Here is a 449327-nt window from a genome sequence, read left to right as displayed (position 1 = left end):
CGGGCAGGATGCCGTCGATAACCCCTGATTCGCCAAGGTTCAGCCGCGCGCCGGGCACGATCCGTCCCTGGGCGTCGATCAGAGCCGAGACGCCGGTGGGGGTGGCGCGGATGATCGGGCGTCCGGTCTCGATCGCCCGATAGCTGGCCAGGTTCAGGTGCTGCAGCGGCCCGGAGGTGACCCCGAACCAGGCGTCGTTGGAGACGTTGACGATGGCCCGCACCGCCGGATTCGGCCGGGCCAGGCGCGGGAACAGGCTCTCATAGCAGATCAGCGGTTGGACCAGCAGGTCGGGCGCGATCCGCAGCGGCGCCGGCCGCGGTCCGGTGGCGAAGCCGTCGCCGAGGTGGGCCATGCTCTTGACGCCCAGCTGGGTCAGCAGCGCCTCGGCCGGCAGGTACTCGCCGAACGGCACCAGGCGGTGCTTGTCATAGATCCCCACCACCGTGACGTCGGCGGCCTCGCGGCGCAGGACGATCAGGCTGTTGTAATAGACCGGCTTGTCGGGCGTTCCGGCGTAGCGGTAGCCGCCGATCAGCAGCAGCTGGCCCGGCTTGAGGGCGTCGACGATCGCCTGCCGCACCCAGGTTCCGGGCGCGAGATAATCGTTGATCGCGGCGGGCAGGGCGCCTTCGGGCCAGACGACGATGTCGGCGGGCTTGCCGGCATAGGGCTTGGCGGTCAGCGAGACATAGGCCTGGACGATCTGGGCGAAGCGGTCGGCGTCCCACTTGGCTTCCTGGGCGATGTCGGCCTGGACGATGCGGACGGTCGCGGGCGGCGGCGGATGGGCCGCGGGGGTGACCGCGACGGGGAACGACAGCAGGCCGTGGACATAGAGGGCCGCCAGGGCTGCGATCGCCCCGCCGACCATCCAACGGCCGCGCCTCCCCTCGCGCCAGACGGCCGGCGCGGCGGCGATCGCCAGGGTGATCCAGGTCAGGCCGTAGGCGCCGACCAGGGCGGCGGCCTGGGATGGGGCCGAACCCGCCCGCCAGGTCTCGCCCGGCAGGTTCCAGGGAAAGCCGGTCAGCACATGGCCGCGCACCCATTCCAGGATCGCGAAGGCGCCGGCGAACACCAGCACCCGCCGCACGCCGGCCGGGCGCACCAGGCGATAGAGCAGCGCCGCCAGTCCCCAGAACAGCGCCATGCCGGCGGCCATGGCGGCGACGGCGAACGGGGCCATCCAGCCCTGGTTGGCGGCGTCGACCATGAAGGCCTCGGCGATCCACCAGGTGGAGAGGCCGAAATAGGCCAGCCCTGCCAGCCAGCCGCGCAGGAAGGCCGAGCGCAGGGGCCGCGGACCGTCGATCGCGTCCAGCAGCCAGAGCAGCAGGGCGTAGCCGAGCAGGCCGGGCAGGATCCCGAACGGCGGATGGGCCAGGGCGGCGGCGAGGCCGGCCGCCAGGGCCAGGCCCCGCGCCCGCCATGGCATCAGCTTCGGAAAGGTCACGAGGCGGCCGCGCGGCCCGGCTCGGCGGCCGGTTCAGGCGCCACGGCCGGACGCACCCGCACGCGGCGGACCCGGCGCGGATCGGCCTCGACCACCTCCAGGTCGAAGCCGGCCGGATGGGCGATCACCTCGCCGCGTTGCGGCACTCGGCCGGCCAGGGCCACGACCAGGCCGGCGACGGTGTCGATGTCCTCTTCCATGTCGGGCGGGGCCAGATCGCGGTCGAGGGCGGCCTCCAGGTCCTCCAGCGGCGCGCGGGCGTCGGCCTCGAACACCCCGCCGGGACGGGCGATGATGCTGGAGACCTGGGCGTCGTCATGCTCGTCGTCGATCTCGCCGACCACCGCCTCGATCAGGTCCTCCATGGTCACCAGGCCGTCGGTGCCGCCGAACTCGTCGATGACCAGGGCCATGTGGATGCGGCTGGTGCGCATGCGCAGCAAGAGGTCGGCGGCCCGCATCGAGGCCGGCACGTAAAGGGCTTCGCGGCGCAGGCGGTGCAGGATCTGGTCGCCCGGCGCGGGGCGCTTGTCGTCGGCGGCCAGCAGGCGGAACACGTCCTTGACGTGGACCACCCCGACCGGGTCGTCCAGGGTCTCGCGATAGATCGGCATCCGCGAGTGCTCGGCCTCGGTGAACTGGGCGACCACGGCCTCGAAGGTCGACGAGGCCTCGACGGCGACGATGTCGGCCCGCGGGGTCATCACCGCGGCGACCCGCAGGCTCTGGAAGGCCTCGGCCTGGTCGACCATGTCGACCTCGTGGACCAGGCTCGGATCGGCCGGGCGCGAGGTTTCGGCCAAACCGGGCACGCCGCGGCCGGCCAGGTCCTTGCGCATCTTGCGGAAGAACGCCCGCACGCCCCGGCTCAGACGAGCGGGGGCGGCGGGCGTGGAACTCTGATCGTCGCTGGGCATGCCCGAATTGATTATCCCTGGTCGGCGGCGACCGGTTCGGCATAGGGGTCCGGAACGTCCAATCCCGCGAGGATCTCGCGTTCAAGCGCCTCCATGGCCTCGGCCTCGTCGTCGTCCTGATGGTCGTATCCTAAGAGATGAAGCACCCCATGCGCCACCAGATGTTGCAGGTGGTGCGCCAGAGACTTGCCTTGCTCTTGGGCTTCGCGGACGCAGACCCCGAACGCCACGGCGATGTCGCCGATCTGTCCCTCCGGATTGGGCGGCGAGGGGAAGGACAGGACGTTGGTCGCATAGTCCTTGTGGCGGAAGTCGCGGTTCAGCGCCCGGACGCTGTCGTCGTCGGCCAGCAGGATGACGATGCCGTTCCCGTCGATGTCCTCGTGGGCGTCCAGCACCGCCTGGGCGGCGCGCCAGACCAAGGCCTCGGCCTCGGGCTCGGCCCGGGTCCAGGCCTCGTCCTCGATCTCGATGTCGACCGTGATCATCGGGTCGTGGTCTGCAGGGCGTCGGCGTCGTAGGCCTTGACGATGCGCTCGACCAGCGGGTGGCGCACCACGTCGGCCGAGGTGAAGCGCGACACCGCCACGCCCTCGACGCCTTCGAGGATCGACACCGCATGGGCCAGGCCGGAATCGCGGGGATTCAGCAGGTCGACCTGGGTCGGGTCGCCGGTCACCACCATCCGCGCGCCCTCGCCCAGCCGGGTCAGGACCATCTTCATCTGCAGGCGCGAGCAGTTCTGGGCCTCGTCGACGATGACGAAGGCGTGGGCCAGGGTGCGGCCGCGCATGAAGGCGATCGGGGCGACCTCGATTTCCAGCTTGTCGCGGCGGCGGCGCAGCTGGTCGGCGCCCATGATGTCGGTCAGGGCCTCCCAGACCGGGGCCATGTAGGGATCGACCTTCTCGTTGAGGTCGCCCGGAAGAAAGCCGAGCTTCTCGCCGGCCTCGACCGCCGGGCGGGTGACGATCAGCCGGTCGACCTCGCCGCGCAGCAGCATGCCCGCGCCATGGGCCACGGCCAGGAAGGTCTTGCCGGTGCCGGCCGGACCCAGGCCGAAGGTCAGCGGATGGCTGACCATGGCCTCCATGTAGCGGGCCTGGCCCTTGGTCTTGGGCGACACCGAGCCCTTGCGCACGGCCCGCGGCGAGGCCTGGCCGCCGGCGCTGTGGGCCTCGCCCACCGCCACCCGCACGTCGGCTTCGACCACCTCGTCGTCGGCGTCGGCCCGGTCGGCCAGGGCGGAGATCGCCCGCTTGGCGCTGGAGCGGCCCTTGACGTCGCCGGTGATGGTGACGCCGCCGCCCGGCGTCTCGATCAGCACCTTGAAGGCGTCCTCGATCAGGGCGGCGTGACGGCCGTTCGGGCCGGAAACGGCGCGCACGGCGATGTCGGACAGGGGCAGGAACTCAGGCGTGCGGCTCAAGCGGACTCCAGCTGGGATTGGCTCTCGAGCACGCCGCCCAGGCTCATCTTGGCCGACGACTCGATACGGACGGGAACGATCTGGCCCAGCAGGCTGTCAGGGCCCACCGCGTGGACCGCCTGCAGATAGGGGCTGCGGCCGACGATTTGACCGGGGTTGCGGCCTTTTTTCTCGAACAGCACCGGCAGGACCTTGCCGACCTGCAGGGCGTTGAACGCCTTCTGCTGTTCGTCGAGCAGGGCGTTGAGGCGATCCAGGCGCTCGGCCTTGACCGCCTCGTCGACCTGGCCGGGCATGGCCGAGGCCGGGGTGCCTGGCCGGCGGGAATATTTGAACGAGAAGGCGCTGGCGAAGCCGACCTCGCGGACCAGCTCCAGTGTCCTGTCGAAATCGCCGTCGCGCTCGCCGGGGAAGCCGACGATGAAGTCGCCGCTCATGGCGATGTCCGGACGGGCCGCGCGGATCTTCTCGATCAGCCGCACATAGCTCTCGGCCGTGTGGTCGCGGTTCATGGCCTTGAGGATCTTGTCCGACCCGGCCTGCACCGGCAGGTGCAAATAGGGCATCAGCTCGGGCAGTTCGCCATGGGCGGCGATCAGGTCCTCGCCCATGTCGCGCGGATGGCTGGTGGTGTAGCGGATGCGGTCCAGGCCCGGGATCTTCGCCAGGCGACGCACGAGCCGGGCCAGGGTGTAGCCGCCGCCGTCATAGGCGTTGACGTTCTGGCCCAGCAGGGTGACCTCGCGCACGCCCTGGTCGGCCAGGCGCTTGGCTTCGTCCTCGATGGCCTCCGGCGGCCGCGACCATTCGCCGCCGCGGGTGTAGGGCACCACGCAGAAGGTGCAGAACTTGTCGCAGCCCTCCTGCACGGTCAGGAAGGCGCTGACGCCGTTGACCTGGCGCTCGGCCGGCAGGGCGTCGAACTTCTCGTCGGCGGCGAAATCGGCCGACAGCCGCTCGCCGGTGGCGCGGTGGGCGCGGGCGATCAGCTCGGGCAGCTGGTGATAGGCCTGGGGGCCGACCACCAGGTCGACCGCCGGCTGGCGATGCATGATCTCCTTGCCCTCGGCCTGAGCCACGCAGCCGGCCACGGCGATGGTCATCCGGCCGCCGGCCTCGGCCTTTCGGCCCTTCATCTGCTTGATGTAGCCCAGTTCCGAATAGACCTTCTCGGTGGCCTTCTCGCGGATGTGGCAGGTGTTGAGCACCACCAGATCGGCCCCTTCGGGGTCGTCGACCACGCCATAGCCCAGCGGGCGCAGGACGTCGGCCATGCGCTCGCTGTCATAGACGTTCATCTGACAGCCGTAGGTCTTGATATAGAGGCGCTTTTGCGGGGTCTCGCTCATCCGGCGAGGTTATGGGCGCGAGGGCGGTCGCGCGCAAGATCATGGGGGACACACCCCCGGGGCCGCATCGCCGCGGCTCCCCCGGAAAAAGGGGAGCCGCCGACGGGGTCAGTAGCTTTCGTCGTGGCGCTTGATCGCCGCGCGGATGATTTCGGCGGTCTCTTCCAGGTCGGCCCAGCCGGTGATCTTGGTCGACTTGCCCTTTTCCAGGTCCTTGTAGTGCTGGAAGAAGTGGGCGATCTGCTCGGTGAGGATCACCGGCAGGTCGCGCCAGCTGTTCACGCCCGTATAGAAGGGGTGCAGCTTGTCGACCGGCACGGCCAGGATCTTCTCGTCCGAGCCGGCCTCGTCGACCATCATCAGGGTGCCGATCGGCCGGCAGCGGATGATCGCCCCCGGCACCACCGGGGTCGGGCCCACCACCATCACGTCGGTCGGGTCGCCGTCGTCGGCCAGGGTGTGGGGGATGAAGCCGTAATTGGCCGGATAGAACATCGCCGTGTGCAGGAAACGGTCGACCATCAGGGCCCCGCTCTCTTTGTCGATCTCGTACTTCACCGGCTCGCCGCCTTGCGGGATCTCGATGATGGCGTTCAGGTCGTAGGGCGGGTTGACGCCGGTGGCGATCTTGGAGAGGTCCATTATGACTCTTCTGTGGATGGGCCCGCGGGGAGGCGGCCTGCGCGGGCGACTGTATAGGCCACAAATGTTGCGGCGCGGAAGGGGTGATGGCGGCGGCGGTCGCAGGGGGCTTCCAACCGCCTGAACATCGCGCTATATAGGTCTCACATCGTCCGTCAGCGCTGATAGCGCTTTCGAGCGGCGGCCCGAAAGGCTGCCGCTTTTTCTTTGGCTGTTTGCCCAGGCGCCGTTCGCCGGCCGGGCGGGCGGTCCAGTGAGTGAGTTGAGAGAACCGTGCGCGGCAAGACGCAGGAAGACATCGGTCTGGTCGAGATGCTCGATCCCGTCGCCGAATCCGTCGGCTACGAGATCGTCCGCCTGCGCCTGATGGGCGGGGCCGAGCAGCGTCGCCTCCAGATCATGGCCGAGCGCCCGGACGGCGACATGAACGTCGAGGACTGCGCCCGGCTGTCGCGGGCCATTTCCGAGATCATGGACGCCGCCGACCCGATCAGCGGCGAATACACCCTGGAAGTCTCCAGCCCCGGCGTCGACCGCCCCCTGACCCGGCTGAAGGACTTCGACACCTATGCCGGCCTGGAGGTCCGCCTCGAGTTGGACCGGGTCGCCGAGGGCCGCAAGCGCTTCAAGGGCGAGCTGGCCGGGGTCGAGGACGGACAGGTGGGCCTGAACCTCGAAGGCGAGGACGACACCACCGTCTATTTCCCGTTCGAATGGATCGTCGACGCCAAGCTGGTGTTGAACGATGAACTGATGAAGCGGGGCGCCCAGCAACGCGCCGCCCGCGTCGGAGCCGAAGGCGAAGACGCAAACGCAGACGACCACAATCTCGGTGACGACGCCGAAGACGATATTGACCTGTCCGAAAGTGAAGAGGACTGACCATGGCCATCGGCATCTCCGCCAACCGCCTCGAGCTGCTGCAGATCGCCGACGCGGTCGCGCGTGAAAAGGGCATCGAGAAGGAGGTCGTCATCGAGGCGATCGAGGACGCCCTGCAGAAGGCGGCCCGGGCCCGTTACGGCGCCGAGCACGACATCCGCGTGCGCATCGACCCCAAGACCGGCGAGACCACCCAGAAGCGGGTGATCGAGGTGGTGCCCGACGACTTCGAGCTGGAAGGCGAGATCGGCAAGGTCCAGCTGTCGTCGGCCAAGCGCACCTGGCGCGACGCCGAGGTCGGCAAGATCTACGAGGAAAGCCTGCCGCCGTTCGAGATCGGCCGCGTCCAGACCCAGATGGCCCGCCAGGTCGTCATGCATAAGGTTCGCGAAGCCGAGCGCGAGCGCCAGTACGACGAGTACAAGGACCGCGCCGGCGAGATCGTCAACGGCAGCGTCAAGCGCGTCGAATACGGCAACGTCATCGTCGACCTGGGCCGCGGCGAAGGCATCATGCGCCGCGACCAGTCGATCCCGCGCGAGAACTTCAACGTCGGCGACCGCATCCGCGCCTACATCTATGACGTCCGCCGCGAGACCAAGGGCCCGCAGATCATGCTCAGCCGCGCCCACGGCGGCTTCATGGCCAAGCTGTTCGCCCAGGAAGTGCCGGAAGTCTATGACGGCGTCATCGAGATCCGCGCCGTGGCCCGCGACCCGGGTTCGCGCGCCAAGATGGCGGTGATCTCCAACGACAGCAGCATCGACCCGGTCGGCGCCTGCGTCGGCATGCGCGGCTCGCGCGTCCAGGCGGTGGTGGCCGAGCTGCAGGGCGAGAAGATCGACATCATCCAGTGGTCCGAGGACGAGGCGACCTTCATCGTCAACGCCCTGGCCCCGGCCGAAGTCTCCAAGGTGGTGATGGACGAGGAGGACGAGCGCGTCGAAGTGGTGGTGCCCGACGAGCAGCTGTCCCTGGCCATCGGCCGCCGCGGCCAGAACGTCCGCCTGGCCTCGCAGCTGACCGGCTGGCAGATCGACATCATGACGGAAAGCCAGGAGAGTGAGCGCCGTCAGAAGCAGTTCACCGAGACCACCGCCCTGTTCCAGGAAGCCCTGGACGTCGACGAGGTCATCGCCCAGCTGCTGGTCACCGAAGGCTTCGCCACGGTGGAGGACGTCGCCTATGTCGAGCCGCATGAGATCGCGGCCATCGAGGGCTTCGACGACGAGACCGCCGAGGAGCTGCAGGCCCGGGCCCGCGAATTCCTCGACAAGGAAGCCGCCGCCCTCGACGCCAAGCGCGTCGAGCTGGGCGTCGAGGACGGCCTGCTGGAGATCGAGGGCGTGACCCTGCCGATCGCCGTGGCCCTGGGCGAGGGCGACGTCAAGTCGGTCGAGGACCTGGCCGGCCTGATTCCCGACGACCTGCGCGGCTGGTTCGAGACCAAGGACGGCGAGCGCACCCGCGAGGCCGGCATCCTCGACAGCTTCAACCTGTCGCCGGAGGACGCCGAGGCGCTGATCATGCGCGCCCGCGTCGTCATGGGCTGGGTCGAGGCCCCGCCGGAACCGGAATATGTCGAGGAGGAAGGCGAGTACCTGGACGAGGCGGGCGAAGAGCCGGCCGAAGTCGCGGACGAAGCCGCCGAGCCGGCCCCCGCCGAAGAGACCGAGGAAGGCTAAAGCCCCGCCGCCTTCCCGGCGACAAGCCGAGCCGGGAAGGCGGCGATTTCGAGCCTGATGACAGAACCCCAAGCCCCCAAGACCCACGCCGAAGCCATGCGCCAGCGCAAGGACCTTGTCCTGGGCGAGGCGACCGACGAGGCACGCCTGGTGCGGTTCGTGGCCGGTCCCGACGGCGTCGTCGTGCCGGACGTGGCCCGCAAGCTGCCCGGGCGCGGCATGTGGGTCGAGGCCACCCGCGAGGCGGTGACGATCGCCGCCAAGAAGGGCCTGTTCTCGCGCTCGGCCAAGACCAAGCTGGTCGCCCCGGCCGATCTGGCCGACCAGGTGGAGCGGCTGCTGACCCGGCGGGTTCTCGACGGGCTGGGTCTTGCGCGGCGCGGCGGAACCATTATCTCGGGCTTCGAGAAGGTCTCCTCGGCCCTGGCTTCAGGCAAGACCGCCTGGCTGATCGAGGCGTCCGACGGCGCGCCCGACGGCCGGCGAAAGATTCTCACCGCCGCCCACAAGGCGCCGAACAACCCAAAAATCCTCGGGATGTTCTCATCCGACGAATTGGGTTTGGCCTTGGGCGGGGAGAATGTGATACACACGGCGCTCCTTGCCGGGCGCGGCACTGATCGCTGGACATTGGATGTCGAGCGGTTATCAGGCTTCCGCCCACTCCTTCCCTCGAGTTGGTCGGCGAGTTGGCGTGAGGAGCCCTAGGCCCCTGGCTTCGACGGATGGTTCCATTCGTCGGCGCGAGAGGACTGGAACTTGAAATGAGGAGCGTGATCCGCTCCGGAGACAAGGGTCGGGAAACGCGCCTTCTTCGGAAGGTACGTCCAGGCCCCTTTCTCATATGGATCGAACGTTTTTTGGCCGGCCTTCGCCGGCGGAAGTACAAGCGAGCGCATGAGCGACGAGAACGATAACGGTCGGCCTGGTTCCAACCCCGGCGGGCGAGCGCCCATTACGCTGAAGCCCCGTCAGGGGTCGGTCAGCGCCGGCGTTGTGAAGCAGAGCTTCAGCCACGGCCGCACCAAGACGGTGGTGGTTGAAACCAAGCGCGTGCGACCGCACGCGCCGCCGGCCGGCAATCTCGCCGCGCCGTCCTCGGCCGAGCGCCGCCAAGGCGACGCCCCGCGCGGTCCGCAGCCCTCGGGCGGCGGTTCGGCCGGCGGCCTGTCGCAGGAAGAGATGCGCGCCCGCCAGCGCGCCATCGAGGCCGCGCGCGAACAGCAGGAACGCCAGGCCGCCGAGCGCCGCGCCGCCGACGCCCGCGCCGCTGCGGCTGAAGCCGCCGCCCGCGAGGCCGCGGCCAAGGCCGCCGCCGTCGCCAAGGCGGCTGCTGCGCCCGCCCCGGCTCCGGCTCCAGCCCCGCAAGCGCCCGCCGCGCCGGCTCCGGCCGCTCCGGTCGCCCAGGCTCCGGTCGCGCCGCCCCCGGCCCCGCCGGTCCAGGCCGCCGCTCCCGCGGCGCCGCGCGCCGAAGCGCCCCGTCCCGCCGCGCCTGTCGCGCGGACCGAGGCGCCGCGTCCGGCCTCGCCGGGCCAGACCCGCACCTACGAGCCCAGCCGCGATCGCCGCGACGACCGCTCGTCGACCACCACCTACCGCCCCGGTCCGGGCGACCGTCCGCCGCAAGGCGATCGTCCCCAGGGCGACCGTCCGCAAGGCGACCGCCCGTTCAACCAGCGCGCCCCGCGCCCGGACGGCCCGTACAACCAGCGCACGCCGCGTCCCGACGCGCCGCGCGGTCCGCGTCCCGAAGGCGGCTTCCGCAACGATCGCCCGCCAGGGGATCGTCCGCAGGGCGACCGCCCGCAAGGCGACCGTCCCCAGGGCGACCGCCCGACCCAGACCGTCCGCTATTCGGCCCTAGCTCCGCGCCCGGCCCCCGGCGCCCGTCCGGGTCCCGGCGGTCCGCGCGGCGCCCGTCCCGGCGTCCCGGCCACTGCGCCGGCCACGCCCGAGATCCAGCGCGCCACCCGTTCGGCCCCCCGCCCCGGCGGCGAGGCCGGCCGTCGCCCGGACGAGGAGGACGATCGCCGCAAGGCCGCCGCCCCCGGCAAGGCCGTGTCGCGCGCCAAGGGCGCTCCGATGCGCCGCGAAGGTCGCCTGACGATCCAGACCGTGGCCGGCGACGGGGATTCCGCCGATCGCATGCGCTCGCTGGCCTCGGTTCGCAGGGCCCGCGAACGTGAAAAGGAAAAGCGTCGCGGTGGTCCCGCCGACCAAGTGAAGGTCAGCCGCGAAGTGGTCATTCCCGACGTCATCACCGTGCAGGAGCTGTCCAACCGGATGGCCGTGCGCGGCGTCGAGATCATCAAGTTCCTGATGCGTCAGGGCGTGATGCTGAAGATCAACGACGTCATCGACAACGACACCGCCGAACTGGTGGCCACCGAATTCGGCCACACCGTCCGCCGCGTGTCGGAAGCCGACGTCGAAGAAGGCTTCATCGGCGCCGAGGACGTCGACGATCACCTGGAGCCCCGGCCCCCGGTCGTCACCGTCATGGGTCACGTCGACCACGGCAAGACCAGCCTGCTGGACGCGCTGCGCAAGGCCGACGTGGCCGGCGGCGAGCACGGCGGCATCACCCAGCACATCGGCGCCTACCAGGTGCGGCTGGAAGACGGCCAGAAGGTCACCTTCCTCGACACCCCCGGCCACGCCGCCTTCTCGGCGATGCGGGCCCGCGGCGCCAACATCACCGACCTGGTGATCCTGGTGGTGGCCGGCGACGACGGCGTCATGCCCCAGACCATCGAGGCGATCAAACACGCCCGCGCCGCTGAAGTGCCGATCATCGTGGCCGTCAACAAGATGGACAAGCCCGGCGCCGACCCCACCCGGGTCGTCAACGAGCTGCTGCAGCACGAGATCGTCGTCGAAAGCCTGGGCGGCGAAACCCAGATCGTCGAGGTCTCGGCCAAGACCGGCCAGGGCCTGGACGAACTGATCGAGCGCATCCTGCTGCAGGCCGAGGTCCTGGACCTGAAGGCCAACCCCGATCGCGTCGCCGACGGCGTGGTGATCGAAGCCAAGCTCGACAAGGGCCGCGGCGCGGTCTCCACCGTGCTGGTCAAGCGCGGCACGCTCAAGCGCGGCGACATCGTCGTGGCCGGCAGCCAGTTCGGCCGGGTTCGCGCCCTGCTCAACGAGCGCAACGAGCAGTTGACGGAAGCGGGTCCCGCCACCCCGGTCGAGATCCTCGGCCTGGACGGCGTGCCCTCGCCCGGCGACCCCTTCGCGGTCGTCGAGAACGAGGCCCGGGCCCGCGAGCTGACCGAGTACCGCATCCGCCTGAAGCGCGAGAAGTCGATGCATCCGGTCGGCGCGGGCGCCACCAGCATGGCCGACATGATGGCCAAGCTGCAGGACAAGAAGTACCGCGAACTGCCGCTGGTCATCAAAGCCGACGTGCAGGGTTCGGCCGAGGCGATCATCGGTTCGCTGGACGCCATGTCGACCGACGAGGTCCGCGCGCGGATCATCCTGTCGGGCGCCGGGGCGATCAGCGAAAGCGACGTGATGCTGGCCAAGGGCGCCGGCGCGCCGCTGATCGGCTTCAACGTCCGGGCCTCGGCCCAGGCGCGGGCGCTGGCCGAGCGCGAAGGGGTCGAGATCCGCTACTACGCGATCATCTACGACCTGCTGGACGACATCAAAGGCGTGCTCTCGGGCATGCTGGCCCCGATCCAGCGCGAGACCTTCCTCGGCAACGCCGAGGTCCTGCAGGCCTTCGACATCTCCAAGGTCGGCAAGATCGCCGGCTGTAAGGTCACCGAAGGCGTGGTCCGCAAGGGCGCCAAGGTCCGGATCATCCGCAACGACATCGTCGTTCTGGAACTGGGCACCCTGGCGACGCTCAAGCGCTTCAAGGACGAGGTCAACGAGGTCCCGTCCGGCCAGGAGTGCGGCATGATGTTCGCCGGCTTCCAGGACATCAAGGTCGGCGACACCATCGAGTGCTTCACCGTCGAAGAGATCAAGCGCCAGCTGGACTAAGGTCCATCAGAGCTGTGACAAGACAGGGCGCGGACCGCGAGGTCCGCGCCTTTTTTCTTGATCACGGCCGGTCAACTCGACGCAAAAAGCCGGATATGGCAGAATAGATCCAACACTCTGGAGTGCATGGATCATGACCCGGATCGCCGTCGGAACCTGGGGCGAAGGCTTGGCCTCCGGCGTTTTGCAGGACGCCGGACGGGCCGCCGGCCTTGTCGACGGCGAGCAAGTCGAAATCGAAATCAAGGACGGGGACATCGTCATCCGGCGGTCGGACGCTCAGACCAAGGCGCGGACGCGGGCGCTCGCGGCCGTCGAGCGTATCCTCGCCAATCGGCAGGGAAAGACCCGTGCGGGCATCACGCTTCGCGAACTGATCGACGAGGGGCGTCGTTGAGTTTCGTATTGGACGCCTCGATGACTCTGGCCTGTCTTTTCGAGGATGAAAGCCCCAAGGCGACCGCCGCGGTGTTGGCCAAGGTCGCGGAGGCGGGCGTTACGGTTCCTGCGATATGGCGACTTGAGGTCGCCAACGGCTTTCGAACGTCGGTGCGGCGGCGGCGATGCACGGAAGACTACGTCGACGAGTCGCTGAACAATCTTCGCGAATTGCCTATCGTAACCGATCCCGAAACCGATGCTCGCGCTTGGGAAGCCATTCTTGAACTGTCTCGCATAGAGAACTTGACCCCCTATGACGCGGCCTACCTCGAACTGGCCATTCGTCTTGACGCGACCCTCGCCTCTTGCGACGCGGATCTCGTCGCGGCCGCACGCCGTCGTGGCCTGAACGTTCTCACCGTCTGACGCCGGACTGGAATTCGCCCGATTTCCAGCCTACGCCTTATCGCCATGCGCATCCGGACCCTTCTGACCCTGACCCTCGCCGCCGCCTCGCTCTCGGCCTGCGCCACGGTCGACCGCTATGACGCCGCCGGCGACGTCCATGCCCTGCTGATCGCCATCCGCGACAACGACCACGCCGCCTTTGACGCCCGCGTCGACCGCCAGGCGCTGAAGTACCAGATCGAGAGCCAAATGGTGCGCGAGGCGCGCCGGTCGAACGCCGGCGGCGGCTGGCAGGCGGCCGTCGCCGCCCTGGCCGGTCCGGCCGCCGACCTGGCCGGCGCGGCCCTGATCCAGCCGGAGACCTTCCGCGCCGCCGCCAACTATTACGGCTACACCCCCGACCGGCCGATCCCCGGCCGCGTGGCGATCGCCTCGACCCTGCACCCGGTCGGCGACGGCCAGGTCTGCGCCTCGAAGGGCAAGAACGGCCCGTGCCTGCTGACCTTCACCCAGGAGGGCGGCACATGGCGGCTGTCGGGCTTCGACGCCCAGGCCGTGAACCTGCACTTCAAGCGGTGAGGCCCGCCATGTGGGGGCGGACGGCGCTGCTGGGGCTGGCGGCGGCGGCGATGGCGGCCACGGCGGCGCACGCCGAGCGCAAGATGTACTCCTACGATCCGATCTCGCCCGACGCCAAGCGGCTGACCGGCGCGGGCCTGACCGTGCTGTTCGACAAGAAGCTGACCGGCGCCAAGGTGCTCAAGGTGCTGGCCACCGGCGTGCCGGTCCAGGGCCGGCTGATCGGCGGCCGCGAACGGGACCTAGGGCCCGGCGGGCTGAAGGCCATGGCGGGGGTCGACGCCGACGCCGACCTCTACGAGATCGACCCCAAGTTCGAGCAGGGCAAGATCTATATCCGCGCCTTCTGCCCTGGGGCCGCCCGCCTGTGGTTGAGCTTCAGCCGGCTGGAGCTGCACCGCGACCTGCGCATCCAGGCGTTCGGCGACGATCCCGGCGGCGGCCCGACCCGGGTGTGCGGCACGCTGGATTTCTCGTTCCGCGGCGAGTGGAAGCTGCCCAAGGGCTCGGGGCCCGACCCGATGGAGGACTGGGCCGGCGACCGGGGGCCCAGCTAGCTTGCCGGCCGCGCTGGACTTTTGCGGCGCGCGCGCCTAGACACCCCGCCTCCTATTTCTCCCCGCGACCCGGCGTTCGATCCGCCGGCCGGGCATCGAGGCGACCGCGCCATGAAGCGCCATTCCGAAAACAAGAAGAGCGGACCCGTGGGCCCGTCGCAACGCCAACTGCGGGCCGGCGAACTGGTTCGCCACGCCCTGGTGGCCATCCTGCGTGAGGAGGAGCTGGTCGATCCGGCCCTGCAGGGCGTTTCGGTGACCATTTCCGAAGTGCGGATGAGCGCCGATCTCAAGCACGCCATCTGCTTCGTCGAGCCCCTGGGGGCCGGCGTCGCGCCCCAGGTCGAGCGCGAGCCATCCTCGCCGTCGCGCACCGTGGTCGTCCCGGGCAGTCCCGCCGAGGTGGTGGCCGGCCTCAATCGCCTGAGCAAGTTCCTGCGCGGGCGCTTGGGCAAGGTCATCGACATGAAGTTCACGCCCGACCTGAAGTTCCTGCACGACGAGAGCTTCACCTCGGCGGCCTATATGGACCGGCTGTTCTCCGACCCGAAGGTCGCCCAGGACGTGCGCCGCCTTAGCGACGTGGAAGATGGGGAAGACTGAGTGGCCCGCCGCAAGAAGGGCGACGCCGTCTCCGGCTGGATCTGCCTGGACAAGCCCTACGACCTGACCTCGACCAGCGCCGTGTCGCGGGTGCGCCGGGCCTTCAACGCCCAGAAGGCCGGCCACGCCGGCACGCTGGACCCCCTGGCCACCGGCGTCCTGCCCCTGGCCCTGGGCGAGGCGACCAAGACCGTCCCGTTCCTGATGGACGCCGACAAGGCCTATCGCTTCACCATCCTGTGGGGTCGCAACACCACCACCCTGGACCGCGAGGGCGAGACCACCGACAGCAGCGACGTGCGCCCCGCGCGCGAGCAGGTCGAGGCCGCCCTGGCCCCGTTCATCGGCGAGATCGACCAGGTGCCGCCCAACTATTCGGCCATCAAGGTCGACGGCGAGCGGGCCTATGACCTGGCCCGCGAGGGCGTCGAATTCGAGCTGAAGACCCGCAAGGTCACCATTCACGACCTTCGTGTCGTCGAGGTCCCCGACGCCGATCGGGTGGTGCTGGAGATGGAATGCGGCAAGGGCACCTATGTCCGCGCCGTGGTCCGCGACCTGGCCGCCGCGCTCGGGGCCTGCGGCCATGTCGACCAGCTGCGCCGGACGCGAGTCGGCCGGTTTGGCGAGGATTCAGCGATAGGCCTGGAAACCCTTGAGAATTTAAGCTATGAGGCCCGGCTGTCGGAGGCGTTGCTTCCGGTCGAGACCGCGCTGGACGACATCCCGGCGCTGGCCGTGACCGATGAAGACGCCTTCCGGCTTGCGCAAGGACGCGCCATCGTTCTGCTTCCAAGGCAGGTGGAAAGGTTGAAAGCCGAGCTCACGCCCGGCGATCGCACCGTTTCCGCCATGGTGGGAGAGCGGCTGGTGGCCTTGTGCGAGATGCGCGCCGGAAAGCTCAATCCGGTGCGGGTCTTCCAACTCACCTGAGCGGAGACAACCCGATGTCGATCACTGCCGAGCGCAAGACCGCGCTCATCGCCGAACACGCCCGCACCGAAGGTGACACGGGCAGCGCCGAAGTCCAGGTCGCGATCCTGTCCGAACGGATCGCCAACCTGACCGAGCACTTCAAGACCCACAAGAAGGACAACCACAGCCGTCGTGGCCTGTTGATGATGGTTTCCCAGCGTCGCAGCCTCCTCGACCACCTGAAGAAGTCCGATCTCGGCCGTTACACGGCCCTGATCGAAAAGCTGGGTCTGCGCCGCTAAGACGCAATTCCGCCGCCCTACACGCGTAGGGCGGCGGAACGCTTTTCAGGATCATGACAGCCGAAGGCGAAGACCGCTCAGGCGCCCGTCATGATCCAGGCCTAGAACAGGCTTCATGTTTCGAGACAGGCCGAAACGTGCAGTCGATCCGGATCGCTTCCGTTCAAGGATAAGCATCCGAATGTCCGTCCGAGGGTTTTCCATCCTCAAGCCCGCCTGTCGAACTGGATGAGGATCATCGGGCCGCCCATCGCTTAACGAAGGCAGGCCGTCCGCCCCCTGTCCGCCCCCGACGGGAATCCGCCCGCGGGAACCGAAAGAAGAAAAATGTTCGATATCAAACGCAAGACGATCGAGTGGGGCGGCAAGACGCTGGTCCTCGAAACCGGTCGCATCGCCCGTCAGGCCGACGGCGCCGTTCTGGCCACCATGGGCGAAACCGTCGTCCTGGCCACCGCCGTGTTCGCCAAGAAGGCCAAGCCGGGGCAGGACTTCTTCCCCCTGACCGTCAACTACCAGGAAAAGACCTTCGCGGCCGGCAAGATCCCCGGCGGCTTCTTCAAACGCGAAGGCCGTCCGTCGGAAAAGGAGACCCTGGTCTCCCGCCTGATCGACCGTCCGATCCGCCCGCTGTTCGTCAAGGGCTTCAAGAACGAAGTCCAGGTGGTCTGCACCGTGCTGCAGCACGACCTCGAGAACGACCCCGACATCATCGCCATGGTCGCCGCCTCGGCCGCCCTGGTGATTTCCGGCGCCCCCTTCATGGGCCCGATCGGCGCGGCCCGCGTCGGCTACGTCAATGAAGAGTACATCCTGAACCCGACGCTCGACGAGCTGAAGGAAAGCAAAATGGACCTGGTCGTGGCCGGCACTGCCGAAGCCGTGATGATGGTCGAGAGCGAAATCCAGGAACTCTCGGAAGAGATCGTCCTGGGCGGCGTCTCCTTCGCCCACAAGTCGATGCAGGCCGTGATCGACGGCATCATCGAACTGGCCGAACACGCCGCCAAGGAGCCCTTCGACTTCCAGCCGGAAGACACCGACGCCCTGAAGGCCGAAGTGAAGAAGGCCGTCGGCGCCGACCTGGCCGCCGCCTACACCATCCGCGGCAAGGCCGAGCGCGTCGCCGCCCTCGGCGCGGCCAAGACCAAGGCCGTCGAGCAGTTCGCCAAGAGCGACACCAACCCGGCCGGCATCGACCCGCTGAAGCTGATCTCGGTGTTCAAGGAACTGGAGGCCGACATCGTTCGCCGCTCGATCCTCGACACCGGCATCCGCATCGACGGCCGCACCGTCGACACCGTGCGCCCGATCCTCGGCGAAGTCGGCATCCTGCCGCGCACCCACGGCTCGGCCCTGTTCACCCGCGGCGAAACCCAAGCCATCGTCGTGGCCACCCTGGGCACCGGCGACGACGAGCAGTTCATCGACGCCCTGGAAGGCACCTACAAGGAGTCCTTCCTGCTGCACTACAACTTCCCTCCCTACAGCGTCGGCGAGACCGGCCGCATGGGCAGCCCGGGCCGCCGCGAAATCGGCCACGGCAAGCTGGCCTGGCGCGCCCTGCGCCCGATGCTGCCGAGCAAGGAAGACTTCCCCTACACCATCCGCCTGGTCTCCGAGATCACCGAGTCGAACGGCTCGTCCTCGATGGCCACGGTCTGCGGCAGCTCGCTGGCCATGATGGACGCCGGCGTGCCGCTGGTCCGTCCGGTCTCGGGCATCGCCATGGGCCTGATCCTGGAAAAGGACGGCTTTGCGGTTCTGTCGGACATCCTGGGTGACGAAGACCACCTGGGCGACATGGACTTCAAGGTCGCCGGCACCAGCCAGGGCCTGACCTCGCTGCAGATGGACATCAAGATCGCCGGCATCACCGAAGAGATCATGAAGCAGGCGCTGGCCCAGGCGAAGGGCGGCCGCGAGCACATTCTCGGCGAGATGAACAAGGCCATGGACGCGCCGCGTGAAGACGTCGGCGACTACGCGCCGAAGATCGAGACCATCACCATCCCGACCGACAAGATCCGCGAAGTGATCGGCACCGGCGGCAAGGTGATCCGCGAGATCGTCGCCACCACCGGCGCCAAGGTCGACATCAACGACGAAGGCACGGTCAAGGTCTCGGCCTCGGACGGCGCTAAGATCAAGGCGGCGATCGACTGGATCAAGTCGATCACCCAGGAAGCGGAAGTCGGCGCGATCTACGACGGCAAGGTCGTCAAGGTCGTCGACTTCGGCGCCTTCGTGAACTTCTTCGGCGCCAAGGACGGCCTGGTCCACGTCAGCCAGATCAGCAACGAGCGGGTGGCCAAGCCCTCGGACGTGCTGAAGGAAGGCCAGATCGTCAAGGTCAAGCTCCTCGGCTTCGACGATCGCGGCAAGACCAAGCTGTCGATGAAGGTCGTCGACCAGGAAACCGGCGAAGACCTGTCCAAGAAGGACGCCGTGACCCCGGAAGAAGCCGTCACCACCTGATCGGTGGCCGGCCTTTGACGTGAACTAGCAGGCGGGCGGCTCCGAAAGGGGCCGCCCGTTTTGCGTTTTGAGGGCTGTGACCCTCGCTCGTCGACGCGTGGCCCTACCTGCTGTACGCGTGTGGTATCCGCCATGGCTCGGTCGAGAATGAAAAAGACGCTTCTCTTCCTGACCCTCGGAATTGCGGTGCTCTTCCTGATCTATCCGGCCTGCATCGCGCTGGCGTCGTTGGCGCGCGGCTACGGCTGGCGAGAGATGGACTGGAACAGCGATGGGCGAACGACTGTGTCGGAGTTTCTCGCCGCGGCGGACATCGACAAACGCTCGGTCCAGCGCGGACAGGATGTGTGTTGGGAATATTACGCCTTGAAGGACGGGCTTCCAGTTCGCACCGATTGCGGTCTGCGCGTCTTTATTCGACCCTGAAGCCGCCGAATTTTGCATCCGCCCGGAGATGCGATCCCCGCCCTAACCGCCGTCATCCTCGGACTTGTTCCACGGCTGTCCGGTTGAAAAGGCTTGAGTGTTCTGGCTCACGCCGACGGTGGAAGAAATCCTCGTCCTTCGACAAGCTCAGGATGAGGATTTCTACTGAACGGCCGTCAAATTCGTCCTCATCCTGAGCTTGTCGAAGGACGAGGACGCGTCTGGCGTTGGCCTTCGCGGCGGAAGCAGGGTCCTCGGAACAAGTCCGAGGATGGCGGGCGTAATGCCAGCCGACCAGCCTTCTACAGCAGCCAGTCGCCGACCACCTGCTGCTGCGCGTCGAGATAGTGCTGCTGGGTCAGGCTGGCGATCGTCCAGTGGTCGAGGATCACCGTGCCCATGCCGACGGCGTTGATCGCCACCGCGTCGGCGCGGTGGTCGCCGTCGGTGTCGAGGTCGCGGAAGCCGGGGGCGGTGATCCGGTCGAGGACGCCGTCCAGAAGGTTGAACAGCTTGCCGGGCCCGTTGAACAGCCCGCCGATCTGGTCGCGGGCCGGCGTGGAGATCGTGTCCTCGCCGGGGTTGAAGTCGGTGATGTGGTCGACGCCGGAGGCCAGGCCGAACACGAAGCGGTCGGCGCCGGTCCCGCCGGTCAGCAGGTCATTGCCGATCCCGCCGTCGAGGATGTCGCGCCCGGTCCCGCCGTCCAGCCGGTCGGCGCCGAGGCCGCCGATCAGGTGGTCGGCGCCGTCGCCGCCATTGATCAGGTCCGCGAAGAGGCCGCCGGTATAGGTGGTGTCGTGGCCGGCCGTGTCGGTGAAGCTGTTGGCCCGCAGCAGCGAACCGGCCAGGGTGCGGTTGTCGCCGGCCTCGCCGATCGTCAGGCTGACGGTGATCGGGCCGGTGAAGCCGCCGTGGCCGTCGGAAGCGGTATAGGTGAAGCTGTCGGCCACCGACTGGCCAGGGGCCAGCTGGTCGAAGCTGTCGGCGTCGGCGACATAGCGGACCTGGCCGTTCTCGATCGAGATCGAGGCCCCCAGGGCCGACTTGGCGCCCGACAGGGCGGCGATCGTCAGGGCGTCGTGGTCGGCGTCCGTGTCGTTGGCCAGCACGTCGAGCAGGACCGAGGCGTCCTCGGCGACGCTGGCGGCGTCGGCGGTCCCGACCGGGACGTCGTTGACCGCGGCGATCCCCAGCGCCACCGTCACCAGGCCGGAGACGCCGCCATAGGCGTCATGGGCGGTGTAGGTGAAGCTGTCGGCGCCGAAATAGTCGGCCTGGGCCTGGTAGGTGAACGAGCCGTCGGCGTTCAGGGTCAGCTGGCCATAGCTGGGGCCCTGGCCGAGGACCGCGGTCAGGGCGTCGCCGTTGAGGTCGCTGTCGTTGGCCAGCACGCCATGGGCGGCGTCGACGCTGAGCAGGGTGTCCTCGTCCACCGTGAAGGTCCCGTCCAGGGCGGCGACCGGGGCGGTGTTGACCGACAGCCGGGCCAGGATGGCGTCGTGGTCGCTGGGCTGGTCGATCGCCGCCTGGCCGGTGTTGAGGTGGACGTTGTCGAACTGGGCGCCGGCCTGCAGGCTCTGCGAGACCAGCAGGTTGTCGATCTGCTGGGCGTTGCCTTCGAAGATGTAGGAGTAGCGCTCCTCGGGGCTCAGGGTCCGGGCCAGGTTGTAGAGGTCGCCATTGGCCTCCAGCAGGGTCAGGCTCTGCTCGTAATAATAGGCGTTGAAGTCGCCCATCACCGCCACATGGGCGTCGGGGTCGGCGGCCAGCAGGCCGTGGACATAGTCGCGCACGGCGGTGGTCTGGTCGACCCGGCGGTCGTCGCCGTTGTTGGTCGCCGGCTGGTTGGCGCCGAACAGCGGGTCGCTGCCGCCGCGCGAATAGTTGTGCACGTCGATGGCGGTGACGGTCTCGCCGTGGAACACGAAGTCGGCGGCCAGGGGCGAGCGGCTGTTGTGGAAGGCGTCGGTCGGGCCGGTGGTGTCGGCGACCAGCCGGGCAGAGCCCTCGACATAGTCGACGCGGTCGGCGCGGTAGAGAAAGGCGCTGCGGATGTTGCCGCCGGGCTCGCCGCCGGTGCTGCCGGCCGTGGTCGGGGCGATCTCGACCCAGCTGTAGTGCGGGCCGCCGGCCGCCTCGATGGCCGCGACCAGCTTGTTCAGGGTCGCTGCGCCGCTGAGATCCGAGCCGGTTCCGGTCCCGTCGGCGTCCTGGATCTCCTCGACGCCGAGGATGTCGGGCGCGCCGAGATTGTGGGCGATGTCGGCGGCCAGGGCCGCGAACTTGGCGTCCGGATCCTGCGGCGAGATGTTTTCGAGATTATAGGCCCCGATCGCCAGGTGGCTGGCGTCGCCGGCCAGGCTGGTGGTCTCCAGCGGCAGGGGCCCGGCGCTGGCGGTGGTCTCGACCGCGGTCGGCAGCACCTCGTATTCGCCGCCGTAATAGCTGACCACGCCGGTGACGTCGCCCAGGTGGTCGCCCAGCACGTAGCCGGCCGCGAAGCCCGGATTGACGCCGCTGTCGGCATAGACCTGGATGCGCTCGGGATTGTTGTCGCCGTCGGACAGGGTCACTCCGCCGCGGCTGTTGAGGCCGGTGGCGCCGGCCCCGTCGTCGGCCACCACCCAGGTCTGGCCCTGATAGGTCGCGCCCACCGCCTGGGCCTTGGGGATGGTGACCAGCATGCCCTCGATCGACTCGTAGAAGTCGACGCCGTCATGGGCGGGGTCGAAGCTGGTCAGGTGGTCGTCGTCGATCACCGTGTTGGGGATGGCGCGGCCGCCGGTCCCCAGAACCGTGGCGCTGACCTCGCCCGTGCCGATGACGCTGACCGTGGGAGCCTTGATCTCGGTGATCGTCAGGTTGCTGGCCACGCCGCCGTTATATTCGTCGACCACGCCCGACACCTGGACCAGGTCGCCGACATGGACCGTGGGGGCGGCGTTGGTGAACACGAAGATGGCGTCGGAGGTGGCGTCATTTCCGTCGCCCGTGGCGTCCTGGATGTAGAAGCCGCGCGAGCCGGTGGTGTCGATGGCCGTCACCACGCCGTGGGTCGACACCGTCTGGCCGACATAGGCCGAGGTGTGGCCCGCGCCCTGGATGTCGTAGATCGCCACCGGGGCGAAGTCGTCATTGACGATCGACCCCTGGCCGACCGCGTCGACCAGGGCCGCCGCGCCGCTGGTCACCACCAGGTTGGAGAGGTTGACCGTGAAGGTCTCGTTGGGCTCGGGCGTCGTGTCGCCATTGAGCGTCACCGAGATCGTCTGGCTGGCGGGGCCGCCGGCCGCGAAGCTCAGGGTCCCGTGGGTTTCGGCGTAGTCGTCGCCGGCGTGGGCCGAGCCGTCGGCGGTGGCGTAGTCGAGGCTGAAGGCGCTGCTGGTCTCGGTGCGGGTGACCGTGAAGGTCATCACCTGGGTCCCGGCGTCGCCCTCGGTCAGGGTGACGTCGCTGATCGAGACATTGGCGCTGGGCGTGCCGCCGTCGGTGACGGTGAAGCCGGTCTTGTAGGCCACCGGGACCCCGTCATCGAGCGTCCAGTTGGCGGTGTTGGCGATGGCCGACAGGATCTCTGCCCGCGTGCCGGTGGTGGTCCCGACATAGGCGCCGTTGTCGGCCCCGAAGGCCAGGGCGGTGCTGCCGGTCGCCAGGCCGGTCGGCACGGCCGAGGTGTTGGAGTTGGTCGCGTCGCCGGCGTAGCCGGTGTTGCCGTCGGCGAAGTCGAGGGCGAACAGCGGCGTCGCGCTCGGCCCCAGGGCGCCCTGGAAGGCGATGATCTGGTCGCCGGAGGTCGAGGGGTTTGGCGAGCCGGTCAGGCCCGAGAAGGTGATCACCGTCCCCGCCGCCGCGCCGCCGGCCGGGGCGGTGTAGGTCACCACGCCCTCGCCGGTGCGGAAACCGCCCGCCGCCAGCCAGCCGTCGTCGGTGAAGCTGATCGCCGTCCCGGCCTCGACCGCCTGCAGCAGCACGAACGAAAACGACTTGCCGCCGGTGTCGGCGCTGTAGCCGATCAGGGCGACGTCGCCCGCGGTCAGGGTGGTGGCCATCAGTTTCTCCCCCAAAGGACGCCCAGCGGCGATTGTCCGTGCAGCGAGGGTCCCGACCCTCGCCCGTTATCCCGATCGGCCGAGTCTGCTTAGACCCGCCGAACAAGACCGCGATATCGATCCAGCCTAGGGCCGCTCGATGACATGACGATGTCGAAGTTTTCAGCATTTCTCAATCGAGAAGTCTGGATAGTCTTCGCTTCAAGGCGCCAGTGATAGGAAGAGAGTTGATATGACACATGAGTTATTGTTTTTGTCCGCTTGCGTCGTTTCTCTGCACTTCGAAAGACGATTATAGGCGCGGCGGCGGATGACGCGCGCGAATCTCAATATCGCCACCTTGGCGTGCGCGCCGATCACTGACGGCGGCGCTTGAAAGCGCTTGGCGCCGGTTGCGAAAATTGCAAGCGGCGCCGTTCAATTTCAGATTGGAAGGAAGGTCTTACTTACTTGATCAGGGCGCGCGGCGCACCGGCGCGCGAAAAGGGTCGAACGCGACGCCCGATTGAGCGGCGCCGCTAGGACCAACGCAGCGGCGGGGCCTGGTCCTTCAGCGCCAGCAGCGCCGTGCGCAGCTCCGCCATGAAGGCGTGGCGGTCGCCCTGCCAGGTCACCGGCTCGCCGACCAGCACTGCGCAGTTCAGCGGCGCGGGGATCGCCTCGCCCTTGGGCAGGACCCGGCCGGCCCCCTGGATCCAGACCGGGGTGACCGGCGCGTCCGGGAAGGCCTCGGCCAGGCGGGCGACGCCGCCCTTCAGCCGGCCCAGCTGGTCGCCGTCGCCGCGCGTGCCCTCGGGAAACACCACCACGATGTCGCCGGCCGCCAGGGCCGCGCGGGCCGGAGCCAGAACGTCCTCGCCGGAGCGGGCCTTCAGCCGCGCCACCGGCACGATGCCGATCACATGACGCGAGAACCAGCCGATCACCGGGTCCTTGAGGAAATAGTCGGCGGCCGCCGCCGGCCGCACCCGCGCCAGGGCCTTCGAGGGGAAGATGGCCAGCAGCAGCAGAGTGTCGACATGACTGGAATGATTGGCCGCGACGATGGCCGGGCCCTTCAGCGGCAGGCGCTCGCGGCCGCTGACGTCGGCCCCGGTCATGAACAGGGCCAGCGGCCGGGCCACCAGGATCAGCAGCAGGAAGCGCAGCCAGGCCACCGCTAGAACTTGTCCAGGGCGAACAGCGCCAGCAGGTGGAAATAGAGCGGGGCGGTGAAGGTCAGGCTGTCGGCGCGGTCCAGCACCCCGCCGTGGCCGGGTATGGCGTGGGAGGTGTCCTTGACGCCGATGTCGCGCTTGACCGCGCTCATGGTCACGTCGCCGGCGAAGCCCGCCAGCGGCAGGGCGAAAGCCATGACCAGCAGGCCGCGCCCGGCCAGGGGCGTGAACACCGGGCCCAGGAACCAGATCAGCAGGCCGGCGGCCAGCCAGCCGCCGAGGAAGCCCTCCCACGTCTTGTTGGGACTGACGGTCGGGGCGATCTTGCGGCGGCCGAAAAGCTTGCCGAACACATACTGGGCCACGTCGTTGAACTCGGTGGCCAGCAGCAGGAAGAACACCAGGCCCGCGGCCCCGGCCGGCAGCCGCTCGGCCGCGGGGGCGCGCATCAGCAGGGCGGCGAAGCCCAGATTGTAGACGCAGGTCACCAGGCCCCAGTGGAAGGTGGCGGCGGTGGTCAGGAAGCCGCGGGTCTGGCCGAGCATGGCCATCAGGAACGGCAGGCCCAGGAAGGTCCAGACCGGGATGAACACCAGGTAGAACATGTAGCGGTCGGCAGCGATGAAGCCGTAGGCGGCGGCCAGGGCCAGATAGGCCGCCAGGATCGCCGGCCGGTCCTCGCGGCGGATCGGGGCCAGGGACAGGAACTCGCGTAGGGCCATGAACGAGATCAGGGCGAAGACTGCGACCGTGGCCTGCCAGCCGGCCAGCAGCGCCCCGGCCAGCAGGGCGACCATCACCCACCAGCTGGCGATGCGCTGGCGCAGCTCGAGATAGGATTTCTCCGGCCGCAGGGCGGTCAGGGCGGCCGCGACCAGGCCGGCGACGCCCAGCAGGATCACCACGCCGGCCAGCCCCGCCAGCAGGGCCGGCGGCTGGGCGGCGAAAAAGGCGCGGACGGCGGGAAGCAGGGCCATGAGACTCCGGACGAGGGACCGGTTTAGCTATAGCCTAGTTCTCGCCGTGGAGGAGCGCCGCATGACCCAGGACCTCGACAACCGCCGGCCGCTGGCGGTCCGCGACACCGGCCTGGCCCGCTGGCTGGCCAGCCGCCTGGCCGAGGCCAAGGCCAGTCCCGACCTCATCTCGGCGATGAGCGTCGCCTTCGCCGCCCTCGGCGCGGCCCTGATCATGGCGGCCGGCGGGCTGGAGGCCGGCCTGCGGGCCGCGGCCCTGATCCTGGCGGCCCTGTGCGTCCAGGGCCGGCTGCTGTGCAACCTGCTGGACGGCATGGTCGCGGTCGAGCACGGGCGGTCCGGTCCGGCCGGGCCGGTATGGAACGAGCTGCCCGATCGCATCGCCGACGTGCTGCTGCTGGCCGGGGCCGGCTACGGCGCGCGGACCGCCGGCCTGCACGGGGCCGACTCCTTCGGCTGGATCGCCGCGGTGCTGGCGGTGCTGACCGCCTATGTCCGCGAGCTGGGCCGCGGCCTGGGCCAGCCGGCCGACTTCTCCGGCCCGATGGCCAAGCCGCAGCGGATGGCGGCCCTGACGGCGACCTGCCTGGTCTCGGCCGCCGAACCGCTGTGGGGCGGGACGGGCCAGGTGCTGCTGCTCGGCCTGCTGGCGATCGGCGTCGGGACCCTGGTGACCGTCGTGCGGCGAACGCGGAACCTGGCGCGGGGGCTGCGCGAACGGCCGTCCATCCTCGGAGAGTCCGAGCCAAAGCCCGGCTGAATCAATGGCTTAAACTTTTTCGACCCGATTTGCTCCGCACCCTTCCAGACCACCCCCATAATACTCCTCGTCCCACCGCAGGGGAGGCCGTTCAGCTGGCGACCTGACGGGCGGCGGGGGCGGTCGAGCGGGAAGCGTCCGTCGGCCGGTTGCGCGGGGCCCTTCGAGCCGGCGCGGGAGGCGGGAGGATCCGGATGGACCTTCAGTCTTCCGGTCGGACGGCGGGAACACCCCCGCGGAGCCGAAAGACGAACGCCACAGGCGCGGGCTGAAATCGCCCGCGCGGTCCGGACGGGGTCGCTTCCCCTCCGCCCGCCGGGGGCCTCCATCGGAGCGGGTTAAAAATCCGCGATCCGAAGGCTTCCGTCCACCGGCCGCGCGGAGCGCCCGTGACGTGTCGAAACGGTACTCTCCAAATACAATTCCGGGCATGGCCCGGGCGCTCCGCCGCCTCCCCAGCCCCGCCGGCCTTCGCCGGCGGTCGGCGCCGACCCGTGCCTGCCAGGCCGACGATCGCGCGCCCTCTCGCAACCCCCTTGATGGAGACTTCCGATGGCCAAGCCGAAACCGCCCGTTCCTGCGCCCGCTTCCGCCAATATCGACGCCGCCGACCTGGCCGGCCGCGATCCCGAGAGCCTGACCGACGCCGAGCTCGAAGCCCGCTACGCCGCCGTCAACGCCGCCCGCCGGCGGGCCTTCCAGCTGGCGCTGCTGCGCAATGCCGAGACCATGCTGGCCGACATCAACGCGTCGCTGGAGCGCGACCGGCGCGGCTAGGATCCTTCTTCCCTTGGCCGTCAGAATCCTTCTCCCCTTGCGGGAGAAGGAAACGGCTATTTCTTCAACCGCCCGATCAGCGCCCCCGCCCCCGGGGATTGGCCGTGGCGGGCCCGGCGGGTAAGGACAAGTTCAGCCCAGGTTTCGGCGCGCCGATCCGCGGAATGGAGAACCCGCATGACCTCCCCGAAGATCATCCCGGCCCTGGCCGCCGCTCTCGCCGCCCTGGCTCTGGCCGGCGCCGCCCAGGCCGGCGCGCCCAAGGCCTGCGCCATTCCCGCCGACGTCGTCCCGGCCCCGGCCGAGGTTCCGCCCGCCGACCAGATCCACCGCGACGTGCCGACCGCGGCCTATCTGCTGGCTCTGTTCTGGTCGCCCGAGGCCTGCCGGGCCGGGGCCCCGGAGTCGGACAAGGCCATCCAGTGCGAGGCCAACCGCTTCGGCTTTACGGTCCATGGCCTGTGGCCCAACGGACCCGACAAGGTCCATCCCCGCTATTGCCGCGACAGCCCGCCCCTGAGCCTCGCCACAGTCAAGGCCAATCTGTGCATGACCCCGTCGCCCTGGCTGCTGCAGCACGAGTGGCAGGCGCACGGCACCTGCCAATGGGAGACGCCGGAGGCCTATTTCGCCCAGGAACGGGCGGTGCGCTCGGCGCTGAACGTGCCCGACCTCAAGCCCGGCCCGAACGGGACAATGACCGCCGGCCAGGTGCGTCAGGCCTTCCTGAAGCGCAACCGCGGCCTCAGCCGAGATGGCCTCAACGTGCGGGTCAACAAGGACAACCGCCTGACCGAGGTGTGGGTCTGCATGGACCTGAAGTTCAAGCCGGCCGCCTGCCGGGGCGGCAACGGCACGCCGGATCCGGTGACGATCCGGGTGACGCCGAAGGGCTAGGGCGGCCGCCGCCCTGCGACCATGCACCACAGGTATCTGCGAACGAACGTCATCAACTTATTAGCGATGCGGCGGGATTCTGGCTTCTGATTACAAAGCCGGGGATTTGAACCATGGGCGCCGACGTCGTCGTTCTGAATGTTGTCGAACGGCGTTCCGACGCCCTCGGTCCGGCCGAAGCGGCGCTGCGCGTGACCCTGAGCGACGCGCCGGTGCCGATCGTGCTGATGGACCTGGACCTGCGGCCGCTGCTGTTCAGCCGCGGATGGTTCGAGGCCGGCATGACCTCGCCGGGACCCCAGCGGCGGGCTCCCAAAACCCTCCCCTTCGGCGACGTCTTCGCCGCCGGCGCGCGCCGCTGCCGCGAGACCGGTCTCACCCAGCACTGCCGGGTCGAGATCCCGGCCAAGGGCGGGCGTTCCCCGCGCTGGTTCAGCTTCGAATTCCGGCCCTGGCCCAGCGAAGGCTCGGCGATCCAGCGGATCGCCGCTTCGGGTCGCGAGGTGACCGAGGCGGTCCTGGCCATGCGCGACGCCGACGAGGCCCGGCTGCGGCTGGCCGAACAGAACGACCGCTTCGACGCCGCGCTCAGCAACATGCCGCACGGCCTGTGCATGTTCGACGCGGACAAGCGGCTGATCCTCTGCAACCTGGCCTATCGCCGGCTCTATGAGATGCCCGACGCCCTGGCCCAGCCGGGCACGCACCTGGACGCCATCCTCGAGCACCGCCAGTCGATCGGCAAAGGCCCCAGGAGCTTCTCGGCCTTCTACGCGGTCACGGTCGAGGCGGCCCTGAGCGGGGCGGCGGCGACGCGGGACGTCGAACTGACCGACGGCCGCACCATCCGCATCACCCACAATCCGATCGCCACCGGCGGCTATGTCGCCACCCACGAGGACGTCACCGAGGCGATCCGAGCCGCCGCCCAGATCGAGTTTCTGGCCTTCCGCGATCCCCTGACCGGCCTGCCCAATCGCGCGGCCTTCCAGCGCGCCTATGACGACGCGGTGGCCGCCGGCGAACAGTCCGGCGAGATGTTCGGCCTGATCATGCTCGACGTCGACCATTTCAAGGACGTCAACGACACCATGGGCCACGACGCCGGCGACGCGCTGCTGCAGGCGCTGGCCACCCAGCTCAAGCGGGCCTTCCGGCGCAGCGACACGGTCGCCCGGCTCGGCGGCGACGAGTTCGCCATCGTCCTGCGCGAGCTGAAGGGCGAAAACGACCTGACCCGGCCGATCGCGGTGCTGCAGGACCTGCTGCGGACGCCGATCGAGCACGCCGGCCAGAGCTTCACCATCTGCGCCAGCATCGGCGCGGCGGTGCATGCCGACCCCCAGGCCGATCCCAACCACCTGCTCAAGAACGCCGACGTGGCGCTCTACAAGGCCAAGACGGACGGCCGCAATCGCAGCGTGCTGTTCGCGCCGGCCATGCGCACTCAGGTGGAGCAGCGCGTCGAGCTGCTGCGCGAGGTCCGCCTGGCGATCGCCCAGGGCGAGTTCGAGATGTTCTACCAGCCGGTGGTCGACCTGGCCGCCAACAGCGTCGCCGGCTTCGAGGCCCTGATGCGCTGGCGTCACCCCGAACAGGGAATCCTGCCCCCGGCGGCGTTCATGGCGGCGCTCGAGGACAGCGACCTGTCGCTGCAGCTGGGCGACGTCGCCTTCGACGGGGCCCTGGGCCAGATGCGCGCCTGGATCGACCAGGGCGTGGACTTCGGCCGGGTGGCGATCAACGTCTCCGCGGCCCAGTTCCGCTCCGGACGGCTGGCGGCCGAGATCGAGGCCAAGCTCAAGCACTGGAACGTGCCGCCCGACCGGCTGACCATCGAGGTCACCGAAAACGTTTATATGGGCTGGGGCTCGGACGTGGTCAGCCAGACCGTCAAGCGGCTGCACGACGCCGGGGTGCTGATCGCCCTGGACGACTTCGGCACCGGCTATGCCTCGCTGGCCAACCTGACCCAGTTCCCGATCGACCGGCTGAAGATCGACAAGTCCTTCGTCCAGAACCAGAAGGACGACGCCATCGTCCGGGCCGTGATCAACCTGGGCTCCAGCATGGGCATGAAGGTCGTGGCCGAGGGGGTCGAGCGGCCCGACCAGTTGGCGGCCCTGCAGGAATACGGCTGCGACCAGGTCCAGGGCTATCACTTCGCCAAGCCGATGCCGGCGGCCGAGGTGGCCGCGTTCATCGACGGGTTTTCACAGCGCGGCTGAGGCGGTCGTCGCTATCGACTCGACGAGATGTTTCTGGAAGCTTTGACTACCGTAGCGAGTATGCTCATATCGTTCGGTCGGCGCGAAAACCATAAGAAGCTTGCGCCGATCTGCGGGCGGGGGCGGGTGCATGGCGCGACGTCGGGACGGAGTCGGCAGGCGTTGGAGTTTACGGCTGGGACGGCGGCTGGCGGTTTCGACCGCCCTGGCCCTGAGCCCGGCCTTGCTGGCCGCCGCAACGGCGGCCCCGACGCGGGCGGCGATGGACGCCGGCCAGGGCCGGGGCGAGCTGATGAACCTGGCGAGCCTGTCGATCGAGGAGCTGGCCAATGTCGAGGTCTCCTCGGTCTCGAAGTCGGCCCAGCCGCTGAGCGAGGCCCCGGCGGCCATCTATGTCATCACCCACGAAGACGTCATGCGTTCGGGCGCCACCGAGTTGGGCGACATCCTGCGCCTGGCCCCCAACCTGCAGGTGGCGCGGATCACCGCCGCCGTCTACGGCGTCTCGTCGCGCGGCTTCAACAGCGCCGCCGCCGAGAAGCTGCTGGTCCTGATCGACGGGCGCAGCGTCTACACCCCGTTCTCGCACGGGGTGTTCTGGAACGCCCAGCACGTGCCGCCCGAGGACATCGAGCGGATCGAGGTGATCAGCGGGCCGGGCGCCAGCCTGTGGGGGGCCAACGCGGTCAACGGCGTGATCAACATCGTCACCCGCCGTTCGGGCGAGGCCGAGGGCGGAACGTTGCGGGTGGGCGGCGGCGCGGTCGAGCGCCGGGCCAGCCTGCAATATGACGGACGGCTGGCCGAGGGCCTGACCTATCGCGTCTATGCCGACGTCGGCGACCACGACGACGGCGTCACCGCCACCGGCGCCGACGCCCGGGACGGCTGGCGCCGCCGCCAGGGCGGCTTTCGCCTCGACTGGGCGGCCGGCACCGACCTGGTCACCCTGGAGGGCGACGCCTATCGCGGCTTCGAGCACCTGCCGGCCTCGCCCGACCAGAAGGTCTCGGGCCACAACCTGGTCGCTCGCTGGACCCATCCGACGGGCGGCGGCGGGACCCTGCAGGTCCAGGCCTATTACGACCACCTGGAACGTTCCGTCCCAGGACAGTTCAACAACCGGCTGGACACCTACGACCTCGACGTCCAGCACAGCTTCACCCTGGGAAGCCGCCAGGAGATCGTCTGGGGCGGCGGCTACCGCGTCACCGACGACGACTTTCCCGTCGTCCCCGCCCCGCCCAACATCCAGTTCTTCGATCCGGTCGGCCGCCGCCAGACCCTGGGCAACCTGTTCGTCCAGGACGCCATCGCCCTGACGCCGGCGCTCAAGCTGACGCTGGGCCTGAAGGTCGAGGACGATCCCTATACCGGGCGCGAGCCCCTGCCGAGCGCGCGGCTGTCGTGGAAGGCCTCGGACGACACCCTGGTCTGGGCCGCGGTCTCGCGGGCGGTCCGGGCTCCGTCGCGGCTCGACCGCGACTTCGTCCAGCTGCTGGGCTCCACCCCGTTCCTGACCGGCCGGATCTTCCGGCCCGAGAAGCTGGTGGCCTACGAACTAGGCTATCGGGCCCAGCCGACCGCGCGCAGCTCGATCTCGATCTCGACCTTCTACAATGTCTATGACGACCTGCGCAGCTTCGAGCTGACCAACGGCGGCCTGCCGATCCTGTTCGCCAACGGAATGGAGGGCGAGACCTACGGCTTCGAGGCCTGGGGCGGCTACCAGGCCGCCGATTGGTGGCGGCTGTCGGGCGGCTACAGCCGGCTGCACAAGGACCTGAACTTCAAGCCGGGCAGCAGCCGCCTCACCGGGACCGACATCGCCGGGAATGATCCGGCCTATCAGGCGTCGCTGCGCTCGATGATGGACCTGAGCCACGGGGTCGCCGTCGACGTCGACCTGCGCCGGATCGGGGCGCTGCCGGCCCCAGCCTCGCCGGCCTATACCGAACTGGGCGCCCGGGTCCGCTGGGCGCTGTCGCGGTCGCTCGAACTGGCCGTCACCGGCGAGAATCTCCTGCGGCCCCGCCATCCGGAGTTCGGCCGGGCCGGCGGCGCCCTCCAGATAGGAACCGCCTCCGGCGTCGAGACCGGCCGCAGCATCTCCGTCGACGCCCAGTGGCGGTTCTGAGGCTTCCTCAGCTGGAGCGCCGCGACGGGCGGTAGCTGTCGATCTCGATGCCGTGGCGGCGCAGCTTGTCGTAGAAGGTCTTGCGCGGCGTGCGCAGCAACGCCATGGCCGTGCGGGCGTCGCCGTCGCAGGCCGCCAGGGTCTCGCGGATGACCATGGCCTCGTAGCGCTCGACCCGCTCGGCCAGTCCCTCGGCCTCGCCGGGGACGGCGCTGTCGGCGGTGGCGGCGGACGGCAGGCCCAGGACCACGCGCTCGGCGTAGTGGGCCAGTTCGCGGACATTGCCGGGCCAGTCGTGGCCGAGCAGGTGGTCGCGGACCACCGGCGTCAGGCGCGGGGCGGGGCGGCGGAACCGGGCGGCGGCCTCGGCCAGGAAGTGGCCGAACAGCATCGGCACGTCCTCGCGCCGCTCGCGCAGCGGCGGCACCACCAGGGTGACGACATTGAGCCGGTAATAGAGGTCGGCGCGGAACAGGCCCTCGCGCACCGGCTCGACCAGGTCGACCTTGCTGGCGGCGATGATCCGCAGGTCCAGGTGCCGGGGCTCGGCCGCGCCGACCGGCCAGATTTCGCGCTCCTCCACCACCCGCAGCAGCTTGGCCTGCATGGCCGGCGCCAGGCCCTCGACCTCGTCGAGGAACAGCACGCCGCGGTCGGCCCGCTCCAGGCGGCCGACGCTGGACCGCAGTCCGCCCGAGCCGGGGCCGGCCACCCCGAACAGCTCGGACTCGAACACCGTCTCGGGCAGGGCGGCGCAGTTGACCGTCACCATCGGCCGGTTGCGGCGCGGGCCGCCGCGATGCAGGGCCTGGGCGACCAGGGCCTTGCCGACCCCGGTCTCGCCCTGGATCAGCACGTCGACCTCGGCCTCGGCCAGCTGGGCGATGGTGGCGCGCAGGCGCTGCATGACCGGCGTCTCGCCCAGCAGCGGCGAGCCGGCCGGGGCCTGGACGGCCGCCTCTTCCAGCCGGCGATTGTCGAGCACCAGGCCGCGCTTCTCCAGGGCCCGGCCGACGGCGGCGGTCAGCCGGTCCATCGGGAAGGGCTTGGAGACGAAGTCGTAGACCCCGTCGCGCAGGGCGGCCACGGCCATGGCCACGTCGCCGTGGCCGGTGATCAGCAACACCGGAATGTCCGGGTCGATGGCCTGGATGCGCTGGAACAGCGCCAGCCCGTCCATGCCCGGCATGCGCACGTCGGAGACCACCACCCCCGGAAAGTCCCGCGACAGCGCCTTCAACGCCGCCGGGCCGTTGTCGAAGGCGGCGACCTCGAAGCCGGTCAGCTGCAGGCCCTGCACCGCCGCCGTCCGCAGGGCGTCGTCGTCGTCGACGAACAGGACCTTGCCCGAGGCGGCGGTCATGGAGCCGCCTTGCGCAGGGTCAGGGTGAAGGTCGCGCCTTCGCCGGGGGTCGAGGCGGCGGTCAGCTGGCCGCCGAAACCGACGGCGATGTCGCGGGCGATGACCAGGCCCAGGCCCAGGCCCTGGGGCTTGGTGGTCAGGAACGGCGTGAACAGGCCGCGCTCGACCTCCGGGGCCAGGCCCGGGCCGTTGTCGCCGACCGTGATCTCCACCGTCTCGCCCTTGTCGCGCACGGCCAGGGTGACGACCCCGTGCGGGCGCTTCTCCACCGCCTCGAAGGCGTTCTGCAGCAGGTTGACCAGCACCTGCTCCAGCCGGATCCGCTCGCCCAGCACGCTCAGGCCGGGCGCGGCGTCGTCGCGGACCAGCCGGGCGTCGTGGCGGCGCGAGCGGCTGGCGGTCAGCAGCACCGAGCCGTCGATCACCTCCGACACCAGGGTCGGCTCGACCCGGCCGTCGGCCTTGCGCGAGAAGGCCCGCAGCTCGTCGGTGATGCGGCCGATCCGCTCGGTCATGGCGGTGATCGCCGTCAGGTTCTGGCGCGCGGCGTCCGCCTGGCCGCGGCCGATCAGCACCAGGCCGTTGTCGGCGTTGGCGCGGATGGCGGCGACCGGCTGGTTGATCTCGTGGGCGACGCCGGCGGCGATCTGGCCCAGCGAGGCCAGCTTGTTGGCCTGGACCAGGTCGGCCTGCAGGGCCCGCAGCCGGGTCTCGGTGCGCTGGCGCTCATCGACCTCGTGCGACAGGGCGCGGTTGGCCTGGGTCAGCTCGAAGGTCCGGGCCTCGACCCGCCGCTCCAGCTCCAGCCGCGCCTCGCGCTCGCGCTGGGCGGCCAGCCGCACCCGGCGGCGGCGGATCCACAGCCAGGCCAGCAGCACGCTGAGCAGGGTCCAGACCAGGGCGGTGATCCACCGCGCCGCGGCCGCGGCCTGGTCGGCGGCGGTGGTGGCGGTCAGCAGGTGCAGGGTCCAGCCGGGGGCGACCTCGGCCAGCCGGGTCTCGATCTGAGAGTCAGGGCGGGCGACGTCGGTGCGCACGACGCGGCCGTCGCCCCGGGACCGCAGCGGCAGCGGGGCGAAGGTCGCCGCGCCGAACTGGCCCTGGGCCCGCAGCGCTGCGCGGGCGGCGTCCGGCAGCGGCTGACGGGCCCGGAACCGCCAGTCCGGCTGGCTGGTGATCAGCACCAGGCCGCGACGGTCGGTGACGAAGGCCGGCTCGCCGATCGCCCGCCAGGCCGTCTCGACGCCGTCGAACTCCAGCTTGACGACGACGACGCCCAGCGGTCCCGCCGCCCCATCCACCCGCCGGGCCAGGTAGAGGCCGGGCTTGCGGCTGACCGTGCCCAGGGCGAACTGCTCGGCGTAGCCGTGGCGCAGGGCCTGGGTGAAATAAGGGCGGAAGCCGTAATCGGAGCCCACGAAGCTGGTCGGCTGGCGCCAGTTGCTGGCCGCCACGGTCACGCCGTCGGCCCCGATGACATAGACCGCCGCGGCGCGGGCCTGGACGCCCAGGGCCTCCAGCTTGCGCGACAGGGCCTGCAGCCGCGCTGGGGAGCGCTCGGCCAGGGCCGTCTCCAGGTCGGCGTCGTCGGCCAGGACCAGGGGCAGGGCCCGCTGCTTGTCGAGTTCGCTGCGCAGCACCGCCGCGTGCAGGGCCGCCGAGGCCGCGGCCCGCGACCGCAGGGTGGCCATGGCGCGGTCCTGCACCAGCGCCCCGACCGCCCAGGCCAGCCCCGCCCCGACGACCGCCGCCGCCAGGGCCAGGCCGAGCACTCGCCTGCGCCAGGCCGGCGTCGCCGATGTCGCGGATGGGTCCAGGGCGGCCTCCATGATCCGTGTCACATACCACACAATCGCGATTATCGGTGAGCGATATGCGACACAGATTTCACACCGTCACCACGGTGGGAACTGCAAAAAGCTCATAATGATCAAAGCACTATCCAAATGTGAAGAAAATTCTGAGCCCGAACGGTGGAATGGCCGCACTCTAGGACCAAGCGCCGAGCCTTCAGAGATGCGCGAGGAAACCAGCCAGGAGCCCGCCGATGACCCCGCAGATCCCCTCCACCGCCGCTCCGCCGCGCCCGGGCCGCTGGTACACGCACCTCTATGTGCAGGTGTTGATCGCCATCACCGCCGGGGCCCTGATCGGCCACTTCTATCCGCACTTCGGCGAGTCCCTGAAGCCGCTGGGCGACGCCTTCATCAAGCTGGTGAAGATGGTCATCGCCCCGGTGATCTTCCTGACCGTGGTCACCGGCATCGCCGGCATGCGCGATCTGGGCAAGTTCGGCCGCGTGGTGCTGAAAGCCTTCGTCTACTTCTTCACCTTCTCCACCCTGGCCCTGATCCTGGGCATGATCGTCGCCAATGTCGTCCACCCCGGGGCCGGCATGAACATCGACCCGGCCAGCCTGCACAGCGACAAGGTCGCCGACTATGCGGCCAAGGCCCACGAGACCACGGTGGTCGGCTTCCTGAGCAACATCATCCCGGCCACGGTCACCGGCGCCTTCGCCGACGGCGACATCCTGCAGGTGCTGTTCTTCTCGATCCTGTTCGGCGTCGCCCTGGCCCTGGTCGGCGACAAGGGCCAGCCGGTGGTCGACCTGCTGGAGTCGATCGCCCACGCCTTCTTCCGCCTGGTCGGCATCCTGATGAAGGCCGCGCCGATCGGCGCCTTCGGGGCCTTCGCCTTCACGATCGGCAAGTACGGCATCGGCTCGGTGATCAACCTGGCCGCCCTGGTCGGGACCTTCTACGCCACCTCGCTGGTGTTCGTGCTGGTGGTCCTGGGCGCGGTGGCGCGGTTCAACGGCTTCTCGATCCTGCGCCTGATCCGCTACCTGAAGAGCGAGCTGCTGCTGGTGCTGGGCACCAGTTCCTCGGAATCGGCCCTGCCCAGCCTGATCGACAAGCTGGAGCGGGCCGGCTGCGCCAAGCCGGTCGTCGGGCTGGTGGTGCCGACCGGCTATTCCTTCAACCTCGACGGCACCAACATCTACATGACCCTGGCGGCGCTGTTCATCGCCCAGGCCACCGGCGTCCACCTGTCGCTGGGCGACCAGCTGCTGCTGCTGGGCGTGGCCATGCTGAGCTCCAAGGGCGCGGCCGGCGTCACCGGCGCCGGCTTCATCACTCTGGCGGCGACCCTGTCGGTGGTGCCCTCGGTGCCGGTGGCCGGCATGGCCCTCATCCTCGGCGTCGACCGCTTCATGTCCGAATGCCGGGCCCTGACCAACTTCATGGGCAACGCGGTGGCGACCATCGTCGTCAGCCGCTGGGAGAACGCCCTGGACAAGGACCTGCTGGACGCCGCCCTGGCCGGCCATCCGGTCCCGTCCGACGTCGAGCCGACGCCCGACCCGGTCACTATCGCGGCCGAATAGCCGGTCCCCACACCTGGAGGTCGCTGCGGCGGCCTCCCTTCCCATTCCGATCCTGACCACCGTCGTCCGGCGCCCGGCGCCGAAGAGGGGGAGATTCCATCATGCGCGTCCTTTTCGCCACCACGGCCCTCGTCGCAGCCAGCCTCGCCGGCGCGGCCCAGGCCGAAGACCCCGATCTCGCCGCCCTGAAGGCGCAGATCCAGGCGCTGCAGGCCCGGCTCGACGTGCTCGAGCGCCAGGCCGCGACCCCGGCGCCCGCCGCCGCGCCAGCCCCGGCCGCCGCGCCGATCCAGACCCTGCCGGCCAAGCCGGCGGCCGATCCGATCCGCTGGGAGAACTCGCCGCGCTTCACCGACGCCTCGGGCGCGACCTTCAAGCTCCGCGGGCGGATGTCGCTGGACGCGGTGGACTCCACCACCGAGCGCGACGGCCTGGCCGACTACCACGCCCGCCAGTTCCGGGCCCGCCAGCTGTTCCTCGGCGTCGAGGGCCAGACCGGCCGCTGGGCCTATCGCCTGGAAGGCGGCGCGGTCAGCGGCGGCGCCTGGGGCTGGGACGACGCCATCATCGAATACAAGCTGAGCAACCAGACCTCGCTGCTGGCCGGCAACCAGAAGGCCGCCTCGCTGGAGGGCCTGACCTCGTTCAAGTCGATCACCTTCATGGAGCGCGGCGCCTATGGCGACCTGATCGACGCCGGCTACACCCTGGCCCTGGAGGCGGTGCGGACCGGCCCCAACTGGTCGCTGTGGGCGGCCCTGCAGGGCGACAGCATCAACAAGACCGACGTGACTGGCGGCTTCGATCCCAACCAGGCGGTCGAGCGGTCGGGCGCGACGGTGCGCGCCACCTGGTCGCCGAAACTGTCGCCAGACGACCGCCTGCACCTGGGGGCCTGGGCGCGGCGGCGCGACCGCGGCGGCGAGACCGGCTTCACCTATTCGGCGGGCGCCAACACCGCCTTCCGGCCGCAGATGGCGTCGGGCGCGACCCTGCTGAGCACCGGCGCGGTCGGCGACGGCGACACCACCCTGGGCCTGGAAGCGGCCTGGATCCACCGCGCCGTGTCGCTGCAGGCCGAAGCCGCCCGGATCAAGGTCGACCGCATCGCCACGAGCCTGAGCCCGGCCCTGGGCGGGCCCAACTTCGACATCGTCACCGCCTACGCCGCCGCCAGCTGGTTCCCGACCGGCGAGACGCGGCCCTACAATCCCAACGGCTCGTTCGGCCGGATCAAGGTGGTCCACCCGCTCGACAAGGGCGGCCTGGGGGCGTTGGAGCTGGCGGCCCGTTACGACTATGCCGACCTCAGCGACATGGCGGCCAATACGGCCGTCGCCCCGGCGCTGCAGACCGGCCTGGCCACGGCCGGGATCTACCGCGCCGTCACGCTGGGGGCCAACTGGTATCCCTACAGCTATGTCCGGCTGACGGGGAACCTGACCCGCGCCAAGATCGACAACCGCAACCTCGCCGGGGCGGAACTCGACGCCGACGTCACCGTGGCCCAGGCCCGGCTGCAGGTGGAGTTCTAGGCGACCCGCGGCGGCGGGCCCCTGGCTTCGGCTAGTGATCCGCCGCCCGGGCCAGCTTCCAGCGGATCTTGGCGCCCTTCTCGGGCCGCACCTGGCTTTTCAGCACGATCGTGCCGGCCTGACGGGCATGGCCGTGGTCGAAGTGCGGCGAGGGGGCGATGGCCACGTCGACGGCGTCGTTGCGCAGCCACCAGCCGACATTGGACGGACCCTTGATCAGCACGCTCTTGCCGTCGCGGGCCAGGGAGGCGCGGGCGTCGGGGTGGAGGTGGAAGCTGATCATGAACGGCAGGTAGCGGCGCGGGCCGTCGGTGCGGGCGGCGGCCATCGGGACCAGGCTGTCCTCGCCGCGCAGCTCGTCGGCCTTGAGGTCGAGATAGAGCCGACGGGCGTGGGTCAGGCCCAGGCGCCGCCAGCCGTCGTGGGCCAGGTCCAGCCACACCCCGGCGTCGCCGTCGTGGCGCTTGACCTCGACCTGGGTCGCGCCGTCCACCAGCCAGGGCCCCAGGGCCCGGGCCCGCCAGCCCGACAGCGGCCGCCCGGCCGAGCCGTCGCCGACCGAGGCCGTCGAGGCCGCGTCCGACAGGCGGAAGGCGTTGGCGCCCATGGCCTCCGGGCTCCAGCCGCAGCTGGTGATCAGCCGGTCCTTGCCGCAGACGATCTCGACGGCGGCCGGCTGGGCGCAGGCGGCGACGCTGAGCCGGCCGGTGGCCGGCGGCCCGGCGTCGGCCATCACCTGGATGCTGGCGCCCTGCATCTTCTGGTAGCCGACATGCGGCGCGCTCTGCGGCGGACGCGGGCCGCCCTCGTCATGGGCCAGGGCGGCGGCGATCCGGCGCGGCTCGACCGCCTCGCCGCCCTGGAAGGCGGCCAGATGACCGTCGGCCAGGGTGAAGAACCGCGCCGCCGAGCTCAGGCGGTCGATGGCCCGGGTCAGGGCTTCCGGCGCGGGCCGGCCGCGCTGGCCCACGGCGTCGTCCAGGGTCAGAAGATCGAACAGCAGCTCCAGCCCGGCCTGGGGCGAGCGGCTGGCATGGCCGCCGTCGGCCAGCACGATCGCCTCCAGCTCGGCCGTGACCCGCTTGAGGCCGGTCGCCATCAGCCGGTTGCTGGCCTTGCCGGTCAGGGTGCAGCCGGCGATGGTCACCACCACGGCCCGCTCCAGCCGGCGCTGGGGGGCGTCGGAGGCCTTGAGCAACTGGCGGGCCCCGCGGGCGATGTCCAGGGCCATGGCCGAGATCTCGGCGTCGGAGGCTTGGGCGGCCAGGGCCTTGGCGGCGCAGGCCAGGTGGAAGGTGCGGCGCTCCAGGGCCTCGCCGCTCCAGGAGAATTCGTTCCAGGTCCCGAACACCCGACGCCAATCCTGGATCAGCCTCAGGGCCAGGCGCGGCGCGCCGGGTCCGGCCGCCAACAGGTGCGGCAGCCAGTCGAAGCCGTGCAGGGCGACGGCGAACCGCCGGGTCGGGCTGGGCTGGTCGAAGGGGTCGCCGGCCTCGCCCAGGCGCAGCGTCGCGCCTTCCAGGGTCATCACCCCGTCCAGCAGCTGGCGGCCGCGTTCGAGGTCGATAGGTCGGGGATCGTGCGGATGGGCGGCCAGGCCGACCGGGCGCGGACGGCTGATCAGGGCCCGGTGCGGCGGCGAGCCGAACCATTCGCGTTCGAGGTGGCGGCGGGCCGCGGCGCCGAACGCCTTGAGAAACAGGCCGCGGGGCCGGGCGCGGCCACGGGCCTGGCTTCCGCCGGCGAGGGCGGAGGTCCTGGGCGCGGAACCGGTCGCGGGGGCCCCGTCCATGTCGCTGGATCAGCCCCCCTTCAGGGCGCGGATGTTGTCGGCATAGGCGGCGGGGCCGCCCTTGAACACCGCCGAGCCGGCGACCAGGGCGGTCGCGCCGGCCGCCACGCACTGGGGCGCGGTGGCCGGGGTGACGCCGCCGTCGACTTCGATGACGATGTCCAGGCCCTGGGCGTCGACCAGCCGGCGCAGGGCCTCGACCTTGCGCAGCTGGCCGGGAATGAAGCTCTGGCCGCCGAAGCCGGGATTGACGCTCATCACCAGCAGCAGGTCGACGTCCTCCAGGATCCATTCGACATGGTCGATCGAGGTCGAGGGATTGAACACCACCCCGGCCTTGGCGCCCAGCTGGCGGATGCGCTTGAGCGAGCGATGCAGGTGGGGGCCGGCCTCGGGATGGATGCTGATCAGGTCGGCGCCGGCCTCGCGAAAGGCGTCCAGATAGGGGTCGGCCGGGCTGATCATCAGGTGCACGTCGAAGGGGATCTTGGCGTGCGGCCGGATGGCTTTGACGATGTCCGGACCCAGGGTGATGTTGGGCACGAAATGGCCGTCCATCACGTCGACATGCACCCAGTCGGCGCCGGCCGCCTCGATGGCGGCGACTTCCTCGCCCAGCTTGGCGAAGTCGGAGGCGAGAATGGACGGGGCGATCAGCGGCGCGGTCATGTCCATGGCTTAGCGGGCTTGGCCTCGCGCGACAAGCGAGCCCGTTGTCACGCGGGGTTCAGGCCGCTTCCAGGTCGTTAGAACGCCGCCTCGCCGGCGGTTTCGCCCAGGGTCCCGGCCCGGCGGTGGGCCAATGCCTCGGCGACATGGATGCGGCGCACCCCGGCCGCGCCCTCCAGGTCGGCGATGGTGCGGGCCAGGCGCAGCACGCGGGTCCAGCCGCGGGCGCTGATCCGACCGGCCTCGGCGGCGCGGGCCAGCAGGTTGCGGCCGGCCTCGTCGAGATCGGCGATCTTCTCCAGGAAGCGCCCTTCGGCCCGGCCGTTCAGGGCCTCGGCGCCGGTCGGCGTCCCGGTCATGATCTCGGCCAGGGCCTCGGCCCGCTCCAGCTGCAGGCGGCGGGCCTGGGCGACGCGGGCGGCGGCCTCGGCCGTGCCCTCCGACGGCGGCGGCAGGGCCAGGTCGGCGGCGGTGACGGCGGGCATGTCGACGGTCAGGTCGATGCGGTCCATCAATGGGCCGCTGACCCGACCCTGGTAGTCGCGCTGGCAGCGGGGAGCCTTGCCGCAGGCGCCGCGTCCTGGCCCGCCATGGCCGCAACGGCACGGGTTCATCGCCGCCACCAGCTGCACCCGGGCCGGATAGCGGACATGGGCGTTGGCCCGGGCCACCATCACCTCGCCCACCTCCAGCGGGCCGCGCAGGCTGTCCAGGGCCTGGACGCCGAATTCCGGCAGTTCGTCGAGGAACAGCACGCCGTTGTGGGCCAGCGACACCTCGCCGGGCTTGGCCTTCAGCCCGCCGCCAGTCAGGGCCGCCATGCTGGCGCTGTGATGCGGCGAGCGGTAGGGCCGGGCCCGGGTCAGGGTTCCCTTGGCGATCAGACCGGCCACCGAATGGACCATCGAGGTCTCCAGCAGCTCGGTCGAGGTCAGGGGCGGCAGCAGGCCCGGCAGGCGCTGGGCCAGCATCGACTTGCCCGAGCCGGGCGGGCCGCAGAACAGCAGGTTGTGGCCGCCGGCCGCGGCGATCTCCAGGGCCCGCTTGGCGTGCTCCTGGCCCTTGACGTCGCGCAGGTCCTTGGCGGTCTCGCCCTCGACCACCGGGCCGGGCGCGGGAGCGGACAGCACCTGGCCGCCGCGGAAGTGGTTGATCAAGGCCACCAGCGAGCGCGGGGCCAGGATGCGGGTGCCGCCGGCCCAGGCCGCCTCGGCCCCGCAGGCCTCCGGACAGATCAGGCCCAGGTCCATCGCCCCGGCCGCCATGGCCGCCGGCAGGGCCCCGGCCGCGGCGACGATCCGTCCGTCCAGGGACAGTTCGCCCATCGCCGCCCAGCCATCGAGGGCGTCGAGCGGGATCACCCCCATGGCCGCCATCACCGCCAGGGCGATCGGCAAATCGTAGTGACTGCCTTCCTTGGGCATGTCCGCAGGGGCCAGGTTGGCGACGATCCGCTTGCCGGGCAGGGCCAGGCCCAGGCCCGCGAAGGCGCCGCGCACCCGCTCCTTGCTCTCGGCCACCGCCTTGTCGCCCAGGCCGACGATGACCATGACCTGCTGGCCGCCGGTCAGCTGCACCTCGACGTCGACGCGGCGCGCCTCGACCCCTTCGAACGCCACGGTGACGACCTTCGCCGCCATTGTTTTTCGCTCCCAGCGCAAATTTATCCACAAGCCAAGCATGGCTGTTGGAGCGGAGCAAGAACAAAAAACGAACGTTTCAGGAAAGTGTGACGGTTCAAAACCCTAGGGCATGTTCCTCACGCGGAGCGGGAGCATAGCGCCTCGATCCGATCCCAGAGCACCGCGGCCGCGTCGGCGCCGCCGAACCGCTTCAACTGCTGGGCCCCGGTCGGCGAGGTGACGTTGATCTCGGTCAGATATTCGCCGATCACGTCGATGCCGACGAACAGCAGGCCGCGCCGCTTCAGTTCCGGGCCGATGATCGCGCAGAGCTCCAGGTCGCGCGGGGTCAGCTCGACCGCCTCGGCCCGGCCGCCGACCCGCAGGTTCGAGCGCACCTGGCCGGCGGCCGGCACGCGGTTGATGGCCCCCACCGGCTCGCCGTCGACCAGCAGGATCCGCTTGTCGCCGAGGCTGACGGCCGGCACGAACTTCTGGGCGATCACCTGCTCGCGGCCGATCATCGCGTGCAGCTCGAGGAGGGCGTCGAGATTGGGGTCGTCGAGCAGCAGCCGGGCCACGCCCGAGCCGCCGCCGCCATAGAGCGGCTTGAGCACGATGTCGCCGTGGCGGGCGCGGAAGTCGTAGATCGCCTCGTGATCGCTGGTGATCAGGGTCGGCGGCTGCACGCCGGGGAAGTCGGTGACGAACAGCTTTTCGGGGGCGTTGCGCACCTCGGCCGGGTTGTTGACCACCAGGGTGTGGGGGTGGACCTTTTCGAGGAAATGGGTGGCGGTGATATAGGCCATGTCGAACGGCGGGTCCTGGCGCATCAGCACCACGTCGACATCGTCCTTCATGTCCAGCACCCCGGCCGCGCCGAGCTGCGCATGGGCGCCCTTGACGTTGCTCAGGACCAGGGTCTGGGCGCGGGCGAACACCCGGCCGTCCTCCATCGACAGCTTGTCGGGGGTGTAGAACCACAGCCTGTGGCCGCGGGTCTGGGCCTCCATCATCATCAGGAAGGTGGTGTCGGTTTCGATATTGATCCCGAGCACGGGATCCATCTGGACGGCGACTCTCAGCGACATGACGGCTCCGGATCGGCTTGGCGGCGCGGGAACCCCGCGCCGCGACTGCCTAGTTAGGGCGGCCTGAGCCCGAATGCGAGGGGCGACGTCGATCGAGGCCCGGCTGCACACGATCGGAATCTCTAATCCGCATTGCAGCTGAACGATGGTCGGAGCGATTGAGGCCAGGAGCCTTTAGTTCAGCCGCAACCGCATGCGCTCGCGGGCCGCGCGGGCCGCGACAGTCGCGCCGCCGTCCAGGACCTGGGCCCGCGACAGCGCCTGCAGGGCCCCGCCGAGCGCCCCCTGGCCCTCGCGGGCGGCGGCGACGTCGAGCCAGGGGTGGTGGTCGGTGGGGTTGAGCAGAGCCCGGCGCAGGGCCGAGCGCTCGGCCCGGGCCCAGTCGCGCGCCTGCTGGGCGCGGGCGAAGATGTTGTTCTGCAGGCGGATCAGCACCGCCCGGTCGGAGATCGGGCTCATCAGCACGTCGAGCTTGGCGGCGACATCGGGCATCAGGCCGGTGTGCAGGGCCCGCCGCGACAGCTCCGACGGCAGCACCACCCGGCCCTCGCTGAACGGATCCAGGGCCAGGGGGCCTTCGTCGGTCTCGATGCGCAGCAGGAAGTGGCCGGGGAAGTCGACGCCGTGCAGGTTCAGGCCGCAGGCGCGGCCGGCGTGCAGGTAGAACACCCCCAGGGCCACCGGCAGGCCCTTGCGCCGCTCGGCCACGGCGATGACGTCGGCGTTGTCGGGATGGTCGTAGGTCAGGAGGTCGCCCGACAGCCGCAGGTCGCCGGCCATGGTCTCGGCCAGGGCCTCCTCGGGGGATTCCGAGGTCATCCGCTCGGTCAGGCGGGCGACGGACAGCTTCGCCAGGGCCAGGGTCGGCTCCAGGTCGCGGTCGGGGTCGTCGTGGACGGCGCAGGCCAGGGCTGCGTCGAACAGCGGAAAGATCTCGTCGGAGCACTCGCCGGCCTTGGTCAGCACAGCTTCGGCCTCTTCGCGGGTCATAGGCCGGCTCCCCGCATATCCCCGACCCAGGCGTCGGGCACGTGGCGCGGCCGCCGTCCGGGGGCCAGGGCGATCAGGTCCAGCCGCACCACGGCGCCGCGCAGGCCGGCGCGACTGGCGGCGACATGGGCCCCTGCGCGGCGCAGCCGGGCGCGCTGTTCGTGGGTCACGGCTTCCAGCGCCGCCTCCAGACTGGTCCTGCTCTTGACTTCGACAACGGCCAACACGCCCCCACGTTGCGCCAGCAGGTCGATCTCGCCCAGCGGCGTAACCAGGCGGAATCCCAGGATGCGATAGCCCTTGGCCATCAGCCACAGGGCGGCGACCACCTCGGCGCGGCGGCCGGCCAGCCGCGCCGCCGCGCCCCGGGCCTGGCGTTCGGGACGCACGGGACGGGCGGCGGTCATTCGGCCTGGCCCTCGAGCGCGTCCCTGGCGGCCGCTTCCTTCAGGGCCAGGGCCTGGCGATAGAGGTCGCGGCGCGGCAGGCCCAGGGCCTTGGCCACGGCCGAGGCCGCCTCGCCGAGCGGCAGGCGGGTCATGGCCTCACGCAGCGCCGCCTCGGCGTCGCCGGCCTCGACGGCCTTCTCCTGGCCGGGGCCGACCAGGATGACGATCTCGCCCTTGGGGGCGGCGAAGCGCGGATCGGCGGCCAGTTCGTCGAGCGGGCCGCGGACGCAGGTCTCGTAGAGCTTGGTCAGTTCGCGGGCCACCGCCCCGGGCCGCGGACCGAACACCGCGGCCATGTCGGCCAGGCTGTCGGCGACCCGCGAGGCGCCTTCGTAGAAGATCAGGGTGGCCCGGACATTGGCCAGCTCCTCGAAGAAGGTCCGGCGGGCCGCGCTCTTGGGCGGCGGGAAGCCGGCGAACAGGAAACGGTCGGTGGGCAGGCCGGCCAGGGTCAGGGCCGCCAGCACCGCCGAGGCGCCGGGAATCGGGAACACCGGGTGGCCGGCCTCGATCGCCGCCTGGGCCAGGCGGTAGCCGGGGTCGGAGACCATCGGCGTGCCGGCGTCGGAGACCAGGGCGATCCGCTCGCCCGCCTCCAGCCGCTCCAGGATGCGCGGCGTCGCCCGGTCGGCGACGTGCTCGTCATAGCGCTCCAGCCGCTTGGAGATCGCATAGGCGGCCAGGAGCTTGCCCGACACCCGGGTGTCCTCGGCCAGCAGCAGGTCGCAGGCGTTGAGCACGTCGAGGGCCCGCAGGGTGATGTCGCGCAGGTTGCCGATCGGGGTCGCCACCAGATAGAGCCCCGGCGCCAGGGGCGCGTCGGACAGGGGTGGCGGGGCAAGCGAACGGCTCAAGGGCGGACTTTCCGACGCGGACTGGGTCGCCATGGCGACGACCCCGGCAGGCTAATGCATGATGGTTATCAGGTCGCGAGCATTCCTGTCAGCCGGTCCAGAACCAGGCGCCCGGACCGGGTGGCGCGCAGGCGGTCGCGATCGTCAGCCAGCAGCCCGGCCTCGACCAGGGATTTCACCCGAGGCGTGTCCGGCGACAGGGCCAGGGCCGCCACCTCATTGAAGGCCACTCCGTCGTCGATGCGCAGGCCCAGCAGCAGGCGCTCCTCCGCCGCCTCGACCGGGGTCAGGGCTTCCGATTCGAAGCCAAGGCCGGTCTGGGCGACCGCCCGGACATAGTCGGCGACGCCCCGGTGGGCGGTGGTGGCCAGCTTGCCGCCGGCCAGGGTCAGGCGGCCGTGGGCCCCTGGGCCGACCCCGACATAGTCGCGGCCCCGCCAGTAGACGAGGTTGTGGCGCGAGCGGGCCGCTTCGCCGCGGGCGTGGTTGGAGACCTCGTAAGCGTCGAAGCCGGCGGCCTCCAGCACGTCTTGCGTGGCCTCGAACAGGGCGGCGGCCTGGTCTTCGTCGGGCACGACCAGCTTGCCCCGGCCGACGGCGCGGTCGAAGGCGGTGCCGGCCTCGATGGTCAGCTGGTAGGGCGACAGGTGCTCGGGCCCGAAGGCCAGGACCTGCGCCAGCTCCTCGCGCCAGGCCTCGACTGTCTGGCCGGGCCGGGCGTAGATCAGGTCCAGCGACAGGCGCGGAAACAGCCGGGCGGCGACGGCGATGGCCCGGCGGGCCGAGCCGGCGTCGTGGTTGCGACCCAGCATCGCCAGGGCCGCGTCGTCCAGGGCCTGGACGCCCAGGGACAGCCGCGCCACCCCCGCCGCCGCCAGGGCCTCGAAGCGGCTGGCCTCGGCGTCGGTGGGATTGGCCTCCAGGCTGATCTCCAGGTCGTCGGCCGGCGTCCACAGCGCCCTGGCGGTCTCGATCACCCGCGCCACCTGGGCCGGATCCATCAGCGACGGGGTGCCGCCGCCGAAGAAAATGGATAGCAGAGGGCGCGGCCCGGTCAGGTTGCGCTGGGCCTTCAGGTCGGCGACGATGGCGTCGGCCAGGGCCGCCTGCTCGGCGGTCCTGCCGCGGTCGCGCACGACGTTGAAGTCGCAATAGGGGCAGATCCGGGCGCAGTACGGCCAGTGGACATAGACGCCGAGGGGGCCTGTTTCAGTCAAACAGCGCCGCCTTCAGCTTGGCGAAGGCGATCGCCCGGTGGCTCATGCCGTCCTTGGCCGCCGGCTCCATCTCGCCGAAGGTCTGGTCGCCGCCCTCGGGGACGAAGATCGGGTCGTAGCCGAAGCCCTTGTCGCCGCGCGGCGGGAAGGTCAGGGTTCCGTGGACCTCGCCCTGCACCACCACCGTCGGGCCGCCGTTGGGCCAGGCCACGGCCAGGGCGCAGGTGAACCAGGCGGCGCGGTCCTCCGAACCGGTCTCCTCGATCCGCTCGGCGACCTTGTCCATGGCCTGGGCGAAGTCCTTGCTCGGGCCAGCCCAGCGGGCCGAATAGATGCCCGGCGCGCCGCCGAGGGCGGCGACCGACAGGCCGGAATCGTCGGCCAGGGCGATCTGGCCCGACAGTTCGGCGGCGTGGCGGGCCTTGAGCAGGGCGTTGCCGACGAAGGTGGTCTCGGTTTCGTCGGGCTCGGGCAGGCCCAGGGCCCCGGCCGCCAGCACCTCGAAGCGCCCGTCGAGCAGGGCGGCCAATTCCTTGGCCTTGCCGGGGTTGTGCGTGGCGGCGACGAGCTTAAGTCCAGCTTCCAGCTTCAGCGTCATCGCGCGGCTCCTTTCCGGGACAAGAACATGCAGCTTCTCTACTCCTCCATGTCGCCCTTCGCCCGCAAGGTTCGTGTGGTCGCTTTCGAACTGGGCCTGGCCGAGCAGCTGGCCCTGGTCGTCGTCAGCCCCTATGCCGACGAGAACCTGCGGGCGACCAATCCGCTGTCGAAGATCCCGGTCCTGGTCCTGGAGGACGGCCCGCCGGTCTATGACTCGCCGGTGATCTGCGAGTACCTCGAACATCGGGCCGGGACCGCCCTGACCCCGGCCGCGGGCCCTGGCCGCTGGGCCGCCTTGATCCTGCAAGCCCTGGCCGACGGCATGGGCGATGCGGCCCTGGCCATCGTCCGCGAACGGATGCGCGAGACCGACGGCAAGGGCCCGGCTCGCCAGGACCTATTCGACCGCCAGGCCGCCGCGATCAACGCCGCCCTCGACCAGCTGGAGCGCGACGGCCTGCCCGCCGACCGCTTCCAGGTCGGCGAGATCGCGGTCGCCGCCCAGCTGGCCTATCTCGACGGCCGCAAGGTCCTGGACTGGCGGCCGGGCCGGCCGCAGCTGGCGGCCTGGTACGAAGCGGCCAGCCGGCGGCCGTCGATGGTGGCGACGGCGCCACACCTGGCGTAATCCCGACATCGGACCCCGATCATTACCAAGGTTTAATATCGTTTATCGATAAGCGACATTGGCGCTGACACAATCGCTCCCTATCTTGGCTACATGGGAGCAGCGCCATGCCGGCCTGTCCCGCAAACCCGATCGAAGGCCCGTCATGTCCGCCGCCAGACTGTTCCGCATCGCCGACGCCGTCGCCACCCGCCTGGCGACCCTGACGCTGATCGTCGGTCTGCCGATCGCCGCGGTGACCTTCGCCGTCAAGACGTTCTGAGCCGGTCGCGAGCGCGCCTTTGACCACCCCCGATCCGCTGGGGCATGGTCGGCGTCCTGCTTAGGGGGAAGAGCGGATGCGCGCCTTGGGACCCGGCTCGGTTTCGAGCTTCCTGAAGATCATTCTCGATGTGATCTATGTCGGCCTGTGGGTCTGGGTCACCCTGCTGGCGGTGTTCACCGTCGTGGTGCTGCTGCTGAGCTTCAACCCCGAACTGATCACCGCCAAGCTGCACATCGGCGGCTCGGCCGACCAGCTGATCGACAAGGGCCCGCTGTTCGCCGGGGCCTTGGCGGCCTGGGCCCTGCTGTCAGGCGGCTGGATGGTGATCGTCGAGCGGCTGCGGCGGATCTTCGCCACCCTGACCGCCGGCGACCCGTTCCATCCGGACAATGTCCGCCGCCTGCGGGTGGTCGGACTGGTGCTGGCCGCCCTTGAGATCGGCCACTACATCTTCTCGGCCCTGGCCCATTGGCTGGCCCCGGAGGCCAAGGACGTCGGCGGCGGCTTCAGCCTCAGCGCCTGGTTCCCGGTGCTGGTGGTCTTCGTCCTGGCCGAGGTGTTCCGCGAGGGCGCGCGCCTGCGCCGCGAAGCCGAACTGACCATCTGATGCGCGGAGACGAATGACATGGCCATCCGCGTGCAACTGGATCGCGTCCTGCTGGAACGGCGGATGTCGCTGACCGAGCTGTCGGACCGGGTCGGGGTGACGATCGCCAACCTGTCGATCCTCAAGACCGGCAAGGCCCGGGCGGTGCGCTTCTCGACCCTGGACGCCCTGTGCCGCGAGCTGAACTGCCAACCGGGCGACCTGATGACCTATGAGCCGGGACCGGGCGAGAGCCACGAGGAAGACTGAAGGCCTCGCCTTCGCGCTCACCTTTCATCCGTCATTCCGGGCCTTGTGCCCGGAACCCCTGGTTCAGCCGACGGTGAGGCGCCTTGGCGCGCTGGCGCGCCACACCTGCGCACCTGCGGCGAAGAGAGGGGTTCCGGGCACAAGGCCCGGAATGACGGTGATTATTTGGAAACCGCCTCGTGCTGCAGCACGAACAGCTCGCCGATCCCCTTTTCGGCCAGGGCGAACAGGGCGTCGAACTCGCCGCGGGTGAAGCCGCGCTTTTCGCCGGTGGCCTGGACCTCGACGATGTCGCCGGTGTTGGTCAGCACGAAATTGCTGTCGGCCTCGGCCTGGCTGTCCTCCTCGTAGTCGAGGTCGAGCACCGGGGCGTCCTTGAACACCCCGCAGGAGACGGCCGCCACCTGGGCCAGGATCGGGTCGACCTTCAGCACGCCCTCCTCCAGCAGGTAGTTGATCGCCAGGCGCAGGGCGACCCAGGCGCCGGTGATGGCGGCGGTGCGGGTGCCGCCGTCGGCCTGGAGGACGTCGCAGTCGAGGCTGATCTGCCGCTCGCCCAGGGCCTTGAGGTCGACGACGGCCCGCAGCGAGCGGCCGATCAGGCGCTGGATCTCCTGGGTGCGGCCGCTCTGCTTGCCTTGCGCGGCCTCACGGCGCCCGCGCGTATGCGTGGCCCGGGGCAGCATGCCGTACTCGGCCGTGACCCAGCCCGAGCCCTTGCCGCGCAGCCAGCCGGGCAGGCTTTCCTCGACCGTGGCGGTGACCAGGACCCTGGTGTGGCCGAAGCTGACCAGGCACGAGCCCTCGGCATAGCGGTTGACGCCGGTTTCCAGGGTGACGACGCGAAGGGCGTCGGGGGCGCGTTCGGACGGACGCATGGGAAACTCCGGGGCTTTGCGTGATAGGATCAGGCCGCTTATCCTAACTTCAGCGGGGTCGTCCAATCCCGTCGGAACCTGGGGAGCCCGCTGGGGCGCGTTCGAAGGCTAGATGACACAGCTTTTTTCGGGTTTTTCCGCGCAGACGCCCAGTCTCACCGACCTGGACGCCCGCGCCCGCGACATCTTCCGCCGGGTGGTGGAATCCTATCTGGAGACCGGAGAGCCCGTCGGCTCGCGGACCATTTCGCGCGGCGGCGTGCAGCTGTCGCCGGCCTCGATCCGCAACACCATGCAGGACCTGGCGCAGTTGGGCCTGCTGAACGCCCCCCACACCAGCGCCGGGCGCATCCCCACCCACGCCGGCCTGCGGATGTTCGTCGACGGCCTGCTGGAGGTCGGCGATATCGGCGAGGAGGAGCGGCGCAGCATCGAATCGCGGCTCTACGCCCATGGCCGCTCGTTCGAGGACGCCATGGGCGAGGCCAGCGCCATTCTCTCGGGCCTGGCCGGCGGAGCCGGCATCGTCGTCACCCCGGCCCGCGAGGGCGGGGTCAAGCATGTGGAGTTCGTCGCCCTGGGCGCCGACCAGGCCCTGGCGATCATGGTGTTCGACGACGGCACGGTCGAGAACCGGCTGATGAAGCGCTCGGCCGGGGTCACCCCCGCCTCGCTGCAGGAGGCCTCCAACTTTCTCAACGCCCGCCTGCGCGGCCGCACCCTGAACGAGGCCAAGGCCGAGATGGCGGCCGAGCTGGACGCCGCCCGGCGTGAACTGGACGCCACGGCGGCGCGTCTGGTCGAGGACGGCCTGGCCGCCTGGAGCGGCGGCGACGACCCCGACCGGGCCCTGATCGTCCGCGGCCGCGCCAACCTGCTGGCCGACGCCAGCGCCCGGGAGGACCTGGAGCGTGTGCGCCGGCTGTTCGACGACTTGGAGCAGAAGGGCCAGCTGATCGGCCTGCTCGACGACGTCCGCACCGCCGAGGGCGTGCGCATTTTCATCGGGGCCGAAACGCGACTCTTTTCGCTTTCGGGTTCCTCCCTGATCGCGGCGCCCTATATGACGGGCCGACAGAAGGTGTTGGGCGCGATCGGCGTGATCGGGCCCACGCGCCTAAACTATGCCCGGGTGATCCCGCTGGTGGACTATACCGCCCGCGTGCTCGGCCGGATGATGGACGGATGAGGACTGTTTCGAGATGACCGACGACCAAACGCCGGCCGACGACGTGGCTCTTGAGGCCGATGACGCGGCCCAGGAAATCGAAGCCCTGAAGCTGGAAGTGGCGGCCCTGAAGGACCAGGCCCTGCGCTTCGCCGCCGAGGCCGAGAACACCAAGCGCCGGGCCGAGCGCGAGATGAACGACGCCCGCGCCTATGCGATCCAGAAGTTCGCCCGCGACCTGCTGGGCGCCGCCGACAACCTGTCGCGCGCCACCGCCAGCAGCCCGCGCGATTCGCAGGACCCGGCGGTGACCAACTTCATCATCGGCGTCGAGATGACCGAGAAGGAGCTGCAGGGCGCCTTCGAGCGCAACGGCCTGCGCAAGATCGACCCGGCCAAGGGCGAGAAGTTCGACCCCCACCTGCACCAGGCGGTGATGGAGCAGCCGTCGGACGAGATCGCGGCCGGCGGCGTCATCCAGGTGCTGCAGGCCGGCTACGAGCTGATGGGCCGCCTGGTCCGCCCGGCCATGGTCGCCGTGGCCGCCAAGGGCTCGACGGCCCCCGGCGCGCCGGCCGAACCGGCCACGACCGGCGCCAATCCCTACGCCCCCGCCGACGACAGCGCCGGCGGGGCGTTCGACACCAAGGCGTAGCCAACGCCGCCAGGGCGAGGAAACGGAACGTCGATGTCTCATGCGCGCCTCCTGATCGCCCTGGGCCTGGGCCTGACCGCCGGCGCCGTCCACGCGGAAGCCGCCGGCGGAACCTCGGCCCTGTCGCTGACCCGGCCCGAAGGCGGCCGGCCGCTCGACCTTTCCGCGCCCGGCCTGCCGGTGCTCTACAGCCGGGCCCCGGCCCGGCTGCCGGCGGGGGTGGCGCGCACCTCTGTGGAGCGCCGCGCCAGCGACGTGACCGGTTCGGCCGGCCTGCTGTGCGGCCTGCAGCCCAGCGCCGACACCAGCGGCGCGGCGACCGCCCGCGGCTATGATCCCGACGGCAAGTTCATCGGCGCCAAGCTGGCGCTGAGATTCTAGCCGGACGCCTCGCCTTCGATCCGATCGGCCAGGCCCTTGGCCCCGGCCACGGCGTCGGACCAGGTGATGTCGAAGTCCGAATCGGCGCCGAGATAGGGATCGGCCACAGCCTGGCCCTGCCGACCCTCGACGGTGTCCAGGAGCAGCAGCAGTTGCGCGGTTCCGTCGGCGGGGCGCAGCCGCTTCAGGTCGGCCAGGTTCTCGCGGTCCAGGGCGACGATGTGGGTGAAATGGCGGAAGTCCTCGGCGCTCACTTGGCGGCCGCGATAGCCGCTGATGTCGATGCCGTGGCGCCGCGCCACCGCCTGGGCGCGGCGGTCGGGCGGACGGCCGACGTGCCAGGCGCCGGTCCCGGCCGAATCGATCTCGACGTCCAGGCCGCGCCGCTCGGCCTCGCGGCGGAAGGCGGCCTGCGCCAGGGGCGAGCGACAGATATTGCCCAGGCAGACGAACAGCACGGCGGGTCGCGTCACGAAAAGCCCTCTCGTCATCGGCGGCGTCCAGGCTTGCGCGGGACGCCGATCGGCCCAACATGCAGCCTCTCTCGGCAATCTCAAGCAGGACCCCGCCATGGCGACCTCCACCGAAACCGCGATCCTGGCCGGCGGCTGCTTCTGGGGCGTCCAGGACCTGCTGCGCCGCTATCCCGGGGTGATCTCGACCCGGGTCGGCTATTCGGGCGGCGACGTGCCCAACGCCACCTATCGCAACCACGGCACCCACGCCGAGGCGATCGAAATCGTCTTCGACCCGGCGACGATCAGCTATCGCCAGCTGCTGGAGTTCTTCTTCCAGATCCACGACCCGACGACCCTGAACCGCCAGGGCAACGACATCGGCCTGAGCTATCGCTCGGCGATCTTCTACACCAGCGAGGCGCAGAAGGAGACGGCGCTGGAGACCATCGCCGACGTCGAGGCCTCGGGCCTGTGGCCGGGCAAGGTGGTGACCGAGGTTGCGCCCGCCGGTCCGTTCTGGGAGGCCGAGCCCGAGCACCAGGACTATCTGGAACGGATCCCCAACGGCTACACCTGCCACTTCATCCGGCCGGGCTGGAAACTGCCGGCCCGGGCCGACCGGGCGGCGGCCGGCTGAGGCGTCGGATCGGCCCCGGAACGGGCCTCGCCGGGACCTGCGCATTTCGCCGCATCCCGGCGCTCGCCCCCTCTTCCCCAGCGGCGCGATTACGCTAATGTCGCAAGTCCATTCATTGCGGGGCCGCTCGGGGGATTCTCTAGTCGGCCGCGACCCCGGGACCTGGACCGAGATATGAAGCTTACCATCGAGCGGGCGGCGCTGCTGAAGGCGCTGGGTCACGTGCAGAGCGTCGTCGAGCGCCGCAACACCATCCCGATCCTGTCGAACATCCTGTTGTCGGCCGATCGCGACACCTTGAGCTTCTCCGCCACCGACCTGGACATGGAGATCATCGACGAGGGCCTGGCCCAGATCGACGTGCCCGGCCAGATCACCGCCCCGGCCCACACCCTCTATGAAATCGTCCGCAAGCTGCCCGACGGCTCGGACGTGTCGCTGAGCTTCAGCGGCGACGATCCCCGCCTGGTGATCCAGGCCGGCCGCTCGCGCTTCAACCTGCCGGTGCTGCCGGCCGGCGACTTCCCGGTGATGAGCAGCGACGGCCTGTCGGGTCGCATCTCGGTCGACACCAACGAGCTGATCCGGCTGATCGACAAGACCCGCTTTGCGATCTCGACCGAAGAGACCCGCTATTATCTGAACGGCCTCTATCTCCACACGGTCAACGACGGCGGCGAGGTCAAGCTGCGGGCCGTGGCCACCGACGGCCACCGCCTGGCCCTGGCCGAGATGGCCGCCCCCGAGGGCGCGGCCGGCCTGCCCGGGATCATCGTGCCGCGCAAGACCATCCAGGAGGCCCGCCGGCTGATGGAATCGGCCGGCGAGCAGGTCGACCTGCAGATCAGCGCCCAGAAGGTGCGCTTCGAGTTCGGCGCCGCCGCCCTGACCTCCAAGGTCATCGACGGCGCCTTCCCCGACTATCTGCGGGTCATCCCCCGCGACAACGCCAAGATCCTGACCCTGGACAACGACCTGTTCGCCAAGGCCGTCGACCGGGTGGCGACCATCTCGGCCGAGAAGAGCCGGTCGGTGAAACTGGCGGTCGAGCCGGGCCGGATCACCCTGACCGTCCGCAACATGGAAGCCGGCCAAGCCGTCGAGGAGGTCGAGGTCGACTATGACGGCGAGGCCTTCGAGATCGGCTTCAACGCCCGCTACTTGCTCGACGTCTGCGGTCAGATCGGCGGGCCGATCGCCGAATTCCGCTTCGCCGACCCGGCCAGCCCGACCCTGGTGGTCGACCCGACCGACCCGGGCGTGAAGTACGTGCTGATGCCGTTGCGGGTGTAGGGGCTTCACTTCCGATCTTCCACAGGGGATGGGCGGCTTTGGGCCTTATCCACGCGCTCGCCGCCTCACGCGGATGACCGCTGAGGTGATGGAAAGGGACGCGGAGCGCCGGACGACGTCCGGAGTTCTTTGATAAATACCGTTTCGACGAAGCCACCGCTCCGCGCGCTCGTTTTCCGTCCGCGTCCGGTAGGCGGCCCTGTTAAGGCCTAGCCGGACTCCGGAACCCCGCCGTTTCCGACGGGCCCCGGCGACGAGGGCGCGGATCTTCGACACACGCGCTTTATCCTCGTCGACGCCGACGGCGGGCGGGGCCTGCAACGCCAGGCTCCCCGGACACGCTGAAGTAACCCCCTCCAGCCCAGTCCCGCTCGATCGCCCCCCGCCGCCGCATCGGTCGCTGGCCATGCGCCCTTTCCCTGCGACGAGGTGGGTTCAGGATAGCGGCGGTTTCGACGCCGAGGGCTTGTGACGCTGAAGATTCTGCAAGGCGTTGGAAAATTTGAGGTTTGCGGCGGCGCCCGCGGGGATAGATGCGTCCCGATCCCCCCAAACACCTTCCCTCATCCTCTTTCTTATCTTCCCTCCCCCTCGTGGGGAGGGAAGGGAGAAAAAGAATGGAGAAAAACCCGGGCCCTATTCGACCGCTGGTCCGCCGGCGAGCGTCTCCACGGCGTCCTCGGTCGACAAGGTTTCGGTCGGCTTGGCCGGCGGGTCCGACAGCAGGCGCCTGAGCGCCGAGACGGGGAAGATCCAGGCCGAGGCGCAGGTCACCGCCAGGGCCATGCCGATGGCCATGCCCGGAGCCCCGTGCCAGGCGGCGCCGGCCGAGCCCAGGCCGGCGATGGCCAGGGCTTCACTGAACAGGACGACGGCGACGAGGCGCTCGCGCCCCTGACCCATCAGCATGATCGCCCAGAAGTGCGACCACAGGACCAGGAAGATATAGACCCCGAACGCGGCCTGCAGGCTGTGTCCGCCGTGGTAGGGCTGGCGGGTCCAGAGGCTCAGCACCTGGCCGCCGAACAGGCCGATGGCCAGGCCGGCCCCGAGGGCCAGGGCCAGCACGGTTCCGCCCACCGGCACGGCCAGCTTCATCGCCCGAGCGCGCTCGCCCCGCGCCTCGGCGGACAGCAGGGCGGGCCAGAGCGGGGCGGTGAACATCACCGCGACCGAAAGCAGCAGCACCAGCCCGCGAACGAACAGTCCGAAGTCCACCGCCGAAACGGGTCCCTTGATGGCGCCCAGCAGGAAGACGGGGAGATAGGTCTGAAACAGCGAGGCAGTCGAGATGAACAGGAACGGCGCGCCGCTGCGCAGCAGGCCGGCGATCAGGCCGATATCGCGCCGCAGATGGGCGAACCTCGGCGGCAGGCTGCGGGCCACGGCCGCGGCGTTGAGCACCGCCCCGATCAGCAGGCCGCCGTTCAGGGACAGCACGAAGGCGCCGATCGCCGGCCAGAACCTCGGAACCGTGAACAGCAGGATGAAGGACGCCAGGCTGCCGACGAGGCGGCAGATGTTGATAATGTAGCTTTTCAGCCGGCCGTTCTGCACGCCTTCGAACACCTGCAGGACGACGATGGCCAGCAGGGTCAGGCTCATCAGCAGGCCGGCGACGAGCGTCTCGTCGCGAAGACTGGCCGGCAGGCTCGGCGATCTGTGGGCCCAGATCATGAAGATGACCGAGACGATCAGGCACATCACCGCGCCCACCATCGCCACGAAGGCGATCGCCGCGCCGAGCAGGTCCCGCAGTTCGTCATGCTCCGGATTGCGGCCGGCGATCGCCTTGGCCAGGGCGGAGCTCAGGCCCGACGCGGCCAGCAGGATCCAGTTCAGAATGCCCGCCAGCATCAGATAGACGCCGAACCGCTCGTGGCTCAGGTGCTGGAGGGCCACGGGCACCGCCACGATCTGGGTGACGATCCCCGCGCCGCGAGCGAGCAGGGCGGTGGCGACGCCCAGCAAGACCGCCACCATGTAGCGGTCCCTGGAGAAGAGGCGTTTGATGAGGGACAAGGTCAGTTCCCGGCTAGAGAGCGTAGAAGCGCCGTGGCGGCCTCGGCCGCGGCCTGGGCGTTGCGGACTTGCCGAATGGCGTCCATGCCTGCCGAGACCGCGGGCGGATGCCGCAGCAAGGTCTCGAGCTGGCGGGCATAGGCGGCGCGGTCGGCCGGGTTGACGATCGGTCCCAGGTCGCCGGCCCGCATCTCGTCGCCCAGCTGGTAGCTGCCCTGGCCGATGACCACGCGGCCGTACTGCACGGCCAGGCCCAGCACGCCCGACGATCCGACGTGGTCCTGGTAGGCCGCATGGACCACGTCGCAGGAGCGCAGGGCGGCGTCCAGCCGGGCGTTCGAGACGTAGGTCGCGTCCAGCTCGATCCCGACGCCCAGGGCGCGCAGGCGCTCGATCGCGACGTCCACGGACTGTCGGTAGGCGGTGTCCTTGAACGGGCCCAGGACGACGACCCTGGCCCGCGGCAGGAGATCCGGAGGCAGATCGCCGAGCGCCTCCAGGAATTCCAGCAGGCCCTTGCGGGGCGCCATCGAGCCGAAGGCCAGGAACGAGACGCGTCCGTCGTCCGAAGCCGCGGGCGGCCTGGGCACCGGCCAGACGCCGGCTTCGAGGAACGCCGCGCGGGCCATCTGGTCCAGGTCGCTGAGGCAGTCCGGCAGCCACAGGGGCGGGCGGGACAGCCGAGCGCGCCAATGGGGATTGAGGGTCGCGATCGGCAGCTTGGTGGTCCGCAGGGCCAGCCGAAGGATCGCCAGCTTGACGCCCGACTTCAGACGCCCCTTCAGGCCGCGCTCTTGGCGGGCGTAGTTGAAGCTGTCGCGGAAATAGATGCCGCTCCAGGGGACGCCCGGGCGGGGGCCGGTCACGGCCATCCTGGCCAGCGGGAGCGCCAGCGGATCGAGCATCGCGAAGAACACGCCCGAGGCCTGTTCGCGGCGGGCGGCGTCGAAGACCGTGTTCAGCAGCGCCTTGGACGCGCCCTCGCCCGTCTCGCTGAAATCGTCGGTGACGCGCAGCTGGAACGGCGGGGTCGGACCCGGCCAAGCGGTGTCGGCGAGCTTCTGCGGGCCCCAGACCACCAGCTCGACGCCCGCCGCCCGGGCCTGGGTCGCGAAGAACCGCAGGTATTCGGGATGATGGCCGGTGGCGTAGGGATCGACATAGTAGACAGGACCGCTCATGGACGCCTCATTCCAATCCATCTTCGCGGCGCGCCAAACCCGCGCGACGGGCCGGTCCTAGTGCTTCGCCTTCGCATCGTTCCTGCGGAAAACCGGTGTCCACTTTTCCGCCCCACGCTCTAACGCCATCGCGCCGCGAGCGCACGCTCGTGCGCCTCGCGGTTGGCGGCCGGCATGCGTTCGCTGACCTTGCGGGCCGGATTGCCGGCCACGATGGCGTAGGGCTCGACGTCCCGGGTCACGACGGCCCCGGCCGCCACGACGGCCCCGCGGCCGATCCGCACGCCGCTGAGGATGGTGACGTTGAAGCCGATCCAGACGTCCTCGCCGATGTCGATCTCGTCGCGCTCATCGCGCGGACGCGACCCCGGATCGCCGAGCTTGGAGGCTTTCGATATCGGGGTTTCGAAGTCCAGCATGTCGTGCTCATGGCGGCTGACGATGCCGACCTGGCTGGCGATCAGGACGCCGGACCCGATCCGGCCGTTGCACGAGATCCAGGTGGACGAGCCGATGGCGACTTCCCGCCCGATCGTCAGGCGGTCGGGCGCGTTGATGAAGCAGCCCTGGCCGACCTGCAGATCCGGATGGAATTCGACGTTCCCGCGCACCGCCAGCTTGCGCATCAGGCGGCGGTAGGCGGCTTTCAGCATATGGCGAGGATGCAGGCTCATGGTCAGTTTCGCTGGGGTTTGGATCGCTTCATCAGGCGCTTGTAGCGACCCAGCTTGGCGATCAGGCGCTGGGCGCGCGCGTCACGGCTGTCGCGCATCAGGTCCATGGCCAGGAAGTCCGGCTCGATGCGGGCGGGCCAGGCGGGCTGCTGATCGTTTTCCGGCGGCTCGGCGCCCAGCAGCAGCCGATAGGGATTGAGGCGGCTGGCGTGCGTGCCGCCGCGGCCGACCCCCATGTTGGCGACATATCTTCGCGACGGAAACAGCGACAGGCCGCCGCTGAAAAAAATGCTCTGGTGCCAGCGGATGAACCAGCTGTCGACCTTTCCCCGTTGGCCGAGGTCGAGCAGGTCGGCGGCGTCCATCAGGCCGTTGACGTTGAAGAAGCGGCGGAAGCTGTCGGAGCCGATCAGTTCCTCCGGCAGCGTGGGTTGGTCGTAGGCGTATTGCGCCCAGGCCCGATCCCAGGTCGCCCACCCCCACGGATGGGCGAAGGGGAGGAAGAAGGCGCGGTTGTCTTGGCCCAGCTTGGGATGCTCGTAGGTGTAGCCGCAGACGCTGCGGACGCGATCCTCGTCGCGGTAGCGCCGCAGCGCTTCGCCAAAATAGTTCAGGGCGCCGGTCGAGAGCACCAGGTCGTCTTCAAGTATGGTGGCGTGCCCGTGGCGCGAGCAGACGTCCGAGACCCCGTCATAGATCGAGCGCCGGAGGCCCTTGTTGGCGGTGGAGGCCCTGATCTCCCAGTGATCCCGGGCGACCGATTCGGCGACGGCCTTGGTCTGCGAAACGGCGGCGACGTCGCGTTCCGCCCTCGGACCGTCGATGAAGATGGTAACGCGGGCGTCGGAAAAGCCCGAGCAGCGCTCAAGGCTGCCCAGCAGGCGCCGCAGGCTTTCGGGCCTGTTGTAGGCGAATATGGCGATCGCAGGGGTCATTGCGGGGTTCCGTCGCTTGCGGGCGCGCCGCTGGCGGTCTGTCTCATGGCGCGCGTTCCGACCCGTTCGGCGGGGTAGCCCGCATAGACGCCAAAGGGCTCGGTGTCCTTGGAGAGCACCGATCGGGCCCCAACCACGGAACAGCGCGCGACCGTCACGCCCGGATGGACGAAGACGCCCGAGGCGATCCAGGCCTCGTCCTCCACGACGATCGGCTTGGCGTAGATGTCGAAGGACGGCGACCGCATGTCATGCGATCCCGTGCAAAGATAGGTATATTGCGAGACGACGGCGTTATCGCCGATCTTTATCTCGCCCAGGGTGTAGAGTTCCACAAAGTCTCCGACCCAGCTGTTGTCGCCGATCTCCAGTTTCCAGGGATAGGTCACGCGAACACTGGGCCGGATGATGACGTTCTTGCCGATCTTGGCGCCGAAAAGACGAAGCAGCCCATTGCGCCAGCCATAGAGAAACTGCGGCGAAGGGTGGAAAAGAACGGCCTGAACGAGCCACCAGAGCTGAACGACCAACGCCGAACGGCCGCGGAAATGCGCAGGCAGGCGAAAGGTCGCAAGGTCCTGGACATCGTGGCGCGAGGACGCGGACATCGTCAGGCCTCCTGCGAGGCGAGGCCTTGCCCCGTCAGCGTATTGAGAATGTCGCGACAGACGACCTCACGGTCGATGGTCTTTTCGACATAGCGACGCCCGGACGCCGCCAGCGCGGATCGTGCGTCGGCGTCGCCCAGCAGGGCCTGGACGGCGTCGGCGAACAGTTCGGGCTTGTTGGGCGCGACGCAGACGCCGCCCCCCGATTGCCTAGTCACGAAATCCAGCGGCGTGCCGCTTTCGGCGGTCGCGACATAGGCGCGCCGGGCGGCCATGATCGAGAAGATCTTGCTGGGAAGCGCGAAGTTCGCCCCGCCCGGGCTCTGCGGAACCAGATGCAAGGTGGCTTGGCCGAGCGCCGTGCTGATCTCGCTGCGGGGCGCCAGGTCGGCGAAGCTGAGGTTGTCCAGGCTGCGTTCCTTGGCCACGGCTTCGAGGCCCAGGCGCTCGGACCCCTCTCCCCGGACCAGCAATCGGGCGGTGGAGCCGCGGGCCTTCAGTTCCTCGGCGAGGTCCAGAACCTGGTCCAGGCCCTGTTTGCGGCCCAGGTTGCCGGAGTACAGGATCAGGGGGGCGGCGTCCTCAGGCTCGGGGGTCGGGACGATCTCCCGCACGTCCACCTGCGGCGGAATGACGAAGATCGGGACTTTCACGCCCAGATGCTTGAGTTCCTCCGCCATGGCCGGCGACAGCGCGATGACCGCGTTGCAACGGTTCAGCGACCAGGCCTCGATCTTGCGCAGCAGGTGCATGAGCGGACGTCCGGCCCCGAACTGGAGGCTGGCGGCGAGACCCGACTGAATGTCGTGGACGATCGCCACCAGACGGCCGTCGCGGCGCTTGAACAGCGGGGCGACCAGGACGACGAACACCGAGGGGCAGACGCAGATGACGCCGCGGTACCGGCGGGTCTTGGAGACGGTGGCGGAGAACGCGAAGCTGGCCTCGCCCAGAAGACGACCGATCAGCCCCCGCGTCTTGGGAATGAACGACGCGACGCGACGCACCTTGACGCCCCTGAGGGTTTCGCGGTCGAGCTTTCCGTCCTCGTAGCCTGGATAGACCTGGTTGATCGGATAGCTGGGGCGGGCCGAGACGACACTGGGTTCAAGGCCCTGCTCGGCCAGCCAAAAGGACAGATCGGAGATCGGTGGGGCGCTCCCCGTGGGCTCGGGGTAGTAGTAATTGCTGACGATAACGATCTCGTCCTTGTACGGAATGTCTGTCTTTTCCATGCAATCCTACATCAAACCAATGGCGCCGTTATTTAAGCGAAACTGCCCTCGGTTTCTTCAAACCAAGCCCGTAGCGCCGATTCCACGTTCGTGGAAAAGGTGTAGCCATGAGAAGTCAGCCACGAGGGCGCTATTCTCGTGGACTTGACCAGCTTCCAGATCCGTTCGCGATGGATCGGATTGCGCAAGCCGTAGGTGTTTAGGACTTCGAAGCCCCCGGCGACAAGCAAAAGCGGGCCGACAGGAATAACGGGGTAGGACGACTTCACGCCGGAAACGCGACCGAACGTCTTGACGATATCTTCGGTGGTGCTGGCGTCGGGATAGGCGAAATTGTAGGTTATGTCGGTGTCCGGCTGAGACAGGGCGAAGTCGAAGGTCTGGATCAGTTCGTCGACATAGCCGCCGCTCTTGATGGTCTCGCGCCGACCGGGATAGGCGAACAGGCCGCGCTTCAGGGCGCGCGCGAGATTGGTGTAATTGCCGCGTTCGCCCGGACCGAAGACCACGCCGGGGCGGACGACGACGAGCTTGCGGTCCGGTCCGCCTTGCGCCCAGCGCCGATGGATAAGCTCGGCCATGGACTTGGACCGACCATAGTCGGAGGTCGGCCGCAACGGAGACAGTTCGTCTATGATCTCTTCGTTGGGTCCGTAGACGGAAATCGAACTGGTGAACAGGATCGACTGGACGCCCCGGGCTTCGGCGAAGGCCGTGACGTTCAGGGCGCCGCGGATATTGGTGTCGTAATACTCCTCCGGCGGGTGGCCGGGGGTGCGGTGCACGGCGGCGAGGTTGTAGAGGGTGTCGATCGGATCGCTGAAGTCGATCACGATGGGGTTTCTTACGTCGCCGAGCAGGTAGTCCACGCCGGCGATCTTTTCACGCGGCGGCAGGATATCGATCGCCACGACCTTGTTGCCGGCCTTGCTTTGTTGAGCGACGAGTCGCGTGCCGATGAATCCGCTCGCGCCGAATACTACGACATTCTTCGTCACATTGTTCTCCAGATAGTCTAGTGGCAGGTCATTCTGGGTAGAGTTTCTTGGCCGGAGGGCCGGGGGCTTGCGCGGATTGCGTTCCGCGTCCGCCGCACCGGCCTTGTAAGCGGCTTAGTTATTGGCCTGGAGGAACCATTTGTAGGCGTCCACCACGCCGTCCCGCAGCGCGATCGACGGCGCCCATCCCATGCCCCTGAGCTTGTCGGCGCTCATCAGCTTGCGGGGTGTGCCGTCGGGCTTGGTGGTGTCGGTGACGATGCCGCCCTGGAAACCGACCACCTCGCAGACCAACTGGGCCAGCTCCAGGATGGTGACGTCTTCGCCGGATCCGACATTGACGTGCTCGAAGTCCGAATAGGTCTTCATCAGGAAGACGCAGGCGTCGGCGCAGTCGTCGGCGTTGAGGAACTCGCGGCGCGGCGTGCCGGTGCCCCAGATGGTGATCGTCTCGGCGCCGGCTTGCTTGGCCTCGTGGGCCTTGCGGATCAGGGCCGGCATCACGTGGCTGGAGTTGAGGTCGAAATTGTCGCCCTGGCCGTACAGGTTGGTGGGCATGGCGCTGATGAAGTCGGCCCCATGCTGCTTGCGATAGGCCTGGGCGAGCTTGATGCCGGCGATCTTGGCGATCGCGTACCACTCGTTGGTCGGCTCCAGCGTGCCGGTCAGCAGGCTGTCCTCGCGGATCGGCTGCTCGGCGAACTTGGGGTAGATGCAACTGGAGCCGAGGAACACCAGCTTGGACACCTGGTTGCAGTGGGCCGCCTCGATGATGTTGGCCTCGATCATCAGGTTGTCGTAGAGGAAGTCGGCCGGATAGCTGTCATTGGCCAGGATGCCGCCGACCTTGGCCGCCGCCAGGAAAATGGCGTCGGGCTTCTCCGCCGCCATCCAGGCCTGGACCTGGTCCTGGCGCTTGAGATCGAGGACCTCGCGCCCGGCGGTGATCACCTCGCAGCCCTCGGAGGCCAGCCGCCGCACGATGGCGGATCCGACCATCCCGCGATGGCCGGCCACCCAGACGCGCTTGCCCTCGAGGGGAAAGATCACGTCATTCGGCATTGCGGCGCTGCTCCTTGGCCACGGCGATCATGTCGGCCGCCACCATCTCGGCGCACAGCTGCTCCCACTTGGTCTCGTGGACCCAGCCGAGCTTTTCTTTGGCCTTGGTCGGATCGCCGATCAACAGCTCCACCTCGGTGGGGCGGAAGTAGCGCGGGTCGACCTCGACCAGGACCTTGCCGGTCTCCGCGCAGGTCCCCTTTTCTTCGATCCCGGTTCCCGACCAGTTGATCGTCACGCCGGTCTCGGAGAACGCCTTGGTGACGAAGTCGCGCACGATCGTCGTCTCGCCGGTGGCCAGCACGTAGTCGTCCGACACTTCCTGCTGCAGCATCAGCCACATGCCGCGGACATATTCCCGGGCGTGGCCCCAGTCGCGCTTGGCGTCCAGATTGCCCAGATAGAGCTTTTCCTGGAAGCCCTGCTTGATGGCCGCCACCGCCCGGGTGATCTTGCGGGTGACGAAGGTCTCGCCGCGCAGCGGGCTCTCGTGGTTGAACAGGATGCCGTTGCTGGCGTGCATGCCATAGGCTTCGCGGTAGTTGACCACGATCCAGTAGCCGTAGAGCTTGGCCGCCGCATAGGGGCTGCGCGGATAGAACGGGGTCTTCTCGCTCTGGGGCACTTCCTGGACCAGGCCGTACAGTTCCGAGGTCGAGGCCTGGTAGAACTTGGTCTTCTTTTCCAGCCCCAGGATGCGGATGGCCTCCAGCAGGCGCAGCGTGCCCACCGCGTCGGCGTTGCCGGTATATTCCGGGGTCTCGAAGCTGACCGCCACGTGGCTCTGGGCGGCCAGGTTATAGATTTCGTCCGGCTGGGTCTGCTGCACGATGCGGATCAGGTTGGTGCTGTCGGTCATGTCCCCGTAGTGAAGGATGAACCGCTGATCCTTCTCGTGCGGATCCTGGTAGAGGTGCTCGATTCGGCCGGTGTTGAACGACGACGACCGCCGCTTCACCCCGTGCACTGTGTAGCCCTTCTCCAGCAGAAGTTCCGACAGATAGGTCCCGTCCTGACCCGTCACGCCCGTGATCAACGCGACCTTGCCGTTGCTGGCTACACTCATGACATCTCCTTGACTTGCGCCTAGTGAATACAGGGCGCTCGTAGCGGAAGTCGGATCGTTCGGCGAGCCCTTTTTGCCATTAAGGAAAGTAAATTCGCATAAGATACACACGTGCTGGCCACGCGGCGTCGCCCGCAAGGCGATGGCGACTTAATGCATCTAAAAGGCTATTTTAGCGTCCTATTTATGACTGACGATTGACAACGTCGTAAGAGCGGGGCCATGGCGGCGATGGCCTTGTTATCCATTGTGACGCTTGCTCAACCCTTGTGACGCTTCGACCATTCTAGCGACCCAGCGTTTTCAAGCTCGCGATCAGCGAAAAGCTGATTGGGGATGAACGCTTTTTTTGCAACTCGACAGGCATTGATTGCGGGAACACCTCAGGGGGCCCGCGCGTGTTGAAGGTTTTGACCTGCCTGACGACCGAGCATGACCTGCGTCTGGTCCTTGTGGCCGGACTGATCTGCCTTGCGGCGTGCTTTACGGCGTTCCGTCTTTACTCGCGGATGCGCGGCGCCACCGGCGTGGTGCGGGCCGCCTGGCTGCTGCTGACCGGCCTGGTGTCGGGCTCAGGCGTCTGGGCCACGCACTTCATCGCCATGGTCGCCTACTCGCCGGGCCTGAAGACCGGCTACAATCCCGCCGGCACCCTGATATCGCTGATCATCGCCGTGCTGTTCATGGCCGGCGGCTTCGCCGTGGCCTCGGCCGAGCGCAGCCGCACCAACGACTGCGCCGGGGGGCTGATCCTGGGCGTGGGCGTGGCGGCGATGCACTATACCGGCATGTCCGCCTTCGTGACCCAGGGCTTCGTGCAATGGGAACAGGCCACGGTCGCGGTTTCGGTTCTGGCCGGCGTCGCCGGCGCGGCGGCGGCGCTGGCGCTGGCCGGCCGGGCCCGCAGCCTGATCAAGCAGGCCGCCGGCGGCGCCGTGCTGACGATCGGCGTCTGCGCCCTGCATTTCATCGGCATGGGCGCGATCACCATCGTCCCGGACCCGGCCATCCAGGTTCCGGCGGAGTTGCTGTCGGGCGGCGTCCTGACCCTGGCGGTGACCTCGATCACCGCCATGATCGTGCTCGGCGGCCTGGGCGCGGTGGCGATCGAATCCCAGACCAGCCGCTCGGCTCTGGACCGGATCCGCCGCCTGGCTAACGCCGCCTATGAGGGCATCGTCGTGGTCCAGAACGGCCGCATCAACGACGCCAACGCCGCCTTCTGCGACCTGGCGGGGGCCGAGCTTGAGACGCTGGTCGGCGCGCCGCTGTTCGCCGGCATGCTGACCTTCGACGACGAGGGTCCCGCCCATGAGGGCGTGCGGCGCGAAGGGGCCCTGCAACCGGTCGATGGCGGTCGGCGGATTCCGATCGAAGTGTTTTCACGCCTGATGGATGATGGCGCGCGCCAGGAAACGTCCGGCCTGACGGTTCTCGCCGTTCGCGACCTGCGTGAGCGGCGCCTGGCCGAGGAGAAGATCCGTTATCTGGCCGAGCATGACGGCCTGACCGGCCTGCCCAATCGCAATTCGCTGCAGATGCGCCTAGCCGCGGCCCTGGATCGCGTCGAGGCTTCCGGCGAGAGCTTGGCGCTGATCTGCATCGATCTGGACCACTTCAAGGAGGTCAACGACCTGCACGGCCACCTGGCGGGCGACGCCCTGCTGGTCGAAACCGCCCGGCGGCTGCAGGACGCCCTGACCGCGCCGTCCTTCGCCGCGCGTCTGGGCGGCGACGAATTCATCGTCGTCCAGGTCGCCGACGGCGACCAGCCGACCGCGGCCGCCGAACTGGCGGGCCAACTGATCGACGCCCTGAGCGCGCCCGCGTCTCACGAGGGCCAGGACCTGATCATGGGCGCCAGCCTGGGCGTCTCGCTGTTCCCCGACGACGGCCGCACCGCCGAGGCCCTGCTGGCCAACGCCGACATGGCGCTCTATCGCGCCAAGGAGGGCGGCCGCGGCGCCTACCGCTTCTTCAAGCGCGAGATGGACGAGACGATCCGCGAGCGCCGCACCCTGGCGCGCGAACTGCGCCAGGCGATCCTCGACGAGGAGCTGCTCGTCTACTATCAGCCGCTGGCCACGGCTTCCGACGGCCAGGTCTGCGGCTTCGAGGCCCTGGTGCGCTGGAACCACCCGGTGCGCGGCATGGTCCCGCCGCTGGAGTTCATTCCCGTCGCCGAGGAAAACGGCCTGATCGGCCAGCTGGGCGAATGGGTGCTGCGCCGCGCCTGCGCCGACGCCGCCAGCTGGGAGCGTCCGCTGCGCATCGCCGTCAACCTGTCGCCGCTGCAGCTGAACCAGCCCAACCTGCCGGCCCTGGTGCATGAGGTGCTGGTCGCCAGCGGCCTGTCGCCCAAGCGGCTGGAGCTGGAAATCACCGAAAGCGCCCTGTTCAAAGACTATCAGCGGGCGCTAGACAACCTGCGTCGCCTGAAGGCGCTGGGCGTGCGCATCGCCATGGACGATTTCGGCACCGGCTTCTCGTCGCTGTCGACCCTGCAGTCGTTCCCGTTCGACAAGATCAAGATCGACAAGAGCTTCGTCGAGAACATCCACCGCCACGATCGCGCCACGGTGATCGTCCGCGCCGTGCTCGGCCTGGGCCGCAGCCTGGAGATTCCCTGCGTCGCCGAGGGGGTCGAGACCCAGGAGCAGATCGACTTCCTGCGCGGCGAGGACTGTGCGGAGCTGCAGGGCTACGCGATCGGCAGGCCGGCTCCGGTCGACACCCTGTCGGCCTGGACCCTGGCCAGCCAGGCCGCAATCCAGGAGCCGCCTCGCGCGACCAAGCGCCGGCAGGGTCGCGACGCGGCTTGAACCACGAGACCGTCATCCGCAAGCATCGCGCTGATGAGCCTACGGACGCCGGCGGCTTCAAATCACGGCAGAAGCTTGAGGACGCCAAAGATCAGGACGAACCACAGCATGAAGCTGACGGCGATCGTCAGGACCCGCGGCCAATTTAGGCTTCTATGGCGAGAATGGTTGTAGGACAAAGCGGCCGGTTGCTTGCGGCTGCTAAAGCGTGTCGCTGAGGCCGTGACGGCGAACTTCATCTGCACCCATCCTCCCGACAGGGAAGCGATCGGGGTCCGATCCTCCCATTCTTTCGACTCTGACGGTCTGTGGGATAAGATTCCAAGATAAGTCTCATGGCAAGGCTATTGCAGCCTTGGGTGCATTCGAACGCGCCACGCGGCCGCAATTCGCGCCTTAAGATTGTACTCTAGCTTCGAGGCGATTGATCTAAGCCTTTGACATTCGACGGAAATTTTTAGGAATGGCTTCGGGGCGCGGTCGCGGCGGCGGACCTGCGACCTTTTGACCTAGCGTCTCTGGCTTAGGTTGTTAGGCTTAACGTCTTCGGCTTAGTCCGCCCAGCACGCCGCGCATGATTTCGCGTCCGGCCTGGCTGGCGATCGTGCGCAGCAGCGACTTGGCGAAGGTCTCCGTCATCGACTGGCGGCTGGAGGCGCGGGGCCGCGGCGCCGCGCGGGCCGCCTGGGCCGCCTCCCGCTCGCGGACCTTGTCCTCGGCCGCCCGCTGGCGCTCGGCCTCGGCCTGGGCGTTCGCGGCGTCGGTTTGCTGCTGCATCTGGGTCGCGCGGCCCTGCAGCGTCTCATAGGCCGAGGCCCGGTCCAGGGCCTGGTCGTAGAGCCCCTTCACCGGGCTGAGAGCGATGACGGCGATCCGTTCCTCTGGCGTCAGCGGGCCCAGGCGCGAGGCCGGGGGGCGGACCAGGGTCTTCTGCACGACACAGGGCGCGCCCTTGGCGTCGAGGGTCGAGACCAGGGCCTCGCCGACCCCCAGCGCCTGGATGGTCTCGGCGGTGTCGAAGGCCGGATTGACCCGGAACGATTGCGCCGCAGCCCTCAGCCCCTTCTGGTCGGCGGGGGTGTAGGCGCGCAAGGCGTGTTGCACGCGGGCGCCCAGCTGGCCCAGCACCGCGTCGGGAATGTCGGCCGGGCTCTGGGTGACGAAATAGATCCCTACCCCCTTGGAGCGGATCAGCCGCACGACCTGCTCGATCTTCTCCAGCAGCGGCTTTTCGGCGTCGTTAAACAGCAGGTGGGCCTCGTCGAAGAAGAACACCAGCTTGGGTTTTTCCGGATCGCCGACCTCGGGCAGTTCCTCGAACAGCTCCGACAGCAGCCACAGCAGGAAGGTGGAGTAGAGCTTGGGCGACTGGATCAGCTTGTCGGCGGCCAGGATGTTCACATAGCCGCGGCCGGCGACGTCGGTGCGCATGATGTCGGCCAGGTTCAGGGCCGGCTCGCCGAAGAAGTGCTCGGCGCCCTGGCTCTGCAGGGTCAGCAGCTTGCGCTGGATCGCCCCGATCGTGGCCGGCGCGACATTGCCGTACTGGGTGCCGATGTCGGCGGCGTGGTCGGCGACATATTTCAGCGCCGCCTGCAGGTCCTTGAGGTCCAGCAGCAGCAGGCCGTCCTGGTCGGCGACGTGGAAGACCACGGTCAGCACGCCCTCCTGCACGTCGTTCAGCTCCAGCAGCCGCGACAGCAGCACCGGGCCCATCTCGGAGATGGTGGTGCGGATCGGGTGGCCCTTCTGGCCGAACAGGTCCCAGAACACGGTCGGCGGCGCGGCCGGCGTCAGGGTCAGGTCCATCGAGGCGGCGCGGGCCAGCATCTTGTCGTTGGGCGCGCCGATCGCCGCGATGCCCGACAGGTCGCCCTTCACGTCGGCGGCGAACACCGGCACCCCGGCGTCGGAAAAGGCCTGGGCCATCACCTGCAGGGTCACGGTCTTGCCGGTGCCGGTGGCGCCGGCCACCACCCCGTGGCGGTTGGACCGGTCGAGTCGCTGCGTCACCGGCCCCTCGCCGAGTCCGATGAGGATTTCGCCGTCGCCGATCGCCAGGGTCATATGCCACGTCCTTACATTGTGGGCTTAACCGTAGCCTCGGCCTTGCGCCGCGCCAATCGGGTCGCGCAAAGTGGCGCGAGCTTTTTTCCGGTCCCTTGAACATGAGACGTCGCCGATGAGCATTTCGCCCTCGATCACCGGACGCAACGCCCTGGTGTTCCTGGCGGTGGTCGCCGGGGGGGCGGCCCTCTACTGGATGCGCGGCATCCTCACGCCCTTGGCCCTGGCGGTGTTCCTGGCGGTAATGATCGACAGCTTCGCCCGGGTGCTGGTGCAGCGCGCCCCTCGCTTCCCCGAGCGACTGGCCCTGCCGATGGCGATCCTGCTGTCGATCCTGATGTTCGGGGCGATCGTCTGGGTGGTGACCGCCAACGGCGCCGGCTTCGTGGTGCAGATGCGCGAATACGCCCCGCGGCTGAACGAGGTGATCGCCAAGATCGCGGCGCTGGTCGGGATCAAGGTGGCCCCGACGATCGGCGACCTGATCGACCAGCTCAACCCGTCGCGCTACGCCGGCGCCGCCGCCCAGAGCCTGCAGAACTTCGCCTCCAACGCGGTGCTGGTGCTGATCTATCTGGGCTTCATCGTCGCCTCGCGCAAAGGCTTCGGCCGCAAGATCGTGGCGCTGTTTCCGCATCATGCCGAGCGCGACGGGGCCATGCAGCTGTTCCAGCGCATCCGCAACGGCGTCGAGCAGTATCTGTGGATCCAGACCGTCACCGGCCTGATGATCGCCGTCGCCGCCTGGGCGGTGATGATGCTGGTGCGGTTGGACAACGCCCTGTTCTGGGCGTTCCTGATCTTCATCGCCGCCTATATCCCGATCCTCGGCGGCGCGATCGGCTGCATCCTGCCGCCGCTGTTCGCCCTGGTGCAGTTCCCGGAAAGCTTCTGGCCGGCCCTGATCCTGTTCGTGGCCCTGGAGGTCATCTATTTCGTGGTAGGCAATGTGGTCCTGCCGCGCATGCAGGGCGACACGCTGAACATGGACCCGACGGTCGTTCTGCTGTCCCTGGCGGTCTGGGGCGCGCTGTGGGGCGTGACGGGCATGTTCCTGTCGACGCCGCTGACCGTGGCGGTGATGCTGATTCTGGCCCAGTTCGACGGCACCCGCTGGATCGCCATCCTGCTGTCCGAGGACGGCGACCCCAGCGGCGCGGGCCTGGACACGCCGCCGCCGGGGGCCCAACCAAAAAAGAAGGGCCTTCGACCGACTTCTCGACAGAACCCGCCCGAGGGGACTTAACATCCCAAATGGTCTTCCTATCTACGTCCTGTCGGCGCCCCCCCACGCCGACCCCGCGCGACGCAGATCCGATTTTTCTGGAGCGTTCGATGCGGAACCGCCCGTCGTCCCCCCGCGACGGGCCTGCGCCGCCGGTTTCCCCCCACCGGCGGCGCTTCCGCGTCCGCCGATCGGTTCTCCTTGGCAAGATCTTGTTCCATTCTCCAGGTTGCGGTTGAAAGCCAGCCTGGAAGGGCTAGGTTGTCGCCAAAAATCGCGAGGAACCCCGATGATCGGCGAAAAACTTGACCCCAAGGCGCCCGTCGCTCCGTCCGGAGGCCTGACGGCGGCTTTCGCAGGAGCCCTGGGGACGGAGTCGCTGGCCGGGCCGCTCGCCCGGTTCGTCGCCCAGGTCCAGGAGGACTGGTCGGCTGAGGAGCTTCCCGGCTTCGATCCCGCCGACCTCGCCCACGCCCTGGTCGACTTCTGGCGCTTCGGCCAGGCCGCGCCGAGCTCCAACGATGAGCCGGTCTCGCTTCGCGTCCGCCGCGCTCGCCGCGCCGATGGAACCGACCTGAAGAGCGACCTGCTGGAGATCGTCCAGCCCGACCGCCCGTTCCTGGTCGACAGCATCATGGGCGCGATCGCCGAACAGGGCTTTTCGGTCCGCGCCATGTTCCACCCGGTGGTCGAAACCCCCGGCGGCCGCCGCTCGATGATCCAGGTCTATCTGGCCCCGGTGGGCGAGGACCGCGAGGCCGCGCTGATCGCCGCGGTGCGCGAGGCCCTGGCCGACGTCCACCTGGCGGTCGACGACTTCGACGCCATGAAGGCCCTGATGCGCCGCACGATCGACGCCCTGCGCGACTCGCCGGTGGCGATCCCGCCGGCCGACCGCGCCGAGGGCCTGGCCTTCCTCGACTGGCTGGAAGGCGACCATTTCGTCTTCCTCGGGGCCCGGGTCTACGAATATCCCCGCACCGCCGACGGCGGCTACGCCGCCGAGGAGCCGCTCTACCAGCCCGAGGGCAGCCTGGGCGTGCTGCGCGACCAGACCCGCACCGTGCTGCGCCGCGAGAGCGAGCCGGCGATCCTGTCGCCCCAGGTCCGCGACCACCTGCTGCTGGGCGCGCCCCTGGTGGTGGCCAAGTCGAACCTGCGCTCCAGAGTCCATCGCCGCGGCTACATGGATTATGTCGGGGTGCGTCGCTACGGCGACGACGGCAAGCCCTCGGGCGAGGTGCGGTTCGTCGGCCTGTTCACCGCCGAGGCCTACGAGACCCCGGCCCACGAGGTGCCGGTGATCCGTCGCAAGGTCGAGCACGTGCTGACCGAGGCCGGCAAGGATCCCGACAGCCACAACGGCAAGCGCCTGCGCAACATCCTGGAGACCTGGCCGCGCGACGAGCTGTTCCAGACGCCCGAGGACGAGCTGCTGGCCATGGCGCTGGGGGTGCTGCATCTCTATGACCGGCCGCGGGTGCGGCTGTTCGCCCGCCGCGACCCGTTCGACCGCTTCATCTCGGCGCTGATGTTCGTACCGCGCGAGCGCTACGATTCCGGCGTTCGCGAACGGGCCGGCCGGATCCTCGCCGAGGCTTTCGAGGGCCGGGTCAGCGCCTACTATCCCAGCTTCTCCGACGCGCCCCTGGCGCGGGTGCACTATGTGTTGGGGGTGACGCCGGGCCGGCATGGCGACCCCGACCTGGCCAGGCTGGAAGCGGCCATCGCCGAGACCGCCCGCACCTGGGAGGACCGCTTCGAGGCCGCCGTGCGCGACGGCGGCGCCCCCGGCCGGGTCGCCGCCACCCTGACCCGCTACCAGTCGGCCTTCCCACCCGGCTACCGCGACCAGTACGACGCCGCCGAGGCCCTGGCCGACATCGCCGTCATCGACGAGCTGGCGCCCGACGAGGCCGTGCGGGTGCGCGCCTTCCGCCGTTCCGACGACGACAAGCTGACCTTCCGCTTCAAGCTGTATCGCCCGGGCGCCGCCGCGCCTCTGGCCGACGTGCTGCCGATCCTCGAGCATATGGGCCTGAAGGCCCTGATCGAGGACGGCTTCAAGCTGTCGCCGGCCGACGGAACCCACGCCAAGGTCTGGGTGCACGAGTTCATGCTGCGCGACGAGCGCGGCGAGCACCTGTCGTTCACCGACGTCAAGGCGGCGTTCGAGGCCGCCTTCGTCGCCATCTGGACAGGCCGGGCCGAGAGCGACGGCTTCAACCGCCTGGTGCTGGAACTGGGAGTCGGCTGGCGCGAGGCCGCCCTGGTCCGGGCCCTGGCCCGCTATCGCCAGCAGACCGGCCTGGATCCCAGCCAAGCGGTGCAGGAACAGGCGCTGAGCGACCATCCCGGCGTCACCCGCCTGATCCTCGACCTGTTCCGCATCAAGTTCGACCCGGCCGTGCGCGCCGACCTGGCGGCCCGTCGCGAGCAGGCCGAGGCGGTCGAGGCCAAGATCACCGAGGCCCTGCAGGCGGTCGAGAGCCTCGACGCCGACCGCGTCCTGCGCCGCATCGCCGCCCTGGTCGGGGCGACCCAGCGGACCAACTTCTTCCAGACCGGTCCGGACGGCGAGCCCAAGCCCTATATCAGCTACAAGATCGCCTCTCGGGAGCTGGAGGACCTGCCGGCTCCCAAGCCCTATCGCGAGATCTATGTCTCGGCCCCGCATGTGGAGGGCGTGCACCTGCGCTTCGGCCCGGTCGCCCGCGGCGGCCTGCGCTGGAGCGACCGCCGCGACGACTTCCGCACCGAGGTCCTGGGCCTGGTCAAGGCCCAGCAGGTCAAGAACGCAGTAATCGTGCCCGTCGGCTCCAAGGGCGGCTTCTTCCCGAAGAATCTGCCGCGCGGCGGCGATCGCGACGCCATCCAGGCCGAGGCGATCCGCGCCTACAAGACTTTCCTGTCGGGCCTGCTAGACCTCACCGACAACATCGACCCCGACAACAGGGTCGTGCCGCCGGCCGGGGTGGTTGTCCATGACGGCGAGGACCCCTACTTGGTCGTCGCCGCCGACAAGGGCACGGCCACCTTCTCCGACATCGCCAACGGCGTGGCCGAGGCCTACGGCTTCTGGCTGGGCGACGCCTTCGCCTCGGGCGGCTCGGTCGGCTACGACCACAAGGTCATGGGCATCACCGCCCGCGGCGCCTGGGAGGCGGTCAAGCGCCACTTCCGCGAACTGGGCAAGGACATCCAGACCCAACCCTTCACCGTCGTCGGGGTCGGCGACATGAGCGGCGACGTGTTCGGCAACGGTATGCTGCTGTCCAAGCAGACGCGGCTGCTGGCCGCCTTCGACCATCGCCACATCTTCCTCGACCCCGATCCAGATCCGGCCGCCTCCTGGACCGAGCGGGAGCGGATGTTCAGGCTGCCGCGCTCGTCCTGGGACGATTACGACAAGAGCCTGATCTCGAAGGGCGGCGGGGTGTTCGCCCGGTCGCTGAAGCAGATCCCTCTGTCGCCCGAGGTCCGGGCCCTGTTCGAGATCAAGGCCGAGTCGGTGTCGCCGGCCGAACTGCTGACCGCCATCCTGAAATCGAAGGCCGAGCTGCTCTATCTGGGCGGCATCGGTACCTATGTGAAGGCGCGAAGCGAGAGCCAGGCCGAAGCCGGCGACAAGGCCAATGACGCCATCCGCGTCAACGGCGCCGACCTGCGGGTCAAGGTGGTGGGCGAGGGGGCGAACCTGGGCCTGACCCAGGCCGGCCGGATCGAGTTCGCGCAAGCTGGCGGTCGCCTGAACACCGACGCCATCGACAACTCGGCCGGCGTCGACAGCTCCGACCACGAGGTCAATATCAAGATCCTGACCGGGATCCTGGAGCGCGGCGGGGCGATGACCCGCGACCAGCGCAACGCCCTGCTGCCGACCATGACCGACGATGTCGCCAGCCATGTGCTGGCCGACAATTACGACCAGACCCTGGCCCTGTCGCTGATGGAGAGCGACGCGGTGTCGGAGGTCGATTCCCACGCCCGCTTCATGGCCGAGCTGGAGGCCAAGGGCCGGCTGGACCGCCGGGTCGAGGGCCTGCCCGAGGCCGCCGCCCTGGCCGAGCGCGCCCAGGCCGGCAAGGGCCTGACCCGTCCGGAGCTGGCCGTGCTGCTGGCCTATGGCAAGATCGACCTGTTCGACGACATCGTCGCTTCCCACGCGCCGGACGACCCCCGGTTCGAGGCGACGCTGGAGGGCTATTTCCCGCCGGCGCTGGGCCGGTACGGCGACGCCATGCAGCAGCACCGCCTGAAGCGCGAGATCATCGCCACGGTGCTCGACAACCAGATGGTCAACATGTGCGGCCCGACCTTCCCGAGCCGGTTGCGGGCCGCGGCGGCCTGCGACACCACGGCCCTGGTCGTCGCCTTCGCCGCCGCGCGCGAGATCCTGGGGATCGACGCCCTGTGGGACCAGGTCTCGGCCCTGGACGGCAAGGCCTCGGCCGGCGGCCAGCTGGCGCTGTACAAGGCCCTGGCCTACGCCCTGCGCAGCCTGACCTTCTGGCTGGCCCGCCGGGCGTTCAAGGACAAGTCGACCGTCGGCCAGTTGGTCGAGGCCTACGGGCCGTCGGTCAAGGCGCTGTCGGCCCTGGGGACGACGATCCTCTCGTCGTTCGAGCAGAAGGCCTCGGCCAAGCGGGCCAAGGCCTATGTCGCCGACGGCGCGCCCGAGGCCCTGGCCCAGGCGGTGGCGGCCCTGCAGCCGATGACCACGGCGGCCGACCTGGTCGACTTGGGCAACGCCTCCAGCTGGTCGGTCGAGAACGTGGCCCGCCTCTATCACCAGGTCGGGGCGGCGTTCGGTTTCGACCGGCTGCGCGGCGCGGCCGGCGCGTTCGTCGGCGGCGATCCCTTCGAGCGGCTGGCCGTGCGCCGGCTGATCGAGGACATGCTCGGCGAGCAGACGGCGATCACCCAAGCGGTGCTGAAGTTCGCGGCCAACGCCCAGGCTGGCGACGACGAGGCCTCGGCCAAGGCGGCGGTCAGCTCCTGGGGCGCCCTTCGCGCCGAAACCGTCCGCGCCGCCAAGCGGACGGTCGAGGACATCGAGCAGGCCGGCGGCGGCTGGACCTTCGCCAAGCTGACCATCGCCAACGCGGCGCTGCGGGGCCTGGCGGGCGCCGCCTAGAGTTGGGCCAAGGTTCGCGTATAAGCGACGCTCTGACCGGGGGCGAGCATGGACCAGGGTGATCGGCGGCGGGCCGCGTGGGCGCTGTATGAATGGGCCCAGCAGCCCTATTGGGCGCTGATCGCCACCTTCATCTTCACGCCCTATTTCGCCGCCGGCTTCGTCGGCGATGCGGCGCGGGGCCAGAGCCTGCTGGGCTACGCGGGCGCGGTCTCGGGCCTGCTGATTGCCGTGTTCAGTCCGCTGGTCGGGGCCTCGGTCGACGCCCGGCGCAATCCGCGGGCCTGGCTGGTCGGCCTGGCGGTTCCGTTCGTCGTCGCCAGCGCCGGCCTGTGGCTGGCCGTTCCCGGCGCCCACGACCGGGTGCTGCCGATCCTGGCTTGCCTGGTCGTCGCCGGCGTCGCCGCCGAGCTGAGCGCCGCGGTGATGAACGCCCTGCTGCCGCTGGTCGCCAAGCCCGGCCAGGTGGGACGGCTGTCGGGCTCGGCCTGGGCCCTGGCCTATGTCGGGGCGCTGATCTCGCTGTTCATCGTGCTGCTGTGCTTCTCGTTGCCCAAGGTTCCGCTGCTGGGCCTGTCGAAGGCGCTTCACGAGCCCGACCGCATCGTCGGGCCGCTGGTCGCGGTCTGGTTCCTGCTGTTTTCCTGGCCGCTGTTCCTGACCGCGCCCCGGCCGCCGCAGACCGGAGCCAGGAAGCCGCTGGCCGAGCTGTGGTCGACGATCCGCTCGCTGCCGCAGCGGCCGTGGATGCTGCGCTTTCTCATAGGCCGGATGCTGATCGGCGACGGCATTTCCAGCTTCATCGCCTTCGGCGGCGTGCTGGCCGCCGGCCTGTTCGGCTGGACCACGACCCAGCTGGGCCTGTACGCCATCGCCCTGTCGGTCGCCGCCGGGATCGGCACCTTCATCGGCGGCCGGGTCGACCAGAGGCTGGGCTCGAAGGCCACGGTGCTGATCGCCGCGGCGGTGGTGCTGTTCGGGGCGTTCGGGGTCGGCTGCGTGGGCCGCGACAGCCTGTTTTTCGTGCTGCCGGTCGCCGCGCCGGTTCCCGGCGGCGCCCTGTTCGCCAGCCTGCCCGAGCGGGTGTTCCTCGGCTTCTCCCTGTTCGTGGGCCTGACCTTCGGCCCGGCCCAGGCCAGCTTGCGGGCCTGGATGGCGCAGCTGGCCCCGGCCGGCGAGAGCGGGCGGTGGTTCGGGCTGTACGCCCTGTCGGGCAAGGCCACCGCCTTCATGGCCCCGCTGGTCATCGCCGTCGGCACCCGGCTGGTCGGCGACCAGCGCATCGCCGTGGCCGTCTCGGCCCTGTTCATGATCGCCGGGGCCGCGGTCCTGGCCCGGGTCCCGCGCCAGGGACCGGACGCGGCGTCCACCTGAAGACACCGCAGGTTGTCTTCGGCCCCAGGCCGGTCCAGGATCGGCTCCTTTCGAGCTGGGGGCGCGCGATGACCAAGGACCGTATCGTTCTGCTGGACTCCCTTCGGGGGCTGGCGATCCTGGGCATCCTGCTGTGCAACATCCCGCTGGCGGCGGTGATCGAGAACGTGGCTATGAGCCTGACCCTGTGGCCGCTGGGCCAGAAGCCGGCCTCGGTGGCGGTCTGGCTGGTCACCCAGGTGTTCTTTCAGCAGAAGTTCTACACGCTGTTCGGCATGCTGTTCGGGGCCTCGATCCTGCTGGTCGGCGGGGAGGGCGGCGACCGCGACCGCACGACGATCCTGGTCCGCCGGCTGGTCAGCCTGTTGGTCATCGGCCTGATCCACGGCTTCCTGATCTGGCAGGGCGACGTGCTGACCTATTATGCGCTGGTCGGACTGGTGGCGATGTGGGCCCGGTCGTGGCCGGCCGGACGGCTGCTGAAGGCGGGGATCGGCCTGCACCTGGCCCTGTCGGCCTGGAGCGGCTGGCAGATCTTGCAGGCGGCGGCCGCGGGCGCCGCCGCGCGGCAGCTGCGGGTCCCGCCCGCCCCGGCCCAGAACGCCCACGACGTCGCCCAATACGCCGGAACCTTCGCCCAGTCCCTGGCCCAGAACGCCCACGACAACGGCGCCTTCATGCTGCGGGTCTGGACCGAGCTGCCGCCGAGCTGGCCGCTGCTGGTCCTGGCCCTGATGCTGATCGGCATGGGGCTGCACAAGCTGGGCGTGCTGGGCGGCCAGGCCTCGGCCAACGCCTATCGGGCGCTGGCGGCCGTGGGGCTCGGGACCCTGGCGGTCGCGGGGTTCGCCGTGGTGCTGTACGCGGTGACCCCCGACCATCCGCGCGGCCTGCGGATGCTGTCGCGCTGGATCCAGAGCGCCACCGCCCCGGCCGTCAGCCTCGGCTATCTGGGCCTGCTGGCCCTGGCGGCGCGGTCGCGGATCTGGAAGGCGATCCCGGCAGTCCTGGCTCCGGTCGGCCAGATGGCGTTCAGCAACTATCTGACCCAGTCGATCCTGATGACCGCGATCTTCTACGGCGGCCGCGGGCCGGGGCTGTTCGGCAAGGTCGACCGGCCGGTGCTGGCGCTGATCGTGGTCGTCATCTGGACCGCCCAGATCCTGTGGTCGCGCTGGTGGATGGCGCGGTTCACCATGGGGCCGCTGGAATGGCTGTGGCGGCTGGCCTATCGCGGGCCGATGCCGCTGCGGCGCGAACCCAAGGCGGTTCCGGTCGCCGCCTAGCAGGCCCGAAGCGCCGCGGCGAAATAGTCCTGCGTCTGGGCGAACAGGTCGGGTCGGTAGCGGGCGCGGGGATCGTTGGCGCGGTCGTCGTCGAAGGCGTGGGTGGCGTCGGCGTGGAACACGGTGTCGACCGCCAGGCCGTCGGCCCGCAGCCGGTCGAACGCCTGGCGGGCCGGCTTCCAGCCGACCACCTGATCCCTGCCGCCGAGCACCGAATAGATCTTTGGGCCCTGGACGCCCCAGCCCCGGCGGACCGTCAGCGACGGATAGCCGGCATAGGGATAGACCAGCAGCGCGCCCCGGACCCGGGCCCGCAGCATCGCCGGATCGGCGTCGGCCAGGCCGGTGGCGCGGGCCGCGTCGTCGCCGATCGCATAGCCGTCCATGATCGACCAGGCCCCATGGCTCCAGCCGGCCAGGAACACCTGCCCGGGATCGGCCCAGGCCTGGGTCTCCAGCCAGGCCAGCATGGCGAAGATGTCGCCCGACCGCGTCAGGCCCCGCAGGGTGGCGCCGGTGCAGACCAGCAGCTTGGCCTGCAGGGTCGACATGCCCCGCGGGGCGAAGGAATCGACCACGACCGCCGCATGGCCGGCCGCCACCGCGACCTGGGCATAGGCCTCCAGGAACGGGGTCTTGCCGCCGCAGCCGTGCAGGATCAGCGCCACCGGGAACGGGCCGGGGCCCGAAGGCTTGAACACCTTCGAGGCCGCGGCGAGCTGGGCGCCCCATTCCGCGGCAGGCATGGCGGCGCGCGGCATCGGTCCTCCCCGGGCCTAGTGGCGGAACACCCGCACGCCGGTGAAGGCCATGGTCAGGCCCAGCCGGTCGGCGGCTTCGATCACTTCGCCGTCGCGCATCGAGCCGCCCGGCTGGATGATCGCAGTCGCCCCGGCCTCGGCCGCCTGGATCAGGCCGTCGGCGAACGGGAAGAAGGCTTCCGAGGCGCAGGCGCATCCCTGCAGGTCGAGGCCGAAGTCGGCGGCGCGCAGGGCCGCGATCCGGGCGCTGTCCTTGCGGTTCATCTGGCCGGCCCCGACGCCCAGGGTCTGGCCGTCGCGGGCGTAGACGATGGCGTTGGACTTGACGTGCTTGCCGACCGTGAAGGCGAACAGCATGTCGCGCACCTCTTCGTCCGTAGGCTGACGTTGGGTGACGATCTTCAGGTCCGAGGCGGTGATGCGCGCGTCGTCGCGGGACTGCACCAGGAAGCCGCCGGCCACGCTCTTGAACGTGTCGCCGGTCGAAAGAGGATCGGGCAGGCCGCCGGTGACCAGCAGGCGCAGGTTCTTCTTGCCGGCGAACACCGCCACGGCGTCGTCGTCGGCCTCCGGGGCGATGACCACCTCGGTGAAGATCTCGACCATGGCCAGGGCGGCGTCGCGGGTCAGGCGGCTGTTGACGGCGACGATGCCGCCGAAGGCGCTGGTCGGGTCGCAGGCCAGGGCCCGCTCATAGGCCTGGCGCTGGCTGGCGCCGACCGCCACGCCGCACGGGTTGGCGTGCTTGATGATCGCCACGGCCGGCCCGGCCGCCGGGTCGAACTCGGCGATCAGCTCGAAGGCCGCGTCGGTGTCGTTGATGTTGTTGTAGCTGAGTTCCTTGCCCTGCAGCTGGGCAGCCGTGGCCACGCCCGGACGCGGGTTGGGGAAGGTGTAGAAGGCCGCCTTCTGGTGCGGGTTCTCGCCATAGCGCATGGTCTGGCGCAAGCTCCCGGCGATGGCCTTGCGGGGCGGGAAGTCCTGGCCCAGCTGCCCGGCGAACCAGGCCGAGATCGCCGCGTCATAGGCCGCGGTGCGGGCATAGGCGCGGGCCGCCAGGGTCTGGCGCAGGGTTAGCGACGTCGCCCCGTCGGCCTTCAACGCCTCCAGCACTTCGGTCAGGTCGGACGGGTCGGTGCAGACGGCGACATAGCCGTGGTTCTTGGCCGCCGAGCGGATCATGGCCGGGCCGCCGATGTCGATGTTCTCGACGCACTCGGCATAGGTCCCGCCCTTGGCTGCGGTGGCCTCGAACAGATAGAGGTTCACATAGAGGATATCGATGCCGCCGATGCCGTGCTCGGCCATGGCCTGGGCGTGCTCGGGGGCGTCGCGCACGCCCAGCAGGCCGCCATGCACCACCGGGTGCAGGGTCTTGACCCGGCCGTCCATCATTTCGGGAAAGCCCGTCAGGTCCGAGACGTCCTTGACCGGGATCCCGGCCGCGGCGATCGCCGCCTTGGTGCCGCCGGTCGAGACCAGCTCGACGCCGGCGGCGTGCAGGACCTGGGCGGCCTCGACCAGGCCGGTCTTGTCGGAGACCGACAGCAGGGCCCGCTTGGGGGCGACGCGATCGGGGGCGGCGGGATAGTCGGGGGCGGCGGGCACGGCGGACTCCTGTAAGGTCTTGATGAAGACGGTTGCGGAGCCCAGGCGCGCGGCGATCTCTGTTCCCGCTCCCCGATGGTTGCCCATCACTAGCGCCAGTCACGCGAACGCGGCGGAAAATACGGGGGCGGGCCGGGGAGTCAATGCAGGAGGGGATCTTGGCAAGACACGGCTTTTCGACCTCGGGCTTTCGCGGCGAGTGGGTGAGGAGGTGCGGAGCGGCCGGGCCAGGCCCGGAGACCGTGGGTAGTGTGTGTGCGTTTCGGCGTGGACAGACCGCTCCGCGAAACCGTTTTTCTCGAGGGACGGCGACTGAGGGCCTGTTTCATCCCGATCGACGTTCCCCCTCGGACGGGCAGGATCAAAGTCGCCCGGAAGGGGCCGTCAGCGACTCCGACAGATCCTGGAACAGGCCGGTTTGAACCTCCCGGCCCCGTCGACCCGCCTGTCCCGCCACCGTCCGCGAAGGGCCTTGGAGCCTTCTGAGCCCCGCCGCCCGCCGCGATCCGATCGCCAGGCCCAGGCGGCCCCGCTCGGTTCCATCTCCATCGCCGCTTCGGGTCGGTACCAAGCGCCCTCCTCCGCGACGGAGACAGCCGTGATTGTGCAGGAGGTTTTAGGACTGGCGCGTCGGTGACGGTGGTTATTTTTCAGGGCGTTGAAGTTGCTGGGGTTCTTGGCGTCAGCGGCGGGGATCGAGCTGTCTCGATCCCCGCAAACGCGCCATTTTCCTTCTCCCGCAAGGGGAGAAGGAAAGCGCAGGCGTTTCTCATGCCCGCGCCCTCCCTCATCCGATCATCTCCGCGCAGGCGGGGACCCAAGCCGAGTCCGGGATTTCGCACCCCATCACAGCGGCCCAGGCCGCTTGGGCCCCCGCCTTCGCGGGGGTGGTCGGGGGCGGAGGCGGTGCGGTTCCTCGTCCGGCATCGCGCCGCAAGCCTGCCTTCACCGCAAGGAGAGAAGGGGATTTCGGTCATCCACGACGGTAGCGGTAACAATCACTTTACGTATCCAAATTGTCTGAGTAATGTCGCGCACACAAAACAGCGACCGGGGGAAACTGGGTGAAACGAAATCTGTCTCTGGCGCTCGCCTGCTCGGTCGCGCTCGTTTCGTGCGGCGCGCCGTCGCTCGTCTGGTCGGCCGGTCCCGAGCCGGTGATCGTCAACCGGGGCAACCCGATCATCCGCGACCGGTTCACCGCCGATCCCGCCCCGCTGGTCGTCGGCGACACGCTGTATCTGTACACCGGTCATGACCAGGCCCAGGGCGACGCGATGTTCGACATGCGCGAATGGCTGGTCTTTTCGACGAAGGACATGAAGACCTGGACGCCGCATGCCCCGATCATGAAGGCCACGGATTTCAAGTGGGCCACGCGGGACGCCTGGGCGTCGCAGGCCATCGAGAAGAACGGCAAGTTCTATTTCTACGCCGCCGTCTCGCATGACGACAGTCATCCGGGCATGGCCATCGGCGTCGCCGTTTCCGACAGTCCGACCGGTCCCTTCACCGATGCGCGCGGATCGGCCCTGATCACCAACCAGATGACGCCGGAAGGCACCCACAGCTGGGAGGACATCGACCCCACCGTCTTCACCGACCATGACGGCGTGACCTGGATCGCCTGGGGCAATCGCGACTGCTACATCGCCAAGCTCAAGGCCAATATGACGGAGCTCGACGGTCCGATCCGCAAGATCACCCCGCCGCATTACGAGGAAGGTCCCTGGCTGCACAAGCGCGGCGGCCTCTATTACCTCACCTATGCGTCGCTCGACCGCAAAACCCAGAGCGCCGAACACGTGTCCTACGCCACCGCGACTTCGCTGGACGGTCCATGGACCTATCGCGGCGAACTGACGGGATCGGCCAAGAACAGCTTCACCATTCATCCCGGCATCGCGCAGTTCAAGGGCCGCAGCTACATCTTCCTGCACAATGCGACGCTTACGGTCGGGGACCAGGGCGGCGCCGTCGGCCGCCGCGCCGTGACCGTCGAATATCTGCAATACAACCCGGATGGCACGATGAAGCCCGTCGTCCAGACCGAGGCCGGCGTGTCCGTGCCGCCTCCGCCGGCCCATTAATCAGACAAATTACCGCGCCAGACAACGGCGCGATAATCCACAGGGGAAACTCTCAATGCGCCTTCTGACCTCCGCGGCGGCGATCGCCACCGCCCTGATCCTGCCTGTCGCGGCCCATGCCGCCGACGTCCCGATTCAGGTGACGCTCGATGCGTCCAAGCCCGGCGCCGTGATCGACCGCCATGTCTTCGGCCAGTTCGCCGAGCACCTGGGCAGCGGCATCTATGGCGGCATCTGGGTGGGCAAGGAGTCCGCGATCCCCAACACCCGCGGCATCCGCAACGACGTCGTGGGGGCCTTGAAGGCGCTCAAGGTCCCCAACGTCCGCTGGCCGGGCGGCTGCTTCGCCGACCAGTACAACTGGCGCCGCGGAATCGGCCCTGAGCGCAGGCCGGCCGGAGCGGGCGAGCCCAACACCTTCGGCACCGACGAATTCATGGACTTCGCCCAGCAGATCGGAACCGAGGCCTATATCTCGGTCAATCTCGGCTCGAGCACCGCGCAGGATGCGTCCGAATGGCTCGAGTACATGACGGCGTCGACCGACAGCGCCCTGGGCGCCGAGCGCGCCAAAAACGGTCATCCAGAGCCGTACAAGGTCGCGATCCTCGGCCTCGGCAACGAATCCTGGGACTGCGGCGGCGCAATGTCGGCGGGCTTCTATGTCAACGAAATGAAGCGCTTTTCGCACTTCCTGCACAGCTATAATCCGGCCCAGCCGACGATGAAGCGCGTGGCCGTCGGCCCGAGCGGCAGCGCCGAAGACTATACCGAAGAAGTCATGAAGGCGTGGAAGGGCCGTTCCTGGTCCTGGGATATCGACGCTCTGTCACTGCATTTCTATGCGACGGGCGGCTGGCCGCCGCATATGGCGGACACCGGCTTTGACGAAAAGGACTATGCCGTCCTGCTGAAAGACCCGACGGCCATGGACGACCTGATCAAGACGCAGTCGGCGATCATGGACAAGTACGATCCCGAAAAGAAGGTCGCCCTGGCGGTCGACGAATGGGGCGCGTGGCTGGCGCCGACGCCGGGATCGAGCCCGGGCGCCCTGGCGCAGCAGAACACCCAGCGCGACGCCGTGCTGGCCGCGCTCAGCATCAACGTCTTCGCGCGCCATGCCGACCGCGTCCGCATGGCCAATATCGCCCAGATGATCAACGTCTTGCAGGCCATGATCCTGACCAAGGACGACAAGATGGTCCTGACGCCGACCTATCACGTCTTCCACATGTACGTGCCGTTCCAGGACGCGACCTTCGTCCCGCTGACCTTCGACGCCGGAACCTATACGACGAACGGGATCACCCTGCCGCGCGTCGACGCCGTCGCGGCCAGGGACAAGGCCGGCAAGGTCTGGATCGCCGTCACCAATATCGACGCGAAGTCGCCTGCGACCTTCAGCGTTTCGCTGGCCGGCGTGAAAGCCACCAAGGCTTCGGGCCAGACTCTTTCGGCGCCGAAGGTCAACAGCATCAACACCTTCGACGCCCCCAACACCGTCGCCCCCAAGGCGCTGTCGGCCAAGATTGCGGCCGGCAAGCTGACCGTCACCGTGGCGCCGGCGTCGGTGACGGTGCTCGGCCTGGAATAGTCCGGGCAAAGCCGGCGGGCCAGGTCCGCCGGCCGACACCTTTCCATCCTAACCAACAACAAAAATTAAGATTAAACAGGGAGAGACAAATGAAGATTCAAGCAGCGCTTCTGGCCGTCAGCGGTCTAATGCTCGCATCGACCGCCTTTGCACAGACCGCCGGCAAGCCGATTCTTGCCGCGACGACGGATTGGAACATTTACAGTGCGGGACCGCACCAGGCCATCAACGACGCCAAGGTCGAGGGCGGCAAGGCGGTGGAGGCGCCGGCGCCCGGGACGGGCGGCATCTGGGAAGTTGGCGCGATCCGCCCGATCGACGGCGCAATCGCCAAAGGCGACCATGTCGTAGCGAGCGTCTGGGTGAAATCCGACGTGCCCGCAAAGGTCGTCTTCCGCGTCGAAACACGGGCGGGCGCGGCTCGCGTCGGCGAAAATTCCATCGATATCGGGGCCGACTGGTCCCAGCAAACGCTCGATTTCGTGGCTACGGACAATTATCCGGCCGGCGCCACGCAGGTCGCGCTTCTCCTGAATTCGGGGAAGCAAACCATCGATCTCGGACCCGTTTCGGTCGTCGATAAGGGCGGCAACTAGAGTTTTCAGTCGGCCATGGTCGGTGACGGTGCTCGGCCTGGAATAGTCGGGGCAAGACCGGCGGGCCGGGTTCGCCGGTCTTGCTACCGGTCGGGTGGATAAGGCTGTTCGACGAGATCCTTGCGCAGGTCCGGCGCTGTGCGCGCCTGTTGGGCCCGCCTTCCTGACAACTGTTATCCGGCCCAGCGGCGGATGGCCCCGGCGCTCCGTGCGCTGATCGACGCCATCCGCCGGCGAGCCCAGGCTGCGTCAGCGGCCGAGGTCATCGCCTGATCCAGGCCACGAAGCCGCCGCGACCGGACAGGCGCACCGGCAAGGACGAGGCGGCGTTCACCGCTTCCTCGCGGCGGTCGAAGGCGTCGGGCTTGTCGGGCCGGTCGGCGAGCCGCGTCATCTTCCACGATCCCCGGCCCAGGAAGCTGAGGTCGATCTGGAGCGAGGCCGGATCGGCGCCGTTCAGCACGCCGATGAACCAGGCGTCGCCACGCCGGCGCGCGAAGGCGGCGATCTTGCCCGGTTCGCTGCCCGGCAACACCAGGGTTTCGTCCCAGGTGGCGGGCAGGGCCGAGATCACGTCCCGCGCCGGGTTGTCGAGGTAGTCGGCCGGATCGCCGCCGAAACACAGGAACGGCGAGGTGAAGACGACGGCCTGCGCCAGCTCGTGCGCCCAGCTGTCGCCCTGCAGCTCCTTGGGGTCGAAGACCATCGGCGTGTAGTCGCCATGCCCGATCACATAGCGGGTGAACGGCAGGGTGACGTCGTGGTCGGCCTCGAGCCGGCGGTGATAGCGGGTGATGTGGTATTCGTGGCCGCGGACCGCTTCGCGGGTGAGTTCGTTCGGCCAGGTCCGCTCCATGCCGGTCGGCTTCACCGCCCCATGGAAATCGACGAGCAGGTGCTCGGCGGCCGCATCGCGCAGAACGTCGCGGTACCAGTTCGACCACTGATGATTGGCCCCTTCGGGGAAGTCCACCTTGACGCCGACGATGCCGCTTTCCGCCGCGCGGCGGAAATAGGCCTGGCGCGCCTGCGGGTCCACGACGTCCCGGCTATGCACCCAGAGCCAGATCTTGACGCCCTTCGACCGGGCGTAGGCGGCGACCGAGGTCAGCGACGGCCACGGGTCCTTCCAGGCCGCCCAGCCGTCGTCGACGAGATAGTATTCGAAACCGAGCGCATGGGTGCGATCGACCCACTGCTGCTGGTCGTCATATTTCGGCGCGCCGACCGCCATCCACTGCCAGGCTGATCGTCCGGGCGCGATCCAATCGGCCTTGGCCAGGGCCGGCGTCGGCGGCGGATTGAGATTCTGCACCAGCGTCGTGTTGACCAGGCCCGTGAGGTCGCGCGCCACGATGGTGACCCGCCAGGGCTGGACGACCTCGGCCCCGGTCTCCCAGCCCTTCGGGTCCAGGGGCAGGAAGCCGGCGAGCCGGTTGCCGTCCTGGCGCTTGATCGCCAGGTCGCCATAGTCGACCAGCGCCGCCTCGCTGAGCGTGACATAGGCGCCGCCGACCTTCGCCGTGAGGGGCAGGCCATAGGCCTCCGCGCCGAGCGCGCTCAGCGTCGCGGCCTTGTAGGGCTGCTCATAGCCGGGATCATAGGGCGAGGCCCACACCGCCGGATCGCCGGGCAGGCGCCAGGTCGAGAGATCGGCCTCAACCTTGCGCCCGGCCTTGGCGGGCAGGCGCAGCCGCACGCCCACGCCGTCGTCGGCGACATGGACGTCGAGGCTATAATGATAGCCGTTGGTGTCGAGCGGTATGGTCGCGAACCGGGCCCGGTTCACGGCCTTGGCCTTGCCGCCGGCGAAGGCGTAGGTCTCATTCACCGTCCGCGTGCGGGCCTTGCCGAACTGGGCGTCCCGGCCGAGGATCACGCCGTCGCTCCGAACACTGACGGTCGACGGGGCCAGGACCTGGGCGCCGTCGAGCCAGACCGTGTAGCTGACCACGCCGCCGGCGTCGGAGATCGTGGCGGCCACCTTGCCGCTCGGACTCGAAATCGTGATCGGCTTGGCGGCGCAGGGCGCGGCGACGGCCAGCACGACCGCGGCGGCCAGGAGGCGCAGCAGCTGCAAGAAGCCCCGCGTGATCGCAACGATGAGCGTGTCGCCGACGTAGCGGGTCCAGGGCATGGCTGCCTTCATCGATTTTTCCTCCCTTTCCGTCATCGGGCTTGCGCCCGTGCGGTGATGATCTTCTGGTCGTTCCTTGGCCGGTCGACCCTGCGGATGCTCAGGTCCTGGCGAAGCCGGGCTCGTCGGGCGCCGGCAAATTCAAACTGAGACGCTGCCGGGCCGGGTGACGAGAGCGCCGTCACCGCGAGGAAATTGCATATATAAAATCCTATTCACTTGCGGAAATATTGGCAAGGATTACCGCGGCGCCGCTCTCCGCATCGGAGACATGAGCGCGTCCCCTCGCTACCCCGCCGCCCCCTGGCTCTCCCAGCCGTCGAAGAACGGGAACCGCTCGGCCCAGAAAGCCGTCAGCCGCGGGTCGGCATCGACGCGGCGGACGACCTGGCTCATCTTCGGCGCGACCTCGTAGAACCGCCGCCGGCGGGGTCCCCAGCGGCTGACCACGGCGACATAGAGGTCGAGCACGGTCAGGTCGTCGCCGAGCAGGTAGCGGCCGGGCGTGAGCTGGCTTTCCATCATCCCCCAGCAGTCGGCGATGCGATCGGCGGTGGCCGCCTTGATCCGCGCCTGGGCGTCGAGGTCGGGCCCGCCGAGGCGGGAGGGATCGTCGCGCACCCAGAACAGGGAGTAGATCGCCGCCGGCACGAACACCATCCAGCGCAGGTACTGGGCGCGCAGCGGCGAATCCGGCGCCGGGGCCAGGCCCGCCTGCGGATAGCGATCGGCCAGCCAGATCAGGATGGCGGCGCTCTCGGTGATCGTCTCGCCATCCGGGGTGACCAGGGCCGGGATCTGCCGCAGCGGATTGACGCCGGCGACCTTGGCCTGCTGGGCCGGGCCTTCCCAGGTCGGCGCCTCGACGACCTGGTAGGGCAGGCCGATCAGGGTCATGGCCGCTTCCACCGGCACGCTGCCCGAACCGACGGCGCCGAACAGGGTAAATGGCTTTTCCACAGGCAAGCCTCTATGTTGTGGATGTGACGCATCGCCACACTACATCTAGTGGACACAAGGTCCGTGCGTCTGGCTAAATGCTAAAGTACGTTATCCTAGTTCGCCCGCCGATTCTCGCCCAAGGGTTCCTCGATGTCCGCCAAGCTGATCACCACGCCCGGCCTGCTGACCCCCTCCGGCGCTTACAAGCCGTTCCGCTATCCGTGGGCCCACGAGTTCTGGAAGAAGCAGCAGCAGGTCCACTGGATGCCCGAAGAGGTGCCGCTGGGCGAGGACCTCAAGGACTGGGCCGTCAAGCTCAACGACAAGGAACGGAACCTGCTGACGCAGATTTTCCGCTTCTTCACCCAGAGCGACATCGAGGTCGCCGACAACTACATGGAGCGCTACGGCCGGGTGTTCAAACCGACCGAAGTGAAGATGATGCTGTCGTCGTTCGCCAATATGGAGACCATCCATATCGCGGCCTACGCCCTGCTGCTGGAAACCATCGGCATGCCGGAGAGCGAGTTCGGCGCGTTCATGGAATACCAGGCCATGCGCGACAAGCATGACTTCATGCAGAAGTTCGGCGTCGAGACCAACGCCGACATCGCCCGCACCCTGGCCATGTTCGGCGGCTTCACCGAGGGCCTGCAGCTGTTCGCCAGCTTCGCGATGCTGATGAACTTCCCGCGCTTCAACAAGATGAAGGGCATGGGCCAGATCGTCTCGTGGTCGATCCGCGACGAGAGCCTGCACTGCGAAGGCATCATCAAGCTCTACCATGCGTTCAACGCCGAGACCAAGTGCGTGACCAAGGCGGTGGCCGAGGACATCGTCGACTGCTGCAAGACCGTGGTGACGATGGAGGACGCCTTCATCGACCTGGCATTCGAGGCCGGCGAGATCCAGGGCATGACCCCGGACGACATCAAGAAATACATCCGCTTCATCGCCGATTGGCGCCTGCGCCAGCTGCACCTGCCGGAGGTGTACGGGGTGAAGGAAAACCCGCTGCCCTGGCTGCAGTCGCTGCTCAGCGGCGTCGAGCACGCCAACTTCTTCGAGGCCCGGGCGACGGAATATTCCAAGGCCGCCACCAAGGGCCAATGGCACGGCGCGGACGGCGTGTGGTCGAGCTTCGACACCATGCTCCAGAAGCGCTCGGAGAACACCCTGCCGGCCGAATAAGAGCAGGGGATCGGGGATAACATGCCGCCGCCCTCGCAAGGGGGCGGCGTTCCTTTGCCTGGATGCGGAGACGGCGGATGCGGCTGGCGGTGATCGGTCCCGGGGCGGTGGGCGGCACGGTCGCCGCCTGGCTGGCGCAAAACCCGGCGCATGAGGTCGTGGTCTGCGCCCGCACGGCCTTCGACCGGCTGGAGGTCGAGACCCCCGGCGGTCCGCTGAGCGCCGCGCCGCGGGTGCTGACCGCGCCGGACCAAGCGACACCCGTCGACTGGGCGCTGATCGCCACCAAGACCTATGACGCCGCCGCGACCGGCGCCTGGCTGGCCCGCCTGGTCGGACCGGCGACGCGGGTGGCGGTGCTGCAGAACGGCGTCGAGCATGTCGAGCGCTTCACCCCCTATCTCGATCCGACCCGGATCACCCCGGCGGTGGTCGACATCCCGGCCGAGCGCGCCGTCCCGGGCCGTATCCGCCAGCGCCGCGACGGCTCGATCCTGGTTCCGCAGGGGCCGGCGGGCGAGGCCTTCGTCGCGCTGTTCGCCGGCGCGCCGATCGCCGTCTCGACCACGGCCGACCTCAAGACCGCGGCGTGGCGCAAGCTGGCCCTCAACTGCGCCGGGGCGGTCAGCGCCCTGACCCTGAAGCCCTCGGGCGTGGCCCGGCGCGAGCCGATCGCCGCGATCATGCGCGCCCTGGTTGGCGAGTGCGTCGCGGTCGGCCGGGCGGAGGGGGCGGACCTGCCCGACGACCTGGCCGAGGCGGTGGTGGCCGGCTATCGCGCCGGACCGGGCGACTCGATCAACTCGCTACATGCCGACCGCGCCGCCGGCCGGCCGATGGAACTGGACGCCCGCAACGGGGTGATCATCCGCCGCGGCGCGGCGCACGGGATCGCCACGCCGGTCAACGCCATGATCGTGGCGCTGCTGGAGGCGGCGGCGGCCTGAGCCCGCCCGCCAACCGTCCCGCGCGAGCGGATGCGCCAGGGCGCGCGTTTCGACGCATTGACCCGGCCGGGCCGGCTGCGCCATATCCGGTCCCGGGACGGGGCGGGTTAGCGTAGCGTGGTGAAGACTCCCTCATGCAGCATCTCAAGCGGCTGGCCGGCCTGACGGTCGGCGTCCTGGCCTGGACGGCCCTGTCCCTGGCTCCCGCCCTGGCGGCGTCGGAGAATTTCGAGGCGGCCGTCCTCGACGAGCTGAACTTCGCCCGCACCCAGCCGGACGCCTATGCGCGGGAGCTGCGCGACTATCGCGACCTGTTCGAAGGCCAGGTGGTCCACGAGGACGGCGATCCGACCGGGGTGATGACCCACGAGGGATCGGCGGCGGTCGACGAGGCGATCGCCTTCCTCGAACGCCAGGCGCCGCTGGAGCCGCTGGGCGCCAGCCGGATGCTCGACCAGGCGGCCCTGAGCCATGTTCGCGACCAGGGCCGGCGCGGAACGGTCGGCCACGCCGGCGCGGACGGTTCCAGTTTCGGCCAGCGGATCCAGCGCCAGGGCCTGTGGCAGGGCGGCGTCGCCGAGGACATCTCCTACGGCAAGGACAGCCCCGCCGCCGTGGTTCGCCAGCTGATCATCGACGACGGCGTCGCCACCCGCGGCCACCGGCGCAATATCTTCAATCCCGGCTTCCGCTATGCCGGAGTCGGCTGCGGCGAGCACCGGGTCTATCGGGCGATGTGCGTCATCGACTTCGCCAATGGCATCAGCGTGCGGCAGAGAGCGTCGGCGCGCTGAATCGATCGCTATTTCTTGAGGAAGCCGCCCAGCAGGTCGCCGACCGCGCCGCCCAGGCCTTCGGTCGGCAGCTGGCCGCCCGGCGTCAGGCGATCGACCAGGCCCGGCAGCAGCTCGGCCAGCTTGGCTGCGCCGACCTGCGGATCGACGCCCAGCTTCTCGGCGAACTGGCCGACGGCCCCGGAGCCGAGCACGGCCTGGATCTGTTCGGCCGAGATCGGCAGGTTGGCGCCGTGCGAAACCCAGGACTGGGCCACCGCGCCCAGGCCGCCCTTCTCGAAGGCCTCGACCAGGCCGCTGACGCCGGCGGTGGCGCCCTGGCCGGCGAGGTTCTCCACCAGGCCGGCCAAGTCGGCGCCGCCCTCGTGGCCGCCGACGGCGCCCATCAGACTGTCCAGCAGACCCATATGAACCCCTCCGATCGGTCGACGCCCGCCGCGCGGACGCCAGAAATGAAGCCTTAGCAGCGGTTCATGTCGGGACGATGAGGACCCGCGGCGGGGCCCTCAAGCCTACGGCCGGTCGCGCTTGGGGATGGCGGCGATCTCTTCGGGAGTCAGCCGGGTGATGCTCTTGGCCATGATCGGCATGGCGAAGCCGAAGCCGTCGGACACCCGCAGGTCGAGGTCGATCGGCGTGCAGATCTGGTCGGTGCCGCGCACGATCGACACCAGATGCACCCCGGGCGAGGTCATCAGATTGGTGCCGTGCGACAGGTCGACCCGATAGACGTCGCGGTTGCGGACCTTCATGTACAGGGTGTTCTTGTCGGGCGCGCTCCAGCCCTGCCAGTCCGACAGCGAGAAGCACGAGCGGGCGGGACGGGGAGCGGCGGCGCCGTCGGCCGCGGCGGCCAGAGGGGCCGAAACGGAGGCCTGGGCCAGGGCGGGAGCGGCCAGAAGCGCGGCGCCCAGCAGGCCGGCCCGGATCACGGATTTGGCGTTCATGGCGGTTGCTCTTTCAAAGATCCCTCGCAGGGAGAGATTGGTCTTCTCCCCGCCCATGTCAACCTAGGGCCGCGCTTGGTTGACCCCGACTAGGCGGCTTCTTGCGGCTCCGGCTCGGTCAGTTCGCCCTCCCATTTGGCGACCACGGCGGCGGCCACCGAATTGCCGACCACGTTGGTGGCGCTGCGGCCCATGTCGAGCAGGTGGTCGACGCCCAGCACCAGGGCGATCCAGGTCTCGGGCAGGCCGAAATAGGTCAGGGTGGCCATGATCACCACCAGCGAGGCCCGCGGCACCCCGGCGATGCCCTTGGAGGTCACCATCAGCAGCAGCAGCATGAAGATCTGCTGCTGGATCGTCAGGTGCACGTCGTGCGCCTGAAGGATGAAGATCGTCGCGAACGTGCAGTACAGCATCGAGCCGTCGAGGTTGAACGAATAGCCCAGCGGCAGGACGAACGAGACGATGCGGCGGCGGATGCCGAGCTTGGGCAGGGCGTCGAGGATGCGCGGATAGGCGGCCTCCGAACTGGCGGTCGAGAACGCCAGCAGGGCCGGCTCGCGGATCGCGCCGAACAGCGGGACGGCCCGCTTGCCCAGGACCACGAAGGCGGCGACGAACAGCAGCCCCCAGAGGGTGGCCATGGTGGCGTAGAAGCCGATCACGAACTTGCCGTAGACCGCCAGCATCGAGATGCCCTGGGCGGCGATGGTCGAGGCCAGGGCGCAGAAGATCGCCAGCGGCGCCAGCTTCATCACGAAGCCGGTCACCTTCAGCATGATCTGGGCGCCCTGTTCGGCCAGTTCCAGGATGTGCGGGGCCTTGTTGTCGAGCGAGGCGACGGCGGTGCCGACGAACAGGCTGAACACCACGATCTGCAGGATCTCGTTCTTGGCCATGGCGTCGAAGATCGACACCGGCACCAGGTGGGTGAGGAAGCCCTGCAGGGTGAAGGTCTCGGTCGAGGCGGCCGGGGCGCTGGCGGCGGCGCCGACGGCTTCGTTCAGCACCAGGCCCGCGCCCGGGTGCAGCAGATGGACCATGGCCAGGCCCAGCAGCAGCGAGACGGCCGAGGCGCTGACGAACCAGGCCATGGTCTTGACGCCGATCCGGCCCACGGCGGCGGCGTCCTCCATGTGGGCGATGCCGGCGACCAGGGTGGTGAAGACCAGGGGGGCGATGATCATCTTGATCAGCCGCAGGAAGAGGTCGGTCCCCATCTTGAACCACTTGGTCGCCTCGGCGGCGCCCGCCGCGTCGAGATACTGGTTGCAGGCCCAGCCGACCGCGACCCCGAGGACCATGGCCAGCACGATGAATAAGGCGAAACGTCGGTTCATGGGATCCCTCTTGGCGCGCCGCGGCGCCCGAGCGCTGGTCCTGGCGCCCGCCGCGGGCGCCGCTGGATGATGGAGTCGGGCGACCCGGCGCGGATGCGCGCCGCGGCCCCCCGAGGCATGAACATCCCTTGTGGCCGACCCGGCGGGGTTCGTCCATGCCCGTCATCGGCCGGACGGGTCAATCCCGCGCCCTGCCTCGCCACGGTCTGGTCAGCTCGCCGGAACGCTGATATAGGGCGCCATGTCAAACCAAGAAAAAGCAATCGCCGCCGTTGAACGGCTGAACCAGGAATACGAACGCGCCGTCGACGCCCTGCGGACCGCGCTTCGCGCCTATCTCGAACATGGAACCCGTCCCGATCCGCAATCGCGGTTCGATGGGACCTTCGCCTATCCGGAACTGCGGCTGGTCTACGACCCCGAGGCGCTGCCGCCGAAGCTGGCGCGCTCCTACGCCCGGGTCAGCCGGCCCGGCGTCTACGCCGCCACCATCACCAAGCCGGCCCAGTTCAAGGACTATCTCGTCGAACAGCTGACCCTGCTGCTCAATGATTTCGAGGTCGAGATCGAGATCGACCGCTCGGACCAGGAAATCCCCTATCCCTACGTGCTGGACGCCACCATCGACCTGAACCAGGCCGACGTCCGCAGCGAGGACATCGCCCGCTTCTTCCCGACCACGGACCTGGCCTTCATCGGCGACGAGATCGCCGACGGGGTGTGGAATCCGGACCTGGCCGAGACCCGGCCCCTGGCCCTGTTCGACGGCCTGCGCACCGACTTCTCGCTGGCCCGGCTCAAGCACTACACCGGCGCGCCGGCCGAGCACGTCCAGCAGTTCATCCTGTTCACCAACTATCACCGCTATGTCGACGAGTTCGTGCGCTGGGGCATCGAGCAACTGGCCCTGCCCGACAGCCCCTATGAGGGCCTGTCGTGCTCGGGCGGGCTGATGATCACCGCCAACACCGTCAATCCCGAACTGGCGGTAGCCGAGTCGACCTGGCGCAAGCACCAGATGCCGGCCTACCACCTGATGACGCCGGGCGGGGCGGGGATCACCCTGGTCAATATCGGCGTCGGCCCGTCCAACGCCAAGACCATCTGCGACCACCTGGCCGTGCTGCGGCCCCAGGCCTGGCTGATGATCGGCCACTGCGGCGGCCTGCGCGACACCCAGACCATCGGCGACTACGTGCTGGCCCACGCCTATCTGCGCGACGACCACGTGCTGGACGCCGTGCTGCCGCCCGAGATCCCGGTGCCGTCGATCGCCGAGGTGCAGCGCGCCCTCTACGACGCCTCCAAGGCGATCAGCGGCGACAGCGGCCCGGAGCTGAAGAAGCGCCTGCGCACCGGCACGGTGGTCACCACCGACGACCGCAACTGGGAACTGCGCCACAGCCTCTCGGCCCTGCGCTTCAACCAGAGCCGGGCCGTGGCCATCGACATGGAAAGCGCCACCATCGCCGCCCAGGGCTATCGCTTCCGGGTGCCGTACGGGACGCTGCTGTGCGTGTCGGACAAGCCGCTGCACGGCGAGATCAAGCTGCCGGGCCAGGCCAACGCCTTCTACGAGCGGGCGATCAGCCAGCACCTGCAGATCGGCATCCTGGCCTGCAAGCTGCTGCGCGAGGAAGGTCCCAACCTGCACTCGCGCAAGCTGCGGGCCTTCGACGAGCCGCCGTTCCGGTGATTTTCTTTCCTTCTCCCCTTTCGGGAGAAGGAAGACACCCCGACGACTCGCGTCGAGTTTCGTGGACGTTTGCGCCGGGCTTGCGTTTAATGGCGGCCCGAGGAGCGGTTCAGTCCCATGAGCGCCGACGCCAAGCCATCCCCCAAGATCGACCCCGAGCGCAACGCCCGGGAGGTGCTGGATCCCGGCAAGGCCCTAGTGCCCGCCACGGTGAAGGTCAACGAGCAGCGGGTGTCGCGCGGCTTCTGGCCGAAGATCCGCAAGGTGGCGTCGAAGGTTCCGTTCGCGGCCGACGCCCTGTCGGTGTGGTGGTGCGCCCGCGACCCGGCGACGCCGACCGCGGCCAAGGGCATGATGTTCGCGGCCCTGGCCTATTTCGTGCTGCCGACCGACGCCATTCCCGACGTGCTGCCGGCCATCGGCTTCACCGACGACGCGGCGGTGATCGCCGCCGTGCTGGCCATCGTCGGCAAGAACCTCAAGCCCCGCCACAAGGACGCGGCCAAGGCCTTCCTCGCCAAGCTGGGCGCCGATGACTGAAGGCGGGCTGTGGTGGGCGGCCGGCCTCTGCGCCGCCGTCTACGGCCTGGCCCTGGCCGGGCGGCCGCCGTCGCTCCCGCGCACCGTGGTCAAGACCGCGGCCACCGGCGCCCTGGCGGTGCTGGCCTATCTGCAGAGCGGCGGGCCGGGGCTGGCCCTGGCCCTGGCCCTGTGCGCGATCGGCGACGCCTTCCTGGCCGGCGATCCCCGCCGCTGGCTACCGTTCGGCCTGGCCGCCTTCCTGGCTGGGCACCTGGTCTACGCCCTGCTGTTCTGGCGCGAGCGCGGGCCGGCCGGACCACTGGCCTGGACCGTCGCGCCGCTGGTGGTGCTGGCGGCCCTGGCCCTGCTGGCGCGGCTGTGGGGCGATCTTGGGCGGTTGAAGCCGGCGGTCGTCGCCTACGCCCTGGCCATCGTCGCCATGGTCACCGGCAGCCTGCTGCTGCCCGGCCTGCGCTGGCCCGCCGCCGTCGGGGCCCTGGCCTTCATGACCTCCGACGCCGTGCTGTCGCTGGACCTGTTCCGGGGCGACAGGCTGCTGGGCTCGGCGCGCCTGACGGCCTGGACGGTGTGGTTCCTCTATTTCGGCGGCCAGGCCCTGATCACCTACGGCATGCTGCGATGATCGTCCTGCGCGCGCCGCGGCCCGGCGACTACGGCTGGATCGTCCAGCGCCACGGCCGGCTCTATGCCGAGGAGCAGGGCTGGGACGCCCGGTTCGAGGGGCTGGTGGCAGGCGTGGTCGCCGAGTTCATCAAGCATTTCGACCCGGCCCGCGAGGCCTGCTGGATCGCCGAGCGCGCCGACGACCCCGAAGGCCGGCCGGTCGGCTCGATCCTGCTGGCCCGCGACAGCGACACGGTCGGGCGCCTGCGCCTGCTGCTGGTCGAGCCATCGGCCCGCGGCCTCGGCGTCGGCGAGCGGCTGATCGGCGCGTGCCTGGCCTTCGCCCGCCAGGCCGGCTACGCCGAGGTGGTGCTGTGGACCCAGAGCAACCTGCTGCCGGCCCGGCGGCTCTATCAGCGGGCCGGTTTCGGGCTGGAGGACAGCTGGCCCTATGACGGCTTCGGCCAGGGGCTGGTTTCGGAGACCTGGCGGCTGAAGCTGTAGGCTGGGCCTAGGCCTCCTCCGCCCAGGCCTTGATCAGCTGGTGGGCGATGGCCAGCGGGGGCGGGGCGAACAGACCGTCCAGCTCGCCCTTGATCAGGGCGGCGGCCTCGGCCTTGGTGAACCAGCGCACCGCCTCCAGCTCGGTCTGGTCGGGGGCGGCCTCGGCGCTGTCGACCTCGGCCAGCAGCCCCATCATCAGCGACGACGGCCACGGCCAGGGCTGGCTGGAATGGTAGCGCACGGCGGTGGCGGTCAGGCCGGCCTCTTCCTTCAGCTCGCGGGCGCAGCCTTCCTCGATGGTCTCGCCGGGCTCGATGAAACCGGCCAGGGCCGAGTACATGCCGGCCGGCCAGGTCGCCTGCCGGCCCAGCAGGCACTTGCCGTCGTGCAGGGCGAGCATGATCGCCACCGGGTCGGTACGCGGGAAATGCTCGGCGTGGCAGGAGGCGCACTGGCGCTTCCAGCCGCCGTCGGTGACCTGGGTCTCCTGGCCGCAATTGCTGCACCACCGGTGCTTGCGCCGCCATTCGAACATCGACTTGGCGGTGGCCAGGATGCCGGCGTCCGGCGGCGGCAGGGTCGGGGCGATGGCCCGCAGCTCCTCGAACCGGCCCAGGCCCTGCAGCGGCCCCTCGGCCGGGTCGGCGCCGCCCTCCAGGTCGACGGCGAACACCGCGATGTCCTTCCACAGGCCCAGGAACAGCAGCCGCTCGGGCGTACCGGCCAGGTCGCGGGCCATGTCCGCGCGCAGATAGGCGATCTGGACGCCGGCCGGCCGCTCCTCGCCGCTGGCCTCGGGCGGCGGCGGGGCGTCCTCGACCAGGGGCTTGCCGTTCCAGATCGCCACCGCCAGCGACTGCGGGTCGTCGGCCTTCTCGGCCAGCCAGGCCTCGTCGCCGCGCCTTTCGCTGGCGCGGTCGAGCGGATTGCCGGCGAAGATGTTGGTGATGATCGAGAGGGCCATGCGGACTCTCTAGCATTCGCGACGAAGAGTCGTCACGGCGCCGCGCGGTCTGGCGTCGCCGCCGGCTTGCTTTTGCCGGCGCGAGTCGCGATATAGGCCTCGGAGATCGGCGACGGGCGGAGTCCTCGCCAACCTGGTCAGGGCCGAGAGGCAGCAGCCACAACGAGTTACGCTCCGGGTCGTCTGCCGGTCTCCACCTTTCGTAAAATCTGTCAGCTTCTCGACCGTCGGCGCCGGCCGAGCCTTTTGCTGCGCTCTTCGGCGCTCTACACTCCGGGCCATGGCCGACCACGACGACCTCACGACCGATTCCGCGCCGCCGTGGGACGAAGCTCCCGCCGAGCGCGACGAGAACACCGCCGACATCTTCGGCGGCGCGCCGCCGGCCGTGGCTGCGCCCTCCGTCACGCCTCCCGTTACGCCGATGACCAGTCAGGCGTCGGATCCGGACGCCGCCTACACTGTGCTGGCCCGCAAGTACCGGCCGCGCACCTTCGAGGACCTGATCGGCCAGGAGGCCATGGTCCGCACCCTGGCCAACGCCTTCTCGACGGGGCGCATCGCCCACGCCTTCATGCTGACCGGCGTGCGCGGGGTGGGCAAGACCACCACCGCCCGCCTGCTGGCCCGGGCCCTGAACTATGAGACCGACACCGTTCACCAGCCCTCGGTCGACCTGACCGTCGACGGCCGCCACTGCCGGGCGATCATCGAGGGCCGGCACATGGACGTGCTGGAGCTGGACGCCGCCAGCCGCACCAAGGTCGACGAGATGCGCGAGCTGCTGGACGGGGTGCGCTACGCCCCGGTCGAGGCGCGCTACAAGGTCTATATCATCGACGAAGTGCACATGCTGTCGACGGCGGCGTTCAACGCCCTGCTGAAGACGCTGGAAGAGCCGCCGCCGCACGCCAAGTTCATCTTCGCCACCACCGAGATCCGCAAGGTGCCGGTGACGATCCTGTCGCGCACCCAGCGCTTCGATCTGCGCCGGGTCGAGCCGGACGTGCTGGTCAAGCACTTCGCGCGGATCGCCGCCAACGAGGGGGCCAAGGTCGAGGAAGACGGGCTGGCGCTGATCGCCCGCGCGGCCGAGGGCTCGGTGCGCGACGGCCTGTCGCTGCTCGACCAGGCCATCGTCCAGGGCGAGCGCGGCGCGGCCGTCACCGCCGCCGTGGTCCGCGACATGCTGGGCCTGGCCGACCGCGGCCAGACCATCGCCCTGTTCGAGAACGTGATGAGCGGCAAGCCGGGCGACTCCCTGGCTGGCTTCCGCGCCCTGTGGGGCTTCGGGGCCGACCCGGCCGTGGTCATGCTCGACCTGCTGGACCACTGCCACGGCGCCTCGGTGGCCAAGGCCCTGGGGCCCGACGCCCTGACCCTGCCCAAGGAGCAGGCCGCGCGCCTGACCGCCATCGGGGCTCAGACCTCGGCCGGGACCCTGTCGCGGCTGTGGCAAATGCTGCTGAAGGCCCATGACGAGGTGCGCCGCGCCCCCGACGCCCGGGCCGCGGCCGAGATGGCCCTGATCCGCCTGTGCTACGCCGCCGACCTGCCCGGTCCGGAGGAGGCGCTGAAGGCCCTGCGCGACGGCCAACCGGTCGGCGGCGGCCCAGGCGGGGGCGGCGGTTCGCTCGGCGGCGGCGCGGCCGGCGGGGCGGTCAACGCCCAGGCCCGGGTGATGGCCGCCCCGGCCGCCCAGGCCGCGCCGACCCTGGCCTCGTTCGAGGACGTCGTGAAGCTGATCGCCGAAAAGCGCGACATCGGCCTGCGGCTGGACGTCGAGCAATATGTCCGTCCGATCAGCTTCCGGCCCGGGGCGATCACCTTCGAGCCGGCCCCCGGGGCGCCGGGCAACCTGGCCGGCCGGCTGGTGCGGGCGCTGAAGGAATGGACCGGCCAGCCCTGGCTGGTGGCGGCCGAGGGCGGCGGCGGGGCCGAGAGCCTGTTCGAGCGCCAGAAGCGCGAGGAGCGCGAGGAACTGGCGGCGATCAAGTCCGACCCCTTCGTCGCCTCGGTGCTCACCGCCTTCCCCGGCGCCGAGATCGTCGAGGTCCGCAGGATCCTGACGCCCGAGGCGCCGCCGATCGAGCCGGACGAACTGGAAGAATGAGTTTGCCCCCTTCCCCCTGGAGGGGGGAAGGTTGGGGATGGGGGTGACACGTCGGTTCCGGATGGAGCGCGGCGGTGACGAACCCACCGCCGCAGTCATCCCCACCCCCGACCCCTCCCCCATCGAGGGGGAGGGGAGCTTGTAGAAACGGAGCAGACCCCATGAAAGATCTCGGCGGCCTGATGAAGCAGGCCCAGGCCATGCAGCAGAAACTGGCCGACGCCCAGGCCAAGCTCGCCGAGCTGACGGTGGAGGGCACCTCCGGCGGCGGCATGGTCACCGTCACCCTCAAGGGCACGGGCGACCTGGCCCGCGTGGTGCTGGACGAGACCCTGATCACCCCCGGCGAGGGCGAGGTGATCGCCGACCTGGTCGTCGCCGCCCACGCCGACGCCAAGAAGAAGCTCGACGCCGCCCAAGCCCAGATGATGCAGGAAGCCGCCGGTCCGATGGCCGGCATGATGGGCGGCCTGCCGGGCATGAAGTTCTAGGCGGTCCGTCACTCAGTTTGATCCATACTTCCGCTCATCCCGGCGAATGCCGGGACCCAGGTGAAACCCAGAGACGCTCAGGCTGAATCTGGGTCCCGGCATTCGCCGGGATGAGCGGAGTTGAGGGGAGATCAGATGCTCCATTTTCGTACCGCCCTGATCGCCGCCGCCTTGCTGGCGCCCGGCGCCTCCCACGCCGCGCCCCTGCCGGCCGACCTGGCCGCCGCCGCCCACGCCTATGACGCGGCCCAGGTGAACGGCGACCGGGCGGCGCTGGAGCGGCTGGTGGCCGACGACTACGTGCTGGTCAACGGCGCGGGCCAGGTCCAGGACAAGGCCCGGCTGATCGCCGACTATGTCGCCCCCGGCTTCAAGCTCGACCCCTTCACCATCGAGGAGCCGGTCGAAAAGGTGCTGGGCGACACCGCCCTGTTCGGCGGCAAGGTCAACATGACCGGCGTGGACGGCGGCCAGCGCTTCGCCCTGGTCGTGCGCTTCGTCGATGCCTGGGCCAAGCGCGACGGCCAGTGGCGGGTGGTCTATTCGCAGGTCACCCGGGTCGCGAAGCCCTGATGGCCGCCTCCGCCGGACCCGAGATCGAGCGCCTGATCGCCCTGCTGTCCAAGCTGCCGGGCCTGGGTCCGCGCTCGGGCCGGCGGGCGGCCCTGGCGCTGCTCAAGAAGCGCGACACCCTGCTGGCGCCGCTGACCGCCGCCCTGGTCGACGCCCAGGCCAAGGTGCGCACCTGCTCGACCTGCGGCTCGCTCGACACCTCCGATCCCTGCGCGGTCTGTTCCGACCACAGCCGCGACCCGCGCCTGCTGTGCGTGGTCGAGGAGGTCGGGTCGCTGTGGGCCATGGAGCGGGGGCAGTCGTTCAAGGGCCGCTACCATGTGCTGGGCGGCCTGCTGTCGGCGCTGGACGGGATCGGGCCCGAGGCCCTGCGGGTCAATGAACTGCTGGCCCGGGCCGGCGGCGGCGAGATCGCCGAGGTGATCCTGGCCTTGCCCGCCACGGTCGACGGCCAGACCACCGCCCACTACCTGGCCGACCGCCTGGCCCCGAGCGGGGTGGCGGTGACCATGCTGGCGCGCGGCGTGCCGGTCGGCGGCGATCTCGACTGGCTGGACGACGGCACCATCGCCCAGGCGCTGCGGGCGCGGCGGCCGGCCTAGGCTCGGGCCCCGCGGCGCATCGCGGACCTGACGTTGTCATCGACCACGCCGCTCGCCTTTGGCATCACTGGACATGGCCGAGGATTCGGTCGTCGCGCGCAGGAGGATCCAAGATGGTGGACGCCGGACCCGAGATCGAAGCCCACCACCACGGCCACACCGGCCACCGCTGGCTCGACATCCTGCTGGGCGTCAGCGCGATGATCATCTCGGTGGCGTCGCTGTTCCTGGCCGTGCACCACGGCCACACCATGGAGAAGATGGTCGAGGCCAGCACCTGGCCCTACATCGAGATCAGTTTCTCCAACGCCACGGTCGACGGCCGTCCGGTCGCCAAGCTCGACGTCATCAACAGCGGCGTCGGTCCGGCCCGGATCGAGACGACCGAAATGTTCTTCCAGGGCAAGCCCATGGCCTCTCGCCATGCCCTGGTGAAGGCCATGGCCCGCTCGGACCAGATGAACGTGCTCAGTTCCACCGTCAGCGACCGCGTGCTGCGGGCCGGCGACACGATCCCGGCCCTGCAGACCGACCCGGGCATGGCCGCCTCGCCAGCCTATTTCCAGCACTTCCAGGAGAACCTGTCCCAGGTGACCAGCCGCATCTGCTACTGCTCGGTGCTGGAGCAGTGCTGGCTGCGCGACAGCCGCCAACCCAAGCCGGAGAAGGTCAAGGCTTGCCCGAAGCCGGCCGTGCCTTACGAAAGCTAGAGCATCGTGCGGAAAAGTAGCCGCCAGTTTTCCGCGAAAACGATGCGAAAACAAAAAACTAGAGCAAGCCGGGCGATTCTTATATCGCGCGGCTTGCTCCAGGAGGGCTTCTTCAAATCCCCGACTCCGGTTAAGAACGGAGCATGAACTTTTCCGATCCGTTCCTGATCCTCGCCCTCGTCTTCGCCCTGCTGGCCGTGGGCGCGGTGCTCTGGGCCCTGGCCAGCCAGCGCCGAGCCGGCGAGGCCGATACCCGGGCCTGGGAACTGAACGCCAGGCTGGTCCAGGCCGACGAGCGGGCCCGGCTGCTCGAGGACCAGGCCGCCACCCAGGGCGAGCTGATCCGCGCCCAGGCCGCCCAGCAGGCGACCATGACCGCCAACACCGTGGCCGAGGCGCTGATCAAGCGCACCGAGGAGAACTTCAAGAGCCGCGAACTGCTCAGCCAGCAACGGCTGGAGGCCCAGCTCAAGCCCGTGGCCGAGACCCTGGCCAAGTTCGAGGCCCAGGTCGTCGCGGTCGAGAAGGCCCGCGCCGAGGAGACCGGCGGCCTCAAGGCCCAGATCAACGCCCTGATGGAGGCCTCGGTCGCCACCCAGTTTGAGGCCCGCAAGCTGTCGGCCGCCCTGCGCCGCGGGGCCGGCGTCCAGGGCCGCTGGGGCGAGCAGACTTTACGGAACGTTCTTGAGGCCGCTGGCCTCAACACCCGCTTCGACTTCGAGGAGCAGTTCAGCGTCGACAGCGACGAGGGCCGCCGCCGGCCCGACGTCAAGGTCAAGATGCCCGGCGGCGGGGTGTTCGTGATCGACGCCAAGTGCTCGCTCAACGCCTTTCTCGAGGCCCAGGAGGCGACCGAGGACCACCTGAAGGAAAGCGCCCTGGTCCGCCACGCCGCCAGCGTCCGCGGCCACATGCAGGGGCTTTCGGCGAAAGCCTATTGGGACCAGTTCGCCAGCGAGGGCTCGCCCGACTTCGTGGCGATGTTCGTCCCCGGCGACGGCTTCCTGGCCGCGGCGCTCGACCGCCTGCCCGACCTGATGACCGAGGCCATGGACCGCCGGGTGCTGCTGGTCACCCCAACCACCCTGTTCGCCCTGTGCAAGGCGGTGGCCTATGGCTGGCGGGCCGAGGACCAGGCCAAGAACGCCGCCAACATCGTCGCCGTCGGCCGCGAACTTTACAAGCGCATCGCGGTGATGGGGGCCCACGCCGGCTCGGTCGGCAAGGCGCTGGAGGCGGCGGTCGGCCGCTACAACCAGTTCGTCGGCTCGCTGGAGAGCCAGGTCCTGACCCAGGCCCGCCGCTTCGAGGACCTGTCGGTCGACCACGAAGGCAAGGAGATCGCCGAGCTGGCCCCGGTGGAGAACGCCGTGCGACCGTTGGTCAAGCTGGCGGCGAGCGAGGCGCTGGATTGATCGGACGATCCTGCGATTGCACGGCTTAAGGCCAAGCCTTAGGACAGCTGAATGATCGCCATGCTTATCCCGCCAATCGCGCTCGCAGTGGTTTTTCTCTGGTTCTTTGTTTCGCAGGGCAGGACGGTGTTCAAGGCTTGGCGCGAGGGTGTCATCGCAGGAGACTCCCTTGTGAAGGGTATGGTCCAACGTGCTGTCGACCCTGCCGAGTTCAACAGGCTGCTGGCGGACAAGATCAGGCGAATGGCCTCGGTTGTCGTGCTGGCCATGGTCATGGGGTTTTTGATGTGGCCGGTTCTTCGTTCCGCAACGTCGCACTGAAGCTCGCCCGCCGCGCCCATCCGTCGCCTTGACCCCGGGCGGCGCGGCCCTTACCTGACAGCTATCATGGCCATTCGTCGCATTCTCACCGTCGATAACGCCGCCGACCTGGCGGTTCTGAAGCAGGTCTCCAAGGACGTGCCCGCCGTCGATGACGGTCTGCGCGCCCTGATGGATGACATGCTGGAGACGATGTACGACGCCCCCGGCATCGGCCTGGCCGCCGTGCAGGTCGGCGAGCTGGTCAATGTCATCGTCATGGACCTGGCCCGCGAGGGCGAGGAACCGGCCCCGCGCTATTTCGTCAATCCGAAGATCACCTGGGCCTCCGACGAGCTGTTCGAATACGAGGAAGGCTGCCTATCGGTCCCCGAGGTCTATGACGCCGTCGAGCGCCCGGCCCGGGTCAAGATCAGCTATCTCGACTACCAGGGCCAGGCGGTCGAGGAAGAGGCCGAGGGCCTGTTCGCCGTCTGCATCCAGCACGAAATGGACCACCTGCAGGGCGTGCTGTTCATCGACCACCTGTCGCGCCTGAAGCGCGACCGGGCGATCAGCAAGGTTAAAAAGGCCCGCCGCGCGGCCTGAACCACTGCAAGTCCCTCTCCCATGGGGAGAGGGATGGGCTCGCGGCGCAGCGGTGGGAGGGTGAGGGGGTAAGACCTATCGGTCCGAGCCTGACGCCCTGCCCGGATCTGAGACGGCGTAATCCCTCACCCTCCCACGCTTCGCGCGGGCCCCTCCCTCTCCCGCCGGGAGAGGGAACTTCATTCCGTCGCCTTATGAACGTCCTTCTTGACGTCGCGGCTGGCTTCGCGGGTTTCCTGGCCGGCCTTGGCGCCGGCTTCCTGGGCCTTGTCGACGGCGTGACCGGCGGCGTCCTTCATCTGGCCGGCGGCTTCCTTGGTGCTTTCCTTCAGGGCCGTGCCGGCCTCCTTGACGTCGGGGTCGTTGGCGATCGCCGTGGCGGCCTGCTTGACGTCGGAGCCGGCGGCCTTGGCGCCTTCCTTGATCTCGGTGGCGTGCTTGTCCGAGCAGGCGGCGAGCGACAGGGCGGCGAGACCGGCGGCGGCGATCAGTGTGATGGAGCGCATGGCGCGTCCTCCGTGGAAAGGTGGCCATAGAACGGGCGGTCCATGGCCTAGGTTCCGCCCGGCGCCGGGTCTTGGGCTTTGCGAACGCGGGCGAGGCGTCTAAACCGGCGGCCATGCGCCTCGCCTTTCTCGGAACCCCCGACTTCTCCGTCGCCTGCCTGGCCGAACTGGTTGCCGCCGGCCACGAGATCGCCTGCGTCTATTCCCAGCCGCCCGCGCCGCGCGGCCGGGGCCAGGACCTCAAGCCCTCGCCCGTCCACGCCTTCGCCGACAGCCTGGGCCTGCCGGTGCGCACGCCGGCCTCGATGAAGACCCCCGAGGAGATCGCCGCCTTCCAGGCCCTCGACCTCGACGCCGCCGTGGTCGTCGCCTTCGGCCAGATCCTGGTCCGCGAGGTGCTGGAGGCCCCGCGGCTGGGCTGCTTCAACCTGCACGCCTCGCTGCTGCCGCGCTGGCGCGGGGCCGCGCCGATCCAGCGGGCGATCATGGCCGGCGACCGCGTCACCGGGGTGCAGGTGATGCGGATGAGCGAGGGGCTGGACGAGGGGCCGGTGCTGATGGGCGAGCAGGTGCGCATCGACGCCCTGGAGACCGCCGGCAGCCTGCACGACAAGCTGGCCGCGATCGGCGCGCGGATCCTGCCGGTGGCCCTGGGCGCGATCGAGCGCGGCGCGGCCCGCGAGACGCCCCAGAGCGAAGTGGGCGTGACCTACGCCAAGAAGATCAAGCCCGCCGAGGCCCGCATCGACTGGACGCGGCCGGCCGCCGAGGTCGACCGCCACATCCGCGGCCTGTCGCCGTTCCCCGGCGCCTGGTTCGAGGCCCCGTCGGACAAGGGGCCGGTGCGGGTCAAGGCCCTGCTGTCGCGGGTCGAGGCGGGGGAGGGCGCCCCGGGCCGGACGCTGGACGACGCCCTGCTGATCGCTTGCGGCGCCAATGGAGCGGGGGGCGCCGTGCGCCTGCTCAAGGCCCAGCGCGAGGGCAAGGGGGCGCAGGACGCCGAGGTGTTCCTGCGCGGCTTCCCGGTGGCGGCCGGAACGGCCCTGACCTGATGCCCCGCTACCGCCTGACGATCGAATATGACGGCCGGCCCTATTACGGCTTCCAGGCCCAGGCGGCCCTGCCGTCGGTGCAGGGGGCGATCGAGGCGGCGGTCAAGGCCTTCAGCGGCCAGGCGGTGCGCATCCACGCCGCCGGCCGCACCGACACCGGCGTCCACGCCACCGGCCAGGTGGTGCATGTCGACCTGGAGCGCGACTGGCCGGCCCGGACGGTGATGAACGCCCTCAACGCCCACCTGACCCGCGAGGCGGTCAGCGTGCTCGACGCCGCCGTCGCGCCGGAGGACTGGCACGCCCGGTTCTCGGCCCGGGAGCGGCGCTATCTCTATCGCATCCTCAACCGCCCCGCCCCGCCGGCCCTGGAGGCCGGCAAGGTCTGGCACATGAAGAAGGCGGTGGACGCCGAGGCCATGCACGCCGCCGCCCAGGCCCTGGTCGGGCTGCACGACTTCACCACCTTCCGCGACATGCACTGCCAGTCGAAGTCGCCGCTGAAGACGCTGGACGTCGCCCGGGTGTCGCGGGCCGGCGACGAGGTGCATCTGGTGTTCGAGGCTCGCTCGTTCCTGCACCGGCAGGTGCGGTCGATGACCGGCACCCTGCTCGAGGTCGGGGTCGGCCGCTGGGCCCCCGGCGACGTGCGCGCGGCCCTGGAGGCCAAGGACCGCACCGCCTGCGGCCCCGTGGCCCCGGCCGACGGGCTGTACCTGACCGGCGTGGGCTACGAGGGCGAGGCCTGAGGTCTTCGCCTCCGTTGTTCCGCCCGCAAGACCGGTCGAACTTCGGGGCGCTCCAGGCCTCAGGCCGGAAAGCCGCCCGCCCGCGCCAGCGACGAGGCCGGCGCCTTGCCCAGGCGCTCGCTGACCTGGCGTCCGACCGCGATTAGGGCCGACAGGTCGTAGCCGGTCTCGAAGCCGGCCCGCTCCAGCATGTAGACCAGGTCCTCCGTGCCGATATTGCCGGTGGCGTTGGGGGCGAACGGACAGCCGCCTAGGCCGCCGACCGCGGCGTCGAGCACGTCGATTCCCGCTTCGACGCTGGCGTAAGCGTTGGCCAGGCCGGTGTTGCGGGTGTCGTGGAAGTGCATCCGCAGGCGGGCGTCGGGGGCGGCGGCGCGTACGGCCTCGATCCGCCGGCGCACCGTCCAAGGGTCGGCGACGCCGATGGTGTCGGCCAGGACGATTTCCGCGACCTGGAGGGCGGCGGCCTCCCGGGCGATGGCGACCACCTGGTCTTGCGACACCTCGCCGTCGAACGGACAGCCGAAGGCCACCGAGATCGTGGCGCTGATCGGCGGGCCGCCCTCGACCGCCTGGCGCTCGACGATGGCGGCCAGGGCCGCCACCTGCTCGGCGACGGTCGAGCCTTGGTTGCGCACCGCAAAGCCGTCCGAGGCGCAGACCACGACATTGGCCTCGTCGCAGCCGGCCGCCACGCAGCGGTCCCAGCCGCGCATGTTGAGCACCAGCCCGATCCGCGACCGGGCCGGATCGGGCGGCAGGGCGGCCATGATCTCTTCGGCGCCGGCCATCTGCGGCACGCGCTTGGGATTGACGAACGACACCGCCTCGATGCGGCGGGCGCCGGCCGCCTCCAGCTGGCGGACCAGGGCGACCCGATCCTCGACCGGCAGGGCCAGGGCTTCGTTCTGCAGGCCGTCGCGCGGTCCGACCTCGACGATCTGGATGAAGCGGCTCATGGGCGGGCCTCCGGGGGCGCCGGCTCGTCGGACTCGTCGGCCTGGTCGACGGCGTCGGGCCGGATCGGGGCGCCGCGATAGAGGGTCAGCCGCTCGCGGTCGCCGTCGGAATAGTCAAAGCCCTCGACCACCCCGGCCGGCCGGGCGGTTTCGCCCAGGGCGGCCAGGGCGGCGCGGAACGCCGTGTCGAGCCGGCCCTCGACCACGGCCGGCCGTCCCTGAGCTACCGCCTCGGCCGCGCCGGCGGGGTCGGTCAGCTCCGTGGCGGTGCCCAGCAGGAAGACCATGCTGGGCTCGGCGTAGCCGGTGACGGCGACCGGCCCGGCCGCCCCGGCCCGTGGAGCCAGGTCGGCCTGCTCCAGGGCGCGCTCCAGCCGGGGGGCCAGCATCAGCGGCTCCAACCGGGGCACGAAGACGCCGACCAGGGCGGCGTGGGCCAGGACGCCGAGCGTTCCGGCCGCGACCAGGGCCGTGGCCGCGGTCCGGCGCATCAGCAGCACCGCCCCGACCCCGCCCGAGGCCAGGAACAGCAGGGCGGTGAGGACGGCCCAGACAACGCCCGAGCGGTCGCCGTACTCGACCTGCAGATAGACGACGCCGGCCGCCAGCACCAGGCCGGCCAGGACCATCAGTCCCGCGCCGATCGCCCGGGCGATCCGGCCCAGCGGCGCGCGCAGGGCGGCGGCCATCAGCATGGCCAGGGCCGGCACGGCCGGCAGGGTGTAGTGGGCCAGCTTGGTGGGCAGCAGCTCGAACACCAGCCAGGTCGGGACCAGCCAGCACAGGGCGAACCGCACCCCGGCCTCCCGGCGGCCCGCCCAGCCCTGGACCAGCCCGGCCGGCAGCAGCAGGGTGGCGGGGAACACCAGCAGGAAGGCGGCCAGGGCGTAGCTGCCGAACGGCGCGCCGTGGCTTTCCTGGCCGCCGGCCAGCTTCGGCGCCAGGTCGCTGCCGACCGCCGTCGACCAGAAGGCCCCGTCGGTGGCCACGGTGATCATCGTCGCCCAGGGCAGGATGATCGCCGCACAGAGGATCAGGCCCCAGCTCCAGCCCAGGTCCTTCAGCCACGGGGCCTTGCGGTCCCACAGCCATAGGGCCGCGATGCTCAGCGCCACGACCATCAGTCCGACCGGGCCCTTGATCAGCACGCCCATGGCCAGACCGATCCAGAAAGCCAGCTTGCTCCAGCGGTCGGCCTTGCCGCCGGCCAGGTGGGCGGCGTAGAGCCGCGCCAGGCCCGCCATGGCCAGGGTGGTGAAGCCGCACAGGGCCGCGTCGGTCTTGGCGATGAAGGCCTCGGTCGACAGCAGCAGGGTCGCGCCCAGGATGCCGCCGGCCAGCAGGCCGGTGCGCGGCCCCAGCAGCGCCGCCGCCCCCCAGGCGCAGGCGGCCGCCGCCAGCATCGCCCCCAGCAGCGACGGCAGGCGATAGGCCCAGATCCCGCGGTCCTCGGGAGCCGAGACCGCCGCGACGCTGGCGGCCTGCAGCCAGTGGATGCCGATCGGCTTCTTGAAGCGCGGCTGGTCCTGGAAGCGGATGACCACCAGGTCGTCGGTCTCCAGCATCTGGGCGGTGGCCTGGGCGAAGCGCGATTCGTCGCGGTCCAGCGGCGGCATGGCCGGCAGACCGGGCAGGCCGGCGATCAGGGCCACCAGGGCGGCGAACAGCGGGCCGCGCCAGCCGCGGCTCCAGGCGTCCAGGCGAGATTCGAGCGTCATGGACGATGAAATAGCACGATCCTTTCCTGTGGCGACTTTTGCGCTATTAGGGGGCGATGACCGCCGCCTCCCCCGCCGCTGCGCCTGACCTCGGGCCCGACTATTCCATCGTCGTTCCCGTCTTCGACGAGGGCGGCGCGGCCCCCGCCCTGGCCCGCGAGATCGCCGCCGCCTTCGCCGGCGAAAGCCACGAGATCATCTTCATCGACGACGCCAGTCGCGACGACACCAAGGCCCTGCTGGCGGCGCTGAAGGCCGAGATCCCGCAGCTGCGGGTGCTGTCGCATCGCAAGAACTCCGGCCAGAGCCGCGCCGTGCGCAGCGGCGTGCTGGCGGCCCGCGCCCCGATCATCGTCACCCTGGACGGCGACGGCCAGAACGACCCCGCCGACGCCCCGCGCCTGGCCCGGGCCCTGAAGGCCGCCCCCCAGGACCTGGCCCTGGTCGGCGGCGAGCGGGTCAAGCGCCAGGACAGCTCGGCCAAGCGCTTCGCCTCGAAATTCGGCAACGGCGTGCGCAAGCGGCTGCTGCGCGACACCGCCAACGACACCGGCTGCGGCCTCAAGGCCTTCCGCCGCGAGGCCTTTCTGCGCCTGCCCTATTTCGATCACATCCACCGCTACATCCCGGCCCTGATGCTGCGCGAGGGCTATCGGGTGGACTTCCAGCCGGTCAACCACCGCCACCGCGAGACCGGCGTGTCGAAATACACCAACTTCGGCCGGCTCAAGGCCTCGGTGTCCGACCTGCTGGGGGTGATGTGGCTGCAGACCCGGGCCCGCAACCCGCAAGGCGTCGACGAGGTCTAGGCGCCCCGCGGATTGCGCCGCTTCACCGAACTCCCGAAACCGGCTAACCCTGGTCGACCGCCCTGGGGAGAGCCAAAGCCATGTTCGCCGCCTTTCCGCTGCTGGCCCTGCCGGTGCTGGTCTACAACCTGATCGTCCTGACCTTCGCCGGCGGCTTCACCGCCAACGCCGCCCAGTACCGGCTGGCCGAGCAGCTGTTCACCATCCACATGACCTCCAAGGCCGACTGGGCCGTCAGCCTGGGCGATCTGCTGCTGGCCGCCTCGCTGGTGGTGCTGTTCGTCGAGCTGCTGAAGTCGACGACCAGCCGCAAGATCGCGATCATCAACCACTCGCTATCGATGGTGCTGTTCATCCTCTGCCTGGTCGAGTTCCTGCTGTTCCCGGCTTTCGGCTCGTCAGTGTTCTTCCTGCTGACGCTGATGGTGCTGCTGGACGTGCTGGCCGGCTTCATCGTCACCATTGTCTCGGCCCGCCGCGACATCGACTTTCGGGACGCGCCCTGAACCGGTCAATTTCGGCGAGACGTCGGGCCGCGTTCTGAGCATCCTGCCGCCTGCAGCTTCCGCAGGATCACGAGCATGGCGTCCAAACCCGACATCTGGCTGGCGGCCGGCCTTCGCACCCCCTTCGCCAAGGCCGACGGGGCGCTGAAGGCCCATGACGCCATCGCCCTCTCCGTGCCGGTGGTCCAGGCCATGCTGGCTCAATTGGCGCAGGCCGGGGGCGCGCGGCCGGACTTCGCGGTCTGGGGAACGGTGATTCCCAACCTGACCTGGAGCAACATCGCCCGCGAGGTGCTGCTCGACGCCGGGGCCGATCCGGCCATCCCGGCCTTCTCGACGATCATGGCCTGCTCGACCAGCATGATCGGCGTCATCGAGGCGGCCGGCATGATCGACGGCCGCGGCCGCGACCTGGCTCTGGTCGGCGGCGTGGAGAGCATGAGCAAGGTCCAGGTCGGCGCCAGCATCGCCTTTTCCGACTGGCTGAAGGGCTTCCAGGGCGCTCGCACCGTCGGCCAGAAGCTGGCGCACTTGGCCCGGTTGAAGCCGTCGGACCTGAAGCTGTGGATCCCCAAGGTCGCCAACCGCACCACCGGCCTGTCGATGGGCGAGCACACCGAGATCACGGCCAAGCAGTGGCGGGTGTCGCGGGCCGACCAGGACCAGGTCGCCTTCGAGAGCCACCAGCACGCCGTGGCCGCCTGGAGCGCCGGCTTCTTCGACGACCTGGTGATCCCGGTCGGCGATCTCAGGCGCGACGCCATTCCGCGCCCGGATTCGACCCTGGAGAAGCTGGCCAAGTTGCCGCCGGCCTTCGACAAGGCCAGCGGCCAGGGCACGCTGACGGCCGGCAATTCCTCGCCCCTGACCGACGGGGCGGCGGCGATCTGGGCGGCGTCGCAGGCCGGTCTGGCGCGGCTGCCGGCCGAGATTCCCCGCGTGCGGGTGGTCGACCATGAGGTCACCGCGATCGACCTGCGCCACGAGGGCCTGCTGATGGCCCCGGCCTATGGCGTGCCGCGGATGCTGGCCCGCAACGGCCTAGCCTATGACGATGTCGGCCTGTGGGAGATCCACGAGGCCTTCGCGGCCCAGGTGCTGTCGCACATCGCCGCCTGGGAGGACGCCGGCTTCCGCCGCGACAAGGCCGGGGTCGATCGCGACTTGGGCCGGTTTCCCCGCGAGCGGATGAACCCCACCGGCGGCAGCCTGGCGCTCGGCCATCCGTTCGGCGCGACCGGCGCGCGGATCCTCAGCCAGACGGTCAAGGAACTGGCCTCGCGCGGCCCGGGCGAGAAGGCGGTCGTCAGCATCTGCGCCGACGGCGGCCAGGGAACGATGATGCTGCTGGAGGCGGGGTAGGGGGAGATTGGGGCGGAATCCGCTTTCACCCCCGTCTCCCCGGCGAAGGCCGGGGCCCAGATTCAGCCGTGGCGCCGGAGGCCTATCCCAAACATACCACCCTATGATCTGGGCCCCGGCCTTCGCCGGGGAGACGGAATAGGATGGCCTTCCCGTCCCTAGGTCAGGGCCGTGAAGATCAGCGTCACGACGGCAATGTCGAAGAAGCGGGTGACGATGCTGAGCAGCATGATGGGTCTCGGGGCCTGGAAACCCCCTCGACCAAGCAAGACCGGCGCCAACCGGAGCGCCTGGCGCGGGCGGCGGCTCCGGAGGCCGAACGGACCTTAGATTTCGGTCTTCTTGAGCAGGCCCGCACGGGGGCGGCGGTCCGCCGGGCCGGAATATTCCGTGCCGAGATAGGTCGAACGCGCCGCGTCGAGCACTTCCTGCCCACCGCGCAGGCCGCGCTTCTGGCCGCTCTGGCCCATCAGGTGGGCGGCGAAGGCGGCGAACATCCCGCGGCGGGGCGGCGGCGGGGAGGCCTGTTGCTCGTCACGCACGAAAGTCACGTCTTCGCCGTCCGCCTCGGAACGGTCCTCGTCGCGCGGGGCGGGCAGGGCCCGGCGCGCGGGGCTGACGCGCCGGATAGGGTCGATCGGACCGGTCATGGTGAAAACCCTAGCCGCCGACCGTTAAGAACGCATGGGCCGGCGTGGTTAAGGCGGGGTCAGGACTTGGTGGCCAGCTTCTCGATCTGCTGCTGCATGGCTTCCAGCTGGCGCTTGAGGTCGGCCAGGGAGTCCTCGCTGGGCTGCGGGGCGGGGGCGGCCGGCTCCGTCGGCGCGGCGGCGGCGGCGGGGGCGTCCTCGGGCCGGGCGTAGGCGAAGGGCGAGAACATCTTCATGGCTCGGTCGAACAGCGCCATGTTCTGGCGAATCTGCTCTTCATAGACCCCGATGCCCGGCATGCCCTTGACCGCGCCGCCGATGCCCGGCGTCAGACCTGAGAACTGGGTGCGCATCCGCTCCTGCTGTTTGGTGAAGCTCTCCAGCGACATCTCCAGATAGCTGGGCAGGAAGGCCTGCATGGAGTTGCCGTAGAAGCCGATCAACTGGCGCAGGAACTGGATCGGCAGCAGGTTCTGGCCGCCGCCGCGATTCTCTTCCTCGAAGATGATCTGGGTCAGCACCGAGCGGGTGATGTCGTCGTTGGACTTGGCGTCATAGACCACGAAATCGACGCCCTCCTTGACCATGTCGGACAGGTGTTCGAGCGTGACGTAGGAGCTGGACGCGGTGTTGTAGAGGCGGCGGTTGGCGTATTTCTTGATGACGACCCGCTGGCCAGCGGTCTTTTCGCCCGGGCCAGGTTTTTTGTCGGGGGTCGAGGTCGTATCGTCGTTTTCGTTGTTCTCGGACATTTCGTTCCCTAGGACAGCGTTGTCTCCGCCTTTTCGCATCGCACTATCGCGGATGCAAAGGCATGGCGCCAGTGCCGCGAGGCCTTGGAAGACGCAACAAGCCGTGAAAATGTGCCGGTGACGAACCTTGCTGCTTTATGCAAGGTGTCGCTGCACTGCAAAAACACCGGCGCCGCACCTGCGAAGCGCCTGAAATTACGTCACGGGAGCTTTCCGCCATGAGCGACATCGTCATCGTTTCCGCCGCCCGCACGCCGGTCGGATCCTTCCTCGGAGCGCTGTCCAGCCTGCCGGCCCACGAGTTGGGCAAGGTCGCGATCCAGGCCGCGATCGAGCGGGCCGGCATCACCGCCGCCGAGGTCGACGAGGTGATCCTGGGCCAGGTGTTGCAGGCCGGCGCCGGCCAGGGTCCCGCCCGCCAGGCCTCGGTCAACGCCGGCATCCCGGTCGAGAGCCCAGCCTGGAGCCTCAACCAGCTGTGCGGCTCGGGCCTGCGGGCGGTGGCCCTCGGGGCCCAGCAGATCGCCGACGGCTCGGCCGAGATCGTCGTGGTCGGCGGCCAGGAGAGCATGAGCCAGGCTCCCCACGCCCAGGCCCTGCGCAGCGGCCAGAAGATGGGCGACCTCAGCTTCGTCGACACCATGATCAAGGACGGCCTGTGGGACGCCTTCCACGGCTATCACATGGGCCAGACCGCCGAGAACATCGCCAGCCGCTGGCAGATCACCCGCGAGGCCCAGGACCGCTTCGCCGTCGCCAGCCAGAACAAGGCCGAGGCCGCCCAGAAGGCCGGCCGCTTCGAGGGCGAGATCGCCCCGGTCACCATCAAGGGCCGCAAGGGCGACACCGTGGTCAAGGACGACGAATTCATCCGCCATGGCGTCACCTATGAAGGCATCGCCGGCCTCAAGCCCGCCTTCACCAAGGACGGCTCGGTCACCGCCGCCAACGCCTCGGGCCTCAATGACGGCGCCGCCGCCCTGGTGCTGATGAGCGCCGACGAGGCCAAGAAGCGCGGCCTGACCCCGCTGGCCCGCATCGCTTCGTGGGCCAATGCCGGCGTCGCGCCCGAGATCATGGGCACCGGCCCGATCCCGGCCAGCAAGAAGGCCCTGGAAAGGGCCGGCTGGACGGTGTCGGACCTCGACCTGATCGAGTCCAACGAAGCCTTCGCGGCCCAGTCGCTGTGCGTGGTCGGCGAGCTGGGCCTCGACCCGGCCAAGGTCAATGTCAACGGCGGGGCCATCGCCATCGGCCACCCGATCGGCGCGTCGGGCGCGCGCATCCTCACCACCCTGGTCCACGAGATGAAGCGCTCGGGGGCCAAGAAGGGCTTGGCGACCCTGTGCATCGGCGGCGGCATGGGCGTGGCCATGTGCGTCGAGGCGGTCTGAACCAAGAAATCTTCGTGACGTCGCCGACGAGGGCTTGTCCCTCGTCGGCGACTGCGCTCAACCCATAAGAACACTTGCGGGAGAACATGATGGCGAGAGTTGCGTTCGTGACCGGCGGCACCCGGGGCATCGGTCGAGCGATCTGCGAACGGCTGGTGGCCGACGGGATGAAGGTGGCGGCCGGCTATTCCGGCAACGAGGAGGCCGCCGCGGCCTGCGCCAAGGCTCTGGGCGTGATGGTGGTCAAGGGCAATGTCGGCTCCTTCGACGACTGCGCCGCCGCCATCAAGACGGTCGAGGCCGAACTGGGCCCGGTCGAGGTGCTGGTCAACAACGCCGGCATCACCCGCGACGGCATGCTGCACAAGATGACCTACGAGCAGTGGTCGGAGGTCATTCGCGTCAACATGGACAGCGCCTTCAACATGACCCGCCCGGTCATCGAGGGCATGCGCGAGCGCGGCTGGGGCCGGATCATCAACATCAGCTCGATCAACGGCCAGAAGGGCCAGATGGGCCAGACCAACTATTCGGCCGCCAAGGCCGGGCTGATCGGCTTCACCAAGGCCCTGGCCCTGGAGAACGCCAAGAAGGGCGTCACCGTCAACGTCATCTGCCCCGGCTATATCGACACCGAGATGGTGGCGGCGGTGCCGGAGAACGTCCTGGCCGGGATCATCGCCGGCATCCCCGTGGGCCGCCTGGGCAAGGGCGAGGAGATCGCCGACATGGTCGCCTTCCTGGCCGGCGAGCGGGCCGGCTTCGTGACCGGCGCCACCCTGACAGTGAACGGCGGCCAGTACATGGCCTCGTAAAATCTGACGTTAACCTTGAGGAAGCGCGCCTGACGCCGCGGACGGCTTGACGGCGTCGCTTCCGCCGGTTTCCAGTACTGGCGGGGCGCAGGTGTTTCATCAAAGCAACACCTCGTCTTTCAAAAGGGTGCGTGGCGGGAACAAGGTCTTTGACGTCCAAGATTCGCCCTAGTCGCGGGGCATCACCTCGAAGATGAAGATTCACTCGGCGGCGAGGACGGGGCCAAGCGGCCGGGCGATCCTGCTGGCGCTGGCCCTGGCGGCCTGCTCCGGCGCCGCACAGGCAGGACAAGCGGGGGTCAGCCTACGCGACGTGTTCGGCAACCGTGGCGCCGCGGAGTCGCGCAACACCGCCGCCCCGCCCGTCGCCCGCTATGTTTCCGAGACCGGCGCCGCCTTCGTGCTTGACCGGGCCGCCCCGCAGCCGCTGCTGAAATTCGAGAACAGCGCCGAGGTCTGGGTGCTGTCGTCGCAGCCGGCCCCGCGTGGCGACGTGATCTACAAGAACGAGTTGGGCGAGCCGGTGCTGCGGGCCACCAAGCTGGGCGGCATGACCCTGTTCACCGCCGAGCGGCCGGGCGGCGACGCCGCGGCGCTCGATGGCCGGGCGGCCTCGATCCGGCCGCCGCCGTTCATCTCGGTAACCGCCCTGTTCCAGCGCCTGGTCCAGGCCAGCGCCCGCGCCAGCCGGGCGGCCCAGCACCGCGTCTCGTTCGAGACCGTCGACGACGCCACCCCCGGCACCTCGGTGCTGGTGGCCGACACCGCCACCGTCACCGCCGAGGCCTTCGAGAAGATGGCCCGCAACGGCGACCGCGGCCTGCTGGCGCGCGTGGCCCGGGTGCTGCTGGCCGAGGGCCACAAGCCTGGGGCCAACCTGAAGGGCGGCGACCTGACGGTGACCTACGCCCCCGGCAAGGGCCTGGCCGGCCGGCCATCGTCCAAGCGGATCATCAAGATCGTCAACAAGTAGAGCGCATTGCGTCCTTCGAGGCTCGCCTGACGGCTCGCACCTCAGGATGAGGAATTCAGCAACAACGCTCCTCATCCTGAGGCGCCCGCACAGCGGGCCTCGAAGGACGCACAGTCTCACCCCAGCCGCTTGCGGACCTGGATGAACAGGTAGGGCTCGAACGGCAGCGAACGGTACTCGACCCGATCGACGATATTGTCGGCCCGCGAGCCGCGATAGATAACCCGCTCGCGCGTGACATTGCGCGAGGTCCAGTTGGAGAGGGTGGTGCGCACCGTCAAGTCGGCGCTGGGCTTCCACTCGACGAAGCCCTCGAAATATTGCTCGAAGCGTTGGGTGCGGACTTCGCCGAGGCGGAAGCGGCTGTACTCGTTCGGGCAGTTGGTTGACGCGCCCCAGCTCCATTTGCCGCTGGGCATGTCGCGCGTGAAGCTGAGGTTGCAGACGAAGGGCGTGGCGTTGGTGATGCGGCGCTTGTCGAAGGTGACCGGGTCGGTGACCTCGCTGTCGAACCAGCTGAAGCGGGCCTTCACCTGGCCGCCGGAAATCCCCAGCTTCTGGGTCGGCAAGGTCATCAGGATCACGAACTGGTCGGACCGGCCCGAGCCGATGTTGCTCGGCGCATCGCCGCCGCCGACCAGGGGCTTGTAGTCGACGGCGTCGGAAATCTCCGCATGGGTCAGGGTCGTCGAGATCGAGCCTGCGCCCCAGAACCGCCGCTCCCAGGCGACTTCGCCGACCCACGAGCGCTGGGGCTCCAGATTGGCGTCCGCGCCGTCCTGGCTGCCGGCCGTCAGGTCGGCCGAGGCGATGAAGTCGCCGAAGTCCAGCTGTCCGACCTCGCGCTCGACTCGTACGCGCAGCTGGTCGACGCTGTTGGGGCTCCAGGTCGCCAGCACTCGCGGCTTGGGGTAGAAGAAGCTGCGCTCCAGATCGACGCCGCCGGTCTGGGTGATGCGCGAGATCTCCATCCGCGCGCCCGCCTCGATCACCAGCCTGGGACTGGCCCGCCAGACGGCCTTGCCGGCCGCCTCGCCGCGCAGCTCCTCGACCTTCACCTGCGGCGGACCGATGTCGACCGGGGCGCCGTTGACGTCGTAGCGGATGTCGCCGTCCAGGACGTTGTAGGCGCCCTCCAGGCTGCCCTCCAGCGACAGCGCCTGCGAGCGGCGCTGCTTGACCTCGCCCCGCAGGATGCTCTCGGCGGTCTTGTCGCGCTCGCGATAGATCTCGGTGCGTCCCGGCGCGAAGAAGGTCGAGCCATAGGTCTCGTCGCCAAGGTTCTGCAGGAACACCAGCTGCAGGTCGGTGCGCGGGCCGAGCTTGGCGTCGTAGCGGGCCCCGAACTCGCCGGTCCATTCCTTCTCGGTCTCGCCGCTGTCCTGGCGGCCTGGGCCCGGCTGGTACCGAGTGTAGACGACGTCGCGATCGTACGAGAAGTACTCGACCTTGCCGTTGACCCGGACCTTGCCGCCCGGCGCCGCGCGCTGGATCGCGCCGCGCGCCGCATAGTTCTGGATCTGGTCGTAGCCCTTGACGGCCTCGCGGATCGTCGGGCGGCCGTCGGGGAAGCTGGTCACCCGCGCGCCGCCATCGAAGGTCTGGTCGGTGCGGTCGACGGTGGCCTTCAGCGAGCCCTCGATCTCGTTGACGCCGTCGCGGCGCGAAGCCTGGAACTCCAGCAGCGGGCCGAACAGGCCGTCCGGATAGAGATAGGTCTGGATGTTGGCGACCTTCTCGACCTGCACGGTCGACTTGATCACGACATTGGCCAGGATCGTCTGGCCCTGCATGTCGATTCCGGGAGCTCCGCCGCGGATCAGCTCCACGCGCTCGACGGCCGAGGCCGAGATACGGGTGAGGATGTCCCGGAGGTTCTCGCTCTTGGTGGTCGGACGCTCGCCATTGACCAGCACATTGCCGGCCGTGCCGGCGAAGCCGCGGGCGGTGTCGCCGCCGTCCAGGCGAAAACCCGGCAGGCGGGTGACCATGTCCAGGGCGGTGCTGGGTCGCTGGGCCTCGAAGAAGCTGGGCGGATAGACGGTGACGCCACGCTCGGCGGTGGCGGCGATCGCCGGGGTTTCGGAGGGCGGGGGCGCCGGTTCCTGGGCGCCGGACGAGGCCAGGCCCAGGGCGAGGATGACGGGACCAAGACTCATACGCGTTTCCCCCAAAGCCGGTTGGCCGCGAAGGTGGAGCTCCGTCCGCTCCGGAAACAGTTACAAAACCGAAAGGTGGATTACATTTGTGAAATGTTTTCGCCGATAAGTTTGGAATCCGGGGCGACAACGGCAATAGGAGAGCGACGTGACATTCGACGCCTGGAACGATCATCACGACGCGCTTCTTCAGGGTCTGGAGATCGACATCGCCAGCGGGAGCGTCTCAATCCGCCTGCTGTCGTATCCGCATCCCGAGGCGTCCGAACGCGTGGCGGTGGAAATCGAATTTTCGGAGGTGACCGCCGTGAACGTCGCGGCTGATTTGACCGAACTGGCACAGAATGCTTTTGCGGGGCACGTCGGCCAAGCCAGAATCGCTGACGGGCCGGGAACATCGTATTTCTATCTCGTCGAAGGGTACCTGGCGGTTACGTCCAAGGCGACTGCACGCCACCGATCGGCCACCTGAAAGCGGAGCCTCGGTGAGGAGCTATGAATTATCCAGACGGGCAGTCCGTCCGCATCGGAGATCAGGTGTCGCTCGGTGAGGCCCCCGGGCTGGTGGTCTGCTCGATCGACGGCGAGGGCTACAGCGAAGCGTTCCCCGAAAGCGACTGGGGATATCTGGGGCGAGGGGTGATCATCGACTTCCCAGAATTCGGTCTGGTTCACTACGTTGAACCAGAACCGAACTTGCGCTTGATCGGTCGGGCGCGCGGCCAAACTGAAGGCGCCTAAACCGCCGTCCCGCCCACCGTCAGCCCCGTGATCTTCAGCGACGGTTGGCCCACGCCCACCGGCACGCCCTGGCCGGACTTGCCGCAGACGCCGATGCCGGGGTCGAAGTCGAAGTCGTTGCCGATCATCGTCACCTTCGTCAGGGCGGAGGGGCCGTCGCCGATCAGGGTGGCGCCCTTGACCGGGGCGGTGATCTTGCCGTCCTCGACCAGATAGGCCTCGGTGCACTGGAAGACGAACTTGCCGTTGGTGATGTCGACCTGGCCGCCGCCGAAGTTGGCGCAGTAGAGGCCGCGCTTCATCGAGGCGATCATCTCGGCCGGGTCGTCATTGCCGGCCAGCATGCCGGTGTTGGTCATGCGCGGCATGGGGATGTGGGCGTAGGACTGGCGGCGGCCGTTGCCGGTCGGCGCCATGCCCATCAGCCGGGCGCTCATCCGGTCGTGCATGTAGCCGACCAGTATGCCGTCCTCGATCAGGATCGTGCGCTCGGTCGGGGTGCCCTCGTCGTCGATGGTCAGCGAGCCGCGGCGGCCGGGGATGGCTCCGTCGTCGAAAACCGTGACGCCCTTGGCCGCCACCCGCTCGCCGATGCGGCCGGAGAAGGCGCTGATGCCCTTGCGGTTGAAGTCGCCCTCCAGGCCGTGGCCGACCGCCTCGTGCAGCAGCACGCCGTTCCAGCCGGGGCCGAGCACCACGTCCATCTCGCCGGCCGGGCAGGCGACGGCGTCGAGATTGACCAGGGCCATGCGCAGGGCCTCGTCGACCTGCTCCCGCCACTTGTCCGGACTGATCCAGGCGGCGAAGCCGGCGCGGCCGCCGGCCCCCGAGGAGCCGGCCTCGCGGCGGCCGTCCTTCTCGACCGTGACCTGGACATTGACCCGCACCAGCGGCCGCACGTCGCGCAGCAGCCGGCCGTCGGCCCGCAGGATCTCGACCACCCGGCGCTCGCCGGCCATCGAAGCCATCACCTGGACGACGCGCGGATCGCGGGCCCGGGCGAAGGCGTCGATCTCCTGCAGCAGGGCGACCTTGTCGGAGAAGGCGGGGGAGGAGACCGGGTCGTCCTCGCCGTAGAGCCGCTCGTTGGTGGCCCGCGGGGCCTCGGCGCTGACCCCGTCATAGCCGCGGCGGGCCAGCTTGGCCGAATCGGCGGCCCGGCCGATGGCGGCCTCGGAGATCTCGGCCGAATGGGCGTAGCCGGCGGTCTCGCCGGCCACCACCCGCAGGCCGAAGCCCTCGCCGGAATCGTAGGAGGCGCTCTTCAGGCGGCCGTCGTCGAACACGAAGGCCTCGCTCTCGGAGCGTTCGACGAACAGTTCACCGTCGTCGGCCCCGGCGAGGGCCTCGCCGAGCAGGGCGCGAGCGCGTTCGGGATCGACGCCGGCGGCGGCCAGCAGGGACGGGGCGGTCATGGGAGCGGTCATGGCCTACAGGTAAGCGTTTCGTCCGCCTCCGTCACCACCCCAGCGACGATTCGCTTAGGCGATGTCCGGTTCGGCCCCGACCAGCACCTCGGCCCGGCGGGTCACGGCCGACAGCTGGGCGGCCCAGGTCTCGACCAGGGCGTCGGGGTCGTCGCCGCGGCCGGCGGCGGTCGGCGCGCTCCAGACCATGGCGGCCCTGGCGAACGGCAGGGGGATGACGGTGCGGTCCCACGAGCCCAGGCGGATGCAGGGCTTGGCGGCCAGGCCGACGAAGATCACCGGCGCCCCGGTCGCCCGGGCCAGGGACGGGGCGCCCTTCTCCATGCGCTCGGCCGGGCCGCGCGGGCCGTCGGGGGTGATGGCGATCCCGCCGCCGTCCTTGACCCACTTGATCATGTCGCGGAAGGCCTGCTCGCCGTGCTTGTTCTTGGCCGGGTCGGTCTTCTTGGTCGACGAGCCGCGGATGGCCGGGAAGCCCAGCTTCTCGACGGTCTGGGCGATGAACTCGCCGTCGGCCGAGCGCGAGATCAGGGCCCGCATGTCCTGACGCTCGGGGCTCTGCGGCCAGGTCAGCGGCGACATCGGGATGCGCGCATGCCAGAAGCACAGGATCGCCCCCGCGCCGGTCTCGCGGCCCTGAGCCCAGACCGCCTCGGCGTGTTCCTGGCCCTCACGGGTCAGGCGCAGGGTGCGGAACACCAGCTTGGAATAGCCGGCGAAGATCGACGAGACGATCTGGATCACCAGCGGCCAGCGCAGCGGTCTCAAACCGCGGCCTCCGGCAGGTGGTCCAGGTCCTGGGCCTTGGCCAGACGGGCGTAGAGACCCTTGTGGCGCACCAGCTCGGCATGGGTCCCGGTCTCGACCACCCGGCCCCGGTCGATCACATAGATGCGGTCGGCGTCCTTCACGGTCGACAGGCGGTGGGCGATGACGATGGTGGTGCGGCCGGCCATCAGCCGCTCCAGCGCCGCCTGCACCTGGGCCTCGCTTTCAGTGTCGAGGGCGCTGGTCGCCTCGTCCAGCAGCAGGATCGGGGCGTCCTTCAGGAAGGCGCGGGCGATGGCGATGCGCTGGCGCTGGCCGCCCGACAGCCGCGTCCCGGCCTCGCCGACCTGGGTGTCGTAGCCCAGCGGCAGGTCGGAGATGAACTCGTGGGCCGCCGCCTGGCGCGCCGCGGCCTCGATCTCGTCCTCGGCGGCGCTGGGCCGGGCATAGGCGATGTTGGCGCGGATGGTGTCGTCGAACAGGAACGGCTCCTGGGTGACCAGGGCGATGCGGTCGCGCAGGGAGGCCAGGGTCACGCTGCGCACGTCATGGCCGTCGATGGTCACCGCCCCGGCGGTGACGTCGTAGAAGCGCGGGATCAGGTTCAGCAGCGAGCTCTTGCCGCCGCCCGACGGGCCGACGAGGGCGACGGTCTCGCCGCGCCGGGCCTGGATCGAGACGTCGTGCAGCGCCGGGGCGTTGTCGCCATAGGCGAAGCTGACCTGGTCGAAGACGATGGTCGCTTCGCCGGGGGGCAGGACCTTGGCGTCGGCGGGATCGACGATGGCCGGCTCGACGTCCAGCTGTTGGAACAGTCGGCGGGCGGCGGTGAAGCCCTCGCTGAACACCGTCTGCAGGTTGGCGACTTGGCGCAGCGACTGCAGGGCCGCGCCCAGGGCCGCCACGAAGCCGGTGAACATGCCGGCGGTCATGCCGCCCGTGCTCGCCCGCCAGCCGGCATAGACGATGACCAGGGCGATGATCAGCGTCCCGAACGTCTCGGTGGCCGGGGCGGCCATGGCCTTGGCGTTGGAGCCCTTGATCAGGTGGCGCTGGCGGCGATCGACGACGGCGGCCACGCGGCCTTCCTCATAAGCCTCGCGGTTCTCCATCTTGACGATCTTGATGCCGTCCAGGCTCTCCATGATCGCGGTCGAGAGGTTGGAGGTCTCGCCCATGGCGCCCTTGGCCGCCTTGACGGTCTTTTTCGAGAACCGCCGCATGGCCAGGCTGGCCACGGGGCCGATCACCAGCACGCCGGTCGCCAGGATCGGATCGAGGCGGTACATGACGACCAGCTGGGCGATCACGGTCAGGAATTCGCGGGTGTAGTTGACCACGCCGCTGGTCGCCGCCTCGCGGACCAGGGTGGCGTCGTAGAGCACCGACGAGACGTAGGAGCCGGAATGGGCCCCGCGCAGCCGGGCCAGATCCGAGCGCACCAGCTTGCCGAACAGGCGCACCTGGATGTCCCCAACGATGCCGTTGCCGATGCGGTTGATGGCCGTGGCCTGGACCACCTGAAACAGGCCGCGCGCCAGGGCCATGGCGACGATCAGCGACGGGATCCACACCATCGCTCCCGGTTTGTGGTGGGTGATCAGGTCGTCGACGGCGATCTGGAGAATGTAGATCAGCGCTCCGGTCAGGGCGGCGACGATCGTGGCGCCCAGCAGGGCCGCCGTCAGCCCCTTCCAGCGGGGTTTGAGGTACTCGCGCCAGATCCGCGCGGCGAGGTCGCGGTTGGTGGCTGGCGGCGCGGCGGGGCTGGTCATGGGGGCAGGGGTCGGATTTCGCGCGGGAGGTGTCAAGCGGCGCTGTGGCCCAGCAATGCGGCGGGGGTGCGGCGCTGTGGCTTTTGCATTACAGGGCTGTGGCGCCTACTTAGGCCTCGTCATCGAAGGAACGTCCGTTGCCCGGCTACGACCTGACCACCCGCTGGGGGCGGTTTCGCACCTATCTCCACTATCTGTGGAACGACCACGCCTATCTGCGCCTGGGCTTCAAGAACGACCACTGGGTCAGCCCCGAATTGGTGCGCACCAATCAGCCGTGGCCGCACCAACTGGCGGAATGGAAGCGGCGCGGGATCAAGACCGTCATCAACCTGCGCGGCGGTTTCGACGGCAGCTTCTACGCCCTGGAGAAGGACGCCTGCGAGCGGCTGGGCCTGAAGATGGTCGACTTCGTGATCACCTCGCGCGAGGTGCCGATCAAGGAACGGGTGCTGGGCGCCCGCGACCTGTTCGAGTCGATCGAGTATCCCGCCCTGATGCACTGCAAGTCCGGCGCGGACCGGGCCGGGATCATGAGCGTGCTCTACGCCCACTACCGCCTGGGCTTGCCGATCGCCCAAGCCCAGGAGCAGCTGTCGTTCAAGTACCTGCACATCAAGCAGGGCAAGACCGGCGTGCTGGACTATGTGTTCGACCGCTACCTGGCCGACGCCGCCCCCAAGGGCCTGACCTTCACCCAGTGGGTGGAGGGGCCCGACTACGACCCGGTGGCGATGAAGGCCGACTTCCGAGCGGGGATGATCGGCGGGATCGTCACCGAGGGAATCTTGCGGCGGGAGTAGTTTCAGAATCTCCCTTCCCCCTTGATGGGGGAAGGGTCGGGGATGGGGGTGACGCGGCGGTTCCGCGGGCAAGACCCCAGTCATCCCCAACCGACCCTCCTCTTTCGAAGAGGAAAGGGCTTCCGGTTCAGGCTTCCAAACTCGGATCCAGCAGCCTGTGGGCGTGGATGATGAAGTAGCGGGCGTGGGCGTTGTCGACGGTGGCCTGGGCCTTGGCCTTCCAGGCGGCGTGGGCCTCGGCGTAGCTGGCGTAGGCCCCGACGAACTCGACCTTGGACAGGTCGCGGAATTCGATGTCGGAAACGTTCTTCAGTTCGCCGCCGATCACGAGATGAAGAAGCTGCTTGTCGGGCATGGGTTGGAAGATCCTGCGCGGAAGTTATCGTTGTGGCAGGTCGATATGCCCGACACGTGACAGGATCAACGGGTGAAGCGCGCGATTGGCGCAAACCAGGCTCGGGAGCAGCGGAATCGCCTCGTTATAGGCGAAGCCGCGGCCGAGGTGATCGGTCAGAGCGGCGCCGGCCTCGGCGCAGATCAGGTCGGCGGCGGCCAGGTCCCACTCGTTCTTCGGCGACATGGCGATGGCGGCGTCGAAGGTCCCCGCAGCCACGAGGCAAAGGCGGTAGGCGATCGAGTTGCGGCTCTCGACCCGCATCGGCGGCCAGGGCGCGGGCCAGGCGGGATGGGCGAACATCTTGGCGTCGCCGAGCATGGCCGCGCCTTCCAGGTGGACGGCGGCGCTGGGCGCGATCGGGACGCCGTTCAGGGTGGCCCCGCCGCCGGCCCGGGCGGCGTAGGTCTCGTCCAGGGCCGGGGCCAGGACCACGCCGGCGACCGGCCGGCCGGCCTCGACCACGGCGATCGACACCGCGAACCACGGCTTGCCCTTCAGATAGGCCGCCGTGCCGTCGATCGGGTCGACCAGGAACTGGCGGGCGGTGTCCAGGCGGGCAGGATCGTCGACCGTCTCCTCCGACAGCCAGCCATAGTCGGGCCGGGCCTGGCGCAGCCGGGTCTTGAGCAGGGCGTCGACGGCGAGGTCGGCGTCGGTGACCGGCGAGCCGCCGTCCTTGGACCAGATCTTCAGGCCCTTGTCGCGGGCCGAAACCGCCAGGGCCCCGGCCTCGCGGGCGGCCTCGAGGATCAGCTCCAGGTCGGTCATTTGCCGGCGATGGCCAGGGCGTCGACCAGCAGGGACGGGCTGTTGCTGGCCCCGCGGATCTCAAGATCCGATCCGGGGATCAGGCGGGCGTAGATGTCGATCAGGTTGCCGGCCACGGTGATCTCGGTGACCGGACCGGTCGAGACGCCGTTCTCGAACCAGAAGCCCGAGCAGCCCACCGACCAGTCGCCGGTGTTGCCGTTCAGCGACGGGCCGAACATCGAGGTCACCAGCAGCCCGGTCCCGGCGTCGGCCATCAGCCCGGCCAGGTCGCGCTCGCCCGGCTGCAGGGTCAGATTATGGGTCGAGACGCCCGACGGGCCGGCCAGGCCGCGCGAGGCGTGGCCGGTGCTTTCCAGGCCCAGCTGCCTGGCCGAGCTGATGTTCATCAGCCAGGTGGTCAGCACGCCGTCGTCGATCAGGGCCCGGGCCTGACAGGCCACGCCCTCGTCGTCGAACGGGGCCGAGCCCAAGCCGCGGATCCGGAACGGGTCGTCCAGCAGGGTCACGCCCTTGGCGAAGATCGCCTGGCCCAGCCGATCCTTCAGGAACGAGGTGCCGCGGGCGATCGACGGGCCCGAGATCGCGCCGATCAGCGGGCTGATCAGCGACATGGCCAGGCGGTTCTCGAAGATCACCGGGGCGGTGGTCGAGGCGATCTTGCGCGGGTTCAGCTTGGCGACGGCCAGGCGGCCGGCGGTCGCCCCCAGGCTCTCCGGCGTCGGCAGGTCGGCGGCGTGCCGGACCGAGCGGCCCTCGCCGGCCCGCTCCATGCCCGCGCCCTCGCCGGCGATGGCCGAGGCCGAGACGCCGAAGCCGCTGGCCTGGTGCAGGCCGCAAAAGCCTTCGCTGGTGACGAGCCGCCAGGTCGAGGCGCTCCAGGACGACGAGCCGCCGTCGGAATTGGTCACGCCCTCGACGGCGCGGGCAGCGGCCTCGGCCGCGCGGGCCTGGGCCTCCAGGGTCTCGGCCGACGGCTCGGTCGGGTCGAACAGGTCGAGGTCGCGAAACGGCGCGCGGGCCAGGCGCGCGGCGGGCGCGAGGGCGGCGTAGGGGTCCTCGGGGGTCAGGCGGGCCATGGCCACGGCCCGGTCGATCAGCTTGGCCCGACCCTCGGCCGAAATGTCCGAGCCCGACACCGTGGCGCTTTGTTTGCCGACGAAGACCCGCAGGCCGACGTCGCGGGACTCCTCGCGCTCGACCTCCTCCAGTTCGCCCAGCCGGACGCCGACGGAGAGGGATTGGCGCTGCGCGAACACAGCCTCGGCGGCGTCGGCGCCGGCCTTGCGCGCGGCGGCGAGCATGTCATGCAACAGGTTTTCGTCCATGCGGTCTTATGGACGAGGGGGCGGGGCGGGGGCAAGGCGCCCCGCGGCCCTATCCGATCGCGTAGAACAGCAGCGCCACGCCGCCGAACACATAGGCCACCCAGGTGCAGATCATGCCGATGGCCCGGGGGATCGAGGCGCCGCCGCTGTTGGACAGGCCCACGGCATGGATCAGCCGGCCGGCGAACAGGGTCAGGCCGACCACGTGGATGGCCAGGGGCGGGGCGCCGACCAGGGCCAGGACGATAATCGCCGCCAGGCCGACCGGGATGTATTCGCTGGCGTTGCCGAAGGCGCGAATAGCGCGGGCCAGTTCCGGAATGCCTTCGTCGCCCATGGCGATCTTGTGCTTCTGCCGCAGGCGCACGGTCAGCAGCGACAGGGTCAGCAACAGGAAGACATGCAGCCCCACCCACAGGGCGGCGGCGTGGCCGGAAGCGAGGGTGTCCATCGGTCGTCACTCGTGAAGCGAAATCGAACGAGGCGGCATAAGGCTCAGCGTTCGACGCCGCTGGCAAGCCGGCTCGTCCGAGGCGCGAGGCGAGCCGTTACGCCCCTAATCCGCTCATCCCCGGCGATGGCCGGTGGCGAGGCGGCCCTACAGCTCCCGCCCGACCGGATAGAGCCGGTAGTGGTCGTCGTAATAGGGCGTGCGTTCGTAGAACCAGGCCAGCCGGGCGTCCGGATCGGCGGCGAACTTCGGATCGCCGGCCAGCCTGGCCTCGAAGGCGGCCTTCAGCGCCGGATCGGCGGCCAGCATCTTTTCGGCCAGCGGGGCGATGGCGTAGCCCTCGATATATTCCACCCGCTGCAGCACCTCGGGAAACATCCCCCAGGCGAAGAAGCTCTCGTCGCTCTCCGGCTCCAGCAGCAGGGTGACCATCTCGCCCAGCGGCTGGTCGGTCGGCACGCGGACCGAACCGGCCGGGAAGGTCACCGTACGGGTCTTGTGGGTGACCGGGCCGGCGGTGATCTCGACATGGCCTTCACTGGCGTGGGTCGCCAGTTTGGGGGCGGTGAAGCGGATCATGTCGACCGACACGGTCCTGGGCGCGGCCAGGGTCTCCATCGCCACGCCGTGGATGCGCAGGCGCTCGATCACGTCGGGCTTGGCCGAGGAGATCCAGTAGGCCTTGGCCGGCGTCAGGTCGAGCGCCGGCTCGCTGGTGTAGAGCGGCAGCAACCAGGGCTCAGGATCGGGCTTGCCCAGCCAGCGGATCTCTTTGCGGCCCGAGGCGGGCGAGTCGTAGGTCTCGTACTGCACGCCCAGGAAGCTGACGGTGTGCAGCGGCTTGCCGCCGCCGCCGAAACTGGTCCCGAAATTGGCCTTGACCACGGCCGGGCGCTCGGCGCGGTCCTGCTGCTCGGCGGCCCGCAGGGCGGCGCCGCCCCGGGCCAGCAGCTTCAGGCTCTCCTCGATCAGCACATAGGTTCCCAGCACCCGCTGGCGGTAGGGCTTGAGCGAGTGGTTCTCGACCAGCACCGTGGCGATCCGCGCCGCGTCGCCATAACCGTTGGAATAGCGCAGCGACGCCGGCGAGGCGCCCAGGCCCTTCTTAGGATCGCGGTCGTCGAGCGCGAAGACCAACTGGCCGGGAATGTGCCCGGCCGCCTTCAGGCCGGCTTCCGTGGCCGGCAGGTAGGTCTGATCCAGCCAACCGCTGGTGGCCTTGGAGCGGGCGAAGTCGCCCTGATAGCCGGCCCAGCCATAGGTGATGTCGTACTGGTAGTCCTCGCCGTCGGTGACATGGACGTCCATGTAGAGGTCGGGCTTGACCCGATTGATCAGGCCGATCATCGCCCGCATCTCCGGCGCGTCGAGCTTGCCGTAGTCGCGGTTCAGATTGAGGTTCTGGGCGGTGTGCCGCCAGCCCTGGATCGCCGGGCCGCGCTGGTTGGGGCGGCTGTAGGGCGACGCGCGCTCGTGGCCGTCGACGCTGAAGATCGGCACGAACACCAGATTGACCTTATCGAGCAGGGCGTCCTTTCCGTGGAAGGCGATGTCACGCAGCAGCATCATGCCGGCGTCCTTGCCGTCGATCTCCCCCGGATGGATGCCGGCCTGGACCAGCAGCACCGGCTTGCTCGGATCGAGCTTCGCGCCGTCCTTGCTGGCGTAGACGACCAACAGGTCGCGGCCTTCGGGCGACGTGCCGAAGCTTTCCATGCGGATCAGCGGCGAGGCGGCGTCGAGCTTTTCCAGCCAGGCGCGGGTCTCGGCATAGTCGGGCGAGGCGGTCAGGCCGGTCCGTTCCGACGGCGTGATCCACGGGTCCGACGGCGGGGCGACCAGCCTTTCGCTGGCCCCATGCCAAGCCAGGACAGGCGGGAGGATATCGGACTCCCAGGGAGCCTTTGGTGTTTGCGCCATGGTCATGCCCGCCGTCATCGCGACGGCCAGAGCCGCCAGCCCGGTCCTCAACATCGTTTACGCCCCACCCAAACGTCTAGCGTCCTTCGAGGCTCGCCTAGGCTCGCACCTCAGGATGAGGAAGTCAGCACGAGGTTCCTCTTCCTTGTCGCGAAGCGGCCTCGAAGGACGCAGAGCCTCGCAACTTATTTCCGCTGCACCAAATCCATGAAGCGCTGCTGCAGGACCTTGTCGGTCTTGAACACGCCGCGGAACTGGGTGGTGATCGTCGAGACGTCGTGGTGGTGGACGCCGCGGGTGCTCATGCACTGGTGCTCGGCGTCGATCAGCACGGCGACGCCGGCGGCCGAGAGGTGGTCCTCGATGGCGTCGGCCACCTGCATGGTCATGGTCTCCTGGGTCTGCAGGCGCTTGGCGAAGATCTCGACCAGGCGCGCCAGCTTCGACAGGCCCACCACCTTGCCGGTCGGCATGTAGGCCACCCAGGCCTTACCGAGGAATGGGGCCATGTGGTGCTCGCAATGACTCTGCACCGTGATGCCGCGCAGCATGACCATGTCGTCATAGCCCTGCACGTCCTCGAAGGTGCGCGAGAGTTCCGCGGCCGGGTCGCCCTGGTAGCCGGCGAACCATTCGCCATAGGCGTCGACCACGCGCTGGGGCGTGTCGAGCAGGCCTTCGCGGTCAGGATTGTCGCCGGCCCACGCCAGCAGGGTGCGCACCGCCTGCAGGGCGGCTTCGCGGGTGGGGCGCTGGGCGTGGTCAAGATCAAGATCGGCCGGGCTGTCGAGGCCGATCAGGGTTCGCTCGCGGGTCAGGGCGTCCATCAGGAGGAGGGGTTCTTTCCACGGGCTGAGTTGCGCCGGAGCGCCGTTCGCCCCGGAATTACGCGTGCCACCCGTTCGAAGGCGCTTGGCGCCCGACAAGGGCGTGGTTCCAAAGCGCTCAGATAGCTATATGGGACGCACTCCAAGTCCGGCAACACCCTCCGCAACGTCAGGCGACCGTCTTTTCATGGCTCTCAAGCTCTACGACACCTTGGCGCGCGAAAAGCGCGACTTCGTTCCCGCCGATCCGAGCCGGGTGACGATGTATGTCTGCGGTCCGACCGTCTACGGCTACGCCCATATCGGCAATTTCCGGCCGGTGGTGGTGTTCGACGTGCTGTTCCGCCTGCTGCGCCATGTCTATGGCGACGAGGCGGTGGTCTATGCCCGCAACGTCACCGACGTCGACGACAAGATCAACAAGAAGGCGGCCGACGAGGGCGTGGCGATCAAGGTGATCACCGATCGCTACCTGGCGGCCTATCACCAGGACGCCGACGCCCTGCTGGCCCTGCGCCCGACCCTGGAGCCCAAGGCCACCGAGCACATGGGCCCGATCCTCGACATGATCGGCGCCCTGGTCGGCAACGGCTCGGCCTATGCCGCCGAGGGCCACGTGCTGTTCGACACCCAGGCCTTCCCCGACTACGGCCAGCTGTCAGGCCGCGACCTGGACGATATGATCGCCGGGGCCCGGGTCGAGGTCGCGCCCTACAAGCGCCACCCGGCCGACTTCGTGCTGTGGAAGCCGTCGAAGGAGAACGAGCCGGTCTGGGACGGCCCCTTCGGCCCCGGCCGCCCGGGCTGGCACATCGAGTGCTCGGCGATGATCGACAAGCAGCTGGGCCAGACGATCGACATCCATGGCGGCGGCATCGACCTGGCCTTCCCGCACCACGAGAACGAGCTGGCCCAGAGCCGCTGCGCTCACGGTCGGCCGGTGCTGGCCAACTACTGGCTACACAACGGCTTTCTCGACATGGCCGGCGAGAAGATGTCCAAGAGCCTGGGCAATGTGATCATTCCGCACGAGCTGCTGAAGGCGGTCCCGGGCGAGGCGGTCCGCTGGGCGCTGCTGAGCGCCCATTACCGCCAGCCGCTGGACTGGACGCCGGAGCTGATCGAGCAGAGCCGCAAGGCGCTGGACCGGCTCTACGGCGCCCTGCGCCGCGCCAAGACGGTCGAGGCGGCCATCGACGTCGACGGCCCGGTCGACGTACTCGCCGCCCTGTCGGACGACCTCAACACCCCGCAGGCGATCTCGGGCTTCTTCGAGATCTCCAGCGCCATCGAGCGGGCGGTCACGGCCGGCGACGAGGCGGCGGTGGCGGCCAACAAGGCGCGCCTGTTGGCGGCCGGGGCCCTGCTGGGCCTGCTGCAGGCCGATCCCGACGCCTGGTTCGAGGGCGACGCCGACGACGACCTGAAGGCCAAGGTCGAGGACCTGCTGGCCAAGCGGATCGCCGCCCGCACCGCCAAGGACTGGCCCGCCGCCGACGCCATCCGCGCCGAGATCGACGCCCTCGGCGTGGTGGTGATGGACGGCCCGGCCGGGGCGACCTGGCGGATGAAGGACTGAACGCTGTCTGCCAAAGCGGCGGCGCGGCTGTCTAGCCCCGCGCCGCCGCTAGCCGGCGCACGGCCTCGTCCAGGGTGTCGTCGGCCTTGGCGAAGCACAGGCGCAGGATGTGGCGCACGGGATCCTCTGCGTAGAAGGCCGAGACCGGAATGCTGGCCACGCCGTGGTCGCGGACGGCCCGCAGGGCGAAGGTCCGGTCGTCCTCGGCGACGCCCGAGGCTCTCAGGTCGACATTGAGGAAATAGGTGCCGCCGCTGTCCAGCACCGCAAAGCCGACCGCGCCCAGCGCCGCCGCCAGGCGGTCGCGCGAACGCTGCAGGCCGGCGGGCATGGACTCGAACCAGTCGCCGGGCTCGGCCAGGCCGAACGCCACCGCCTCCTGCAGGTTGGGCGGGGTGGTGAAGGTCAGGAACTGGTGGGCCCCGGCCAGGGCCTTGGTCAGGGCGGGGGCGGCGCACAGGAAGCCGACCTTCCAGCCGGTCATTCCGAAAAGCTTGCCGGCCGAGCCGATCTTCACCGTGCGTTGGCGCATGCCGGGATAGCCGATCAGCGGCCGATGGCGGCGGCCGTCGAACACCACCGCCTCCCAGACCTCGTCGCAGACCGCGACGGCGTCGTGGCGGACGCAGAATTCCGCCAGCAAGGCCAGGTCCTCGTCCGGCGTGATCGTTCCGGCCGGATTGAGCGGCGTATTGAGCACCACCATCCGCGTGCGGGGGCTGAACGCCGCCTCCAGCATCGCCCGGTCGAACCGCCAGTGCGGCGGCGTCAGCCGCACCAGCCGGGGCACGCCGCCGGCCCGTTTCACCATCGGCAGATAGGCGTCGTAGAGCGGCTGGAACAGCACCACCTCGTCGCCCGGCGAGATCAGCGACAGGAAAGCCGCCGCCAGGGCCTCGGTCGCGCCGGAGGTGACGGTGACCTCGGTCTCCCAGTCGAGGTCCAGAGCCTGGGTCCCACCATAGTGGCCGGCGACGGCCTGGCGCAGGGCCGGCAGGCCGCGCATCGGCGGATACTGGTTCGTGCCGCTCAGCAGGGCCTCGCCGGCCTTGCGGCGCAGCGCCATCGGCCCGGCGTCGTCCGGAAAGCCCTGGCCCAGATTGATCGCCCCGGTCTGGCGGGCCAGGCCGCTCATCTCCTCGAAGACGGTGGTGGGCAGGTCGGCATAGACCGGATGAACCATGGCGCGGGGGTCTCCTCCAGCCTTGCCTAGCACGGGCTCGCCGGGGAAGGGCCCGCCTTGCCTCAAATCGCTCCGGGCGCAACCAACCGCGTCCTCGCGCATTTCCCTTAACAACCTTGACCATTGGGAGACGGCGACATGCACGGCGTGGGTTTCATCGGCGCGATCATCATCGGCATCTTCGCCGGCTGGCTGGCCGAACAGATCATGGGGCGCAATCACGGCCTGCTGACCAATCTGATCGTCGGCCTGGTCGGGGCGCTGGTCGGAGCCTTCCTGGCCAGCATGCTGGGCTTTCACTTCTTCGGCTGGATCGGCAGCCTGATCGTCTCGACGATCGGCGCGGTGGTGCTGCTATTCATCCTGAGCCTGTTCAAGCGCCAGGTCTGAGGCTCGCCGCAACGAAAAAGGCCGCCGTCCCGGAGGGCGGCGGCCTTTGTCTGTTTTCTGAAACGTGAAGCCTATTCTTCCCTGACGCGGCGCTTGCGGAACGACGGGTTCAGCACCTGCTTGCGCAGGCGGATGTTCTTCGGCGTCACTTCCACCAGTTCGTCTTCCTCGATGTAGGCGATGGCCTGTTCGAGGGTCATGCGGCGCGGCGGGGTCAGGCGGATGGCTTCATCCTTGCCCGAGGCGCGGATGTTGTTCAGCTGCTTGGCCTTCATCGGGTTGACGTCCATGTCATCACCACGGGCGTTTTCGCCGATGATCATGCCCAGGTAGGTCTTTTCGCCGGCCCCGACGAACATGATGCCGCGATCCTCCAGGTTCCACAGCGCGAAGGCCGCGGTTTCACCATCCGAGTTCGAGATCAGCACGCCCTTGCGCTGTTGGTCGAGGACGCCCTTGTACGGCTCGTAGTGGCTGAACACGCGGTTCAGCACGCCCGAACCGCGGGTGTCGGTCAGGAACTCGCCCTGGTAGCCGATCAGCGAGCGCGACGGGGCGACCAGCGAGATGCGGGTCTTGCCGGCGCCCGACGGACCCATGTCCTTCAGTTCGGCCTTACGGGCCGACAGCTTCTCGATGACGATGCCGGAGAACTCGTCGTCGACGTCGATCATGACGTCTTCCATCGGCTCCAGGCGTTTGCCGGTTTCCGGGTCGGTTTGATACACCACGCGCGGACGGCTGATCGACACTTCGAAGCCTTCGCGACGCATGTTCTCGATCAGGACGCCGAGTTGCAGTTCGCCGCGGCCGGCCACTTCATAGGCGTCGCCCTCGCTGGACTCGGTGACCTTGATGGCCACGTTCGATTCGGCTTCCTTCAGCAGGCGGTCGCGGATGACGCGGCTCTGGACCTTGTCGCCTTCCTTGCCGGCCAGCGGGCTGTCGTTGACCGAGACGGTCATCGAGATGGTCGGCGGGTCGATCGGCTGGGCCGGCAGGGCTTCGGTGACTTCCAGGGCGCACAGGGTGTCGGCCACGGTGGCCTTGGACATGCCGGCGATAGCGACGATGTCGCCCGCTTCAGCGCCCTCGTCGACCGGCGAGCGCTTCAGGCCGCGGAAGGCCAGCACCTTGGTGATGCGGCCGCGCTCGATTTCCTTGCCGTTGCGGTCCAGGGCGTGGATGGCCATGCCGGGAACGGCGCGGCCGCTCTCGATGCGGCCGGTCAGCAGGCGGCCCAGGAACGGATCGCTTTCGATCAGCACGTTCAGCATCTGGAACGGTGCGTCCTTCTTGGCGATCTGCTTGGGTTCCGGCACGTGGCGGACGATCAGGTCGAACAGTGGGGCCAGATTGTCGTTGGGCACGTTCATGTCCAACGTCGCCCAACCAGCGCGGCCCGAGGCGTAGATGTGCGGGAAGTCCAGCTGTTCGTCCGTGGCGCCGATGGCTGCGAACAGGTCGAAGGCGGCGTTGTGGACCTTGTCCGGATCGGCGTGGGCGCGGTCGACCTTGTTGATGCAGAGGATCGGCTTCAGACCCATCTTCAGCGCCTTGGTCAGCACGAACTTGGTCTGCGGCATGACGCCTTCTTCGGCGTCGACCAGCAGGACGCAGCCGTCCACCATGCCCAGGATCCGCTCGACCTCACCGCCGAAGTCGGCGTGGCCGGGGGTGTCGATGATGTTGATGCGGGTTTCGCCCGCTTCACCATGCCACAGGACGCTGGTGCACTTGGCCAGAATCGTAATGCCGCGCTCGCGTTCCTGGTCGTTGGAATCCATGGCGCGCTCGGTCGTGGCTTCGTTGGCGCGGAACACGCCGGACTGGGCCAGCAGCTGATCGACGAGGGTGGTCTTGCCATGATCGACGTGCGCGATGATGGCGATGTTTCGCATGGACATGGAGAAGGCGGACTTTCGGGGAAGAGAACGGGTTTGACGCTACGGGCGTCAGGCGCGCGGCTTTTACGCGACTGCGCGGCGTTTATCCAGCCCACCCCTGCGATTGGCGCGGCTTCTGAAACCGGTGTCAGCGCCAAAGCCTTTAAATAAAGGGTTTTTAGGAAGTTGCCGGGCGGGATGGTTTCCGCAGCAACTAATTGTGCAGTGCAGCATTGGCTCGAAACGGCCGCGCTTGGAAGACCGGCGTTCTTTATACCTTGTGTTACAAAGGGTTTCTGGCGGAGGTCGTAGAAAAATCGACAGCGCCGCCGAACTTTCCGCTTGATCCGTTTCGCACCGCACCCTATAAACGACCTGTGAGGCGGCGCTGCCGCCTCTGCCCTTCCTGGGCGTTTCCTCCCTAATGAACTGCCCGGCTTTCGAGCCGGGCTTTTTTTTGGTCGGTGTCCCGGCGGACGAATGGAGACCGATGGTCGCGGCCTGGGTCGGGATCGGCGCGGCGCCGCGAGGGGTTCGAAAAACCTGTATCCGCCCTATCGAGGGCCAGAGTGTGTCCCGGCCTAAAGCAGCCCTGACCAGTCGGTCTGGCTCAGCTGCCGGGTCACCGTCTCGATGTCGGCCTTCAGCCGCGCCAAGCCCGGCGCCGGCTCGCGGGTGGCCTCGTTCATATAGAGCGCGCGGTTGATCTCGACCTGGATGGCGTGGGTGCGGCGCGCCGGGCGGCCATAGTGCTCGGTAGTGTAGCCGCCGGCATAGGGGGCGTTGCGGGCGACGCGATAGCCCAGTTGCTCCAGGGTCTTTTCCATCAGGGCGGTCAGGCCCGATCCGCAGGCCGCGCCGAAGCGGTCGCCCAGCACGACGTCGCACGGTCCGCCGCCCCGGGCCCGGTGCCCGCGCGTCGCGGCGGCGGGCATCGAGTGCCAGTCGACCAGGATCGCCAGGCCGTGGGCGCTGCGGGCCTGGGCCAGCAGGCGATCCAGCGCGTCGTGATAGGGGCGGTGGGCGGTGTCGATGCGCACCTGGGCCTCGGCGAAGGTCAGCTTGCGGGCGTAGATCGGCCGCCCCTCGCCGGCCACCCGGGCGATCGCGCCCAGCCCCGCCGCCACCCGGGCGGTGCGGCCGCGGGCGAATTCGGGCAGGTCGTCCTCGAACATCGCCGGGTCCAGTTCCCAGGCGTCGCGATTGAGGTCGATATAGGCGCGGGCCAGCCGGGCCCGGATCACGCTGACCCCCAGGTCCGGGGCCCCGCCGATCAGCTCGTCGACGAAGGCGTCCTCCGAACCGCGCAGGTCCTGGGCGTCCAGCCGCGCGGCGGCCATCATGTCCGGCGGATAGAGCCGCCCCGAATGGGGCGAGGCGAACACCAGCGGGGTCGGCGGCGGCCCGCCGTCGCCCGACGACGGCCGCACCACCTCGAAGGCCGGCGAAAAGCCTTGCCCCGCCGTGGCCGGCGTTTCCGAAGCCTTCGCCTCCCTAGCAGTCATGGACTTATTGTCGCGGCCGCACCGGTCCGGGTCAAACGCCAACAACCAGGCGGGGCGGCGGATCCAGCGAACGCTGAAGCTTTAGCTGTGGACGGCGGTTCCCGGTTCATCCCCGATTTACCGTCCTTCTTTAGACTCCCGCCTTGCAATTCCATCCATCGCCTGGACACTGACCGTATGGCCCGCATCCTCCTCGCCGAAGACGACGACTCCCTCCGCGGCTTCCTGGCGCGGGCGCTGGAGCGGGCCGGCTTCGAGGTCACGGCCTGCGCCGACGGCGAAGAGGCGGTCAGCCACTTGGACACCGCCTGGGACCTGCTGCTGACCGACATCGTCATGCCCGGTATGGACGGCATCGAGGTGGCCCGCCAGGCCGCCGCCCGCGACCCCTCGCTGCGCATCATGTTCATCACCGGTTTCGCGGCCGTGGCCCTGTCGGCCCAGGACCGCGCCCCGGCCGGCGCCAAGGTGCTGTCCAAGCCCGTGCACCTGCGCGACCTCGTCTCCGAAGTCGAAAAGATGATGGCCGCGTAAAATCGCGCCGACCGGGTTGCGCGACGGCAAAGCCGCCGCTATACCCCCACACCTTCCCGCCCGGGACGCTTTTCAAAAGCGCCAGGGCCGCTTTGGCGGACGCGTAGCTCAGCGGGAGAGCACTACGTTGACATCGTAGGGGTCACAGGTTCAATCCCTGTCGCGTCCACCATTCCTTCTCTTCCCGACAGATCGCCTCCGCTGGACGGTTCTGACTCCCGCGCCCGTTTCAATCAGGCGTCGTCGTGGGCCGTCGCCGCGCCGACCGCCTCCCACGCCGCCAGATCGGCCAGCAGCGCCTGGGCGTGGTTTCGCACCGCCTCGATGGCGTCGACGCCCAGTTGCAGCCGCAGCGGCGTCTGCTCCGCCTCCAGCGCCTTGACGATCGCCGCCGCAGCCTTGCGCGGGTCGCCGGGCTGGGTGCGGTGCATGTCATGGGCGAAGGCGCGGGTAGGGCCGACCGTGTCCTGATAGGCGTCGAGGATCGGCATGTGGCGCATGCCGGCTCCGGCGAGGTCGGTGCGGAACTGGCCCGGCTCGACGATCAGCACCTTGATCCCGAACGGGGCCACTTCCTGGGCCAGGGCCTCCGAGGCGCCCTCGATAGCGAACTTGCTGGCCGAATAGGCCGAGAAGCCGGGATAGGACAGCTGGCCGCCCAGGCTGGAGATGTTGACGATCGCGCCCGAGCGCTGGGCGCGCAGCACCGGCAGGGCGGCGCGGATCACGGCCATGGCCCCGAAGAAATTGGTGTCCATGATCGCCCGCAGTTCGGCGTCCGGCGTCTCCTCCAACGCCCCGACCAAGCCGTAGCCGGCGTTGTTGATCAGAATGTCGATGCGGCCGAAGCGGGCGACCGCCGCATCGATGGCGGCCTGGGCGTCGCCCGGCTGGTCGACGTCCAGCTTGGCGGCCAGCATGCGATCCGGCGCCTGGGCGACCAGGGCCTGAAGCTTGGCGGGCGAGCGGGCTGTCGCCACCACATTGTCGCCCAGCGACAGGGCGTGCTCGGCGAAGGCGCGGCCGAAGCCCGACGACGCGCCGGTGATGAACCAGGTTTTGGGAGTGGCGATGTCGGTCATGGCGATCTCCTGTTTTGAACGCGAGACGAAGATCGCAGCCGACCATCTGAACGATAAGGCGGTTCAAACTGCATTAGTTATTCGATATCATGCATGAATGGACCGAGATCTGATCGCCCATTTTCCGGTGGTGCTGGCCGTGGTCCGGCGCGGCGGATTCGGCGCGGCGGCCGCCGAACTGGGCATGAGCCCGTCCGCCGTCAGTCATGCGGTCAAGACAGTGGAGGACCGCCTGGGCCTGCCGTTGCTGGTCCGCACCACCCGCAGCGTCGCCCTGACCGAGGCCGGGGCGGCGTTCGTCGGTTCTGTCGGGCCCGCCCTGACCGAGATCACCGAGGCGATCGAGCGGCTGCGCGCCGCCAAGGGGCGGACCACCGGCGTGCTGCGGCTCAACGCCCCCCGCATCGCCCAGCGCATGGCCCTGACGCCGGTGCTCGCCCAGATGGCCTGGCGCCATCCGGGCCTGGTGGTCGAGGTCACCGCCGACGACGGCCTGGTCGACATCGTGGCTGGCGGCTTCGATGCGGGCGTGCGACTGGGCGAGATGATCGCCCAGGATATGGTCGCCGTGCGCCTGACCCCGCCGTTCAAGGCGATCATCGTGGCGGCTCCAGGCTATCTCCAGGCGCGCGGCGAGCCCGCGATCATCGCCGACTTGGCTGACCACAACTGCATCGGTTTCCGGCTGATCTCGTCGGGCGGCGACTATGCCTGGGAGGTGCAGGAGGACGGTGTCGACGCGGCGGTGAAGGTGCGCGGCAGCGCCCGGGTCACCGATCCGCTCTACGCCCGGGATTTGGCCCTGGCCGGGGTGGGGCTGGCCTATGTGTTCGAACCGCTGGTGCGCGAGGACATCCGTGCAAGGCGCCTGCGCTGGGTGCTGCCGAAGACCGCGATCGAGGAGCCGGGCCTGTTCCTGTATTTTCCACGCCGCGCCGCCGAGGCGCCCAAGCTGCGGGCCTTCATCGACGTGGCGCGCGAGGTGCTCAAGCCGCTGGCCTAGGGCGCCGAGCAGGGCCATCGCCGAAACTTGGGGGGTGCAGGGCTACCGCAGTCGCGAGGGTTCCCGGACCGAGCGACGCGATTTGGATCAAGCTCGACTACACCCCTGGAATCTCCGGCTTAGCCGTCAAATTTTCGTCGAAAACCCCCGAATGTTGCTGCTCTGCCACACCCCATTTTCAATCTTGGCGCGTTTGTCGTCGTGAGGCCGCGCTTCAACGTCGGCCTCGAGACATTCATTTAGAGGGTTCACATCATGAAGATCCGGTTGCTGGCTGGTGTCGCGACGCTGGCGCTCTGCGCCGCGTCGGGCGCCTCCGCCCAAAGCGCGTTGAGCGGATGGTACGTCGCCGGTGACGTCGGGTACCATACGACCGACGGCGTCAAGGCCACCTCGTCCGTCAACGGTTCGGACGGCAAGCCTTACAAGTGGACGTTCTCGGCCGACGACGATTGGGCGGGCTTTGGACGTATCGGCTATCGCTTCAGCCCCAATTGGCGGGTCGAAGGCGAGTACGGCTATCGCAAGGGCGACATCAGCAGCGTCAAGGGCTCGGCCGCCGGCGCCCAGCCGATCGGTCTCTGCACCGCCGGCGTCGAGCGCACCGCCGCCGCCCCGAAGTGCGGAGACCCGAACGGCGAGATGAAGGCCACCACCCTGATGGCCAACGTCATCTATGACTTCATGCCCGACTCCAGCTGGCGTCCGTTCATCGGCGCCGGCATCGGCACGGCCTGGGTCCACAACAAGGTCTATGGCCAGCTGAGCGGCGTCCCCGCCGGCGGCGCCCAGTTCCAGAACACCAGCTTCGACGACGTCGATCAGGCCCTGGCCTTCCAAGGCCTGCTCGGCGTGGCCTGGGATTTCGCCCCCAACTGGTCGCTGGATCTGACCGGCCGCTACCTGCAGACCGACGACCTGCAATGGGGTTCGGTGACCGCCAACACCGGCGGCCCCGGACACTTCGGCGCCGTCACCGACGTCGGCACCTTCGAAGGCAAGTACAAGGACACCTCGCTGACCCTGGGCGTCCGCTACACCTTCGGCTCGCCGCCGCCTCCGCCGCCTCCCCCGCCGCCGCCGCCCCCGCCGCCTCCCCCGCCGCCGGAACCGGCTCCCCCGCCGCCCCCGCCGCCGCCGCCGGCCTATGAGGCTCGCGAGTTCATCGTCTACTTCCCGTTCGATCAGTATGTGCTGACGCCGGAAGCCCAGTCGGTGATCTCCGAAGCGGCGACTTACGCCAACGGCGGTCATGCGACCAAGATCGTGGTGGTCGGCCATACCGACACCTCGGGCTCGCCGAAGTACAACGCCAAGCTCTCGGAGCGCCGCGCCAAGGCCGTCGCCGACGCCCTGGTCGGAGCCGGCGTGCCGGCCACCACCCTGGCCGTGGATTGGAAGGGCGAAAGCGAACCCGCCGTCGCCACCGGCGATGGCGTGAAGGAACCGCTGAACCGCCGTTCCACGATCTCGATCAACTTCTAAGGATCGCGATCCAACCGACTGAGGGGCCCGGCGGCGACGCCGGGCCCTTTTTCATTCCCGCCGTCGGTTTCGTCGCGATGAAAAGCGCTTGGGCTCGACCAGCGCCGACAATGCGCGGGGCAGCGGCGAGGGCAGGTCCAGGATTCGCGCCGCCAGGTGCTCGGCCAGCAGCGGCGCGAGACAGAAGCCTCGTCCGCCGAGACCCCCCAGCACGAACAGGCCGGGCGCGGCGCCGGGTACGGCGCCGGCCAGGGGCAGGTGGTCGGCCGTCGCCGCCCTGACCGCCGCCCGGCCCGCCAGGACCGCGTCGGTCAGCCGGGCGGCCAGGTCCGGCAGCCCCTGGGCCAGCGCCTGCCGATTGCGGGCATGGTCCGCGGCGCGGGTGTCGGTCTCGACGTCGTCGCGATCATGGGTGGCCCCAAACAGCACGCCGTCGCGAGTCGGCGCGACATAGCCGCCAAACGTGACCGGAGGCGGCGCCGCGACGCCTGCGGTCCAGCTGGCCTGGCCGCGCACAGGACGTAGCGGCGCCTCCGGCCACAGCCGGTGCTGGCCCGCACCGCCGGCCAGGACTACCGCGTCGGCCTCGGCAAGGCAGCCGCCTTCTTGATCGAACAGTCGCCAGGCCGCGCCGTCGTGAGCGATCCGGGCGACCTGGGCGGTCGACGTCTCGCCGCGCCAAGCGGCCAGGACGCCGGCCGGCTCGACCACCAGGGCGTCGGCCATGTCCAGCCCGCCCGCGACCAGCTCGCCGAGCCGCGCCGTGACGGCCGCCGCGTCCACCAGGGTCATGGCTCCGGGCTCGAACAGGTCCTGCTGCGCCACGGCCGCGAGGCGGTCGGCGTCGCGCGGGTTCGCCGGCAGTTGCAGCACGCCGCGGGCGATCACCGCCTCCGGCAGGGTCTGGTAGAGGGCGACCGCCCGGGCGAAGGCCTGGGCGTGCAGGGCGGCGCGCGGACCGCCGCCGGCGTCGAGGGCGGGGGTGACCAGGGCCGCGGGATTGCCTGAGGCGGCCGCCGCGCCGTCGTCGAACACCGACACCGCCAGCCCCTCGGCGCGGCCTGCGCGGGCTATGGCGGCGCCGGCGATTCCGCCGCCGATCACCGCCAGGCGGCGAGGCGGGGGGGCGGCGGTCGGCGCGCCCGGGAAGCGCGCCTCCAGCCGCTCCTTCTTGCGGCCGAAGCCCGGACGCTTGTCGACCTGGAAACCCGCGGCGGCCAGACCGCGCCGCACCGCGCCGGCGACGGTGAAGGTGGCGGCCCGCGCGCCCGGGGCCGAGCGCGCTGCGACGGCGGCGAGGACTTCTTCGCGCCACATGGCCGGGTTGAGGGCGGGCGAGAAGCCGTCGAGGAACCAGGCGTCGGCCGCGCCGTCCCAGGCCGCCAGGGCCGGCTCGACCTCCGTCACCGCCAGGTCGAGCACGGCGTCGAAGCCCGGCAGGTCGACGCGGTGGAAGCCGCGCGCTCGGCCCGGCCAGCGGTCGAGCAGCACCTGGGCGGCCTCGCCCAGCTCGGGCCAGACCGCCAGGGCGCGGGCCGCCTCGTCGCGGGTGATTGGGTGGGCCTCGACCGAGAAGATCCGCAGCCGGCCGCCTGCGGGACGCTCGCGCCGCCACAGGTCCAGCAGGGCGGCGATGTTCAGCCCGGTGCCGAAACCCAGCTCGCCGACCGTGAAATGCTCCCGCCCGGCCCAGGCGGCGGGCAGGTCGCAGCCGGCCAGGAACACCGCCCGGGTCTCGGCCAGGCCGTCGGCGCTGGAGAAATAGACGTCGCCGTAGAGGGCCGAGCGCGGCAGGCCGTCGTCCTGCCAGACGAGCGGCGAGGCGGTGGCGGAAGGGGGGGCGGCGTCGTTCATGAGCCGCTTATAGAAGAAGGGCCGCCCTTGCGGACGGCCCTTCAACGTCGAAACGCGCGATCGGCGGCGCTTAATGGGCCGGAGCGGTCTCTTTCTTTTCGGTGGTGGTCGTCGTCGTGGTCGTGTCGCCCGCGGCGGCCGGAGCTTCAGCGGCGGTGGTGGCGTCGGGAGCGGCGGGAGTGGAGGCGGCGGCGTCGGCGGCGGCCTTGTTGGCGTCGGCGGCGGCGCCGGCGGCGGTCGCAGCGGCGTCGGTGGCGGTGCTGGCCGAGGCGGCGGCTTCCTGGGCCTTCTGGGCCGAAGCGTCGGCGGCCTCGTCCTTCTTGCCGCAGGCGGCCAGCGAAAGCGCCGAAACAGCGAGGCCGGCGACCAGGATCGAGCGGAGAATCTTGGTGGTCATGGGCGTATCCCTTGCGACTGCTTGTCCACGTGGGGCGCGGTCGGGTGACCGCGTCACGTCAGAGTTACGGAACACCTTTTCGTGAACTCGTGCAAGCCAAAGCTCACGAATCCGTGATCTGACGGATCAAGCCTCGTTGGGGATCTGCTGCAGGGCCTCTTCCAGCTCCAAGAAGCTCGGCTGGGCCGGCGACGGCACGCTGCCGCGGCCGATCTCGACCGAGATCTGGGCGGCGTTGCCGTGCAGGTGGGCGACCAGCACTGACTGGATGATCTTGTAGAACGAACCTTCCTCTTCGACCACGTCCTTCAGGCGGGTGGCGAAGGGCCCGACCAGGCCATAGGCCAGGAACACGCCCAGGAAGGTGCCGACCAGCGCGCCGCCGATCATCGCGCCCAGCACGGCCGGCGGCTCGGTGATCGAGCCCATGGTCTTGATGACGCCGAGCACGGCGGCGACGATGCCCAGGGCCGGCAGGGCGTCGGCCAGGCTCTGCAGGGCGTGCGAGGGGGCGTGACCCTCGTGATGGTGCTTTTCCAGCTGCTTCTCCATCGCGTCCTCGACCTGGTGGGGATCCTCCAGGTTCATGGTCATCATCCGCAGGGTGTCGCAGATGAAGTCGACGGCGAAGTGGTCCTTGGTGATCTTGGGGTAGCGCTGAAAGATCGAGCTTTCGTGCGGCTTTTCGATGTGGCTTTCCAGGGCGATGACGCCCTTGGACTTCATGGTCTTGGTCAGCAGGAACAGCAGGCTGAGCAGGTCGCGATAGTCGGCGGTCTTCCACTTGGGGCCCGAAAAGATCTTGGCGAAACCGCCGCCGGTGGCCTTGATCACCGTCATCGAGTTCGAGATCAGGAACGAGGCGATGCCCGCGCCGAGAATGCACATCAGCTCGTGCGGGGCGGCCTCGATGATCACGTCCATCTTGCCGCCGGACATGATGAAGCTGCCGAACACGAGGCCGAACAGCAGTACGATTCCGATGATCTGGAACATGATGGAAGAGCGCCCCGGGTAAACTCAGGCGGGATGATCGCCATTAATGCTTAATCCAAGGTGTGCGGCCGGCCGCCGGCGTGTTGCGCCTTTCGCCACACCCGCCTAACAGATGTTCGAACGTCGGCCGGACAGGGCCGGGGTGACCGGCGCCCTCCGCAGGCCCCCGTCGCGTCGGAGGGGAAGCATGAGCAAGACCGGCCCGGACGCCGATCCGAGCACGCGCCTTGAGGGGACCGCCCGCAGCCGGGCCTTCGCGATCCTGTTCGCCGTGCTGCTCAGCAGCGCCGCCGGCAACACCGCCCTGCAGACCGTGCTGCCGGCTATCGGCCGTCAGGTGGGCATTCCCGACGTGCAGATTGTCTCGATCTTTTCGCTGTCGGCCCTGCTGTGGGGGGTGATGTCGCCAGTCTGGGCCCGGCGGTCGGACCGGCTGGGCCGCAAGCCGATGGTGATGCTGGGCATGGCCGGTTTCGCCGTCTCGATGCTGGGCTTCGGCTTCTTCATCCTGATGGGCTTGAAGGGGCTGATGGCCCCGCTGGCGGTGTTCGTCGGCGCGGCCCTGTCGCGGGCGATCTTCGGCCTGGCCGGCTCGGCCTCCAACCCCGCCGCCCAGGCCTATGTCGCCGACCGCACCGCCCCGGCCGAGCGCACCAACGCCCTGGCGACCATGGCCTCGGCGACGGGGCTGGGCACCATCCTGGGGCCGGCGGTGGCGCCGTTCCTGGTGTTTCCATTGATCACCCTGTCGGGACCGATGTTCGCCTTCGCGATCCTGGCGGGCGTCGTGCTGGTCCTGGTGGTGCGCGGCCTGCCCGAGCGGCCGCAGGAGATTCCGGGCCGCGAGGCGAGCGGCGCCGATCGGCCCCGCATCCGTTGGAACGACCGGCGGATCCTGCCCTTCGTGGTCTACGGCTTCCTGCTGGCCTCGGCCCAGAGCGTCAACCAGCAGACCCTGGGCTTCATGGTCATCGACAAGCTGCGGATGGCCCCGGCCCTCGCGGCCGCCTTCGCCGGGATCGCGATGATGGCCGGCGCGGCCGCCAGCCTGCTGGCACAGTGGGGCCTGATCCGCATGCTGCGGCTCAAGCCGCGGCAGCTGCTGTGGCTGGGAGCCGGATGCGCGGCCCTGGGCAATCTGATCGTCGCCTTCTCGCCCGACTACCACACCCTGGTCGTCGGCTTCGCCCTGTGCAGCCTGGGTTACGGCTTCGCGCGGCCAGGCTTCACGGCCGGGGCCTCGCTGTCGGTCGGGCATGAGGAGCAGGGGGCGGTGGCCGGGGCGATCAGCGCCATCAACGGCGCCTCGGTGATCATCGCCCCGGTGCTCGGCGTGGCGCTCTACAAATGGGCCCATCCCTCGCCCTATCTGATCAACGTGGCCGTGCTGGCCGGCCTGGTCGCCTACGCCCTGCTCGACCCGATCATGCGCCGGGTGGGCGATGTGGTCGACCCGGGCGAGGCGCGCGACGAGGCGCAAGTCGTCGACGCCAGCTCGATCGATGCGACGGGGCCGCATTGAGATCCAACTGACTGCGCACCTGCGGCCATCCTTCAACGAATGGCCGCCAAAGCCGCCCACGAGCAAGTTCCTGACGAAATGCACATGCACGTCGCTCGAAATCATGGGCGGCCTAGCGAAGTCGTGCTGGTCGACGATCTCGGAGAGCTGGAGATCCGTCGGCCACATCAGGGGGCGGCGTTCGAACGAGCAGGTCACGTCCAGGGTTGTCGCCATTCACCTAACTCAACACGCCATTCTCAACGAAAGCACCGGTCGAGAATCTGGCGTCGGAATCGCAAAGGTTTGAAATCACCCAACTTCACTTCGGGCCAGCCTCCTAGCGCGCGGCGACTGTGATCGGGGCGGCGCGCGCCGCGGTCTGCAGGCGCTGGCGCTGCATCTTGGACAGCTGCGACATCGCCTGCTTGCGCGCCGCGACCTTGCAGCCGGCCATGGTGAAGGCGCCGGGATTGGTGCGCGCCATGTCGCTGCAGACCTGCTCGGCGGCGGCGTCGACCCGGGCGGCGAATTCGGCGGCGTGAGCAGGGTTGCTCAGGTTCAGGCCGGCCAGCGAGATCGTGGCGGTCGGCTCGGCGGCGTGGGCGGCTTGCACCAGGCCCAGGGCCGGAACGGCGGCCAGGGTCAGGGTGGCGACGGTGGCCAGGCTGGTCATGAACTTGCGCATTGGAGTGGTCCCTCGGTTTTGGCGCTTCCCTGCGCCCCATGACCAAAGATGTACGCCGATGTTTCGGCGAATACTCGTTACGTCTCCTTCATGACGTGTAATTAAGAGAGTGTGCTGAACGTAATGTTCTGAATGTTCTGTAATGTTGCGTTCTGAATGTTTCGTAATCTGAGGCGACGACCTGTCCCGCCGAGCCCATGCTTGGTCCGCGGCCAAGGCTGGTTGCGCCTTTGCCGCATGAACGCGACCAAGGACGGCCGCATCCGTATACGGATCATGGTCGTCGACGGCTAGTCCCTGGCCGTTTGGGCGTCCGGGCCGGATTTCCACAGGGCCGTCACTCGACGGACATCGCCGCTCGGCTAGAGTGGCCCCATGCTCAGGTTTGTCGGTCGCGCCCTTGCCGGATTCGTCCTTTTCCTCGTTTCGTTCATCGCCGTGGGCGGTCTGATGTCGGCGGCCGGCCGTCCGATGCCGCGCGGGACCATGGTCGATATCGGCGAGGGGCGTCAGTTGCGGCTGGTCTGCGAAGGTCCCGCCCCGGCCGCCGCCGCAGCCCGGCCGCTGGTCTGGCTGGAGGCGGGGGCCTTCGGCTTCGCCGCCGACTGGGGCGCGACCCAGGACGCCCTGGCGGCGGCCGGCTGGCGCTCCTGCGCCTATGACCGGGCGGGCCTGGGATTCTCGCCGCCGGGACCGGCCCCGCGCGACGGCCTGGCCATCGTCGGGGACTTCGAAAAGCTGGTCGTCGCCTCGGGCGAGACCGGACCGTTCATCCTGGTCGGCCATTCGATGGCCGGCCTGCGCCTGCGGCAGTATGTCGGACGCCATCCCGACCGGGTGACCGGCCTGGTGCTGGTCGACGCCGCCACGGCCGAGGCCTCGCGGTCGGACCAGGCCCGGCCGTTCATCAAGGCCTTCACCGCCGCCTCGCGCTGGGCCGCGCGCGGCGCGGCGATCGGCCTCTACAAGCCGCTGGTCTATACGTCGCTGGGCGACAAGATCGGCCTGCCGCCGGCCGCCCGGGCCGAGAAGCGCTGGGCCTTCGCCAACGGTCGCCACAACCGGGTCGCGGCCCAGGAGGTGGCCCTGTGGTCCGTCTCGGCCGACCAGGCCGCGGCCGAGCCCCCCTTCGACCCGCGATTGCCGGTGGCGGTGGTCACGGCCGGAGCGGTCAAGGGACGCGAGGCGTGGAAGGCCCTGCAGGCCGCTCCCGCCCTGGCCTCGCAGCATGGCTATGTCGATCATGTCGAGGCGGCCACCCACACCCGGCTGCTGGGCCAGGCCTTCGCCGGCCATATCGTCAAGGCCGTGGCCTTCGTGGCGGGGGCACGGGGGTAGGGGCAAAGCAAAACCCGCGCAGGTCGCCCCACGCGGGTTTCGAAAATTCGGCTTGCGGAGGCGAGCGCCTCGCGAAGACGTCCTTACCGAGCGCCGACCGGCTTCTTCGGCATCGGGATCAGGCCTTCGCGCTGGGCGCGCTTGCGGGCCAGCTTGCGGGCGCGGCGAACGGCCTCGGCCTTCTGGCGGGCGCGCTTCTCGGACGGCTTCTCGTAGTGCACGTGCCGCTTCATTTCGCGGAACGAGCCTTCGCGCTGCATCTTCTTCTTCAGGGCCTTGAGGGCCTGATCGACGTTGTTGTCGCGGACGAAAATCTGGACCAGGGGTCTCTCTCCATTCGACGGCCCGACCATCTTCCCGAGTCCCTCTCAGGGGCCGGGCGGGCGAACAAAACCTGATAAGCCCGGAAAGGGATCTCCCGGGCGACGAGGGGCGGCTGATAGCAGAGGCGAGGCGCTCTGTCCATGCGCGACGCGGCCTAAACTCCCGTGTAGACTCGGATTCATGACCGATACGAGGGATTGGGCCGACCAGGCCGAGCAACGCGTGCTGGACGAGGCCGTGCGCCTGGCGCCGCGCCTGGGCTGGAACCCCGGCCTGGCCCGGGCCGCCGCAGCGGCCGCCGGCCTCAATCCCGGCGAGGCGCAGCTGCTGTTGCCGCGCGGCCCGCGCGACCTGGCCGCGCTGCTGTCGCGCCGCCATGACGCGGTCGCCCTGGCCAGCCTGACCGCATTCGACCCCGCCGCCCTGAAGATCCGCGAGCGGATCCGCCGCGGCGTGATCGCCCGGCTGGACGCCGCCGTAGCGGACGCCGAAGCCCTGCGCCGGCTGGCCGCCTTCCTGGCCTTTCCGACCCATATGCCCCTGGCCCTGAGCCTGGTCTGGGAAAGCGCCGACGCCCTGTGGCGCTGGGCCGGCGATACGGCGACCGACGAAAACCACTATTCCAAGCGGGCCATCCTGTCGGGGATCCTGGTCTCGACCCTGGCGGTCGACCTGGCCTCCGGGCGGGAGTCGGCGCTGAAGCACCTGGACGGCCGCATCGACAACGTCATGGCTTTCGAGAAGTGGAAGGCGGGCCTCAAGCCGATGAACCTGGCCGCCGAGGTGGCCGGGGCGCTGGCCCGGATGCGCTACGGGCGGGGCTGAAGCTCCGCTCATCCCGGCGTCTCGTCCCTGAGGACTTCTTGGCCAGACACGTTTCTTCGACCTCGGGCTTTCGCTGCGAGTGGGATGAGGAGGCGCGGAGCGGCCGGGCCAGGCCCGGAGACCGTGAGTAGTGTGTGTGCGTTTCGGCTTGGACAGACCGCTCCGCGGAACCGTTTGTCTCGAGGGACGGCGACTGAGGGCCTGTTTCATCCCGATCGACGTTCCCCCTCGGACGGGCAGGATCAAAGTCGCCCGGAAGGGGCCGTCAGCGACTCCGACAGATCCTGGAACAGGCCGGTTTGAACCTCCCGGCCCCGTCGACCCGCCTGTCCCGCCACCGTCCCCGGAGGACCTTGGAGCCTTCTGAGCCCCGCCGCCCGCCGCGATCCGATCGCCAGGCCCAGACGGCCCCGCTCGGTTCCATCTCCATCGCCGCTTCGGGTCGGTACCAAGCGCCCTCCTCCGCGACGGAGACAGGTTTGATTGTGCGGGCGGTTCGAGGGCTGGCGGGTTGGTGACGCTGGTTATTTTTCAGGGCGTTGAAGTTGCTGGTGTTTTCGGCGTCAGCGGCGGGGATCGAGCCGCGTCGATCCCCCTAAACCGCCGTCATCCTCGGACTTGTTCCACGGCTGTCCGGTTCACGCTGTCATCAAGTCGAGAGAGAGTTGTCGTGGGTCGTGGCGTGGAGTTGGCGGCGTCCTGGCCTTCTCAAGACTCGTCCGCGCCAATCTCATGCACCGCAGAGCCCTCGATCAACTGCTCAGGCCCCAGCCAACAAAACCTCACGATCCAAGACAACTCTGTCTCGACTTCGCCAAAACGTGAACCGGACAGCCGTGGAACAAGTCCGAGGATGACGGGGCTTTGGGACGTTCGGTGTGAAACCGGGAGCGAGGGTCACACACGCGTTTCCGATCTGGCTCCGCCGCCGACATCCGGTTGGAGAAATGAGTGTGTGTCCCTCAGCGTCTCGCCGTCCGCTCTCCCGCCAATTCCCCTAAACCTTCGCCGCGAACCGGTATAGGCAGGGCGGGTCCGCGTGACTGGCGATCGGAGGGAGCACCCTCGGGGAGCGCGGGCGTCAGCAGCCGTTCGCCTGGGCGTCCCTCCTGAACAATGCGGAGCCCGCCCATGCCCGAAGCCAAGACCCTGATCGCCTTCGCCCTGGTCTGCCTGGCCATGGCCCTGACCCCAGGGCCGAACATGCTCTACCTGATCAGCCGCTCGATCAGTCAGGGCCGCACCGCCGGCCTGGTGTCGCTGATCGGCGTGGCGGCCGGCTTCGTCGTCTATCTGGTCTGCGCGGCCCTGGGCATCACCGCCCTGCTGATGGCCGCGCCGGTGGCCTATGACCTGCTGCGGTTCGGCGGGGCGCTCTACCTGGCCTGGCTGGCCTGGCAGGCGATCCGCCCCGGCGGCGCGGCGCCGTTCGCTGTGCGGGAACTGCCCAAGGACCCGCCGGCCAAGCTGGTGGCCATGGGCTTCCTGACCAATCTTCTCAATCCCAAGGCGGCGATGCTCTATCTGTCGCTGCTGCCGCAATTCATCGACCCGCATCGCGGCGGGGTGTTCGGCCAATCGCTGGTGCTGGGCCTGACCCAGATCGCCGTCAGCCTGAGCGTCAACGCCTCGATCGCCTCGGCGGCCGGAACCATCGCGCTGTTCCTGGCCGGCCGGCCGGCCTTCGTCGTCGTGCAGCGCTGGCTGATGGCCACGGTGCTGGGCGGACTGGCCGTGCGGATGGCGACCGAGGCGCGGCGGTAGGGGTCACACATCCGTTTCCGATCTGGCGTGCGTCCCTCAGCCGCTCGGAGGCTCGCGGCTACCGCGCGCCCAGCGCCCGCTCCACCGCAGCCATGGCGTGCAGGGTCGTGGTGTCGAAGATCGGCACGGGGCTGTCGGCCGGTCCGATCAGCAGCATGATCTCGGTGCAGCCCAGGATGATCCCCTGCGCCCCGCGCGCCACCAGCCGCTCGATCACCGCCCGATAGACCTCGCGCGAGGCGTCCAGCACCTGGCCGGCCACCAGCTCGCGATAGATGATCCCGTGCACCGCCGCGCGGTCGTCGGCCTCCGGCGTCAGCACCTCCAGGCCGAACCGCTGCTCCAGCCGGCCGCGATAGAAGTCCTGCTCCATGGTGAAGGCCGTGCCCAGCAGGCCGACCTTGGTGAGGCCCGCCGCCCGGATCGCCTGGGCGGTCGGATCGGCGATGTGCAGCAGCGGGATGGCCACCGCGTCCTCGATGGCCTGGGTGCAGCGGTGCATGGTGTTGGTGCACAGCACCAGCAGGTCGGCCCCGCCGCGTTCCAGAACGCGGGCGGCCTGCGCCAACTCGCCGGCCAGGGCGTCCCAGTCGCCGGCGTGCTGCAGGGCTTCGATGCGGGCGAAATCGAACGACCACATCAGGGTCCGCGCCGAGGCGACCCCGCCCAGCCGGTCGCGGACGCCCTCGTTGATCAGCCGATAATACTGGGCCGAGCTCTCCCAGCTCATGCCGCCGATCAGGCCGATAAGCGCTTGTCCAGCCATGCTTGGCTCCGCGAAAGGCCGTCACACCGACGGCGCGTCCTTCCGCTAAGCTTTGGATGCGAAGCTCACAAGACAAAAGCCGGGAGGCCGTCATGAACATCGTGATCCACAATCCCATCGACGGGATCTACGCGGCGACTGACGACTATGTGCACGCCATCGAAGTCCGAGATCCGGCGCGAATGCTGTTCGTGGCCGGAACCATGGGTCTGGACGCCGACGGTGTGGCTGGAAGCAGTCTGGAGCACCAGCTGGAGCTGGTCTGGTCGAATCTTCGGACCATCCTGGCCGCCGCCGGGATGACCGTCGACAACATCGTGCGCCTGACCAGCTACCTGCGCGACGTCGCCTATGTCGAGGCCAACGGCGCGGCGCGGGTGAAGGCCCTGGGTGAGCGGCGCATCCCGACCACGGCGATCATCGTCCAGACTCTGGCCGACGACTGGCTGGTCGAGCTGGAAATCATCGCCATAGCGTGAGGATCAGTCCTGCGCCACGCCCGGACGTCGCTGGGCCACGTGCCATAGCACCCCGCACGGATCGTAGACATAGGCCACGCGCAGGCCCCACGGCTGCATCGCCGGCGGCTTGGGCGGCTGGACGCCGAACGCGCCGGGCAGGTCCAGCGCCTGGATGTGCGCCCACCAAGCGTCCAGATCGTCGACCATCAGCTGCATCATGCAGTTCTCGGCCCAGGCCTGCTGGTAATAGCGTTGCAGGATGAAGGCGCTGGCCCCCACCCCGAAGATCGCCACCTCGCCGTCGAGCAGGGTCTTGAAGCCGAGCGCCTGGTAGAAGGCCTTGCTGACCTCGAAGTCCTTGGACGGCAGGAAGGGACGCATCGATTCCGCGCCGTCGGGAACCGCCATGTCGATCGCCTCCGTCCTTCTAGCTATGGCGAAACCTGCCTCGGCGCTGCGGTACCGGCAAGGTCGGCCTCCAAGTAGGGCGACGCTTCCTCAATCCTGAAATTGGCAGGTGTTCCCTAGGTCCGTCCAGGAGATCACCGTGTAGTCATCGTTGGTCATGACAATCGACCTCACGCTTCTGGAACGCTTGTCCCTGAAGCTGAGCACAGGCTCGATCCAAAGCGGCCCGCACTCGCTGATCTCTTCATACGGAGCCCTGGTGACGACCTTGGTGTCCAGAACGCGCTCCGTGACGACCCCGCCACGAGCTGTCTTTTCCACCGCTTCAGTGCGAGCGATCGTATAGGCGTCGCCCCGCTTCAGAACGAGGAAACAGCACGCATGGACTTCCGTCGTCACGGAGTTGGCCGTCGTGCGCGCGGGATACATCCCTCCCGAGAACACCCGCCAGCCGCCGATTGGCGATGTCGATTGACTTCGGATCATCTGGCCCGCGACGATCGCGCCAGACTGTCGAGCGCTGGCCGCCGGCGGCGCCAGGATCGAAAGCGCGATGATCATGGCCATCGCTCCGAGACGCGCTCGCATTTGCCGTCCTGCCCCCTGACGCCAACTGTCGCCAATTATCGCCATTTTCAACCATGACGACACTGTTCGCAATGGGTGAGCCTAGTCCTTCAACCCCCGCAACCGGTTCACATGCCCCATCTTCCGTCCCGGCCGGGCCTCGCCCTTGCCGTAGAGGTGGATGCGGGTCTCCGGTTCGGCCGCCAGCCGGGCCCAGGCCTCGACCTCGGGGCCCAGCAGGTTGGTCATCTCGACATGGGCCCGCGGGGCGGTGGGGCCCAGGGGCCAGCCGGCGACGGCGCGGATGTGCTGTTCGAACTGGTCGACCTCGCAGCCGTCCTGGGTCCAGTGGCCGGTGTTGTGCACCCGCGGGGCGAACTCGTTGACCAGCAGCTTGCCGCCGGCCAGCTCGAACAGCTCCACGCCGATCACCCCGACATATTCGAGCGCAGTCAGGATCTTGGCGACGATGGCCTCGGCCTGGTCACGGGTGGCGGGGCTGACCTTGGCCGGGGCGCTGGTGCGGCGCAGGACGCCGCCCTCGTGGTGGTTGTCCGACAGCGGATAGCAGGCGATCTCGCCGTCGCGGCCGCGGGCGGCGATCACCGACAGCTCGCGTACGAAGTCGGCTGGGGCCTCGAGGATGGCCGGCTGGCGGCCGATCCGGTCAAAGGCGGCGGCGGCCTCGGCCGGGCGCTGGATCCAGGCCTGGCCCTTGCCGTCATAGCCCTCGCGCCGGGTCTTCAGCAGCGACGGGGCGCCGATCCGGGCGAGGGCGGCGGCCAGGCCCTGCGCGTCGTCGACGGCGGCGAAGGCCACGGTCGGGACGCCGATCTCGGCCAGGAAGCTCTTTTCCACCACCCGGTCCTGGGCGGCGGCCAGGGCCTTGGCGCCGGGGGCGACCAGCACGCCCTGGGCGGTCAGCTCGGCGACGGTGGCGGCCGGCACGTTCTCGAACTCGTAGGTGACGACGTCGCAGCTTTCGGCCAGGCGCTTGAGCGCCCAGCGGTCGTCATAGGGGGCGACGATCTGGCCGGCGGCGACGCGGCCGGCCGGGCTGTTCTCCTCGGGATCGAGGATGACCACGTCGAAGCCCAGGCGCGCGGCGGCCAGGGCCAGCATCCGGCCCAGCTGGCCGCCGCCCAGGATGCCGATGGTCGAGCCGGGGGGGAGGGGAAAGACGGCCATCAGTCTTCGACGCTTTCGGCGACGCCGTCGGTCTGGGCGTCGCGGAACGCCTGCAGGCGCTGGCCGAGGGCGGCGTCCGACAGGGCCAGGATCTGGGCGGCCAGCAGGCCGGCGTTCCGGGCCCCGGCCTCGCCGATCGCCAGGGTCCCCACCGGGATCCCCCCCGGCATCTGGACGATCGACAGCAGGGAATCCAGGCCGTTCAGGGCCTTGGACTGCACCGGCACGCCGAGCACCGGCAGCACGGTCATCGACGCCACCATGCCCGGCAGATGCGCCGCGCCGCCGGCCCCGGCGATGATCACCTTGTAGCCCGCGTCCTGGGCGCCCGTGGCGAATTCGACCAGACGCTGGGGGGTGCGGTGGGCCGAGACGACCTTGGCCTCATAGGCCACGCCCAGGGCGTCGAGCGCCTCGGCCGCCTTCTTCAGGGTCGGCCAGTCCGAACGGCTGCCCATGACGATGGCGACAGGTGGCGGGGTCGTGGGCATCGCGACGATTTTCCTGGACGGCCCCAAGGAGCCGCGGCGAGCCCATAGGCCCTTGAATCGGCCGGCTTATAGCCGCTGCGACCCCCGCTCCAAAGCCCGTTCTCGCTCTGGCTGCGCGCGGGCCGATGCAGACCGATGCGTCAGTGCGACGCTGCGACACGTTGGCCCGCCATTGCCAGGGTTAACGGAAGCCCGCAGCTTCGCTCAGAGCTGTGCAAACAAGTGATTCCCCGCCCGCCATGAAGATCACGAGCGCCCGCACCGAGTCCTTCTCCGCGATCCGGCGGCGGGCCCTGACCGAGGCGGCCGGCCCGGCCGTGGCCCGCGCCGTCGTCGCCGCCGACAAGGCCGGGTTCCTGGGCCTGTCCGAGGTCGACCTGACGCCGCAGGTGCAGACGGCGCTCAAGACCCTGATGGGCGAGATCGACGACCTGCGCAACGAAGTCGGGCGGCTGAAGTACAAGCTGAACGAGGCCCAGGGCCTGGCCGACCTCGACGTGCTGGCCCCGGTGCTGAACCGCCGGGCCTTCCTGCGCGAGATCCGGCGGGTCGCCGCCTTCGCCCAGCGCTACGGCTCGCCGGCCAGCCTGGTGTTCTTCGACCTCGACGGCTTCAAGGCGGTCAACGACCGCTTCGGCCACGCCGCCGGCGATGCGGCGCTGAGGGCGGTGGCCGAGCGCCTGCAGGGCCATGTCCGCGAGACCGACGTGGTCGGCCGGCTCGGCGGGGACGAGTTCGCCGTGCTGCTGGTCCAGGCCGACCAGCGCACCGCCCAGGCCAAGGCCGAGGCCCTGGCCGCCGCCGTGCGCGACGCGCCCGTGCAGGTCGGCGAATGGTCGGTGCCGCTGCGCATCTCGTTCGGCGTGCGCGAGATCGAGCCGGGCGCCGACCCGGAAGCGGCCCTGGCCCAGGCCGACGCGGCGATGCTGCTGAAGAAGCGGGTGCGCAAGGAGGCCTGACCGCTTGAGCGGCGACCCCGGCTCATTGCATGACAGGGCCTCCGTCCCTTTGAGTCAGGAGAGTCCCCATGTCCAAGTCGCACCGCTACGCCACGACCCTGACCTGGACGGGAAACCTCGGCGCCGGCACGGCCGGCTATCGATCCTACGAACGGGCCCACGAGATCGCCGTCGAGGGCAAGCCGACGATCGCCGGCTCGTCGGACCCCAGCTTCCGCGGCGACCCGGCCCGCTGGAACCCCGAAGAGCTGCTGCTGGCCTCGATCAGCGCCTGCCACCAGCTGTGGTACCTGCATCTGTGCGCGGTGAACGGCGTGGTGGTCACCGCCTATCGCGACCAGGCCGAAGGGGTGATGGTCGAGGACGAGACCGGCGGCGGACGGTTCGAGCGCGCCGTCCTGCGGCCGCAGGTGACGATCGCGGCGGGCTCGGATCCGGCCAAGGCGCTGGCGCTGCACCACGAGGCCAACGCCAAGTGCTTCGTGGCCAACTCGCTGAACTTCCCGGTCGGGCATGAGGCGACGGTGGCGGTGGAGGGTTAAGCCCGGCGCATTCCTCCGCCTTCACGCCGGAGCCATGATGGCGCCGGTCACGCCGGGAGCGCGCTCGTCGCCCCTCGCCTGCAATAGCCGATCGACTAAGTCGTCGACCGCCGCCTCGGCCGCCAGGATCGAGGCGGCCAGCCGGGCGTCGGCGAATTCGTCGTACTCTATCGCCACGCTGTGGACGTCCGTCACGCCCAGATAGCCGAACGGCGTGGCGAGGCTGGCTTCCAGGTGGTTGGCATGGGCCAGGCGCTGGCCGGGCGCGTAGCCGTGATCGCCCCGCGCGCTGAGGATCACCAGGGTCTTGCGATGGTCGGTCAGCAGCGGCCAGTAGGGCTCGCCTTCGCGCGTGCGGTCAAAACCAAAGGTGCGGCCCACCCGGACGATGTTGTCGATCCAGGCCTTGAGCTGGGCGGGCGGGCCGAAATTGTACATCGGCGCGCCCAGCACGACGAGGTCGGCGGCCAGGAGCTCGTCCACCAGTGCGTCGCTCTGCGCCAAGGCCTGGGTCATCCAGGCTTCGCGCTGGTCCGGCGGGGTGAAGGCGGCTTGGATCCAGTCGCCGGTCACCGGCCCGGGCGGGCTCTGGCCGATGTCGCGGTAGGTCACCGGAGTTGCAGGGCGGGCGGCGCGCCAGCGTTTGACGAAGCGACGGGTCAGGCGGCGGGTGTGGGAGCCGTGGGCCGCCTGGTCCGAACCGTGCGGCCGGGCGCTGGAATCGACGTGCAGGATCGAGGTCATGGGGTCTCCATCTTCCAAGGATGAGGCTGTCTCATCTGTTGGCTTTCCAATGCGCCAGGTCACCGCCTCCCTTCAAACGCAGACTTTTCACGCGACAGATGAAGTGAGATCATCTCGCATGCGCCGCCTGCCGCCCCTGTCCGCTCTCCGCGCCTTCGAGGCCGCCGCCCGGCATCTGAGCTTCAAGCGCGCCGCTGAGGAGCTGGCGGTGACCCCGACGGCGATCAGTCATCAGGTGCGGCAGCTGGAGGATCATCTGGGCCTGGCCCTGTTCACGCGCGGGCCCCGGCGGGTGGCGCTGACCGTCGCCGGCGCGCGCCTGCATCCCGTGCTGACGGATGGCTTCGACGCCTTCGCCCAGGCGATCGCCGCCCTGGCGCCCCGCGGCGGTCGACGGGTGGTGACGCTGTCGGCGACCGTGGCCTTCACCGCCAAGCGCCTGGCCGGCCGGGTCGAGGCCTTCCGGCGGGCCCATCCGGACCTCGACCTGCGGCTGCTGGCCACCGACGATCCCGTCGACCTGAGGGCCGGCGAAGCCGACGCGGCGATCCGCTATGGCCTGGGTCCCTATCCCGGCCTGGTCTCCGAGCCGCTGATCGAGGACCGTTTCGCGCCGGTGTGCAGTCCCCGCCTGGGGCTGGTCGAGCCGCGCGACCTGGCCGGCCAGTCGCTGATCCATGCCGAGTGGCGGCACCCGACGCCCGACACCCCCACCTGGCGGCTCTGGGTCCGGCAAGCCGGCCGCACGGACCTGGACGTCGAGGCCGGGCCGCGCTTCACTGACGACACCCACGCCATCCAGGCCGCCGTCGCGGGGCAGGGGGTGGCGCTGGCCAGTCTGACCCTGGCGGCGGAGGAATTGGCCGGCGGCCTGCTGGTTTCGCCCTTCGGCCCGATCCTGGCCGGTCGGCGCTTCGAACTGGTCTATCCGCCGGCCGCCCGCGACGGCGAGGCGGTGACGGCGCTGCGGGAATGGCTGGCGGTCGTTGTGACTTAGAGGGCGCGCACCACCGGACTGTGTATCGCCTCGGCGGCTTTGATGAAGCGCTTGTCGAAGCTGACGAAGGCCTCGCAAGCCGCGGCGGCCGCAAGATGGAGCGCGTCGGCGAAGTCCAGGCCTTCGACCGTCCACGTCAAAGCCCGGGCGGCGCGGGCCGGATCTTCCAAAGTCACGTTCGGGAGGCCGGCGAAGCGGGTCAGCGCCTCGGCGCAGGCCTGGCTTGAAAATTCGTAGACGCTGCGCAGAACCCATTCGGTCTCGAGCAGAACGGTCGTGGCGACAAACACTGCATTCTCGTCGATCACGACGCGGGCGGCCGCCGATTGTTCCGGATGGTCGCCGGTCAGGTAGCGAACGACGACATTGGTATCAATCGCCAGCATGTCGCCGCCGGGCTTCGGCGGCGACGCCCGCCTCCATGTCCTCAAGCGTTTTCGGCGGCCCGGCGTACGGCAGGGATCCAAAGACGTCCTGCGGCTTCGTGGGTTCGAAAACCGCCGCCGCTCGCAGGAGCACGCCGTCGGGGGTGTCCTCGACCACGAGCCGTGTTCCGGGGCCCCAGTTCCGGTCGCGACGGATGCCCTGGGGCAGGATGAGCTGCCCCTTCGTCGACAGGGTGGTGGTCAGCGGTTTGGGCTTGGCCAAGGCGGCCTCCGTCGTCTTGGGTAAGACAAAGGTAAGATAAGTCCGGCGGAGGTGAACTGCAATGCTCTTCTAGGCGCTGTGGACAGTTGACGATCCTGGGCCGAATTCCTCGTCCTTCGACAGGCTCAGGATGAGGAATTCTACTGAACCGCCCTGTAAAGTAGCCTTCATCCTGAGCCTGTCGAAGGACGAGGGCGGCGCCGCCACGCCAAACGCCTAACTGCCCACAGCGCCTAGAGCCGTGCTCCTAGGCGATGATGTCCGGCATCAGCATGTCCTCAAGCCGCACGATCTCGTCCTTCAGGGCCAGCTTGCGGCGCTTGAGGCGGGCGATCTGCAGCATGTCGGGCTGCGGGCGCTCTTCCAGGGCGGTGACGGCGTCGTCGAGATCCTGGTGCTCCTCGCGCAGCGCCGCCAGACGACGTTCGAGGGTGATGTCGCTGTCTTCCGAAGGATCGTCGTCGTTCATGGACGCTCCTCCACGCTGGGTCCCGAGGCGGTGATAAATACCAAAGCCTGACAGCGGGTAAAGGCCGTCATGTCAGGGCCTCGGCCAAGGCCCGCAGGGCGGCGTCGCGCGGCGGATCGCCCGAGGCCCGGGCGGCCTCCAGCAGGGTCTCAAACAGGTCGAGCGGCGGGCCAGGGTCGCCGCTGAGGGCCTCAAGGCTTTCCATCAGCAGCTTTTCGCCGTCCAGTTCGACGGCCTTGACCGCATCGCGGAAGATCTCGCGCGCCGCATCGTCGATCCCGGGCCAGGCCGGCTTGATCGCTCGCCGCACGCTGCGCAGCGGCGCGCCGACCTCGGCGTCCCAACGGCGGACCAGCTGGGCGGCCGCCCTGGCGTCGGCCCCGCGGCCCTCGCTGGCCCGCCAGGCGGCCCACAGCAGGTAGGGCACGTTCTGGCCATGGCCATCCTGCAGCGACAGGCAGGCCTGCGCAACGGCGGGACGTGCGTAGACCTCCAGGGCCCATGGCCAAAGCCGCATGTTCGTCGCTTTCCGGTCTTCAGGCTTCGGTGATGGCGGCCAGGTCCTCGCCCCAGCGGCGGACCGGCCGCCAGGACAGGCCGAACAGGTCGAGGGTCCGGCCCACCGACTGGTCGACCATCTCGGCGATCGACTGTGGCTTGGCGTAGAACGCCGGCAGCGGCGGGGCGATCACCGCGCCCATCTCGGCCAGCTTGGTCAGGGTGCGCAGGTGGCCCAGGTGCAGCGGCGTCTCGCGAACCATCAGCACCAGCGGCCGCCGTTCCTTCAGCGTGACGTCGGCGGCCCGGGTCAGCAGCGAGGACGTCACCCCGGTGGCGATCTCGCTCATCGTGCGCACCGAGCAGGGGGCGACGATCATGCCCAGGGTGCGATACGACCCCGAGGCGATCGCCGCCCCAATGTCGCCCGCACGATGCACAACGTCCGCCATTTCGTTGACCTGGACGACCGAAAGTCCAGTTTCTTGCGACAGGGTCAGGACGGCGGACTTGGATAACACCAGGTGGCTTTCGACCCCCAGCTCGCGGCAGGCGGCCAGGGCCCGCAGGCCATAGACCACGCCGGAAGCCCCTGAGATTCCAACCACTAAGCGGGGCTTGTCCGGTGAAGCTTGGAAGTCGGGCATGGTGAATATTCGTCCGTCACGGGAACAAGCTGCGCAACGTCAAGCGCCCCTGCGTGCAATCATATGTGATCTGACAGCTTTGCGCAGCGGGTGTTGACTTCGATTTCCACCAGCAAGGAGCCGACAGCCATGGCCATCGAATCCCGTATCCGCGAGCTTGGATCCCGTCATGAGAACCTCGACCGCACGATTCAGGAGGAGACCCGTCGTCCCGTCAGCGACAGCACCCGGCTTCGGGAGCTGAAGCGGCAAAAGCTCAGGCTCAAGGAGGAGATCGAAGGCCTCAGGGCCCGACTTCACTAGCCGCCTCTTCGTCATCGCCGAAGGCGGTGGCGACTTGAGGAGGCCGAAATCGAAAAAGGCCCGTCCGGCGGAAGCAGGACGGGCCTTTTGCTTGGTCGCGGCGCCGTGCGTCCTTCGAGGCCCGCTGTGCGGGCGCCTCAGGATGAGGAATTCAGAAGCCGCCCAAGTCCCTCATCCTGAGGTGCGAGCCATAGGCGAGCCTCGAAGGACGCACTGCGGCTTCCGCCGGGCCGATCAGTCCTCGTCGTCCTCGTCCTCGTCGGGCACGTAGGTCGACTTGCCGAACACGTCCTCGGCCTTGGGCTCGATGCGGCCCTTGCGGATCGCGGCCTCTTCCTCGTCGTGGTCGTCGGGCAGGGCTCCGGTCTCGGCGGCCGGGCGCAGGGTCGGGTCCTCGGGCAGGATGCCCTTCTTGAGGTCGTCCTTGGCCTTCTTCTCGGCGGCCTTCTTGACCAGGGCGTCGAGTTCCAGCTGGCCGACCAGGCCCAGGGTCACCGGGTCGACCGGCTTGATGTTGGCCGCGTTCCAGTGGGTGCGGTTGCGCACCTGCTCGATGGTCGACTTGGTGGTGCCCAGGAGCTTGGAGATCTGGGCGTCGGTCACCTCGGGGTGGTGGCGCAGGAACCAGGCGATGGCGTCCGGACGGTCCTGGCGGCGCGACACCGGAGTGTAGCGCGGGGCCTTCTTCTGCGGCTTCAGCAGTTCGGCATGGCGGCTGACCTGGGCCTTCATGCGGTACTTGTCGTTGGCCTGGGCCTTGTCCAGCTCTTCGCGGGTCAGCTGGCCGTTGCCCATCGGGTCGGCGCCGCGAATGTCGCGCGCGACCTCGCCGTCGGCGATGCCGCTGACTTCCAGCGGGTGCAGGCCGCAGAAATCGGCGATCTGTTCAAAGGTCAGCGACGTGTTTTCCACGAGCCAGACGGCCGTCGCCTTGGGCATCAGGATGTCGGACATGCGGTCCTCCAGAAATGACGGCGCCCGACCTTGCGGCCGGGCGGGATGTTCAGCCTGGAGCTATAATGCGGTTCTTGCGGAAAGGGAACGGGGGATGGGAGGGACTTGGGAATCCATCGCCGGATCAAGACCGCGCCGGCCTGCGCGTCTATTTCTTGGCCCGGACCGCGACGCCCATCACCTCGAAATGCGCGCCGCCCAGCAGATGGTCGACGCCGAGGAAGGCGCGGGCGGGAAGCGGGCCCTTGAAGTAGGTCCGGTATACCTCGTTGAACGCCCCGTAATAGGACAGGTCGCTGCAGAAGACCTGCACCCAGACCAGGTCGTCCATGGTCAGACCCGCGCCTTCGACATTGCGCTTGATGTTGTCGAGCACCAGCTTGGCGCCGTCCTTGGGATCGGCGGGCGGCTTGCCGGTGGCCCGGTCCATGTCGGTCGTGCCGGACACATAGAGCGTGTCTCCGGCCATCACCGCGCCGCTGAACGCCGGCCCCGCCATGCCGGGCGTCGTCGCGCCCGCCGGCATGGCGCCGGCGGCCGGGAAATGGGTGACCGCGGTTTCGGCGCGCGCGGCGATCGGCAGGAGCATCAGGGCGGCCGCCACCGTCAGGACTGGTTTCATCGTGATCCTCCGCATGGGCGCACATCCCATGCGGACTTATACGCCGCGGCGGGCGGCAGAGGGCTTGGGCCAGGCTCGCCGGCGCAGTCGTCGATCGTTTCCGGCGCGACTGCCCGTCCTTCAACCACCGACGCCGCTGTTCGGGGCGATCAGGCGTCCCGGTTTCCGCCGCCGACCAGGGCGATCAGCTTGTCGGCGTCCTGCGGCGCGGCGCTCTTCACGTCGTTGTCGAAATAGTTGAACACCGTCCGGCCGGCCTTGGCCTGTTCGGCGATCCATTGCGCCCAGGCCTTCAACTCGGCGTCGGAATAGCGTCCGTGATAATGGCCGCCCGGCCCATGGCCGCGGACATAGGCGAAGTCGGCGGTGGCCAGCCAGGGCGAGGGGGCGTCGTGGTGGTCGGAGACGCAGAAGGCGACGCCATGGTCGCGCAGCACCGCATAGACCGCCTCGTCGTACCAACTGGCATGGCGGAACTCGACCGTGACCGGCTGACCCTTCGGCAGCCAGCCGAGGAACCGCTTCAGCCGCTCGTCGTCGCGGCGCAGCGACGGCGGCAACTGCACCAGGGCCGGACCGCGATGGTCGCCCAGCGGCTTCATGCGGCCGAACACCAGGTCGACGCTGTCCTCGCAGTCCTTCAGCTTCTTGTTGTGGGTGATGTAGCGCGAGACCTTCCAGGCGAACAGGAAGCCCTCGGGCGCCTGGGCGGCCCAGGACGCCACCGCCTTCTCCGACGGCAGGCGATAGAAGCTGCCGTTGATCTCGGTGGTGTCGAAACGGGTGACATAATAGGCCAGCCGGTCCTTCAGCTTCACCGTCTCGGGATAGAACGGCCCCTTCCAGTCGTCATAGGTCCAGCCGGAACAGCCGATGCGGGGGCGGGGGTGGGGCATGCCTCCTGAACGCCGAGGTTGTCGGCGAGGTTCAGCGCCGCGGACTCTAGCCGGGCGGCCCCGCCGCGTAGGGCCGCAGTTCCTCGCCCAGCTCGGCGTTCCGGGCCTCGCGTTCGCGTGCCGCCGCCTCGTCGTACAGGAACGGCAGAAAAGCGAAGCGCCGGCCGGAGGTGATCGGATCGACCATGTGCAGCAGCGAACATGAGAACACCACCGCGCCGCCGGTCGGGGCGCGATAGCGTCGCGGGCCGAATTCCGGGAACGACAGGTCGCCACCCTCGTAGTCTTCGGCGTTGAGATTGATGGTCACGGCGAAGCGCCGATGGGCGGTGCCGGCCGTGGTGTTGTCGCGGTGCGGCCGGAAGTGGCCGCCTTCGGCCGCGTCATAGCAGCCGACCAGATAGCGCTCCATCCGACTGGCCTGGAACTGGAAAGCCTTGGCCACCTCGGGAACGATCCGTTCGCGGACTCGACGGGCGACGGCGGCCTTCATCTCGGGATCGATCAGATCGCGGTCGCGGCGCAGTTTGTGCGACGGATCGAGGATCAGCCGCGTGCGGCCGTTGATGTCACGCATGAATCCGGAAGCCTCGCCGCCCTCAGCCTCATGGATATCGATCAGTTGGCGGCAAAGAGCCGGTTCGAAAACCCGAGGCAGGATCAGCACCGGCGCATGCAGGTCGATCCCGGCATGGCTCGCGGGGTCAGGCGCTGCGGCGATGAAGTCGAGCACCGCGGTTGTCTCGGTGATCGCCGCCTTGAAGAGGCAGCGCAGCTGGGGATCGAGCACCAGCCAGAACGGGCGATAGGCCACCGCGTCCTTGGTCTGGTTGGCCGGCGAGGAGGCGTGCGCCGCCGCGCCGTACAGTCGGCTGAGGGCCAGGTCGACGTCCCAGAACCAGCGAAGACCGGGCAAGCTCTCGCCGACCCGGCGGTGGGCCTCGTCGGCCGGATCGATGCTGATTCCGAAAAACGACGCCTTCAGGTCGTCAAACAGCGCTCGCCGCCGCATCACTTCGGCCAGGGCGGCGGCCGCCAGCGGATGTTCGGCGGAGCCCGCAAAACAGAGGGCGACATAACGGCCGGCGGTCGTGTGGAAGCTGAATCGAGGGTTGGAGGTCGAGCGCGCGACGAACCAGGGCGCCGGCTCGCCCACGGCGGGACCGGGCAGTGCCCCGGCGGTGGTCCCAACGATCATGGCAGCAGCACCACCTTGCCCACGTGCTCTCCGGCTTCCAGGTGAGCATGGGCCTTGGCGGCCTCCCCCAGCGGGAAGGTGGCGTCGATCACCGGCTTCAGCTGGCCCGCCGCGATCCAGGGCCAGACCACCCGTTCGACCTCGCTCGCCAGCCGCGCCTTTTCATCGGCCGGGCGGGGCCGCAGGGTCGAGCCGGTGATCACCGCGCGCTTCTGCATGATCTTCATCACCGGGACCTCCAGCACCGGCCCGGCCAGGGCGGCGATGTAGATGATGCGGCCGCCGGGGTTCAGGGCGTCGAGGTTGCGGTCGAAATAGCTGGCCCCGACCATGTCGAGCACCACGTCGACGCCGCCGGCCGCCCTGGCGACCGCTGCGAAATCCTCGGTCTTGGCGTCGACGGCGATGTCGGCGCCCAGGGCCAGGGCCTGGGCCTTCTTTTCGGCCCCGCGGCCGGTGGCGATCACGCGGGCGCCGTGAGCCTTGGCCATGGCGATCGCCGTTGTCCCGATACCGGACGTCCCGCCATGAATCAGCAGCGTCTCGCCAGGCTTGAGCGCGCCATGTTCGAACACATTGGCGAAGACGGTGAACACCGTCTCGGGCAGGGCGGCGGCGTGGGCGAAATCCAGGTCGCCGGGGATCGGCAGGGCGTGGCGGGCGTCGACCACGGCGTATTGCGCATAGCCGCCGCCGCCCAGCAGGGCGCAGACCTTGTCGCCGGCTCGCCAACGTCCCGATCCGGTCGCCACCTCGCCGGCGACCTCCAGGCCCAGGGTGGCTGGCGCGCCGGGCGGCGGCGGGTAGTAGCCCAGGCGCTGCAACAGGTCCGGCCGGTTGACCCCGGCGGCCCGCACCCGGATCAGGATCTGGCCGGGACCCGGCTCGGGACGGGTGACGGTCTCCGGGCGCAGGGCGTCGGCCGGGCCCTTGCCGCCCTCTATGGCGATGGCGGTCATGGTCTGCGGCAGGTCGGACATGGGCGGAGATCCCGTGAGGCTTGCGTCACGCCCTTGGTAGGCGTCAGATGGCGGCTCGAAAAGGGTCGAGCAAAGGGAGACCGATCCGATGCTGGAAGAACCGGTCGAGCCGCGCGCCTTCAGGGGCGACGCTCTGAACGCCGCCACGCACGAAGATCTGGACACGTACGGAGTCGCCGAACTGGAGGAGCGGATCGAGGCGTTGGAGGCCGAGATCGCCCGCACGCGCGGCCAGCTTTCCAAGAAGAAGGCCGGCCGCGACGCGGCCAATGCGCTGTTTGGTCGCCTGGACTAACGAACGGTTTACGCTACAGGCGGAATCTCGGGACGCCTGACTCGACATTCGAAATGGGGGAGGCGGTCGCGAAACGGCACGTTCGCGTCTGGCACGGGGGTTGCAGTCCCTCGGATCAGGCGAGACCGTCTCGCGGCCTTTCGAAGGGGCATTGAGTAGCTATGACCGAGTTGAACATGACGGCGGCCCCGTGGCGGGCCGGAGTCATCCAGGACTTCGCCCGCTCCGAGCTCTTCGACCGCACCTTCGAGGAGGGCATGACCCTGGTGGAGGAGACCGCCGCCTATCTCGACGGCGCCGGCCGCCACGACAGCAAGCTGCTCTCGCGCAACGCCGCTCTGGCCTACGCCAGCGAGAGCATGCGCCTGACCACCCGGCTGATGCAGGTGGCCTCCTGGCTGCTGGTCCAGCGCGCCGTCAAGGAAGGCGACATGGCCGCCGAGGCGGCCTGCGCCGAGAACTATCGCCTGGGCGAAGAGAGCGAGCCGGCCGCCGCCGTCGAGGACCTGCCGTTCGGCCTGGTCAACCTGTTGCAGCGCTCTGAGCGGCTGTACGACCGGGTGCGCCACCTCGACAAGCGCATGTATGTGGAAGCGACGACCGAAGAGGCCCCGCGCCCGGTCCAGGCCCAGTTCGACCGGCTCAGCGCCGCGTTCGGGGCGGCCTGAAACGCTGATCCCCTAAGCCACCTTCACCCGCGCCGCGCTCTCCGGCAGGTCGGTCCCGAACGCGCGCTGGTAGAATTCCGCCACCGTCGCGCGCTCCAGCTCGTCGCACTTGTTCAGGAAGGTCAGGCGGAACGCCAGGCCGATGTCCTTGTCGAAGATCTCGGCGTTCTGGGCCCAGGTGATCACCGTCCGCGGGCTCATGACCGTCGAGATGTCGCCGTTCATGAAGGCGTTGCGGGTCATGTCGGCGACGCGGACCATGGCGGCCAGGGTGCGCTTGCCCTCGGGCGTGTCGTAAGACGGGTTCTTGGCCAGGACGATGGCGGCCTCGACGTCGTGGTCGAGATAGTTGAGCGTCGTGACGATGCTCCAGCGATCCATCTGGCCTTGGTTGATCTGCTGGGTGCCGTGATAGAGCCCCGTGGTGTCGCCCAGGCCGATGGTGTTGGTCGTGCTGAACAGCCGGAAATAGGGGTTGGCGCGGATCACCCGGTTCTGGTCGAGCAGGGTCAGCTTGCCGCCGGCCTCCAGCACGCGCTGGATCACGAACATCACGTCGGGGCGGCCGGCGTCATACTCGTCGAACACCAGGGCGATCGGACGCTGCAGGGCCCAGGGCAGGATGCCTTCGCGGAATTCGGTGACCTGCTTGCCGTCCTTCAGGACGATGGCGTCCTTGCCGACCAGGTCGATGCGGCTGACATGGCTGTCGAGGTTCACGCGCACCAGCGGCCAGTTCAGCCGGGCGGCGATCTGCTCGATGTGGGTCGACTTGCCGGTGCCGTGATAGCCCTGGACCATCACCCGGCGATCGTTGGCGAAGCCGGCGCAGATCGCCTTGGTGGTCTGCGGGTCGAACTTGTAGGCGGTGTCGACCTCCGGGACGTGGGCGTCGCGGTGGGTGAAGGCCGGAACCTTCATGTCGCTGTCGACGCCGAAGGCGTCGCGAAGCGTGACCCACTTGTCGGGGGCCAGGGTGATCAGGGGATCGGCGGCGTGGCTGTCGGCGAGTTCGGGCATGGCCCCCGATTAACGCTTCGACATGGGGGAGGGGAAGGGGCGAGGCGGCCCTGACCCCGAAAAAAGCAATCGTCCCGGACGGCGGGGCCGGCCGGGACGATCGGTTGAGGGCCGGGAGGCCCGTTCGAACTCTAGTTGTTGGCGATGATCACCGACATGATCAGGCCGGTGGCGACGGCGGCCAGGATGTAGCGGTCGTCGACCCGCTGCCAGCGATAGCCGCGGGGCGGAGCGCGCAGGCCGTGGCGGCGCCAGTCGCTGACATAGTAGCGGTTGTCGCGATAGCGGGCGTCCAGGCGCTGGCCGCGTTCCCAGCGGCGATAGTCGTGGCGCGCGTCGCGGCGGTCATGACGTTCGTCACGACGGTCATGACGCTCGTCGCGACGGTCCCAGCGTTCGTCCCGGCGATCATGGCGATCGTCGTGGCGCTGTTCGTAGCGGTTGTCGTCGTGGCGCTGGCCGGCGGCCATGGCCGTGCCCGAGAGCGCCGTGCCGGCCAGCAGGCTGGCGGCCAGGGTGATGGTGATCAGACGCTTCATGGCGAAATCCTTTCCAATCCAATTCTGTGCCGGTTGGGCCCGGCTGAACCTCTTCTTCGCAGGTTGGACACTAGCGAAAGCCATTTTGACCTCACATGAACGGGACTGGTCAGGAACGGTTCATGTTTCATTTAGGAAATATTTCCATTGCTCCTGGGGAATACTTGACGGCGCCAATCCGGCCCGTGGAGCGTTGATCCGTCGATGAACCGTCCGCCCCTCCTCGATCTCCGCCGCGACCTGCCCCGCCTGGTCTCGGCCGCGCGTGGGGAACTGGGGGCCGTCGTCGCCCTGCTGATCCTGGCGGCCGGGACCTTGGCGTTCCTGCACCTGTCGGAGGAGGTGGGCGAGGGCGACACGCGGCGGTTCGACCTCGGCGTGCTGCAGGCCCTGCGCGCGCCAGGCGACCCGCACGTGCTGGTCGGGCCCAAATGGCTGCACATCGCCGCCACCGACGTGACCGCCCTCGGCTCGGTGACGGTGCTGGGCCTGTTCGTGCTGATGGCCCTGGCCCTGCTGCTCAGCCTTCGGCGCTGGAGCGAGGCGCTGGTGGTGCTGGTCGGGGCGGTCGGCGGCGTGGAGATCAGCCAGGCGCTCAAGCACCTGTTCCTGCGCGAGCGGCCGGACCTGGCCTATCGCGCGGTCGAGGCGGCCAATCCCAGCTTCCCGTCCGGCCACGCCATGTTGTCGGCTGTGGTGTTCCTGACCCTGGGGACCCTGGCCGCGCGCTTTGCGCCGCGCCGGCGGATCAAGGTCCTGGCCCTGGGCTCGGCCGTGCTGCTCAGCCTGCTGGTCGGCGCCTCGCGGATCTATCTGGGCGTCCACTGGACCAGCGACGTTCTGGCCGGCTGGAGCATGGGCGCGGCCTGGGCCATGGCCTGCTGGCTTGCCGCCTGGGCCTGGGGGCGGCGATTTCCCAAACCTCCACTCATCCCGGCGAAGACCGGGACCCAAGCCGAGCCTCAGAACGAGAACGACTCGCCCAAGTGATCGAGCAGATCGACCCAGCCTGGGTTCATCGCCTCGATAGGCAGTCCAGCCCCTACCCCGCCAGTCCCGACTTCTGCAGGGTCTTGTAGGCCTTGATCACCCGCTGCAGCTTGTGTTCAGCGCTGCGGTCGCCGCCGTTCATGTCCGGGTGGCAGCGCTTGAGCAGGTCCTTGTAGCGGGCGCGGATGGCGGCGGCGTCGGCGGTGGCGTCCAGGTCGAGGTCGGCCAGGGCGGTGCGCTCCAGCTTGCCCAGGCGACGCTCATGGGCGGCCTTGTCGGCCTCGGCCCGGCGCTGCTGGGCGCGGAACAGGCCGAACGGGTCGTTGAGGTGGCGGGCGTCGCGGGCGGCGGCGGCGGCGGCCTCGCGCGAGCGGCTGTCGGCCTTCATGCTCCAGGTCGGCCGGCCGCCGGTCATCTTCTCCTGCTCCTGCTGGGCGCGGATCTGACCCTCGCTCATGCCGGCGTAGAAGTTCCAGTTCTTGTTATAGTCGGCCGCGTGCTTCTGGCAGAACCAGTAATAGGCCCCCGGCAGGTCGCGCGACTTGGGCGCCTTGGTCACACCCGCCACCCGGCAGTCGGGATGCTCGCAGCGTTTTTCGCCCGGTTTCAGGGCGAAGACATCGTTCTCCCGCGCGGCCTCCTCCGGGGTTTTCGGGGGGCGGACACGGATGTCGAAAAACTTGGGGCGATATTCGAAATCGGCGCTCATGGCGCTTAGAGTAAGCCGGAGCTATTTCCGTTCAAGGATTGACAAGCAAGGAACCGCCATGGGCGCCGTCTCAGAGGCCATCGCCGCCAAATTGACCACCGCTTTTTCGCCCACCCGGCTGGAGGTGGTCGACGACAGCGACCGCCACCATGGCCACGCCGGACACCGCCCGGGCGGCGAGAGCCACTTCAACCTGGTGATCGAGGCCCAGGCCTTTGCCGGCAAGGGACGGGTGATGCGCCAGCGGCTGATTCACCAGGCCTTGGCCGAGGAACTGGCGGGCCCGGTGCACGCCCTTTCGATCGTCGCCAAGGCGCCCGGCGAGGCCTGACGGAGAACCCAAAACAGGGCTTGCAAGCGGGGCCCGCGACTGATTGCCTCTGCGCCCGGCGCAGCCTGCCGGAGAGGCGGATTCCGGCATGAGCGCACGAGAAACACCCCCGTCCGAGGCGGAACTGGCGGCGGCGATGCCGGCCTTGCTGGCCCGCGCCTACGCTCCCTATTCGAAATTCACCGTCGCTGCCGTGGTGATCGACGAAGACGGCCGGGCCCATCTGGGGGTCAATGTCGAGAACGCCGCCTATCCGTCGGGCGCCTGCGCCGAACAGACGGCGATCGGGGCGATGGTCACGGCCGGCGGCCGGCGAATCGCCCGGGTGCTGCTCGCCGCCGGCTCCAACGCCGTCGTCCAGCCCTGCGGCGCCTGCCGCCAGCGCATCGCCGAATTCGCCGATGAGACCTGCGAGATCGTCACCGTCCAGGACGGCCGCCCGACCCGCCGCACGCCGTTCTGGAGCCTTCTGCCGGAGTCGTTCGGGCCGGGGGATCTGGGGTGAAGGGGCAGTCTTAGAGACCGTCCGTGCTGACAGCCGCGCGTTAAACGCGAACAGATTGATCGTCTTAATGCCCGACAGCTCGCCATGCCGTTGAGGTGAAATGCGCCAATCCGCCAGCGTTCGCCAATGCGGACGATTACCTCGGACGGCATCCAGGCGGAATGCAGGGACCATCGAAAAATGTCTCTCGCGACCGAGGCTGTGGTTCGCCAGCGTCTGCTGCCTGTGAACTGATTTTGCCCAGGGTGAGGGTAAAAAGCCACAGCTTGATGCAAACGTGACGAAAATGCGTCTGCAATGTTGCGACTTTTGGTCGACACGTGGTCAAAACGTAGCGCGCCGTGCGTCCGAGGGGGGCTGGGCGACATCATCGATTTCGATGTGCTGATGAGGGGACCCAAACTTGACCGCCAGTCGTACCTATCTGCTCAACACCACCATCATCGCTGGCCTGACGGTTGCGGCCGCAATCGGCGCGCCCGCCGCGGCGCTCGCCCAGGCCACCACCACTGCGAGCAAGCCAGCTGCGGCCGATGAGCCCGCAGAGGTTGAAGCCGTGGTCGTTACCGGCTCGCGCATCAAGCGCAACGCGTACACCAGCCCCGATCCGATCCAGGTGATCTCGGCTGCGCAAGGACAATTGGCGGGCATCTCGAGCACTGCGGGGCTGCTGCAGTCCTCGACCATCGCCTCGGGTTCGCCGCAGATCACCTCGGCCATTTCGAGCGCCTTCGTCACCGACGGCGGCCCCGGTTCTGAAACCGTCTCGCTGCGCGGCCTGGGCGCCAATCGCACCCTGGTGTTGCTGAACGGCCGTCGCGCCGGTCCGGCCGGCGTGCGCGGCGGCGTGTCCGCCTTCGACCTGAACGTCCTGCCGCTGTCGTCCATCGACCGGGTCGAGATCCTGAAGGACGGCGCCTCGTCGATCTATGGTTCCGACGCCGTCGCCGGCGTCGTCAACATCATCACCAAGCGCGACACCGACGGCGTGAATGTCGAAATGTTCACGACCCAGCCCCAGAAGAAAGGCGGCGAGGAATTCCACGCCAGCGCCAACTGGGGCAAGACGTTCTCGCGCGGCTTCTTCAATATCACCTACGACTATTACAAGAAGCAGGAACAATCGAACGGTCAACGCAACTACACCAACTGCGGCCAATCCTATATCTTCGACGCACAGGGCAAGCGCAAAGACACCATCGATCCGCGCACCGGCAAGACCCAGTGCCGCGACCTGCTGTATGATCAGGTCTGGCTCTATGATTATCCCGATTTCAACGGGCGCAATGGCAAGATCCAGTACGATTATTCCGGCACCCTGGGTCAATTCATTCCGCAGACCCCGGCGAACCCGGTCGATGGCGGCTATCCGGGCCTGCCGCCCGGCTTCTTCATCGTCGGCGACAGTCTTGATCCTGCCAACCCCGACATGGGCGTGCTGGACTACAACAGCCCATTCAACCTAGCCGCTTCGCTGACCCCCCGCACCGAGCGCAACACGATCTACGCCCAGGGCTCGTTCGACATCACCAGCAGCGTCGAAGCCTATGGCGAAGTGCTGCTGAACCGCCGGACCACCAAGACCAACGGCTATCGTCAATTCTGGACCTATCTCTACACCGAAGACCTTGGCGATCCCTTCAGCGCCGGCTTCACCGGCGATTTCGTGCTCAGTCCGACCCCGGTCACCAACCTCAACCGTACGGGCCAGAAAGTCGATTACCAGCGCTATGTCGGCGGTCTGCGCGGCGACTTCGGCGGCGTCGAGTTCCTGAAAGGCTGGGACTGGGACATCTTCGCCCAGTACAGCCACTCCAAGGGCGAGTACTCCCACGACGTCATCCTGAATGACGCCGTCAACAGTGCCGACGGTCGCGTCGACGCCGATCCGTTGGATCCCGATACCTGGGGATACGGCCTGGGCCAAGCCAACTCGATTCCGCGCCCGACCGCCTCGTGCGTGGGCTACAAGACGCCGGTCAGCAACCGCGACTGCGTGGATGTCAACTGGATGTCGGCCGACTTCCTGGCCGGCAAGTACACCGACGCCGAGAAGGCCTTCCTCTTCGACACTGAGACCGGCAGGACTATCTACAAGCAGTTCACGGTCGAAGGTTCGGCCTCGGGCGACCTGTTCAAGCTGCCGGCCGGCATGGTCGGAGCCGCCGTCGGCGCCGTCTATCGTCGCGATGAGATCAATGACACCCCAGGCCCCATCACCATGGCGGGCAACATCTGGGGCGACTCGACCTCGGGCGTCACCGCGGGCAAGGACAAGACCAAGGAAATCTACGGCGAACTGAGCGTGCCGATCTTTAAGGATCTGCCGTTCGCCCAGAAGGTCGACCTGTCGCTCTCGGGCCGCTACACCGACGTCGACTCCTACGGCAGCGATAAAACCTACAAGGTCGGTCTGAACTGGCAGCTGATCTCCTCGCTGCGTCTGCGCGCCACCAAGGGCACTTCGTTCCGGGCGCCGGCCCTGTTCGAGCTCTACAAGAACGCCGAGACAGGCTTCAAGTCGCAGCGCTCGATCGACCCCTGCATTCGCTGGCAGGCGAATCTGGCCGCCGGCAACATTACCCAGCGCGTCGCCGACCACTGCGCCGCCGACGGCATTCCACCCGCCTATACGGGCTCCGGCGCCCAGGCGACCGTCACCTCGGGCGGCGGGGCGGGTTCGCTTGAGGCCGAAACCTCCGACGCGGTGACCTACGGCGTGATCTGGACTCCCAAATTCGCCGACCTGAACGTTGCGCTGGACTATTTCGACATCCAGGTGAACAACGAAATCACCCTGCTGGGCGCGGACCGGATCATTGGCGGCTGCTATAAGTCGACGTCTTTCCCCACTGACAAGCTGTGCTCGCTGTTCACGCGCAACCAGTCCCACCTGATCGCCACCGTCACCGACAACTACCTGAATATCGCCGAGCAAAAGAACCGCGGCATCGATCTGACGGTCAATTACGCGCACGATCTGCCGTGGGACAGCAAGCTGTCGGTTGAGCTGCAATCGACCTGGCAGTTGAAGGACACCCAGGCGCTGTTCGCCGATGACGTTAAGGACACCAACGGCTTCGTCGGCGATCCGGACTGGACCGGTCAACTGAACTTCACGTTCGAGAAGGGCGACTGGACCGCCTATTGGCGCGTGGACATGATCGGCAAGGGTTCGGACGCCGAGACCGAGCCGGACCACAACACGGCCGGCAACACCTTCTACAAGGTTCACACCGAGTTCACGGCCTATCACAACGTCTCGGTTCAGAAGAAGTTTGACAACATGACGCTGATGGGCGGTGTCGCGAACCTGTTCGGCGAAGACCCGCCGCAGGTCACCCTGTCGCAGGGCAAATACGACACCGTCGGCCGTTCGGTGCTGGCGTCGCAATATGACTATATCGGCCGCCGGCTGTTCGTGCGGATAACGGCTAAGTTCTGACCGAAGGATCTCCCTGTCTTCGGGCAGGGGTAGGTCTTGGCGGTCGCGGGATGTCAACGAGGCGTTTCGCGACCGTCGATCAGGTACTAGGTTTCAAGCGGCGGAGCGATCCGCCGCTTTTTTCTTGAGGTCGCCTCGATCGCGGCCGGATCAACGGGAACGTCGCGCGTGAACGCCATCATCCGAGGAAAGCCGGACAATCTCGACGCGATCGGCGCCCGCTTCGACCGTGCGACGCTCAGCCAACCGGTCTTGCTCAACAGCGTTCCCAAGGCCGGCACCCACCTGATCCGCAACATTCTGCGGATGTTCGTGGTCAAGGAGCAGCATTGGCCGGGGGAGTATGTTCAGCACGCGCTGCTGCGGCGCAGCCTTGCGGCCTTTTCCCAGGAACGGCCCTTCATCAGCTGGGGCCATCTGCTGTTCTCGGACGAGGCGGCGATCGCCCTGCGCAAGGTCCGTCACATCGTCCTGGTCCGCGATCCCTATGACTGGGTGCTGGCCCGCGCTCGCTTCTACCTCTCGGACGAGTTCCAGGGCACGATGAACCACATCAAGGGCGGCGCGGTGGCGCCCGAGGATGTGATGAACATGATGATCCTCGGCGTGAACGGCCAGGTGCCGACCCTGACCGACATCTACACCTATAACGCGGTCGCCTGGATGGGGACCCATGCGACGATCGTCCGCTACGAGGACATCGTCGAGGCCGTGGGCGACTTGGGGTCCAAGCGTTCGGAGGCGTTCTTCACCAAGCTGCTGAACGACTGCGGCGTCGATCTTCCGGCCGATTGGCGCGAGCGGGTCGAGGCCGGTGCCGACCGGCGCGAAAGCCGCACCGCCAGCGAGAATCTCAGCCTGGCGGTCGAGGTCCCCAAGACCCTGCCCGAGATCCAAAAGCGGCTGGTCGAGTTCCACGCCCCCGGCCTGCGCGCCCTGTTGGGCTATGGGTGAATCGACGAAAGCTCAAACCACCTGCGCCGCCAGCCCCTCCAGCACGCGCCGCAGGTCGGCCTCGCGGAAGGGTTTCTGCAACACGGTGGCGCCCTTGTGGCTTTCCGACAGGCCCGCTTCGCCATAGCCGCTGGCGAAGGCGAACGGCACACCGCGTTCCTTCAGGGCGTCGGCGACCGGGAAGATCGGCCGCCCGCCCAGATTGACGTCCAGCAGGGCGGCGTCGATGTCGGCCGCGCCGGCCAGGCGCAGGGCCTCGTCCAGTTCCGCCGCCGGTCCCACGACCACGCAGCCGAGGTCGAGCAGCATGTCCTCGACCAGCATGGAAACCAAAGCCTCGTCTTCGACCACCAGGACCTTGAGGGCGGTGAGGGTCTTCATGGTTCAGGGCTCCAGCGCACGGATCGGCGGCCTCTTGGCGGAGACGAGGCCCGGGCATCATAGGCTAGGTTGTCCCGAGCGCACAGCTTGCGCGCGAGACTCGGTTTCCCGATCACCTTGACCCAGCCTGTCACTCCGCCCCCCGCCGTCCACCGTCGGCATGTCCACCAACGTCCGTCTACGGTGATGGTTCCGCTTCGGCCATCCTGCCTCGGAAAGCTGCGCCGGTTCAAACGGAATGCGCCGAGAGCGAGCGGGCGGCGCGTCCCTGGCGCGATCCGCGATCAGCGGACGGCGTCGTCCAGGCGCCCGCTGATCCTCAGGGCGGTGACCTGGTTGCGCTGGCGGCGCAGCACCTGGAAGCGGTGGTGGTGGAAGATGAAGATCTGGCCGGGCTCGGGAATGGTCTGGGCCTCATGGATCACCAGGCCGGCGATGGTCACCGCCTCGCCCTCGGGCAGGCGCCAGTCCATGGCCCGGTTCAGGTCGCGCACGCTGACATGGCCGTCGACATGCACCGAGCCGTCGGCCTGGGGGCGCAGACCCTCGACCTTGGTGTCGTGCTCGTCCTCGATCTCGCCGACGATCTCCTCGAGGATGTCCTCCAGGGTCACCAAGCCCTGCAGGGCGCCGTATTCGTCGACCACCAGGGCGAAGTGGTTGCGGCGCTTGAGGAAGGCGTTGAGCTGGTCCTTGAGGTTGGTGGTGTCGGGGATGAACCAAGGCTCGCGCTGGATAGCGGCCACCTCGATGGCGTCGATGTCGCCGTCGGCGGCGGCCAGGGCGTGCAGCAGGTCGCGGGCGTGCAGCACCCCGACGATGTTGTCGGCGTTGTCCCGATAGAGCGGGATGCGGGTGTGCTGGGCCTCCAGGGCCTCGGCCACCAGCTCGCGGGCCGGCAGGTCGGCGTCGATCAGGGTGATCGACTTGCGGTGGACCATGATCTCCGAGACGTCCATGTCCGACAGGTCCAGCACCCCGCCGAGCATCCGCCGGTCGCCGCTTTCGACCCCGCCTTCAGAGTGGTGGTACTCGACCGCGCCGCGGATCTCCTCGTGGGCCGCCAGAACGTCGACCTCCATGGTCAGCTTGACGCCGAACAGCCGCAGGGTGCGGCGTACGATCCACTGGATGGTGTAGATGATCGGCCCGAACACCCGGACCACGATCAGGGTCGGGCCCGACAGGAAGCGGGCGACGTCGTCGGACTTCAGGATCGCCAGGGTCTTGGGCAGCACCTCGGCGAACACCAGGACCAGCACGGTCATGGTCGCCGTGGCGGCGGCAACGCCCCACGGGCCGGGGATGGCGGCGGTCAGCACTTGGGTGGCCAGGGCCGAGGCCAGGATGTTGACCAGGTTGTTGCCCAGCAGCACCGCCCCGATCATCGTCTCCTGGTCGGACAGCAGCTGGTTCACCCGCTTGGCCGGCCGGTCGCCCTCGCGCTCCAGCTGGTGCATCCGCGCCCGGCTGGCGGCGGTCAGCGACGTCTCGGCGGCCGAGAACAGGGCCGAGATCGCCAGCAGGGCGATGACGATGGGCGCAAGACCGAGGATGGCGGTGAGGATCATGGGAAGGTTGTACGCCGGCGGCGCGCGGCGGGGGAAGGCCGCGACCGATTTTGGACGCCCAACGCCGCCAAAACCGCTATTCAGGGCGCATGGAGCATAGACGCAGCATCCTCATCGTCGGCGGCGGCGCGGCGGGCTGGCTGACGGCGGCCTATCTGGCCAAGCACCTGCAGCTGGCCGAGCATGCACGCCTTGAGATTACGGTGCTGGAATCGCCCGACATCGGGATCATCGGCGTCGGCGAGGCGACCTTCCCGACCATCCGCAACACCCTGCAGTTCCTGGGCATCGACGAGGCGCGCTTCATCCGCGCGACCGCGGCCACCTTCAAGCAGGGCGTTCGCTTCAACGACTGGGCCCGGACGCCGGAGGACGGCGTCCACCACCATTTCTTCCATCCGTTCGAGGCGCCGTTTTCGACCGACGGGTCGAGCCTGGCGCCCTATTGGCTGCTGCAGGACGAGGCGACGCGGGCGCCGTTCGCCGAGGCGATGACGATCCAGTCGCGGGTCGCCGACGCCCAGCGCGCCCCCAAGCGCCCGCACGAGGGCAACTTCGCCGGCCCGCTGAACTACGCCTACCATTTCGACGCCGCGCGGCTGGCCGAGATCCTCGCCGAGCGGGCCGGCGAGCTCGGCGTGCGGCGTCTGCGGGGCCTGCTCAGCGGGGTCGAGCTCGATGCGACGGGGGCCATCGACCACGTGATCTCGGTCGAGCACGGCCGGCTCGAGGCCGATCTCTACATCGACTGCACGGGCTTTCGCGCCGAGCTGATCGGGCGGGCGATGAAGGCGCCGTTCAAGTCGGCGCGGCGCACCCTGTTCGCCGACCGGGCGATCACCTGCAAGATTCCCTATGACCGGCCGGACGCGCCGATCCAGAGCTACACCATCGCCGCCGCCCACCCGGCCGGCTGGACCTGGGACATCGGTCTCAACGGCGCCCGGGGGATCGGCTGCGTCTATTCCAGCGACCACCTCGACGATGCGGGGGCCGAGGCGATCCTGCGCGGCTATGTCGGCGACGCCGCCGCCGAGGCCGCGACGCGGCGGATCCCGTTCGAGGCCGGCTATCGCGAGAAGCCGTGGGTCAAGAACTGCGTGGCGGTCGGCCTGTCGGGCGGCTTCCTGGAGCCGCTGGAATCGACCGGCGTGGTGCTGATCGAGGCGGCGGTGGCGATGATCGCCGAGCTTTTTCCGCACAATGGCCCGATCGGCGCGCCGGCCTCGCGGTTCAACGAGCTGATGACCGCCCGCTACGACAACATCATCACCTTCCTGAAGCTGCACTATTGCATCAGCCAGCGGACCGAGCCGTTCTGGCGCGACAACGCCGCGGAGGCCTCGATCCCTGCACGGCTGGTCGACCTGCTGGAGCAGTGGCGCTACCGACCGCCGGCCCGGTTCGACTTTATCCTCGACCTGGAGACCTTCGCCTTCTTCAACTACCAGTACATCCTCTACGGCATGGGGTTCAAAACCGACCTGTCGCCGGGACGGGCCGAGTTTCCCAATGTGGCGGCGGCCGAGACGCTGTTTCGCAAGATCCGCGGCTTTGGCGAACGCGCCACCCAGGACCTGCCCAGCCACCGCGACCTGATCGCCCAGATCAACCGCTTCGGCTTCGATCGGGCCGTCGAACCCGCCTGAGGCCGGCCTGCGGACGGCGCGAAAAAAAGGCCCCGCTCGGGAAGGAGCAGGGCCCAGGGCGGAAGCCCGTCAGGCGGCCTTGGCGACGGCGCCGTCCAGCGCGTCGAGTTCGCCCGTCTCCCGGGCTTTCCTGCCGTAGAAAATCTCGAACAGCGGGCTGGCCATGACCGTGGTGACGATGGCCATCAGCACCAGCATCGAGAACAGGGTCGGGCCGATGATGCCCTTCTGCAGGCCGATGTTGATGATGATCAGTTCCATCAGCCCGCGCGAGTTCATCAGGGCGCCGATGCCCAGGGCCGTGCGGTTGTCCTCGCCCGAAAGGCGGGCGGCGATGTAGCAGGCCACGCCCTTGGCGGCGATCGAGGCCAGCAGGACGCCCAGGGCGATCAACAGCAGCTGCGGCGAGTTGACCATGTCCATCCGGGTGTTGAGGCCCGAATAGGTGAAGAACATCGGCAGCAGCAGGACCACCGCCATCGGCTCGACCTTCTTTTTCAGCTCCTCGACGAACTTGCCGCGCGGCATGACGGCGCCGAGCATGAAGCCGCCGAAGATGGCGTGGATGCCGACCGCATCCATCAGGAAGGCCGACAGGCAAAACAGCATCAGGGTGACGGCCAAGACCGTCAGGCTCATCTCGCCGTCGCGCTCGACGATGCGGCCCAGGGGCGCCAGCAGGCGCTGGCCGAAGACCATCAGGAACAGGGCGTAAGACACGCCGCCGCCGATCGCCAGGACCGCTACGCCCGGGCCGCCGCCGAAGGTCGCCAGCACCAGGGCCAGCACGCACCAGGAGGCCGCGTCGTCGAAGGCGCCGGCGGTCAGCGACAGCGTGCCCAGCGACGTCTTGGCCAGGCCGCGCTCATTGATGATGCGGGCCAGCATCGGGAAGGCGGTCAGGGCGATGCAGGCGCCCATGAACAGCGTGGCGTTGGCGCGGCTGATGCCTTCGGCGAACAGGCCGGGCACCTTGAGCAGGAAGGGGGTGATCAGCACGGCGATCAGGAACGGCGCGGCGATGCCGGCGAGGGAGACGCTGGCCGCGCTCTTGGCCTTGGCCTTGAAATGCTCGGCCTGGAAGCTGGTCCCGACCATGAACATGTAGAGGCCCACCCCCAGCTGGGCGCCGACATAGAGGACGCTCTTGGTTTCCTTGGGAAACAGCATGCCTTGGAAATGCGGGAACAGCAGGCCCAGCAGGGACGGGCCCAGGATCACGCCGGCGATCATCTCGCCGACCACCTGCGGCTGGCCCAGCAGCTTCTGGCCCAGCCAGCCGACCACGCGGCAGGCCAGCACGATCATCGCCAGCTGAAGGAAGAAGTGCACGCTGAAATCGGCGGGCGCGTAGCTGTGCGCGGCCCAGGCGGTGGCCGGGCCATGCGGCCCCAGGATGCCGCCCACGGTGCTGATGACGCTGGCTAAGATGTCGGACAACGCCCGTCCCCCCTGTTGTTGATCGTTCTCGGCGTTCGTCGCCGTTGGGCCAAGCCGCGCAGAGTTGGCTTTTCGGCGCAAGCTGAAAATCGCCTTTGGCCGAGGCGGGCAGAATATTGTTTTTGCTGGCGAATTTCGTGTTGCGCGAACGACACAACGTAGTAACGTACCTACAAGGCAACGCTGTCAATATAGGCATGTAGGTACATGAAGGTCATCACCAGTCGTGACTTCAACCAGGATGTCAGTCGGGCCAAGCGGGCGGCGCGTGTCGAGCCGGTGTTCGTCACCGACCGCGGCAAGGCGACCCATGTGCTGATGAGCGTGGAGGCCTATCGCAAGCTCGCCGGCCAGACCGAGACCATCGTCGACCTGCTGGCCATGCCGAACCTGCCGGCGATCGATCTTGAGGCGGCCCGGGCCACCGACGCCTGGGGAGGGCGGAGCGCCGGCTGATGTACCTGCTCGACACCGACATCGTCCTTGAGCTGCGCAACGCCAAGGCCGGCGGCGCGGATCCCGGCCTGACCGCCTGGGCGGCCGGCATGGCGCGGGCCAGCCTGTTCATCTCGGCCGTCACCCTGCTGGAGCTGGAAACCGGCGCGGCCCGGGCCGAACGCAAGGACAAGGCGGCGGGGCTGGCCCTGCGCGCCTGGCTGGACGGCCAGGTCGCGGCGGCGTTCGAAGGGCGGATTCTGCCGGTAGACGCGGCGGTGGTGCGGCGCTGTCGCCACCTGCCCCAGGGCGGCGGACCTTCCGGCGGCGGCCGCGACGCCCTGCTGGCCGCCAGCGCCCTGGAGCACGGGCTGACCCTGGTGACGCGCGACGTCGGGCGTTTCAAGGCCGCGCGCGTGAAGCTGTTCAATCCCTGGGGCTACGTGCCCGACGCGCCGGGCGACGACGAGGACTGGGGTCAGGCCGCCAAGGCCGGCTCGTTCTGGCTCAAGAACATTTTCGTGCGCGGCTAAACCGCCCCTTCCTCGACCAGGAACGCTCTGAGGGCTTCGCGGTCCACGTCCCTGGCCACGAAGGCGTCGCCGATCGCGCGCACCAGCACGAAGGTCAGGGTCCCGCCCTCGGCCTTCTTGTCCTGGGCGGTGTGGGCGATCAGGGCGTCGGCGCTGAACGGCTCGGGGCGGACGTCGGAAAGCCGCGTCGGCAGGCCGGCGGCCTTGATCGCCGCCTCGGCGCGGGCGGCGTCCTGGGCCGAGCACAGGCCCTGGCGGACCGAGAAGCGGAAGGCCTGGGCCATGCCCAGGCCGACGGCCTCGCCGTGCTTGAGCGCGTCGCCAAAGCCCATCTCGCCTTCGACCGCGTGGCCGAAGGTGTGGCCGAGATTGAGCAGGGCGCGGCGACCGGCCTCCTTCTCGTCCTCGGCGACGATCTCGGCCTTCATTTCGACGGAGCGGCCGACCGCCCGAACCAGGGCGGTGGTGTCGCGTTCCAGGATGGCGGCGACGTGGGTCTCCAGCCATTCGAAGAACACGAAGTCGCCCAGCAGGCCGTACTTGATGATCTCGGCGTAGCCGCAGGCCAGCTCGCGGGCCGGCAGGGTGGCCAGGACGTCGAGATCGGCCAGGACCAGGCGCGGCTGGTGGAAGGCCCCGATCAGGTTCTTGCCGCGCGGGGTGTCGATGGCGGTCTTGCCGCCGACCGAGCTGTCGACCTGGGCCAGCAGGGTGGTGGGGATCTGGATGAAGTCGATGCCGCGTTTGTAGATCGCCGCCGCAAAGCCGGTCAGATCGCCGACCACCCCGCCGCCGAACGCGACGATCATGTCGCCGCGATCCAGGCCCAGGGCCAGCAGGTGGTCGGTCAGGTCCGCCAGGCCCGCGAAGCTCTTGGTCTCCTCGCCGGGGGGGACCAAGATCACGTCGACGGCGACGCCGGCGTGCTCCAGCGCATTGGCCAGGCGCTCGCCATGGTGTTCGCCGACGATGGTGTCGCTGACGATCGCCACCCGCTTGCGCTTGAGCAGCGGGGCGATGTGCTCGCCGGCCTGGTCGATCAGGCCGGTCCCGACGACCACGTCATAGGCGCGCGCGCCCAGGCCCACGGGGATGATCTGGATCACTGGGATTCGCTTTCGGGGTTCAGGTGGCGCAGCAGGGCCTGGATCACCGCCTCGACCGCCACGCCATGGGCGGTGTCGCCGGTTTCGACGGTCAGGTGGGCCTCGGCATAGGCGGGATAGCGGGCCTGGGCGTGCTCGCGCAGCACGTCCATCGGATCGCGGCCCTTGAGCAGCGGCCGGCCCTCCTTGCGGCCGACGCGGCGGGCCAGCAGTTCCAGGTCGGCCTTCAGCCAGACGGCGACGGCGCGGTCCTTTATCAGGGCCCGGGTCTCGGGATTGGCGAAGGCCCCGCCGCCGGTGGCCAGCACGTGCGGCGGCTCGTCGAGCAGCCGGGCGATCACCCGCCGCTCGCCGTCGCGGAAGGCCGGTTCGCCCATCTCGGCGAAGATCTCGGGGATCGAGCGGCCGGCGGCGGCCTCGACCTCGATGTCGGCGTCGCGGAACGGCAGGTCCAGGGCCGCGGCCAGGCGGCGGCCGACGCTGGACTTGCCCACCCCCATCAACCCGACCAGGACGATGGTCCGGTGGCGCAGGGCCGCCCTCGGATCGGGACGGGCCCCTGGATCGGGGCGGGGGAAAGCTGGGTCGTCGGTCATGGCCGCCTTGCCGTTTACACGAGGCCGGGCGTTCCCGCCAAGGTTTGGACCAAGGCGGCGTCCATGCTGCCAACCGGGGCGAAAAGTTTCGCCAACCTCCATCCTGCGGCATAGTTGATCCATGGCCTCTTGCAAGCGACTCACCACCGGCCCGGCCCTGATGCTGGCGGCCCTGCTCTCCACGGCGGGCCTGGCCCCCGCCTCGGGCCAGGTTCAGGTCCAGACCCTGGCGCCGCCCGACCTGTTTTCGACCCCCGCCGGCGACACCGGCCTGCCCGCCGACCTGTGGAAGGACGCCTCGCCCGGCCTGGTCCGCGAGAGCCTGCTCAAGCTGGCGGCCAAGCCGCTGTCGCCGGCCAGCGCCGGCCTGGCGCGCCGGGTGCTGGCCACCGGAGCCAACGCCCCGACCGGGATCGGCGACAATCCCGAGCTCGGCGCCGCCCGGGTCATGGCTCTGATCGCCCTGGGCGACGCGGCCGGCGCCGACGCCGTGCTCGACCGCACCCCCGGCGTCGCCGCCAGTTCCGCCCTGTCGCTGGCCGCGGCCGAGGCGGCCCTGATCACCGGCGCCGACGACAAGGCCTGCCGGATCGGCGACGCCCTGAGCGCCGACCGCGGCGGCGCCTACTGGCTGCGGCTGCGGGCCTTCTGCCAGGCGCGGGCCGGCCAGACCGACGCCGCCCAGCTGACCCTCAACCTCGCCACGGCCCAGACCAAGGACGCCGACTACGCCCGGCTGATGAACGCCCTGCTGGCGGGATCGCCGGCCGGGGCGGCCAGCCTGCGCAACGGCGTAAACTACGCTCTGTCGCGCAAGCTCGGTCTCGACCTGCAGGCGGCCGCCGCCACCGCCTCGCCGGCCCTGAAGCTGGTGCTCAAGCCGGCCGGCGACGTGGCCGCCCTGGCCGGCGGGGCCGATCTCACCGCCGCCCAGACCGCCGACCTGGCCTTCCTGCGCCAGGCCAAGGGCCTGCCGGCCTTCACCGACGCGGCCAAGGCCTCGATCGCCTCGATCGCCGTGCTGGCCAGGACCGATGCGCCGCTGGAGGATCCGATGTTGTTCGCCCGCGCGGCCCTGGCGGCGGGCGACCTGGCGACGGCCCAGGCCCTGCGCGGCAGGCTGGATCAAGGTCCCGGCGCCGGCGCCGCCGACCTGGCGCTGCTCGACGCCGCCCTGGCCGCGGCCAGCAAGCCCGACGGACAGGCCCTGGACCGGCTGATCGAGCGCGCCGCCGCCGCGGGGGCCAAGTCGCCGACCCAGCCGGCCGCCCTGATCCTGGCGGCGTTGGGCGGCCCCATGGGCCCGGACGCCCGCGCCTCCCTGGCCAGCTTCGATGCCGGCAAGTCGACGGCCTCGGCCGCCCGGCTGGCGGTGCTCGACGATGCGGCGGCGGCCGGGCGGCGGGGCGAGGCGGCGCTGGTCGCTCTGTCGGTTTCAGCCGACGCCGGCGCGGCCGGTCCCGGCCCCGTCGACCGCGCCCGCCTGGTCCGCGCCCTGGCCAAGGCCGGGCTGGACGCCGACGCCCGCGCCCTGGCGGTGGAGGGGCTGCTGGCGCTGCAGGTCAAATGAGCGCCGCCGCCTCCGGCTGGATCGACGCCTTCCTGGAAATGATGGCCGTCGAGCGGGCGGCGGCCCGCAACACCCTGACCGCCTATGAGAAGGACCTGGTCGACGCCCGCGCCTTCCTGGGCTCGCGCGGCGATCTCGACGGCGCCTCGGCCGAGGCGGTCGAGGCCTATTTCGCCGACCTGGGCGCGCGCGGCCTATCGCCGGCCACGGCGGCCCGGCGGCGTTCGGCCCTGCGCCAGTTCTACCGCTTCGTGCAGGGCGAGGGCTGGCGGACTGACGACCCCTCGCGCCGGGTCGAGGCGCCCAAGGCCGGCCGGCCCCTGCCCAAGGTGCTGTCGCGCGACGCGGTCGAGCGGCTGATCGCGGCCGCCGCCGCCAAGGACGGGCCCCAGGGCTTGCGCCTGGCTTGCATGATCGAGCTGCTCTACGCCTCGGGCCTGCGGATTTCCGAGCTGCTCAACCTGCCCCTGGCCGCCCTGGCCCGCGACCCGGCCTTCCTGATGGTCAAAGGCAAGGGCGGCAAGGAGCGGCTGGCCCCGCTGAACGACGCGGCCCGCACGGCGGTGAAGGCCTATCTGGAGGTCCGGGCCGGCTTCTTCCCCAAGGGCGTCAAGGACAGCCCGTGGCTGTTCCCCTCGCGCGGCAAGGGCGGGCGCCTGACCGGACGGCGGGTCTCCCAGCTCCTCGAAGACGCCGCGATCGCCGCCGGGCTCGACCGGGCGTCGGTCAGCCCCCACGTCCTGCGCCACGCCTTCGCCACCCACCTGCTGGAGGGCGGCGCTGACCTGCGGGTCATCCAGACCCTGCTGGGCCACGCCGACATCTCGACGACCCAGATCTACACCCATGTGGCGGGGGATCACCTAGCCCAGGTGGTGCGCAGTAAGCATCCGCTGGCGAAGAAGACCTAACCGTCATCCAGAGTGACAGAGCTCCGGCCACCCTGCTAAGCAGCGGCGCCTTTCAGGAGACGACCATGTCGGACGACACCCGCGACAGCAACGGCAACATCCTCGCCGACGGCGACAACGTGACCCTGATCAAGGACCTCAAGGTCAAGGGCTCCGGCGGCGTCACCCTCAAGCGCGGCACGCTGGTCAAGAACATCCGCCTGACCGGCGACACCGACGAGATCGAGGCCAATGTCGAGAAGGTGCGCGGCCTGGTGCTGCGGACCGAGTTCGTCAAGAAGGCCTGAGGCGCGGCCTCGGCCTGGCCCTGGCGATGGACTACGAACGACACCGCTTCGGTGAAGGCGAAGTGCGGCTCGCCGTTGAAGCCGGTGAAGGTCTGCTGCGGAACGGCGGACACGCTGCCGGCCCGCTGCGGCGTCAGTCGAATACGCCGACGTCGATGGTGGAGGTCTGAAGGTCGGTGAGCCGGCGAACGACGCGGTTGAATAGAACGCATTGGCCCACGACGATGGCGCTGATCACGATGAGCATCGAACTCGTGAAGATCTGACTCTTCATGCCCATCTGTCCGAGAAAGCCGAAAAGGCCGCCGGCCACGCCGCCCGCCAGCCAGACGCCCCACCACCAGCGCAGCAAGGACGGCGTGGGAACTGCTCGCCAGGCCAAGGGCGCTATACTGGCCTTCCAGGTCTGCTCGATCGCCTCGAAGGGCTTCCATAGCGCGCCGATCGGTATGAAATACCAACCGACCGCCCAGCCCGGCGAGATCGGCAGACTATGCCCCGTCCGCCGCTGTGCGTTCTTGCTGACTCGATAGATCCAGATCAGCGACAGGACGCCGGCGACGAACTGGACGGTCAGATTGCCCAAAGCCAAGAGCCCGACCACTTCTTGGAAGGTCGCGTAGGGAAAAGTCTCGGGCGCCCAACCGACCAGGGCGACCAGATTGATCGCCATGACCCCGATCAGGAAAAGCTTCATCGCGCAAAACGTCCAGGTGGCCGCGATCACGAATCCGGCCAAGCGTGTCGTATTCCTGTCCGATGTCATGCCGTCCCCCTGACCACCACCCAGGGCTAGGACGCTTTGAGCGCGGGAACAATCCGTGACGGTCAAGTTCGGGTGATCGACTCCGCCTTACCGCCGTTGCCGCCTGCGCGCCGGCGCTCTAGGAACGCCTCCATGTCCGCCTCGCAGATCGAACCCTTCCACGCCATCGCCATCAGCCGTCTGGCTCACCAGATGAAGGCCGAGGGGCGGTCGGTGATCCACATGGAGTTCGGCCAGCCCTCGACCGGCGCGCCGAAGGCGGCGATCGCGCGGGCCCACCAGGTGCTCGACACCGACGGCATGGGCTATTGGGAGAGCCCTGGCCTGAAGGCGGCGATCGCCCGACGCTATGCCGACCAGGACGGGGTCGAGGTCGATCCCGAGCGGATCATCCTGACCTGCGGCGCCTCGCCGGCCCTGGTCCTGGCCCTGGCGGCCACCTTCAAGCCTGGCGACCGGGTGGCCCTGGCGCGGCCGGGCTATGTGGCCTACCGCAACACGTTGAAGGCCCTGAACCTGGTGCCGGTCGAGATCGCCTGCGGGGCCGACAGCGGCTTCCAGCTGACCGCCGCCCACCTGGCGGCGCTGGACCCCGCCCCGGCCGGGGTGATCGTCGCCAGCCCGGCCAATCCCACCGGCGCCGTTATCCCCGCCGCGGAACTGGCGGCGATCGCCCGGGTCTGCCGCGAGCGCGGGATCGCGGTGGTCTCCGACGAGATCTATCACGGCCTCAGCTATGGCGAGCCGGCCCGCTCGATGCTGGCCTTCGAGCCCCAGGCCCTGATCGTCAACAGCTTTTCCAAGTATTTCAGCATGGCCGGCTGGCGCCTGGGCTGGCTGGTCTGTCCGCCCGACCAGGTGGCGCGGGCCAGGGCCTTCATGGGCAATCTGTTCCTGACCCCGCCGTCGCTGAGCCAGCACGCCGGCCTGGTGGCCATGGACTGCCGCGACGAGCTGGAGGGCCATCTGGACGTCTATCGCGCCAACCGCCGATTGCTGCTCGACGCCCTGCCGGCCCTGGGCCTGGGCTCGATCGCGCCGCCGGACGGGGCCTTCTACATCTATGCCGACGTCGGCCACCTGACCGACGACAGCCTGGCCTTCTGCGAAACGCTGCTGCGCGACACCGGCGTGGCCACCGCGCCGGGCGTCGACTTCGACCCGGTCGACGGCCATCGGTTCATCCGCTTCAGCTTCGCGGTCTCGACGGCCGAGGTCGAGGAGGCGCTACAGCGGATCATCCCGTGGTTCGCGGCCCGGCCCCGGCGGGTCCCGGCGTAGATCTACCGGGTCAGCAGCGCCTTGCCGATCGGCTTGGGCGGCTCGCTGCGCAGCACCACCGCGGTGGTCACCGGGCCGAACCGGCCGATGGCGTCGACGATCGTCGCCAGGTCGCCCGGCGCGGGCACGATGGCCTTGAGAATGAAGCAGTCGTCGCCGGTCACCCGATGGACCTCGACCACCTGCGGCAGGCGGGCGAACTGCTCCAGGCAGGGGCGGATATGCTCGTGCGTGGTCTTCAGGCGGATGATGGCCGCCATGCCCAGGCCCAGCGCCTGCGGATCGATCCGGGCGCCATAGCCGGTGATGATCCCCCGCTCCTCCAGCCGCTTGACCCGTTCCGACATCGCCGGCTGCGACAACCCGACCTTGCGACCCAGCTCCGACAGGGGCGTGCGGCCGTCCTGCTGCAGCAGCTCCAGTATGGCGACGTCCTTGGCGTCGAGTCCGTTCTCACCGGCCATATCTTGCCCCGTCGCCTTCATCTCATCGGCATGATGGCCTTTTCACCGATGACTTGCCATGTCACTTCCGTCGAATCTTCGCCATTTTGACCTGCAAGCCAGGGAGATGATGGATGCGACTGATCGGAATGCTGGATTCGCCCTATGTGCGGCGGGTGGCGATCTCGCTGAAGCTGATGGACCTGCCGTTCGACCACGAGCCGGTGTCGGTGTTTCGTGACTATGACGCGTTCGCGGCGATCAATCCGGTGGTCAAGGCGCCGACCCTGGTCACCGAGGCCGGCATGGTGCTGATGGAGTCCGGCCTGATCCTGGACCATCTGGAGCGGCTGGCGCCGGCGGACAGACGGCTCAGTCCGATCGACCTCGCCGACCACGCCCGCGCCCAGCGCATCGTCGGCCTGGCCCTGGCGGCCTGCGAAAAGACCGTTCAGCTGGTCTATGAGTTCCGGCTGCGGCCGCAGGACAAGCAGCATCAGCCCTGGATCGACCGGGTGCGCGGGCAGCTGGCGGAGGCCTGTCGGCTTCTGGAGGCGGAAGTCGCGCCGGCGACGCCGTGGCTGTTCGGGGCGCGGCCGCTGCAGGCCGACGTCACGGCGGCGGTCGCCTGGAGCTTCACGGCCAGCGTGCTGCCGGATGCGATCGCGGCAAGCGACCATCCGGCGCTGGCGGACTTGACGCGAAGGGCGGAGGACCTGCCCGCCTTCCTGGGCGCGGCGATGGCTTAGAGAGGCCGACCGGCGACCCTGGAGGGCGAATGATTGAAGGCCGGATCATTTTTCATTCCGTCTCCCCGGCGAAGGCCGGGGCCCAGGTTCAGCCGTCGCACTGGCCGCCTATCCGAAAGACACAGCCCTATGATCTGGGCCCCGGCCTTCGCCGGGGAGACGGAATAGGGTGGGTTTCCATCCGCCCTCATCATCTTCTAGTCCCGCATCCAGTCGATGAACGCCCGCAAGGCCGGCGAGAGCTGGCGGCGGCTGGTGTAGTAGAGGAAATAGCCGGCGAACGGCTCGCACCAGTCTTGCAGCAGCGGCACGAGGCGACCGGCCGCGATGTCGGCCTCGACCTGGTTGTGGAACAGGAAGGCCAGGCCCGCGCCCTCGAGGCAGGCGTGGCGCAGCACCTCGTTCTCGTCGGAGATCAACACCCCCGGCGGATTGACCACCACCGCCCGGCCCTGGCGTTCGAACTCCCAGGGCCAGGTCTGGCCGGTGGGGCGGCGGCCCAGCAGGCAGCGATGGCTGGGAATGTCCTCGGGCCGGGCCGGCGCACCGTGGGCGGCGAGGTAGGCGGGCGAGGCGACCAGGGCCTGGCTCAGGTCGCCGCCGATCGGCACGGCGATCATGTCGGCCTGCAGGCTTTCGCCCAGTCGCACCCCGCAGTCGAAGCCGCCGGCCACGATGTCGGACAGGCCGTCGTCGCAGACCAGTTCGATCCGCACCTCCGGATAGGTGTTGAGGAATCCGCCGATGCGCGGGGCGAACAGCCAGCGGGCGGCCGAGCGGCCCAGATTGACGCGCAATCGCCCGGCGGGCCGGTCGCGAAAGGCGGCGACCTCGCTCAGGGCCGCGTCGATGTCGGCCAGGGCCGGGGCCAGCCGGGCCAGCAGCCGTTCGCCGGCCTCGGTCGGGGCGACGCTGCGGGTCGTGCGGTGCAGCAGCCGCACGTCCAGCCGGGTCTCCAGGTTGCGCAGCGTGTGGCTGAGGGCCGAAGCCGAAACCCCCAGCACCTGGGCGGCGGCGCGGAAGCTGCGATGCTGGGCCACCAGGGCGAAGACGGCGAGGTCGGGCAGGGGGCGTTGATCCATTCCTGAATTCTGCTCAGGAGCGCATTGAGACTTCAAGCCGTTATCGCCAAAGGGCGGGGCGCCCATCTTGGTCAGGCCGCGAGATCCCGAACAAGGTGGAGCCCGGGGCCCTACGATCCCAAAAAAGGAACAAGCCATGAAGACGCGCAAACTCGGCGACGGACTGGAAGTGTCGGCCATCGGTCTGGGCTGCATGGGCATGAGCTGGGCCTATGGCCCCGCGCCCGACAAGTCTGAAGCCTTCAAGGTGCTGGCCCGCGCGGTCGAACTGGGCGTGACCTTCTTCGACACCGCCGAGGTCTATGGCCCGTACGTCAATGAGGAACTGGTCGGCGAAGGCCTGCGCCCGTTCCGCGACAAGCTCGTCATCGCAACGAAGTTCGGCTTCGACATCGCCCCGGCCGAAGAGGTGCAGGGCACGAACCGCATGCGCGGGACCGACAGCCGGCCCGAGCACATCCGCGCGGTGGCCGAGGCCTCGCTCAAGCGCCTGGGCGTCGAGGTCATCGACCTGTTCTACCAGCATCGCGTCGATCCCAAGGTGCCGATCGAGGATGTCGCCGGCACGGTCAAGGACCTGATCGCCGAGGGCAAGGTCAAGCATTTCGGCCTGTCGGAAGCCGGCGCCGACACCATCCGCCGCGCTCACGCCGTGCAGCCGGTGGCCGCGCTGCAGAGCGAATATTCGCTGTGGACCCGCGACCTGGAGAAGGCGGTCCTGCCGCTGATCCGCGAACTGGGCATCGGCCTGGTGCCCTATAGCCCGCTGGGCCGCGGCTTCCTCACCGGCGCCCTGAAGAGCGACGCCGCCCTGGCCCAGGACGACATCCGGCGGGGCCAGCCGCGCTTCCAGGGCCAGGCCCTGGCCAAGAACCTGTCCCTGGTCGAGGCCCTGACTGAAATCGCCGCCGCCAAGGGCGTCACCCCGGCCCAGCTGGCCCTGGCCTGGCTGCTGGCCCAGGGGCCCGACATCGTCCCGATCCCCGGCACCACCAAGGTCAACCGGCTGGAGGAAAATGTCGGCGCAGTCGATGTGGCGCTGACGGCCGACGACCTGGCCAAGATCGCCGCCGCCGTGCCCGAAACCGCGGTCGAAGGCGCGCGCTATGGCGAGGCGGGCCTGGCGATGGTCGGACGATAGCTCCGCCGCTGCGCGTCGACCGGGGCTTCCCTCCCCAGGTGGGAGGGAAGAACGCCTATTGATCCGGCTTCGCGACCCGGCCCACACTCGCGTCCATGGTCGACAACCCCCTGCATCGCCTGGACGCCTTCGAGCTGGTCAAGATGGGCAAGAGCACCATCACGGTCGGCGGGCTGGGGGCGGCCATCGTCATCGTGGCGGCGGCCCTGCTGGCGGCGCGGCTGGCGGCGGCGGGGCTACGGCGGCTGCGGGCCCGGGCGGTCGGCAACGCCGCATCGCTGTACATCGTCGAGAAGCTGGCCACCTACGGCCTGATCGTCATCGGTTTCCTGGCCGCCCTGTCGACCATGGGCGTCGACCTGACCTCGCTGGCGGTGTTCGCCGGGGCCCTGGGCGTCGGCGTTGGTCTCGGCCTGCAGGGGGTGATCAAGGACTTCGCCTCGGGCATCTCGCTGGTCTTCGAGCGACTGGTCGCGGTCGGCGACTTCGTGGAGCTGTCGAACGGCACGCGCGGCGTGGTGCACGAGATCGGCCCGCGCTCGACGCGGCTGCGCACCAATGACAGCACCGACGTGATTGTGCCCAACTCGGTGCTGGTCAACGACCAGGTGATCAACTGGACCCTGCACCACAGCACCCGCCGCATCCGCGTGCCCTTCGTCACCGCCTTCGGCGTCGACAAGGAGAAGGTACGCGAGGCGGTGCTGGCGGCCGCCCGCTCGGTGCCCTTCACCTCGCCCGACGACGCGACGCGTCGCACCCAGGTCTGGCTGGTCGGGTATGGCGAGTCGGCGCTGAAGTTCGAGCTGATCGTCTGGCCGACCATTGATTCGGTGCGGCGGCCGGCGGCGATCTTCGCCGCCTATACCTGGGCGATCGACGACGCCCTGCGCGGGGCCGGGATCGAGATCCCCTATCCGCAGCGCGAACTGCGGCTGCGGGGGCTGTTCGGCGAGGAGGGCGAGGACGCCCGCGCCGCCCTGCGCCTGGAGCCGCGCGCCGCCCGCCGCGCCAAGGCCAAGGCCGCGGCGGTGTCCCGCAACGACGCCGCCGAGGACCTGGAGCGCGAGGATCCCGAGGAGCCGCCGCTGCCGGTGCAGGGGCCGCCTAAGCCTTCTTGACCTCGCGTCGGACTTGACCCCGCTGCCGCGCCGCCGCAATCCTTTCGCAGCTGCGAAACAAGAACAAGATTGGGAAGCGCGCATGAAGACTCCCCGCGGCTTTTTCAAACCCCTGGCCATCGGCGCGCCGCTCCCCTGGCGCGAGCCGCCCGCCCGGGTCGAGCGGATGATCCACTTCGTGCCGCCGCACCTGGACAAGGTGCGGGCCAAGGTCCCGGAGATCGCCCCGACCGTCGACGTCATCCTGGCCAATCTGGAAGACGCCATCCCGGCCGAGGCCAAGGGCGCGGCCCTGGCCGGGACCATCGCCCTGGCCCGCGAGGTCGATTTCAAGGCCCTGGACGTGGGCCTGTGGGTGCGGATCAACTGCCTGAACTCGCCCTGGCACCTGGACGAGGTGGCGACCCTGGTCGAGAAGGCCGGCGACCGAATCGACGTGATCATGGTCCCCAAGGTCGAGGGCCCGTGGGACATCTTCTACATGGACCAGCTGCTGGCCTCGCTGGAGGCCAAGCATGGCGTCACCCGGCCGATCCTGCTGCACGCCATCCTCGAGACCGCCGAAGGGGTGATGAACGTCGAGGCGATCGCCGGGGCCAGCCCGCGGATGCAGGGGATTTCCTTGGGTCCGGCCGACCTGGCCGCCAGCCGGGCGATGAAGACCACCCGGGTCGGCGGCGGCCATCCCGGCTACCGTGTCATCGAGGATCCGCGCGCCGACGGCGGCGAACGCGCCTCGGTGCAGCAGGACCTCTGGCATTACACCTTCGCCAAGATGGTCGACGCCTGCGCCGCCCACGGGATCAAGCCGTTCTACGGCCCGTTCGGGGCGATCGACGACCCGGTCGCCTGCGAGCAGCAGTTCCGCAACGCCTTCCTGATGGGCTGCGCCGGGGCCTGGAGTCTGCACCCCAGCCAGATCGAGATCGCCAAGCGGGTGTTCAGCCCGGCCCCCGACGAGGTGCTGTTCGCCAAACGCATCCTGGAGGCCATGCCCGACGGCACGGGCGTGGCCATGCTCGACGGCAAGATGCAGGACGACGCCACCTGGAAACAGGCCAAGGTCATGGTCGACTGCGCCCGGCAGATCGCGGCCAAGGATGCGGAGTACAAGGCGCTGTACGGCTTCTAGCGCCCGCGTTCGAACGGCTTGAACCCAGCGCTCAATCCGGTTCACATGCGCTCGCCGCAACCGTGGGAATCCCGTCCGTGACCGAAGCTCTGATCGTTCGCGGCCTCGACAAGACCTTCGCCAAGCCGGCGGTCATGGACCTGGACCTGACGGTCCATGCGGGCGAGCTCTACGCCCTGCTGGGGCCCAACGGCGCGGGCAAGACCACCACCCTGCGGATGGTCGCCGGCCTGACCCGGCCGGACAAGGGCGAGATCCGGATCTTCGGCATCGACGCCCGGGCCGATCCGGCCGGCGCCAAGGCGGTGACCGCCTGGGCTCCGGACGAGGCGATGATCTATGACAAGCTGACGCCGCTGGAATATCTGGAATTCGTCGCCGGCCTATGGAACGTCGAGCCCAGGGCGGCCAAGGCCCGGGCCGACGACCTGCTGGCCAAGCTGGGCCTGGCGTCGGAGGCGCGGCGGCGCTGCGAGGGCTTTTCGCGCGGCATGAAGCAGAAGGTCGCCCTGGCCGGCGCCCTGATCCACGATCCGAAACTGCTGATCCTCGACGAGCCGCTGACCGGCCTGGACGCCGCCGCCGCCCGGCTGGTCAAGGACATGCTGCAGGACCGTGTCCGGGCCGGCGGCGCGGTGATCCTGACCACCCACATCCTGGAGGTCGCCGAGCGGATGGCCGACCGCATCGGCATCATCGCCGGCGGGCGGCTGCTGGCCGAGGGCACCCTTGAGGCGCTGCGGGCCCAGACCCGGCGCGACGGCGGGGCGGGCGCGGACGGCGGCTCGACGCTGGAGGATGTCTTCCTGCAGCTGACCGCCGACCCCGTCGCCGCCGCTGTCGTCGACGGGGCGTCGGCGTGACTCTTGCGCCCCCGGGTTCGGTTCTCTGGCTGCTGGCCCACGAGATGCGCCTCTATTGGCGGAACTTCCGGGCGGGTCGGGCCGGAAAAGGGCCGCGCGGCCTGATCGGCCTGGGCGTGCTGGCGGCGGTGATGATCAGCGGCGGGGTGTTCATCGCCCTGGGACTGCATGACTGGCGGCCGCCGATCAACGCCCTGTCGGTGACGATCGCCGCCCTGGGCTGCCTGGTGGTCTTCACCCTGATGCTGTCGCAGACGCTCAGCGCCTCCAGCGAGGCGCTGTACGAGCGCGGCGACCTGGACCTGCTGTTCTCCTCGCCGATCGGGCCGGCCAAGGTGCTGTTCGTGCGGGCTCTGGGCGTGGCGGCCGGGGTGACCACCCTCTTCCTGCTGGCGGCGGTTCCGCTGCTGGGCCCGTCGATCGTCTGGGGGCATCCGGGCTGGATCGGCCTGTTCGGGGTGCTGGCCAGCCTGGCCCTGGCGGCGACCGCGGCCGGCCTGCTGCTGGCTATGGCCCTGTTGGCCCTGATCGGTCCGCGCCGCACCCGCACCGTGGCCCAGGTGCTGGCGGCCCTGGTCGGGGCGGCCTTCTTTCTGGCCAGCCAGGCGCGGACGATCCTGGGGCGGGAGACCAGCGGCAGCCTGGTCGCCGACATCGCCCGCCAGGCCCAGGACGGTCGGCTGCGGCCGCCGCCGGTCGCCAGCCTGCCGCTGCGGGCCATGCTGGGCGAGCCCCTGCCGCTGCTGGCCATGCTGGGCGGCGCGGCCCTGCTGTTCGGCCTGTCGGCCGCCACCCTGGGACGGCGGTTCTCCGACGCCGCCGCCGCTACGCAAGGCAAGACCGGCGCGCGCGCCCCGCGGCGCGGGACGGCCCCGAACCGGGCCTTCACCGGCGGGGTGTTCCTGGCCACCCTGCGCAAAGAGCTGCTGCTGATCGGCCGCGACGCGGCCCTGCTGTCGCAGGTGATGCTGCGGGTGCTCTACCTGATCCCCACCGCCTTGCTGCTCAGCCGCAACGCCGCCAGCGGAACCGGAGCGGCCCTGGCCGGCGGAGCGGGGGTGGTGGTGTTCCTGGCCGGCCAGGTGGCCGGCAGCCTGGCCTGGATCACCCTGTCGGCCGAGGAGGCGCCCGACCTGCTGGCGGTGTCGCCGGCCGGAACCCGCCTGCTGCGGCGGGCCAAGCTGGCGGCGGCGATGCTGCCGGTGGCCCTGCTGCTGGCCCCGCTGATCGGCGTGTTGATCTGGTTCGCCCCGGTGGTCGCCGCCTGGACCGCGGCGGGGGCCCTGCTGGCCGCCTGGAGCAGCGGCCTGCTCAATGTCTGGCACCAGCGGCCCGGCAAGCGCTCGGAATTCCGCCGCCGAGGCGGATCGTCCTGGCTGGCCACAATCGCCGAAATCGTGGTGTCGGCCCTGATCGCCGGCGCTGCCGGCCTGGCTGTGGCCGGCTTCGCGGCGTGGGGCCTGATTCCGTTGGTTCTGGCCGGCGCGGCCTTGCTGAGTCTGCGGCGCGGCGAGGCCCAGATCACCCGCAACGGTAGAAGCTTGGTGAATTCGTGATTAGGTCATTCCCCTATTGCGCGATATTTTGCCGCCTGTAGACCTGATGATCGGAGGGGGCTCCGCAGGATTCCGAGTCGCCCCACGCATGCCTGAACCCCCGTTCCCTCAGCCTCCAGACACTCAGCCCGCCTTCGGCTCGCGGCGTCGCCACGAGTCCCGCGGCCTGGTGGTGCTGATTAGCGCGCTGCAGCTGGGTCTGATGTTGCTGGTTTGGGTGCTGGCGATCGTTCCGACCGCCCTGCTGGCCCTGGGCGCCAGCCTGGTTCACGGCCTGCGCGGCGGGGTCCGGGTCTCGCCGCCGCCGTCCGTGGACGGCTGACGGTCAGCCGTCGAGGCCGGCCTCGATGCGACAGACCACGCCCTGAGGCGCGAAATCGATCCGCGCCTCGCCCGACAGTTCCGAGGTCAGGCCTCGCTCGATCAGCCGCGAGCCGAAGCCCCGGCGGCTCGGGGGCGTGACCGGCGGACCGCCGGACTCGGTCCAGGTCAGGGCCAGGCGCGCCGCCTCGGGTCCGGGCGTCACCGTCCAGTCGATCCGCACCTGACCGGACGGCACCGACAGCGCTCCGTACTTGGCCGCGTTGGTGCCCAGCTCGTGCAGGGCCATCGACAGCGACAGCGCCATGCGCGGCGACAGCCGCACCGGCGGTCCCGAGAAGGCGAAGCGCCCCGGGGCGCCGTGCAGGGTTCGCAGCCGCTCGAGCACGTCCTCCAGGTCGGCCCCCTCCCAGTTTTCGCGGGTCAGGATGTCGTGAGCCTCGGCCAGGGAGATGATCCGGGCGGAAAAGGCCTCCTGGGCCTCGGGCAGGGAGCGGGCGGCGTGGAAGGTCTGGGCGGCGATCGCCTGGATCGTGGCCAGAGAATTCTTCACCCGATGGTTCAGTTCGTTGACCATCAGCCGCAGGTGCAACTCGGCCCGCTTGCGCTCGGTGATGTCGACCGTGGCCCCCAGCACCCGCAGCGGCCGGTCCGCCTCGTCGAAAAAGGCCCGGCCCTTGGCGGCGATCCAGCGCTCGGCGCCGTCCTCGTGGCCGATGGTCCGGTGCTCGACGTCGAAGTCGCCGCGGACGCTGGGATCCATGGCCGCCGCGAAGGCCGCGCGGGTGGCCTCGCGATCATCGGGATGCAGGGCGGCGTAGAAGTCGCATAGGGCGACCGGCGCGCCGGGCGGGACGCCGAACATCGCATAGCAACGCTCGGACCAGACCAGGGCGTCGTCGCGAGGATCGTAGTCCCAGGTGCCGACATTGGCCGCGTCGACCGCCAGGGCCAGGGTCGCGTCCTGCAAGGCCATGCGCGCGGCGGCCTCCTTGCGCTCGGTGACGTCGGAGGCGAAACCGACGAACCGCACGCAGCGGCCCTCCTCGAAAAAGGCCCGGCCGACGGTTTCGATCCAGCGCACCGCGCCGTCGCCGCCGCGGTGGATGCGGTATTCCCGATTGATGACTCCCGGGCCAGTCGGATCGGTGGCGGCCGCCACCGCCTCCATCAGCCCCGCACGATCGTCGGGATGCACGAAGCGCTCGAAGGTGTCGAAACTGTTTTCGGCGGCGTCGGGGAGGCCGAAGATCCGCCGGCAGCGTTCGTCCCAGAACCGCGTGCCGGTCGATGGATTGTGGTCCCAGCGGCCCAGGCCGGCGGCGTCGACGGCGATGCGCAGATTGGCCTCGGCCGCCGCCAAGGCCGCCTCGATCCGCCGACGCTCGGTGATGTCGACCATCACGCCCCGGTGGCGGACCGCCCAGCCGGTGTCGTCGCGATAGACCCGGCCGCGGACCTGAACCCACTTCACCGCGCCGTCGGCCTGGACCAGCCGATACTCCTCGAAAAACTCGCCGGTGGTCTTCAGGGCCGAGCGGCCGGAGGCCACGATGCGGGCGTAGTCGTCGGGATGGACCGCGGCCGCGACCTCGGCGAAGGACACGCCGGCGGCGGCCCGTTCCGGCGCGATGTTGTGGAACCGGGCGTAGTGGGCGTCGGCATAGAGCTTGTCGGCGGCGATGTCCCAGTCCCAGGCCCCGACGCCGCTGGCGGCCTCCAGAGCCAGCTGGTAGCGCTCCTCGCTGGCGCGCAGGGCCTGTTCGGTGCGCACCCGATGGGTGGTCTCGACCAGGGTCAGCAGCACGCCGCCGACGCCGCTGGGCGCGGTGTCGTCGGGCATGGGACTGAGGGTGAGGTTGAAATAGCCCTGCTCGACCGCGTCGCCGGCGCGGCGCACCAGCATCGGCAGGTCCTCGCTGAACAGGCCTCGGGCCTCGCCGTTCAGCACCGCCCGTTCGGCGCCCTCCAGGTCGACATGGGCGCCCCAGGCGAACTGGCCGAAGGTCTTGCCCAGGCTGTCGGGATGATGTTCGCGCAGCAGCGGGGCGTAGGCGTCGTTGTAGATCAGCACCAGGTCCTGGCCCCAGCGCAGGGCCATGGGGAAGTTGGCGGCGGTGATCATCTCGACCGCCAGCTTCAGGCTGGGCGACCAGGCGCTGCGAGGACCCAGGGGTGTGGCGGTCCAGTCGAACGCCCGAATCCGCACGGCCATGTCGCCGGGTGGAATCTGGTCGATGGTCCGGTCCTGATCGCGGATATCCATTCCCGCGCCCTTCCGACCCTCGCGCCTGCGATGGCCAAGATGCAGCAGACCTCATCGAAAGCGGGGTTTCAAGCGGCGCGACGCCAATGAAGGGGTCTGGACCAAAGAAAACGGCCGTTCCCGCCCTTTGAGGCGAAAACGGCCGCTATATCAATTAGATGGTATCGGTTAGCTGGGCCTTAGTCGATCGGGTTCCAGCGCGGGTTCGCGGCGTCGGCGGCCCGCTTGGGACCGCGGAAGTCGCCGCCGCCCGAACGGGCTTGGCCCTGGCCTTGACTCTGGCCTTGACCGCCCGAACGCCCGCGATTGCCGCCAGCCGGCTTGCCCTGGCCGCCGCCGTTACCGCCGCCGGCGCTGCGGCCGCCGCGGTTGCGCTGCTTGCGCAGCTCGGGCGGAACGTTGTTGCGCGGGTCGGCGCGGCGCGGATCGACGTACTTTTCCGGCGGGGCCAGCTTGTCGGCCACGGCCGCGGCGGCCGCCAGGCCCTTGTCGTTGCGACGGTCGAAGGTCGGGATCGTCTGGCGGGTGGCCTTCTGGATGTCCTTCAGCAGCGGACGCTCGTCATCGGCGCAGAAGCTGATGGCGATGCCGTCCTTGCCCTTGCGGGCCGTGCGGCCGATCCGGTGGACATAGGCCTCCGGCACGTTGGGCAGCTCGTAGTTGAACACGTGGCTGATGTCGTTGACGTCGATGCCGCGGGCGGCGATGTCGGTGGCGATCAGCGCCTTGACCTGACCGGCCTTGAACGAGGCCAGGGCCCGCTCGCGCTGGCCTTGGGTCTTGTCGCCGTGGATGGCGGCGCTTTCGATGCCGCTGGCCACCAGGTACTTGGCCACCCGGTCGGCGCCGCGCTTGGTGCGGGTGAAGACGATGGCGCGCTCCACGCTGTTGTCGGCCAGCAGTTCGGCCAGCAGGGGGCGCTTGCGCTGGGCCTCGATGAAGATCAGCGACTGGTCGATGCGTTCGACCGTGGTGGCCTGCGGGGTGATCGACACCTGGGCCGGGTTCTTCAGCAGCTCGCCGGCCAGCTTGCCGATCTCGCTGGGCATGGTGGCCGAGAAGAACAGGTTCTGGCGTTCCTTGGGCAGCTGGCTGGCGATCTTGCGGATCGGCACCACGAAGCCGAGGTCGAGCATCTGGTCGGCTTCATCGAGCACGAAGATCTCGACGCCGTTCAGGTGGGCGCTCTTTTCGCCCAGGTGGTCCATCAGCCGGCCCGGGGTGGCCACGACCACGTCGACGCCGGCCGCCAGGGCCTTCATCTGCGGGCCGTACTTCACGCCGCCGAAGATGGTGGCGACAGTCAGGCCCATGTGTTTGCCGTAGTCGCGGAAGCTTTCGGCGATCTGGGTCGCCAGTTCGCGGGTCGGGGAGAGGACCAGGCAGCGGAAGCCGCGGCGCGGGGCCGGCTTCTTGTCCTCGGCCAGGCGATGCAGGATCGGCAGGGCGAAGGCGGCGGTCTTGCCGGTGCCGGTCTGGGCGATGCCCAGCAGGTCGCGGCCAGACAGCACCAGCGGAATGGCTTGGGCCTGGATCGGGGTGGGCGTGGTGTAGCCCTTGTCGGTCAGCGCCTTCAGAAGCGGCTTGGCGAGGCCGAGATCGGTGAATTGAGTCACTCAGTATCTTTCGTGCAACCGCACGAGACGGCGCATGCGATCCTCGCACGGCTCGCCTGGCGGCGGGTCGGTGGGGAGCGCCCCGCGTGATACGGGCGGTCTGATGAGAAGCGTTAGGGCGCTCGACAGGCAGAACCGAAAACGGTCCTTCACGCGGCTGGAGCGCCGATAGCGCCAGACGGCGCAAGGCCTACATCGTTTATTGCAGGTGCGAAGTCAAGGGCCGTAAGGGATTGGGCGTTTGGGCCGCGGCCGCGCCTTACTCGAAGAACCGCTCCACCTGGCCGGCCCAGCCGTAGTTGGCGCTGTTGAGCTGGTCGCGGTCGTAGGCCGGGGCGTCCCTGAAGCGGTCCTTGGACAGGTCGGCGACATAGGCCTCGTGCCTGTCGTCCCAGGTGAGCAGCCGCCAGGGCAGGGGGCGGTACTTGCCGCCGGCCGCGAACAGTCCGGAGGGCTCGATGGCCACATAGCGGCCGATGCCGGCGTCGCGGTCGATGAACACCTCGCGGATGACGCCCAGGCGGTGGCCGCCGGCGTCGGTGACCGTCGCGCCGATCAGGGCGGCGCTCTTCACCAGTCGATCGTCGACGCTCATGGTTCTCCTCCTGTTTTGCCAACAAACGCCGTCGCCGGGCGGATCGATCCCCGGCCAGGCCGCGGCCAAGATGGCGGTTGCCAAGCGCCGCGGCGCATCCGACTAAGGCGGCCATGACCAAACCGACCGTCCTCGTCGCCGCCGCCGCCCTGATCGATGTCGACGGGCGGGTGCTGATCTGCCAGCGCCCGCAGGGCAAGGCCCTGGCCGGCCTGTGGGAGTTTCCCGGCGGCAAGGTCGAGCCGGGCGAGACGCCCGAACAGTGCCTGATCCGCGAACTCGACGAGGAACTGGGGATCAAGGTCGCCCAGGCCTGCCTGGCCCCGTTCGTCTTCGCCTCACATGGCTATGAGTCGTTCCACCTGCTGATGCCGCTCTACCTGCTGCGGCGCTGGGAGGGGCTGGTGACCGCCCGCGAGCATGCGGCGCTGAAATGGGTCAAGCCCGACCAGCTGGCCGACTATCCGATGCCGCCCGCCGACCTGCCGCTGATCGCCTGGCTGCGGGACCTGATTTGAACCGGTCCCTCTAGCCGCCGGCCTTGTCGCCCGCCGGGCGCTCCACCGTCCCCAGCGCGTCGGCGAGCCGCATCTTGGCCGAGCCCGGCCGCAGCGGTTTCTGCTGGCTGTCGTGCGGGGCCCAGCCGGTGACGGTGACGATCTCGAAGGTGGCGGGCACCCGGCCGTCGGGCTCGGCGAAGCGCTCCTGGTAGAGTTCCATGGCCCGCAGCAGCACCCGGCGGCCCAGCGGCTTGCGCGAGCGGTCGACCAGAACGCTGGTCTCGCCCATGGCCCGCAGGTCCTTGAGCAGGGCGATCGGATGGGCGTAGCGGACCTTGACCCGGTCGACGTCGGCGACCGGCAGGGCGAAGCCGGCCCGCTGCAGCAGGCCGGCGGCGTCGATGGCGTCGGCGAAGGGCGAGACGCGCATGGCCGCGCCGTCGCTGAGCTCGGCCTCGGCGGTCAGCAGCGCCTGGCGCAGTTCGGTCAGGGTCGCCCCGCCGAACAGGGCGCCGACGAACAGGCCGTCGGGCCGCAGGGCGCGGCGGATCTGGATCAAGGCCCCGACCAGGTCGTTGGTCCAGTGCAGGGCCAGGGTCGAGACGGCCAGGTCGATCGTGGCGTCGCCGAACGGCAGGCGCTCCTCGTCGGCGACGACGCGCGGGCCGCCGCGGCCGGCCAGCATCCGCTCGGACAGGTCGGTCTCGATCAGCAGGCCGACCTTCTGGCGGGCGTCGCTGGCCGACAAGGCCCGGGCGAAGGCGCCGTCGCGCGCGCCAAGGTCGACGGCGACCGTAAACTCGCGCAGGATCGCCTCCAGCCGCATCACGGCGTCCTCGGCGGCGCGGGCTTTCAGGAAGCCGGCGGCCGGGAAGCCCGGAGCGGCGCGGTCGAGACGGGCGCGCAGCAGGGCGCGGTCGAAGAGCAGGGGCGAGGTGGTCATGCAGCCGCAAGATGGGCCTTGGCGGGCGACATGGAAACCTCCTGCTCGCCTGACGGCGTTCGCCCAGGGCCTGCTGGATCTGGTTCTGCCGCCGCGGGCCTTCGACGGCGCGGCCGCCCAGACCGCCGGACTGTCGGCCGACGCCTGGAACCGCATCACCTTCCTGGACGGCCCGGTCTGCGACGGCTGCGGCGCGCCGTTCGCCTATGACGCCGGCGAACTCCGCTGCGTCTTGTGTCAGACAAGAACCCGCGCCTTCGCCCGAGCCCGGGCCGCCTGCCTCTATGACGAACATTCGCGCGACCTGATCCTCAAGCTCAAACATGCCGACCGCACCGACCTGTCGGGCTTGTTCGCCCGCTGGCTGTCGCGGGCGGCGGCCGACCTGCTGGACGAGACCGACGCGATCGCGCCAGTGCCGATGCATCCGGCCCGCCTGCTGCGCCGGCGCTACAACCAGGCGGCCGAGATCGCCCGGCCGCTGTGCGCCTTGGCCGGGCGGCCCTATCTGGCCGACGCCCTGGTGCGCCGGCGCGACACCGACAGCCAGGGCGGCAAGTCGGCCACTGGCCGCCGCCGCAACGTCGCCGCCGCCTTCGCCGTGCCCGAGGCGCGGCGCCACCGGGTGATCGGCCGCAAGGTGCTGCTGGTCGACGACGTGCTGACCACCGGGGCCACGGCCGAGGGCTGCGCCCGGGCCCTGCTGGCCGCCGGCGCGGCCCAGGTGAGCCTGGCGGTCGTCGCGCGCGTTACAGAAATGCAGGCGCGTCCTATATGACGCGCCAAGACACTTCTGTTACGGATCCATCATGGCCAAGGTCACCATCTACACCCGTCCGTTCTGCGGCTACTGCGCCCGCGCCCTGAAGCTGCTCAACGACAAGGGCGCGGACTTCACCGAGATCGAGGCGGGGATGGATCCCGCCCTGCGCAAGGAGATGATGGACCGCTCGGGCCGCAGCACCTTCCCGCAGATCTTCGTCGGCGACCAGCACATCGGCGGCTGCGATGACATGATGGCGCTGGAACGCGAGGGCCGGCTCGACGCGTTGCTGAACGCATGATCCCGCCCGAACCCTTGCGGGTCGGCCTGGTCCAGACCCGCACGCCGGCCACCCATGCGGCGGCCCTGGACCATGTCGCCCCTTTGGTCCGCGAGGCCGCCGCCCAGGGCGCGCGGTTCATCCTGACCCCGGAGGGGACCAACATCCTGCAGAAGGACCGGGCCCGGTTGCTGCCGACCCTGGCCACGCTGGAGGACGACGTGGTCGTGCGCGGCCTGCGCGACCTGGCCCGCGAGCTGTCGGTGTGGATCGACATCGGTTCGGCGCTGGTGCGGCGGGAGGACGGCCCGGCGGATGGCAAGGCCGCCAACCGCCAGGCGGTGATCGATCCGATCGGCGCGATCGTCGCCACCTACGACAAGCTGCACATGTTCGACGTCGACCTCCCGTCCGGCGAGACGGCGCGGGAGTCCGCGACCTATCAGCCGGGCGAGCGGGCGGTCGTGGTCGAGACGCCGCTGGGAACGTTGGGCCTGAGCATCTGCTACGATATGCGCTTTGCGGCCCTCTACCGGGCCCTGGCCCTGGGCGGGGCCCAGGTCCTGACCGTGCCGGCCGCCTTCACCCGGCCGACCGGCGAGGCGCACTGGGAGGTCCTGCTGCGGGCCCGGGCCATCGAGACCGGATCGTTCGTGCTGGCGGCCGCGCAGGGCGGTTTCCACGAGGACGGCCGCGGCACCTGGGGCCGCTCGATCGTGATCGGGCCCTGGGGCCAGGTGATCGCCAGGCTTGACCATGACGAGCCGGGCGTGTTGATCGCCGATCTGGACCTCGCGGCCGTCGACAAGGCGCGCGCGGCCATCCCCGCCCTGAAGAACGCCCGTGCATTCACCGGCCCCTGACCCCATCTAAGGTCCATGATCAAGTACGCGCTCAGTTGCGACCGCGACCACGGTTTCGAAGGCTGGTTCGGTTCGTCGTCGGACTATGACGACCAGGCCGCGCGGGGCCTGCTGGACTGTCCGGTGTGCGGCTCCAAGGCCGTGCGCAAGCAGATCATGGCTCCGGCCGTGGCGGGGACCAAGGCCCGCGGCGAAGCGCCGGCCCCCGACGCCAGGATGCGCGAGATGATGATGACCGCGATGGGCGAGGTGCGCCGGCAGGTCGAAGATAATTTCGACTATGTCGGCGACCGCTTCGCCAGGGAGGCGCGCGACATCCACGACGGCAAGTCCGAGGACCGCGGCATCTACGGCGAGGCGACGCCCAAGGAGGTCAAGGCCCTGGTGGAGGACGGCATCAAGGTCGCGCCCCTGCCGCCTGCTGCGCCGAAAAAGAGCCAAGTGAACTAGCAGGTCGCCGTATTTGTCCTGGGCGACTCAAGCCGACGAGATTCGTGAGTGCGCTGCAATATAATCGTTGATAAGTCGAAACTGAGCCGCTAGGCCTTTGTTAACGGCGGAACGGACGAGAGCCCGGATCGGCCGCCAGGGGCTTCGTCCCCTTTTCGGGGGAAGCGTGTCGGGAACGGGTTGGAAATCACCCGCTGTCCTGGAATCCTCCCGATGATCCGCTCCACCGTCCTGGCCCTGTCGGCCGCCGCCCTGTTCGCCGCCGCTCCGGCCGGCGCCGCTGAAGTTCGCGTCCACACCGCCGGCAAGGCTCCCGCCGAGCTGCGCGCCGATATTGTCAAGGCCGCGAGCACCGTGTGCCGCCAGGAAGTGCGCGGCGAAGCCCTGGCCGTCTATCTGTACAGCGCCTGCGTGCGCGGCGCGGTCCACGACGCCGTGGCCAAGCTGAACAACCCCGAACTGGTCGCCTACAACAACGCCCAGCCGGCCGTCTATTCGCGCTGAGGCCGGTTCGAAGGGCCGGGCTCCGGGTCCTCTCCACGCCGCATCGATGAAACGAAAAGCCCTCTCCGGCGACGGGGAGGGCTTTTTCGCGTGCGCGTGTCCGGCGGCGGACTTTAAACGCAAAGCGGCCCGCGAGGTGAACCTCGCGGGCCGCTGCATTCAGCCGAGGCTGGAAAGTCTTAGGCGGCGACGGCGGTCGCGGCGGCCTTGGTCTTGGCCTTGACCTGAGCCTTGATCTTCAGGGCGCGCGGCGACAGCTGCTCGTCCTTGGCGCCCAGCAGGAACACGTCCAGGCCGCCCTTGAAGTCCAGGGTGCGCAGGGCGGCGTTGCTGATGCGCAGCTTGAAGGTCTGGCCCAGGGCTTCGGACTGCAGCGAGGCGGGCGACAGGGCCGGCAGGAAGCGGCGCTTGGTCTTGATGTTCGAGTGGCTCACATTGTGGCCGACCATCGGACCGATCCCGGTGAGTTCGCAACGGCGCGACATGGCGGATACCTTGGGCTTGGGCGAAGCCGGAGGCTCCGCAACATGAATTCGGCGCGCGATGGACGGACCGCCGCGCGAGAGCGGGCGATATAGGCGAAGGGCGCTCGCCGAGTCAAGGCGCTGGCGCCCAAACATGGCCTTCAAGCGCGGTTCATTTGCCGCCCTATATAGAGACGGCCCTCAAGGAGACCGACCGTATGCGCTTGTTCGTTCCCGTCCTGACCGCCGCGAGCCTGGCCGGCGCGGCCCTGACCGTGGGCCTGGTGGCGGCCGGCGCCGCCAATTCCGCGGCCGCGACCCAGGCCGAGACCATCCTGACCGGCCAGTGGGAATACAACACCCGCTTCGGCCCGATCCCGGTCGGCAGCGACCAGCACTGCCTCAAGCCGGCCGATGTCGAGAACTTCAACCGCGGCATCTGCCTGAAGCGCTACACCTGCGACTACGAGACCCGGGTGGTGCGGGACGGCAAGATCGACCTGAAAGGCACCTGGACCGACAAGAAGGGGCGCGTGGCGCCGGTCACCGCCAAAGGGTCTTACACCCCCGAGAGCTTCCGGCTGAACGTCACCGGCAAGACCGTCAACGGCATCCCGATGATGGCCACACTCCAGGCCAAGCGCATCAGCCCCGTCTGCACGGCGGGCTAGGGCGAAGCCCGCCGGCCAAGCTAAACCAGACCCATTTGTGGTTAATGCAGTTTAAGCTACAATAGCTGGTAGGGAACAAACACTGAATCGGGCCAAGTCGCTGATTCGGTCATGATTCGTTTCGCTCGTGTTCGGCGAATGTCGGTCTGGCGTTAACCCTCCGTCCTGACGGGCGGTTCCAAGGCCCGGGCGACCAGTTCGGTGTCCATATATTCCGTCAGCGAGACGATCTTGCCGTCCGCCATCCGGCAGACCCAGCAGTAGCGATTGTCGTAGCGCTTGCCGGCCTTGGTCATGACCTTGCCCCGGCACTCGACGACCACGACGTCGCCCTCCGCGACGATGCGGTCGGCGACATTGACGTAGGTGTCGGCGAACTGGGCGAACAGCGGCCCCAGCAGGTCGCGGCGCACGGCCGCCTTGCCCACATAGTCGCCGGACCAGGCGGTGGCGCCGGTCAGGGTCCAAACCACATCCTCATCGAGGCTGTCGAGGAACGGCCGGCCGTCGCCGTTCGCCAGGCCGTCGAAAATCCGTTGCATCAGAAGTTTGTTGTCGCGCGCGTCCATGGCGGCTCTCCGGTGGGATGGGAGCCTCATCTTCCGCCGATGGCGATCATTCATCCAATCGATGGCGATGATGATCTATATTCCCAGAATGAACCTCGGCGGCCTTGACCTGAACCTGCTGGTCGCGCTCGACGCCCTGTTGGCCGAGGCCAGCGTCGGGCGCGCCGCCCTGCGGCTGAATCTGTCACAGCCGGCCGTCAGTCACGCCCTGCGCCGGTTGCGCGAAGCGACCGGCGATCCGCTGCTGGTACGGGTGGGCGCGCGGATGGAGCTGACGCCGAGGGCTCAGGCCCTGCGCGGCCCCCTGGCCCAGACGCTGGATCAGGTGCGCGGCCTGTTCGTGGCCGAGGGTTTCGACCCGGCGACCAGCGCGCGGACGTTTCGCCTGATGATGCCCGACCTGGCCGTCGACCTGCTGATGCCGGCGGTGCTGCGGCGGGCCGCCGCCCAGGCGCCGGGCGTGCGGCTGGACGTCGTGCCCTGGCGCGGTCCGGCGGTGATGACGCCCGACTTCGCCCGCACGGTGGATCTGGTCGTCGCCTGGACGGGCGAGGCCTATCCCGGCTTCCATCGCCAGTCGCTCTATGTCGACCGCGACGCCCTGGCGGTGCGGCGCGGCCATCCCGAGGCCGGGCGACTGTCGAACCTGGAGGTGTTCAACGCCGCCCGCCATGTGGCCGTCGTCGGGGCCGGCGAACGCGAGGACGCCATCGAGCCGTTCCTGCGCCGCAATAGGATCGAACGCCGCATCGTGCTGGCCGTGCCCAGCTACTTGCAGGCCCTGCGGATGACGGCCCGCTCCGACCTGGTGGCCTTCGTGCCCGGCCGGCTGATCGCCGCCCTGGCCGGGCCGCTCGACCTGGTCGTCGTGCCGCCGCCGATCGATCCGGGCGAGGACCAGCAGTACCTGTTCCACCCGGTGGTGGCGCAATTCGATCCCGGCGCGGCCTGGCTGCGGGAGCTGGTGCTGCGGGCGGGGCGGAGCCTGTAGGCTTCACCGTCCTCGCGGGGGCGCCACCGAGAAGTCCAGATCGAACAGGGTCGGGGCGGCGCTGGTGCGGGCTCGCTCGATGGTCAGCAGCTTGGCCTTGGTCTCGACCCCGCCATTGGCCGAGAAGCCGCCGGCCTTGCCGTCGGCCCCCAGCACCCGGTGGCAGGGCACGATGATCGGCCAGGGATTGTCGCCCATCGCCCGGCCGACGGCGCGAGCCGCTCCAGGCTCGCCGACGGCCTTGGCGATCTGGCCGTAGGTCGAGGTCTCGCCGGGCGGGATGGCGCGGGCCACCTCATAGACCCGGCGATTGAAGGGGGCGACGGCGTCCAGGTCGAGGACCACGTCCGCCAGGTCGTCGCGCCCGCCGGCCAGCAGGTCCCGGATCCGCTCGATCGCCCGCTGGACGGCCGGCGGCGGCGGGGCCTCGGCGGCGTCCGGATAGCGCCGGCGCAGGCGGGCCCAGGCGGCGCCGGGCGCGGCCTCGGGAAGCTGGACCCCGATCAGTCCCTGCTCGCCCCAGGCCAGGCCGCACAGCCCGATCGGCGTTTCGAAGAGCGTGAAGCCCTGTTCCATGCCCGAAACATAGCATCGCTGTTGCGGAGTTCGAGCGGCGCCCTACGATTTCCGTTTCTTGCTGTCTGGAGGCCGCCTTGCGCCGCACCTTCGCCCTCGCCGCCCTCCTCGCCGCCGCCAGCCTGGGGCGCGCGACCGCCGGCGACCTGCTGATCCACGGCGGCCCGATCCACACCGGGGTGGCCGCCGCGCCTACCGCCGAAGCGGTGCTGGTCCGCGACGACCGGATCCTGTTCGTCGGCGACTTGGCCGCGGCCCGGGCCAAGGCCGCCAAGGGCGTCCGCGACATCGACCTGAAGGGCGCGGCGGCCTTTCCCGGCTTCGTCGACGCCCATGCCCACCTGACCGGGATCGGGCTGCGCGAGCTGACCCTCAATCTCGACCAGGCCGACTCGGTGGAAAGCCTGGTCGCGGCGGTGAAGGCCTATGCCGCCGCCCATCCCGACGGCCCGATCTTCGGGCGCGGGTGGATCGAGACCCACTGGCCGGAAAAGCGCTTTCCCAGCCGCGCCGACCTCGACCGCGCAGCGCCAGGCCGCGTGGTGGTGCTGGAGAGGGCCGACGGTCATGCCGTGGTCGCCAGCAGCGCCGCCCTGGCCAAGGCCGGTGTCACCCGGGACACCGCCGCCCCGGCCGGCGGCCAGATCCTGAAGGGCGAAGACGGCGCTCCGACCGGCATGCTGATCGACCACGCCCAGTCTCTGGTGGCCGGCGTGATCCCGCCGCCGACCGAGGCGGTCAAGCGCCTGGCCCTGGAGAAGGCCGGCGCCCTCTACGCCTCACGCGGCTGGACGGGCCTGGGCAACATGAGCGTCGAGGCGCCGGACCTGGCGATCCTGCGCTCGCTGGCGGCGGAAAAGCGCTTCAGCTTGCGGGTCGATAACTACATGGACCCCAGCGGCGCGGCCGAGGTGCTGGCCAAGGGGCCCACCGCCGACCCGACCGGCCTGATCCGGGTGCGGGGGGTCAAGCTCTACATGGACGGCGCCCTGGGGTCGCGCGGCGCGGCCCTGCTTGAGCCCTACAGCGACGCCGAGGGGCTAGGGCTGCAACTGACCCCGCACGACAAGGGGCTGGCGCTGATGCGGGCGGCCAAGGCGGTCAAGGCCCAGGTGGCCATGCACGCCATCGGCGACCGCGGCAACCGCATGGCCCTGGACTGGTTCGCCGAGGCGCTGGGCGGCGACACGACCGCCCGCTGGCGCATCGAGCACGCCCAGATCGTCGCCGACCCGGACCTGCCGCGTTTCGCCAAGCAGGGCATCGTCGCCTCGATGCAACCCAGCCATGCGATCGGCGACCTCTATTTCGCGCCCGCCCGCCTGGGCCCGGCGCGCCTGCATGAGGGCTATCGCTGGAAGGACATGCTCGACAGCGGCGCGGTGGTGGCGGCCGGTTCGGACGCGCCGGTCGAGGTCGGCGATCCGCGCATCGAGTTCTACGCCGCCGTCTATCGCCACAGCCTGACCGGCTTCGCCAACGCCGACTGGCATCTGGAGGAGGCCGTCAGCCGCGCCCAGGCCCTGCGCATGCTGACCTGGGGCCCGGCCTACGCCGCCTTCGCCGAACAGGACCGCGGCACGCTGGAGGCGGGCAAGAAGGCCGACCTGACGGCGTTTTCCAGGGACCTGATGACGGTCGCGCCGGCGGAGATCCTCACGGCGCAGGCGGTGCTGACCGTGGTGGATGGGAAGGTGGTGTCCGAGAAATAGGCCCTGCTCTTCGCAACGACAATGTGTCGCAACGCTCCGTCCTCCCGCTTGCCCCGCCGCGATTCCCATCCCACCTTAGATTTATGAGCGACCGTTCCGCAGGCCTGGCCCCTTCCAAGCTGACAGCGGTGCTCGGCCCCACCAATACCGGCAAGACCCATCTGGCCGTCGAGCGGATGCTGGGCCACGCCTCGGGGATGATCGGCCTGCCGCTGCGGCTGCTGGCGCGCGAGATCTACGACCGCATCGTCAAGCTGCGCGGCAAGGCGTCGGTGGCCCTGATCACCGGCGAGGAGAAGATCGTCCCGCCGCGCGCCGCCTATTTCGTCTGCACGGTCGAGGCCATGCCGCTGGGCCGCGAGGTCGACTTCCTGGCCGTCGACGAGATCCAGCTGTGCGCCGATCCCGAGCGCGGCCACATCTTCACCCATCGGCTGCTGCACGCCCGCGGCAAGTTCGAGACCATGCTGCTGGGGGCCGGGACCATGGCCCCGCTGGTCCGCCGCCTGCTGCCCGACGCCGAGATCGTCACCCGCGAGCGGTTCTCCAACCTGACCTATTCGGGCTCCAAGAAGCTGACCCGCCTGCCGCGCCGCAGCGCCGTGGTCGCTTTCTCGACCGACGCCGTCTACGCCATCGCCGAGCTGATCCGCCGCCAGCGCGGCGGGGCGGCGGTGGTGATGGGCAGCTTGAGCCCCCGCACCCGTAACGCCCAGGTCGCCCTCTACCAGAGCGGCGAGGTCGACTTCCTGGTGGCCACCGACGCCATCGGCATGGGCCTGAACATGGACGTCGATCACGTGGCCTTCGCCGGCCTGCGCAAGTTCGACGGCCGCCGCACCCGCTGGCTGCATCCGCAGGAGGTCGGCCAGATCGCCGGCCGCGCCGGGCGCTACACCCGCGACGGCACCTTCGGGGTGACCGGCGATTGCGAGGAGATGGACGAGGACCTGGTCGAGAGCGTCGTCGAGCACCGGTTCGAGCCGGTGCTGGGGGCGGAATGGCGCAACGCCCGCCTCGACTTCGGCAGCCTGCAGGGGCTCTTGCGGTCTCTGGCCGAGCCGCCCCACCGCGCGGGCCTGAAACTGTCGGCCGAGGCCCTGGACGAGCGCACCCTGCGCAAGCTCGCCAGCCAGGAGGACGTGGTCGCCCGCTGCAAGGCCGACCGATCGGCCCTGATCCGGCTGTGGGACGTCTGCCAAACGCCCGACTTCCGCAAGACCACCGACGACGACCACCAGCGCATGGTCCGGACGCTGTTCGACGACCTGACCACCGGCCGCAAGCGCCTGCCCGAGGACTGGATCGCCGGCCAGTTCAAGGCCCTGGACCGCACCGACGGCGAGATCGACAGCCTGGCCGCACGCCTCTCGGGGGTGCGGACGCTGAGCTACATCGCCAACCGCGGCGACTGGCTGCACAACCCCGTCCACTGGCAGGGGACGACGCGGCAACTGGAAGACCGGCTGTCCGACACCCTGCACGAGAAGCTGATGGCCCGGTTCATCGACCGGCGCACCAGCGTGCTGATGCGCCAGCTGGGCGACCGCGAGACCATGCTGGCCGGGGTGGCCGCCGACGGCGCGGTCAGCGTCGAGGGCCATGTGGTCGGCCGGCTGACCGGCGTCACCTTCGTGCCCGAGAAGGGCGCGACGGCGCTGGAGGAGAAGGCTCTGCGCAACACCGCCCAGCGGGCCGTGACCCCGGAGATCGCCCGGCGGCTGGGCAAGCTGGCGGCCGAGCCGGACGAGGCCTTCGCCCTGACCGCCGACGGGGTCGTGTTGTGGCGCGGCGAGGCGGCCGGGGCGGTGCGGGCCTCTTCTGGAGGCGGGGGCGGAAATCTGCTGCATCCCCGCGCGCGCCTGCTGGGCGAACTGGGCGAGGCCTCGGCCCGCGAGCGGGCCGAGCGGCGACTGGACGCCTTCCTGGCCGGCGAGGTCGATCGCAAGCTGCCGGGTCTGCGCAAGCTGGAACGGGCTCTGTCGGGCGGCGAGTTGAAGGGCCTGCCGCGCGGCCTGGCCCACCGGCTGCTGGAGGCCGGCGGCGTGCTCGACAAACGGTCGGTCGACACCGACCTGAAGGCGATGAGCCAGGCCGAGCGTCGCGCCCTGAAGGCGCTGGGCGCGCGGATCGGGGCCTTCAGCCTGTTCCTGCCGTCGGTGCTGCGGCCCGAGGCGACCGTCTGCGCCCGCTCCCTCAGTCCCGGCGGCTGGCGCGGCGAGTCCGAGCGCCTGGCTCAGGCGCCCAGTCCCGAGCCGGACGCCCGGGCCCTGGCCGCCAACGGCCTGCGCCTGGTCGGCCGCCATGTCGCCCCGGTCGAGATGCTGGAGCGGCTGGACGGCCTGCTGCGCGAGGGCCAGAAGCCCGGGGGGGTGGTGCTGACCGACGCGGCGCGCGAGACCCTGGGCTGGACGCCGGCCGAGGCGGCGGCCGTGCTGCGGGCCCTGGACTACACCCCCGCCATCCGTCCCAAGGACGATGGCCCCATCCTGTGGAAGCGGCGCGGCGCCGCCCGGCCGGAAGCCAAGGTCGTGGTCTGTCCGGACTCGCCCTTCGCGGCCCTGGCCCGGCTGACCGAGCCGCCGCCGCGCCGCAAGCGCCCGCGCCGCCGCAAGCCGGCCGCCGCCCGAACCGCCGCAGGAGGTGCGGCTTGAGCGACGACATCGGTCATTGCCGCGCCGATGTCTGGCTATGGCGCGCGCGGTTCTTCAAGACCCGCTCCCTGGCCGGCCGCTTCGTCGACGAAGGCCGCATCCGCCTGACCCGGGCCGGGACCGAGAGCCGGGTCGACAAGCCCTCCCGCGGACTGAAGACCGGCGACCAGCTGATGTTCGCGATCGGCGGCCGGATCGTCAGCGTGCGCGTGCTCGATTTCGGCGAACGCCGCGGCCCGGCCAGCGAGGCGCGCGCGCTGTACGAGGCGGTGGAAGGATAATCTCCGATCCGCGGCGGCCGTCGTCCTACCGGGCGGCGGCGGCGCTCTCGCTGGCGGGAATGACGTCGACGGCGACCGTGATCACCTGGTCTCCGGGGCCCAGCACGACGCCGCCGATCGGGGCGACATCGGCATAGTCGCGGCCGACGGCCAGTTCGATATGGTCCTGCGCGACCACAAGAGCATTGGTCGGGTCGAAACCCACCCAGCCCCGCGCTTGGCCGCACCAGAGGCTGACCCAGGCGTGGGTGGCGTCGGCGCCCTCCAGCCGGGGCTTGCCGGGCGCGGGATTGGTCCGCAGGTAGCCGCTGACATAGGCGGCGGGCAGGCCCAGGCCGCGCAGGCCGCTGATCATGATGTGGGCGAAGTCCTGGCAGACGCCGTGCCGGGCCGTGAAGGCTTCGATGGCCGGCGTCGAGACCTCGGTCGACTTCGGGTCGTAGGCGAACTGGCTCTTGATCCGACAGGCCAGGTCGAAGGCGGCCTCCATCACCGGGCGGCCGGGCGTGAAGCTCTCGGCCACGAAGGCGGTGATCGGCGGCTGCAGGGCCGTCATGGCGGTCGGATAGAGGAAGTGGGCCGGCGAGGCCAGGTCGAGCGACTCCGTGGCGAAGGCCGCCTCGCGCACCGCTTCCCAGGGCTCGCCGCCCAGGGGCCAGACGGGAGCGGGACGGATCACGTCGACATGCGAACGAGCCAGGATCTTCAGCGACCGGTGCGGCGTCTCGATCGTGGCGGTGACCACCCGCTCGCCGAACTGGCCGACATGCTCGACCAGCCGGGTCGGGTGCGGGGTGATGGTCAGGTGGCTGTCCAGCACCAGTTGCTCGGCGTCGCGTCGCGGCGCCAGGCGCAGGGCGCAGCGGGCGAAGGTCACCGGCTTCTCGTAGAGATAGGTGGTCAGGTGGCGCAGCTGATAGATCACGCCAGGCCGCCCAGCTTCTTGGTCGGGGTGGCGTTGGAGCCCTGCAGGAAATAGCGGTCGGCGACGGCGTTCGACAGGTTCATCAGCATCCGCTCGATCTCCAGCGCCTTGTCGGCGTCGAGGTCGGCGGCGTTGGCGGTCTCGACCTGGCTGGCCAGGCGGACGATCTGGCGGGTCGGCATTTCCGGCATGCCGTCGTTCTGCAGCGACGGCAGCGAGGCCAGGTGCGCCTTCAGGGCGTGGATCTGGAAGGCCACCGAGCGGGGGTTGTAGGGGTCCAGGATCACCAGGTCGCGCACCGGCACCAGGGCGATGCCCTCCAGATAGCGGGCGCGATAGGTGATCTGGCTGTCGATCAGGTCGAGCAGCAGGTCCAGGTCGTCCAGGCCGGCATCGGCCTTGGCCAGCTGGCGCATGACCCGGCAGGTGTTGACGCCGCGCTCGATGCGCCGGCCCATGTCCAGAAAGCGCCAGCCCGCCACCCGGTTCATGTTCTCCTGGGTCAGGCCCGCGAGGGCGGCCAGGGCCTGCAGCGCCCCTTCGGCCCGGGCCAGCCCGTCGGCCTCGGTCAGCACGTCCTGGCGCTTGCCCTTCAGCCGGGCCTCGAGGTTGAGCAGCAGCTTCCAGAAGTCCTCCGACAGGCGCTCGCGCATGCTCGACGCCGTGCGGCGGGCCGCCTGCACCAGACGGATCACCGAGCCATAGGCCGCCTCGTCATAGAGGGCGGCGGAGACGAAGTCGGCGACCTGGCCCTCGTCGGCGTCCTCGTCGACCGCGCCCCATTCGACCAGCAGCCCGCGCAGCTTGGCCAGGATCTCGCCGGTTTCGTGGACGGCGGCATCGGAGTCCATCAGGCTGGTGCACAGGCTGCGCACCAGCCGCAGGGTGGCCTCGGCCCGCTCAAGATAGCGCCCCAGCCAGAACAGGTTGTCGGCGGCGCGGCTGGGCAGGTGGCCGGTGATCCGCCGCACCTTGACGTCGTCGCGGCTGGCCAGCAGCGAAATCCGCTCGACCGGCCGGTCCGACAGCACCCAGACGTCGGCCGCCTGGGCGCCCTGGCCCATCGACAGCGCGCGGGCGTCCGGCTGGTCGGAGACGCGGCAGAAGCCGCCCGGCATGATCTTCCAGCCGTCGGCGGTGGCGGCGGCGTAGACGCGCAGCACGAACGGGCTGGGCCGCAGGGCTCCGTCCCGCCAGGCCGGGGTGGTCGACAGCCGCACCACCTCCTGGCCGACGAAGTCGACCGGTCGCTCGTGCATCGCGGCCAGCAGCGAGTCGCGCTCGGCCGGGGCGAGGTCGGCCAGCAGGCGCGGGCCCTGGGCCAGGGCCGGATGGCCTTGGCCCGCGAAGGCCCGGGCGATGGCCAGGCTGTCGATGTTGCGCTCGACCAGCCGGCGCTCGGAGGGCTGGCCGCACCACCAAGTGGCGACATTGGGCAGCTTCAGGGCCTCGCCCAGCAGATGATGGCTGAGGGCGGGCAGGAAGCTGAGCAGGGCCCGCGATTCGGCCAGGCCCGAGCCCGGCATGTTGGACACCACCACCCCGCCGGCCCGGACCGCCTCCAGCAGGCCCGGCACGCCCAGGCGCGAGGCGCTGTTCAGCTCCAGCGGGTCGATGAAGTCGGCGTCGACCCGCCGCCACAGCACGTCGGCGCGCTTGAGGCCGGCGATGGTGCGCACATAGACCTGGCCGTCGCGGACCACCAGGTCGTCGCCCTCGACCAGCAGGAAGCCCAGATAGCGGGCTAGGTGGGCCTGCTCGAAATAGGTTTCGCTGAACGGTCCCGGACTGAGCAGGCAGATGCGCGGGTCGCTGCGGTGGGCGGCCTCGGTCAGGGTGGCGCGGAAGTCGCCGAAGAACGGCGCCAGCCGGTGCACGTTCATGGCGTTGTAGAGATGGGGGAAGGCGCGCGAAAGCACCATCCGGTTCTCCAGAGCATAGCCCGAGCCGGACGGGGCCTGGGTGCGGTCGTCGAGCACCCACCAGCGGCCGTCGGGGCCGCGGCCCAGGTCGGCGGCGTAGAGGTGCATGGCCCGGCCGCCGGCCGGCTTGATCCCGCGCATGGCCCGGATGAAGTCCGCGCCGCCGGTCACCGCCGCCGCTGGCAGATGGCCCTCGCTGACCAGGCGGGCCTCGCCATAGAGGTCGTTGAGCACGGCTTCGAGCAGGGTCGCCCGCTGCGCGACGCCTTCGGCGATGCCGGCCCATTCCTGCTCGCCGAGGATCAGCGGCAGGGGGCTCAACGGCCAGGTGCGCTCGTTGTCGTCGCCATAGATGCGGTGCGAGACCCCGGCGTCGCGGATGTGGCGGGTGGCCAGGGCGAAGCGGTTCTCGAACTCGCCCTCGGGGAACTCGGCCAAGGCGCCCAGGAACCGCCGCCAGGCGTCCGGCGTCGTGCCGTCCGGCTGGACCAGCTCGTCGGGAATGCCGGGCAGGGGCCGATAGCCGCTCAGCCAGCCGTCCAGGCGGGCGCGGGACGCCCCCTTGGCGACGGCGCGGTCTTGAACGGCGGAGCGGTCAGCGGGCAATAGGCGTCCTCAAATCCAAGGTCAGCGGGAACTCGGCGGAGCGGTGCTCCGTCGGCGTCACGATCGCGCCCGGCGTATGGCCGTGCTCCTGGAACCGGGCGAGGCGCCGCGCCTGCGCCTCGTAGGCGTTCACCGGAAATGTATCGTAGCTCCGACCGCCCGGATGCGCGACATGATAGACGCATCCGCCCAGGGATCGGCCGTTCCAGCGGTCGAGGATGTCGAAGGTCAGGGGCGCATCGACCTTGGCGGTGGGGTGCAGGCCGCTGAACGGTTTCCAGGCCTTGTAGCGCACCCCGGCTACGACCTGGCCGGAGACGCCGGTCGAGGTCATCGGCAGCGGCCGGCCGTTGCAGGTGATCAGGTGGCGCTCGGGCACGAAGCCGTCGGCCAGGACCTGCAGCCGTTCGACCGAGGCGTCGACGAAGCGCACCGAGCCGCCGCCGGCGTTCTCCTCGGCCATCACGTGCCAGGGCTCCAGGGCGTGGCGGATCTCCAGCTGCACGCCGCCGTGCTCGATCCGGCCGTGGGCGGGGAAGCGGAACTCGCGCTGGGCCTCGAACCAGATCGGGTCGAAGTCGTAGCCGGCCCCGCGCAGGTCGCCCAGCACGTCGAGGAAGTCGGCCCAGACGAAGTGCGGCAGCATGAAGCGATCGTGCAGGGCCGTGCCCCAGCGGACCAGCGGCCCCTCCTGCGGGGCGCGCCAGAACCAGGCGATCAGCGCGCGGATCAGCAGCTGCTGGGCCAGGCTCATCCGGGCTTCGGGCGGCATTTCGAAGCCGCGGAACTCCAGCAGGCCCAGGCGGCCGGCCGGGCCGTCGGGCGAATAGAGCTTGTCGATGCAGATCTCGGTGCGGTGGGTGTTGCCGCCGACGTCGGCCAGCAGGTTGCGGAACAGGCGGTCGACCAGCCACGGCGCCGGGGCCTCGCCCTGGCCCGGCGCCGGGACCGCGGCCATGGCGATCTCCAGCTCGTAGAGGGCGTCGTGCCGCGCCTCATCGACCCGCGGCGCCTGGCTGGTCGGTCCGACGAACAGGCCGGAGAACAGGTAGGACAGCGACGGATGGCGCTGCCAGTAGAGCAGCAGGCTCTTGAGCAGGTCGGGCCGGCGCAGGAACGGCGAGTCCGGCGCCGTGGCCCCGCCGACCACCACGTGGTTGCCGCCGCCGGTGCCGGTGTGGCGGCCGTCGATCATGAACTTGTCGGCCCCCAGGCGGGTCTGGCGGGCGTCCTCATAGACCCCGGCGGTGATCTCCACCGCCTGGCGCCAGCTGGCGGCGGGATGGACATTGACCTCGATCACCCCGGGGTCGGGAGTGACCTTGATGGTGTTGATGCGCGGGTCGGCGGGCGGGCCATAGCCCTCGAAGCGCAGGACCTGGCCGGCGGCCGCGCCCAGCGCCTCGACCTCGGCCACCAGCGCCAGATAGTCCTCGACGGTCTCGACCGGCGGCATGAACACATAGAGCACGCCGTCGCGCGGCTCGAAGGTGATGGCGGTGCGGACATAGGGCGAGGACGGGCGTCCCTTGGATTTCGCGCCGCCCTGGCGCAGGGCCTCGTAGGCCGGCAGCGGCTCGCGCGGTTCGAACGGGTCGCGTTCTTCGATCCGGGGATAGTCCTCGTCCGACAGCTTGGGCAGGTCGCCGAGCGGCAGGCGGAAGCCGACCGGGGAGTCGCCGGGCACCAGGAACATCCGGCCGCGCCTCAGGCTCCAGGCCTCGGTCATCCAGCCGCTGTCCTGGCCGTTCCGCCAGCGGCGGATCGGCAGCACGTAGCCGCGCGGCCGGGTCAGGCCGCCGTCGAAGGCCTTCAGCAGCCGGGCCCGGGCCGCGGGATCGTCGACCGGCAGGTCCAGATCGTCGAAATTGACCGGCAGGGCGCCTTCCTTGCCGATCCAGTGCAGGGGATCCTCCAGGGCGGTGAGGATGCAGGCCGGATCCAGGCCCAGGGCCTCGGCGAACTGGCGGGCGAAGCGGGCGGCCTCGGGGGCGCCGGTCGGCTTGGCGCCCGAACCGGGCTTGGGCTCGCGGCCGATGGCCTCGACATCGCGCCAGATCGGCTGGCCGTCGGTCCGCCAATGCAGGGCGTAGGCCCAGCGGGGCAGGGGCTCGCCAGGATACCACTTGCCCTGGCCGTGGTGCAGCAGCCCGCCCGGGGCGAAGCGGTCGCGCAGGCGGCGGATCAGGTCGTCGGCCAGCCGGCGCTTGGTCGGACCGGTGGCGTCGGTGTTCCATTCCGCCGCCTCGAAGTCGTCGATCGAGCAGAAGGTCGGCTCGCCGCCCAGGGTCAGGCGCACGTCCTGCTCGGCCAGGTCCCTGTCCACCGCCTCGCCTAGCGCGTCCAGCGCCGCCCAGCGGTCGTCTTCGAACGGCTTGGTGATGCGCACCGGCTCGATCAGCCGGGTCACCGACATCTCGAAGTCGAACTCCACCTCGGCCGGGCCGACCCCGCCGGTGATCGGCGCCGCCGAGCGGTAGTGCGGGGTGGCCGCCACCGGGATGTGGCCTTCGCCGCACAGCAGGCCCGAGGTGGCGTCCAGGCCGATCCAGCCGGCGCCCGGCAGATAGACCTCGGCCCAGGCGTGCAGGTCGCAGAAGTCGACCGCCGTGCCCGAGGGGCCGTCCAAGGCGTCGATGTCGGCCTTCAGCTGGATCAGGTAACCGGAGACGAAACGCGCGGCCAGGCCGAGCCGGCGCAGGATCTGCACCAGAAGCCAGGCGCTGTCGCGGCAGGAGCCCGAGGCCAGGGCCAGGGTCTGCTCGGGCGACTGCACGCCGGGGTCCATGCGGACCAAATAGCTGATCTCGCGCTGCAGGCGGGCGTTGAGGCCGACCAGGAAATTGATCGTGGTCTCGCCGGCGATCTCCAGGCCGTCGACATAGGCGGCCAGGGCCGGGCCGTCGTCGTCGAGGACCAGATAGGGCGCCAACTCGCCGGCCAGTTCGGCCGGGTAGGCGAAGGGCAGGGTCTCGGCATAGGGCTCGACGAAGAAGTCGAACGGATTGACCACCGACATCTCGGCCGTGAGGTTGACCTCGACGCTGAATTCGCGGACCGGCGCCGGAAAGACCAGCCTGGCCAGCCAGTTGCCGAACGGGTCCTGCTGCCAGTTGATGAAGTGCTGGGCCGGCGTGACCTTCAGGGCGTAGCTGGGAATGCGCGTGCGGCAGTGCGGCGCCGGCCGCAGGCGCACCACCTGGGGACCCATCTCGACGGGGCGGTCGTAGCGGTAGCGCGTCAGGTGGTGCAGGGCGACGGTGATCGACAAGATGTTCTCCAGGGCCGCCGCGAGTCGCGGACGTCAGGTGACGCCCACTTGCGCAAGATACGCCGGACCTTGACCAGTCCAACCTCGGAACGACGGCGCATGTCGGCGCCGGTGCTGAACCGCTAGGCGCTCAGAGCGGCGATCGCGCCCGAACCTCGCGTCCGGCCTCGCCGGTGGTGTCGACCACCGGAAAGGGCAGGCCCTCGGCGTCGGTCTCGTAGCACCAGACCCGAAACCCGGTCAGTAGATGGGGTCCGAACGAACTGATCATCGCCACGTCCGCGGCGTCGCGCCCATGGGACACCACGATCCGGCCGATGCGGCGGACATTGTTGCGCGGGTCGAAGGTGCGCCACTGGCCGCCGAGATAGACCTCCATCCAGGCGCAGAAGTCCATCGGGTCGGCTCGGGCCACGCCGATGTCGCCCAGATAGCCGTTCACGTAGCGGGCCGGGATGTTCATGCAACGGCAGAGGGCGACGGCCAGGTGGGCGTAGTCGCGGCAGACGCCGGTGCGCTCCTCGTGGGCCTCATAGGCGGTGCGGGTCGAGCGAGCGTTCTGATAGTCGAAGGCGATCTGCTGGTGAACATAGTCGCAGATGGCCTGGACCTTGGCCCAGCCGGTGGGAACGGCGCCGAACAGGTCCCAGGCCAGCTGGCTCAGGCGGTCGGTCTCGCAATAGCGGCTGCCCATCAGATAGATCAGGCAGTCGTCAGGCAGGTCGGCCACGGGATGCTGCTCGGCCTCCGGTTCGTAGGGGTCCAGGCCGCCGCTGTCCTCGATGACGCTGTCGCTCCACAGGGTCAGGTCGCCGGTCGGGGCGACGAAGCGGCGGCAGTGATTGCCGAACAGGTCGCGATAGGTCGAGGTTTCGATCGCCGGCGTGGTGAAGAACGACTCCGGAATGCGCACGTCGGCTTCCCGCCCGTCGCGGATGCTCAGCAGGGTGACCATGGCGGTCGGCTGCTGGCAGTTGACGGTGATTTCGTAGCCGTAGCGGATGAGCATCGTCGCCTCATGAAAACAGCGCTCGCCCCGGATGCGGCGAGATCGGGCGCGGAAGGGGCCGGGCGCGAGCGGGGGCGCGCCAGCCAAACGCGCCAGGTTCGATGAAGATGCGCCGTTTCGGCGCCGGAAGCTCTAGCCGAACGCCAGGGCCAGGGAGGGCATGACGGAAACCTGATCGCCCTCGAGGCTGGTGACGTCGACCTCGACCTCCATGCCCAGATAGTCGGCCGGCAGTCCGGCCCAGGCGCCCTGCAGGGGCGTGGCCTGGCGCGGATCGCGGGCCACGGCGACCCGGATCAGGTCGGTATTGCCGACGATGCCGTTGGTCGGGTCGAACTCGACCCAGCCGCTGGACGGCAGGTAGACGCGCAACCAGGCATGGGTATGACCGCCGCCGACGCTGGTCTTCTGGCCGGGCTTGCGCGACGGGCTGTGGATGTAGCCGGACACGAACTGCGCGGCCAGGCCCAGGCTGCGCACGGCCTCGATCATCAGCATCGCCAGGTCGCGGCAGGCGCCGCCTCGGCGCTCCAGGGTGGCCAGCGGCGTCTGCACGCCATGTTCCAGGCGCTTGCCATAGCGGAAGTCGGCATAGATGGCCTGGGTCATCTCGGCCAGCAGGTGCTGCAGGCTGGTCGGACCCGAACGCCTGACGAAGCTCTGGGCCCAGGCGGCCAGGTCGCCGGCCGGGTCGTCATGCTGGCGCTCGATCGACCGCTCCAGGTCAGGCAGGTCGTCTTCGGCATAGGCGATCGACTCGCCCCGGACATAGACGTCGACGTCGCCCGGGTGGTCGCCGAAGGCGGGCAGGGGCGTGTGGTCAAGGACGATCCGGCTCTCGAAGCTCAGTTCGCGCGATCGGCCCTGGAAGCGGGCGATTCCGATCCAGTTGCCGAACACGTCCTGCACGTGGCGCAGCTGGCTCGGGGTCGGGCTGATGAGCAGGCTGGACGACAGCAGCCGCTGGTCGCAACCCTCGCGCGGACGAAACATCATCCGATGATCGCCGAACGCCACCGGATTGCGGTACTGGTAGCGCGTCAGATGGCGGACCGAGAGCACGGGCATGATGAGAAATGGCGCGGATTCGGGCCCGGCGTCGATCCGTCTTCTCGCTGCGGATGATCCGTGTCCCGTCGCTGTCCTCAATCCAGGCGCCCCGTCGCCGTTTCTGCTGCTGGGGGATCACGCCGGACGGGCGGTTCCCCGCGCCCTCGGGCGCCTGGGATTGATGGAGACCCATTTCGACCTGCACATCGCCCTGGACATCGGCATCGAAGGCCTGGGCGCGGCGCTCTCGGCCAGGCTGGACGCGACCTTCGTCCATCAGCGCTATTCGCGGCTGGTGATCGACTGCAACCGCCGGCCGGGCGCTGAAGGGTCGATCGTCGAGGTCAGCGACGGCGTCGTGGTCCCGGGCAACGCCGATCTGTCGCCTGGAGCCGTCGCGGCCCGGCTGTCCGAAGTCTACCAGCCCTACCAGGACGAGATCGCCCGAACGCTGGATGCGCGGACGGAGCGCCGGACGGTGCTGGTCGCCCTGCACAGCTTCACCCCCTCGATGCAGGGCGACGCGCGGCTCTGGCGCCTGGGCGTGCTGCACCGGCATGATTCGGCCTTCTCGGCGGCGGTGCTCGCGCGGATGCGCGCCGAGCTCGGCGACGCGGTCGGCGACAACCAGCCCTATGCGATGGACGGCACCGACAACACCATTCCGCTGCACGCCGATCCGCGCGGCCTCGACTATCTGGAGCTGGAGGTGCGCCAGGATCTCCTGGTCGATCCGCAGGGTCAGCAAGCGATGGCCGACTGGCTGGGGCCATTGCTGCGGACCGCCCTGGACGCCGTCTCGGCGGCTTGACAGCCAGCCTGTTCTGTCGCTTAGTTCTGTCATGACAGAAATTGCAGACAGAGCGAAGCGCTTGCCGGTCGCGGTGGAGCAGTTCGTCCTGCGCTGGGGCGACATGGGCGGGCAGTGGGGCGTCAACCGTTCCGTCGCCCAGATCCACGCCCTGCTCTATCTGGCCGATCGGCCGATGACCGCCGAGGACATCGCCGAAGCTCTGGGCATGGCGCGCTCCAACGTCTCCAACAGCATCCGCGAACTGATCGGCTGGAAGCTGATCCGCCGCACGCCCGTGCTCGGCGACCGGCGCGACCACTATGAGGCCGAGGCCGATCTTTGGCAGATGCTGACCCGCATCGCCCAAGGCCGCAAGGAGCGCGAGATCGACCCGATGGTCGAGGCGCTGGGCCATGTGCTGGCGGCCGCCGACGGCGACCCGACCCTGACCAAGGTGGCGCGCGCCCGGCTGAGCGCCATGCACGACTTCGTCACCACCATCGACAGCTGGTACGGCCAGATGCTGACCGTGCCGCCCAGCACCCTGATGGCCCTGATCAAGCTCGGCTCGAAGGTCGTCGGCCTGCTGGGCGTCGGCCGGGGCAAGGCCTCGGCGCCGGGCAAGGCCAAGTAAAAAATTTCAACGTGAATTTCTCTGAAGACAGAAATAACTGACCTCAAGGAAGCGGGGCCGACCATGACGAAGCCCAGGAGAACCGGCCAGGAAGGCCCCGATGAAGACCGGCGCGGGGCGGCGGCTGAGACCGAGGTCCTCTACGATCCGCGGTTCCGCCTGCTGCTCGGCGGCGAGGCCTGGGCCCGGCTGCCGGCGGCGGTGCGCGAGCGGTTCGGCAAGCGGATGGGACCCGGCGCGGCCGTGACCTATGTCGGCGAGATCGTCGAAAGCCGCCGCGCCTGGCCCGGCTGGCTGCTGGCCCAGCTGTGCCGGCTGATCGGCGGGCCGCTGCCGTTGCATGACGATGTCGGAGCCGCCGCCGTCGTCACGGTGACCGAGGACGCGCGCAGCGGCGGCCAGTTCTGGACGCGGATCTATGGCCGCGCGGCCGGCTTCCCGCAGGTGATCCACAGCAGCAAGCGCTTCGCCGGTGCGACCGGGCTGGAGGAATATCTCGGCTGCGGGTTCGGCATCGCCCTGACGGTCAGCGCCGACACCCAGGCCCTGCACTTCCACGGCCATCATTACTTCCTGGCGCTCGGCCCCGTGCGGCTGAAGCTGCCGCCGTGGCTGGGAGCGCTGACCATCAGCCATGTCGACCGCGGCGATGGCGGCTTCGCCTTCGTCCTGGCCCTGCGCCATCCACTGTTCGGCGACATCATCAACCAGACCGGCCTGTTCCGCGAGCGACGCGCCCAGGGCGAGGAGATCCGTCGATGACCGACCTGATCTGGACCCTGCTGTTCGTGCAGGTGGCGGTGGGGGCGTTCGACACCGTCTACCACCACGAGTTCACCGAGCGGCTGGCCTGGCGCCCGGCCCAGGCGAGGGAACTACGGCTGCACGGCGTGCGCAACCTCGTCTATGCGGTGATCTTCGTAGCGCTGGGCTGGAGTCGGCCGCAGGGCGCGGCGGCGATCGCCCTGATCGCGTTGATGGTCGGCGAACTGGCCGTCACCCTCTGGGACTTCGTCGAGGAGGATCGCACCCGCAAGCTGCCGGCCAGCGAGCGGATCGTCCACACCCTGCTGACCCTCAACTATGGTGTCGTTCTCGCCTTGCTGGTCCCGCAGCTGCTCAAATGGGCGACGCTGCCGACCAAGATCACCCCGGCTTATAACGGTCCCTGGAGCGGAGTCTGCGCCGTGGCTGCGCTGGGCGTCGTCGCGAGCGGACTGCGCGACCTTGCCGCGGCCGGCCGCGCCAGGCGGATCATCCTGAGCGATCCCGCGCTCTTGGCCGAGGCGCTGCAAGGGCGACGGGCGATTCTGGTCACCGGCGGCACCGGCTTCATTGGTGAACGTCTGGTCGCCGCCCTGGTCGGGGCCGGGCACGAGGTGACGGTGCTGACCCGGGATCGCGCCCATGCCGCCGGCTTGCCTGCGCCGATCCGGATCGTCACCGCCCTCGACCAAATCGCCGACGACGCCCGTCTTGACGCCATCATCAACCTGGCCGGCGAGCCGATTTCGGACGGCCTGTGGACCGGCGCCAAGCGCCGCCGGATCCTCCGCTCGCGCCTGCGAACGACGCGCCAGGTGATCAAGCTGATCGAACGGCTGCGGACGCGGCCGGCGGTGCTGGTCAGCGGCTCAGCGATCGGCTGGTACGGCCTGCGCGGTGATGAGGCGCTGGACGAGACAGGCGACGGCCGTGATTGCTTCTCGCGGACTCTCTGCGTCCGCTGGGAACTGGCGGCTCAGCCCGCCGCAGCGCTGGGCGTGCGGCTGGTGACCCTGCGCATTGGCCTGGTGCTGGCGGCCGAAGGCGGCCCCCTGCCGCGGATGTTGACGCCATTCGAGCTGGGCCTGGGCGGACCGTTCGGGGCGGGGCGACACTGGATGAGCTGGATTCATCGCGACGACCTGGTGCGCCTGATCGTCCACGCCATCGCCACACCCGAACTGAACGGGCCGGTCAACGGCACGGCGCCGGAGCCGGTGCGCAACGAAGCATTCGCGGCGGCGCTCGGGCGGGCCCTGGGGCGTCCCGCCTTCCTGCCGGCGCCGGCCGCGCCGCTGCGGTTGGCCTTCGGCGCGTTCGCCGACGAGCTGTTGCTCAGCGGCCAAAGGGTCTTGCCCGCCGCGGCGCTGAGCGCTGGCTTCCGTTTCCGGTATCCCGACCTGGATCAAGCACTCGCGGCGATCGTCGGGCGAATGACGCCGCCGACCGCTCCGAGCCCGTCCCGAGCAACGCCGCTTGAGGCGCGGACCAACTGAACCGCCAAAGCGTCCGAGAAGGATTTGCCCAACGCCCGTTCCCTATCGTCTATTGCGCCCAAACATTGATGTGGAGCGGCGAACCGACATGAAAGCCAAGACCGTCATCCTCGCCTCCGCCCTGCTCGGCCTGGGCGGCGTGCTGGCCGGGTCGCTGGCCATGGCGCAGTCCAAGCCGGAGGACACCGAGCAATGGAAGCCGACGCCGGCGGTGGTGACGCCGGCTCAACAGGTCGGCGGCCCGCCGTCCGACGCCGTCGTGCTGTTCGACGGGAGCAATCTGGACCAGTGGGTTTCGACGCAAGACAAGTCGCCGGCCGGCTGGACCGTCACCGACGGCGTGCTGACCGTGAACAAGGCGCGCGGCAATATCGAAACGCGGCGCAGCTTTCGCGACTACCAGCTGCACCTGGAATGGCGCATTCCGGCCGACATTGCCGGATCGGGTCAGGCGCGGGGCAACAGCGGCCTCTTCCTGGCGTCGACCGGCGATGGCGACAGCGGCTACGAGCTGCAGATTCTCGATTCCTACGACAACGCCACCTATGTGAACGGCCAGGCCGCCAGCCTCTACAAGCAGCATCCGCCGCTGGTGAACGCCAGCCGCAAGCCGGGCGAGTGGCAGACCTATGACGTGGTCTGGCGGGCGCCGGTGTTCGGCGGGGACGGGGCGGTCGTCTCGCCGGCCACGGCGACGGTGCTGCACAACGGCGTGCTGGTGCAGGACAACGCCGTGCTGGCCGGCGAGACGGTGTACATCGGCAAGCCGCCGTCCCGGCCCTACACGACCGCGCCGATCAAGCTCCAGGCCCACGGCGATCCCAGCGCGCCGATCAGTTTCCGCAACATCTGGGTCCGCGAGCTGCCGCCGCGCTCCTAGGTCGGCGGCGGAGCCGTGCTCGACCGGACGACGAGGCGGTGGGGCAGGGTGACGTTCTCCAGGGCGATGGCGCGGTCGCCCAGAATGTCGAGCAGAAGCCGGACGACCTCATGGCCGATCTGCTCCATCGGCTGGCTGACCGTGGTCAGTTGCGGGTGGAGGTATTGGGCGAAGCGGATGTCGTCGAAGCCGACCAGCGACACGTCCTGGGGGCAGCGCAGGCCGCGTTGACGGATCGCCTCCAGCGCGCCCATGGCCATCTCGTCGCTGAAGCAGAAGACGGCGGTCGGGCGGTCGGGCGCGTCGAGCAGCGCGCCGGTCTGGCGCACGCCGGACTCGATGGAGAAGTCGCCGGTGACGATGCGCAGGGCCCCGGCTTGGCCATGGCGCTCGGCCGCGGCGCGAACGCCGGTCAGGCGGTCGCTGCTGATCGGGCTGGCCAGCGGACCGGTGACCACGCCGATGCGGCCGTGGCCCAGGCCGTAGAGATGCTCCATGACTTCCGTCGCGGCGCGTTCGTTGTCGATATGGGCGCTGGAGACCGCCAGGTCGGGCCGGAATTCGCAGCCGTTGACGATGGGGGTTTTCGGTCCCCGGGCCGCGACCATTTCGGCCAGGGTGTCGGGCAGGCGGTGGCCCAGGAAGATCAGGCCGTCGGCCTCCTTGCGGCGGAGCATGGCGGCATATTGCTCCTCGCGCGCTTCCTCGTGGCGGGTGTCGCCCAGGAGCACGGAATAGCCGGCCGCGTGGGCGGCCTCCTCCACGCCGCGGATCACCTGCGAGAAGAACGGGTTGGAGATGTCCGGCACGGTGACCAGAATCTTCTCGGTTCTCAGGGTGCGCAGGCTCTTGGCCGCGAAGTTGGGCTCGTAGCCGAGGCGGATGACCGCCTCCATCACCTTGTTGCGGGTCGGTTCCAGGACCAGTTCGGGCGCGCTGAAGACCCGCGAGACCGTCGCCGTAGAGACACCCGCGTCGCGCGCAACATCTTGAATTGTAGCCATCGGCGCGACACTGGCGACAAGCTAGTCTGTTTGCAAGACGCCGCTCGCGGGGCGACAGCCCCTACATTGCAGTTGCCGCCTGAACGAACGCCTGTTATCGATGATTTCGATTACATCGAGGCGAGCAGGCCCCTCCGGGTCCATAAGACTGCCGCCGGCCCGGTTGGGGAGACCAGGACATGACGGCCAAGGTGCGGCTCTTCCTGATGATGGTGCTTCAGCTGGCGATCTGGGGCGCCTGGGCGCCGAAGATCTTCCCCTACATGGGCATGCTGGGCTTCGCGCCCTGGCAGCAGTCGCTGGTCGGCAGTTCCTGGGGCGTGGCCGCCGTGGTCGGGATCTTCTTCTCCAACCAGTTCGCCGACCGCAATTTCGCCGCCGAGCGTTTCCTGGCGGTCAGCCACTTGATCGGCGGCCTGGCCCTGGTGGGCACGGCGCTCTCGACCAGCTTCTGGCCGTTCTTCGCCTGCTACCTGATCTTCAGCCTAGTCTATGTGCCGACCCTGTCGGTGACCAATTCGATCGCCTTCGCCAATCTGCGCGATCCGGCGGCCGATTTCGGCCCGGTGCGGATGGGCGGCACGGTCGGCTGGGTGCTGGTCAGCTGGCCCTTCGTCTTCCTGCTGGGCGCCCACGCCGGCGCCGAGCAGGTGCGGTGGATCTTCCTGGTCGCGGCGATCCTCTCGTTCGTCTTCGCCGGCTACGCCCTGACCCTGCCGCACACGCCGGCCCGCAAGGACGCGCCGGGAATCGATAAGCTGGCGTGGCGCCGAGCGCTGAAGCTGCTGGGCGCGCCGTTCGTGCTGGTGCTGTTCCTCGTCACCTTCATCGATTCGGTGATCCACAACGGCTACTTCGTGATGGCTGACGCCTTCCTGACCAACCGGGTGGGGATCGCCGGCAATCTCAGCATGGTGGTGCTGAGCCTGGGCCAGGTAGCCGAGATCCTGACCATGTTCGTGCTCGGCCGGGTGCTGGTGCGGCTGGGCTGGAAGGTCACCCTGATCATCGGCGTGCTGGGCCACGCCGCGCGCTTCGCGGTCTTCGCCTTCTTCGCCGACAGCATCCCGGTGATCGTGGCCGTGCAGCTGCTGCACGGGATCTGCTACGCCTTCTTCTTCGCCACCGTGTACATCTTCGTCGACGCTGTGTTCCCCAAGGACGTGCGGTCCAGCGCCCAGGGCCTGTTCAACCTGCTGATCCTGGGCGTCGGCAACGTGGTGGCCAGCTTCTTGTTCCCGACCCTGGTCAGCCGCCTGAGCCATGCCGGCGCCGACGGGGTCGCGACCGTCGACTATACGAGCCTGTTCCTGGTCCCGACCGGCATGGCCCTCGTGGCCGTGCTGCTGCTGGCCCTGTTCTTCAAGCCGCCAACGCGCGGACCCGTGGGCCAGGACGCCGACGAGGTCGCCCCCGTCATCACGGACGGCCTGAAGTCCCCGACCTAGCCATTCCCGCAACGCAAGAAGGAGAGCCCAGGTGCGCTCACTCGCTCCCGCAATTCGAGCCGCCGGCGCGGACCTCTCACGGCGCGGTCTCCTGGCCGCCGGCGCGGCGGCCCTGGGCGCGGCCTATGGCGGCGTCGCCGGCGCGGCCGAGAAGCCGTTCTTCCAGCGCCGGAGCTTGCCGGTCGGCATTCAGCTCTACACCCTGGGTCCGGACCTGCAGAAGGATCTCGACGCTCAACTCGCCACGGTCGCCAAGATCGGCTTCAAGTCGGTGGAACTGGCCGGTTATCTGGGCCGCACGCCGGCCGAGCTGCGCGCCGCCTTCGATCGCGCGGGGCTCGTCTGCCCCAGCGCCCATATTCCGCCCAAGGCCGCCAGCGGCCCCAGCTTCAGCGGCGATCTGGCCAAGCTTGCGGACGAGTTGCACGTGATCGGCGTGAAGGCGGCGATCATGCCGATCCTCTACATCCCCGACCGCCTGGGCGGCGCCGATCTGCGCCAGGCCGGTCCGCAGATGACCGCCGACGACTGGAAGTGGAACGCCGACTTCCTGAACGAGAAGGCCGCCGTCCTGAAGAAGGCCGGGATCGTCAGCGGCTACCACAACCACAATTTCGAGTTCACCCCGCTGGGAAATACCACCGGCATGGAGATCCTGCTGAAGGGCACGGACCCGAACCTCGTCACCTTCGAGATGGACGTCGGCTGGGTCACGGCCGCCGGCCAGGATCCGTTCGCCCTGCTGAAGACGCATCCGCACCGCTTCACCCAGATGCACGTCAAGGACATCAAGGCCAGCACCAAGCCCAATTTCGAACTGCGGCAGGATCCGACCGAGGTCGGCGCCGGCATGATCCCGTGGCCCAAGCTGCTGCCCGCCGCCTATGCGGCCGGGGTTCGGGGCTTCTATGTCGAGCAGGAGCCGCCGTTCGCCCACAGCCGATTGGACTCGGCGAAGATCAGCTTCGACTACCTGGCGAAAGTGACGGCCTGATGAGCGGACGGGCGCCTCTGCGGCTGGCCATGATCGGCGGCGGTCCCGGCTCGTTCATCGGGCCGGTGCATCGTATGGCTGCTGAGCTGGACGGCCGCATCCGGCTGACGGCCGGCGTGTTCAGCCGCGATCCCGAGAAGAACGCGGCGGCCGCCGACGGCTGGGGCGTGCCGCGCGACCGGGTCTATCCCGACCATCACGCGCTGATCGCGGCCGAGCGGGCGCGCAGCGACGGGGTCGATCTGGTCGCCGTGGTGACGCCCAACCACTTGCATTTCGAGGTCGCCGCCGCGGCGTTGCGCGGCGGCCTGCATGCGATGAGCGACAAGCCCGCAACCCTGAACCTGGCCCAGGCCCAGGAACTGGCCGAGATCGTCGCCGCCTCCGGCAAGCTCTACGGCCTGACCTACACCTATACGGGTTATCCGATGGTCCGCGAGGCGCGCGAGATCGTCGCCCGTGGCGATCTTGGCCGGGTGCGCAAGGTCGTCGTCGAATATTCGCAGGGCTGGCTGTCGCGGCCCCTCGAACGCGAGGACAACAAGCAGGCCAGCTGGCGGTCCAATCCGGCTCAGTCGGGCGTCGGCGGCTGCATCGGCGATATCGGCGTGCACGCCTTCAACATTGCCGAGTTCGTGACCGGCGTCCGGGTCGAGCGCCTGTGCGCCGACGTCGCCACGGTGGTTCCGGGGCGGAACCTGGACGACGACTGCAACGTGCTGCTGCGGTTCGCGGGCGGCGCGCGGGGCGTGCTGATCGCCTCGCAGGTCTCGGCGGGCGCGCGCAACGGCCTGAAGATCAGCGTCTATGGCGAGAAGGGCGGCCTGACCTGGTCGCATGAACGCCACACCGAGCTCACGCTGGACTGGCTGGACGGCCCGTCCCAGGTGCTGCACGCGGGATCGGCCTATCTGGGCGCGGGCGCCCAGGCCGTGACGCGGATCCCGACCGGTCATCCGGAAGGCTTCATCGAGGCCTTCGCCAACATCTATCGCGACTTCGCCGACGCTATCCAAGGGCGCGGCGCAGGCCTCGTGCCGGACATCGCCGAGGGCGTGCGCGGCATGGCCTTTGTCGAGCGCGCGGTGGCCGCCAGTCGGGCCGAGGCCGGCTGGGTCATGCTGCTGGAAGGAGAGGGGCGATGAAGACGCTCAAGGGGCCCGGCATCTTCCTGGCCCAGTTCATCGGCAGCGAGCCGCCGTTCGACAAGCTGGAGACCATGGCCGCCTGGGTCGCCGACCTTGGCTATGTCGGCGTGCAGATGCCGACCGGCGGGGCGGACTCGTTCTTCGACCTGGCGCTGGCCGCGGAAAGCCAGGCCTATTGCGACGACATCACCGGCCTGCTGGCGGGGCATGGCCTGCAGATCACCGAGCTGTCGACCCACCTGCAGGGCCAGTTGGTTGCGGTGCACCCGGCCTATGACGAGCTTTTCGACGGCTTCGCCCCGCCCGAGCTGCGCGGCAAGCCCAAGGAGCGCCAGGCCTGGGCGGTGGGGCAGCTGAAGGCCGCCGCCGTCGCCAGCCGGCGCCTGGGCCTGAACGCCCACGCCACCTTTTCCGGCGCCCTGGCTTGGCCGTATTTCTATCCGTGGCCGCAGCGGCCGGCGGGCCTAGTCGAGGAAGCCTTCGCCGAACTCGGCCGCCGCTGGAAGCCGATCCTAGACGTCTTCGAGACCGAGGGCGTCGATGTCTGCTACGAAATCCATCCGGGCGAAGACCTGCACGACGGCGCCACGTTCGAGCGGTTCCTGGACGAGGTCGGCGGCCACCCCCGCGCCAACATCCTCTATGATCCCAGCCACTTCGTGCTGCAGCAGCTGGACTATCTTGGCTATATCGACCGCTATCACGAGCGGATCCGCGCCTTCCACGTCAAGGACGCCGAGTTCCGTCCGTCGGCCCGGTCGGGCGTCTACGGCGGTTATCAGGGCTGGGCCGAGCGGCCCGGGCGTTTCCGCTCGCTGGGCGATGGCCAGGTGGACTTCAAGGCGATCTTCTCGAAGCTGGCCCAGTACGACTATGCCGGCTGGGCGGTGCTGGAATGGGAGTGCGCTCTGAAACATCCGGAGCAAGGCGCCCTCGAAGGCGCGCCGTTCATCCGCGACCATATCATCCAGGTGACGGACCGGGCGTTCGACGACTTCGCCGGCAGTGCGCCCGACGGCGACCGCAATCGGCGTCTATTGGGGCTCTAGAAGCCGCCGCCAAACCTCTGACGGAGTTCCTTTGATGAAGTTCCAGTTGATGCTCGCCGCCGTGCTGGCCGGAATGGCCACCAGCGCCGTCGCCGCGCCCTCGGGCCAGGCCCTGTTCGAGCAGCGCTGCTCGGTCTGCCATTCGCTCCAGCCGGCGCCGGGAAAGATGGGGCCGCCCCTGGCCGGCGTCGTGGGCCGCAAGGCGGGGACCGTGGGCGGCTACAGCTACAGCGCGGCGATGAAGGCGTCGAACATCACCTGGACGCCCGAGGCGCTGGACACCTTCCTCAAGGGACCGGGGAAGATGGTCCCCGGCACCAAGATGCTGATCGGGGCGCCGGACGCAGAGCAGCGCGCCGCTCTGGTCCAGTACCTCGGTACGGTCAAGAAGTAGCGGGCCGGTTTAGCGCGCCGTCAGTTCCTGGATCTCGATGTCCTTGAACTCGACAGGATGGCCCTCGCTCTGCAGGGCGATATAGCCCTCGGTGATGGGCGCCTCGCCGTGAGCGGCGAGATAGGCCTGGGCGCCCGGCGCGACGGTGTCCTTGGGATCGTACGTCAGGCCGGCATAGTGCTCGACCGTCACGCCGTTGATCTTCTGGAAGACCTCGCCGTTCGGCAGGACCTCAAGTTCCAGCTTGGTCCAGGTCCCGTTGGCGATCGTCGGGCCATTGACCGGCGGCGTGCAGTGGTCCTTGGCCTGGACGCCGTCGAAGGTGATGTTGACGCCCGGCGTGCAGACGGCGCCGGTCGCCTTGGGCGCATCGCGCTTGTCGCCGAGCAGCTGGAACTCGACGGACACCGGGAAGGACTGGTCCAGCGTCATGCTCTCGGGGCTTTGGCTGTGGAACATCACGCCGCTGTTGCTGCGCGCCCAGGTCGGGGTGTCCGGCAGGCCCGGATCGAGGAACCGATAGGTCAGGCGCAGGCGATAGGCCTTGAAGGGCGTCTTGTAGAACAGGTGGCCGAACTGGTTGTTGAACCGCTCGTAGCCGGCATAGGACACTCGGATGGCCCCATGATCGACGACGAAGGTCTGCTGATAGTTCTCGCCGGCGGGACGTCCGGCGATCTTCGGCGTCCAACCGTCCAGAGTGCGGCCGTCGAAGATCGGACGCCACGGGCCGGCCCTCGCCGGCTCGGCCTGCGCACCGCTGACAGAGGCGCCGGCGCACAGGGCGATGCAGCCAAGCAGCAGCGCGGCCTTGGCGGGGTTCACCACCGGGGCGCGCGCCGATCGAACGGGATTTTCGGGTTTGGTCACGATGTTTTTTCCTCCCTGAAGTCTGGTCGCCGTTGAAGCCGAACGCCAGCCATACTTGCAATGTAACCCATTTCATGGAAGCCTCCAGGCAACAATGAAGAGGGTTCGCTGGCAAACCTCTCCGCCCTGGCCGAGCCGCCTGGCGGTCGGGGCGGCGCCGCCCGCCAGGACCCAAACGGGGAGCAAACATGGCCAATCTGAATGGTCGCGCACGCCAAGAAAACACCTACGACGCGATCGTCGTCGGCAGCGGCATAACCGGCGGCTGGGCGGCCAAGGAGTTGACCCAGAAGGGCCTGAAGACGCTGGTGCTTGAGCGCGGCCCGATGGTGCGCCACCTGGAGGACTATCCCACCGCGGTGATGGATCCCTGGCAGGCGAAATATCCGCGAGGGGAACTGCCCGCGGACGAACTGAACAGCCACTATGCAGTGCAGCAGCGCACCGGCTACGTGGTGACGGAATACACCAAGCATTTCTTCGTCAGGGACGACCAGAACCCCTATACCGAGGAAAGCCGGTTCGACTGGATCCGCGGCTACCACGTGGGCGGACGGTCGCTGACCTGGGGCCGCCAGAGCTATCGCCATAGTCCGATCGACTTCGAGGCCAACGCCCGTGAGGGAATCGCCGTCGACTGGCCCATCCGCTACGAAGACCTCGCGCCCTGGTACGACCATGTGGAACGATTCATCGGCGTCTCCGGCCAACGGGAGGGCCTGGCCCATCTTCCCGACGGCCAGTTCCAGCCGCCAATGGAGATGAACTGCGTCGAGAAGGCGTTCAAGGCGCGCAGCGAGTCGCGTTTTCCCGAGCGGCGGATCACCATGGGCCGGACCGCGCACCTGACCGAGCCGACCGAGGAGCAGCTCAGCCTTGGCCGGACCAAGTGCCAGTACCGCAACCTGTGCATCCGCGGCTGCCCGTTCGGCGGCTATTTCAGCTCCAACTCCGCGTCCCTGGTGGCGGCCGAGCGCACCGGCAATCTGAACATCCGTCCGAACGCGATCGTCACCTCGCTGATCTATGACGAGAAGAAGGGCCGGGCCAGCGGCGTGCGCATCCTCGATTCCGAGACGCGCCAGGAGGAGGAGTACTACGCCGACGTGGTCTTCCTCTGCGCCTCGGCCTTCAACTCCACCTGGATTCTTCTGAACTCGACCAGTTCGCGTTTCCCCAACGGTTTCGGCAACGCCAGCGACCAGCTGGGCCGCAACGTCATGGACCACCACCTGGGCGTCGGCGCGACGGGCGAGCTGCCGGAATTCGCCGACATGTACTATTCCGGCCGGCGTCCGAACGGCATCTATGTGCCGCGCTTTCGCAATCTCGGCGACCCGGCCACGGCCCGGAGCGACTATCTGCGCGGCTTCGGCTATCAGGGCGGCGCCTTCCGGCCGGGATGGGATCGGGACCTCGACCGTGGCGGCGCCCGCGATCCCAACGGCGAGGGCTTCGGGGCGGCGCGCAAGGCCGCGCTCACCCAGCCCGGACCGTGGGTCATGTCGCTGGGCGGATTCGGCGAGATCCTGCCCTATGCCGACAATCGCATCATGCTGAACCACGATGCGAAGGACCCTTATGGGCTGCCGACCCTGACGATGAAGGTCTCGCTCCGTGACAACGAGCTGGCGATGCGCCGCGACATGCAGACCGCCGCGGCTGAGATGCTGGAAGCGGCCGGCTTCAAGAATGTCCAGGGCCGCGACGGCGGCTATGCGCCCGGACTGGGCATCCACGAAATGGGCACGGCGCGCATGGGGCGGGACCCGAAGACCTCGGTGCTCAACGCCCACAACCAGGTCCATGAGTGCAAGAACGTCTATGTCACCGACGGAGCGGCGATGACCTCGGCCTCCTGCGTGAACCCGTCGCTGACCTATATGGCGCTGACCGCCCGGGCCGCGGACCACGCGGTCCAGGCGCGCAAGAAGGGGGAGCTCTGATGCTGAACCGACGAGACGCCCTATGGGGCCTCGGCCTGACGATCGGGGCCGGAGCGACAGGTCTGGCCAGGCGGGCGGCCGCCGCGACGGTCCCGCCGCTGAGCTGGACGCCCACGGCGCTGACGCCCGACCAGGCGCGCGTGGTCGACGTCGTAGCCGAACTGATCATACCGGCCACCGATACGCCGGGCGCTCGAGCTGCCGGCGTGCCGCAGTTCATCGACCGGGCCCTGGCCGACTATTGCGACAAGGACCAGGCGCAGCTGCTGCGGACGGGCCTGGACCGCATGGACGCCGACGCCCGGGCCGCCCATGGCGACGCCTTCGTCGCCCTGACGACGCCGCAGCAGATCGCGCTGCTGAGCAGCTATGACCGGGAAGCTTCGGCCGTCAGGAACCAGACCCCCGACCAGCCGCACTTCTTCCTGGCCTTGGAGGATCTGGTGACGGTCGGCTATTTCACCTCTGAGCCCGGCGCGACGATCGCGTTGAGATATGATCCCGTGCCCGGCGCCTATCACGGCTGCGTGCCGTTGTCGGAACTCGGCCACGCCTGGGCGACTCGTTGAAGAAAGGCCGCTGGCCGACCTGCGCTGGGTAAGAGGCCTTCGCCGGAGATCCCGGAGACGTGGGCCTCTGAGCGCCCATTTCCTGGCGCGTGAATTTGCGTGGCGATGCTATTCGAGCGCCTTCACGATCCTTCGCGGCTGAAAGGCTCTCCAGTGACGACGACGCGCATGACGCTCCTGAGATCGGCGGCGTGTCTGGCTTGCTTGGCCGTGATGGGGATCGCGTCGCCGTCCGCCCGGGCGCAGGCTCCGGAGGCCGAACATCCGGGCGACGCCTCGACGATCGGCGAGCTTGAGGCGATCGACCGCGTCTGGGCGGGCCACAAGGTGGGTTTCGCCCTCGTCACCAGCCGGACCCGGATCTACGCCGCCTATTACGACGCCAACCGCCAGCTCACCATCGCCCAGCGCCCGAAGTCCGGCGGCGCGTGGATCTACAACAAGGTCGACTGCTGGACCGGCTGGGACAGCCACAACTTCATTGCGATGGCGGTGGACGCCGACGAGCAGGTGCATGTCGTCGCCAACCTCCACGTCGATCCGCTGAACTATTTCCGGACCACCAAGGCCGGCGACGTTCGATCCCTTCGCCGGGTGGAACGAATGGTCGATCCGGCCGTCGAGGAACGGATGACCTATCCGATCTTCCTGCACGACGGCGCCGGCCGGCTGGTGTTCAAATATCGCGACGGCGGCAGCGGCGACGGCAATGAGATCTACAATGTCTATGACGTGCGGGCCCAGAGATGGACCCATCTGCTGCAGACGCCGCTGACCGACGGCGAAGGCCAGCGCAACGCCTATTTCGTCGGTCCGGTCCTGGGGCCGGACAAGACCTTCCACATCGCTTGGGTCTGGCGTGAGACGCCGGACGCCTCGACCAACCATGACCTGTCCTACGCCCGCAGCGAGGACCTGATCCATTGGCGCCGCTCGGACGGGACCCCGTTGAAGCTGCCGATCACCCTGGGCAAGGCCGAGATCGTCGACCCGGTGCCTGTCGACGGCGGCATGATCAACAACAATACCGTGGTGGGTTTCGACGCCGAGGGCCGGCCGATGATCACCTATCACAAGTTCGACAAGGCCGGGGACACGCAGATCTACGTGGCCCGCCGCGAGAAGGGCGGCTGGACCATCGTCCAGGTCAGCGACTGGAAGGGCTTTCGCTGGGACTTCCGCGGCGGCGGGTCGCTGAACAGCCTGATCTTCGTCGATGGGGCCAGGCCCGACGGACCCGGACGCCTGGTCGTTCCGGTCGTCCGAGAAGGGCGGGCCATCGATTTTGTCCTCGACGCGGGGTCGTTGAAACGCCTTGAGACGCGAGCGGTCGTTTCATTGACCGATCAGCTCAAGTCCAGGATCGCGGTTCCCGAGGGCATGTCGCTCAACCTGGTCGAGGACGCCGGCGGCGGGTCAGGGCGCACCGGAGAGCCCCGCTACGCCCTGGCCTGGCCGACCAATCCGCCCAACCGCGACCGGCCCGCCTCCGATATTCCGCCGCCCACCGTCCTGAGGCTTGTGGAGCTTCGATAAGCTGCCGTCCCTAGCGGCACCCGTCGGTGGCGCTGACGACGGCGTTGTCTTTGACGACGACGGTGCGGCCATAGCAGCCGATCGCGCTGTCCTGCAGCCGATAGTGCTGGACTGACGATCCCGAGGCGTTCTGGACGCGACGGGCGGCGCGGTTGAACTGGCCGTGGGCCGTGGGCGTGACGCGGTTGCTCAGCGTGCGGGTCCAGACGTGACCGTCCGGGGCGATCTCGCGCTGGGTCCGGTTGAGGGTCAGCTCGATCGCCGCCGTCTCGTCGGTTCCGTCGGCCATGGCGGTCGAGGTCGTGGCGATGCTGAGCGGATAGGACAGGGTTTCGCGGCGGGTCGTGACGCCGGCGGCGTCGGCTCGGCGGGTGTCGATGCGCAGGCGCGACCGTTGCCGCATCCGAGCGCTCTGGACCTTGTCGCTGGAGACATAATCCTGGCGGTTGGAAAACGACATGGCGTAGCGCACCGCGGTGGTGACCTCGCCGTGCGAGGTCTGCAGGACGCCCGCCACCTCGCCGTCCTGGGCCAGGCGGGTGTCGATCCGCCCGTTCAGGCCCGCCTTGTCCAGCCGCGCGCGCCGGGCGTTCGTCGCCTCGCGCGCCGCCGTCAGGGTGTTGCGCAGGAGGTGACCCTGCGTCGAGGCCGCGCCGGCGTCCTGCCAGGCCAGCAGGCTGGCGGTGACCAGATAGTAGTTGCGAACCCCCGGGACGGTGACCTCGATGCGATGCGGGCGGCCGTCATTGACCAGCCCGGCGAAAGGGGTCAGGTCGATCCTCGACGACGAGAAGTTCAGGGTCTCCGGGGCCGGAGCGGGAAACCACAGGTACGGATTGACCCCGCCGGTGAAGATCCAGGGAAACAGCGAAGCCAGGCCGGCGCGCTGGCCGTCGATGAAGACCTCGACCCCGCGGAAAGCCCCGCCGCCGCAGCGGTCGTCCTTGGCCGAGGCCAGGGCGTCGGGCACGCAGTCGTACCAGAACTCGTCGTCGGCCTGGCCCTGGGCCAGAACGTCCAGGACCAGGCGCTCGACATTGGTCGGCAACACCACGGACTTGGTCAGCCGATCCTGGTCCTTGGTGAGCTTGGCGACGCCGTCGGAGATCGGCTGCACGATCTGCGGCGCGGCCGGGGCGGGCGTCGCGGCCGTGGCGGGGTAGAACAGCAGCCGGGCGCTGGCCGTCAGCCGTCCGGTGTAGGTCTCGTTGACGACATTGGCGATCAGCACCTCGCCGGCTCCGGGCCGGGCCAGCAGGGCGGCGTAGTCGGTGACGTCGCGCTCGACATGCCAGGCGGGGGCGATCGTCCGACGCGGCTCCATCGTGCTGCCGTAGTAGAGGTTCACCCCGCCCAGATGGATGATGGCGGTGCGGTCGAACTGGCGGCCGGCGGTGACGTCGAAATCGGCTTCCAGCACGACCTTCGCCCAGGGACCGGGACAGGCCGCGGGCGGCGCATAGGGGAAGGCGATCGGCTCGACGCCTTCGAACTGCCGGGGCGCGAACAGGGATACGATGCAAGGCACGCCCGGCGGTCGGGCGACGCCGGGCTCGACCTCGGCGACGGTGTTGAGGCCCGGGCGCGGCAGCGGCGGCGCGGCGAAGCCGGCGGGGATGGGGGTCTCCGCCTGGGCGGCGGCGAGGGGTGCGGCAAGGCCCAGCACAGCGGCGAGCACAGAGATCATGGGGCGGCGAAGCATAACGGAAGCACTCAAAACGAGGGGGAAAAGCGCGCGGGCTAGAAGCCCAGGGTGAAGGCGAGCTGGAGGTTGCGGCCCAAGGGGTCGTAGGTGCCGGTGTAGGTGTTCGGATTGTTGGTGGTGCCGTCCACGAAGGTCGACGGAACCACCGGCGGGGTCAGGTCGAACAGGTTGTTGGCCACCAGGCGAACGGTCAGGCCGGGACGCACCTGCACGGACGCGCCGAGATCGAAATAGTCGTAGGCCTTCAGCCGGGTGAACGGGCCATAGCCATAGGGCGTCGCGCCGTCACTGATCGTGGGATCGGTGCTGTTGGCGGCCAGCCGCGTCGAACCGATGTGACGCCAGTTCAGCGACAGGACCGCTTCGCGCCAGGGCGCGCGCCAGGTCGCGCGCAGATTATGCCGCCACAGCGGTTGTGGCGCGTAGCAGTGGGGCGGACCGAAATAGCCCGCGCAGTTGCGCAGCGGGTCCTCGGGTGCGGTCTTGCCGCCGGTCGTGATCAGCCGCACGCCGGCCAGGCTGAGATTGAGCCGGCCCCAGCCGCCGAGAGCCAGGTCATAGCCGGCCTGGAGGTCGACGCCCTCATTGATCAGCAGCGAGGTGTTCTGGGCGCCGGTCGCGATGTAGCCGCCGGTCGCCGGGTCGCCGAACAGGGCGCCCGTGCCCGCCGCGCGGTGCACGAACTGGCAGTAATAGTCGTCGCCGGTCGCCAGGCAGTTCTGGAGCACGCTGTCGGCGAGGATCGGCCCGATATAGCCGGACACCGCGATGCGGTAGTAGTCCGCCGAAACGCTCAGGCCGGGCGCGGATCGCGGCGTGTAGACCAGGCCGATCGTCCGGGTCCTGGCGTCCTCGGGGCGGAGGCTGGTGTTGCCGTTGCCGCCATAGGTCTGGCACAGCCGGTCCGGACAGTCCTGGATCTGGCCATACTGGGCGGCCGTCACGCCGGTGCGCTGGCAGGCGGCGAGCGTCGCGCTGGGCGTGGGGCCCGAACACGGGTCCGACAGGCCGATCACGCCATAGGACGATCCCGTATAGAGTTCGGAGATGTTCGGCGCGCGGGCGGCGCGGTTGAAGCTGGCCCGGGCCAGCCAGTCCGGCGCAGGCTTGTATTGCAGCTCGTACTTCCAGGTCGGCAGGAGCTCGCGGCCGGTGTTGTAGCGCGAATATCGAACGCCGGCGTTGAACTCCAGTCGGTCGATCCAGGGGCGTCCTTCGGCGACCGGGACCTGCAGTTCGCCGTAGACTTCGTACACCGACTGCCGGCCGCGCAGGGGCGAACTCAGCTTTTCGAAGTCCAGCGCCGCCGCGTCGATCTTCTGCTTCAGGAAGTCCGCCCGGTACTCGCCGCCGACGGCCACGGCCAGGCCTCGGCTGTCCCAGGGACTCTTGACGCCATAGGCAGTGAGGTCGCCCGACAGGTTGGCGATCAGGTCGGTCTGGCCGTACTGGTTGGACCAGACATAGTCGCGATAGGCATAGGCGTAGAACCTGGGATCGACGCCGTCGCGCCGGAAGATGTTGGCAGGGACGCAGGCCGGATCGACCCCGCTGAGCCTGGCCGCGCAGGTCGGGACCCCATCGACCGTCACGACATTGAGGGCGTTGTTGAGCCGAGCCGGATCGATCTCGTTGCTGTCGGACAGCGAGCTGAAGACCGTGGCGTTGATGGCGGTCAGGTCGTAGCGCCAATGGTCGAACACCGCGCCGCGCAGGCCCAGGCTGATCCTGTAGTCCTGGTTGATCGCCTCGGCGCGCAGCGGGCGGCTGCCCGGGCCGCCCATGATGGCGGTGTAGCCGGTCGAGATCAGCTGGGTTGAACCGGCCGCCGAGCCGCAAAGCAGCGTCGCCTGGCTGACCGACAGGAACGGGTTCTGGCAGTTGACGTGATAGCCGCCCGCCGGAACGCCGGTGGTGTTGATGTAGGGGTAGAACTGGCTGTAGGTGGCGTCCTTCATATAGATCAGGCTGGCGTGAAGCTCCGCCGCCTCGGACGCCTTGAAGTTGACGAAGGCGCCCGCCGAGCGGCGCTCGTCGGACCTCATGAAATTGAACATCTCGCGCGTATTGGCGGCATAGGCGCCGCCGTCGGCCTCGGGAATGAAGGCGCCGCCATCGGCGTAGAAGGTCTGTCCCGCCGACGGGCCGGTGAGCGGCTGGAAACGCCCATAGTGCGTGTACAGCGTGTTGAGCGCGCAGGACGGTGCGTTGTTGTTGTCCGTTGCGATGACCCGGCAGGCGGAAAAGTCGCGATCCTTCCACTGTACGGGATCCTGGCTGCGATAGGCGCCGAACAGAGTGATGTCGCCCCGCCCCTGAGCGAAGTGCGTTCCCGCGGTGACGGTCAGGTCCTTGCGAACGCCGTCGGTTGTATGCAGCGGCGGCGTCTTCACCTTGGGAAAGGCGGCGATCACGCCGCGGATGGTGACGTCGTCATTGGCGTGCTGATAGACGCTGTAGGCCCCGTCGATCCGGACGCCCTCGAAGTCCCGGTCCAGCATGAAATTGACGACGCCGGCCACGGCGTCCGAGCCGTAGGTGGTCGAGGCCCCGCCCGTTAGCACGTCGATGCGGCGCACCAAGGCGGCCGGGATGATGTTGAGATCGACGGCCTGGACCGGCGCCAGGCGCTCGCCGTCCAGCAGGATCAGCGTTCGCTGGTGGCCCAGATTGCGCAGGTTGATCTTGGCCTGGCCGTCGGCGTCCGAGCCGTTGGTGAATTGGGTGGAGTCGGCGCGCGCCACCGGCAGCCGATTGATCGCCTCCTCCAGATTGAGCACCCCGCCAAATTGCAGTTCGGCGCCGGACAGCGTCGTGACCGGCGCGGCGGCGATGGTGTCGGCCCGCCGGATGCGGGTGCCGGTCACCACCAGCGCGTCGATGGTGGTCGGGGTGATGGTCTCAAGCGGCCGCGCCTGGGGGGCGGCGGCGGCCTCGGGCGGCGGCCTGGGCTCGGGGGTCAGCACGTAGATTCCGGGCGCGATCGGTTGCGCCCGCAAGCCGGCGCCCTTCAGCAGCAGTTCCAGCCCCTTGTCGACTTCGAAGGCGCCTTGCAGGGCATGGGTACGCTTGCCCCGCGCCGCGGCGGCCGACAGCAGGAGCTGAACGTCGGCCTGGCGGGCGAACTCGGCGACGGCAGGTCCCGCGTCCTGGGCCGGAATCCGAAAGGTCTTCACCGCGGCCAGGGTCGGTTGAGCCAGCCCTCCCGCCGCGAGTCCGACCGCCATCACCCAGGCCCGCATCCGTTGCCGAGACCCGCTTGGGGAGGGCTCCAGCTGGGGCGGGGGCTTGTGCAGGCCAACAGAGTCCTTGGAGGCGGGCGACAAGGCTAGGACGCGCGCCTCCGCCCCAGGATGATTTCGCTGTTTCTGACGTCGATCTCGACCCCGAGACTGGCCCGGACGGCGGCGGCGAAGGCGTCAGGGCCGTCGGTGTTGAAGACCCCGTAGAGGCGCTCGTCGGCGATGCCGGGATCGGCGATGACCAGCTTGCGGGCGTTGTAGCGATTGAAGTCGGCGACCGCCTCCTGCAGGGTTTCGCCCGCCAGATCGATGCGTCCGTAGCGCCATTCCAGCTTTCGATCGACGACCGCCGGGGCGGCGACCGCCTCATGCACGGCGGCGCTGTTGTCGATGAAGGCGTTTTGGCCTGCCCTAAGGCGGGTAGGCGCCCGGGCCGCGCCGTCGACCCAGGCCTCGACCACGCCCTCGGTGACCAGGACATCGGCGCCGTCGGCCCGCCGCCGCACGGAAAAGGCCGTGCCGACCGCCCGCACCCGGACCGCGCCGGCCTCGACCACGAACGGCCGCTGGACGTCATGGGCGACCTGGAACCAGGCCTCGCCCTCCTTCAGCCGAATGGTGCGCTGCTTCTGGCGGAAGGCCACGTCGATCGCCGAGGCCGTGTTGATCACGACGGCCGAACCGTCCTTGAGCGGCGCCCGGCGGATCTCGCCGACGCCGGTTCGGAACTGGTCCTCGCGCCAGATCAGGACCCCGCCGCCGACCACCGTCGCGGCGATGGCCGCGCCTGCGCCCGCCAGCAGGGCGCGCCGCGACTCGCGTTTCGAGCGTCGCGCCTCGGCGGTCTGCCAGGCCGGCGGCGCAGTGTCGCGCGCCCGATCCAGCAGGGTCCAGACCGCCTCGGCCTTCATGAACGCGCCACGGCGTCGCTCGTCCTGGGCGAGCCAGGCTTCCAGCTTGGCTTCCAGTTCGGGCGTGTGGCCGTCTCGATCCAGACGCCAGACCCATCGGGCGGCCTCCGCCTCGATTTCTTCAGCCTTTTCGCGATCGGTCATTCGTCTTTCTCATCCGGTCGCCACGCATATCGGCGCCCTGTTCCTCAAGCGCCCGCATGATCAGGCGCATTCCCTTGACCGCTTCGTTTTCGACGGCGCTCTCGCTGATGCCCAGCCGGCGGGCGATCTCACGTTGCGGCACGCCCTCGACCTTTCTGAGTTCGAACACCCGCCGGCACCGGTCCGGCAAAGCTCGAATCAGAGCCTGCACCCTCGACAGCTCACGACGCGCGGCCGCGGCCTGTTCCGGGGAAGGCTCATCAGAACAGACGGACAGAGCGTCGATTTCCATGACCGCTTCGATACGAACCACCTTGGCGCGTCGTAACTTATCCGTGAGCAGGTTGCGGACCGTCTGGAAAAAATAACCGTCGGGGCTCTGGATTTGGTCGATCTGCTTGAGGCCCACGAGCTTGGCGTAGGCCTCCTGCATCAGGTCGTCGATCTCATCGGGCGGGACGCGGGAGCGCCGCAGCCAGGCGCGCACGCCGGCTTCATGCGGCATGATCTCGGTGGCCACCCAGTTGACGATGCGCTGGCGGTCGGAGGTCATGGCGCACTGGGTCTCAAGAGATCGAAGGGTGAGTCCATAGACGATACCGAAAATTGCAGTGAGATCTCAGCAATCATCGCGTGAAAACTCAAAAGCAGGCGAGGGCTCAATAGGAGCGAGCCGCAGCGGCGAAGACTCAAAAACACGGTCGCTGGCTCCTCTTTCTCAATTTTGCCCCTGGAGGTGCAGATTCCCGCCGCTCCGCCACTGGCCTATGGCGCAGCCTCGCAGCCAGGCGAGAATTTGTCACGAAAGTCACGCATTTTCGTCAAACCGCCCAAGGAACTCTGACGGCCGTCCGTCTTGAAACACTGAGGAGCGCCGGGAATTCACCCGCGCCGAGGGGTCTTCAAGATGCTTGGTCAATCACGTCACTTCAAAATCGGGCTGATGGCGTCCATCGCCCTGTCGACCCTGGCCCTGTCGCAAGCAGCCCAGGCTCACGGCGCCGACACCCCCGCGACGGAGGCCGCCGCCGACAAGAGCACCACGGTCGACACGGTGATCGTGACCGGCACGCGCATCCGCCGGCCCAACGCCCAATCCGCGGCGCCGATCGTCTCCATGGACAAGCAGGAACTCCAGTTCCAGGGCGTGGTGAACATCGAGGACGCCCTCAACCGCCTGCCGCAGGTCCGCGCGGACAACAACCAGTTCGGCGCCGGCTTCGACAACGGCGGCCAGGCCAAGGTCAACCTGCGTCGGCTGGGCAACCAGCGTACGCTGGTCCTGCTGGACGGCGAGCGGCTGCTGCCCGTCCAGGCGATCGACCTCAACATCGTGCCGGTGGCCCTGATCTCGCGCGTCGACGTGCTGTCGGGCGGCGCGTCCTCGACCTACGGCTCCGACGCCGTGGCCGGCGTGGTCAACTTCGTGCTGAACAAGAAGTTCGACGGGGTGCAGATCAACTCGTCCTACAGCTTCTATCAGCACACCAACGACAACATCGCCATGCGGTCGCTGATCTCGCAATATCCGAACTTCCCGGTGCCCGCTCAGCATGTGACCGACGGCGGCCGGTGGAACATCAATTTCGCCGCCGGCAAGAACTTCGCCGACGGGGACGGCAATATCAGCATCTTCGCCGACTATCGCGACCAGAAGCCGGTGAAGTGGAGCGCGCGCGACTATTCGTCCTGCCGGGTCTCGGCCTCAACGACCGCGCTGTCGTGCGCGGCCAACACCGCCTACACGCCGTGGGGCCGCATCGACGCCGCCGGCAACGGCTATTACATCAACAAGGACGGCACCCAGAGCTTCGCCTCGACCGCCAACGCCGCCGACTACGCCAGCAACACCCGCAAGGACTGGAACTTCATCCGCTCCGACAAGCGGTTCACCGGCGGCCTGTTCGCCAACTATCACTTCAACAACGCGCTTGAGGTCTACAGCAACCTGCTGGTGATGCGCGACGTCTCCGTCGAGCAGCAGTCCGGCGCCTTCGATCAGGACGTCAGCATCAATTGCAACAATCCCTTCCTGTCGGCCAGCCAGGCTCAGAGCCTCTGCGGCGGGAAGGCCGGCAGTTCGACCCTCGTCGGCGCCCACTACTATCTGCTGCAGCAAGGGCCGGGCAGCACGCCGGTCCAGAACCGCATCGTCAACGCCGACTATCGCGTCAGCGCCGGCGCGAAGGGCGACCTGTTCGACGGCTGGCACTACGACGTCAACTTCATCGCCTCGCGGGTCGAGAACACGCTCTCCGACCGCAACGAGATCAACCCCACGCGCTTCGCCAACGCCGTGAATGTCGTCAACGTCAACGGCACGCCGACCTGTCAGTCGGTCGTCGACAAGACCGACACCAACTGCGTCGCCGCCAACATCTTCCAGGCCAACAAGATCGACCCCAAGGTCTATCCCTACGTCTATGACAACTATCGCTGGACCAATGTTGTCGAGCAGCGGGACCTGACGGCCAACATCACCGGCGACCTCGGCCAATACGGGATCAAGAGCCCGTGGGCCAACGAAGGCGTCGCCGTCGCCCTGGGCGGCGAGTATCGCCGCGAAAGCCTGAAGGTCGTCGCCGACCAGGCGACCGTCGACTACGAGGGCTGGTTCAGCACCACCGGCGGCCACTACGGCGTCAAGGAAGTTTATGGCGAGGCGCAACTGCCGATCGCCAACGACCTGCCGCTGGTCAAGAGCCTGGTGTTCAACACCGGCGGCCGTGCGTCCAAGTACGACAATCAGAAGAAGGAGCTCTACACCTACAAGGTCGAGGGCCTGTATCGTCCGGTCAGCGACGTTCTGGTGCGGTTCAGCTACAACACGGCCGCCCGCGCCCCGAACATCTCCGAGCTCTATTCGCCGCGGAACTTCAGCTACAACGGCGTCGACCCCTGCTCGACGACCTCGCTCAGCCAGCCTGGCGCGGCGACGGCCGCCCAGTGCGCCAACACCGGCGTCACCGCCGCGCAGTACGCCAACAAGTCGATCCAGGACTGCGGCCCGAACGGCTGCCGCCGTTACGCCGGCGGCGGCAACATCAACCTGCTGCCCGAGAAGGCGATCACCCAGACCCTGGGCCTGGTCTACACCCCGGCGGCGGTGCCCGGCCTGCTGATCTCGATCGACCACGTCGACATCAAGATCAAGGACTTCATCGGCTATATCGACGCCAATGTCGCCCTGTCGAACTGCCTGACCACCGGCCTCCAGTACTACTGCCGCTTCGTCAAGCGCGACCCGACCACCGGGCGCCTGGACGGCACGTCGGCGACCACCGGTTTCATCTCCGGCGGCACCGAGAACACCAACATCCTCAACTACAAGGCCGACGATTTCCAGGTCAGCTACAACTTCGACATCGGCAAGTACGGCCGCATGGACCTGAGCATGATCGGCACCCTGCTGATCGACAGCATGGGCCAGGACTCGCCGACCACTCCGGCTCAGGACTGCGCGGGCTACTACGGCCAGCCCAGCTGCTACGCCCCGGCTCCCAAGTGGGCGCATAATGCGCGCGCCACCTGGAGCACGCCGTGGCGCAACAGCAACATCTCGCTCGCCTGGCGCTATATCGGCGACACCAAGCTTTCGGCCAACAGCGCCGACAACGCCCTCAACGGCGGCGCCGGTCCTCAAGGCTACAAGATCCTGACCAAGATGAAGGCCTACAGCTATTTCGACCTGGCGGCGTCGGTGATGGTGATCAAGGACATGACGGCGCGGATTTCCATCAACAACCTGCTCGACAAGTCGCCCCCGGTCGTCCCCGCGACTTTCGTCGACGGCACGACCAACAACCCCAACACCTATACCGGCCTCTATGACCCGCTGGGCCGGGCTGTGAACATCAGCCTGCAGTACAACTTCTGACGCCGACGGACCGCGTCGTCCCCGACGGCGCGGTCCGACTTTTTTGGTGGCGTTGAAAGGTCCATACCGCCTGCGGCAAAATGACCAACGGCATGTTTGAATGTCCATGTCGCTGAAAAGCGTGGGTGTTTTTTTCGAAAACCGAGTGTGATGCAATATATCGTCGCTGGCGGATGCGAGTGCTGGCCACAACTATCGTGTTGAAAAATTGTTTCTATTCTACATAAGTGTTCTAAACAATTTTAGATTGTAATGTCTCGGGGAATTCGTCTCAATGGCATGGCGTTGAGGTGGGGGAATACCTGCTTGTTATGATACCTTCCTATGAGTAGGTTGTATTTTTAGTCGTAATTAATTTACCCGCAAGTCTGCATCAAGCTCCCCGGAAAGCCCGAAGAAACGGGCAGGGGAGCCGAAGAATGTCGAATAGAAATAACCGAGGCGCGATCGCGCTCTGCGCCCTCGTTTTGGTGGCGGCGCCGCTATCCGCCCGCGCCGACATGGCCAAGGACGTCCAGATCGCTGGCCGCGCCCTGACCTTTCTGGAGAACGGACCGACCGGCAAGGTCGTGCTCGGCGTCGTCTTCGATCCGGCGAAGCCCGCCTCGGTCGCGGAAAAGAACGCCGTCATCGCCGCCATCGGCGGCGGCATGAGCGCCGGAGCCGTGACCTTGACGGCGAGGCCCGTCGAAGCCTCGGCCGTTCCGGGGCTCAGCGGCGTCGGCGCGCTCTACGTCACCACAGGCGTCAATGTCGCTGCGGCCGCCAAGGCCAAGAAGCTGATCACCATCGGTTCGGACACTTCCTGCGCCACCAGCGGCGCCTGCGTGATGAGCGTGTCGTCCGAACCCAAGGTCGAGATCGTCGTCAACCGCGCGGCCGCCGCCGCCGTGGGCGCGGTCTTCAAGGCCGCCTTCCGCATGATGATCCGCGAAGTCTGATCCAGCGATCGAAAGAGACACACCATGAAAAAGACTCTCTTCGCCGCCGCTTCAGTCGGCGCCTGCCTTTTCGCCGCGGCTCCCGCGGCCCATGCCCAGTCCGTCTATTATGGCGCCCTGGAGCAGATGTTCGGCGAGCCCGTCACCACCTCGGCCACCGGCTCGCCCCAGCGCTCGACCGAGGTTCCGGTCAACATGGACATCATCTCGGCCGCCGACATCAAACGGTCGGGCGCGACGGACCTGCCGACCATCCTCAGCCGCGTCGCCGGCGTCGATCTGTTGCAGGCCGGGGCCGCCGGCGCCGATGTCGGCATCCGGGGCTATGACCAGGGCATGTCGCCCCGCCTGCTGGTCCTGATCAACGGGCGCCAGGTCTATCTCGACCACTACGGCTACACCGCCTGGGCCACTTTGCCGGTGCGGCTGGAGGAGATCCGCCAGATCGAGGTGGTGAAGGGCCCCAACAGCGCCCTGTTCGGCTTCAACGCCGTCAGCGGCGTGGTCAACATCATCACCTACAGCCCGCAGTACGACGACATCAAGGTCGCGACGGTGCGCGCTGGTAGCGGCGGCCACGCCGAGGCCTCCCTGGTCGACACCTTCCATCTGGGCCGCCGCTTTTCCGGTCGCTTCTCGGCTGGCGCGGCGCGGATGGACGAATGGAAGAACACGGCGGGCGTCGCGGCCTATTCGCTGCAGGACCCGGCCCGGGTCTCGGCCAATCTCGACACTGTGACCCAGTTGAACGCCAAGACCGAACTGCGCGTCGAAGGGTCCTGGTCGAACGTCCTGGTCAGCGACCTAAACTCGGGCAACAGCTATTCGCCCACCAAGTACGTGACCTCGTCGATCAAGGCGGGCGTGGCGTCCGACACCCGGTTCGGCGCCGCCGAGCTGTCGGCCTACCAGAACAAGCTGTCGGCCAAGTCGCGGGCCGGCGATCAGGCGATCCCCTACGACAACAAGATCACCGTGGTCAGCGCCCAGGACCTGTTCAAGCTGGGGGCCAAGCACACCTTCCGTGTTGGAGCCGAATACCGCCACAACCAGAGCCACACCCAGCCGATCACCGGCGGCACGATCTCCTATGACGTCCTGGCGGTGTCGGGCATGTGGAACTGGGCGGTCACCGACCAGCTGACCACGACGGTCGCCGTCCGTCACGACACGCTGGACCTGGAGCGCAAGGGCACGTTCCCGACCCAGTACGTGCTGACCGACAACGCCAACTGGGATCGCACGATCAAGGAGACCAGCTACAACCTGGGCGCCGTCTATCGGCCCAGCAACTTCGACACCCTGCGCCTGACCGCCGCCCGCGGCGTCCAGGTGCCGACCCTGGTGGATCTCGGGTCCACCCAGCTGAAGGTCGTCACGCCGTCCTTCACCCTGGGCATCGTCGGCAATCCCTTCCTGAAGCCGGCGATCGTGACCAACTACGAGCTGGGCTACGATCGCGTGCTGCCGTCGCTGAACGCCAAGCTGGGCGTGGCGGTGTTCGCTCAGAAGACCGTCGACATCAAGGGTCAGCCCACCCTGCGGGCCCCCGACTACCTGCCGACGGCGACCACCATCATGCTGGCCAGCTTCCGCAATGTCGGCGACTCGAAGATGAAGGGCGTCGAGCTGAAGGCCTCGGGCAAGCTCGCCGGCGGCTATCACTGGAGCGGCGACTACACCTGGACCGATGTCGACGACGAGCCGCTGGCCGGCGTCACCCTGGCGTCGCTGGCGACCCGCAGCGCGGCCTTTTCGAAGACCACGCCGGCCTATCGCGGCAATGTCGCCTTCGGCTGGGAGACCGAAAGATGGTCGGCCGACGGCTTCCTGCACTATGTGAGCGACTTCGATGGCTATAGCAGCGCCGGCACGTTCGTTCCCGTGAAGGCCTATGTGACCTTGGCGGGCCGGGTCGCCCGGCAGTTCGACCAGGGCTTCAGCATCGCCCTCAGCGGCCAGAACCTGCTGGAGGCGCGGCAAACCCAGATGGTCGGCCTGGAAGCCGAGCGCCGAGTTTACCTGACCCTGAGCAGGATCTGGTAGGCTCCCGAGCCGAAACCAAGTCGAAGGCCCCGTCGCGAGACGGGGCCTTTTGCGTTCCGATGGCGGGCACCAGGTTACGGGTCAGGCCGGCTCCAGCTTCCGGACCGGGTGGGCGTGAACCGCGAGCCGTGCGGACAGGGCCTCAAGCTGGTCCCAGAGCGCCTGAGGCAGGCGATCGCCGAACTTGGCGTAGGCGTCCGGAATCAGGGCGGCCTCGGCGCGCCAGATCTCCGGGTCGACGCTGAGCAGCAGCTCCAGCTGGGCGTCGGTCAGCTCCAGGCCGTCAAGATCGAGGTCTTCGCGCCGAGGCAGGCGTCCGATCGGACTGTCGACGGCCTCGGCCTCGCCTTCGAGCCGGTCGACGATCCATTTGAGCACGCGGCTGTTCTCGCCATAGCCGGGCCAGACGAACTTGCCGCGCTCGTCCTTGCGGAACCAGTTGACGAAATAGATGCGCGGCAGCTTGGCGGCGTCGGCCTGGGCCCCGACCTTCAGCCAGTGGCTGAAATAGTCGCCCATGTTATAGCCGCAGAACGGCAGCATGGCGAAGGGGTCGCGGCGCAGCTCGCCGATGCTGTTCTCGGCCGCCGCCGTGCCTTCCGAGGCGACGTTCGAGGCCAGGAACACCCCGTGCTCCCAGTCGAAGGCCTCGGTGACCAGCGGCACGGCCGAGGCGCGGCGGCCGCCGAACAGGATGGCCGAGATCGGCACCCCGGCCGGATCCTCCCACTCGCTGGCGATGGCCGGGCACTGGCCGGCCGGCACGGCGAAGCGGGCGTTGGGATGGGCGGCCGGCTCGCCGGAGGCCGGGGTCCAGGGACGGCCCTTCCAGTCGGTGAGGCCTTCGGGCGGCTCGGCGGTCAGGCCTTCCCACCAGACGTCGCCGTCGGCGGTCAGGGCGACATTGGTGTAGACGCAGTTGGCGTGCAGGGTGTCGACGGCGTTGCGGTTGGTGTGCACGCCGGTGCCCGGCGCGACGCCGAAGAAGCCGGCCTCGGGGTTGATGGCGTAGAGCCGGCCGTCGTCGCCGAACCGCATCCAGCAGATGTCGTCGCCGATCGTCTCGGCCTTCCAGCCCGGCAGGGTCGGCTGCAGCATGGCCATGTTGGTCTTGCCGCAGGCGCTGGGGAAGGCGGCGGCCACATAACGCGCCTTGCCGGCCGGCGAGGTCAGCTTCAGGATCAGCATGTGCTCGGCCAGCCAGCCTTCGTCGCGGGCCATCACCGAGGCGATGCGCAGGGCGTAGCACTTCTTGCCGAGCAGGGCGTTGCCGCCATAGCCCGAACCGTAGGACCAGATCTCGCGGCTTTCGGGGAAGTGGACGATGTATTTTTCGTCGTTGCAGGGCCAGGGCACGTCGGCCTGGTCGTCGGCCAGAGGCGCGCCCAGGCTGTGTACGGCGGGTACGAAGAAGCCGTCCTCGCCCAGGGCGTCCAGCGCCGCCTGACCCATTCGGGTCATCACCCGCATCGAGATGGCGACATAGGCGCTGTCGGTGATCTCGACGCCCAGGGCGCTGATCGGCGAGCCGATCGGCCCCATGCTGAACGGCACGACATACATCGTCCGTCCCCGCATGCAGCCTTCGAACAGGCCGTTCAGCGTGCTGCGCATCTGGGCCGGATCGCGCCAGTTGTTGGTCGGCCCGGCGTCGGCCTCGTCCTGCGAGCAGATGAAGGTGCGGCTTTCGACCCGGGCGACGTCGCGCGGGTCGGAGGCGGCGTAGAAGGAATTGGGCCGCAGATCGGGATTGAGGCGCTTGAGGGTGCCGGCGGCGACCAGTTCATCGGTCAGGGCGCGCCATTCGGCGTCGGATCCGTCGCACCAGTGGATCGCCGCGGGCTGGGTCAGCGCCGCCACCTCCTCGACCCAGGCCAGAAGCCGCGCGTGTTTGGTCCGGGGCGAGTTCGCCCCCAGGCCGATTTTGCTCATGTCTCGAAATCCTGCTGCTGCAAGCGGCGAAACTATTGTCCACCTTGCGGTCAGAATATTCGAAGAGGAACGGCGGCGTCTAACCTGATAACGTTGTCATAGATAAAAGCGTACGCTTTCATCAGCAATATCGCCCGGCGCGCTCATTCGACAGCCAATCAAATTGTATTATCAATGGCTCGGATTCGCCAAATGTCTTCAAGGCAAAGCTCTATGCAGGTGTCCCTCATTGGGAGCCTTGCCGAAATGGTCCTGCGACGGAGTGTGAAGTACGCCCGTCCGCCTGAGGTCCGCTCGACTTTGGATTGCGCTTGCATTGGGCCTGCCCTGTGATCACTAAGGCGGCAACGAAGGGGATGGAAACATGGTCCTACGCGGAATCACCGCGGCTCTGACGGCCGCGGCGCTTGCACTATCGAGCCTTGGGAGCGCGCCGGCCCAGGCCGCACCTGCGCCACCGAAGACGATCCTCTACGGCGCGGCCTATTATGACGAATACAGCCCCTCCGACCGGCTCGACGAAGACGTCCGGATGATGAAGGCGGCCGGCATCACCGTCGTCCGCATCGCCGAATCGACCTGGGGCACGCTCGAGCGCCAGGACGGGGTGTTCGATTTCACCCATGTGGACCGGGTGCTGGGAGCGATGGACAAGGCCGGGATCAAGGTGATCGTCGGCACCCCGACCTACGCTATACCGACCTGGCTGGCCCGCGAGCATCCCGACGTGCTGGCGATCACCGCCAAGGGGCCGAGCCCCTACGGGCCGCGGCAGAACATGGACATCAGCAATCCCGAGTTCCGCCGCCAGGCCGAGCAGGTGATCGTCGCCCTGGTGGACCATGTCCGCGATCATCCGTCGGTGATCGGCTATCAGGTCGACAACGAGACCAAGGCCTACGGCACGGCCGGTCCCAACGTCCAGGCCGCCTTCGTGGCGCGGATGAAGCAGCGCTTCCCGGACCTGGACAGGCTGAACGCAGCGTTCGGCCTGGACTACTGGAGCAACAGGATCAACGCCTGGGAGGATTTCCCATCGGTGAACGGCTCGATCAACGCCAGCCTTTCGGGCGCCTTCGCCGAGTTCCAGCGCGACATGGTCACCGACTACCTGCAATGGCAGGCCGACCTGGTGCGGGCCCACGCGCGTCCGGACCAGTTCATCACCCAGAATTTCGACCTCGGCTGGCGCTTCACTTCCTATGGGATCCAGCCCGAGGTGGACCATTTCGCGGCGGCCCGCGCCCTCGACGTGGCCGGCATCGACATCTACCACCCGAGCCAGGACAAGCTGACCGGCGCCGAGATCGCCCTGGGCGGCGACCTGGCCCGCTCGCTCAAGGGCGGGCAGAACTATCTGGTGATGGAAACCCAGGCCCAGGGCTTTCCCGAGTGGACGCCCTATCCGGGCCAGTTGCGGCTGCAGGCCTTCAGTCACCTGGCCTCGGGCGCCAACATGGTCTCCTACTGGCATTGGGGTACGACGGCCAACGCCGTCGAAACCTATTGGCGCGGGCTGCTCAGCCAGGACTTCCGCCCTAATCCCACCTATGAGGAGGCGCGGACGATCGGCGCCGATTTCGGGCGGCTGGGGCCGAGGCTGGTCAATCTGCGCAAGAAGAACCGCATCGCCATCTATGTCAGCAATCGCGCCCTGACCGGCTTTGACGCTTTCAAGCCCTCCGGGGTCACATATAACGAGGTGCTGCGGCCGTTCTACGACGCCCTCTATCGCATGAACGCCGAGGTCGACTTCATCGACCCGTCGACGCGCGACCTGACGCCTTACAAGCTGATCGTGGTCCCGGCCCTCTATGTGGCGTCCGACGCCGAGATCGAGCGGCTGAACGCCTTCGCGGCGGCCGGCGGGCACCTGTTCTACACCTTCAAGAGCGGCTACTCGGACGAGAACGTCAAGGTGCGGGCCACGGTGCAGCCGGGACTGATCACCAAGGCGGCCGGCGTCGAATACAGCCAGTTCACGCCGCCGGTCGGGGTCGGCGTCAAGGGCGAGGCCGTGGGACCGGAGGGCGAAGACAACGCCGCGCGCTGGTGGATGGAGCTGCTCACGCCGACCACCGCCCAGGTCGTGGCCCAATATGACCATCCGGTCTGGGGCCGCTACGCCGCCATGACCCGCAACCGCTACGGCCGCGGCGAGGTCGCCTATCTGGGCTTCATGCCCAGCGACGCCCTGGCCGAGCGCCTGCTGCAGGCCGAGGTCAAGCGCGCCGGGCTCTGGGGCGCGCCCCAGGCCTATCATTTCCCGATGATCGTCCGCAGCGGCGTGCTGTCGAACGGTCATCCCGTCCACTATTTCCTGAACTATTCCGACAAGCCGGTGCAGCCCAACTACGCCATGGGCGCGGGCGTCGACCTGCTGTCGGGCCGCAAGGCGACGCCGGGGGCGGCGCTGGAGCTGCCGGCCTGGGGCGTGGCGATCATCGAGGAAGGGGCGAGCAGCGTTCCTTAGGGTCGCCTCAGCCGCGAATCCAGAACCGCAGGACCAGGCTGACGGCGGCGGTGGCCGTCACCCCGGCCGCCCACAGCCCGACGAACCACAGCAGACGGGTCAGAGCGGGACCGGGCCGGTTCAATGATAGCCCTCATGGCCGACCTTGCCGCGGAACACCCAGTAGGCGTGGGCGGTATAGGCCAGGATGATCGGGATCAGGATCGCCGCCCCGACCAGCATGAAGCCCTGGCTCTTGGGCGGCGAGGCGGCCTGCCAGACGGTGACGGCGGTCGGCACGATGTTCGGAAATACGCTGACGCCCAGGCCGACGAAGGCCAGGGCGAACAGGACCAGGACCAGCAGGAACGGCGCATAGAGGCGACGGCGGCGCAGGCTGAAGAAGAACAGCGCCGTGGCGACGACGACCAGCAGCGGCACCTGCGCCGCCAGCAGGACGCCGGGCATGGCCAACCAGCGCTGGTAATAGGCCGCCTCCAGGAACGGCGTCGCGGCGCTGACCAGGACGATGCCGGCCACCAGCCCCGCACCGAGCCAGCCGGCCAGGCGGTAGGCGAGCGCCTGCAAGGGGCCGTCGGTCTTGATGATCAGCCAGGTCGCCCCGAGCGTCGCATAGCCGACCAGCAGGCTGGCGCCGGTCAGCAGGCTGAAGGGCGTCAGCCAGTCCCACCAGCCGCCGGCATATTGCCGGTCGCGCACCTCCACGCCCTGCAGCAGCGCTCCCAGGATGATCCCCTGCGCCAGGGCCGCGACGATCGAGCCGCCGGCGAAGGCGACGTCCCAGAAGGCCCGATGCGCCGGGTCGCGCCAGCGGAACTCGAACGCGACGCCGCGGAACACCAGTCCCAGCAGCATGGCGACGATCGGTGCATAGACCGCCGGCATAATGATCGCATAGGCCAGGGGGAAGGCCGCCATCAGGCCGCCGCCGCCGAGCACCAGCCAGGTCTCGTTGCCGTCCCAGACCGGGGCGACCGAATTCATCGCCACGTCGCGCTCCTGGCCCGGCTTGAGCAGCGGAAACAGCGCGCCGATCCCCAGGTCGAAGCCGTCCATGACCACATAGGCGAACACCGCAAAGGCGATCACGCCGGCCCAGGCGGTGGCGAGGTCGAAGCTCATCGGTCCTGCTCCTTCTTGGCGGGCAGGGTCTGGTCGGGATGGGTGGCGGGCGCGGGGGTGATGCCGGCGGTGCGAAGGGGGCGATCGGCGCCTTCCTCCAGGCCGGGCTCGTCGATCCGGGGGGCGTGGCCCATCAGCTTGAGGATATAGCCGCCGCCTGCGCCGAACACCGCGAAATAGACCAGCACGAAGGCCAGCAGCGAGGCGGCCACGGCCGGGGCGTCCAGCGGCGCGGCCGAGTGGACGGTGCGAAGCTGGCCATAGACCGTGAACGGCTGGCGGCCGACCTCGGTGGTCACCCAGCCGGCGATCACCGCCACGAAGCCGGCGGGACCCATGGCCACGGCGAACCGGTGCAGGAGCCGCCAGTCGTAGAGCCGTCCGCGCAGGCGAGCCAGCAGACCCAGGCCGCCCAGCGTCAGCATCAGCACGCCCAAGCCGACCATGATCCGGAACGACCAGAAGACGATCGGCACCGGCGGCCAGTTCTCGCGCGGCACGGTGTCGAGGCCGGCCAGCGGGGCGTTCAGGTCGTGCTTGAGAATGAGCGAGGAGGCCTTGGGAATCGACACCGCCGCGTCGAGTCGTCCCTCGCGCATGTTGGGCAGGCCGAACAGCGCCAGGGGCGCGCCATGCGGATGGCTCTCGAAATGGCCCTCCACGGCCATGATCTTGGCCGGCTGGTGTTCCAGCGTGTTGAGGCCATGGGCGTCGCCGGCCAGGATCTGCAGCGGCGCGGTCGCCGCCACCATGCCCATGGCCATGGCGAACATCACTCGCGCCCCGTGATTGCCGCGGTCGCGCAGCAGGTGCCAGGCCCCGACCGCGCCGACCACCAGAGCGGTGGTCAGATAGGCGGCCAGCACGGTGTGGACCAGGCGATAGGGGAACGACGGATTGAAGATGATCCGCAGCCAGTCGACCGGGACGAACTGCCCCTGGGCGTTGACGGCGAAGCCCGTGGGTGTCTGCATCCAGCTGTTGGCCGACAGGATCCAGAACGCCGACAGGAAGGTGCCGACCGCCACGGCCAGGGTGGCCGCGAAATGCAGGCCCTTGCCCACTCGGTCCAGGCCGAACAGCATCACCCCGAGGAACCCCGCCTCGAGGAAGAAGGCGGTCATCACCTCGTAAGCCATCAGCGGCCCGATCACCGGCCCGGCCTTTTCGGCGAACACCGACCAGTTGGTTCCGAACTCGTAGGACAGCACGATGCCCGAGACCACGCCCATGGCGAAGGCCAGGGCGAAGATCTTCAGCCAGTACTTGAACAGGGCCAGGTACACGGCCCGTCCGGTCCGCAGCCACAGAGCCTCGAGCACGGCCAGGTAGCTGGCCAGGCCGATCGAGAAGGCCGGAAAGATGAAATGGAACGAGACGGTGAAGGCGAACTGGGCCCGGGCTAGCACGACAGCCGAGACGTCCTCGACGATCATGGCCGATCTCCGCCGTGGCGGCGGGCAGGGGCGTTCAGGATGATCGGCAAGGATGCACTCCATCCGGGGAGACGCGTCTTAGGCGCTTCGTATAGCCAATTCACTGGCCGCTCAAGCGTTCCGAAATCTGTGCGAAGTGCGGCGAGCGTCGCTTCAGGGCGGCGAGTGTCCCGCGTCGCCGGGGTCGGCGCCGCGAAGGCGCGCCAGGGTGCTGGCGAGCGCTTCGGGCGGATAGGGCTTGGCCAGCAGGGGACTGCCGGGATAGCGCGTCGCCAGGTCGGACGGTCCGAAGCCGGTCGAAAACACGAACGGCACGCGTCGATCGCGCAGGGCGTCCGCCACCGGGAACACCATTTCGCCGCCGATATGGACGTCGAGGATGGCGGCGTCGATGTCGGTGGTCGCCGCGATCAGCGATAGCGCCTTGGCGACCGTCTCGGCCGGTCCCGCCACAACGCAGCCGAAGTCCGCGAGCATGTCCTCCAGCATCAGGGCCAGCAGCAGCTCGTCTTCAACGACCAACACCTGCATGCCCTGAATGGAGGAAGGGGGAACGGCTGAACCCATGACGGCCTTTGCTCCTGCGGCCATCGCCTGGCCGATCGTCCCATGAAGTATCCCGCCGGCCTTAAGGAATTGCTCCCCGGCCGGGCGTCCCGGATCAAATCCATTGACGCCATACAACCTGACGGCTCAAATCTCCGAGGGGGCTACCAAGGGAGCGATTAGACTTGCCTGAGCCACGCGCCGCCTTGCCATTCCGGATCACCGAGTTCGCACCCAGCGATATCGAGCGCCGGCTTGAATTCGTCAATCTCGGTCCCGACGATCGGACCCGCATCGCGGCGGTCAGGACCGACGTCCTGGATCACCTGGACGAGCATGTCGCGGCGTTCTTCGATCACCTGGGCCGGTTCAGCGAGGCGCGGGGCCTCACCGGCCGCGCGGATTTGCTGGACGAGGCCAAGCGGCTCAAGCGCGAGCACCTGGTCGCCATGGTCTCGGGCGACTATGGCCGGACCTATATCGAGCAGCGCTTTCGCCTTGGCCAGCTCTACAGCCGAGGCGCGCTGGAAGTCAGCATCTTCATGGGCGCGTTTCACACCCTGATGGCCTCGGTCGGGCGGCGAATCATGAGCCGCTACCCCGACGATCCTGTGGCCGGGTTCGAACATTTCACCTCACTCAAGAAGGTGGCCTTCTTCGACATCGCCATCATCGTTGACGCCATGATGGCCGATCGCGAACAGACCATCCGCCAGCAGCAGGAAGCGATCCGCGAGCTGTCGACGCCGACCCTGCAGGTGCGCGACCGGCTGCTGATCCTGCCGATCATCGGCCTGCTCGACACTCAGCGCGCCAAGCAACTGACCGACAACCTGCTGCACGCCATCCGCGCCCATCGCGCCCGGGTGGTGGTGATGGACATCACCGGCGTGGCGACCGTGGACTCCAAGGTCGCCAACCACCTGATCCAGACTGTCGAGGCCGCGGCCCTGATGGGCGCCGCAGTGATCATCACCGGAGTTTCGGCCGACGTCGCGCAGTCGCTGGTGACGCTGGGCATCGACCTGGGCCGGATCACCACGCTGGGCGACCTGCAAGGGGGGCTGGAGGAGGCCGAGCGGATTCTCGGCTACAGCGTCGTGCGCGCCGCCCCGTCCTTCGAAACGGCGCTGTGAAGCCGCATGCCGGTTCCCATCCTTAAACAGGGCGATGTGCTGATCGCCTCGATCCAGGCGGCCCTGACCGACCATGATCTGCTCCAGCTCAAGGACGAGCTGGCCGAAAAGGTCGGCCGGCTGCGCTCGCGCGGGGTGATCATCGACGTCACGGCGCTCGACGTCATGGATTCGTTCGCCACGCGGACCCTGCGCGGCATCGCCGCCACCGCTCGGCTGCGCGGCGCCCAGACTGTGGTGGTCGGAGTCCAGCCGGACGTGGCGATCTCGATCGTCCAGCTTGGCCTGACGCTCCAGGGCGTGACCACGGCCCTGGACCTGGAAGAAGGCTTCGAGCTCCTGCAGCGCGCCATCGCCGGGGGCCGGACATCGTGATCGAGGAAATGCGGGTCGCCGTCAGCCGCGACGCCGACATCGTCACGGCGCGGCAGCTTGGGCGGGAGCTGGCGGCCAAGGTCGGCTTCGTCGGCAGCGACCTGACCCTGATCGCCACCGCCATATCGGAGGTCGCCCGCAACATCATCTCCTATGCCGATAATGGCGAGATCCTGCTCGGCGCCACCAGCCGAGACGGCCGCGAGGGCTTGGTGGTCGTGGCCCAGGACCATGGCCCGGGCATACCCGACATCGAGCTGGCCATGCGCGACGGCTATTCGACCGGTCGCAGCCTGGGGCTCGGGCTGCCGGGCGCGCGACGCCTGATGGACGAGTTCGAGATCGTCTCGGAGTTGGGGCGGGGTACGACCGTCACCATGCGCAAGTGGCGTCGATGACGCCGCCCGCCACACCGGAGAGGCCGCCGATCGAGTGGGGCGTCGCCAGCCGGCCCTATCCGGGCCAGGTCGAGTCCGGCGACCTGCACGTCGTGGCCGTGTTCGAAGGCGGAGCGCTCGCCGCCGCCATTGACGGCCTGGGCCACGGGGAGGAGGCGGCCCAGGCCGCCCGCCTGGCGGCCGAGGCGCTGCTGGACGACCCGGCCAGGCCGGTCCGCCACCTGGTCGAGCGTTGCCACCAGGCGCTGCGCGGCGGTCGCGGCGCGGTGATGACCCTGGCCGCATTCGACACCCGGCAGGACCGGATGACCTGGACGGCGATCGGCAATGTCGAGGCAAGCCTGTGCCGGGCGGATGGCGGCGCGATCCCGCCGCGCGAGAGCATCGTGCCCCGCGGCGGCGTGGTCGGCTACCAGCTGCCGCCGCTGCGCGAAGTCATTCTGCCGATCGGCCCTGGCGACGTCCTGATCCTGGCGACCGACGGTCTCGCCCACGACTTCATTCTTGAGACGCCGCTGCAGACCCCGGCCGAAGCCTATGCCCGCCATCTGCTCGATCGCTACGGCAAGGACACGGACGACGCCCTGGTGCTGGTCGTTCGCTATCTGGGAAATCCGTCATGAAGGGGCCGGCCGGCGATCTGGCGGCGCCCTATGCCGCAGCCCTGCGCGAGCATCTCGACGGCGCCACCGAACAGGCCCTGCACCAGGCCTATGAGTTGGGCCGGTCGGCGCTCGCCTCGGGCCTGGGCGTGGTCGAGCTGGTGCTGTTGCACCATGGCGCCCTCTCCGAATTGTTGCGGTCGCGGCCGGACGCAGACCATGCGGGCTTGATGGGGCCCGCGGCCGACTTCCTGTCCGAATGCCTTTCGCCGTTCGAGATGATGCTGCGCGGCTACCGTGAGACGAACGCCCGATTGATCGCCTCCAACACCGACCTGCTGCAGGCCAACGCCGCCGCCGCCGCCGCGCAGGAAGCGCTCAAGGCCGAGATCGCCGAGCGTGAGCGGGCCGAGGCGGCGCTCGTCCACGCCCAGAAGCTGCAGGCCGTCGGGCTGCTGGCCGGCGGCGTGGCTCATCACTTCAACAACCTGCTGACCGTCGTGCTCGGCAATTTGCAGCTGGCCCGCCGTCGCCTGAAGGACGGCGAGGACATCGAACGTTTCCTGGTTTCCGCAGCGAGCGGGGCCGAACGGGGGGCCGAGGTGGTCAAGCAGCTGCTGACCTTCTCGCGCCAGCAGGTGCTGGAAACCCGCGTCCTGGACCTGGAGCCCTGGATGGCGGCGGTCCATCCGCTGCTCGCCAGCGCCCTGCGCGGCGACATCGGCCTGGAGATCGAGGTCGCGCGACCCGTCTGGCCCATCCGCACCGATCCGGCTCAGCTGGAGCTCGCCCTGCTGAACCTGGCCGTGAACGCCCGGGACGCCATGCCCGCCGGCGGGACGCTGCGCGTGTCGGTGGCCGGCCAGCGGGTCGTCAACGCGCGGCTGGGACTGAGGGGCGACTATGTAGTGATCGCGGTGGCCGACACCGGGGAAGGCGTCGCGCCGGACCTTCTCTCGCGGGTGTTCGAGCCGTTCTTCACCACCAAGGCCCTGGGGCCGGGCGCGGGTCTGGGCCTCAGTCAGGTGCATGGCTTCGTCAACCAGTCCGGCGGCGCGATCGACCTGGAGAGCGTCGTCGGACAGGGCACGACCGTCCGCCTCTACCTGCCGGCCGCCTTCGAGGCGGTGACCCAGGTCGGCGGCGCGCCGGCGACTCCGCATCGGGACGTCGACGCCTCGGGGCGAGTGTTGGTCGTGGATGACGACGTCGAGGTCGCCGATCTCACGGGCCAGTTGCTCGAGGGCTGCGGCTATGCGGTGAAGCGGGTGCACCGCGCCAAGGCCGCGCTCGACCTGCTCCAGGCCGGCGAGCCGGTCGACCTGGTTTTCTCCGACATCATGATGCCGGGCGGGATGAACGGCGTGCAATTGGCCGAGGAGGTGCGCCGGCGCTTTCCCAAGCTGCCCATCCTGCTGGCGACCGGCTACAGCGAGGCCATTCCGGAGGCGACCGCCAAGGGCCTGCCGATCATCGCCAAGCCCTACGACGGCAACCTGTTGTGCGACCGGGTCGGCGAGCTTCTGCGCACCGGCGTGCGCTGAGCCAGGCCGTCAGCTGCGTCCCCAGAGCCGTTCGTAGCGCCAGCCGGTGAGGTCCTCGACCACCGCCCTGCGCTCGGGCGCGGGCGGCGTGCCATCGCCGGCACGAAAGCGTTCGATCTCGTCCATCAGCACGCCGTGGGTCTGGTGGTTGAGCCGGAAGCGCAGTGAGACGACGAAGCCGAAGGCCAGCAGGGCCAGGGTGCCGGCCACCAGGACCGTCAGGATGGTCGCGATGGCTTCCGGGCTCTGGATCTTGGCCTTCGAGACGAAACCGCCCCACTCCAGGATCAGCCCGACAAAGGCGATGGCGGCCGCCTGCATGGTCTTGCGCACGAAGGTCATGACCCCGGCGAAGGCCCCCTCGCGGCGCTTGCCGGTGACGATCTCGTCGACGTCGGCCATGTAGTTGTAGATGTTCCAGGGGATGTAGTTGAGGCCGCCGCGGCCCAGGCCGGCCAGCAGCACCGGCAGCATCATCCAGGTCAGCAGATGCGGCGGCGACACCAGGTAGATCGCCAGGAAGCCCAGCACCGCCAGGGCGTAGAAACTGACCGCCAGCCGATAGGACGGGGCGGGGTGGATGCGCAGGATCAGCCAGATGAACCCCGCCACGGCCGCCAGCTGGGCAAAAGCCATGAAGCCCATGAAGTTGCCGGCGTCGGCGGTGGTGGCCCCCAGGGCGAAGACCACGAAGAACACGAACACGCCGTTGAAGATGTCCTGGCTGATATAGCCGCCCAGATACATGCCCAGGTGCTGGCGGAAGGCGCGGATGCGCAGGGTCGAGAACAGGTTGGCGTACAGGGCCTTGAAGCTGTCGCCCAGCGTCAGCTTGCCGTCGCGCGCCGCCATGCCGGTCTCGCCCGGCGGCCGCTCCCAGGTGAACAGATAGACGAAGCCGGCGGTGATCATGAAGGTGATCGCCGCGCCGATCCCCAGATAGAGGAAGGTCTGGGAGCTGTCCTTGCCCAGGTGGTTGACGATGGCCGCGGGCAGGAAGCCGGCCAGGATCGCCGAGGTCTGGGCGAACAGGATGCGGTAGCCGGCGAACTTGGCCTTGACCTTGTAGTCCTTGGACATCTCGGCCGCGAGTGTCTCGTAGGGGATCAGCTCGAAGGCGTAGACCATCTCGAACAGCACATAGCTGACCAGATAGAACCAGAAGGTCTGGCCGCCGATCCACATGATCGCGAAGCTGGGCAGCAGGGGGATGGCGGCCAGTACGAAGAACCGCCGCCGCCCGAACCGGCGTCCGATCCGGGTGCTGTAGAGATGGTCCGACAGGTGCCCGACCAGGGGGCTGAACACCGCGTCGAGCAGGCGGGCGATGGCGAAGATCGCCGTCGCCTGCACCGCCGACAGGCCGCAGAAGGTGGTGTAGAAATAGAGAATCCAGCCGCTGACGATGGCCATCGCCCCGGCGCCGAACAGGTCGTTGGACCCGTAGGCGAGGTAGTTGATCAGTTTGACCTTGCGCGGCTGCATCGGATCCACCCTGGTGTTCTTGTTGTTGTTTGACCGGCCGGAGCGGGCCTAGATGAACGCCCGCTGGAACTCGCCCAGGCCCAGCAGGGCCAGGGACTGGCCGTAGGGCATCGAGGTCAGGGGAATGTCCTTGTAGCCCTGCAGGGTGTCGAACACCGGGGTGCCGAACGAGACCTGCTGCAGCTCGCCCTTGTCGTCGATATGGGCCAGCACGCCCTTCAGCGCCTTGATCGCCAGCGCCTGGTGTTCCTTGCTGACATAGCGCTTGCGCACCGCCTTCAGCACGCCATAGGCGAAGCCGGCCGTGGCCGAGGCCTCCAGGTACGAAGTCTTGTCATCGACCAGGGTGTGCCAAAGACCGGTCTCGGCGTCCTGGTAGCGGGCCAGGGCCTTGATCTGGGCTTCCAGCGTATCGATCAGGAAGGCGCGCAGGGCGTCGCCGGGCTTGAGATCCAAGAGTTCGATGAACTCCGGGATGGCGATCGTCACCCAGCAATTGCCGCGGGCCCACAGGGCGTCGGCGAAGTTATGCCGGCCCTCGAAGGTCCAGCCGTGGAACCACATGCCGGTCTTGCGGTCGGCCAGGTACTTGATGTGGACCATGAACTGGCGCTTGGCCTCCTCGACGAAGTCGTCGCGGCCCAGCAGCAGGCCGATCTTGGCCAGGGGCAGGACGCTCATCATCAGCGTGTCGTCCCACAGCTGCTGGGGGTTCTCGCTGTTGAAGACGATGTGCTGGAAGCCGCCTTCCTCGGTGCGCGGGCCCTCGTACATCACGTAGTCGGCCCAGGTTTCGAGGTAGGGCAGATAGGTGTGGTCGCCGGTCGCTTCGTACAGGTAGGCCAGGGTCAGGAACGGCGAGACGGTGTTGATGTTCTTGGTCGGGGTGCCGGCCTCGAAGCGGTCGGCGAACCACTGCGTCATGATCTCGAAGGCGCGCGGATCGCCGCTCATCTCGTACTGCTTCCACAGGCCGTACAGGCCCACGCCGTGGGTCCATTCCCAGTCGTTCCAGCCCTTGGTGTCGATCACCCGGCCGTCGTCGAGGCGCAGCAGGAACTCGCCGGTCTCGTCCTGGATGTCGACGAGATTGCTGATCAGCAGGGCGATCTTGGCCTTGATGTCCTTGGCCTCGAGGCCGTGGGCGAGATTGGGCACGATAGTCTCCTTGGAAGTCTTTCAGGCGCGAACGGGGGAGCGTCCGGTCAGGGTTTGAAATCGGGCGCGGGAACGCGGGCGACGGGGAGGCCGCCGCGCACGGTGCGCAGGTTGACGAGCTTGACGGTCTCCAGCGCGTCGCCGGGGGCGCCGTCGCTGGTGACGGCCAGGGCGATGGTGTTCTTGCCCTGCGGGTCGATGATGCCGTTGGGCAGGACGAAGGTCCGCTGCGGGCCGACATGGGCGATGAACTGACCCATGTTCCAGCCGTTGACGAAGATCAGCACCCGGTAGCGGACCGGCGAACGCGGCGTGTTCGGATCGCCGATGGTCAGGCCCAGGGTGGTGTCCTGGTCCTTGGGCAGGTTCAGGTCGAAGCTGGTGCGATACCAGGTCGTGCCGGCGGCCGGCTTGGTCGCGGCCATGTCGGCCTTGGTCCATCCCGCGTCGGGGAAGCCGGGCAGGTGCCAGCCCATCCGTTCGCCATACTGGCCGCCGTTGTTGGCGTCGCCCCGGACCGGGTCCTGGATGTCCTCGCCGCCCAGATTGCCCTGGATCTTCCAGGCGATCGGCACGACGAAGCTGTAGCTGCCCGGGCCGGACAGCGAGGCCGAGACCAGGCCGCGGGCCTCCTTGTGGAAGTCGTCGGCGTCCAGGTCCCAGTTGTGGCCGTTGTTGCGGACCATCACCGAGATCACGTGCTCGCCGGTCCCGCGCAGGTCTTCCGGCAGCTTGAAGGTGGCCACCCCGGTGGTGATCGGCCGCGGCAGGCCGCCGTCCAGCTCGTGCTGGCCCAGGAACCGGCCGTCCAGCCACACCTGCAGCATGCCGGCTCCGCCGCCGCCGTAGTGCAGGGTCAGGATGTCGATGTCGGGCCTGCCCTGGTAGCGGCCGCGATACCAGACGTCGCCTTGGTGGAAGCCGTAGGCGCTCATGTCGAGCGCCGGCTGGCCGGTGGGGCCGCGCACGGTGGAGCCGCTGCGGCGGCCCTCGGTCTTGAGCCAGGCGCTGTCGTCGAACTTCGGATCGGCCTCGGGCGAGCCTGGGGCGGTCTTCCAATCGAGCCTGGCCAGATCGGGCACGGCGACCGCCGCCGGACCGGCCAGCGGCCGTTCGGCCAGCAGGCTGCCCGAGGCCGTGGCTCTGACCGCGACCTTGGCGCCGTTCCACCGGATGGCGGTCACGTCCTTGGGCGCGAAGACCTCCAGGGGGCTGTCGGTCTCGGTGTCGCCCGTCAGGCTGAGCACGCCGCCCTTGGTGGCGTCGCGCCGCACCAGACCGGGGCCGCGCACCAGCAGGGCGTCGCGCCGCCAGAAGGTCTGGCCGGTCTCGGCGTCGGCCAGCAGCAGGGTCAGGGGCCGACGGCCGCCGCCGGTGATCCGCACGCGTGCCAGGTCGTTATGGGCGTAGGTCAGCTTCAGGTCGCCCTTGGCGGCGTGGAAGCTGGAGGCGACCTCGCCCTCCAGGACCTCGACCTTCGGGGCCGAGGCGTAGCGCAGCACCGTCTCGCCCGCCTCGCCGGCCCGGCCGTAGAGCAGGGCCAGGTCGCCGTCGTTCCACTTCAAGTGCGTCTGGATCTCGGAGGTCGAATAGACCAGCCGCTGGCCGCCCAGGTCGTAGGACGCCATCAGCATCTTGGCGTCCTGGCCCTTGATCCGGGAGGGAACCTCGTACTCGCCGTCGCGGGTCTTGATCTTGAACGTGAAAGCCTCGTCGCCGGTCCCGCTGCTGGGATTGTGGACCACCACGTAGAGGTGGGCCCCCGTCTCGGGATTGACGTTGTGATAGACGCGGACCTTGTCGTTGGACGGGACGACGGCCTCGCCCTTGTCCATGCGGCGCAGGTCCGGCACGGCGGCGATGAGCTCGCCCATCTGCTTCATGACGCGGGCCTTGTCGCGCAGGCCCCGGGCCTCGTCGATGGCCGCGCCGTAGTCGTAGGAGGTGAACACCACCGGGGCCGGCAGCCAGCCCCACGAGGTCCCGCCGTAGGTCATGTAGAAGCTTTGCAGGGTGATGCCGTTGGCGATGTTGGTCGCGTAGAACACCCGCTGGTAGCCGACGCCGCGATGGATGGCGGTGCAGTCATAGTCGCCGTTGCTGCCCCAGTAGTCGAACCAGCCGCCGCCGAACTCGGCCAGGAAGCCGGGAGTGTTGGGGCTGGCCGAGGCTCCGCCCCTGGCCCCGCCGGGGCCGTACAGGCCCCAATCAGGCGCGACGCCGGGACTGGCCGGGGTGGAGTCGACCTTGCAGTTGCCGCCCGGGTAGCCGTCGAAGGCGTAGAGGTCGGTGGGGCCTTCCACCGTGCCGGGCACGTTCGAGCCCTTGGGGACCCAGTAGCCATTGCGGCCCTTGTCATTGTGGAAGATCGGGACGGTGATCCCGTCGGCCCTGGCCTTGTCGTCCAGCCACTGCATGTAGCGCTGCTGCGGGGCGCCGACGACGTCGAGTTCGTTCTCGATCTGGTGGGCGATCACCGTGCCCTGGCCGGTGGTCAACTGGTGGCGGGCGATGACGGTATTGATCTTCGTCAGCCACTCGTCGGCGGCGGCGACATATTCCGGCGCGTCGGTGCGGGCCCGGGCCTGCTGGTTGACCAGCCAGCCAGGGAAGCCGCCCCGGGTCAGCTCGGCGTTCACATAGGGCCCGGCGCGGGTAATGACGTAGAGGCCTTCCTCCTGGGCCATGGTCAGCACGCGATCCATGTCGCGCACGCCGCTGAAGTCGTAGACCCCCTGCTTGGGCGAGTGGTAGCCCCAGTCGAAATAGATGGCGACGGTGTTGTAGCCGCTGGCCTTCATCTTCTGCAGGATATCGCGCCACAGGTCGGGGCTGGGGACGCGGAACGGGTGGAACTCGCCGCCCCAGGAGAAGACGCGCTGGCCGTCGACCTTCAGCGAATACTTGTCCCAGGTGATCTTGTGGGCCTCCGCCGGCTTGGCCGCGATCGCCTGGTCGCCCCCTTCCTTGAGCACCGTGAAATGGCGGACCGTGCCCGACAGCTCCGGCAGTTCGGCCTTCGGCGTCCAGGTGCGGAAGCCGTCCCGGCTGTCGCTGTACCAGTAGCGCTTGGCCGAATATTCGTCGAAATAGATCCGCCAGGCGCCGTCGGGCGTTCGGGTCAGGGTCGGGCCTTCGACGCCCCGGCCCCAGCCGGCCCAGTCGCCGGTTCCCCTGGCCTGCCAAGGGCCGTCCAGCGAAGGAGCGGTCCACAACTCGATGAACTTGCTGGTCTCGTTCTTGGTGAAGGCGTTGTAGAGCCCGCCTTCGCGCACTACGAAGGCGTCGATGAAGTTGGGGCCAAGGCCCGACAGCGGCTTGGGGGCGGACCAGGTCGAGAACGACGCGTCGGTCGCGGTGATCCGGTAGGGCTGGAACTGGCCGGCGATGCCGGTGGTCGAGACCGACAGGATCAGGTTCACCGACCCGTCCTGGTCGACGAACCATTCGGGCGCCCAGCTGTTGGTCGCGCCAGGCACGTCGATCGCCACGTCACGCAGGAAGGTCCAGTCGGTCAGGTCCTTGCTGCGGGCCAGGCCGATGGTGTTTCCGGTCCAGCCGGTGGTGTAGGCGACATAGTACCAGCCGTCCGTATGCTTCATCACGCTGGGATCGCGGATCAGGCCCTGGGGCGGGGTGTAGGCCAGCGGCTTCTTCAGCGTGAAGCGCGCGCCGTCGGCGGAGTCGTAGACGCTCATGTTCGACTGGCTGGCGTTGGTGAACGCCGTCATCGTGTAGCGCAGGGGCTCGGCCCCCACCGACGGAGCGGGGGCGGTGGTCGCCAGCAGCACGGCCGCCAGGCCGAGCGCCTTGAGGGGCAGGCGGGTCATCCTAGCCCTCGAAATGGAAGACGGGCTTCAGCGGCCATTCGCGTGGACGGTTGTCCGGATGCACCTCCATCAGGTCGGCCATGTAGTCCCACCAGCGCTTCATCACCGGCTCCAGCGGCAGGGCGTCCTTGCTGTGGTCGGGGCGCAGGCGCAGCACGGCGAACAGGCTCATCGTCTCCTCGTCGAGGAAGATCGAATAGTCATGGATCCCCGCCTTGCGCAGCGCCTCGGCGAGGTCGGGCCACAGGGCGTCGTGGCGGCGCTCGTATTCGGCGGCGACGCCAGGCTTCAGCTGCATGCGGAAGGCGAGGGGCCGGTCCCGGTGGTTGCTCATCATGTCCTCCCGTTTCTTTGCTTTTGTCGGTCAGGTCGTCAGGTCCGGCAGGCGATAGATCCGCCTCGCCGCGCCGCTGAACAGCAGGGCCCGCTCGGCCTCGGTGAAGTCGGCGGTGATGGCGTCATAGGCTCGATAGAAGGCGCCGAACGACCCGTGCACCTTCTCGACCGGGAAGTTGCTGGCGAACATGCAGCGTTCGACGCCGAAGGTCTCGATGACCCGCAGCACGAACGGCTGCAGGCTGTCGACGGTCCAGGCGCGGTCGACCATGGCCAGGCCCGAGATCTTGCAGCTGACGTTGGGCCGCTGGGCGAGCAGGGCCAAGCCCTCGCGCCAGGCAGCCAGGCCGGCCTCGTCGCGATCGGTGGGCAGGCCGGCGTGGTTGATGATCACCGGGATGTCCGGATGGGCGGCGGCCAGGTCGGCGGCGGCGGGCATCTGCGACGGATAGAGCTGCAGGTCGAACGACAGGCCGTGCCGGGCCAGCAGGGCGTAGCCCTGGCGCCACCGCAGGTCTTGGAGTCGATCGTGATCGCCATAGGTCTTCAGCGGATCGGCGTGCCAGCTGACGATCTGCCGGACGCCCCGGACGTTCGGCCGGGCGGCCTGGGCCTCCAGCATGGCCTCGACGCTCGCGTCCTCCAGCCACGCCCCGGCGACGATGCCGCCGATCACGCCCCGCGTATCGGCCAGGCCCTGCAGCCAGTCGGTCTCCGACAGCTGGTCCTTCGGCGGCAGGCCGCATTCGACATGCACCGTCTGGACGACGTTCCAGCCGGCGCTATCGGCCAGATAGTCGTCCAGGCCATAGGAGCGATCGGCGATCGGCGACATGTCGCCGGCCGGATTGTTCGGCAGCGGCCGGTCCTGGAGCCAGCCGTAATAGTGGCGGTCCAGGTCCCACAGGTGCATGTGGGCGTCGACGATGGGACCGCAATAGGCCATGGCCGGCTCCTAGAGCATTTTCGAGCGAAGTGGATTCCGGTTCGCTTGAAGAAAATGCGTAAAAACAAATATCTAGCGCATCCGGCCTGATGCGATCAGGCCGGATGCGCTAGAAGGTGGTTCGCCCGCCGGAGGTGTCGAAGGTGGCGCCGGTGGTGAAGCTGCACTCCTGGCTGGCCATGAAGCAGACCATGGCGGCGCTTTCCTCGACCTCGCCCAGGCGGCCCATCGGGATCTTGGACCGCATGTAGTCGACTTGGCTCTGCGGCAGCTGCTCCAGGATCGGGCTCTCGAAGGTGGCCGGGGTGAGGCTGTTGGCGATCACGCCCTGGGTGGCCAGTTCCTTGGCCAGCGACTTGGTCAGGCCGATGACGGCGGCCTTGCTGGCCGAATAGGCGCCGGCGTTGGGATTGCCTTCCTTGCCCGCCACCGAGGCGACATTGACGATCCGGCCATAGCCGCCCTCGAGCATGAAGGGCACCACCTCGCGGCAGCAGTAGAACAGGCCGTTGAGGTTGATGTCGATCACCCGCCGCCAGCTGTCGAGCGGGAACTGGTGCACGGGGGCGGTGGCGCCGGTGATCCCGGCCGAGGCCACCAGGATGTCGATCCGGCCCAGGGCTTGACGAGCGGCCCTGGCGGCCTCGGCGACCGCGACCTGGTCCGACACGTCGAGCACGACGCTGTGGGCGGCTCCGACCGCATCAACGGCGTCCTTAAGGGCGTCGGCGTCGACGTCCCACAGCGATACGGTCCCGCCTTCGGCGACGATGCGCGCAGCCACGGCCCGGCCCAGGCCCGAGGCGCCGCCGGTGATCACCGCCGCGCGGCCGGCGAAGCGGCCAAGGTAAGGATTGGCGTTAGGAGTGCTCACGCGACGCCTTCCTTCGTCCAGGCCACGACGGTCTGCTGCTGCTCGCCCAGCTTCTCGACGCCCAGGCGCATGACGTCGCCGGGCTTGAGGAAGATCTTGTCGGGCTTCTGGCCCTCGCCGACGCCGGGCGGGGTGCCGGTGGTCAGGATGTCGCCGGGCTCCAGGGTGACGAAGCGGCTCATATAGGCGATCAGCTCGGCGACCCCGAAGATCATGGTCCTGGTGTTGCCGGTCTGCATGCGCCGGCCATTGAGGTCGAGCCACATGTCCAGGTCCTGGGGATCGCCGACCTCGTCGGCGGTGACCAGCCATGGGCCGACCGGGCCGAAGGTGTCGCAGCCCTTGCCCTTGTCCCACTGCGAGCCGAGCTCCTTCTGGAAGGCGCGTTCGGAGACGTCGTTGACCAGCACGTAGCCGGCCACGTAGTCGAGGGCTTCAGCTTGCTCGACATAGCGGGCGCGCTTGCCGATCACCACGCCCAGCTCGACCTCCCAGTCGCCCTTCTCAGCGTCCTTGGGCAGCATGACGTCGTCGTTCGGGCCGTTCAGGCACGAGATCGCCTTGGTGAAGAAGATCGGCTCAGGCGGCGGCTCCAGGCCGGCCTCCTTGGCGTGGTCGGCGAAGTTCAGGCCGATGGCCAGGAACTTGCCGACCTTGGCCACCGGGACGCCGTAGCGGGGCGAGCCCTCGACCACCGGCAGGGCGGCCGGATCGATGGCGGCCAGACGCGCCAGGCCCTCGGGCGACAGCAGGTCGCCGGTGATGTCGGCGACATGGCCCGACAGGTCGCGGATCTGGCCGGCGGCGTCGAGCAGGCCGGGCTTTTCGGCGCCGCGCGGGCCGTAACGCAGGAGTTTCATGGGGTCACGCTTTCAAGGGTCAGCGGGCGTAGGGTCGGTGCAGGCCGACCTCGCGATTGAGTTCGACGCCGAAGCCGGGGGCGTCGGAGAGCTTGAGCTTGCCGTTCACCGGCACGGGTTCGCCGATCAGCTGGGGGTGGAACATCGGCACCACCGCGTCCGCCTTGGGGGCCATCATCAGGAACTCGGCGAACGGGCTGTTATGGCGGGTGACCACGAAGTGGTAGCTGTAGACGCTGGAGCCATGCGGGATGCAGAGCACGCCGCGGCTGTCGGCCAGGTTGGAGATCTTGACCAGTTCGGTCATGCCGCCGCACCAGCCGACGTCGGGCTGGATGATGTCGCAGCACTCCATCTCCAGCAGCATGCGGAAGCCCCAGCGGGTGGCCTCGTGCTCGCCGGTGGTGACCAGCATGCCCTTGGGGGCGTTCTTCTTCAGGTCGCGATAGCCCCAGTAATCGTCGGGGCTCAGCGCTTCCTCGATCCATTTCAGGCCATATTCGTGGGCCTTGTGGGCCAGTCTGGTGGCGTAGTTGAGGTCCAGCGCCATCCAGCAGTCGAACATCAGCCAGAAGTCCTCGCCGCAGCGCTCGCGCATCGTGGCCAGCTCGTCAAGATTCTTCTTCAGCCCTTCCTCGCCCTCGGCCGGGCCGTGGTGCAGGGGCATCTTGCCGCCGATGAAGCCCATCGACTTGGCTAGGTCCGGCCTTGCGCCGGTGGCGTAGAAGGTCAGCTCGTCGCGCACCGGGCCGCCGAGCAGGTGATGGACGGGTTCGCCGCGCAGCTTGCCCAGCAGGTCCCACAGGGCCAGGTCGACGCCGGACAGGGCGTTCACCACCAGGCCCTTGCGGCCGTAATATTGGGTGGAGAAGTACATCTGGTCCCAGATCTTCTCGATCTGGGTCGGGTCGCGACCCTCCAGGAACCGCGCCAGGTGCTTTTCGACGATGTAGGCGGCCGGTTCGCCGCCGGTGGTCACCGCGAAGCCGACCGTGCCGTCGGCGGCCTCGATCTCGACGACCAGCGTGCCCAGCACGTTGATGCCGAAGCTCTGGCGGCTCTGGCGATATTCGGGATAGCGCGACATTGGGGTCGCGATGTGGTCGTCGATCCAGTGGCCCTCGCCCTGGTCGTGATAGTCGGCGCCGCCGCCGCGCACGACATAGGCGCGAACCTGCCGGATGAGGGGAAACGGCATCGGGAAAACCAGCTCCAGCCCAAAGCTTCCAGGTGGAAGCGATCTCGTCAAAGGAAGAGGAGGCGTGCCGGGAGACGAAGTCCTCCCCCATGCTTGGCGAAACCTTTAACCGGTCGCGCCTACCTCCTCAGGACATCATATGACACGGTAGCCCATCCTGCGTTCGGTGGCCCGGATCGCCCCCTGTCGCCGCTTGCCTTAGGTACCATATTATGAGAGAGAGTGCTACAAAATGAAACGTGACGCGTCAAGGGGAGCCGGACCGGTGGCCAAGGAAGACAGTTCTGGCGGCAAGGCGCCCAGCGGCAGCCAGACGCTCTTCCGGGGTCTGGACCTGCTCGACGTCGTCGCCGATTCGGGCACTATCGGCCTGCCGGCCCTGGCTGCGCGCCTGGGCCTGACGCGCAGCACGACCCACCGTCTGGCCACCGCCCTGGTCGAGCGTCGCCTGCTGTCGCAGGCTCCCCGCGAAGGCTACAGCCTGGGGTCCAAGCTGCTGGAGCTGGGCTATCTGGCCGGCCAGCAGATGGATCTGCCGCGGGTGGCGCGTCCCCATCTCGAACGCCTGTGGGAAGAGCTCGAGGACACCGTGCACCTGGGCGTGATGGACGGCGACCGCGCCCACTATCTGGACAAGCTCACGGGCCGTCGGCGCATCAACATCAGCTCGCGGGTCGGCGACCGCCAGCCGATCCGCTCGACCGGCCTGGGCAAGGCCCTGGTGCTCGACGAGACCGAGGAACGCTGGCGCGAGCTCTATCGCAAGGAAGGCCCGCCGACCCCCGAGGGGCCCAGCGAGGAGCAGTGGATCGAATGGATGCGCGGCTACGCCCAGCGCGGCGTGGCCTTCGACCTTGAGGAAAACGAAGACCGCATCCGCTGCGTCGCCGCCCCGGTGCGCGGGCCCGGCGGCCAGATCGTCGCGGCCATCAGCGTGTCGGGGGCGGCCCAGTACATGGACGACGACCGCATGGCGGCCCTGACTGACGACGTGCGCCAGTGCGCCAACGCCATCAGCGTCGAACTGGGCTGGAACGAGAAGCGGACGGTCGCCGCCAAGCGCTAGGCTGTCGGTAGGAGTGGAGGAACGATGCTTCTGAAGGACAAGGTGGTGCTGGTGACCGGCGCCTCGCAGGGGATCGGCAAGGCCGCCGCCATCGGCTGCGCCCGGCACGGGGCGGACGTGGCGATCAACTATCATGGCGATGACGCCGGCGCCGCCGACGCCGTCGCCCAGATCCAGGCCCTCGGCCGTCGCGCCATCGCCGTGAAGGGCGACGTCGCCGAGGTCGCCACCGCCGGCGCCTTCGTCCAGGCCGCCGTGGAGGCGTTCGGCAAGGTCGACGTCTTCGTCAACAATGCCGGCATCTGCCCGTTCCACGCCTTCCTCGACATGCCGCCCGAGGTGATGGAGCGGACCATGAAGGTCAATCTGCACGGGGCCTATTTCATGGTCCAGGCCGCGGCCAACCAGATGGTCAGGCAGGGCCACGGCGGGGCGATCATCGCCGTCAGCTCGATCAGCGCCCTGGTCGGCGGCGGCATGCAGACCCACTACACCCCGACCAAGGCCGGGGTGCACAGCCTGATGCAGTCCACCGCCATCGCCCTGGGGCCGCACGGCATCCGCTGCAATTCGGTGCTGCCGGGCACCATCGAGACGGCGATCAACAAGGACGACCTGGCCGACCCGAAGAAGCGCGACTACATGGCCGGCCGCATTCCGCTGGGCCGCCTGGGCGAGCCGGACGACCTGGCCGGACCGATCGTCTTCCTGGCCTCGGACCTGGCCAGGTATGTCACCGGCGCGGCCCTGCTGGTCGACGGCGGCGCCTTCGTGAACCTCCAGTAAGCCAGGCCGATGATCGTCTCCTCCACCACCGATTTCCGCGAGGCGGCCCGGCGCAAGCTGCCGCGCTTCCTGTTCGACTATATCGACGGCGGCGCCTATGCCGAGCGGACCCTGGGCCGCAACGTCTCGGACCTGGCCGACATCAGCCTGCGCCAGCGGGTGCTGAAAGACGTCTCCAGCGCCGACCTGTCGACCACCCTGTTCGGCGTCAGGCAGGCCCTGCCGGTCGTCCTGGCCCCGGTCGGCCTGACCGGCATGTACGCCCGCCGCGGCGAGTGCCAGGCGGCCAGGGCCGCCGCCGCCAAGGGCGTGCCGTTCTGCCTGTCGACGGTGTCGGTCTGCGACCTGGCCGAGGTTTCGGCCGCCAGCAGCGCCCCGATCTGGTTCCAGCTCTATGTGCTGCGCGACCGGGCCTTCATGCGCGACCTGCTGGCCAAGGCCGCCGACGCCGGGGCCACGGCCCTGGTGTTCACGGTCGACATGCCGGTGCCCGGGGCCCGCTACCGCGACGCCCATTCGGGGATGAGCGGTCCTAACGCCGCCATGCGCCGCCTGGTCCAGGCCGCCTTCAAGCCCGGCTGGGCCTGGGACGTCGGAGTGCGCGGCCGACCCCACACCCTGGGCAATGTCGCCCCGGTGCTGGGGGCCAATTCCGGGCTCGAGGACTTCATGGGCTGGCTGGGGGCCAATTTCGATCCCTCGATCCAATGGAAGGACCTGGAATGGATCCGCGAGCTCTGGAAGGGGCCGCTGATCATCAAGGGCGTGCTCGATCCTGAGGACGCCAGGGCCGCCGCCGACATCGGCGCCGACGGCATCGTCGTCTCCAACCATGGCGGCCGGCAGCTGGACGGCGTGCTGTCCTCGACCCGGGCCCTGCCGGCCATCGCCGAGGCGGTGGGCGAGCGCCTGACCGTGCTGGCCGACAGCGGGGTTCGTTCGGGGCTCGACGTCGTGCGGATGCTGGCCCTGGGCGCCAAGGGCGTGCTGCTGGGCCGGGCCTTCGTCTACGCCCTGGCCGCCCGCGGCGGGCCGGGCGTCACCCAGCTCCTGGACCTGATCGAAAAGGAGATGCGCGTGGCCATGGCCCTGACCGGCGTCAACAGGATCGACCAGATCGACCGTTCCATCCTGGCGAAGACCGACCGATGAGCGGTCTGCTGCTGTCATTCCTCGCCGCCCTGGCGATCGCCACCCCGGGGACCCAGGCCGTTCCAGATCCGTCGATGCAGCCGGTCCCGATTCCGGCGCCCCTGCCGGCGCCGACCGCCCGGATCGTCATCGCCAGCGATTCCACCGCCGCCCAGTACGGCCCCGACCGCTACCCGCAGATGGGCTGGGGCATGGTGCTGAAGTGCTCGCTGGATCCGGACGTCGAGGTCGTCGACCTGGCGCGCGGCGGCCGCTCGACCAAGACCTTCATCGAGGAGGGCCTGTGGGCGGCGCTGCTGGCCCAGCTTCACCCCGGCGACACCGTGCTGATCCAGTTCGGCCACAACGACGCCGACCGGGTGAAGATCGTCCGCTTCACCGATCCGCAAGGCGCCTATACCGCCAACCTGACCCGCTTCGTCGCCGACGTGCGGGCGGCCGGCGGCCAGCCGGTGCTGGTGACGCCGATCGCCAAGCACCTGTTCGTCGACGGCAAGGTCCAGGACGCCCACGGCCCCTATGCCGAGGCGGTCCGGGCGGTGGCCAAGGCCACAGGCGCGCCGCTGATCGACCTGGACGCCGACAGCATGGCCGCCTTGCAGGCCCGCGGCGAGGCCGCGTCGCGCAGGCTCTACCTGCTCTACACGCCCGAGGATCACATTCCGCGCTATCCGGAGGGGATCAGCGACACCACCCATATCAACGAGGCCGGCGCCCGGCTGGCCGCCGCGCTGGTGGCCCGGCGCCTCGCCGCGCTGAACCTGCCGGTGTCGGCCCATGTGCACGCGTCGCCGGCGGGCGAGCCGCCGATCCTCGGCGGGCCCGGCTGTCCCTGAAAGAAAAAGCGGAGCGCCGGGTCTGGCGCTCCGCGGCCCGGAAGGGGGGACAGGAACGGGCGATTCATAGGGGGAGGGCGGATCGAAACCGCGCCGCTCACGCAGATTGTTCCAATATGTGAAACAGTATGCGATATAATGAGAATGCCTTGACAGGGGCTCGGTTGTCAAGCCACAGGTGATCAGGGCCCGAAAGTGGCCTGGCCAGTTTGGGGCGGTTCGATGCGGCGCGTCTTTTCCCGATGGATCATGGCCTGGATCTGCGGCCTGCTGTGCCTGGGGCTGGGAGCGGTCGCCGCGACCGCCGCGCCTGTCGCCCGCCGCGACCAGCCCTTCAACGACGGCTGGCGAATGGCGGTCGGCGACATCGTCGGGGCCGAGCGTATCGATTTCGACGACGCCAGCTGGAAGCTCGTCACCCTGCCGCGCGCCTTCAACGAGGAGGAGGCCTTCAAGGTCGACATCCACGACCTGAAGGGCGGGATCACCTGGTACCGCAAGCGCTTCATGCTGCCGACCGAGGTCGGGCCGGCGGTCGGCGGCAAGGCCTTCCTCGAATTCGAGGGCGTTCGCCAGGCCGGCGACGTCTATGTCAACGGCGTCCGGGTCGGCGGCCATGAGAACGGCGTCACGGCGTTCGGCGTCGACGCCACCAAGGCTCTTAAGCCCGCCCCATTCGCCAACGTCGTCGCCGTTCGCGTCGACAGCGACTGGAAGTACAAGGAGCGCGCCACCGGCAGCGGCTTCCAGTGGAACAATAATAATTTCAACGTCAATTACGGCGGCATCCACCGGGCCGTGCGGCTGCATCTGACCGGCGATCTGCACCAGACCCTGCCGCTCTATTCCAGCCTGGGCACGACCGGGGTCTATATCTGGGCCGAGGATTTCGACATCCGGGGCGGGGCGGCGACGGTGCACGCCGAGTCCCAGGTGCGCAACGAGTCCGGCCGGCCGCGCACCTTCGCCTACCAGGTCGCCCTGCGCGACGTCGACGGCAAGCCGGCCGGCGCCTTCGCCGGGCCGACCGTCACCCTGGCGCCGGGCGAGACCCGCACGGTCTCCGCCGAGGCCCGGCTGCAGGGCCTGCACTTCTGGAGCTGGGGCTATGGCTACCTCTATACGGTCGACACCGCCCTGGTGGAGGACGGCGCGACGGTGGACGCGGTCACCACCCGCACCGGCTTTCGCAAGACCGAATTTCGCAACGGCATGGTCTTCCTGAACGACCGAGTCATGCAGGTGCACGGCTACGCCCAGCGCACCAGCAACGAATGGCCGGCCCTGGGCACGGACATCCCGCCCTGGATCAGCGACTTCTCCAACGCCCTGATGGTCGAAAGCGGCGGCAACCTGGTGCGCTGGATGCACATCGCCCCGGCCCGCCAGGACGTGCAGTCGGCCGACCGGGTCGGCCTGCCGCAGGCGATGCCGGCCGGCGACGCCGAGAGCGACGTCACCGGCCGGCGCTGGGAGCAGCGGCTGGAGGTGATGCGCGACGCCATCGTCGCCTTCCGCAACAGTCCCTCGATCCTGTTCTACGAGGGCGGCAACGAGAACATCAGCGACGATCACATGGCGCAGCTGAAGGCGATCCGCGACCAGTTCGACCCGCACGGCGGCCGGGCCATCGGTTCGCGCGAGATGCTGGCCAGCCGGGTCGCCGAATATGGCGGCGAGATGCTCTACATCAACAAGAGCGGCCGCAAGCCGGTCTGGGCCATGGAATATTCCCGCGACGAGGGGGCGCGGAAGTTCCAGGACGATTTCACCCCGCCGTTCCACAAGGACAGTCCCGACTACAACCGCAACCAGGACAGCCACGCGGCCGAGGACGTGCGCCGCTGGTTCGACTACTGGCGCGAGCGGCCCGGCGGCGGCGAGCGGGTCAGCTCGGGCGGGGTCAACATCATCTTCTCCGACAGCAACACCCACTTCCGCGGCGACAACAATTACCGCCGCAGCGGCGAGGTCGACGCCATGCGCCTGCCCAAGCAGGGCTTCTACGCCCACCAGGTGATGTGGGACGGCTGGGTCGATGTCGAGCATCCGCGCACCCACATCATCGGCCACTGGAACTATGCGCCGGGCACGGTCAAGGACGTGCTGGCGGTGTCCAGCGCCGACAGTGTCGAACTGGTGTTGAACGGCCGGTCGCTGGGGCGCGGACTGAAGTCGGACGGCTTCCTGTTCACCTTCAAGGCCGTGGCCTGGGGGCCGGGAACCCTGAGGGCGATCGGCCGTGACGCCGCCGGCAAGCTCGTCTCCACGGACGCGGTGACCACCACCGGCCCCGCCGTCGCCCTGCGCCTCACGCCGCATGTCGGACCGCTGGGCTGGCGGGCCGACGCCGCCGACCTCGCCCTGGTCGACGTCGAGGCGGTGGACGCCCAGGGCCGGCGCGTGCCGACGGCGCTGGACCTGGTGAACTTCGACCTCGCCGGGCCGGCCGAGTGGCGCGGCGGCATCGCCCAGGGCGATTCCCGGAGCGGGGCCAGGACCACCGAGGCCCCGGCCTCTCCGGCGGGCGAGGTGGTCACCGGGGCGCATACGGTCGACGGGGTGACCTCCTATGCCGGGGCCTCGCGCGGCGATGACAATTACATTCTGGCCCAGGCCCTGCCGGTCGAGGCCGGGATCAACCGGGTGGCGCTGCGCTCGACCCTGCAGGCCGGCGCGGTGACGGTGACCGCCCGGGCCGAGGGGCTGAAGCCTGCGACCCTGACCCTCGAGGTCGCTCCGCCGCCGCCCGGCGAGACCCTGCTGCCGGTCAGCCTGGCGCGCGGCCCGACCCCGGCGACGCCGTCGTTCAAGGTCCGCCGCCTGACGGTCAAGCCGGCCGCGACCACGGCGGGCTCGAACCTCGCCAGCGTCGCCCTGGCCCAGGACGACGACGAGACCACCCACTGGGCCAGCGACGGTCAGCTGGCCAACGCCTGGATCGAGTACCGGCTGGCCCGCCCGCAGGTGGTCGACGAGGTGGTGCTCAAGCTGATCGGCTGGCGGCTGCGGTCCTATCCGCTGCGCATCACCATGGACGGGGTCACGGTCTATCAGGGCGAGCCGGCCAAGAGCCTGGGCTATGTGACCCTGCCGCTGAAGCCGGTGAAGGGCGCCCGCCTGCGCATCGCCCTGGCCGGCCCGACCGTCGACCGCGACGCCTTCGGCAAGATCGTCGAGATCACCGGCGCCAAGGCCGGCCTCGACACCGGGGCCGAAAAGGTCCCGGCCGGCGGCGGCCTGGGGATCATCGAGGCGGAGCTCTATCGGCGGGTGAACTAGTCGTCTCTGCCCTGCCCCTGGAGAGGGGAGGGCAAGTGCGCAGCGTCATCCAGGCCTGCGGTTGCAGGCGGCCTCGATCGCCGCCATGTCGCGCAGGATCGCCTGGGCCCGGGCGTTGGCGGCCTCGCCGGCGAGCTCGTTGGTGCTCGGCGTCTCCGGGTCGTCCAGCGCCGCCACTTCACGCTCCAGCTGCGCCGCCTCCCTGCGGCGGCGGTGGAGGGTCTTGGCGGCGAACAGAACCTGGATACGACGCTCGACGGGGCAGCGGAGGCGGGGCTTTCGGGCTTCGGCCATGGTTTGCATCTCCGGTCGCCGCGCCCGGATGCGGCGCGGACAAGACTTGGCGCTCACGCGCCGAAAGGCTGCGATGGGATGGGGAGGGTGCGAAGCGCCCGGGCCTCGCCCGGAGGAGCTTTGATGTTTGTTACCGTTTCGACGAAGTCTGGCGCTTCGCGCAGAACCGTTATCCGGGAGCGGTCAGGCTGGCGGGGGTCTTAACCCCTTACCCGACGCTTTCGCTCGCGCCCCCGGCGGGCGGGCCAGGGCGGCGAGCCCCGGTCCCGGACTGTGCAAGTAACCCCCTCGCACCTGCTGGCTTGTCCGCCTGCCTTCAGCGCCGGAGCTTCGTCACGACCAGGGTGAGCCTGCATCCGATCCGTCCCGAAGACGTCTCCCGAAGGAAACGCGGCGGACCAGCCTTCCCGCTCGTCCACCCCTGAAAGCCGCAGCGGTCGCCGTACGTGCGCCCTCCCCGTGCCTTCAGGTGGGAGCATTATCGGGCCGACCTGGAAGGGTGAGGATGGAAAAAAGTGAGAAAATCGCAGGGCTTTGATTTCGTTGAGTTCGACCGCCCTCCATCCCCGTGAACCGCGGGGATGGAGCGATTCTCCTTCTCCCCCTGCGGGAGAAGGTGGCCTGAAGCAGGTCGGATGAGGGGTTTCTCAAACCTCGACCGCCGCACCCAGCCGTTCCGCCGTTCGCAGCGGAACCCGCTTTCAACCCCTCATCCGACCTCGCTCCGCGAGGCCACCTTCTCCCGCAAGGGGAGAAGGAGAGTGCAGGCGATCGGATCGGGATCAATGCGCCTTCGCCACCTCCACGGCGTAGACATGGTTGGCCCCGTGCATGTTGGAGCGGAAGACGATCCACTTGGCGTCGGGGGTGAAGTTGACGTTGGGCTCCAGCCGGTAGTCGTGGGCCTGCATGTTGACCAGCCGCTCGGTGTCGAGGACGCCGGGCTGGATCAGGGCCTCGCTGCCGGGGGCGTGGATGCCGGCGACGTCGGGAATGGCGCGCGGGCGCATCAGGTAGAGCCATTTGCCGTCGGGCGCATGGGCGACCATCTCGCTGTCGCCGCCGTCGCCGGCGAACAGCTTGCCGTCCGGCGAGGTGTTGAAGTGCACCGACCAGGCGTTGCGGTCCAGATGCAGCCAGGTGCGCTTGCCGCTGGCGATCTCGTAGCCGGCGACCCAGAAGTCCTCGCCGCGCGGGGTCTGCAGGTCGTACCAGACGGTCTTGCCGTCGGCGCTGAACCATTCATGGCCGGCGATCTCCATGTTCATGGTCCGCGTATGGATCTTGACCGGCGGGTCGGCCCGGTCGGTGCGCACCAGCCACAGCCGGTCGACCTTGTGCCAGGGCCCCTCGTGGCAGAACATCAGCAGGTGCGGGTCGGTCGGCGAGAACTGCAGGTGATTGAGCCAGTCGGTCGCCTGGTGCACGACCTTGCGCTCGCCGGTGGCGGTGTCGATCGTGAAGATCTCCATCGGGATGCGCGAGTCCAGCCGGGCGTTCAGCTGCACCTCGCGGCCCTCGGCGTGAGTCAGGCTGCGGCCGTCGGGACCCTTCACCTCGGCCGGGTTCTTGGGCAGGGCCTCCATGCCGTTGGGCGGGATCGGCACGTCGGTGCGGTTGGCGACCCCGGCCAGCAGGGTCTCGTCGGCGTTGATCGTCTGGATGGCGCCGCCGGGCGCCAGCCTGGCGACGGTGCGGACCTTCCTGGTCTTCGGATCGACCGCCTCGACGGCGCTAGTCCCGTCCGCATTGGCGCGCTGGTAATAGACCAGGCCGGTCTTGCGGCCGACGAACAGCAGCCGGACCTTGCCGGCCACCAGCGGGGTCAGGGCGCGGGTCTTCAGGTCGACAGCCGAGACGCCGTCGGGCGTGCTGATGGCCAAAGTCATCCCGTCGGGCGTGTAGCCGTTGAGATTGAAATAGAGACTGCCGCTGCCGGCTTGGTCGGACAGGCGGATCACGCGGTGGCCGGTGTCCTTGTCGATCCATTCGCGCGGCGGCTCGGGCGCGCCGGGCTTGGGCTGGGTGACGGCGTCCTGGGCCTGGGCGCACGGCGCCAGCACCATGAACGCCAGGGCCAGGGCGGAGAGAAGGGGCGCTTTCATCGGCGGTCTCGCGGGGTCTGGATCTTGGCGGAGGCGGGCGGCTTCATGCCGGCGCCCAGATGGAAGCCGGTATGCGGCGGCTGGTTGTAGGCGGTGTTCTGCCAGGCGATCGACAGCCGATATTGCGGGTCGTGCATCAGCGTCACCAGCCGGCGCGAGGTGGGGTAGGGGGTGGCGTAGATCCGCAGGGCGCGGTTGTCCTCGGTGCGCCAGACGACTTCCTCGCGCCAGTCGCCGAGGATGTCGGCCGCCAGGGCCGGCGTGGCCTTGGTGCCGTTGTTCGAGGTCACCCCCTCGGCCATGAGCAGGGGAACCGCCTGGCCGGCCTTCCAGTCCCACTTGCTGATCTGGGTCTTGTCGAGCAGCTCGCGCAGGTCGTCGCCGTCCCACCAGATCGCGAAATTGGTCTGGCGGGGGTGCTTCACGCCTTCGATCGGCTTGCCCTGGGCGGTGTAGAGCGTGTCGCTGTTGCTGCCCCAGGCCTCGTCGCCGGGGAAGCGCGGGTCGATGTCGGCGGCCAGGCCGCGGCCGGTGTCGTGGTCGGTGGGCGTGGTCCACAGCACCTGGCCGGTGCGGGCGTCGAGCATGGCCGCGCCGACCCCGCCATTGCTGCGCGGGCTTTCGTGGACGCCGAACTTTTCCAGGCCCGGACGGGTCGGGTCGAGGTCGCCGACATGCATGGCGTCGCCGTGGAACAGCTGGGCGCTCCACAGGCCCTTGCCGTCGTCGTCGACGGCCATGGCGCCGTAGAGGATCTCGTCGCGACCGTCGCCGTCGACGTCGGCGACGCTGAGCTGGTGGTTGCCCTGGCCGCCGAATTTCTCGTTGCCGGGCGCCGCGCTGTCGAACAGCCAGCGCCGGGTCAGCCTGCCGTCCCGCCAGTCCCAGGCGGCCAGGGTGGTGCGGCCGTAATAGCCGCGGGCGAAGACCAGGCTGGGCCGCCGGCCGTCGAGATAGGCGGTCGCGGCCAGGAAACGGTCGGAGCGGTTGCCGTAGCCGTCGCCCCAGATCTGCGTCATCTGCTCTGTGGTCGGGGCGTCGGTGCGCGGGTCTCGGGGCGGGCTGTAGGGGGCGCTGGCCAGGGCCTTGCCGGTCAGGCCGTCGAACACGGTCAGATATTCGGGGCCCCTGAGGATGCGGCCCTGCACCCGGGCCACCTTCGCGCCGTCGGGCAGGACCGTGGCCCCGGTCCTGTCGGCCTGGGGCCGTTCGCCGCCGGTCTCGCGCCAGTCGGCGGCCGGGTCGCCCAGCACCTGGCCGGTCCCGTCGACCGTGCCGTCGCTTGTGCGCATCGCCACCTCGGCCCGGCCGTCGCCGTCGAGGTCATAGACCTGGAACTGGGTGTAGTGGGCGCCGGCCCGGATGTTGCGGCCCAGGTCGATGCGCCACAGGCGCCGGCCCTCCAGCGTATAGGCGTCGAGGATCACCGGGCCGGTATAGCCGCCGAAGGCGTTGTCCTTGGAATTGGTCGGGTCCCACTTCAGGACGATCTCGTAGCGGCCGTCGCCGTCCAGGTCGCCGACGCTGGCGTCGTTGGCGGTGTAGCTGAAGGCGACGCCGTCGGGGGTCGCGCCGTCGGCGGGCGGCTGGATCGGGATGCTGAGATAGCCCTGCGCCCAGACCTTGGCCGGCCGGCTGGCCGGGGCTTCCCGGCCGCCGACCACGGCGCGGACGGTGTAGGTTGCGGCCGGGCCGCCGGCCTTGTCGACGAAATCGGTGGGGCCGGTCAGGGGCTTGGCGTTCAGGCGGGTTCCGTCGCGATAGAGGTTGAAGGCGGTGCGGGCCGGCTCGTCGCCCAGCAGCCGCCAGCTGACCAGCACCCCGCCGTCGACGGCCGGCACGGCGACGACGCCGCGGTCGAGGGCCTCCATCTGTCGCGGCGCGCCCGCGGCCAACGTCGATCCGCCTACGGATGATAACGCCGCCGCTCCCAGCAGAGCGGCCGCCGCGACCCGCGCGCCTCGGTTCTCATCCCCCAGACCCATGCGTCGAAACCCCTTGTGTTTCCCCGTTTTCGGCTCGTGGCGGCCGTTCTGCGCGGCCTTGCGAGCGGCGCGGCAAGTTTACATCACGGAAACGGCGTTCTGTCTTCCCACAAAATGCATTGACATCTCAGAATATGGAACTATCCCTATTGTATGAAAAATGCGCCGCCGTGCGCTGGGAGCCGCCCGCCAAGGGCCGCCCCAGCCTGCGGTCAAGGCGCCTGGGAATCTCCTGAGGGGGAGACACCCAGGTCATGGCCAGAGGGAGGGAATCCATGCCTGCATTCACCGGCAGCCGTCGCGCCGCCGTCGCCACCGCGTCCTTGCTGGCGTTGACCGCGGGCCTCGCCTGCGCCGGCGAAGCCCGGGCCCAGGCCGCCGCGCCCGCTCCGCCCGCGTCGAGCGCCAAGCTCGAAGATCCCAATCTCGTCTCCGAGATCGTCGTCGGCACGCGCGCCAGCCTGCAGTCGGCCATCGGCCGCAAGAAGCGCAACGGCACGATCTCCGACTCCATCGTCGCCGAGGACATCAGCCAGTTCCCCGACAAGAACGTCGGCGAAGCCCTGGGCCGCATCACCGGCGTGCAGCTGGCCCGTGACTTCGGCGAAGGCAACGCGGTCTCGATCCGCGGCGTCGAGCCCGACCTGAACCGCGTCGAGATCAACGGCATGGGCACCCTGTCGACCGCGGGCAATCTGCAGGTCTACGGCGGCGGCGGCCGGTCCAACGACTTCCGCGAACTGGCCTCGGAACTGGTCCAGTCGATCGACGTGTTCAAGGGCTTCACCGCCGACATGACCGAAGGCGGCATCGGCGGCACGGTCTCGATAACGACCCGCAAGCCGCTGGATTTCAAGAAGCCGGTGCTGTCGCTGACCGCCTCGGCCCAGAACCTCGATACGGCGGACACCTGGAAGCCGCGCGGCAATATCTTCGCCGCCACCACCCTGTTCGACGGCCGCCTGGGCCTGATGGCCAACGTCACCTACGACGACGTCGACACCCGCGGCGACTATGTCCGCAACTCGTCGTGGGGCCGGTTCGCCGACTTCGACAATTCGGCCGACAAGACGGTCCCGTACTACAGCAGCGCCTATGATTCCCAGATCAACGACTTGGCGCGCAACGTCACCACCGCCGCCGGCTGCTCGGGCCTGACCACGCCCGACGCGACCCTGATCTCGACCACCAATCTGCGCAACGCCTGCCTGTCGCAATGGTACGACTACGCGCCGCGCACGGCCCGCTACGGCGTCTGGACCCGCGGCGACGAGCGCATCTCGGCCGAGTTCACCGTCCAGTACCGCTTCACCGACAAGATCGACGCTTGGGTCAGCTATAATCGCAACGACCGCACCCAGACCCTCAACGACATCAATTACGGCACCGATTTCACCAAGGCCAACCGCCTGAACAACACGGCCACGGCCACCACCTGCTCATCGACGAACACCACGGCCAGCACGGTCAAGGTCGACGCCAACCACAACGTCATCGGCTACACGCTGGGCAACTGCCTGAACACCACCGGAGTCGGCGGCAATAACGGCTTCGGCATCAGCGCCCGCGACTTCAGGTACGACACGACCAGCAACTACTACAACTTCGGCGCCAACTATCGCGGCGACCGCCTGCAGATCGAGTTCCAGGGCTCCAAGGCCGACACCAGCACCGTGTCGCAGACCAACAATGTCAGCGTCAGCTTCGACACGCCCGGCATGACCGTGACCCTCGATCCGGCCACCGGCGATCCGTCGTTCGCCTTCGCCAGCGGCTACAGCCCCAGCGACGCCTCGGCGATCCGCCAGTGGCAGATCCAGTACCGCCCGTCGAACAACGGGTCGAAGGAAGAGCAATACAAGCTGGACTTCGATTACGACACCCACCTGCCGTTCATCACCAAGCTGGAGTTCGGCGGCCGCGCCACCGACTTCTCGACCAAGGGCTACGGCTACGGCGGCTTCATCCTCGACGGCGGGGCCAATCCCTCGTCGCTCCTCGACGACACCGTGACCTACTCCAACGCCATCAACTCGACGGCGGTGATCTCCGCGACCCAGGTGGCGGACCAAACCGATCCGGCCCTGGGCCCTCCCAGCACCACCGGCTACTGGACGTCGGGGGAAACCTGGTCGCGCGGCTTCTCCAACGCCCTGTTCGGCTCGGCGATGACCCCGCTGCCCAGCGACTTCTACTGGGGCGGCGGCTCGATCCCGTCGAACTGGAACTATCCGGACTTCGACAAGGTGTCGCAGAACCTCGACACTTCGCACTTCAACCTGAACAACCTGGAGAACACCGTCGGCAGCGACGGCAAGCCCCACCAGCAGTTTCCGTACCGCATCGCGGAAAAGACCGACGCCTTGTATCTGAAGTTCGACTACAACTTCCCGCTGGGAAGCTATGAAATCGACGGCAACTTCGGCTGGCGCCGGGTCCATACCCGCACCACCGGTGAGGGCGTTTCGAGCCGTAGCGTGAGCGTCGGAGCGACCACCTTCGTTGTCGGCAACTCGCTGGGCAGCATGACCAAGGACTACACGGTCTGGCTTCCCAGCTTCAACATCGGCCTGTGGTTCATTCCCAACAAGCTGTCGGCGCGCGCCGGCTTCGCCGACCTGATGGCCCGTCCGCGCATGGACTTCCTGATGCCGACGGTGACCTGCACCACCGATATCTCGCCAGACGCCAACGGCGAGTTCGACGAGCCGAGCTGCAACGCCGGCAACCCGGAGCTGAAGCCCTACCGCGCCAACCAGTACGACCTCAGCTTCGAATACTATCCCAACCAGGACACCCAGGTGTCGGTGGGCCTGTTCAAGAAGGACATCGAGTCGTTCTACGTCTCGTCGCGCACCCTGATCGGCAAGCGCGACGTCTATGGCGACGGCCAGCTCTACAACTACAACACCTACATCAACGGCCAGGGCGCCAAGATCTCGGGGGTCGAAGTCACGGCCAAGACCGCCTTCACCTTCCTGCCGGGCTTCCTCTCGGGCTTCGGCGTCGACGTCAACTACACCTACCAGAAGGCCAAGAACGTCCGGCTGTTCTCGCAGCTGGACGGCTCGCCGCTGCCGTTCCCGGGCCTGTCCTCGGACAGCGCCAACCTGACCCTGTGGTACGACAAGGGCCCGCTCAACGCCCGCCTGGCCTACAACTACCGCTCCCGTTACCTGGTCTCGGCCGCCGACAACTCGCTGCAGCCGGTCTATCGCGACGCAACCGGCTATCTCGACGGCAAGGTCACCGTGAAGCCCGGCTTCAGCTGGGCCCCCAACCTGTCGTTCTTCGTGGAAGGCAAGAACCTGACCAAGGAAGAGGAGCGATCGACAGCCGGCGACATCCGCCTGACCGAACTGGCCTATTTCGGTCGTCGCTTCTTCGTCGGCATGACGGCGAAGTTCTAGGCGGATGGGCGTGACCGCGGGGGCGACGCGACGGGGCGTGCTGGCGTCGAGCCTGGCGCTCTCCGCCGCCGCCGCGCCCGGAGCCGGCCAGGCGGCCTCGACCGCGCCGGCCGACCTCCACTGGCTGGGCGACGCCCCGCTGGCTGTGGCGGCCGGCGCGGTCTGGGGCGCGCCCTGGCCGCGCGGGACCCTGGCCAAGACGGCCCCGCTGAGGGCGGTCGCCGAGGATGGGGCGACGGTTCCGCTGCAGACCTGGCCCCTGGCCTATTGGCCCGACGGCTCGGTCAAGTGGACCGGCCATGCGATCGCCGGACCGGGGCCGGCGGGTCCCTTCCGCATCGAGCGCGGCAAGCCGGCCGCGCCGGCGAGGCCGGTGACGGTCCGCGAGACGCCCGATCTGGTCGAGATCACCGCCGGCGACCTGGTCTGCCGGCTGCCGCGGTCGGGGCGGTCCCTGATCGCCCAGGTCCTGGTCAAGGGCCGCGAGACCCTGCGCGACGGCCGGCTGGTCTGCCTGTCGCGAGACACGCCGCCCGGCGAGGCCGGGACCGTGACCACCGAGACCTTCGACAGCGTGGTCGAGGCGGTGACCGTCGAACAGCGCGGTCCGGTCCGGGCCGTGGTCCGCCTCGACGGCCGCCACCGCTCGGCGGCGGGCCGGGCCTGGCTGCCGTTCACGGTGCGGGTGGCGGTCGACGCGGCCGGCGGGCTGAAGCTGACCCACAGCTTCGTCTTCGACGGTGACGCCGCTCATGACTTCATCGCCGGCCTGGGCCTGCGCTTCGCGGCGCCGCTGACCGACGAACTGCACAACCGCCACGTCCGCTTCGCCGGCCAGGATGGCGGAATCTGGGGCGAGGCGGTGCGCAACCTGCCGGGCTGGCAGCCGGCCAAGTTCGCCCTGGCCAGCCGCTTCGCCGACCAGCTGGAGGGCCGCGCCGTACCGGCCCTTTCAGAGATGGACGCCAAGACCCGCGATCAGCTGCTGACCGTGCCAGCCTGGGACGGCTTTCGCCTGTTCCAGGGCGATTGCGACGCCTTCACCATCGACAAGCGCACCGGCGCCGACAGCGCCTGGCTGCGGGCCGACCAGGGCGGCCGGGCGGCGGGCCTGGGCTATGTCGGCGGCGTCTCGGGCGGGGTCGCCTTCGGCCTGCGCCATTTCTGGCAGCGGCATCCCACCGGCCTGGAGATCACCGGCGCGACGGGCGATGCGGCTGCCGTCACCCTGTGGCTGTGGTCGCCCCAGGCCCAGCCGATGGACCTGCGCCACTACAGCGACAAGGCCCATGGCCTGGAGATCCAGTACGAGGACGTCGAGCCTGGTCACAGCACGCCGCTGGGCATAGCCCGCACCAATGAGATCTTCCTGTGGCCGCTGGCGGCGACGCCGTCCCGCGCGGCCCTGGCGGCCCTGGCCGGCCATGTCGTCGCCCCGCCCCTGCCGGTCTGCGCCCCGGCCCGTTACCAGGCCTGCGGGGTGTTCGGGGCCTGGAGCCCGGTCGACCGCTCGACCCCGGTCAAGGCCCGGCTGCAGGACGAGCTCGACCGCCTGGCCGGTTTCTACCTGCGCGAGGTCGAGCAGCGGCGCTGGTACGGGTTCTGGGACCACGGCGACGTCATGCACACCTACGACCAGGACCGCCACGCCTGGCGCTACGACGTCGGCGGCTATGCCTGGGCCAATAGCGAGCTGGTGCCCGACCTGTGGTTCTGGACGGCCTGGCTGCGGTCGGGCCGCGCCGACCTGTTCCGCCACGCCGAGGCCATGACCCGCCACACCGGCGAGGTCGACGTCTATCACCTGGGGCCGTTCAGGGGCCTGGGCTCGCGGCACAATGTCAGCCACTGGGGCGACGGGGCCAAGGAGGTGCGGATCAGCCAGGCCCTGCTGCGCCGCCACTACTATTATCTGACGGCGGACGAACGCACCGGCGACCTGATGGCCGCGGAGGTCGACGCCGACCACGCCCTGGCCGCCGTCGACCCGGTGCGCAAGCGGCTGGAGAAGTCGGCCTGGCCGACCCACGCCCGCACCGGCCCCGACTGGTTCGCCGTCGCCAGCAACTGGCTGGTCGCCTGGGAGCGGACCGGCGACCGGCGCTGGCGCGACAGGATCGTCAAGGGCCTGGACGCCATCGCGGCCTCGCCGCTGGGCATGTTTTCGGGTCCCGGCTTCGGCTACGACCCGGCCACCGCGACCCTGGCCGACATCGGCGGCGCCTTGGCCACCAGCTATCACCTGGTGACGATCATGGGCGGGGCCGAGTTGGTGTTCGAGCTCGACGGCCTGATCGACGATCCGGCCTGGTCCAGGACCTGGACGCGGTTCTGCGCCTATTACAACGCCCCGCAAGCCGAGCGCCAGGCGGCGCTGGGCCCCAAGGCGACCGACCGGCTGTTCGGCTATCCGGTCTGGCACGCCCGCCTGACCGCCTGGGCGGCCCGCCAGCTCAACGACCCGGCCCTGGCCCGCCGCGCCTGGGACGAGTTCCTCACCGACCGCGACGGCCAGCCCAGCCGCCCGCCGCCGATCACCCGGGTGTCCGGCCCGGCCGTGCTCGACCCTGTGGATGAGATCGCCAACGTCTCGACCAATCAATCGTCGCAGTGGTCGCTGAACCTGATCGAACTGCTGGCCCTGGTCGGGGATGCTGTACCGGAGCGGTTGCCGGAGGGGTGGTGAGGGAGCAGCGAAGCTGGGGACCATCCGACGCTCGATCACCACGCGTAACCTGGAACCAACCCGACACCCGAACATTTTAGCCGCCTTACGCAGGAGCATGGCGATTTTCATCGTTCTTGGGGCAAGCGGCCACGTCGGTTCCGCCGCTACGACGGCGCTGCTCGAAGCAGGACAACCTGTCACGGCGGTCCTCCACGATCCGGCCAAGGCCGCGGACTGGGAGGCGCGAGGCGCCAAGACTGCGGTTGTCGATGTGCGCGACAGCGATGCGTTGCGTGAAGTGTTCAAGACGGGCCAGCGCGCATTTCTGCTCAATCCCAACGCCGATATCGCGACCGACACCGATCAGGAGGAACACGCCACGGTACGCGGCATCGTCAAGGCGCTCGACGGGTCCGGCCTGGACAAGGTGGTGGCCGAGTCCACCCTCGGCGCCCAGCCTGGTGAGCGCTGCGGCGACCTCAATGTGCTCTACGATTTTGAACAGGCGCTCGCCGCCCAGCCGATCCCGGCGGCCGTGCAACGGGCGGCGTATTACTTCAGCAACTGGGACATGCAGCTGGAAGAGGCCAAGGGCGGTGTTCTAACGACCATGCTTCCAGCCGACCTCAAGATCCCGATGGTGGCGCCGGAGGACCTGGGGAGGGCCGCGGCCCGGCGCCTCAGGGAGCCTGCGCACGATGAACATGTTTCCGAAGTTGAAGGGCCGGAACGCTACTCGCCACGGGACGTCGCCGAAGCTTTCGCCGAAGCGCTGGGGCGGCCGGTCGAGGTCGTGGTTACGCCGCGCGACCAGTGGGTGGAGGCCTATCGGAAGCAGGGCTTTTCCGAGGCGGCGGCTCAATCCTATGCGCGCATGACCGCCGCCAGCGTCGACAGCGGCTTTGAAAGGCCGAAATCGCCCGAGCGTGGCCAGGTCACACTGAAAACCTACGTCCGAGCACTGGTGGACCGGACGAGCGGGATGTCGGCGTCGCAATCACAATCCTGACCTTGCCCGAAATCGGGCGATTACGGTGACAGTGCACTAATTGGCGCCGATCGGCCAGTCGCCCCCGCGGGCGCAGGTCGAAGCGTGAATAAGTGCACTGTCACTGTAATACTTGCAGTAAAAGGCGCCGTTACGGGAATCGGGGCGTTCGGCCGAGCCACTCGACGATGTTGATCAGCAGCTGCTTGTCCTGCTTCGCCGATGGCAGGCCGAACCCGTAAGGCGCGCCTTTCACGAGCTGATTAGTGAAAAGGGCGGCCTCGCTGATCACGACCACACGTCCATTGCCGTAGCTGAGCGCCGCGCCCCTGAGATCAAGACGGGTGGCGGGGCGCCGCCGGACCGCTGGATCGAACTTGCCGGCCACCTCTGGATAAAGGAGCGCCCACCCTTCATCCAACGTCATGATCGGCAAGGCGGTGGCCGGGGCGCGGAACGAGGAGCCCATGAAGGTCTGAACCTCGGTAACGGCGGGTCCCCGGCCCAAGCCGCGGGTGACGGCGTTGTCGGCCAGCGTCTTCGCGTCTCGGCTGAAAATCTCGACGGTCAGGCCGTCGCCCTTGACGGCATAGGCGTTGTCGAACGCGAAGCCGAACACGCCCGCAAGGTCGCTGGCGGCGCCGGCGAAGGGCATGTGGTCGGCGATCAGAAACAGGGCCCGCCACCCTGAACCCAGGTTCTGACGGCCTCGATCTCGGCGCTATCGAACGCGGATGGTGTTGGCAGCTCCCAAGCATCCACATTGGACGAGGCGAGCGGGTTGGAAATGACCAGCACATCCATATCGGCGAGCACGCCAGGCTCGAAGCGGCCCGCCGATGGGACGACACGGAAACCGTCATTCTTCAGCACGGCCCCGAACGGCGCATAGCGCCCCTCGAGGGTGTGATAATTGTTGTGACCTTCGTCGATAGCGACGACCGGTCCAGTTTCGGTGCGATAAGCAGGGTGTGTGACGGAAACATCCGTCTCGGGGTTTACGATAGCCTGGGCCGCCACCCGGGGCGCCATCGCCGTCAGAGCGAGGGCAGCAGCTATGCCTGGAAAGACTATTTGCATTGCGTCAGTTAATCGGACCCCGAGAAGGTCCGCAACGGGCCGAAAATTGTCATCTGCGCCGGTCCTGCAAGCGGACCCGGAGCGGCGCTGCCCGAGAGCGGAGCTTTCCATCGACCCAGAAGGGCGGTGAGCGGATATTGCGCCCTGATCGTCCCCGGCATGACGAAACGAGCTATGCTAGAGAGTGAGCGCCCGGCGACGCCTTGTCTCCTTCCGGCCGGAAATCGCCCCCTGGGGACCTGAAATCCATGCGCGTCGCCATCGCCTCGGACCATGCCGCCGTCGGGCTCAAGGCCGAGCTGGTCGCGTGGCTGACGGGCGAAGGCCATGTGGTGACGGACCTTGGACCAGAGGGCGACGCCAGCGTCGACTATCCCGATTATGGCTACAAGCTCGCCGAGCACATGGCGGCCGGCCAGTCCGAGCGCGGGATCGCGCTCTGCGGCTCTGGCGTCGGCATCTCCATCGCGGTCAATCGCCATCCGGCCTGCCGTTGCGCGCTGGTCAACGAGCCTGTCGCCGCGGCGCTCAGCCGGCAGCACAACGACGCCAATGTCATCGCCCTCGGCGCCCGCCTGGTCGACCTCGATGGGGCCAAGGCCTGCATCGCCGCCTTCCTCGCGACCGCGTTCGCCGGCGGCCGTCATGGCCCGCGCGTCGAAAAGCTCGGCGCGCCGCCGGTCGCAGCCGCGTGAGCCTCAAATCCCCGTCTCCCCGGCCCTCAGGTCGCGCAAAGCGCGCCTCAGGATAAACTTCGGCCGGGGCCCAGGTGAAACCCGCGAGCCGCTCCGGATGAATCTGGGTCCCGGCCTTCGCCGGGAAGACGGAAGAAGGGGCGCATGGATCTAAAACTAGTAGCTCTAAAGCTTCCACCTAGCCGGCCGGGCAAGCTCAGCGCGTAAGGGCGAACACCCGAAACTCCCTCATCCGCAGATGGCTCTGCGTCGTCCGCAGGCCGAACCAGCCGCTCGTGTAGGGCTCGGGATCGCGAAGCTCGAACAGCTTGCGGCCGTCGCTCCAGTACTGGATCAGCTCGCCGTCGGCGACCAGGCGCACGGTGGTCCAGCGGTTGGGAGCCAGCATCTCGGCGGCGGCGGCGTGGTCGTGCTGCGGCAGCAGGGGCCGCTGGCCGGGGCGGCCGACATAGCGGCGGAAACGGGTGGTGGTGTTGCCGTTGCCGCCCTGGCCGACATAGTAGGTCTTCAGGGTGTCATAGTCGGCGAAGGCCCCGGTGCGCGGATGGGCCAGGGGGCTGTCGCCCGAGATTTCCCGCGCCATCCAGAAGGCGTTGAGGTCGCTGACCCGGTCGTTGGGGCCGCCAGCCGACACCGCCTGGGCCTGGTATTGGATCATCACCGGCCCGACCAGTTCGGGGCGGAACCACAGGGTCAGGCCGGCCGGCGCGTCGAGGTCGAGCACGCCGTCGGCCGCCGCCACGCGAGCCGGCTTCTCGGCCTCGATCGCCCACCGGCCGAGGCTGTGGCGGAAATCATCCGTATAGAGATGATGTCCGACCCGATAGGGCCCGGCGGCCAGGGCCGGCGCCGCGCCTAGCCCGGCCAGGCCGGCGACGACCGCCCGGCGCGACGGGGAGCCGCTCATCGCCGCAGCGCCTCCGGCGCGCGACTGGCCGCCTCCGGGCCAAGTCGGCGGGGCGGATCGGCGACCAGGGCGGTGACGGATTCGGCGACGATCGGCCCCGCGCCCTCGGTCCAGGCCAGTTCCAGCCCGGTCAGGCGCGGGCTGCGGGCCGACTGCAGCAGGATCGGCGGCCGCTGGTCGGGGGTCAGGGTCTCGATACGGACATTGTCCAGCCGCAGGCCGTCGACATGTCGGGCCCACAGGCCGTAGGCCGGGGTCGGGCCGAACATGCTGGGCTCGGGATAGGCCTCGGCCAGGTCGCCCGGCCGCCGCGCCGCCAGCGCCGCCGCGCCGCCGCCGCGATAGACCAGGCGGATGTCGGCCAGGCTGACGTCGACGATCGGATCGCCCGGCAGGCCGGCGAGGGTCGCGGCGTAGTCGGGCAGGATGTCCCAGGCGGTCAGGTTGCGAACGCTGATCCGCCGCATCGCCCCGCGCGTCGTGCCCTCCGGCCCGCGCCGCCGGTCGCCCAGCCGCAGGAACAGCGGGGCGGTGGTGACCTCGCGCATGACGATGTTGCGGATGGCGACGTCCTCGATCACCCCGCCGTCGACGGTCTCCAGGGCCAGGCCGCGCGAGCGGTCGAACTGGCAGTCGCTGATGGTGATGTGGCGGAAGTCGCCATTGGACTCGGTGCCCAGCTTGATGCGGCCGGTGACGCGGTCCTGGTCGGGGGCCAGTTGCTGGGTGCGCCCCAGCGTACCGTCCAGCATCGTGCCCAGGTCGAAGCCGCTGACCTGGCAGCGGGTGATCTCGACCCGCTCGGTCGACCGCACGGCGCCGAGGGCCAGCGAGCTTTTCAGCACGATGGCGTCGTCATTGGGCGTGTTGACCCGGCAGTCGGCGACCAGCACGTCGCGGCAGCCGTCGAGGTCGATCCCGTCGCGGTTGGTGTCGATGCGCAGGTTGGTGATGGCGAGGTCGTCGCAGCCGGTGGCCAGCATCGCGAAATGGCCGCCGCGATAGACGGTGAAGCCGTCCAGCCGGACACGGCGGGCGCCTTTCAGGGCGATGGCCTTGTTGCCCTGGCCGGCCATGGCCTCCAGGCCCGGCGACAGGATCGCCATCGCCTCGGGCGACAGCTGGGCCATGCTGAGCGGGAACTCGCCGGCCTGGCGGCTCCAGCGCGAGCCGGGGCCCTCGCGGGTCAGGCCCAGGCCGTCGATCTTGCCCGGGCCGAGGATGGCGACGTCCTCGACGTCCTCGCCCCAGATCAGGCTGTTGCGCCAATGGCTGTGGCCGAAGTCCTGGTAGAGGTCGAAGGGATTGGGCTCGGCCGGGTCGTAGGTCCCGGGGTGGCGGGCCGGGTCGGCGGCCTCCAGCACGCAGCCCGCCTCCAGCCGCAGGGTGACGCCGCTGAGCAGGCGCAGCGAGAACGACAGGTAGCGCCCGGCCGGCAGGGCGACCACGCCGCCGCCCGCCGCATGGGCCGCGGCGATCGCGCGGTTGAGGGCGTCGGTGTCCAGCGTCGCGCCGTCGCCCCGCGCTCCGAAGGCGCGAACGTCGAGTGCCGGCGGGCTCATGCGAACAGCCCGTGCCGCTTCAGGAACAGGCTCAGCAGCTCGGCCGAGGGCATCGGTCCGGCCTGGCCGCTGACCCCCAGGCCGTGGCCGCCGGCCTCGAAGACGTGCAGCTCGCTGGCGATCCCCTTGGCGCGCAGGGCCTGGAACATCAGCAGGCTGTTCTCCATCGGCACCACCTTGTCGTCGGCCGCGGCGGCGATGAAGGTCGGCGGGGCGTCGGCCGGGATGTCCTGCTCGGCCGAGATCGCCCGCCGGGCGGCGTCGGTCGGGGCCGGGCCCAGCAGGTTCTTCAGCGAGCCGCCGTGGGCGTAGGGGGCGGTCAGGGTGATCACCGGATAGAACAGGGCCGCGGCCAGCGGCCGCGTCGGCAGGCGGTCGGCGGCGTCGAGCGGGGCGTAGCTGTCGGTCGCAAAGCGGGTCGCCAGCCGCGCGGCGACATGGCCGCCGGCCGAGAACCCGGCCACGGCCACCCGGGCCGGGTCGAGGCCGAACTCCGGGGCCCGGGCGCGGATCAGGCGGATGGCGCGCTGGGCGTCCTGCAGGGCCACGTCCGGTCCCGCCGCCCAGCCGTCGGCCGGCAGGCGGTAGTCCATCACGAAGGCGGTGATCCCCTGGCGGGCGAACCAGGCGTCGATGCCGCCGCCGGCCTTGCCGACCGCCACCCGCTGGTAGCCGCCGCCGGGGATCATCAGCACCGCCGCGCCGTTCGGCCGCTCGGGCCGCCGCATCATCAGCCACGGCTTGCGGACATGGACGAAGGCGGTGTCGTTGGGATCGCCGCCCGGGGTGCGCAGGACCACCTGCTCCTCGACCGTGACCCGCTCGCCGCCCGGCGGCGGACCGGGCCAGAGGTCGCCGAGCTGGACGACGGAAGGGTCCTGGGCTCGGGCCACGGCCGGCGTCGCCACCGCCGCGGCGGCGCCCAGGCCCAGCAGGGCGCGACGGTCGAAACCGCTGTCAGTTGCCACGCGGGGTCTCCTGGCTGCGGGCGGCGCTGGGCGCCATGACGAAGCTGTCGGGGGCCGGCGGACGGGCCAGGTCGAACGGCGGCAAGTCGTCGGCCAGGTGGCGGGCCAGGTCGGGGACGGCGCTGCGCACCCCCTCGACCACGCAGCGGGCCAACTGATAGGCGCCGTAATTGTTGTGGTGGGTGGCGTCCTTGCCGCCGTCGGCGAACGCCTTCCAGGCCTGGTCCGGCCCCAGGGCCTCGTAGAACGCCGCGCTCATGTCCAGCAGGTCGATCAGCGGCGCGCCGGTGTCGCGCGCCACCGCGCGGACCGCCGCGGGATAGTCGCCGTGGGTGTTGATGATCTTGCCCGCCGCGTCGAACCTGCGGCGATGGGGCGAGGTCACCAGCACCGGGGTCGCCCCGCGCCGCCGGGCCTCGCCGATATAGACCTTCAGATAGTCGCGATAGGTGGTGGCGGCCTCGACATAGGTCTGCGGCCACTGGACCTTCTGGTCGTTGTGGCCGAACTGGATCAGCAGCCAGTCGCCGGGCTTGATGCGGCTGAGCAGCTTGTCCAGCCGCCGCTCGACCAGGAACGCCTTCAGGGTCTCGCCGGACTCGGCGTGGTTGGCGACCGAGACCTGCGGCTTGAAGAACCGCGGCAGCATCTGGCCCCAGCTGGCCCCCGGCTCGGACCGCTGGTCGGTGACGGTGGAGTCGCCGGCCAGGAACACGGTCGGGACGACGACCGGCTCAATCCGCAGCCGCCGCAGGGCCGGGACGGGGCCGCAGAACTCCAGGGTCAGCTTGTCGTCCCAGTCGTAGGACCCTTCCTCGCGCGGATTGAGCAGGACGCGCACCCCGCCCGGGGCGTTGGGCGGGGGGGCCGTCAGCACCGGGCTGCGGACATTGACGACGCAGTCGACGGTCGTCGTCCGGCCGGGGCGGGTGACGACCCGCTCCAGCATCAGCCGTCGAGACTCGGTCTTGACGGTGGTGTCGGAGGCCGGCCCGCCGCCGAGCTCCAGCGTCACGCGGTAGTCGCCGTCGGGCGCGGCGACCGAGAACAGGAAGGGGGACACGCCGGCGACCGGTTCGAAGCCGTAGCCGACCGCGGGGCCGTAGAGGCTGTCCCGTGCGACCCTGACATGGCCCGGCGCGGTCGGCCCGTCGCCGAAGTCGAACGCCCATCCCTGCATCGGCTTGACCGGCTCCTCCGCCCGGGCGCCCGGCGTCCAGGCCGGCGTGACGGCGAGGGCGGCCAGCAGCGCGCGTCTGTCGAAGATCACGGCGACGCCTCCCTAGCGATCTTTGTCGCGCTTCACCGTTCGATTGATAGCGGCGGGCGCGGGGCGGCGCAACAGGTTTCACATTGCAGAATATGATCCCGGAAAATGGGAGTTGAGGCGATGGTCAGGACCGTCGACCGACCGCCAGCTTGCGGGCCTTGACCTTCACCCGCAGCACCCGATGGTTGGACGACATGTAGAGATGGCCGTCGGCGGCCAGCTCGCAATTGGAGATCACGTCGTCGGCGCGGACGATCCCGATCCTCCGGCCGGCCGGGGTGAAGATCGAGATCCCGTCTCGGCTGGAGGCCCACAGGTTGCCGCCGCGGTCGACCTTCAGCCCGTCGCCGCCCGCCACGCCGCTGGCGGCCCGGTCGACAAACTGCCGGCGGGCGGTCGGAAAGCCCTTGGCGTCCAGGCTCCAGGCCACCCAGCCGGACTTGCGGTCGGTGGCGTAGAGCGTGCGGCCGTCGGGCGACAGGCCGACGCCGTTCGGCTCGATCGTGCGGTCGACCAGGGTCAGGCTGTCGTCGACGCCCAGCCTATAGACGCCGGCGAAGTCCGTCTGGCGGTAGGGCGAACTCCAGTCGCCCTTCAGGCCCCAGGGCGGATCGGTGAAATAGATCGTCCCGTCGCGGGCCAGGACCAGGTCGTTGGGGCTGTTGAGCCGCTTGCCCTCGAAACTGGCGGCCAGGACGGTCTTCTTCTTGGTCTTCAGGTCGATGCGCGAGACGCAGCGATTGCCGCTGTCGCCGACCACCAGCCCGCCGCGGGCCAGGATCAGGCCGTTGGCCCCGGCCTCGCGCAGGGCTCCGGTCTCGGGACCGGCATAGCCCGACGGGGCCAGCCACACCGCCCCGCCGCGGTCCGGCGACCAGCGCAGGATCCGGTTGGCGGGCACGTCGGAGACCAGCAGATAGCCGTCGACGCCGCCGACCCAGACCGGGCCTTCGCTCCAGGTGAATCCGTCCAGCACCTGCTCGACCGGCGCGTCGGCCTCGACCAGGGCGTCGAGGGCCGGATCCAGCCGCTCGACCTTGCCGACCACGGGATAGGACGCGGGCTGGGCGAGGGCGGGGCCGGCGGCCAGGCCGGCCAGGATCGCGGCGGCCGCGCGCCGACGGGACAGGAGCGGGGTCATGGGGCCAGGGTCTCCTCGGCCGGTTTGTCGATAGCGGGCTCGGCGCGGGCGTTGAGCCGCCGCGCCACCAGGGCCCCGGCGATGAACAGCGCCCCGACCACCAGGAACGAGGCGGCGCGGACCACGCCGTCCAGGGTGGCCATGTCGAACAGCAGCACCTTGCCGGTCGTCAGCAGCAGGACGACCAGGCCCAGCCAGCGCAGGGCGACGTCCTTGCGGGCCGAGGCGCGGAACAGCACGATCAGGCCGAACGCCGCCCACACCGCCGAGAAGGTCCAGGTCTCCAGCCCGCCGCGGTCCAGGCCGTCACGCATGCCGGTTCCTTCGAAGGCCCAGCGGACCAGCAGGGTGACCAGGGCGAACAGCACGCCGACCGCCACGCACAGGGCCGTGCGGGCGAAGGCCCCGCCGCCGCGCCGCAGGACCAGGGCGGCGGCCGCGCCGACCGCGTACAGGGCCAGGATCAGCGCCACGTGCGCGTTCGAAACCGGCGGCGCGTCGAACGGTCCCCACCACGGACTGGCCAGCCAGCCGAACACCAGGCCAGCCAGGCCCAGGGCGATCCAGCCGGCGGCCGGCGCCGCGGCCCGCAGCCAGGCCCCGCGCGGAATGTCCAGGCGTGGGGTCAGCAGGGCCCGGGCGGTCAGCAGGACCACCAGGGCGTGGATGCAGGCCTCGGCCCGGCCGACCGGCGGCGCGCCGAGGTCCAGGCCGTGGAAGGCGGTCCGCACCAGCAGGGCGACCAGAGCGAGGCCCAGGCCGACGGCGATGCAGAGGGCGGCCCGGGCCAGGTCATCGCCGCGCTTCAGGGTGAAGGCGGTTGCGGCTCCGGCGGCGTAGAGGGCCAGCAGCAGGACCAGCTGCAGGGGCGAGGCCATGGCGGCGGCGAATGGTCCCCACCACGGATGGGCCAGCCAGCCGAACACCAGGGTCGCGACGGCCAGGGCGGTCCAACCGACGGCGGGGGCGGCGGCGCGCAGCCAGGCGGTGCGCTCGCCGTCCAGCCGGCCGACCTGGAAGGCCCGCGCGGTCAGCAGCCCGATCAGGGCGTAGGCGCAGCCCTCGACCCGGCCGATCGGGACGTCATGCATCGCCGCGCCGGGGTGAAAGCCGTGGCGCACGGTCATCACCGCCCACAGCAGGGCGAAGACGGCGGCGGCGGCCATCCAGCCGCGGGTCCAGACGTCCCGGGCCTCGGCTCGGCGATAGGCGATGGCGGCCAGCAGCAGGGCCGGGGCCAGAAAGATCAGGATCAGGTCGTTGAGCACCGGCAGGCCGCCCGACAGCGCGCCCAGGCCCCACCAGGGGTTCAGGGCCAGGCCGCCGGTCAGCAGGCCGTGGACCGCGCCGACGGTGGTCACCAGGATCAGCCGCCAGCGGGCGATCGGGCCGTCGTCGGGGCGGCCGCGCACGGCCAGCAGCAGTCCGGCCGCCAGCACCAGGGCGGTGCGCAGCGCCGCTTCCAGCAGGGCGTTGACGTTCGCCGCCGGTCCGCCGAGCCGAGCCAGCAGCGCGTGCAGGACCAGGAAGGCCCCGGTCAGCACGACCAGCAGGGCGGCGGTCGACAGGGCCTCGGCCTCGGTGCGGTGGTCGGCCAGGCGTCCGCCGACGATGCGGGCGGCGGCCAGCAGGGCGGCCGCAGCGACCGCGGTGACGACGGCGAGCAGGGGCAGGGACAGGCGGCCAGAGACGGCGTCGTCGACGAAGTCCGGGCGCAGCATCATCGCCAGGGCGACCAGGCCCCCGGCCACGGCCGTGGCGGCCAGGCCGCGCCAGGCCAGGCGGTTGGCGATCGCCGCCAGGGCCAGGCCGCTCAGAGCCAGGGCGGCGGGTTCGAAAGCGCTCGGGGCCGTGGCGTGGACGGTCAGGAACAGCAGCTCGGCGGCGGCGGCGACCCATAGGCCCAGGCCCGCGTCGCGGCGGACGTCCTCAACGCGGCGAGCGATCACGACCGTCCCGGTCGCCAGCAGCAGCGCGCTCAGGCCGGCCAGGACGCTGCCCAAGGATCCGGGTCCGTGGTCGAAGGTCGAGCGGGCGAAGGTGGCGATGACCGCCGCCCCGACCGCGGAAACGGCAAGAAGGGTGGTGCGGGCCTTGGCCTGGCTCCGCAGCGCCGCCCCCAGGCCGGCGGCGGCGATCACCGCCACCAGGGCGAACACCGCGCCCAGCGCGCCGACCGCCGCGGTCGACGGCTGGCGGAAGGCCAGATGGCCGACCAGGTCCAGGGTCGTGGCCGCCACCGGCGCGGCGAAGGCGCTGGCCGGGACCAACCGCAGCACGGTCATGGCCGCGCCGGCCAGGACCAGCAAGGCGCCGAACCCGACGCCGAGCATCGGCAGATGGCCGGCCTGGACCGGGTCGGTCCACAGCAGCAGCGACCCGACGCTGACCGCGAACAGGGCGATCATCGGCAGGCGCGCGAAGAGGTCGGGGGCTGGAGCCGTCTCGGCGCTGCGGCGACGCCACAGCACCGCGGCGACTGGGCCGGCCAGGGCCAGCGCCAGCAGGATCGCCGCGTCGAGCTGGCGGTCCTGCCCCAGCGCCGCCAGGGTCCAGGCCAGCAGGCCGGCCAGGGTGACCAGGCCGCCGCGCGCCCAGCGGCGCAGGGCGTTGATCGCCGCGCCGGTGACGCCCAGCAGGCCGAGATAAGCCTCCAGCGCCACCGGCGACCAGGCGCCGGCCCCGGTCATCCACGGGGCCAGGAAGGCGCCGAACAGGGCCAGCAGGGCCAGGGCCTCGCCATGCAGCAGCGACAGGGCCAGCAGGCCCAGCGACACCGCCGCCGCCAGCCCGCCGGCCACCGGCAGCGGGATCAGGCCGTAGAGCGCATGGGCGGCCCAGACCGCCCCATAGAGAGTGACCGCGCCGGCCCCCGCCGCCGCGGCGGCGGCCAGGGCGTGGCGGCCGCCGGGGGCGTCGTTCTGGCGGCGGATCCATTCGCTGGCCGCGATCATGGCCAGGCCGAGGACGGCGGCGGCGATGATCCGGAACGGCGGGGTGAAGACCCCGCGCTGGGCGGCCAGCACCACCAGCAGCAGGCCGCCGAGGGCCAGGCCGCCGCCGCCCAGCCAGGCCAGGCCGTTCTCGGCCAGCCAGGTCGAGGCCGCCGCCCAGGTGATCGCCGGACGCGGCGGCGACGGCGGGCGCGGGGTCAGCAGCGGCGGCGGAGCGGGCGCGGGGGCGGTTGCAGCCGGGGCGGGCGTGGACGCGGGGATGTAGGCGGGCCTGTAGGTCGGCGTGACCAGCTGGGCGGGTTCGGGCGCCGGCGCGGGCCGCGGCGGAGGGGTGTCATGGATCGGGGCGCTGACCGGCGCCGGTTCGCGCGCGACGACGACCGGCGGGGCGCTCGACAGCATCCGGACCTTGGCCTCGAGCTTCTCGAGCCGCTGGTTCTGGCGCAGCGCCCAGATCGCCAGCCCAATGATGATCAGCCAGGTCACGGCTACGCCCCCACGCAGGGCCCCCAGCCCGTCAGCCGAAAGTTGTGCCCCATTCCCGCCCGGCCCGTCCAGTCGCCTCGGAGGGGCGGGCAAGGATCGCTTGTTTCGCCGCGCCGATGTGGCTAGTCAGCGGACCGTTACCGCTATCGTCCGCCGAGGCCCGATGAGCATGTCCAAGACCGCCGCCAGCCCCGTCGTCCTGCAGACCGACCGCGGTCGCCTGGAGATCCTGCCCGCCCTTGGCGGCGCCGTCGGCCGGTTCAGCTGGGACGGGCGCGAGGTGCTGCGGCCCGCCCCGGCCGGAACCGGCGAGGTGCTGGAGACCGGCGGCTTCCCCCTGGTCCCGTTCTGCAACCGCATCCGCGACGGCCGCTTCCGCTTCGGCGGCCGCGACGTCGTGCTGCCGCCCAATCTGGCCGGCCATCCGCACGCCCTGCACGGCCAGGGCTGGCGTGGGGCCTGGACCGTGGAGTCGGCCGGCGCGGCCGAGGCGGTGCTCGCCTTCGACCACCCGCCGGGCGCCTGGCCCTGGGCCTATCGCGCCGAGCAGCGGTTCCGCCTCGGGGCGGACGGCCTGCGCATCGACCTGTCGGTGACCAACACCGGCGACGAACCCATGCCGGCCGGTCTGGGCTTCCATCCCTATTTCCCGACCCGGCCGGGCGAGCGGCTGCAGGCGGGGGTGACCGGCGTCTGGATGATCGACGCCGACGTCCTGCCCACCCACCATGTCGATGGGCCCTGGGGCCCGGACTGGGCCCAGGGCGCGCCGACCGCGGTCTCCAGCCTGATCGACCACTGCTATACCGGCTGGGACGGAACGGCGACGCTGTCGGCCCCGGGCGGTCCGGCCACTGTCCTGACCGCCTCGCCCGACTGCCGCTGGCTGCACGTCTATTCGCCGCCGGGCGCCGACTTCATCTGCGCCGAGCCGGTAGCCAACCGCCCCGACCCGTTCCACGGCGAGGACAGCGGCCTGCGCGTGCTGGCCCCGGGCGAGACGGCCTCGGTGTGGATGGCCGTGGCGAGCGGTTAACCCCGCCGCACCGACAGGGTCATGCGCACCAGGGCCGCCAGGTTGTCGGCGTGCATCTTGGACATCAGCTTGGCGCGATAGATCTCGACCGTGCGGGGGCTGATGCCCAGGTCGCGGGCGATGACCTTGTTGGGATGGCCGTCGACCACCCCGTCCAGCACCTGGCGCTCGCGCTCGGACAGGGTGTCCAGCCTCTGGCGCACCACGGCCTGGTCGTCGGCGGCGGGGGCCGAGACCGGGCGGGGGCTGGCGGCCAGGGCCCGGGCCAGGGCGTCGAGGATGCGCGACTCGCCGAACGGCTTTTCGATGAAGTCGACGACCCCGGCCCGCATCGCCTCGACCGCCAGGGGGATGTCGCCATGGCCGGTGATCATGATCACCGGCACGCGCGAGCCGCGGGCGTTCAGTTCCAGCATCAGGTCCAGGCCGGTCATGTCCGGCATCCGCATGTCGGTGATCACGCAGCCGGCGCCCTCCAGCGGCAGGGCGTCGAGCAGGGCCAGAGCGGAGGGGTGGCTGCGGACCTCGAAATCGGCGGCCTCCAGCAGGAAGGCCAGGGCCTCGCGGGCGCTCTCGTCGTCGTCGACCACGTGCACCACGGCTTCACTCATCGATCGGGTCCTCGTTCTCGTCCTCAAGGTCGTTGGTATCGCGGCGGGCCGGCAGGATGAAATGGAAGATCGTCCCGCCCTTGGGGTTGGGGTCGGCCCAGATGCGGCCGCCGTGCGCCTCGATGATCGAGCGCGAGATCGACAGCCCCACCCCCATGCCCTCGGCCTTGGTGGTCATGAACGGCTGGAACAGGCGCTCGCGGAAGTCGTCATTGATGCCCGAGCCGGTGTCGGTGACGCTGACCTGGACAGAACCGCTGTCGAGCCGCTGGCTCGAGATGGTCAGCTCGCGGCGCGGCGAATCGGCCATGGCGTCGACGGCGTTGCGGATCAGGTTGACCAGCACCTGCTGGATCTGCACCCGGTCGGCGAACACCGCGTCGGCGGCGGGATCGAGCTTCAGCCTTGTGGTGACCAGGTGCTCGCGAGCCCCGATCAGGGCCAGGGCGGCGGCGTCCTCGACCACCTTGGACAGGCTCTCGGGCGCCCGCTCGCTGGCCCCGCGGCGGACGAACTCGCGCATCCGGTGGATGACGTCGCCGGCCCGCAGCGCCTGGGCCGAGGCCTTGTCGACGGCGTCGCGGACCTTGGCCTGGTCCTCGGGACGGCCGCGGTCGAGCAGGCGGCGCGAGCCGGTCAGCAGGTTGGCGATGGCCGACAGCGGCTGGTTCAGCTCGTGGGCCAGGGTCGAGGCCATCTCGCCCATGGCCGTCAGGCGCGAGACGTGGACCAGTTCGGTCTGCAGATCGCGCAGCCGGGTCTCGGTCTGCTGGCGCTCGGTCAGGTCGCGGATGAAGCCGGTGTAGAATGGGCTTGAGCCGCGGGTCTCGCCGACCGCCAGCTCCATCGGAAAGGTCGAGCCGTCCTTGCGCTGGCCCACCACCACCCGGCCCAGGCCGATGATCCGCTTCTCGCCGGTGCGGGCGTAGCGGGCCAGGTAGCCGTCGTGGGCCGACTGGTGCGGCTCGGGCATCAGCAGGCTGACATTGCGGCCGACGACCTCGGCCGCGCGCCAGCCGAACAGGCGCTCGGCGGCCGGGCTGAACGAGGTCATGATCCCGGCCTGGTCGATGACGATGACGGCGTCTGGGGCGGAGTCGAGGATCGACTGCAGGTGATGGGTCATGGCAGCGGCCCGGCGGCGGGCGGCGTGGAACCAGCCGCCGCCGACCGACAGGCCGGCCCCGATCATCACGAACAGCAGGCTCGACAGGGCGGTGGCCTGGTCGGGGGCGCTGCGCACCTTCAGCAGCCAGACCGCCGCGGCGGCCAGGACGGTGGCGAACAGGCCCGGCGCCAGGCCGCCGAGCGCGGCGCTCACCAGCACCGCCGGCACGAACAGCAGGAAGGCGGTGGGCGCGCCGAAGGCGGCCGGCAGGGCCAGCTGGACCAGGCAGCAGGCCGCCACCGTCCCCAGCGCCGCCAAATAGGCGCGGGGCCGCAGATCGCTGTGCAGCGTGGCGCCGGCGGCCATGGTCATCACGGGGTGGCGGTCTCCGTTCCGCAAGGTCGGGCTACCCTATAGCGTGGGGCGCGGCCAAGGTCTCGACCGGTTCGCCGCCGCCGCGGCCGCGACAATCCGACACGCCGCCGGGCAAGCTTAGCATTAACCGTTATTAAACGGCGGACAGGCTCTTCTGGACGCCGACGCGAAACCGGTCGCCGGCCTTCGCCGCGCCGCCCTTTCGAGCCCCGGGAAACGACCATGACCGAACACGCCGAACCCGCCCTGGAGCTGATTTCGTTCTGCATCGGCGAGCAGGAGTTCTGCATCGACGTCAAGACGGTGCGCGAGATCCGCGGCTGGACCCCGGCCACCCCGATCCCGCACGCCCCGAGCTTCCTGAAGGGCGTCATCAACCTGCGCGGCGCGATCATGCCGGTCATCGACCTGCGCAACCGCCTGGGCCTGGGCGTCACCGTCCCCGAGACCCGCCACGTCATCGTCGTGGTCGAGTGCCAGGACCGCCTGGCCGGCATCCTGGTCGACGCGGTCAGCGAAACCTTCACCGTCTCGCGCGAGCACCTGCAGCCGACCCCGGACCTGGGCGTCGACGAGCTGCGCTTCATCCAGGCGATCATCTCGCTGGACAGCCGGCTGATCACCTATCTGCGGATGGACGACGTCTTCCCGCCCCAGGTGCGCCAGGCGGCGTAAGGGCCGGATTGTCTTCAGCTGATTTTGAAGTTCGTCATCCCGGGCCCTGTGCCCGGGACCCATCCGTCCGCCGCAAGGGCGGCGGTGTGGCGCGCCTGCGCGCCAAGGCGACGCCCGTCAGCTGAACCATGGGTCCCGGGCACAAGGCCCGGGATGACGGCTTAGTAGTCCCTACTTCCCGCGCACGATCCGGGCCGCCGCGGCATGGAAGCGGGCCTCGGCTTCGGCGGCGTCGGCCACGGCGTTGTGGCGGTCGGCCGAGACCGGCATCGGCGCGCGGCCGGTGGTCGGGGCGGCGTAGCTCTGAGCGACCTTGCGGGCGTCCTGGGCGCGCAGGGCGGCGTTGCTGGCGGTGGTCTCGTGCCACTGGGCCAGCTGCTCGGCGGTCAGGGCCCCGTCGGTCGGCACGTCGCCGTGGTGGACCACCTCGCCAAAGCCGATGGCCACGAAGCCGTGGATCACCCCGTAGTCCTCTTCCGACAGCAGGAAGGTGATCTGCCGCTCCTCGACCTGGCCGGTATAGGCGTCGGTCTCCGGATCGAACTCGCGCAGCGCCAGCACGTCGCCGACCGCGAACTCGCGGTCGTTGCGGCGAATCTCGAAGCGCTTCTTGCCCGAGCGCACGGCGGCGAAATATTGCGGCCAGGTCTTCAGTTCGTGACGGGTCATGGGCAGGGACTTTTTCAGAATACGGAAGGCGTGGCCTTAGCGGCCGGATCTGGCCGTAAGGTTAAGGCGAGGAAGCGATCTTGTGGACTCTTCGCATGCCCAAATTCCGTCTCCCCGGCGAAGGCCGGGGCCCAGGTGAAACCCACGAAAGGCTCCGGATGAATCTGGGTCCCGGCCTTCGCCGGGGAGACGGAGGTTGCGGTGGCTTTAGGACAAACAGGTCCGCGCGATCTCGGCCCGCAGCTCAGGCAGGCCGAAGCCCTTTTCCGAGGAGGTGGCCAGCACCGCCGGGAAGGCCGCCGGGCGCTTGGCGATGGCCTTCAGGGTCTTCTCGACCGTGGCCGCGACCTCGGCCGGCTTGATCTTGTCGGCCTTGGTCAGGACGATCTGGTAGGAGACCGCCGCCACGTCGAGAGCGTCCAGGGCCTCGGCGTCCACCGACTTGAGCCCGTGGCGGGCGTCGATCAGCAGATAGACCCGCTTGAGGTTGGCCCGGCCGCGCAGATAGGCCCGGCCCAGGTCCTGGAACTTGTCGGCGACGCTCTTGGACACCCGTGCGAAGCCGTAGCCGGGCAGGTCGACCAGGCGCAGCTGCTCGGCCAGCACGAAGAAGTTGACCTCCCGCGTGCGGCCCGGCGAGTTGGAGGCCCGGGCCAGGTGGTTCTGGCCGACCAGGCCGTTGATCAGGCTGGACTTGCCGACATTGGAGCGGCCGGCGAAGGCCACTTCCGGCAGGGTCGGGGCCGGCATGCCGTCCATCTTGACCGCGCCCATCATGAAGGTCGCCGGCTGGGCGAACAGCACGCGGGCCGCCTCGATCTCGTCCTCGCTATAGGCCAGTTCGTCCATCAGGTCGCCTCGACGGGCTTGCCGCGCAGGCGGTTCACCAGCTTGTCGATCGGGTTCTCGACCTTGTAGCGGTGCATGATGATGTACTGCTGCAGGATGGTCAGCACGTTGCTCCAGCACCAGTAGATCACCAGGCCCACCGCGAACTGCGACAGGGTGAAGGTGAAGATGATCGGGAAGAACTGGAAGATCTTCTGCTGCATCGGGTCGCCGGCCGGCGGGTTCATCGCCGTGGTCAGCCACATGGTGAAGCCGTAGAGCAGCGGCCAGACGCCGATGTGCAGCGGGCCGGCCAGCAGGCCGCCGATCAGCGGGGCGGTGGCCGGATCCCAGGGGATCAGGCCGAACAGGTTGGTGAAGGTGGTCGGGTCCTTGGACGACAGGTCGACGATCCAGCCGAAGAACGGCGCGTGCCGCATCTCGATGGTCACCGTCAGCACCTTGTACAGCGAGTAGAAGATCGGGATCTGGATCAGCATGGGCACGCAGCCCATCATCGGATTGATCTTCTCCTTGCCGTACAGCGCCATCATTTCCTGCTGCTGCTTGGCCGGATCGTCCTTGTGCTTGGCCTTCAGCTTCTCGACCTCGGGGGCGATCTTCTTCATCTTGGCCATGGACTCGTAGCTCTTGTCCGCCAGCGGGAAGAGCAGGAGCTTGAGCATCACGGTCAGCAGCAGGATGGCGACGCCGAAATTGCCGACCATCTTGTAGAAGATCTCCAGGATGTTGAAGATCGGGCGGGTGAACACCGCGAACATCCCCCAGTCGACGGCCTTGTCGAAGCTGGGGATGGCGCTGGGCGGGCGGTTCCAGAACTGCCACCAGACCACCGGCTTGCCGCCGTACTGGTAGCGGGTCAGCAGCGGCACGGTCTTGGCGCCGGCGAACAGGCGGGTGGTGTGGTTGATCGCCTGGCCGGGGGCCAGCGACTTGGCCGCGCCCAGGAACATCGATTCATAGATGTCGACGCCGTTGGAGGGCACCACGCGATAGCGGGCCTGGATGGTCTCGGACTGCTCGGGCACCAGGGCCGCCAGCCAGTACTTGTCGGTGATGCCGTTCCAGCCGCCCTTGGACTCGAAGGTCTGGTCCGGCTTGTCCTTCTTCCACTTCTGGTACTTGGCCTGGTTGAGGACGTACTTCTCGTCCTTGACGCCGCCGAACACGCCGATGGCGCCTTCGTGGACGATGTTGGTCTTGCCCAGGGTGGCCGGGATGCCCTGGCGCTGGACGGAGGCGTAGGGGGCCAGGGCAACCGGCGCGCCGCCCTGGTTGCGGACATTGTCGGCGACGGTGAACATCGCGTCGGCGTCGACCGAGATGGTGCGGGTGAACACCAGGCCCTGGCCGTTGTCATAGGTCAGGGTGACCGGGGAGCCGGGACGCAGCACCTGGCCGGCCGGGGCCGACCACAGGGTCTGGGGCGTGGGCAGGCCCGGCAGGTTGGCGCCGGCCCAGCCGAAGTCGGCGAACCAGGCGTTCTCGGCGTGCTCGGGGCGGAACAGCTCGACCGGGGCCGAGGTCTTGGCGACCTCCTGGGTGTAGCGCTTGAGCCAGAGGTCGTCGATCCGGGCGCCCTTCAAGGCGATCGAGCCGGACAGGGCCGGGGTGTCGACGGCGATGCGCGGGCTTTCCGCCTTGGCCTGGTCGCGCGACAGCTTCATCGGCTGGGGCTGGCCGTCCGCGCCGATCGTCATGCCGGGCTGGGCGGCGATCTGCGCCTCGGCGGCCTTCTTGGCGCGGAGCTCGGCCTCGTGCTGCTTCTGCTGCGGGCCCATGACCAGGAACTGGTAGCCGAACAGGATCGCAAGCGCGCAGACGAAGAACAGCAGCGTGTTTTTGTTGGTGTCGTTCTGCATGGGTGACTTAACCAGAAACGGAGGAATCGGACGCGGCGGGGGCGTGCGGAACGGGCGGCGGGCCCTGGCCCGCGCGGTCGTGTTCGGCGGCGAGGCTTATCAACGCGGTTTTAACATCGTCAAGCAAACGCCCCCAAGCCCGCTGGCCAGTACCACCGCGAGCGATGAACACATAGTCGCATGATGGGCGGCCATGAAGGGGGAGAAGCAGGCGGGCGGCCTCGCGCAGGCGTCTTTTGGCGCGATTGCGCTCGACCGAGCCGCCGATTTTCTTGGTGGCGGTGAATCCGACCCGGATCAGCGGGTCCTCGTCCTGGCGCGGGCGCATCTGCATGAACACCGCGCCGCGCGCCAGGGCCGGGGCCTTGGCGGCCTTCAGGAAGTCCGGGCGCTTCTTCAGGCGCTCGATCTTGGGCGGGACCTGGGTTTCGGTCATGAAAAAAGCCGCCCTTTCCGGCGCAGGCGCTGGGCCTGGTTCGAGGAAAGGGCGGCTTCCATCATGGTCTTGTTCCCGCGCCGCCCTTGCGAGGAAGGGGCGGGAGAAAGGCTGTTAGGCCGTCAGGCGCTTACGGCCCTTGGCGCGGCGACGCGCAACGATCTTCTGGCCGTTCTTGGTGGCCATACGCGCGCGGTAGCCGTGACGGCGGGCTCGCACGAGCTTCGACGGCTGGAATGTCCGCTTCACGAGGTGGCTCCGATAATAATGGGACGCGGAAGCCGTGAGGCCTCCGCGAGTGAGGGGCGGTGGATAAGGGAAGGGGCCGGCCCTGTCAACCGGAGTCGCGATGGCGCGAGGCTCGCTGTTGCGGTGGACCATTCCCAACGCCGTCTCCCCGGCGAAGGCCGGGGCCCAGGTGAAGCCCACGAGCCGCTCTGGATGAATCTGGACCCCGGCCTTCGCCGGGGAGACGGAGGAAGGGGGCGAGCGGGAGGGGTTGAAGCCTCCTACTGCGCGGCCACCAGTTGCTCGGCCGTGCTGAGGTCGACGCTGACCAGCTGGCTGACGCCGCGCTCGGCCATGGTCACCCCGAACAGCCGGTCCATGCGGCTCATGGTCACGGGATTGTGGGTGATGGCGATGAACCGCGTGCGGGTGCGCCGGCGCATCTCGTCCAGCATGTTGCAGTAGCGGTCGACATTGGCGTCGTCGAGCGGGGCGTCGACCTCGTCGAGCACGCAGATCGGGGCCGGATTAGCCAGGAAGACGCCGAAGATCAGGGCGCTGGCGGTCAGGGCCTGCTCGCCGCCGCTCATCAGGCTCATGCTGGCCATGCGCTTGCCGGGCGGGCAGGCGAAGATCTCCAGCCCGGCCTCCAGCGGATCGTCGTTCTCGACCAGCCGCAGCTCGGCCTGGCCGCCGCCGAACAGGGCCTGGAACAGGGTCTGGAAGTGGCCGTTGATCACCTCGAACGCGGCCAGGAGACGTTCACGGCCCTCGGCGTTCAACTCCTCGATGCCGGCCCGCAGCTTGCCGACCGCCCCCGACAGGTCGGCCCGCTCGGTGCGCATGGTCTCCAGCCGGGCGGCGTATTCCTGGGCCTCTTCCTCCGCCCGCAGGTTGACCGGGCCGATGGCGTCGCGCTCCCTTTCGAGAGCAAAGAGGTGCGCTTCCACGCCCGCGGCGTCCTTGGGCACGGCCACGGCTTCGCCGGCCACGTGGCGGCCCAGCTCGTCCGGCTCCATGCGGGCCTGTTCGCGGATCGCCCCGGCCACCTCGGCGAAGCGCTCACGGACGGCGTCGAGCCTGGCGACCAGGGCGGCGCGCTTCTCGCGGGTCTCCGAGGCCGCCTGTTCGGCGGCGCGGGCGGCGCGGTCGGCGGTCAGGCGGCCGGTCTCGGCCGCTTCCAGGGCGTCCGAGGCCTTGGCCCGGCGATCCTCGGCGGCGGCGAACTGCTCGACGATGACCAGCAGCCGGCCGGCCAGCACGGCCGGCGCCTCGCGGGCCGCCTCCAGGGCGGCGGCGGCCTTGGTCCGGTCGGCCTCCAGGCTCTGCTCGCGGCGGGCCGAGGCTTCGCGGCGCTTGCTCCAGTCGCCGTGGTCGCGCTCCAGGCTTTCCAGGCGGCGCTGGCGGCCGGCGGTTTCGCGGGTCTCCTGGTCGAGGGCCGAGCGGGCGGCGGCGGCGACCTCGCGGGCGGCGGTGGCGGCCGCTCGGGCGGCGGCCAGCTGCGGGGCCAGGTCTTCGGCGCTCTCGACCCCGGCGCTTTCGGCGCGAACCGCGGCCAGGGCGGTTTCGGCCTCGACCCGCTCGGCCTCGAAGCGGGCGATGGTGTCGTCCAGCGACTGGGCCCGGGCCTCGCGCTGGGCGGCCTCGCGCTCGTGGCGGGCGACCTGTTCGCGGGCGCCGGTCAGCAGGCGCTCGGCCTCGGGCGGACCGCGTCGTTTATCGCGCAAAGTTTCCTCGGCGACCCGTAAAGCGTCGGCGGCGGCCTTCAGGGCGGCGGTCGCGGCCTCGGCGCGCGGGGCGACCTGGTCGATCTCGGCCTCGACCTCGGCCAGGCGGGTGCGCTGCTCCAGCCGCACGGCAGCCGGCTTGGGGGCGTCGGCCCGGGCCGTGAAGCCGTCCCAGCGCCAGAGGTCGCCTTCCTTCGAGACCAGCCGCGCGCCGACGGGCAGGTCCTTGGCCAGTCGGTCGCCGTCGGCCCGGGCGACCACGGCCACGTGCGCCAGGCGGGCGGCCAGCTCCGGCGGGGCCTTGATCAGCGGGGCCAGCGGCTGGGCGCCCTCGGGCCAGGCCACGGGCCTGGCGTCTGCGCCGGCCCAGAACGACGGCGCGCGTCGGTCCAGGGCCGCCTCCAGGTCGTCGCCGAGGGCGGCGGCCAGGGCGGCGCCATAGCCCTTGTCGGGGGTCACCGCGTCGAGGGCCGGCGAGAAGCCGCTCTTGGCGCGGGGGGCGGTCAGCTGGGCCAGGCCGCGGGCTTCGGTGCGCAGCCGGCCCAGCTGGTCCTCGGCCTTGCGGGCCAGGTCGCGGGCGGCGGCCTCGGCCTGGGCGGCCTTGGCGCGCGCGGCCTCGGCGTCCTCAAGCGCCTGCCGGGCCGCGGCCAGGCCGGCCTCGGCGTTGGCGAAGCGCTGGCGGGCCTCGGCGGCGGCCGGATCGACCGCGGGACCGACGGCGGCCCGCTCGGCCTTGGCCTGGTCGAGGGCGCGGACCGTGCGGGCCAGGCGGCCCTCGGCCTCGGCCAGGCGCTGGGCGGCGGCGCGGGCCCGGGCCTCCTCGGCGGCGGCGCGGGCGGCCAGCTGCTCGACCTCGGCGTCGGCCTTGGCGCGGGCGGCCTCGGCGGCCTGGGCGGCGGCGGCCAGCTCGGGACCGCGGGCCGGGGCGGCGGCGATCTGGGCCCGCAGCTCGGTCAGCTCGGCCTCGGCCCGGGCCAGGGCCTGGACGGCGTCCTGCAGGCCCTGCGCCTCGCGGGCCCGGTCGTCGTCGATGCGGGCCAGGTCCGCCGACAGCCGCTCGAACTCGGCCTGGGCGGCCTCGGCCTCGCGCTCGGCCCGGTCCTTCTGAATGGCCAGCTGGCCCAGCACCGCCTGGGCGATCGAGGCCTCCTCGCGCAGCGGCGGCATGGCGGTCTCGGCCGCCAGGATCGCGGTCTGGGCGGCGGCGGCGGCGCGGGCGGTGTCCTCGACGCTTCGCGCCGCCTCTGTGGCCTCGGCCTGGGTGCGGTTGAGGGTGTCGCGGGCCTCGGCCCAGCGGGCGTAGAGCACCGCCCCCTGCACGGCGCGGATCTCGGCCGACAGGCGCTTGTACTTCTCAGCCTGGCGGGCCTCGCGGCGCAGGCGGTTGAGGGCGGTCTCCAGCTCGCTGGCCACGTCCTCCAGCCGCGAGAGATTGGCCTCGGCGGCCCGCAGCCGCAGCTCGGCCTCGTGGCGGCGGGTGTGCAGGCCCGAGACCCCGGCCGCTTCTTCGAGGATGCGCCGGCGGTTCTGCGGCTTGGCCCCGATCAGCTCGCTGATCTGGCCCTGGCGGACCAGGGCCGGCGAGTTGGCGCCGGTCGAGGCGTCGGCGAACAGCAGCTGCACGTCGCGAGCCCGCACCTCGCGGCCGTTGATGCGGTAGGTCGAGCCCTCGCCGCGGTCGATGCGGCGGACCACCTCCAGCACCGGGTCGTCATTGAACTGGGCCGGGGCGGTGCGGTCGGCGTTGTCGATGGTCAGGGTGACGTCGGCGTGGTTGCGGGCCGGGCGATTGCCGCTGCCGGCGAAGATCACGTCGTCCATGCCGCCGGCCCGCATGGCCTTGGCCGAATTGGCCCCCATCACCCAGCGCAGGGCTTCCAGCAGGTTGGACTTGCCGCAGCCGTTGGGCCCGACGACGCCCGTCAGGCCCGGCTCGATCCGGAATTCGGTCGGCTCGACGAAGGACTTGAATCCCGAAAGGCGCAGGCGCTGGAATTGCACGGCGCGCGCCCGCCCCTCAGCCCTTGGCCGGCTTGTTGGGGACCGCCTTGCCGCGGGCTGCCTTGCCGGGCGCGGCCTTGGCGATGGCGGCGGCCAGGGCCTCGATCGGCTGGCCGCCCTCGAGGCGCTCGCCATTGACGAAGAAGGTCGGGGTGAATTCGACCTTGTCGCGCTCGGTGGCCCTTTCGACCCGGGCGTTGACCGCGTCCAGGGCGGCCTTGTCCTGCAGGGCGGCGGTGAACTGTTCCTCGGTCAGGCCGAAGCCCTGGCCGATCTTCAGCAGGCCGCCCCACAGGTCCTGGCTTTCGAAGATCGCCGCCTGCTGGCGGAAGACCGTGTCGATGACCTGGAAATACTTGGCCGGCCCGACCCGGCGGGCCAGCAGATAGCCGGCCGCGGCGAACTGGGCGGGCTCGGTCAGGAATTCGCGGAACACGTATCGGACCTTGCCGGTGTCGATGAACTGTTTCTTGAAGGCCGGGAAGACCTCGTTGTTCCAGTGGGCGCAGTGACTGCAGGACAGCGAGGCGTACTCCACCACCTGCACCCGGGCCTTGGGCGAGCCGAGCGCCATGTCGCCTTCGGCCGGCGGCAGGGGCGCGGCGCGCGCGACCCCCGGCGCCGCCGCCAGGACCAGGCCGGCGGCGGAAAGACCGGACCCGATCAGCGCGCGGCGGTCGAGGCTCATTTCGCCTTGGCCTCGGCTTCGGCGATCGCCGCGTCCAGCTGGGCCAGCGACGCCTCGCCGCCGTCCTCGCCGTTGACCTTCTTGCCGTTGACCACGAAGGTCGGGGTGCCGGTGATCTTGGCGTCGCGGGCGTATTTCTCGACCCGGGCGTTCAGGGCCTTGAGGTTCTTCTCGTCGCTGACGCAGGCGTTGAACTGGTCTTCGCTGAGGCCGGCCGACTGGCCGACCCGCAGCAGCACGCCGCGGAAGTCGCCGGTGGTGAACATCTCTTCCTGCGAGTGGTACACCGAATCGATGACCTGGAAGTACTTGTCCTTGCCGGCGCAGCGGGCCAGCAGGAACGAGGCGGCGGCCACCTGCACCGGCGGGGTCAGGAACTCGCGATAGACGTAATTGACCTTGCCCGTGTCGATGTACTTCGACTTGAAGGCCGGGAAGACGTCGTTGTTCCAGCGGGCGCAGTGGGAGCACGAGGCCGAGGCGTATTCGATCACCGTGACCTTGGCGGCGGGATTGCCCAGCGACATGTCGTCGGCGGTGGCCGCCTCCTTCTTGTCGCAGCCGGCGAGCGCGACGCCCAGAGAGGCGGTGAGGGCGACGGCGGTCAGGAGCCGGCGGGTCAGCGGACGCATGTGATCTTCCCTGGAAGAGGCGTGAACAGTGAAGTTAAGCGCGATTCTTTAGGCGCGCGAAAAGGGCGCGGATAAGGCCTTGGCCTCAGCCTAGCCGGGGCGGGGCCGTCAATCCAGAGTGGTCGGCCCCTGGAGCAAGCCCGCGGCGCCTCAGCGCGGCTCGCGCAGCACGGCGCGCCCCAGCTTCAGCAGGGCGTCCTTCAGCCCGCCTTCGGGCTGGGCGGCCAGGCTGTCGGCCAGGTCGCGCTCCTGGGCGGCGTCCAGCGGCGGCTTGCGGCGCGGGCGGGGGACGGGTTGGGCGGCGGGGGCCTTGACCGGTCCCTGGACGATGCGCAGCCGGGTCACCACGCCCTTGCCCAGCAGAAGGTCCAGGCGCTGGGTGATCTGCGGCGCCTGGTGCTGGATCAGCGAGGCGACCGGGCCGTCGACCCGCAGCTCCAGGGCCCCGCCCTCGCCATTGCGGCCCTTGACCACCCGCACCGGCTCGGTGCGGCGGGCCAGGACCTCGCCGACGATCTCGCGCCAGCGGGTCTGCAGCAGGGCCGGACCCTGGCCGAACTTGGCGTCCAGCTGCTTGATCAGCGGGGCCAGCGACTTGCCGGCCGGCGGCGGCGGTCGACGCTGCGGACGCGTGCGGCGGCGCTTGAGGATCTCGAGGGCTTCTTCCGCGGTGGGCAGGGGACGGCGCATGGACGGAAGGTAGCAGCCCCTCCCATTCCGCCCAAGGATTTGCCATAGGAAAAACATGCTCGACATTCCCGCCCTCCGCGCCGCCCTGCTGGCCTGGTACGACGCCCAGGCTCGCGACCTGGCCTGGCGCACCGGGCCGGCGGCCGGCAAGGCCGGGGCGCGGTCCGATCCCTACCGGGTGTGGCTGTCGGAGGTGATGCTGCAGCAGACCACGGTGCCGCACGCCACGCCCTACTTCCTCGACTTCACCCGTCGCTGGCCGACGGTCGCCGACCTGGCCGCGGTCGAGGACGGGGCGCTGATGGCCGCCTGGGCGGGGCTGGGCTACTACGCCCGGGCCCGCAACCTGCTGGCCTGCGCCCGGGCCGTGGTCAGCGACCATGGCGGCGTGTTCCCCGACACCGAGGACGCCTTGCGGGCCCTGCCGGGGGTGGGCGCCTATACCGCCGCGGCGGTGGCGGCCATCGCCTTCGACCGTCCGACCAATGTGGTCGACGGCAATGTCGAGCGGGTGATGGCCCGGCTGTTCGCGGTCGAGACCCCCGTGCCGGACGCCAAGCCCGAGCTCAAGCGGCTCGCCGGCGAACTGGTCACCGACCACCGTCCGGGCGACTGGGCCCAGGCGCTGATGGACTTGGGAGCGACCGTCTGCCGGCCCAAGGCTCCGCTGTGCGGGGATTGTCCCGTGCAGTCCTGGTGCGAGGGTTTCAGGACCGGCGCGCCGGAGACCTATCCGCGCAAGCTGAAAAAGGCCGACCGGCCGCACCGCCATGGCGTCGCCTATGTCCTGACCCGCGGCGAAACGACCGCCCTGGTCCGCCGGCCGCCCAAGGGCCTGCTCGGCGGCATGCTCGGCCTGCCGACCAGCGACTGGCGGGCCCGCCCGTGGAGCGACGCCGAGGCCGCCGAGGTCGCTCCGGTCACCGGGGCCTGGCGGGACCTCGGAACCGTGGACCACGTCTTCACCCACTTTTCCCTGACCTTGCGGGTGTTGCGGGCGGAGTCGAATGGCGAGGGCGCGTTCGTCTGGACCGACCCGGACGGCCTGGCGGCCCTGCCGAGCGTGTTCCTGAAGGCGGCGAGGGCGGGGCGGACATAACCCCATATACAGACCGTTGGCTGCTCACCAGGTGCTATCTGACGTTCTTATCAAGCGCCCTTGAGTTTGGCACCTTGCTTCCCCCCTCACATCGTCATCCCGGGTCTTGTGCCCAGGACCCATCTGGCCGCCGCAAGGGCGGGGGTGTGGCGCGCAGGCGCGCCATCGCACTTCACTTGCGGGTTGAACCATGGGTCCCGGGCACGAGGCCCGGGATGACGGGATGTTTAGGGTATAAGCAGTCTAAAGCAAATGGTGCCAATATTAGTCGCTGGATGGAAGGTAAATCGTCAGTCTATAGTCGGCCTTAGCGATTTCTGTAGCTCGGCGCTCCGTGTATTCGGTCACGGATGGCAATTCGTTCATTTCCTCAACGCATTCCGCATAGACGTAATAGGTCGGCGGACCTAGGTGAGCCGCTTGGATAGCGTCCAGTAGTCTGACGCCCTCCACAACAACTGAGCGGTGATGATCGAGCTGTACTTTTGCGGTCCTAGCCAGTTCATCCGTCAGCCAACCGGGGTGGTTGTTGTAGAGGTCGAGGTGGAGGGCCGGTATCCCAAACTGCCACCCGATCCAGTTTGCCAAGTGGGTCTTACCTGCGCCATTAAGGCCGTCTACTCCAATGAGTATTGGATTAGTGTTCGGCGCCAGTTCTACAAGACTCTTTCGCAAGCGCTCATAGTCGTCCGTGGCAATTTTCAGTGGATAGGTACTCATGTTGTCCGAATCCGGCGAGCGTCTGCCTTGTAGAGCCCGTAGGCGATGAATCCTTCGATGTCATCGGAAGCGCGAACCAGCTGGTCGAAGACCGGATTGTGCTCGACCGCCGTCATGGGGTGCGGCCTATTTTCTCGCCAGCACGGATTTGGCCCGGGAGAGAGCCCGCTCATGGACGTCGCGACTTAAGGCGACAACCTTACTGCCGTCCGGGCGTCGGATCACCTGAAAGACGCTCCCGTTCTCAGTGTCGCGGTAGTCGATGGGACTGACCATGGCCCTGTCGGCGACGATTTTTCCGATGCGGATCATAAGGTGAACATTGCCGACTTGCGTGGGCTCTTGCAAGCCTCAGGCGCGAAAATGAAACCCTTAATTCATCCCCGCCCGCACCTGGCTGCGCAGCACGTCGATCGGGGCCAGGCCCTTGTCGGTCTTGAAGTGCCAGTAGGTCCAGCCGTTGCAGGCCGGGGCCGACTGCACCAGGGCCCCGACCTTGTGGATCGAGCCCGACAGGTCGCCGACCGTAATCGAGCCGTCGGCCCGCACCTTGGCGGCGTGGGCGCCCTTGGCGCAGAACAGGGTGTCGCCCGGATTGAGCAGGCCGGCCTCGACGATGGTGCCGAACGGCACGCGCGGCTCGGACCGCTTGCTGCCCATGACGTCGAGGTCTTCCGGGGCGATCGGCGTGACCTTGGCGATGCGGGTCTTGGCGTGCTCGATGTATTCGGCCTCGCGCTCGATGCCGACGAAGCGGCGGCCCAGGCGCTTGGCGGCCGCGCCGGTGGTGCCGACCCCGAAGAACGGGTCGAGGATCACGTCGCCCGGCTTGGTGGTCGACAGGATCACCCGGTAGAGCAGGGCTTCGGGCTTCTGGGTCGGGTGGGCCTTGTTGCCGTCGGCGCCCTTGATCCGCTCCTCGCCGGTGCATAGCGGCAGGGTCCAGTCCGAGCGCATCTGCACCTCGTCATTGGCCATCTTCAGCGCGTCGTAGTTGAAGGTGTAGCGCTTGGCGCCCTGGCTCTTGGAGGCCCAGATCAGGGTCTCGTGGGCGTTGGCGAAGCGGGTGCCCTTGAAGTTGGGCATCGGGTTGGACTTGCGCCAGATCACGTCGTTGAGGATCCAGAAGCCGAGGTCCTGGATGGCGACGCCGACCCGGAAGATGTTGTGATAGCTGCCGATCACCCAGATCGCGCCGTCGTCCTTCAATACTCGGCGGGCGGCCTTCAGCCAGTCGCGGGTGAACTTGTCGTAGACGGCGAAGCTTTCGAACTGGTCCCAGTGGGCGTCGACCGCGTCGACCTTGGAATTGTCGGGACGCAGCAGGTCGCCGCCCAGCTGCAGATTGTAGGGCGGATCGGCGAAGATCAGGTCCACGGATTTCTCGGGCAGGGCGTTCATCGCCTCGATGCAGTCGCCCTGGATGATGGTTTCAGGCCCGAAGGACATGTCCGCTTCCCGTCAAAAACACTGAGCGGAATCATGAGTCTCGTTGGTAAAGGGGATGTTGACGGACGTGGTTATCGACCGATTAACGGTCGCCTGAACGGGTAAAATGAGCCCGGTCGGACTCAGCAAAGCGCCGCCTGGCTGGGTTGCGGCTTGATGTTCTCGTATTGTTCTGAAATGCTCCCGGCGCACGAGCGAGGACGCCATGGCCGTGATCCGGGGCTATATCGCCGCCAGCCTGGACGGCTGCGTGGCCGACGCGAACGGCGGCCTGGGCTGGCTGGCGCCCTATGCGGCGGCCGACGCCGGCTACCGTGATTTCATCGACCGGGTCGGCACGGTGGTGATGGGGCGGCGCACCCATGACCAGATTCCCAGCCTGGGGATCGGCTGGCCCTATGCCGGCAAGCGCGTCCTGGTGGTCACCTCGGGACGCGGGGCCAGCGTCCATCCCCGGACCCGGTTCTGGACCGACGGCCTGCCGGCTCTGGTCGATCACCTGCGCGGCCTCGACGACGGCGACGTCTGGGTGGCGGGCGGCGCGACCCTGCTGGCGGCGATGATCCAGGCCCGAGCGCTGGACCGACTGGAGCTGTTCGTCGCGCCGCTGCTGCTGGGCGAGGGGCCGCGGCCCTTCCCGGCATCGGCGCCGGGCCTGAAGGCCATGACGCTCAACCGCGTCGAAACCCTCGAGCGGGGGATGGTGCGGCTGGACTATGGGCTGGACTACAGGCCGGTGCGAAAACCGCCGGCCTGGCCGCGTCCGGCCTTGGCCGCGATCAGCGGGGCCTAGGTCAGGCCTCGATCTCGTCGTCGAACGCCGCCTCGCCCAGCTCGCCCGCCAGGGCCAGCTTGACCGGGGCCCAGCCCATCCGGTGGATCGGCGAGGGGCCCAGGCGCCGCAGGCCCTCGACATGGATGGCGGCGTGATAGCCCTTGTGGCTGGCGAAGCCGTAGCCGGGATGCAGCGCGTCCATCTCGACCATGATCCGGTCGCGGGCTTCCTTGGCCAGGATCGAGGCCGCGGCGATCGAGCACGACAGGCTGTCGCCCTTGACCACGGTCTTGACCGCGCAGGGCAGCTTGAAGGGGTAGTTGCCGTCGACCAGGGCGAAGGCCGGCGTCACCGCCAGGCCCTCGACCGCCCGCCGCATGGCCAGGCCGGCGGCGTGCAGGATGTTGAGCTCTTCGATCTCCTCGATGCTGGCCAGGCCGACGCACCAGGCGATCGCGGCGGCCTTGATCTCGATCTCCAGGGCGGCGCGGGCCTTGGCGGTCAGCTTCTTGGAATCGTTGAGGCCCCGGGGCACGCGGTCGGGGTCGAGGATCACCGCCGCGGCGCTGACCGGCCCGGCCCACGGCCCGCGGCCGGCCTCGTCGACCCCGCAGACCGGGCCGGATCCGCAGGCCAGTTCCAGCATCATGTCGGGACCGGGAGGCATGGAGTGCTGTTTAGGGGGATTTGCCGGCGAGGGGAACGGCCGCTTTCGCCGAAGGAATATTATGGCTGTAATAAATTGATTGACGCGACCGCCCCGCCGCGTAGCCTGCGAAAATTACAACTGTAGAAACGGGGGCGGCGAATGACATCCGGCGAAGGCTACCGGCGCGACATCGACGGCCTGCGTGCCGTCGCGGTGCTGGCGATCGTGATCCACCACGCCTTCCCGGCCCTGCTGCCCGGCGGCTTCGTCGGGGTCGACGTCTTCTTCGTCATCTCCGGCTTCCTGATCACCCGCATCATCGCCGGCCAGCGCGATGCGGGGACGTTCTCCTGGGGCGGCTTCTACCTGCGCCGGGCGCGGCGGATCGTTCCGGCCTATGTCGTCGCCTTGCTGGGAACCGCCGGCCTGGCGACCTGGATCGAGATGCCGCGCCTGCTGGCCCAGACCGGGGCGGCCACGGCCGCCTCGGGCCTGTTCGTCGCCAATCTGCTGTTCGCCCAGACCGCCGGCTACTTCTCGCCGGCCGCCCAGCAGAATCCGCTGCTGCATCTGTGGTCGCTGGGGGTGGAGGAGCAGTTCTACCTGGTCTGGCCGCTGCTGATCGCCGGCCTGTCGCTGCGCTGGTGGCGCGGCGCTCGTCCATGGTTGGCGGCCGTCCTGTTGATCCTCTCGCTGGTCTTGGCCCAGCTGATGGTCGGCCAGGGCGGGAGCGCCTGGGCCTTTTTCGGCCTGCCGGCTAGGACCTGGGAGTTCCTGCTCGGCGCGGTGGTCAGCCTGGACGCGGCGCGGGCCCCCGCCAAGGCCGCGGCGGCCAATCTGGCGGCCGACCTGGGGCTGGCGCTGATCGCCGGGACCCTGGCCCTGCTGACCGACGCGGCGCCGTTTCCCGGCCTGACCGCGGTCCCGGCCGCCCTGGGCGCGGCCATGGTGCTGTGGAGCGGCCAGGGGTGCGAGCCGGCCGCGTCCGTGATCCTGCGCACCGGCCCGGCTGTGGCCGTCGGGCGGGTCTCCTATTCGCTCTATCTGTGGCACTGGCCGCTGCTGGTGCTGGCCGCCGACGTCGCCCAGGCGCCGCTGAACGCCTGGGCGCGCGGCGGGCTGATGCTGCTGGCCCTGGGCCCGGCGGCGCTGAGCTGGCGACTGATTGAACAGCCGTTCCGGCGCGGACCGGTCGACAGGCCCTGGCGGCGGCTGGCCGCGACGCTGTCGCCGCTGCTGCTGGTCATCGGCGCCGGGGCGCTGCTGTTCTTCACCCACGGCCTGCCCGGACGGTTGTCGCCGTCGGCCCGGGCGGCCGCCGCGCTCGAGGAGGGCGACGTCAATCCGCTGCGCAAGACCTGCTTCGAGCACCGCGGCCCGGTCGCGCCCACCGGCTGCCGGATCGGGGCCGCGCCCGACGCCCTGGACTACGACGTGCTGGTCTGGGGCGACTCCCATGCCGACGCGGTGACGCCGGGGGTGGTCGCCTGGGCCAGGGCGCGCGGCTGGAGCGTGCGCGAGGCCGCGCAGGGCGGCTGTCCGCCGCTGGTGAACCTGCGGGTGCGGCTGCCCAACGGGCTTGAGCTGAAGTGTCCGTCGGCCGCCGACCAGGCAATGGGCGAGATCGCCGCCAACCGGAGGCTGAAGCTGGTGGTGCTGGCCGCCCGCTGGCCGCTCTATCGCGACGCCCCGCCGTTCTATGACGTCAACTCGCCCCGGACCAGGATCGAGGCCCGCGATGCGCCAGGCGCGCGGCCGGCGCTGGCCGCCTCGCTGGGCGCCACCCTCGACGCCATCCGAGTTCGCAATCCCCGGGCCCGGGTGCTGATCATCGGGCCGGTTCCGGAACTGACCTTCACCCCGCCCGAATGCCTGGCCCAGGCGCGTCACCTGCATCTGCGGGAGGCCGGTTGCTTCTCGGCCCCCGTGGCCTTGCCCCTGGCCCGAGCCCGTCCCGCCGAGGCGGAGATCCGGGCCGCCCTGAACGGTCGTCCCAACGTCCGCGCGCTGTTCCCGACCACCCGCCTGTGCGGCCCGGCGACCTGCGCCAGCGCCCTCGACGGCCGGCTGATCTATTTCGACGACGACCACCTCAGCGCCTCGGGCGCGGAAAAGCTCGTGCCCCGCTGGATGGACGAGGCCCTGGCCGGCGTCCCTACCGCGCCAGCTTCCGGCATTCCTCATGCCGGAAGCACGTCACCAGGTGGTCGTTGACCAGGCCGGTGGCCTGCATGAAGGCGTAGACGATCACCGGGCCGCAATATTTGAAGCCCCTGGCCTTGAGCATCTTGGCCATGTCGACCGCCAGGGGCGTCTGGGCCGGGACGTCGCCGCCGGTCCAGTGGTTCTGGACCGGCTTGCCGCCGACCATGCCCCACAGCAGCGCGGAGAAGTCCTCGCCGCGCTCGCGCATGTCGCAATAGATCCGCGCCCCGGCGATCGCCGCGTCGATCTTGCCGTTCGAGCGGATGATGCCGGCATCGGCCATCAGCCGGGCGCGGTCGGCGTCGCCGAACCGGGCCACGGCGTCGGGATCGAAATCGGCGAAGGCGGCGCGGAAGGCCTCGCGCTTGCGCAGGATGGTGATCCACGACAGCCCGGCCTGGAAGCCGTCGAGCACCAGCTTTTCCCACAGGGCGCGGGAGTCGTACTCGGGCACGCCCCATTCGGCGTCATGATAGGCCTCGTAGAACGGGTCGCCGTTCATGCCCCGCCAGGTGCAGCGTTGGATCTCGGTCATGGCCGCGAGCTTGGCCGAGCTCGCCGGCGATTTCCAGAACTTTTCAGGAACATTTTCGGAGCGCCACCGATCGCGCCGTCGCGCGTTTGCATCGGCTGAGGGACGCTGACCGAAGAAGAGAGGCTGCCATGCGCCGCTTCAAGATGTTCGCCGTCGCCCTCGCGACCGCCGCCCTGACGACCGTCTCCATGACCGGGCCGAGCCTGGCCCAGGACCGCGACAACAACCCCCCGGGCTGGCGGGGCGGTCCCGGAACCAACTGGGAGAACCCGCCCGGCTGGCGCGGCGGCCCGGGCGCCTCGCCCGATCGCCGCTACTATCGCCACCACGGCAAGCGGATCCAGTTCGTCCATCGCCACGGCTATTACTACAATCCCCACTACGGCTACTGGCACCCGACCTATGGCTGGTGGAACCAGGCCGGGCGCTGCTGGCTGGACCGCGACGACAACCCGCCCGGCCCGCGCGGCGGTCCCGGCACCAACTGGGAGAACCCTCCCGGCTGGCGTGGTGGCCCGGGCGCCTCGCCGGATCGCTACGGCCGCTGTCGCTAGGTTTCGAACCAGGACGGCCGGACCACCTCGACGGGCCGGCCGTCCGCAGTCAGGTCCGCGCCTTCGATGCGGTCCAGCCGCAGCTGGGCCATGGCCCGGCCGTCGCGACCTGACAGCACTTCACCGGCCCGCAGCTCGCCCGCCAGCACCTCGGTTCCGGGCGCGGGCGGCGGGCCGGCGAAGGCGATCGGCAGCATGCGGCTCTTGATCGTCCCGCGCCGCTTCATGCGGCTGGTGGTCTCCTGGCCGACGAAGCAGCCCTTCTTGAAGTCGATGCCGTTCAGCAGGTCGAAATCAGCTTCGATCGGATAGGTCCTGTCGGTGCCCCAGTCGGCGGGGCCGGGGACGCCGAGGGCCAGGCGATGGGCGTCGTAGGCGTCTTCGGGGACGGTGGTTTCTAGGCCGAGGGCGTAGATCCGGGAACCCAGCGCAGGAAAGCGAGGGTCCGCGAACACCCTGTCATCCGCTCTTCCCGGCGAACGCCGGGACCCAGATTCATCCGGTGAGCTCACAGCCTTAGGATCTGGGCCCCGGCCTTCGCCGGGGAGAGCGGAGAATTCTGCGAATACGTCCAGGGAGGAGGCGGCGATCTCCACCTGGGCCCTGAGCTTGTACATCGCCAGCCGCGCCATGATCGCCTCGCGGTGCTCGGCGGCGACGTCGAGCAGGACGCCGTCCTCCGTCCCGGCCGCGAACAGGTCATAGAGCAGGCGGCCCTGCGGGGTCAGCAGGCCGGAAAAGCGCAACTGGCCCGGCGGCAGGGTCTCGATCTCCTGGGTCAGCAGGCCGTTGAGGAAGCGCCGGGCGTCGGGCCCGGAGACGGTGATCACGGCGCGGCTGGACAGGCGGGCGATGGCGGTCTGGTTCATGGTCCCCATGTGGCCCGGGCAAGGTCTCGGCGCCACCCCTGCGATCAATGGAAAGCTGAGCCGTTATCGAGGGATGCGCCGACTCGCCGCAAGCCCTATACATGCACCGATGACACAGCGGGCCTTCCCGATTCTCTTCATCACCGCCACGCGGATCGGCGACGCCGTGCTGTCGTCCGGCCTGATCCGTCTTCTCGCCGACCAGATCCCCAACGCCCGCTTCACCATCGTCTCCGGCCCCCTGGCCGCGCCGCTGTTCGCCCATGTGCCCGGCCTCGACCGGGTGATCGTCATGGAGAAGGGCAAGGGCAAGGGCCACTGGTTCAAGCTGTGGAACCAGGTGCGCCACCGCAAATGGGGCCTGGTCGTCGACCTGCGCGGCAGCGGCACCGCCTATTTCCTGCGCCGCGAGAAGCGGGCGGTGTGGAAGAAGGCGGTTGGCGAGCCGGTGCACAAGGTGATCGAGGCCGCCCGGGTGCTGAAGCTGGAAGGCGATCCGCCGGCCCCGCACCTTTACATCACCCCCGACGTCCAGGCCCTGGCCGACCAGATGCTGGCCCCCCGCAAGGGCGAGCCGGACGGCCCGATCCTGGCCGTCGGCCCGGCCGCCAACTGGGTGGGCAAGATCTGGCCGATCGAGCGCTTCGCCCAGACCGCCGGCCAGCTGCTGGGTCCCGACGGCCCGCTGGCCGGCGGCCGGCTGCTGATCATGGGCGGGCCGGGCGACGGGCGGATGGTCGAGGAGCTGCGCATGGCCTCGGCCCGCGGCCGCTATGTCGACCTGACCGGCAAGGTCGACCTGCTGACCGCCTACGCCGCGCTCAAGCGGGCCGACCTGTTCATCGGCAACGACAGCGGCCTGATGCACATCGCCGCCGCCGCCGGCGTCCCGACCATCGGCCTGTTCGGCCCCTCCGACGAGCGCCGCTACGGGCCGTGGGGCGAACTGACCCGGGCGGTTCGCGGGCCGCGCAGCTTCGAGCAGTTCCTGGCCGTCGATCCCGACCTCTCCCAGGCCATCCGCCACATGAGCGACCTACCGGTGGCCACGGTGGTGCGGGCGGCCAAGGTGCTGTTGGCCCAGGCGCGGGCGGCGGCGGAAAGGCCGGCCGAACGGGTTGAGCTTGAGCCCGCCCTCTCCACCGACCATCCCCGCGAAGGCGGGGGCCCAAGCTGAATGAACCACGCCCGTCCGGGAGGGTAGGTCAGCCTCAGCTTAGGTCCCCGCTTTCGCGGGGATAGGCGGATTGTTTTGGCCTTGCAGAGCGCAAGCCCGGATCATAGACCGCCTAGACATTCCAGGAGCCGTCCCATGACCCAGACCTTCGACCTGATCGTGCGCGGCGGCGAGGTGGTCAATCATGCGGGCCGCGGCTTCGCCGACATCGGCGTGCGGGACGGCAAGATCGTCGCCATCGGCGACCTTGGCCAAGCCAGCGCCGGCGAGGTGTTCGACGCCGCGGGCCTGACCGTGCTGCCGGGCGTGATCGACAGCCAGGTCCACTTCCGCGAGCCCGGCCTGGAGTGGAAGGAAGACCTGGAGAGCGGCTCGCGCGGCGCGGCCCTCGGCGGGGTGGTGGCGGTGTTCGAGATGCCCAACACCGAGCCGACCACCACCGACCCGGACGCCCTGGCCGACAAGCTGGCCCGGGCCAAGGGCCGGATGCACACCGACCACGCCTTCTATGTCGGCGGCACCCATGAGAACGCGACGTTTCTGGGCGAGCTGGAGCGCCTGCCCGGCTGCTGCGGCATCAAGGTGTTCATGGGCGCCTCGACCGGCACTCTGCTGGTCCAGGACGACGAGGGCGTCGAGAACGTGCTGCGGCATGTGAACCGCCGCGCCGCCTTCCACTCCGAGGACGAGTACCGCCTGGCCGAGCGCCGGTCGCTGGCCCGGCCGGGCGACTGGACCAGCCATCCGGAGGTCCGCGACGCCCAGGCCGCCCTGCAGTCGACCCAGCGCTTGGTGCGCATCGCCAAGCGGCTGGGCAAACGCATCCACGTGCTGCACGTCACCACCCACCAGGAGATCGACTTCCTGGCCCAGCACAAGGACGTCGCCAGCGTCGAGGTCACCCCCCAGCACCTGACCCTGGTCGCGCCCGAGGCCTATGAGCGGCTGAAGGGCTTCGCCCAAATGAACCCGCCGATCCGCTCGGCCGAGCACGTGGCCGGGGTCTGGCGCGGCATCGCGGCCGGCATCGCCGACGTGCTCGGCTCCGACCACGCCCCCCATACCCGCGAGGAGAAGGCCCGGCCCTATCCGGCCTCGCCTTCGGGCATGCCGGGCGTCCAGACCCTGGTGCCGATCATGCTGACCCACGTGGTCGACGGCCGGCTCTCCTTGGAACGGTTCGTCGACCTGACCAGCCATGGCGTCAACCGCATCTTCGGCCTGGCCGACAAGGGCCGCATCGCCGAGGGCTTCGACGCCGACTTCACCATCGTCGATATGAAGGCCCGGCGCACGATCACCCACGACTGGATGGCCACTCGCTCGGGCTGGACGCCGTTCGACGGCTTCGAGGCCAAGGCCTGGCCGATGGCGACCATCGTCCGCGGCACGGTGGTGATGCGCGACGACGAGATCGTCGCCGAGGGAACCGGCGCGCCGGTGCGGTTCCTGGAGACGTTGGCGAGTTAGGGATGATGATGAAGGCTGAACCCCTTTCCCCCCGTCGCCCCGGCGCTGGCGGGGCCCGAGGTTCAGCCGTGGCGTCGGACGCTCACCCGAAACGCACAGCCCTATGATCTGGGCCCCGGCCTTCGCCGGGGAGACGGGGATAGGTTGGCCAGCTAGCCCGGCAGCCGCAGCACCGCCCGCAGGCCGCCCATCGGCGAGCGCTCCAGGGTCAGGTCGCCGCCCAGGCCGCGGGCCATGTCGCGGGCGATGGCCAGGCCCAGGCCGACGCCCTTTTCGTTCTGGTTGCGCGACTCGTCGAGGCGGTTGAACGGCCGGAACGCCTCTTCGTGGCGGTCCTCGGGGATGCCGGGACCGTCGTCGTCGACGAAGATCCACACTCCGCCGGCCGGGGCGGCGGTCGAGGTGACCCGCACGGTCCGGCCGTGGGCGGCGGCGTTGTCGATCAGGTTGGCCAGGGCCCGCTTGAAGGCGTTGGGCCGCAGGACAGCCGACAGGTCGTCGGCGATCGCCACCTCGATCCGGGCCCCGGCCCGCGCCGCCCCGTCGCAGACGCCTTCCATCAGCGGCTTGAGCAGCACCTCGCGCGTCGCCTCGCCGCCCTCGCCGCGGGCGAACGACAGGTACTCGTCGATCATGTGCTCCATCTCGGAGAGGTCGCGCTGCATGGCGTCGAGCTGGGCGCTGGGCTCGGCCAAGGCCATTTCCAGCTTCAGCCGGGTCAGGGGCGTGCGCAGGTCGTGGCTGACCGAGGCCAGCAGGGCCGTGCGCTGCTCGATGTGGCGCTGGATGCGGGCCTTCATGGCCAGGAAGGCCTGGGCCGCCTTGCGCACCTCGCGGGCCCCGTGCGGCTTGAAGGCGGCCTGGTCGACGCCGCGCCCGAAGGCGTCGGCGGCGTCGGCCAGGCGCTCGATGGCCCGCACCTGGTTGCGGATGAACAGGATCGCCACCCCGGTCAGCAGCAGGGTCGCCACCACCATCCACAGGATGAAGATATGGCCCTGGGTGGCGAAGGCGCGGTCGCGGGGGGCGATGATCCGCAGCACGCCTTCCTTGACCTGCACGCGGATGTCGACATGGCCGGGATAGCGGGTGGTGTCGAACCAGAACGGATCGTCCAGCCGGTCGGACAGGGCGTCGCGCAGCGAGCGGTCGAGCGAGGCGAAGAGCGACGGCCGCTGGCCGACCGGCAGCTTGCGGCCCTTCTGCAGGGCGATCGACAGCGACATCGAATCCTCGGCCCGCTGCGCCATCCTGTCGAGCGCCCGGGGCGAGGGATCGTCCTTGTAGGTCTCCACCGCCCAGGCGACGTCGCCGGCCAGGCCCTCGGACAGGCGGCTGGTGACGATCTCCCAGTGGGCGTCGAAGAAGGCCCAGGTGACGGCGATCTGCATCACCGCCACCGGCAGCACGATGATCAGCAGGCTGCGGCCGAACAGCGAGGTCGGCAGCCAGCGCTTGATCCGCCGGGGGATATAGAGCCGGGCGCGCAGGGGCATCAGTCCGGCGCCAGCCGGTAGCCGACGCCGCGCACCGTCTGCAGGTAGCGGGGGTTCTTCGGGTCGGGCTCGATCTTGCGGCGCAGGCGGGTGACCTGGACGTCGACGGCGCGGCCGGTGGCGTCGACGGTGTCGCGGGCCAGCTCCAGCCGGTCGACCGCCTCGTGGGGCGCCCTGGCCAGACGGCGCAGCAGGGCGACCTCGGCCTCGGTCAGGCGGACCGGCTCGCCGTCCAAGGTCAGCTCGCCGCGCTCGGGCGCGAAGGCGCAGCGGCCAAGGCTCAGCTCGCGCGGGCCGGACGGTTTGGGCGTCGTGCGCCGCAGGATCGCCTCGATGCGCAGCAGTAGCTCGCGCGGCTCGAACGGCTTGGCCAGATAGTCGTCGGCCCCATGGGTCAGGCCCTCGATCCGGTCGCCGGTCTGGTCGCGGGCGGTCAGCATCAGGATCGGCGTCTTGCCGGCCTCGCCGCCCTTGGCCCGCAGGCGCTTGGTGAAGGCGAAACCGTCCTCGCCCGGCATCATCACGTCCAGCACCAGCAGGTCGAAATCCATGGCCCCGGTCAGCCGGTCGGCATGGGCGGCGTCGGCCGCGGCGCTGACCCGGAAGCCGGCGCGGCTGAGGAAGGTCTTGAGCAGGGTGCGGATGCGGTCGTCGTCGTCGACGACCAGCAGGTGGCGTTCGGCGCGCTCTTCAGGAGTCAAAGCCCGTCCCTTCGGCTGAGGCCGACGCCCTGGCGCGGTCCGGCCAGGGCCGCCAGGATGCGGCGGGTCCCGGCCACCCCGTCGAGGCCGCCGGTGCGATAGGCCCGGCCCAGCAGGGCGCGCAGCCGCTCGGACACCCGGGCCTCGAAGGCCAGGCCCTCGGCGGTCAGGGCGGTCGGCCGCCGGCGGGCGTCGAGGTCGCCGGCCAGTTTCTCGGCCAGGTTCAGGCGCTGCAGGTCGGTCAGGGTCTTGCTGGCCGCCTGCTTGGACAGGCTGGTCAGCTTCGAAAGGTCCTGCACGCCGATGCCGGGCCGGCGGCGCAGCAGGAAGGCGGCGCGCCAGTGCGAGCGGCCCAGGCCCGGACCCTCGCCGTCGAGGGCCGCGTCGACCGCCGCCCACAGCGCCGCCTCGGCCAGCAGCAGCAGCTCCAGGCCGCTGTCCAGCTCCTCCTCGCGGAGGATCAGGCGCGGATCGGTCGATCCCGGCGCCGTCGCCGAAGCGAGGGGCCCGGACGAAAGGGGAGTCGCCATCAGCCTGCGTCCATTTTATTTGACCTGCCGCGTCCCGGAGCGTCTAAGAGCCGGGTTCCAAATAAGGAGGTCTTGGACCGATGTCTCTCGTTCCCTTCGATGATCGCGATGGTTGGATCTGGCTGGACGGCCAGTTCGTCGCCTGGCGCGAGGCGAAGGTGCACGTATTGACCCATGGCCTTCACTACGCCTCGGCGGTGTTCGAAGGCGAGCGGATGTATGGCGGCGAGATCTTCAAGCTGACCGAGCATACCGAACGCCTGTTCAAATCGGCCGAAATCCTCGATTTCCAGATCCCCTACACGGTGGAGCAGATCGACGAGGCGTGCAAGGCGACCGCCGCCAAGAACGGCCTGACCGACTGCTATGTCCGGCCGATCGCCTGGCGCGGCAGCGAGATGATCGGCGTCTCGGCCCAGCAGACCAAGATCCACGTGGCCATCGCCGTGTGGGAATGGCCTAGCTATTTCGACCCGGCGACCAAGGCCAAGGGCATCCGCTTGACCTGGGGCAAGTACGACCGCCCGGCTCCGAACACGGCCCCCACGGCCGCCAAGGCCGCGGGCCTGTACATGATCTGCACCATCTCCAAGCACGCCGCCGAGAAGGACGGCTACGCCGACGCGATGATGCTCGACTATCGCGGCTATGTGGCCGAGGCGACCGGCGCCAACGTGTTCTTCGTCAAGGACGGGGTGATCCACACCCCGACCCCGGACTGCTTCCTGGACGGCATCACCCGCCGCACGGTGATCGACATCGCCCGCCAGCGCGGCTTCGAGGTGGTCGAGCGCCATATCGAGAAGTCCGAACTGGCGACCTTCAGCGAGTGCTTCATCGTCGGCACCGCCGCCGAGGTCACCCCGGTCGCCGAGGTCGGCGAGTTCACCTTCAAGCCGGCGGCGATCTCGCTGTCGCTGATGGACGCCTACGCCCGCCTGGTGCGCCGCGAGCTGGTGGCCGCCTAGGCTTCCGTTACGTCTCCGCCGAGTTCGAAGATCCCGGAGCGGCCTGGCTGTTCCGGGATTTTTTGTCCTCTCGCCGCCCGCAGGACCCTTCCATGGCCGACGACCTTCGCATCCGTCCTGTGGTCCGCGCCGACCGCGACCGGTGGCTGCCGTTGTGGGAGGGCTACAACGCCTTCTACGGTCGGGCCGGCGACACCGCGCTGAATCCGGCGATCACCGCCATGACCTGGGAGCGGTTCTTCGACGCCTATGAGCCGGTCCACGCCCTGGTCGCGGAACAAGACGGCCGCCTGCTGGGCCTGACCCACTATCTGTTCCACCGCAGCACCACGGCGATCGAGCCCAGCTGCTACCTGCAGGACCTGTTCACGACCGCGCCGGCGCGGGGCCAGGGCGTGGGCCGGGCGCTGATCGAGGCGGTCTACGCGGCGGCGGAAGCGGCCGGCGCGTCGCGGGTCTACTGGCAGACCCACGAGACCAACACCACGGTGATGAAGCTCTATGACCAGGTGGCGGAGCGGTCGGGGTTCCTGGTCTATCGCAAGCTGCTGTGACGGGAGACGCACCCTTTCGTCCTCTGCGCATCGTGCAAGGGATGGCCGCGCGTCCGCTTGCGTCATGGGAGGCAATGACGAGTTTCGATTTATTGCGGAGGTTGGCGCCTTCATCCACCCTTGCTGCATGACCTACTCGGCGGACGTTTTACGAGCAGCGTACCGACACTCGTCCGGGCATCGAAAAGCCATCGAAGACAGCAATATTTGCGGCTGCTTTTATTGCCTTGGGACGTTCAAGCCAGCCCAGGTCGAGCGTTGGCTCAACGAGGGCTCGGGCACGGCCATCTGCCCGCACTGCCAAGTCGATTCGGTACTGGGATCGGCGTCGGGTCTTCCCGTGGATGATCCCAGCTTCTTGCGGGCAATGAATAGTCACTGGTTTTGACGTCCGCTTCCACCCTCAATAGCCCCTTTCGGACATCAACCTCCAGCCCGCGCTCCGCCCCGGCCGCTGGACTCCCCAGGCCCCACCTGCTACACGCCCCACCTCGCCCCAGGACCCCGTCCCGGGGCGTGCTCGTCGTTTACGGCGGGATCAAATCCGTGGGAGGGCCGCCAGCCCGCACCACGGCCAACCAGCGAAGGCCGCTAAACCCGGCTTTCTTGAGAGGATACAATGGCTAAGAAGATCCTGGGCTATATCAAGCTCCAGGTGAAGGCCGGCTCCGCCACGCCTTCACCGCCCATCGGCCCCGCACTGGGCCAGCGCGGCGTCAACATCATGGGCTTCTGCAAGGAGTTCAACGCGCGCACCGAGAACGTCGAAAAGGGCACCCCCCTGCCGACCGTGATCACCGTGTACCAAGACAAGTCGTTCACCTTCGTCACCAAGACCCCGCCGGCGACGCACTATCTGAAGCAGATCACCGGCCTGAAGTCCGGCGCCAAGCTGACCGGTCGCGAGACCGTCGGCGAAGTGACGCGCACCCAGCTGCGCGAGATCGCCGAAAAGAAGATGAAGGACCTGAACGCCAACGATCTCGAGGCCGCGGCCAAGATCATCGAAGGCTCCGCCAAGGCCATGGGCCTGAAGATCGTGGAGGCCTAAGACCATGGCCAAGCAACCCAAGCGCATCCAGGCCTGGACCGGCGATCGTGAAGCCACCCACGCCGTCGCCGACGCCATCGCCCTGGTCAAGGCCAACGCCAAGGCCAAGTTCGACGAGTCGATCGAGATCTCGGTCAATCTCGGCGTCGACCCGCGCCACGCCGACCAGCAGGTCCGCGGCGTGGTCAACCTGCCGTCGGGCACCGGCCGCGACGTCCGCGTCGCCGTCTTCGCCAAGGACGCCAAGGCCGCCGAAGCCCTCGCGGCCGGCGCCGAAGTGGTCGGGGCCGAAGACCTGGTCGAGAAGATCCAGGGCGGTTTCATGGACTTCGACCGCGTCATCGCCACCCCGGACATGATGGCCCTGGTCGGCCGTCTGGGTAAGGTGCTGGGCCCGCGCGGCCTGATGCCTAATCCGAAGGTCGGCACCGTGACCCCGAACGTCGGCCAGGCCGTCAAGGACGCCAAGGGCGGCGCCGTCGAGTTCCGCGTCGAGAAGGCGGGCATCGTCCACGCCGGCATCGGCAAGGTCTCGTTCACCGACGAAGCCCTGCTGCTGAACGTCAAGGCCATGGTCGACGCCCTGAACAAGGCCAAGCCTGCCGGCGCCAAGGGCGTCTATGTCAAGCGCATCGGCCTGTCCTCGACCATGGGCCCCGGCTTCAAGGTCGACGCGGCCTCGATCACCGCCTAAGCGCTTCGACTTTCGAACCAAGCGAGCGGGCGCTGGAGCGATCCAGCGCCCGTTTTGCGTTTGGGGCTGGTTTGGCGAGGCGGCTAGCCGATGTTATGATCCGGCTAGACGGAGGTTCCAATGCCCTTCCATGTTCGCGATCCCGAAGCCGACGCGATGCTGCGCCAGTACGCCGAAGAAAAACGTGTCGGCATCACCGACGCCATCAAGCTGGCCGTGACGCGCGCGCGGGAAGCCGACGCGCAATCACGGGCCGCCAAGTTGGCCGAACTCAAGGCGATCCGGGACCGGCTCAATAGTCTGCCGCGCACCGGCGAGGTCGCCGATAAGGCCTTCTTCGACGAACTGTCGGGCGATTGATGTTTGTCGACGCCTCAGTGTGGGTCGCGATCCTCGCCAACGAGCCGGAAGCGGACGCTTTGGAGGCGCGCTTGCTCGACGCGCCCAGCGTTTGGATCTCACCAGTCGTAACCTGGGAGACCGTAAGAGCGGTCGCCAAAACGATCAGGATCGAACCCGAGGAAGCCCGAGAGCTGACCCTGGCCTACGCCGCCCGGATCGGCGCGCGAGTCGTGTCGATCGGAGAGGCCGAGCAGGCGGCGGCGCTTGACGCCTTCGCGAGGTTTGGAAAAGGGCGTCATCCTGCACGCCTCAACATGGGCGACTGTTTCGCCTATGCCTGCGCATCGGCCCGAGGCGTTCCGCTATTTTTCAAGGGCGACGATTTTTCTTTGACCGATATCGAGCGCGCCTGATGCCAGAGGTAACGCCCGACGTCGCCGTCATCGGCGGCGGGCCGGCCGGGCTGATGGCGGCGCAGGGGCTGAGCGCGGCGGGGCTGTCGGTGAGCGTCTACGAGCGCATGCCGACCGTCGGCCGCAAGTTCCTGATGGCCGGGCGCGGCGGGCTGAACCTGACCCATTCGGAGCCCTTCGAATCCTTCGTCGGCCGCTACGGCGCGGCGAGCGCGCGGCTGCGGCCGATGTTGGAGGCCTTCACCCCCGCCGACCTCATGGCCTGGGCCGAGGACCTTGGCCAGCCGATCTTCGTGGGCAGCAGCGGCCGGGTATTCCCCAAGGTGCTGAAGGCTTCGCCGCTGCTGCGGGCCTGGCTGGCGCGGCTGGAGGGGCAGGGCGTGGGGCTGCACGTCCGCGCGACCTGGACCGGGTGGAACGCCGCCGGCGACCTGGTCTTTGACACCCCTGACGGGCCGCGGACGGTGCGGCCGCGCGCCACGATCCTGGCCCTGGGCGGCGCCAGCTGGGCGCGGCTGGGCTCGGACGGTAGCTGGACGAAGCGGTTGGTCGCCCGGGGCGCGGCGGTCGCGCCGTTCCGACCGGCCAATGTCGGCTTCGCCGTCGCCTGGAGCCCGGTGTTCCGCGAGCGCTTCGCCGGGACGCCGCTGAAGAACATCGGCCTGGCCTTCGAGGGGCGCACCGCCCGCGGCGATGCCCTGGCCGCCGGCTACGGCCTGGAGGGCGGGGCGGTCTACGCCCTGTCGGCGGCCTTGCGCGACGCCATCGCGGCCCGGGGCCGGGCGACCCTGACGGTCGACCTGCGGCCCGACCTGTCGGCCGCCCAGCTAACAGTCCGGCTGGCGCGGCCGCGCGGCGGCCAGTCGCTGTCCAGCTGGCTGCGCAAGGCCGCCCATCTGTCGCCAGTCGAGACCGGCCTGCTGCGCGAGGCCCACGGCCCGGCCCTGCCGGTCGCGCCCGACGCCCTGGCGGCGGCGATCAAGGCCGCGCCGATCGCCCTGACCGGCGTCCAGGGCCTGGAGCGGGCGATCTCAAGCGCCGGCGGGCTGTCGTTCGACGCCCTCGACGGCTTGGAGCTGAAGGCCGCGCCGGGGGTGTTCGCGGCCGGCGAGATGCTCGACTGGGAAGCCCCGACCGGCGGCTACCTGCTGCAGGCCTGTTTCGCCACCGGCGCGGCGGCGGCGCGGGCGGTGTTGGCGCATTTGAGCGCGCTTTAACCGGGGAGCCTCCAGGCCAATCAACTGGGGCGTTTTTCGCGGGGGAAATCATCTCCGCAATTGACCGATCAATGTTCTTCGAGCACCGTTTTACCTCTACCGTTGGGGGAAGAGGATCATGTCGACTATTGCTGAGACGTCCGCCGTCGGCGGCGTGCGTCCGGACGTGCTGTCCGGCGATCGCACGGCCTTCATCGATCGCTGGATCTACGTGTTCACCGCGGTCAGCTTTATCGTGATCGTGCTCCTGGGCTTCATCCCGGATTCCTTGGGCAAGATGGCCGCGGTCGAGGCCGGGCAGCGGCCGCCGTTTCCGCTGGTGCTGCACATCCACGCCGCGCTGATGGCGACTTACCTGCTGTTTCTGCTCACCCAGACCTGGCTGGTGGCGACCGGCCGGGTCGCGCAGCATCGCCTGCTGGGGACCATGGGCGCCGTGCTCGCGACGGCGCTGGTGGTGGTCGGGTTTGTTCTCATCCCCACCCTCTACCATCAGGTGTTCGCCGGGGCGCAGGCCGCGCCGCCGCCGGTCAAGGCCAAGTTGGCCGGACTTGTTGCGTTCGTCGAGAACCTCGTGCTGGTCCAGTTTCGCATCGGCATCGTGTTCGCGGTCCTGGTGTTCATCGGCGTCGGGGCGCGCGCGACGGACCCTGGCTTCCACAAGCGCATGATGATCCTGTCAATCGCGGGCGCCCTGCCCGCCGCCTTCGACCGCATCACCTGGATTCCGACCACGATGCCGGCCCAGCCGCTTTCGGGCGACCTCTATGTCCTGCTGGCGATCGCGCCGATGTTCCTTTGGGATGTCCTCCGCAACCGTGGCGTCCACCGCGCCTATTGGGTCTGGCTGGCTGTCGCCGCACCGTTCACCGTCGCCGTCTACGCCCTGTGGGACACGCCCTTCTGGCACGCCACGGTCAAGCGCCTCATGGGCGTCTGACGGGAGCCGGGGCGAGACTACTTCATCGCCGCCCGGATCTTCGCCGCCGTGGCCTCGATGTCCTTGGGGTCGCCGCGCTGGTTCTCGACGAACATCAGCGGCTTGCCGGCGACGCGCGGGATCACGTGGATGTGCAGGTGCGGCACGCTCTGGCCGACGCCGTTGTTCTGGACGATCGTGAAGCCCTCCGCCCCCAGGCCGTCGATCTGGGCCTGGCCGACCCGGGCGACCACGGCCATGACCCGGCCCAGGTCCTGGGGCGAGATCTCCAGCAGGTTGCGGGCCTTGGAGGTCTTGGAGATCACCAGCACGTGGCCGGGCTCGGCCGGGGCGCGGTCCATGAAGGCCAGGACCTGGTCGTCCTCATAGACCTTGGCGACCGGCAGCTCGCCGCGGATGATCCGGGCGAAGGGGTTGGCCTCGTCATAGGCCGCCTTCAGCGGCGTGCGGATGTCGTCGATCGCGGCCGAGGCGGGATCGAAGCGGCCCAGCCAGCGGATCACCTCGGCCGCCAGGGCGATGCGGGCGTCCGAGAAGCTGTGGTCGGTGTCCATATAGGTTTCGGTCAGGGCCTGGGCCCCGGCCTGGCGGGCGGCGGCGGCCAGCTTGCGGGTGGTCGGGCCCCCGGCGTGCTCGGCGCCGATCATCAGCACCGGCCGGTCGGCGATGCGGGCGCTCAGGGCCTCTAGGTCGAGCTTGGCGGCGTTGGTCTCGATCTCCTTGACCAGCAGCTCGGCGCTGGTCCCGGCCAGGGGACGGGTGTCGGGCCGCATGGCCTCGGCGGCGGCCTTGCGGGCGGCGAGGCTGGTGATCTGCGCCTTGCGCTTGCCGATGTCCCAGGCGTCGATCAGGATCGCGCCGGCGACCTTGGGATCGGCGGCTGCGGCGTCGGCGGCCATGAAGCCGCCCATGCTGTGGCCGGCCACGACGATCCGGGCCGGGTCGATGTGGTACTTGGCGACATTGGCCGGATCGCGCAGGAAGGCGACCGCCGCCTCGCCGTCGGCCCGGGCGTGGGCGAACGAGAAGCTCCCCGGGCTGCCCCACGAGCCGCGATAGTTGATCTTCAGCACGTTCCAGCCGGCCCGGCGCACGGCCTGCATCAGGTCGATATTGGTCTCGTTGCCGGGGAAACCGTGGAGGAACAGCAGGGTCGGGTGGGGCTGGTCGCCCGAGGCCAGGTACATCAGCGCATTGACGCCGACCCCGCCGGTCGGAACCGTGAAGGCGGCCATGTCGGCGGGATGGGCGGCGTCGCGGGCTGGATCGGCGATCACCGCCTTGGGGATCGGGGCGAAGCGCGGCTCGGCCAGGCCGGGTCCGGCCAAGGCCATGAGCATCAGGGCGGCGAGCCCGGCGGCGATTCGGCGTGACATGGCGTCCCCTTGGCGGTCGCCCTTCGCTATCCCGAAAAGCGACGCCTGACGAGACCGGCGCCTCCCGTTAAAGGCAAAACCGGCGGCGAGGCCGGCTTCAGCTCTTCTTCTTCTTGGCCGACGCCGCCTTCTTGCTCGTCGGCTTCTTCTTGGTGACCACGGGCTCGGGCTTGGGCGGCGGGACCGGCAGGACCTCGATCGGCATCGGCGCGCCCGAGGCCTTGATCACGCAGGCTCCGGTGTCGATCATCACGTGCTGGCCCAGGCAGAACACGTCCTCGTAGTGCGGCTTGGCGACGGCCAGGCACTGATAGAGGTTCAGCTTGCCCATGTTCAGGCACATGGCGCTGGTCGGCTCGACCATGATGGCGTCGATCGTGGCCAGGTTCTCGTCGCCGGCCGCGCCGAGGGCGGCCAGGGCGGCCACGGCCAGGCCGCGGATCACCAGCGGCTTGTAGGGCGGCGGGGCCGAACGCGGGCCGAGAATCGGACCCGTGACCGGGACGGCGGACGGACTGGCGGGCGGAGCCGGCACCAGCGGAATGGCGCCGGTCGAGGCCTGCTGCAGCACGGCGACATCGGCGCTGTCGGCCAGGGCCGGGGTCGCCGACATGGTCTTGGCGTAGGCCAGGCGGCCGTCGCGGTCGAGGACCGGGGCCTTCGACCAGGGCGAATGCTGGACGTCATAGGCCGCCTGCTTGACCGCCTTGCCGGAGGTATAGAGTTTCAGCCCCTCGGCGCCGAGCGTGTCGATGATCAGGCCGGCGGCGGTGTCGCTGCCCTTGAAGCCCACGGCATAGGCGGGGTCGGCGACCAGCTGGGCGATGATCCGCTGGCGCTGGGCCGGGTCGACGGCGAAGGTGCGGACCGAGGCCACGAAGGCCGGGTCCTGCAAGGCCAGGACGGCGGCGTAGGCGGTGGCCCCCGACAGGAACTGCTTGGGCTCGTAGGCGACGCCGACCTTCAGGGACGCCTGGATCTGGTCGCCGTTCTCGAAGGTGGCGCCGATCGCGCCGGCCCGCTGCATGTAGCTGCGGAAGGCGCTGGCCCGCTCGACGACGCTGGACGACAGGGTGATCGGCGGCGGGGCGGGCGGGGCGGCGACCACGGGCGGCGGCGGCGGGGGGGGAGTGCTGCAGCTGGCCAGAAGCACGGCCGCGGCCACGGCCATGGCCGAAACAGCGGCCCGCGTGCGCGTGGTGGAAAGCATTCCGAGAACATTCCCCAATGATTCTAAACGTCGCCACTATCAGCGGCGACGGGCGACATTGTGACGGCCCGCCCGTTAACCGCGTCTTGACAAGCGGGGCCGTGGGGCGGCGGCACCATTGGTTAGGGTTGTTCCTTGCCGATTTCAATATGCAATTGCCGGCCTGCGCGCCGGGCGCGGGAGGGGCCTAGTCGAACAGCTTCGACACCGATTCCTCGTTGGCGATCCGGCGGATGGCTTCGCCGATCAGCGGGGCGCAGGAGACGTAGCGGATCTTGGGGCAGCTCTTGACCGTGTCCGAGGCCTCGATCGAGTCGGTGACCACCAGCTCGGTCAGCACCGAATTGGCGACCCGCTCGGCGGCCGCGCCCGACAGCACCCCGTGAGTGACATAGGCGCTGACCGAGGTGGCCCCCTGGGCGATCAGGGCGGCGGCGGCGTTGCACAGGGTGCCGGCCGAATCGACGATGTCGTCGAACAGGATGCAGCGGCGGCCGGCGACGTCGCCGATGATGTTCATCACCTCGCTCTCGCCGGGGGCCGAGCGGCGCTTGTCGACGATGGCCAGGTCGGCGTCATTCAGCCGCTTGGCCAGGGCCCGGGCCCGCACCACGCCGCCGACGTCGGGCGAGACCACCATCAGGTCGTCGGCGACGGTGTAGCGCTTGTGGATGTCGTCGGCCAGCAGGCGCGAGGGCAACAGGTTGTCGGTCGGGATGTCGAAGAAGCCCTGGATCTGGCCGGCGTGCAGATCCATGGTCAGCACGCGGTCGGCGCCCGAACGGGTGATCAGATTGGCCACCAGCTTGGCCGAGATCGGCGTGCGGCCGCCGGTCTTGCGGTCCTGGCGGGCATAGCCGAAATAGGGCAGCACCGCGGTGATCCGCTTGCCCGAGGCCCGCTTCAGCGCGTCGACGCAGATCAGCAGCTCCATCAGGTTGTCGTTGGCCGGATAGCTGGTCGACTGGATGACGAAGACGTCCTCGCCGCGGACGTTTTCGTCGATGGTGACGAACACCTCGAGGTCGGCGAACCGGCGCACCTGGGCGCGGGTCAGCGGCATGTCGAGATATTCCGCGATCGACTGGGCCAGGGTGCGGTTCGAGTTGCCGGACAGCAGCTTCATGGAATTGTCTCGGGAGGGGGTGTCGCCGTTGCCGGGGCTTCTAGCAGTCCCGGCCGCGGGAACAAGCTTAACTCGCGATCGGCCGAGGTTATTTACCGCGCTCACGCTTCCAGCGCGATCGCCGAAAGCAGCCGACCATAGTCGGATTCGCCGTTCAGCACGGCGCGGCGGTTGGAAAAGAACAGTTCGGCTTCCGCGCAGGTGTCGCGTCCGACCCATTCGCGCTGGGCGACGCCGGCGGTGTCCAGGCGGTCGAGCACGAAGGCCGGCAGGTCGAACAGGCGCTTGTCCGGGTTCGCCGCCGGCGCGAAGAACCGGCCTGAGCCGGGGCTGTCGGCCTCGAAGCGATGCAGGAACTCCAGCCCGACCTCGTAGCTCTGCGGGCCGATGCAGGGGCCGACCGCGGCGACCATGCGCGAGGGCTCGCCGCCCAGCTCGACCATGCAGTCGACCGCGGCCTGGACGACGCCGTCCAGCGCTCCGCGCCAGCCGGCGTGGGCGGCGGCGACGATGCGGGCGACCGGATCGGCGATCAGCACCGGGGCGCAGTCGGCGTGCAGAGCCCCGCAGACCACGCCGGGGGTGCGGGTCACCACCGCGTCGCCCTCGGGCCGGACGTCGCCCCACGAACCGTCGGCGACGATGGCGATGGTCGAGTGGATCTGGAAGCAGGTGTTCAGCTCGTTGGGCTCGGCCCCGAACCAGGCCGCGGCCCGGGCCCGGTTCTCGGCGACATCGGCGGCCTCGTCGCGGCTGCCGCGTCCGACATTGAGACTGGAATAGAGGCCGGTCGAGGCGCCGCCCTGGCGGGTGAAGAAGGCGTGGCGGACGCCGGCGACGGCGTTCAGCAGCGGCGACTGGACGGTGGGGAGGGGTTTCATGTCACGCGTCCGCAACAGGCAGGAGCTCGAAGAGCGGGGGCGAAAGGCCGGGAGCGTGCAGGCAGGCGACCTTGAACAGATCGCCCATTTGATCCGCTCCGGTCAGGCGATCAAGCTGTCTGGCGACGGTTTGCGCCTGGTCGGGGCGGGCGGCGGCCAGGACCTGGGCCCGGGCCTCGATCCCCAGGGCCCGCAGGAAGTCGCCCTGCGACAGGATCGGCCCGGTTCCGGCCCCGGCCTCCTGGGCGGCGGCCAGCACGGCGGGGAAGTCGGCCCAGACGGTCAGGTCGGCCTGGCCGGGCCGGGCCAGCGGCGAAACCTTGGCGTGGGCCTGGACCGCCTGCAGGGTGTCGCCTGGTCCCGGCGCGTCGCGGCCATAGTCGATCAGCAGCGCCGCCCCGCCGTCGCGCGCCACCCGATGGCCGATCTCCGACCCGAGCGCGGCCTGGGCGGGAGAGGATTCGAGGACGGCGCCGACTGGAATGCTCCCTTCCCCCTGGAGGGGGGAAGGGTTGGGGATGGGGGTGGAAGCGTTTCCGGATGGGGCGAGGCCGGCGTGTCGTCCACCGCCGTAGTCACCCCCGCCCCCGGCCCCTCCCCCATCGAGGGGGAGGGGAGACGGCTGCGCCTGCAGCGCCCTCAGCCCGAACGCCAGCTGGCCCTGGTCGTCCAGCCCGACCATCCGCTCGGCCCAGCCGACCTCGGTGCGGACGAACTGGTGGGCTGGCAGGCAGTCGAGCACCTCGTTGGCGACCAGCAGCAGCGGCGCGCCGGCCGGCACGGCCTCCAGCCGGTCGGCCCAGCGCGGGGTCAGGGGCGCGCCCTCCAGCCGGCCGGCCTGGGCGGCCCGCAGCGGCGGCGACACCTCGACCAGCCACAGGTCGGCGGCGGCCAAGAACTCGGGCAGCAGCCGGGCGGCGCGCAGGATGTCGGACATCAGCGTCCCGTCGCCGGGCCCGATCTCGACCAGCCGCACCGTCGCCGGCCGGCCCATGCGGTCCCAGGTCTCCAGCAGCCACAGCCCGACCAGTTCGCCGAACATCTGGCTGACCCCCGGCGCGGTCAGGAAGTCGCCGCCGGCCCCCAGGGCGGGACGGGTGGCGTAATAGCCGTCGCGGGGGTCGTGCAGGCAGCGGGTGAAATATTCGGCGACGCTGATCGGGCCGTCCTGGGCGATCTGCGCCTTCAGGCGGTCAAGCAGGCTCATGGCTGTCCGGCAACGGGGCGGCGACCGGCTCGCGCAGCGCCCGCCACAGCAGGAGGGCGCCGATCGCCAGCATCGGGATCGACAGGATCATCCCCATGGTCAGGCCGAACGGGAAGGCGGGCATGCCGTGGTCGGGATTGCGCACGCCCTCCAGCGCCACGCGGAACAGGCCGTAGCAGAGCAGGAAGGTCGCCACCAGGGCGCCGCGGCGCTGCAGCCATTTGAACCTATGTGTGGCCAGGCGAAGGATCAGGAACAGCAGCACGCCCTCCAGCGCCGCCTCGTAGAGCTGGCTGGGATGGCGGGCGTGGTCGCCGGCTGGGCAGCCGCCGTCATTGGCCCGGCGGATGGTGTCGTTGCAGAACACCATGCCCCACGGCTGGTTGGTCTCGCGGCCCCACAGCTCGCCATTGATGAAGTTGGCGCAGCGGCCGAAGAACAGGCCGATCGGCGCGACCGGGGCGACGAGGTCACCCAGCTTGAGAATGTCGATCCGGTTGCGGCGGGCGAACAGCAGCACCGCGGCGCAGACGCCCAGGAACCCGCCATGGAAGGACATGCCGCCTTCCCAGACCTTGAAGACGTCCAGCGGATTGTGCGCCAGATTGGCCCGCTGTTCGGCGTTCAGCAGCATGTAGAACATCACATAGCCGATCCTGCCGCCGAGGATGATCCCCAGGGTGACCCACAGCACCAGGTCGTCTATCTGCAGCGGCGTGGCCGTGGCCGGGCGGCCGCCCCACAGCCGGGCGTCGCGCACCAGCACGACGGCGTAGCGCCAGCCCAGCAGGATGCCGGCCACATAGGCCAGGGCGTACCAGCGCAAGGCCAGCGGTCCCCATTGCAGCGCCCAGGGACCGATGTGAACGATGGGGTCGATATCGGGGAAGATCACGCCGAAGGGCTCCGGGCCGACAGAACGGTCGCACCCATATCCTGTTCGCCGTTCGCTTTCATCCTTCGTTTCCCATATAAGGACGGCGATCAAACCCGCCGCGCCCCGGAATCTCGATGCACAGCCAGAATCCTTTTCTCGACGAATTCGCCAAGCTGACCCAGGCGGCCATGGGCATCGCCCAGACGGCCGGCGAGGAGGCCAAGACCGCGATGCGGGCCCAGGCCGACCGCCTGGCGGCCGAGTTCGACCTGATCCGGCGCGACGATTTCGAGGCCCTGAAGGCTGAGGTGGCGGCGCTGCGCGGGGAGGTCGCGGCCCTGAAAGCCAAGAAGACCCCCGCCAAATCCGCCGCGCCGAAGGCCGGCGACACGGCGAACTGAGCGAGTCCCGTTTTTCCCTTTCGACGTGAAGGCGGTTGTGACGCCGCCCGCGAAGCAGCTTAGACTCCCCTGAGTGGGTGATTTGGACGGGCCCCACGGCCCGCCTCGCCCGGGGGCCAAAGGTTCTTATGGACACCCAACCCGAAGAAGACGACGTCCTGCTGGCGATGGATCCCCTGGAGGTCGTCGAACACGTCCTCGCGGCCGAGAACCTGACCTTCGACCGCACCGAGGACGGCGACCTGGCCTTCGCCCTGACCGGCGACTGGAAGGACTATGAGCTGTGGTTCGCCTGGCGGCCCGAGGCCGACTGCCTGCAGCTGTGCCTGTCGCTCGACCTGCGGGCCGGCAAGGCCAAGCGCACCGGCGCCTACCAGCTGCTGGCGATGATCAACCAGCGCGTCTGGCTGGGCCATTTCGAGGTCTGGACCGAGGACGGCGAGGTGGTGTTCCGCCACGCCCTGGCCCTGCCGGCCGGCGAGCGTCCGACCATGGCCCAGGCCGCCTCGATGATCGACGCGGCGGTGGAGGCCGCCGACCGCTTCTATCCGGCCTTCGATTTCCTGTTGCACGGCGCCAAGACCCCGGACGAGGCCATGGCCGCCTGCATGTTCGAGACGGTGGGCCAGGCTTAGAGCTAAATCCTTCTCCTCTTGCGGGAGAAGGACGATATCCCGGGAGCCCGTCTCATGACCCCCATCCTCCTCCTCGGCGCCGGGCGCATGGGCGGGGCCCTGGTCGAGGGCTGGCGCCGGGCCCAGGCGTTCGCCGCCGCCGACCTGATCATCCGCGACCCCAACCTGCCGGCCGACGCCTTTCCCGGCGCGACGGTCAATCCGCCGATCGAGGCGCTGGTCGTCGCCCGGACAGTGCTGCTGGCGGTCAAGCCGCAGATCTGGCGGCAGGCGGCGGCCGAGGTCGCGCCGCACCTGGCGGCCGACGCGGTGATCGTCTCGATCGCCGCCGGGGTGCGGGCCGCCGACATCGCCGAGGCCTTCGGCGGCCGCGCCGTGGCCCGGGTGATGCCGACCACCGCCGTCGCCATCGGCCAGGGCGCGGCCAGCATCCACGCCGACACGGCCGAGGCCCGGGCCCGGGCTCACGCGCTGTTCGCGCCGGTCGCCACGGCGGTCGATCTCGACGACGAGGACCTGCTGCACGCGGCGACCGCCGTCTCCGGTTCGGCCCCGGCCTATCTCTACGCCTTCATCGAGGCTCTGGAGGCGGCCGGCGCCGCCCAGGGCCTGGACCCGGCCGCCTCGGCCCAACTGGCGCGGGCGACCATCGTCGGGGCCGCGGCCCTGCTGGGCCAGGGCGGCGAGGAGCCGGCCGAGTTGCGCCGCCAGGTGACCTCGCCCGGCGGCACCACCGCCGCGGCCCTGGCCGTGCTGATGGGGGCGGGAGGCTTCGGCGAGCTGCTGCCGCGGGCGCTCGACGCGGCGGCGGCGCGGTCGCGGGAACTGGGCGGGTAGGGACAACGCCCTCTGGGCGAGGGAACTTGCCACCGGGCCCCGGACCCGCCATCTGAACAAGCATGACCGCCGCCGAAGACATCCTCGATCGCGCCGCCGCCGCGGCCCTGTCCCTGGCCGCCGACCGGCCGTGGTCGCAGGTCTCGCTGCGCGACATCGCTCAGACGGCGGGAGTCTCGTTCGCCGAGCTCTACGCCCGGGCCGAAGGCAAGGCCGCGGTGCTCGACCATCTGGCCACGCGGTTCGACCGCGCCGCCCTGGCCGTGGCCCCGGCCGCCGAGGCCAGCGTCCATGACCGCCTGTTCGACGCGGCCATGGCCCGGATCGAGGCCATGGAGCCGCACCGCGCCGCCCTGGTCGCCATCAGCCGCTCCGAGCGCCTGGTGGTCTCGGCCCTGCGCTTTCCGAAGACCGCCCGAGCCGTGCTCGAGGCCGCCGGGATCGACGCCACGCCGGCCCGTCTCGCCGCCATGACCGCGGTCTGGGCCCGGGTCCTGCAGGTCTGGCGCGACGACGAGGGCGCGCTGAACCGCACCATGGCCGAGCTCGACAAGCGGCTGAAGCAGATGGCCTCGGGCCTGGAGAAGGTCGGGGCGGGCTTCTAGAGCATCGCGCGGCTTGCTCTAGACGACGCCCCTTCCAGACGGCAAAAACCCCGCGCCGTCGTCGGCGCGGGGTTTTCAGACGCTTGGCGATCAGGCCGCCGTCAGGCGATCTTTTCGACCTGGCTGTATTCCAGTTCCACCGGGGTGGCGCGGCCGAAGATCGAGACGGTGACGCGCAGGCGGGCCCGCTCCTCGTCGACCTGCTCGACCGAGCCGTTGAAGCTGGCGAACGGGCCGTCGGTGACCCGGACGTTCTCGCCGACCTCGAACAGCACCACGGTCTTGGGGCGCTCGACGCCTTCCTCGATCGTGCCGATGATCCGCTGGACTTCCTTTTCGGAGACCGGCTGCGGCTTGGAGGCGCTGCCCAGGAAGCCGGTGACCTTCGGGGTGTTCTTGATCAGGTGGTAGGCTTCGTCGGTCAGGTTCATCTTCACCAGCACGTAGCCGGGGAAGAACTTGCGCTCGGCGTTGACCTTGCGGCCGCGACGGATCTCGACGACGTCCTCGGTGGGCACCAGGATCTCGGAGAAGCTGTCTTCCAGGCCGTGGCTCTTGGCCTGTTCGCGGATGCTTTCGGCCACCTTCTTCTCGAAGTTCGAGTAGGCGTGGACGATGTACCACTTGTGGTTCGGGTTGGACGCGGTTTCGGTGCTCATGGTGCTTTTTATCCCGCGGCGAACTTGAGGAGCAGGTGGGAACCCATGCCCAGGACCCAGTCGGCGAAGGTGAAGAACAGCGAGGCCATGACCACCATGATGAAGACCATCACCGAGGTGATCCAGGTCTCCTTGCGGGTGGTCCAGGTGATCTTGCGGGCTTCGGCCTGGACTTCCCGCCCGAAACGGACGGGATTGATCGGCTTCTTCGGCGCGGCCGCCGCGGCGGCCTTGGCGGCCGGAGTCGCCTGACCGGCGGGCGCGAGCGCCGCCGCCGTCTTGGCGGCGCGGCTCTTGATCGCTGACGGGCTCGAACCCGGTTTCCTGGCCATGACTTAAGAGGCTCGCGACTTTCGGTGGATCAGCCCGAGAACCGGGCCAATCGATGACATATAGTGGCAGGAGTGGAGGGACTCGAACCCACGACCCTCGGTTTTGGAGACCGATGCTCTACCAGCTGAGCTACACTCCTGCAGAACCGCGATCCCTTTAGCGGGGATCTTGGCTTTCCGGCAATGAACATCGCGCCGGTGAGCTCTTTGAAGCCCGCCAGCGCGTTGGTCTCATCGCCAGAGCCGCGTCGTTTAGCAGGCTCGTTCGAGACGGGCAAGCGGCCCGGAGGGTTGGGCGGCGGTTCTGTGGCGGTTGGATCGGCGGCGGAGGCGGATCGGCCCGGGATCGCGTCGCCCGGCGGCGCGTTGATCCCCGACGGCGCGACAGGCTCGCGTCCGATCCGCGTCCGCCGATCCAGGCTCAGATGGAGGACATCATGCCCGCACAGGACCGCGCCGCCCAGGGCGAGGCACCGTCAGGCGGCCCTGAGGTCCGCCCGTCGAACCGTGAGGTCGAGAACGAGAACCAGCGCGCTCCGGACGGCGAAGACGGCCGCGGAGGCAAGGCCCCTCGTCCCGCGACCGAGCCGCGGGGCCAGGAGGACAGCTCAGACTCGCCGAAGACCCGGACAGACCCGGGCTCCGGCGAGGCCTGATGGGTTCAGCCGGCCTTTTCCGGCGTGGCCGCAGGCGCGGCCGACAGCGCCGCGCACTGGATGTTGAGATAGGTCCACTTCACGTCGGCGAGCTGGCGTCCGCATTCGGTGTTCTTGCCCAGGTCGCGGCCTTGCAGGGAAATCGCCACCCCCTTGGCCGGATCGGGCGCCGGCGAAGCGCCGGAAATATCGTAATAGCCGCCTCCCGGACCGCGAACCACGATACAGGACGTCGATTCCACCGGCCGAACACAGCCCGAGGCCGTGATCGCCTTGCCCTCCAGCGCCACCTGCTGGGCTTGGGCCTTTTGGGACGAGGACATGGTCTCCTGTCCGCATCCGGTTACGCTTAACGCTAATAGACTGGCCGCCGCGGCGGCCTTTACGAACCTTACCCGCATACGTTCCTCCGTATCATTGGCCGCGGACCCGTTCAGGCGACGCAGCAAGCGGAAGAGTGCGCCCGGTTTTGGGGGGCGGCAATCACAATTTTGACGCAGTTCAAAAACCGGGCATGGCGCGTTTTGACGCGTCTGCGAAAGATTTTCTCAAGGCGCTTTCAGGCCGGAAAAGTTGACATCGGGCCGCGTCTGCTCACATGAGACGCAGGTCGCCTCAGGGCCGTGGCGACGCCCATTGAAAATCCGCGTCCTTCTTCTCTGGCGGACGCGCGTCCAGGACTTGAAACGCATCCCATGACGGCCACCACGATCAGCACGCCGCCGGCTCCCGCCCCGCCCAAGGAGGCCGCCCAGCACACCGAGACCGTGCTGTGGGTCAAGCACTGGACGGACCGTCTGTTCAGCTTCGCCATCACCCGTCCGGCCAGCTTCCGCTTCCGCTCGGGCGAGTTCGTGATGATCGGCCTGCCGCCCCGCGAGGAGCTGGGCGAGAAGAAGCCGATCCTGCGCGCCTATTCGATCGGCTCGCCCAGCTTCGCCGAGGAGCTGGAGTTCTTCTCGATCAAGGTGCCCGACGGCCCGCTGACCTCGCGCCTGCAGCAGATCAAGGCCGGCGACACGGTGCTGCTGGGCAAGAAGCCGACCGGCACCCTGGTGCTGGACGCCGTGCGGCCGGGCAAGCGCCTGTTCCTGTTCGGCACCGGCACCGGCCTGGCGCCCTGGCTGGCCGTGGCCCGCGACCCGGACGCCTACAGCCGCTTCGAGCAGGTGATCGTCGCCCACGGGGTGCGCGAGGTGAAGGAACTGGCCTATCGCGACCTGTTCACCTCGGAGATCCACGACGACCCGCTGGTCGGCGACGAGGCCCGGGCCCAGCTGGTCTATTATCCGACCGTCACCCGCGAGCCGTTCGAGCGCCAGGGCCGGTTCACCGACCTGATCGACAGCGGCCAGCTGTTCCGCGACCTGGGCACGGGGACCGAGCGTTTCGACCCCGAGCACGACCGCGCCATGCTGTGCGGCTCGATGGCGATGATCAAGGACACCGCCGCCCTGCTGGAGGCCCACGGGCTGAAGGAAGGCTCGAACGCCGAGCCCGGCGACTTCGTGATCGAGCGGGCCTTCGTGGGCTAGGCTTTGATCCATTCGTCCTGGCTCACGCCGGCTGAGCGGATTTTGAAGGACGCATCGTGACCCAGGCCGTCGCCGCTCCCCTCAAGAATCTGACGGTCATCGAAGCCCGAACCCGGATGCTGGCCGACGCCGCTCGGCTGGGCGTCGAGGACGTGGAGCTCGCCTTGGGACTTGGCCGCGTGCTGGCCGCCCCGATCGTCGCCGATCGCGACCAGCCGCCGTTCGACGCCTCGGCCATGGACGGCTGGGCCGTCCGGCGGGCCGACCTGGCCCCCGGCGCGCGGTTCCTGGCGGTCGGCGAGAGCGCGGCCGGCCGGGCCCACCCCCGCCCGGTCGAGGCGGGACAGGCGGTGCGGATCTTCACCGGCGCGCCCGTGCCGGCCCTCGCCGACCTGGTGGTCATCCAGGAGAACGCCGCCCGCGACGGCGACGTCGTGACCTTCACCCTGGGCGAGGCCCCGGCCGGCAACATCCGCGCCGCCGGCGGCGACTTCCGGGCCGGCGACCTGCTGCTGGCCGAGGGAACCCGGCTCGACGCCTGGCGCCTGTCGCTGGCCGCCGCCGCCGGCCGCGCGACCCTGGCCGTGGCGCGCCGGCCGCGGGTCGCCATCCTGGCCACCGGTGACGAACTGGTCCCGCCCGGCGCGATCCCGGCCCCGGACCAGATCTTCGAGTCCGGCTCGTTCAGCCTGGCGGCCCTGGTCCAGGCCTGGGGCGGCCAGGCCGTGCGGTTGAAGGCCCAGGCCGACGACCTGGACGCCATCGCCCGCGCCGTGGCGGGCGTCGAGGCCGACCTGATCGTCACGGTTGGCGGGGCCTCGGTCGGCGACCACGACCTGGTCAAGCCAGCCCTGGCCACCCTGGGCCTTGACCTGCGGGTCGGGAGCATCGCCGTGCGGCCCGGCAAGCCGACCTGGTTCGGTCGGCTGGGCGACGGCCGCCGCGTGCTGGGCCTGCCCGGCAATCCCGGTTCGGCCCTGGTCTGCGCCGAGCTGTTCCTGCGCCCGCTGCTGGCGGCCCTGGCCGGCGCCGACCCGACCCTGCCGATGAGCGCCGGAGTCCTGGCCCAGCCCCTGCCGGCCAACGGCCCTCGCGAGCACTGGCTGCGGGCCGCCCGCGCCGTCGACGCCGAGGGCCGGGTGATGGTCACGCCGTTCCCGGACCAGGACTCCTCGCTGGTCGGCGTATTCTCCCGCGCCGACGCCCTGGTCCTGCGCCCGGCCGGCGCCGCCGCGGCGGCGCCGGGCGAGGTGGTGAGCGTGCTACCGCTGGCCCGGGCCTGAGGCGCCCGTCCTCCGATCAGGTGTGCTCTGCGGGAGACACATCCACAGCATATCGGACCATGGACCGAGGCGATCGGAACCAAGCTCAACTCCAGGCGTCAGGAGACCGGGACGGGGCGCGGCGAGCGTGCTAAGCCCGCGAACGATGTGGCCGCCTGGCGGCCTCGGCGGGAGTTCGTTTATGGGTCGAGCGGGCAAGATCGGGGCGCACATGGTGCTGGCCTTCGCGGCCCTGCTCCTGGCCCAGCTCCTGACCGCCGGCGTCGCCCCCTTCGCTCCCTCGGCCTTGATCCACGCCGCCCTGTTCGCCGCCTCGGCCCTGGCGGTGGAGATGCTGTTCCAGGTCGAGCGCTCGCCGTGGCGGTTCTTCGCGGCCGGCGACGGCCTGCGCCTGGCCCGGTCGGCCCTGCTGACCACCCTGACCTTCGCCCTGCTGGCCCGCCTGGCCGACGTGCGCCAGCCTGGCGGCCTGCGCACCCTGGTCGCCGCCTTCCTGATCCAGACCGCCCTGCTGTCGGCCCTGCGCATCATCCGTCGCACCGTGCATGAGAACGTGCTCGTCGACTCTCTGCTGCGCCTGCGTCCCGCCCCCGCCTCGCCGGCCCTGCCGCGGCTGCTGATCGTCGGCGCCGCCGCCGAGGCCGAGGCCTTCCTGCGCGCCCCCGCCGCCCTGGGCGACCGCTACGCCCCGGTCGGGGTGCTGACGCCGCAGGCCCGCGAGACCGGCGACGAGCTGGGCGGGGTGTGCGTGCTGGGCGCGATCGACGACTTCGACGCGGTGATGGCCCAGCTGCGCGACGGCGGCCTGCAGCCGGCCGCCCTGCTGTTCCTGGGCGAGGGGCGGCTCAGCGCCTTCGGGGCCGAGCGCCTGGGCCGGCTGAAGACCGAGGGCGTGCGCCTGCTGCGCCGCCAGGGCCTGGTCGATATGGGCGCGGCCGGCGGCGCCAGCCTGCGCGAGATCAGCCTGGAAGAGCTGCTCAGCCGGCCGCCAGTGCGGCTGGACCCCGAACCGGTCCGCGCCCTGGTCGCCGGGCGCCGGGTGCTGGTCACCGGGGCCGGCGGCAGCATCGGCTCGGAGCTGGCCCGCCAGATCGCCGCCAGCGGTCCCGCCCAGCTGACCCTGCTCGACGCCGCCGAGGCCAACCTCTTCCATATCGACCGCGAACTGGGCGAGGCCTGGCCGCTGCTGCCCCGCCGCGACGTGCTGTGCGACGTGCGCGACGCCGCCCGGCTGGACCTGGTGTTCGCCGCCGAACGGCCGGAGATCGTCTTCCACGCCGCCGCCCTCAAGCATGTCACCCTGGTCGAGAACCATCCCTGCGAAGGCGTGCGCACCAATGTGCTGGGCAGCCGCAACGTCGCCGCCGCCGCCAAGGCCTGCGGCGCGGCGCACCTGGCCCTGATCTCGACCGACAAGGCCGTGGCTCCCGCAAGCGTCATGGGCGCGACCAAGCGGGTGGCAGAGGCCGTGGTCCGCCAGTTCGCCGGCGGGGAGGGCCCCGACGCCACCCGGGTCAGCGTCGTGCGGTTCGGCAATGTGCTGGGCTCGGCCGGTTCGGTGGTGCCGATCTTCCAGCACCAGATCGCCCGCGGCGGCCCCGTCACCCTAACGGACCCCCGGGTCGAGCGCTATTTCATGACCATCCCCGAGGCCGTGCAACTGGTGCTGCGGGCCGTGGCCCTGTCGGCCGCCGATCCGGCCCCGCCGACCGGCGTCCTGACCCTGGAGATGGGCGAGCCGGTCAAGATCATCGACCTGGCCCGGCGGATGATCGAGCTGCAGGGCCTGGTCCCCGAGCGCGACATCGAGATCCGCATCACCGGTCTGCGGCCTGGCGAGAAGCTCACCGAGGCCCTGGTCGACGTCAACGAGGTCGCCCGGCCCAAGGCTCCGGGCGTCACCGAGGCCGCGCCGCTGACGCCGCTGGCCCCGATCGCCCCCGCCGCCCTGGTCGCCCTTGAGGCCGCCGCCCTGGCCGGGGACGAGTTCGGCGTGCGCCAGCAGCTGTTCGCCATGGTCGAGGGCCTGCGCAACGTGCTGCCGGTCAAGACTGGGACGACCAAGGCCCGCACCCAGGCCTAGCCCCTGCGGGCGGCCGCCGCGGGGCGCCGCCGTCGCGAGCATTCTTCCTCGCCTTAAGGTCATTGCTTCGGCTATTCCCGCTCAAGGAGAGCGCAGGGGGCAGAATCATCGTCCCATGCTTGTCTCCGCCCCGGATCTCCCGCCGGGGCGGAAGGCCTTGTGGAAAGCGGCATGTTCGAACAGACGGCGGACGTCACCCGACTGGACGGGTTCGTTCGATATTCCCGTGGCCTGGCCCTGTCGCGGCTGGCCCTGGTCGCCTGTTTCGTGGCGCTGCTGGCGGTCTTCACGCCCTGGCGGATAACCCGGCTGGGGATCCTCGAGTTCGGCCTCTACCTGACCCTGTTCGCCGTCACCGAGCTGGCGGTCCGCCAGAAGGATCGCCGGCGGGCGTTTCGGCGGCTGCGCTGGCGGTCGGACCTGCTGGTCTTCCTGCTGTCGGCCAACGCCTGCTGGCTGGCGGCGCAGATCCGGCTCTATGGCCAGCCGATCATGCGGGTCGAGGCCGCCCTACTGGCCATCTGCGTGCTGCTGTTCGCCGCCCTGCGCGTGCATATGAGCCGGTTCAGCTACGCCACCGCCGTCGCCCCGCCGGTGATCACCCTGCTGTGGATCGGGCTGGACGGTCATGGGCCGCTGTCCGGCAACCATTTCGCCCTGTCCATGGCCCTGTTCGTGGCGGCGGTGCTGGCCGTCACCTGGCGTCAGCAGGTCACCGACCGCGCCCTGGCCCAGGCCCTGCGCGACCTGGGCGGCAAGAACCTCGCCTTGACCCAGGCCATCGACGAGGCTCAGGCCGCCAGCCGCGCCAAGTCCGACCTGCTGGCCGTCGCCAGCCACGAGATCCGCACCCCGCTCAACGCGGTGGTGGGCTTCGCCCAGGCCCTGCGGCGCGACACCTTCCTGACCGCCGCCCAGGCCGAACTGGCTCAAGGGGTGCTGGACGGCGGGGCCCAACTGACCCGGCTGCTCGACACGGTGCTGGACCTGGCCAAGGTCGAGGCCGGTAAGGCGGTGCTGAGCCTGGCGCCGGTCGACTTGCGGCGCCTGACGCAGGCCGTCGTGCGGGTATGGAGCGCCCATGCCGAGGCGGTCGGGGTGACCCTGAGCTTTGAGGACGCTGATCCTGGCCTGGCGTTCGGCCTGCTGGCCGACGAGGCGCGGCTGGAGCAGACCCTGGTCAACCTGGTGTCCTACGCCCTGAGGGCGACGCCCCGCGGCGGAACGGTCAGGGTGCGGTTGGCGGGCGTCGCCGAGGTCGAGGCCCTGGCCGCCCTGGTCGAGGTGCATGACGGCGGCGATCGTGTTCCGCCGGAGGATCGCGCCCGGATGTTCGAGGGCTTCGACCAGACCGGGCGCGGCCGGCGCCTCGGCGGCGGCGGCCTGGGCCTGTCGGCCTGCGCCGCCAACCTGGCCCTGATGGGCGGCGAGATCGGCGTCGACGACGCGCCGGGAGAGACGGGCGCGGTGTTCTGGTTCGCTATCGAGGGTCTGCGCCAGGCGGTTCCGGCGCTCGCGGCCGTCGCCGACGTCCCACGCCCGGCCGCTCCGATCCGGGTGCTGGCGGCCGAGGACAACCCCGCCAACCGCCGGGTCCTGGCCGCCCTGCTGTCCGCCGCCCCGGTGACCCTGGCGTTCGCCGAGGACGGCGCCCAGGCCTTGGAGGCCTGGCGCGCCCAGGCCTTCGACCTGGTGTTGATGGACGTCAACATGCCGGTCCTCGACGGCCTGTCGGCCCTGCGCGAGATCCGTCGCGTCGAGCCGGCCGGCCGCCGGATTCCGGTTTGGATGCTGACCGCCAACGTTTTCGACGACGACGTCGCCCGCTATCGCCAGGCCGGCGCCGACGGCGTGCTGCGCAAGCCGATCGACACCCCGGCGCTGTTTTCGCTGCTGGCCCGGGTGGCGGAGGGGCGGCTCAGTGAAAATCCCGACTCCGCTGCAGCCGGCCGGACTTGCGATGTCGCAGGGTCGGGGCCGCCGCCTCGGGGTCCTCCTTCATCCGGACCAGCTCCGCCGACAGGTCGGTGAAACGCTCGGCGACCACATGGATCACCCCCTCGGCGGCCTGCACCCGGCCGTGGACGACCAGGAACGAGGCGCTCATCACCGTGCGGCGATGGGCGTCGAAACAGTCCTTCCAGACCACGGCGTTGGCGACGCCGGTCTCGTCCTCCAGGGTCAGGAACACCACGCCCTTGGCGGTGCCCGGCCGCTGGCGGATCAGCACCAGCCCGCCGACCGACACCCGGCGTCCGTCCTTGACGTCCTTCAGCCGCTCGGCGGTCACGACGCCCAGCCGGTCCAGCATCGGCCGGAAGAAGCCGCAGGGGTGGGCCTTCAGCGACAGGCTGGTGGTGCGGTAGTCCTCGGCCACCTGCTGGGGCAGGCCCATGGCCGGCAGGGCGACGGCGGTCTCGAACAGCGGCAGGCCGGCCAGCAGCGGAGCCTGGCTGTCGACCTTCACCGTGTCCTTCAGGCCCTTGACCGCCCACAGGGCGTCGCGGCGCGACAGGCCGGTGGAGGCGAAGGCGTCGGCCTCGGCCAGCAGTTCCAGGGCGCGCTGGGAGACCCCGGCCCGGGCGAAGTCGGCGGGAGACCGGGCCCCGGCGGCGCGGGCGGCCATGATGAGATCGGCGTCGAGATCGGCGTCCTCCGGCCTTTTCTTCTTCTTCAGTCCCTTGATCTGGCGCAGGCCCAGGCGAACGGCCTTCCAGAACGGGCGGGTGTCTTCGTTGGAGAGCTTGTCGGCGGCGATCGACCTCTCCTCCCCCGTGAAACGGGGGAGGTGGCGCGTCGCCCCCTCGCTCAAGACTGGCAGCGACGTGACGGAGGGGGCGTCGTGCGGCGGCTGGACGCCCCCTCCGTCACGATGCGTATCCGCATCGCGCCACCTCCCCCGCTGCGCGGGTGAGGAGAAGGCCTTATCCTCCAGGGTGCAATCCCACCCGCTCATCAGCACGTCCGGCGCTCGCACCTCGACGCCGTGCTCGCGGGCGTCGCGGACCAGCTGGGCCGGCTGGTAGAAGCCCATCGGCTGGGAATTGATCAGGGCCGCGCAGAACACGTCGGGCCAGGCCCACTTCATCCAGGCCGAGACATAGACCAGCTTGGCGAAGCTGGCCGCGTGGCTTTCCGGGAAGCCGTAGGAGCCGAAGCCCTCGATCTGCTTGAAGCAGCGGGTGGCGAAGTCGCGCTGATAGCCGCGCGAGACCATGCCCTCGACGAACTTGTCGCGGTACTGGCCCGGATCGCCGTCGTGCTTGAAGGTGGCCATGGCCTTGCGCAGGCCGTCAGCCTCGTCGGGGGTGAACTTGGCCGCCTCGATGGCCAGGCTCATGGCCTGTTCCTGGAACAGCGGCACGCCGAAGGTCTTGCCCAGGATGCCGAACAGCTCGTCCGGCGGGCCATGCTCGGGCGACGGGGCCGGCCATTCCACCGGCTCCTGACCGTTGCGTCGCCGCAGGTACGGATGGACCATGTCGCCCTGGATGGGGCCCGGCCGCACGATCGCCACCTCGATGACCAGGTCGTAGAATTCCTTGGGCTTGAGCCTGGGCAGCATCGACATCTGGGCCCGGCTCTCGACCTGGAACACCCCCACGCTGTCGGCCGCCGACAGCATGTCGTAGACGCCTTTCACCTCGGTGGGGATGTCGGCCAGGTCGGTGATCGCCAGGCCGTGTTCGGCGCGCAGCATGCCGAAGCCGCGCTGGATGGCGGTCAGCATGCCCAGGGCCAGCACGTCGACCTTCATCAGGCCCAGGCTGTCGATGTCGTCCTTGTCCCATTCGATGAAGGTGCGGTCCTTCATCGCCGCATTGCCGATCGGCACGGTCTCGTCCAGCCGCCGCTTGGTCAGCACGAAGCCGCCGACATGCTGCGACAGGTGGCGCGGGAACTGCAGCAGCTGCGTGGCCAGGGCGATGGCGCGGGCGATCTGCGGGTTGGCCGGATCCAGGCCCGTCTGGCGGATGTGCTCGTCGGGCAGGCCGTCGCCCCAGCTGCCCCAGACGGTGTTGGCCAGGACGGCGGTGATGTCCTCAGTCAGGCCCAGGGCCTTGCCGACGTCGCGGATGGCGCTGCGCGGCCGGTAGTGGATCACCGTACCGCAGATGGCGGCGTATTCGCGGCCATAGCGCTCATAGACATATTGCATCACCTCCTCGCGCCGCTCGTGTTCGAAGTCGACGTCGATGTCCGGCGGCTCGCCGCGGTTCTCGGAGATGAAGCGGGTGAACAGCAGCCGGTGCTTGGTGGGGTCGATCGCCGTCACCCCCAGGCAGTAGCAGACCGAGGAATTGGCCGCCGAGCCGCGTCCCTGGCACAGGATGCCCATCTCCCGCGCCTTGTGGACGATGTCGTGCACGGTGATGAAATAGTTGGGATAGTCCATCTTGCCGATCAGCCGCAGCTCCTCGCGCAGCTGGTCGGCGACTTGGGGCGGCACGCCGCCGGGATAGCGCCAGGCCGCGCCCTGCCAGGTCAGGTCGGTCAGGTGCTGCATGGCGGTCTTGCCGGGCGGCACCGGCTCGTCGGGATATTCCTCCTTCAGCTGACCGAGGTCGAAGCCGATGCGCTCGACGATCTCGACCGTGCGCTCGACGGCGGCGGGCCAGCGCTCGAACAGCCGGGCCATCTCGGCCGGGGTCTTCAGGTGGCGCTCGGCGTTGGCCTCCAGGCGAAAGCCCGCCTCCTGGATCGTGCAGCCCTCGCGGATGCAGGTCAGCACGTCCTGCAGCGGCCGCCGCTCGGGGCCGTGATAGAGCACGTCGTTGGTGGCGACCATCGGGGCGCGGGCGGCGCGGGCCAGCTCTTCCAGCCGCGACAGCCGCCGCAGGTCCTGGGCGGCGTAGGCGCGGCTGGCGGCCAGCCAGACCCGGCCGCTCAAGTCTCCGGCCATCCGCGCCAGGTCGGTCTCGAACGTCGCGTCCAGCCGGGCCGGCGGCACGATCAGCGCCAGCTGGCCGTCGGCGTGGGCCAGGAAATCCTGCCAGAACAGGTGGCACTCGCCCTTGGCGGCCCGGCGCTGGCCGACGGTCAGCAGCCGCGTCAGGCGGGCGAAGGCCTCGCGGTCGGTCGGGTAGCACAGCAGGCTGGGCGTTTCGTCGGCGAAGTCCAGCCGGCAGCCGGTCAGGGCCCTGACCTTGGACGTCTTGGCCGCCGTCCAGGCCCGCACCACCCCGGCCAGGGTGTTGCGATCGGTGATCCCGACCGCGGCCACGCCCAGGGCCTCGGCGGTCAGCATCAGCTCGCCGGCGTGGGAGGCCCCGCGCAGGAAGGAGAAGTTGCTGGTGGTCTGCAGTTCGGCATAGGCGGTCATCGGCGAGCCCCTGTCATCCGAACAGCCCATGCAGCCACCACTTCGGAGCCTCGTCCCCGCCATAGAGCCCGGCCCGAAAGATCCAGAACCGCTCGCCCGTCTCGTCCTCCACGCGGTAATAGTCGCGCACCTTGCCGGGACCGATGTCGTCGAAGGCCTGGCGCCACCATTCCTGGGCGATGCGCTCGGGGCCCTCGGCCAGGCGGACGCGATGCGACTGGCCGCGCCAGATGAAGCGGACCGGCGGATCGTCGGGCAGCTTGGCGATCACCGCGATCGCCTCGGGACGGCGAAACAGCCGGGTCGGGCGGGGGCGCTGGGGATCCCAGGCCGCCTCCGCCGGCGGGGCGAGGGGGGCGCGGCGCACCACCGCCCGTTCGGGCACGTGGCTCTCGCAGGGGTCGGCGCGCCAGACCCGGTCCTCGCCCAGGCGGTTGACCAGCCGGTCGACCAACGGGGCCAGGCCCTCCTCCAGGCTGACGCCGCCCTCGGCGTCGAGGCTGCGCTGCGCCGCCGACAGCGGTTCGACGTCGGCGGCCCACAGGGTGACGACCTCGACGCCGAAGCCCGGATCCACCGTCTCCAGCTTGGGCTTCAGCAGCCGGGTGATGCGGACCGCGTCGCGGCCGGGACGCGACAGGCCGACCCGCACCGGCTGGTCGCGGCCGTCCAGGCGGTGGAACACCAGCTCGAACCGCCGCGCCCCCTGGCCCTCGGCCTCCAGCCGAGCGCAGAGCAGGGCGGCGATGTCGCCGGCCGCCCGGGCCATGTCGTCGGGGGCGCTGATCGGCTCGGCGAAGGCCAGGCGGTCGAACCACGGGGTGACGGGGCGGCGGAAGGCCAGGGGCTCACGCGCCGCGCCCAGGGCCTGGTCGATGCGCAGCACCGTCCCGGCCCCGAACCGCCGGGTCAGCTGGACGCGGGGCAGGGCCAGCAGCTGGCCGACCTGGAACAGGCCCAGGCGCGGCAACTGGGCCTGGGCGGCGTCGTCCAGGCGCAGGGCCGCCACCGGCAGGGCGGCCAGCAGCGGGCCCTGGCCGCCGGGCGGGGCGATCATGCGGTCAGGGGCGAAGCGGGCCAGGGCCCAGGCCGCGCCGGGGGTGTCGGCGATCGCTCCCCGGGCCGGCGCCCCCCAGCGGGCCAGGCGGGCCAGCAGGTCGTCGAGCATCGCGCCTTCCCCGCCCCACAGGTGGGCGACGCCTTCGATGTCGAGGAACAGGCCGTCCAGGCCGTCGATGGCCACGGCCGGCGAGAACCGCACGCACCAGTCGCACAGCACCTCCAGGGCCGCGCGGTCGCCCTCGGGGTCGTGGTCGGCGACGACCAGCTCCGGACACAGGGCCGCGGCGTCGGCGGCTTTCTGGCCGACATGCAGGCCGCAGGCGGCGGCGACGTCGTCGACGGCGGCCAGGCGACGGGTTCCGGCTTCGGAAGCGACCAGGGCGACGGGCGGGGCCGTTTCAGCCGGCGCGCCTGAGGTCTTCCTCAACCACGTCGTGATCGGCCAATTGCGACACCAAATGGAAAGGATGCGGGCCATGATCGGCCTCCGAAGACTCCAGGATCCAGGCGCCGGGACGTCCGCCCCGGCAGCGTTCCAGTTCCACCCGCCAGCGCGGCGGGCCCAGGCCCGGTTCGCCCGGCGGCGGCTGGCTGGGGGCGGCGGCGACGCGCCAGCGGCTCAGGGCGGCCGCGCCGGACACCTCGCGCATCTTGCCGGCCGGACCGCCATAAGGTCGCCGGCGCAGCAGGATCCCGGTCGCCCCGCGCCGCTCGCAGGCCAGCTGCAGGCGGCGGCCGGCCTTGAGGTCTGGGGCCTGGGCCTCGCCGACGGCGGCGGCGACCCCGACCGTGGCCAGGGCGTCCTCCAGCACCGCCAGCACCTCGGCCTCGTCGCGGGCCCGGACCTGGATCAGCCGGCCGGCGGGAAAGCCCAGGCCCTGCAGGCCCGGCGCGTGCAGGTCGTCGCGGCGCATCACCCAGACCACCGCGCCCTTGGCGGCCAGCGGCCTCAGCAGCAGGGCCGAAAAGGCGGCGGGGGCCGCGCCGGTCTCCTCATCAAGGCCGGCGCCGCCCACCTCGTGCCAGCCGCCGCGCGGCAGGCCGCCGGCCGGAAAGCAGCTGTCGATGCGCGGATCGCCGAACGGCAGGACCAGGGATGGAGTCCGAGTCCCCGCTTCCAAGGCGGCGATCCTGGCTCTCAAAGCCGAAAGGGCGGGCTTCGCCCCGGGCATCCTCGCATCTCCAATGTTCCACTTTTGTTCTGATCCTCCGGACGGGGAGAGTCAAGCGGAGCAGGGGTGCGGCGGAAGGACCCGTTTGCGAAAGGGGTCGGCCTAGCGCCGGCGCCAGCGCACGGCGATCATCGGACCATAGGCGGCGCTGATCCCGCAGGCGTCGGCCAGCAGGTCGAACCATGAGGCGTCGCGATGGACGATCGGCAGGCCCTGCAGGATCTCGATCGCCCCGCCGAAAGCCAGCAGCACCGCGCCGATGCGCCACAGCCGGCTGTCGGGCAGGGCCAGGGAGGCCAGGCCGGCCAAGGTATAGAAGACGATGAAGTGCTTGGCCTTGTCCCAGGGGATCAGGCCCAGATTGTCGTTGTCCGGCAGCAGGGCCCGGGCCAGGGCGTAGGCCGCCGCCGCCAGGAAGACGACGAAGAGCAGACGGTTGACCTTGCGGCGGGCGCTATGGGGCATCGAAACATCCTGGCTGGCGGTGTTCGAGGACCTAGCCGCTCCGGTCAGGCTTGGGAACGGCGTCTGCGCCGTCTACGCAACATCCCCTTGGCCCCTGCACGGAATGTGCGCATCGGCCCAAAGGACGGCTTCGGGGCCCAGCCAGGCCGGGCCCCGAAGGGAGGTCAGAACGTCAGGGCGCGGGCTTCCTTGACGTGCGGCAGGGCCTGGATCTTGGCCAGCAGGGTCTCGTCCGGGGCCTGGTCGACGCCAACCAGGGCGATGGCGTCCTCCTCGGCCGAGACGCGGCCGAGATTGAAGGTGGCGATGTTGACGCCGGCCTCGCCCAGCAGCATGCCCAGGGCCCCGATAAAGCCCGGCTTGTCGAGGTTGTTGATATAGAGCATGGCCGGCGAGAAGCCCGCGTCCAGCTCCATGCCCTTGACCTCGACGACGCGCGGGGCGCCGGCGATCACCGTGCCGGCGAAGGCGCGCTTGCCCTTTTCGGTGGTGACGGTGATGCGCATCAGGCTGTCATAGGTGGGGCTGACCTCCTGGCGGCTCTCGGAGACGGTGATGCCGCGCTCCTTGGCCACGGCCGGCGCGGAGACCATGTTGATCTCGGCCAGCATCGGCTTGAGGATGCCGGCCAGGGCGGCGCTGGTCAGCGGCTTGACGTTGAGATTGGAGACCTCGCCCTCATAGGCGATGTCGATGGCCAGGATGCCGAAGTCGACCATCTGGCCGGCCATGGCCCCGATCTTCTCGGCCAGGGCCACGAACGGCTTCAGCTTGGGGGCTTCCTCGGCGGTGATCGACGGGCTGTTGAGGGCGTTGGTCACCGCGCCGGTCAGCAGGTAGTCGCTCATCTGTTCGGCGACCTGCAGGGCGACGTTCTCCTGGGCCTCGCTGGTGCTGGCGCCCAGGTGCGGGGTGGCCACCACCTTGTCGGAGCCGAACAGGACGTTGGTCTTGGCCGGCTCCTCGGTGAAGACGTCGAAGCCGGCGCCGCCGACATGGCCGTTGTCGAGCAGCTCGCGCAGGGCGACCTCGTCGACCAGGCCGCCGCGGGCGCAGTTGACGATCAGCACGCCCTTCTTGGTCTTCTGCAGGTTCTCGCGCGACAGGATGTTGCGGGTCTTGTCGGTCAGCGGCGTGTGCAGGGTGATGACGTCGGCGCGGGCCAGCAGCTCGTCCAGCTCGACCTTCTCGACGCCGATCTCGACGGCGCGTTCCGGCGACAGGAAGGGGTCGTAGGCCACGACCTTCATCTTCAGGCCCAGGGCCCGGTCGGCGACGATCGAGCCGATGTTGCCGGCCCCGATCAGGCCCAGGGTCTTGGCGTAGAGCTCCACGCCCATGAAGCGGTTCTTCTCCCATTTTCCCAGTTGGGTGCTGGCATCAGCCGCCGGCAGCTGACGGGCCAGGGCGAACATCATGGCGATGGCGTGCTCGGCGGTGGTGATCGAGTTGCCGAACGGGGTGTTCATCACCACGACGCCGGCGGCGGTGGCGGCCGGGATGTTGACGTTGTCGACGCCGATGCCGGCCCGGCCGATGACCTTCAGCTTCTTGGCGGCGGCGATGACCTCGGGGTCGGCCTTGGTGGCCGAGCGGACGGCCAGGCCGTCATAGTCGCCGATGATCTCGAGGAGTTCGGCCTTGGTCAGGCCGGTCTTGACGTCGGCCTGGACGCCGCGGGCGGTGAAGATCGCCACGGCGGCGGGAGACAGGCTGTCGGCGATGAGGACGCGGGGAGCGGTCATGGAGGTGTTCTCCGATTTCGAGCCCTTTCCCCTGATGGGGGAAGGGTGGGGATGGGGGTGCTTGCTGAGGTGGCGGGGGTCGCCCCCACCCCTGCCCCTCCCCCATCGAGGGGGAGGGAGGGCGTGTGATCAGGCGGCGGCCAGTTCGGCCGAGACGGCCTCGAAGGCCCAGTCGAGCCAGGGCGTCAGGGCTTCGAGGTCGGAGGCCTCGACCGTGGCGCCGCACCAGATGCGCAGGCCGGCCGGGGCGTCGCGATAGCCGCCGATGTCGAGGGCCGCGCCCTCCTTCTCAAGCAGGCCGGCCAGCTTCTTGGCGAAGTCGGCCTGGGCGTCGTCGGGCAAGGCGGCGATCCTGGGATCGACCACTTTCAGGCACACCGAGGTGTTGGAGCGGATGTCCGGCGTGGCGGCCAGGAAGTCGACCCACGGGGTGCGGGCGACCCAATCGGCCAGCACGGCCAGGTTCTGGTCGGCCCGGGCCTGCATGGCTTCCAGCCCGCCGATCGAGGCGGCCCACTTCAGGGCGTCCAGGGCGTCTTCCACGCAGAGCATGGAGGGGGTGTTGATGGTCGCGCCTTCGAAGATGTCGGCGGCGATCTTGCCGGCCTTGGTCATCCGGAACAGCTTGGGCATCGGCCAGGCCGGGGTGTAGCTCTCAAGGCGAGCCACGGCGCGGGGCGACAGGATCAGGATCCCGTGCGCGCCCTCGCCGCCCAGGGCCTTCTGCCAGGAGAAGGTCACGACGTCGAGCTTGGTCCAGTCCAGGTCCTGGGCGAAGGCGGCGCTGGTGGCGTCGCAGATCACGACGCCTTCGCGATCGGCGCTGATGAAGTCGGCGTTCGGGACCCGGACGCCCGAGGTGGTGCCGTTCCAGGTGAAGACCAGGTCCTTGGCCGGATCGACCTTGGAGGTGTCCGGCAGCTGGCCGTAGGGGGCGTCGAGCACCTCGACGTCGGGCAGCTTCAGCTGCTTGGTCACGTCGGTGACCCAGTCCTTGCCGAAGGATTCGAAGGCCATGACCTGCACGGGGCGGGCGCCCAGCATCGACCACATCGCCATCTCGACGGCGCCGGTGTCGGAGCCGGCGACGATGCCGATCAGGAAGTCGGCGGGGACCTCCAGCACTTCGCGCGTCTGGTCGATGGCGGCCTTCAGGCGGCCCTTGCCCAGCTTGGAGCGGTGCGACCGGCCCAGCACGGCGTTTCTGAGATTTTCGGGGGTCCAGCCAGGGCGCTTGGCGCAGGGGCCGGAAGAGAACTCGGGACGAGCCGGGCGGATCGCCGGCTTGGCGAGGGTGGTCATGTCGATGTCTCCCATCCTTACAGATGGACTGCATCCCGTTGGGGGGATGTGGCCCGCCGGCGACAAACTCTTTTTCGACGGGGATGGCAAGGAGAGATTTTGCGACGGCGGCGATCTGCGCCCCCCGCAGGGAATTATTTCGCCGCCAGGCTCGCGCGTCTGCGCCAAGACAGCAGCGTGGCCAACAGTATGATCAACAGGATCGCGAATGTGTTGAAGTTGTTGACCAATTTATACAGGTCGTCGTGGTCTTTCTCGCCGATCAGATAATAGGCGTGCAGACTGAACTGCGTGGCTTGAAGCAGCATGGCGATTCCCAGCCAGGGACTGACATAGCGCATGGCCAAGATCAGGAACCCCGCCGCGAGACCGGCTTCGCCGATCAGGAGCGCAATGGACTGCGCGCTGTTCGGCATGACGCTGTGAATCAGCCAAGCTAGAATACTGCCGGCTAGGATCAGGATCGCGCCCATGCGCTCGGCGCCCCCGCCCTGCCGCCAGGCCAGAAGCACGGTGACAGCCATCAGGATCCAAAGCAGCGGTGCGATCAGGTACAGCATAGATAAGGCCCCTAACTCACATTAGGGGCCTTACGAAGTTAAAGTCTTGCAACAAATGTAGAGGTTAGCCGACTTCGCGCAGGTCGACCGACGGCGCCGCCTGGCCCTTGGGCTCGATGCCGATGAGCTTGGTGCGGATGCCCAGGCGCAGCTTCACTTCGTTCAGTTCGCCATGCATGTCGACAACGGCCGAGCGGGCTTCGCCCAGAGCGGCGAGGGCTTGCGTCAGCTTCACGCTGGCGCGGTCGCCGACCACGGCCGAAACGCCGACGTCCGCACGCGCCTTCAACATGTCGGCCATCAGTTCGGCCGCTTCGATCATCGCCGCATCAACGGCGCGCTCGGTCGCAAACAGTTTGCTCGCCACGCGCTGCGCCACAAAAGCCTTGTCCATTGCCCCATCTCCTTAATGAAAGACTAATAGTAGAGGTAAACGAAAAGTTAAGCTGGGTGCAATCGGGAAACGAGCGTGAGCGTTGTTTTGTCGCGGCGGGCAAAAATCTCGGAAGCGAAGCGTTAGGAAATTTCAGACAAAATGCGGGTCTAGGCCCTCCTGGGACGGGAAATGATCGACGAGGACCGCAGTTCCGGGACGGCCCCCCATGCGCCCTTGCAGGCGCGAATCGCCGCCGTCGCCCTGACCACGACGGTGGTCGCCCTGCTCGCCGCCTGCGTCTGTTTCATGCTCCAGCAATGGAGCGTCGCCCGCCAGGAGGCCCAGGCCAATCATGAGGTCCTGGCCCAGATGGTCGTGGCGGGGGCCGCCGCGCCGCTGGCCGATCACAACACCGTCGGCGCCTATCGCGCCCTGGAGGCGGTGGCCAAGGCTCCCAATGTCGCCGCCGTGCGCCTGACCGACATGCAAGGCCAGGCCGTCGCCCAGATCGGCGCGGCCGGCGGCCCCGAGGTCGACACCCTGACCCGGCCGATCAAGCTGACCGGACGCCGGGTCGGAACTCTGGTCCTCGTCGCTAAGCGCCCCAGCCTGACCGACATCCTGGCCCGCGACCTGGCCCTGACCGGCACCCTGTTCTTCGGTTCGGCCGGCCTGGCCATCCTGATGGCCAACGGCCTGGCTCGGCGGATGACCAAACCGATGGAGCGGCTGTCCAAGGCCATGGGCGAGGTCGCCACCGGCGGCCGCTTCCAGCCCGTCGAGCAGGCGACCGACGACGACGTCTTCCGCAGCCTGACCGACAGCTTCAACCATCTGGTCTCGCGGCTGGAGATCAACGACCACGAGCTGCGTGGGGCGATGGCCGAGCTGGTCAAGGCCCGCGACGCCGCCAACGCCGCCAATGTCCTGAAGTCGCACTTCCTGGCCAATATGAGCCACGAGATCCGCACGCCGCTAAACGGCGTGCTGGCCATGACCGAGGTGATGGCCATGGGCGAGCTTTCCGCCACCCAGCGCGAGCGCCTGTCGGTGATCCGCGAATCGGGCGGACTGCTGCTGTCGGTGCTCAACGACGTGCTGGACCTCTCGAAGATCGAGGCCGGGCGCCTGGACCTGGTCGATCGCGACTTCGACCTGGCGGGGCTGGCTACGTCGATCCGCGAGACCTGGGCGGCCCAGGCCAAGCAGAAGGGCCTGGAGTTCGGGGTCTTCGTCGCGCCCGAGGCGCTGGGTTCCTGGCGCGGCGACGTCGATCGCCTGCGCCAGATCCTCGGCAACCTGGTCTCCAACGCCCTGAAGTTCACGCTGGAAGGCTCGGTCTCGATCCGCTTCGCCTCGGCCGACGACGGAACCGGTCTGCGGGTCGACGTGGTCGACACCGGCATCGGCATCGACGCCGCGACCCTGCCGCGGCTGTTCGACAAGTTCGTCCAGGCCGACAGCTCGACCACCCGCCGGTTCGGCGGCTCGGGCCTGGGCCTGTCGATCTGCAACGAGCTGGCCGCCTTGATGGGCGGCGGCGTGTATGTCCAAAGCCGCGAAGGCCAGGGCTCGACCTTCACCGTCGTGGTGGCCATGCCGCGCGGCGAGGCGATCGCGCCAGTGGCCGCCGAACCCGCCAAGCTGGCGGTCGAATCCGAGCGCCGGCTGCGGGTGCTGGCCGCCGACGACAATCCGACCAACCAGAAGGTCATCGCCGCGGTCCTGGCCCCGCTCGGCGCCGAGGTCGAGCTGGTCGCCGACGGCGCGGCCTGCGTCGAGGCCTGGCGTCGGGGCGACCATGACATCGTGCTGATGGACATCCATATGCCGGTGATGGACGGGGTCGAGGCCGCCCGCCACATCCGCGGCCTGGAGGTCTCCGAGGGCCGCAAGCGCGTGCCGATCGTCGCGGTCACCGCCAACGCCCTGGTCCACCAGGTCGAGGGCTACATCGCCGCCGGCATGGACGGCCACGTGGCCAAGCCGATCGAGGTCACCAAGCTCTACGACGCCATCGAAACCGCGGTGGCCGCCTCGCGCCAGGACGCCTCCAAGGTCGCGGCGGCGCGGACCAAGAAGGCGGCCCGCGCCCCGGCCAAGGCATCGCCCGGCGCCGTCGTCGGCTGACCCATCCGAAGGTGAACGCCGCACAACGGGCGGCTCAGGGTCGCTTCAGGCCCGGCATGGTCTCTTGAGGTCAACGTCGTCCAACCGGACGCCGAACCGTCCAAGAGGAACCGTACGATGAAAAAGATCCTGCTTTCGATCGCCGCGGTCTCGGCCGCCGCCGCCGCCGCCGCGCCCGTCGCCGCCCTGGCCCAATCCTATGACCGTCCCTATGACCGCCCCTACGAGCGTCATGACGATCGCGGCTGGAACGGCGGCGGCGATCGGGCCGAGCGCCTTGACCGCCGCATCGAGATGGGCCTGCGCAACGGCAGCCTGGACCGCCGGGAAGCCTGGCGCCTGAGGGGCGACCTGCGCGAAACCGCCCGCCTGGAGATGCGCTACGGCCGTGACGGCCTCAGCCGCTGGGAACGCGCCGACCTCGATCGTCGCTTCGACCGCATCAGCGCCCAGATTCGCTACGAGCGCCACGACCGCGACTACGGCTACGGCTACGGTCGCGACCGCTACTAGGTCCTGCGGGACCTAGCCGAGCGCCGGCCCCGCCCTCAGCCGGCTCTCGACCATCGTGAAGCCGCGGCCGCGCAGCAGAACGCGCGGACCGCGGCTTTCGCATTCCAGGTCGCCGCCGCGGCCGGGATAGGCCTGGTGGTAACGCAGGGTCGCCCGGTCCAGCCGGTCCGAGAACAGCGGGGCCAGGATGCAGTGGGCCGAGCCGGTGGTCGGGTCCTCCGGGATGCCGCAGCCGGGGGCGAAGAAGCGGCTGACCACGTCATAGGGCGCGCCGGCCTCGGCCAGGGCGACGACGATCGTCTGGCCCGGTCCGCCGGCCGCCTCGCCGCCGATGGTCCGCAGCGCCGCCAGGTCGGGGCTCAGGCCGCGCACCGCCGCTTCGTCCGCCAGCACCGCCACCAGATAGCCGCCGGCCCACATCTCGACCGGCTGGGCGCCCAGCGCCTCGGCCAGTCCGGCGGGGACGGCCGTGCGGCGCGGCGGGTCGGCCGGGAAGTCCAGCTCCAGCCGCTCGCCGTCGCGGCGGACGGTCAGTTCGCCGGCCCGGCTCTCGAAGGTCAGCAGCGGGGCGGCGACGCCCAGCTCCTCCAGCAGCACATGGCCGGCCGCTAGGGTGGCGTGGCCGCAGATCGGGACCTCGACGGTGGGGGTGAACCAGCGCAGGCCGAACCGGGCCGGATCGGCGGTCTTGCGCAGGAAGGCGGTTTCGGCCTGGTTGTTCTCGGCCGCCAGGGCCTGCATCCAGGCCGGGTCGGGCCAGGCGGCCAGCGGCTCGACCACGCAGGCCGGATTGCCCTTGAACGGCCCGGAGGCGAAGGCGTCGACGGTCCACTGGCGCATGGCGGTTTTCCCGAATGTGAATGTCACCGGGATATGGCCCGCGTCGGTCTAGATCAATTGCGGGATTGTCACGGTGACAATATCGCCGATCAGGTCCCCTCCACCGTGATCTCCGGCCATCGCGCCTTGGCCGAACCCGTGGTCCGCGCCCAGCCGCCCGCGCCCTTGATCCGCAGCGGATTGGGCCGCAGGCGCAGGGCGAACAGGTCGTCGAGCCCGAACGGCGCGTGGACCGACAGGCGGTCGTCGGCCTCCAGCCGCACGCCGACACAGAAGGCGGTGGCCACGAAGCGCTCGAGGGCGTCGGCGCTGCAGGTCAGGGGCGGGTAGGGCTCGTCGGCCCCGAACTTCTGCTCGAACCACAGGTGGACGCGGGCCTGGTTGCGCACCTCGACCAGGCTCTTCAGCGGTTCGTCGAACGCCGCCGCCACCCGTCGGATCACCACGTCCTCGGCCTCGTAGGAGGTGTCGGACGCATCGTGATAGGCGACGTCGTAGTCCTTGATCCCGTAGTCGGGCGCCCGGCCGGTCAGGTGGTTCCAGACCGGCTGGTAGACCGCGCCGGAAAACACCATGCCGTCGGGCAGGTCGAGGTCGCGGACCACGCGCAGCACCTGCATGGTGGTTGGGACGTTGCGGATGATCTCGACAAAGCGGGCTTCGAGGGACTGGCTCATCGGCGCATCGTCCATCCGTGGTCCAGCGGCCCGTGCCCGGCCCCGAAGCCTGGGGCGCGCAGCATGGCCTCGTGGACATAGTTCCAGGCCCGGGCCACCGCCTCGGTCAAAGACAGGCCCTGGGCCAGGCCCGTCGCGCAGGCGCTGGCCAGGGTGCAGCCGGTGCCGTGGGTGTGGCGGGTGTCGATCCGCTCGCCCTCGAAAGCGGTCTCGCCCAGGCGGGTGATCAGCAGGTCGACGACCCGCTCGCCGGGCCCATCCCCGCCAAGAATGTGGCCGCCCTTCATCAGCACCGCGTGGGCCCCCAGGGCCAGCAGGGCCTCGCCGGCCCGACGCAGGTCGTCGGTGGTCTCGACCATCAGGCCGGTCAGGGCCGCGGCCTCGGGGGCGTTGGGGGTCAGCAGGGCGGCGCGGGGGATCATCAGGGTGCGGACCGCGCCGACCGCCGCCTGGGCCAGCAGCGCGGTCCCGCCCTTGGCGACCATCACCGGGTCGATCACCGGCGGGACCCCGGGAGCGCCGTCGATCACCTGGGCCACGGTCTCGACCATGGCGGCGTCGCCCAGCATGCCGGTCTTGATCGCATCGGCTCCGATGTCGTCGAGCACGGCTCGGGCCTGGGCGGCGACAATCTCCGGCGGGATCGGGTGGACGCCGGTGACGCCCAGGGTGTTCTGCACGGTGACGGCGGTGATCGCCGTGGCCGCATAGCCGCCCAGGGCGGTGATGGTCTTGATGTCGGCCTGGATCCCCGCCCCGCCGCCGGAATCCGATCCGGCCAGGACGAGCACCCGGCCCAGATGGGGCGCTTGGGTCACGGCCCTGTTCTAGCCGTGAGTCGGGGACGGGGGTAGGGGCTGGATGCCGGTACGGACGCCTTGTCGACAGGCGCGGCTCTACGCTCACGCGCCGAAGCTGCGATGGGATGGGGAGGGTGCGAAGCGCCCGGGCCTCGCCCGGAGGATTTGCAGTTATGTTACCGTTTCGACGAAGTCTGGCGCTTCGCGCAGAGCCGTTATCCGGGAGCGGTCCGGCTGGCGGGGGTCTTAACCCCTTACCGGACGCTTTCGCTCGCGCCCCCGACGGGCGGGCCAGGGCGGCGAGCCCCGGTCCCGGACCGGTCACTCTCCGGAACCGACAAACCATCGCCAGCGGCTTTCAGGAATAGCCTCGCCGGGCTGCGAAACCCCGCCTCCCTGTCCTCCGCCCAGGCCAGCACGGTCTCCAGATCGCCAAACAGCCGAACATCCACCTCCCCCCGCCGCCCGGTCGGCGTGACCACGACCTTTTCAATGAGCGCACGCAGCGCGGTCGCCGCCTCGGTGCGGTCGGCCGGGTTGTTCAGCGCCTCGACCAACCGCTCGACCTTGCGGCGGTAAAGCTCGGCGACGTTGGGGTGAACGTCGGGCACGTCGCGCGGCGCTTCGGCCAGGGAGCGCTCGATCGCTTCGACCTCGGCGTCCAGGCTCTTCAGGCGGTCCATGAGCGGGCGGGTATAGCCGCCATCTTCAATGGCCGAGACGATGCCGTCGATGGCCCTCCTGGCCTTCTCCAACCGCAGACGGTCGGCCGCTTCGCTGGCCCGGCGATGGTGGTTGAGGCGATTGGTCTCCTCGATGAACGACCGCATGGCCTCGGCCATGACCTCGGGCGTCATCAAGCGCTCCTTGAGGCCGACGAGAACCCGCGCCTCCAGGCTGTCGCTGCGAATCGCGCTGGCGTTGGTGCAACCCTGGCCCTTGATGTGGGCGACGCAGGCCAAGCGGTTGTTCCCGCGCTTGGCCACCGTGCCGCCGCACAGACCGCAGGTGATCAGGCCCGATAGCAGGGTCTGGGGCCGGCGGCTGGCGGCCGCCGCCTGGAAGCCCTGCGCGCCCCTGGCGACGGCCTCTTGATAGGCCTTGGCGTGGTGGGCTTGACGGGCCTTGGCGGCGTTCCAGAGGTCGTCGTCGATGATCCGCAGGTGCGGCGCCTGGGCATAGACCCATTCACTCTGCGGGTTGATGCGGTGACGCGCCCGGCCGGTGTCGGGATTTCGGACGTCCCGGCGCCGGTTCCAGACCATCTGACCGATATAGAAATGGTTGTTGAGGATGCCCGACTGGATCGACAGATGGCCCCGGATGGTCATCTCACCCCAGGCCCGGCCTCTGGGCGAGGCGACGCCCTCGGCGTTCAGCTCGATGCAAATCTGGCGCGGGCTCTTGCCGGCGACATAGTCGCGGAAGATGCGGCGCACGATGTCGGCTTCATAGGGGATGATCTCCCGCTCACCGGTCGTGACCTTGCCGGCCGCGTCGATCTCGCGAACGACCTTGTAGCCGTAGGAATTGCCACCCGCGACCTTGCCCGCCTCCACCCTGCCCCGGTTGCCCCGATGGGTCTTGGCGGCCAGATCCTTGAGGAAGAGCGCGTTCATCGTGCCCTTGAGGCCGACGTGAAGCTCGGAGACCTCGCCCTCGGAGAGGGTGACGATCGGCACGCCCGCGAACCGCAGGCGCTTGAAGAGACCGGCGATGTCCTCCTGATCGCGGCTGAGCCGGTCCATGGCCTCGGCCAGGACCACATCGAACTCCCCGGCCAGGGCGTCGCGGAGCAAGGCCTGGACGCCAGGGCGAAGGATGACGGTCGAGCCTGAAATCGCTGCATCCGAATAGGTGTTCACGACCCGCCAGTTGGCCTTGTCGGCATGCAGGCGACAGATGCGGACCTGATCGTCGATCGAATGGGCGCTCTGCTTGTCGTCGGAATAGCGGGCGTAGATGGCCACGCGGGTCATGACGAACTCCTGGCTAGCCCTCGTCGGTCTCCGATCGCGGGGCGTGGTCGTTGGCGGGCGCAAAGCTGCGCTGGAACTCTTCTCGGGCGATCTGGCGGCCGATCAAGCGGGCCAGGGCCAGAACCGCATCTGGCTGCGGCGAAACTGTACCTACAGCGTATGAAGCGCGGTCATCATTGGCGGGGCGGAAGCGTTGGAGCGCGGGGCGCGGGTCGTCGGTCATGGCGGGCGATTCCTGACGAGCGAAACGCCAAGCCTCGATCCAGACCCGCACGGCCTCAACGACGGTTAGAGCGCGATTCACCCGCTTTCACTCCCGACCAGTCCGGATCGACCAGTCGATCCAGCCCTCAAGCACCAGAGGGCGATGACAGTCGGGGCAGCGCATGTTGGCCAGATCGCGGGCCGCGCCAGCGATGAGGTGATGGGCCTCTTCGTGGTCTTCGGGATCGACGGCTCTCGCGGCCACCGCGATCTTGGCGGCGACGCCAGTCGGGTCGTTGGCCGCGACCTTGGGCAGCTCGGCTAGCAGCTTCTCCCGCTGCTCGAACAGGTTGGAGAGCATGCGATCGATCTCTGCCATTTCCTGGCCCTGCGGGAGCGCCAGTTGCTCTTCCTTCGACAGTTTGAACCAGCCGGGCAGCTTGAAGGCCTCGCTTTCCAGGTCGCCCCAGCGGCGCACCAAGCGGCTGGTCCTGATGTCGATGGCGACGAAGCTGGCGCAACGGACGATCAGGTCGTCCGCCTCGGCGATGCCACGAGTATTGGCGACGACGGGCGCTGCGGTAGTGGCACCCATCAAAGCGCGGCGGGAAATTGCGGTACTCTTGGCCTTGGATTTTGACATGCGGAGGCTCCCGGCGCAGGCGCTCGGCCCGACCGTTCGAGATCGGTAGAGTTTTGGTACTGTGTACGTAATACTTCGCACAGAGACTCCACGAAGTCAATACATGGTGTGAAGTTTTTCATACGAGGTGCTAATTGTTGACGCCGATGCAAATCCGACTAGCTCGCACAGCGCTGGGTTTGGGTGTGCGAGAACTCGGTACAGCGGCTGGAGTTTCGCCCTCAACGGTCCAACGGTTCGAATCCGGCATCGGCGGAATGCAGACACGCACGCTGGAGCGACTACAGACCGTGCTGGAAGACGGCGGGATCATTTTCATTCCAGCTGATGCCGGCGGTGGCCCAGGCGTCCGCCTCAAAGCCTAGATCGCGGTTAAGCCGCAGGCGCGTAGCGCCTGTTTAGGCTTAAACCGCTTGCCGAGCCCTGGCCGGGCGTCAAGCTGACGGTCAAGGGTGCGCGAAGCGCATCGCCGTAGGCGACGGCGAAGCCGCCCTTGAGGGGCAGATTGACGTCCGGCACTCGCGGCCGTGCCTAGCCACTCCGCTTGCCGCCCATAAACTCTGCTCTAATCTGCATCGCTGCATCAGGTGCCTGCGGCGAGCTTCTGCTTTCAACCACCGGCATCACCGAGCGCGGTCTACGCGACACTGACATGCGTCTGCGCGGCGGCCTCGCTGCCGCCCTTCGGCTCCGGCGCTTCCGGCCCGTCGGACGTTGACGTCAGCGTCCAAGCCGCACAATGCTGGCGGCCCGTCGGTCGGCGAGCCGTGACGCTGCTGGTCGAGTTCGACGTCGTGAGTCTCGCGACCGCCACCGGGCCCGGCGACGCGGACGGCCGAGCGTTCGGCCGCTCGGGCGGCGATCGTTTGCGGGCCGTATCCCAAGACGCGGGGCCTGGGAATGTTTCGAGTCAGGTTCGCTGAGCGGTAGCTGCAGCAGGAGTTACTTTAATTTGTTAGCGACTAATCGAAAGGTTTAAATGCCGCATGTTTCCATAGCTAAGGCACGCAAACGGGGGCCCATTAGTTTTTTCATACCTTTAAGATAGCCTTGACCTTGTAAATTTTCGATAAATGAAAGGGCAATCACATTTCGAGACTCTTCATCATCGAATGATAACTCTTTCTCTAAATTATCCATTAGCATTTCAACATCTTCAGTACCTGAAATTTCACCATCTACCAGGTCAATAATAACGGATGTTAACTCCGCAAAGAATATGTGCGGCAGTAATTCCCCATAAAAATTAATGTGCTCTTCAAATATATTTCGAAATCGTGGAATGTTTTTTACGATATTGTTAACTAAAATAATCCCCCTGCCCATTCAAAACCCCCTCATTGCATTCTGTAAATCACTCAGCAGCCTAGAAGCAACCTGCTTATCCCATTCTGAAAGTTGAGGACTCCCAATGAGCTTCTTCAAAGCGGTGATTGCTTGCTCAGCTTTTGTGGCATGAAAGGATCCATTTGTTCTGACGCCCGTTGCGATTTCGCTCCGCACGGCAGCGGCCGTGGTGCCATTCCCCACACGGTTGGCATTCTTTGTCCCACTATACAAACTCTTCACGATATCGGCCAATTTCTTATTGTATACGTTTGGCGGCTTCACGCCACCTCTGGATATACCACCTATAAATGCGGGCGCTTCAAGCGCCCCCACGACCGCCACCGGCGCGAGTACAGGCGCCCACATCCACTGATTTCGTTCGTATTCGTCGTTATATTCCAATCGGAAGGCAGCCTGCTGGTCGGTGCACGAAAACCCGCAGATCTGACGAGCTCGTTCACCCGTGAAGCAGCCGTTTCTTTCCAGGCACGTGGCCGTAACGACGACCTCATCAACACAGTTAACGCCCGTCGTCACGCACTGCGTCCCACTCGGATCCGTCGCATTGACCGGATCGTTGCCGACGTAGGCATACCAGTTCATCCCATCGCCATATCCGATGGGATCGGTCTGCAGAAACCGTCCCAAGGTCGGCGAATAGGCCCGAGCCTTGTAGTGATAGAGCCCCAGCTCCGGCAGCCACACTTGGCCTGTGTATTGGAAACGACCGAGGTTGCCCGAGGCCGGCACGCCGTACTCGTCGTAGGTATTGATCGCCAGGGCCGCGCCGCTGTCATTGACAGCCGCAACGACCGAGCCCTGGGCGTCGGCCAACAGCCAGCGACGATTGCTCGTGCCCGAGCCCTCGTACCAGATCAGCGGCTCGTCTACGCCGGGGCCTGGCACATAGCGCCGCAGCAGGGTCCCATTGCCGGCCGTGGTGCTGTCGTATTCGGCCAGCAGCTCGTCGCCCGCATAGCGGAACCAAGTCGCCGCCGTCGAACTGGTGCGCACCTCCATCAGCCGACCCAGCGGATCGTAGCGCAGGGCCGCCCCGGCCGAGGTGCTGGTCAGGTTGTTGTCGGCGTCGTAGCCGAAGCCGGTCACCCCATCGGACGACAGGTTGCCGCGGCCGTCATAGCCCAGGGTCAAGGCCCCCGAGGCGGTCATCTGGTTCAGGCCGTTGGAAGCATAGGACCGCGCCGCCGTCGTCGCGGCCCAATCATAGGCGCTGTTGCTGCCGGTCTTGGTGCGGATCTGGCTGGCGGCGTTGTAAGCGAAGGTCCAGCTCTGGTCCTGGGCCGTGCCGGCCAGGTCGTGGCTCAGATAGCTCAAGCGCGAAGCGGCGTCGTAGTCGTAGTAGGTCGTGGCCGGAATGCCGCGAGACAGGGTCTTCATCCGGCCCAGGTTGTCGTAGGCGAAGGCGATGGCATAGCCGCCGCCGTTCTCGCCAAGGCCCTTCATCTGCCCGGCCGCGTCGTAATCGTAGGTGATGTAGAAATTGTCGGGCCAGGTGATCCGGGTTCGGTTGCCGGCCAGATCGTATTGGAAGCCGAACGTTCCATAGGCCCCCAACTCGCTGGTCTGACGGCCGAGCGTGTCGTAGGTCGCGGTGATGGTCTGGTCGCCGCTGGTCGCCGAGGTCTGGCGACCGAGGTTGTCATAGACGTAGGTGGTGGACGGCAGGCCCTTGGCCGTCATCCGGTTCAGGGCGTCATAGGTAAAGGTCACCACCTGACCGTCGCGGCGCCGGTTGGTGAGTACGTTTCCAGCCGCATCGTAGGTGTACTGTTCGTAGTCGGTCGTCGAACTGGTCGAACCGCTGGAGGCGATCGGGTAGCGGGTCTTGGCCAGACGGTCGAAGCCGTCGTACTCGTGGGTGGTCAGGTTGCCCTTGCCGTCGGCCTCCGTCGCGTGCTGGCCATTGGTCGTGTAGGTGACGGCCTGCTCGACCCGCGGCGCGCTCCCACCATAGCCGCTGGTCACCTGGGTGACGCGGTCGGCTTTGTCGTAGGTGGTGTAGGTGATACGGTCGGCGCCGTCGCTTCCCGCCGTTCCCAGGGTGCAGGCCGAGGTCGGCAGCGAGCCGAACGCCGCCGCATTCATCCGCACCGCCATGCAGGTCAGGCGATTGGCCGTGTCGTAAGCGTACTGGGTCACCGCCTGGGTGGCGCCGCCAGCGATCTGGCTGGTCTGGCTCTTCCGGCCGACGGCGTCGTAGCTGGTCGCCGCCTGATCCAGGGCTACGAAGCTCGACATTGAGCCTTCGGCCTGGCCGGTTGCCGTGCCAGTCTCGACCGATGTCACCTGGCCATTGAGGTTATAAGTGGTGCGGCTGGCCCGATAGAGCAGCGCGCCCGCCCCGTCCGGATCGGGTTCGATCACCCCGACCACCTGGCGCATAGCGTCGTAGTAGGTTCGCGTGGTGTCGGCCGAACCGGCTAGAGGGCCGTTGACCGTTTCCAGATTGCCGTACTGGTCATAGGTCATTGCTGTCGTGGCGCTCAGCGAGCCGTCGCCGGCCCCGCTGGTCACGGTCAGCGGCAAGAGGTTGCTGGCCAGGCTGGCGCTGCCCGTCTGATAGCTGATGGTGGTCTTGACCTCGTCGGCGGCTCCCGCACACGAGGCGGCGGCGGCGCACTGGGAGGTTGCGGTCGGCAGATAGATCGGGCTGGCGGCCTGGACGAGGGTTCCGGCGCTGTTCTTGTACCAAGCATAGAGCGGCGCATAACTGGTTCGGGTCTGGGGTTGCACGGCGCCGGAGGTCGGGGCCGGCGAAGTGACCGTAAGCACCCCGCCATGGGTGGCGTCGTAGGTATAGCTGGTGACATTGCCTCGTTCGTCGGTCACCGAGTTGGGCTTGTTGCAGGTCTTGGGATTAGTGCAGGTGGCGTCATAGCTGGCCGTGGTGACGATATTGGTCAGCCCTGAGCCGGACTTGGCGACCTGGGTCGCTCCGGTCAGGTTTCCGCGGCTGTCATAGCTGTAGTCGGTGTAGTTCCCCTCCGGCTGGGTGACGCGCAGGAGACGGCCGTTATTGTTGTCCAGCGTGTAGCTGGTGATAGCCCCGAGGCCGTCGACATTACCGGTCACCCGACCGAGCGATAAGCTGGTGTCGACGATACGTGTGTGGCCCAGCGGGTCGGTGACCGTGGTCTCACGCGTGGTCGTGTAGTCGGTATAGGCGTAGGTCCAGGTTCCCACCCCGTTCGAGACCGACTGCACGCGGCCAGCGGTGTTGTAAGCGACGGCGCCGGCGTTGACGCCCGGACGCTGGATGCTGGTGACCTTGCCGCCGGCCATGCCATAGGTCGTGGTTCGCGACAGAGCGTCGGTGATGGTTAGGCTCGAACCGTCGGTCGCGCGGACGAAGGTCAACGACGGCCAAGTCCGTGAAAAGGTGCAGCTGTCGGCGGCCGGATCGCAGGCGTCGATCGCGGTATTGAGAGCTGTGACCTTTGAGATCACCGAGGTGGCGTCGTACTCGTACTTGAGCATGTAGCCGCGGTTGTTCCAAACCGACTGCACCCGCTGGCAGCCGGTCCCGCAGGCCTTGTAGACGTAGGTCAGCGTCTCGCCCGATGGCCGGGTCAATGAGATGATGTTGGCGGCGTTGGCGGCGTTGGGAGAGCTTGCAGCCAGGGCGGACGAGAACACCGCCACCGTGCCGTCCGGCGCGGTGTGGGTGTAAAGTCCAGTCGTTGAATTGTAGGTTAGGGTCTGGGCGGAACTCCCCATGAACTGGCCCATGATCGTCGAGCCGGAGCCCTGAACGAACATTGCCGACGAGCCGCCGATGCTCACCGTATAGAAGGTGACGTTGTTGCCCATGATCGTGCCGGGCTTGCTGTTGACCGTGCCGGCAAGCCCCCGGCCGCCGCCTGGACCGCCATAGACGTAGGCCAAACCGCCTTGCGCCGGACCGATGGCGGCGGAAAGCTGAGGAACGTTGAACGTGCCGGTGGACAGGTCGACGCCGTTGGCGTCGATGGCGGTGAACACCGGCGGAGCGGGGATCGAGGTCTGGGCCTCCACCGGCCCGGACAACAGGGTCGCGACGCACGCGACCACGCACAGGCCCATGGCCCGCTTCATCCACTCGAACATGACGCCCCCCAAGCTGTGGAGCTAAGGTTACGGTGGCGCTCTCATGCTCGTCAATGTTGCATCTCACGAAGAGCGGTGACAACTTGCGCCGAGCTAAGGGGGAATCTGCAATGTCCTGTCGTGTTTCTGACGCCGCGCGGGTCGCGGCGATGGCGCTTGCGCTTTTGGCGCTCGCGGTTCCCGCAGCCGCCGGCGTTTCAGTGACCTATGGGTACGATCAACAGGGCCAACTGATCAGCGTCACCAAGTCCACCGGCGAGGTGGTCAGTTACTATTACGACGCCGCGGGCAACCGCGCGTCGATCGGCCTGCCGGTGACCAACCACGCACCCACTTGCACCAACTATGTGGTCGGCCCGATCAGCGCGCCGACCTACGCCACCGTGACCGTAACAATCACGGCTGCGGCGTTGATTGGCCGTTGCACTGACAGCGACGGCAACACCCTAACCGTGGCCAGTCCAACCCCGGTGCCGTTCGATCTGCACCCGGCCAGCGGATCGACCACCACCATCGCCTTCACGGTGTCGGACGGCCAGGGCGCGACCGGCGGCGCCAATATCGTCGTCACCCGCAATTGACGGTTGGGTTCGTGGTTGAGGGCAGCGGTGCGGTTGACAGCAGGTTCGCGGCAGGCGCTTGGACGTCGATAATCGCGCCCCGTGATTGCTCGCGACATGGTGCGGAACGATCCTATTGATGCTCATACCTTCTGGCCGAACGGATCGGGGCTTGCGCTCCCCAGGCCTGCGGGCCCATGTGGATCTTCTCGACGCCGGTGGGATCGCGTTTTCCGAGGTGCGATTCTAAGCGCATGTCGTTGAGCTGTTTCATATTGACCAGCCGCTGGGCGACTGGCGCCCATCAGGCGCCCGCCAAAATCATGGTGCCTTAAAAGTTCGCTGGATTTCAGATACTTAGCGAGTCCCTGGCCCCATCTTGGCGCATTCTGGAGAGCATGGCGCCAAAGCTGGCGCCATGAAAAGAGATGTGCAGGCAATAGCTTAAGGCAGGCCAGGCCCTCGGTCTGGCGCCATTGCCTTATCTTGCATTCCGCCAAAACACCCTCCGAACGATCTCTTGCCCCCTTTCATTCTCGTCCGATGCCTTGCGCTGTCAGGGAAAACGGCCTCCAGCTCCTGCTAAGCACTAGTGCTAGAGGTCAGGCTGGCCTGGCGGCCGTCGGCGGCGCGGAGATTACCGGCCTTATTCTCCGCATACTATGCGGAGATTCGACTTGCGCTTCGCGTGGCCTGCCGCCAAACTCCCGCTGAAAGGCGAGGATCATGGCGCGCTACATATGGGATCGCAGCGGCTGGCCGGACCTCCAATGGAGCAAGGCCGAACTGGCTGATCAGCTCGCCCATGTGCGCCATCGCCAGGGCCGTTTGCTCGGACGGATGGACGCGTTGGGCTTCCCTCTGCGGGAGGAGGCCGCGCTCAGAACCCTGACTGAAGACGTTCTGAAGTCGAGCGAAATCGAGGGTGAAATCCTCGACAAGGCGCAAGTTCGTTCATCGATTGCGCGGCGCCTTGGGATCGATATAGGGGCTCTCACGCCCGCCGATCGCCATGTCGAAGGTATCGTCGAGATGATGCTCGACGCCACTCAAAGGTTCGATCAACCGCTGACGGACGAGCGTCTTTTCGGCTGGCACGCCTCGCTCTTTCCGACCGGCTATAGTGGTCTGAGTAAGATCGTCGTCGGCGCCTGGCGCGACGAAAAAGCGGGGCCGATGCAGGTGATCTCGGGGCCAATCGGGCGTGAGAAAGTCCACTATGAAGCCCCGGCCGCTGACCGTATGGCGGGCGAAATGCGCGCTTTCCTGGACTGGTTTAACCGCGAAACTGTCGATGACCCGGTGATCAAGGCGGCGCTGGCTCACCTCTGGTTCGTCACCATCCACCCATTCGAAGATGGCAATGGCCGGATCGCCAGGGCCATCGCCGACATGGCGTTGGCGCGCTCGGATGGAAGCTCTCAGCGCTTCTACAGCATGTCATCGCAGATCCGGTTGGAGCGGAAAGACTACTACGACACCCTGGAGGCGACGCAGAAAGGCGGTGTCGACATCACCCGCTGGATCGGCTGGTTCCTGGGCTGTTTGGACCGCGCCTTTGACGGTGCCGAAGCCACCTTGGCGACGGTGCTGGCCGCCGCGCGCTTTTGGGAAAGCCATGCTGGCGAGGCCTTCAATGAACGCCAACACATGATGCTCCAGCGTCTGCTCACGGGCTTCGAAGGCAAGCTGACTTCGTCCAAATGGGCGCTAATCGCCAAGTGTTCTCAGGACACTGCGGGGCGCGACATCGACGATCTGGTCAAGCGGGGTATCCTGGTCAGAGACGCCGCCGGAGGGCGGAGCACGAGTTACTCGCTGCACCCCTGAGTTCTTGTTGTTCCCGACGAATGGAGCGGTATGTGGAACCTCCGCGACATAGATTTCAATGGCCGCCATTCTCGCGGCGCGAAGTGTTGAAAGTCCAAGCTCTTGGCCGAAATCACCAAACCGGCGTTTTTCGCCCACAGCCTGAAAAACGGCTCCATTAATGAGTGGGAACCGCTCGTCCATCATCTCTCGGACACCGCGCATCTCGCATCCAAATTCGCGGCTTCATTCGGCTGCGGCGAACTGGCTGACGCGGCCGGCCTGCTGCACGATTTGGGTAAGTACCAGGCCGAATTCCAGACAATGCTGCACGGAGTCGTCGCCAAGGTGGACCACGCCGCCCACGGCGCATGCTATGCTCGATCGCGCTACAAACTTCTTGGCAGCTTGATCGCCCACGGAATCGCGGGACATCACGCAGGACTTGCGGACGGCCTGTTTGAGCCAGAGGGCCGATTGGCCCGCATGGACGCCACGCTCGATGGGATCGTCGCGACGGCCGAAAGCGACGGCTTGGTTTTCCCAGTCCGGCCAGGACCGCCCCTTTTCGAGCGTTCGGCCGATACGGGTTTCCAGATGGCGTTCCTGATCCGAATGCTATTTTCGTGCCTGGTCGACGCCGACTATCTCGCAACCGAGAACTTCTTTGTTCGGGCCGAGGGCAGGGAGATTCCGCCACGCGGGGCCGCGGCCAGTCTCACCGATCTGGCGACCGCGCTGGACGGGCGACTCAAGGCCTTTGGCGTAACCGAACCTGGCTCGCTCAATGCGCGGCGGACCCAGATCTTAGGCCACGTCCGGTCGCTGGCCGGTTCGGCACCCGGTGTCTTCACTCTGACCGTGCCGACCGGCGGCGGCAAGACCCTGACCTCCCTGGCCTTCGCCCTCGATCACGCCCGAGCCAACGGCCTGGAGCGGGTGGTGGTCGGCATCCCGTTCACCTCGGTAATCGAGCAGACAGCCCAAGTCTATCGCGACGCGCTGGCCCCGCACCAGAACGCCATCCTTGAGCACCACTCGGCGTTCGACCAAAGCCAGATCGACGGCCGGGAGGCGCGCGCCAAGCTCTCGCTGGCGATGGAGACCTGGGATCAGCCGCTGATCGTCACCACCACGGTGCGATTGTTCGAAAGCCTATTCTCCAACCGCCCCTCGCAATGCCGTAAGCTGCATAACCTCACCCGCAGCGTCATCGTGTTGGATGAGCTCCAGACGCTGCCGCTGGAACTGCTGCGCCCTTGCGTGGCGGCGCTGAAGGAACTGGCCGCCAACTATGGCTGCTCGATCGTACTGTGCACGGCCACCCAGCCGGCCCTGCTGGCCGATCCACCCGGCGGCGGTCGGCCGTTCGTCAATGGTTTCGAGAACGTCATCGAACTGGCCCCTGATCCCCCCGCCCTGTTCAAGGCCTTGCGCCGGGTGAAGGTCGAGGCGATCGGCGAGCAGACCGACGCGGATCTGGTCGCTCGACTGGAGGACGCGCCTCAGGTCCTGTGCATCGTCAACAGCCGCTTTCACGCCCAAACCCTGTTCGACGCCATCGGCCATGTGGACGGCGCCCGCCACCTGTCGACCCTGATGTGCGCCGCCCACCGGCGGGCCGTACTAGCGGAGATCCGCGCGGATCTGCTCGAAGAGCGACCCTGCCGGGTTATCAGCACGTCGCTGGTCGAGGCCGGGATCGACGTCGATTTCCCTCTGGTCCTGAGGGCGGAGGCGGGGCTCGATTCGATCTTGCAGGCGGCGGGACGGTGCAACCGCGAAGGGCGTCGCGACGTAGAAACCAGTACGACCCTGGTGTTCCGGCCCGCCGACGGCAAGCGCCCCCAGTCGATGCGGATGGCCATAGAATCCGCCGAGAGCCTGTTCCGGACCTTCGGGGATGTCGCCACCCTGGCGGCCGTCGACGCCTACTTCGGCCAGTTGTTCGACCGCAAGGGCGACGCGGTGCTCGACGCCAAGGGCATTCTCAGGGCCTGCCAGGACCGGGTCACGACGCTGGATTTCCCCTTCAAGACCATCGCCGCCGACTTCCAGATGATCGACGACTACAATCTGCCGGTGATCATCGAATGGGATGACACGGCTCGGGCGGCGGTCAAGGAACTGCGCTTTCTGCCCGAAGGCTTCACACCCGGCGGCGCGGCGCGACGCCTGCAATCCTACACGGTCGGCGTGCCGCCCCGGGCGCGCCGATTGTTGATCGACAGCGCCGCCGCCGAGATCATCGATCGTGACCGCTACGGCGACCAGTTCGTGGTGCTGACCAACGCCAGCCTCTATCGGGCCGACATCGGCTTGAGCTGGGCCGACCCGACGCTAATGGAGGCGGAGAAGTTGATTCTTTAGCCGATCCACAATCAAGAATTGCCAAGCTCCACCACCAGGCCCTACCTTCCGAAGGAGGGGGCAACTCATGACTCAGGGTATTAAACTCCACGTTTGGGGTGAACGGGCGTGCTTCACGCGGCCCGAGATGAAGGTCGAGCGCGTCAGCTATGACGTGATCACCCCGTCGGCCGCGCGCGGCGTCCTGGAAGCCATCCATTGGAAGCCGGCCTTCACCTGGCGGATCGAGCGCATCCGGGTGCTCCGGGAGCCGTGCTTTGAGACCCTCCGCCGCAACGAGGTGGCCAGCCGCATTCCCAGCCTCAACGTCAAGAAGGCGATGAACGCCGGCTCGACCGAGGGCCTGGCCCTCTATGTCGACGAGGATCGCCAGCAGCGAGCAGCGACGATCCTGAAGGAGGTGGCCTATGTCGTCGAAGCGCGGATCGATCTGAAGGACCCCGCCAACCTCGATGAGCCGATCGGCAAGCATCTGGACATCTTCAACCGTCGCGCCCGCAAGGGCCAGTGTTTCCACCGCCCCTGCCTGGGCACGCGGGAGTTCGCCGCCGAGTTCGCGCTGGTCGAGGGCGAGCTTCCGGCGATGGACGAAAGCCTGAAGGGTGAGCGTGACCTGGGCTGGATGGCGCTGGACATCGATTTCGCCCGCGGCGGCCAGCCGCTGTTCTTCAAGGCGATCATGCGCGACGGGGTAATCGAGGTCCCGGCCCTGGACAGCGCCGCCGTGCGGGCGTGAGCGAGGTTCGCGTCAGCCTGGGCCCGCTGGCGGCCCTCGCGGCCCGCTACGATCGCCTGGCCGCGCGGGGCGAGGCACCGGTCCCGGGATTCGCCCCGGCCCAGATCGCCTTCGTGCTGGTCTTCGATCGCGAAGGCCGCGTGGTCGCCGTCCACGACGAGCGCACCGGCGACGGCAAGAAAAAGCGGCCCAAGGTGGTCGAGGCACCGCAACCGCCAAAACGCACGGTCGGGGTGGTCAGCGGTCTGCTGTGGGACAAGACCTCCTATGTGCTGGGCGTCACCCGGCCCGACCTGGACGCCGACGAGTCCCGCCAGGCCAAGGCCGCCGTCCGAACCGCCAAGGAGCACGAGGCCTTCAGGCTTCGGCAGGAGGCGCTGCTGGCCGGGGCCCAGGACGACGGCGCGCGCGCCCTGCTGGCCTTCCTGTCGACCTGGACGCCGGAGACCTACGTCGCCCTGCCAACGCCTTACCAGGACGAGATGCTCGATCAGAACATCGCCTTCCAGCTGGAGGGCGATCGGGGCCTGCTGCACGATCGCCCTGCCTTGCGGGTCCTGGTGGCCGCCCAGGCCGCCTCGCCCGACGCCCAGGTCGGACAATGCCTGGTCACCGGCCAGACGGCGCCGATCGCCCGACTGCATCCGTCGATCAAGGGCGTGCCCGGCGCGCAATCGTCCGGCGCCAGCCTGGTGTCGTTCAACGCCAGCGCCTTCACGTCCTACGGCGCCGCTCAGGGCGACAACGCCCCCACCTCGGAACTGGCCGCCTTCGGCTACGGCACGGCGCTGAACGACCTGCTGGCCAGCGATGGAACCGACGACAAGGGACGACCCCGCTATCGCAATCGCGTGCAGATCGGTGACGCAACCACCGTGTTCTGGGCGGAAGTCCAAGGCGACGAGGCGGGCGAAGCCGAGGCTCTGCTGAACGCGATGTTTGGCGGCGGACCGGCGCTGTCGGAGGCCCAGATCGAGGCGGGACATACCACCAAGGCGCGCGACCTGATGGTCAAGCTGGAGGCCGGGGAGCCCTTGCGCGATGTCGCCGCCCACCTGGAGGGCCTTCGGGTCTACGTGCTCGGCCTCAGCCCCAACGCCGCCAGGCTGTCGGTACGGTTTTGGCATGTCGGATCGCTGGGCGAGTTGACGGGCCGGTTTCAGGCACACTGGAAGGACCTGCGCCTGGAGCCATCGCGCTCCAACAGATCGCCGGCCCTGTGGCGACTGCTGCGACAACTGGCGGCCCAGGGTGAGGCCAAGAATATCCCGCCCAATCTGGCCGGCGAGGTGATGCGCGCCATCCTGACCGGCGGCCGCTATCCCCGCTCCCTGCTGACCCAGACCCTGATGCGCATCCGCGCTGACCAGGGCGACGACAAGGTTCACGAACTGCGCGTGGCCCTGCTGAAAGCCGTCATCGTCCGCGAAACGCGCAAGGACGATCCCAGAACCAAGGAGGACCTGCTCGTGTCGCTCAACACCGACGAGCTTAACCAGGGCTATCGGCTGGGCCGCCTGTTCGCGGTGATGGAAGCGGCCCAGGCCCAGGCTATCGCGGGCGTCAACGCCTCGATCCGCGACCGCTTCTATGGCTCGGCCTCGGCCACCCCGGCCCACATCTTTCCGTTGCTGCTGCGCGGTGTGCAGGATCACCTGTCGAAGATCCGCAAGTCCAAGCCGGGCCTGGCGGTGAAGTATGAAAAGGCCATGGCCGAGGTCGTCGGCGGGCTGGACGCCGACCTACCGGCCACGCTCGACATGAAGAGCCAGGGCCTGTTCGCCATCGGCTACTACCACCAGCGCAGCGCGCTCTACGCCAAGCGCGTCGAGGGCGAGGCCGAACTCGACGCCACACTGACCGTCACCCCGGACGAGGCCGAAGACCAATGACCGCGATCAGCAACCGCTACGACTTCGTCTATCTGTTCGACGTCAAGGACGGCAATCCCAACGGCGATCCGGACGCCGGCAACCTGCCCCGGCTCGATCCCGAGACCGGCAAGGGCCTGGTCACCGACGTCGCCCTGAAACGCAAGATCCGAAACTATGTCGCCATGGCCAAGGGCGAGGCGCCCGGCTTCGACATCTATATGCAGGAGCGCGCGGTGCTCAATCGCGCTCATCTGCGGGCCTATGAGGCCAAAGGCCTGAAGTCCGAGGCCAAGAAACTGCCCAAGGATCAGGACGAGGCCCGCAGCCTGACCCGCTGGATGTGCGACAACTTCTTCGACATCCGCACCTTCGGGGCGGTGATGTCCACGGAGGTCAACGCCGGCCAGGTGCGCGGCCCCGTCCAGTTGACCTTCGCCCGCAGCCACGATCCGATCGTGCCGCTGGAAATCACCATCACCCGCAGCTCGGTGACCAACGAGAAGGACGCCCTGCTCAACGACCGCACCATGGGCCGCAAGCACATCGTGCCCTACGGCCTCTATCGGGCCCACGGCTTCATCTCCGGCCGGCTGGCCAATGACGCCAGGAAGGGCACAGGTTTCTCTGAGGACGATCTGGCCCTGCTGTGGGAATCTTTGAAGCAGATGTTCGAGCATGACCGCGCCGCCGCACGCGGCATGATGACCGCCCGCGGCTTGATCGTCTTCAAACACGACAGCGACCTAGGCAACGCCTCGGCCGACTCGCTGTTCAAGCGGGTGACCCTCGCCAGATCTGGCGAGCGGGCGGGTGCACCACGCGAGTTCGAGGATTATGTGGTGACGGTCGACGACGCGAACCTCCCCGACGGCGTCACCGTGCAACAGTTGATCTGACCATGGCGCCGGCGGCGGACACGGGCGTCGACGAAGCCGACCTCGTGCCGCTGTCGGCGCTTCAGCATTGGCTCTATTGCCCTCGTCAATGCGCTCTGATCCATGTCGAGCAGGTGTGGGCCGAGAACCACGCTACCGCCGATGGCCAGGTCAAGCACGCCCGGGTCAACCAACTGGGCGAGGAGGTCCGGCGCGGGGTGCGCACCGTGACGGGCATGCCGCTGCGGTCGTTCCGCCTGGGCGTCAGCGGCACGGCGGATGTCGTCGAGTTGCATCGTGAAGGCGGTGGGACGGGCTGGCGGCCCTATCCGGTCGAACACAAGCGCGGTCGTTCCAAGAGCCACCGAGCCGACGAGGTGCAGCTCTGCGCCCAGGCCATGGCGCTCGAAGAAATGTTCGACACGGTGATCGCTGAAGGCGCCCTGTTCTATCAGACGCCGCGCCGTCGCCTGGTCGTGACCTTCGACACGAATCTGCGCGCCCTCACCGCCGAGACCGCCGCCGCCGTCCGGGCCTGCCTTGCGGCGGGGACCACGCCGGGCGCGGACTACGAGGCCGGTCGCTGCGATCCCTGCTCCCTGATCGAACTGTGCCGCCCCAAGGCGCTCGGCCGAGCGCGATCCCCTCGGGCTTGGCTCGAACGGATGATCGAGGACTGACCGCCATGCGCCGTCTGCTCAACACCCTCTATGTCAGCACCGAAGGCGCCTATGTCCGCAAGGACGGCGAGAACGCCGTGGTTGAGATCGATGGTCTGGAGAAGCTGCGCGCGCCCCTGCATCTGCTGGGCGGGGTGATTTGCTTTGGCCGCGCCAACATGTCGCCGGCCCTGATGGGAGCCTGCGCCGAGCGGGGGGTTACGGCGGCATTCTTCACGGAGAACGGCAAGTTCCTGGCTCGGGTCGAGGGTCCGGTGTCGGGCAATGTGCTGCTGCGACGCGAACAGTACCGCCGGGGCGACGCGCCGACCGAGTGCGGGGCCATTGTTTGCGCCATCGTCGCCGCCAAAGCCCAGAACCAGCGCACTGTGCTGAAGCGAGCCGCGCGCGACCATGGCCAAGGGCTCGCGACCGCCGATCTCGCCAGACTCGACGCGGCCCAAATCCGCCTGCGCGACATCGCTCGACGAGCCGTTCACCTCAGCGATGTCGATCAATTGCGTGGCCTGGAGGGAGAAGCGGCCCAGCGCTATTTCGAGGTCTTCCCCTTGATGCAGCGCACCGAAGAGCCAGCCCTGCGCTTCGTCCGCCGCTCACGCCGGCCACCGCTGGATCCGATCAACGCCCTGCTGTCCTTTCTCTATACCTTGCTGACCCATGACTGTCGCTCGGCCTTGGAAGGAGTGGGGCTGGATCCGGCGGCGGGCTTCCTGCACCGCCTGCGCCCCGGTCGCCCAAGCCTGGCGCTAGACCTGATGGAGGAACTGCGCGCGCCTATGGTGGACCGCCTGGCCCTTTCGCTGACCAATCGCGGCCAGATACAGGTTCGCGATTTCCGCAGTATGGAGAACGGGGCCACCGTGCTGACCGACACCGCCCGCAAGGCCGTCCTGGTCGCCTGGCAGGAGCGCAAGAAGCAGGAGATTGAGCATCCTTTTCTGGGCGAGAAAACACCGCTGGGCCTGTTGCCGCACGTCCAGGCTCGACTGTTCGCCCGGACCCTGCGCGGCGATCTCGACTTCTATCCGCCGATGATCTGGCGTTGAGCCGTTGCTGGTTCTGATCACCTACGACGTCGAGACCAGCTCGCCCGGCGGCGCCAAGCGCCTGCGCCACCTGGCCAAGGCCTGTCGCGATCTGGGTCAACGCGTGCAATACTCCGTCTTCGAGTGCGAGGTCGACCCCGCCCAATGGACCGCTCTGCGCGCCCGTCTGATTGCCGAAATCGATCCGACCAAGGACAGTCTGCGCTTCTACCGCCTCGGCGCATCCGGCCGAAAACGTGTCGAACATGTCGGCGCCAAGCCCGCACTCGATCTGGACGGTCCGCTGATCGTCTAGCTCTTGAGGCCGCGCGAACCTCCAGCGTCCGTCCTCAGACCGGTCGATTCGCGGGCGGAAAAACCTCAATCATATCTTGGTCTGCGACGCTCCCTTAACGGGCGGGCTCGCAAACTAAGTTCGACATTGTTCGCTTCGCGCGAACCGTTCCATTTCCTTAGCCTTTTCCGCCTGCTATCCCCAGGCCGTCGCCTCTTCGCGGAGGCGTGGATCGAAACATGGAGGGCGTCTGCACCGATATGGAGACGAGCTGGTCGCCTCTTCGCGGAGGCGTGGATCGAAACATGACGTTGATGTTGTAGGCGCCGCCGATGCGGTAGTCGCCTCTTCGCGGAGGCGTGGATCGAAACTCCGAACCGGATGGCGGCGCGACGACCTCGCTCTAGTCGCCTCTTCGCGGAGGCGTGGATCGAAACCTTCGCGGCAACCCGACCACGGGGGCGCTCTACAGTCGCCTCTTCGCGGAGGCGTGGATCGAAACATCCGCAACGCGATCCAGATGGTGGCGCGGCGGAAGTCGCCTCTTCGCGGAGGCGTGGATCGAAACCTGTTCGACTTCTTCCCCCTCCCCGGCGGGACCCGTCGCCTCTTCGCGGAGGCGTGGATCGAAACACCTCCTACCTTGCGGGCAAGCCGGTCAGCCTGTGGTCGCCTCTTCGCGGAGGCGTGGATCGAAACATCCGGGTCACCTCCAAGATCGAGACCAAGGATCGTCGCCTCTTCGCGGAGGCGTGGATCGAAACTGTCTCGCGGCCCTCTGCGAGGGTCTTGGCATCTCGTCGCCTCTTCGCGGAGGCGTGGATCGAAACGTGTCGTCGGGCCTGCCGATGTCCGCCCTGGTGGAGTCGCCTCTTCGCGGAGGCGTGGATCGAAACATGAACTTGCCGTTGAAGTCGCTGGCCTGGCCGAGTCGCCTCTTCGCGGAGGCGTGGATCGAAACTCCATCGCCGCGATCCAGGCGTCAGAACCGGCACCGTCGCCTCTTCGCGGAGGCGTGGATCGAAACTCCAACATCGAGAAGATGGTGAGAAAGGTCCGTGGTCGCCTCTTCGCGGAGGCGTGGATCGAAACACGCAATGTGAGTGGACCGGCAGCGGCACGGGTCGTCGCCTCTTCGCGGAGGCGTGGATCGAAACACCTCGGTCGGCTCCAACACCTACGTCTGGATGGTCGCCTCTTCGCGGAGGCGTGGATCGAAACTCATGAACACGGCGGCGGTGGCGGGCTCTGTCCCGCGTCGCCTCTTCGCGGAGGCGTGGATCGAAACCTGGGCTGGGGCGCGACGTCGAGCGGCAAGGGCTGTCGCCTCTTCGCGGAGGCGTGGATCGAAACCATTTCGGTACGCGGCAGAGCGGAAGCCTCTAGGACGTCGCCTCTTCGCGGAGGCGTGGATCGAAACACGCCCATGGCCACCGGGGCCACCAACCCGACCCTGGTCGCCTCTTCGCGGAGGCGTGGATCGAAACGGCTTGACCAGCGGGCCATTGATGCCGCCTTGGGGTCGCCTCTTCGCGGAGGCGTGGATCGAAACTGCAGGATGCCGATCACCGTCGACATCGGGTTCCGGTCGCCTCTTCGCGGAGGCGTGGATCGAAACAAGCTCGACGTCGTAATCAACTTCGATGACGGCGTCGCCTCTTCGCGGAGGCGTGGATCGAAACTTCAATTCGAACGGCAACACCAACTGCAACACCAGGTCGCCTCTTCGCGGGGGCGTGGATCGAAATTCGATGGCGTTCATCACCTCGATGCTGTCGACCGTCGCCTCTTCGCGGGGGCGTGGATCGAAACAGCCAGGTCAGCTATTCGTCGCAGCGCCGGGTGGTCGCCTCTTCGCGGGGGCGTGGATCGAAACAGGTATTGATCCAGGATCGCTTCACCGATCGGGCCGTCGCCTCTTCGCGGGGGCGTGGATCGAAACTTCGACGGAAAGCCGGTCTCCGAGTACCGAGCCATGTCGCCTCTTCGCGGGGGCGTGGATCGAAACAGCGTCACCGGCTCGGCCACCGGCCTGTCGGTGCGTCGCCTCTTCGCGGGGGCGTGGATCGAAACTCTTCGGCCCGCGCGTTGTCCGCCGCCTTGGGGGGTCGCCTCTTCGCCGGGGCGTGGATCGAAACACCAACTCCACGACGGTGACGGTGCAGACGGCGGTCGCCTCTTCGCGGGGGCGTGGATCGAAACATCACGTTGATGTTGTAGGCTCCGCCGATGCGGTGTCGCCTCTTCGCGGGGGCGTGGATCGAAACGGCCCAGGCTGAGTACAACAAGGCCTGCGCTTCGTCGCCTCTTCGCGGGGGCGTGGATCGAAACTGAGGTTGGGGCGTGATGGATAGGGGGAGAGAATGTCGCCCCTTCGCGGAGGCGTGGATCGAAACCAATATGTCGTCGAAAGCGCCTTTGGCCTCTCCGCCGTCGCCTCTTCGCCGGAGGGCATGGATCGAAACTTCGCGCCAGCGTGAACAACATCCGGCGCTACCTCGCTCCTTTCACGGGGGCATAGATCGAAGCCATGCGCGACAGCACCCCAGAGCGGGAGCGTCCAACCTCTGTTGTGAGTGGTGGGCTGGCGACGAATCTAAGCGTCGACTGTGCAAAACAGACCCCGATCTAGATGGCGACGCACAACTGATGTCGGCTCTGGAATGAGCACGTCCTAGTGTCGGGGTCTTGAGAGCCGTCGCCGAGGCCTCGGTACCTGGACATGTTTCGGGGACCCTTGGATTGCCGTGCAGAGCATGTGTCGGTCCTGGTCAACACACGCCCCTGTGGCGCGAGCCCTTGCGAGGTAAGGGGGCGCGCCACAAGGGCGTGTGTCGGAGTCCCTAAATGGCAACTGACAGCTTATGTCGGTTCTGGAAGGTGTCGGACCGCATGCGTAACCCCCGCATGCCTGCTGACCGATCCGCCTGCCTTCAGCGCCGGAGCTTCGTCACGACCAGGGTGAGCCTGCATCCGATCCGTCCCGAAGACGTCTCCCGAGGGAAACGCGGCGGACCAGCCTTCCCGCTCGTCCACCCCCGAAAGCCGCATCGGTCGCCGTACGTGCGCCCTCCCCGTGCTCTCAGGTGAGGAGCATTATCGCGGCGCCCCGGGAGGGTGAGGACGGAAAAAAGTGAGAAAATCGCAGGGCGTTGATTTCGTTGAGTTCGACCCCCGTCCATCCCCGCAAACCGCGGGGATGGAGCACGATTCTCCTTCTCCCCTTGCGGGAGAAGGTGGCGGCCGAAGGCCGACGGATGAGGGGTCTCTCAAACCTCAACCGCCGCACCCGGCCGTTCCGCCGTTCGCAGCGGAACCCGCCTTCAACCCCTCATCCGACCTCGCTTCGCGAGGCCACCTTCTCCCGCAAGGGGAGAAGGAGAACACGTGTTTTTCCTGTCTGCGCCTCGCCTAATCCGACTATCCCCGCCTGCGCGGGGATGATCGGGGATGATCAAGGAGGACCGCCGGGCAGGGGCGGCCGGCGGTCCTCCCTTCGCCGCGGGAACGGGGGGCTATTCCGCGGCGACGGCGCTGTCGACCGACAGCCCCAGGCGTTGCGCCACCCCGGCTCCGTAGGCCGGGTCGGCGCGGTGGAAGTGCGCCAGCTGGCGCTGCTGGATTTCGACCGGCACGCCCTGCATGGCCGCGGCGATGTTGTCGAACAGCTGGCGCTGCTGGTCGGGACTCATCAGCCGGAACAGGTCGCCCGGCTGGCTGTAATCGTCATGGCCGTCGCGGTGGCTGTAGCGGTCGGCGTCGCCGTGCAGCGGCAGGGGCGGCTCGGCGAAGCCCTTGTCCTCGACGGGGCCGCCGAAGCTGCTCGGCTCATACCAGGCCTCGGTGCGCGGCGGGCTGTCGAAGCGCATCGCCCCATCGGCGTGCTGGTGGTGGACCGGGCAGCGCGGACGGTTGACCGGCAGGGCCTCGTAATGGGTCCCGACCCGGTAGCGGTGGGCGTCGGCATAGGAGAAGATCCGCGCCTGCAGCACCTTGTCGGGCGAGAAGCCGATGCCCGGCACGATGTTCGACGGGCTGAACGACGACTGCTCGATCTCGGCGAAATAGTTGTCCGGATTGCGGTTCAGCTCGACGATCCCGACCTCGATCAGCGGATAGTCCGCATGCGGCCAGACCTTGGTCAGGTCGAAGGGGTTCCAGCGGAAGGTCTCGGCCTGGCGCTCGGTCATCACCTGGATGCAGAACCGCCAGCGCGGGAAGTCGCCGGCCTCGATGGCCTCGAACAGGTCGCGCTGGGCGCTCTCGCGGTCGTTGGCGATCACCGCGTTCCCCTCGGCGTTGGTCCAGTTCCGGATGCCCTGCATCGACTTGAAGTGGAACTTCACCCACACCCGCTCATTGGCCTCGTTGATGAAGCTGTAGGTGTGGCTGCCGAAGCCGTGGATGAAGCGGTAGCCCTGCGGCAGGCCGCGGTCGCTGAACAGGGTGGTGACCTGGTGCAGGCTCTCGGGGCTCAGCGACCAGTAGTCCCACATCGCCGTCGGCGAGCGCAGGTTGGTGACCGGGTGGCGCTTCTGGGTGCGGATGAAGTCGGGGAACTTCAGCGGGTCGCGGACGAAGAACACGGGGGTGTTGTTACCCACCATGTCCCAGTTGCCTTCCTCGGTGTAGGCCTTGATCGAGAAACCGCGCACGTCGCGCTCGGCGTCGGCCGCGCCGCGCTCGCCGGCCACGGTCGAGAACCGCATCAGGATCTGCGTCTGCTTGCCGATCTGCGACAGGAATTTGGCCTTGGTGTAGCGGGTGACGTCGTTGGTCACCGTCAGGGTCCCGTAGGCCCCCGAGCCCTTGGCGTGGACCACCCGTTCGGGAATCCGCTCGCGGTTCTGGTGGGCCAGCTTTTCCAGCAGCTGGTAGTCCTGCATCAGCAGCGGGCCGCGCGGGCCGGCGCTGATCGAGTTCTGGTTGTCGGCGACGGGCGCGCCGGCCGTGGTGGTCAGGGTGTTCCGGGTCATGATCGCTTCCGCCGTTGGTGACTGGCTTCACCTTTGGGCGCTGCGGGAGGATCAATCCAATTGATCGTTTTTCGCGATGAGATCGGAAAGTTCTATGCCGGCGCGGCGATATCGAACCGCGCCCGGCCGACAGCCGTCTTGTCGCTTTGCGGCGTTTCCTTGCCGTTGCCGTCGCGCTAAGCCTTGCCCATGAGCGACACCTCCACCGCCATCCTGCCCGACGCCGCCGTCGGCAACTGGGTCGACCGCCATGCGCCGGCCGCCCTGCGGCCGTGGCTGAAGCTGGGCCGGTTCGACCGGCCGGCGGGGATCTGGCTGCTGATGCTGCCCGGCTGGCAGGGCATCGCCCTGGCGGCGGCGGGCCGGGGCCAGTGGCCCAATCCCTGGCTGCTGATCGCCTTCTTCGTCGGCGCGGCCCTGATGCGGGCGGCCGGCTGCGCCTTCAACGACATCGTCGACCGCGATTTCGACGCCCAGGTCAGCCGCACGGCGATGCGGCCGATCCCGGCCGGGCTGATCAGCGTCAAGCAGGCCTGGGGCTTCGTGATCGGCTGCAGCCTGGTGAGCTTTCTGATCCTGCTGTGCCTAAATCTTTGGTGTTTTTTTCTCGGAGTCGCGTCGCTGGCCCTGGTCGCCGCCTACCCGTTCATGAAGCGGATCACCTGGTGGCCACAGGCCTGGCTGGGCCTGACCTTCAACTGGGGGGCGTTGCTAGGGTTCGTGGCCGCCAACGGCGGCCTTCCGCTTGGCGGCCTGATCGTCATGCGACTGCTATTCTCGGAGTACGGCTTTGTGGCCGACTGGATGGGGCATCCGCCGTCAGTGGCGGCCGTGCTGCTCTACGCCTCGGGGATCTTCTGGACCCTGGGCTACGACACCATCTACGCCGTGCAGGACCTGGAGGACGACGCCCTGGCCGGGGTCAAGTCCTCGGCCCGGCGGCTGGGCGCGGCCGCGCCGCGCGGCGTGCTGGCCTTCTATGTCGTCTGTTTCGTCCTGGTGATCGCCGCCGCCTGGCTCGGCGACCTGGGGCCGCTGTTCCTGCCGCTGGCGGCGCTGTTCGCCGTCCACCTGTCGCGCCAGGCCGCGGCCCTGCGGCTGGACGACCCGGCCGGGGCCCTGGCCCTGTTCAAGTCCAACACCCATGCCGGCTTCGTGCTGTTCCTGGCCCTGGCCGCGGGGCTGTGGAAGCCGGCGGGGCTTTGAAGCGTGACGTCCTGGACTGAAGCGCCCATCCCCGATCCGCTTTCCCGGCGAAGGCCGGGACCCAGATCATAGGGCGGTGCTTCGGATCATCGTCCAATGCGACGGCTGAATCTGGACCCCGGCCTTCGCCGGGGAGACGGATGAAAATGGAGCGGCTTTCAATCACCATGCGCTCAGAACGGCCCGTTGCGATAGATCCGCTCCAGGCCGCGCTGCAGCTCGTCCAGCCGGCGGTCATAGGCGCGGTCGAGGCAGGCGCGGCGGGGCCCGCAGCTTCGGCGCTCGCGCAGCCATTGGTGCTGGGCGTCCTCCAGGGCCTCGCGGCCGCCCATGGCCAGGGTCTTGCGGTTGATCTCGTAGAGCAGCGCCATCCGCACGTCCTTGTCGTTCAGCGGCCGGCTGGCGCAGATCGCCTTCTCGTCGGCGGCCCGGGCGCGGTCGCAGTCGAAGCTGGCGGCTTGGGCCATGGCCGGGGCGAGGGCGGCGGCCAGGACCAGGCCGATCATGATCTTTTTCATCAATGCCTCCCGCGGGTTACGTCACGTCATCCTGTCGGTCGAAGCCCGAATGTGGCATAATCGTTCCATGGCCGTCGCCTCCCGCGTCAAACCTCAGGACCTGTTCACCCCCGCCGAATGGGCTCGGCTTTCGGCGCGTTCGCGGTGGATCGGCCTGGCGATGGTCGCCCACGCCTGGGCGGTGATCGTCGCGGCCGGGGCTGTCTTCGTGCTCTGACCCAACCCGCTGACCTATCTGCTGGCGGTGATGCTGATCGGCGCGCGGCAGCTGGGCCTGGCGATCCTGATGCACGAGGCGGCGCACGGCGGGCTGCATCCGAACCTGAAGGTCAATGACTGGATCGGCGAGTGGCTGTGCGCGGTCCCGATCGGCGCGTCCCTGGCCAGGTACCGGCCCTATCACCTGACGCACCACAAATACGCCCAGCAGGCCGAGGATCCGGACCTGGTGCTGTCGGCCCCGTTCCCGACCACCCGCGCCTCGCTGCGCCGCAAGATCATCCGCGACCTGACCGGCCAGACCTTCGTCAAGCAGCGCCTCGGGCCGCTGCTTGGCAAGCCAGGCGCCGGCCAGCCGAAGGGCGCGATCTTCAGCGGCGAGGTCGCGCGCCAGGCGCCGTTCCTGCTGTGGAACCTGGGCCTGCTGGTCGTGCTCAGCGCGGCCGGCCTGTGGTGGGCCTGGCTGGCCCTGTGGCTTGTTCCAATGGCGAGCTGGTTCCCGCTCGTCACCCGGCTGCGCAACATCGCCGAGCACGCCCTGGTCGCCCGGGACGAGTCCGACCCGTTCCGCCACGCCCGCACCACCCGGGCCAACGCGATCGAGCGGGCCCTGGTCGCGCCCTACCACGTCAATTTCCACGGCGAGCATCACCTGTTCATGCACATGCCGTGCTGGAACCTGCCCCGGGCGCACCGGCTGCTGGAGAACAAGGGCCTGACCGGCCGCATGCTGGTCGCGCCGGGCTACCTGTCGGTGCTGAAGGCGGCCTCGGCCCGGGCCGAGGCATAGGCCTCGCCCCGCGACCGCCGCGGTGCTCTAAGGGCGCATGATCGAAGCCTCCCTCGCCGGCCGCCGGGCCTTCATCCTTGAGAACACCCGGCTCCAGGCCCCGCCGCACACGCCCGAGCTGCGGCTGCACCTGGCCGACGAGATCACCCCGATCTGGACCCTGACCGAGGAGGCCCTGGCCGAGATCGGCCTGCCGCCGCCGTTCTGGGCCTTCGCCTGGGCCGGCGGCCAGGCCCTGGCCCGCTACATCCTCGACCATCCGGAAATCGTGGCCGGAAAGCGGGTGATCGATTTCGCCAGCGGCTCGGGCCTGGTGGCGATCGCGGCGATGAAGGCCGGGGCGGCCAGCGTGCTGGCGGCCGATATCGACGTGTTCTGCGAGGCCGCCATCGGCCTGAACGCGGCCGCCAACGGCGTCGAGGTGGCCTTCACCGAGGTCGACCTGCTGGACGCCCCGCCGCCGACGACCGACCTGCTGCTGGCCGGCGACATCTGCTACGAGCGGCCGATGGCGGAGGCGGTGATGGCTTGGCTGGCCCTGGGCCGGGCGGCGGGAGCGGAGGTGCTGATCGGCGACCCGGGCCGCACCTACTTCCCCAAGGACGGCCTGGACAAGCTGGCCGAATATCAGGTGCCCACCACCCGCGAGCTGGAAGACATGGCCGTCAAGCGCACCAGCGTCTGGACTCTGCGCTGACGGCGTTCTAGAACATAAGAAGAACAAATCTGGAGGCGGCCCCATGCGCGAAGACGGCAAGATCGACTATATCGAATGGCCGGCGGGCGACCTTCCGGCCACCAAGGCCTTCTATGCGGCGGCGTTCGGCTGGGCCTTCACCGACTACGGCCCCGACTATGCGGCCTTCGAAGGGCAGGGGACCGACGGCGGCTTCACCACCCCGCAGGACGGCGCGGCGGCCAAGCCGCTGGTGGTGCTCTACGCCCACGACCTGGAGGCCGTGCTGGCCAAGGTAACCGCGGCGGGCGGCGCGATCACCAAGCCGATCTTCGCCTTCCCCGGCGGCCGGCGCTTCCACTTCACCGACCCGTCCGGCAACGAGCTGGCGGTGTGGAGCGAGGGCTGAGGCCTCGCCGCCGATCCGGCGAAGGGGCGCGAAAAACCGTCATCAAACCGCGATAAATCCGTCTTCGGACGATAGGCGGAGCGAGCGACGGTGGGCGAGGCCAGGACCTGCGGCGACTGCGGGATGTGTTGCAAGCTGATGGGCGTCAAGGCCATCGCCAAGGCGCCGCATGTCTGGTGCGAGCATTTCCACAAGGGCGCGGGCTGCGGGATCTATGACCAGCGGCCGCGGGCCTGCGCCGACTTCGCCTGCTACTGGCTGCGGGCCCCGAACCTCGACGACCGCTGGCGGCCCGACCGGGCGCGGTTCGTGCTGCACCGCGAGAACGACGGCCAGGCCCTGGTGGTCGAGGTCGACCCGGCCTCGCCCGAGGCCTGGCGCAAGGCGCCGTTCTACGACACCTTCAAGGCCTGGGCGGCGCGCGGCGCGGCCCGCGGCCTGACCCTCAACGTGCTGGTCGGCCGGCGCGGCTACGAGATCCTGCCCGACCGCGACGTCGACTATGGCCAGGTGCGGGAGCTTCCCCAATGAGCCAGGCGGCCCCCGCCAAGGCCTGCGGCGACTGCGGCATGTGCTGCAAGGTGCTGCACATCAGCGAACTGGACAAACCCGCCGGCCAGTGGTGCGGGGTGTTCCGCAAGGGGAGCGGCTGCGGCGACTATGACGGCCGGCCCCAGGCCTGCCGGGGCTTCCACTGCCTGTGGCTGACCTCCGAGAAGCTGGACGCCGCCTGGCGACCCGACAAGGCCGGCTTCCTGATGTATCCCGACCGCGACGGCAAGCGGCTGAACGTGGTGGTCGATCCGGGCAAGCCGACCTCGTGGAAGCGCGAGCCCTATTATTCGCGGCTGAAGGCGATGTCGCGGCGGGCCCTGGACGGCTACGAACTGCTGATCTGCATCGGCGACCGCCGGGTGGTGATGTTCCCGACCGAGGACGTCGACCTGGGCGTGCTGCATCCCGACCACAAGCTGGTCAGCGGCTATGTCGACCGGGACGGGGCCCAGGTCCCGTTCGCCATGGTGCTGAGCGACGTCGAATAGGGGCGAGCGCCCACAGTGAACAGTCTCAACGGACATCTCCAACTGGATCAGAGAAAGAGTGCATTGAGCGACAGATAAGGTTCCGCTCGCACCGTGTGGAGCTGGCGTCGATGTAATAAAAACTCAAATAGTGTTGTAATGATGTCGGAAGTTGATGGTTTTAAATGCGCTTAAGTCAGCGAGAGTTGGAAACAATTCTCATCCTATGGGTTTGTTTAATCCATAGGAACTCGGAAAATGGCTCGCGATTGCATCTTGTACGTCGAAGATGATCTGCTGTGCAGCTTGGAAAATTCGGAAGTCATTCGAGAAAACGGGTTCGATGTGGTCGAAGCCTGTAGCGCCGTCGAGGCGGCGGCGGTGATCAATCGACACGATCCCCTCGCGGCCTTGGTGACGGACATCGACCTCGGCGACGGCGCGGACGGCTTCGAGGTCGCGCGTCATGCGCGTTTGGCCTATCCGGGCCTTCCAGTCATCTATGTTTCAGCCGCGGCGGCGACGCGCATTTCGCTGGAAGGGCTCAAAGGCGCCGACTTCATCGCCAAGCCTTTCCACGCCCAACAGATCGTCGACGCGCTTCATCGCATTGCTCATCTGGAGACTGTCTTGTCCATGCTCGACGCGGCTACCCTGAACGGGGTTTGGGCCGGGGCGAACAAGACGCCGCCGGACCCGCCCGCCGACAAGGCCGAGACGAAGACGGAGACCTTGCCGTGATCGATTGAGGACGGTGGGTGCAGCCGACCGTTCATGGAGCGCAGGAGGGTCCAGGAGGGCGGCGCCGAAGCCATGGAGCAGATCGGACCAGGACCGGGTCGACGTGTCCGACGTTCACCCCAAGGTTCGACGACGGGTTGTTTGGGAGGGCGAGAGCGGTCGGAGCCAAAGGCCGTTGGTGTTCAGAACCGCGGCCGGAAGGCCCGCGGCGACCAGCCGAAGTCGCGGCGGGCGGCGGCGTCGTCGAAGGTCAGGTCCTGGGCCATGCGGTCGGCCATGGTCGCCGTGGCCCCGGGATAGAACGGCCGGGCCAGGGTCAGCAGCCAGCGAAACAGCCCGGGCGGCAGGCTGAGGATCGCCGGGCGGCGGCCCAGGCCCGCGAAGATCCGCTCGGCCATCACCCGGTAGGTCAGGGTTTCGCCGCCGGTCAGGTCATAGGCTCGGTCGCGGGCGGCCGGCGCGCCGGCGGCGGCCAGGGCCCCGGCCGCCAGGTCCTCGGCATGGACCGGCTGGCGCAGGCCCTCGCCGCGTCCCGACAGCGGCAGCACCTTGAAGCGGCGGATCAGGCCGGCCAGGCGGCTGACATTGCCGTCGCGGCCCTCCAGATAGATCAGGGTCGGGCGCAGGATCGTCCAGGCCACCCCGTGCTCGGCGCAGAACGCCTCGACCTGCTGCTCGGCCTCGGCCAGGGCCCGGGCCACCGCACGTTCCGACGCCTCGGGCGAGTCCTGCTTGGTGAAGCGGCTGGTCGAGGAGAAGGCCACCAGCCGGGTCAGGCCGTGGGCCTTCAGGGCCGGCAGGGCCGGGGGCAGCAGCCAGATCGGCGACAGCGAGAACACCGTCGCCGCATGCGGCAGGGCCTCGTCGAGGTCGGGGTCGGATAGGTCGCCCTCCAGCCAGCAGACGTCGTCGCCCGGCGGCTGGCGGCTCAGCGCCATCGGCTCGAGGCCGGCCGCGTCGAGCCGCGCCAGCAGGAAGCCGCCGATCAGGCTGGTGGCCCCCAGCACCAGGACCGGCGAAGGCGGGGTGTTTTCAGCGTCCATCTTCCCCCTATAGTCGCAGCCGGAGCTCTCGCCCATGACCTACGCGCCATGACCTACGAAGATGTCCGCGCCTTCGCCCTGCGCCTGCCCGGTGTCGTCGACGGGGTTTCCTACGGCCACGCCTGCCTAAAGGCGCATGGCAAGTTCCTGACCCGGCTGCTGGAGGACGGCGACAGCCTGGTCTGCCCGGGGGTGAGCCTGGACGAACGCGAGATGCTGATCGCCGCCGAGCCCGAGACCTTCCATGTCACCGACCACTACCGGAACTATCCCTATGTGCTGGTGCGGCTGTCGCGGGTCCATCCCGGCACCGTGCAGCGGCTGCTGGAACGCCGCTGGCGGGCCGTGACTCCGAAGGCGGCGGTGAAGGCCTGGGATGCGGCGCAGGGATCGACGTCATGAAAGCCGCCGCCCTGAAGGCCTGGCGCGCGGGCGCGGCCCTGGCGGTCTGGGCCGGCGTTGCCCTGCAATTCTGGCTGATGGTCCACGGCCGCTCGGGCGCCGACCTGGCCCAGGCCGTGCTGCGGTTCTTCTGCTTCTTCACCATCCTCAGCAACCTGGCGGCGGGGACGGTGCTTGGGGCCTCGGCGCTGGCGGCGGACGGGCCGTTGGGACGGTGGGCGGCGCGGGCCGGATCCCGGGTGGCGGCGGCCGCCTATATCGCCATCACGGCCATCGTCTATCACGCCCTGCTGGCCGGAACGTGGGATCCCAAGGGCGCCCAGCTGCTGGCCGACACCCTGCTGCACAGCGTGACGCCGGCCCTGTTTCTGCTGGACTTCCTGATTGTCCCGCCGCGCGAGACGGCCCGCTGGGGCTCGGCCTGGAAGGCGCTGGTCTTCCCGGCGGCGTTCGGCGCCTGGTCGCTGCTGCACGGGGCGCTCAGCGGGTTCTATCCCTATCCGTTCCTCGACGTCGCCAGTCGCGGTTACGGGGCGGTGCTGACGACCATGGCGCTGATGGGGTTGGGCTTCTACGCCGTCACCCTGGCCCTGACCGGCCTGCAGCACCTGCAGCTGAAGCTGGCTTTGCGGGCCCGTCGCGCTATATCGGCTTGAGCCCTCCGGAGACCCGCCATGCCCCACGCCATTCCGGACGTCCGCGCGGGCGACGTCGCCGTGCCCGTCATTGGCCTGGGCACCTGGCAGCTGAGGGACGGCAGCGCCCAGGCGCTGGTCGAGCAGGCCCTGGAACTGGGCTATCGCCACATCGACACCGCCCAGATCTACGGCAACGAACAGGACGTCGGCGCAGCCCTGGCGGCCACCGGCGTGTCGCGCAGCGAGATCTTCGTGACCACCAAGGTCTGGATCGACCGCTTCGCCGAGGGCGACCTGCAGCGCTCGGTCGACGAAAGCCTGCGCAAGCTGCGGGTGCCGCAGGTCGACCTGCTGCTGCTGCACTGGCCCAAGCCCCAGCCGGCCTTGGCCGTGACCATGGCCGCGCTCAACAATGTCTATGACCGCGGCCTGACCCGCGCCATCGGCCTGTCGAACTTCCCGTCCGCGGTGATGGCCAGGGCGGCCGCGGCCTCGGAGGCGCCGATCGCCACCAACCAGGTCGAATACCACCCCTACCTGTCGCAGAAGACCCTGATCGCCAAGGCCCGGGCGGCGGGGACGGCGATCACCGCCTGGTCGCCCCTGGCCCAGGGCAAGGTCGCCGACGACCCGGTGCTGACCGAGATCGGCCAGGCCCACGGCAAGACCGCCGGCCAGGTCACCCTGCGCTGGCAGGTCCAGCAGGGGGTGATCACCATTCCGCGCACCCGCAGCCCGGCCCGGCTGGCCGAGAACTTCGACATCTTCGACTTCGCTCTGTCCGACGCCGAAATGGCCCGGATCTTCGCCCTGGCCCGCCCCGACGGCCGCCTGGGCGACATGCTGGACAAGGCGTTCAGCTGGGATGTGGATTGAGGGGCCGTTGTCTCCCCGGCGATCTATCCTACTCCGTCTCCCCGGCGAAGGCCGGGGTCCAGATCATAGGGCTGGGTGCTTCGGATGAGCGGCCAATGCTACGGCTGAATCTGGGCCCCGGCCTTCGCCGGGGAGACGGGAAAATAATGATCCGGTCTTCCATCATCCCGACCCCTACCGCTCCAGCCGCCCGTCCTCCAGCGCCGCCGGCTCGAACGGGAAGATCACTTCGGGATCGGGCCTGGCCACGCCCTTGAGGAGCTTCTTCGGGGCGGCCGCGTGCAGCAGCCAGCGCAGGATGTTCAGCCGCGCGGCCTTCTTGTGGTTGGCCCGGACGCAGATCCACGGGGCCGGGATCGAATGGGTGCGCATGAACATCTCGTCGCGGGCGACGGTGTAGTCGTCCCACTTGGACTGGGCGACGGCGTCCAGGTCGCTGATCTTGAAGGCCTTCAGCGGGTCCTTGCGGCGGGCCTCCAGGCGCTGGGCCTGCTCGTCGCGGCTGATGTCCAGCCACAGCTTGCTCAGCCGGACGCCGTTCTGCACCAGCATCAGCTCGAAGGCCGGCACGTCGCGCAGGAACTGCTCCTGCTGCTCGGGCGTCGAAAAGCCCATCACCCGCTCGACGCCGGCCCGGTTGTACCAGGAGCGGTTGAAGACCACGGCCTCGCCGGCCGCCGGCAGCTGCTGGACGTAGCGCTGGAAGTACCACTGGCCGCGCTCGTGCTCGGACGGGGCGGGCAGGGCGATCACCCGGGTGGCGCGGCGGTGGGCGTGCTCGGTGAGGCGGGCGATGGCGCCGTCCTTGCCGGCGGAGTCGCGGCCCTCGAACAGCGTCACCGTCTTCCAGCCCTCCTTGATCGCCTGTTTCTGCAGAGCGATCAGGGCCAGTTGCAGGTCGCGCAGCTCGGTTTCGTAGTCGGGGGACTTGCTCATCGGCCGAGCCTACCCCCGGAACGCCGACTTGCGCTAGAAGGGCGGCATGATCCGCCTCTATGTTCCCCACCCCCTGAGCGCCGGCGCCGGCGTCGCGCCCAGCGTCGACCAGTCGCGCTACCTGACCGCGGTGATGCGGCTGTCGGTCGGCGACGAGATCCTGGTGTTCAACGGCCAGGACGGCGAATGGCGCGCCAGCCTGACCGAGGCGAGCAAGCGCGGTTGCCTGTTGCGTTGCGAGGAACAGACCCGGCCGCAGGACCACGCCCCCGACCTCGACCTGGTGGTGGCCATGGTCAAGCGCGGCCGGGTCGAGACCATCGTCGAGAAGGCCGCCGAGCTGGGCGCGCGCCGGGTGCGCCTGACCCAGACCCGGCGGACCAATGTCGACTTCCTGAAGCTGGGGCGCCTGGACGCCATCGCCATCGAGGCCGCCGAGCAGACCGGCCGCCTGGACGTGCCGGTGATCGACGATCCGATGAAGCTGGACAAGATCCTCGACAGCTGGGATCCGGCCCGCCGGCTGGTGTTCTGCGACGAGGGCGGCGACGCCAGGACGATGATCGAGGCCCTGGCGGACACGGCCGCGCCGGCCGCCATCCTGATCGGCCCCGAGGGCGGATTCGCCCCGGAGGAGCGCGAGCGCCTGCGGTCGCTGCCATTCGTCGTTCCGGTGTCGCTGGGGCCGCGCATCCTGCGGGCCGACACCGCGGCGATCGCGGCCATGACCCTGTGGCAGGCGGTGGCGGGCGACTGGCGGCAAGCTAAAGAACAGGCGGCCCCTTGAGGTTGGCCGGGAAAGCGCCCAAGTGCGCAGCACGACAGTTCGCGGCGGTCGGGGGGAAGGGCCCCTCCCTTCTTGAAGCGTTGCACCTTGGGAGGGATGGCCGATGGCCGAAGCCATGAGCCAGGAGCGTCCGCTGACGCTCGACGAGCTGACCGCCTATTTCGCCCAGGGCTCCAAGCCCCGGGAGCAGTTCCGCGTCGGCGCCGAGCACGAGAAGTTCGGCTTCTATCTGGGCTCGCACGCGCCCGTGCCCTACGAGGGCGACAAGGGCGTTCACGCCCTGCTGACCGGCTTGCAGCGCTTCGGCTGGAAGCCGGTGATGGAAGGCCCGACGATCATCGGGCTGGAGCGCGACGGGGCCAATGTCAGCCTGGAGCCCGGCGGCCAGTTCGAGCTTTCCGGCGCGCCGCTGAAGACCATGCACGACATCTGCGAGGAGACCGGCCGGCACCTGGACGAGGTCAAGACCGTCGCCGACGAGCTGGGCCTGGGCTTCCTCGGTTTGGGCTTCTCTCCGGTCTGGAAGCGTCAGGACGTGCCGGTGATGCCCAAGGGCCGGTACGTGATCATGCGCAACTACATGCCCAAGGTCGGCGGCCTGGGCCTGGACATGATGCTGCGCACCTGCACCGTGCAGGCCAATCTCGACTTCTCCAGCGAAGCCGACATGGTCGCCAAGTTCCGCATGAGCCTGGCCCTGCAGCCGATCGCCACCGCCCTGTTCGCCAATTCGCCGTTCACCGAGGGCAAGCCCAACGGCTTCCTGTCGGCCCGCGCCAATGTCTGGACCGACACCGACGCCGACCGCACCGGCCTGCTGGACTTCGTGTTCGAGGACGGTTTCGACTTCGAGCGCTACGCCCGCTACGCCCTGGATGTGCCGATGTATTTCGCCAAGCGCGGCGACCGCTATATCGACCTGGCCGGCCGCCGCTTCCGCGACTTCATCGACGGCAAGATCGATGAGCTACCGGGCGAGCGCGCCTCGATCAAGGACTGGGCCGACCACACCACCACCCTGTTCCCCGAGGTGCGGCTCAAGACCTATCTGGAGATGCGCGGCGCTGACGCCGGGCCGTGGAGCCGGCTGTGCGCCCTGCCGGCCCTGTGGACCGGGGTGTTCTATGACGATGCGGCCCTGGCCGCGGCCTGGGACCTCTGCAAGCACTGGACGCCGGAAGATCGCGCCGGCCTGCGCCGCGACGTGCCCAAGCTGGGCCTGAAGGCCATGGTCGCCGGGCGCTCGGCCCAGGACGTGGCCAAGGACTTCGTCGCCATCGCCCGCCAGGGGCTGAAGGGCCGGGCCGAGCTGAACGGCGGCTTCCTGGACGAGACCATCTATCTGGGCGACCTGGAAGAGATCGCTAACAGCGGCATCACGCCGGCCGAGCGGCTGCTGGCGCTGTATCACGGCGCCTGGAAGGGCGACATCAACCGGGTGTTCCAGGACTTCGCCTACTGAGGCGGGGTCAGAACAGGGCCCGGGCCGCCAGGATGATCGCGGTCCAGGCGCCCAGGCAGATGGCGATCACGGCCAGCCGTTCCCAGGCCAGCTGCGGCAGCCACGTGCGGGCCGGCTGGCGGCTCTGGGTGCGGTGACGTCCTGAAATGCGATAGTCGAGATAGGCCATGGCGTTTTCTCCCGCGCCTTTCTGAAGAAGGCTCCGCGCTCAAGCGCCGCCGTAGTGCAGCACCCGAAAGCTTAACGAAGCCTTGACCTTGCAAAGGCGGTGTCAGATCGATCCTGTTCCTTGATAGGGGCGGTCGAGGGTCTGGCCGCCCTGGTCGTCGCGAATGTCGTCGCCTTCCCAGGCCGCGTCGTCGGGCATGGCGACGTTCGTGGTCCACGGCTCGGCCTGGCTGCGCCCGGCCCCGCTGTCGGTGTGGCGCACCACGTCGTCGACATTCAGCGCCCGGGTCTCGGCCGGGGTCAGGCCCATGCGCTTGAAGTCGACGTGCTCGGGATGGAAGGCGATGCGGCCGGCCAACTGGCCAAAGCCCGGCGGCGGGCGCTCGTAGGACCAGGCGACGTCCTCGATGACCTTGGCGTCGCGATAGATCGCATAATGGGTCGCCTCGCCCCGGTAGGGACATCGGGTGACCTTGTCGCACCGGTGCAGGAAGTCCATCGCCACGTCGGCGCGCGACAGATAGCGCACGGGCGGGCCATCGGCCTCCCGCAGCAGCAGCACGTCGTCGCTGTCGGCGATCTCATGGCCTTCGAACAGCACGGCGACCCGTCCCGGTTCGCGGGAGCAGGTAAAGGGATGATCCTGGTTCGGCGTCATTTTGCCTGTTCCTTCCCTGTCGCAGTGGCGACGCTTTAAGAACGCGCGAGCCCGTCAGAGGGCTGCATGGCGGCAAGCCGTTGCTTGTGAAACGCCGACTCCCGTGATCTTCTCCCCGCCGAACGGGGAGGGCGAGGGCGAAACGACCGGTTCAACGCCGCCGCCGCTGACTATTTTCAAGGCTAGTGAATGAATATCGTTGTCGCCCTGGGCATCCTGGTCACCCTCGTGACCGGCGTGCCCGTGCTTATCCAACTGTTGCGCGGCCACCCGCGCGGGCTGATCATCTGCTTCCTGGCCGAGATGTGGGAACGGTTCTCCTACTACGGCATGCGCGGCCTGCTGATCTTCTACCTGACGCAGCACTTCCTGTTCGATTCGAAGACCGCCGGCGGCCACTACGGCTCCTATACCTCGCTGGTCTATATCGTGCCCCTGCTGGGCGGCTTCCTGGCCGACCGCTATCTGGGCACCCGCAAGGCGGTGGCCTTCGGCGCCATCCTGCTGGTCGCCGGCCACCTGACCATGGCGGTCGAGGGCCGCCCGGCCACCCAGACCCTGGCCTATGCCGGCCACACCTACGACTTCCAGGTCAGCGGCCGCGGCGAGGGCCGGGTCGCCAAGATCCTGGTCGCCGACAAGCCCTACGAGGTGGCGGCCAACGAGAGCGGCGACTTCGAGATCAAGAACCTGCCGGCCCAGTCGGTCCTGCCCGCGGTGCTGCCCAAGGGCCAGTACCAACTGGGCGTCAAGGACCGCGATCCGGTCTATCTGAACATCTTCTGGCTGGCCCTGTCGCTGATCATCGTCGGCGTCGGCTTCATGAAGGCCAATGTCGCCACCTTGGTCGGCCAGCTCTATCCGCAGGGAGATCCGCGCCGCGACCCGGGCTTCACCCTCTACTACTACGGCATCAATCTCGGCTCGTTCTGGGCGGCGATCCTCTGCGGCCTGCTGGGCGTCAACATCGGCTGGAACGCCGGCTTCGGCATGGCCGGGGTCGGCATGCTGGTCGGCTTCGTGGTCTTCGTGCTGGGCAAGCCCTGGCTGCTGGGCAAGGGCGAGCCGCCCGAGCTGAAGACCCTGAAGGCGCCCGTCCTGGGGCCGGTCAATCGCGAGGTGCTGATTTATCTCGGCTCGCTGGGCGTGGTCGGCGCGGTGTTCTTCCTGGTGCAGTACACCCCGGTGGTCAGCGCCACCCTGGTCGCCGGCATGTTCGGCTCTCTGGGCTACATCCTGTGGTTCGCCTTCGCCAAGTGCGAGAAGGTCGAGCGCGAGCGGCTGCTGCTGGCGGTGGTCCTGGTGCTGGGCGCGGTGGTGTTCTGGACCCTGTTCGAACAGGCGGGCTCGTCGCTGAACCTGTTCGCGGCCACCAACGTCAATCTGCAGCTGCTGGCCAGGCCGGTGACCTGGTTCAACGGCGCGGTGATCCTCGGCGCGCCCGAACAGCTGGCGGCGGCGGGGATCAATCCCGCCAGCGGCTTCTGGATCAACACTTCGTTCAACGCCGCCCAGACCCAGGCGATCAACGCCGGCTGGATCCTGATCTTCGCACCGCTGTTCGCCGCCCTGTGGACCTTCCTGGGCTTCCGCGGCCGCAATCCCGGGCCGATGGTCAAGTTCGGCCTGTCGCTGATCCAGGTCGGGGCGGGCTTCCTGATCCTGCTGGTCGGCGCTCATTTCGCCGACGGCGCGTTCCGGATGCCGCTGGTGTTCCTGATCGTGATGTACATGCTGCACACCTCGGGCGAGATGTTCATGTCGCCGGTGGGGCTGTCGCAGATGACCAAGCTGTCGCCGCTGTCGATCGTCTCGTTCGTGATGGCGGTCTGGTACATGGCCCTGGCCATGGCCAACCTGTTCGGCGGCTGGATCGCCGGCGTCGCCTCGACCGAGACCATCGGCGGCCAGGTGCTCGACCCGGCCGCGGCCATGGTCCAGTCGCTTCTGGTGTTCAAGATCATCGGCCTGGTGTCGATAGGCATTGGGGCGGTGTTCCTGGCCCTGTCGCCGATCCTGAAGAAATGGTCGCACGGCTCGGACGACACCAACCCCGAGCCGGTCGCGGAGCCGGCGTCCGTCGCGCCCTGACGGGCGGACCGCTCTGGGAGCCTTTCGGCCGAGGACGCCCCCTCCGTCGGCTTCGCCGCCACCTCCCCCGTTTCACGGGGGAGGAGAGGGGCGTCTTTCTCCTCACCCGCATCGCGGGGGCGGTGGCCCGATGCGAATACGCATCGTGACGGAGGGGGCGTCCCGCCGCGTCAGGCGCTGGGCCGCCACCCGTCCGGCGCCAGCTCGAACCCCTCGAACTGGAATCCCGGCGCCACCGTGCAGCCGACCAGGGTCCAGGCGCCCAGGCTGACGGCGGTCTGCCACCAGCCAGTGGGCACCACCACCTGCGGCCGGCAGCCGGCCCGCAGGTCGGGGCCCAGGGTGTGGGCGGTCAGGCCGACGCCGTCAGGCGGCGACAGGGTCAGCGACAGCGGCGCACCGGCGTAGTAGTGCCAGATCTCCACGGCGTCGATCCGGTGCCAGGCCGACATCTCCTGCGCCTGCAGCAGGTAGTAGATCGCCGTCGAGGCCGGGCGCGCGCCGGCCGCCGCCGTGTCGGCGAAGGTGCGGGCGTACCAGCCGCCCTCCGGGTGCGGAGCCAGGTCGAGCAGGCGGATGATCTCCCGTGCGCCCAGGTCGCCGGAAATGCCCAGTCCCGAAGTGGCCATGCTCATCCCTTGAAGCCGTCCTTGGCGGCGCGAATCTCGCCGAACGCTTCGGCCGGCGCCAGATGCGGACGCAGGGCGGGGGCGCGCAAGAACGGATTGGTCGCCTTCTCCAGCCCGATCGTGGTCGGCACCGTCGGCTCGCCCCGCAGGCGAGCGGCGAACACCTGGTCGGCCCGGCTCCGGAGGGCCGGATCGCCATCGACCGACAGGGCGAAGCGGGCGTTGGCGGCGGTGTATTCGTGGGCGCAGTAGACGGTGGTGTCGTCGGGCAGGGCCGCCAGCTTGCTCAGCGAGCCCCACATCTGCTCGGCCGTGCCCTCGAACAACCGGCCGCAGCCGAGGGCGAACAAAGTGTCGCCGACGAAGGCGATGGCGTCGGCGGCGTCGTGATAGGCGATGTGGCCCAGGGTATGGCCGCCGGTGTCGATCACCTGAAGCCTGGTCTGGCCCAGTTCGACCACGTCGCCCTCGCTGACCGGACGGTCGAGGGGGGCGATGCGCGTCACCTCCGGCGGGCCGACGATCGTCGCGCCGGTGGCGGCCTGGATGGCGGCGTTGCCGCCGGCGTGGTCGGGATGCCAATGGGTGTTGAGCACCAGGTCCAGCGTCCAGCCCAGCTTGGCCAGTTCGGCGAGGATGGCGTCGGCGTCGGGCGTGTCGATGGTCGCCGTCATGCCGGTGGCGTCGTCGCGCACGAGAAAGCCGTAATTGTCCGACAGGCAGGGAAACTGGTGGACGGTCAGCGACATGCTTCGGCTCTCCTTGGGGCGACGCCCTTCTGCGGGCGGGACGTGACGCGAGGGGCCCGCCCGCCTACATAGATGAGGCCGCCTTCCGGGAGACTCAATGCGCCGCGACGTGCTCGATCTCAGGGCCTTCTACGCCACCCCGCTGGGCCGGGTGGCGCGCGAGATGCTCGGACGCAAGGTCGAGGAGGCCTGGGGCGACGCCCGCGGCCTGGACGTGCTCGGGCTCGGCTATGCGACGCCGTTCCTCGAACCGGTGCGCGCCAAGGCCCGGCGGACCGTGGCGGCCATGCCCGCGACCCAGGGGGTCGAGGTCTGGCCCGGCGGCGAGGGCAATCAGGCGACCCTGGTCGAGGAGACCAGCCTGCCGTTCCCCAATGCGATGTTCGACCGCGTCCTGGCCGTCCACGCCCTGGAGGAGGCCGACGATCCGGCCGCCGTGCTGCGCGAGATCTGGCGGGTGATGGCCCCGTCGGGCCGGCTGATCGTCGCGGTGGCCTCGCGCGACGGCTTCTGGGCGGGGGCGGAAGGCACGCCGTTCGGCCACGGGCGCCCGTTCAGCCGTCACCAGCTGGAGGCCCTGCTGCGCGAGGCCGACCTGGAGCCGGCCGGCTGGACCCGCGCCCTCTACGCCCCGCCGACGCCGGTGCTGACGCGCTGGGCCGAGGGGTTCGAGCAGGTCGGGGCCCGGCTGTGGCCGCGGTTCGCCGGCCTGATCCTGATGGAGGCTGTCAAGCAAACCTTCGCCGTCAAGCCGCGCGGCAGCCGGGCGCGGGTGCGGGTGTTCGCCCCTGGCGTGCTGCAACCCTCCCCCGGCGGGCCGGCGCCTGTTCGTAAGGCGCCGCGCGGTCTAAATGCCGCAAGGCCCTTGGAGCCGTCGATTCCCGGGCCTAGCCTCAAGTCCTAGAAGAAGCCGCCGCCAACCGGAGCCGCGCCATGAAGATGATCGTCGCCGTTATCAAGCCCAGCCGCCTGGACGCCGTGCTTGAGGCGGTCACCGAGGCGGGGGCGTCGGGTCTGACGGTCACCGAGGTGCGCGGCTACGGCCGCCAGAAGGGCAAGACCGAGGTCTATCGCGGCGCCGAGTACGAGGTGAAGCTGCTGCCGAAGGTCAAGCTGGAGATCGCCGTGCCGACCGACGTGGTCGAGGCGGTGGTCGAGGCCCTGGCCGCCACCGCCAACACCGGCAAGATCGGCGACGGCAAGGTCTTCGTCCTCGACCTTGAACAGGCCCTGCGCATCCGCACCGGCGAGCGCGACGCCGCGGCGATCGCGGGGTAGTTCGAGCGGGTTGATTGAAGGGGGGCATCCCTCGTCCCGTCTCCCCGGCGAAGGCCGGGGCCCAGATTCAGCCGTCGCATTGGACGCTTATCCGAAACACACAGCCCTACGATCTGGACCCCGGCCTTCGCCGGGGAGACGGAGTGGGACGGATGTTTCTATCTGGCCTCATCACCTCCAGCCGCGGCCTACTTTTCCAGCTCGCGCAGGTCCCGCCCGCGGGTCTCGGCGCCGAACCAGGCCACCAGCAGCAGCGCCAGGGCCAGGGGAGCGATGATCATCAGCGCCGCCAGCTTCAGCGGCGGCACTGCGCCGAGGATGCCCAGCAGCTGGGCGATCAGCCCGCCGGACTTGCTGCAGGCCGCCACCCAACCGGTGGCCCGGCCGCGGATCTTCAGCGGGTAGCTCTCGGCCGTATAGGGCAGCAGGATGGCCAGCAAGCCGTTGGCCCCGATGATCATCAGGGCCACCGGCAGCACCGGACTGGAGCCGAACTTCAGCGCCAGCACGCCGGCCACGCCCAGGGCCGTGACCCCGATGCTGACCGCCAGCGCCCATTTGGTGCTCCAGCGGCTGTAGAGGAAGGCGCAGACGAACACGGTCGGGAAGGCGATCAGGGCCGACTTGGCCAGCAGCTGGCTGGAGACCCCGACGCTGTGGCCCTGGGCGACCAGCTCGGCCGGCAGCCACAGCAGCAGGCCGAAATTGACCAGGCCCCAGGCGACGGCGGCGATGCTCAGGGCCGCGGTCATGCCGGCGTAGCGCGGCTCGATCGGCGGCGGGGTCAGGACGTGGTGGTGCTCCTCGGGGGTCTCGTCCCGCTCGCGCACCACCGAGCCGAACCGCTTGAGCACCGCATGGGCGGCGTCCATCCGGCCGATGGTCATCAGGAACTTGGCCGATTCGGGGATCGCGCCGGACAGGGCGATCAGGATCAGGCCGGTGGGCAGGTTGAGGAACCACATGATCCGCCAGCCGAACACCGGCTGCAGCAGGGCCGAGGCGCCCGACGAGGCCAGGTAGCCGCCTACCGCCCCCAGGCCGCCGACCAGCACCAGGGCCCAGCCGCGATGCCTGGACGGCATGGTCTCGGCCAGCAGGGCGTAGACCACCGGCAGCAGGCCGCCGGCGGCCGCGCCCATCATGAAGCACATGATGACGTTCCACCAGAAGTCCGGCATGGCCCCGCAGATCGAGGTGCCGACGAACATCACCGCCGACAGCAGGATCGAGGCCCGCCGCCCGAAGATGTCGGCCAGGGCGCCCCAGATGATCGAGCCGGCCACCGTGCCGCTCAGGGCCGCAAACGGCAGCCAGGCGACCATGGCCTTGCTGACCCCGTATTCCTTGATCATCCCCGGCACGACGAAGCCCAGGCTGGCCGGCTTCATGATGTCGATAATCAGGGCCACCACCAGCACCAGCATCAGGCCCCAGTGGGCCAGGGACAGCGGCGCGTCCTCGGGCGGGGTGACGTCGACGGTATGGTGGTCGTGGGCATGGTCGACGCCGCGGCGGGGCAGCAGGCCCCAGCCGGCCAGGGCGCAGCCGGGCGGGATGATCAGCATGCCGACGGTCATGCCCAGGTCCATCTTCATGCCGGTCAGCTGGTAGCCGATATCGGCCCCCATCAGGTACATGGGCACGTGCAGGACGACGCCGATCGTGACGACGAGGCAGCCGAGCCAGAAGGCCCAGAGCCGCTGCCGGTCGGCGAGAACGTGGTGGGCAGGTTGCAGGGCGGTCATCGGCGTCCAACAATGATGCGGAAAGATCAAATGCAAGCGGAGCCATAACATCGGCCCATGCGTTGTGGAATTTCTCCGTGATCAAGGGGCGACATGGCCGACGACTCTCTGCTGCAACCCGGTTCCACGTGCTGGCGCGTGGAGACCGCCGATCGGCTGGCGCTGTTCATCGACAATGACGAGGCGTTCGACGCCCTGAAGGCCATCCTGCTGGCGGCCCGCAGGTCGATCTGGATCCTGGCCTGGGTGTTCGATCCCCTGACCCGGCTGGACCCCGACCACGTCAAGAAGAGCCGCGATCCCGAACACGCCGACCGCATCGGCCTGCTGCTGAGCCGGCAGGCGGCCCTGCATCCGGGCCTGGACGTGCGCATCCTGGCCTGGGACATGCCGCTGGCGATCGCCGCCTCCCAGTTGTTCGGACCTCATCGCGGCCAGGTCTTCTTCGCCGGATCGCGGGTCAAGTACCGGCTGGACGACACCCTGCCGGCCAGCGCCAGCCATCACCAGAAGATGGTGATCGTCGACGGCGCCGTGGCCCTGGTCAGCGGCGGCGACATCGGCGTCGACCGCTGGGACAGTCTCCAGCATCTGGACAACGATCCGCGCCGCCGCCTGCCCACCGGCCGGCACTATCCGCCCCGGCACGAGGTGGCGGCCCTGGTCGACGGCAAGGCCGCCGAGGCCTTGGGCGACCTGTTCATCACCCGCTGGCGCAAGGCGACCGGCGAGGTCGTCGCGCCGTCGGAAAAGCCCGAGCGGTCGCCCTGGCCCGATGGCCTGGTCCCCAACTTTCACGGCGTCGACCTGGCCATCTGCCGCACCCAGCCCGCCTGGAAGGGCGATCCGGAGGTCAACGAGACGATGCTGATGCACCTGGCCAGCATCCGCGCGGCCCGGCGGCTGATCTATCTGGAGAACCAGTACCTGACCTCGCCGATCATCGTCGAGGCCCTGGCCGAGCGCCTGGCCGAGCCGGACGGCCCCGAGGTGGTGACGATCGGGCCGGCCCACAGCCCCAGCTATTTCGACAAGATGACCATGGACAGCGCCCGCACCGCGGCCATCAACCGCCTGCACGCCGCCGACCTCCATGGCCGCTTCGCCGCCTTCAGCGCCCGCACGCCCAAGGGCGCGGCGATCATCGTCCATTCCAAGGTGGCGATCATCGACGACCGCGTGCTGCGGCTGGGCTCCGCCAATCTGAACAACCGCTCGATCGGCCTCGACACCGAATGCGACATCGCCTTCGAGGGGTGCGACGAGACCGCCCGCGCGGCGATCCGCGGCTTCCTGGGCCGGCTGATCGGCCACTTCCTCGACCACGAGACCGAGCGCGTGCTGGAGACCTACGCCCAGGAGGGACGGCTGGCGGCGACGATCAACGCCCTGGACCGCAAGGGCGGCGCGCCGCGCCGGCTGCCGCCCGTGCCGGTGCGGCCGCTGACCGGCGTCCAGCAGTTCATCGCCGACTGGAGCCTGGGCGACGCCATCGCCCCGGACGACGCCTGGCGGCCCTGGGGCCGCCGTCGACGGCTCAGGCGAGACCTGGCGCGGCTGATGAGGCCGTCGTCGAACCGGCCGGGTCACCTGCAGCCGTGATCTCCAGGTCGACGACCAGCGGCAGGTGGTCCGAGGCCGTCCGGGCCAGGGCGCCGTAAGGCGAGCGGACGTCGATCGTCTCCAGGCCCTTGGTCAAGAAGACGTGGTCGATGCGCATGAACGGGAAGCTCGACGGGAAGGTGGCGGTGGGCGCCTTGCGCCAGGCCTCGTTGCGGCCCTGGGCGTCGCGCAGGGCCGTGCGCAGCAGCCGGTAGGTGGCCGAATAGGGCGTGGCGTTGAAGTCGCCCAGCAGGATGCCCGGGGCCCGCCAGGCCTCGTGGGCCATCCAGCCCTCGCCCAGCAGGGCCGCGGCCTGGAGCCGCTGCTCCCGCGGCACCAGGCCCAGGTGGGTGTTGATGATCTGCACCGGCGCGCCGCCGACCTCGACCGTGATCCACAGGGCGCCGCGCGGCTCGAGCCCGGGAATGCCGCGATAGAACGGCAGGCCGCCGGCCTTGACCTTCTTCTCGGGCAGGGCGGTGAGGATGGCGTCGCCATAGCGCTCCTCCTCCACGGTCATGGCCGGGTGGAAGTGCGAGGTCATCTTCAGCAGCTCGGCCAGGCGGTGGGCCTGGTCGACGCCCCGGGTGCGGGCGCGCCCGACGTCCAGCTCCTGCAGCGCCACCACGTCGGGCTCTTCCGCAGCGATGACCTCGGCCACCCGCTCGACGTCGAGCCGGCGGTCGGTGCCCACGCAGCGGTGGACATTGTAGGTCATGAGGCGAAGTTTCATCCGTCGAAGAGATCGCCTGAAGTCGCTGGAGGTTCCGTCGGCGGCGTCGGCCGGCCGCGGCTGAGCATGAACAGGCAGCTCTCGGCCCGCCAGTTCTCGATGACCCGGGTCGGGTCGATCTGGCGGGCGGGGCCCGAGCCGGCGAAGGCGGCGCAGGCGTCGATCCGCACCCCCAGGTCCTCGGTCAGGACCAGGAAGTCGGCCAGGGTGCACAGGTGGATGTTGGGCGTCGACCACCAGGGCAGGGGCAGGGCCTCGGTCTCGGGCATGCGGCCGCGATGCAGCAGCGACCAGCGCACCCGCCAGTGGCCGAAATTGGGGAAAGAGACCACCGCCCGGTCGGCGATGCGCAGCAGCTCGTCCAGCACATGCCGCGGCCGTCGCGTGGCCTGCAGGGTCTGGGACAGCACCGCATAGTCGAACGAGCGGTCCGGGAAGTGGTCGAGGTCGAGGTCGGCGTCGCCCTGCACCACCGACAGGCCGCGCGACATGCAGGCGGCGACCCCGGCGGCGCTGATCTCCAGGCCGCGGCCATCGACCTGCTTTTCCCGGGTCAGCAGGTCGAGCAGCACGCCTTCGCCGCAGCCGACGTCCAGCACCCGCGAGCCGGGACGGACCAGGCGCAGGATCTCCTTGAAGTCTTCCCGGATCATCGCAGCCCCCGCTCGCGTTCCACCGAGCCCAGGAAGCCATGCAGGGCCGCGTCCATCACCGGCTCGTCCAGCAGGAAGGCGTCGTGGCCCTTGTCGCTCTCGATCTCGGCGAAGGCGGCCTTGCAGCCGGCGGCGGTCAGGGCGCGGACGATGTGGCGGTTCTCGGCGGTCGGATAGAGCCAGTCGCTGGTGAAGCTGAGCACGCAGAACCGCACGTGCCGCGCCTTGGCGAAGGCCTGGGCCAGCACCCCGCCATGGCTGGCGGCGAGGTCGAAATAGTCCATGGCCCGGGTGATGTAGAGGTAGGAGTTGGCGTCGAAGCGGTCGACGAAGGTCGCCCCCTGGTGGCGAAGGTAGCTTTCCACCTGGAAGTCGGCGTCGAAACCCCAGGACAGGCCGTCGCGCTGCAGCTCGCGACCGAACTTTCGCTGCAGGGCCGGCTCGGACAGATAGGTGATGTGGGCGGCCATCCGGGCGACGGCCAAGCCCTTCTCCGGCCGCGAACCGGCCTGGGCGTAGGCCCCGGCCTTCCAGTCGGGGTCGGCCATGATCGCCTGGCGGCCCACCTCGTGGAAGGCGATGTTCTGGGCCGAATGGCGCGAGGCCGAGGCGATGATCACCGCCGAGAACAATCGCTCGGGATAGTCGGCCGCCCACTGCTGCACCTGCATGCCGCCCATCGAGCCGCCGACCACCGCCAGCAGGGTGTCGATCCCCAGGGCCTCGACCAGCATGGCCTGGCCGCGCACCATGTCGGCGATGGTGATCACCGGGAAGTTCAGGCCATAGACCTGTCCCGTCAGAGGATTGATCGAGGCCGGGCCCGTCGAGCCCATGCAGCCGCCGACCACGTTCGAACAGATGATGAAATGCTTGGCCGGGTCGATCGGCTTGCCGGGGCCGACCATGCGCGTCCACCAGCCGGGCTTGCCGCTGACCGGATGGGTGCCGGCCACGTGCTGGTCGCCGGTCAGGGCGTGGCAGATCAGCACGGCGTTCGTGCCCTCGGCGTTCAGCGTACCCCAGGTGCGATAGGCGATTTCGAGGTTTTCCAGCCTGGCGCCGGAATCCAGCAGCAACGGGCGATTGGGCGGGAAGCGCCAGGTTCCGCCTTCCGACAGCACGGGCCCTGCAAAATCGAGGTCAGCCATGCTCGCCTTGGACCGCTTGGCGCCGTTGGTGTCAACCGCGCGCTTCCGGTGGGCCGCGGTGGAGGTTATGGAGGATCATGGACCGACTGATCCTCATGCGCCACGGCAAGGCCGAGCAGCACGCCGCTTCGGGCGGCGATTTCGAGCGCGCCCTGGCGCCGCGCGGCCAGGGCGACGCGGCCCTGATGGGCAAGATGCTGGCCCAGGCCGGCCTCGCGCCCGACCTGGCCCTGGTCTCCTCGGCCCGCCGCACCCGGCAAACCTGGGAGGCCGTGGCCCCGGCCTTTCCGGCGGCCCGGGCCGAATTTCGCCGCGACCTCTATCACGCCGAGGCCCAGGACGTGCTGGCGGCGATTCGCGACGACGCCCCCGACCACGGAACGGTGATGGCGGTCGGCCACAATCCGGGCCTGCACGAGCTGGCCCTGCGCCTGGCCATGGGCGGGCCGGCCGACCCGGCCCAGCTGGCCCGGCTGCGCGGCAAGTTTCCGACCTCGACGGTGGCGGTCTTCACGATCGACGCGGACGGGGCGCCGACCCTGAGCCATCTGTTCTATGCTTCGGAAAACGGCGGGCACGGCGGCGAATGAGCAGGATCTACAAGATTGTCTCGGCCCAGGAGTGGACCGCCGCCCAGGCCCAGGGCGCGTTCACCGGCTCGGCCGTCGACCTGGCCGACGGCTACATCCACTTCTCGGCCGCCGACCAGGCCCAGGAGACCGCCGCCAAATGGTTTGCCGGCCAGGCCGACCTGATGCTGCTGACCGTCGAGGCCGAGCCCCTGGGCGAGGCCCTGAAGTGGGAGCCTTCGCGCGGCGGGGCCCTGTTCCCCCACCTCTATCGCCCGTTGCAGGTCGCCGAGGTCGCGGCGGCGCGGCCGCTGCCGCTCGGCGCGGACGGGACGCCCGCGGTGGGCGACCTTTCCGCATGAGCCCGCACGACATCGCCGCCCGCGCCATGCACGGGCTGGACCCTGAAGACGCCCACGGCTGGGCGATCAAGGGCCTGAAAATGGGGCTGGGCCCGCGCCAGGCCGAGGTCGACGATCCGATCCTGGCGATCACCGTGGCCGGACTGCCGCTGTCCAACTGCGTCGGCCTGGCCGCCGGCTTCGACAAGAACGCCGAGGTTCCCGCCGCCATGTCCCGGGCCGGCTTCGGCTTCGTCGAATGCGGCACGGTCACGCCGCTGGCCCAGGCCGGCAATCCGCGGCCCCGCCTGTTCCGCCTGACGGAGGACCAGGCGGTGATCAACCGCATGGGCTTCAACAACGACGGCCTCGAACCCTTCGCCGCCCGCCTGGCCCGGCACAAGGTCAGGCGGCAACGCGGCGTGGTCGGAGCCAATATCGGGGCCAACAAGGACGCGACCGACCGCATCGCCGACTATGTGGCCGGCCTGACGCGGCTGTGGGGGCTGTCGGACTATTTCACCGTCAACATCTCCTCGCCCAACACCCCGGGGCTGAGGGCCCTGCAGACCAAGGCCGCCCTGGAGGAACTGCTCGGGCGACTGGCCGAGGCGAGGGCGACCCTGCGGGCCGGCGGACCCGACTATCCGATCTTTCTGAAGGTCGCGCCCGACCTGGAGGACGGCGAGGTCGAGGCCATCGTCGACACGGTCAAGGCGGCCGGCCTGGACGGGATCATCGTCAGCAACACCACCATCGCCCGCCCGGCCGACCTGGCCTCGCCCCAGGCCGGCGAGGGCGGCGGGCTGTCGGGCCGGCCGCTGCTGGGTCCCTCGACGGTGGTCCTGGCCCGCTTCCACGCGGCCGCCGGCGGCGGGCTGGCGCTGATCGGAGCCGGCGGCGTCGCCAGCGGGGTCGACGCCCTGGCCAAGATCCGGGCCGGGGCCTGCGCCGTGCAGCTCTATTCGGCCCTGGTCTATGGCGGTCCGGGCCTGGTGGGCCGGATTAAGCGCGACCTGGCGGCCCGGCTGCGGGCCGAGGGCTTCGCCTCGGTGGCCGACGCGATCGGCGCCGCATGACCCCCGACGCCACCCTGGCCTGGCTGCGCCGGTTCGGCCCGCTCGGGGCCCTGCTGATCCTGCTGGTCGTCGCCCTGGCCAGCGGGGTGGGCGACAAGTTGTCGCTGGAGACCCTGCAGGCCCAGGGCCAGGCCCTGCAGACCTATGCGGCCGCCCATCCGTTCCGGAGCGCGGCGATCTACATCCTCATCTATGTCGCCACGGTGTCGATCTCGCTGCCGGGAGCCCTGATCCTGTCGCTGACCGGCGGCTTCCTGTTCGGACCGATCGGCGGCGGGGCGGTCGCCGTGACCGGGGCGACCGGCGGCTCGACCGTGGTCTATCTGGTCTGCCGCTCGGCGTTCGGCGACTTCCTGCGGCGCAAGCCTGGAGCCTTGCTGGCCCGGGTCGAGGAAGGCTTCAAGACCAACGCCTTCTCCTATCTGCTGACCCTGCGCCTGATCCCGGCCTTCCCGCTGCTGCTGGTCAATGTCGCCTCCGGGCTGATGAACATTCCGCTGCGCACCTACCTGCTGGCCTCGTTCCTGGGGATGATCCCCAGCTCCTTCGTCTATGCCGGGATCGGCTCGGGCCTGGGCCACATCTTCGCCAGCGGCGAGCCGGTGACGATGCACACCCTGTTCTCGCCGCGGGTCTATCTGCCGATCGTGGCCATGGGCGGCCTGGCCCTGTTGCCGCCGCTCTGGCGCTTTTGGCGACGCAGGCGCGTTGCCGAAGCTTCAGACGTACAGTAACCCAGACAGATGACCGAGCCGGTCACGCCGCCAGCCGCCGAACTTCCCCAGCCCGGGCGCCGCTTCCCGTGGCCCGGCGGCCTGTCGGCGCGCCTGCTGCTGCTGACCGCCCTGTTCGTGGCCCTGGCCGGCCTGGTCATCCTGCCGCCGGCCCTGGCCACCTTCGAGAAGCAGTGGCTGCTGGACCGGGTGCGGGCGGCGGAACTGGCCTCGACCATCGCCGACGCCGATCCCGAGCGGCGGGTCACCGACAAGGTCTCCCAGCAATTGCTCGACCAGGCCGGGGTGGTGATCGTGGCCCTGCAGGTCGACGGCGCCCGCCGCCTGGTGCTGCCGACCGAGCCGCGCAGCATCAAGCCGCCCTACCTGGTCGACCTGCGCCGCCAGAATCCCGGCTCATGGCTGGCGGCCCCGTTCTTCACCCTCAAGAGCGCCCCGGGCAGCCTGGTGCGGGTGATGGCCGAGCCGCGCTTCCGCCAGGAGGCCGAGTTCGTCGAGATCGTGCTGCCCGACGGCCCGCTGAAGGCCCAGCTGGTCGTCACCTTCTGGCGACTGGCGGCGGTGACCCTGTTCGTGGCCGGTCTGGCTGGCGGGCTGATCTATCTGTCGCTGAACTTCCTGCTGGTGCGGCCGATGCAGCGGATCACCAAGGCCATGGAGCGGTTCCGCGCCGACCCCGAGAACCCCCAGGCCCGGGTCGTGGTCTCGCGGCGGCGCGACGAGATCGGCCGGGCCGAGGCCGAGCTCGACCTGATGCAGTCCGACCTGCTGGCGGCCCTGCAGGCCAAGGCCCGGCTGGCGGCCCTGGGCGAGGCGGTGGCCAAGATCAACCACGACCTGCGCAACATGCTGACCAGCGCCCAGATGGCCTCCGACCGCCTAGCGGCCCTGGGCGATCCCAAGGTGGCCCAGGCCCTGCCGCGCCTGGAGCGCGCCCTCGACCGCGCCATCACCCTGGCCACCGACGTCATGGCCTATGGCAAGACCAAGGAGCCGGCCCCGGTGACCCGGCCGCTGCCGCTACGCGCCGCCCTGGAGATGGCGGCCGAGGACTCCGGCCTGCAGCCCGGCGGCGTGGCCCTGGAGACGGTGATCGACGCCCGCGAGCAGGTGCTGGCCGACCCGGACCAGCTGCACCGCATCCTGACCAACCTGCTGCGCAACGCCCGCGAGGCCATCGAGGGCGCGCCCGACCGCAGCCGCAGGGGCAAGGTCTTCGTCGAGCTGCGCCGGGCCGACGGCATGAGCGTCCTGCGCCTGTCGGACGACGGTCCGGGCGTGCCGGAAAAGGCTCGCAACAACCTGTTCCAGCCGTTCGTCGGCTCAGTGCGCCGCGGCGGCACGGGCCTTGGCCTGGCCATCGCCCGCGAGCTGGCCCAGGGCCACGGCGGCGACCTGGTCCTGGTCGAGACCGGACCTGGCGGATCGGTGTTCGACCTGACCCTGGCGGGAACCCCCGACCCGGCCCCCGAAGCGCCGCCGACGCCCAAGCCCCGGACGCGATCGAAGCCCTGAGCCGGCGGGGCGCTACAGCCCCTTGGCCACGCCCTCGCGCCGGGGATCGGCGCCGCCCTCCAGCACCCCGCCCGGCCGCACGATCACCCCGTGCAGGCCCGAGGTCTCGTTCTGGCCGGTCTTGACCGCCACGCCCCGCGCCTGCAGCGCCGCCGTCATCTCCGGCCCGAACTTGTCGACATCGGCCGAGAAGGTGTCGCCGCGCGCCACCAGGTTGGGCAGGTTGATGGCCTGCTGCATGGTCAGGTTCCAGTCGAACACCCCGACCATGGCCTTGAGGTTATAGGACAGGATCGCCGAGCCGCCGGGCGAGCCCAGGGCGGCCAGGAACCGGCCCTTGTCGTCCAGCACGATCAGCGGCGTCATCGACGAGCGCGGCCGCTTGCCGCCGGCCACGGCGTTGGCGGCCGGCGCGCCGTCGCTTTCCCTGGGATCGAAGTTGAAGTCGGTCAGCTGGTTGTTGAGGAAGAAGCCGCCGACCATCCGGCCCGAGCCGAACACGCTCTCGACCGTGGTGGTCATCGACACCACGTTCCCGGCCGGATCGACGATGACCATGTGGGTGGTGCCGGCCGGCTCCAGGGTCTTGTCGGCCCCCACCGCCGGCGCGCCCTTGGGCAGGCCGAAAGTCGGGGCGGGGCCGGCGACCTGGCCGATCAGCTTGGCGCGCTGGGCCACATAGGCCGGGTCCAGCAGGCCCTCGACCGGCACCTTGACGAAGGCCGGATCGCCGACATAGCGGTCGCGGTCGGCGTACATCACCCGCTCGGCCTCGGCCAGCTCGGTCCAGGCGACCGGATCGGCCGGCCCGCGCTGGGCGATGTCGGTGTGCTCCAGCATCATCAGCGCCTGCAGCACCGACACGCCGCTCGACGAGGGATTGGGCGCGCAGACCGTATAGACCTTCCACGGCCGGCACAGGGCCTCGGCGCTGCGGGGCCGATAGGCCTTGAGGTCGGCCAGGGTCATGGCGCTGGACAGCTCGCCCTGGTGCAGGCGGTCGACGATGGCCTGGGCCAGCGGGCCTTCATAGAGGGCGCTGGGGCCCTCGGCGGCCAGGCGGCGCACGGTGGCGGCGTAGGCGGGGTTCTTCAGCACGTCGCCGGCCTGGTAGCGCTGGCCGTCCGGCTTGGTGAAATAGGCGATCACGTCCGGGGCGACGTTCTGCGGCACCCGCGGGCTGTTGATCATCCCGGCCATGCGCGGGCTGACCACGAAGCCGCCGTCGGCCAGGCGCTCGGCGTCGGCGAACAGGCTCTTCCAGGCGATCCGGCCGTGCTCCTTCTGGGCCTGGGCCAGCATGGCCACCGCCCCGGGCACCCCGGTCGAGCGGCCCGACAGCACGGCGGTCACGAAGTTCAGCGGCTTGCCGTCCGGACCCAGGAACAGGTCGGGGCCGGCCGCCTTGGGCGCCGTCTCGCGGCCATCATAGGCAGTGACCTTGCCGGTCCGGGCGTCATAGACCATCAGGAACGAGCCGCCGCCCAGGCCCGAGCTCTGCGGCTCGACCAGGCCCAGCACCGCCTGCACCGCCACCGCCGCGTCGACCGCCGAGCCGCCGTCGCGCAGCACCCGCAGGCCGGCCCCGACCGCCAGCGGATTGGCCGCCGCGACCATGCCGCGCGGCGTGTAGGCCGGCGGACTCGCCGCGGCCTGGGCGGCCGGCGCCGGGGCCGTCGCCACCCCGACTGCGGGCGCGGTCGCCAGGGGCGCGCAGCCGGCGAGCAGGGCGAGGAACAGCGGAGCAAGCAGACGCATGGCGAACTTCCGTCGAAAGACCCGCGACAGGGCGGGCGAGGATCACGCGGACGTCGCCGGCGCCGGCGCGGCGGATCCGCGCGGCCAAGGTCGTCCCCATCCTCAAAAGGGCGGCGCCGCCCCGCGGGTCAAGGCCCAGCCGCCCTTCTCCACAAACTTCGCACTATCTGCATCAAAACCCGCTTGCGCCCCACCGGTGAACGGGCTATCTCCCCCGCCTCGCCGAAAGGCAGTGCGCGCCCGTAGCTCAGCTGGATAGAGCATCAGACTACGAATCTGAGGGTCGGACGTTCGAATCGTTCCGGGCGCGCCATTTTCTCCCAGTACTTTCAGATGTTTAGTGAATCCGCTGAAGCGGAAATTCGTCCGTATGCGGCTGTAACAGCTGTAAACTAGGCTGTAAAACTGCAACCAGTTTTGCTTTTCGTCGAATAATGCCGAGGGAAAACAGAGGCCTATCTGGCGTCGAACGCGCGAGCGCCGGGGGAGCCGCCAAGGCCGTCGCGATCGCGGCGGCCGTCATCACCCAAACTACTCTCATGCCGGCACTCGTCTGTCGTCGTTCACAGGCTCAAGCGCCGACAGTCAAGATCGAATGGCGAGCGTCCGCCGACGGCCTGGCGGACCACGAACAGGTCCCGCCGCTTCACGGGGGTTGTTCGAGCCGGCGCTCATGGGGTCGCCGCTATCGCATCGAGATCACCGACGGACGCGGCGCAACATTCGGCGATGAACGCCCGATGGGTAGGCAGGCTCACGGCCGCCCTGGCGACCACGTCGCGCAGCAGGCCCATGTTCTTGATCAGGTCCTCCCGAGGGATGCGGTCCACCAGCCGGTCATAGCCGCGCGGCGTGATCCCTTGCCCCAGCATGACGGCCAGCCAGCTGTCCTCAGTGAACAGGTCGTCCTGCTCCCGGAAGATGCGGCCGTTGGCCCGGAACAACTCGATCTTGTGCGCCAGGCTGTCGGGGATCGTCATGTCGCGGCAAGCCCGCCAGAACGCGGAATCGTCGCGGCGATTGGCCTTGTAGTGCATGACGATGAAGTCGCGCAGTTGCTCGTATTCGAGGCGCGTGGCGGCGTTGTACTGGTCGATCTCGGCCCGGTTGAAGCCCCGGTCAGGCCATAACAGGGTCAGGCGCTGCAACCCCATCTGGACCAGGTGGATGCTGGTGGACTCCAGAGGTTCGATGAACCCTCCCGCCAGGCCGATGGCCACGCAGTTCTTTTCCCAGGCCCGCTCGCGACGGCCGGTACGGAAGCGGATCGGCCGCGGATCGGCCAGCGCCTTGCCGCCCAGCCCGGCCAGCAACTCGCGGTTGGCGGCCTCGTCGTCGAGGAAGGCGCTGCAATAGACGTGGCCGTTGCCCATCCGGTGCTGCAGCGGTATCCGCCAGCGCCAGCCCGCCGATCCCGAGGTCGAGCGCGTGTAGGGCTCGGGCGGGCCGGACAGGGCCGAGGGGACCGCCAGCGCCCGATCGCAGGGCAGATAATGGCCCCAGTCGACGAAGGGTACGTCCAGGGCGCCCTCGATCAGCAGGGCGCGAAAGCCGCTGCAGTCGATGAACAGGTCGCCCTTGATGACGCGGCCGTCGCGCAGGGTTACGGACTCGATGAAGCCGTCGGCGGGGCGTTGCTGGACGCTGACCACCAGGCCTTCCCGCCGTCGCACGCCGCGCGCCTCGGCATAGGCGCGCAGCACCTGACCATACAGCGCGGCGTCAAAATGATAGGCGTGGCGCAGGCTCGCCAGGACGCTGCCCGGCCCGCCTTGAGCCCGGCCGAACCGTCCCCGGCGCGCCGCGGCGGTGCACAGGTTGTAGTCGCCGATCTCGCCCGCCGATCCGGCCAGGGCCGGTTCCTGCCGCTCCAGGTGACGTAGCCTCAGCCACAGCTGATGAAACTTGAACTCGGCCGTCGGCCGGCCGTGGAATCCGAACGGATGGAAATAGCGTTCGCCGCGCCGGTCCCAGTCGACGAATTCGATGCCCAGTTTGAAGGTGGCACGGGTCTGGCGAACAAACTCGTCCTCGTCCAGACCCAGGAAGTTGTTGAACTCCAGCAGGGTCGGGATCGTCGCCTCGCCCACGCCGATGACGCCGATTTCCTCGGACTCGACCAAGGTCACCTGGACGTCCGGCGGCACGAGCCGCGCGAGGCCCGCCGCGCACATCCAGCCCGAGGTGCCGCCGCCGACGATCACCACGCGCCGGACGGCCGCGCCGGGCCCAGATACGCTCGCCTCGATCATTTGACGCCTCTCCAAAGGGCGCGGCGGGACGCGAGCCTATGCGCCCCGCCGGCCTAGCCTAGAAGTTGGCCCGAAGAGCCACGGTCACGCGTCGGTCGCTCAGGAACCAACTGCGGGTCACGGTCTGGCCGGACAGAATCTCCATCTCGGTCCGCGAGACGGTGTTCAGGATGTTGGTGAAGTTCACCGAGCCCTGGACCTTGTCAGTGAACCGGTAGCTGACGCTGCCGTCCAACTGTCCCATGGCGCTGCCATAGACCGGCAGCGAATAGACGATGTTCTGGGTTCCGCCATTGAGGTTGTAGTTGCCGGTGGTGCCGTTGCCGGTGGTGGTCGCCAGATAACGGCTGCGCCAGTTGTAGGCCAGGCGCGCGCCCAGGCGACCCTGGTCGTAGAGCAGGTTGACGTTGTAGTTGTGCTTGGAGAGGCCGACGATCGGCACGCCGGTCATCGGCTGGCCGTTCATGTCGCGGGCGCGGGCGTCGGGCGACTTGCTGTCGATATAGGTATAGTTGGCCTCGACGCCGAAGCCCTTGAAGGGCGACGGCAGCATGTCGAAATAGGTTCGAGCGCCGAGCTCGAAACCGCGGATGGTCGAACGCCTGGTGGCGTTGAAATTGGCCTGGCCGTTGACTGGGCCAGGCACCACCGTGCCGCTGCCGCCGCCGTTCGGATTGGAGATCGGCGGGATGCTGCCGAAGGCGGCGTCGGCCATCAGGTCCAGATCATTGTAGATGATCAGATCCTTGATCGATTTGTCGAAGACGTTGATGTGCGCCGTCGTCGACCGGCGCGGATACCATTCGACGGACAGGTCGGTATTGGTCGAGACCGCCGGCTTCAACTGGGTGTTGCCGGCGTTGTAGGTGTAGCCGTTGAAGATCGCCGGGAGGCTCTGGGTGGCGGTGGCGTAGGGATTGGGCGTCGTGGCCACGCTGCTGGTGCCGGTCGCCCGGATGTCGTTATAGCTCGGCGGGCTGAGGGTCTTGTTCAGGGCGAGCCGAACGGTCCAGATCTCCGTCGGCTTGAAGGCGAAATTGATCGACGGGAGGACCCGGGTGTAGGACTTGGCCTCCGTCCGCACGCCGCTGGTCGAGACGCTGGTATAGGTCAGCGGGAGAGGAACGCCCGGATTGGCCTGCTGCCAGGCGCCGACGCCGCTGATGCCGCCGACTTGAGCCAGCGACGCCTGGGCGTCGGCCAGAGAGCGGTAGTAGGTCGTGCCGCCTGTGAAGGAGAAGGTGCCGGTGCTTTCGACCTTGTTCTTGACCACCCGAACGCCGGCGTTGCCGCTGAAACGCGGCAGCCACCCGAGGCCTTCGCTCTCGAACCGCACCAGGCCATAGGCGGCGTAGTTGTTGGTGTCGGTGCGCACCGCCTGGGGCGGGTTGCCGAAGGTGCGGTCGGGCGGGTTGCCGTATAGGGCCACCGACTGGGCCGGGTTGGCGCACTGGCGATAGCCCGTGGGCGAGCACATCGTATAGGTCTGCATGTTGTGCAGGAAAGCGCTGCCCTGCAGGATGTCGCGGCTGGCCATGATGTAGGCGCCGGGCGAAGCCCGGTCGCCCTTGAAGAAATCGGGGAAACTGTAGACCTCGAAATCCCCGGGCGGCGAAGTGGCCACATAGCCCTGGGGCACGCCGTTCCAGCCGCGGCCGGTGGCCGACCAGCCGGTGCCGACGAAGTCGTCACGTTCGGAACGGTCCGCGTAACGCCCGCCGATCTCGACCTTCTTGAAGAAGCCGTCGCCCAGGTCGTAGTCCAGGTCCAGGTTCACCGCGGTCATCCGGGCACGGTTGTCGCTGTCGTACCAGACGATGTTGCTGATCCCGGCCCTGGCGGGGTCGAGCATGACCTCCGGATTGCTGAAGCTGACGGTCGGCAGGCGGCCGCCGGTGTCGATGTTCTCCTGCATCAGCGGCGCGCTGCCGACGCCCAGGCCATATTTCTGGTTGCGGTTCCACGACTTGACGATCTGCAGGGCGCCGGCGATCCGCAGGCGGTCGGTGGCCTTCCAGTCGAAGCCCTGGCTGAAGTCGGCGGTCGTGCGATTGCCCGGGCTGAGGCTGTTGCCGCTGCCGGGCGCGAAGCCGCTGGCCGGGTTGTTGGTCTGGACCGAGCCGCTTTGGAACACGCCGGCGTCGTTGAACACGCCGTTCACGACCGTCGGGCTGCCGCCGGCGACCGGATAGACGCCGTTGCTGCCGTTGAGGCTGCGATAGTTCGTGACGAAGTCGGTCTGCCACAAGGTCAGATCCGCGTTCGGCCGCCACTGAAAGGCCAGGTATGCGCCGCGCCGCGTACGCTCGAACTGGTCATTGCCGTAGGTGAAGCCGCCGGGGGCATAGACGGTCCTGCCTTGGTAGCGGGTCTGGTAATAGGGCTCGACCCGGATGAAGCTGTCGGCGCTTTCGAACTTGGCGTAGGCCAGATCGATCATCGCGCCGAATTCGCCGATGGACGTGTCCCAGCGATCGGCGAGCAGGACAGACGCCGTGGGCGTCGTGCTCTTGGAAAAGTCGCCGTAGCTGGCCGACACCGACAGGCTGATCTGGGGTTTGCGATAGTCGAACGGCATGTGGGTGCGCAGATCGATCGCCCCGCCGGTTCCGCCTTCGATGAGGTCGGCCGTACTGGCCTTGTAGACGCTGACCGCCGCCATCAGTTCGGGCGTGACTTCGCCAAAGCTCAGGCCATTGCCGCCCGTGGCCGAAAAGACCTCGCGGCCGTTGAGGAGGCTGGTCACGCCAGACAGGCCGCGCACCTGGATCCCCGAGCCTTGCCAGGAATACTGGTCGGGGCTGCCCAGGTTTTCGAACCGCGACATGGTCACGCCCGGCACGCGCTGCAGCACTTCGGTGATCGAGGTGTCGGGCAGCTTGCCGGCCTCCTCGGCCACGACCGCGTCGACGATGGTGTCGGAGTTGCGCTTGATTTCCGTCGCATTCTCAAGCGCGGCGCGCTGGGCGGTGACCACGACTTCGGAAACGGCCGCCTCTTCCAGCTCCGCGGCCGGAGGAGCCGGCGGCCTCTTCACGGCCTGAGCCCAGGACGGCTCGGCAACGGCCAGAACGGCGATGGCCGAGGTTCCAGAGATCAGCAAGGCGCGATGAATTGCGTGCTTCAAGTTCCACCTCCCATAAGGCGCTTCATCGAGAAGCGCGCCCGTTAGACGGGTCTATTGTCTGGGTAATCGCTACGCGAATCCGAACGGCGACGCAAGGAGTTGTCAGACCAATGGCCGTGCATAGGTCGGAACTCAGTTGCCAGGTGGTCAGTCGAGCGGATAAGGCTAGTCCCAGGTGCGGCAGGGGAGCCTCACGCTTTGGCCCGCCCGGCATCCTCCAGGCCCACGACATAAGGGGCCTAGGTCGTCGGGCTTCAGGAGGGGAGGGCGGCCGTGGGGTTGCGACCTGGTCAGTCTCAATTGTCGTACAAATCCTCGCCATCGTGCTTGGCTGGTCGGAATATTGGAGCGGTGATCATGCCTGAGAGACTTGTCGGGTCGGCCAGCTTGGTGCGGACCGTGTCGGCTTCGCACGCCAGAAGGGTCGATGCGGAGGCGGCTGCTTCATCTCGTCCGGGGAAGGGCGCTCAAGGCGACCGTATGGGCGGTGGACGGCGGCTGCGGGCTGCGATGCTGGGCGCGATGGCCGCCTGGGCATCCATCGTTGCCTCAGTAGTCCCCGCCGGCGCTCACGATACCGCGCCGCGTCAGCAGATCCTGATCGACACGGGCTGGCGGTTCACGCGGGGCGATCCGGCCGATGCGCCGCCCGGCCTGCGCTACGACGTGAGGCCAGAGGTCAGGCAATCCGCCGACGGCAAGGCCGCCGATGCGCGTCCGGAGGAGGCGGAGAAGCTCGAGGCGGGCACGAGCCCGGCGCTCAAGCCGTGGATCCTGCCGACCGGCGACGCCTTCCTCAAGGACCCCGCCAAGCGCCACGTTCGTCCCGCCGGCGATCCTGGCGCCGAGGTTTCCTATGTCCGCGCGGGGTTCGACGATCGGTCTTGGGAGGCCGTGACCCTGCCGCACGACTGGGCGATCAAGGGACCGTTCCTGGCCACCGGTCCCTACGGCGGCGTGGGCCGGCTGCCCAGTTGGGGCGTGGGCTGGTACCGCAAGGCGCTGGACATTCCCGCCGGCGACGCGGGCAAGTCGATCTTCCTCGATGTTGACGGAGCGATGTCCTATGCGGCCGTCTGGCTGAACGGACGACTCGTGGGCGGCTGGCCCTATGGCTACAATTCCTGGCGACTGGACCTGACGCCCTATCTCGTACCCGGCGGCGTCAACCAGCTGGCCATTCGCCTGGACAATCCGCCGGAGTCGTCGCGCTGGTATCCGGGCGCGGGCCTCTATCGCGACGTCTGGCTGACCAAGACTTCTCCTGTCCACGTTGGGCAATGGGGCGTGTTCGTCCGCACGCCGGAGGTCTCGGCCCAGGCGGCGAAGGTCGAGATCGACGTCGCCGTCGACAACGACGCCAAGACGTCCGCCGAGGTCGAGGTCCGCACCGAGCTCTACGCTCTGGACGCGGACGGGCGACGAGCAGGACCCGCGGTGGCCCGGTTGGCGTCGGTCAAGGGCACGGTTCCGGCGAATGGCGGCGCGAAGTTCCCGGCCTCGATTCGGATCGACAATCCGCGCCTGTGGGGCCCGCCGCCCAAGCAGCAGCCCAACCGCTACCTCGCCGTCACCACCATCATGAAGGCGGGGCGCGTCGTCGATCGCTACGAGACGCCGTTCGGGATCCGCGAGATCCGCACGACGGGCGACGGCCTCTATGTCAACGGCCAGAGGGTGGCGATCCAGGGCGTCAACAACCACCACGACCTCGGCGCCCTGGGCGCGGCGTTCAACGCGCGAGCCGCCGAGCGCCAGCTGGAGATGCTGCGCGAGATGGGCGTCAACGCCCTGCGGATGAGCCACAACCCGCCCGCGCCGGAGCTGCTGGACCTGGCCGACCGCATGGGCTTCCTGGTCATCGACGAGGTCTTCGACACGTGGTTCAGCAAGAAGACGCCGCTCGACAACCACCTGATCTTCCCCGACTGGCACGAGCAGGATTTGCGGTCGATGATCCGCCGCGACCGCAACCATCCGTCGGTGATGATCTGGAGCGTCGGCAACGAGGTCGGCGAGCAATATACCGGCGCCGACGGGGCCAAGGTCGCCCGCGAGCTGGTCGCCATCGCCAAGGACGAGGATCCGACCCGGCCCACGACCACGGCCATGAATTTCGCCAAGGCGGACATGCCGTTGCCGGCCGAGGTGGACGTGATCGGTCTGAACTACCAGGCCGCCGGCATCCGCGCCCTGCCGTCCCAGGCGCCGATGTTCCATGCCCGCTTCCCCGACAAGATGATCGTCAGCACCGAAAGCGCCGCGGCGCTCAGCACCCGGGGCGACTTCCAGTTCCCCGTGGTCGGAAGCAACAGCGCTCCGGTGCGGCCCGGGATCGGCGGCGATCCCAAGACGCGGCAGGTCAGCGCCTACGAGCTCTACGCGGCCGACTTCGGATCCTCGGCCGACCGGACCTTCGCGGCTCACGACCAGAACCCTTACATCGCCGGCGAGTTCGTCTGGAGCGGCTGGGACTATCTGGGCGAGCCGACGCCCTACTATGAATCCCGCAGCGCCTATTTCGGGATCATCGACCTGGCCGGGTTCAAGAAGGACCGCTTCTATCTCTACCAGGCCCGCTGGCGGCCCGACCTGCCGATGGCCCACATCCTGCCACACTGGACCTGGCCCGAGCGGGTGGGCGAGGTGACCCCGGTGCACGTGTTCTCATCGGGCGACGAGGCCGAGCTGTTCATCAACGGCCAGTCGCAGGGGCGCAAGAAGCGGGGACCCTATGAGTACCGGTTCCGCTGGGACTACACGATCTACCAGCCGGGCGAGCTGAAGGTGGTGGCCTATAAGGACGGCAAGGTCTGGGCGAGCGAGGTGGTCAAGACCGCCGGTCCGCCCGCCGCCCTGGAGGCCGCCCCCGACCGCGCGACGATCAAGGCCGATAGCCGCGACCTGTCGTTCGTCTCGGTGCGGATCGTCGACAAGGACGGCGTCGTCGCGCCGCGCGCCAATCCCCGCGTGACCTTCAAGATCGAAGGGCCCGGCGAGATCGTCGCCACCGACAACGGCGACCCCACCGACCTGGAGGCTTTCTCGTCTCCGGCTCGCAAGGCCTTCAACGGCCAGGTGATGGCGATTGTGCGGGCCAGGCCCGGCCAGGCCGGACCGATCGTTGTCACGGCGCAGGCGCCCGGACTGACGTCCAGCCGCGTCGAAGTCCGCGCCGCTCGCTGAAAGGCCTCGTTCACCCGGCGCGGCGCAGGACCGGGACGGCCTCACCGGCAACTGTCGAGAATACTGAACCCGCAGGCGTTCCTGAACGCCATGAGCGGCGCCCGCTTCTACGGCTGAACCGAGGCGGTGAAGCAGAGCCTATGTCGAGACTGGTCCTGAACGCCTTCACCCCCGATGAATGCGCCAACTAATTTCGGCGTCCCGGCTATGCGTCAACTTAAGCGACGAATGCTCTAGGTCGCCAGATCGCGCTCCAGCAGCGTGCGATAGACGGCGCGCCTAACAGTGAGGGCGCATTTCAGGAGTTGTACCGACGGCGGCTCTTGGCGCCGTCCAGTCCGGAAGGCTTCGGGACACCGTGGGGCGATCTCAAACAGGGAATTGATCTGGATGTTGGGCTCGCGTCCTATTGTCCACAATCCGCTAGCCGAGTCACATGGCATCTTCGACCAACCGACTGATCCCACTTGGGTAATGGTGAAGATTGGCGGCCAACCGCGCGATAATCAGGCGAGGCGCCTGAAGTCACGAGCGACGTTATGTCGCTTGCATCCAACTCAATTCTGACCGGCAAATTAACGGTCCCGACCGCTTAAAGGGCGCCTGGAAAAGGCCACCTATGGGCGAACGGGAATGATTCTCGCAACTTGCGAATCGGGTATGCGAACGACCGCGCTCTGGCGGCGGGTCGCGTGGACCGTCGTGGCCGCTTTCATCCTGCTGGTGATGGCCATGCCCGCCGCCGCGGCCGACCTGACGTTTACGCGCGCCTATCAAGGCAGCCTGTCGGGGCAGACGTTCACGACGACGACGGCGCTCAACGCCGACGCCGGTTCGATCCGTTTCCTGGACGGAGGAACCCAGCGCGTCTTTCAGAACACCAGCGGGACGCTCGCCTATACGATCGCGGGCGTGCCCCATTCCGAAGTGGGGGTGCTCAATTCGCGCTATCCCAACGGCAACACCCTGATGAACGCCGTTGCGTTCAGCGGCGGCAGCGGCGATCGGCTGCTGGTGCTGGGAGGCTCCTACACGACGTCCAGCGCCTATAGCGGCAGTTCGAACGCTATCGTCGCCAAGTTGAACGAATATGTCGACGCCACGGCGCCGGATCCGGCGGGAACCACGTTGCTGGTCAATGGCGGAGCGACGGCCACTGCGTCCGTAGGCGCCACTGCGACCATCGTCGTGACCGTCAAGCTCGCGTCGGGAACCGCCGTATCGGGCGCCAGCACGTCTCTGTCCGGCAGTCCTTCGAGCGGATCGTCGATCTCTCCGGCCTCGACGACGACCAATTCCAGCGGCCAGGCGACCTTCACCGTCCAGGGCCTTCAGTCGGGCAGTGTGACCTACAACGCCGTGGCGTCGGCGAACGGCACGACGACGACCAGTTCCAACGCCGTCTCCGTCACTTGGGTGGGGACCAGGAGCCCGGCGCAATCGACCGCGAGCGCGCCCTCCGGCGTGGCCGGTCGCGCGACGACGGTCCTGATCACGGTCCGCGACACCAATGGCAATACGATGACCGGCGCCGCCAGCGGCCTGGCCATGGCCATTGGCGGGACGAACGCCGGCGCCACGCCAGGCGCGATCACCGACAACGGCAATGGGACCTATTCCGTGACTTATACGCCCTCGGCGGCCGGCGTCGACACGCTGTCGATCACCCTGGACGGCGTGGCCATCTCAGGCTCTCCCTATTCGAGCACCGTCGCAGCGGCCCCGACACCGCCCGTCATCACCACGGCGAGCCTGCCGACGCCGGTGCTAGGTCAGGCCTACAGCCAGACCGTCGCCACCACGGGCGGCACGGCCCCGGTGACCTTCGCCGTCACGGGCGGCGTCTTGCCGACCGGCCTGAGCCTGAACGCCTCGACCGGCGCCATCACCGGCGCGGCCACGGCGGCCGGCGCCTACAGCGTCATCATCACCGCCACCGACGCCAACAGCCTCACCGACGCCAAGACCTATTCCGGCACGATCTCGGCTGGCGTGACCATCACCACGCTGACCCTCCCGACGCCGGTGCTCGGTCAGAGCTACAGCCAAACCATCGTCACTTCGGGCGGCACGGCCCCGGTGACCTTCGCCGTCACCAGCGGCGCCCTGCCGGCCGGTCTGAGCCTCAACGCTTCGACCGGCGCCGTCACCGGAACGGCCACCGCAGCGGGGGCCTACAGCGTCACCATCACCGCCACCGACGCCAACAGCCTGACCGACGCCAAGACCTACAGCGGGACCATCTCGGCCGGCGTGACCATCACCACGGCGAGCCTGCCGACGCCGGTGCTCGGTCAGAGCTACAGCCAAACCATCGTCACTTCGGGCGGCACGGCCCCGGTGACCTTCGCCGTCACCAGCGGCGCCCTGCCGGCCGGTCTGAGCCTCAACGCTTCGACCGGCGCGATCACCGGGACGGCCACGGCGGCCGGGGCCTACAGCGTCACCATCACCGCCACTGACGCCAACGGCCTCACCGACGCTAAGATCTATAGCGGGACGATCTTGGCCGGCGTGGTCATCACGACCACCTCGCTCCCGACACCCGTGCTCGGCCAGAGCTACAGCCAGGTCGTCGCCACCTCCGGCGGCACGTCTCCCGTGACTTTCGCCGTCACCGGCGGGGCCCTGCCGGCCGGCCTGAGCCTCAACGCTTCGACCGGCGCGATCAGCGGGACGGCCACGGCGGCGGGCGCCTACAGCGTCACCATCACTGCCACCGACACCAACGGCCTCACCGATGCTGAGACCTACAGCGGGACCATCTCGGCTGGCGTGACCATCACCACGGCGAGCCTGCCGACGCCGGTGCTCGGCCAGAGCTACAGCCAGACGATCGTCACTTCGGGCGGCACGGCCCCGGTGACCTTCGCCGTCACCAGCGGCGCCCTGCCGGCCGGTCTGAGCCTCAACGCTTCGACCGGCGCGATCAGCGGGACGGCCACGGCGGCGGGCGCCTACAGCGTCACCATCATTGCCACCGACACCAACGGCCTCACCGATGCTGAGACCTACAGCGGGACCATCTCGGCTGGCGTGACCATCACCACGCTGACTCTCCCGACGCCGGTGCTCGGCCAGAGCTACAGCCAGACGATCGTCACCTCCGGCGGCGCCGCCCCGGTGACCTTCGCCGTCACCAGCGGCGCCCTGCCGACCGGCTTGAGCCTGAACACCTCGACGGGCGCGGTCACCGGCGCGGCCACGGCGGCAGGAGCCTACAGCGTCACCATCACCGCCACCGACGCTAACGGCCTGACCGACGCTGAGACCTACAGCAGGACCATCTCGGCTGGCGTGACCATCACCACGCTGACTCTCCCGACGCCGGTGCTCGGCCAGAGCTACAGCCAAACCATCGGCACCGCGGGCGGTACGGCTCCGGTGAGCTTCGCCGTCATGAGCGGCGGCGCCCTGCCGGCCGGCCTGAGCCTGAACGCCTCGACCGGCGCCGTCACCGGAACGGCCACCGCAGCGGGGGCCTACAGCGTCACCATCACCGCCACCGACGCCAACAGCCTGACCGACGCCGAGACCTACAGCGGGACCATCTCGGCCCTCCTCGGTCCGCCGATCGCCGGCGCAGTCTCCGTGACGGTCGCGGCCAACAGTTCGGCCAACGCGGTGGCGCTCGATCTGTCCGGCGGGACCGCCGCGTCGGTCACCGTCGCCGGTCAAGCGGGCCACGGCGTCGCCACTGCGTCGGGCCTGTCGATTACCTATGCCCCGGCGGCGGGTTTCTCCGGCGCCGACAGCTTCACCTACACCGCCGCCAATACGGCGGGCGCGTCCTCCGCCGCCACCGTCACGGTGACCGTCACCTCTCCGAGTCTGGTGTTCAGTCCGGGGCCCGGTTCCCTGCCAGGCGGCAGGGTCGGCGCGGCCTATGGCCAGACCGTCGCGGCTTCGGGCGGCACGGCTCCCTACGCCTACGTCGTTTCCGGCGGCGGCCTGCCGACGGGCCTGAGCCTTGAAGGCGCGACCGGCGCGGTCACCGGAACTCCGACGGCGGCGGGGACTTACACGTTCGACGTCACCGCCACCGACGCCAACGGCGCCAGCGGAAGGGCCAACTATTCGGTCGTGATCGCGCCGGCCGCCCTGGCGGCGCCCGTCGCCGGTCCGGTCTCGATCACGGTCGCCGCCAACAGCGCGGCCAACGCGGTGGCGCTCGATCTGTCCGGCGGGACCGCCGCGTCGATCGCCGTCGTGAGCCAAGCCGGCCATGGCGTCGCCACCGCGTCGGGCCTGTCGATCACCTACGCCCCGACCGCAGGCTTCTCCGGTTCTGACAGCTTCACCTACACCGCCGCCAACGTCACGGGCGCGTCTTCGGCCGCCACCGTCACGGTGACGGTCCTGGCGCCGAGCCTGACGTTCGGCCCCGCCCCCGGCGCTCTGCCGGGCGGTACGGCCGGCGCGCCGTACAGCCAGACCGTAACAGCCTCGGGCGCCGCAGCGCCGTACGCCTACGTCGTTTCCGGCGGCGACTTGCCGGCGGGCCTGAGCCTCGAAGGCGCGACCGGCGCCCTCACCGGCACGCCGACCGCGGCCGGGACCTACACGCTCGACATCACCGCCACGGACGCCAACGGCGCCACCGGAACGGCCAGCTATTCGGTCGTGATCGCCGCTGCGGCTCCCGTCGCCGCCAACTCGACCTCCACGACGGTGCCGGCCAACACCCAGACCCAGGCCGGCCAGAACGTCGGCCTGAACCTTTCCAGCCTGGTCTCCGGCGACGTGACCGAGGTCCGGATCGTCACCCAGCCGCAGCATGGTTCGGTCGTCATCACCCAGACGCTGGCCCTGCGCGGGGGCGGGGGCCTCTTCGCCATGGCGCTGGCGGCCAGCTCGACGATATCGACGCCTGGCCAGTTCATCGCCGTCTACACGCCGGAGAAGGACTTCCAAGGGGTCGACAGCTTCGAGTTCGTCGCTGTCGGACCCGGCGGCGTGTCCGCCCCCGCCACCGCAACCATCACTGTGGTGGGCCAGGCGCCCGCCGCCATGGCCCACGCCGCTTCGACGACCGACGGCAAGATGGTCTCCGTGGACTTGACCGCGGGCGCGACGGAAGGCCCGTTCACCGGCGCGAACCTGGGGGCGATCAGCCCCGCCGACGCCGCGACGATCAATCTGGTTCAAGGCGGAACCGATACGGGCCGCACCTTCCGCCTCGACGTCACGCCCAAGGCCCGCTTCGGCGGGACAATCACGATCCGCTATACCTTGACGAACGTCTTCGGCGCCTCGTCGCCCGCGACGGTGACGATCACGGTCGCCGCGCGGCCTGATCCCTCGGCCGATCCGGTCGTGCAGGCCGTCAGCGACGCCCAGGCGGAGGCGGCGCGCCGCTTCTCGCAGGCCCAGGTCGACAACTTCATGCGCCGGGCCGAAAGGCTGCATGGCGCCGATTGTCTGGCTTCCGGCAACGGCATCCGTCTGAACGCCGTCGACACGGCCCGGAGCGGCGACGCTCGCGGCCGCACCGGCGGTCTCCAGCCCGCCGACGATGCGCCGGCGCTGGCTGCGGAGACCTCGGCGAAAGCGCCTGTCGCGGCTCGACCGGACCAGACCTGCCGTCGGGGCGAGTTGTCGGTGTGGACCGCCGGCTCGATCGAGCTGAGCACGCGCGACGCCTCGACCCGGGCGTCCAAGATCCGCGCCACCAGCAGCGGGCTCACTCTCGGCATGGACGCCAGGGTTTCTGATCGGGCGAGCCTCGGCGTCGGCCTGGGCTACGGCGAGGATCGCAGCCGCGTCGGCGGCCAAGCCGGACGAGTCTCCGCCCAGAGCAAGGTCGTGGCCATGTACGGCAGCCTCACGCCGGTCGAGGGTATGTTCGTCGACGGCATGGTCGCGCATGGCTGGCTGAACTTCGACACGCGCCGCGTCGATCCGACAAGCAGCGCTATCACCTTGGGCGACCGCGACGGACGCTTCACGACCATTTCCCTGTCGTCGGGCCTGGATCGGGAGGCGGGCTGGCTGAACTGGTCGAGCTACGGACGGCTGGACTATCTCGACGGATCGTTGGACGCCTATCGCGAGGAGGGGGCCGGCATCTTCGATCTGCGTTTCGATCGCCGAAAGATCCGCTCGACGCTCGGCGTGCTGGGCCTGCGCGCCTCGTACAGCCGGCCGATCCCCGCCGGCATCGTGACGGCCGGCCTGCGCGGCGAGTGGCGGCACGAGTTCTCGGGCGGTTCGCGCCAAGGCGTGGATTACGCGGACGTCACGGGCGACAGCTATTACGGCCTGCCATCGCGCGACTGGTCACGGGAGGTGTTCGTGCTCGACCCGGAGCTGGGCATTCTCCTGCCGTCGGGTTGGGAGCTTGGCCTGGCCGCCGGGCTGCGCGCTTCTGCGGGCGAGGAGGCTGTTCGGGGGAGGATGGAAGCCCGCAGGCGGTTCTAGCCGAAAGGACGGTTTGCGATCGAGGACGGGCCAGGCCAACGGAATAGTACGGGGCGAAGGGAGTGGCCAACGCGCGATAGTGGTTGCGCCTGACCCGCGAACATCGCGTTTCTGGAGTTGGATCAATGGCGGCTTCTGGCGCGCGGCGGTGCTCCGACATGGTCTGGCTCCTCAAAGGAGGTCGACTTGGCCCCGCACGCCGTCGAGCGTGGTGACCTGCGCTGGCGAGAGCACCAGATCCGCCGCGGCGAAGTTCTCCCGAAGGTGAGCCGGCGACGAGGTGCCAGCGATCACCAGGATGTTGGGCGAGCGCTGCAGCAGCCAGGCCAGCGCGACCTGCTTGGGGCTGGCGCCAAGTTCGGTCGCCACTTCGGAGAGCCGCGACGACTGCAACGGCGAAAAACCACCGAGCGGGAAGAAGGGCGCGTAGGCCACGCCCGGGCCGCTATCCCCAGGATGCGCTCACGGCTCTCGGCCTTCTTGGCGCGCGATAGCTAGAGCGATGCCGATGCGTCGGTCAAGTCTAGCTCGGCGCTATCAGCTACCAGGGACATGGGCGGATCGCCGGTCACCTTCTCAAGGGCGCCGGCCATGGCCGAAAACAAGGCGGTCACTTCGATCGGTTTGCTCACATGCGCGTCGAGACCGGCCGTCAGGTAATCGTGTTTCTGATGGTCCATGGCGTTCGCCGTCAGGGCGATGATGGGTGTCCGCGGCCGTCCATCAGCCTGCTCCTGCGCCCGGATCGCCCGCGCGGCGCTGACGCCGTCCATGATCGGCATGTTGATGTCCATCAAGATCAGGTCAAACGCGCCCTTGCGCCAGGCCTCGACCGCTAGCCGGCCGTCCTCGACCACTTCGACGGTGAAGGCTGCGCAGTCCAGGAGACTGCGCAGCACCAGTTGGTTGGTCGGATTGTCCTCGGCCACCAGAATGCTGAGCGGTTCGCTAGTGACCGCGGCCAATTCTTCCGTGGCCGGCGCGACCGGCGAATCCATTTCGCCGACAGTGTTCATTGCCGGCGCCAAGGGGAGGATGACACGGAAGGTGGACCCTTTCCCGATCCGGCTTTCGACGGCGATGTCGCCGCCCATCAGGTTGGCCAGTTCCCGCGAGATCGGCAGGCCAAGGCCCGAGCCCCCGAAGCGCCGGGTCGTCGTGGCGTCGGCTTGGCCGAATTTCTCGAACAGGCTGGTCCTGGCCTGCTCAGAAAAACCGATGCCGGTATCCTCGACAACCAGTTCCAAACCCTCCGCCCCGAAGGCGAGGCGGACCATGACTTGGCCGTGATCGGTGAATTTCACCGCGTTGCCGATCAGATTGTAGAGGATCTGCCGGACCCGGGTGGGATCGCCGTGATAGAAGGCGGCCTGGCCTCGGCTTTCGAAGCGAAGGCCGAGGCCCTTCTCCTCGGCGATGCCCGCGAAGGCGCGGCAGGCGTCCCGCGCGAGCGCCTCCGGGTCGAAGTCCAGAGGCTCGAGTTGGATCTTGCCCGCCTCGATCTTGGCCATGTCCAGAAGGTCGTTGAGCAGGGTCAGCAGGGTCGCGCCAGACTGCTGCAGCACCTTGAGACGATCGGCCTGATCGGCCGACATCGGTTCACGGGCCATCGCCTGAGCCATGCCCAAAACGCCATTGAGCGGCGTGCGGATCTCGTGGGAGACGGTCGCGAGGAAGGCGCTCTTGGCTTGGTTGGCCTGTTCGGCGCTGTATTGCCCGCTGATGACCTCGGCATAGGAATCGGCGTTGGCCACCTGCAGTCCCCGAGCATTGACCAGAAAGCACAGGCCCAGCGCCACAAGGATCCAGGCTTCGAATCCCGATTGCAGCCGGCTGATGCTGTACAGCAGCGCCGCGGCCGGGACCGGCGCCGTCCAGAAGAACATTCCGCGCGTCAGGGTGTGCTGGGCGGCGATGGTCATCAGGACGCCGGCGCTGACCATCATCATGGCGGCGACGCCCGCGCTGCTCGTCGGCTGCGCCAGAAGAACCGGGCCCGCGCCGGTCGCCGACAGCAACGCCGTGATCGCGATCAACTGGTTTCGAAAGGCGAGGATCTGCTCGGGCCCGGCTTCAGGAAGGCGCGGGACGACCGTGCGCCACCAGGCCATGGCGAAGATCTCCGAGAGCGCGAAGGCGGCGATCCAGCCCAAGGCGATCCCGGCGCCGATCACCTTCAGAAAGAGCAGCAACACCGCAACGACGGCGATGCTGCCGATCCGCATGACGACGTGACCGGAGTAGGTGCGCGCGTAATATTTCTCGAACGCCTGCTGCGAATAGGACCTGTGTGCTCCGGTTTGCATGCCGCCAGCTTGGGCGGGCGACCCTTTACGCGTTATTGGCGGATCGCTCCGCCGGTTGCGGCATGGCGCCGCAGCCATTCCCCCAAAAACAGCGCTTCCCATCCGGCGAGATCGTCAAGCTCAGCCTGCCGCGTCCCGACGGAGGGATCTTTGAGCAGGTCGATAAGGTCTATCTGCGTCGGGGCGATTTGACGTGAATGGCAGGCCATTCAGGGAGCTATAGGCCTTTCTCAAGGGGCGAGATGGAAGCGGTTCCTGCGTGACGATGACGCACTTCCAGCGCCAAAGAACAAAGTTTTTCAAAATTTAACTATGCATGAGCCAACACTTGAACCGCGCCGTGTTTGCTTTTGGGCGAACAGGCAAAGGTTGCATTTTCGGTTCTGCTTACACAACCATCCATATACTGAGGCTTACATGGCGGGATTTCAGTTCAATCGCGGGGCGAGTGCGGCGGACACCTTGACGGCTCTGGGCCGTTCACTTGCGATCATCGAGTTTGATCCTAGTGGAAAGATCCTCACCGCCAATGATAACTTTTGCGCAGCGCTCGGATATGCCCTGAGCGAGATCAAGGGCCGGCACCACAGTCTGTTCGTCGATCCTGCCTATGCCGCGTCGCCGGACTATCGCGCGTTCTGGGCCAAGCTCGGGCGAGGGGAGTTCGACGCCCAGGAATATCTGCGCGTCGGCAAGGGCGGGGCCGAGGTCTGGATCCAGGCCTCGTATAATCCGGTCCGCAACGCCCGCGGCGTCGTGACCAGGGTGGTGAAGGTCGCCACGGTGATCACCGCCGAGAAACGCCGGAATGCGGAGTTCGAAGGCAAACTCAACGCCATTTCGCGCGTGCAGGCGATCATCGAGTTCTCGCCCGAGGGCGAGGTTCTGACCGCCAACCCGAACTTCCTCGATACGCTCGGCTACGGTCTCGCTGAGATCCAGGGTCAGCACCATCGGATGTTCGTCGACCCGGCCTATGCCCGATCGGCGGATTATCAGGTCTTCTGGCAAAAGTTGAACGCCGGCGAGTTCGTCTCGGCGGAGTTCAAGCGCCTGGGCAAGAACGGCAAGGAGGTCTGGATCCAGGCTTCTTACAACCCGATTTTCGATCACAAAGGCCGGGTCACCAAGGTCGTCAAGTTCGCCACCGACGTCACCGGCCGCGTCAAGGCCGTCGACGAGATCGCCGCCGGCCTGGATCACCTGGCCCACAACGACCTGACCTACCGCATCGGCCGGCCCGTCGACGCGGCCTATGAGAAGGTGCGTAACGACTTCAACGCCGCGGCCGGCACGCTCGAGAGCACGATGTCGGCGATCTCGGCCTCGACGGGCAGCGTTGGCGGCGGTGCTCAGGAAATCGCCAAGGCGTCGAGCGACCTTTCGCGGCGCACCGAACAGCAGGCCGCGAGCCTGGAAGAGACCGCCGCAGCCCTGGATGAGATCACCGCGACCGTCAAGCGTAGCGCCGAGGGCGCCAAGCAGGCCTTCGGCGCGGCGTCCCAGGCGCGCGCCGACGCCCAGCGATCGGGCGAGATCGTCCGCGAAGCGGTGTCGGCCATGGACGCCATCGAAGGCTCGTCCCGCCAGATCACCCAGATCATCGGCGTCATCGACGAGATCGCCTTCCAGACCAACCTTCTGGCCTTGAATGCGGGCGTGGAAGCGGCCCGCGCCGGCGACGCCGGCAGGGGATTCGCCGTCGTCGCCCAGGAAGTCCGGGCCCTGGCCCAGCGCTCGGCCGAGGCGGCCAAGGAAATCAAAACCCTGATCGCCACGTCGAGCGCCCATGTCGAGCGTGGGGTGAAGCTGGTGGGCGACACCGGCGAAGCCCTGGGCGGCATCGCCGCCAAGGTCGCCGAGATCGACGGCCTGATTTCCGGGATCGCCGCGTCGTCCCATGAACAGGCGACTGGACTGGCTGAGGTCAACATCGCCGTCAATCAGATGGACCAGGTGACCCAGCAGAACGCGGCGATGGTCGAGGAGGCGACCGCCGCCGCCGGCAACCTGAGCAACGAGTCGCGCGAGCTTTCGCGCCTGGTGGGTCAGTTCCGAACCGGCGCGCAAAGATCGTCGGCGCAGCGAGCCGCCTAGCCAATATTGGACAGGCCTACGGCTGCACGGCTTCGGCGTGAGGCAAAGCTAGGTCAGGGCGCCATGCCTTCGCATATTCAGCCTGGGCCGCGGTGGGAACTTGCGGCCCAGGCGGGCGCGCCTACAGGACGCCAATAGGATCGCCAGGGCCATAAAGCCGACGGCGTCAGGCGAAAGGCTAGGGTCGCGACGAACGCGAGAGGCTCCGCCTAGAGCATCGCGCGGAAAAGTGGCCGCCGGTTTTCCGCAAAAGCGATGCGAAAACAAAAATCTAGAGCAAGCCGGGCGATTCCAACATCGCGCGGCTTGCTCTAGGCAGCTGATTTTCAGGCAGACCGCCGAAGCTGTCTTAGAAACGGGCCGCCAGCGACAGCACCAGGCCGCCGCCGCCTTGATCGCTGTCGACATAGGCCGCCGAGGCCTGCAGATGACCCCACGTCCGGCTCGCCGAGAGCGACCAATCCGTCTTTTGATCGGCGAAGGCGCCGTCCTCTCGTCCGATCCGGGCCGACAGGGCCATGGGCAGGGCGGCTCCATTGTAATCGAGACCCGTCCACAGATACCAATTGTCCCGATCCAGCGCGTGCTGTTCGGGCGCGTAGGCGAACCCGACCGAGCCGGTCCAGGCGCCAAGGGTCTTGGAGGCCTGCGCCGGTAGCTCGACATAGTTGACGCCCACGCCGCCGGGATAGGTGTAGGCCGAGGCGGCGACGTCGAAATCCAGACCGGCGGCGGCGAACGCCCAGCCGGCCGTGTAGTCCAGCTCGACCGTCGCGCCCTTGCCGCTGGCGTCCTGGCCGTACTCGTCGATCGTCGAGGCGAAGACCGAGACATAGGCGCCGCTCTTGTGACTCACCGTCAAATCCGCTTGCAGGGCGGGCCTGCGGTCGGACAGCGACAGGCCGCGGAACCGATAGTCGGACACCGCCACGAGGCCGCCCTCCGCCGTGACGGACGCGGCGTGCGCCAGGTCGGTGCTCACGGTCGCAAACAGAACGGTCGCGATTGCGGCAATTAGCTTAAGCGTCATGCAGAAGGTCCCCCGGCCGGACCTTAGGGGGCGCTCCTTAAAGTAACGTTTGGGACGGTCGCGAAGGTCGGTCGATCTTGAGGTCTTATGACCTTGTTAGACACTCCGTGCTCGATTGGCGTCGGGGGATAGAATGGGACCAGGTTCAGTCCATAATCGCACGCAACTGAGAAGAATCGTCGCCGCGGGTTTCCTGGCGGCGCTTGTCGTGGTCACCGGCGTCGCGACTCTGGCGGCCTATGCGGTGCGTGCTATTGACGCAGCCCATCAGGAGACCGAGACCGGCCTGGTGACGCGCCGTGTTGAACGCACCCTGGAGCTCATGCGCGATAATGTGGTCTCGGCGAGCGTCTGGAATGACGCTTGCGTCGCCATGGCCAATAAGGACTGGGCCTGGGCCCAGATCAATTTCGGCGACTACTACGCCGACTACATGAAGCACGACGTCACGCTGGCCTATGGCGCCGATGGCGCCCTGGCCTATGCATCGCGCAGCAGCGAGCGGGCGTCGCTGGAGAGCGAGCGTGCGTTCGCCGAGGCGGTCGCGCCCTTGGTCGCGGACGTCCGCGCGCGCGGCGCGGCGGCCAAGGCGGCGCACGGCCGGCCGCCGATCGGCTTGGAGGCGGTCGTGACCCGCCAAGCGGTCGTCGAGGCCGGCGGCGTGCTCTACGCCGTCTCGGCCGCCACCATCGTTCCCGAGGATGTCGCCCATGCCACGCCAGGACCTTTCGATCCCGTCGTGGTCTCGGGCCGAAAGGTCGCCGGCGTGGTGGGCGAGCTTGGGCGTGACCTGCTGATCTCCGATGCGCGCCTGGCCCCGGCGCGAGGCGGGGCAGGGACGCGCGTCGTACTGAACGGACCCGATGGCCGGCCGCTGGCGGCGATCACCTGGTCGCCCGCCAAGCCTGGCCTGACCGTCCTTGCCCACGCCGCGCCCCTGTTGTTGCTGGTCGGGGCCGTGCTGATAGCGTTGTGCGTGTTCGGCTATTGGCGAATCCTCAGCCTGCTCGGACAGCTCGACCGCAATGAGGCGGCGCGCGACGCGGCGCTCGCCAGGGCCGAGGAAGCCGCCGCCGCCAAGGCCCGGTTCCTGGCCAATATGAGCCATGAACTGCGCACGCCGCTAAACGGGGTCATCGCCGTCGGCGAGGTGCTGCGCGACCGCCAGGCGACCGACCAGAGCCGGGAAATGGCCGGGTTGATCGTGTCCTCGGCCCGGGTGCTGGAGCGCCTGGTCAACGACGTGCTCGACACCGCCAAGATCGAGGCTGGCCATATGCGCCTGGAAGCCGAGCCTTTCGCCTTGCGCGACCTGGTCCGCGACGTCGCCGAACTGCACGCCGCGGCGGCCGCGGCCAGGGACATCGCCTTGAGCTGGCGGATCAGTCCCGCGGCGGCCGCCGTCTATCTCGGCGACCAGACGCGCCTGACCCAGGTGCTGTCGAACCTGCTGAGCAATGCGGTGAAGTTCACCGCGCGGGGGCAGGTGCGCCTCACTGCGCGGCCGACGAAGCGCGGCCTGCGGTTCGTTGTTTGCGACACCGGCGCGGGGTTCGACGAGCAGGACGCGCAGCGGCTGTTTCGCCCCTTCGAACAGGCCGACGCCTCCACGACCCGCCGCCACGGCGGGACCGGCCTTGGCCTGGCGATCTGCCAGTCGCTGGTCGAGCTGATGGGCGGACGAATCTCGGTGCGGTCCAGGATTGGCCGGGGCTCCGCCTTCGCGGTCTTCGTGCCGCTGACGCCCTCGGGCGACCTCTGTTCGGGCGATGCCGCCAAGCCGGCCGGCCAGGTCAGCAATCTCGAACAGGCGCCTCGAATCCTGCTCGCCGAGGACCACCCCACCAACCAGAAAGTGGTGGCGATGATCCTGGAGCCGATCGGCGCGGACTTGACGATCGTCGACAATGGCCAGGCGGCGGTCGAGGCCGCGCGGGCGGGGGCCTTTGACCTGATCCTGATGGACATCCAGATGCCGGTCATGGACGGCTTGGAAGCGACGGCCCAGATCCGACGGGCCGAACGGCAGAGCGGCGTGCGGACGCCGATCATCTGCCTGACCGCCAACACCAGCCAGGCCGAAGCCCAGGCCTGTCTGGCCGCCGGCGGCGACCTTCATGTCGCCAAGCCCTACCGGGCCGAGATCCTGCTGCAGGCGGTCTTCCAGTCGCTCGTTGGCGCGCAGGACGAAGCCGTCTAGACGGCCGCAGTCCTGCCGTCGAGCAGTTCGGCCACCGCCGTGGCGACGTGCGTTTCGTCATAGGGCTTGGCGAAGGTTGATCGCACATCGCAGAGCTTGGAGGCCAGCTCCAGCGCCAGGGCGTGACCCGAGGCGACCAGCACCGGGAGCTCGGGCCGGTGCTCGCGAAGCCAGCGAACAACCCCAAAGCCGTCGATGTCGCCCGGCATCTGCATGTCGGTGAAGACGACGTCGACGGCGGCGCCGCTGGCCAGGAGGTCGATGGCCTCCTGCCCGGTCTCGGCTTCCAGAACCTCATAGCCGCAATCGCGCAGGTGGTCGCCGACCGCGAACCGCGTGAAGACATCGTCCTCGACGACTAGGATCAACCCGCCCTGCACCTGATCATTCCTTCGCGGAAGCCCTCGTCGTCGCATCCCTAGCGGCTGATTGGCCGTCGGGTTCCGACGGTGGAGATTGAGGCGTGTGGGATGTGCTTTTGCGGTCATGTGGCGGTTTCGACGTTCAGCTATGGACGGCGGCGCCAGAGGCGGCTTTACAGTTTCACGATTTTTACGGGAGACGTTGGCGATTGGGAGACGCGGCGAACAAGGACGAGAAGGTCAGCCTGCACCAACGCATCCGCTCCGAGATCGAGCAGCGCATCTTTTCCAACCAATGGCCGCCCGGATATCGGATCCCGATCGAGCAGGAGCTGATGAAGCAGTTCGGCTGCTCGCGCATGACCGTCAACAAGGCGCTGTCCAGCCTGGTCGAGGCGGGTTTCCTCGATCGAAGGCGAAAGGCCGGGACGTTCGTCGTCTATCCGTCGGGCCACTATGCGTCGCTGCACATCCCCGACATCCGCAAGGCCGTCCTCGAAGCCGGCTTTCCGTACCGCTACCAGGCGGTCAACATCGAGCGGCGAACGGCCGACGCCGATGATCGCCAGCTGCTCCAGTGTCGCGAAAACTGCGAAATCCTCAAGGTGCAATCGCTGCACTATGCGGCGCTGCGGTGCTTTGCGTTCGAACGTCGCCGGATCAACCTTGCCGTCGCGCCCGAGGCGGCGGGCATCGATTTCACCCAGCTACCGCCGAGCATCTGGCTGCTGACCCATGTGCCCTGGAGCAACGCCGAACATGAGATCGACGCCGTTGGTCTCGCTCCCGACGTCGCCGCGGCGATGGCGCTGCCGGAAGGCTCGCCCGGTTTGAGGCTGGGGCGGAGAACCTGGGGCGCGGCCGGCACGATCACCCAGGCCGAACAATATTTTCCGGCCGGCGCCCTGACGCTCCACGCCTCCTTCCTGATGAAGAGCAGCGGCGCCTAGAGCGGACGCGCCGGCTGTCCGGGATGGCCGATGCAATTCGTTCGGCGCGCACCAGCGCAGGCGGCAGATTTTTGCCCGGTCCGTAGGCGGCAGAGCCGCATTCAAGACCAGAATGGCGGCGGCCTCGCCGATCGTTTTCGCCTGTCACGTTTTTAGGTATATACATTAAACGCGGGCGCTGCGATGGTGTGGAACACGCTTGGGGCGACACGTGATGCGACACGGTCAGGAAGGATGTGCAGATCGTCGATCGGCGATCCAGACGCGTCGCGCGACCCTTTTCGATCCCCATCCCTTCGGCCCTGCGCGAGGATCTCGCGCGTCTTCCGGCCGCCATCTCAGTCCTCGGAGCCGTTCGTGAGCCAGCCGCCCCATCACCGCCTCGACAACACCCGCGTCATCCGCCCCGCCACCGGGACCGAACTCTCGGCAAAGTCCTGGCTGACCGAGGCGCCGCTGCGGATGCTGATGAACAATCTGCACCCCGACGTCGCCGAGCGGCCCGAAGAGCTGGTGGTCTATGGCGGCATCGGCCGGGCGGCCCGCGACTGGGAAAGCTACGACAGGATCGTCGAGACCCTGCGGCGGCTGGAGGACGACGAGACCCTGCTGGTCCAGTCGGGCAAGCCCGTCGGGGTATTCAGGACCCATGCCGACGCGCCGCGGGTGCTGATCGCCAATTCCAACCTCGTGCCGCGCTGGGCGACCTGGGAGCACTTCAACGAGCTCGACCGCAAGGGCCTGGCCATGTACGGCCAGATGACCGCCGGCTCGTGGATCTATATCGGCGCCCAGGGCATCGTCCAGGGCACCTACGAGACCTTCGTCGAGATGGGCCGCCAGCACCATGGCGGCGACCTGTCGGGCAAGTGGCTGCTGACCGCCGGCCTGGGCGGCATGGGCGGGGCCCAACCGCTGGCGGCGGTGATGGCCGGGGCCTCGTGCCTGGCGATCGAGTGCCAGCCCAGCCGCATCGAAATGCGGCTGCGCACCGGCTATCTGGACAAGGCGACCGAAAGCCTCGACGAGGCCCTGGCCTGGATCGAACAGGCCAAGGCCGAGGGGCGGCCGGTCTCGGTCGGCCTGCTCGGCAACGCCGCGCAACTGCTGCCGGCCATGTTCGCGGCGGGGATCCGCCCCGACCTGCTGACCGACCAGACCAGCGCCCATGACCCGATCAACGGCTACCTGCCGGCCGGCTGGACCCTGGACCAGTGGGCGAGCGCCAGGGAGCGCGATCCCGAAAGCGTCAACCGCGCCGCCCGCGCCTCGATGGCGGTGCATGTGCAGGCCATGCTCGACTTCCAGGCCGCTGGCGTGCCCACCGTCGACTACGGCAACAATATCCGCCAGATGGCGCTGGAGGAGGGCGTCAAGAACGCCTTCGACTTTCCCGGCTTCGTGCCGGCCTATATCCGACCGCTGTTCTGCCGGGGCATCGGGCCGTTCCGCTGGGCGGCGCTGTCGGGCGATCCGGAGGACATCAAGAGGACCGACGCCAAGGTCAAGGAACTGATCCCCGACAATCCGCATCTGCACCACTGGCTGGACATGGCCGCCGAGAAGATCAAGTTCCAAGGTCTTCCGGCCCGCATCTGCTGGGTGGGGCTGGGCGACCGTCACCGGCTGGGCCTGGCGTTCAATGAGATGGTCGCCAGCGGCGAGCTGAAGGCCCCGGTGGTGATCGGCCGCGACCACCTCGACAGCGGCTCGGTCGCCTCGCCCAACCGCGAGACCGAGGGCATGCTGGACGGCTCGGACGCGGTGTCGGACTGGCCGTTGCTCAACGCCCTGCTCAACACCGCCTCGGGCGCCACCTGGGTGTCGCTGCACCATGGCGGCGGGGTCGGCATGGGTTTTTCGCAGCACGCCGGCATGGTCATCGTCTGCGACGGCACCGAGGCGGCGGCCAAGCGGATCGAGCGGGTGCTGTGGAACGACCCGGCGACCGGCGTCATGCGCCACGCCGACGCCGGCTACGACATCGCACTCGATTGCGCCCGCGAGCAGGGACTGGATCTGCCGGGGATATTGTGAGGACGTTCGCGCTCCTCCGGCGTGTCGATCGCCCTTCATCGCCCTGGAAAAATGGCGGCGGGATCACCTGGACCGTCGCGATGGATCCGCAGGATGGGTCGATAGGGGATTTTTCGTGGCGGCTTAGCCTCGCCCAGGTCGGCGTTGCTGGGCCGTTCTCATACTTCCCTGACGTCGATCGGATTCTCACGGTCGTCGAAGGCCGCCTGCTGTTGCAGATCGACGGGGCGGAGCGGCGATTGGGCGCCGCGGACAGTTGCATGGCCTTCGCCGGCGAAGATCCCGTCTGCGGCGCGCCTGAGGGCGACGTCGCGCTCGACCTGAACCTCATGCTCCGCCGCGGACGCTGCTCGGGCGCCATCCGGCGCCTGCCAACCTTGGGAACGCCCTGCACTGGTCCGGACGTCTCTCCGGCCATGACGACGATCGTGATGGTGTTTACCGGGCCAGGGTCCGTCGAGGACGACGAAGGCGGGGTCGAGGTCGGATATCTGGACGCCATTCGGATGGCCGCACCGGATTTCGGGATCTTGCGGATTGCCAGTCCATGGCCGGCCTACAGGGTCGAGATCAACCATCGAGCGGGCGTCGCGGTCGGGCCAGAAGGGGAGCGGTCTTGAACGGCGCCAAAATCGCCGTGATCGGACTGGCGCTGCTCGTCCTCTCGGCCTGTCAGGGCGCGCCGCCGCCGCGCGCGGCCAACGAGATCATCGTCGGAACCGAAGGCGCCTATCCGCCGTGGAACCTGACCCGGCCGGACGGGACGCTGGACGGGTTCGAGCCCGAACTGCTGAAGGCGCTCTGCGGGCGCGCGGGTTTGCGCTGTCGCCTGGTCGCCCAGGACTGGAGCGGGATGATCGCCGCGCTCGACGCCAAGAAGATCGACATGATCGCCGATTCCGTCGTCGTCACGCCCGCCCGCACCCAGGTGGTGAGGTTCACCGACCGCCTCGGTGTTCGTCACCGCCCACCCGAATGGCGGCGAGCGGAACTCCGGACGGGGCGCTGAGCGGGGAGGGGGCGACGCTCGACTACGACCGCCCTTCGTCGTCATTCGCGGCCGGCATCGCCGATCTTAGGCAACGGTTGCGCGGCAAGACGACCGGCGTCCAAGCGTCGGGCGTCTAGAGTATCTCAACCACGAACTTGCCGGGGTGGCGACGATCCGGATCTATCGGACGGCGGGCGCGCGTGTGGGATCCGGACTAGGGATTTCCCTAGCTGGTGCGCGGGGCGTTCACCGAAGAGATTGCCGGGGCCGCCGAGGCTGGCGGTCCGTCCGGGAGTTTCGCTATGCTCGACGCCGCATCCTCAGGCCAGGTCCGCCAAGCGCCGCCGCCACCGCCGCCGCCCGCCCGAGACGCCGTGGACACCGTCCACGACAAGATGAAGAGCGGCTTCTTCAACCCGATCACCAATGGCGACGTGAAGGACGCCGTCGGCGCCCTGTCGTCGCTGGACGCCACCAACACCCGCGCCGCGATCAGCGAACTGGCTCAGGATGGCGGGCTGGACAAGCTGGCGTCGGAGATCAACGACGGCAAGTCGTTCGGCCTGGGCGGCCTGTCGGCCGATGAAAAGCGCAGCTTCTTCACCGAAATGGCGCGCGACCTCGGCGGCGCCGAGCTGAAGCAGCTGTCGGACGCCTTCGCCAAGGCCGGCGGCGACTATCATGGCAAGGCCGACGTCGAGGCGCTGGGCCAGGCGATCGCCACCCACGCCACGGCCGACGCCAAGCTTGACTATATCCGGGCCCAGGCCGGCTCGACGCTGGACCATAAGGCGGACACCACCAGCCCCTTCACCCTGGGAGGCTCGATCGAGGTCACCAGCCACGGCGACGCCGAGGCCGCCGCGGTGGGGCAGGTCCTGGCCAGCCTGAACGGCAATCCGGCCGTCGCCCAGCAGGCCTTCGACGCCCTCAATCCGGACCAGCTGCGCGGCGTGCTCGACGCCTCGATCCATCGCGAGGAGATGGACACCACCATGGCCTCGATGGGCGGGATAGCGCACAGCAACAGCACCAGCCTGGACACCTCGACCTACAAGGGCATCCTCGAGGCCGGCGCCCAGTCGACCAACGCCGACTTCAAGGCGCGGCTGTTCGCCGAGGGCTCGGCGGTGCTCAAGGATGTTCCGCAGCAGAACCTGCTGCTGGGCGTCAGCGTCATGGATCGCGACGCGGCGACCAGGACCATGGGCGAGGGCCTGACCGCGGTGCTCGGCAGCGACGTCTCCGGCGTCATGCGCGAGCTGTCGCTCAACACCGAGACCCGCGACGGCACGGCCTTCGCCACCTACGCCAAGCAGATGCTGAACGACAAGCAGACCGAGCCCCTGGCCGACATGATGCAGCAGCTGCAGGTGGGCGGGAGCAAGAACGAGAATCCGATCAACCATTTCGAGGCCACCACCCAGGTGACCTTGCCCGACGGGAAGAAGGTCGACCGCTACGAGAACGCCACGGCCCTGGGCCACTATGTCGGCGGCGTGCAGGCGGCCGCGGCCTCGATCACGACCGACCGCAAGGAGCAGGCCGAACTAATGACCGCCGTGCTGAAGAGCGGCCTGACGATCGTCGATAAGGCGGGCTGGGGCGGCAAGGGCGTCGGGGCGGCCGCGGCGGTGGCCAAGGAGTGGGTCAGCCTCGGCACCAACGCTGCGCTCAAGGCGATCCAGGACGATCCTTCGGCCGCCGGCAAGGCGCTGGACCGGCTCGCCATACCATCCGATCCCAAGACCGGCGAAGAGGCGGTGGGCAGCAATTCCAAGAGCGCCTACAACACCGCCCTGGACGTCGTCGTGCGGCAGGCCAAGCCCTGACGCCGGCGTCCGCCGCGAGGCCGATGGTGCGATCGATCGTTCCCCCCGCCGCCGTCCTGCTGGCGGCGGCCCTTGGGCTGGCGGCGTGCGGCCGTCCGCCGGCGGCGGTGCGCACCCCGCCGCCGCCGCCGGGCTTCGTCGACGTCCGGACCCTGCCGCTGGGCCAGACCCGGGCCAACGACTATGACAAGGTTCTGGAGACCGGCCTGGCCGAGCAGGACGCGGCCTGGAGCGCGCCCGATGCCCGCACCACG

Annotated in this window: 400 protein-coding genes, 3 tRNA genes, 1 other RNA gene, 2 pseudogenes, 1 CRISPR repeat array and 2 riboswitches (2 of these 409 only partly in view); of the genes and pseudogenes, 209 read left to right on the top strand and 197 right to left on the bottom strand. The window is 69.1% G+C overall.

The genetic code is table 11. The features are described 5' to 3' along the window. From lnt to ppa, 6 genes are all read right to left on the bottom strand, one after another. On the bottom strand, window positions 1-1438 hold the 5' portion of the coding sequence (gene lnt, locus ACIPQB_RS02325; RefSeq protein ID WP_446483972.1) for an apolipoprotein N-acyltransferase. Its footprint begins 125 nt before the window's first position; 1438 of the gene's 1563 nt are visible here — the first part of the coding sequence; it begins with the start codon at window positions 1436-1438; the stop codon falls past the left edge of the window. Between the two features lie 14 nt (window positions 1439-1452). Then, the gene (locus ACIPQB_RS02320) at window positions 1453-2373 is read right to left on the bottom strand and encodes a hemolysin family protein (RefSeq protein ID WP_446483579.1); all 921 of its coding nucleotides are present in this window, start codon (window positions 2371-2373) and stop codon (window positions 1453-1455) included. An 11-nt stretch (window positions 2374-2384) separates the two neighbouring features. Continuing rightward, window positions 2385-2846 (bottom strand): rRNA maturation RNase YbeY, encoded by a 462-nt coding sequence (ybeY, locus tag ACIPQB_RS02315; RefSeq protein WP_446483971.1) that lies wholly within the window; start codon window positions 2844-2846, stop codon window positions 2385-2387. Between the two features lie 11 nt (window positions 2847-2857). Then, complete coding sequence (locus tag ACIPQB_RS02310; RefSeq protein ID WP_446483578.1) at window positions 2858-3802, bottom strand: PhoH family protein; 945 nt, start codon at window positions 3800-3802, stop codon at window positions 2858-2860. Further along, window positions 3799-5151, bottom strand: coding sequence for a tRNA (N6-isopentenyl adenosine(37)-C2)-methylthiotransferase MiaB (gene miaB, locus ACIPQB_RS02305; protein ID WP_446483577.1), 1353 nt, complete (start codon window positions 5149-5151; stop codon window positions 3799-3801). Before miaB ends, ACIPQB_RS02310 begins: the two co-directional genes overlap by 4 nt. 108 nt (window positions 5152-5259) lie before the next feature. Beyond that, window positions 5260-5793: an inorganic diphosphatase gene (gene ppa, locus ACIPQB_RS02300; protein ID WP_446483576.1), complete on the bottom strand. Its 534-nt coding sequence runs from the start codon at window positions 5791-5793 to the stop codon at window positions 5260-5262. Between the two features lie 273 nt (window positions 5794-6066). Here ppa and rimP point away from each other — a divergent pair, with 273 nt between their 5' ends. The 13 genes from rimP (at window position 6067) to ACIPQB_RS02235 (ending at window position 19005) form a co-directional block, all read left to right on the top strand. Beyond that, the gene (gene rimP, locus ACIPQB_RS02295; RefSeq protein WP_446483575.1) at window positions 6067-6675 is read left to right on the top strand and encodes a ribosome maturation factor RimP; all 609 of its coding nucleotides are present in this window, start codon (window positions 6067-6069) and stop codon (window positions 6673-6675) included. 2 nt (window positions 6676-6677) lie between these two features. Further along, complete coding sequence (gene nusA / locus ACIPQB_RS02290; protein ID WP_446483574.1) at window positions 6678-8360, top strand: transcription termination factor NusA; 1683 nt, start codon at window positions 6678-6680, stop codon at window positions 8358-8360. Between the two features lie 57 nt (window positions 8361-8417). Continuing rightward, window positions 8418-9068: an RNA-binding protein gene (locus ACIPQB_RS02285; RefSeq protein WP_446483573.1), complete on the top strand. Its 651-nt coding sequence runs from the start codon at window positions 8418-8420 to the stop codon at window positions 9066-9068. Between the two features lie 189 nt (window positions 9069-9257). Further along, entirely contained in the window at window positions 9258-12356 is a 3099-nt protein-coding gene (gene infB, locus ACIPQB_RS02280; protein ID WP_446483572.1) for a translation initiation factor IF-2, read from the top strand. A gap of 133 nt (window positions 12357-12489) precedes the next feature. Then, window positions 12490-12753 (top strand): hypothetical protein, encoded by a 264-nt coding sequence (locus ACIPQB_RS02275; RefSeq protein WP_446483571.1) that lies wholly within the window; start codon window positions 12490-12492, stop codon window positions 12751-12753. Continuing rightward, window positions 12750-13163 carry a type II toxin-antitoxin system VapC family toxin gene (locus ACIPQB_RS02270; RefSeq protein WP_446483570.1) on the top strand — a complete coding sequence of 138 codons (414 nt, stop codon included), beginning with the start codon at window positions 12750-12752 and terminating at the stop codon, window positions 13161-13163. The genes ACIPQB_RS02275 and ACIPQB_RS02270 overlap by 4 nt, the downstream gene beginning before the upstream one ends. Before the next feature lie 45 nt (window positions 13164-13208). Then, the gene (locus ACIPQB_RS02265) at window positions 13209-13724 is read left to right on the top strand and encodes a DUF2939 domain-containing protein (RefSeq protein ID WP_446483569.1); all 516 of its coding nucleotides are present in this window, start codon (window positions 13209-13211) and stop codon (window positions 13722-13724) included. Window positions 13725-13732: 8 nt separating this feature from the next. Next, window positions 13733-14281: a hypothetical protein gene (locus ACIPQB_RS02260; RefSeq protein WP_446483568.1), complete on the top strand. Its 549-nt coding sequence runs from the start codon at window positions 13733-13735 to the stop codon at window positions 14279-14281. Window positions 14282-14392: 111 nt separating this feature from the next. After that, window positions 14393-14884 (top strand): 30S ribosome-binding factor RbfA, encoded by a 492-nt coding sequence (rbfA, locus tag ACIPQB_RS02255; protein ID WP_446483567.1) that lies wholly within the window; start codon window positions 14393-14395, stop codon window positions 14882-14884. After that, a complete protein-coding gene (truB, locus tag ACIPQB_RS02250) occupies window positions 14885-15817 on the top strand; it encodes a tRNA pseudouridine(55) synthase TruB (RefSeq protein ID WP_446483566.1) in 933 nt (310 codons plus the stop codon). 14 nt (window positions 15818-15831) lie between these two features. After that, window positions 15832-16101: a 30S ribosomal protein S15 gene (gene rpsO / locus ACIPQB_RS02245; RefSeq protein ID WP_007667263.1), complete on the top strand. Its 270-nt coding sequence runs from the start codon at window positions 15832-15834 to the stop codon at window positions 16099-16101. 327 nt (window positions 16102-16428) lie between these two features. Next, a complete protein-coding gene (gene pnp / locus ACIPQB_RS02240; protein WP_446483565.1) occupies window positions 16429-18579 on the top strand; it encodes a polyribonucleotide nucleotidyltransferase in 2151 nt (716 codons plus the stop codon). Between the two features lie 147 nt (window positions 18580-18726). Beyond that, entirely contained in the window at window positions 18727-19005 is a 279-nt protein-coding gene (locus ACIPQB_RS02235) for a hypothetical protein (RefSeq protein WP_446483564.1), read from the top strand. A 302-nt stretch (window positions 19006-19307) separates the two neighbouring features. Here ACIPQB_RS02235 and ACIPQB_RS02230 read toward each other — a convergent pair whose 3' ends face one another. From ACIPQB_RS02230 to ACIPQB_RS02220, 3 genes are all read right to left on the bottom strand, one after another. Beyond that, window positions 19308-23057, bottom strand: coding sequence for an Ig-like domain-containing protein (locus ACIPQB_RS02230; protein ID WP_446483563.1), 3750 nt, complete (start codon window positions 23055-23057; stop codon window positions 19308-19310). A gap of 518 nt (window positions 23058-23575) precedes the next feature. After that, the gene (locus tag ACIPQB_RS02225; protein ID WP_446483562.1) at window positions 23576-24214 is read right to left on the bottom strand and encodes a lysophospholipid acyltransferase family protein; all 639 of its coding nucleotides are present in this window, start codon (window positions 24212-24214) and stop codon (window positions 23576-23578) included. A gap of 2 nt (window positions 24215-24216) precedes the next feature. Beyond that, on the bottom strand, window positions 24217-25191 hold the full coding sequence (locus ACIPQB_RS02220) for a phosphatidate cytidylyltransferase (RefSeq protein ID WP_446483561.1): 975 nt from the start codon (window positions 25189-25191) through the stop codon (window positions 24217-24219). 61 nt (window positions 25192-25252) lie between these two features. On the opposite strand from ACIPQB_RS02220, the gene ACIPQB_RS02215 reads away from it, so the two are divergent. The 5 genes from ACIPQB_RS02215 (at window position 25253) to ACIPQB_RS02195 (ending at window position 31990) form a co-directional block, all read left to right on the top strand. Further along, window positions 25253-25951, top strand: a complete 699-nt coding sequence (locus tag ACIPQB_RS02215; RefSeq protein ID WP_446483560.1) for a CDP-alcohol phosphatidyltransferase family protein — start codon at window positions 25253-25255, stop codon at window positions 25949-25951. A gap of 552 nt (window positions 25952-26503) precedes the next feature. Further along, window positions 26504-26728, top strand: a complete 225-nt coding sequence (locus ACIPQB_RS02210; RefSeq protein WP_446483559.1) for a hypothetical protein — start codon at window positions 26504-26506, stop codon at window positions 26726-26728. A gap of 177 nt (window positions 26729-26905) precedes the next feature. Beyond that, entirely contained in the window at window positions 26906-27625 is a 720-nt protein-coding gene (locus ACIPQB_RS02205) for a ribonuclease T2 (RefSeq protein WP_446483558.1), read from the top strand. Window positions 27626-27738: 113 nt separating this feature from the next. Further along, the gene (locus ACIPQB_RS02200) at window positions 27739-29853 is read left to right on the top strand and encodes a putative bifunctional diguanylate cyclase/phosphodiesterase (RefSeq protein WP_446483557.1); all 2115 of its coding nucleotides are present in this window, start codon (window positions 27739-27741) and stop codon (window positions 29851-29853) included. Between the two features lie 130 nt (window positions 29854-29983). After that, window positions 29984-31990, top strand: coding sequence for a TonB-dependent receptor plug domain-containing protein (locus ACIPQB_RS02195; protein WP_446483556.1), 2007 nt, complete (start codon window positions 29984-29986; stop codon window positions 31988-31990). Window positions 31991-31997: 7 nt separating this feature from the next. On the opposite strand, the gene ACIPQB_RS02190 is transcribed toward ACIPQB_RS02195, so the two are convergent. Continuing rightward, window positions 31998-33353, bottom strand: coding sequence for a sigma-54-dependent transcriptional regulator (locus ACIPQB_RS02190; protein ID WP_446483555.1), 1356 nt, complete (start codon window positions 33351-33353; stop codon window positions 31998-32000). Then, the gene (locus ACIPQB_RS02185; RefSeq protein ID WP_446483554.1) at window positions 33350-35182 is read right to left on the bottom strand and encodes a sensor histidine kinase; all 1833 of its coding nucleotides are present in this window, start codon (window positions 35180-35182) and stop codon (window positions 33350-33352) included. Before ACIPQB_RS02185 ends, ACIPQB_RS02190 begins: the two co-directional genes overlap by 4 nt. 218 nt (window positions 35183-35400) lie before the next feature. Here ACIPQB_RS02185 and ACIPQB_RS02180 point away from each other — a divergent pair, with 218 nt between their 5' ends. Both ACIPQB_RS02180 and ACIPQB_RS02175 read left to right on the top strand, forming a co-directional pair. After that, window positions 35401-36744: a dicarboxylate/amino acid:cation symporter gene (locus tag ACIPQB_RS02180; protein WP_446483553.1), complete on the top strand. Its 1344-nt coding sequence runs from the start codon at window positions 35401-35403 to the stop codon at window positions 36742-36744. Between the two features lie 101 nt (window positions 36745-36845). Further along, entirely contained in the window at window positions 36846-38279 is a 1434-nt protein-coding gene (locus ACIPQB_RS02175; RefSeq protein ID WP_446483552.1) for an OprO/OprP family phosphate-selective porin, read from the top strand. A gap of 31 nt (window positions 38280-38310) precedes the next feature. Here ACIPQB_RS02175 and ACIPQB_RS02170 read toward each other — a convergent pair whose 3' ends face one another. The 9 genes from ACIPQB_RS02170 to rdgB form a co-directional block, all read right to left on the bottom strand. Further along, window positions 38311-40071, bottom strand: a complete 1761-nt coding sequence (locus ACIPQB_RS02170) for a heparinase II/III family protein (protein ID WP_446483551.1) — start codon at window positions 40069-40071, stop codon at window positions 38311-38313. A gap of 9 nt (window positions 40072-40080) precedes the next feature. Continuing rightward, complete coding sequence (gene rpe / locus ACIPQB_RS02165) at window positions 40081-40740, bottom strand: ribulose-phosphate 3-epimerase (RefSeq protein WP_446483550.1); 660 nt, start codon at window positions 40738-40740, stop codon at window positions 40081-40083. A gap of 77 nt (window positions 40741-40817) precedes the next feature. Continuing rightward, entirely contained in the window at window positions 40818-42380 is a 1563-nt protein-coding gene (locus ACIPQB_RS02160) for a YifB family Mg chelatase-like AAA ATPase (RefSeq protein WP_446483549.1), read from the bottom strand. A gap of 119 nt (window positions 42381-42499) precedes the next feature. Continuing rightward, window positions 42500-43453 carry a glutathione synthase gene (gene gshB / locus ACIPQB_RS02155; RefSeq protein ID WP_446483548.1) on the bottom strand — a complete coding sequence of 318 codons (954 nt, stop codon included), beginning with the start codon at window positions 43451-43453 and terminating at the stop codon, window positions 42500-42502. 174 nt (window positions 43454-43627) lie between these two features. Beyond that, entirely contained in the window at window positions 43628-44443 is an 816-nt protein-coding gene (locus tag ACIPQB_RS02150; RefSeq protein WP_446483547.1) for a SirB1 family protein, read from the bottom strand. Next, window positions 44440-44850, bottom strand: coding sequence for a YraN family protein (locus ACIPQB_RS02145; RefSeq protein WP_446483546.1), 411 nt, complete (start codon window positions 44848-44850; stop codon window positions 44440-44442). The genes ACIPQB_RS02150 and ACIPQB_RS02145 overlap by 4 nt, the downstream gene beginning before the upstream one ends. After that, the gene (rsmI, locus tag ACIPQB_RS02140; protein WP_446483545.1) at window positions 44847-45746 is read right to left on the bottom strand and encodes a 16S rRNA (cytidine(1402)-2'-O)-methyltransferase; all 900 of its coding nucleotides are present in this window, start codon (window positions 45744-45746) and stop codon (window positions 44847-44849) included. Before rsmI ends, ACIPQB_RS02145 begins: the two co-directional genes overlap by 4 nt. Before the next feature lie 68 nt (window positions 45747-45814). Further along, a complete protein-coding gene (gene hemW, locus ACIPQB_RS02135) occupies window positions 45815-46963 on the bottom strand; it encodes a radical SAM family heme chaperone HemW (RefSeq protein ID WP_446483544.1) in 1149 nt (382 codons plus the stop codon). Beyond that, window positions 46956-47561 carry an RdgB/HAM1 family non-canonical purine NTP pyrophosphatase gene (rdgB, locus tag ACIPQB_RS02130; protein ID WP_446483543.1) on the bottom strand — a complete coding sequence of 202 codons (606 nt, stop codon included), beginning with the start codon at window positions 47559-47561 and terminating at the stop codon, window positions 46956-46958. The genes hemW and rdgB overlap by 8 nt, the downstream gene beginning before the upstream one ends. A 27-nt stretch (window positions 47562-47588) precedes the next feature. Here rdgB and ACIPQB_RS02125 point away from each other — a divergent pair, with 27 nt between their 5' ends. From ACIPQB_RS02125 to ACIPQB_RS02115, 3 genes are all read left to right on the top strand, one after another. After that, on the top strand, window positions 47589-48191 hold the full coding sequence (locus ACIPQB_RS02125) for a glutathione S-transferase N-terminal domain-containing protein (protein ID WP_446483542.1): 603 nt from the start codon (window positions 47589-47591) through the stop codon (window positions 48189-48191). Between the two features lie 338 nt (window positions 48192-48529). Then, window positions 48530-49063 carry a DUF2975 domain-containing protein gene (locus ACIPQB_RS02120; protein WP_446483541.1) on the top strand — a complete coding sequence of 178 codons (534 nt, stop codon included), beginning with the start codon at window positions 48530-48532 and terminating at the stop codon, window positions 49061-49063. Between the two features lie 18 nt (window positions 49064-49081). Further along, on the top strand, window positions 49082-49312 hold the full coding sequence (locus ACIPQB_RS02115) for a helix-turn-helix domain-containing protein (protein WP_446483540.1): 231 nt from the start codon (window positions 49082-49084) through the stop codon (window positions 49310-49312). A 161-nt stretch (window positions 49313-49473) separates the two neighbouring features. Here ACIPQB_RS02115 and rph read toward each other — a convergent pair whose 3' ends face one another. Continuing rightward, window positions 49474-50190, bottom strand: a complete 717-nt coding sequence (gene rph, locus ACIPQB_RS02110) for a ribonuclease PH (protein WP_446483539.1) — start codon at window positions 50188-50190, stop codon at window positions 49474-49476. A gap of 112 nt (window positions 50191-50302) precedes the next feature. On the opposite strand from rph, the gene hrcA reads away from it, so the two are divergent. Genes hrcA through ACIPQB_RS02095 form a run of 3 tightly spaced genes read left to right on the top strand, consistent with a single transcriptional unit; the run spans window position 50303 to window position 52394 of the window. Then, complete coding sequence (hrcA, locus tag ACIPQB_RS02105; protein WP_446483538.1) at window positions 50303-51379, top strand: heat-inducible transcriptional repressor HrcA; 1077 nt, start codon at window positions 50303-50305, stop codon at window positions 51377-51379. Window positions 51380-51392: 13 nt separating this feature from the next. After that, window positions 51393-52013: a nucleotide exchange factor GrpE gene (grpE, locus tag ACIPQB_RS02100; RefSeq protein WP_446483537.1), complete on the top strand. Its 621-nt coding sequence runs from the start codon at window positions 51393-51395 to the stop codon at window positions 52011-52013. A 33-nt stretch (window positions 52014-52046) separates the two neighbouring features. Beyond that, window positions 52047-52394, top strand: coding sequence for a hypothetical protein (locus ACIPQB_RS02095; protein ID WP_446483536.1), 348 nt, complete (start codon window positions 52047-52049; stop codon window positions 52392-52394). On the opposite strand, the gene ACIPQB_RS02090 is transcribed toward ACIPQB_RS02095, so the two are convergent. Then, entirely contained in the window at window positions 52391-52885 is a 495-nt protein-coding gene (locus ACIPQB_RS02090) for a low molecular weight protein-tyrosine-phosphatase (protein WP_446483535.1), read from the bottom strand. The genes ACIPQB_RS02095 and ACIPQB_RS02090 overlap by 4 nt on opposite strands. A 79-nt stretch (window positions 52886-52964) precedes the next feature. On the opposite strand from ACIPQB_RS02090, the gene msrA reads away from it, so the two are divergent. Further along, window positions 52965-53489 (top strand): peptide-methionine (S)-S-oxide reductase MsrA, encoded by a 525-nt coding sequence (gene msrA / locus ACIPQB_RS02085; protein ID WP_446483534.1) that lies wholly within the window; start codon window positions 52965-52967, stop codon window positions 53487-53489. A gap of 174 nt (window positions 53490-53663) precedes the next feature. After that, window positions 53664-54782: a DNA polymerase III subunit beta gene (gene dnaN / locus ACIPQB_RS02080; RefSeq protein ID WP_446483533.1), complete on the top strand. Its 1119-nt coding sequence runs from the start codon at window positions 53664-53666 to the stop codon at window positions 54780-54782. 636 nt (window positions 54783-55418) lie between these two features. Here the strand turns inward: dnaN and ACIPQB_RS02075 are convergent. The 9 genes and pseudogenes from ACIPQB_RS02075 to gmd all read right to left on the bottom strand — a co-directional run bounded on the left by ACIPQB_RS02075 (window position 55419) and on the right by gmd (window position 64563). Next, a complete protein-coding gene (locus ACIPQB_RS02075; RefSeq protein WP_446483532.1) occupies window positions 55419-56804 on the bottom strand; it encodes an oligosaccharide flippase family protein in 1386 nt (461 codons plus the stop codon). 2 nt (window positions 56805-56806) lie between these two features. Further along, window positions 56807-57985 (bottom strand): hypothetical protein, encoded by a 1179-nt coding sequence (locus tag ACIPQB_RS02070; protein ID WP_446483531.1) that lies wholly within the window; start codon window positions 57983-57985, stop codon window positions 56807-56809. A gap of 190 nt (window positions 57986-58175) precedes the next feature. Further along, window positions 58176-58317: pseudogene (locus ACIPQB_RS02065) on the bottom strand (DapH/DapD/GlmU-related protein); the annotation flags it as partial. Between the two features lie 344 nt (window positions 58318-58661). After that, window positions 58662-59594: a hypothetical protein gene (locus ACIPQB_RS02060; RefSeq protein ID WP_446483530.1), complete on the bottom strand. Its 933-nt coding sequence runs from the start codon at window positions 59592-59594 to the stop codon at window positions 58662-58664. Further along, on the bottom strand, window positions 59591-60202 hold the full coding sequence (locus ACIPQB_RS02055) for a WcaF family extracellular polysaccharide biosynthesis acetyltransferase (RefSeq protein WP_446483529.1): 612 nt from the start codon (window positions 60200-60202) through the stop codon (window positions 59591-59593). The genes ACIPQB_RS02060 and ACIPQB_RS02055 overlap by 4 nt, the downstream gene beginning before the upstream one ends. A 2-nt stretch (window positions 60203-60204) precedes the next feature. After that, window positions 60205-61437 (bottom strand): glycosyltransferase family 4 protein, encoded by a 1233-nt coding sequence (locus ACIPQB_RS02050; RefSeq protein ID WP_446483528.1) that lies wholly within the window; start codon window positions 61435-61437, stop codon window positions 60205-60207. 32 nt (window positions 61438-61469) lie between these two features. Continuing rightward, window positions 61470-62435 (bottom strand): NAD-dependent epimerase/dehydratase family protein, encoded by a 966-nt coding sequence (locus ACIPQB_RS02045; protein WP_446483527.1) that lies wholly within the window; start codon window positions 62433-62435, stop codon window positions 61470-61472. Window positions 62436-62549: 114 nt separating this feature from the next. Next, complete coding sequence (gene fcl, locus ACIPQB_RS02040) at window positions 62550-63497, bottom strand: GDP-L-fucose synthase (protein WP_446483526.1); 948 nt, start codon at window positions 63495-63497, stop codon at window positions 62550-62552. After that, on the bottom strand, window positions 63487-64563 hold the full coding sequence (gmd, locus tag ACIPQB_RS02035) for a GDP-mannose 4,6-dehydratase (protein WP_446483525.1): 1077 nt from the start codon (window positions 64561-64563) through the stop codon (window positions 63487-63489). Before gmd ends, fcl begins: the two co-directional genes overlap by 11 nt. 398 nt (window positions 64564-64961) lie before the next feature. Between gmd and ACIPQB_RS02030 the strand changes: the two genes are divergently transcribed. Then, window positions 64962-67385, top strand: a complete 2424-nt coding sequence (locus ACIPQB_RS02030) for an EAL domain-containing protein (RefSeq protein WP_446483524.1) — start codon at window positions 64962-64964, stop codon at window positions 67383-67385. Between the two features lie 62 nt (window positions 67386-67447). On the opposite strand, the gene ACIPQB_RS02025 is transcribed toward ACIPQB_RS02030, so the two are convergent. Both ACIPQB_RS02025 and ACIPQB_RS02020 read right to left on the bottom strand, forming a co-directional pair. After that, on the bottom strand, window positions 67448-67624 hold the full coding sequence (locus tag ACIPQB_RS02025; protein ID WP_446483523.1) for a hypothetical protein: 177 nt from the start codon (window positions 67622-67624) through the stop codon (window positions 67448-67450). 298 nt (window positions 67625-67922) lie between these two features. Beyond that, a complete protein-coding gene (locus ACIPQB_RS02020) occupies window positions 67923-69452 on the bottom strand; it encodes a helicase HerA-like C-terminal domain-containing protein (RefSeq protein ID WP_446483522.1) in 1530 nt (509 codons plus the stop codon). A 115-nt stretch (window positions 69453-69567) separates the two neighbouring features. Here ACIPQB_RS02020 and ACIPQB_RS02015 point away from each other — a divergent pair, with 115 nt between their 5' ends. The 4 genes from ACIPQB_RS02015 to ACIPQB_RS02000 all read left to right on the top strand — a co-directional run bounded on the left by ACIPQB_RS02015 (window position 69568) and on the right by ACIPQB_RS02000 (window position 78474). Further along, window positions 69568-70698 carry an AI-2E family transporter gene (locus ACIPQB_RS02015; RefSeq protein ID WP_446483521.1) on the top strand — a complete coding sequence of 377 codons (1131 nt, stop codon included), beginning with the start codon at window positions 69568-69570 and terminating at the stop codon, window positions 70696-70698. Between the two features lie 268 nt (window positions 70699-70966). After that, entirely contained in the window at window positions 70967-75814 is a 4848-nt protein-coding gene (locus ACIPQB_RS02010; RefSeq protein WP_446483520.1) for an NAD-glutamate dehydrogenase, read from the top strand. Between the two features lie 48 nt (window positions 75815-75862). After that, window positions 75863-77188, top strand: coding sequence for an MFS transporter (locus tag ACIPQB_RS02005; protein WP_446483519.1), 1326 nt, complete (start codon window positions 75863-75865; stop codon window positions 77186-77188). A 68-nt stretch (window positions 77189-77256) separates the two neighbouring features. Then, window positions 77257-78474, top strand: coding sequence for a DUF418 domain-containing protein (locus ACIPQB_RS02000; protein ID WP_446483518.1), 1218 nt, complete (start codon window positions 77257-77259; stop codon window positions 78472-78474). Here ACIPQB_RS02000 and ACIPQB_RS01995 read toward each other — a convergent pair. Next, window positions 78471-79235 (bottom strand): dienelactone hydrolase family protein, encoded by a 765-nt coding sequence (locus ACIPQB_RS01995; protein WP_446483517.1) that lies wholly within the window; start codon window positions 79233-79235, stop codon window positions 78471-78473. The genes ACIPQB_RS02000 and ACIPQB_RS01995 overlap by 4 nt on opposite strands. Before the next feature lie 15 nt (window positions 79236-79250). After that, window positions 79251-80843, bottom strand: coding sequence for a bifunctional phosphoribosylaminoimidazolecarboxamide formyltransferase/IMP cyclohydrolase (gene purH / locus ACIPQB_RS01990; RefSeq protein ID WP_446483516.1), 1593 nt, complete (start codon window positions 80841-80843; stop codon window positions 79251-79253). 32 nt (window positions 80844-80875) lie between these two features. Further along, window positions 80876-80956: riboswitch (ZMP/ZTP riboswitch) on the bottom strand. 951 nt (window positions 80957-81907) lie between these two features. On the opposite strand from purH, the gene ACIPQB_RS01985 reads away from it, so the two are divergent. From ACIPQB_RS01985 to ACIPQB_RS01975, 3 genes are all read left to right on the top strand, one after another. Continuing rightward, window positions 81908-82933, top strand: coding sequence for a glycoside hydrolase family 43 protein (locus ACIPQB_RS01985; protein WP_446483515.1), 1026 nt, complete (start codon window positions 81908-81910; stop codon window positions 82931-82933). Window positions 82934-82988: 55 nt separating this feature from the next. Further along, window positions 82989-84530 (top strand): alpha-N-arabinofuranosidase, encoded by a 1542-nt coding sequence (locus ACIPQB_RS01980; RefSeq protein ID WP_446483514.1) that lies wholly within the window; start codon window positions 82989-82991, stop codon window positions 84528-84530. 89 nt (window positions 84531-84619) lie between these two features. After that, window positions 84620-85126: a hypothetical protein gene (locus tag ACIPQB_RS01975; protein WP_446483513.1), complete on the top strand. Its 507-nt coding sequence runs from the start codon at window positions 84620-84622 to the stop codon at window positions 85124-85126. A 262-nt stretch (window positions 85127-85388) separates the two neighbouring features. Here the strand turns inward: ACIPQB_RS01975 and ACIPQB_RS01970 are convergent, their stop codons facing one another. Together ACIPQB_RS01970 and ACIPQB_RS01965 are read right to left on the bottom strand one after the other, a co-directional pair. After that, window positions 85389-87275 (bottom strand): glycoside hydrolase family 97 catalytic domain-containing protein, encoded by a 1887-nt coding sequence (locus tag ACIPQB_RS01970; protein WP_446483512.1) that lies wholly within the window; start codon window positions 87273-87275, stop codon window positions 85389-85391. 276 nt (window positions 87276-87551) lie between these two features. Next, entirely contained in the window at window positions 87552-88223 is a 672-nt protein-coding gene (locus ACIPQB_RS01965) for a glutathione S-transferase family protein (RefSeq protein WP_446483511.1), read from the bottom strand. Between the two features lie 132 nt (window positions 88224-88355). On the opposite strand from ACIPQB_RS01965, the gene ACIPQB_RS01960 reads away from it, so the two are divergent. The 3 genes from ACIPQB_RS01960 (at window position 88356) to ACIPQB_RS01950 (ending at window position 91137) form a co-directional block, all read left to right on the top strand. Further along, window positions 88356-89396, top strand: a complete 1041-nt coding sequence (locus tag ACIPQB_RS01960) for a ribonucleotide-diphosphate reductase subunit beta (protein WP_446483510.1) — start codon at window positions 88356-88358, stop codon at window positions 89394-89396. 77 nt (window positions 89397-89473) lie between these two features. Continuing rightward, entirely contained in the window at window positions 89474-90343 is an 870-nt protein-coding gene (locus tag ACIPQB_RS01955) for a 2-dehydropantoate 2-reductase (RefSeq protein WP_446483509.1), read from the top strand. A 134-nt stretch (window positions 90344-90477) separates the two neighbouring features. Further along, window positions 90478-91137 carry a CAP domain-containing protein gene (locus ACIPQB_RS01950; protein ID WP_446483508.1) on the top strand — a complete coding sequence of 220 codons (660 nt, stop codon included), beginning with the start codon at window positions 90478-90480 and terminating at the stop codon, window positions 91135-91137. Between the two features lie 8 nt (window positions 91138-91145). On the opposite strand, the gene ACIPQB_RS01945 is transcribed toward ACIPQB_RS01950, so the two are convergent. From ACIPQB_RS01945 to ACIPQB_RS01935, 3 genes are all read right to left on the bottom strand, one after another. Beyond that, the gene (locus tag ACIPQB_RS01945; RefSeq protein WP_446483507.1) at window positions 91146-91544 is read right to left on the bottom strand and encodes a YidB family protein; all 399 of its coding nucleotides are present in this window, start codon (window positions 91542-91544) and stop codon (window positions 91146-91148) included. A gap of 105 nt (window positions 91545-91649) precedes the next feature. Then, complete coding sequence (locus tag ACIPQB_RS01940) at window positions 91650-92084, bottom strand: DUF6491 family protein (RefSeq protein ID WP_446483506.1); 435 nt, start codon at window positions 92082-92084, stop codon at window positions 91650-91652. 89 nt (window positions 92085-92173) lie between these two features. Next, window positions 92174-93424 (bottom strand): dicarboxylate/amino acid:cation symporter, encoded by a 1251-nt coding sequence (locus ACIPQB_RS01935; RefSeq protein ID WP_446483505.1) that lies wholly within the window; start codon window positions 93422-93424, stop codon window positions 92174-92176. A 241-nt stretch (window positions 93425-93665) separates the two neighbouring features. Between ACIPQB_RS01935 and ACIPQB_RS01930 the strand changes: the two genes are divergently transcribed. From ACIPQB_RS01930 to ACIPQB_RS01915, 4 genes are all read left to right on the top strand, one after another. Continuing rightward, entirely contained in the window at window positions 93666-95120 is a 1455-nt protein-coding gene (locus ACIPQB_RS01930; RefSeq protein WP_446483504.1) for an AMP nucleosidase, read from the top strand. Window positions 95121-95237: 117 nt separating this feature from the next. Continuing rightward, window positions 95238-95660 (top strand): YkvA family protein, encoded by a 423-nt coding sequence (locus tag ACIPQB_RS01925; protein ID WP_446483503.1) that lies wholly within the window; start codon window positions 95238-95240, stop codon window positions 95658-95660. Continuing rightward, entirely contained in the window at window positions 95653-96285 is a 633-nt protein-coding gene (locus ACIPQB_RS01920; RefSeq protein ID WP_446483502.1) for a lysoplasmalogenase family protein, read from the top strand. Before ACIPQB_RS01925 ends, ACIPQB_RS01920 begins: the two co-directional genes overlap by 8 nt. Then, complete coding sequence (locus ACIPQB_RS01915; protein ID WP_446483501.1) at window positions 96282-96770, top strand: GNAT family N-acetyltransferase; 489 nt, start codon at window positions 96282-96284, stop codon at window positions 96768-96770. The genes ACIPQB_RS01920 and ACIPQB_RS01915 overlap by 4 nt, the downstream gene beginning before the upstream one ends. Before the next feature lie 7 nt (window positions 96771-96777). Here the strand turns inward: ACIPQB_RS01915 and nudC are convergent, their stop codons facing one another. Beyond that, window positions 96778-97734 carry an NAD(+) diphosphatase gene (gene nudC / locus ACIPQB_RS01910; RefSeq protein ID WP_446483500.1) on the bottom strand — a complete coding sequence of 319 codons (957 nt, stop codon included), beginning with the start codon at window positions 97732-97734 and terminating at the stop codon, window positions 96778-96780. A gap of 103 nt (window positions 97735-97837) precedes the next feature. Here nudC and ffs point away from each other — a divergent pair. The 9 genes from ffs (at window position 97838) to def (ending at window position 104547) form a co-directional block, all read left to right on the top strand. Beyond that, window positions 97838-97930: signal recognition particle sRNA small type (ffs, locus tag ACIPQB_RS01905), an RNA gene on the top strand. 84 nt (window positions 97931-98014) lie between these two features. Then, a complete protein-coding gene (locus tag ACIPQB_RS01900) occupies window positions 98015-99847 on the top strand; it encodes a DNA polymerase III subunit gamma/tau (protein ID WP_446483499.1) in 1833 nt (610 codons plus the stop codon). A 161-nt stretch (window positions 99848-100008) separates the two neighbouring features. Beyond that, window positions 100009-100338 carry a YbaB/EbfC family nucleoid-associated protein gene (locus ACIPQB_RS01895; protein WP_446483498.1) on the top strand — a complete coding sequence of 110 codons (330 nt, stop codon included), beginning with the start codon at window positions 100009-100011 and terminating at the stop codon, window positions 100336-100338. Between the two features lie 135 nt (window positions 100339-100473). After that, on the top strand, window positions 100474-100911 hold the full coding sequence (locus ACIPQB_RS01890) for a nuclear transport factor 2 family protein (protein WP_446483497.1): 438 nt from the start codon (window positions 100474-100476) through the stop codon (window positions 100909-100911). Further along, entirely contained in the window at window positions 100911-101513 is a 603-nt protein-coding gene (recR, locus tag ACIPQB_RS01885; RefSeq protein WP_446483496.1) for a recombination mediator RecR, read from the top strand. The genes ACIPQB_RS01890 and recR overlap by 1 nt, the downstream gene beginning before the upstream one ends. A gap of 113 nt (window positions 101514-101626) precedes the next feature. After that, window positions 101627-102223: a hypothetical protein gene (locus tag ACIPQB_RS01880; protein ID WP_446483495.1), complete on the top strand. Its 597-nt coding sequence runs from the start codon at window positions 101627-101629 to the stop codon at window positions 102221-102223. Between the two features lie 143 nt (window positions 102224-102366). Next, window positions 102367-103638, top strand: a complete 1272-nt coding sequence (gene rmuC / locus ACIPQB_RS01875) for a DNA recombination protein RmuC (RefSeq protein ID WP_446483494.1) — start codon at window positions 102367-102369, stop codon at window positions 103636-103638. A gap of 51 nt (window positions 103639-103689) precedes the next feature. Then, entirely contained in the window at window positions 103690-103959 is a 270-nt protein-coding gene (locus ACIPQB_RS01870) for a hypothetical protein (RefSeq protein ID WP_446483493.1), read from the top strand. Between the two features lie 66 nt (window positions 103960-104025). Continuing rightward, window positions 104026-104547: a peptide deformylase gene (gene def / locus ACIPQB_RS01865; protein ID WP_446483492.1), complete on the top strand. Its 522-nt coding sequence runs from the start codon at window positions 104026-104028 to the stop codon at window positions 104545-104547. A 179-nt stretch (window positions 104548-104726) separates the two neighbouring features. Here def and ACIPQB_RS01860 read toward each other — a convergent pair whose 3' ends face one another. Continuing rightward, a complete protein-coding gene (locus ACIPQB_RS01860; RefSeq protein WP_446483491.1) occupies window positions 104727-105053 on the bottom strand; it encodes a cell surface protein in 327 nt (108 codons plus the stop codon). A gap of 113 nt (window positions 105054-105166) precedes the next feature. Between ACIPQB_RS01860 and fmt the strand changes: the two genes are divergently transcribed. Continuing rightward, a complete protein-coding gene (gene fmt, locus ACIPQB_RS01855; protein ID WP_446483490.1) occupies window positions 105167-106105 on the top strand; it encodes a methionyl-tRNA formyltransferase in 939 nt (312 codons plus the stop codon). Beyond that, window positions 106105-106854, top strand: a complete 750-nt coding sequence (truA, locus tag ACIPQB_RS01850; protein ID WP_446483489.1) for a tRNA pseudouridine(38-40) synthase TruA — start codon at window positions 106105-106107, stop codon at window positions 106852-106854. Before fmt ends, truA begins: the two co-directional genes overlap by 1 nt. 59 nt (window positions 106855-106913) lie before the next feature. On the opposite strand, the gene ACIPQB_RS01845 is transcribed toward truA, so the two are convergent. Then, window positions 106914-107813, bottom strand: coding sequence for a hydroxymethylglutaryl-CoA lyase (locus ACIPQB_RS01845; protein ID WP_446483488.1), 900 nt, complete (start codon window positions 107811-107813; stop codon window positions 106914-106916). Further along, the gene (locus tag ACIPQB_RS01840; protein ID WP_446483487.1) at window positions 107810-109531 is read right to left on the bottom strand and encodes an ArnT family glycosyltransferase; all 1722 of its coding nucleotides are present in this window, start codon (window positions 109529-109531) and stop codon (window positions 107810-107812) included. Before ACIPQB_RS01840 ends, ACIPQB_RS01845 begins: the two co-directional genes overlap by 4 nt. 56 nt (window positions 109532-109587) lie before the next feature. On the opposite strand from ACIPQB_RS01840, the gene ACIPQB_RS01835 reads away from it, so the two are divergent. The 3 genes from ACIPQB_RS01835 (at window position 109588) to ACIPQB_RS01825 (ending at window position 112208) form a co-directional block, all read left to right on the top strand. Then, the gene (locus ACIPQB_RS01835; protein WP_446483486.1) at window positions 109588-110340 is read left to right on the top strand and encodes a glycosyltransferase family 2 protein; all 753 of its coding nucleotides are present in this window, start codon (window positions 109588-109590) and stop codon (window positions 110338-110340) included. A gap of 80 nt (window positions 110341-110420) precedes the next feature. Beyond that, a complete protein-coding gene (locus tag ACIPQB_RS01830) occupies window positions 110421-110846 on the top strand; it encodes a hypothetical protein (protein WP_446483485.1) in 426 nt (141 codons plus the stop codon). A 75-nt stretch (window positions 110847-110921) separates the two neighbouring features. After that, a complete protein-coding gene (locus ACIPQB_RS01825; RefSeq protein WP_446483484.1) occupies window positions 110922-112208 on the top strand; it encodes an acetyl-CoA C-acyltransferase in 1287 nt (428 codons plus the stop codon). A gap of 326 nt (window positions 112209-112534) precedes the next feature. Here the strand turns inward: ACIPQB_RS01825 and ACIPQB_RS01820 are convergent, their stop codons facing one another. Beyond that, window positions 112535-112858: a hypothetical protein gene (locus ACIPQB_RS01820; protein ID WP_446483483.1), complete on the bottom strand. Its 324-nt coding sequence runs from the start codon at window positions 112856-112858 to the stop codon at window positions 112535-112537. A gap of 59 nt (window positions 112859-112917) precedes the next feature. Then, window positions 112918-113610, bottom strand: a complete 693-nt coding sequence (gene phaR, locus ACIPQB_RS01815) for a polyhydroxyalkanoate synthesis repressor PhaR (RefSeq protein ID WP_446483482.1) — start codon at window positions 113608-113610, stop codon at window positions 112918-112920. A 218-nt stretch (window positions 113611-113828) separates the two neighbouring features. Between phaR and ACIPQB_RS01810 the strand changes: the two genes are divergently transcribed. The 3 genes from ACIPQB_RS01810 to ACIPQB_RS01800 all read left to right on the top strand — a co-directional run bounded on the left by ACIPQB_RS01810 (window position 113829) and on the right by ACIPQB_RS01800 (window position 116792). Then, window positions 113829-115004, top strand: a complete 1176-nt coding sequence (locus ACIPQB_RS01810) for an acetyl-CoA C-acetyltransferase (RefSeq protein WP_446483481.1) — start codon at window positions 113829-113831, stop codon at window positions 115002-115004. 89 nt (window positions 115005-115093) lie between these two features. After that, window positions 115094-115819: an acetoacetyl-CoA reductase gene (phbB, locus tag ACIPQB_RS01805; protein WP_446483480.1), complete on the top strand. Its 726-nt coding sequence runs from the start codon at window positions 115094-115096 to the stop codon at window positions 115817-115819. A 193-nt stretch (window positions 115820-116012) separates the two neighbouring features. Continuing rightward, window positions 116013-116792, top strand: a complete 780-nt coding sequence (locus ACIPQB_RS01800) for a DUF4908 domain-containing protein (RefSeq protein ID WP_446483479.1) — start codon at window positions 116013-116015, stop codon at window positions 116790-116792. Window positions 116793-116908: 116 nt separating this feature from the next. On the opposite strand, the gene ACIPQB_RS01795 is transcribed toward ACIPQB_RS01800, so the two are convergent. Beyond that, entirely contained in the window at window positions 116909-118951 is a 2043-nt protein-coding gene (locus ACIPQB_RS01795) for a TonB-dependent receptor plug domain-containing protein (protein ID WP_446483478.1), read from the bottom strand. Between the two features lie 148 nt (window positions 118952-119099). Between ACIPQB_RS01795 and ACIPQB_RS01790 the strand changes: the two genes are divergently transcribed. Further along, entirely contained in the window at window positions 119100-119423 is a 324-nt protein-coding gene (locus ACIPQB_RS01790; protein WP_446483477.1) for a hypothetical protein, read from the top strand. 23 nt (window positions 119424-119446) lie between these two features. After that, on the top strand, window positions 119447-119692 hold the full coding sequence (locus ACIPQB_RS01785) for a hypothetical protein (protein WP_446483476.1): 246 nt from the start codon (window positions 119447-119449) through the stop codon (window positions 119690-119692). On the opposite strand, the gene tldD is transcribed toward ACIPQB_RS01785, so the two are convergent. Genes tldD through ACIPQB_RS01770 form a run of 3 tightly spaced genes read right to left on the bottom strand, consistent with a single transcriptional unit; the run spans window position 119689 to window position 123662 of the window. Next, the gene (tldD, locus tag ACIPQB_RS01780; RefSeq protein WP_446483475.1) at window positions 119689-121119 is read right to left on the bottom strand and encodes a metalloprotease TldD; all 1431 of its coding nucleotides are present in this window, start codon (window positions 121117-121119) and stop codon (window positions 119689-119691) included. The genes ACIPQB_RS01785 and tldD overlap by 4 nt on opposite strands. Before the next feature lie 54 nt (window positions 121120-121173). Beyond that, window positions 121174-121887, bottom strand: a complete 714-nt coding sequence (locus ACIPQB_RS01775) for a lysophospholipid acyltransferase family protein (RefSeq protein ID WP_446483474.1) — start codon at window positions 121885-121887, stop codon at window positions 121174-121176. Next, window positions 121884-123662, bottom strand: coding sequence for an ABC transporter ATP-binding protein (locus ACIPQB_RS01770; RefSeq protein WP_446483473.1), 1779 nt, complete (start codon window positions 123660-123662; stop codon window positions 121884-121886). Before ACIPQB_RS01770 ends, ACIPQB_RS01775 begins: the two co-directional genes overlap by 4 nt. A 137-nt stretch (window positions 123663-123799) precedes the next feature. On the opposite strand from ACIPQB_RS01770, the gene ACIPQB_RS01765 reads away from it, so the two are divergent. Next, the gene (locus ACIPQB_RS01765; protein ID WP_446483472.1) at window positions 123800-124465 is read left to right on the top strand and encodes a fused DSP-PTPase phosphatase/NAD kinase-like protein; all 666 of its coding nucleotides are present in this window, start codon (window positions 123800-123802) and stop codon (window positions 124463-124465) included. Window positions 124466-124592: 127 nt separating this feature from the next. Here the strand turns inward: ACIPQB_RS01765 and ACIPQB_RS01760 are convergent, their stop codons facing one another. From ACIPQB_RS01760 to folE, 6 genes are all read right to left on the bottom strand, one after another. Next, window positions 124593-124820 (bottom strand): DUF4170 domain-containing protein, encoded by a 228-nt coding sequence (locus ACIPQB_RS01760; RefSeq protein ID WP_446483471.1) that lies wholly within the window; start codon window positions 124818-124820, stop codon window positions 124593-124595. A 24-nt stretch (window positions 124821-124844) separates the two neighbouring features. Further along, window positions 124845-125630 carry a 3'(2'),5'-bisphosphate nucleotidase CysQ gene (locus ACIPQB_RS01755; RefSeq protein ID WP_446483470.1) on the bottom strand — a complete coding sequence of 262 codons (786 nt, stop codon included), beginning with the start codon at window positions 125628-125630 and terminating at the stop codon, window positions 124845-124847. Beyond that, a complete protein-coding gene (locus ACIPQB_RS01750) occupies window positions 125627-126958 on the bottom strand; it encodes a TldD/PmbA family protein (protein ID WP_446483469.1) in 1332 nt (443 codons plus the stop codon). The genes ACIPQB_RS01755 and ACIPQB_RS01750 overlap by 4 nt, the downstream gene beginning before the upstream one ends. A gap of 49 nt (window positions 126959-127007) precedes the next feature. After that, complete coding sequence (locus ACIPQB_RS01745; RefSeq protein ID WP_446483468.1) at window positions 127008-127409, bottom strand: MAPEG family protein; 402 nt, start codon at window positions 127407-127409, stop codon at window positions 127008-127010. A 147-nt stretch (window positions 127410-127556) separates the two neighbouring features. Further along, the gene (locus ACIPQB_RS01740) at window positions 127557-129383 is read right to left on the bottom strand and encodes a M14 family metallopeptidase (protein ID WP_446483467.1); all 1827 of its coding nucleotides are present in this window, start codon (window positions 129381-129383) and stop codon (window positions 127557-127559) included. A 131-nt stretch (window positions 129384-129514) separates the two neighbouring features. After that, complete coding sequence (gene folE / locus ACIPQB_RS01735) at window positions 129515-130156, bottom strand: GTP cyclohydrolase I FolE (protein WP_446483466.1); 642 nt, start codon at window positions 130154-130156, stop codon at window positions 129515-129517. Between the two features lie 187 nt (window positions 130157-130343). Between folE and cysS the strand changes: the two genes are divergently transcribed. Continuing rightward, window positions 130344-131735, top strand: coding sequence for a cysteine--tRNA ligase (gene cysS / locus ACIPQB_RS01730; RefSeq protein WP_446483465.1), 1392 nt, complete (start codon window positions 130344-130346; stop codon window positions 131733-131735). Window positions 131736-131766: 31 nt separating this feature from the next. On the opposite strand, the gene ACIPQB_RS01725 is transcribed toward cysS, so the two are convergent. Then, window positions 131767-132918: an aminotransferase gene (locus ACIPQB_RS01725; RefSeq protein WP_446483464.1), complete on the bottom strand. Its 1152-nt coding sequence runs from the start codon at window positions 132916-132918 to the stop codon at window positions 131767-131769. Window positions 132919-133056: 138 nt separating this feature from the next. Here ACIPQB_RS01725 and ACIPQB_RS01720 point away from each other — a divergent pair, with 138 nt between their 5' ends. After that, window positions 133057-133308 (top strand): GlsB/YeaQ/YmgE family stress response membrane protein, encoded by a 252-nt coding sequence (locus ACIPQB_RS01720; protein ID WP_446483463.1) that lies wholly within the window; start codon window positions 133057-133059, stop codon window positions 133306-133308. A gap of 71 nt (window positions 133309-133379) precedes the next feature. Here ACIPQB_RS01720 and typA read toward each other — a convergent pair whose 3' ends face one another. Beyond that, window positions 133380-135215, bottom strand: a complete 1836-nt coding sequence (gene typA / locus ACIPQB_RS01715; RefSeq protein ID WP_446483462.1) for a translational GTPase TypA — start codon at window positions 135213-135215, stop codon at window positions 133380-133382. A gap of 560 nt (window positions 135216-135775) precedes the next feature. Beyond that, window positions 135776-136699: an N-formylglutamate amidohydrolase gene (locus tag ACIPQB_RS01710; protein WP_446483461.1), complete on the bottom strand. Its 924-nt coding sequence runs from the start codon at window positions 136697-136699 to the stop codon at window positions 135776-135778. Window positions 136700-136876: 177 nt separating this feature from the next. Here ACIPQB_RS01710 and cpdR point away from each other — a divergent pair, with 177 nt between their 5' ends. Together cpdR and ACIPQB_RS01700 are read left to right on the top strand one after the other, a co-directional pair. Further along, complete coding sequence (gene cpdR / locus ACIPQB_RS01705) at window positions 136877-137233, top strand: cell cycle two-component system response regulator CpdR (protein WP_446483460.1); 357 nt, start codon at window positions 136877-136879, stop codon at window positions 137231-137233. A 97-nt stretch (window positions 137234-137330) separates the two neighbouring features. Continuing rightward, window positions 137331-137405: transfer RNA gene (locus ACIPQB_RS01700), tRNA-Val, on the top strand. 61 nt (window positions 137406-137466) lie between these two features. Here ACIPQB_RS01700 and ACIPQB_RS01695 read toward each other — a convergent pair. Beyond that, a complete protein-coding gene (locus ACIPQB_RS01695; protein ID WP_446483459.1) occupies window positions 137467-138315 on the bottom strand; it encodes an oxidoreductase in 849 nt (282 codons plus the stop codon). Between the two features lie 97 nt (window positions 138316-138412). Between ACIPQB_RS01695 and ACIPQB_RS01690 the strand changes: the two genes are divergently transcribed. Both ACIPQB_RS01690 and ACIPQB_RS01685 read left to right on the top strand, forming a co-directional pair. Continuing rightward, window positions 138413-139318, top strand: coding sequence for a LysR family transcriptional regulator (locus ACIPQB_RS01690; protein ID WP_446483458.1), 906 nt, complete (start codon window positions 138413-138415; stop codon window positions 139316-139318). A gap of 255 nt (window positions 139319-139573) precedes the next feature. Further along, a complete protein-coding gene (locus tag ACIPQB_RS01685) occupies window positions 139574-140803 on the top strand; it encodes an OmpA family protein (protein WP_446483457.1) in 1230 nt (409 codons plus the stop codon). Window positions 140804-140854: 51 nt separating this feature from the next. On the opposite strand, the gene mnmC is transcribed toward ACIPQB_RS01685, so the two are convergent. The 3 genes from mnmC to motA all read right to left on the bottom strand — a co-directional run bounded on the left by mnmC (window position 140855) and on the right by motA (window position 144050). After that, window positions 140855-142657, bottom strand: a complete 1803-nt coding sequence (gene mnmC, locus ACIPQB_RS01680) for an FAD-dependent 5-carboxymethylaminomethyl-2-thiouridine(34) oxidoreductase MnmC (RefSeq protein ID WP_446483456.1) — start codon at window positions 142655-142657, stop codon at window positions 140855-140857. Between the two features lie 70 nt (window positions 142658-142727). Beyond that, window positions 142728-143054 (bottom strand): hypothetical protein, encoded by a 327-nt coding sequence (locus ACIPQB_RS01675; protein WP_446483455.1) that lies wholly within the window; start codon window positions 143052-143054, stop codon window positions 142728-142730. A gap of 126 nt (window positions 143055-143180) precedes the next feature. Continuing rightward, on the bottom strand, window positions 143181-144050 hold the full coding sequence (gene motA, locus ACIPQB_RS01670; protein ID WP_446483454.1) for a flagellar motor stator protein MotA: 870 nt from the start codon (window positions 144048-144050) through the stop codon (window positions 143181-143183). A gap of 187 nt (window positions 144051-144237) precedes the next feature. Here motA and ACIPQB_RS01665 point away from each other — a divergent pair, with 187 nt between their 5' ends. Further along, entirely contained in the window at window positions 144238-145572 is a 1335-nt protein-coding gene (locus tag ACIPQB_RS01665) for an MFS transporter (RefSeq protein ID WP_446483453.1), read from the top strand. A gap of 319 nt (window positions 145573-145891) precedes the next feature. On the opposite strand, the gene ACIPQB_RS01660 is transcribed toward ACIPQB_RS01665, so the two are convergent. After that, window positions 145892-146239, bottom strand: coding sequence for a UrcA family protein (locus ACIPQB_RS01660; RefSeq protein ID WP_446483452.1), 348 nt, complete (start codon window positions 146237-146239; stop codon window positions 145892-145894). A 375-nt stretch (window positions 146240-146614) separates the two neighbouring features. On the opposite strand from ACIPQB_RS01660, the gene ACIPQB_RS01655 reads away from it, so the two are divergent. After that, a complete protein-coding gene (locus ACIPQB_RS01655; protein ID WP_446483451.1) occupies window positions 146615-147577 on the top strand; it encodes an alpha/beta fold hydrolase in 963 nt (320 codons plus the stop codon). 83 nt (window positions 147578-147660) lie between these two features. Here ACIPQB_RS01655 and rpsU read toward each other — a convergent pair whose 3' ends face one another. Beyond that, window positions 147661-147900 carry a 30S ribosomal protein S21 gene (gene rpsU, locus ACIPQB_RS01650; protein WP_085953736.1) on the bottom strand — a complete coding sequence of 80 codons (240 nt, stop codon included), beginning with the start codon at window positions 147898-147900 and terminating at the stop codon, window positions 147661-147663. A 181-nt stretch (window positions 147901-148081) separates the two neighbouring features. Here rpsU and ACIPQB_RS01645 point away from each other — a divergent pair, with 181 nt between their 5' ends. Together ACIPQB_RS01645 and ACIPQB_RS01640 are read left to right on the top strand one after the other, a co-directional pair. Beyond that, complete coding sequence (locus ACIPQB_RS01645) at window positions 148082-148726, top strand: COQ9 family protein (RefSeq protein WP_446483450.1); 645 nt, start codon at window positions 148082-148084, stop codon at window positions 148724-148726. 1029 nt (window positions 148727-149755) lie between these two features. Further along, window positions 149756-149835: riboswitch (ZMP/ZTP riboswitch) on the top strand. Between the two features lie 22 nt (window positions 149836-149857). Further along, the gene (locus ACIPQB_RS01640; RefSeq protein WP_446483449.1) at window positions 149858-150490 is read left to right on the top strand and encodes a LysE family translocator; all 633 of its coding nucleotides are present in this window, start codon (window positions 149858-149860) and stop codon (window positions 150488-150490) included. Window positions 150491-150548: 58 nt separating this feature from the next. Here ACIPQB_RS01640 and ACIPQB_RS01635 read toward each other — a convergent pair whose 3' ends face one another. Continuing rightward, a complete protein-coding gene (locus ACIPQB_RS01635; protein ID WP_446483448.1) occupies window positions 150549-151256 on the bottom strand; it encodes an aspartate/glutamate racemase family protein in 708 nt (235 codons plus the stop codon). A 92-nt stretch (window positions 151257-151348) separates the two neighbouring features. Here ACIPQB_RS01635 and ACIPQB_RS01630 point away from each other — a divergent pair, with 92 nt between their 5' ends. Next, on the top strand, window positions 151349-151735 hold the full coding sequence (locus ACIPQB_RS01630; protein ID WP_446483447.1) for a RidA family protein: 387 nt from the start codon (window positions 151349-151351) through the stop codon (window positions 151733-151735). Window positions 151736-151738: 3 nt separating this feature from the next. Here the strand turns inward: ACIPQB_RS01630 and ACIPQB_RS01625 are convergent, their stop codons facing one another. From ACIPQB_RS01625 to purE, 4 genes are all read right to left on the bottom strand, one after another. Beyond that, window positions 151739-152125, bottom strand: a complete 387-nt coding sequence (locus ACIPQB_RS01625; RefSeq protein ID WP_446483446.1) for a VOC family protein — start codon at window positions 152123-152125, stop codon at window positions 151739-151741. Window positions 152126-152215: 90 nt separating this feature from the next. Beyond that, complete coding sequence (locus ACIPQB_RS01620) at window positions 152216-152686, bottom strand: hypothetical protein (RefSeq protein WP_446483445.1); 471 nt, start codon at window positions 152684-152686, stop codon at window positions 152216-152218. 108 nt (window positions 152687-152794) lie between these two features. Beyond that, a complete protein-coding gene (locus tag ACIPQB_RS01615) occupies window positions 152795-153880 on the bottom strand; it encodes a 5-(carboxyamino)imidazole ribonucleotide synthase (RefSeq protein ID WP_446483444.1) in 1086 nt (361 codons plus the stop codon). Next, complete coding sequence (gene purE / locus ACIPQB_RS01610; RefSeq protein WP_446483443.1) at window positions 153880-154371, bottom strand: 5-(carboxyamino)imidazole ribonucleotide mutase; 492 nt, start codon at window positions 154369-154371, stop codon at window positions 153880-153882. Before purE ends, ACIPQB_RS01615 begins: the two co-directional genes overlap by 1 nt. A 239-nt stretch (window positions 154372-154610) precedes the next feature. Between purE and ACIPQB_RS01605 the strand changes: the two genes are divergently transcribed. Then, window positions 154611-155330, top strand: a complete 720-nt coding sequence (locus ACIPQB_RS01605) for a GGDEF domain-containing protein (protein WP_446483442.1) — start codon at window positions 154611-154613, stop codon at window positions 155328-155330. A gap of 68 nt (window positions 155331-155398) precedes the next feature. Further along, on the top strand, window positions 155399-155872 hold the full coding sequence (locus ACIPQB_RS01600) for an OsmC family protein (RefSeq protein ID WP_446483441.1): 474 nt from the start codon (window positions 155399-155401) through the stop codon (window positions 155870-155872). A 21-nt stretch (window positions 155873-155893) separates the two neighbouring features. On the opposite strand, the gene ACIPQB_RS01595 is transcribed toward ACIPQB_RS01600, so the two are convergent. Next, window positions 155894-156616 carry an FMN-dependent NADH-azoreductase gene (locus tag ACIPQB_RS01595; RefSeq protein ID WP_446483440.1) on the bottom strand — a complete coding sequence of 241 codons (723 nt, stop codon included), beginning with the start codon at window positions 156614-156616 and terminating at the stop codon, window positions 155894-155896. 118 nt (window positions 156617-156734) lie between these two features. On the opposite strand from ACIPQB_RS01595, the gene ACIPQB_RS01590 reads away from it, so the two are divergent. After that, window positions 156735-157613: a LysR substrate-binding domain-containing protein gene (locus tag ACIPQB_RS01590; RefSeq protein WP_446483439.1), complete on the top strand. Its 879-nt coding sequence runs from the start codon at window positions 156735-156737 to the stop codon at window positions 157611-157613. On the opposite strand, the gene ACIPQB_RS01585 is transcribed toward ACIPQB_RS01590, so the two are convergent. From ACIPQB_RS01585 to ACIPQB_RS01565, 5 genes are all read right to left on the bottom strand, one after another. After that, window positions 157610-157999 carry a type II toxin-antitoxin system VapC family toxin gene (locus ACIPQB_RS01585; protein ID WP_446483438.1) on the bottom strand — a complete coding sequence of 130 codons (390 nt, stop codon included), beginning with the start codon at window positions 157997-157999 and terminating at the stop codon, window positions 157610-157612. The two genes, ACIPQB_RS01590 and ACIPQB_RS01585, sit on opposite strands and share 4 nt — an antisense overlap. Continuing rightward, complete coding sequence (locus ACIPQB_RS01580) at window positions 157986-158261, bottom strand: AbrB/MazE/SpoVT family DNA-binding domain-containing protein (RefSeq protein ID WP_446483437.1); 276 nt, start codon at window positions 158259-158261, stop codon at window positions 157986-157988. The genes ACIPQB_RS01585 and ACIPQB_RS01580 overlap by 14 nt, the downstream gene beginning before the upstream one ends. A 247-nt stretch (window positions 158262-158508) precedes the next feature. Beyond that, window positions 158509-158730 carry a YdcH family protein gene (locus ACIPQB_RS01575; protein ID WP_446483436.1) on the bottom strand — a complete coding sequence of 74 codons (222 nt, stop codon included), beginning with the start codon at window positions 158728-158730 and terminating at the stop codon, window positions 158509-158511. Window positions 158731-158797: 67 nt separating this feature from the next. Further along, the gene (locus tag ACIPQB_RS01570; RefSeq protein WP_446483435.1) at window positions 158798-159247 is read right to left on the bottom strand and encodes a TIGR02444 family protein; all 450 of its coding nucleotides are present in this window, start codon (window positions 159245-159247) and stop codon (window positions 158798-158800) included. 19 nt (window positions 159248-159266) lie between these two features. Next, window positions 159267-159875 (bottom strand): UbiX family flavin prenyltransferase, encoded by a 609-nt coding sequence (locus ACIPQB_RS01565; protein ID WP_446483434.1) that lies wholly within the window; start codon window positions 159873-159875, stop codon window positions 159267-159269. A gap of 129 nt (window positions 159876-160004) precedes the next feature. Here ACIPQB_RS01565 and ACIPQB_RS01560 point away from each other — a divergent pair, with 129 nt between their 5' ends. Next, window positions 160005-160178: a YdcH family protein gene (locus tag ACIPQB_RS01560; protein WP_446483433.1), complete on the top strand. Its 174-nt coding sequence runs from the start codon at window positions 160005-160007 to the stop codon at window positions 160176-160178. 234 nt (window positions 160179-160412) lie between these two features. Here the strand turns inward: ACIPQB_RS01560 and ACIPQB_RS01555 are convergent, their stop codons facing one another. From ACIPQB_RS01555 to ACIPQB_RS01535, 5 genes are all read right to left on the bottom strand, one after another. Further along, the gene (locus tag ACIPQB_RS01555; protein ID WP_446483432.1) at window positions 160413-161132 is read right to left on the bottom strand and encodes a DUF1013 domain-containing protein; all 720 of its coding nucleotides are present in this window, start codon (window positions 161130-161132) and stop codon (window positions 160413-160415) included. Window positions 161133-161280: 148 nt separating this feature from the next. Further along, window positions 161281-161754: a RidA family protein gene (locus ACIPQB_RS01550; protein WP_446483431.1), complete on the bottom strand. Its 474-nt coding sequence runs from the start codon at window positions 161752-161754 to the stop codon at window positions 161281-161283. A 149-nt stretch (window positions 161755-161903) separates the two neighbouring features. Then, on the bottom strand, window positions 161904-162650 hold the full coding sequence (locus ACIPQB_RS01545; protein WP_446483430.1) for a DUF72 domain-containing protein: 747 nt from the start codon (window positions 162648-162650) through the stop codon (window positions 161904-161906). A gap of 46 nt (window positions 162651-162696) precedes the next feature. Next, the gene (locus tag ACIPQB_RS01540) at window positions 162697-163848 is read right to left on the bottom strand and encodes a 2OG-Fe(II) oxygenase (RefSeq protein WP_446483429.1); all 1152 of its coding nucleotides are present in this window, start codon (window positions 163846-163848) and stop codon (window positions 162697-162699) included. Next, on the bottom strand, window positions 163845-164819 hold the full coding sequence (locus ACIPQB_RS01535; protein WP_446483970.1) for an NAD(P)H-quinone oxidoreductase: 975 nt from the start codon (window positions 164817-164819) through the stop codon (window positions 163845-163847). The genes ACIPQB_RS01540 and ACIPQB_RS01535 overlap by 4 nt, the downstream gene beginning before the upstream one ends. 97 nt (window positions 164820-164916) lie before the next feature. Here ACIPQB_RS01535 and ACIPQB_RS01530 point away from each other — a divergent pair, with 97 nt between their 5' ends. Both ACIPQB_RS01530 and rcdA read left to right on the top strand, forming a co-directional pair. Continuing rightward, window positions 164917-165123: a DUF1192 domain-containing protein gene (locus ACIPQB_RS01530; protein ID WP_446483428.1), complete on the top strand. Its 207-nt coding sequence runs from the start codon at window positions 164917-164919 to the stop codon at window positions 165121-165123. A 161-nt stretch (window positions 165124-165284) separates the two neighbouring features. Next, window positions 165285-165791, top strand: coding sequence for a protease adaptor protein RcdA (rcdA, locus tag ACIPQB_RS01525; RefSeq protein WP_446483427.1), 507 nt, complete (start codon window positions 165285-165287; stop codon window positions 165789-165791). Between the two features lie 12 nt (window positions 165792-165803). On the opposite strand, the gene cobS is transcribed toward rcdA, so the two are convergent. After that, window positions 165804-166811 (bottom strand): cobaltochelatase subunit CobS, encoded by a 1008-nt coding sequence (cobS, locus tag ACIPQB_RS01520; RefSeq protein WP_446483426.1) that lies wholly within the window; start codon window positions 166809-166811, stop codon window positions 165804-165806. Between the two features lie 131 nt (window positions 166812-166942). Further along, entirely contained in the window at window positions 166943-167350 is a 408-nt protein-coding gene (locus tag ACIPQB_RS01515) for an RcnB family protein (protein ID WP_446483425.1), read from the bottom strand. Between the two features lie 204 nt (window positions 167351-167554). Between ACIPQB_RS01515 and ACIPQB_RS01510 the strand changes: the two genes are divergently transcribed. Further along, window positions 167555-168340 (top strand): phosphatase PAP2 family protein, encoded by a 786-nt coding sequence (locus tag ACIPQB_RS01510; RefSeq protein WP_446483424.1) that lies wholly within the window; start codon window positions 167555-167557, stop codon window positions 168338-168340. A gap of 52 nt (window positions 168341-168392) precedes the next feature. On the opposite strand, the gene ACIPQB_RS01505 is transcribed toward ACIPQB_RS01510, so the two are convergent. Next, window positions 168393-169049 carry a J domain-containing protein gene (locus ACIPQB_RS01505; RefSeq protein ID WP_446483423.1) on the bottom strand — a complete coding sequence of 219 codons (657 nt, stop codon included), beginning with the start codon at window positions 169047-169049 and terminating at the stop codon, window positions 168393-168395. A 58-nt stretch (window positions 169050-169107) separates the two neighbouring features. Between ACIPQB_RS01505 and ACIPQB_RS01500 the strand changes: the two genes are divergently transcribed. From ACIPQB_RS01500 to ACIPQB_RS01485, 4 genes are all read left to right on the top strand, one after another. Beyond that, the gene (locus tag ACIPQB_RS01500; protein WP_446483422.1) at window positions 169108-169380 is read left to right on the top strand and encodes a BolA family protein; all 273 of its coding nucleotides are present in this window, start codon (window positions 169108-169110) and stop codon (window positions 169378-169380) included. A gap of 88 nt (window positions 169381-169468) precedes the next feature. Next, window positions 169469-169885 (top strand): cytidine deaminase, encoded by a 417-nt coding sequence (gene cdd / locus ACIPQB_RS01495; protein ID WP_446483421.1) that lies wholly within the window; start codon window positions 169469-169471, stop codon window positions 169883-169885. 403 nt (window positions 169886-170288) lie between these two features. After that, a complete protein-coding gene (locus ACIPQB_RS01490; RefSeq protein ID WP_446483420.1) occupies window positions 170289-173330 on the top strand; it encodes a TonB-dependent receptor plug domain-containing protein in 3042 nt (1013 codons plus the stop codon). A gap of 168 nt (window positions 173331-173498) precedes the next feature. Beyond that, window positions 173499-174284 (top strand): hypothetical protein, encoded by a 786-nt coding sequence (locus ACIPQB_RS01485; protein ID WP_446483419.1) that lies wholly within the window; start codon window positions 173499-173501, stop codon window positions 174282-174284. A 12-nt stretch (window positions 174285-174296) separates the two neighbouring features. Here the strand turns inward: ACIPQB_RS01485 and ACIPQB_RS01480 are convergent, their stop codons facing one another. Together ACIPQB_RS01480 and ACIPQB_RS01475 are read right to left on the bottom strand one after the other, a co-directional pair. Then, window positions 174297-174665 carry a response regulator gene (locus ACIPQB_RS01480; RefSeq protein WP_446483418.1) on the bottom strand — a complete coding sequence of 123 codons (369 nt, stop codon included), beginning with the start codon at window positions 174663-174665 and terminating at the stop codon, window positions 174297-174299. 284 nt (window positions 174666-174949) lie between these two features. Then, entirely contained in the window at window positions 174950-176233 is a 1284-nt protein-coding gene (locus ACIPQB_RS01475) for an HlyC/CorC family transporter (protein WP_446483969.1), read from the bottom strand. 92 nt (window positions 176234-176325) lie between these two features. Here ACIPQB_RS01475 and ACIPQB_RS01470 point away from each other — a divergent pair, with 92 nt between their 5' ends. Next, entirely contained in the window at window positions 176326-177885 is a 1560-nt protein-coding gene (locus ACIPQB_RS01470) for a tryptophan halogenase family protein (RefSeq protein WP_446483417.1), read from the top strand. A 69-nt stretch (window positions 177886-177954) separates the two neighbouring features. Here the strand turns inward: ACIPQB_RS01470 and ACIPQB_RS01465 are convergent, their stop codons facing one another. After that, on the bottom strand, window positions 177955-179325 hold the full coding sequence (locus tag ACIPQB_RS01465) for a cation:proton antiporter (RefSeq protein ID WP_446483416.1): 1371 nt from the start codon (window positions 179323-179325) through the stop codon (window positions 177955-177957). 207 nt (window positions 179326-179532) lie between these two features. On the opposite strand from ACIPQB_RS01465, the gene ACIPQB_RS01460 reads away from it, so the two are divergent. Then, window positions 179533-179781: a type II toxin-antitoxin system Phd/YefM family antitoxin gene (locus ACIPQB_RS01460; RefSeq protein ID WP_446483415.1), complete on the top strand. Its 249-nt coding sequence runs from the start codon at window positions 179533-179535 to the stop codon at window positions 179779-179781. Then, on the top strand, window positions 179781-180293 hold the full coding sequence (locus ACIPQB_RS01455) for a PIN domain-containing protein (protein ID WP_446483414.1): 513 nt from the start codon (window positions 179781-179783) through the stop codon (window positions 180291-180293). Before ACIPQB_RS01460 ends, ACIPQB_RS01455 begins: the two co-directional genes overlap by 1 nt. Here the strand turns inward: ACIPQB_RS01455 and aroB are convergent. Together aroB and ACIPQB_RS01445 are read right to left on the bottom strand one after the other, a co-directional pair. Next, complete coding sequence (gene aroB / locus ACIPQB_RS01450; protein ID WP_446483413.1) at window positions 180290-181399, bottom strand: 3-dehydroquinate synthase; 1110 nt, start codon at window positions 181397-181399, stop codon at window positions 180290-180292. The two genes, ACIPQB_RS01455 and aroB, sit on opposite strands and share 4 nt — an antisense overlap. Continuing rightward, window positions 181396-181995, bottom strand: coding sequence for a shikimate kinase (locus ACIPQB_RS01445; RefSeq protein ID WP_446483412.1), 600 nt, complete (start codon window positions 181993-181995; stop codon window positions 181396-181398). Before ACIPQB_RS01445 ends, aroB begins: the two co-directional genes overlap by 4 nt. Before the next feature lie 121 nt (window positions 181996-182116). On the opposite strand from ACIPQB_RS01445, the gene ACIPQB_RS01440 reads away from it, so the two are divergent. The 3 genes from ACIPQB_RS01440 (at window position 182117) to ACIPQB_RS01430 (ending at window position 184763) form a co-directional block, all read left to right on the top strand. Further along, window positions 182117-183565: a hypothetical protein gene (locus ACIPQB_RS01440; protein ID WP_446483411.1), complete on the top strand. Its 1449-nt coding sequence runs from the start codon at window positions 182117-182119 to the stop codon at window positions 183563-183565. Beyond that, window positions 183562-184476 (top strand): site-specific tyrosine recombinase XerD, encoded by a 915-nt coding sequence (locus tag ACIPQB_RS01435; RefSeq protein WP_446483410.1) that lies wholly within the window; start codon window positions 183562-183564, stop codon window positions 184474-184476. Before ACIPQB_RS01440 ends, ACIPQB_RS01435 begins: the two co-directional genes overlap by 4 nt. A 65-nt stretch (window positions 184477-184541) precedes the next feature. After that, the gene (locus tag ACIPQB_RS01430; RefSeq protein WP_446483409.1) at window positions 184542-184763 is read left to right on the top strand and encodes an alkylphosphonate utilization protein; all 222 of its coding nucleotides are present in this window, start codon (window positions 184542-184544) and stop codon (window positions 184761-184763) included. A 133-nt stretch (window positions 184764-184896) separates the two neighbouring features. On the opposite strand, the gene ACIPQB_RS01425 is transcribed toward ACIPQB_RS01430, so the two are convergent. Further along, entirely contained in the window at window positions 184897-185502 is a 606-nt protein-coding gene (locus tag ACIPQB_RS01425; protein ID WP_446483408.1) for a DUF4328 domain-containing protein, read from the bottom strand. 159 nt (window positions 185503-185661) lie between these two features. On the opposite strand from ACIPQB_RS01425, the gene ACIPQB_RS01420 reads away from it, so the two are divergent. Beyond that, window positions 185662-186810: an aminotransferase class I/II-fold pyridoxal phosphate-dependent enzyme gene (locus ACIPQB_RS01420; protein WP_446483407.1), complete on the top strand. Its 1149-nt coding sequence runs from the start codon at window positions 185662-185664 to the stop codon at window positions 186808-186810. A 2-nt stretch (window positions 186811-186812) separates the two neighbouring features. On the opposite strand, the gene ACIPQB_RS01415 is transcribed toward ACIPQB_RS01420, so the two are convergent. Then, entirely contained in the window at window positions 186813-187274 is a 462-nt protein-coding gene (locus tag ACIPQB_RS01415; protein ID WP_446483406.1) for an Lrp/AsnC family transcriptional regulator, read from the bottom strand. A 113-nt stretch (window positions 187275-187387) separates the two neighbouring features. Here ACIPQB_RS01415 and ACIPQB_RS01410 point away from each other — a divergent pair, with 113 nt between their 5' ends. Then, window positions 187388-188002, top strand: coding sequence for a glutathione S-transferase family protein (locus ACIPQB_RS01410; RefSeq protein ID WP_446483405.1), 615 nt, complete (start codon window positions 187388-187390; stop codon window positions 188000-188002). A 197-nt stretch (window positions 188003-188199) separates the two neighbouring features. On the opposite strand, the gene ACIPQB_RS01405 is transcribed toward ACIPQB_RS01410, so the two are convergent. Beyond that, entirely contained in the window at window positions 188200-189084 is an 885-nt protein-coding gene (locus tag ACIPQB_RS01405; RefSeq protein ID WP_446483404.1) for a LysR family transcriptional regulator, read from the bottom strand. A 136-nt stretch (window positions 189085-189220) separates the two neighbouring features. On the opposite strand from ACIPQB_RS01405, the gene ACIPQB_RS01400 reads away from it, so the two are divergent. The 6 genes from ACIPQB_RS01400 (at window position 189221) to ACIPQB_RS01375 (ending at window position 195219) form a co-directional block, all read left to right on the top strand. Further along, window positions 189221-190225 (top strand): aldo/keto reductase, encoded by a 1005-nt coding sequence (locus ACIPQB_RS01400; protein ID WP_446483403.1) that lies wholly within the window; start codon window positions 189221-189223, stop codon window positions 190223-190225. 95 nt (window positions 190226-190320) lie between these two features. Continuing rightward, window positions 190321-191346 carry a mechanosensitive ion channel family protein gene (locus ACIPQB_RS01395; RefSeq protein WP_446483402.1) on the top strand — a complete coding sequence of 342 codons (1026 nt, stop codon included), beginning with the start codon at window positions 190321-190323 and terminating at the stop codon, window positions 191344-191346. 82 nt (window positions 191347-191428) lie between these two features. Next, window positions 191429-192478, top strand: a complete 1050-nt coding sequence (locus ACIPQB_RS01390; protein WP_446483401.1) for an HpcH/HpaI aldolase/citrate lyase family protein — start codon at window positions 191429-191431, stop codon at window positions 192476-192478. 134 nt (window positions 192479-192612) lie between these two features. Next, entirely contained in the window at window positions 192613-193341 is a 729-nt protein-coding gene (locus tag ACIPQB_RS01385; protein ID WP_446483968.1) for an ABC transporter ATP-binding protein, read from the top strand. Continuing rightward, window positions 193338-194897 carry a hypothetical protein gene (locus ACIPQB_RS01380; RefSeq protein WP_446483400.1) on the top strand — a complete coding sequence of 520 codons (1560 nt, stop codon included), beginning with the start codon at window positions 193338-193340 and terminating at the stop codon, window positions 194895-194897. Before ACIPQB_RS01385 ends, ACIPQB_RS01380 begins: the two co-directional genes overlap by 4 nt. Before the next feature lie 169 nt (window positions 194898-195066). Further along, entirely contained in the window at window positions 195067-195219 is a 153-nt protein-coding gene (locus ACIPQB_RS01375) for a hypothetical protein (RefSeq protein WP_446483399.1), read from the top strand. Between the two features lie 3 nt (window positions 195220-195222). Here the strand turns inward: ACIPQB_RS01375 and ACIPQB_RS01370 are convergent, their stop codons facing one another. The 3 genes from ACIPQB_RS01370 to ACIPQB_RS01360 all read right to left on the bottom strand — a co-directional run bounded on the left by ACIPQB_RS01370 (window position 195223) and on the right by ACIPQB_RS01360 (window position 199695). Beyond that, entirely contained in the window at window positions 195223-197484 is a 2262-nt protein-coding gene (locus ACIPQB_RS01370; protein WP_446483398.1) for a PAS domain-containing protein, read from the bottom strand. 179 nt (window positions 197485-197663) lie between these two features. Continuing rightward, window positions 197664-199100 (bottom strand): DEAD/DEAH box helicase, encoded by a 1437-nt coding sequence (locus ACIPQB_RS01365; RefSeq protein WP_446483397.1) that lies wholly within the window; start codon window positions 199098-199100, stop codon window positions 197664-197666. Window positions 199101-199359: 259 nt separating this feature from the next. Then, on the bottom strand, window positions 199360-199695 hold the full coding sequence (locus tag ACIPQB_RS01360) for a PRC-barrel domain-containing protein (protein WP_446483396.1): 336 nt from the start codon (window positions 199693-199695) through the stop codon (window positions 199360-199362). Window positions 199696-199808: 113 nt separating this feature from the next. Between ACIPQB_RS01360 and ACIPQB_RS01355 the strand changes: the two genes are divergently transcribed. Further along, the gene (locus tag ACIPQB_RS01355; protein WP_446483395.1) at window positions 199809-200213 is read left to right on the top strand and encodes a (deoxy)nucleoside triphosphate pyrophosphohydrolase; all 405 of its coding nucleotides are present in this window, start codon (window positions 199809-199811) and stop codon (window positions 200211-200213) included. Window positions 200214-200223: 10 nt separating this feature from the next. On the opposite strand, the gene ACIPQB_RS01350 is transcribed toward ACIPQB_RS01355, so the two are convergent. After that, window positions 200224-201138: a methyltransferase domain-containing protein gene (locus ACIPQB_RS01350; protein WP_446483394.1), complete on the bottom strand. Its 915-nt coding sequence runs from the start codon at window positions 201136-201138 to the stop codon at window positions 200224-200226. Between ACIPQB_RS01350 and ACIPQB_RS01345 the strand changes: the two genes are divergently transcribed. From ACIPQB_RS01345 to ACIPQB_RS01325, 5 genes are all read left to right on the top strand, one after another. Continuing rightward, window positions 201137-201916, top strand: coding sequence for a ComF family protein (locus ACIPQB_RS01345; protein WP_446483393.1), 780 nt, complete (start codon window positions 201137-201139; stop codon window positions 201914-201916). The two genes, ACIPQB_RS01350 and ACIPQB_RS01345, sit on opposite strands and share 2 nt — an antisense overlap. A gap of 31 nt (window positions 201917-201947) precedes the next feature. Continuing rightward, entirely contained in the window at window positions 201948-202202 is a 255-nt protein-coding gene (gene grxC, locus ACIPQB_RS01340) for a glutaredoxin 3 (protein WP_446483392.1), read from the top strand. Next, complete coding sequence (locus tag ACIPQB_RS01335) at window positions 202199-203044, top strand: carbon-nitrogen hydrolase family protein (RefSeq protein ID WP_446483391.1); 846 nt, start codon at window positions 202199-202201, stop codon at window positions 203042-203044. Before grxC ends, ACIPQB_RS01335 begins: the two co-directional genes overlap by 4 nt. Window positions 203045-203059: 15 nt before the next feature. After that, window positions 203060-203494 carry a DUF1178 family protein gene (locus ACIPQB_RS01330; RefSeq protein ID WP_446483390.1) on the top strand — a complete coding sequence of 145 codons (435 nt, stop codon included), beginning with the start codon at window positions 203060-203062 and terminating at the stop codon, window positions 203492-203494. A 213-nt stretch (window positions 203495-203707) separates the two neighbouring features. Beyond that, window positions 203708-203998, top strand: coding sequence for a hypothetical protein (locus tag ACIPQB_RS01325; RefSeq protein ID WP_446483389.1), 291 nt, complete (start codon window positions 203708-203710; stop codon window positions 203996-203998). 179 nt (window positions 203999-204177) lie between these two features. On the opposite strand, the gene rpmB is transcribed toward ACIPQB_RS01325, so the two are convergent. Continuing rightward, window positions 204178-204483, bottom strand: coding sequence for a 50S ribosomal protein L28 (gene rpmB, locus ACIPQB_RS01320; protein WP_446483388.1), 306 nt, complete (start codon window positions 204481-204483; stop codon window positions 204178-204180). A 197-nt stretch (window positions 204484-204680) separates the two neighbouring features. On the opposite strand from rpmB, the gene ACIPQB_RS01315 reads away from it, so the two are divergent. After that, window positions 204681-205133: a DUF3617 domain-containing protein gene (locus tag ACIPQB_RS01315; RefSeq protein ID WP_446483387.1), complete on the top strand. Its 453-nt coding sequence runs from the start codon at window positions 204681-204683 to the stop codon at window positions 205131-205133. A gap of 152 nt (window positions 205134-205285) precedes the next feature. Here the strand turns inward: ACIPQB_RS01315 and ACIPQB_RS01310 are convergent, their stop codons facing one another. After that, a complete protein-coding gene (locus ACIPQB_RS01310) occupies window positions 205286-205702 on the bottom strand; it encodes a nuclear transport factor 2 family protein (protein WP_446483386.1) in 417 nt (138 codons plus the stop codon). A 70-nt stretch (window positions 205703-205772) separates the two neighbouring features. Here ACIPQB_RS01310 and ACIPQB_RS01305 point away from each other — a divergent pair, with 70 nt between their 5' ends. After that, entirely contained in the window at window positions 205773-206693 is a 921-nt protein-coding gene (locus ACIPQB_RS01305; protein WP_446483385.1) for a LysR family transcriptional regulator, read from the top strand. A 3-nt stretch (window positions 206694-206696) separates the two neighbouring features. Here ACIPQB_RS01305 and ACIPQB_RS01300 read toward each other — a convergent pair whose 3' ends face one another. Next, entirely contained in the window at window positions 206697-207269 is a 573-nt protein-coding gene (locus tag ACIPQB_RS01300; RefSeq protein WP_446483384.1) for a methylated-DNA--[protein]-cysteine S-methyltransferase, read from the bottom strand. Between the two features lie 77 nt (window positions 207270-207346). On the opposite strand from ACIPQB_RS01300, the gene ACIPQB_RS01295 reads away from it, so the two are divergent. The 3 genes from ACIPQB_RS01295 (at window position 207347) to ACIPQB_RS01285 (ending at window position 211916) form a co-directional block, all read left to right on the top strand. Then, window positions 207347-208981, top strand: coding sequence for an amidohydrolase (locus ACIPQB_RS01295; RefSeq protein ID WP_446483383.1), 1635 nt, complete (start codon window positions 207347-207349; stop codon window positions 208979-208981). Between the two features lie 83 nt (window positions 208982-209064). Further along, window positions 209065-211635, top strand: coding sequence for a helicase-related protein (locus ACIPQB_RS01290; RefSeq protein WP_446483382.1), 2571 nt, complete (start codon window positions 209065-209067; stop codon window positions 211633-211635). Next, window positions 211632-211916, top strand: coding sequence for an RNA-binding S4 domain-containing protein (locus ACIPQB_RS01285; protein ID WP_446483381.1), 285 nt, complete (start codon window positions 211632-211634; stop codon window positions 211914-211916). Before ACIPQB_RS01290 ends, ACIPQB_RS01285 begins: the two co-directional genes overlap by 4 nt. Window positions 211917-211941: 25 nt before the next feature. On the opposite strand, the gene ACIPQB_RS01280 is transcribed toward ACIPQB_RS01285, so the two are convergent. The 5 genes from ACIPQB_RS01280 to ACIPQB_RS01260 form a co-directional block, all read right to left on the bottom strand. Continuing rightward, entirely contained in the window at window positions 211942-212841 is a 900-nt protein-coding gene (locus tag ACIPQB_RS01280) for a transglutaminase family protein (protein ID WP_446483380.1), read from the bottom strand. Next, complete coding sequence (locus ACIPQB_RS01275; RefSeq protein WP_446483379.1) at window positions 212838-215369, bottom strand: circularly permuted type 2 ATP-grasp protein; 2532 nt, start codon at window positions 215367-215369, stop codon at window positions 212838-212840. Before ACIPQB_RS01275 ends, ACIPQB_RS01280 begins: the two co-directional genes overlap by 4 nt. Beyond that, on the bottom strand, window positions 215359-218640 hold the full coding sequence (locus tag ACIPQB_RS01270) for a transglutaminase family protein (protein WP_446483378.1): 3282 nt from the start codon (window positions 218638-218640) through the stop codon (window positions 215359-215361). The genes ACIPQB_RS01275 and ACIPQB_RS01270 overlap by 11 nt, the downstream gene beginning before the upstream one ends. Before the next feature lie 130 nt (window positions 218641-218770). Then, window positions 218771-219649: a transglutaminase-like domain-containing protein gene (locus ACIPQB_RS01265; RefSeq protein ID WP_446483377.1), complete on the bottom strand. Its 879-nt coding sequence runs from the start codon at window positions 219647-219649 to the stop codon at window positions 218771-218773. A gap of 132 nt (window positions 219650-219781) precedes the next feature. Beyond that, window positions 219782-220717, bottom strand: a complete 936-nt coding sequence (locus tag ACIPQB_RS01260; protein WP_446483376.1) for a transglutaminase family protein — start codon at window positions 220715-220717, stop codon at window positions 219782-219784. Here ACIPQB_RS01260 and ACIPQB_RS01255 point away from each other — a divergent pair. The 5 genes from ACIPQB_RS01255 to ACIPQB_RS01235 all read left to right on the top strand — a co-directional run bounded on the left by ACIPQB_RS01255 (window position 220716) and on the right by ACIPQB_RS01235 (window position 225267). After that, window positions 220716-221510: an N-formylglutamate amidohydrolase gene (locus ACIPQB_RS01255; protein ID WP_446483375.1), complete on the top strand. Its 795-nt coding sequence runs from the start codon at window positions 220716-220718 to the stop codon at window positions 221508-221510. The genes ACIPQB_RS01260 and ACIPQB_RS01255 overlap by 2 nt on opposite strands. Window positions 221511-221571: 61 nt before the next feature. Then, a complete protein-coding gene (locus ACIPQB_RS01250; protein WP_446483374.1) occupies window positions 221572-222126 on the top strand; it encodes a GbsR/MarR family transcriptional regulator in 555 nt (184 codons plus the stop codon). Window positions 222127-222189: 63 nt separating this feature from the next. Beyond that, a complete protein-coding gene (locus tag ACIPQB_RS01245; RefSeq protein WP_446483373.1) occupies window positions 222190-222888 on the top strand; it encodes a DUF4166 domain-containing protein in 699 nt (232 codons plus the stop codon). Then, window positions 222885-224387, top strand: coding sequence for a TIGR01777 family oxidoreductase (locus ACIPQB_RS01240; protein ID WP_446483372.1), 1503 nt, complete (start codon window positions 222885-222887; stop codon window positions 224385-224387). Before ACIPQB_RS01245 ends, ACIPQB_RS01240 begins: the two co-directional genes overlap by 4 nt. Window positions 224388-224547: 160 nt before the next feature. Further along, on the top strand, window positions 224548-225267 hold the full coding sequence (locus ACIPQB_RS01235) for a 3-keto-disaccharide hydrolase (protein WP_446483967.1): 720 nt from the start codon (window positions 224548-224550) through the stop codon (window positions 225265-225267). Here ACIPQB_RS01235 and ACIPQB_RS01230 read toward each other — a convergent pair. Next, on the bottom strand, window positions 225264-226271 hold the full coding sequence (locus ACIPQB_RS01230) for a LacI family DNA-binding transcriptional regulator (protein ID WP_446483371.1): 1008 nt from the start codon (window positions 226269-226271) through the stop codon (window positions 225264-225266). The two genes, ACIPQB_RS01235 and ACIPQB_RS01230, sit on opposite strands and share 4 nt — an antisense overlap. A 179-nt stretch (window positions 226272-226450) precedes the next feature. On the opposite strand from ACIPQB_RS01230, the gene ACIPQB_RS01225 reads away from it, so the two are divergent. Genes ACIPQB_RS01225 through ACIPQB_RS01205 form a run of 5 tightly spaced genes read left to right on the top strand, consistent with a single transcriptional unit; the run spans window position 226451 to window position 231304 of the window. After that, on the top strand, window positions 226451-227719 hold the full coding sequence (locus ACIPQB_RS01225; RefSeq protein WP_446483370.1) for an MFS transporter: 1269 nt from the start codon (window positions 226451-226453) through the stop codon (window positions 227717-227719). Between the two features lie 31 nt (window positions 227720-227750). Then, window positions 227751-228713 carry a sugar phosphate isomerase/epimerase family protein gene (locus ACIPQB_RS01220; protein WP_446483369.1) on the top strand — a complete coding sequence of 321 codons (963 nt, stop codon included), beginning with the start codon at window positions 227751-227753 and terminating at the stop codon, window positions 228711-228713. Beyond that, on the top strand, window positions 228713-229858 hold the full coding sequence (locus ACIPQB_RS01215) for a Gfo/Idh/MocA family protein (protein ID WP_446483368.1): 1146 nt from the start codon (window positions 228713-228715) through the stop codon (window positions 229856-229858). The genes ACIPQB_RS01220 and ACIPQB_RS01215 overlap by 1 nt, the downstream gene beginning before the upstream one ends. Continuing rightward, complete coding sequence (locus tag ACIPQB_RS01210) at window positions 229855-230910, top strand: sugar phosphate isomerase/epimerase family protein (RefSeq protein ID WP_446483367.1); 1056 nt, start codon at window positions 229855-229857, stop codon at window positions 230908-230910. Before ACIPQB_RS01215 ends, ACIPQB_RS01210 begins: the two co-directional genes overlap by 4 nt. A 34-nt stretch (window positions 230911-230944) precedes the next feature. Next, complete coding sequence (locus ACIPQB_RS01205) at window positions 230945-231304, top strand: c-type cytochrome (protein ID WP_446483366.1); 360 nt, start codon at window positions 230945-230947, stop codon at window positions 231302-231304. 9 nt (window positions 231305-231313) lie between these two features. Here ACIPQB_RS01205 and ACIPQB_RS01200 read toward each other — a convergent pair whose 3' ends face one another. After that, on the bottom strand, window positions 231314-232174 hold the full coding sequence (locus tag ACIPQB_RS01200) for a 3-keto-disaccharide hydrolase (RefSeq protein WP_446483365.1): 861 nt from the start codon (window positions 232172-232174) through the stop codon (window positions 231314-231316). A gap of 188 nt (window positions 232175-232362) precedes the next feature. On the opposite strand from ACIPQB_RS01200, the gene ACIPQB_RS01195 reads away from it, so the two are divergent. From ACIPQB_RS01195 to ACIPQB_RS01185, 3 genes are all read left to right on the top strand, one after another. Further along, window positions 232363-234120 (top strand): GMC oxidoreductase, encoded by a 1758-nt coding sequence (locus tag ACIPQB_RS01195; protein ID WP_446483364.1) that lies wholly within the window; start codon window positions 232363-232365, stop codon window positions 234118-234120. After that, window positions 234120-234689 carry a gluconate 2-dehydrogenase subunit 3 family protein gene (locus tag ACIPQB_RS01190; RefSeq protein WP_446483363.1) on the top strand — a complete coding sequence of 190 codons (570 nt, stop codon included), beginning with the start codon at window positions 234120-234122 and terminating at the stop codon, window positions 234687-234689. The genes ACIPQB_RS01195 and ACIPQB_RS01190 overlap by 1 nt, the downstream gene beginning before the upstream one ends. A 213-nt stretch (window positions 234690-234902) precedes the next feature. Beyond that, window positions 234903-236225, top strand: a complete 1323-nt coding sequence (locus tag ACIPQB_RS01185) for a BNR repeat-containing protein (protein WP_446483966.1) — start codon at window positions 234903-234905, stop codon at window positions 236223-236225. Between the two features lie 10 nt (window positions 236226-236235). On the opposite strand, the gene ACIPQB_RS01180 is transcribed toward ACIPQB_RS01185, so the two are convergent. The 4 genes from ACIPQB_RS01180 to ACIPQB_RS01165 form a co-directional block, all read right to left on the bottom strand. After that, window positions 236236-237912 carry a peptide-N4-asparagine amidase gene (locus ACIPQB_RS01180; RefSeq protein ID WP_446483362.1) on the bottom strand — a complete coding sequence of 559 codons (1677 nt, stop codon included), beginning with the start codon at window positions 237910-237912 and terminating at the stop codon, window positions 236236-236238. 53 nt (window positions 237913-237965) lie between these two features. Continuing rightward, window positions 237966-241157 carry a TonB-dependent receptor gene (locus tag ACIPQB_RS01175; RefSeq protein WP_446483361.1) on the bottom strand — a complete coding sequence of 1064 codons (3192 nt, stop codon included), beginning with the start codon at window positions 241155-241157 and terminating at the stop codon, window positions 237966-237968. A gap of 101 nt (window positions 241158-241258) precedes the next feature. Next, window positions 241259-242227 (bottom strand): FecR family protein, encoded by a 969-nt coding sequence (locus tag ACIPQB_RS01170; protein ID WP_446483360.1) that lies wholly within the window; start codon window positions 242225-242227, stop codon window positions 241259-241261. Then, window positions 242205-242780, bottom strand: a complete 576-nt coding sequence (locus tag ACIPQB_RS01165; protein ID WP_446483359.1) for an RNA polymerase sigma factor — start codon at window positions 242778-242780, stop codon at window positions 242205-242207. Before ACIPQB_RS01165 ends, ACIPQB_RS01170 begins: the two co-directional genes overlap by 23 nt. Before the next feature lie 390 nt (window positions 242781-243170). Between ACIPQB_RS01165 and ACIPQB_RS01160 the strand changes: the two genes are divergently transcribed. From ACIPQB_RS01160 to ACIPQB_RS01150, 3 genes are all read left to right on the top strand, one after another. Beyond that, a complete protein-coding gene (locus tag ACIPQB_RS01160; protein WP_446483358.1) occupies window positions 243171-246104 on the top strand; it encodes a TonB-dependent receptor domain-containing protein in 2934 nt (977 codons plus the stop codon). Window positions 246105-246523: 419 nt separating this feature from the next. Then, window positions 246524-247045: a hypothetical protein gene (locus ACIPQB_RS01155; protein ID WP_446483357.1), complete on the top strand. Its 522-nt coding sequence runs from the start codon at window positions 246524-246526 to the stop codon at window positions 247043-247045. Between the two features lie 24 nt (window positions 247046-247069). Next, a complete protein-coding gene (locus ACIPQB_RS01150) occupies window positions 247070-249091 on the top strand; it encodes a TonB-dependent receptor plug domain-containing protein (RefSeq protein ID WP_446483356.1) in 2022 nt (673 codons plus the stop codon). Window positions 249092-249172: 81 nt separating this feature from the next. On the opposite strand, the gene ACIPQB_RS01145 is transcribed toward ACIPQB_RS01150, so the two are convergent. Beyond that, window positions 249173-251023 carry a phosphoenolpyruvate carboxykinase (GTP) gene (locus ACIPQB_RS01145; protein ID WP_446483355.1) on the bottom strand — a complete coding sequence of 617 codons (1851 nt, stop codon included), beginning with the start codon at window positions 251021-251023 and terminating at the stop codon, window positions 249173-249175. A gap of 364 nt (window positions 251024-251387) precedes the next feature. On the opposite strand from ACIPQB_RS01145, the gene ACIPQB_RS01140 reads away from it, so the two are divergent. Beyond that, window positions 251388-253496, top strand: a complete 2109-nt coding sequence (locus ACIPQB_RS01140; protein ID WP_446483354.1) for a beta-galactosidase — start codon at window positions 251388-251390, stop codon at window positions 253494-253496. Between the two features lie 120 nt (window positions 253497-253616). Here the strand turns inward: ACIPQB_RS01140 and cydB are convergent, their stop codons facing one another. The 3 genes from cydB to ACIPQB_RS01125 all read right to left on the bottom strand — a co-directional run bounded on the left by cydB (window position 253617) and on the right by ACIPQB_RS01125 (window position 256579). Beyond that, window positions 253617-254618 carry a cytochrome d ubiquinol oxidase subunit II gene (gene cydB / locus ACIPQB_RS01135; RefSeq protein ID WP_446483353.1) on the bottom strand — a complete coding sequence of 334 codons (1002 nt, stop codon included), beginning with the start codon at window positions 254616-254618 and terminating at the stop codon, window positions 253617-253619. After that, a complete protein-coding gene (locus ACIPQB_RS01130; protein ID WP_446483352.1) occupies window positions 254615-256054 on the bottom strand; it encodes a cytochrome ubiquinol oxidase subunit I in 1440 nt (479 codons plus the stop codon). The genes cydB and ACIPQB_RS01130 overlap by 4 nt, the downstream gene beginning before the upstream one ends. A 153-nt stretch (window positions 256055-256207) precedes the next feature. Next, the gene (locus ACIPQB_RS01125; protein ID WP_446483351.1) at window positions 256208-256579 is read right to left on the bottom strand and encodes a response regulator; all 372 of its coding nucleotides are present in this window, start codon (window positions 256577-256579) and stop codon (window positions 256208-256210) included. A gap of 206 nt (window positions 256580-256785) precedes the next feature. On the opposite strand from ACIPQB_RS01125, the gene ACIPQB_RS01120 reads away from it, so the two are divergent. The 5 genes from ACIPQB_RS01120 to ACIPQB_RS01100 are packed head-to-tail and all read left to right on the top strand — an operon-like array spanning window position 256786 to window position 260655. Continuing rightward, the gene (locus ACIPQB_RS01120; RefSeq protein WP_446483350.1) at window positions 256786-257736 is read left to right on the top strand and encodes a protoglobin domain-containing protein; all 951 of its coding nucleotides are present in this window, start codon (window positions 256786-256788) and stop codon (window positions 257734-257736) included. A 6-nt stretch (window positions 257737-257742) separates the two neighbouring features. Beyond that, a complete protein-coding gene (locus ACIPQB_RS01115; protein WP_446483349.1) occupies window positions 257743-258111 on the top strand; it encodes an STAS domain-containing protein in 369 nt (122 codons plus the stop codon). After that, window positions 258108-258509, top strand: coding sequence for an anti-sigma regulatory factor (locus ACIPQB_RS01110; protein ID WP_446483348.1), 402 nt, complete (start codon window positions 258108-258110; stop codon window positions 258507-258509). Before ACIPQB_RS01115 ends, ACIPQB_RS01110 begins: the two co-directional genes overlap by 4 nt. Further along, entirely contained in the window at window positions 258506-259132 is a 627-nt protein-coding gene (locus ACIPQB_RS01105) for a SpoIIE family protein phosphatase (protein ID WP_446483347.1), read from the top strand. The genes ACIPQB_RS01110 and ACIPQB_RS01105 overlap by 4 nt, the downstream gene beginning before the upstream one ends. Then, window positions 259129-260655 (top strand): ATP-binding protein, encoded by a 1527-nt coding sequence (locus ACIPQB_RS01100; protein ID WP_446483346.1) that lies wholly within the window; start codon window positions 259129-259131, stop codon window positions 260653-260655. Before ACIPQB_RS01105 ends, ACIPQB_RS01100 begins: the two co-directional genes overlap by 4 nt. Before the next feature lie 9 nt (window positions 260656-260664). Here the strand turns inward: ACIPQB_RS01100 and ACIPQB_RS01095 are convergent, their stop codons facing one another. The 8 genes from ACIPQB_RS01095 to rhmD all read right to left on the bottom strand — a co-directional run bounded on the left by ACIPQB_RS01095 (window position 260665) and on the right by rhmD (window position 271342). After that, complete coding sequence (locus tag ACIPQB_RS01095; RefSeq protein WP_446483345.1) at window positions 260665-262140, bottom strand: MFS transporter; 1476 nt, start codon at window positions 262138-262140, stop codon at window positions 260665-260667. A gap of 48 nt (window positions 262141-262188) precedes the next feature. Next, on the bottom strand, window positions 262189-263298 hold the full coding sequence (gene bglB, locus ACIPQB_RS01090) for a beta-galactosidase BglB (protein WP_446483344.1): 1110 nt from the start codon (window positions 263296-263298) through the stop codon (window positions 262189-262191). 47 nt (window positions 263299-263345) lie between these two features. Further along, a complete protein-coding gene (locus tag ACIPQB_RS01085; RefSeq protein ID WP_446483343.1) occupies window positions 263346-267128 on the bottom strand; it encodes a beta-galactosidase in 3783 nt (1260 codons plus the stop codon). Between the two features lies 1 nt (window position 267129). Next, window positions 267130-267462 (bottom strand): L-rhamnose mutarotase, encoded by a 333-nt coding sequence (locus ACIPQB_RS01080; protein ID WP_446483342.1) that lies wholly within the window; start codon window positions 267460-267462, stop codon window positions 267130-267132. 30 nt (window positions 267463-267492) lie between these two features. Further along, on the bottom strand, window positions 267493-268410 hold the full coding sequence (locus tag ACIPQB_RS01075) for an amidohydrolase family protein (RefSeq protein ID WP_446483341.1): 918 nt from the start codon (window positions 268408-268410) through the stop codon (window positions 267493-267495). Window positions 268411-268519: 109 nt separating this feature from the next. After that, a complete protein-coding gene (locus ACIPQB_RS01070; protein ID WP_446483340.1) occupies window positions 268520-269284 on the bottom strand; it encodes an SDR family NAD(P)-dependent oxidoreductase in 765 nt (254 codons plus the stop codon). Further along, window positions 269281-270144 carry a fumarylacetoacetate hydrolase family protein gene (locus ACIPQB_RS01065; RefSeq protein ID WP_446483339.1) on the bottom strand — a complete coding sequence of 288 codons (864 nt, stop codon included), beginning with the start codon at window positions 270142-270144 and terminating at the stop codon, window positions 269281-269283. Before ACIPQB_RS01065 ends, ACIPQB_RS01070 begins: the two co-directional genes overlap by 4 nt. A 19-nt stretch (window positions 270145-270163) precedes the next feature. After that, window positions 270164-271342: an L-rhamnonate dehydratase gene (gene rhmD, locus ACIPQB_RS01060; protein WP_446483338.1), complete on the bottom strand. Its 1179-nt coding sequence runs from the start codon at window positions 271340-271342 to the stop codon at window positions 270164-270166. A gap of 232 nt (window positions 271343-271574) precedes the next feature. On the opposite strand from rhmD, the gene ACIPQB_RS01055 reads away from it, so the two are divergent. The 5 genes from ACIPQB_RS01055 (at window position 271575) to ACIPQB_RS01035 (ending at window position 278464) form a co-directional block, all read left to right on the top strand. Continuing rightward, a complete protein-coding gene (locus ACIPQB_RS01055) occupies window positions 271575-272408 on the top strand; it encodes an IclR family transcriptional regulator (RefSeq protein WP_446483337.1) in 834 nt (277 codons plus the stop codon). 24 nt (window positions 272409-272432) lie between these two features. Then, window positions 272433-273194 (top strand): SDR family NAD(P)-dependent oxidoreductase, encoded by a 762-nt coding sequence (locus ACIPQB_RS01050; protein ID WP_446483336.1) that lies wholly within the window; start codon window positions 272433-272435, stop codon window positions 273192-273194. A 9-nt stretch (window positions 273195-273203) separates the two neighbouring features. After that, a complete protein-coding gene (gene lldD, locus ACIPQB_RS01045) occupies window positions 273204-274346 on the top strand; it encodes an FMN-dependent L-lactate dehydrogenase LldD (RefSeq protein WP_446483335.1) in 1143 nt (380 codons plus the stop codon). Beyond that, complete coding sequence (locus ACIPQB_RS01040; RefSeq protein ID WP_446483334.1) at window positions 274343-275182, top strand: rhamnogalacturonan acetylesterase; 840 nt, start codon at window positions 274343-274345, stop codon at window positions 275180-275182. The genes lldD and ACIPQB_RS01040 overlap by 4 nt, the downstream gene beginning before the upstream one ends. A gap of 222 nt (window positions 275183-275404) precedes the next feature. Next, window positions 275405-278464, top strand: coding sequence for a DUF4982 domain-containing protein (locus ACIPQB_RS01035; RefSeq protein WP_446483333.1), 3060 nt, complete (start codon window positions 275405-275407; stop codon window positions 278462-278464). 45 nt (window positions 278465-278509) lie between these two features. On the opposite strand, the gene ACIPQB_RS01030 is transcribed toward ACIPQB_RS01035, so the two are convergent. From ACIPQB_RS01030 to ACIPQB_RS01020, 3 genes are all read right to left on the bottom strand, one after another. Continuing rightward, window positions 278510-278758 carry a hypothetical protein gene (locus ACIPQB_RS01030; RefSeq protein ID WP_446483332.1) on the bottom strand — a complete coding sequence of 83 codons (249 nt, stop codon included), beginning with the start codon at window positions 278756-278758 and terminating at the stop codon, window positions 278510-278512. A gap of 782 nt (window positions 278759-279540) precedes the next feature. Beyond that, a complete protein-coding gene (locus tag ACIPQB_RS01025) occupies window positions 279541-280863 on the bottom strand; it encodes an oligogalacturonate lyase family protein (RefSeq protein ID WP_446483331.1) in 1323 nt (440 codons plus the stop codon). Next, entirely contained in the window at window positions 280860-282734 is a 1875-nt protein-coding gene (locus ACIPQB_RS01020; RefSeq protein WP_446483330.1) for a rhamnogalacturonan lyase, read from the bottom strand. The genes ACIPQB_RS01025 and ACIPQB_RS01020 overlap by 4 nt, the downstream gene beginning before the upstream one ends. Window positions 282735-283123: 389 nt before the next feature. Between ACIPQB_RS01020 and ACIPQB_RS01015 the strand changes: the two genes are divergently transcribed. From ACIPQB_RS01015 to ACIPQB_RS01005, 3 genes are all read left to right on the top strand, one after another. Beyond that, complete coding sequence (locus ACIPQB_RS01015) at window positions 283124-286258, top strand: TonB-dependent receptor (protein ID WP_446483329.1); 3135 nt, start codon at window positions 283124-283126, stop codon at window positions 286256-286258. A 4-nt stretch (window positions 286259-286262) separates the two neighbouring features. Next, window positions 286263-288944, top strand: a complete 2682-nt coding sequence (locus ACIPQB_RS01010; protein WP_446483328.1) for an exo-rhamnogalacturonan lyase family protein — start codon at window positions 286263-286265, stop codon at window positions 288942-288944. A gap of 97 nt (window positions 288945-289041) precedes the next feature. Continuing rightward, the gene (locus ACIPQB_RS01005) at window positions 289042-289935 is read left to right on the top strand and encodes an NmrA family NAD(P)-binding protein (protein ID WP_446483327.1); all 894 of its coding nucleotides are present in this window, start codon (window positions 289042-289044) and stop codon (window positions 289933-289935) included. Between the two features lie 130 nt (window positions 289936-290065). On the opposite strand, the gene ACIPQB_RS01000 is transcribed toward ACIPQB_RS01005, so the two are convergent. Both ACIPQB_RS01000 and ACIPQB_RS00995 read right to left on the bottom strand, forming a co-directional pair. Beyond that, window positions 290066-290569 (bottom strand): hypothetical protein, encoded by a 504-nt coding sequence (locus tag ACIPQB_RS01000; protein WP_446483326.1) that lies wholly within the window; start codon window positions 290567-290569, stop codon window positions 290066-290068. A gap of 11 nt (window positions 290570-290580) precedes the next feature. Continuing rightward, a complete protein-coding gene (locus ACIPQB_RS00995) occupies window positions 290581-290934 on the bottom strand; it encodes a hypothetical protein (RefSeq protein WP_446483325.1) in 354 nt (117 codons plus the stop codon). Between the two features lie 308 nt (window positions 290935-291242). Here ACIPQB_RS00995 and ACIPQB_RS00990 point away from each other — a divergent pair, with 308 nt between their 5' ends. Continuing rightward, window positions 291243-291689, top strand: a complete 447-nt coding sequence (locus ACIPQB_RS00990) for an RpiB/LacA/LacB family sugar-phosphate isomerase (RefSeq protein ID WP_446483324.1) — start codon at window positions 291243-291245, stop codon at window positions 291687-291689. 196 nt (window positions 291690-291885) lie between these two features. On the opposite strand, the gene ACIPQB_RS00985 is transcribed toward ACIPQB_RS00990, so the two are convergent. The 6 genes from ACIPQB_RS00985 to ACIPQB_RS00960 all read right to left on the bottom strand — a co-directional run bounded on the left by ACIPQB_RS00985 (window position 291886) and on the right by ACIPQB_RS00960 (window position 300977). Then, window positions 291886-292596, bottom strand: coding sequence for a DUF6250 domain-containing protein (locus tag ACIPQB_RS00985; RefSeq protein ID WP_446483323.1), 711 nt, complete (start codon window positions 292594-292596; stop codon window positions 291886-291888). Beyond that, window positions 292593-294158, bottom strand: coding sequence for a rhamnogalacturonidase (locus tag ACIPQB_RS00980; RefSeq protein WP_446483322.1), 1566 nt, complete (start codon window positions 294156-294158; stop codon window positions 292593-292595). Before ACIPQB_RS00980 ends, ACIPQB_RS00985 begins: the two co-directional genes overlap by 4 nt. Then, window positions 294155-295126: an alpha/beta hydrolase gene (locus ACIPQB_RS00975; RefSeq protein WP_446483321.1), complete on the bottom strand. Its 972-nt coding sequence runs from the start codon at window positions 295124-295126 to the stop codon at window positions 294155-294157. The genes ACIPQB_RS00980 and ACIPQB_RS00975 overlap by 4 nt, the downstream gene beginning before the upstream one ends. Further along, a complete protein-coding gene (locus ACIPQB_RS00970) occupies window positions 295116-296396 on the bottom strand; it encodes a rhamnogalacturonan acetylesterase (RefSeq protein ID WP_446483320.1) in 1281 nt (426 codons plus the stop codon). Before ACIPQB_RS00970 ends, ACIPQB_RS00975 begins: the two co-directional genes overlap by 11 nt. Before the next feature lie 124 nt (window positions 296397-296520). Then, window positions 296521-297537 carry an SMP-30/gluconolactonase/LRE family protein gene (locus ACIPQB_RS00965; RefSeq protein ID WP_446483319.1) on the bottom strand — a complete coding sequence of 339 codons (1017 nt, stop codon included), beginning with the start codon at window positions 297535-297537 and terminating at the stop codon, window positions 296521-296523. Next, the gene (locus tag ACIPQB_RS00960) at window positions 297534-300977 is read right to left on the bottom strand and encodes a DUF2339 domain-containing protein (protein ID WP_446483318.1); all 3444 of its coding nucleotides are present in this window, start codon (window positions 300975-300977) and stop codon (window positions 297534-297536) included. The genes ACIPQB_RS00965 and ACIPQB_RS00960 overlap by 4 nt, the downstream gene beginning before the upstream one ends. A gap of 169 nt (window positions 300978-301146) precedes the next feature. On the opposite strand from ACIPQB_RS00960, the gene ACIPQB_RS00955 reads away from it, so the two are divergent. Beyond that, on the top strand, window positions 301147-302013 hold the full coding sequence (locus tag ACIPQB_RS00955) for an aldose 1-epimerase (protein WP_446483317.1): 867 nt from the start codon (window positions 301147-301149) through the stop codon (window positions 302011-302013). Here ACIPQB_RS00955 and fixJ read toward each other — a convergent pair. Further along, entirely contained in the window at window positions 302010-302624 is a 615-nt protein-coding gene (gene fixJ / locus ACIPQB_RS00950) for a response regulator FixJ (protein ID WP_446483316.1), read from the bottom strand. The two genes, ACIPQB_RS00955 and fixJ, sit on opposite strands and share 4 nt — an antisense overlap. Then, window positions 302617-304104, bottom strand: a complete 1488-nt coding sequence (locus ACIPQB_RS00945) for a PAS domain S-box protein (protein WP_446483965.1) — start codon at window positions 304102-304104, stop codon at window positions 302617-302619. Before ACIPQB_RS00945 ends, fixJ begins: the two co-directional genes overlap by 8 nt. 225 nt (window positions 304105-304329) lie before the next feature. Between ACIPQB_RS00945 and ACIPQB_RS00940 the strand changes: the two genes are divergently transcribed. Next, a complete protein-coding gene (locus ACIPQB_RS00940) occupies window positions 304330-304782 on the top strand; it encodes a chemotaxis protein CheW (RefSeq protein ID WP_446483315.1) in 453 nt (150 codons plus the stop codon). A gap of 171 nt (window positions 304783-304953) precedes the next feature. On the opposite strand, the gene ACIPQB_RS00935 is transcribed toward ACIPQB_RS00940, so the two are convergent. From ACIPQB_RS00935 to ACIPQB_RS00895, 9 genes are all read right to left on the bottom strand, one after another. Beyond that, on the bottom strand, window positions 304954-305451 hold the full coding sequence (locus tag ACIPQB_RS00935) for an ASCH/PUA domain-containing protein (protein ID WP_446483314.1): 498 nt from the start codon (window positions 305449-305451) through the stop codon (window positions 304954-304956). A 207-nt stretch (window positions 305452-305658) separates the two neighbouring features. Then, on the bottom strand, window positions 305659-306300 hold the full coding sequence (gene yihA / locus ACIPQB_RS00930) for a ribosome biogenesis GTP-binding protein YihA/YsxC (RefSeq protein WP_446483313.1): 642 nt from the start codon (window positions 306298-306300) through the stop codon (window positions 305659-305661). Then, the gene (yidC, locus tag ACIPQB_RS00925) at window positions 306300-308162 is read right to left on the bottom strand and encodes a membrane protein insertase YidC (RefSeq protein ID WP_446483312.1); all 1863 of its coding nucleotides are present in this window, start codon (window positions 308160-308162) and stop codon (window positions 306300-306302) included. Before yidC ends, yihA begins: the two co-directional genes overlap by 1 nt. A gap of 7 nt (window positions 308163-308169) precedes the next feature. Continuing rightward, the gene (gene rnpA / locus ACIPQB_RS00920) at window positions 308170-308598 is read right to left on the bottom strand and encodes a ribonuclease P protein component (protein WP_446483311.1); all 429 of its coding nucleotides are present in this window, start codon (window positions 308596-308598) and stop codon (window positions 308170-308172) included. A 114-nt stretch (window positions 308599-308712) separates the two neighbouring features. Beyond that, a complete protein-coding gene (gene rpmH / locus ACIPQB_RS00915) occupies window positions 308713-308847 on the bottom strand; it encodes a 50S ribosomal protein L34 (protein ID WP_012284717.1) in 135 nt (44 codons plus the stop codon). Window positions 308848-309107: 260 nt separating this feature from the next. After that, complete coding sequence (locus ACIPQB_RS00910; RefSeq protein WP_446483310.1) at window positions 309108-312554, bottom strand: AAA family ATPase; 3447 nt, start codon at window positions 312552-312554, stop codon at window positions 309108-309110. A 16-nt stretch (window positions 312555-312570) separates the two neighbouring features. Further along, window positions 312571-313242 carry a DsbA family protein gene (locus ACIPQB_RS00905; RefSeq protein ID WP_446483309.1) on the bottom strand — a complete coding sequence of 224 codons (672 nt, stop codon included), beginning with the start codon at window positions 313240-313242 and terminating at the stop codon, window positions 312571-312573. Continuing rightward, window positions 313239-313874 (bottom strand): DsbA family protein, encoded by a 636-nt coding sequence (locus ACIPQB_RS00900; RefSeq protein WP_446483308.1) that lies wholly within the window; start codon window positions 313872-313874, stop codon window positions 313239-313241. The genes ACIPQB_RS00905 and ACIPQB_RS00900 overlap by 4 nt, the downstream gene beginning before the upstream one ends. Before the next feature lie 150 nt (window positions 313875-314024). Next, entirely contained in the window at window positions 314025-314564 is a 540-nt protein-coding gene (locus tag ACIPQB_RS00895; protein ID WP_446483307.1) for a DUF721 domain-containing protein, read from the bottom strand. Between the two features lie 55 nt (window positions 314565-314619). On the opposite strand from ACIPQB_RS00895, the gene mutY reads away from it, so the two are divergent. Then, complete coding sequence (gene mutY / locus ACIPQB_RS00890; RefSeq protein ID WP_446483306.1) at window positions 314620-315663, top strand: A/G-specific adenine glycosylase; 1044 nt, start codon at window positions 314620-314622, stop codon at window positions 315661-315663. 264 nt (window positions 315664-315927) lie between these two features. Here mutY and ACIPQB_RS00885 read toward each other — a convergent pair whose 3' ends face one another. Beyond that, window positions 315928-316383 carry a hypothetical protein gene (locus ACIPQB_RS00885; RefSeq protein WP_446483305.1) on the bottom strand — a complete coding sequence of 152 codons (456 nt, stop codon included), beginning with the start codon at window positions 316381-316383 and terminating at the stop codon, window positions 315928-315930. A 372-nt stretch (window positions 316384-316755) separates the two neighbouring features. Continuing rightward, window positions 316756-317832, bottom strand: coding sequence for a DNA methyltransferase (locus ACIPQB_RS00880; protein WP_446483304.1), 1077 nt, complete (start codon window positions 317830-317832; stop codon window positions 316756-316758). Between the two features lie 205 nt (window positions 317833-318037). Between ACIPQB_RS00880 and ACIPQB_RS00875 the strand changes: the two genes are divergently transcribed. Next, entirely contained in the window at window positions 318038-318625 is a 588-nt protein-coding gene (locus ACIPQB_RS00875; RefSeq protein WP_446483303.1) for a dihydrofolate reductase family protein, read from the top strand. Window position 318626: 1 nt separating this feature from the next. Here the strand turns inward: ACIPQB_RS00875 and ACIPQB_RS00870 are convergent, their stop codons facing one another. Continuing rightward, window positions 318627-319274: a ribonuclease HII gene (locus ACIPQB_RS00870; protein WP_446483302.1), complete on the bottom strand. Its 648-nt coding sequence runs from the start codon at window positions 319272-319274 to the stop codon at window positions 318627-318629. Between the two features lie 141 nt (window positions 319275-319415). On the opposite strand from ACIPQB_RS00870, the gene ACIPQB_RS00865 reads away from it, so the two are divergent. Then, complete coding sequence (locus tag ACIPQB_RS00865) at window positions 319416-321470, top strand: acyltransferase family protein (RefSeq protein ID WP_446483301.1); 2055 nt, start codon at window positions 319416-319418, stop codon at window positions 321468-321470. Here the strand turns inward: ACIPQB_RS00865 and ACIPQB_RS00860 are convergent. Next, the gene (locus ACIPQB_RS00860; protein ID WP_446483300.1) at window positions 321412-321996 is read right to left on the bottom strand and encodes a DNA-3-methyladenine glycosylase I; all 585 of its coding nucleotides are present in this window, start codon (window positions 321994-321996) and stop codon (window positions 321412-321414) included. The genes ACIPQB_RS00865 and ACIPQB_RS00860 overlap by 59 nt on opposite strands. A gap of 128 nt (window positions 321997-322124) precedes the next feature. Here ACIPQB_RS00860 and ACIPQB_RS00855 point away from each other — a divergent pair, with 128 nt between their 5' ends. Continuing rightward, entirely contained in the window at window positions 322125-322550 is a 426-nt protein-coding gene (locus ACIPQB_RS00855) for a hypothetical protein (protein ID WP_446483299.1), read from the top strand. Here the strand turns inward: ACIPQB_RS00855 and ygfZ are convergent. Further along, a complete protein-coding gene (ygfZ, locus tag ACIPQB_RS00850) occupies window positions 322547-323419 on the bottom strand; it encodes a CAF17-like 4Fe-4S cluster assembly/insertion protein YgfZ (RefSeq protein WP_446483298.1) in 873 nt (290 codons plus the stop codon). The two genes, ACIPQB_RS00855 and ygfZ, sit on opposite strands and share 4 nt — an antisense overlap. Window positions 323420-323528: 109 nt before the next feature. Here ygfZ and ACIPQB_RS00845 point away from each other — a divergent pair, with 109 nt between their 5' ends. Together ACIPQB_RS00845 and ACIPQB_RS00840 are read left to right on the top strand one after the other, a co-directional pair. After that, window positions 323529-324596: a glycosyltransferase family 9 protein gene (locus ACIPQB_RS00845; RefSeq protein WP_446483297.1), complete on the top strand. Its 1068-nt coding sequence runs from the start codon at window positions 323529-323531 to the stop codon at window positions 324594-324596. Between the two features lie 135 nt (window positions 324597-324731). After that, a complete protein-coding gene (locus ACIPQB_RS00840; RefSeq protein ID WP_446483296.1) occupies window positions 324732-326066 on the top strand; it encodes a dihydroorotase in 1335 nt (444 codons plus the stop codon). A 152-nt stretch (window positions 326067-326218) separates the two neighbouring features. On the opposite strand, the gene ACIPQB_RS00835 is transcribed toward ACIPQB_RS00840, so the two are convergent. The 3 genes from ACIPQB_RS00835 to ACIPQB_RS00825 are packed head-to-tail and all read right to left on the bottom strand — an operon-like array spanning window position 326219 to window position 328793. Then, window positions 326219-327562: a sensor histidine kinase gene (locus tag ACIPQB_RS00835; RefSeq protein ID WP_446483295.1), complete on the bottom strand. Its 1344-nt coding sequence runs from the start codon at window positions 327560-327562 to the stop codon at window positions 326219-326221. Continuing rightward, window positions 327562-328263 (bottom strand): response regulator, encoded by a 702-nt coding sequence (locus tag ACIPQB_RS00830; protein WP_446483294.1) that lies wholly within the window; start codon window positions 328261-328263, stop codon window positions 327562-327564. The genes ACIPQB_RS00835 and ACIPQB_RS00830 overlap by 1 nt, the downstream gene beginning before the upstream one ends. Then, window positions 328260-328793 (bottom strand): MarR family winged helix-turn-helix transcriptional regulator, encoded by a 534-nt coding sequence (locus ACIPQB_RS00825; RefSeq protein ID WP_446483293.1) that lies wholly within the window; start codon window positions 328791-328793, stop codon window positions 328260-328262. Before ACIPQB_RS00825 ends, ACIPQB_RS00830 begins: the two co-directional genes overlap by 4 nt. An 80-nt stretch (window positions 328794-328873) precedes the next feature. Between ACIPQB_RS00825 and ACIPQB_RS00820 the strand changes: the two genes are divergently transcribed. The 8 genes from ACIPQB_RS00820 to ACIPQB_RS00785 all read left to right on the top strand — a co-directional run bounded on the left by ACIPQB_RS00820 (window position 328874) and on the right by ACIPQB_RS00785 (window position 334972). Next, window positions 328874-329761: a branched-chain amino acid aminotransferase gene (locus tag ACIPQB_RS00820; RefSeq protein WP_446483292.1), complete on the top strand. Its 888-nt coding sequence runs from the start codon at window positions 328874-328876 to the stop codon at window positions 329759-329761. Window positions 329762-329853: 92 nt separating this feature from the next. Beyond that, window positions 329854-330315, top strand: a complete 462-nt coding sequence (locus tag ACIPQB_RS00815; RefSeq protein ID WP_446483291.1) for an N-acetyltransferase family protein — start codon at window positions 329854-329856, stop codon at window positions 330313-330315. 619 nt (window positions 330316-330934) lie between these two features. Next, the gene (gene rplK, locus ACIPQB_RS00810; protein WP_007661528.1) at window positions 330935-331366 is read left to right on the top strand and encodes a 50S ribosomal protein L11; all 432 of its coding nucleotides are present in this window, start codon (window positions 330935-330937) and stop codon (window positions 331364-331366) included. Between the two features lie 4 nt (window positions 331367-331370). Beyond that, on the top strand, window positions 331371-332060 hold the full coding sequence (gene rplA, locus ACIPQB_RS00805; RefSeq protein WP_446483290.1) for a 50S ribosomal protein L1: 690 nt from the start codon (window positions 331371-331373) through the stop codon (window positions 332058-332060). Between the two features lie 120 nt (window positions 332061-332180). Beyond that, complete coding sequence (locus ACIPQB_RS00800) at window positions 332181-332420, top strand: type II toxin-antitoxin system VapB family antitoxin (protein ID WP_446483289.1); 240 nt, start codon at window positions 332181-332183, stop codon at window positions 332418-332420. Continuing rightward, the gene (locus ACIPQB_RS00795; protein ID WP_446483288.1) at window positions 332420-332815 is read left to right on the top strand and encodes a type II toxin-antitoxin system VapC family toxin; all 396 of its coding nucleotides are present in this window, start codon (window positions 332420-332422) and stop codon (window positions 332813-332815) included. The genes ACIPQB_RS00800 and ACIPQB_RS00795 overlap by 1 nt, the downstream gene beginning before the upstream one ends. Continuing rightward, window positions 332815-334032, top strand: coding sequence for a TIGR03862 family flavoprotein (locus ACIPQB_RS00790; RefSeq protein ID WP_446483287.1), 1218 nt, complete (start codon window positions 332815-332817; stop codon window positions 334030-334032). The genes ACIPQB_RS00795 and ACIPQB_RS00790 overlap by 1 nt, the downstream gene beginning before the upstream one ends. 118 nt (window positions 334033-334150) lie before the next feature. Beyond that, the gene (locus ACIPQB_RS00785) at window positions 334151-334972 is read left to right on the top strand and encodes a hypothetical protein (protein WP_446483286.1); all 822 of its coding nucleotides are present in this window, start codon (window positions 334151-334153) and stop codon (window positions 334970-334972) included. A gap of 17 nt (window positions 334973-334989) precedes the next feature. Here ACIPQB_RS00785 and ACIPQB_RS00780 read toward each other — a convergent pair whose 3' ends face one another. The 6 genes from ACIPQB_RS00780 to lgt form a co-directional block, all read right to left on the bottom strand. Beyond that, complete coding sequence (locus ACIPQB_RS00780; protein ID WP_446483285.1) at window positions 334990-336348, bottom strand: alpha/beta fold hydrolase; 1359 nt, start codon at window positions 336346-336348, stop codon at window positions 334990-334992. 97 nt (window positions 336349-336445) lie between these two features. Next, on the bottom strand, window positions 336446-337558 hold the full coding sequence (locus ACIPQB_RS00775; protein ID WP_446483284.1) for a hypothetical protein: 1113 nt from the start codon (window positions 337556-337558) through the stop codon (window positions 336446-336448). Between the two features lie 187 nt (window positions 337559-337745). Beyond that, window positions 337746-338684 carry a ribose-phosphate pyrophosphokinase gene (locus tag ACIPQB_RS00770; RefSeq protein ID WP_446483283.1) on the bottom strand — a complete coding sequence of 313 codons (939 nt, stop codon included), beginning with the start codon at window positions 338682-338684 and terminating at the stop codon, window positions 337746-337748. A gap of 101 nt (window positions 338685-338785) precedes the next feature. After that, window positions 338786-339565, bottom strand: coding sequence for a peptidoglycan editing factor PgeF (pgeF, locus tag ACIPQB_RS00765; protein WP_446483282.1), 780 nt, complete (start codon window positions 339563-339565; stop codon window positions 338786-338788). Window position 339566: 1 nt separating this feature from the next. Then, on the bottom strand, window positions 339567-340772 hold the full coding sequence (locus ACIPQB_RS00760) for a class I SAM-dependent methyltransferase (RefSeq protein WP_446483281.1): 1206 nt from the start codon (window positions 340770-340772) through the stop codon (window positions 339567-339569). Further along, entirely contained in the window at window positions 340759-341667 is a 909-nt protein-coding gene (lgt, locus tag ACIPQB_RS00755; protein WP_446483280.1) for a prolipoprotein diacylglyceryl transferase, read from the bottom strand. Before lgt ends, ACIPQB_RS00760 begins: the two co-directional genes overlap by 14 nt. 116 nt (window positions 341668-341783) lie before the next feature. Here lgt and ACIPQB_RS00750 point away from each other — a divergent pair, with 116 nt between their 5' ends. From ACIPQB_RS00750 to ACIPQB_RS00735, 4 genes are all read left to right on the top strand, one after another. Beyond that, a complete protein-coding gene (locus ACIPQB_RS00750; protein WP_446483279.1) occupies window positions 341784-342050 on the top strand; it encodes an accessory factor UbiK family protein in 267 nt (88 codons plus the stop codon). 128 nt (window positions 342051-342178) lie between these two features. Beyond that, on the top strand, window positions 342179-342685 hold the full coding sequence (locus tag ACIPQB_RS00745) for a YbjN domain-containing protein (protein ID WP_446483278.1): 507 nt from the start codon (window positions 342179-342181) through the stop codon (window positions 342683-342685). A 54-nt stretch (window positions 342686-342739) separates the two neighbouring features. Next, the gene (gene proC, locus ACIPQB_RS00740) at window positions 342740-343522 is read left to right on the top strand and encodes a pyrroline-5-carboxylate reductase (protein ID WP_446483277.1); all 783 of its coding nucleotides are present in this window, start codon (window positions 342740-342742) and stop codon (window positions 343520-343522) included. A 62-nt stretch (window positions 343523-343584) separates the two neighbouring features. Continuing rightward, complete coding sequence (locus ACIPQB_RS00735) at window positions 343585-344127, top strand: TetR family transcriptional regulator (RefSeq protein ID WP_446483276.1); 543 nt, start codon at window positions 343585-343587, stop codon at window positions 344125-344127. Window positions 344128-344228: 101 nt separating this feature from the next. Here ACIPQB_RS00735 and nusG read toward each other — a convergent pair whose 3' ends face one another. The 4 genes from nusG to ACIPQB_RS00715 form a co-directional block, all read right to left on the bottom strand. Further along, window positions 344229-344786 carry a transcription termination/antitermination protein NusG gene (nusG, locus tag ACIPQB_RS00730; RefSeq protein WP_446483275.1) on the bottom strand — a complete coding sequence of 186 codons (558 nt, stop codon included), beginning with the start codon at window positions 344784-344786 and terminating at the stop codon, window positions 344229-344231. An 8-nt stretch (window positions 344787-344794) separates the two neighbouring features. Further along, entirely contained in the window at window positions 344795-345118 is a 324-nt protein-coding gene (gene secE / locus ACIPQB_RS00725) for a preprotein translocase subunit SecE (protein ID WP_446483274.1), read from the bottom strand. A gap of 64 nt (window positions 345119-345182) precedes the next feature. After that, a tRNA-Trp gene (locus ACIPQB_RS00720) sits at window positions 345183-345258 on the bottom strand. A 521-nt stretch (window positions 345259-345779) separates the two neighbouring features. Beyond that, window positions 345780-346097, bottom strand: a complete 318-nt coding sequence (locus ACIPQB_RS00715) for a hypothetical protein (protein WP_446483273.1) — start codon at window positions 346095-346097, stop codon at window positions 345780-345782. Between the two features lie 372 nt (window positions 346098-346469). On the opposite strand from ACIPQB_RS00715, the gene ACIPQB_RS00710 reads away from it, so the two are divergent. From ACIPQB_RS00710 to ACIPQB_RS00695, 4 genes are all read left to right on the top strand, one after another. After that, window positions 346470-347309, top strand: a complete 840-nt coding sequence (locus ACIPQB_RS00710) for a ferredoxin--NADP reductase (RefSeq protein WP_446483272.1) — start codon at window positions 346470-346472, stop codon at window positions 347307-347309. Window positions 347310-347365: 56 nt separating this feature from the next. Then, entirely contained in the window at window positions 347366-348592 is a 1227-nt protein-coding gene (locus ACIPQB_RS00705; RefSeq protein WP_446483271.1) for a molybdopterin molybdotransferase MoeA, read from the top strand. Window positions 348593-348773: 181 nt separating this feature from the next. Then, on the top strand, window positions 348774-350675 hold the full coding sequence (locus ACIPQB_RS00700; RefSeq protein ID WP_446483270.1) for a polysaccharide biosynthesis protein: 1902 nt from the start codon (window positions 348774-348776) through the stop codon (window positions 350673-350675). 171 nt (window positions 350676-350846) lie between these two features. Next, entirely contained in the window at window positions 350847-352706 is a 1860-nt protein-coding gene (locus ACIPQB_RS00695; protein ID WP_446483269.1) for a response regulator, read from the top strand. On the opposite strand, the gene ACIPQB_RS00690 is transcribed toward ACIPQB_RS00695, so the two are convergent. From ACIPQB_RS00690 to ACIPQB_RS00655, 8 genes are all read right to left on the bottom strand, one after another. Further along, entirely contained in the window at window positions 352594-355998 is a 3405-nt protein-coding gene (locus tag ACIPQB_RS00690; protein ID WP_446483268.1) for an error-prone DNA polymerase, read from the bottom strand. The genes ACIPQB_RS00695 and ACIPQB_RS00690 overlap by 113 nt on opposite strands. 13 nt (window positions 355999-356011) lie before the next feature. Continuing rightward, on the bottom strand, window positions 356012-357487 hold the full coding sequence (locus ACIPQB_RS00685) for a Y-family DNA polymerase (protein ID WP_446483267.1): 1476 nt from the start codon (window positions 357485-357487) through the stop codon (window positions 356012-356014). Continuing rightward, window positions 357459-358232 (bottom strand): ImuA family protein, encoded by a 774-nt coding sequence (locus ACIPQB_RS00680; protein WP_446483266.1) that lies wholly within the window; start codon window positions 358230-358232, stop codon window positions 357459-357461. The genes ACIPQB_RS00685 and ACIPQB_RS00680 overlap by 29 nt, the downstream gene beginning before the upstream one ends. Before the next feature lie 102 nt (window positions 358233-358334). Further along, window positions 358335-358697 carry a hypothetical protein gene (locus ACIPQB_RS00675; RefSeq protein ID WP_446483265.1) on the bottom strand — a complete coding sequence of 121 codons (363 nt, stop codon included), beginning with the start codon at window positions 358695-358697 and terminating at the stop codon, window positions 358335-358337. 164 nt (window positions 358698-358861) lie between these two features. Further along, window positions 358862-360442 carry a phosphoglycerate dehydrogenase gene (serA, locus tag ACIPQB_RS00670; protein WP_446483264.1) on the bottom strand — a complete coding sequence of 527 codons (1581 nt, stop codon included), beginning with the start codon at window positions 360440-360442 and terminating at the stop codon, window positions 358862-358864. A gap of 129 nt (window positions 360443-360571) precedes the next feature. After that, window positions 360572-361744, bottom strand: coding sequence for a phosphoserine transaminase (locus ACIPQB_RS00665; RefSeq protein WP_446483263.1), 1173 nt, complete (start codon window positions 361742-361744; stop codon window positions 360572-360574). 134 nt (window positions 361745-361878) lie between these two features. Next, complete coding sequence (locus ACIPQB_RS00660) at window positions 361879-362304, bottom strand: hypothetical protein (RefSeq protein ID WP_446483262.1); 426 nt, start codon at window positions 362302-362304, stop codon at window positions 361879-361881. A gap of 64 nt (window positions 362305-362368) precedes the next feature. After that, window positions 362369-362698, bottom strand: a complete 330-nt coding sequence (locus ACIPQB_RS00655; protein ID WP_446483261.1) for a hypothetical protein — start codon at window positions 362696-362698, stop codon at window positions 362369-362371. A 171-nt stretch (window positions 362699-362869) separates the two neighbouring features. On the opposite strand from ACIPQB_RS00655, the gene ACIPQB_RS00650 reads away from it, so the two are divergent. After that, entirely contained in the window at window positions 362870-364810 is a 1941-nt protein-coding gene (locus ACIPQB_RS00650) for an ATP-binding protein (protein ID WP_446483260.1), read from the top strand. Between the two features lie 117 nt (window positions 364811-364927). Beyond that, window positions 364928-365323 carry a hypothetical protein gene (locus tag ACIPQB_RS00645; RefSeq protein ID WP_446483259.1) on the top strand — a complete coding sequence of 132 codons (396 nt, stop codon included), beginning with the start codon at window positions 364928-364930 and terminating at the stop codon, window positions 365321-365323. A 12-nt stretch (window positions 365324-365335) separates the two neighbouring features. On the opposite strand, the gene ACIPQB_RS00640 is transcribed toward ACIPQB_RS00645, so the two are convergent. From ACIPQB_RS00640 to ACIPQB_RS00615, 6 genes are all read right to left on the bottom strand, one after another. Then, window positions 365336-366163, bottom strand: coding sequence for a PhzF family phenazine biosynthesis protein (locus tag ACIPQB_RS00640; protein ID WP_446483258.1), 828 nt, complete (start codon window positions 366161-366163; stop codon window positions 365336-365338). Window positions 366164-366252: 89 nt separating this feature from the next. After that, window positions 366253-366840, bottom strand: a complete 588-nt coding sequence (locus tag ACIPQB_RS00635; protein WP_446483257.1) for a nucleotidyltransferase family protein — start codon at window positions 366838-366840, stop codon at window positions 366253-366255. Continuing rightward, on the bottom strand, window positions 366837-367658 hold the full coding sequence (gene thiD / locus ACIPQB_RS00630) for a bifunctional hydroxymethylpyrimidine kinase/phosphomethylpyrimidine kinase (protein ID WP_446483256.1): 822 nt from the start codon (window positions 367656-367658) through the stop codon (window positions 366837-366839). The genes ACIPQB_RS00635 and thiD overlap by 4 nt, the downstream gene beginning before the upstream one ends. A 236-nt stretch (window positions 367659-367894) precedes the next feature. Continuing rightward, window positions 367895-369619, bottom strand: a complete 1725-nt coding sequence (locus ACIPQB_RS00625; RefSeq protein ID WP_446483255.1) for a recombinase family protein — start codon at window positions 369617-369619, stop codon at window positions 367895-367897. Between the two features lie 13 nt (window positions 369620-369632). Then, on the bottom strand, window positions 369633-369842 hold the full coding sequence (locus tag ACIPQB_RS00620; protein ID WP_446483254.1) for a hypothetical protein: 210 nt from the start codon (window positions 369840-369842) through the stop codon (window positions 369633-369635). A gap of 87 nt (window positions 369843-369929) precedes the next feature. Next, complete coding sequence (locus tag ACIPQB_RS00615) at window positions 369930-370466, bottom strand: hypothetical protein (RefSeq protein ID WP_446483253.1); 537 nt, start codon at window positions 370464-370466, stop codon at window positions 369930-369932. A 146-nt stretch (window positions 370467-370612) separates the two neighbouring features. Between ACIPQB_RS00615 and ACIPQB_RS00610 the strand changes: the two genes are divergently transcribed. Continuing rightward, complete coding sequence (locus ACIPQB_RS00610; protein ID WP_446483964.1) at window positions 370613-370831, top strand: helix-turn-helix domain-containing protein; 219 nt, start codon at window positions 370613-370615, stop codon at window positions 370829-370831. Window positions 370832-371441: 610 nt separating this feature from the next. Here the strand turns inward: ACIPQB_RS00610 and ACIPQB_RS00605 are convergent. After that, on the bottom strand, window positions 371442-371792 hold the full coding sequence (locus ACIPQB_RS00605) for a DUF7674 family protein (RefSeq protein ID WP_446483252.1): 351 nt from the start codon (window positions 371790-371792) through the stop codon (window positions 371442-371444). Further along, window positions 371793-375902 carry an RHS repeat-associated core domain-containing protein gene (locus tag ACIPQB_RS00600; RefSeq protein WP_446483251.1) on the bottom strand — a complete coding sequence of 1370 codons (4110 nt, stop codon included), beginning with the start codon at window positions 375900-375902 and terminating at the stop codon, window positions 371793-371795. A gap of 149 nt (window positions 375903-376051) precedes the next feature. Here ACIPQB_RS00600 and ACIPQB_RS00595 point away from each other — a divergent pair, with 149 nt between their 5' ends. The 9 genes from ACIPQB_RS00595 (at window position 376052) to cas2 (ending at window position 386147) form a co-directional block, all read left to right on the top strand. Next, window positions 376052-376483 (top strand): RHS repeat domain-containing protein, encoded by a 432-nt coding sequence (locus tag ACIPQB_RS00595; protein ID WP_446483250.1) that lies wholly within the window; start codon window positions 376052-376054, stop codon window positions 376481-376483. 705 nt (window positions 376484-377188) lie between these two features. Continuing rightward, window positions 377189-378292 (top strand): Fic family protein, encoded by a 1104-nt coding sequence (locus ACIPQB_RS00590; RefSeq protein WP_446483249.1) that lies wholly within the window; start codon window positions 377189-377191, stop codon window positions 378290-378292. A gap of 102 nt (window positions 378293-378394) precedes the next feature. Then, window positions 378395-380641 carry a CRISPR-associated endonuclease Cas3'' gene (locus tag ACIPQB_RS00585; RefSeq protein ID WP_446483248.1) on the top strand — a complete coding sequence of 749 codons (2247 nt, stop codon included), beginning with the start codon at window positions 378395-378397 and terminating at the stop codon, window positions 380639-380641. Window positions 380642-380708: 67 nt separating this feature from the next. After that, entirely contained in the window at window positions 380709-381377 is a 669-nt protein-coding gene (gene cas5c, locus ACIPQB_RS00580; protein ID WP_446483247.1) for a type I-C CRISPR-associated protein Cas5c, read from the top strand. Next, window positions 381374-383269: a type I-C CRISPR-associated protein Cas8c/Csd1 gene (cas8c, locus tag ACIPQB_RS00575; RefSeq protein WP_446483246.1), complete on the top strand. Its 1896-nt coding sequence runs from the start codon at window positions 381374-381376 to the stop codon at window positions 383267-383269. The genes cas5c and cas8c overlap by 4 nt, the downstream gene beginning before the upstream one ends. Continuing rightward, window positions 383266-384147, top strand: a complete 882-nt coding sequence (gene cas7c / locus ACIPQB_RS00570) for a type I-C CRISPR-associated protein Cas7/Csd2 (protein WP_446483245.1) — start codon at window positions 383266-383268, stop codon at window positions 384145-384147. Before cas8c ends, cas7c begins: the two co-directional genes overlap by 4 nt. Before the next feature lie 2 nt (window positions 384148-384149). Next, a complete protein-coding gene (cas4, locus tag ACIPQB_RS00565; protein WP_446483244.1) occupies window positions 384150-384806 on the top strand; it encodes a CRISPR-associated protein Cas4 in 657 nt (218 codons plus the stop codon). Between the two features lie 5 nt (window positions 384807-384811). Further along, window positions 384812-385852, top strand: coding sequence for a type I-C CRISPR-associated endonuclease Cas1c (gene cas1c, locus ACIPQB_RS00560; RefSeq protein WP_446483243.1), 1041 nt, complete (start codon window positions 384812-384814; stop codon window positions 385850-385852). A gap of 4 nt (window positions 385853-385856) precedes the next feature. Next, window positions 385857-386147 carry a CRISPR-associated endonuclease Cas2 gene (cas2, locus tag ACIPQB_RS00555; protein WP_446483242.1) on the top strand — a complete coding sequence of 97 codons (291 nt, stop codon included), beginning with the start codon at window positions 385857-385859 and terminating at the stop codon, window positions 386145-386147. A 187-nt stretch (window positions 386148-386334) separates the two neighbouring features. Next, window positions 386335-388522: direct repeats of the CRISPR family, unit length 31 nt; unit sequence GTCGCCTCTTCGCGGAGGCGTGGATCGAAAC. A gap of 1119 nt (window positions 388523-389641) precedes the next feature. Here the strand turns inward: cas2 and ACIPQB_RS00550 are convergent. Further along, a complete protein-coding gene (locus ACIPQB_RS00550) occupies window positions 389642-391102 on the bottom strand; it encodes a catalase (RefSeq protein WP_446483241.1) in 1461 nt (486 codons plus the stop codon). A gap of 183 nt (window positions 391103-391285) precedes the next feature. Here ACIPQB_RS00550 and ACIPQB_RS00545 point away from each other — a divergent pair, with 183 nt between their 5' ends. Continuing rightward, the gene (locus tag ACIPQB_RS00545; protein ID WP_446483240.1) at window positions 391286-392308 is read left to right on the top strand and encodes a UbiA family prenyltransferase; all 1023 of its coding nucleotides are present in this window, start codon (window positions 391286-391288) and stop codon (window positions 392306-392308) included. Window positions 392309-392481: 173 nt separating this feature from the next. Here ACIPQB_RS00545 and ACIPQB_RS00540 read toward each other — a convergent pair whose 3' ends face one another. Further along, window positions 392482-392826, bottom strand: a complete 345-nt coding sequence (locus ACIPQB_RS00540) for a lysozyme inhibitor LprI family protein (protein ID WP_446483239.1) — start codon at window positions 392824-392826, stop codon at window positions 392482-392484. 67 nt (window positions 392827-392893) lie between these two features. On the opposite strand from ACIPQB_RS00540, the pseudogene ACIPQB_RS00535 reads away from it, so the two are divergent. The 6 genes and pseudogenes from ACIPQB_RS00535 (at window position 392894) to ACIPQB_RS00510 (ending at window position 396683) form a co-directional block, all read left to right on the top strand. Next, window positions 392894-393835, top strand: a pseudogene (locus ACIPQB_RS00535) (fatty acid desaturase family protein). A gap of 37 nt (window positions 393836-393872) precedes the next feature. Continuing rightward, a complete protein-coding gene (locus ACIPQB_RS00530; protein WP_446483238.1) occupies window positions 393873-394532 on the top strand; it encodes a class I SAM-dependent methyltransferase in 660 nt (219 codons plus the stop codon). 43 nt (window positions 394533-394575) lie between these two features. Further along, window positions 394576-394920 (top strand): VOC family protein, encoded by a 345-nt coding sequence (locus ACIPQB_RS00525; protein ID WP_446483237.1) that lies wholly within the window; start codon window positions 394576-394578, stop codon window positions 394918-394920. A 123-nt stretch (window positions 394921-395043) separates the two neighbouring features. Continuing rightward, window positions 395044-395451 (top strand): YkgJ family cysteine cluster protein, encoded by a 408-nt coding sequence (locus tag ACIPQB_RS00520; protein ID WP_446483236.1) that lies wholly within the window; start codon window positions 395044-395046, stop codon window positions 395449-395451. Beyond that, the gene (locus ACIPQB_RS00515) at window positions 395448-395963 is read left to right on the top strand and encodes a YkgJ family cysteine cluster protein (RefSeq protein ID WP_446483235.1); all 516 of its coding nucleotides are present in this window, start codon (window positions 395448-395450) and stop codon (window positions 395961-395963) included. The genes ACIPQB_RS00520 and ACIPQB_RS00515 overlap by 4 nt, the downstream gene beginning before the upstream one ends. A gap of 255 nt (window positions 395964-396218) precedes the next feature. Continuing rightward, window positions 396219-396683: a response regulator gene (locus ACIPQB_RS00510; RefSeq protein WP_446483234.1), complete on the top strand. Its 465-nt coding sequence runs from the start codon at window positions 396219-396221 to the stop codon at window positions 396681-396683. A gap of 182 nt (window positions 396684-396865) precedes the next feature. Here the strand turns inward: ACIPQB_RS00510 and ACIPQB_RS00505 are convergent, their stop codons facing one another. Next, window positions 396866-397726: an NAD-dependent epimerase/dehydratase family protein gene (locus ACIPQB_RS00505; RefSeq protein ID WP_446483233.1), complete on the bottom strand. Its 861-nt coding sequence runs from the start codon at window positions 397724-397726 to the stop codon at window positions 396866-396868. A gap of 48 nt (window positions 397727-397774) precedes the next feature. Here ACIPQB_RS00505 and ACIPQB_RS00500 point away from each other — a divergent pair, with 48 nt between their 5' ends. Genes ACIPQB_RS00500 through ACIPQB_RS00490 form a run of 3 tightly spaced genes read left to right on the top strand, consistent with a single transcriptional unit; the run spans window position 397775 to window position 399642 of the window. Continuing rightward, window positions 397775-398128 (top strand): MmcQ/YjbR family DNA-binding protein, encoded by a 354-nt coding sequence (locus ACIPQB_RS00500; protein WP_446483232.1) that lies wholly within the window; start codon window positions 397775-397777, stop codon window positions 398126-398128. Continuing rightward, the gene (locus tag ACIPQB_RS00495) at window positions 398125-398784 is read left to right on the top strand and encodes a Pr6Pr family membrane protein (RefSeq protein ID WP_446483231.1); all 660 of its coding nucleotides are present in this window, start codon (window positions 398125-398127) and stop codon (window positions 398782-398784) included. The genes ACIPQB_RS00500 and ACIPQB_RS00495 overlap by 4 nt, the downstream gene beginning before the upstream one ends. Window positions 398785-398802: 18 nt before the next feature. After that, window positions 398803-399642 (top strand): aldo/keto reductase, encoded by an 840-nt coding sequence (locus ACIPQB_RS00490; RefSeq protein ID WP_446483230.1) that lies wholly within the window; start codon window positions 398803-398805, stop codon window positions 399640-399642. Between the two features lie 174 nt (window positions 399643-399816). Here the strand turns inward: ACIPQB_RS00490 and ppk2 are convergent, their stop codons facing one another. Beyond that, the gene (ppk2, locus tag ACIPQB_RS00485; protein WP_446483229.1) at window positions 399817-400578 is read right to left on the bottom strand and encodes a polyphosphate kinase 2; all 762 of its coding nucleotides are present in this window, start codon (window positions 400576-400578) and stop codon (window positions 399817-399819) included. A 46-nt stretch (window positions 400579-400624) separates the two neighbouring features. On the opposite strand from ppk2, the gene ACIPQB_RS00480 reads away from it, so the two are divergent. Together ACIPQB_RS00480 and ACIPQB_RS00475 are read left to right on the top strand one after the other, a co-directional pair. Then, window positions 400625-401365, top strand: coding sequence for a 16S rRNA (uracil(1498)-N(3))-methyltransferase (locus ACIPQB_RS00480; RefSeq protein ID WP_446483228.1), 741 nt, complete (start codon window positions 400625-400627; stop codon window positions 401363-401365). 103 nt (window positions 401366-401468) lie between these two features. Further along, window positions 401469-402827, top strand: a complete 1359-nt coding sequence (locus tag ACIPQB_RS00475) for a glutamate--cysteine ligase (RefSeq protein ID WP_446483227.1) — start codon at window positions 401469-401471, stop codon at window positions 402825-402827. Between the two features lie 7 nt (window positions 402828-402834). Here the strand turns inward: ACIPQB_RS00475 and ACIPQB_RS00470 are convergent, their stop codons facing one another. Together ACIPQB_RS00470 and ACIPQB_RS00465 are read right to left on the bottom strand one after the other, a co-directional pair. Further along, the gene (locus tag ACIPQB_RS00470) at window positions 402835-402996 is read right to left on the bottom strand and encodes a hypothetical protein (RefSeq protein WP_446483226.1); all 162 of its coding nucleotides are present in this window, start codon (window positions 402994-402996) and stop codon (window positions 402835-402837) included. A gap of 102 nt (window positions 402997-403098) precedes the next feature. Further along, complete coding sequence (locus ACIPQB_RS00465) at window positions 403099-403653, bottom strand: DUF427 domain-containing protein (protein WP_446483225.1); 555 nt, start codon at window positions 403651-403653, stop codon at window positions 403099-403101. Between the two features lie 189 nt (window positions 403654-403842). On the opposite strand from ACIPQB_RS00465, the gene ACIPQB_RS00460 reads away from it, so the two are divergent. Next, window positions 403843-405744 carry a peptide MFS transporter gene (locus ACIPQB_RS00460; protein WP_446483224.1) on the top strand — a complete coding sequence of 634 codons (1902 nt, stop codon included), beginning with the start codon at window positions 403843-403845 and terminating at the stop codon, window positions 405742-405744. A gap of 170 nt (window positions 405745-405914) precedes the next feature. Here the strand turns inward: ACIPQB_RS00460 and ACIPQB_RS00455 are convergent, their stop codons facing one another. Further along, window positions 405915-406379 carry a cupin domain-containing protein gene (locus tag ACIPQB_RS00455; RefSeq protein ID WP_446483223.1) on the bottom strand — a complete coding sequence of 155 codons (465 nt, stop codon included), beginning with the start codon at window positions 406377-406379 and terminating at the stop codon, window positions 405915-405917. Then, window positions 406376-407122 (bottom strand): hydroxyacylglutathione hydrolase, encoded by a 747-nt coding sequence (gloB, locus tag ACIPQB_RS00450; protein WP_446483222.1) that lies wholly within the window; start codon window positions 407120-407122, stop codon window positions 406376-406378. Before gloB ends, ACIPQB_RS00455 begins: the two co-directional genes overlap by 4 nt. 97 nt (window positions 407123-407219) lie before the next feature. Here gloB and ACIPQB_RS00445 point away from each other — a divergent pair, with 97 nt between their 5' ends. Beyond that, window positions 407220-408026, top strand: coding sequence for a class I SAM-dependent methyltransferase (locus ACIPQB_RS00445; protein WP_446483221.1), 807 nt, complete (start codon window positions 407220-407222; stop codon window positions 408024-408026). Window positions 408027-408055: 29 nt separating this feature from the next. Continuing rightward, window positions 408056-408400, top strand: coding sequence for a P-II family nitrogen regulator (locus ACIPQB_RS00440; protein WP_446483220.1), 345 nt, complete (start codon window positions 408056-408058; stop codon window positions 408398-408400). A gap of 188 nt (window positions 408401-408588) precedes the next feature. Here ACIPQB_RS00440 and ACIPQB_RS00435 read toward each other — a convergent pair whose 3' ends face one another. After that, window positions 408589-410148 (bottom strand): MFS transporter, encoded by a 1560-nt coding sequence (locus ACIPQB_RS00435; protein ID WP_446483219.1) that lies wholly within the window; start codon window positions 410146-410148, stop codon window positions 408589-408591. 93 nt (window positions 410149-410241) lie between these two features. Here ACIPQB_RS00435 and ACIPQB_RS00430 point away from each other — a divergent pair, with 93 nt between their 5' ends. After that, on the top strand, window positions 410242-411750 hold the full coding sequence (locus ACIPQB_RS00430) for a phospholipase D-like domain-containing protein (protein ID WP_446483218.1): 1509 nt from the start codon (window positions 410242-410244) through the stop codon (window positions 411748-411750). Here ACIPQB_RS00430 and ACIPQB_RS00425 read toward each other — a convergent pair. Genes ACIPQB_RS00425 through metX form a run of 3 tightly spaced genes read right to left on the bottom strand, consistent with a single transcriptional unit; the run spans window position 411686 to window position 414287 of the window. After that, window positions 411686-412483 carry an endonuclease/exonuclease/phosphatase family protein gene (locus ACIPQB_RS00425; protein ID WP_446483217.1) on the bottom strand — a complete coding sequence of 266 codons (798 nt, stop codon included), beginning with the start codon at window positions 412481-412483 and terminating at the stop codon, window positions 411686-411688. The genes ACIPQB_RS00430 and ACIPQB_RS00425 overlap by 65 nt on opposite strands. Continuing rightward, window positions 412480-413136 (bottom strand): methionine biosynthesis protein MetW, encoded by a 657-nt coding sequence (gene metW / locus ACIPQB_RS00420; protein ID WP_446483216.1) that lies wholly within the window; start codon window positions 413134-413136, stop codon window positions 412480-412482. The genes ACIPQB_RS00425 and metW overlap by 4 nt, the downstream gene beginning before the upstream one ends. After that, on the bottom strand, window positions 413133-414287 hold the full coding sequence (gene metX / locus ACIPQB_RS00415; RefSeq protein ID WP_446483215.1) for a homoserine O-acetyltransferase MetX: 1155 nt from the start codon (window positions 414285-414287) through the stop codon (window positions 413133-413135). Before metX ends, metW begins: the two co-directional genes overlap by 4 nt. A 77-nt stretch (window positions 414288-414364) precedes the next feature. Here metX and ACIPQB_RS00410 point away from each other — a divergent pair, with 77 nt between their 5' ends. The 5 genes from ACIPQB_RS00410 to ACIPQB_RS00390 are packed head-to-tail and all read left to right on the top strand — an operon-like array spanning window position 414365 to window position 418525. Continuing rightward, window positions 414365-414877, top strand: a complete 513-nt coding sequence (locus ACIPQB_RS00410; protein WP_446483214.1) for a SixA phosphatase family protein — start codon at window positions 414365-414367, stop codon at window positions 414875-414877. Then, entirely contained in the window at window positions 414874-415218 is a 345-nt protein-coding gene (locus tag ACIPQB_RS00405) for a DUF952 domain-containing protein (protein ID WP_446483213.1), read from the top strand. Before ACIPQB_RS00410 ends, ACIPQB_RS00405 begins: the two co-directional genes overlap by 4 nt. Then, window positions 415215-416276: a quinone-dependent dihydroorotate dehydrogenase gene (locus ACIPQB_RS00400; protein ID WP_446483212.1), complete on the top strand. Its 1062-nt coding sequence runs from the start codon at window positions 415215-415217 to the stop codon at window positions 416274-416276. The genes ACIPQB_RS00405 and ACIPQB_RS00400 overlap by 4 nt, the downstream gene beginning before the upstream one ends. Continuing rightward, window positions 416273-417010 (top strand): TVP38/TMEM64 family protein, encoded by a 738-nt coding sequence (locus tag ACIPQB_RS00395; RefSeq protein ID WP_446483211.1) that lies wholly within the window; start codon window positions 416273-416275, stop codon window positions 417008-417010. Before ACIPQB_RS00400 ends, ACIPQB_RS00395 begins: the two co-directional genes overlap by 4 nt. Window positions 417011-417019: 9 nt before the next feature. Next, window positions 417020-418525: a sensor histidine kinase gene (locus ACIPQB_RS00390; protein ID WP_446483210.1), complete on the top strand. Its 1506-nt coding sequence runs from the start codon at window positions 417020-417022 to the stop codon at window positions 418523-418525. Window positions 418526-418537: 12 nt separating this feature from the next. On the opposite strand, the gene ggt is transcribed toward ACIPQB_RS00390, so the two are convergent. Next, window positions 418538-420283, bottom strand: a complete 1746-nt coding sequence (ggt, locus tag ACIPQB_RS00385; protein ID WP_446483209.1) for a gamma-glutamyltransferase — start codon at window positions 420281-420283, stop codon at window positions 418538-418540. Between the two features lie 236 nt (window positions 420284-420519). Here ggt and ACIPQB_RS00380 point away from each other — a divergent pair. Next, window positions 420520-420596: transfer RNA gene (locus ACIPQB_RS00380), tRNA-Arg, on the top strand. Window positions 420597-420954: 358 nt separating this feature from the next. Here ACIPQB_RS00380 and ACIPQB_RS00375 read toward each other — a convergent pair. Next, the gene (locus tag ACIPQB_RS00375) at window positions 420955-422535 is read right to left on the bottom strand and encodes a tryptophan halogenase family protein (RefSeq protein ID WP_446483208.1); all 1581 of its coding nucleotides are present in this window, start codon (window positions 422533-422535) and stop codon (window positions 420955-420957) included. 58 nt (window positions 422536-422593) lie between these two features. Further along, window positions 422594-425662, bottom strand: a complete 3069-nt coding sequence (locus ACIPQB_RS00370) for a TonB-dependent receptor (protein ID WP_446483207.1) — start codon at window positions 425660-425662, stop codon at window positions 422594-422596. 480 nt (window positions 425663-426142) lie between these two features. On the opposite strand from ACIPQB_RS00370, the gene galB reads away from it, so the two are divergent. Further along, window positions 426143-428848 (top strand): beta-galactosidase GalB, encoded by a 2706-nt coding sequence (galB, locus tag ACIPQB_RS00365; protein ID WP_446483206.1) that lies wholly within the window; start codon window positions 426143-426145, stop codon window positions 428846-428848. A gap of 702 nt (window positions 428849-429550) precedes the next feature. Beyond that, window positions 429551-435268 carry a putative Ig domain-containing protein gene (locus ACIPQB_RS00360; protein WP_446483205.1) on the top strand — a complete coding sequence of 1906 codons (5718 nt, stop codon included), beginning with the start codon at window positions 429551-429553 and terminating at the stop codon, window positions 435266-435268. Window positions 435269-435439: 171 nt separating this feature from the next. Here ACIPQB_RS00360 and ACIPQB_RS00355 read toward each other — a convergent pair whose 3' ends face one another. After that, window positions 435440-435703, bottom strand: a complete 264-nt coding sequence (locus ACIPQB_RS00355; RefSeq protein ID WP_446483204.1) for an aldo/keto reductase — start codon at window positions 435701-435703, stop codon at window positions 435440-435442. Window positions 435704-435762: 59 nt separating this feature from the next. Then, the gene (locus tag ACIPQB_RS00350) at window positions 435763-437574 is read right to left on the bottom strand and encodes an ATP-binding protein (RefSeq protein ID WP_446483203.1); all 1812 of its coding nucleotides are present in this window, start codon (window positions 437572-437574) and stop codon (window positions 435763-435765) included. A gap of 417 nt (window positions 437575-437991) precedes the next feature. Between ACIPQB_RS00350 and ACIPQB_RS00345 the strand changes: the two genes are divergently transcribed. Continuing rightward, on the top strand, window positions 437992-439671 hold the full coding sequence (locus tag ACIPQB_RS00345; protein WP_446483202.1) for a methyl-accepting chemotaxis protein: 1680 nt from the start codon (window positions 437992-437994) through the stop codon (window positions 439669-439671). 349 nt (window positions 439672-440020) lie between these two features. Here the strand turns inward: ACIPQB_RS00345 and ACIPQB_RS00340 are convergent, their stop codons facing one another. Continuing rightward, on the bottom strand, window positions 440021-440701 hold the full coding sequence (locus ACIPQB_RS00340) for a TorF family putative porin (protein WP_446483201.1): 681 nt from the start codon (window positions 440699-440701) through the stop codon (window positions 440021-440023). 133 nt (window positions 440702-440834) lie between these two features. Here ACIPQB_RS00340 and ACIPQB_RS00335 point away from each other — a divergent pair, with 133 nt between their 5' ends. After that, window positions 440835-442901: an ATP-binding protein gene (locus tag ACIPQB_RS00335; RefSeq protein WP_446483200.1), complete on the top strand. Its 2067-nt coding sequence runs from the start codon at window positions 440835-440837 to the stop codon at window positions 442899-442901. On the opposite strand, the gene ACIPQB_RS00330 is transcribed toward ACIPQB_RS00335, so the two are convergent. After that, on the bottom strand, window positions 442898-443281 hold the full coding sequence (locus ACIPQB_RS00330; RefSeq protein WP_446483199.1) for a response regulator: 384 nt from the start codon (window positions 443279-443281) through the stop codon (window positions 442898-442900). The two genes, ACIPQB_RS00335 and ACIPQB_RS00330, sit on opposite strands and share 4 nt — an antisense overlap. 83 nt (window positions 443282-443364) lie before the next feature. On the opposite strand from ACIPQB_RS00330, the gene ACIPQB_RS00325 reads away from it, so the two are divergent. The 6 genes from ACIPQB_RS00325 to ACIPQB_RS00300 form a co-directional block, all read left to right on the top strand. Further along, complete coding sequence (locus ACIPQB_RS00325; protein ID WP_446483198.1) at window positions 443365-444213, top strand: UTRA domain-containing protein; 849 nt, start codon at window positions 443365-443367, stop codon at window positions 444211-444213. A 357-nt stretch (window positions 444214-444570) separates the two neighbouring features. Next, window positions 444571-446250 (top strand): urocanate hydratase, encoded by a 1680-nt coding sequence (gene hutU, locus ACIPQB_RS00320; protein WP_446483197.1) that lies wholly within the window; start codon window positions 444571-444573, stop codon window positions 446248-446250. Beyond that, window positions 446145-446870 (top strand): HutD/Ves family protein, encoded by a 726-nt coding sequence (locus ACIPQB_RS00315; protein ID WP_446483196.1) that lies wholly within the window; start codon window positions 446145-446147, stop codon window positions 446868-446870. The genes hutU and ACIPQB_RS00315 overlap by 106 nt, the downstream gene beginning before the upstream one ends. Continuing rightward, the gene (locus tag ACIPQB_RS00310; protein ID WP_446483195.1) at window positions 446867-447259 is read left to right on the top strand and encodes a transporter substrate-binding domain-containing protein; all 393 of its coding nucleotides are present in this window, start codon (window positions 446867-446869) and stop codon (window positions 447257-447259) included. The genes ACIPQB_RS00315 and ACIPQB_RS00310 overlap by 4 nt, the downstream gene beginning before the upstream one ends. A gap of 284 nt (window positions 447260-447543) precedes the next feature. Next, the gene (locus ACIPQB_RS00305) at window positions 447544-449073 is read left to right on the top strand and encodes a hypothetical protein (RefSeq protein ID WP_446483194.1); all 1530 of its coding nucleotides are present in this window, start codon (window positions 447544-447546) and stop codon (window positions 449071-449073) included. A 23-nt stretch (window positions 449074-449096) separates the two neighbouring features. Then, window positions 449097-449327, top strand: partial view of a hypothetical protein gene (locus tag ACIPQB_RS00300; RefSeq protein WP_446483193.1) — the 5' portion only. The gene runs 252 nt beyond the window's last position; 231 of the gene's 483 nt are visible here — the first part of the coding sequence; it begins with the start codon at window positions 449097-449099; the stop codon falls past the right edge of the window.

The sequence above is a fragment of the Caulobacter sp. LARHSG274 genome, from assembly GCF_052871235.1.
This window is presented reverse-complemented; position numbering and strand designations above follow the sequence as displayed.

What these genes read in the sequence shown, in the direction of transcription:
- ACIPQB_RS02320 (WP_446483579.1), bottom strand. Translation starts at nt 2,373, where the DNA reads ATGCCCAGCGACGATCAGAGTTCCACGCCCGCCGCCCCCGCTCGTCTG.
- miaB (WP_446483577.1), bottom strand. Translation starts at nt 5,151, where the DNA reads ATGAGCGAGACCCCGCAAAAGCGCCTCTATATCAAGACCTACGGCTGT.
- ppa (WP_446483576.1), bottom strand. Translation starts at nt 5,793, where the DNA reads ATGGACCTCTCCAAGATCGCCACCGGCGTCAACCCGCCCTACGACCTG.
- nusA (WP_446483574.1), top strand. Translation starts at nt 6,678, where the DNA reads ATGGCCATCGGCATCTCCGCCAACCGCCTCGAGCTGCTGCAGATCGCC.
- ACIPQB_RS02285 (WP_446483573.1), top strand. Translation starts at nt 8,418, where the DNA reads ATGACAGAACCCCAAGCCCCCAAGACCCACGCCGAAGCCATGCGCCAG.
- infB (WP_446483572.1), top strand. Translation starts at nt 9,258, where the DNA reads ATGAGCGACGAGAACGATAACGGTCGGCCTGGTTCCAACCCCGGCGGG.
- ACIPQB_RS02275 (WP_446483571.1), top strand. Translation starts at nt 12,490, where the DNA reads ATGACCCGGATCGCCGTCGGAACCTGGGGCGAAGGCTTGGCCTCCGGC.
- ACIPQB_RS02265 (WP_446483569.1), top strand. Translation starts at nt 13,209, where the DNA reads ATGCGCATCCGGACCCTTCTGACCCTGACCCTCGCCGCCGCCTCGCTC.
- ACIPQB_RS02260 (WP_446483568.1), top strand. Translation starts at nt 13,733, where the DNA reads ATGTGGGGGCGGACGGCGCTGCTGGGGCTGGCGGCGGCGGCGATGGCG.
- rbfA (WP_446483567.1), top strand. Translation starts at nt 14,393, where the DNA reads ATGAAGCGCCATTCCGAAAACAAGAAGAGCGGACCCGTGGGCCCGTCG.
- rpsO (WP_007667263.1), top strand. Translation starts at nt 15,832, where the DNA reads ATGTCGATCACTGCCGAGCGCAAGACCGCGCTCATCGCCGAACACGCC.
- pnp (WP_446483565.1), top strand. Translation starts at nt 16,429, where the DNA reads ATGTTCGATATCAAACGCAAGACGATCGAGTGGGGCGGCAAGACGCTG.
- ACIPQB_RS02235 (WP_446483564.1), top strand. Translation starts at nt 18,727, where the DNA reads ATGAAAAAGACGCTTCTCTTCCTGACCCTCGGAATTGCGGTGCTCTTC.
- ACIPQB_RS02230 (WP_446483563.1), bottom strand. Translation starts at nt 23,057, where the DNA reads ATGGCCACCACCCTGACCGCGGGCGACGTCGCCCTGATCGGCTACAGC.
- ACIPQB_RS02220 (WP_446483561.1), bottom strand. Translation starts at nt 25,191, where the DNA reads ATGGCCCTGCTTCCCGCCGTCCGCGCCTTTTTCGCCGCCCAGCCGCCG.
- ACIPQB_RS02215 (WP_446483560.1), top strand. Translation starts at nt 25,253, where the DNA reads ATGACCCAGGACCTCGACAACCGCCGGCCGCTGGCGGTCCGCGACACC.
- ACIPQB_RS02210 (WP_446483559.1), top strand. Translation starts at nt 26,504, where the DNA reads ATGGCCAAGCCGAAACCGCCCGTTCCTGCGCCCGCTTCCGCCAATATC.
- ACIPQB_RS02205 (WP_446483558.1), top strand. Translation starts at nt 26,906, where the DNA reads ATGACCTCCCCGAAGATCATCCCGGCCCTGGCCGCCGCTCTCGCCGCC.
- ACIPQB_RS02200 (WP_446483557.1), top strand. Translation starts at nt 27,739, where the DNA reads ATGGGCGCCGACGTCGTCGTTCTGAATGTTGTCGAACGGCGTTCCGAC.
- ACIPQB_RS02195 (WP_446483556.1), top strand. Translation starts at nt 29,984, where the DNA reads ATGGCGCGACGTCGGGACGGAGTCGGCAGGCGTTGGAGTTTACGGCTG.
- ACIPQB_RS02190 (WP_446483555.1), bottom strand. Translation starts at nt 33,353, where the DNA reads ATGACCGCCGCCTCGGGCAAGGTCCTGTTCGTCGACGACGACGACGCC.
- ACIPQB_RS02185 (WP_446483554.1), bottom strand. Translation starts at nt 35,182, where the DNA reads ATGGAGGCCGCCCTGGACCCATCCGCGACATCGGCGACGCCGGCCTGG.
- ACIPQB_RS02180 (WP_446483553.1), top strand. Translation starts at nt 35,401, where the DNA reads ATGACCCCGCAGATCCCCTCCACCGCCGCTCCGCCGCGCCCGGGCCGC.
- ACIPQB_RS02175 (WP_446483552.1), top strand. Translation starts at nt 36,846, where the DNA reads ATGCGCGTCCTTTTCGCCACCACGGCCCTCGTCGCAGCCAGCCTCGCC.
- ACIPQB_RS02170 (WP_446483551.1), bottom strand. Translation starts at nt 40,071, where the DNA reads ATGGACGGGGCCCCCGCGACCGGTTCCGCGCCCAGGACCTCCGCCCTC.
- rpe (WP_446483550.1), bottom strand. Translation starts at nt 40,740, where the DNA reads ATGACCGCGCCGCTGATCGCCCCGTCCATTCTCGCCTCCGACTTCGCC.
- ACIPQB_RS02160 (WP_446483549.1), bottom strand. Translation starts at nt 42,380, where the DNA reads ATGGCGGCGAAGGTCGTCACCGTGGCGTTCGAAGGGGTCGAGGCGCGC.
- gshB (WP_446483548.1), bottom strand. Translation starts at nt 43,453, where the DNA reads ATGTCGCTGAGAGTCGCCGTCCAGATGGATCCCGTGCTCGGGATCAAT.
- ACIPQB_RS02150 (WP_446483547.1), bottom strand. Translation starts at nt 44,443, where the DNA reads ATGACCCGCGAAGAGGCCGAAGCTGTGCTGACCAAGGCCGGCGAGTGC.
- ACIPQB_RS02145 (WP_446483546.1), bottom strand. Translation starts at nt 44,850, where the DNA reads ATGACCGCCGCCCGTCCCGTGCGTCCCGAACGCCAGGCCCGGGGCGCG.
- rdgB (WP_446483543.1), bottom strand. Translation starts at nt 47,561, where the DNA reads ATGACGCTGAAGCTGGAAGCTGGACTTAAGCTCGTCGCCGCCACGCAC.
- ACIPQB_RS02125 (WP_446483542.1), top strand. Translation starts at nt 47,589, where the DNA reads ATGCAGCTTCTCTACTCCTCCATGTCGCCCTTCGCCCGCAAGGTTCGT.
- ACIPQB_RS02120 (WP_446483541.1), top strand. Translation starts at nt 48,530, where the DNA reads ATGCGCGCCTTGGGACCCGGCTCGGTTTCGAGCTTCCTGAAGATCATT.
- ACIPQB_RS02115 (WP_446483540.1), top strand. Translation starts at nt 49,082, where the DNA reads ATGGCCATCCGCGTGCAACTGGATCGCGTCCTGCTGGAACGGCGGATG.
- rph (WP_446483539.1), bottom strand. Translation starts at nt 50,190, where the DNA reads ATGCGTCCGTCCGAACGCGCCCCCGACGCCCTTCGCGTCGTCACCCTG.
- hrcA (WP_446483538.1), top strand. Translation starts at nt 50,303, where the DNA reads ATGACACAGCTTTTTTCGGGTTTTTCCGCGCAGACGCCCAGTCTCACC.
- grpE (WP_446483537.1), top strand. Translation starts at nt 51,393, where the DNA reads ATGACCGACGACCAAACGCCGGCCGACGACGTGGCTCTTGAGGCCGAT.
- ACIPQB_RS02095 (WP_446483536.1), top strand. Translation starts at nt 52,047, where the DNA reads ATGTCTCATGCGCGCCTCCTGATCGCCCTGGGCCTGGGCCTGACCGCC.
- ACIPQB_RS02090 (WP_446483535.1), bottom strand. Translation starts at nt 52,885, where the DNA reads ATGACGAGAGGGCTTTTCGTGACGCGACCCGCCGTGCTGTTCGTCTGC.
- msrA (WP_446483534.1), top strand. Translation starts at nt 52,965, where the DNA reads ATGGCGACCTCCACCGAAACCGCGATCCTGGCCGGCGGCTGCTTCTGG.
- dnaN (WP_446483533.1), top strand. Translation starts at nt 53,664, where the DNA reads ATGAAGCTTACCATCGAGCGGGCGGCGCTGCTGAAGGCGCTGGGTCAC.
- ACIPQB_RS02070 (WP_446483531.1), bottom strand. Translation starts at nt 57,985, where the DNA reads ATGAGCGGTCCTGTCTACTATGTCGATCCCTACGCCACCGGCCATCAT.
- ACIPQB_RS02060 (WP_446483530.1), bottom strand. Translation starts at nt 59,594, where the DNA reads ATGACCCCTGCGATCGCCATATTCGCCTACAACAGGCCCGAAAGCCTG.
- ACIPQB_RS02055 (WP_446483529.1), bottom strand. Translation starts at nt 60,202, where the DNA reads ATGTCCGCGTCCTCGCGCCACGATGTCCAGGACCTTGCGACCTTTCGC.
- ACIPQB_RS02050 (WP_446483528.1), bottom strand. Translation starts at nt 61,437, where the DNA reads ATGGAAAAGACAGACATTCCGTACAAGGACGAGATCGTTATCGTCAGC.
- fcl (WP_446483526.1), bottom strand. Translation starts at nt 63,497, where the DNA reads ATGCCGAATGACGTGATCTTTCCCCTCGAGGGCAAGCGCGTCTGGGTG.
- gmd (WP_446483525.1), bottom strand. Translation starts at nt 64,563, where the DNA reads ATGAGTGTAGCCAGCAACGGCAAGGTCGCGTTGATCACGGGCGTGACG.
- ACIPQB_RS02025 (WP_446483523.1), bottom strand. Translation starts at nt 67,624, where the DNA reads ATGAAGTTCGCCGTCACGGCCTCAGCGACACGCTTTAGCAGCCGCAAG.
- ACIPQB_RS02020 (WP_446483522.1), bottom strand. Translation starts at nt 69,452, where the DNA reads ATGACCCTGGCGATCGGCGACGGCGAAATCCTCATCGGACTCGGCGAG.
- ACIPQB_RS02015 (WP_446483521.1), top strand. Translation starts at nt 69,568, where the DNA reads ATGAGCATTTCGCCCTCGATCACCGGACGCAACGCCCTGGTGTTCCTG.
- ACIPQB_RS02010 (WP_446483520.1), top strand. Translation starts at nt 70,967, where the DNA reads ATGATCGGCGAAAAACTTGACCCCAAGGCGCCCGTCGCTCCGTCCGGA.
- ACIPQB_RS02005 (WP_446483519.1), top strand. Translation starts at nt 75,863, where the DNA reads ATGGACCAGGGTGATCGGCGGCGGGCCGCGTGGGCGCTGTATGAATGG.
- ACIPQB_RS02000 (WP_446483518.1), top strand. Translation starts at nt 77,257, where the DNA reads ATGACCAAGGACCGTATCGTTCTGCTGGACTCCCTTCGGGGGCTGGCG.
- ACIPQB_RS01995 (WP_446483517.1), bottom strand. Translation starts at nt 79,235, where the DNA reads ATGCCGCGCGCCGCCATGCCTGCCGCGGAATGGGGCGCCCAGCTCGCC.
- ACIPQB_RS01980 (WP_446483514.1), top strand. Translation starts at nt 82,989, where the DNA reads ATGCGCCTTCTGACCTCCGCGGCGGCGATCGCCACCGCCCTGATCCTG.
- ACIPQB_RS01975 (WP_446483513.1), top strand. Translation starts at nt 84,620, where the DNA reads ATGAAGATTCAAGCAGCGCTTCTGGCCGTCAGCGGTCTAATGCTCGCA.
- ACIPQB_RS01970 (WP_446483512.1), bottom strand. Translation starts at nt 87,275, where the DNA reads ATGAAGGCAGCCATGCCCTGGACCCGCTACGTCGGCGACACGCTCATC.
- ACIPQB_RS01960 (WP_446483510.1), top strand. Translation starts at nt 88,356, where the DNA reads ATGTCCGCCAAGCTGATCACCACGCCCGGCCTGCTGACCCCCTCCGGC.
- ACIPQB_RS01955 (WP_446483509.1), top strand. Translation starts at nt 89,474, where the DNA reads ATGCGGCTGGCGGTGATCGGTCCCGGGGCGGTGGGCGGCACGGTCGCC.
- ACIPQB_RS01950 (WP_446483508.1), top strand. Translation starts at nt 90,478, where the DNA reads ATGCAGCATCTCAAGCGGCTGGCCGGCCTGACGGTCGGCGTCCTGGCC.
- ACIPQB_RS01945 (WP_446483507.1), bottom strand. Translation starts at nt 91,544, where the DNA reads ATGGGTCTGCTGGACAGTCTGATGGGCGCCGTCGGCGGCCACGAGGGC.
- ACIPQB_RS01940 (WP_446483506.1), bottom strand. Translation starts at nt 92,084, where the DNA reads ATGAACGCCAAATCCGTGATCCGGGCCGGCCTGCTGGGCGCCGCGCTT.
- ACIPQB_RS01935 (WP_446483505.1), bottom strand. Translation starts at nt 93,424, where the DNA reads ATGAACCGACGTTTCGCCTTATTCATCGTGCTGGCCATGGTCCTCGGG.
- ACIPQB_RS01930 (WP_446483504.1), top strand. Translation starts at nt 93,666, where the DNA reads ATGTCAAACCAAGAAAAAGCAATCGCCGCCGTTGAACGGCTGAACCAG.
- ACIPQB_RS01925 (WP_446483503.1), top strand. Translation starts at nt 95,238, where the DNA reads ATGAGCGCCGACGCCAAGCCATCCCCCAAGATCGACCCCGAGCGCAAC.
- ACIPQB_RS01920 (WP_446483502.1), top strand. Translation starts at nt 95,653, where the DNA reads ATGACTGAAGGCGGGCTGTGGTGGGCGGCCGGCCTCTGCGCCGCCGTC.
- ACIPQB_RS01915 (WP_446483501.1), top strand. Translation starts at nt 96,282, where the DNA reads ATGATCGTCCTGCGCGCGCCGCGGCCCGGCGACTACGGCTGGATCGTC.
- nudC (WP_446483500.1), bottom strand. Translation starts at nt 97,734, where the DNA reads ATGGCCCTCTCGATCATCACCAACATCTTCGCCGGCAATCCGCTCGAC.
- ACIPQB_RS01900 (WP_446483499.1), top strand. Translation starts at nt 98,015, where the DNA reads ATGGCCGACCACGACGACCTCACGACCGATTCCGCGCCGCCGTGGGAC.
- ACIPQB_RS01895 (WP_446483498.1), top strand. Translation starts at nt 100,009, where the DNA reads ATGAAAGATCTCGGCGGCCTGATGAAGCAGGCCCAGGCCATGCAGCAG.
- ACIPQB_RS01890 (WP_446483497.1), top strand. Translation starts at nt 100,474, where the DNA reads ATGCTCCATTTTCGTACCGCCCTGATCGCCGCCGCCTTGCTGGCGCCC.
- recR (WP_446483496.1), top strand. Translation starts at nt 100,911, where the DNA reads ATGGCCGCCTCCGCCGGACCCGAGATCGAGCGCCTGATCGCCCTGCTG.
- ACIPQB_RS01880 (WP_446483495.1), top strand. Translation starts at nt 101,627, where the DNA reads ATGGTGGACGCCGGACCCGAGATCGAAGCCCACCACCACGGCCACACC.
- rmuC (WP_446483494.1), top strand. Translation starts at nt 102,367, where the DNA reads ATGAACTTTTCCGATCCGTTCCTGATCCTCGCCCTCGTCTTCGCCCTG.
- ACIPQB_RS01870 (WP_446483493.1), top strand. Translation starts at nt 103,690, where the DNA reads ATGATCGCCATGCTTATCCCGCCAATCGCGCTCGCAGTGGTTTTTCTC.
- def (WP_446483492.1), top strand. Translation starts at nt 104,026, where the DNA reads ATGGCCATTCGTCGCATTCTCACCGTCGATAACGCCGCCGACCTGGCG.
- ACIPQB_RS01860 (WP_446483491.1), bottom strand. Translation starts at nt 105,053, where the DNA reads ATGCGCTCCATCACACTGATCGCCGCCGCCGGTCTCGCCGCCCTGTCG.
- fmt (WP_446483490.1), top strand. Translation starts at nt 105,167, where the DNA reads ATGCGCCTCGCCTTTCTCGGAACCCCCGACTTCTCCGTCGCCTGCCTG.
- truA (WP_446483489.1), top strand. Translation starts at nt 106,105, where the DNA reads ATGCCCCGCTACCGCCTGACGATCGAATATGACGGCCGGCCCTATTAC.
- ACIPQB_RS01845 (WP_446483488.1), bottom strand. Translation starts at nt 107,813, where the DNA reads ATGAGCCGCTTCATCCAGATCGTCGAGGTCGGACCGCGCGACGGCCTG.
- ACIPQB_RS01840 (WP_446483487.1), bottom strand. Translation starts at nt 109,531, where the DNA reads ATGACGCTCGAATCTCGCCTGGACGCCTGGAGCCGCGGCTGGCGCGGC.
- ACIPQB_RS01835 (WP_446483486.1), top strand. Translation starts at nt 109,588, where the DNA reads ATGACCGCCGCCTCCCCCGCCGCTGCGCCTGACCTCGGGCCCGACTAT.
- ACIPQB_RS01830 (WP_446483485.1), top strand. Translation starts at nt 110,421, where the DNA reads ATGTTCGCCGCCTTTCCGCTGCTGGCCCTGCCGGTGCTGGTCTACAAC.
- ACIPQB_RS01825 (WP_446483484.1), top strand. Translation starts at nt 110,922, where the DNA reads ATGGCGTCCAAACCCGACATCTGGCTGGCGGCCGGCCTTCGCACCCCC.
- ACIPQB_RS01820 (WP_446483483.1), bottom strand. Translation starts at nt 112,858, where the DNA reads ATGACCGGTCCGATCGACCCTATCCGGCGCGTCAGCCCCGCGCGCCGG.
- phaR (WP_446483482.1), bottom strand. Translation starts at nt 113,610, where the DNA reads ATGTCCGAGAACAACGAAAACGACGATACGACCTCGACCCCCGACAAA.
- ACIPQB_RS01810 (WP_446483481.1), top strand. Translation starts at nt 113,829, where the DNA reads ATGAGCGACATCGTCATCGTTTCCGCCGCCCGCACGCCGGTCGGATCC.
- phbB (WP_446483480.1), top strand. Translation starts at nt 115,094, where the DNA reads ATGGCGAGAGTTGCGTTCGTGACCGGCGGCACCCGGGGCATCGGTCGA.
- ACIPQB_RS01800 (WP_446483479.1), top strand. Translation starts at nt 116,013, where the DNA reads ATGAAGATTCACTCGGCGGCGAGGACGGGGCCAAGCGGCCGGGCGATC.
- ACIPQB_RS01795 (WP_446483478.1), bottom strand. Translation starts at nt 118,951, where the DNA reads ATGAGTCTTGGTCCCGTCATCCTCGCCCTGGGCCTGGCCTCGTCCGGC.
- ACIPQB_RS01785 (WP_446483476.1), top strand. Translation starts at nt 119,447, where the DNA reads ATGAATTATCCAGACGGGCAGTCCGTCCGCATCGGAGATCAGGTGTCG.
- tldD (WP_446483475.1), bottom strand. Translation starts at nt 121,119, where the DNA reads ATGACCGCTCCCATGACCGCCCCGTCCCTGCTGGCCGCCGCCGGCGTC.
- ACIPQB_RS01770 (WP_446483473.1), bottom strand. Translation starts at nt 123,662, where the DNA reads ATGACCAGCCCCGCCGCGCCGCCAGCCACCAACCGCGACCTCGCCGCG.
- ACIPQB_RS01760 (WP_446483471.1), bottom strand. Translation starts at nt 124,820, where the DNA reads ATGCCCGACAAGCAGCTTCTTCATCTCGTGATCGGCGGCGAACTGAAG.
- ACIPQB_RS01755 (WP_446483470.1), bottom strand. Translation starts at nt 125,630, where the DNA reads ATGACCGACCTGGAGCTGATCCTCGAGGCCGCCCGCGAGGCCGGGGCC.
- ACIPQB_RS01750 (WP_446483469.1), bottom strand. Translation starts at nt 126,958, where the DNA reads ATGGACGAAAACCTGTTGCATGACATGCTCGCCGCCGCGCGCAAGGCC.
- ACIPQB_RS01745 (WP_446483468.1), bottom strand. Translation starts at nt 127,409, where the DNA reads ATGGACACCCTCGCTTCCGGCCACGCCGCCGCCCTGTGGGTGGGGCTG.
- ACIPQB_RS01740 (WP_446483467.1), bottom strand. Translation starts at nt 129,383, where the DNA reads ATGTTGAGGACCGGGCTGGCGGCTCTGGCCGTCGCGATGACGGCGGGC.
- folE (WP_446483466.1), bottom strand. Translation starts at nt 130,156, where the DNA reads ATGGACGCCCTGACCCGCGAGCGAACCCTGATCGGCCTCGACAGCCCG.
- cysS (WP_446483465.1), top strand. Translation starts at nt 130,344, where the DNA reads ATGGCTCTCAAGCTCTACGACACCTTGGCGCGCGAAAAGCGCGACTTC.
- ACIPQB_RS01725 (WP_446483464.1), bottom strand. Translation starts at nt 132,918, where the DNA reads ATGGTTCATCCGGTCTATGCCGACCTGCCCACCACCGTCTTCGAGGAG.
- ACIPQB_RS01720 (WP_446483463.1), top strand. Translation starts at nt 133,057, where the DNA reads ATGCACGGCGTGGGTTTCATCGGCGCGATCATCATCGGCATCTTCGCC.
- typA (WP_446483462.1), bottom strand. Translation starts at nt 135,215, where the DNA reads ATGTCCATGCGAAACATCGCCATCATCGCGCACGTCGATCATGGCAAG.
- ACIPQB_RS01710 (WP_446483461.1), bottom strand. Translation starts at nt 136,699, where the DNA reads ATGACTGCTAGGGAGGCGAAGGCTTCGGAAACGCCGGCCACGGCGGGG.
- cpdR (WP_446483460.1), top strand. Translation starts at nt 136,877, where the DNA reads ATGGCCCGCATCCTCCTCGCCGAAGACGACGACTCCCTCCGCGGCTTC.
- ACIPQB_RS01695 (WP_446483459.1), bottom strand. Translation starts at nt 138,315, where the DNA reads ATGACCGACATCGCCACTCCCAAAACCTGGTTCATCACCGGCGCGTCG.
- ACIPQB_RS01690 (WP_446483458.1), top strand. Translation starts at nt 138,413, where the DNA reads ATGGACCGAGATCTGATCGCCCATTTTCCGGTGGTGCTGGCCGTGGTC.
- ACIPQB_RS01685 (WP_446483457.1), top strand. Translation starts at nt 139,574, where the DNA reads ATGAAGATCCGGTTGCTGGCTGGTGTCGCGACGCTGGCGCTCTGCGCC.
- mnmC (WP_446483456.1), bottom strand. Translation starts at nt 142,657, where the DNA reads ATGAACGACGCCGCCCCCCCTTCCGCCACCGCCTCGCCGCTCGTCTGG.
- ACIPQB_RS01675 (WP_446483455.1), bottom strand. Translation starts at nt 143,054, where the DNA reads ATGACCACCAAGATTCTCCGCTCGATCCTGGTCGCCGGCCTCGCTGTT.
- motA (WP_446483454.1), bottom strand. Translation starts at nt 144,050, where the DNA reads ATGTTCCAGATCATCGGAATCGTACTGCTGTTCGGCCTCGTGTTCGGC.
- ACIPQB_RS01665 (WP_446483453.1), top strand. Translation starts at nt 144,238, where the DNA reads ATGAGCAAGACCGGCCCGGACGCCGATCCGAGCACGCGCCTTGAGGGG.
- ACIPQB_RS01660 (WP_446483452.1), bottom strand. Translation starts at nt 146,239, where the DNA reads ATGCGCAAGTTCATGACCAGCCTGGCCACCGTCGCCACCCTGACCCTG.
- ACIPQB_RS01655 (WP_446483451.1), top strand. Translation starts at nt 146,615, where the DNA reads ATGCTCAGGTTTGTCGGTCGCGCCCTTGCCGGATTCGTCCTTTTCCTC.
- ACIPQB_RS01645 (WP_446483450.1), top strand. Translation starts at nt 148,082, where the DNA reads ATGACCGATACGAGGGATTGGGCCGACCAGGCCGAGCAACGCGTGCTG.
- ACIPQB_RS01640 (WP_446483449.1), top strand. Translation starts at nt 149,858, where the DNA reads ATGCCCGAAGCCAAGACCCTGATCGCCTTCGCCCTGGTCTGCCTGGCC.
- ACIPQB_RS01635 (WP_446483448.1), bottom strand. Translation starts at nt 151,256, where the DNA reads ATGGCTGGACAAGCGCTTATCGGCCTGATCGGCGGCATGAGCTGGGAG.
- ACIPQB_RS01630 (WP_446483447.1), top strand. Translation starts at nt 151,349, where the DNA reads ATGAACATCGTGATCCACAATCCCATCGACGGGATCTACGCGGCGACT.
- ACIPQB_RS01625 (WP_446483446.1), bottom strand. Translation starts at nt 152,125, where the DNA reads ATGGCGGTTCCCGACGGCGCGGAATCGATGCGTCCCTTCCTGCCGTCC.
- ACIPQB_RS01620 (WP_446483445.1), bottom strand. Translation starts at nt 152,686, where the DNA reads ATGATCATCGCGCTTTCGATCCTGGCGCCGCCGGCGGCCAGCGCTCGA.
- ACIPQB_RS01615 (WP_446483444.1), bottom strand. Translation starts at nt 153,880, where the DNA reads ATGGCCGTCTTTCCCCTCCCCCCCGGCTCGACCATCGGCATCCTGGGC.
- purE (WP_446483443.1), bottom strand. Translation starts at nt 154,371, where the DNA reads ATGCCCACGACCCCGCCACCTGTCGCCATCGTCATGGGCAGCCGTTCG.
- ACIPQB_RS01605 (WP_446483442.1), top strand. Translation starts at nt 154,611, where the DNA reads ATGAAGATCACGAGCGCCCGCACCGAGTCCTTCTCCGCGATCCGGCGG.
- ACIPQB_RS01600 (WP_446483441.1), top strand. Translation starts at nt 155,399, where the DNA reads ATGTCCAAGTCGCACCGCTACGCCACGACCCTGACCTGGACGGGAAAC.
- ACIPQB_RS01595 (WP_446483440.1), bottom strand. Translation starts at nt 156,616, where the DNA reads ATGACCTCGATCCTGCACGTCGATTCCAGCGCCCGGCCGCACGGTTCG.
- ACIPQB_RS01590 (WP_446483439.1), top strand. Translation starts at nt 156,735, where the DNA reads ATGCGCCGCCTGCCGCCCCTGTCCGCTCTCCGCGCCTTCGAGGCCGCC.
- ACIPQB_RS01585 (WP_446483438.1), bottom strand. Translation starts at nt 157,999, where the DNA reads ATGCTGGCGATTGATACCAATGTCGTCGTTCGCTACCTGACCGGCGAC.
- ACIPQB_RS01575 (WP_446483436.1), bottom strand. Translation starts at nt 158,730, where the DNA reads ATGAACGACGACGATCCTTCGGAAGACAGCGACATCACCCTCGAACGT.
- ACIPQB_RS01570 (WP_446483435.1), bottom strand. Translation starts at nt 159,247, where the DNA reads ATGCGGCTTTGGCCATGGGCCCTGGAGGTCTACGCACGTCCCGCCGTT.
- ACIPQB_RS01565 (WP_446483434.1), bottom strand. Translation starts at nt 159,875, where the DNA reads ATGCCCGACTTCCAAGCTTCACCGGACAAGCCCCGCTTAGTGGTTGGA.
- ACIPQB_RS01560 (WP_446483433.1), top strand. Translation starts at nt 160,005, where the DNA reads ATGGCCATCGAATCCCGTATCCGCGAGCTTGGATCCCGTCATGAGAAC.
- ACIPQB_RS01555 (WP_446483432.1), bottom strand. Translation starts at nt 161,132, where the DNA reads ATGTCCGACATCCTGATGCCCAAGGCGACGGCCGTCTGGCTCGTGGAA.
- ACIPQB_RS01550 (WP_446483431.1), bottom strand. Translation starts at nt 161,754, where the DNA reads ATGAAACCAGTCCTGACGGTGGCGGCCGCCCTGATGCTCCTGCCGATC.
- ACIPQB_RS01545 (WP_446483430.1), bottom strand. Translation starts at nt 162,650, where the DNA reads ATGCCCCACCCCCGCCCCCGCATCGGCTGTTCCGGCTGGACCTATGAC.
- ACIPQB_RS01540 (WP_446483429.1), bottom strand. Translation starts at nt 163,848, where the DNA reads ATGATCGTTGGGACCACCGCCGGGGCACTGCCCGGTCCCGCCGTGGGC.
- ACIPQB_RS01530 (WP_446483428.1), top strand. Translation starts at nt 164,917, where the DNA reads ATGCTGGAAGAACCGGTCGAGCCGCGCGCCTTCAGGGGCGACGCTCTG.
- rcdA (WP_446483427.1), top strand. Translation starts at nt 165,285, where the DNA reads ATGACCGAGTTGAACATGACGGCGGCCCCGTGGCGGGCCGGAGTCATC.
- cobS (WP_446483426.1), bottom strand. Translation starts at nt 166,811, where the DNA reads ATGCCCGAACTCGCCGACAGCCACGCCGCCGATCCCCTGATCACCCTG.
- ACIPQB_RS01515 (WP_446483425.1), bottom strand. Translation starts at nt 167,350, where the DNA reads ATGAAGCGTCTGATCACCATCACCCTGGCCGCCAGCCTGCTGGCCGGC.
- ACIPQB_RS01510 (WP_446483424.1), top strand. Translation starts at nt 167,555, where the DNA reads ATGAACCGTCCGCCCCTCCTCGATCTCCGCCGCGACCTGCCCCGCCTG.
- ACIPQB_RS01505 (WP_446483423.1), bottom strand. Translation starts at nt 169,049, where the DNA reads ATGAGCGCCGATTTCGAATATCGCCCCAAGTTTTTCGACATCCGTGTC.
- ACIPQB_RS01500 (WP_446483422.1), top strand. Translation starts at nt 169,108, where the DNA reads ATGGGCGCCGTCTCAGAGGCCATCGCCGCCAAATTGACCACCGCTTTT.
- cdd (WP_446483421.1), top strand. Translation starts at nt 169,469, where the DNA reads ATGAGCGCACGAGAAACACCCCCGTCCGAGGCGGAACTGGCGGCGGCG.
- ACIPQB_RS01480 (WP_446483418.1), bottom strand. Translation starts at nt 174,665, where the DNA reads ATGAAGACCCTCACCGCCCTCAAGGTCCTGGTGGTCGAAGACGAGGCT.
- ACIPQB_RS01470 (WP_446483417.1), top strand. Translation starts at nt 176,326, where the DNA reads ATGGAGCATAGACGCAGCATCCTCATCGTCGGCGGCGGCGCGGCGGGC.
- ACIPQB_RS01460 (WP_446483415.1), top strand. Translation starts at nt 179,533, where the DNA reads ATGAAGGTCATCACCAGTCGTGACTTCAACCAGGATGTCAGTCGGGCC.
- ACIPQB_RS01455 (WP_446483414.1), top strand. Translation starts at nt 179,781, where the DNA reads ATGTACCTGCTCGACACCGACATCGTCCTTGAGCTGCGCAACGCCAAG.
- ACIPQB_RS01445 (WP_446483412.1), bottom strand. Translation starts at nt 181,995, where the DNA reads ATGACCGACGACCCAGCTTTCCCCCGCCCCGATCCAGGGGCCCGTCCC.
- ACIPQB_RS01440 (WP_446483411.1), top strand. Translation starts at nt 182,117, where the DNA reads ATGGCCTCTTGCAAGCGACTCACCACCGGCCCGGCCCTGATGCTGGCG.
- ACIPQB_RS01435 (WP_446483410.1), top strand. Translation starts at nt 183,562, where the DNA reads ATGAGCGCCGCCGCCTCCGGCTGGATCGACGCCTTCCTGGAAATGATG.
- ACIPQB_RS01430 (WP_446483409.1), top strand. Translation starts at nt 184,542, where the DNA reads ATGTCGGACGACACCCGCGACAGCAACGGCAACATCCTCGCCGACGGC.
- ACIPQB_RS01420 (WP_446483407.1), top strand. Translation starts at nt 185,662, where the DNA reads ATGTCCGCCTCGCAGATCGAACCCTTCCACGCCATCGCCATCAGCCGT.
- ACIPQB_RS01415 (WP_446483406.1), bottom strand. Translation starts at nt 187,274, where the DNA reads ATGGCCGGTGAGAACGGACTCGACGCCAAGGACGTCGCCATACTGGAG.
- ACIPQB_RS01410 (WP_446483405.1), top strand. Translation starts at nt 187,388, where the DNA reads ATGCGACTGATCGGAATGCTGGATTCGCCCTATGTGCGGCGGGTGGCG.
- ACIPQB_RS01405 (WP_446483404.1), bottom strand. Translation starts at nt 189,084, where the DNA reads ATGGATCAACGCCCCCTGCCCGACCTCGCCGTCTTCGCCCTGGTGGCC.
- ACIPQB_RS01400 (WP_446483403.1), top strand. Translation starts at nt 189,221, where the DNA reads ATGAAGACGCGCAAACTCGGCGACGGACTGGAAGTGTCGGCCATCGGT.
- ACIPQB_RS01395 (WP_446483402.1), top strand. Translation starts at nt 190,321, where the DNA reads ATGGTCGACAACCCCCTGCATCGCCTGGACGCCTTCGAGCTGGTCAAG.
- ACIPQB_RS01390 (WP_446483401.1), top strand. Translation starts at nt 191,429, where the DNA reads ATGAAGACTCCCCGCGGCTTTTTCAAACCCCTGGCCATCGGCGCGCCG.
- ACIPQB_RS01385 (WP_446483968.1), top strand. Translation starts at nt 192,613, where the DNA reads ATGGACCTGGACCTGACGGTCCATGCGGGCGAGCTCTACGCCCTGCTG.
- ACIPQB_RS01370 (WP_446483398.1), bottom strand. Translation starts at nt 197,484, where the DNA reads ATGGATATCCGCGATCAGGACCGGACCATCGACCAGATTCCACCCGGC.
- ACIPQB_RS01360 (WP_446483396.1), bottom strand. Translation starts at nt 199,695, where the DNA reads ATGAGCGTCGACGATCGACTGGTGAAGAGCGCCGCCCTGATCGGCGCG.
- ACIPQB_RS01355 (WP_446483395.1), top strand. Translation starts at nt 199,809, where the DNA reads ATGACCAAACCGACCGTCCTCGTCGCCGCCGCCGCCCTGATCGATGTC.
- ACIPQB_RS01345 (WP_446483393.1), top strand. Translation starts at nt 201,137, where the DNA reads ATGCAGCCGCAAGATGGGCCTTGGCGGGCGACATGGAAACCTCCTGCT.
- ACIPQB_RS01350 (WP_446483394.1), bottom strand. Translation starts at nt 201,138, where the DNA reads ATGACCACCTCGCCCCTGCTCTTCGACCGCGCCCTGCTGCGCGCCCGT.
- grxC (WP_446483392.1), top strand. Translation starts at nt 201,948, where the DNA reads ATGGCCAAGGTCACCATCTACACCCGTCCGTTCTGCGGCTACTGCGCC.
- ACIPQB_RS01335 (WP_446483391.1), top strand. Translation starts at nt 202,199, where the DNA reads ATGATCCCGCCCGAACCCTTGCGGGTCGGCCTGGTCCAGACCCGCACG.
- ACIPQB_RS01330 (WP_446483390.1), top strand. Translation starts at nt 203,060, where the DNA reads ATGATCAAGTACGCGCTCAGTTGCGACCGCGACCACGGTTTCGAAGGC.
- ACIPQB_RS01325 (WP_446483389.1), top strand. Translation starts at nt 203,708, where the DNA reads ATGATCCGCTCCACCGTCCTGGCCCTGTCGGCCGCCGCCCTGTTCGCC.
- rpmB (WP_446483388.1), bottom strand. Translation starts at nt 204,483, where the DNA reads ATGTCGCGCCGTTGCGAACTCACCGGGATCGGTCCGATGGTCGGCCAC.
- ACIPQB_RS01315 (WP_446483387.1), top strand. Translation starts at nt 204,681, where the DNA reads ATGCGCTTGTTCGTTCCCGTCCTGACCGCCGCGAGCCTGGCCGGCGCG.
- ACIPQB_RS01310 (WP_446483386.1), bottom strand. Translation starts at nt 205,702, where the DNA reads ATGGACGCGCGCGACAACAAACTTCTGATGCAACGGATTTTCGACGGC.
- ACIPQB_RS01305 (WP_446483385.1), top strand. Translation starts at nt 205,773, where the DNA reads ATGATCTATATTCCCAGAATGAACCTCGGCGGCCTTGACCTGAACCTG.
- ACIPQB_RS01300 (WP_446483384.1), bottom strand. Translation starts at nt 207,269, where the DNA reads ATGGAACAGGGCTTCACGCTCTTCGAAACGCCGATCGGGCTGTGCGGC.
- ACIPQB_RS01290 (WP_446483382.1), top strand. Translation starts at nt 209,065, where the DNA reads ATGAGCGACCGTTCCGCAGGCCTGGCCCCTTCCAAGCTGACAGCGGTG.
- ACIPQB_RS01265 (WP_446483377.1), bottom strand. Translation starts at nt 219,649, where the DNA reads ATGCTCATCCGCTACGGCTACGAAATCACCGTCAACTGCCAGCAGCCG.
- ACIPQB_RS01255 (WP_446483375.1), top strand. Translation starts at nt 220,716, where the DNA reads ATGATGAGAAATGGCGCGGATTCGGGCCCGGCGTCGATCCGTCTTCTC.
- ACIPQB_RS01260 (WP_446483376.1), bottom strand. Translation starts at nt 220,717, where the DNA reads ATGCCCGTGCTCTCGGTCCGCCATCTGACGCGCTACCAGTACCGCAAT.
- ACIPQB_RS01245 (WP_446483373.1), top strand. Translation starts at nt 222,190, where the DNA reads ATGACGAAGCCCAGGAGAACCGGCCAGGAAGGCCCCGATGAAGACCGG.
- ACIPQB_RS01240 (WP_446483372.1), top strand. Translation starts at nt 222,885, where the DNA reads ATGACCGACCTGATCTGGACCCTGCTGTTCGTGCAGGTGGCGGTGGGG.
- ACIPQB_RS01235 (WP_446483967.1), top strand. Translation starts at nt 224,548, where the DNA reads ATGGCGCAGTCCAAGCCGGAGGACACCGAGCAATGGAAGCCGACGCCG.
- ACIPQB_RS01230 (WP_446483371.1), bottom strand. Translation starts at nt 226,271, where the DNA reads ATGGCTACAATTCAAGATGTTGCGCGCGACGCGGGTGTCTCTACGGCG.
- ACIPQB_RS01225 (WP_446483370.1), top strand. Translation starts at nt 226,451, where the DNA reads ATGACGGCCAAGGTGCGGCTCTTCCTGATGATGGTGCTTCAGCTGGCG.
- ACIPQB_RS01215 (WP_446483368.1), top strand. Translation starts at nt 228,713, where the DNA reads ATGAGCGGACGGGCGCCTCTGCGGCTGGCCATGATCGGCGGCGGTCCC.
- ACIPQB_RS01210 (WP_446483367.1), top strand. Translation starts at nt 229,855, where the DNA reads ATGAAGACGCTCAAGGGGCCCGGCATCTTCCTGGCCCAGTTCATCGGC.
- ACIPQB_RS01205 (WP_446483366.1), top strand. Translation starts at nt 230,945, where the DNA reads ATGAAGTTCCAGTTGATGCTCGCCGCCGTGCTGGCCGGAATGGCCACC.
- ACIPQB_RS01195 (WP_446483364.1), top strand. Translation starts at nt 232,363, where the DNA reads ATGGCCAATCTGAATGGTCGCGCACGCCAAGAAAACACCTACGACGCG.
- ACIPQB_RS01190 (WP_446483363.1), top strand. Translation starts at nt 234,120, where the DNA reads ATGCTGAACCGACGAGACGCCCTATGGGGCCTCGGCCTGACGATCGGG.
- ACIPQB_RS01185 (WP_446483966.1), top strand. Translation starts at nt 234,903, where the DNA reads ATGGGGATCGCGTCGCCGTCCGCCCGGGCGCAGGCTCCGGAGGCCGAA.
- ACIPQB_RS01180 (WP_446483362.1), bottom strand. Translation starts at nt 237,912, where the DNA reads ATGATCTCTGTGCTCGCCGCTGTGCTGGGCCTTGCCGCACCCCTCGCC.
- ACIPQB_RS01175 (WP_446483361.1), bottom strand. Translation starts at nt 241,157, where the DNA reads ATGGCGGTCGGACTCGCGGCGGGAGGGCTGGCTCAACCGACCCTGGCC.
- ACIPQB_RS01170 (WP_446483360.1), bottom strand. Translation starts at nt 242,227, where the DNA reads ATGACCGATCGCGAAAAGGCTGAAGAAATCGAGGCGGAGGCCGCCCGA.
- ACIPQB_RS01165 (WP_446483359.1), bottom strand. Translation starts at nt 242,780, where the DNA reads ATGACCTCCGACCGCCAGCGCATCGTCAACTGGGTGGCCACCGAGATC.
- ACIPQB_RS01160 (WP_446483358.1), top strand. Translation starts at nt 243,171, where the DNA reads ATGGCGTCCATCGCCCTGTCGACCCTGGCCCTGTCGCAAGCAGCCCAG.
- ACIPQB_RS01155 (WP_446483357.1), top strand. Translation starts at nt 246,524, where the DNA reads ATGTCGAATAGAAATAACCGAGGCGCGATCGCGCTCTGCGCCCTCGTT.
- ACIPQB_RS01150 (WP_446483356.1), top strand. Translation starts at nt 247,070, where the DNA reads ATGAAAAAGACTCTCTTCGCCGCCGCTTCAGTCGGCGCCTGCCTTTTC.
- ACIPQB_RS01145 (WP_446483355.1), bottom strand. Translation starts at nt 251,023, where the DNA reads ATGAGCAAAATCGGCCTGGGGGCGAACTCGCCCCGGACCAAACACGCG.
- ACIPQB_RS01140 (WP_446483354.1), top strand. Translation starts at nt 251,388, where the DNA reads ATGGTCCTACGCGGAATCACCGCGGCTCTGACGGCCGCGGCGCTTGCA.
- cydB (WP_446483353.1), bottom strand. Translation starts at nt 254,618, where the DNA reads ATGAGCTTCGACCTCGCCACCGCCTGGGCCGGCGTGATCGCCTTTGCG.
- ACIPQB_RS01130 (WP_446483352.1), bottom strand. Translation starts at nt 256,054, where the DNA reads ATGATCGTCGAGGACGTCTCGGCTGTCGTGCTAGCCCGGGCCCAGTTC.
- ACIPQB_RS01115 (WP_446483349.1), top strand. Translation starts at nt 257,743, where the DNA reads ATGCCGGTTCCCATCCTTAAACAGGGCGATGTGCTGATCGCCTCGATC.
- ACIPQB_RS01105 (WP_446483347.1), top strand. Translation starts at nt 258,506, where the DNA reads ATGACGCCGCCCGCCACACCGGAGAGGCCGCCGATCGAGTGGGGCGTC.
- ACIPQB_RS01100 (WP_446483346.1), top strand. Translation starts at nt 259,129, where the DNA reads ATGAAGGGGCCGGCCGGCGATCTGGCGGCGCCCTATGCCGCAGCCCTG.
- ACIPQB_RS01095 (WP_446483345.1), bottom strand. Translation starts at nt 262,140, where the DNA reads ATGCAGCCGCGCAAGGTCAAACTGATCAACTACCTCGCCTACGGGTCC.
- ACIPQB_RS01085 (WP_446483343.1), bottom strand. Translation starts at nt 267,128, where the DNA reads ATGACCCGCCTGCCCCTCAAGGCGCTCGGCCTGGCGGCCGTGCTGCTG.
- ACIPQB_RS01080 (WP_446483342.1), bottom strand. Translation starts at nt 267,462, where the DNA reads ATGAGCAACCACCGGGACCGGCCCCTCGCCTTCCGCATGCAGCTGAAG.
- ACIPQB_RS01075 (WP_446483341.1), bottom strand. Translation starts at nt 268,410, where the DNA reads ATGGCCTATTGCGGTCCCATCGTCGACGCCCACATGCACCTGTGGGAC.
- ACIPQB_RS01065 (WP_446483339.1), bottom strand. Translation starts at nt 270,144, where the DNA reads ATGAAACTCCTGCGTTACGGCCCGCGCGGCGCCGAAAAGCCCGGCCTG.
- rhmD (WP_446483338.1), bottom strand. Translation starts at nt 271,342, where the DNA reads ATGCCGTTTCCCCTCATCCGGCAGGTTCGCGCCTATGTCGTGCGCGGC.
- ACIPQB_RS01055 (WP_446483337.1), top strand. Translation starts at nt 271,575, where the DNA reads ATGAAACGTGACGCGTCAAGGGGAGCCGGACCGGTGGCCAAGGAAGAC.
- ACIPQB_RS01050 (WP_446483336.1), top strand. Translation starts at nt 272,433, where the DNA reads ATGCTTCTGAAGGACAAGGTGGTGCTGGTGACCGGCGCCTCGCAGGGG.
- lldD (WP_446483335.1), top strand. Translation starts at nt 273,204, where the DNA reads ATGATCGTCTCCTCCACCACCGATTTCCGCGAGGCGGCCCGGCGCAAG.
- ACIPQB_RS01040 (WP_446483334.1), top strand. Translation starts at nt 274,343, where the DNA reads ATGAGCGGTCTGCTGCTGTCATTCCTCGCCGCCCTGGCGATCGCCACC.
- ACIPQB_RS01035 (WP_446483333.1), top strand. Translation starts at nt 275,405, where the DNA reads ATGCGGCGCGTCTTTTCCCGATGGATCATGGCCTGGATCTGCGGCCTG.
- ACIPQB_RS01030 (WP_446483332.1), bottom strand. Translation starts at nt 278,758, where the DNA reads ATGGCCGAAGCCCGAAAGCCCCGCCTCCGCTGCCCCGTCGAGCGTCGT.
- ACIPQB_RS01025 (WP_446483331.1), bottom strand. Translation starts at nt 280,863, where the DNA reads ATGAAAGCGCCCCTTCTCTCCGCCCTGGCCCTGGCGTTCATGGTGCTG.
- ACIPQB_RS01020 (WP_446483330.1), bottom strand. Translation starts at nt 282,734, where the DNA reads ATGGAGGCCCTCGACCGCGGCGTCGTCGCCGTGCCGGCCGTCGACGGC.
- ACIPQB_RS01015 (WP_446483329.1), top strand. Translation starts at nt 283,124, where the DNA reads ATGCCTGCATTCACCGGCAGCCGTCGCGCCGCCGTCGCCACCGCGTCC.
- ACIPQB_RS01010 (WP_446483328.1), top strand. Translation starts at nt 286,263, where the DNA reads ATGGGCGTGACCGCGGGGGCGACGCGACGGGGCGTGCTGGCGTCGAGC.
- ACIPQB_RS01005 (WP_446483327.1), top strand. Translation starts at nt 289,042, where the DNA reads ATGGCGATTTTCATCGTTCTTGGGGCAAGCGGCCACGTCGGTTCCGCC.
- ACIPQB_RS01000 (WP_446483326.1), bottom strand. Translation starts at nt 290,569, where the DNA reads ATGCCCTTCGCCGGCGCCGCCAGCGACCTTGCGGGCGTGTTCGGCTTC.
- ACIPQB_RS00990 (WP_446483324.1), top strand. Translation starts at nt 291,243, where the DNA reads ATGCGCGTCGCCATCGCCTCGGACCATGCCGCCGTCGGGCTCAAGGCC.
- ACIPQB_RS00985 (WP_446483323.1), bottom strand. Translation starts at nt 292,596, where the DNA reads ATGAGCGGCTCCCCGTCGCGCCGGGCGGTCGTCGCCGGCCTGGCCGGG.
- ACIPQB_RS00980 (WP_446483322.1), bottom strand. Translation starts at nt 294,158, where the DNA reads ATGAGCCCGCCGGCACTCGACGTTCGCGCCTTCGGAGCGCGGGGCGAC.
- ACIPQB_RS00965 (WP_446483319.1), bottom strand. Translation starts at nt 297,537, where the DNA reads ATGACCCCGCTCCTGTCCCGTCGGCGCGCGGCCGCCGCGATCCTGGCC.
- ACIPQB_RS00955 (WP_446483317.1), top strand. Translation starts at nt 301,147, where the DNA reads ATGTCCAAGACCGCCGCCAGCCCCGTCGTCCTGCAGACCGACCGCGGT.
- fixJ (WP_446483316.1), bottom strand. Translation starts at nt 302,624, where the DNA reads ATGAGTGAAGCCGTGGTGCACGTGGTCGACGACGACGAGAGCGCCCGC.
- ACIPQB_RS00945 (WP_446483965.1), bottom strand. Translation starts at nt 304,104, where the DNA reads ATGACCATGGCCGCCGGCGCCACGCTGCACAGCGATCTGCGGCCCCGC.
- ACIPQB_RS00940 (WP_446483315.1), top strand. Translation starts at nt 304,330, where the DNA reads ATGACCGAACACGCCGAACCCGCCCTGGAGCTGATTTCGTTCTGCATC.
- ACIPQB_RS00935 (WP_446483314.1), bottom strand. Translation starts at nt 305,451, where the DNA reads ATGACCCGTCACGAACTGAAGACCTGGCCGCAATATTTCGCCGCCGTG.
- yihA (WP_446483313.1), bottom strand. Translation starts at nt 306,300, where the DNA reads ATGGACGAACTGGCCTATAGCGAGGACGAGATCGAGGCGGCCCGCGTG.
- yidC (WP_446483312.1), bottom strand. Translation starts at nt 308,162, where the DNA reads ATGCAGAACGACACCAACAAAAACACGCTGCTGTTCTTCGTCTGCGCG.
- rnpA (WP_446483311.1), bottom strand. Translation starts at nt 308,598, where the DNA reads ATGACCGAAACCCAGGTCCCGCCCAAGATCGAGCGCCTGAAGAAGCGC.
- ACIPQB_RS00905 (WP_446483309.1), bottom strand. Translation starts at nt 313,242, where the DNA reads ATGAGCCTCGACCGCCGCGCGCTGATCGGGTCCGGTCTTTCCGCCGCC.
- ACIPQB_RS00900 (WP_446483308.1), bottom strand. Translation starts at nt 313,874, where the DNA reads ATGCGTCCGCTGACCCGCCGGCTCCTGACCGCCGTCGCCCTCACCGCC.
- ACIPQB_RS00895 (WP_446483307.1), bottom strand. Translation starts at nt 314,564, where the DNA reads ATGCGCCGTCCCCTGCCCACCGCGGAAGAAGCCCTCGAGATCCTCAAG.
- mutY (WP_446483306.1), top strand. Translation starts at nt 314,620, where the DNA reads ATGCTCGACATTCCCGCCCTCCGCGCCGCCCTGCTGGCCTGGTACGAC.
- ACIPQB_RS00885 (WP_446483305.1), bottom strand. Translation starts at nt 316,383, where the DNA reads ATGAGTACCTATCCACTGAAAATTGCCACGGACGACTATGAGCGCTTG.
- ACIPQB_RS00880 (WP_446483304.1), bottom strand. Translation starts at nt 317,832, where the DNA reads ATGTCCTTCGGGCCTGAAACCATCATCCAGGGCGACTGCATCGAGGCG.
- ACIPQB_RS00875 (WP_446483303.1), top strand. Translation starts at nt 318,038, where the DNA reads ATGGCCGTGATCCGGGGCTATATCGCCGCCAGCCTGGACGGCTGCGTG.
- ACIPQB_RS00870 (WP_446483302.1), bottom strand. Translation starts at nt 319,274, where the DNA reads ATGCCTCCCGGTCCCGACATGATGCTGGAACTGGCCTGCGGATCCGGC.
- ACIPQB_RS00865 (WP_446483301.1), top strand. Translation starts at nt 319,416, where the DNA reads ATGACATCCGGCGAAGGCTACCGGCGCGACATCGACGGCCTGCGTGCC.
- ACIPQB_RS00860 (WP_446483300.1), bottom strand. Translation starts at nt 321,996, where the DNA reads ATGACCGAGATCCAACGCTGCACCTGGCGGGGCATGAACGGCGACCCG.
- ACIPQB_RS00855 (WP_446483299.1), top strand. Translation starts at nt 322,125, where the DNA reads ATGCGCCGCTTCAAGATGTTCGCCGTCGCCCTCGCGACCGCCGCCCTG.
- ygfZ (WP_446483298.1), bottom strand. Translation starts at nt 323,419, where the DNA reads ATGAACCAGACCGCCATCGCCCGCCTGTCCAGCCGCGCCGTGATCACC.
- ACIPQB_RS00845 (WP_446483297.1), top strand. Translation starts at nt 323,529, where the DNA reads ATGACACAGCGGGCCTTCCCGATTCTCTTCATCACCGCCACGCGGATC.
- ACIPQB_RS00840 (WP_446483296.1), top strand. Translation starts at nt 324,732, where the DNA reads ATGACCCAGACCTTCGACCTGATCGTGCGCGGCGGCGAGGTGGTCAAT.
- ACIPQB_RS00835 (WP_446483295.1), bottom strand. Translation starts at nt 327,562, where the DNA reads ATGCCCCTGCGCGCCCGGCTCTATATCCCCCGGCGGATCAAGCGCTGG.
- ACIPQB_RS00825 (WP_446483293.1), bottom strand. Translation starts at nt 328,793, where the DNA reads ATGGCGACTCCCCTTTCGTCCGGGCCCCTCGCTTCGGCGACGGCGCCG.
- ACIPQB_RS00820 (WP_446483292.1), top strand. Translation starts at nt 328,874, where the DNA reads ATGTCTCTCGTTCCCTTCGATGATCGCGATGGTTGGATCTGGCTGGAC.
- ACIPQB_RS00815 (WP_446483291.1), top strand. Translation starts at nt 329,854, where the DNA reads ATGGCCGACGACCTTCGCATCCGTCCTGTGGTCCGCGCCGACCGCGAC.
- rplK (WP_007661528.1), top strand. Translation starts at nt 330,935, where the DNA reads ATGGCTAAGAAGATCCTGGGCTATATCAAGCTCCAGGTGAAGGCCGGC.
- rplA (WP_446483290.1), top strand. Translation starts at nt 331,371, where the DNA reads ATGGCCAAGCAACCCAAGCGCATCCAGGCCTGGACCGGCGATCGTGAA.
- ACIPQB_RS00800 (WP_446483289.1), top strand. Translation starts at nt 332,181, where the DNA reads ATGCCCTTCCATGTTCGCGATCCCGAAGCCGACGCGATGCTGCGCCAG.
- ACIPQB_RS00795 (WP_446483288.1), top strand. Translation starts at nt 332,420, where the DNA reads ATGTTTGTCGACGCCTCAGTGTGGGTCGCGATCCTCGCCAACGAGCCG.
- ACIPQB_RS00790 (WP_446483287.1), top strand. Translation starts at nt 332,815, where the DNA reads ATGCCAGAGGTAACGCCCGACGTCGCCGTCATCGGCGGCGGGCCGGCC.
- ACIPQB_RS00785 (WP_446483286.1), top strand. Translation starts at nt 334,151, where the DNA reads ATGTCGACTATTGCTGAGACGTCCGCCGTCGGCGGCGTGCGTCCGGAC.
- ACIPQB_RS00780 (WP_446483285.1), bottom strand. Translation starts at nt 336,348, where the DNA reads ATGTCACGCCGAATCGCCGCCGGGCTCGCCGCCCTGATGCTCATGGCC.
- ACIPQB_RS00775 (WP_446483284.1), bottom strand. Translation starts at nt 337,558, where the DNA reads ATGCTTTCCACCACGCGCACGCGGGCCGCTGTTTCGGCCATGGCCGTG.
- ACIPQB_RS00770 (WP_446483283.1), bottom strand. Translation starts at nt 338,684, where the DNA reads ATGAAGCTGCTGTCCGGCAACTCGAACCGCACCCTGGCCCAGTCGATC.
- pgeF (WP_446483282.1), bottom strand. Translation starts at nt 339,565, where the DNA reads ATGAAACCCCTCCCCACCGTCCAGTCGCCGCTGCTGAACGCCGTCGCC.
- ACIPQB_RS00760 (WP_446483281.1), bottom strand. Translation starts at nt 340,772, where the DNA reads ATGAGCCTGCTTGACCGCCTGAAGGCGCAGATCGCCCAGGACGGCCCG.
- ACIPQB_RS00750 (WP_446483279.1), top strand. Translation starts at nt 341,784, where the DNA reads ATGCACAGCCAGAATCCTTTTCTCGACGAATTCGCCAAGCTGACCCAG.
- ACIPQB_RS00745 (WP_446483278.1), top strand. Translation starts at nt 342,179, where the DNA reads ATGGACACCCAACCCGAAGAAGACGACGTCCTGCTGGCGATGGATCCC.
- proC (WP_446483277.1), top strand. Translation starts at nt 342,740, where the DNA reads ATGACCCCCATCCTCCTCCTCGGCGCCGGGCGCATGGGCGGGGCCCTG.
- ACIPQB_RS00735 (WP_446483276.1), top strand. Translation starts at nt 343,585, where the DNA reads ATGACCGCCGCCGAAGACATCCTCGATCGCGCCGCCGCCGCGGCCCTG.
- nusG (WP_446483275.1), bottom strand. Translation starts at nt 344,786, where the DNA reads ATGAGCACCGAAACCGCGTCCAACCCGAACCACAAGTGGTACATCGTC.
- secE (WP_446483274.1), bottom strand. Translation starts at nt 345,118, where the DNA reads ATGGCCAGGAAACCGGGTTCGAGCCCGTCAGCGATCAAGAGCCGCGCC.
- ACIPQB_RS00715 (WP_446483273.1), bottom strand. Translation starts at nt 346,097, where the DNA reads ATGTCCTCGTCCCAAAAGGCCCAAGCCCAGCAGGTGGCGCTGGAGGGC.
- ACIPQB_RS00710 (WP_446483272.1), top strand. Translation starts at nt 346,470, where the DNA reads ATGACGGCCACCACGATCAGCACGCCGCCGGCTCCCGCCCCGCCCAAG.
- ACIPQB_RS00700 (WP_446483270.1), top strand. Translation starts at nt 348,774, where the DNA reads ATGGGTCGAGCGGGCAAGATCGGGGCGCACATGGTGCTGGCCTTCGCG.
- ACIPQB_RS00695 (WP_446483269.1), top strand. Translation starts at nt 350,847, where the DNA reads ATGTTCGAACAGACGGCGGACGTCACCCGACTGGACGGGTTCGTTCGA.
- ACIPQB_RS00690 (WP_446483268.1), bottom strand. Translation starts at nt 355,998, where the DNA reads ATGACCGCCTATGCCGAACTGCAGACCACCAGCAACTTCTCCTTCCTG.
- ACIPQB_RS00680 (WP_446483266.1), bottom strand. Translation starts at nt 358,232, where the DNA reads ATGCCCGGGGCGAAGCCCGCCCTTTCGGCTTTGAGAGCCAGGATCGCC.
- ACIPQB_RS00675 (WP_446483265.1), bottom strand. Translation starts at nt 358,697, where the DNA reads ATGCCCCATAGCGCCCGCCGCAAGGTCAACCGTCTGCTCTTCGTCGTC.
- serA (WP_446483264.1), bottom strand. Translation starts at nt 360,442, where the DNA reads ATGACCGCTCCCCGCGTCCTCATCGCCGACAGCCTGTCTCCCGCCGCC.
- ACIPQB_RS00665 (WP_446483263.1), bottom strand. Translation starts at nt 361,744, where the DNA reads ATGACCACCCTCGCCAAGCCGGCGATCCGCCCGGCTCGTCCCGAGTTC.
- ACIPQB_RS00660 (WP_446483262.1), bottom strand. Translation starts at nt 362,304, where the DNA reads ATGCTGTACCTGATCGCACCGCTGCTTTGGATCCTGATGGCTGTCACC.
- ACIPQB_RS00655 (WP_446483261.1), bottom strand. Translation starts at nt 362,698, where the DNA reads ATGGACAAGGCTTTTGTGGCGCAGCGCGTGGCGAGCAAACTGTTTGCG.
- ACIPQB_RS00650 (WP_446483260.1), top strand. Translation starts at nt 362,870, where the DNA reads ATGATCGACGAGGACCGCAGTTCCGGGACGGCCCCCCATGCGCCCTTG.
- ACIPQB_RS00645 (WP_446483259.1), top strand. Translation starts at nt 364,928, where the DNA reads ATGAAAAAGATCCTGCTTTCGATCGCCGCGGTCTCGGCCGCCGCCGCC.
- ACIPQB_RS00640 (WP_446483258.1), bottom strand. Translation starts at nt 366,163, where the DNA reads ATGCGCCAGTGGACCGTCGACGCCTTCGCCTCCGGGCCGTTCAAGGGC.
- ACIPQB_RS00635 (WP_446483257.1), bottom strand. Translation starts at nt 366,840, where the DNA reads ATGAGCCAGTCCCTCGAAGCCCGCTTTGTCGAGATCATCCGCAACGTC.
- ACIPQB_RS00625 (WP_446483255.1), bottom strand. Translation starts at nt 369,619, where the DNA reads ATGACCCGCGTGGCCATCTACGCCCGCTATTCCGACGACAAGCAGAGC.
- ACIPQB_RS00620 (WP_446483254.1), bottom strand. Translation starts at nt 369,842, where the DNA reads ATGACCGACGACCCGCGCCCCGCGCTCCAACGCTTCCGCCCCGCCAAT.
- ACIPQB_RS00615 (WP_446483253.1), bottom strand. Translation starts at nt 370,466, where the DNA reads ATGTCAAAATCCAAGGCCAAGAGTACCGCAATTTCCCGCCGCGCTTTG.
- ACIPQB_RS00610 (WP_446483964.1), top strand. Translation starts at nt 370,613, where the DNA reads ATGCAAATCCGACTAGCTCGCACAGCGCTGGGTTTGGGTGTGCGAGAA.
- ACIPQB_RS00605 (WP_446483252.1), bottom strand. Translation starts at nt 371,792, where the DNA reads ATGGGCAGGGGGATTATTTTAGTTAACAATATCGTAAAAAACATTCCA.
- ACIPQB_RS00600 (WP_446483251.1), bottom strand. Translation starts at nt 375,902, where the DNA reads ATGTTCGAGTGGATGAAGCGGGCCATGGGCCTGTGCGTGGTCGCGTGC.
- ACIPQB_RS00595 (WP_446483250.1), top strand. Translation starts at nt 376,052, where the DNA reads ATGGCGCTTGCGCTTTTGGCGCTCGCGGTTCCCGCAGCCGCCGGCGTT.
- ACIPQB_RS00590 (WP_446483249.1), top strand. Translation starts at nt 377,189, where the DNA reads ATGGCGCGCTACATATGGGATCGCAGCGGCTGGCCGGACCTCCAATGG.
- cas5c (WP_446483247.1), top strand. Translation starts at nt 380,709, where the DNA reads ATGACTCAGGGTATTAAACTCCACGTTTGGGGTGAACGGGCGTGCTTC.
- cas7c (WP_446483245.1), top strand. Translation starts at nt 383,266, where the DNA reads ATGACCGCGATCAGCAACCGCTACGACTTCGTCTATCTGTTCGACGTC.
- cas4 (WP_446483244.1), top strand. Translation starts at nt 384,150, where the DNA reads ATGGCGCCGGCGGCGGACACGGGCGTCGACGAAGCCGACCTCGTGCCG.
- cas1c (WP_446483243.1), top strand. Translation starts at nt 384,812, where the DNA reads ATGCGCCGTCTGCTCAACACCCTCTATGTCAGCACCGAAGGCGCCTAT.
- ACIPQB_RS00550 (WP_446483241.1), bottom strand. Translation starts at nt 391,102, where the DNA reads ATGACCCGGAACACCCTGACCACCACGGCCGGCGCGCCCGTCGCCGAC.
- ACIPQB_RS00540 (WP_446483239.1), bottom strand. Translation starts at nt 392,826, where the DNA reads ATGAAAAAGATCATGATCGGCCTGGTCCTGGCCGCCGCCCTCGCCCCG.
- ACIPQB_RS00530 (WP_446483238.1), top strand. Translation starts at nt 393,873, where the DNA reads ATGATCGAAGCCTCCCTCGCCGGCCGCCGGGCCTTCATCCTTGAGAAC.
- ACIPQB_RS00525 (WP_446483237.1), top strand. Translation starts at nt 394,576, where the DNA reads ATGCGCGAAGACGGCAAGATCGACTATATCGAATGGCCGGCGGGCGAC.
- ACIPQB_RS00520 (WP_446483236.1), top strand. Translation starts at nt 395,044, where the DNA reads ATGTGTTGCAAGCTGATGGGCGTCAAGGCCATCGCCAAGGCGCCGCAT.
- ACIPQB_RS00515 (WP_446483235.1), top strand. Translation starts at nt 395,448, where the DNA reads ATGAGCCAGGCGGCCCCCGCCAAGGCCTGCGGCGACTGCGGCATGTGC.
- ACIPQB_RS00505 (WP_446483233.1), bottom strand. Translation starts at nt 397,726, where the DNA reads ATGGACGCTGAAAACACCCCGCCTTCGCCGGTCCTGGTGCTGGGGGCC.
- ACIPQB_RS00500 (WP_446483232.1), top strand. Translation starts at nt 397,775, where the DNA reads ATGACCTACGAAGATGTCCGCGCCTTCGCCCTGCGCCTGCCCGGTGTC.
- ACIPQB_RS00495 (WP_446483231.1), top strand. Translation starts at nt 398,125, where the DNA reads ATGAAAGCCGCCGCCCTGAAGGCCTGGCGCGCGGGCGCGGCCCTGGCG.
- ACIPQB_RS00490 (WP_446483230.1), top strand. Translation starts at nt 398,803, where the DNA reads ATGCCCCACGCCATTCCGGACGTCCGCGCGGGCGACGTCGCCGTGCCC.
- ppk2 (WP_446483229.1), bottom strand. Translation starts at nt 400,578, where the DNA reads ATGAGCAAGTCCCCCGACTACGAAACCGAGCTGCGCGACCTGCAACTG.
- ACIPQB_RS00480 (WP_446483228.1), top strand. Translation starts at nt 400,625, where the DNA reads ATGATCCGCCTCTATGTTCCCCACCCCCTGAGCGCCGGCGCCGGCGTC.
- ACIPQB_RS00475 (WP_446483227.1), top strand. Translation starts at nt 401,469, where the DNA reads ATGGCCGAAGCCATGAGCCAGGAGCGTCCGCTGACGCTCGACGAGCTG.
- ACIPQB_RS00470 (WP_446483226.1), bottom strand. Translation starts at nt 402,996, where the DNA reads ATGGCCTATCTCGACTATCGCATTTCAGGACGTCACCGCACCCAGAGC.
- ACIPQB_RS00465 (WP_446483225.1), bottom strand. Translation starts at nt 403,653, where the DNA reads ATGACGCCGAACCAGGATCATCCCTTTACCTGCTCCCGCGAACCGGGA.
- ACIPQB_RS00460 (WP_446483224.1), top strand. Translation starts at nt 403,843, where the DNA reads ATGAATATCGTTGTCGCCCTGGGCATCCTGGTCACCCTCGTGACCGGC.
- ACIPQB_RS00455 (WP_446483223.1), bottom strand. Translation starts at nt 406,379, where the DNA reads ATGAGCATGGCCACTTCGGGACTGGGCATTTCCGGCGACCTGGGCGCA.
- gloB (WP_446483222.1), bottom strand. Translation starts at nt 407,122, where the DNA reads ATGTCGCTGACCGTCCACCAGTTTCCCTGCCTGTCGGACAATTACGGC.
- ACIPQB_RS00445 (WP_446483221.1), top strand. Translation starts at nt 407,220, where the DNA reads ATGCGCCGCGACGTGCTCGATCTCAGGGCCTTCTACGCCACCCCGCTG.
- ACIPQB_RS00440 (WP_446483220.1), top strand. Translation starts at nt 408,056, where the DNA reads ATGAAGATGATCGTCGCCGTTATCAAGCCCAGCCGCCTGGACGCCGTG.
- ACIPQB_RS00435 (WP_446483219.1), bottom strand. Translation starts at nt 410,148, where the DNA reads ATGACCGCCCTGCAACCTGCCCACCACGTTCTCGCCGACCGGCAGCGG.
- ACIPQB_RS00430 (WP_446483218.1), top strand. Translation starts at nt 410,242, where the DNA reads ATGGCCGACGACTCTCTGCTGCAACCCGGTTCCACGTGCTGGCGCGTG.
- ACIPQB_RS00425 (WP_446483217.1), bottom strand. Translation starts at nt 412,483, where the DNA reads ATGAAACTTCGCCTCATGACCTACAATGTCCACCGCTGCGTGGGCACC.
- metW (WP_446483216.1), bottom strand. Translation starts at nt 413,136, where the DNA reads ATGATCCGGGAAGACTTCAAGGAGATCCTGCGCCTGGTCCGTCCCGGC.
- metX (WP_446483215.1), bottom strand. Translation starts at nt 414,287, where the DNA reads ATGGCTGACCTCGATTTTGCAGGGCCCGTGCTGTCGGAAGGCGGAACC.
- ACIPQB_RS00410 (WP_446483214.1), top strand. Translation starts at nt 414,365, where the DNA reads ATGGACCGACTGATCCTCATGCGCCACGGCAAGGCCGAGCAGCACGCC.
- ACIPQB_RS00405 (WP_446483213.1), top strand. Translation starts at nt 414,874, where the DNA reads ATGAGCAGGATCTACAAGATTGTCTCGGCCCAGGAGTGGACCGCCGCC.
- ACIPQB_RS00400 (WP_446483212.1), top strand. Translation starts at nt 415,215, where the DNA reads ATGAGCCCGCACGACATCGCCGCCCGCGCCATGCACGGGCTGGACCCT.
- ACIPQB_RS00395 (WP_446483211.1), top strand. Translation starts at nt 416,273, where the DNA reads ATGACCCCCGACGCCACCCTGGCCTGGCTGCGCCGGTTCGGCCCGCTC.
- ACIPQB_RS00390 (WP_446483210.1), top strand. Translation starts at nt 417,020, where the DNA reads ATGACCGAGCCGGTCACGCCGCCAGCCGCCGAACTTCCCCAGCCCGGG.
- ggt (WP_446483209.1), bottom strand. Translation starts at nt 420,283, where the DNA reads ATGCGTCTGCTTGCTCCGCTGTTCCTCGCCCTGCTCGCCGGCTGCGCG.
- ACIPQB_RS00375 (WP_446483208.1), bottom strand. Translation starts at nt 422,535, where the DNA reads ATGATCGAGGCGAGCGTATCTGGGCCCGGCGCGGCCGTCCGGCGCGTG.
- galB (WP_446483206.1), top strand. Translation starts at nt 426,143, where the DNA reads ATGGGCGGTGGACGGCGGCTGCGGGCTGCGATGCTGGGCGCGATGGCC.
- ACIPQB_RS00350 (WP_446483203.1), bottom strand. Translation starts at nt 437,574, where the DNA reads ATGCAAACCGGAGCACACAGGTCCTATTCGCAGCAGGCGTTCGAGAAA.
- ACIPQB_RS00345 (WP_446483202.1), top strand. Translation starts at nt 437,992, where the DNA reads ATGGCGGGATTTCAGTTCAATCGCGGGGCGAGTGCGGCGGACACCTTG.
- ACIPQB_RS00340 (WP_446483201.1), bottom strand. Translation starts at nt 440,701, where the DNA reads ATGACGCTTAAGCTAATTGCCGCAATCGCGACCGTTCTGTTTGCGACC.
- ACIPQB_RS00335 (WP_446483200.1), top strand. Translation starts at nt 440,835, where the DNA reads ATGGGACCAGGTTCAGTCCATAATCGCACGCAACTGAGAAGAATCGTC.
- ACIPQB_RS00305 (WP_446483194.1), top strand. Translation starts at nt 447,544, where the DNA reads ATGCTCGACGCCGCATCCTCAGGCCAGGTCCGCCAAGCGCCGCCGCCA.